General features: G+C 73.2%; 373 protein-coding genes, 2 tRNA genes, 9 pseudogenes and 1 riboswitch (2 of these 385 running past the window's edge). Of the genes and pseudogenes, 161 read left to right on the top strand and 223 right to left on the bottom strand.

What is annotated here, in order from left to right; translation table 11 throughout:
• The 7 genes from AB0O07_RS05425 to AB0O07_RS05395 form a co-directional block, all read left to right on the top strand.
• On the top strand, positions 1-2,730 hold the 3' portion of the coding sequence (locus AB0O07_RS05425) for a substrate-binding domain-containing protein (protein ID WP_365627143.1). Its footprint begins 990 nt before the window's first position; 2,730 of the gene's 3,720 nt are visible here — the last part of the coding sequence; its start codon lies beyond the left edge, outside the window; its stop codon occupies positions 2,728-2,730.
• Between the two features lie 119 nt (positions 2,731-2,849).
• The gene (locus AB0O07_RS05420; protein WP_365627140.1) at positions 2,850-2,984 is read left to right on the top strand and encodes a lasso RiPP family leader peptide-containing protein; all 135 of its coding nucleotides are present in this window, start codon (positions 2,850-2,852) and stop codon (positions 2,982-2,984) included.
• Positions 2,985-3,260: 276 nt separating this feature from the next.
• Positions 3,261-5,021 (top strand): asparagine synthase-related protein, encoded by a 1,761-nt coding sequence (locus AB0O07_RS05415; RefSeq protein ID WP_365627137.1) that lies wholly within the window; start codon positions 3,261-3,263, stop codon positions 5,019-5,021.
• Entirely contained in the window at positions 5,018-5,278 is a 261-nt protein-coding gene (locus tag AB0O07_RS05410) for a lasso peptide biosynthesis PqqD family chaperone (RefSeq protein WP_365627134.1), read from the top strand. Before AB0O07_RS05415 ends, AB0O07_RS05410 begins: the two co-directional genes overlap by 4 nt.
• Entirely contained in the window at positions 5,275-5,700 is a 426-nt protein-coding gene (locus AB0O07_RS05405) for a lasso peptide biosynthesis B2 protein (RefSeq protein WP_365627131.1), read from the top strand. The genes AB0O07_RS05410 and AB0O07_RS05405 overlap by 4 nt, the downstream gene beginning before the upstream one ends.
• Entirely contained in the window at positions 5,697-6,650 is a 954-nt protein-coding gene (locus AB0O07_RS05400; protein WP_365627128.1) for an ATP-binding cassette domain-containing protein, read from the top strand. The genes AB0O07_RS05405 and AB0O07_RS05400 overlap by 4 nt, the downstream gene beginning before the upstream one ends.
• Positions 6,651-6,682: 32 nt before the next feature.
• On the top strand, positions 6,683-7,537 hold the full coding sequence (locus tag AB0O07_RS05395) for an ABC transporter permease (protein WP_365627125.1): 855 nt from the start codon (positions 6,683-6,685) through the stop codon (positions 7,535-7,537).
• A 111-nt stretch (positions 7,538-7,648) separates the two neighbouring features.
• Here the strand turns inward: AB0O07_RS05395 and AB0O07_RS05390 are convergent, their stop codons facing one another.
• The 10 genes from AB0O07_RS05390 to AB0O07_RS05345 all read right to left on the bottom strand — a co-directional run bounded on the left by AB0O07_RS05390 (position 7,649) and on the right by AB0O07_RS05345 (position 17,686).
• Complete coding sequence (locus AB0O07_RS05390) at positions 7,649-8,356, bottom strand: RidA family protein (RefSeq protein WP_365627122.1); 708 nt, start codon at positions 8,354-8,356, stop codon at positions 7,649-7,651.
• Positions 8,353-9,501, bottom strand: a complete 1,149-nt coding sequence (locus tag AB0O07_RS05385) for a Xaa-Pro peptidase family protein (RefSeq protein ID WP_365627119.1) — start codon at positions 9,499-9,501, stop codon at positions 8,353-8,355. Before AB0O07_RS05385 ends, AB0O07_RS05390 begins: the two co-directional genes overlap by 4 nt.
• Positions 9,476-10,372 carry a carbon-nitrogen hydrolase family protein gene (locus tag AB0O07_RS05380; RefSeq protein WP_365627116.1) on the bottom strand — a complete coding sequence of 299 codons (897 nt, stop codon included), beginning with the start codon at positions 10,370-10,372 and terminating at the stop codon, positions 9,476-9,478. The genes AB0O07_RS05385 and AB0O07_RS05380 overlap by 26 nt, the downstream gene beginning before the upstream one ends.
• Positions 10,363-11,811 carry a M20 family metallopeptidase gene (locus AB0O07_RS05375; RefSeq protein WP_365627114.1) on the bottom strand — a complete coding sequence of 483 codons (1,449 nt, stop codon included), beginning with the start codon at positions 11,809-11,811 and terminating at the stop codon, positions 10,363-10,365. The genes AB0O07_RS05380 and AB0O07_RS05375 overlap by 10 nt, the downstream gene beginning before the upstream one ends.
• A complete protein-coding gene (locus AB0O07_RS05370) occupies positions 11,808-13,073 on the bottom strand; it encodes an enolase C-terminal domain-like protein (protein ID WP_365627111.1) in 1,266 nt (421 codons plus the stop codon). The genes AB0O07_RS05375 and AB0O07_RS05370 overlap by 4 nt, the downstream gene beginning before the upstream one ends.
• A complete protein-coding gene (locus tag AB0O07_RS05365) occupies positions 13,070-14,305 on the bottom strand; it encodes an aminotransferase class I/II-fold pyridoxal phosphate-dependent enzyme (RefSeq protein WP_365627108.1) in 1,236 nt (411 codons plus the stop codon). Before AB0O07_RS05365 ends, AB0O07_RS05370 begins: the two co-directional genes overlap by 4 nt.
• Positions 14,306-14,316: 11 nt before the next feature.
• Positions 14,317-15,150, bottom strand: a complete 834-nt coding sequence (locus tag AB0O07_RS05360) for a GntR family transcriptional regulator (RefSeq protein WP_365627105.1) — start codon at positions 15,148-15,150, stop codon at positions 14,317-14,319.
• A 3-nt stretch (positions 15,151-15,153) separates the two neighbouring features.
• Positions 15,154-15,930, bottom strand: coding sequence for an amino acid ABC transporter ATP-binding protein (locus tag AB0O07_RS05355; RefSeq protein ID WP_365628029.1), 777 nt, complete (start codon positions 15,928-15,930; stop codon positions 15,154-15,156).
• Between the two features lie 113 nt (positions 15,931-16,043).
• A complete protein-coding gene (locus AB0O07_RS05350) occupies positions 16,044-16,769 on the bottom strand; it encodes an amino acid ABC transporter permease (RefSeq protein ID WP_365627102.1) in 726 nt (241 codons plus the stop codon).
• Positions 16,769-17,686 (bottom strand): ABC transporter substrate-binding protein, encoded by a 918-nt coding sequence (locus tag AB0O07_RS05345; RefSeq protein WP_365627099.1) that lies wholly within the window; start codon positions 17,684-17,686, stop codon positions 16,769-16,771. Before AB0O07_RS05345 ends, AB0O07_RS05350 begins: the two co-directional genes overlap by 1 nt.
• 546 nt (positions 17,687-18,232) lie before the next feature.
• On the opposite strand from AB0O07_RS05345, the gene AB0O07_RS05340 reads away from it, so the two are divergent.
• The 5 genes from AB0O07_RS05340 (at position 18,233) to AB0O07_RS05320 (ending at position 23,432) form a co-directional block, all read left to right on the top strand.
• The gene (locus AB0O07_RS05340) at positions 18,233-20,125 is read left to right on the top strand and encodes an APC family permease (RefSeq protein WP_365628026.1); all 1,893 of its coding nucleotides are present in this window, start codon (positions 18,233-18,235) and stop codon (positions 20,123-20,125) included.
• Between the two features lie 118 nt (positions 20,126-20,243).
• A complete protein-coding gene (locus AB0O07_RS05335; protein ID WP_365627097.1) occupies positions 20,244-20,411 on the top strand; it encodes a hypothetical protein in 168 nt (55 codons plus the stop codon).
• Entirely contained in the window at positions 20,408-21,166 is a 759-nt protein-coding gene (locus AB0O07_RS05330; protein ID WP_365627095.1) for a hypothetical protein, read from the top strand. The genes AB0O07_RS05335 and AB0O07_RS05330 overlap by 4 nt, the downstream gene beginning before the upstream one ends.
• A gap of 128 nt (positions 21,167-21,294) precedes the next feature.
• Positions 21,295-22,290: a hypothetical protein gene (locus AB0O07_RS05325; protein WP_365627093.1), complete on the top strand. Its 996-nt coding sequence runs from the start codon at positions 21,295-21,297 to the stop codon at positions 22,288-22,290.
• On the top strand, positions 22,287-23,432 hold the full coding sequence (locus tag AB0O07_RS05320; RefSeq protein WP_365627091.1) for a serine hydrolase domain-containing protein: 1,146 nt from the start codon (positions 22,287-22,289) through the stop codon (positions 23,430-23,432). Before AB0O07_RS05325 ends, AB0O07_RS05320 begins: the two co-directional genes overlap by 4 nt.
• 21 nt (positions 23,433-23,453) lie before the next feature.
• Here the strand turns inward: AB0O07_RS05320 and AB0O07_RS05315 are convergent, their stop codons facing one another.
• Together AB0O07_RS05315 and AB0O07_RS05310 are read right to left on the bottom strand one after the other, a co-directional pair.
• On the bottom strand, positions 23,454-24,815 hold the full coding sequence (locus AB0O07_RS05315) for an LCP family protein (protein ID WP_365627088.1): 1,362 nt from the start codon (positions 24,813-24,815) through the stop codon (positions 23,454-23,456).
• Positions 24,816-24,983: 168 nt separating this feature from the next.
• Positions 24,984-28,208 carry an alpha-L-rhamnosidase gene (locus AB0O07_RS05310; protein WP_365628023.1) on the bottom strand — a complete coding sequence of 1,075 codons (3,225 nt, stop codon included), beginning with the start codon at positions 28,206-28,208 and terminating at the stop codon, positions 24,984-24,986.
• Positions 28,209-28,505: 297 nt separating this feature from the next.
• On the opposite strand from AB0O07_RS05310, the gene AB0O07_RS05305 reads away from it, so the two are divergent.
• The 6 genes from AB0O07_RS05305 to AB0O07_RS05280 all read left to right on the top strand — a co-directional run bounded on the left by AB0O07_RS05305 (position 28,506) and on the right by AB0O07_RS05280 (position 35,627).
• Complete coding sequence (locus AB0O07_RS05305) at positions 28,506-30,308, top strand: hypothetical protein (RefSeq protein WP_365627085.1); 1,803 nt, start codon at positions 28,506-28,508, stop codon at positions 30,306-30,308.
• Positions 30,309-30,398: 90 nt separating this feature from the next.
• Positions 30,399-31,403, top strand: a complete 1,005-nt coding sequence (locus tag AB0O07_RS05300; RefSeq protein WP_365627082.1) for an ABC transporter substrate-binding protein — start codon at positions 30,399-30,401, stop codon at positions 31,401-31,403.
• A gap of 9 nt (positions 31,404-31,412) precedes the next feature.
• Positions 31,413-32,258: an ABC transporter permease subunit gene (locus AB0O07_RS05295; protein WP_365627079.1), complete on the top strand. Its 846-nt coding sequence runs from the start codon at positions 31,413-31,415 to the stop codon at positions 32,256-32,258.
• The gene (locus tag AB0O07_RS05290) at positions 32,258-33,211 is read left to right on the top strand and encodes an ABC transporter permease (RefSeq protein WP_365627076.1); all 954 of its coding nucleotides are present in this window, start codon (positions 32,258-32,260) and stop codon (positions 33,209-33,211) included. Before AB0O07_RS05295 ends, AB0O07_RS05290 begins: the two co-directional genes overlap by 1 nt.
• The gene (gene mdlC / locus AB0O07_RS05285) at positions 33,208-34,815 is read left to right on the top strand and encodes a benzoylformate decarboxylase (protein WP_365627073.1); all 1,608 of its coding nucleotides are present in this window, start codon (positions 33,208-33,210) and stop codon (positions 34,813-34,815) included. Before AB0O07_RS05290 ends, mdlC begins: the two co-directional genes overlap by 4 nt.
• Before the next feature lie 8 nt (positions 34,816-34,823).
• A complete protein-coding gene (locus AB0O07_RS05280) occupies positions 34,824-35,627 on the top strand; it encodes an ABC transporter ATP-binding protein (RefSeq protein WP_365627070.1) in 804 nt (267 codons plus the stop codon).
• A gap of 29 nt (positions 35,628-35,656) precedes the next feature.
• Here AB0O07_RS05280 and AB0O07_RS05275 read toward each other — a convergent pair whose 3' ends face one another.
• The 5 genes from AB0O07_RS05275 to AB0O07_RS05255 all read right to left on the bottom strand — a co-directional run bounded on the left by AB0O07_RS05275 (position 35,657) and on the right by AB0O07_RS05255 (position 41,749).
• Positions 35,657-37,438: a hypothetical protein gene (locus tag AB0O07_RS05275; protein ID WP_365627067.1), complete on the bottom strand. Its 1,782-nt coding sequence runs from the start codon at positions 37,436-37,438 to the stop codon at positions 35,657-35,659.
• A 56-nt stretch (positions 37,439-37,494) separates the two neighbouring features.
• Positions 37,495-38,388 (bottom strand): carbohydrate ABC transporter permease, encoded by an 894-nt coding sequence (locus tag AB0O07_RS05270; protein WP_365627065.1) that lies wholly within the window; start codon positions 38,386-38,388, stop codon positions 37,495-37,497.
• The gene (locus AB0O07_RS05265) at positions 38,385-39,200 is read right to left on the bottom strand and encodes a sugar ABC transporter permease (RefSeq protein WP_365628020.1); all 816 of its coding nucleotides are present in this window, start codon (positions 39,198-39,200) and stop codon (positions 38,385-38,387) included. The genes AB0O07_RS05270 and AB0O07_RS05265 overlap by 4 nt, the downstream gene beginning before the upstream one ends.
• Positions 39,201-39,345: 145 nt before the next feature.
• Entirely contained in the window at positions 39,346-40,596 is a 1,251-nt protein-coding gene (locus AB0O07_RS05260) for a sugar ABC transporter substrate-binding protein (RefSeq protein WP_365627062.1), read from the bottom strand.
• 187 nt (positions 40,597-40,783) lie between these two features.
• Positions 40,784-41,749 carry an ROK family protein gene (locus tag AB0O07_RS05255; RefSeq protein ID WP_365627059.1) on the bottom strand — a complete coding sequence of 322 codons (966 nt, stop codon included), beginning with the start codon at positions 41,747-41,749 and terminating at the stop codon, positions 40,784-40,786.
• 112 nt (positions 41,750-41,861) lie between these two features.
• Between AB0O07_RS05255 and AB0O07_RS05250 the strand changes: the two genes are divergently transcribed.
• Positions 41,862-43,064, top strand: coding sequence for an ROK family protein (locus AB0O07_RS05250; protein ID WP_365627056.1), 1,203 nt, complete (start codon positions 41,862-41,864; stop codon positions 43,062-43,064).
• 389 nt (positions 43,065-43,453) lie between these two features.
• Here AB0O07_RS05250 and AB0O07_RS05245 read toward each other — a convergent pair whose 3' ends face one another.
• Positions 43,454-44,464, bottom strand: coding sequence for a polysaccharide deacetylase family protein (locus AB0O07_RS05245; protein WP_365627051.1), 1,011 nt, complete (start codon positions 44,462-44,464; stop codon positions 43,454-43,456).
• 286 nt (positions 44,465-44,750) lie between these two features.
• On the opposite strand from AB0O07_RS05245, the gene AB0O07_RS05240 reads away from it, so the two are divergent.
• The 3 genes from AB0O07_RS05240 to manD all read left to right on the top strand — a co-directional run bounded on the left by AB0O07_RS05240 (position 44,751) and on the right by manD (position 49,332).
• Positions 44,751-46,292, top strand: coding sequence for a putative glycoside hydrolase (locus AB0O07_RS05240; RefSeq protein WP_365627048.1), 1,542 nt, complete (start codon positions 44,751-44,753; stop codon positions 46,290-46,292).
• 204 nt (positions 46,293-46,496) lie between these two features.
• Positions 46,497-48,044 (top strand): mannitol dehydrogenase family protein, encoded by a 1,548-nt coding sequence (locus AB0O07_RS05235; RefSeq protein ID WP_365627045.1) that lies wholly within the window; start codon positions 46,497-46,499, stop codon positions 48,042-48,044.
• A 73-nt stretch (positions 48,045-48,117) separates the two neighbouring features.
• On the top strand, positions 48,118-49,332 hold the full coding sequence (gene manD, locus AB0O07_RS05230; RefSeq protein ID WP_365627042.1) for a D-mannonate dehydratase ManD: 1,215 nt from the start codon (positions 48,118-48,120) through the stop codon (positions 49,330-49,332).
• A gap of 145 nt (positions 49,333-49,477) precedes the next feature.
• Here manD and AB0O07_RS05225 read toward each other — a convergent pair whose 3' ends face one another.
• Positions 49,478-50,356 carry a helix-turn-helix transcriptional regulator gene (locus AB0O07_RS05225; RefSeq protein ID WP_365627039.1) on the bottom strand — a complete coding sequence of 293 codons (879 nt, stop codon included), beginning with the start codon at positions 50,354-50,356 and terminating at the stop codon, positions 49,478-49,480.
• Between the two features lie 131 nt (positions 50,357-50,487).
• On the opposite strand from AB0O07_RS05225, the gene AB0O07_RS05220 reads away from it, so the two are divergent.
• Positions 50,488-51,399 carry an alpha/beta hydrolase gene (locus AB0O07_RS05220; protein WP_365627037.1) on the top strand — a complete coding sequence of 304 codons (912 nt, stop codon included), beginning with the start codon at positions 50,488-50,490 and terminating at the stop codon, positions 51,397-51,399.
• A 138-nt stretch (positions 51,400-51,537) separates the two neighbouring features.
• Here AB0O07_RS05220 and AB0O07_RS05215 read toward each other — a convergent pair whose 3' ends face one another.
• The 6 genes from AB0O07_RS05215 to AB0O07_RS05190 are packed head-to-tail and all read right to left on the bottom strand — an operon-like array spanning position 51,538 to position 58,701.
• The gene (locus tag AB0O07_RS05215; protein ID WP_365627034.1) at positions 51,538-52,974 is read right to left on the bottom strand and encodes a hypothetical protein; all 1,437 of its coding nucleotides are present in this window, start codon (positions 52,972-52,974) and stop codon (positions 51,538-51,540) included.
• On the bottom strand, positions 52,971-53,987 hold the full coding sequence (locus tag AB0O07_RS05210) for a glutathione synthase (RefSeq protein WP_365628017.1): 1,017 nt from the start codon (positions 53,985-53,987) through the stop codon (positions 52,971-52,973). Before AB0O07_RS05210 ends, AB0O07_RS05215 begins: the two co-directional genes overlap by 4 nt.
• Positions 53,988-54,037: 50 nt before the next feature.
• On the bottom strand, positions 54,038-55,246 hold the full coding sequence (locus AB0O07_RS05205; protein WP_365627031.1) for an ATP-grasp domain-containing protein: 1,209 nt from the start codon (positions 55,244-55,246) through the stop codon (positions 54,038-54,040).
• Complete coding sequence (locus tag AB0O07_RS05200) at positions 55,239-56,444, bottom strand: MFS transporter (protein WP_365627028.1); 1,206 nt, start codon at positions 56,442-56,444, stop codon at positions 55,239-55,241. Before AB0O07_RS05200 ends, AB0O07_RS05205 begins: the two co-directional genes overlap by 8 nt.
• Complete coding sequence (locus tag AB0O07_RS05195; protein ID WP_365627025.1) at positions 56,441-57,643, bottom strand: hypothetical protein; 1,203 nt, start codon at positions 57,641-57,643, stop codon at positions 56,441-56,443. The genes AB0O07_RS05200 and AB0O07_RS05195 overlap by 4 nt, the downstream gene beginning before the upstream one ends.
• Positions 57,640-58,701: a pyridoxal-phosphate dependent enzyme gene (locus AB0O07_RS05190; RefSeq protein WP_365627022.1), complete on the bottom strand. Its 1,062-nt coding sequence runs from the start codon at positions 58,699-58,701 to the stop codon at positions 57,640-57,642. Before AB0O07_RS05190 ends, AB0O07_RS05195 begins: the two co-directional genes overlap by 4 nt.
• A gap of 189 nt (positions 58,702-58,890) precedes the next feature.
• Here AB0O07_RS05190 and AB0O07_RS05185 point away from each other — a divergent pair, with 189 nt between their 5' ends.
• From AB0O07_RS05185 to AB0O07_RS05170, 4 genes are all read left to right on the top strand, one after another.
• Positions 58,891-60,687, top strand: coding sequence for a non-ribosomal peptide synthetase (locus AB0O07_RS05185; RefSeq protein WP_365627019.1), 1,797 nt, complete (start codon positions 58,891-58,893; stop codon positions 60,685-60,687).
• Between the two features lie 53 nt (positions 60,688-60,740).
• Entirely contained in the window at positions 60,741-61,481 is a 741-nt protein-coding gene (locus tag AB0O07_RS05180) for an alpha/beta fold hydrolase (RefSeq protein WP_365627016.1), read from the top strand.
• Positions 61,482-61,494: 13 nt separating this feature from the next.
• Positions 61,495-62,793, top strand: a complete 1,299-nt coding sequence (locus AB0O07_RS05175; RefSeq protein WP_365627013.1) for a cytochrome P450 — start codon at positions 61,495-61,497, stop codon at positions 62,791-62,793.
• Between the two features lie 110 nt (positions 62,794-62,903).
• Positions 62,904-63,050 (top strand): hypothetical protein, encoded by a 147-nt coding sequence (locus tag AB0O07_RS05170; protein WP_365627010.1) that lies wholly within the window; start codon positions 62,904-62,906, stop codon positions 63,048-63,050.
• Between the two features lie 21 nt (positions 63,051-63,071).
• On the opposite strand, the gene AB0O07_RS05165 is transcribed toward AB0O07_RS05170, so the two are convergent.
• The 3 genes from AB0O07_RS05165 to AB0O07_RS05155 form a co-directional block, all read right to left on the bottom strand.
• The gene (locus tag AB0O07_RS05165; RefSeq protein WP_365627007.1) at positions 63,072-66,140 is read right to left on the bottom strand and encodes a BTAD domain-containing putative transcriptional regulator; all 3,069 of its coding nucleotides are present in this window, start codon (positions 66,138-66,140) and stop codon (positions 63,072-63,074) included.
• 184 nt (positions 66,141-66,324) lie between these two features.
• The gene (locus AB0O07_RS05160) at positions 66,325-69,759 is read right to left on the bottom strand and encodes a glycoside hydrolase family 2 TIM barrel-domain containing protein (RefSeq protein WP_365627004.1); all 3,435 of its coding nucleotides are present in this window, start codon (positions 69,757-69,759) and stop codon (positions 66,325-66,327) included.
• 115 nt (positions 69,760-69,874) lie between these two features.
• Positions 69,875-71,350, bottom strand: a complete 1,476-nt coding sequence (locus tag AB0O07_RS05155) for an NAD(P)/FAD-dependent oxidoreductase (protein ID WP_365627001.1) — start codon at positions 71,348-71,350, stop codon at positions 69,875-69,877.
• A gap of 137 nt (positions 71,351-71,487) precedes the next feature.
• Here AB0O07_RS05155 and trxA point away from each other — a divergent pair.
• Positions 71,488-71,892: pseudogene (trxA, locus tag AB0O07_RS05150) on the top strand (thioredoxin); the annotation flags it as partial.
• A 25-nt stretch (positions 71,893-71,917) separates the two neighbouring features.
• Here trxA and AB0O07_RS05145 read toward each other — a convergent pair.
• On the bottom strand, positions 71,918-73,354 hold the full coding sequence (locus AB0O07_RS05145; RefSeq protein WP_365626998.1) for an aldehyde dehydrogenase family protein: 1,437 nt from the start codon (positions 73,352-73,354) through the stop codon (positions 71,918-71,920).
• A 116-nt stretch (positions 73,355-73,470) separates the two neighbouring features.
• A complete protein-coding gene (locus AB0O07_RS05140; RefSeq protein WP_365626995.1) occupies positions 73,471-73,755 on the bottom strand; it encodes a hypothetical protein in 285 nt (94 codons plus the stop codon).
• A 140-nt stretch (positions 73,756-73,895) separates the two neighbouring features.
• Here AB0O07_RS05140 and AB0O07_RS05135 point away from each other — a divergent pair, with 140 nt between their 5' ends.
• On the top strand, positions 73,896-74,339 hold the full coding sequence (locus AB0O07_RS05135) for a type II toxin-antitoxin system PemK/MazF family toxin (RefSeq protein WP_365626992.1): 444 nt from the start codon (positions 73,896-73,898) through the stop codon (positions 74,337-74,339).
• Here the strand turns inward: AB0O07_RS05135 and AB0O07_RS05130 are convergent.
• Positions 74,314-75,315 (bottom strand): TIGR02452 family protein, encoded by a 1,002-nt coding sequence (locus tag AB0O07_RS05130; protein WP_365626989.1) that lies wholly within the window; start codon positions 75,313-75,315, stop codon positions 74,314-74,316. The genes AB0O07_RS05135 and AB0O07_RS05130 overlap by 26 nt on opposite strands.
• Before the next feature lie 171 nt (positions 75,316-75,486).
• On the opposite strand from AB0O07_RS05130, the gene egtA reads away from it, so the two are divergent.
• The 4 genes from egtA to egtD are packed head-to-tail and all read left to right on the top strand — an operon-like array spanning position 75,487 to position 79,929.
• Entirely contained in the window at positions 75,487-76,833 is a 1,347-nt protein-coding gene (gene egtA, locus AB0O07_RS05125) for an ergothioneine biosynthesis glutamate--cysteine ligase EgtA (protein ID WP_365626986.1), read from the top strand.
• Positions 76,830-78,212, top strand: a complete 1,383-nt coding sequence (gene egtB / locus AB0O07_RS05120) for an ergothioneine biosynthesis protein EgtB (protein ID WP_365626983.1) — start codon at positions 76,830-76,832, stop codon at positions 78,210-78,212. The genes egtA and egtB overlap by 4 nt, the downstream gene beginning before the upstream one ends.
• Positions 78,212-78,970, top strand: a complete 759-nt coding sequence (gene egtC, locus AB0O07_RS05115; protein WP_365626980.1) for an ergothioneine biosynthesis protein EgtC — start codon at positions 78,212-78,214, stop codon at positions 78,968-78,970. The genes egtB and egtC overlap by 1 nt, the downstream gene beginning before the upstream one ends.
• Positions 78,967-79,929, top strand: a complete 963-nt coding sequence (egtD, locus tag AB0O07_RS05110) for an L-histidine N(alpha)-methyltransferase (protein WP_365626977.1) — start codon at positions 78,967-78,969, stop codon at positions 79,927-79,929. Before egtC ends, egtD begins: the two co-directional genes overlap by 4 nt.
• On the opposite strand, the gene AB0O07_RS05105 is transcribed toward egtD, so the two are convergent.
• Both AB0O07_RS05105 and AB0O07_RS05100 read right to left on the bottom strand, forming a co-directional pair.
• On the bottom strand, positions 79,824-80,987 hold the full coding sequence (locus AB0O07_RS05105; RefSeq protein ID WP_365626974.1) for a lysophospholipid acyltransferase family protein: 1,164 nt from the start codon (positions 80,985-80,987) through the stop codon (positions 79,824-79,826). The genes egtD and AB0O07_RS05105 overlap by 106 nt on opposite strands.
• The gene (locus AB0O07_RS05100) at positions 80,984-81,814 is read right to left on the bottom strand and encodes a GNAT family N-acyltransferase (RefSeq protein WP_365626971.1); all 831 of its coding nucleotides are present in this window, start codon (positions 81,812-81,814) and stop codon (positions 80,984-80,986) included. Before AB0O07_RS05100 ends, AB0O07_RS05105 begins: the two co-directional genes overlap by 4 nt.
• Before the next feature lie 281 nt (positions 81,815-82,095).
• On the opposite strand from AB0O07_RS05100, the gene AB0O07_RS05095 reads away from it, so the two are divergent.
• Positions 82,096-82,311, top strand: coding sequence for a dodecin (locus AB0O07_RS05095; RefSeq protein WP_365626968.1), 216 nt, complete (start codon positions 82,096-82,098; stop codon positions 82,309-82,311).
• A gap of 69 nt (positions 82,312-82,380) precedes the next feature.
• On the opposite strand, the gene AB0O07_RS05090 is transcribed toward AB0O07_RS05095, so the two are convergent.
• From AB0O07_RS05090 to AB0O07_RS05075, 4 genes are all read right to left on the bottom strand, one after another.
• On the bottom strand, positions 82,381-83,343 hold the full coding sequence (locus tag AB0O07_RS05090; protein ID WP_365626965.1) for a hypothetical protein: 963 nt from the start codon (positions 83,341-83,343) through the stop codon (positions 82,381-82,383).
• Positions 83,344-83,476: 133 nt separating this feature from the next.
• The gene (locus tag AB0O07_RS05085) at positions 83,477-84,223 is read right to left on the bottom strand and encodes a succinate dehydrogenase/fumarate reductase iron-sulfur subunit (RefSeq protein ID WP_365626963.1); all 747 of its coding nucleotides are present in this window, start codon (positions 84,221-84,223) and stop codon (positions 83,477-83,479) included.
• Positions 84,220-86,178, bottom strand: a complete 1,959-nt coding sequence (locus AB0O07_RS05080; RefSeq protein WP_365626960.1) for a fumarate reductase/succinate dehydrogenase flavoprotein subunit — start codon at positions 86,176-86,178, stop codon at positions 84,220-84,222. The genes AB0O07_RS05085 and AB0O07_RS05080 overlap by 4 nt, the downstream gene beginning before the upstream one ends.
• Before the next feature lies 1 nt (position 86,179).
• A complete protein-coding gene (locus AB0O07_RS05075) occupies positions 86,180-86,884 on the bottom strand; it encodes a succinate dehydrogenase (protein WP_365626957.1) in 705 nt (234 codons plus the stop codon).
• A 93-nt stretch (positions 86,885-86,977) separates the two neighbouring features.
• On the opposite strand from AB0O07_RS05075, the gene AB0O07_RS05070 reads away from it, so the two are divergent.
• On the top strand, positions 86,978-87,907 hold the full coding sequence (locus AB0O07_RS05070; protein WP_365626954.1) for a LysR substrate-binding domain-containing protein: 930 nt from the start codon (positions 86,978-86,980) through the stop codon (positions 87,905-87,907).
• Positions 87,908-87,984: 77 nt separating this feature from the next.
• On the opposite strand, the gene AB0O07_RS05065 is transcribed toward AB0O07_RS05070, so the two are convergent.
• The 3 genes from AB0O07_RS05065 to AB0O07_RS05055 form a co-directional block, all read right to left on the bottom strand.
• A complete protein-coding gene (locus AB0O07_RS05065) occupies positions 87,985-90,183 on the bottom strand; it encodes an EAL domain-containing protein (protein WP_365626951.1) in 2,199 nt (732 codons plus the stop codon).
• Complete coding sequence (locus AB0O07_RS05060; protein ID WP_365626948.1) at positions 90,180-90,992, bottom strand: SAM-dependent methyltransferase; 813 nt, start codon at positions 90,990-90,992, stop codon at positions 90,180-90,182. Before AB0O07_RS05060 ends, AB0O07_RS05065 begins: the two co-directional genes overlap by 4 nt.
• A 264-nt stretch (positions 90,993-91,256) precedes the next feature.
• On the bottom strand, positions 91,257-92,228 hold the full coding sequence (locus AB0O07_RS05055) for an SCO0930 family lipoprotein (RefSeq protein ID WP_365626945.1): 972 nt from the start codon (positions 92,226-92,228) through the stop codon (positions 91,257-91,259).
• A gap of 756 nt (positions 92,229-92,984) precedes the next feature.
• On the opposite strand from AB0O07_RS05055, the gene AB0O07_RS05050 reads away from it, so the two are divergent.
• From AB0O07_RS05050 to AB0O07_RS05040, 3 genes are all read left to right on the top strand, one after another.
• Positions 92,985-93,131, top strand: coding sequence for a hypothetical protein (locus AB0O07_RS05050; RefSeq protein ID WP_365626942.1), 147 nt, complete (start codon positions 92,985-92,987; stop codon positions 93,129-93,131).
• A 14-nt stretch (positions 93,132-93,145) separates the two neighbouring features.
• Positions 93,146-93,913, top strand: coding sequence for a hypothetical protein (locus AB0O07_RS05045; RefSeq protein WP_365626939.1), 768 nt, complete (start codon positions 93,146-93,148; stop codon positions 93,911-93,913).
• Positions 93,914-94,080: 167 nt separating this feature from the next.
• On the top strand, positions 94,081-94,662 hold the full coding sequence (locus tag AB0O07_RS05040) for a hypothetical protein (protein WP_365626936.1): 582 nt from the start codon (positions 94,081-94,083) through the stop codon (positions 94,660-94,662).
• A 175-nt stretch (positions 94,663-94,837) separates the two neighbouring features.
• On the opposite strand, the gene AB0O07_RS05035 is transcribed toward AB0O07_RS05040, so the two are convergent.
• Complete coding sequence (locus tag AB0O07_RS05035) at positions 94,838-95,323, bottom strand: hypothetical protein (RefSeq protein WP_365626933.1); 486 nt, start codon at positions 95,321-95,323, stop codon at positions 94,838-94,840.
• 345 nt (positions 95,324-95,668) lie between these two features.
• On the opposite strand from AB0O07_RS05035, the gene AB0O07_RS05030 reads away from it, so the two are divergent.
• Positions 95,669-96,331 carry a class F sortase gene (locus AB0O07_RS05030; protein WP_365626930.1) on the top strand — a complete coding sequence of 221 codons (663 nt, stop codon included), beginning with the start codon at positions 95,669-95,671 and terminating at the stop codon, positions 96,329-96,331.
• 80 nt (positions 96,332-96,411) lie between these two features.
• On the opposite strand, the gene AB0O07_RS05025 is transcribed toward AB0O07_RS05030, so the two are convergent.
• Positions 96,412-97,305, bottom strand: coding sequence for a polysaccharide deacetylase family protein (locus tag AB0O07_RS05025; RefSeq protein ID WP_365626927.1), 894 nt, complete (start codon positions 97,303-97,305; stop codon positions 96,412-96,414).
• Positions 97,306-97,542: 237 nt separating this feature from the next.
• Here AB0O07_RS05025 and AB0O07_RS05020 point away from each other — a divergent pair, with 237 nt between their 5' ends.
• Positions 97,543-99,030: a hypothetical protein gene (locus AB0O07_RS05020; RefSeq protein ID WP_365626924.1), complete on the top strand. Its 1,488-nt coding sequence runs from the start codon at positions 97,543-97,545 to the stop codon at positions 99,028-99,030.
• A 182-nt stretch (positions 99,031-99,212) separates the two neighbouring features.
• The gene (locus tag AB0O07_RS05015; protein ID WP_365626921.1) at positions 99,213-99,671 is read left to right on the top strand and encodes a universal stress protein; all 459 of its coding nucleotides are present in this window, start codon (positions 99,213-99,215) and stop codon (positions 99,669-99,671) included.
• A 52-nt stretch (positions 99,672-99,723) separates the two neighbouring features.
• Here the strand turns inward: AB0O07_RS05015 and AB0O07_RS05010 are convergent, their stop codons facing one another.
• Entirely contained in the window at positions 99,724-100,911 is a 1,188-nt protein-coding gene (locus AB0O07_RS05010; RefSeq protein WP_365626918.1) for a CapA family protein, read from the bottom strand.
• A 283-nt stretch (positions 100,912-101,194) separates the two neighbouring features.
• Between AB0O07_RS05010 and AB0O07_RS05005 the strand changes: the two genes are divergently transcribed.
• Positions 101,195-101,734 carry a sigma-70 family RNA polymerase sigma factor gene (locus AB0O07_RS05005; RefSeq protein WP_365626915.1) on the top strand — a complete coding sequence of 180 codons (540 nt, stop codon included), beginning with the start codon at positions 101,195-101,197 and terminating at the stop codon, positions 101,732-101,734.
• Between the two features lie 214 nt (positions 101,735-101,948).
• Positions 101,949-102,560, top strand: a complete 612-nt coding sequence (locus AB0O07_RS05000) for a hypothetical protein (RefSeq protein WP_365626912.1) — start codon at positions 101,949-101,951, stop codon at positions 102,558-102,560.
• A gap of 51 nt (positions 102,561-102,611) precedes the next feature.
• Here AB0O07_RS05000 and AB0O07_RS04995 read toward each other — a convergent pair whose 3' ends face one another.
• The 4 genes from AB0O07_RS04995 to AB0O07_RS04980 all read right to left on the bottom strand — a co-directional run bounded on the left by AB0O07_RS04995 (position 102,612) and on the right by AB0O07_RS04980 (position 106,486).
• On the bottom strand, positions 102,612-103,802 hold the full coding sequence (locus tag AB0O07_RS04995) for a histidine kinase (RefSeq protein ID WP_365626909.1): 1,191 nt from the start codon (positions 103,800-103,802) through the stop codon (positions 102,612-102,614).
• Positions 103,799-105,298: a cation acetate symporter gene (locus AB0O07_RS04990; RefSeq protein ID WP_365626906.1), complete on the bottom strand. Its 1,500-nt coding sequence runs from the start codon at positions 105,296-105,298 to the stop codon at positions 103,799-103,801. Before AB0O07_RS04990 ends, AB0O07_RS04995 begins: the two co-directional genes overlap by 4 nt.
• On the bottom strand, positions 105,295-105,660 hold the full coding sequence (locus AB0O07_RS04985) for a hypothetical protein (protein WP_365626903.1): 366 nt from the start codon (positions 105,658-105,660) through the stop codon (positions 105,295-105,297). Before AB0O07_RS04985 ends, AB0O07_RS04990 begins: the two co-directional genes overlap by 4 nt.
• Positions 105,661-105,736: 76 nt before the next feature.
• On the bottom strand, positions 105,737-106,486 hold the full coding sequence (locus AB0O07_RS04980) for a LytTR family DNA-binding domain-containing protein (protein ID WP_365626900.1): 750 nt from the start codon (positions 106,484-106,486) through the stop codon (positions 105,737-105,739).
• Between the two features lie 94 nt (positions 106,487-106,580).
• On the opposite strand from AB0O07_RS04980, the gene AB0O07_RS04975 reads away from it, so the two are divergent.
• The gene (locus AB0O07_RS04975) at positions 106,581-107,252 is read left to right on the top strand and encodes a zf-HC2 domain-containing protein (protein WP_365626897.1); all 672 of its coding nucleotides are present in this window, start codon (positions 106,581-106,583) and stop codon (positions 107,250-107,252) included.
• 34 nt (positions 107,253-107,286) lie between these two features.
• Here AB0O07_RS04975 and AB0O07_RS04970 read toward each other — a convergent pair whose 3' ends face one another.
• Positions 107,287-108,198 (bottom strand): DNA-formamidopyrimidine glycosylase family protein, encoded by a 912-nt coding sequence (locus tag AB0O07_RS04970; RefSeq protein ID WP_365626894.1) that lies wholly within the window; start codon positions 108,196-108,198, stop codon positions 107,287-107,289.
• Between the two features lie 175 nt (positions 108,199-108,373).
• Between AB0O07_RS04970 and AB0O07_RS04965 the strand changes: the two genes are divergently transcribed.
• Entirely contained in the window at positions 108,374-109,108 is a 735-nt protein-coding gene (locus AB0O07_RS04965) for an alpha/beta fold hydrolase (RefSeq protein ID WP_365626891.1), read from the top strand.
• A gap of 163 nt (positions 109,109-109,271) precedes the next feature.
• Here the strand turns inward: AB0O07_RS04965 and AB0O07_RS04960 are convergent, their stop codons facing one another.
• The 9 genes from AB0O07_RS04960 to AB0O07_RS04920 all read right to left on the bottom strand — a co-directional run bounded on the left by AB0O07_RS04960 (position 109,272) and on the right by AB0O07_RS04920 (position 121,133).
• Positions 109,272-110,123 carry an amidohydrolase family protein gene (locus tag AB0O07_RS04960; protein WP_365626888.1) on the bottom strand — a complete coding sequence of 284 codons (852 nt, stop codon included), beginning with the start codon at positions 110,121-110,123 and terminating at the stop codon, positions 109,272-109,274.
• A 5-nt stretch (positions 110,124-110,128) separates the two neighbouring features.
• Positions 110,129-110,440 (bottom strand): L-rhamnose mutarotase, encoded by a 312-nt coding sequence (locus AB0O07_RS04955; RefSeq protein WP_365626885.1) that lies wholly within the window; start codon positions 110,438-110,440, stop codon positions 110,129-110,131.
• On the bottom strand, positions 110,437-111,438 hold the full coding sequence (locus AB0O07_RS04950) for an aldo/keto reductase (protein ID WP_365626883.1): 1,002 nt from the start codon (positions 111,436-111,438) through the stop codon (positions 110,437-110,439). Before AB0O07_RS04950 ends, AB0O07_RS04955 begins: the two co-directional genes overlap by 4 nt.
• A 127-nt stretch (positions 111,439-111,565) precedes the next feature.
• Positions 111,566-113,683 carry a SpoIIE family protein phosphatase gene (locus AB0O07_RS04945; protein WP_365626880.1) on the bottom strand — a complete coding sequence of 706 codons (2,118 nt, stop codon included), beginning with the start codon at positions 113,681-113,683 and terminating at the stop codon, positions 111,566-111,568.
• A gap of 108 nt (positions 113,684-113,791) precedes the next feature.
• Positions 113,792-115,291, bottom strand: coding sequence for a DUF6777 domain-containing protein (locus AB0O07_RS04940; protein ID WP_365626877.1), 1,500 nt, complete (start codon positions 115,289-115,291; stop codon positions 113,792-113,794).
• 215 nt (positions 115,292-115,506) lie between these two features.
• The gene (locus AB0O07_RS04935; RefSeq protein WP_365626874.1) at positions 115,507-115,677 is read right to left on the bottom strand and encodes a hypothetical protein; all 171 of its coding nucleotides are present in this window, start codon (positions 115,675-115,677) and stop codon (positions 115,507-115,509) included.
• Positions 115,678-115,917: 240 nt separating this feature from the next.
• On the bottom strand, positions 115,918-117,417 hold the full coding sequence (locus tag AB0O07_RS04930) for an SDR family NAD(P)-dependent oxidoreductase (protein ID WP_365628014.1): 1,500 nt from the start codon (positions 117,415-117,417) through the stop codon (positions 115,918-115,920).
• Positions 117,418-117,574: 157 nt separating this feature from the next.
• Positions 117,575-118,315 carry a GNAT family N-acetyltransferase gene (locus AB0O07_RS04925; RefSeq protein ID WP_365626871.1) on the bottom strand — a complete coding sequence of 247 codons (741 nt, stop codon included), beginning with the start codon at positions 118,313-118,315 and terminating at the stop codon, positions 117,575-117,577.
• A 232-nt stretch (positions 118,316-118,547) separates the two neighbouring features.
• Positions 118,548-121,133 (bottom strand): PA14 domain-containing protein, encoded by a 2,586-nt coding sequence (locus AB0O07_RS04920; RefSeq protein WP_365626868.1) that lies wholly within the window; start codon positions 121,131-121,133, stop codon positions 118,548-118,550.
• A gap of 121 nt (positions 121,134-121,254) precedes the next feature.
• Between AB0O07_RS04920 and AB0O07_RS04915 the strand changes: the two genes are divergently transcribed.
• The 6 genes from AB0O07_RS04915 (at position 121,255) to AB0O07_RS04890 (ending at position 128,702) form a co-directional block, all read left to right on the top strand.
• A complete protein-coding gene (locus tag AB0O07_RS04915; RefSeq protein ID WP_365626865.1) occupies positions 121,255-122,292 on the top strand; it encodes a LacI family DNA-binding transcriptional regulator in 1,038 nt (345 codons plus the stop codon).
• Positions 122,293-122,555: 263 nt separating this feature from the next.
• Entirely contained in the window at positions 122,556-123,638 is a 1,083-nt protein-coding gene (locus AB0O07_RS04910) for an ABC transporter substrate-binding protein (protein ID WP_365626863.1), read from the top strand.
• 94 nt (positions 123,639-123,732) lie between these two features.
• Positions 123,733-125,391 carry a sugar ABC transporter ATP-binding protein gene (locus AB0O07_RS04905; RefSeq protein WP_365628011.1) on the top strand — a complete coding sequence of 553 codons (1,659 nt, stop codon included), beginning with the start codon at positions 123,733-123,735 and terminating at the stop codon, positions 125,389-125,391.
• Positions 125,384-126,349: an ABC transporter permease gene (locus AB0O07_RS04900; RefSeq protein ID WP_365626860.1), complete on the top strand. Its 966-nt coding sequence runs from the start codon at positions 125,384-125,386 to the stop codon at positions 126,347-126,349. Before AB0O07_RS04905 ends, AB0O07_RS04900 begins: the two co-directional genes overlap by 8 nt.
• A 5-nt stretch (positions 126,350-126,354) precedes the next feature.
• Positions 126,355-127,374 carry an ABC transporter permease gene (locus AB0O07_RS04895; protein ID WP_365628008.1) on the top strand — a complete coding sequence of 340 codons (1,020 nt, stop codon included), beginning with the start codon at positions 126,355-126,357 and terminating at the stop codon, positions 127,372-127,374.
• Between the two features lie 209 nt (positions 127,375-127,583).
• Positions 127,584-128,702, top strand: coding sequence for a DMT family transporter (locus tag AB0O07_RS04890; protein ID WP_365626857.1), 1,119 nt, complete (start codon positions 127,584-127,586; stop codon positions 128,700-128,702).
• On the opposite strand, the gene AB0O07_RS04885 is transcribed toward AB0O07_RS04890, so the two are convergent.
• The 7 genes from AB0O07_RS04885 to AB0O07_RS04855 form a co-directional block, all read right to left on the bottom strand.
• Positions 128,583-129,902: a transglycosylase family protein gene (locus tag AB0O07_RS04885; protein WP_365626854.1), complete on the bottom strand. Its 1,320-nt coding sequence runs from the start codon at positions 129,900-129,902 to the stop codon at positions 128,583-128,585. The genes AB0O07_RS04890 and AB0O07_RS04885 overlap by 120 nt on opposite strands.
• Positions 129,903-130,291: 389 nt before the next feature.
• Positions 130,292-131,266 (bottom strand): PfkB family carbohydrate kinase, encoded by a 975-nt coding sequence (locus AB0O07_RS04880; protein WP_365626851.1) that lies wholly within the window; start codon positions 131,264-131,266, stop codon positions 130,292-130,294.
• On the bottom strand, positions 131,263-132,252 hold the full coding sequence (locus AB0O07_RS04875) for a zinc-dependent alcohol dehydrogenase family protein (protein ID WP_365626848.1): 990 nt from the start codon (positions 132,250-132,252) through the stop codon (positions 131,263-131,265). Before AB0O07_RS04875 ends, AB0O07_RS04880 begins: the two co-directional genes overlap by 4 nt.
• Positions 132,252-133,160 carry a carbohydrate ABC transporter permease gene (locus AB0O07_RS04870; RefSeq protein ID WP_365626845.1) on the bottom strand — a complete coding sequence of 303 codons (909 nt, stop codon included), beginning with the start codon at positions 133,158-133,160 and terminating at the stop codon, positions 132,252-132,254. Before AB0O07_RS04870 ends, AB0O07_RS04875 begins: the two co-directional genes overlap by 1 nt.
• Positions 133,157-134,131 carry a sugar ABC transporter permease gene (locus AB0O07_RS04865; protein WP_365626842.1) on the bottom strand — a complete coding sequence of 325 codons (975 nt, stop codon included), beginning with the start codon at positions 134,129-134,131 and terminating at the stop codon, positions 133,157-133,159. Before AB0O07_RS04865 ends, AB0O07_RS04870 begins: the two co-directional genes overlap by 4 nt.
• Positions 134,128-135,489 (bottom strand): sugar ABC transporter substrate-binding protein, encoded by a 1,362-nt coding sequence (locus AB0O07_RS04860; RefSeq protein ID WP_365626839.1) that lies wholly within the window; start codon positions 135,487-135,489, stop codon positions 134,128-134,130. The genes AB0O07_RS04865 and AB0O07_RS04860 overlap by 4 nt, the downstream gene beginning before the upstream one ends.
• A gap of 248 nt (positions 135,490-135,737) precedes the next feature.
• On the bottom strand, positions 135,738-136,499 hold the full coding sequence (locus AB0O07_RS04855) for a DeoR/GlpR family DNA-binding transcription regulator (protein WP_365626836.1): 762 nt from the start codon (positions 136,497-136,499) through the stop codon (positions 135,738-135,740).
• Between the two features lie 495 nt (positions 136,500-136,994).
• Between AB0O07_RS04855 and gndA the strand changes: the two genes are divergently transcribed.
• Positions 136,995-138,437, top strand: coding sequence for an NADP-dependent phosphogluconate dehydrogenase (gndA, locus tag AB0O07_RS04850; RefSeq protein WP_365626833.1), 1,443 nt, complete (start codon positions 136,995-136,997; stop codon positions 138,435-138,437).
• A gap of 406 nt (positions 138,438-138,843) precedes the next feature.
• Here gndA and AB0O07_RS04845 read toward each other — a convergent pair whose 3' ends face one another.
• Positions 138,844-139,194: a GNAT family N-acetyltransferase gene (locus tag AB0O07_RS04845; protein ID WP_365626830.1), complete on the bottom strand. Its 351-nt coding sequence runs from the start codon at positions 139,192-139,194 to the stop codon at positions 138,844-138,846.
• A 355-nt stretch (positions 139,195-139,549) separates the two neighbouring features.
• On the opposite strand from AB0O07_RS04845, the gene AB0O07_RS04840 reads away from it, so the two are divergent.
• A complete protein-coding gene (locus tag AB0O07_RS04840; RefSeq protein WP_365626827.1) occupies positions 139,550-140,563 on the top strand; it encodes an MIP/aquaporin family protein in 1,014 nt (337 codons plus the stop codon).
• 112 nt (positions 140,564-140,675) lie between these two features.
• Here AB0O07_RS04840 and AB0O07_RS04835 read toward each other — a convergent pair whose 3' ends face one another.
• The 14 genes from AB0O07_RS04835 to AB0O07_RS04770 all read right to left on the bottom strand — a co-directional run bounded on the left by AB0O07_RS04835 (position 140,676) and on the right by AB0O07_RS04770 (position 159,296).
• Positions 140,676-141,230, bottom strand: a complete 555-nt coding sequence (locus AB0O07_RS04835) for a DoxX family membrane protein (RefSeq protein WP_365626824.1) — start codon at positions 141,228-141,230, stop codon at positions 140,676-140,678.
• A gap of 181 nt (positions 141,231-141,411) precedes the next feature.
• On the bottom strand, positions 141,412-142,662 hold the full coding sequence (locus tag AB0O07_RS04830) for an SGNH/GDSL hydrolase family protein (protein WP_365626821.1): 1,251 nt from the start codon (positions 142,660-142,662) through the stop codon (positions 141,412-141,414).
• Between the two features lie 141 nt (positions 142,663-142,803).
• Positions 142,804-145,176 (bottom strand): MMPL family transporter, encoded by a 2,373-nt coding sequence (locus tag AB0O07_RS04825; protein ID WP_365626818.1) that lies wholly within the window; start codon positions 145,174-145,176, stop codon positions 142,804-142,806.
• A 235-nt stretch (positions 145,177-145,411) separates the two neighbouring features.
• Positions 145,412-147,760: an alpha-xylosidase gene (yicI, locus tag AB0O07_RS04820; RefSeq protein ID WP_365626815.1), complete on the bottom strand. Its 2,349-nt coding sequence runs from the start codon at positions 147,758-147,760 to the stop codon at positions 145,412-145,414.
• 95 nt (positions 147,761-147,855) lie between these two features.
• Positions 147,856-148,722: a carbohydrate ABC transporter permease gene (locus AB0O07_RS04815; protein WP_365626812.1), complete on the bottom strand. Its 867-nt coding sequence runs from the start codon at positions 148,720-148,722 to the stop codon at positions 147,856-147,858.
• Between the two features lie 5 nt (positions 148,723-148,727).
• Positions 148,728-149,768 carry a sugar ABC transporter permease gene (locus AB0O07_RS04810; RefSeq protein WP_365626809.1) on the bottom strand — a complete coding sequence of 347 codons (1,041 nt, stop codon included), beginning with the start codon at positions 149,766-149,768 and terminating at the stop codon, positions 148,728-148,730.
• A gap of 17 nt (positions 149,769-149,785) precedes the next feature.
• The gene (locus tag AB0O07_RS04805; RefSeq protein WP_365626806.1) at positions 149,786-151,012 is read right to left on the bottom strand and encodes an extracellular solute-binding protein; all 1,227 of its coding nucleotides are present in this window, start codon (positions 151,010-151,012) and stop codon (positions 149,786-149,788) included.
• 432 nt (positions 151,013-151,444) lie between these two features.
• Positions 151,445-152,557, bottom strand: coding sequence for a LacI family DNA-binding transcriptional regulator (locus AB0O07_RS04800; RefSeq protein ID WP_365626803.1), 1,113 nt, complete (start codon positions 152,555-152,557; stop codon positions 151,445-151,447).
• A gap of 161 nt (positions 152,558-152,718) precedes the next feature.
• Positions 152,719-153,264: a hypothetical protein gene (locus AB0O07_RS04795; protein WP_365626800.1), complete on the bottom strand. Its 546-nt coding sequence runs from the start codon at positions 153,262-153,264 to the stop codon at positions 152,719-152,721.
• A 203-nt stretch (positions 153,265-153,467) separates the two neighbouring features.
• The gene (locus AB0O07_RS04790; RefSeq protein ID WP_365626797.1) at positions 153,468-154,235 is read right to left on the bottom strand and encodes an SDR family NAD(P)-dependent oxidoreductase; all 768 of its coding nucleotides are present in this window, start codon (positions 154,233-154,235) and stop codon (positions 153,468-153,470) included.
• A gap of 177 nt (positions 154,236-154,412) precedes the next feature.
• A complete protein-coding gene (locus AB0O07_RS04785; RefSeq protein WP_365626794.1) occupies positions 154,413-155,195 on the bottom strand; it encodes an SDR family oxidoreductase in 783 nt (260 codons plus the stop codon).
• Positions 155,196-155,492: 297 nt separating this feature from the next.
• Positions 155,493-156,893 carry an MFS transporter gene (locus AB0O07_RS04780; RefSeq protein ID WP_365626791.1) on the bottom strand — a complete coding sequence of 467 codons (1,401 nt, stop codon included), beginning with the start codon at positions 156,891-156,893 and terminating at the stop codon, positions 155,493-155,495.
• A gap of 397 nt (positions 156,894-157,290) precedes the next feature.
• A complete protein-coding gene (locus AB0O07_RS04775) occupies positions 157,291-158,169 on the bottom strand; it encodes a polysaccharide deacetylase (RefSeq protein WP_365626788.1) in 879 nt (292 codons plus the stop codon).
• Between the two features lie 110 nt (positions 158,170-158,279).
• Positions 158,280-159,296, bottom strand: coding sequence for an asparaginase (locus AB0O07_RS04770; RefSeq protein WP_365626785.1), 1,017 nt, complete (start codon positions 159,294-159,296; stop codon positions 158,280-158,282).
• Between the two features lie 168 nt (positions 159,297-159,464).
• On the opposite strand from AB0O07_RS04770, the gene AB0O07_RS04765 reads away from it, so the two are divergent.
• Entirely contained in the window at positions 159,465-160,505 is a 1,041-nt protein-coding gene (locus AB0O07_RS04765; protein WP_365626782.1) for a LacI family DNA-binding transcriptional regulator, read from the top strand.
• Positions 160,506-160,577: 72 nt separating this feature from the next.
• Here AB0O07_RS04765 and AB0O07_RS04760 read toward each other — a convergent pair whose 3' ends face one another.
• Positions 160,578-161,072, bottom strand: coding sequence for a ricin-type beta-trefoil lectin domain protein (locus AB0O07_RS04760; protein ID WP_365626779.1), 495 nt, complete (start codon positions 161,070-161,072; stop codon positions 160,578-160,580).
• Between the two features lie 175 nt (positions 161,073-161,247).
• On the opposite strand from AB0O07_RS04760, the gene AB0O07_RS04755 reads away from it, so the two are divergent.
• The 3 genes from AB0O07_RS04755 to AB0O07_RS04745 all read left to right on the top strand — a co-directional run bounded on the left by AB0O07_RS04755 (position 161,248) and on the right by AB0O07_RS04745 (position 168,652).
• Positions 161,248-164,127, top strand: a complete 2,880-nt coding sequence (locus AB0O07_RS04755; protein ID WP_365626776.1) for a BTAD domain-containing putative transcriptional regulator — start codon at positions 161,248-161,250, stop codon at positions 164,125-164,127.
• A 140-nt stretch (positions 164,128-164,267) separates the two neighbouring features.
• Positions 164,268-165,911, top strand: a complete 1,644-nt coding sequence (pgm, locus tag AB0O07_RS04750; protein WP_365626773.1) for a phosphoglucomutase (alpha-D-glucose-1,6-bisphosphate-dependent) — start codon at positions 164,268-164,270, stop codon at positions 165,909-165,911.
• Between the two features lie 161 nt (positions 165,912-166,072).
• Entirely contained in the window at positions 166,073-168,652 is a 2,580-nt protein-coding gene (locus AB0O07_RS04745; RefSeq protein WP_365626769.1) for a SpoIIE family protein phosphatase, read from the top strand.
• Between the two features lie 114 nt (positions 168,653-168,766).
• On the opposite strand, the gene AB0O07_RS04740 is transcribed toward AB0O07_RS04745, so the two are convergent.
• On the bottom strand, positions 168,767-170,560 hold the full coding sequence (locus AB0O07_RS04740) for a TIM barrel protein (protein WP_365626766.1): 1,794 nt from the start codon (positions 170,558-170,560) through the stop codon (positions 168,767-168,769).
• Positions 170,561-170,720: 160 nt separating this feature from the next.
• Here AB0O07_RS04740 and AB0O07_RS04735 point away from each other — a divergent pair, with 160 nt between their 5' ends.
• On the top strand, positions 170,721-171,593 hold the full coding sequence (locus AB0O07_RS04735) for an IclR family transcriptional regulator (protein ID WP_365626763.1): 873 nt from the start codon (positions 170,721-170,723) through the stop codon (positions 171,591-171,593).
• A 151-nt stretch (positions 171,594-171,744) separates the two neighbouring features.
• Complete coding sequence (locus AB0O07_RS04730; protein ID WP_365626760.1) at positions 171,745-172,113, top strand: DoxX family protein; 369 nt, start codon at positions 171,745-171,747, stop codon at positions 172,111-172,113.
• Positions 172,114-172,204: 91 nt separating this feature from the next.
• On the opposite strand, the gene AB0O07_RS04725 is transcribed toward AB0O07_RS04730, so the two are convergent.
• From AB0O07_RS04725 to AB0O07_RS04700, 6 genes are all read right to left on the bottom strand, one after another.
• A complete protein-coding gene (locus AB0O07_RS04725) occupies positions 172,205-174,463 on the bottom strand; it encodes a 2-dehydropantoate 2-reductase (protein ID WP_365626757.1) in 2,259 nt (752 codons plus the stop codon).
• Positions 174,460-175,332 carry an SDR family oxidoreductase gene (locus tag AB0O07_RS04720; RefSeq protein WP_365626754.1) on the bottom strand — a complete coding sequence of 291 codons (873 nt, stop codon included), beginning with the start codon at positions 175,330-175,332 and terminating at the stop codon, positions 174,460-174,462. Before AB0O07_RS04720 ends, AB0O07_RS04725 begins: the two co-directional genes overlap by 4 nt.
• 61 nt (positions 175,333-175,393) lie before the next feature.
• A complete protein-coding gene (locus tag AB0O07_RS04715; protein ID WP_365626752.1) occupies positions 175,394-176,737 on the bottom strand; it encodes an MFS transporter in 1,344 nt (447 codons plus the stop codon).
• Positions 176,734-177,672, bottom strand: coding sequence for a polysaccharide deacetylase (locus AB0O07_RS04710; RefSeq protein ID WP_365626749.1), 939 nt, complete (start codon positions 177,670-177,672; stop codon positions 176,734-176,736). The genes AB0O07_RS04715 and AB0O07_RS04710 overlap by 4 nt, the downstream gene beginning before the upstream one ends.
• A gap of 131 nt (positions 177,673-177,803) precedes the next feature.
• Entirely contained in the window at positions 177,804-178,811 is a 1,008-nt protein-coding gene (locus AB0O07_RS04705; protein ID WP_365626747.1) for an Lrp/AsnC family transcriptional regulator, read from the bottom strand.
• A gap of 291 nt (positions 178,812-179,102) precedes the next feature.
• Complete coding sequence (locus AB0O07_RS04700) at positions 179,103-180,116, bottom strand: LacI family DNA-binding transcriptional regulator (protein ID WP_365626744.1); 1,014 nt, start codon at positions 180,114-180,116, stop codon at positions 179,103-179,105.
• Between the two features lie 196 nt (positions 180,117-180,312).
• Here AB0O07_RS04700 and AB0O07_RS04695 point away from each other — a divergent pair, with 196 nt between their 5' ends.
• The gene (locus AB0O07_RS04695) at positions 180,313-181,467 is read left to right on the top strand and encodes a Gfo/Idh/MocA family oxidoreductase (RefSeq protein ID WP_365626741.1); all 1,155 of its coding nucleotides are present in this window, start codon (positions 180,313-180,315) and stop codon (positions 181,465-181,467) included.
• Between the two features lie 112 nt (positions 181,468-181,579).
• Here the strand turns inward: AB0O07_RS04695 and AB0O07_RS04690 are convergent, their stop codons facing one another.
• Positions 181,580-182,527 carry a ferredoxin gene (locus tag AB0O07_RS04690; protein WP_365626738.1) on the bottom strand — a complete coding sequence of 316 codons (948 nt, stop codon included), beginning with the start codon at positions 182,525-182,527 and terminating at the stop codon, positions 181,580-181,582.
• A gap of 187 nt (positions 182,528-182,714) precedes the next feature.
• Positions 182,715-183,680 carry a PDR/VanB family oxidoreductase gene (locus AB0O07_RS04685; protein ID WP_365626735.1) on the bottom strand — a complete coding sequence of 322 codons (966 nt, stop codon included), beginning with the start codon at positions 183,678-183,680 and terminating at the stop codon, positions 182,715-182,717.
• A 341-nt stretch (positions 183,681-184,021) separates the two neighbouring features.
• Here AB0O07_RS04685 and AB0O07_RS04680 point away from each other — a divergent pair, with 341 nt between their 5' ends.
• A complete protein-coding gene (locus AB0O07_RS04680) occupies positions 184,022-184,456 on the top strand; it encodes a VOC family protein (RefSeq protein WP_365628005.1) in 435 nt (144 codons plus the stop codon).
• Between the two features lie 12 nt (positions 184,457-184,468).
• Here AB0O07_RS04680 and AB0O07_RS04675 read toward each other — a convergent pair whose 3' ends face one another.
• The gene (locus AB0O07_RS04675) at positions 184,469-185,317 is read right to left on the bottom strand and encodes a helix-turn-helix transcriptional regulator (RefSeq protein ID WP_365626733.1); all 849 of its coding nucleotides are present in this window, start codon (positions 185,315-185,317) and stop codon (positions 184,469-184,471) included.
• A gap of 136 nt (positions 185,318-185,453) precedes the next feature.
• Between AB0O07_RS04675 and AB0O07_RS04670 the strand changes: the two genes are divergently transcribed.
• Positions 185,454-186,308 (top strand): NAD(P)-dependent oxidoreductase, encoded by an 855-nt coding sequence (locus tag AB0O07_RS04670; protein WP_365626730.1) that lies wholly within the window; start codon positions 185,454-185,456, stop codon positions 186,306-186,308.
• Between the two features lie 81 nt (positions 186,309-186,389).
• On the opposite strand, the gene AB0O07_RS04665 is transcribed toward AB0O07_RS04670, so the two are convergent.
• From AB0O07_RS04665 to AB0O07_RS04655, 3 genes are all read right to left on the bottom strand, one after another.
• A complete protein-coding gene (locus tag AB0O07_RS04665; protein ID WP_365626727.1) occupies positions 186,390-187,241 on the bottom strand; it encodes a hypothetical protein in 852 nt (283 codons plus the stop codon).
• Between the two features lie 78 nt (positions 187,242-187,319).
• The gene (locus AB0O07_RS04660) at positions 187,320-187,847 is read right to left on the bottom strand and encodes a hypothetical protein (RefSeq protein WP_365626724.1); all 528 of its coding nucleotides are present in this window, start codon (positions 187,845-187,847) and stop codon (positions 187,320-187,322) included.
• Positions 187,848-188,136: 289 nt separating this feature from the next.
• Positions 188,137-189,456, bottom strand: a complete 1,320-nt coding sequence (locus AB0O07_RS04655; protein ID WP_365626721.1) for a sulfite oxidase — start codon at positions 189,454-189,456, stop codon at positions 188,137-188,139.
• A 484-nt stretch (positions 189,457-189,940) separates the two neighbouring features.
• Here AB0O07_RS04655 and AB0O07_RS04650 point away from each other — a divergent pair, with 484 nt between their 5' ends.
• The 4 genes from AB0O07_RS04650 to AB0O07_RS04635 all read left to right on the top strand — a co-directional run bounded on the left by AB0O07_RS04650 (position 189,941) and on the right by AB0O07_RS04635 (position 191,870).
• Positions 189,941-190,006, top strand: coding sequence for a putative leader peptide (locus tag AB0O07_RS04650; RefSeq protein ID WP_365628002.1), 66 nt, complete (start codon positions 189,941-189,943; stop codon positions 190,004-190,006).
• A gap of 204 nt (positions 190,007-190,210) precedes the next feature.
• Positions 190,211-190,696: a hypothetical protein gene (locus AB0O07_RS04645; protein ID WP_365626718.1), complete on the top strand. Its 486-nt coding sequence runs from the start codon at positions 190,211-190,213 to the stop codon at positions 190,694-190,696.
• Positions 190,693-191,709 (top strand): LLM class flavin-dependent oxidoreductase, encoded by a 1,017-nt coding sequence (locus tag AB0O07_RS04640; protein WP_365626715.1) that lies wholly within the window; start codon positions 190,693-190,695, stop codon positions 191,707-191,709. The genes AB0O07_RS04645 and AB0O07_RS04640 overlap by 4 nt, the downstream gene beginning before the upstream one ends.
• Positions 191,706-191,870, top strand: a complete 165-nt coding sequence (locus AB0O07_RS04635) for a hypothetical protein (protein ID WP_365626713.1) — start codon at positions 191,706-191,708, stop codon at positions 191,868-191,870. The genes AB0O07_RS04640 and AB0O07_RS04635 overlap by 4 nt, the downstream gene beginning before the upstream one ends.
• A 25-nt stretch (positions 191,871-191,895) precedes the next feature.
• Here the strand turns inward: AB0O07_RS04635 and AB0O07_RS04630 are convergent, their stop codons facing one another.
• The 3 genes from AB0O07_RS04630 to AB0O07_RS04620 all read right to left on the bottom strand — a co-directional run bounded on the left by AB0O07_RS04630 (position 191,896) and on the right by AB0O07_RS04620 (position 194,052).
• The gene (locus AB0O07_RS04630) at positions 191,896-192,510 is read right to left on the bottom strand and encodes a hypothetical protein (RefSeq protein WP_365626710.1); all 615 of its coding nucleotides are present in this window, start codon (positions 192,508-192,510) and stop codon (positions 191,896-191,898) included.
• A gap of 87 nt (positions 192,511-192,597) precedes the next feature.
• Positions 192,598-193,878, bottom strand: a complete 1,281-nt coding sequence (locus AB0O07_RS04625; RefSeq protein WP_365626707.1) for an APC family permease — start codon at positions 193,876-193,878, stop codon at positions 192,598-192,600.
• A 100-nt stretch (positions 193,879-193,978) separates the two neighbouring features.
• Positions 193,979-194,052 (bottom strand) — tRNA-Pro (locus AB0O07_RS04620).
• A 106-nt stretch (positions 194,053-194,158) separates the two neighbouring features.
• Here AB0O07_RS04620 and AB0O07_RS04615 point away from each other — a divergent pair.
• Positions 194,159-194,680: a DUF309 domain-containing protein gene (locus AB0O07_RS04615; protein ID WP_365626704.1), complete on the top strand. Its 522-nt coding sequence runs from the start codon at positions 194,159-194,161 to the stop codon at positions 194,678-194,680.
• Here AB0O07_RS04615 and AB0O07_RS04610 read toward each other — a convergent pair.
• The 3 genes from AB0O07_RS04610 to AB0O07_RS04600 form a co-directional block, all read right to left on the bottom strand.
• A complete protein-coding gene (locus AB0O07_RS04610; protein WP_365627999.1) occupies positions 194,628-195,272 on the bottom strand; it encodes an LUD domain-containing protein in 645 nt (214 codons plus the stop codon). The genes AB0O07_RS04615 and AB0O07_RS04610 overlap by 53 nt on opposite strands.
• 335 nt (positions 195,273-195,607) lie before the next feature.
• Complete coding sequence (locus tag AB0O07_RS04605) at positions 195,608-197,176, bottom strand: LutB/LldF family L-lactate oxidation iron-sulfur protein (protein WP_365626701.1); 1,569 nt, start codon at positions 197,174-197,176, stop codon at positions 195,608-195,610.
• Positions 197,173-197,892, bottom strand: coding sequence for a (Fe-S)-binding protein (locus AB0O07_RS04600; protein ID WP_365626698.1), 720 nt, complete (start codon positions 197,890-197,892; stop codon positions 197,173-197,175). Before AB0O07_RS04600 ends, AB0O07_RS04605 begins: the two co-directional genes overlap by 4 nt.
• A gap of 136 nt (positions 197,893-198,028) precedes the next feature.
• Between AB0O07_RS04600 and cobF the strand changes: the two genes are divergently transcribed.
• Positions 198,029-198,799 carry a precorrin-6A synthase (deacetylating) gene (gene cobF / locus AB0O07_RS04595; protein WP_365626695.1) on the top strand — a complete coding sequence of 257 codons (771 nt, stop codon included), beginning with the start codon at positions 198,029-198,031 and terminating at the stop codon, positions 198,797-198,799.
• A 38-nt stretch (positions 198,800-198,837) separates the two neighbouring features.
• On the opposite strand, the gene AB0O07_RS04590 is transcribed toward cobF, so the two are convergent.
• The 4 genes from AB0O07_RS04590 to AB0O07_RS04575 form a co-directional block, all read right to left on the bottom strand.
• Complete coding sequence (locus tag AB0O07_RS04590; protein ID WP_365626692.1) at positions 198,838-202,128, bottom strand: family 78 glycoside hydrolase catalytic domain; 3,291 nt, start codon at positions 202,126-202,128, stop codon at positions 198,838-198,840.
• A gap of 131 nt (positions 202,129-202,259) precedes the next feature.
• Positions 202,260-202,814, bottom strand: coding sequence for a hypothetical protein (locus AB0O07_RS04585; RefSeq protein WP_365626689.1), 555 nt, complete (start codon positions 202,812-202,814; stop codon positions 202,260-202,262).
• 204 nt (positions 202,815-203,018) lie between these two features.
• Positions 203,019-203,432, bottom strand: a complete 414-nt coding sequence (locus AB0O07_RS04580; RefSeq protein ID WP_365626686.1) for an STAS domain-containing protein — start codon at positions 203,430-203,432, stop codon at positions 203,019-203,021.
• A 219-nt stretch (positions 203,433-203,651) separates the two neighbouring features.
• Complete coding sequence (locus AB0O07_RS04575; protein WP_365626683.1) at positions 203,652-204,179, bottom strand: MarR family transcriptional regulator; 528 nt, start codon at positions 204,177-204,179, stop codon at positions 203,652-203,654.
• 104 nt (positions 204,180-204,283) lie between these two features.
• Between AB0O07_RS04575 and AB0O07_RS04570 the strand changes: the two genes are divergently transcribed.
• Complete coding sequence (locus AB0O07_RS04570) at positions 204,284-205,501, top strand: PP2C family protein-serine/threonine phosphatase (protein WP_365626680.1); 1,218 nt, start codon at positions 204,284-204,286, stop codon at positions 205,499-205,501.
• Between the two features lie 100 nt (positions 205,502-205,601).
• Here AB0O07_RS04570 and AB0O07_RS04565 read toward each other — a convergent pair whose 3' ends face one another.
• The 4 genes from AB0O07_RS04565 to AB0O07_RS04550 all read right to left on the bottom strand — a co-directional run bounded on the left by AB0O07_RS04565 (position 205,602) and on the right by AB0O07_RS04550 (position 209,776).
• Complete coding sequence (locus AB0O07_RS04565; RefSeq protein ID WP_365626677.1) at positions 205,602-206,069, bottom strand: ATP-binding protein; 468 nt, start codon at positions 206,067-206,069, stop codon at positions 205,602-205,604.
• Between the two features lie 133 nt (positions 206,070-206,202).
• Positions 206,203-206,679 carry a response regulator gene (locus AB0O07_RS04560; RefSeq protein ID WP_365626674.1) on the bottom strand — a complete coding sequence of 159 codons (477 nt, stop codon included), beginning with the start codon at positions 206,677-206,679 and terminating at the stop codon, positions 206,203-206,205.
• Positions 206,676-208,616 carry a CHASE3 domain-containing protein gene (locus AB0O07_RS04555; RefSeq protein WP_365626671.1) on the bottom strand — a complete coding sequence of 647 codons (1,941 nt, stop codon included), beginning with the start codon at positions 208,614-208,616 and terminating at the stop codon, positions 206,676-206,678. Before AB0O07_RS04555 ends, AB0O07_RS04560 begins: the two co-directional genes overlap by 4 nt.
• Complete coding sequence (locus AB0O07_RS04550) at positions 208,613-209,776, bottom strand: fused response regulator/phosphatase (RefSeq protein WP_365627997.1); 1,164 nt, start codon at positions 209,774-209,776, stop codon at positions 208,613-208,615. The genes AB0O07_RS04555 and AB0O07_RS04550 overlap by 4 nt, the downstream gene beginning before the upstream one ends.
• 325 nt (positions 209,777-210,101) lie before the next feature.
• On the opposite strand from AB0O07_RS04550, the gene AB0O07_RS04545 reads away from it, so the two are divergent.
• The 3 genes from AB0O07_RS04545 (at position 210,102) to AB0O07_RS04535 (ending at position 212,003) form a co-directional block, all read left to right on the top strand.
• Positions 210,102-210,521, top strand: coding sequence for an ATP-binding protein (locus AB0O07_RS04545; protein WP_365626668.1), 420 nt, complete (start codon positions 210,102-210,104; stop codon positions 210,519-210,521).
• An 83-nt stretch (positions 210,522-210,604) separates the two neighbouring features.
• Complete coding sequence (locus AB0O07_RS04540) at positions 210,605-210,967, top strand: STAS domain-containing protein (protein ID WP_365626666.1); 363 nt, start codon at positions 210,605-210,607, stop codon at positions 210,965-210,967.
• Positions 210,968-211,082: 115 nt separating this feature from the next.
• On the top strand, positions 211,083-212,003 hold the full coding sequence (locus AB0O07_RS04535; protein ID WP_365626663.1) for an AEC family transporter: 921 nt from the start codon (positions 211,083-211,085) through the stop codon (positions 212,001-212,003).
• A gap of 89 nt (positions 212,004-212,092) precedes the next feature.
• On the opposite strand, the gene AB0O07_RS04530 is transcribed toward AB0O07_RS04535, so the two are convergent.
• The 7 genes from AB0O07_RS04530 to AB0O07_RS04500 all read right to left on the bottom strand — a co-directional run bounded on the left by AB0O07_RS04530 (position 212,093) and on the right by AB0O07_RS04500 (position 221,002).
• The gene (locus AB0O07_RS04530; RefSeq protein ID WP_365626660.1) at positions 212,093-213,973 is read right to left on the bottom strand and encodes an FAD/NAD(P)-binding protein; all 1,881 of its coding nucleotides are present in this window, start codon (positions 213,971-213,973) and stop codon (positions 212,093-212,095) included.
• 131 nt (positions 213,974-214,104) lie between these two features.
• Positions 214,105-215,154, bottom strand: a complete 1,050-nt coding sequence (locus tag AB0O07_RS04525) for a membrane dipeptidase (protein ID WP_365626657.1) — start codon at positions 215,152-215,154, stop codon at positions 214,105-214,107.
• 87 nt (positions 215,155-215,241) lie between these two features.
• Positions 215,242-216,042 (bottom strand): ABC transporter permease, encoded by an 801-nt coding sequence (locus AB0O07_RS04520; RefSeq protein WP_365626655.1) that lies wholly within the window; start codon positions 216,040-216,042, stop codon positions 215,242-215,244.
• Complete coding sequence (locus AB0O07_RS04515; RefSeq protein WP_365626652.1) at positions 216,039-217,061, bottom strand: ABC transporter permease; 1,023 nt, start codon at positions 217,059-217,061, stop codon at positions 216,039-216,041. Before AB0O07_RS04515 ends, AB0O07_RS04520 begins: the two co-directional genes overlap by 4 nt.
• Before the next feature lie 26 nt (positions 217,062-217,087).
• Positions 217,088-218,344, bottom strand: a complete 1,257-nt coding sequence (locus tag AB0O07_RS04510) for an ABC transporter ATP-binding protein (protein ID WP_365626649.1) — start codon at positions 218,342-218,344, stop codon at positions 217,088-217,090.
• Positions 218,337-219,521: an ABC transporter substrate-binding protein gene (locus AB0O07_RS04505; protein ID WP_365626646.1), complete on the bottom strand. Its 1,185-nt coding sequence runs from the start codon at positions 219,519-219,521 to the stop codon at positions 218,337-218,339. Before AB0O07_RS04505 ends, AB0O07_RS04510 begins: the two co-directional genes overlap by 8 nt.
• 161 nt (positions 219,522-219,682) lie before the next feature.
• Positions 219,683-221,002, bottom strand: coding sequence for a peroxidase-related enzyme (locus tag AB0O07_RS04500; protein WP_365626643.1), 1,320 nt, complete (start codon positions 221,000-221,002; stop codon positions 219,683-219,685).
• Positions 221,003-221,416: 414 nt separating this feature from the next.
• Between AB0O07_RS04500 and AB0O07_RS04495 the strand changes: the two genes are divergently transcribed.
• The 4 genes from AB0O07_RS04495 to AB0O07_RS04480 all read left to right on the top strand — a co-directional run bounded on the left by AB0O07_RS04495 (position 221,417) and on the right by AB0O07_RS04480 (position 227,492).
• Positions 221,417-222,334, top strand: a complete 918-nt coding sequence (locus tag AB0O07_RS04495) for a GntR family transcriptional regulator (protein ID WP_365626640.1) — start codon at positions 221,417-221,419, stop codon at positions 222,332-222,334.
• Positions 222,335-222,602: 268 nt separating this feature from the next.
• On the top strand, positions 222,603-225,005 hold the full coding sequence (locus AB0O07_RS04490; RefSeq protein WP_365626637.1) for a zinc-dependent metalloprotease: 2,403 nt from the start codon (positions 222,603-222,605) through the stop codon (positions 225,003-225,005).
• Between the two features lie 177 nt (positions 225,006-225,182).
• Positions 225,183-226,184 carry a lytic polysaccharide monooxygenase gene (locus AB0O07_RS04485; protein WP_365626634.1) on the top strand — a complete coding sequence of 334 codons (1,002 nt, stop codon included), beginning with the start codon at positions 225,183-225,185 and terminating at the stop codon, positions 226,182-226,184.
• Between the two features lie 48 nt (positions 226,185-226,232).
• Entirely contained in the window at positions 226,233-227,492 is a 1,260-nt protein-coding gene (locus AB0O07_RS04480) for a histidinol-phosphate transaminase (RefSeq protein WP_365626631.1), read from the top strand.
• An 85-nt stretch (positions 227,493-227,577) separates the two neighbouring features.
• Here AB0O07_RS04480 and AB0O07_RS04475 read toward each other — a convergent pair whose 3' ends face one another.
• Positions 227,578-228,618: a LacI family DNA-binding transcriptional regulator gene (locus tag AB0O07_RS04475; protein ID WP_365626628.1), complete on the bottom strand. Its 1,041-nt coding sequence runs from the start codon at positions 228,616-228,618 to the stop codon at positions 227,578-227,580.
• A 141-nt stretch (positions 228,619-228,759) separates the two neighbouring features.
• Here AB0O07_RS04475 and AB0O07_RS04470 point away from each other — a divergent pair, with 141 nt between their 5' ends.
• From AB0O07_RS04470 to AB0O07_RS04445, 6 genes are all read left to right on the top strand, one after another.
• Positions 228,760-229,968: a phytanoyl-CoA dioxygenase family protein gene (locus AB0O07_RS04470; protein WP_365626625.1), complete on the top strand. Its 1,209-nt coding sequence runs from the start codon at positions 228,760-228,762 to the stop codon at positions 229,966-229,968.
• Positions 229,965-230,789 carry an SDR family oxidoreductase gene (locus AB0O07_RS04465; protein WP_365626622.1) on the top strand — a complete coding sequence of 275 codons (825 nt, stop codon included), beginning with the start codon at positions 229,965-229,967 and terminating at the stop codon, positions 230,787-230,789. The genes AB0O07_RS04470 and AB0O07_RS04465 overlap by 4 nt, the downstream gene beginning before the upstream one ends.
• Before the next feature lie 81 nt (positions 230,790-230,870).
• Complete coding sequence (locus AB0O07_RS04460; RefSeq protein WP_365626619.1) at positions 230,871-231,911, top strand: Gfo/Idh/MocA family oxidoreductase; 1,041 nt, start codon at positions 230,871-230,873, stop codon at positions 231,909-231,911.
• A gap of 50 nt (positions 231,912-231,961) precedes the next feature.
• Positions 231,962-232,909, top strand: a complete 948-nt coding sequence (locus AB0O07_RS04455; protein ID WP_365626617.1) for a TIGR03620 family F420-dependent LLM class oxidoreductase — start codon at positions 231,962-231,964, stop codon at positions 232,907-232,909.
• A gap of 143 nt (positions 232,910-233,052) precedes the next feature.
• Positions 233,053-234,978 carry a maleylacetate reductase and hydroxyquinol 1,2-dioxygenase domain-containing protein gene (locus tag AB0O07_RS04450; protein WP_365626614.1) on the top strand — a complete coding sequence of 642 codons (1,926 nt, stop codon included), beginning with the start codon at positions 233,053-233,055 and terminating at the stop codon, positions 234,976-234,978.
• A gap of 40 nt (positions 234,979-235,018) precedes the next feature.
• Entirely contained in the window at positions 235,019-235,177 is a 159-nt protein-coding gene (locus AB0O07_RS04445) for a hypothetical protein (RefSeq protein WP_365626611.1), read from the top strand.
• Positions 235,178-235,248: 71 nt separating this feature from the next.
• Here the strand turns inward: AB0O07_RS04445 and AB0O07_RS04440 are convergent.
• Positions 235,249-237,849 (bottom strand): annotated as a pseudogene (locus AB0O07_RS04440) (beta-L-arabinofuranosidase domain-containing protein).
• Positions 237,850-238,241: 392 nt separating this feature from the next.
• Between AB0O07_RS04440 and AB0O07_RS04435 the strand changes: the two are divergent.
• The 3 genes from AB0O07_RS04435 (at position 238,242) to AB0O07_RS04425 (ending at position 241,932) form a co-directional block, all read left to right on the top strand.
• Entirely contained in the window at positions 238,242-239,651 is a 1,410-nt protein-coding gene (locus AB0O07_RS04435) for a family 2B encapsulin nanocompartment shell protein (protein ID WP_365626608.1), read from the top strand.
• A 75-nt stretch (positions 239,652-239,726) separates the two neighbouring features.
• Positions 239,727-241,007 (top strand): family 2 encapsulin nanocompartment cargo protein terpene cyclase, encoded by a 1,281-nt coding sequence (locus AB0O07_RS04430; protein ID WP_365626605.1) that lies wholly within the window; start codon positions 239,727-239,729, stop codon positions 241,005-241,007.
• 19 nt (positions 241,008-241,026) lie between these two features.
• Entirely contained in the window at positions 241,027-241,932 is a 906-nt protein-coding gene (locus AB0O07_RS04425; RefSeq protein WP_365626602.1) for a geranyl diphosphate 2-C-methyltransferase, read from the top strand.
• 95 nt (positions 241,933-242,027) lie between these two features.
• Here the strand turns inward: AB0O07_RS04425 and AB0O07_RS04420 are convergent, their stop codons facing one another.
• Positions 242,028-245,447 (bottom strand): amidohydrolase family protein, encoded by a 3,420-nt coding sequence (locus tag AB0O07_RS04420; protein ID WP_365626599.1) that lies wholly within the window; start codon positions 245,445-245,447, stop codon positions 242,028-242,030.
• Between the two features lie 233 nt (positions 245,448-245,680).
• Here AB0O07_RS04420 and AB0O07_RS04415 point away from each other — a divergent pair, with 233 nt between their 5' ends.
• Positions 245,681-246,469 (top strand): thaumatin family protein, encoded by a 789-nt coding sequence (locus tag AB0O07_RS04415; RefSeq protein ID WP_365626596.1) that lies wholly within the window; start codon positions 245,681-245,683, stop codon positions 246,467-246,469.
• Positions 246,470-246,512: 43 nt separating this feature from the next.
• The gene (locus tag AB0O07_RS04410) at positions 246,513-247,343 is read left to right on the top strand and encodes a glycoside hydrolase family protein (RefSeq protein WP_365626593.1); all 831 of its coding nucleotides are present in this window, start codon (positions 246,513-246,515) and stop codon (positions 247,341-247,343) included.
• A gap of 80 nt (positions 247,344-247,423) precedes the next feature.
• On the opposite strand, the gene AB0O07_RS04405 is transcribed toward AB0O07_RS04410, so the two are convergent.
• Complete coding sequence (locus tag AB0O07_RS04405) at positions 247,424-248,329, bottom strand: phosphotransferase (RefSeq protein WP_365627994.1); 906 nt, start codon at positions 248,327-248,329, stop codon at positions 247,424-247,426.
• 151 nt (positions 248,330-248,480) lie between these two features.
• On the opposite strand from AB0O07_RS04405, the gene AB0O07_RS04400 reads away from it, so the two are divergent.
• On the top strand, positions 248,481-248,999 hold the full coding sequence (locus AB0O07_RS04400; RefSeq protein WP_365626590.1) for an N-acetyltransferase: 519 nt from the start codon (positions 248,481-248,483) through the stop codon (positions 248,997-248,999).
• 16 nt (positions 249,000-249,015) lie between these two features.
• On the opposite strand, the gene map is transcribed toward AB0O07_RS04400, so the two are convergent.
• From map to AB0O07_RS04285, 23 genes are all read right to left on the bottom strand, one after another.
• The gene (gene map / locus AB0O07_RS04395; RefSeq protein WP_365626587.1) at positions 249,016-249,783 is read right to left on the bottom strand and encodes a type I methionyl aminopeptidase; all 768 of its coding nucleotides are present in this window, start codon (positions 249,781-249,783) and stop codon (positions 249,016-249,018) included.
• Positions 249,784-249,871: 88 nt separating this feature from the next.
• Positions 249,872-250,453 carry a hypothetical protein gene (locus AB0O07_RS04390; protein ID WP_365626584.1) on the bottom strand — a complete coding sequence of 194 codons (582 nt, stop codon included), beginning with the start codon at positions 250,451-250,453 and terminating at the stop codon, positions 249,872-249,874.
• Positions 250,407-251,837: a methylaspartate mutase gene (locus tag AB0O07_RS04385; protein WP_365626581.1), complete on the bottom strand. Its 1,431-nt coding sequence runs from the start codon at positions 251,835-251,837 to the stop codon at positions 250,407-250,409. The genes AB0O07_RS04390 and AB0O07_RS04385 overlap by 47 nt, the downstream gene beginning before the upstream one ends.
• Entirely contained in the window at positions 251,834-252,358 is a 525-nt protein-coding gene (locus AB0O07_RS04380; RefSeq protein WP_365626578.1) for a cobalamin-dependent protein, read from the bottom strand. The genes AB0O07_RS04385 and AB0O07_RS04380 overlap by 4 nt, the downstream gene beginning before the upstream one ends.
• Before the next feature lie 12 nt (positions 252,359-252,370).
• Entirely contained in the window at positions 252,371-253,153 is a 783-nt protein-coding gene (locus AB0O07_RS04375; protein ID WP_365626576.1) for a DsbA family protein, read from the bottom strand.
• Complete coding sequence (locus tag AB0O07_RS04370; RefSeq protein WP_365626574.1) at positions 253,150-254,142, bottom strand: thioesterase family protein; 993 nt, start codon at positions 254,140-254,142, stop codon at positions 253,150-253,152. Before AB0O07_RS04370 ends, AB0O07_RS04375 begins: the two co-directional genes overlap by 4 nt.
• Positions 254,143-254,160: 18 nt before the next feature.
• A complete protein-coding gene (locus tag AB0O07_RS04365) occupies positions 254,161-255,105 on the bottom strand; it encodes an alpha/beta hydrolase (protein WP_365626571.1) in 945 nt (314 codons plus the stop codon).
• 1 nt (position 255,106) lies between these two features.
• The gene (locus tag AB0O07_RS04360; RefSeq protein ID WP_365626568.1) at positions 255,107-256,195 is read right to left on the bottom strand and encodes a beta-ketoacyl synthase N-terminal-like domain-containing protein; all 1,089 of its coding nucleotides are present in this window, start codon (positions 256,193-256,195) and stop codon (positions 255,107-255,109) included.
• Positions 256,192-257,388 carry a beta-ketoacyl synthase N-terminal-like domain-containing protein gene (locus AB0O07_RS04355; RefSeq protein ID WP_365626565.1) on the bottom strand — a complete coding sequence of 399 codons (1,197 nt, stop codon included), beginning with the start codon at positions 257,386-257,388 and terminating at the stop codon, positions 256,192-256,194. Before AB0O07_RS04355 ends, AB0O07_RS04360 begins: the two co-directional genes overlap by 4 nt.
• Complete coding sequence (locus tag AB0O07_RS04350) at positions 257,363-258,595, bottom strand: beta-ketoacyl synthase N-terminal-like domain-containing protein (RefSeq protein ID WP_365626562.1); 1,233 nt, start codon at positions 258,593-258,595, stop codon at positions 257,363-257,365. The genes AB0O07_RS04355 and AB0O07_RS04350 overlap by 26 nt, the downstream gene beginning before the upstream one ends.
• Entirely contained in the window at positions 258,592-259,800 is a 1,209-nt protein-coding gene (locus AB0O07_RS04345; protein ID WP_365626560.1) for a beta-ketoacyl-[acyl-carrier-protein] synthase family protein, read from the bottom strand. The genes AB0O07_RS04350 and AB0O07_RS04345 overlap by 4 nt, the downstream gene beginning before the upstream one ends.
• A 128-nt stretch (positions 259,801-259,928) precedes the next feature.
• Positions 259,929-260,453 carry a beta-hydroxyacyl-ACP dehydratase gene (locus tag AB0O07_RS04340; protein ID WP_365626557.1) on the bottom strand — a complete coding sequence of 175 codons (525 nt, stop codon included), beginning with the start codon at positions 260,451-260,453 and terminating at the stop codon, positions 259,929-259,931.
• Positions 260,440-260,967 carry a hypothetical protein gene (locus AB0O07_RS04335; RefSeq protein ID WP_365626554.1) on the bottom strand — a complete coding sequence of 176 codons (528 nt, stop codon included), beginning with the start codon at positions 260,965-260,967 and terminating at the stop codon, positions 260,440-260,442. The genes AB0O07_RS04340 and AB0O07_RS04335 overlap by 14 nt, the downstream gene beginning before the upstream one ends.
• Positions 260,964-261,704, bottom strand: a complete 741-nt coding sequence (gene fabG, locus AB0O07_RS04330; protein ID WP_365626551.1) for a 3-oxoacyl-[acyl-carrier-protein] reductase — start codon at positions 261,702-261,704, stop codon at positions 260,964-260,966. The genes AB0O07_RS04335 and fabG overlap by 4 nt, the downstream gene beginning before the upstream one ends.
• 109 nt (positions 261,705-261,813) lie before the next feature.
• Entirely contained in the window at positions 261,814-262,821 is a 1,008-nt protein-coding gene (gene sbnB / locus AB0O07_RS04325) for a 2,3-diaminopropionate biosynthesis protein SbnB (protein ID WP_365626548.1), read from the bottom strand.
• 9 nt (positions 262,822-262,830) lie between these two features.
• Positions 262,831-263,802 carry a 2,3-diaminopropionate biosynthesis protein SbnA gene (gene sbnA, locus AB0O07_RS04320; protein WP_365626545.1) on the bottom strand — a complete coding sequence of 324 codons (972 nt, stop codon included), beginning with the start codon at positions 263,800-263,802 and terminating at the stop codon, positions 262,831-262,833.
• Positions 263,799-264,428 (bottom strand): DUF3995 domain-containing protein, encoded by a 630-nt coding sequence (locus AB0O07_RS04315; protein ID WP_365626542.1) that lies wholly within the window; start codon positions 264,426-264,428, stop codon positions 263,799-263,801. Before AB0O07_RS04315 ends, sbnA begins: the two co-directional genes overlap by 4 nt.
• Before the next feature lie 43 nt (positions 264,429-264,471).
• The gene (locus tag AB0O07_RS04310) at positions 264,472-264,729 is read right to left on the bottom strand and encodes an acyl carrier protein (RefSeq protein ID WP_365626539.1); all 258 of its coding nucleotides are present in this window, start codon (positions 264,727-264,729) and stop codon (positions 264,472-264,474) included.
• A 123-nt stretch (positions 264,730-264,852) separates the two neighbouring features.
• Positions 264,853-265,080, bottom strand: coding sequence for an MbtH family protein (locus AB0O07_RS04305; RefSeq protein WP_365626537.1), 228 nt, complete (start codon positions 265,078-265,080; stop codon positions 264,853-264,855).
• 34 nt (positions 265,081-265,114) lie between these two features.
• Complete coding sequence (locus AB0O07_RS04300) at positions 265,115-280,693, bottom strand: amino acid adenylation domain-containing protein (RefSeq protein ID WP_365626534.1); 15,579 nt, start codon at positions 280,691-280,693, stop codon at positions 265,115-265,117.
• Positions 280,690-290,094: an amino acid adenylation domain-containing protein gene (locus AB0O07_RS04295; RefSeq protein WP_365626531.1), complete on the bottom strand. Its 9,405-nt coding sequence runs from the start codon at positions 290,092-290,094 to the stop codon at positions 280,690-280,692. Before AB0O07_RS04295 ends, AB0O07_RS04300 begins: the two co-directional genes overlap by 4 nt.
• Positions 290,095-290,324: 230 nt before the next feature.
• On the bottom strand, positions 290,325-291,116 hold the full coding sequence (locus AB0O07_RS04290) for an ABC transporter permease (RefSeq protein ID WP_365626528.1): 792 nt from the start codon (positions 291,114-291,116) through the stop codon (positions 290,325-290,327).
• Between the two features lie 12 nt (positions 291,117-291,128).
• The gene (locus AB0O07_RS04285; protein WP_365626525.1) at positions 291,129-292,184 is read right to left on the bottom strand and encodes an ATP-binding cassette domain-containing protein; all 1,056 of its coding nucleotides are present in this window, start codon (positions 292,182-292,184) and stop codon (positions 291,129-291,131) included.
• A 432-nt stretch (positions 292,185-292,616) separates the two neighbouring features.
• Between AB0O07_RS04285 and AB0O07_RS04280 the strand changes: the two genes are divergently transcribed.
• The gene (locus AB0O07_RS04280; protein WP_365626522.1) at positions 292,617-293,396 is read left to right on the top strand and encodes an alpha/beta fold hydrolase; all 780 of its coding nucleotides are present in this window, start codon (positions 292,617-292,619) and stop codon (positions 293,394-293,396) included.
• A 93-nt stretch (positions 293,397-293,489) separates the two neighbouring features.
• Positions 293,490-294,737, top strand: coding sequence for a PP2C family protein-serine/threonine phosphatase (locus AB0O07_RS04275; RefSeq protein WP_365626519.1), 1,248 nt, complete (start codon positions 293,490-293,492; stop codon positions 294,735-294,737).
• Positions 294,738-294,784: 47 nt separating this feature from the next.
• Here AB0O07_RS04275 and AB0O07_RS04270 read toward each other — a convergent pair whose 3' ends face one another.
• On the bottom strand, positions 294,785-295,660 hold the full coding sequence (locus AB0O07_RS04270) for a hypothetical protein (protein WP_365626516.1): 876 nt from the start codon (positions 295,658-295,660) through the stop codon (positions 294,785-294,787).
• 353 nt (positions 295,661-296,013) lie between these two features.
• Here AB0O07_RS04270 and AB0O07_RS04265 point away from each other — a divergent pair, with 353 nt between their 5' ends.
• From AB0O07_RS04265 to AB0O07_RS04255, 3 genes are all read left to right on the top strand, one after another.
• A complete protein-coding gene (locus AB0O07_RS04265; RefSeq protein ID WP_365626513.1) occupies positions 296,014-297,657 on the top strand; it encodes an esterase-like activity of phytase family protein in 1,644 nt (547 codons plus the stop codon).
• Positions 297,658-297,772: 115 nt separating this feature from the next.
• Positions 297,773-299,866: an alpha-galactosidase gene (locus AB0O07_RS04260; protein WP_365626510.1), complete on the top strand. Its 2,094-nt coding sequence runs from the start codon at positions 297,773-297,775 to the stop codon at positions 299,864-299,866.
• 4 nt (positions 299,867-299,870) lie between these two features.
• Positions 299,871-300,938, top strand: coding sequence for an SDR family NAD(P)-dependent oxidoreductase (locus tag AB0O07_RS04255; protein ID WP_365626508.1), 1,068 nt, complete (start codon positions 299,871-299,873; stop codon positions 300,936-300,938).
• A gap of 24 nt (positions 300,939-300,962) precedes the next feature.
• Here AB0O07_RS04255 and AB0O07_RS04250 read toward each other — a convergent pair whose 3' ends face one another.
• From AB0O07_RS04250 to AB0O07_RS04230, 5 genes are all read right to left on the bottom strand, one after another.
• Complete coding sequence (locus AB0O07_RS04250) at positions 300,963-301,862, bottom strand: oxygenase MpaB family protein (protein WP_365626505.1); 900 nt, start codon at positions 301,860-301,862, stop codon at positions 300,963-300,965.
• A 17-nt stretch (positions 301,863-301,879) separates the two neighbouring features.
• Positions 301,880-302,254: a hypothetical protein gene (locus tag AB0O07_RS04245; protein ID WP_365626502.1), complete on the bottom strand. Its 375-nt coding sequence runs from the start codon at positions 302,252-302,254 to the stop codon at positions 301,880-301,882.
• Positions 302,255-302,567: 313 nt separating this feature from the next.
• Entirely contained in the window at positions 302,568-304,061 is a 1,494-nt protein-coding gene (locus AB0O07_RS04240; RefSeq protein WP_365626499.1) for a CoA-acylating methylmalonate-semialdehyde dehydrogenase, read from the bottom strand.
• 24 nt (positions 304,062-304,085) lie between these two features.
• Positions 304,086-304,433, bottom strand: coding sequence for a cupin domain-containing protein (locus tag AB0O07_RS04235; protein WP_365626497.1), 348 nt, complete (start codon positions 304,431-304,433; stop codon positions 304,086-304,088).
• A 43-nt stretch (positions 304,434-304,476) separates the two neighbouring features.
• Positions 304,477-305,883 carry an FAD-binding oxidoreductase gene (locus AB0O07_RS04230; protein WP_365626494.1) on the bottom strand — a complete coding sequence of 469 codons (1,407 nt, stop codon included), beginning with the start codon at positions 305,881-305,883 and terminating at the stop codon, positions 304,477-304,479.
• Between the two features lie 129 nt (positions 305,884-306,012).
• On the opposite strand from AB0O07_RS04230, the gene AB0O07_RS04225 reads away from it, so the two are divergent.
• Both AB0O07_RS04225 and AB0O07_RS04220 read left to right on the top strand, forming a co-directional pair.
• On the top strand, positions 306,013-307,488 hold the full coding sequence (locus AB0O07_RS04225; RefSeq protein ID WP_365626491.1) for a PucR family transcriptional regulator ligand-binding domain-containing protein: 1,476 nt from the start codon (positions 306,013-306,015) through the stop codon (positions 307,486-307,488).
• 167 nt (positions 307,489-307,655) lie between these two features.
• Positions 307,656-309,086 (top strand): amino acid permease, encoded by a 1,431-nt coding sequence (locus AB0O07_RS04220; RefSeq protein ID WP_365626489.1) that lies wholly within the window; start codon positions 307,656-307,658, stop codon positions 309,084-309,086.
• A 139-nt stretch (positions 309,087-309,225) separates the two neighbouring features.
• Here AB0O07_RS04220 and AB0O07_RS04215 read toward each other — a convergent pair.
• Positions 309,226-309,452, bottom strand: a pseudogene (locus tag AB0O07_RS04215) (transposase); the annotation flags it as partial.
• Between the two features lie 9 nt (positions 309,453-309,461).
• A complete protein-coding gene (locus AB0O07_RS04210; protein WP_365626486.1) occupies positions 309,462-310,388 on the bottom strand; it encodes a LysR substrate-binding domain-containing protein in 927 nt (308 codons plus the stop codon).
• A gap of 74 nt (positions 310,389-310,462) precedes the next feature.
• Here AB0O07_RS04210 and AB0O07_RS04205 point away from each other — a divergent pair, with 74 nt between their 5' ends.
• The 5 genes from AB0O07_RS04205 to AB0O07_RS04185 are packed head-to-tail and all read left to right on the top strand — an operon-like array spanning position 310,463 to position 314,415.
• Complete coding sequence (locus AB0O07_RS04205) at positions 310,463-311,134, top strand: 4-carboxy-4-hydroxy-2-oxoadipate aldolase/oxaloacetate decarboxylase (RefSeq protein ID WP_365626483.1); 672 nt, start codon at positions 310,463-310,465, stop codon at positions 311,132-311,134.
• Positions 311,131-311,796 (top strand): RraA family protein, encoded by a 666-nt coding sequence (locus AB0O07_RS04200; protein WP_365626480.1) that lies wholly within the window; start codon positions 311,131-311,133, stop codon positions 311,794-311,796. Before AB0O07_RS04205 ends, AB0O07_RS04200 begins: the two co-directional genes overlap by 4 nt.
• A complete protein-coding gene (locus AB0O07_RS04195; RefSeq protein WP_365626477.1) occupies positions 311,793-312,407 on the top strand; it encodes an RraA family protein in 615 nt (204 codons plus the stop codon). The genes AB0O07_RS04200 and AB0O07_RS04195 overlap by 4 nt, the downstream gene beginning before the upstream one ends.
• 8 nt (positions 312,408-312,415) lie before the next feature.
• Positions 312,416-313,597 (top strand): aminotransferase class I/II-fold pyridoxal phosphate-dependent enzyme, encoded by a 1,182-nt coding sequence (locus AB0O07_RS04190; protein WP_365626475.1) that lies wholly within the window; start codon positions 312,416-312,418, stop codon positions 313,595-313,597.
• On the top strand, positions 313,594-314,415 hold the full coding sequence (locus AB0O07_RS04185; RefSeq protein ID WP_365626472.1) for an alpha/beta fold hydrolase: 822 nt from the start codon (positions 313,594-313,596) through the stop codon (positions 314,413-314,415). The genes AB0O07_RS04190 and AB0O07_RS04185 overlap by 4 nt, the downstream gene beginning before the upstream one ends.
• A 53-nt stretch (positions 314,416-314,468) precedes the next feature.
• Here AB0O07_RS04185 and AB0O07_RS04180 read toward each other — a convergent pair.
• Positions 314,469-314,768: pseudogene (locus AB0O07_RS04180) on the bottom strand (IS30 family transposase); the annotation flags it as partial.
• 263 nt (positions 314,769-315,031) lie between these two features.
• Here AB0O07_RS04180 and AB0O07_RS04175 point away from each other — a divergent pair.
• The gene (locus AB0O07_RS04175; RefSeq protein ID WP_365626469.1) at positions 315,032-316,207 is read left to right on the top strand and encodes a serine hydrolase domain-containing protein; all 1,176 of its coding nucleotides are present in this window, start codon (positions 315,032-315,034) and stop codon (positions 316,205-316,207) included.
• 92 nt (positions 316,208-316,299) lie between these two features.
• Here the strand turns inward: AB0O07_RS04175 and AB0O07_RS04170 are convergent, their stop codons facing one another.
• The gene (locus tag AB0O07_RS04170) at positions 316,300-317,073 is read right to left on the bottom strand and encodes a hypothetical protein (RefSeq protein WP_365626466.1); all 774 of its coding nucleotides are present in this window, start codon (positions 317,071-317,073) and stop codon (positions 316,300-316,302) included.
• Positions 317,074-317,576: 503 nt separating this feature from the next.
• Here AB0O07_RS04170 and AB0O07_RS04165 point away from each other — a divergent pair.
• On the top strand, positions 317,577-317,957 hold the full coding sequence (locus tag AB0O07_RS04165; RefSeq protein ID WP_365627991.1) for a hypothetical protein: 381 nt from the start codon (positions 317,577-317,579) through the stop codon (positions 317,955-317,957).
• Positions 317,958-318,338: 381 nt separating this feature from the next.
• Here AB0O07_RS04165 and AB0O07_RS04160 read toward each other — a convergent pair.
• Positions 318,339-318,500: pseudogene (locus tag AB0O07_RS04160) on the bottom strand (NAD(P)-dependent alcohol dehydrogenase); the annotation flags it as partial.
• Between the two features lie 6 nt (positions 318,501-318,506).
• Between AB0O07_RS04160 and AB0O07_RS04155 the strand changes: the two are divergent.
• Positions 318,507-319,052 (top strand): annotated as a pseudogene (locus tag AB0O07_RS04155) (site-specific integrase); the annotation flags it as partial.
• Here AB0O07_RS04155 and AB0O07_RS04150 read toward each other — a convergent pair.
• The 3 genes and pseudogenes from AB0O07_RS04150 to AB0O07_RS04140 form a co-directional block, all read right to left on the bottom strand.
• The gene (locus tag AB0O07_RS04150) at positions 319,049-319,732 is read right to left on the bottom strand and encodes a hypothetical protein (RefSeq protein ID WP_365626463.1); all 684 of its coding nucleotides are present in this window, start codon (positions 319,730-319,732) and stop codon (positions 319,049-319,051) included. The pseudogene AB0O07_RS04155 and the gene AB0O07_RS04150 overlap by 4 nt on opposite strands.
• Before the next feature lie 700 nt (positions 319,733-320,432).
• Positions 320,433-320,585 (bottom strand): annotated as a pseudogene (locus AB0O07_RS04145) (Tn3 family transposase); the annotation flags it as partial.
• A 459-nt stretch (positions 320,586-321,044) separates the two neighbouring features.
• Positions 321,045-321,118 (bottom strand) — tRNA-Pro (locus tag AB0O07_RS04140).
• A gap of 138 nt (positions 321,119-321,256) precedes the next feature.
• Between AB0O07_RS04140 and AB0O07_RS04135 the strand changes: the two genes are divergently transcribed.
• The 4 genes from AB0O07_RS04135 (at position 321,257) to AB0O07_RS04120 (ending at position 324,635) form a co-directional block, all read left to right on the top strand.
• Entirely contained in the window at positions 321,257-321,964 is a 708-nt protein-coding gene (locus AB0O07_RS04135; protein ID WP_365626460.1) for a transketolase, read from the top strand.
• A gap of 64 nt (positions 321,965-322,028) precedes the next feature.
• The gene (locus tag AB0O07_RS04130) at positions 322,029-322,964 is read left to right on the top strand and encodes a transketolase (protein ID WP_365626458.1); all 936 of its coding nucleotides are present in this window, start codon (positions 322,029-322,031) and stop codon (positions 322,962-322,964) included.
• 100 nt (positions 322,965-323,064) lie between these two features.
• Positions 323,065-323,613: a DinB family protein gene (locus AB0O07_RS04125; protein WP_365626455.1), complete on the top strand. Its 549-nt coding sequence runs from the start codon at positions 323,065-323,067 to the stop codon at positions 323,611-323,613.
• Between the two features lie 164 nt (positions 323,614-323,777).
• Positions 323,778-324,635, top strand: coding sequence for an aldo/keto reductase (locus AB0O07_RS04120; protein ID WP_365626452.1), 858 nt, complete (start codon positions 323,778-323,780; stop codon positions 324,633-324,635).
• Positions 324,636-324,731: 96 nt separating this feature from the next.
• On the opposite strand, the gene AB0O07_RS04115 is transcribed toward AB0O07_RS04120, so the two are convergent.
• The 6 genes and pseudogenes from AB0O07_RS04115 to AB0O07_RS04090 form a co-directional block, all read right to left on the bottom strand.
• Positions 324,732-325,262 carry a GAF domain-containing protein gene (locus AB0O07_RS04115; protein WP_365626449.1) on the bottom strand — a complete coding sequence of 177 codons (531 nt, stop codon included), beginning with the start codon at positions 325,260-325,262 and terminating at the stop codon, positions 324,732-324,734.
• A gap of 137 nt (positions 325,263-325,399) precedes the next feature.
• Positions 325,400-325,996: pseudogene (locus AB0O07_RS04110) on the bottom strand (ATP/GTP-binding protein); the annotation flags it as partial.
• Positions 325,974-326,342, bottom strand: a complete 369-nt coding sequence (locus tag AB0O07_RS04105; RefSeq protein WP_365626446.1) for a DUF742 domain-containing protein — start codon at positions 326,340-326,342, stop codon at positions 325,974-325,976. The gene AB0O07_RS04105 and the pseudogene AB0O07_RS04110, both read right to left, overlap by 23 nt.
• 2 nt (positions 326,343-326,344) lie before the next feature.
• A complete protein-coding gene (locus AB0O07_RS04100; RefSeq protein ID WP_365626443.1) occupies positions 326,345-326,779 on the bottom strand; it encodes a roadblock/LC7 domain-containing protein in 435 nt (144 codons plus the stop codon).
• 7 nt (positions 326,780-326,786) lie between these two features.
• Positions 326,787-328,748: an ATP-binding protein gene (locus tag AB0O07_RS04095; RefSeq protein ID WP_365626440.1), complete on the bottom strand. Its 1,962-nt coding sequence runs from the start codon at positions 328,746-328,748 to the stop codon at positions 326,787-326,789.
• 312 nt (positions 328,749-329,060) lie between these two features.
• Positions 329,061-329,960 carry a sugar isomerase gene (locus AB0O07_RS04090; RefSeq protein WP_365626437.1) on the bottom strand — a complete coding sequence of 300 codons (900 nt, stop codon included), beginning with the start codon at positions 329,958-329,960 and terminating at the stop codon, positions 329,061-329,063.
• 199 nt (positions 329,961-330,159) lie between these two features.
• On the opposite strand from AB0O07_RS04090, the gene AB0O07_RS04085 reads away from it, so the two are divergent.
• Positions 330,160-330,942 (top strand): DeoR/GlpR family DNA-binding transcription regulator, encoded by a 783-nt coding sequence (locus tag AB0O07_RS04085; RefSeq protein ID WP_365626435.1) that lies wholly within the window; start codon positions 330,160-330,162, stop codon positions 330,940-330,942.
• 97 nt (positions 330,943-331,039) lie between these two features.
• On the opposite strand, the gene AB0O07_RS04080 is transcribed toward AB0O07_RS04085, so the two are convergent.
• Positions 331,040-332,308 (bottom strand): MBL fold metallo-hydrolase, encoded by a 1,269-nt coding sequence (locus AB0O07_RS04080; RefSeq protein WP_365626432.1) that lies wholly within the window; start codon positions 332,306-332,308, stop codon positions 331,040-331,042.
• Between the two features lie 312 nt (positions 332,309-332,620).
• On the opposite strand from AB0O07_RS04080, the gene AB0O07_RS04075 reads away from it, so the two are divergent.
• From AB0O07_RS04075 to AB0O07_RS04050, 6 genes are all read left to right on the top strand, one after another.
• Positions 332,621-333,499 (top strand): carbohydrate kinase family protein, encoded by an 879-nt coding sequence (locus AB0O07_RS04075; RefSeq protein WP_365627988.1) that lies wholly within the window; start codon positions 332,621-332,623, stop codon positions 333,497-333,499.
• 217 nt (positions 333,500-333,716) lie between these two features.
• Positions 333,717-334,685, top strand: coding sequence for an STM4015 family protein (locus AB0O07_RS04070; protein ID WP_365626430.1), 969 nt, complete (start codon positions 333,717-333,719; stop codon positions 334,683-334,685).
• 3 nt (positions 334,686-334,688) lie between these two features.
• Positions 334,689-335,891 (top strand): STM4014 family protein, encoded by a 1,203-nt coding sequence (locus AB0O07_RS04065; RefSeq protein ID WP_365626427.1) that lies wholly within the window; start codon positions 334,689-334,691, stop codon positions 335,889-335,891.
• A 50-nt stretch (positions 335,892-335,941) separates the two neighbouring features.
• Positions 335,942-336,754: an STM4013/SEN3800 family hydrolase gene (locus AB0O07_RS04060; protein ID WP_365627985.1), complete on the top strand. Its 813-nt coding sequence runs from the start codon at positions 335,942-335,944 to the stop codon at positions 336,752-336,754.
• Positions 336,751-338,130, top strand: coding sequence for an STM4012 family radical SAM protein (locus AB0O07_RS04055; RefSeq protein WP_365626425.1), 1,380 nt, complete (start codon positions 336,751-336,753; stop codon positions 338,128-338,130). The genes AB0O07_RS04060 and AB0O07_RS04055 overlap by 4 nt, the downstream gene beginning before the upstream one ends.
• A 6-nt stretch (positions 338,131-338,136) precedes the next feature.
• Entirely contained in the window at positions 338,137-339,174 is a 1,038-nt protein-coding gene (locus AB0O07_RS04050; RefSeq protein ID WP_365626422.1) for an STM4011 family radical SAM protein, read from the top strand.
• A 21-nt stretch (positions 339,175-339,195) separates the two neighbouring features.
• Here AB0O07_RS04050 and AB0O07_RS04045 read toward each other — a convergent pair whose 3' ends face one another.
• Together AB0O07_RS04045 and AB0O07_RS04040 are read right to left on the bottom strand one after the other, a co-directional pair.
• Positions 339,196-339,990 (bottom strand): SGNH/GDSL hydrolase family protein, encoded by a 795-nt coding sequence (locus AB0O07_RS04045; protein WP_365626419.1) that lies wholly within the window; start codon positions 339,988-339,990, stop codon positions 339,196-339,198.
• Between the two features lie 259 nt (positions 339,991-340,249).
• Positions 340,250-341,290, bottom strand: a complete 1,041-nt coding sequence (locus tag AB0O07_RS04040; protein ID WP_365626416.1) for a LysM peptidoglycan-binding domain-containing M23 family metallopeptidase — start codon at positions 341,288-341,290, stop codon at positions 340,250-340,252.
• A gap of 4 nt (positions 341,291-341,294) precedes the next feature.
• Positions 341,295-341,458, bottom strand: a riboswitch (cyclic di-AMP (ydaO/yuaA leader).
• 461 nt (positions 341,459-341,919) lie between these two features.
• Here AB0O07_RS04040 and AB0O07_RS04035 point away from each other — a divergent pair.
• Positions 341,920-342,738: a tyrosine-protein phosphatase gene (locus tag AB0O07_RS04035; RefSeq protein ID WP_365626413.1), complete on the top strand. Its 819-nt coding sequence runs from the start codon at positions 341,920-341,922 to the stop codon at positions 342,736-342,738.
• A 17-nt stretch (positions 342,739-342,755) separates the two neighbouring features.
• Here AB0O07_RS04035 and AB0O07_RS04030 read toward each other — a convergent pair whose 3' ends face one another.
• The 17 genes from AB0O07_RS04030 to AB0O07_RS03950 all read right to left on the bottom strand — a co-directional run bounded on the left by AB0O07_RS04030 (position 342,756) and on the right by AB0O07_RS03950 (position 361,984).
• Positions 342,756-342,869, bottom strand: coding sequence for a DUF6126 family protein (locus AB0O07_RS04030; RefSeq protein WP_365627982.1), 114 nt, complete (start codon positions 342,867-342,869; stop codon positions 342,756-342,758).
• 137 nt (positions 342,870-343,006) lie between these two features.
• The gene (locus AB0O07_RS04025; RefSeq protein ID WP_365626410.1) at positions 343,007-343,633 is read right to left on the bottom strand and encodes an XRE family transcriptional regulator; all 627 of its coding nucleotides are present in this window, start codon (positions 343,631-343,633) and stop codon (positions 343,007-343,009) included.
• Between the two features lie 106 nt (positions 343,634-343,739).
• Positions 343,740-345,188: an aspartate aminotransferase family protein gene (locus AB0O07_RS04020; RefSeq protein ID WP_365626407.1), complete on the bottom strand. Its 1,449-nt coding sequence runs from the start codon at positions 345,186-345,188 to the stop codon at positions 343,740-343,742.
• On the bottom strand, positions 345,185-347,086 hold the full coding sequence (dxs, locus tag AB0O07_RS04015) for a 1-deoxy-D-xylulose-5-phosphate synthase (RefSeq protein WP_365626404.1): 1,902 nt from the start codon (positions 347,084-347,086) through the stop codon (positions 345,185-345,187). The genes AB0O07_RS04020 and dxs overlap by 4 nt, the downstream gene beginning before the upstream one ends.
• Before the next feature lie 189 nt (positions 347,087-347,275).
• A complete protein-coding gene (gene hpnH / locus AB0O07_RS04010) occupies positions 347,276-348,295 on the bottom strand; it encodes an adenosyl-hopene transferase HpnH (protein ID WP_365626401.1) in 1,020 nt (339 codons plus the stop codon).
• A 5-nt stretch (positions 348,296-348,300) separates the two neighbouring features.
• Entirely contained in the window at positions 348,301-348,957 is a 657-nt protein-coding gene (locus tag AB0O07_RS04005) for a 1-hydroxy-2-methyl-2-butenyl 4-diphosphate reductase (protein ID WP_365626399.1), read from the bottom strand.
• Positions 348,957-350,978, bottom strand: a complete 2,022-nt coding sequence (gene shc / locus AB0O07_RS04000; RefSeq protein ID WP_365626396.1) for a squalene--hopene cyclase — start codon at positions 350,976-350,978, stop codon at positions 348,957-348,959. The genes AB0O07_RS04005 and shc overlap by 1 nt, the downstream gene beginning before the upstream one ends.
• Positions 350,979-351,079: 101 nt before the next feature.
• Positions 351,080-352,195, bottom strand: a complete 1,116-nt coding sequence (locus AB0O07_RS03995) for a polyprenyl synthetase family protein (RefSeq protein WP_365626393.1) — start codon at positions 352,193-352,195, stop codon at positions 351,080-351,082.
• The gene (hpnE, locus tag AB0O07_RS03990) at positions 352,192-353,568 is read right to left on the bottom strand and encodes a hydroxysqualene dehydroxylase HpnE (RefSeq protein WP_365626390.1); all 1,377 of its coding nucleotides are present in this window, start codon (positions 353,566-353,568) and stop codon (positions 352,192-352,194) included. Before hpnE ends, AB0O07_RS03995 begins: the two co-directional genes overlap by 4 nt.
• Positions 353,569-353,716: 148 nt before the next feature.
• Positions 353,717-354,667, bottom strand: a complete 951-nt coding sequence (gene hpnD / locus AB0O07_RS03985; RefSeq protein ID WP_365626387.1) for a presqualene diphosphate synthase HpnD — start codon at positions 354,665-354,667, stop codon at positions 353,717-353,719.
• Positions 354,664-355,584: a squalene synthase HpnC gene (hpnC, locus tag AB0O07_RS03980; protein WP_365626384.1), complete on the bottom strand. Its 921-nt coding sequence runs from the start codon at positions 355,582-355,584 to the stop codon at positions 354,664-354,666. The genes hpnD and hpnC overlap by 4 nt, the downstream gene beginning before the upstream one ends.
• A 390-nt stretch (positions 355,585-355,974) precedes the next feature.
• Complete coding sequence (locus tag AB0O07_RS03975; RefSeq protein WP_365626381.1) at positions 355,975-356,760, bottom strand: ABC transporter ATP-binding protein; 786 nt, start codon at positions 356,758-356,760, stop codon at positions 355,975-355,977.
• Complete coding sequence (locus AB0O07_RS03970; protein ID WP_365626378.1) at positions 356,753-357,682, bottom strand: ABC transporter permease; 930 nt, start codon at positions 357,680-357,682, stop codon at positions 356,753-356,755. The genes AB0O07_RS03975 and AB0O07_RS03970 overlap by 8 nt, the downstream gene beginning before the upstream one ends.
• Positions 357,683-357,854: 172 nt before the next feature.
• Positions 357,855-358,634, bottom strand: coding sequence for a CDP-alcohol phosphatidyltransferase family protein (locus AB0O07_RS03965; protein ID WP_365626375.1), 780 nt, complete (start codon positions 358,632-358,634; stop codon positions 357,855-357,857).
• Positions 358,612-359,673 carry an iron-containing alcohol dehydrogenase family protein gene (locus AB0O07_RS03960; protein WP_365626372.1) on the bottom strand — a complete coding sequence of 354 codons (1,062 nt, stop codon included), beginning with the start codon at positions 359,671-359,673 and terminating at the stop codon, positions 358,612-358,614. The genes AB0O07_RS03965 and AB0O07_RS03960 overlap by 23 nt, the downstream gene beginning before the upstream one ends.
• Complete coding sequence (locus tag AB0O07_RS03955) at positions 359,661-360,410, bottom strand: phosphocholine cytidylyltransferase family protein (protein WP_365626369.1); 750 nt, start codon at positions 360,408-360,410, stop codon at positions 359,661-359,663. Before AB0O07_RS03955 ends, AB0O07_RS03960 begins: the two co-directional genes overlap by 13 nt.
• Positions 360,407-361,984 carry a DUF5941 domain-containing protein gene (locus AB0O07_RS03950; protein WP_365626367.1) on the bottom strand — a complete coding sequence of 526 codons (1,578 nt, stop codon included), beginning with the start codon at positions 361,982-361,984 and terminating at the stop codon, positions 360,407-360,409. Before AB0O07_RS03950 ends, AB0O07_RS03955 begins: the two co-directional genes overlap by 4 nt.
• Here AB0O07_RS03950 and AB0O07_RS03945 point away from each other — a divergent pair.
• The 5 genes from AB0O07_RS03945 to idi all read left to right on the top strand — a co-directional run bounded on the left by AB0O07_RS03945 (position 361,977) and on the right by idi (position 365,467).
• Positions 361,977-362,228, top strand: coding sequence for a hypothetical protein (locus tag AB0O07_RS03945; protein WP_365626365.1), 252 nt, complete (start codon positions 361,977-361,979; stop codon positions 362,226-362,228). The genes AB0O07_RS03950 and AB0O07_RS03945 overlap by 8 nt on opposite strands.
• Entirely contained in the window at positions 362,225-362,425 is a 201-nt protein-coding gene (locus AB0O07_RS03940) for a hypothetical protein (protein WP_365626362.1), read from the top strand. The genes AB0O07_RS03945 and AB0O07_RS03940 overlap by 4 nt, the downstream gene beginning before the upstream one ends.
• A gap of 201 nt (positions 362,426-362,626) precedes the next feature.
• Positions 362,627-363,610, top strand: a complete 984-nt coding sequence (gene galE / locus AB0O07_RS03935; protein ID WP_365626359.1) for a UDP-glucose 4-epimerase GalE — start codon at positions 362,627-362,629, stop codon at positions 363,608-363,610.
• A 184-nt stretch (positions 363,611-363,794) separates the two neighbouring features.
• Complete coding sequence (locus tag AB0O07_RS03930; protein WP_365626356.1) at positions 363,795-364,733, top strand: cation diffusion facilitator family transporter; 939 nt, start codon at positions 363,795-363,797, stop codon at positions 364,731-364,733.
• Positions 364,734-364,873: 140 nt separating this feature from the next.
• Positions 364,874-365,467 (top strand): isopentenyl-diphosphate Delta-isomerase, encoded by a 594-nt coding sequence (idi, locus tag AB0O07_RS03925; RefSeq protein WP_365626353.1) that lies wholly within the window; start codon positions 364,874-364,876, stop codon positions 365,465-365,467.
• A gap of 124 nt (positions 365,468-365,591) precedes the next feature.
• Here idi and AB0O07_RS03920 read toward each other — a convergent pair whose 3' ends face one another.
• Positions 365,592-365,960, bottom strand: a complete 369-nt coding sequence (locus AB0O07_RS03920) for an ATP-binding protein (RefSeq protein ID WP_365626350.1) — start codon at positions 365,958-365,960, stop codon at positions 365,592-365,594.
• Positions 365,961-366,408: 448 nt separating this feature from the next.
• Here AB0O07_RS03920 and AB0O07_RS03915 point away from each other — a divergent pair, with 448 nt between their 5' ends.
• Positions 366,409-367,170 carry an enoyl-CoA hydratase/isomerase family protein gene (locus AB0O07_RS03915; RefSeq protein ID WP_365626347.1) on the top strand — a complete coding sequence of 254 codons (762 nt, stop codon included), beginning with the start codon at positions 366,409-366,411 and terminating at the stop codon, positions 367,168-367,170.
• Positions 367,171-367,292: 122 nt separating this feature from the next.
• Positions 367,293-369,695, top strand: coding sequence for a Tex family protein (locus AB0O07_RS03910; RefSeq protein WP_365626344.1), 2,403 nt, complete (start codon positions 367,293-367,295; stop codon positions 369,693-369,695).
• A gap of 416 nt (positions 369,696-370,111) precedes the next feature.
• Here the strand turns inward: AB0O07_RS03910 and AB0O07_RS03905 are convergent, their stop codons facing one another.
• Complete coding sequence (locus tag AB0O07_RS03905; protein WP_365626341.1) at positions 370,112-371,749, bottom strand: ABC-F family ATP-binding cassette domain-containing protein; 1,638 nt, start codon at positions 371,747-371,749, stop codon at positions 370,112-370,114.
• Positions 371,750-371,968: 219 nt separating this feature from the next.
• Between AB0O07_RS03905 and AB0O07_RS03900 the strand changes: the two genes are divergently transcribed.
• Complete coding sequence (locus tag AB0O07_RS03900) at positions 371,969-372,931, top strand: FAD-dependent oxidoreductase (protein WP_365626338.1); 963 nt, start codon at positions 371,969-371,971, stop codon at positions 372,929-372,931.
• A 76-nt stretch (positions 372,932-373,007) separates the two neighbouring features.
• Here AB0O07_RS03900 and AB0O07_RS03895 read toward each other — a convergent pair whose 3' ends face one another.
• On the bottom strand, positions 373,008-374,381 hold the full coding sequence (locus AB0O07_RS03895) for a M14 family metallocarboxypeptidase (protein WP_365626336.1): 1,374 nt from the start codon (positions 374,379-374,381) through the stop codon (positions 373,008-373,010).
• Positions 374,382-374,401: 20 nt separating this feature from the next.
• On the bottom strand, positions 374,402-376,423 hold the full coding sequence (locus AB0O07_RS03890) for a Xaa-Pro dipeptidyl-peptidase (protein WP_365626333.1): 2,022 nt from the start codon (positions 376,421-376,423) through the stop codon (positions 374,402-374,404).
• Between the two features lie 320 nt (positions 376,424-376,743).
• On the opposite strand from AB0O07_RS03890, the gene AB0O07_RS03885 reads away from it, so the two are divergent.
• Positions 376,744-377,784, top strand: coding sequence for a LacI family DNA-binding transcriptional regulator (locus tag AB0O07_RS03885; RefSeq protein WP_365626330.1), 1,041 nt, complete (start codon positions 376,744-376,746; stop codon positions 377,782-377,784).
• Positions 377,785-377,922: 138 nt separating this feature from the next.
• Here AB0O07_RS03885 and AB0O07_RS03880 read toward each other — a convergent pair whose 3' ends face one another.
• Complete coding sequence (locus AB0O07_RS03880) at positions 377,923-380,181, bottom strand: glycosyl hydrolase (protein WP_365626327.1); 2,259 nt, start codon at positions 380,179-380,181, stop codon at positions 377,923-377,925.
• Between the two features lie 307 nt (positions 380,182-380,488).
• Here AB0O07_RS03880 and AB0O07_RS03875 point away from each other — a divergent pair, with 307 nt between their 5' ends.
• The 8 genes from AB0O07_RS03875 (at position 380,489) to AB0O07_RS03840 (ending at position 389,554) form a co-directional block, all read left to right on the top strand.
• Positions 380,489-381,790, top strand: coding sequence for an extracellular solute-binding protein (locus AB0O07_RS03875; protein WP_365626324.1), 1,302 nt, complete (start codon positions 380,489-380,491; stop codon positions 381,788-381,790).
• Between the two features lie 147 nt (positions 381,791-381,937).
• Positions 381,938-382,906 (top strand): sugar ABC transporter permease, encoded by a 969-nt coding sequence (locus tag AB0O07_RS03870; RefSeq protein WP_365626321.1) that lies wholly within the window; start codon positions 381,938-381,940, stop codon positions 382,904-382,906.
• Positions 382,907-383,028: 122 nt separating this feature from the next.
• Positions 383,029-383,841 carry a carbohydrate ABC transporter permease gene (locus tag AB0O07_RS03865; protein ID WP_365627979.1) on the top strand — a complete coding sequence of 271 codons (813 nt, stop codon included), beginning with the start codon at positions 383,029-383,031 and terminating at the stop codon, positions 383,839-383,841.
• A 157-nt stretch (positions 383,842-383,998) separates the two neighbouring features.
• Positions 383,999-385,432 carry a GH1 family beta-glucosidase gene (locus AB0O07_RS03860; protein WP_365626318.1) on the top strand — a complete coding sequence of 478 codons (1,434 nt, stop codon included), beginning with the start codon at positions 383,999-384,001 and terminating at the stop codon, positions 385,430-385,432.
• A gap of 264 nt (positions 385,433-385,696) precedes the next feature.
• A complete protein-coding gene (locus AB0O07_RS03855) occupies positions 385,697-387,070 on the top strand; it encodes an MFS transporter (RefSeq protein WP_365626315.1) in 1,374 nt (457 codons plus the stop codon).
• Between the two features lie 248 nt (positions 387,071-387,318).
• Positions 387,319-387,771, top strand: coding sequence for a type II 3-dehydroquinate dehydratase (gene aroQ / locus AB0O07_RS03850; protein WP_365626313.1), 453 nt, complete (start codon positions 387,319-387,321; stop codon positions 387,769-387,771).
• Positions 387,768-388,658, top strand: a complete 891-nt coding sequence (locus AB0O07_RS03845; protein WP_365626310.1) for a shikimate dehydrogenase — start codon at positions 387,768-387,770, stop codon at positions 388,656-388,658. The genes aroQ and AB0O07_RS03845 overlap by 4 nt, the downstream gene beginning before the upstream one ends.
• 212 nt (positions 388,659-388,870) lie before the next feature.
• Entirely contained in the window at positions 388,871-389,554 is a 684-nt protein-coding gene (locus tag AB0O07_RS03840; RefSeq protein ID WP_365626307.1) for a TetR/AcrR family transcriptional regulator, read from the top strand.
• Here AB0O07_RS03840 and AB0O07_RS03835 read toward each other — a convergent pair.
• Positions 389,551-390,276, bottom strand: coding sequence for an alpha/beta hydrolase (locus AB0O07_RS03835; RefSeq protein ID WP_365626304.1), 726 nt, complete (start codon positions 390,274-390,276; stop codon positions 389,551-389,553). The two genes, AB0O07_RS03840 and AB0O07_RS03835, sit on opposite strands and share 4 nt — an antisense overlap.
• Positions 390,277-390,422: 146 nt before the next feature.
• Here AB0O07_RS03835 and AB0O07_RS03830 point away from each other — a divergent pair, with 146 nt between their 5' ends.
• Positions 390,423-390,803, top strand: coding sequence for a helix-turn-helix domain-containing protein (locus AB0O07_RS03830; RefSeq protein WP_365626301.1), 381 nt, complete (start codon positions 390,423-390,425; stop codon positions 390,801-390,803).
• Positions 390,804-390,825: 22 nt separating this feature from the next.
• Here AB0O07_RS03830 and AB0O07_RS03825 read toward each other — a convergent pair whose 3' ends face one another.
• The 4 genes from AB0O07_RS03825 to AB0O07_RS03810 all read right to left on the bottom strand — a co-directional run bounded on the left by AB0O07_RS03825 (position 390,826) and on the right by AB0O07_RS03810 (position 396,530).
• Entirely contained in the window at positions 390,826-393,096 is a 2,271-nt protein-coding gene (locus tag AB0O07_RS03825) for a 3-hydroxyacyl-CoA dehydrogenase NAD-binding domain-containing protein (protein WP_365626298.1), read from the bottom strand.
• A gap of 89 nt (positions 393,097-393,185) precedes the next feature.
• Entirely contained in the window at positions 393,186-394,400 is a 1,215-nt protein-coding gene (locus AB0O07_RS03820; RefSeq protein WP_365626296.1) for an acetyl-CoA C-acetyltransferase, read from the bottom strand.
• A 63-nt stretch (positions 394,401-394,463) separates the two neighbouring features.
• The gene (locus AB0O07_RS03815) at positions 394,464-395,675 is read right to left on the bottom strand and encodes a CaiB/BaiF CoA-transferase family protein (protein ID WP_365626293.1); all 1,212 of its coding nucleotides are present in this window, start codon (positions 395,673-395,675) and stop codon (positions 394,464-394,466) included.
• Between the two features lie 165 nt (positions 395,676-395,840).
• Complete coding sequence (locus AB0O07_RS03810) at positions 395,841-396,530, bottom strand: endonuclease V (RefSeq protein WP_365626290.1); 690 nt, start codon at positions 396,528-396,530, stop codon at positions 395,841-395,843.
• 277 nt (positions 396,531-396,807) lie between these two features.
• On the opposite strand from AB0O07_RS03810, the gene AB0O07_RS03805 reads away from it, so the two are divergent.
• From AB0O07_RS03805 to AB0O07_RS03790, 4 genes are all read left to right on the top strand, one after another.
• Positions 396,808-397,224: an SsgA family sporulation/cell division regulator gene (locus AB0O07_RS03805; RefSeq protein ID WP_365626287.1), complete on the top strand. Its 417-nt coding sequence runs from the start codon at positions 396,808-396,810 to the stop codon at positions 397,222-397,224.
• Between the two features lie 282 nt (positions 397,225-397,506).
• Positions 397,507-399,156 (top strand): ATP-binding cassette domain-containing protein, encoded by a 1,650-nt coding sequence (locus tag AB0O07_RS03800; RefSeq protein ID WP_365626284.1) that lies wholly within the window; start codon positions 397,507-397,509, stop codon positions 399,154-399,156.
• 129 nt (positions 399,157-399,285) lie between these two features.
• A complete protein-coding gene (locus AB0O07_RS03795; protein ID WP_365626281.1) occupies positions 399,286-400,260 on the top strand; it encodes an acyl-ACP desaturase in 975 nt (324 codons plus the stop codon).
• Between the two features lie 138 nt (positions 400,261-400,398).
• Positions 400,399-401,322, top strand: a complete 924-nt coding sequence (locus AB0O07_RS03790) for a chitosanase (RefSeq protein WP_365626278.1) — start codon at positions 400,399-400,401, stop codon at positions 401,320-401,322.
• Positions 401,323-401,327: 5 nt separating this feature from the next.
• On the opposite strand, the gene AB0O07_RS03785 is transcribed toward AB0O07_RS03790, so the two are convergent.
• On the bottom strand, positions 401,328-401,585 hold the full coding sequence (locus AB0O07_RS03785; protein ID WP_365626275.1) for a WhiB family transcriptional regulator: 258 nt from the start codon (positions 401,583-401,585) through the stop codon (positions 401,328-401,330).
• Between the two features lie 200 nt (positions 401,586-401,785).
• Positions 401,786-402,835, bottom strand: a complete 1,050-nt coding sequence (locus AB0O07_RS03780) for a multicopper oxidase domain-containing protein (protein ID WP_365627976.1) — start codon at positions 402,833-402,835, stop codon at positions 401,786-401,788.
• Positions 402,836-403,141: 306 nt separating this feature from the next.
• On the opposite strand from AB0O07_RS03780, the gene AB0O07_RS03775 reads away from it, so the two are divergent.
• Both AB0O07_RS03775 and AB0O07_RS03770 read left to right on the top strand, forming a co-directional pair.
• The gene (locus AB0O07_RS03775; protein WP_365626272.1) at positions 403,142-405,580 is read left to right on the top strand and encodes a ThuA domain-containing protein; all 2,439 of its coding nucleotides are present in this window, start codon (positions 403,142-403,144) and stop codon (positions 405,578-405,580) included.
• Between the two features lie 80 nt (positions 405,581-405,660).
• Complete coding sequence (locus AB0O07_RS03770) at positions 405,661-407,838, top strand: family 16 glycoside hydrolase (RefSeq protein WP_365627974.1); 2,178 nt, start codon at positions 405,661-405,663, stop codon at positions 407,836-407,838.
• A gap of 150 nt (positions 407,839-407,988) precedes the next feature.
• On the opposite strand, the gene ligD is transcribed toward AB0O07_RS03770, so the two are convergent.
• Positions 407,989-409,008 carry a non-homologous end-joining DNA ligase gene (gene ligD / locus AB0O07_RS03765; protein WP_365626270.1) on the bottom strand — a complete coding sequence of 340 codons (1,020 nt, stop codon included), beginning with the start codon at positions 409,006-409,008 and terminating at the stop codon, positions 407,989-407,991.
• 111 nt (positions 409,009-409,119) lie between these two features.
• Between ligD and AB0O07_RS03760 the strand changes: the two genes are divergently transcribed.
• Complete coding sequence (locus tag AB0O07_RS03760; RefSeq protein WP_365626267.1) at positions 409,120-410,199, top strand: ATP-dependent DNA ligase; 1,080 nt, start codon at positions 409,120-409,122, stop codon at positions 410,197-410,199.
• Between the two features lie 18 nt (positions 410,200-410,217).
• On the opposite strand, the gene AB0O07_RS03755 is transcribed toward AB0O07_RS03760, so the two are convergent.
• The 6 genes from AB0O07_RS03755 to AB0O07_RS03730 all read right to left on the bottom strand — a co-directional run bounded on the left by AB0O07_RS03755 (position 410,218) and on the right by AB0O07_RS03730 (position 415,834).
• Positions 410,218-410,676: a YchJ family metal-binding protein gene (locus AB0O07_RS03755; RefSeq protein WP_365626264.1), complete on the bottom strand. Its 459-nt coding sequence runs from the start codon at positions 410,674-410,676 to the stop codon at positions 410,218-410,220.
• Positions 410,677-410,871: 195 nt separating this feature from the next.
• Positions 410,872-411,750 (bottom strand): ATP-binding cassette domain-containing protein, encoded by an 879-nt coding sequence (locus tag AB0O07_RS03750; RefSeq protein ID WP_365626261.1) that lies wholly within the window; start codon positions 411,748-411,750, stop codon positions 410,872-410,874.
• Positions 411,751-411,755: 5 nt separating this feature from the next.
• Positions 411,756-412,847: an ABC transporter permease gene (locus AB0O07_RS03745; RefSeq protein WP_365626258.1), complete on the bottom strand. Its 1,092-nt coding sequence runs from the start codon at positions 412,845-412,847 to the stop codon at positions 411,756-411,758.
• Complete coding sequence (locus AB0O07_RS03740; protein ID WP_365626255.1) at positions 412,847-413,872, bottom strand: sugar ABC transporter substrate-binding protein; 1,026 nt, start codon at positions 413,870-413,872, stop codon at positions 412,847-412,849. The genes AB0O07_RS03745 and AB0O07_RS03740 overlap by 1 nt, the downstream gene beginning before the upstream one ends.
• 353 nt (positions 413,873-414,225) lie before the next feature.
• Positions 414,226-414,981 carry a GntR family transcriptional regulator gene (locus AB0O07_RS03735; protein ID WP_365626253.1) on the bottom strand — a complete coding sequence of 252 codons (756 nt, stop codon included), beginning with the start codon at positions 414,979-414,981 and terminating at the stop codon, positions 414,226-414,228.
• 79 nt (positions 414,982-415,060) lie between these two features.
• Positions 415,061-415,834, bottom strand: coding sequence for an IclR family transcriptional regulator (locus AB0O07_RS03730; RefSeq protein ID WP_365626251.1), 774 nt, complete (start codon positions 415,832-415,834; stop codon positions 415,061-415,063).
• 188 nt (positions 415,835-416,022) lie between these two features.
• Between AB0O07_RS03730 and AB0O07_RS03725 the strand changes: the two genes are divergently transcribed.
• The 6 genes from AB0O07_RS03725 to mmsB all read left to right on the top strand — a co-directional run bounded on the left by AB0O07_RS03725 (position 416,023) and on the right by mmsB (position 423,383).
• Positions 416,023-417,186: a mandelate racemase/muconate lactonizing enzyme family protein gene (locus AB0O07_RS03725; protein WP_365626248.1), complete on the top strand. Its 1,164-nt coding sequence runs from the start codon at positions 416,023-416,025 to the stop codon at positions 417,184-417,186.
• Positions 417,187-417,287: 101 nt separating this feature from the next.
• Positions 417,288-418,298, top strand: a complete 1,011-nt coding sequence (locus tag AB0O07_RS03720; protein ID WP_365627971.1) for an alcohol dehydrogenase catalytic domain-containing protein — start codon at positions 417,288-417,290, stop codon at positions 418,296-418,298.
• Between the two features lie 166 nt (positions 418,299-418,464).
• Positions 418,465-419,442: a hypothetical protein gene (locus tag AB0O07_RS03715; protein WP_365626246.1), complete on the top strand. Its 978-nt coding sequence runs from the start codon at positions 418,465-418,467 to the stop codon at positions 419,440-419,442.
• Positions 419,443-419,449: 7 nt separating this feature from the next.
• Positions 419,450-420,553 carry a multiple monosaccharide ABC transporter substrate-binding protein gene (chvE, locus tag AB0O07_RS03710; RefSeq protein ID WP_365626244.1) on the top strand — a complete coding sequence of 368 codons (1,104 nt, stop codon included), beginning with the start codon at positions 419,450-419,452 and terminating at the stop codon, positions 420,551-420,553.
• 53 nt (positions 420,554-420,606) lie between these two features.
• Positions 420,607-422,127: a multiple monosaccharide ABC transporter ATP-binding protein gene (gene mmsA, locus AB0O07_RS03705; protein WP_365627968.1), complete on the top strand. Its 1,521-nt coding sequence runs from the start codon at positions 420,607-420,609 to the stop codon at positions 422,125-422,127.
• 5 nt (positions 422,128-422,132) lie between these two features.
• Entirely contained in the window at positions 422,133-423,383 is a 1,251-nt protein-coding gene (gene mmsB, locus AB0O07_RS03700; protein WP_365626242.1) for a multiple monosaccharide ABC transporter permease, read from the top strand.
• Between the two features lie 171 nt (positions 423,384-423,554).
• Here the strand turns inward: mmsB and AB0O07_RS03695 are convergent, their stop codons facing one another.
• On the bottom strand, positions 423,555-423,791 hold the full coding sequence (locus tag AB0O07_RS03695; RefSeq protein ID WP_365626241.1) for a DUF397 domain-containing protein: 237 nt from the start codon (positions 423,789-423,791) through the stop codon (positions 423,555-423,557).
• Positions 423,792-424,655 (bottom strand): DUF5753 domain-containing protein, encoded by an 864-nt coding sequence (locus AB0O07_RS03690; RefSeq protein WP_365626239.1) that lies wholly within the window; start codon positions 424,653-424,655, stop codon positions 423,792-423,794.
• Between the two features lie 209 nt (positions 424,656-424,864).
• Between AB0O07_RS03690 and AB0O07_RS03685 the strand changes: the two genes are divergently transcribed.
• Both AB0O07_RS03685 and AB0O07_RS03680 read left to right on the top strand, forming a co-directional pair.
• Positions 424,865-425,383 carry an ATP-binding protein gene (locus tag AB0O07_RS03685; RefSeq protein ID WP_365626237.1) on the top strand — a complete coding sequence of 173 codons (519 nt, stop codon included), beginning with the start codon at positions 424,865-424,867 and terminating at the stop codon, positions 425,381-425,383.
• Positions 425,384-425,400: 17 nt separating this feature from the next.
• Positions 425,401-425,871 (top strand): hypothetical protein, encoded by a 471-nt coding sequence (locus AB0O07_RS03680; RefSeq protein WP_365627965.1) that lies wholly within the window; start codon positions 425,401-425,403, stop codon positions 425,869-425,871.
• A gap of 100 nt (positions 425,872-425,971) precedes the next feature.
• Here AB0O07_RS03680 and AB0O07_RS03675 read toward each other — a convergent pair whose 3' ends face one another.
• Complete coding sequence (locus tag AB0O07_RS03675; protein ID WP_365626235.1) at positions 425,972-426,739, bottom strand: glucose 1-dehydrogenase; 768 nt, start codon at positions 426,737-426,739, stop codon at positions 425,972-425,974.
• Positions 426,740-427,108: 369 nt separating this feature from the next.
• Between AB0O07_RS03675 and AB0O07_RS03670 the strand changes: the two genes are divergently transcribed.
• Positions 427,109-428,377, top strand: coding sequence for an ROK family protein (locus tag AB0O07_RS03670; protein ID WP_365626232.1), 1,269 nt, complete (start codon positions 427,109-427,111; stop codon positions 428,375-428,377).
• Between the two features lie 211 nt (positions 428,378-428,588).
• On the opposite strand, the gene AB0O07_RS03665 is transcribed toward AB0O07_RS03670, so the two are convergent.
• The 4 genes from AB0O07_RS03665 to AB0O07_RS03650 are packed head-to-tail and all read right to left on the bottom strand — an operon-like array spanning position 428,589 to position 432,055.
• On the bottom strand, positions 428,589-429,722 hold the full coding sequence (locus tag AB0O07_RS03665) for a hypothetical protein (RefSeq protein ID WP_365626229.1): 1,134 nt from the start codon (positions 429,720-429,722) through the stop codon (positions 428,589-428,591).
• Positions 429,719-430,624, bottom strand: coding sequence for an NAD(P)-binding domain-containing protein (locus AB0O07_RS03660; RefSeq protein ID WP_365626226.1), 906 nt, complete (start codon positions 430,622-430,624; stop codon positions 429,719-429,721). Before AB0O07_RS03660 ends, AB0O07_RS03665 begins: the two co-directional genes overlap by 4 nt.
• 26 nt (positions 430,625-430,650) lie before the next feature.
• Complete coding sequence (locus AB0O07_RS03655) at positions 430,651-431,832, bottom strand: hypothetical protein (RefSeq protein ID WP_365626223.1); 1,182 nt, start codon at positions 431,830-431,832, stop codon at positions 430,651-430,653.
• On the bottom strand, positions 431,732-432,055 hold the full coding sequence (locus AB0O07_RS03650; protein WP_365626220.1) for a hypothetical protein: 324 nt from the start codon (positions 432,053-432,055) through the stop codon (positions 431,732-431,734). The genes AB0O07_RS03655 and AB0O07_RS03650 overlap by 101 nt, the downstream gene beginning before the upstream one ends.
• Between AB0O07_RS03650 and AB0O07_RS03645 the strand changes: the two genes are divergently transcribed.
• From AB0O07_RS03645 to AB0O07_RS03635, 3 genes are all read left to right on the top strand, one after another.
• On the top strand, positions 432,054-432,197 hold the full coding sequence (locus AB0O07_RS03645) for a hypothetical protein (RefSeq protein ID WP_365626217.1): 144 nt from the start codon (positions 432,054-432,056) through the stop codon (positions 432,195-432,197). The two genes, AB0O07_RS03650 and AB0O07_RS03645, sit on opposite strands and share 2 nt — an antisense overlap.
• 141 nt (positions 432,198-432,338) lie before the next feature.
• The gene (locus AB0O07_RS03640) at positions 432,339-433,454 is read left to right on the top strand and encodes a helix-turn-helix domain-containing protein (RefSeq protein WP_365626215.1); all 1,116 of its coding nucleotides are present in this window, start codon (positions 432,339-432,341) and stop codon (positions 433,452-433,454) included.
• 13 nt (positions 433,455-433,467) lie between these two features.
• The gene (locus AB0O07_RS03635) at positions 433,468-434,052 is read left to right on the top strand and encodes an HD domain-containing protein (protein ID WP_365626212.1); all 585 of its coding nucleotides are present in this window, start codon (positions 433,468-433,470) and stop codon (positions 434,050-434,052) included.
• Positions 434,053-434,113: 61 nt separating this feature from the next.
• Here AB0O07_RS03635 and cutA read toward each other — a convergent pair whose 3' ends face one another.
• Positions 434,114-434,440, bottom strand: a complete 327-nt coding sequence (gene cutA, locus AB0O07_RS03630) for a divalent-cation tolerance protein CutA (protein ID WP_365626209.1) — start codon at positions 434,438-434,440, stop codon at positions 434,114-434,116.
• 121 nt (positions 434,441-434,561) lie between these two features.
• On the opposite strand from cutA, the gene AB0O07_RS03625 reads away from it, so the two are divergent.
• A complete protein-coding gene (locus tag AB0O07_RS03625) occupies positions 434,562-435,491 on the top strand; it encodes an ADP-ribosylglycohydrolase family protein (protein ID WP_365626206.1) in 930 nt (309 codons plus the stop codon).
• Positions 435,492-435,617: 126 nt separating this feature from the next.
• On the opposite strand, the gene xylA is transcribed toward AB0O07_RS03625, so the two are convergent.
• Positions 435,618-436,787 (bottom strand): xylose isomerase, encoded by a 1,170-nt coding sequence (xylA, locus tag AB0O07_RS03620; protein ID WP_365626204.1) that lies wholly within the window; start codon positions 436,785-436,787, stop codon positions 435,618-435,620.
• Between the two features lie 233 nt (positions 436,788-437,020).
• Between xylA and xylB the strand changes: the two genes are divergently transcribed.
• On the top strand, positions 437,021-438,496 hold the full coding sequence (gene xylB, locus AB0O07_RS03615; protein ID WP_365626201.1) for a xylulokinase: 1,476 nt from the start codon (positions 437,021-437,023) through the stop codon (positions 438,494-438,496).
• Positions 438,497-438,789: 293 nt separating this feature from the next.
• Here xylB and AB0O07_RS03610 read toward each other — a convergent pair whose 3' ends face one another.
• The 4 genes and pseudogenes from AB0O07_RS03610 to AB0O07_RS03595 form a co-directional block, all read right to left on the bottom strand.
• On the bottom strand, positions 438,790-439,704 hold the full coding sequence (locus AB0O07_RS03610) for a LysR substrate-binding domain-containing protein (protein WP_365626198.1): 915 nt from the start codon (positions 439,702-439,704) through the stop codon (positions 438,790-438,792).
• A gap of 251 nt (positions 439,705-439,955) precedes the next feature.
• On the bottom strand, positions 439,956-441,167 hold the full coding sequence (locus AB0O07_RS03605) for a glycine C-acetyltransferase (protein WP_365626195.1): 1,212 nt from the start codon (positions 441,165-441,167) through the stop codon (positions 439,956-439,958).
• 78 nt (positions 441,168-441,245) lie between these two features.
• Entirely contained in the window at positions 441,246-442,280 is a 1,035-nt protein-coding gene (gene tdh / locus AB0O07_RS03600; protein ID WP_365626192.1) for an L-threonine 3-dehydrogenase, read from the bottom strand.
• 832 nt (positions 442,281-443,112) lie between these two features.
• Positions 443,113-443,934, bottom strand: a pseudogene (locus AB0O07_RS03595) (DMT family transporter); the annotation flags it as partial.
• Positions 443,935-444,136: 202 nt separating this feature from the next.
• Between AB0O07_RS03595 and AB0O07_RS03590 the strand changes: the two are divergent.
• From AB0O07_RS03590 to AB0O07_RS03565, 6 genes are all read left to right on the top strand, one after another.
• Positions 444,137-444,763, top strand: coding sequence for a TetR/AcrR family transcriptional regulator (locus tag AB0O07_RS03590; RefSeq protein WP_365626190.1), 627 nt, complete (start codon positions 444,137-444,139; stop codon positions 444,761-444,763).
• Between the two features lie 381 nt (positions 444,764-445,144).
• The gene (locus AB0O07_RS03585; RefSeq protein ID WP_365626187.1) at positions 445,145-446,227 is read left to right on the top strand and encodes a hypothetical protein; all 1,083 of its coding nucleotides are present in this window, start codon (positions 445,145-445,147) and stop codon (positions 446,225-446,227) included.
• A 128-nt stretch (positions 446,228-446,355) separates the two neighbouring features.
• Positions 446,356-447,072 (top strand): GntR family transcriptional regulator, encoded by a 717-nt coding sequence (locus tag AB0O07_RS03580; RefSeq protein WP_365626184.1) that lies wholly within the window; start codon positions 446,356-446,358, stop codon positions 447,070-447,072.
• Between the two features lie 175 nt (positions 447,073-447,247).
• Positions 447,248-448,255, top strand: a complete 1,008-nt coding sequence (locus tag AB0O07_RS03575; protein ID WP_365626181.1) for an ADP-ribosylglycohydrolase family protein — start codon at positions 447,248-447,250, stop codon at positions 448,253-448,255.
• Positions 448,256-448,373: 118 nt separating this feature from the next.
• Complete coding sequence (locus tag AB0O07_RS03570; RefSeq protein ID WP_365626178.1) at positions 448,374-449,960, top strand: cytosine permease; 1,587 nt, start codon at positions 448,374-448,376, stop codon at positions 449,958-449,960.
• Positions 449,957-450,985 carry a PfkB family carbohydrate kinase gene (locus AB0O07_RS03565; RefSeq protein WP_365626175.1) on the top strand — a complete coding sequence of 343 codons (1,029 nt, stop codon included), beginning with the start codon at positions 449,957-449,959 and terminating at the stop codon, positions 450,983-450,985. Before AB0O07_RS03570 ends, AB0O07_RS03565 begins: the two co-directional genes overlap by 4 nt.
• Before the next feature lie 191 nt (positions 450,986-451,176).
• On the opposite strand, the gene AB0O07_RS03560 is transcribed toward AB0O07_RS03565, so the two are convergent.
• From AB0O07_RS03560 to AB0O07_RS03520, 9 genes are all read right to left on the bottom strand, one after another.
• Complete coding sequence (locus AB0O07_RS03560) at positions 451,177-452,844, bottom strand: cytochrome P450 (protein WP_365626172.1); 1,668 nt, start codon at positions 452,842-452,844, stop codon at positions 451,177-451,179.
• A 127-nt stretch (positions 452,845-452,971) separates the two neighbouring features.
• Positions 452,972-453,628: an ATP/GTP-binding protein gene (locus AB0O07_RS03555; protein WP_365626169.1), complete on the bottom strand. Its 657-nt coding sequence runs from the start codon at positions 453,626-453,628 to the stop codon at positions 452,972-452,974.
• Positions 453,609-453,983, bottom strand: coding sequence for a DUF742 domain-containing protein (locus AB0O07_RS03550; RefSeq protein WP_365626167.1), 375 nt, complete (start codon positions 453,981-453,983; stop codon positions 453,609-453,611). The genes AB0O07_RS03555 and AB0O07_RS03550 overlap by 20 nt, the downstream gene beginning before the upstream one ends.
• A complete protein-coding gene (locus AB0O07_RS03545; RefSeq protein ID WP_365626164.1) occupies positions 453,980-454,387 on the bottom strand; it encodes a roadblock/LC7 domain-containing protein in 408 nt (135 codons plus the stop codon). The genes AB0O07_RS03550 and AB0O07_RS03545 overlap by 4 nt, the downstream gene beginning before the upstream one ends.
• Complete coding sequence (locus tag AB0O07_RS03540) at positions 454,384-456,096, bottom strand: ATP-binding protein (RefSeq protein WP_365626161.1); 1,713 nt, start codon at positions 456,094-456,096, stop codon at positions 454,384-454,386. The genes AB0O07_RS03545 and AB0O07_RS03540 overlap by 4 nt, the downstream gene beginning before the upstream one ends.
• A gap of 315 nt (positions 456,097-456,411) precedes the next feature.
• On the bottom strand, positions 456,412-457,218 hold the full coding sequence (locus tag AB0O07_RS03535) for an ABC transporter ATP-binding protein (protein WP_365626158.1): 807 nt from the start codon (positions 457,216-457,218) through the stop codon (positions 456,412-456,414).
• Positions 457,215-457,979 (bottom strand): ABC transporter permease subunit, encoded by a 765-nt coding sequence (locus AB0O07_RS03530; RefSeq protein WP_365627963.1) that lies wholly within the window; start codon positions 457,977-457,979, stop codon positions 457,215-457,217. The genes AB0O07_RS03535 and AB0O07_RS03530 overlap by 4 nt, the downstream gene beginning before the upstream one ends.
• A gap of 50 nt (positions 457,980-458,029) precedes the next feature.
• Positions 458,030-458,821, bottom strand: a complete 792-nt coding sequence (locus AB0O07_RS03525; protein WP_365626155.1) for an ABC transporter permease — start codon at positions 458,819-458,821, stop codon at positions 458,030-458,032.
• Positions 458,818-459,801: an ABC transporter substrate-binding protein gene (locus tag AB0O07_RS03520; RefSeq protein ID WP_365626152.1), complete on the bottom strand. Its 984-nt coding sequence runs from the start codon at positions 459,799-459,801 to the stop codon at positions 458,818-458,820. Before AB0O07_RS03520 ends, AB0O07_RS03525 begins: the two co-directional genes overlap by 4 nt.
• 292 nt (positions 459,802-460,093) lie before the next feature.
• On the opposite strand from AB0O07_RS03520, the gene AB0O07_RS03515 reads away from it, so the two are divergent.
• Positions 460,094-460,879, top strand: coding sequence for an IclR family transcriptional regulator C-terminal domain-containing protein (locus AB0O07_RS03515; RefSeq protein WP_365626149.1), 786 nt, complete (start codon positions 460,094-460,096; stop codon positions 460,877-460,879).
• A 183-nt stretch (positions 460,880-461,062) separates the two neighbouring features.
• Here the strand turns inward: AB0O07_RS03515 and AB0O07_RS03510 are convergent, their stop codons facing one another.
• Positions 461,063-461,373, bottom strand: partial view of a roadblock/LC7 domain-containing protein gene (locus AB0O07_RS03510; protein WP_365626146.1) — the 3' portion only. The gene runs 79 nt beyond the window's last position; 311 of the gene's 390 nt are visible here — the last part of the coding sequence; the start codon falls outside the window, past its right edge; its stop codon occupies positions 461,063-461,065.

Here is a 461,373-nt window from a genome sequence, read left to right as displayed (position 1 = left end):
GCCCTGTTCGCGCCGCTGCCCCGGGCCGCTCCGGGGCTGGCCACGGCGTTCCACACCGACACACTGCCGGCCCGCTCCGCGCCGCCGGGCGGCGACGCGGTCGACGGGGGCGACACGGGCGACGGCGGCGAGGTGTTCCTGCCGCTGCTGGAGCGGCTGGTGTCCACGGATGTCCGTACGCCCGAGGATGTCGCGGCCTGGGACGGGGCGCTGGCGCGGATCCGGGGCCCGGTCGTCGCGGCACTGCCCGCCGCCCACCGGGCCCGGGGCGAACTCCTCCTGGGGCAGGCCCGGTTGATGGTGGCCGAGCAGGCACACCGGCTGCTGGAGTACGAACGGTGGACCCAGGCCCAGCGGGAACAGCGGCTGCGGGAGCTGGGGACGGAGCTGACGACCGTGGTGGAGGTGGAGGCGCTCACCGAGATACTGGAGCGCCACACCGCGGGCGCGGGCATGCCGAGGTGCCGGCTGGTCCTCCACGACGAGTCCTGGCGCCGCGCGGAACGGCCGGTACGCGGACTGGCCCGGGTGCTGCTGCCCCGGGGCGACCGTCTCGTGCCGGAGGAGCCGGCCGCGCGGGCCAGGGGTGAGCGGCCCGCGCCGGAGGGAGCGCCCGCGCGGGGCCGGGGGGCGGCGTTCGCCGACGCGGTGTTTCCGGCGGCGTTGCTGCTGCCCGATCCGCTGCTGCCGGACGGGGGGCGCTTCACCCTCGTACTGGAGCCGCTCCATGTCGGTGACGACCACCTCGGCTTCGCGGTCTTCGACGCGGGCGGCGCCCGGGAGGCGGGGCGGGCGGGGTCGTTGTACCGGGCGCTCGGTGATCAGATCAGCGCGGCGCTGAAGGGGATACGCCTCTTCGACGAGGTCCGCAGGGCGCGGGACGCGGCGGAGCAGGCGAGCCGTTTCAAGACCCGCCTCCTGGACCAGGTCACCGACGAGCTGCGTACCCCGGTGGAGACCATGCTGAGGCACACGGGAACGGCCCCGGGCGCCGCGCCGGCCCGGGTCCGCACGGACGCGGCACATCTGCTCCGCCTGATCGACAACCTCCTGGCCCTCTCCCGCGCCGAGACGGACGGCCCCCATCTGGCCCCCCGTCTCCACGATCCGGCGCCGCTGCTGACGCGGGCGTTCGAGGCGTTCCTGGCACGGGGCGCGGATACGGCAGGACCGGCGGCGCCGTCACCGTCCGGCCCGGCGGCGCCGTCGCCCTCCGGCGCGGCGGGCCGGGGGCGCCGGACGGCGGCGGTGCCGGGGCGGCTCCCCGCGATCCCGGTGGACGCGGACCGGTTCGGCCAGCTCGTCGCCCATCTCCTGGCGGCGGCGGACACCTACGCGGGGGCGGACGGACGCGTCACGCTGGCGGCCCGGCCGGGGCCCGCGACGGTCCGGATCACGGTGACTGTCGCGGAGTCGGAGGCGGGCGAGGCTCAGGGGGCAGGGCCCGGGGCCCGGGCAGGGTCCGCCGCGGCCTCCCTTGAGGACCGGGAAGCCGGCGCGGGGCGGGGCCGGGCGGGGGCCGGGGTGCGGGCCGCGGAGATCGGGGTGGCGGCGGCGCGGCGGTTGGCCATGGTGCACGGCGGTTCGCTGCTCGTCGAGGAGGCGGGGGCCCGGCCCCGGTTCGTACTCGACCTGCCGCTGCCCACGCCCGGGGGCCACCCGCCGGTGGCCACCGCGGAGCCGGGCGCCACGGTGCTGGTGGTCACCCCGGGGGAGCCGGGTCCCGAGGTGCGGGGGCTGGCCGCCCGGCACGGCCTGCGGCTCCGTCCGCTCGCCCCGGACGACGACCTCGACGCCCTGATCGACGCCCTGGTGGAGGAGGCCGCGCCGGCCGCCGTCGCCTGGGACACCGCCGCCCCCGGCCCCGGCGGCTGGCCGGCCGCCCAGCACCTCCACGACCATCCCCGGCTCCGCCGCACCCCGTTCCTGCTGCTGGGCGCCGAGGGCCAGGATCTCTCCCGTACGCTCAGGGCGCTGCGCCCCGCCGGGCTGCGCCAGCCGGTGATCGCCGTCGCCGCCTCGGAGCACTCCCGCAAGGAGTGCGGGCGGCTGGTGGGCGCGGCGCTCCCCGACCACCCGCTGCGGATGGCGCCGGACGGTACGACGGTGCTGGCGCTGGTCGCCGAGGAGCCGCCCGCGCTGCTCCTGCTGGAGCGGACCCTGCCGGACATGCACGCGCTCGACGTGGTGGACCATCTGCACCACGACAGCGCGGGCGCGCCCTGCCCCGTCGTCGTCCTCAGCGACCAGGGCTTCACCTCGGCCGACGCCCGCCGGGCCGGGCCGCACCGGGCGCTGCTCCTGCTGGACCACGCGGTGCTCGGCCCGGCGGGGGCCGCCGCCCTGCTGGCCCGTACGGCCCGGGAGCGCCCGCCGGGGCCGGCCCGCTCCGGGGCGCCGGTCAACGCGGCGCTGGTCTTCCTGTACGAGCACTACCGGCACCGGATCTCGCGCTGGCAGATCGCGGAGGCCGCCGGGGTGAGCGCGGACCATCTGGGGCGGCTCTTCCACGAGCACTACGGGGTGACGGTGTGGGAGTACCTGACCCGGCTGCGGATCCAGCGCGCCGGGATCCGGCTGCGCCACACCGACGACCCCATCAACAGCGTCGCCCGCTCGGTGGGGTTCCGGGACCGCGCGTACTTCAGCCGGGTCTTCCGCCGCGTCACCGGCGAGACCCCGCACGCCTTCCGCAGCCGCCGCCCGGCTTTTGATAATGAGAATAATTGACAATATTGGGAGGGTTCCCTCTTTGGGGTCAATGATTTTCCAGCTATGGCCTCCGGCATTTCTCCGGCGTATGGTCGTTTGTGAGCGAAAGATCGATCTCGACGAGAGGGGTGATTTTTATGGAGAACACGTCCGAGGTGTACGAGGTTCCCACGGTGGTGGAGGTCGGCGAGTACGCCGAATTGACGCTGGGTGAGACCATCGGCTACTTCCCGGACGGCGGGACCCCGCCGTTCAACCGCTTCGCTCCGTGAGCTGTGGGCGGACAGCGAAGCACCGGGGTGGGGCCAGTTGCGGCAAGGACCTTCAGCCGCGCGGTGACTGGTGACTATTGTCGACCGGTTCGGTCTTGTTTCCGTATTTCCCGGTTCTGGTATAGGAGCGGTACGGCGGCCTGTGCCGCCGTACCGCTTATTTTTCCACCGGACAGGACCTTTTTCATTGGGGCGGGCGGAATGTGGTTCGTTGTGTTCCCGGACGCCGATGCGGCCGCGGGCGCCGCACGGATGCTGAGGCCCCCGGCGTCGCGGGTGATCGATCACGCCTCGGGGCGTCCATGGCTGATGGGCGAGTGGGCCGATCACGAGGTGGCTTTCGGGCGCGCGGGGGCGGCCCGGGCCGTGCTGATCGGGCGGCACACTGCCGACGGCCAGGAGGTGTCCAGGCGACTGGCGGAGGCAGGGGGCGATCCCGGGCGGGTCGAACGGCTCGCCGCCGGTGTGGCGGGCAGTTTCCACCTGGTGACGTCGGTCGACGGACGCGTGCGGGTGCGGGGCACCGCCTCGGGCAACCGCCGCGTTTTCCGCGCCCGTCTGGCGGGGGTGGCGGTGGCCGCCGACCGGGCGGGCGTACTTGCCTCGGCCACACAGGCTGATGTCGACGACGAGGCCGTCGCGCTGCGCATGGCGATGCCGCTGGTCAATTATCCGCTGGAGGAACAGGGGATGTGGCGGGGGGTGTCCGGCGTGCGGCCCGACGACTGCCTGATCCTGGAATCCGACGGCACCGACCGCACCGCGCGGTGGTGGACGCCTCCCGAGCCGGCCGCGTCCCTTGCCGAGGGTGCCCCGCTGGTGGGCGCCGCGCTGGCCGCCGCGGTGGGGGCGTGCACGGCGGGCGGCGGGACGGTCAGCGCGGACCTGTCCGGCGGGCTGGATTCCACGAGTCTGTGCTTCCTGGCCGCGCGGGGCCCGGCCCGACTGGTCACCTACACCTGGCAGTCAATGGACCCGGCCAATGACGACGAGGTGTGGGCGCGCCGGGCAGCGCGAGCTCTGTCGCCCTCGGAGCAGGTGAGCCTCGGTTGTGACGAGGTGCCGGCCTGGTTCGACGGCGTGTGCGACACGGCGGGGTGGGCCACCGAGGAGCCAGGGGGGTGGGTGCGCGACCGGGCCCGGCTGGTGGACGGGCTGACCCGGATGGCGGCGCGGGGGTCGCGACTGCATCTGTGCGGTGGCGGGGGTGACGAACTGTTCACGCCGGTGCCGTCGTTTCTGCACGATCTCGTGCGCTCGCGCCCGGGGGCGGCGCTGGGCGTGGTACGGCGTCGCCGTACCTTCCGGCGCCAGCCACTGTGGCCGTTGCTGCGGGCCCTGGGCGACCGTACGCCCTTCGCCGCGGAACTGGCCGCGAGCGCGCAGTGCCTGACCCGGGCGGCGCCCGGGCCCGGCACACCGCAGAGGGGATGGGAGGCAGCGCTGCGCATGCCGCCCTGGGCGACCCCCGCCGCGGTGGAGACGGTGGCCTCCCGTCTGCGTGAGGCCGCAGCGCACGCCCCCACCGCGCTGTCCCCGTACCGGTCGCTGCATCAGGTGCTGCAATACCTGCGCTACGGAGGGAATGCGATGCGGCAGATGGACCAGATGACGACCGACCGTCTGGGCATCGGCTACGCCACTCCGTTCCACGACGACGCGGTCATCGAGGCCGCGCTGTCGGTCCGGCTGGACGAGCGCATGGTGCTGACCGGCTACAAGCCGCTGCTGACCGAGGCGATGCGCGGCACCGTGCCCGCGGAACTGCTGGCCCGTACCACCAAGGGCGAGGCCGGTGTGGACTTCTACGGCGCGATCCGCCGCCACCGCGGTGAGCTGCTGGAACTGTTCGACACCCCGGCACTGGCGGACGCCGGACTGATCGACGCCGGCCGACTGCGCGCCGCGCTGCGCGGCTACCCCGACGACACCTTGCACACCCAGCTCCTGCCGACGCTGGGGTGCGAGATGTGGCTGCGCGCGCAGCACGACCGCAAAGCCCTTCCCCTGACCGTGGCCGCCGGAGGACCGCGATGAGTTTCGCCTTCCACTCCTATGTCAGTTGCGCCGACACCGACGGCGGCATGGCGCTGCTCGACGAACGCCGCGGCAAGTACTTCAACCTCAACCCCACCGCAGCCCTGATCGTGCGCTCCCTGCTGCGAGGATCGGCCCCGGAGGACGCCGCGGCCGAACTCGCAGCCCGCTACCCGGAGCTGTCCGCGCAGCAGGCCGAAGCCGACGTCCAGGCCGTGCTGGCGTCCCTGGCCACGGCCCGGCTGGTGGCATCGTGAGTATTCCCTTCGCCCCCGAGTCACGGGTACGTCTTCCGCTGCGGCAGCGCACGCTGCCGTTGATCGCCGTCGTCCTGGCCTTCGGCATCGCCCGGCTGCCGCCCCGGCGCATCCGTACGCTGCTGCACTTGGCCCGCCGGGGCGCCCGGTCCGCCACTGCCGAGCAGGCGCTCGCCGCCCGCCGGGCGGTCGTCGCGGTCAGCGCCCGCTGCGCCGGAGAAGGCTGTCTGCCCCGCTCCCTCGCCACCGCCCTGCTCTGCCGGGCACGCGGCGTGTGGCCCACCTGGTGCACCGGTGTCCGTACCGACCCCTTCCGGGCCCACGCCTGGGTGGAAGCGGAGGGCAGGCCCGTCGGCGAACCCCCCACGGCCGACCACTACCACCCCATCATGACCGTCCCGGTCCGGGCAGAGCAGCCATGACCGACACCGCGCCCCCGGCCGTTCTGGCCCGGGGCCTGCGCAAGACGTACGCCGGGGTGGCGGCCGTCCGGGGCATCGACCTGACGGTCCCGCCCGGTGAGACCTTCGCCTTCCTCGGCCCCAACGGCGCCGGCAAGTCCACCACCATCGCCATACTGACCACACTGGCCCGGCCCACCGCCGGCCGGGCGGAGATCGCCGGCCTCGACGTCACCCGCCATCCCGCCCAGGTCCGCCGCCGTATCGGCCTGGTCTTCCAGGACCTCACCGTGGACCCCGAGCTGACCGCCGAGGAGAACCTTCTCTTCCACGCCCACCTCTACGGCGTCCCCCACCGCCAGGCCCGCACCCGCGCCGCCGAACTCCTCGGCCTCATCGGCCTGGCCGACCGGCGCCGCAGCCTGGTGCGGACCTTCTCCGGCGGGATGAAACGCCGCCTGGAGATCGCCCGTGGCCTGCTCCACACCCCCCACCTGCTCTTCCTCGACGAACCCACCATCGGACTCGATCCCCAGACCCGCATCCACCTGTGGGACCACCTGCACCAGGTACGCCGCGAAGCCCGCACCACGCTGTTCCTGACCACCCACTATCTGGACGAAGCCGAGCAGTGTGACCGCATCGCCATCATCGACCACGGCCGTATCGTCGCCCAGGGCACACCCGCCGCGCTCAAAGCCGCTGTCGGCGACGACACCATCCACCTGCACACCGCCGACGACCACGCCGCCCGCCGCGCCCTGGAGGAACGGTTCGGCCTCCACGCCGGCCCCGCACCGGGTGGCCTGCGCGTCCACGTGAGCGACGGAGCAGCCACCGTGCCCTGGCTCTGCACCGAACTGGGAGTGCCCGTCATCTCCGTGACCGTCACCCGCCCCAGCCTGGACGACGTCTTCCTGCACCACACCGGCCGCAGTATGCGCGACACCGGCAACGACACCGAGGCATGACCGCACGCGCGACGCAACAGGGAACCGGACACATGACGGCCACCATCCCCGCCCACACCACCGCACCCGCTGCGCCCGCCGGCCGGCGGCTCGCCCACGAAGCACGCGCGGTCCGCGTCGTCTGGCAGCGCGAGATGCTCCACCTGTGGCGCAGTCCGAGCCGTATCGCCGTCGCCCTCGTCCAGCCCGTCGTGTACCTGCTGGTCCTGGGCACCGGACTGGGCACAGTCCTGCACGGCACCGCCATCGGCACCAGCTACCGCACCTACCTCTTCCCCGGCATCCTCCTGATGACCGTCCAGGGACCGGCCATCGCCGCCGGCGTATCGATCGTCTGGGACCGCGAAGTCGGCTTCCTGCGGGAGATGCTCGTCGCCCCCGTGCACCGCGCCAGCCTCCTGCTCGGCAAATGCCTCGGCGGCGCCGCCGTCGCCACCTGCCAGGGTGCCCTTGTCCTCGCCCTGGCCGGGACCGCCGGCATCCCCTACGACCTCCGCCTGTTCACCGTCCTCACCGCGGAACTGGCCCTGACCGCACTCGCCCTCACCGCGGCGGGCGCGGTCGCCGCCGTGACCATCCGCCGGGTCCAGGCATTCCAGGCGATCCTCAGCTTCGCCCTGATGCCCATGCTCTTTCTGTCCGGCGCGATGTTCCCGCTCACCGCACTGCCCCCCTGGCTGGCCACCGTCACGCTCCTCAACCCCCTCACCTACTCGGTCGACCTCCTCCGCCAGGCCGTCGCCGCCGCCCTCCCCACACACTCCCCGGCCACCGGACCGCACTGGGCCGGCTGGCCCGTTTCCCCCCTCGCCGAGCTCGGCATCACCGCCACGCTCTGCGCCACCGCTCTGGCCGTCGCCGCTCACCGGTTCTCCCGGTCTTCCTGAGCGCGCGCCTACGGACAGCCGGGGCGATCACGAACGACGCCGACGCCGATCAGGCCCGAGCCGACGGCGGTGAGCGCGGAGGTGGGCGGCGCGGTGACGGCAGTGTGCCCGCTAGGTTTCCCCGGGCCCGGCCGACTCCGGGGCCGCCTCCCCGGGTTCCGTGGCGAGCACCAGCGTGACCTCGACCGGCGCGCCGGACGGCAGGCTCGCCACGCCGACGGCGGTACGGGCCGGGGGCGGGCCCGGCAGCAGGGCGCGGAGGCGGGCGCCCGCGCCGTCGGCGACCCGGCTGTGCCCGGTGAAGCCGGGCGTGGCGGCGAGATGGACCGTCAGGGAGAGCGCGGGCCCGAGCCGTACCCCCGCTTCGGCCGCCGCCTCCCGCGCCGCGGTGACGGCTCGCTCGGCCGCGAGCGCGGCGAGGGGCCGCGCGTCCTCGACGGAGAGCCCCGCGCCGAGGATCCCGGCGGCGAGCACGGCCCCGCCGGCGCGCGGGGTGAACCCGGCGGTGAAGACCAGCCCGCCGGCCACCCGCGCGGCGGCGTACTCCCCCGCCGGAACGGGCGCGTCCGGCAGGAGGGTGCCCTCCGGCAGGGGAACGCCGCCCGGCAAAGGGGTGCCCGCCCCTGGCGCGCCCGGCACGGGAACGCCGTCCGACAAAGAGGCGCCCTGCTCCGGCGCGGGTGCACCCTGCACCGGCACGCCCGGCACCGGGGCACCGTCCGCGGGCACGCCCGGCACCGGGGCGCCGTGCGCGGGGACGTCCGGCGCGCTCCCCTCGGTCGTCGGCCCGGTCGTCGGCCCGGTCACCGGGCCGGTCACCGGGCCGGCCCCGTGGCGCAGGCCGTGAGGACCTCGTGGCCGGTGTCGGTGATCAGGACGGTCGCCGAGAAGCCGATCCCCGCGGTGTCCCGCAGCCGGAGCGTCGGGACGACGTGGACCACCATGCCGGGGGCGAACAGGCGCTGTTCGTTCTCGCCCAGGGAGAGCAGGTGGCCCTCGCCCCAGTCCGGTGCGAAGGCGATTCCGACCGAGTAGCCGCTGCGCTTGCGGTACGTGTGGGCGAGGCCCGCGTCCGCGATGGCCGCCTTGCACGCGGCGTGCGCGGCCGCCGGGGAGCCGCCCGGCACCACCTCGGCGAGGGCGGCGTCCCGCGCGGCGGCGCAGGCGGCGGCCATCGCGGCGGCCTCGCCGGTCAGCTCGCCGGTCCAGACGGTGTGCATGAGGGGGGCGTTGTACCGTCCGGTGGTCGCGGACATCTCCAGCAGGACGGCCTCGTCCGCGCCGATGACCCGGTCGGTCCAGCTCGCGTGGATGGTGCCGGCGCGCGGCCCGGAGGCGACGAACGGCTCCATGCCGAAGTACTCGGAGCCGGCGGCGACGAGCCCGCCGAACGCGGCGGCGGCCACATCGCGTTCGGACGCGCCGGGAACGGCGGCGTCGGCCGCCGCGGCCATGCCCGCGTTCGTGGCCCGCCCCGCGGCCCTGATCTGCTCGATCTCCAGCGGCGACTTGATCAGCCGGGCCGCCGCCAGCGCGTCGTCGACGGGGGTCACCCGGGCGCCCGCCCCGGCCAGCAGCGCGCCGAGCCGCGCGTAGGGCTCGGGCGGCAGGAACCAGGAGCGCGCCTCGACGCCGACCGCCCGTGCGCCGGGGGCGACTTCGGCGAGCAGCTCGGTGGTCGCCAGGACCGGGTCCGCGCTGTCCGGGAAGCCGGTGATCCGTTCGAAGTAGGTGGTCTCGGCGGCGTTGACGGTCTCGGTCTCCCGCATGAGCAGGGCCGCCTCTCCGTCGGCGGTGACGATCAGGCACTGGTACGTGTAGTAGCCGGGGGTGGCGTGGCCGGAGAGGTAGCAGACGTTCTCCGGGGTGTGCACGACGACGGCGTCCAGCTCCTTCTCCTTGAGCGTGGCGCGCAGGGCGGTGAGCCGCCGGTCGTACTCAGTCGCGGGGAAGACAGGGGGCATGGAGGGCTCCTGGGGTCGGGACGGAGAGACGGGTGTACGGGGGCATGGGGGCGTGGCCCAGCAGATCGGTGCGGAGGTCGGTGAGGTACGGCAGGGCGCGCCGCGCCTCGGCGCACGCCCCGGCGGAGACGGTGACGAGGCGCAGTTCGGCGATGTCGTCGGCGCAGCGGGCGAGCGGCCGGCCGTCCGGGCCCCACGCGCCGCTGCGGCCGAAGTAGTGCTCCCCCGCGAGGTCGCCGACCGCGTTGACGGCGAGGACGGTGAGGGTGTTCTCGACCGCGCGGGCCGGGTGGTAGACGCCGTAGCGGTACGCGGTCGGGCCGGTGGCGAACGCCGAGCCGAAGAGGACGGCGTGGGCGCCCGCCCGGGCGTAGGCGCGGGTCAGTTCGGGGAACCCGGCGTCGTAACAGATGCCGAGCCCGAGGACGACGCCGCTCTCCTCGATCAGGACGAGCCCGGTGCCGGGGTCGAAGGCGGCGCGCTCGTCCTGCCAGAGGTGGGCCTTGCCGTAGTGGCCGCGTACGGCGCCATCCGGGTCGAGCACGAGGAGGGCGTTGTGCGGCCGTCCCCCGGTGGCCACGGCGGCGCCGAGGAGGACCCAGACCCCGGCGGCGGCCGCCGCCCCGGCCAGCGGCGCGAGCGGCGAGCCGGGGGCGGGGCGGGTGCCGTCGGGCGGCGGGGTCAGGCAGTGGCCGCCGGGGTCGGCCCGGACCGCCGCCGGGTCGTATCCGCAGGCGAAGAGCTCGGGCAGCGCGAGCACCCGCGCCCCGCGCCGCCCCGCCTCGGCGGCCAGCCGCGCGGCGAGGCCGAGGTTGGCCGTGAGGTCCCCGGGGACGCTGGGCGCCTGGCCGAGGGCGATGGTCAGCCCCATAGCGGCCCCGCGCCGTCGGCCGTACCGGGGGCGGTCCGCTCCCCCGGCACGCCCGCGAGCGCCGCCAGGAGGATCGCCCGGTAGAGGTCGACGGAGCCGGTCAGTTCGTCGACGGCGATGTGTTCGTCGACGGCGTGCATGACCTCAAGCCGGCCGGGGCCGCAGACCAGGGCCGGGACGCCGGCCGCCCGGAAGTGCGTCATGTCGCAGTTGACGGTGAGTCCGCCCAGGGTGTCGTCGGCGCCCGCGTCCGCCAGTACCCGGCGGCAGAGCGCGACGAAGGGGTGGTCGCCCGGGGTCTCGGAGGGGCCTCCGGTGCTGGGGGCGCACGCCACGACGGAGGCGTACGCGCCGTGCCCGTCCCCTACGCCCGCCGCACTCGCATCCGCATTCGCACTCGCACTCGCACTCGCGTTGAACTCCGCCAGGACCGCGTCGACTTCCGCGATGACGGACTCCGGGGTCTCCCCGGGCAGCAGCCGCCGGTCCAGGGTGATCCGGCACCGTTCGGGGACCGCGTTGGGCGCCTCGCCGCCCTCGATCAGTACGGGGGTGCAGGTGGGCGCGGAGAGCAGCGGGTGGCCCCGGTCGGCGAGCCCGGCCGCGTACCGCTCCAGGAGGACGAGCAGCGGTGCGGCGGCGGTCACGGCGTTGACGCCCTCGCCGGGGTTGGCGGCGTGCGCGGCCCGTCCGACGACCTCGACGACCGGGCGGACCGAGCCCTTGTGCGCGGTGAGCAGCCGCATCCCGGTGGGCTCCCCGACGATCACGGCGTCGGGCAGCCGGCCCTCCCCCGCCAGCAGCGGTACGAGGGTACGGGCGCCCAGCGAGTCGCCCTCCTCCTGGGAGACGGCGGAGAAGACGAGTTCCCCGCGTACGGGCCCGGTGCCCGCTTCGGCGGCCCGGGCCACCTCGATCGCGGCACACGCCATGGCGGCGAGCGGCCCCTTGGCGTCGGCGGTGCCCCGGCCGTACAGCCGGCCGTCGCGCAGGGTGGGGGTGAACGGCGGGGTGGTCCAGCCGCCGCCGGCCGGGACCACGTCCAGGTGGGAGTTGAGCATGAGGACGGGCCCGCCGGGCCCGAACCGGCGGCGCGCGGTCAGATTGACCCGGCCGGGCGCGAGCCGGTTGGTCTCCACGGCGAAACCCGCGCCGGAGAGCGCGGCGCCGAGGAGCGCGGCGGTGGACTCCTCCTCGCCGGTCGGGGTGGTCGAGTCGCAGGAGACCAGGGCGGTGAGCAGGGCGAGCACGTCGACGGGCGCGGAGACGGCGTCGGTCCCGGAGACAACGGAGGCCGCCGGGCCGGAGGAGGCGCCGGTCCCGGAGACGAGGGAGGCCGCCGGGCCGGGGACGGTGCCGGTCCCGGAGGCAGGGGCGGCGGTCGGGCCGGAGGAGGCGTCGGGGGTCGCGTCGGGGGTGGGGGTGTCCGTGGTGGTCATGGGGAGGGTGTCCTTGCTGGGGTCGGGGAAGGTGGTGCGGGGGCGCCGGCCACCGGGGTCAGGGTGCGGGGGTCCACGTCGACCCGTACACCGAGGCCCGGCGCTGCGGGGAGGTGGACGGCGCCCCGGTGCAGGGCGATGCCCTCGGTGACGTCGCGGGCGAGGTGGGCGCAGCCCCAGAGTTCGGCGGTCTCGATGCCGAGCCCCGCGGCGAGATGCGCGGTGGTGGCGCAGCCGAGCCGGCCGCAGTCCATCTGGCCGAGGCCGACGGCGAGTCCACGGGCGCGGGCCGCGCCGACGGCCTCGGCCAGCGCCGCCACGGTGCCCGCCTTCTCCAGTTTGAGGTGGACGCCGTCGGCGGCGCCCGCGTCCGCGACGGCGTGCACGGAGGCCGCGTCGCGCACCGATTCGTCGGCCCAGACGGGCACGGGCGAGTCCGCGCGTACGGCGGCCAGCGCCGCCAGGTCGCCCGGGGGCACGGGCTGTTCCAGCCAGGCGGTGCCGAGACCGGCGAGCCACCGGGCGGCGGCCCGGGCGGTGGGCACGTCCCAGCCGCCGTTGGCGTCGGCGGCGAGGACGACGGCCCCGGGGCCCGCGGCCCGGTCGACGGCGTCGCGGATGGCGCGCACCCGGGCCCGGTCGCGCTCCGGGTCTCCCCCGACCCGTATCTTCACCCGCCGGAACCCGGCCGCCACGGCCTCGGCGGCCAGCGCGGCGCCCTCCTCGGGGGTGCCGAACCCGACCGGGGCGTGCGTCGGCAGCGGCGGAGGCGGGACGAGCGGGGGTACGAGGGGAGGTACGAGGGGGACGGGGACGGCCCCGGCACCCTGGCCGGGCGCGGGCCCGGAGCCCCCCGCCTCGCGGAGCGTCGCCCAGAGCGGCAGGCCCCGGGCGCGGGCCCGGGCGTCGCGGCAGGCGATGTCCAGGAGGGCGGCGGCGGGCGGGCAGTGGGTGGCCAGGGTGGCGGCGAGGGCGAGCGGGTCGGCCCAGGACGGGGCGGTGAGCGGCGGGAGGGCGGTGAGAGCGGCGGTGATGGAGGACGCCGTGTGGTGGGTGGCGTAGGCGCCGTTGCCCCGGGTCTCGGCCCAGCCGGTCGTACCGTCGGCGAGCCGTACCCGGAGGAACACCTCCGTCAGTTCCGTGGTGTCCACCGCGTGGTGGCGGAGCGGGGTGCGCAGGGGGAGGCCGAGGACGCCGTACCGTACCTCGGCCACCGGTCCGGGAACCGCCCCGGTGGCCACCCCGCCGAGCGGCCCGCTCACGCCGGGTCCAGTGCGCCCAGGACCTCGATCATCCGGTCGAGCGCGGCGTCCCAGACGGTCTCCTCCTGGGCGAAGCAGAGCCGCATCCGGCCGCTCCCCGCGAGGCCGAACTGGTAGCCGGGGTTGACGACGACCCCGGCGTGTTCCTTGAGCGCGAGGGCCACCGCCTGGTCGCTCGCGCCGGTCAGGACCTCGGGGAAGAGATAGGCCGTGCCGTAGCTCGCGTTGACCCGCATCACGGACGAGGCGTTGATCTTCTTCACGGTGGTGTCGCGCAGCGCCTGGTACTCCACGAGCCGCCGGTCGAGGAAGTCGCCGTCGTCGGCTATCCAGCGGGCCAGCAGATGCTGGGCGTAGGCGGGGGCGCGCAGCGCGGTGCAGGACTGGACGTCCTCCATCGCGTCGACCAGGGCGCGGGGCGCGACCGCCACGCCGAGCCGGTACCCGGAGAGGGACTCGGTCTTGGAGGGGCCGAGCAGGGTGACGGTACGGTCGGCCATGCCGTCGAGGGCGGCGAGGTGGTGGAAGGTCTCGCCCTCGTAGACGAGCCGGCAGTACAGCTCGTCGGCTATGACGGTGAAGTCGTGGCGGCGGGCGAGGCCGGCGATGGCTTCGACGGTCTCCGCCCCGTAGATCGCGCCGGTGGGGTTGTTGGGGTGCGAGAAGACCATCAGCCGGGGCCCTTCGGCGGCGGCGTCTGCGAGTGCCTGGAGGTCGAGGGTGGGCCGGGTCCTCGCCCCGTCGCCGGACTCGTGCGGCCAGACCATCGGGATACGCCGGACCCGGGCGCCGAAGTAGCGGAGCATCCGCTCGGTGGAGAGGTAGTCGGGGTCGGGCAGCAGGACCAGGTCGCCGGGGGAGAGGATCGCGGCGAGCGCGGTGAACAGGGCGCCCTGGGTGCCGGGCGTGAGGATCACATCGGCCGGCCCGGAGGCGGGGATGCCGAGCCCGGTGGAGACATTGTGCGCGACGGCCTCGCGTACGGCGTGGTCGCCCCGGTAGGGCGTGTATGTCATGCCGTCACCGCCGGCGGCGGCGGTGAAGGTGGGCAGCGCCCAGTCGGGGGCCGGGAAGCGGTGGGTGTCGGCGTAGGTGGCGTCGAGGAGGGCGGCGGGCCCCGGGCCGTTCTCCAGTTGGCGTTCGGCGTCGCGCACGGACATGCCGAGCCGTTCGGTGTGTTCCGGCAGGGCGAGTCGGGCGATGGCCTCGGGCTGGGGGTGCACGGTGGTCACGGTGGGGTACCTCACTGGGATACGGGGCGGTCGGAGGGGGCCGGGTGGCCGGCCGGGCCGGGCGGGTTCAAGGGGGCGGAGGGGTCCAGGGGGGCGGAGAGATCCAAGGGGCCGGAGAGAGCGGCGGGTTGGCGTCCTGCGGGGTCCCGGTCGATGGAGCCGGTCAGGGTGGTGAGCCCGCCCAGGACATGGGCGCGGGTGAGCGCGGCCGAGCGGGTGCCGTCGCCGTCGAGGACGGCGTCGAGGATGGCGGTGTGTTCGTCCACCGAGACCTGCGCGCGGTGGGCGTCGGCCAGATAGAGCGCGACATAGCGGTCGCTCTTCGCGCGGAGCTGGTCGAGCGCGGCGAGGGTGGCGGGCATGGCCGCCAGGGCGTAGACGGCGTCGTGGAACCGCCGGTCGAGCAGGCGTACCTGCGCGGTGTCACCGAGCGAGACGGCGATCCGCTGGCGCTCCAGCAGCAGCCCGAAGTCGGCGGCCAGGGCGCCGCGTTCGCCGCTGGAGGCCTGGGCGGCGGCCGCCGCGAGGACGCTCTCCAGGGCGGCGCGCCCGTTGTAGATGTCGCGGGCGTCGGTGGCGGAGACCTCCGCGACGACGGACTTCTGGTGCGGGCGGTCCACGACCAGGTGCTCGGCGACCAGCCGGGAGAGGGCGTCGCGCAACGGGCCCCGGCTGATGCCGAGTTCGGTGGCGAGGGCCTCCTGGCTGAGCTGTTCGCCGGGGGCCAGGGCGCCGGTGAGGATGCGTTCGCGGAGTTGCTGGTAGGCCCAGTCCTGTTTGCGCAGGCTCCCGGGGGCGTTCCGGCGGGGGGCGCCCACACGTCCCGTGGGGGGTGGGATGGTCATGTCCTAGGCTCCGAGGGTCTGCTCGAAAAAGGCGCGGGTGCGCTCCTGCCGGGGCGCCTGGAAGAGGGTTTCGGCGGGTCCGTCCTCGACGATCCGGCCGTCGGCCATGAACACCACCCGGTCGGCGCTCTGCCGGGCGAACCCCATCTCGTGGGTGACGACGACGATGGTCATCCCGCTTCCGGCCAGGTCCCGCATGACGGCGAGGACCTCGCGGGTGAACTCGGGGTCGAGCGCCGAGGTGGGCTCGTCGAAGAGCATCAGCTCCGGGCTCATGGCGAGGGCGCGGGCGATGGCGACGCGCTGCTGCTGGCCGCCGGAGAGTTCGTACGGATAGTGGTGCGCGCGCTCGGCGAGTCCGACCCGCTCCAGCAGGGCGTGCGCCTCCTGCCGGGCCCGCTGCCGGGACATGCCGCGCACCCGGACGGGGGCGAGTGCGATGTTCTCGGCGGCGGTGAGATGGGGGAAGAGGTTGAACTGCTGGAAGACCATGCCGATCCGGCCGCCGACCGAGCGGGGTCTGGCGCCCGCCTTCGAGAGCAGCTCGCCCTGGAAGCCGACGCTGCCGGTCTCCAGGGGTTCGAGCCCGGCGAGACACCGCAGCATGGTGGACTTGCCGGCGCCGGAGGGGCCGAGGACGGCGACGGTCTGGCCGGCCGGAATGGTCAGGTCCACCCCGCTGACCACGGGGTTCCCGTGGTAGCTGCGGCCCAGGTTCTCGGCCACGAGGACGGTCCTGCCCTTGGGGGTCACGGCGGTACCCGGTGCGGTGGTGCTCATGGCGGTGCCCTTTCCGGTACGGTCTCCGGCCTCGGTGGCGGTGGTCGTCCCCGCGTTCGTCGCGTTCGTCGCGTTCACCGCGTTCGTCGAGTTCATCGCGTTCCTCGGGCCGGTCATCGGGCCACCGGGTCGACGGCCGCCGTACCGGTGGAGGCGGCGGCGGGGAGAGCGGCGGCGCGGCGGGCCGAGGCGCGCCGTCCGACGTCGAGGCGTCGCTCCACCTGCCGCAGCGCGAGCGTGAACACCGTGGTGAGGACGAGGTAGTGGACGGCGGCGGCGCCGAGGGAGCCGACGTAGTCGAAGTCGGCTGCGGCCTGCCGCTGGGCGGTGAGCATCAGGTCCTGGACGCTGACGACGGAGGCGAGTGCCGAGGTCTTGAGCATGCCGATGAACTGGTTGCCGGTGGGCGGCAGGATCAGCCGGGTCGCCTGCGGGAGGACCACCCAGCGCAGGATGCCGGTCTCGGAGAGTCCGAGCATATGGGCGGCGGTGCGCTGACCCTTGTCGACGCCGAGGAGTCCGCCCCGGACGATCTCCGCCATGTACGCGACCTCGTTGAGGCTGAGGGCGATGACGGCGCAGGTGAACGGGGAGAGGCTGAGCCCCCAGAGCGGCAGCACGTTGAAGACGAAGATGAGCTGGAGCAGGACCGGGGTGCCCCGGAAGAACCAGATGTAGGTGTCCGCGCCCCACCTCAGCGGTGCGAACCCGGCCCCCTTGGCGAGGGCGAGCAGGACTCCTCCGGCGATGCCCAGGGCCATCGACAGGACCGTGAGTCCGAAGGTGAGCAGGGAGGCGGTGAGGAAGTCGGCGGAGACCGTCTTGTCGAGGAACCCCATCAGGACCCACTGCGGGGAGAGGCGGCGGGGGACGTGGGGGACCCGGGGGCGGTCGTCGGGGTCTTCGCGAAGTAGTCGGAGGAGGCGGGCAGTTGGTACTTGGCCAGCAGCTCGGCATAGCCGCCGCCGCGCACGAACCGGTCCAGCGCCTTCTTCACGGCGGTCGCGGTCGCCGTGTCCCCCTTGCGGACGGCTATGCCGATCTCCGTCTCGTTCTTGAAGGTGGCGGCGAGGGTGAAGGTGCCCTTGGTCCCGGCGAGGGTGGCGGCGGCGCCGGGGGTGGAGGTGTCGAAGGCGTCGGCCCGGCCGCTCCGTACGGCGAGCATCGCGTCCTGGTTGTTGGGCAGCGACATGATCTTCATCTCCGGGCGGCCCTGCCGCTTGAGTTCCTTGTTGAACTCGGTCATGTACGTCTCGCCGATGGCGCCCCGGGTGACGGCGACCGTCCGGCCGGAGAGGTCCTCGGGCACCCGGGAGATCTTCTTCGGGTTGCCGGCCGGGGTGAGCAGCCCCTCCCCGATGATCATGTACGGGACGAAGTCGACCTTCTTCTCCCGCTCGGGCGTGATGTACATGGCCGAGTTGATGACGTCGGTCCGCCGGCCGTCGAGCGCCGGGATGAGCCCGTCGAAGTCGATGTCGAGGGGTTCGGCCGTCAGCCCCATCGACTTCGAGAGGGCGTTGATCATGTCGATGTCGAAGCCCTGGAGGCCGCCGTCGGCCGCCTTGGACTCGAAGGGCGGGAAGGTGGCCGCCGTGCCATAGGTGAGGGTGCCCGACGAGACGAGCTTCCCGGGCGGGGCGACCTCGGCGGGACCGGTCGGGGCGGCCGTTCCCGAACCGCCACAGGCGGTCAGGACGGCGGTCAGGGCAGCAGTGGTGCACACCGCGGCCGTTCGCGTGGTTCCAACTCTCACCGGACTGCTCCCTACGGGCGTTCTCCCTGCTAAGGAAGGTCTGTCAACAGTTGCCAGTACTGTCGCGGGGCTCCGGGTCCGGCCGGTTGCGCGTCCGTTAAACCCACGTTTCCGCTCGTCCGGCTCCGCCGAACGGGTTGTCGGGGGGTGCGGGTGTGTGTCGCGGGCGGCAGCCGGGGTGGTGGGCGCGGCCCGGCGAAGAGACTCGTCCGCGTGACAGACACAGGGACGTCCGCGCGGGACGACGAGACGCTGCGGCTGATCGGGCAGGAGTGGGGGCGGGCCTCGGCGGCGCCGGAGGCGTGGCGGAGTGCCCTGCCGGTCGATCCGGACCTGGGCAGCTATCCGCCGCCGGAGCAGATCGTGCCGCCCCGCTTCGGCAGGTTCGTACGGGTCACCACGCTCGGCGGGCCGCCCCGTACGGCGGAGGCGGCCGCGGGGGCCGAGGCGGCCCCTCCCGAGCCGTACCCGGCGGGGTTCTGGCCCCGGGCGCGGCGGGCCGTGCTGGGGGCGCCGCTGCGGTCGACGGCGATCGTGCGGGAGCGGATGCGGAAGCTCGTGGCGCTGCCCGTGCTCTCGGCGGACGCGCTCTCCTCCGTGGCGTACGGTCCCGAGGCGCTGCTCGCGGTGCTGGTGCTGGCCGGTACGGCGGGGCTGGCGTACTCGGTGCCGGTGTCGGCGGCGATCGTCTTCCTGATGCTGGCGGTGGGGCTGTCGTACCGTCAGACCATTCGCGCGTACCCGCACGGCGGCGGCTCGTACATCGTCGCGACCGACAATCTGGGCCGGATCCCCGGACTGGTGGCGGCGGCGGGGCTGATGACGGATTACGTGCTCACCGTCGCCGTCTCCGTGTCGTCGGGGATGGCGGCCGTGACCTCGGCGGTGCCCTCGCTCGCCGGGGACGTGGTGGTGATCGGGGTGCTGGTCATCGCCGTCCTGCTGGCGGGGAACCTGCGCGGGGTCCGGCAGGCGGGCGCGCTCTTCGCCGCGCCCACCTACGCGTTCGTCGTGGCGATCTTCGCGCTGGTGGGGTTCGGGCTGTACCACGCGGCGGGGCGCGGCTTCGAGCCCGTACCGCATCCGCCGCTGCACGCGGTGGAGGGGGTGGGGCTGCTGCTGGTGATGCGGGCATTCGCGTCCGGGTCGACGGCGATGACCGGCATCGAGGCGATCTCCAACGCGGTACCCGCCTTCAAGACGATCTCCTGGCGGAACGCGCGTACGACGCTCTCCTGGATGATCGGGCTGCTGATCGCGCTCTTCGCGGGGACGGTCGCGATGGTCCATCTGGAGGGGGTGGTGCCCCGGCCGGGCGAGACGGTGCTCTCCCAGCTCGCGCACCGCAGTTTCGGCTCCAACGGGATGTACGTGTTCACCCAGGCGGCGACCGCGCTGATCCTGCTGCTCGCCGCGAACACGGCGTTCAACGACTTCCCCCGGGTGCTCTCGCTGCTGGCCCGGGACAACCACGCGCCCCGTGTCTTCCTGCGGCTGGGCGACCGGCTGGCGTTCTCCAACGGGATCATCCTGCTCTCCGTGGCGGCGGCGCTGGTCTATGTGGCGTTCGACGGGAACACGGCCTCCCTGATCCCGCTCTACGCGGTGGGGGTCTTCCTCGCCTTCACCCTGTCCCAGAGCGGGATGGTGGTCCACTGGTGGCGGGGGCGGGAGCGGCACTGGCGCAAGAGCCTCTGCTTCAACGCCACCGGCGCGGTGCTCTCCGCGCTCGTCTTCATCACGGCGGGGATCACCAAGTTCACCGAGGGCGCCTGGCTGGCGATCCTCGCCGTCGGGGCGTTCCTGCTGGTGACGACCCGGATCCACCGGCACTACGCGCGGGTCGCCGAGGCGCTGCGGCTGGGGCCCCGGCATGTCGAGATCCCCAGCCGGACGATCGCGCCGCGGCCCTGCGCGGACCCGGCGGCGGGGCCCGCGCCGGACGCGGAGCCGGAGGAGTCCCCCGAGGAGATCCGGCATCTCTCCGTCGTACCGCTGGACGCGCTGCACCGGGCGAGCATGCGCGCGCTGGCCTACGCCGCCTCGCTCCAGCAGCCCGTGCTCGCGCTCCATGTGAGCCCGGACGACGAGGACGCCGAGCGGTTCCGGGCGGCGTGGCAGATGTGGGGCGACCATCTGCCGCTGCGCATCGTGGTCTCCCCGTACCGGGCGATCGTCACCCCTCTGATCAGTTATGTGGAGTCGTTGCACCGTCAGCGACCCGATCTGACCATCACGGTCATCATTCCGGAGATCGTTGTCCGCCATTGGTGGCAGCGCGTGCTGCACAGCCCGCTGGCGGGGCGGCTGCGCCGGGCGCTGCGCCCGCTGCCGAAGATCGTGGTGACGACGGTGCCGTTCCACATCGCTGACGGACGGTCGGACCGGAGAGCGGAGAAGGGGAACAGGAGGGAGGAGGGGAACAGACATACGGGATGAACTATCGAACTATCATCTCAACTGGTTGATTTGTCGACGTATCCCTAAAATCGGTTCTGGCGTTGCTCATCCTGGGCGACGGCATCTACATGAGGAGCCCACCATGCTTTCTCAGACCATGAATCCGACCGAAATCACCCTGGACCTCGACGCGTTGACCACGGCGATGGCCGAGCCGGAGTCGCCCTTCAGCGACGCGCCGGTCTACGCGCCGGAGGCGGGCGGAGCCCTCCTCCTGCTGGCTCTCCTCTCCCCCAAGGAGCCCAAGGAGCCGAAGGGACGATGAGCCCTGACCGGTCGCGGACCTCCTATGAAGAATCGGCGGCCGGCCTGGCACGACGTGCCCTCGGTGCCCTTCGGGGCGCCGGGGGCACGGCCATGGTCGCCGAACACGTCGAGAGCGCACCGGATCCCGGCGCCGCGCTCGCCGCCGTCCGGATCCTCGGGGCGGACGCCCTCGCCCCCGCGCTGCTCTCCGGGCGTGCCGTGCACCCCGACGACGCGGCGGCGTTCGTACGGGCGTTCACCGCGCTGCCGCCCGCCCGGGATGTCCAGGCTCCGCCCGACGGACCGCCGGGACCCTGGCTGATGGCCTGGCGCGACTGGGGCACCGTCACCCTGCTGGCCGTGCTCTCCGCGGGCACCTGGCCGGGCATCGGCCCGGACCCGGCGCCGCCGGCCGTGACCCAGCCCCCGCCCCCGCCGCCGGGCGGTTCCGCCACGGGCGACGACGACGCCTGGGCCGCCTGGTCCGTGACGATGGGCCGGCTCTCCCCTCTCGCGCTGCCCGGTCTCGACGGGCCGGTGCACGACGCGGCGCGCAGCTCCCCGCTGGGCCTGGCGCGCGGGGCCACCCGCGCCGTCCTGCGCCGGGACCACCCGACCGCCGCCCGGATCGTCCGCTGGCTCGTCTGGCTGCACTGCGACGGGGTACGGACCCCCCTCGACCCGGCGCCGCTCGTGGACCACATCGCGCTGCTGGCGGGCGGGGACCGGCTGGCGCTGGACACCGCGATCGCCCGCCGGATGCTCGCGCTCTGACCCGGCGGCGCCTCCCCCGAGGCCCGTACGCCCGTAGCGGTACGCCCGAGGCCGTACACCCATAGCGGTACGCCCGCATCCGTACGCCCGCACCCCCCGCCGAACCACCCGGATCGGACCGACAGCCCATGCACAGCTCCGACAGCTCTCCCCCTTCCGACGGCTCCCTCCCTTCCGACGGCTCCCTCCCCTCCGACTGCTCCGCCGACTCCCTCGTCCGGACCGCCCACCGCGTCGGCCTCCAGGCGCTGCGCTGGCTCCACGCCCACCGGGAGCACGGCGCGCTGCCGCCCGACACCACCGCCGAACTCGCCGAACCGGACACCGTCTACAAACCGCTGGGCGAGACCGCGCTCGCCGCCTCGCTGGTGATCCGGGAGGGGGTGGCCGGCGCCGCCGAGCTGAAGCTCGCCCACGAGCTGCTGGACTTCACCTGGAAGCAGCTCGGCGGCGGGGACATGCTCCACGAACGGCTGCTGCGGTACCCGCTGATGAGCGACCCGCTGGAGACGTACGCGCACTTCGCCCGGAGCGGCTACCGCCACGAGGCGCTGGACCGGCTGCTCGACCACACCACCTCGCTGCGCTCGGCGCGCGCCATGGAGATGGTGCCCAACCGGCGCCTCGCCGTCGCCAACGCGGCCCGGATCAGCGGCTTCGACGGTGGCGACCGCGCCCCGGAGTGGGAGCGGCTGGCCCGCGCCACCTGGCTGGGCGCCCGCCCCGAGCCCTGGCTCATCGACTGGATGACGGCGTACCACATGACGCACACCGTCTTCCATCTCACCGACTGGGGGCGGCTGCCCGCCGGGCTCCCCGCCGACCTCGCCGGCTATCTGGGCCGCTGGCTCCCCGTCTGGCTCGACATCTGGGCCGAGATCGGCGAATGGGACCTGGTGGCGGAGTTGCTGATCGTCAGCGCCTGCCTCCCCGAGCCGGCCCGCACCGCCGCCGACTGGACCCGGCTCGCCGCCGTCCAGCACGAGGACGGGCTGCTGCCCCGGGACGGCACGCCGGTCGAGGGCGAAGCCGCCGAGCGCTTCGTGACGCACCACCACACCACGGTGGTGGCGGCCGTCGCCGGGACGCTGACGGTCGCGCGCGCCCTGGGGCGCGAGCGGTGACCGGGACGGCGCCGCTCGCCCGGTCGGTGGACGGCGGCCGGGAGCGGGAGCCCGTGCCCGCGTGGGCGCGCGCCCCGGCCGACGCCCTGGCCCGCGCGGCGCGCGGCGCCTGCGGGGTGGTGGTCGCGCTGCGCCGGGGCGACGAGCGTGCCGTCGTCCCGTACGGCACCACCGCGTACGGCGGTCCCGAGCCGGTCACGGCCGCCACCCGGTTCGAGATCGGGTCGCTCACCAAGTGCTTCACCGCGCTGCTCCTGGCCGAAGAGGCCGTCAGGGGCGAGATCGGGTACGGCGATCCGCTGGGCCGCTTCCTGCCGCCCGGGATCCTCCCCGCCGAGCGCGGCGGGCCCATCACCCTGCTCCATCTCGCCACCCACACCTCGGGGCTGCCCCGGCTGCCGCCCGGTCTGCTCGCCGAGGCGGCGGGTGTCTGGTTCGCCAACCCGTACGCCCGGTTCTCCGGCGACGATCTGCTCCGCTCCCTGGCGCGGACCCGGCCGGGCAGCGCCCCCGGCGAGCGGGTGCGGTACTCCAACTTCGGGGTCGGGCTGCTCGGACACCTCCTCACCCGGGCGGTACCGGGCGGACCCGCGTACGGTGCGCTCCTGGCCGAGCGGGTGCTCGGCCCGCTCGGGCTCCGCTCCACCGGCGACGACCCGCTGCTGCCGCAGGCCACCGGCTACTGGCACGGCCGCCCGCGCCCGCCCTGGCGGATCCCGGGCCTGCCCGGCGCGGGGTCGCTCCGCTCCACCGGACCCGATCTGCTCGCCCTCCTCGACGCCCTGGCCGACGCGGCGGCGGAGGCCGATCCCGGGAACGATCCCGACGGGCGCCGCTCCGGGGTGCGCGGCTCCGACGGGCGCGGCTCCGGGGTGCTCGGGGCGGCGCTCGCCGATACGGTACGGCCCCGGCTCGCCCTGCGCGGCGGGACCCGGCGGCTCGCCCTGGTGTGGAACATCCGGGTCCGCCCCGAGGGCCCGGTCTACCACCACTCGGGCGGCACCCGGGGCTTCACCGCCTTCGCGGGGTTCGCGCCCCGGCACCGTACGGCCGTGGTCGCCCTGGCCAACACCACCCCGGCGGCCGACCAGCGGTTCCTGCAAGGGGCGTACAACACTCTGATCACCCTTCACCGGGGCTGACGGCCGCCCCGGCCCGGCGGTTCACCCCGTCGGCTCCGGCAGGTCCGGCCCCACCGTCAGGGTCAGGGTGCCGGGCGGCGCGGCCGGGTCCGGGTCCGGGGCCGGGGTCAGGCCGGGGAGGCGGGTGGCGAGGGTCCTGGCCTGGGCGGCCTGGCCCTCGGGGTAGGTGAGGGCGGAGGCGGTGACCGGGGCCGGGGCGTTGGCGACGGCGGCGATACGGAAGCCGAGCTCCCGGAGCCGGTCGGCGGTCTCGCGGGCCCTGCCGGGACGGCCGGTGCCGTTGAGGACGGTGACCGTCACGGTGGCGGCGGCCGGGGGGAGCGGCGAGGTGGCCGCAGCGAGCCGGGCGCGGGTCACCTCCCGGTCCTGGCCGATCGCGGTGAAGAGGGTCCGGGCGGCCTCCGGGTGCCAGAGGACGTTCGCCGTGTCGTCCGGGACCTCGCGCCGGCGCGGATAGTTGGGCACCGTCAGGAACGAGATCCGGTCGGCGGGCAGGGCGTTGAGGCGGGTGGCGAGCCGGGAGAGCGGCCCGAGGCCGGCCAGCCCCGGGTCGGTGGTGAGCGCCCCGGTGGCGGAGTCGAGGAAGCGGTAGAGGGCCGTCGGCCGGTGCAGGGCCGTCCGCGCCTTGGCGGCGAGGGCGCGCAGGAACTCCTGCTGGCGGCCGATCCGGCCGAGGTCCGTACCGTCGCCGAGGCCGTACCGGGCCCGTACGTACGCCAGTGCCTGTTCGTTCCTGACCGTATGGCACCCCGCCGCCAGGTCGAGCCCGGCCTTCCGGTCGTGGAGCGGTGCGGTGGGGCAGACCTCGACCCCGTCGAGGGCGTCGACCATGCCGGTGAAGCCCCGGAAGTCGACGATCGCAAAGTGGTCGACGCGGACCCCGGTGTTCTGTTCGACCGCGCGGATCGCGCAGGCGGCGGCGCGGCCGGTGTCGCCCCGGGAGCCGCCGATCGCGAACGCGGCGTTGATCTTGAAGTGGTGGGGCGGGGAGACGACACCGTCGCCCTGGTCGCAGGAGGGGATCGCGACCCAGGAGTCCCGGGGGATGGAGACCACCGTGGCCCACCGGCCGTCGCCGCCGACATGGAGCAGCATCAGCGTGTCGGACTGCATGGAGGTGAAGCCCCTGCCGTAGGCGCCATCGGTTCCCGCACGGCTGTCCGAGCCGATGACCAGGATGTTCTCGCCGCTCCTGGGGGCGCGCGGCCGGTTGTCGCCGAGCGCGCCGGAGAGGGCGGGGGCGCCGAGCCGGCTGTCCAGCCAGCCGCCCGTGGCGGCCGTGGCCAGCACCAGGAGGGCGGCGGCCAGGCCGAACCAGCGGCCGATCCGGCGGCGCGGGCGCGGCGCCGGCAGGTTCCAGGGGTTCCGGTCGCTGGGGTTCACGGGTCGGGCTCCTCACTGCCGCACTGCGGTCGCCGTACCGGCGCCTCGCCGGCCGGCCACCGGTTCAACCCCGGACGGGGGCCGCTGGGCACGGCCACGGCGTGAGGACGCCGAACTCGTGCCCAGTGGCCCCGTACCGAGGTCGGCGCCCCCGTACAGCGGTGTGGGTCAGCCGGTGAAGTGGTGGGTCCCCGGGCCCGCTTCATAGACCGCGCACCCCTCGGCGGTGCGCAGCGGCCGGGCCGTGCCGTGGGTGGCGCGCCGGGGGTCCTCGGTGGGGACCCAGACCTCCGCCGTGGTGTTGGCGGGGACCCCGACCGTGAGCCGGAAGCCGTCGGGGCCGGTACGCCACCGGGTGGTGACGGGGCCGTAGAGGGTGGTGAGGCGTCCGCTCGCCTCGGTCACCCCGCCGCCGGGACGCGGCCGGACGATGATCTTCCGGAATCCCGGGGCGCCGGGGGCGATGCCCGCGATGTGCGCGTACATCCACTCCCCCACCGAGCCGTAGGCGTAGTGGTTGAAGGAGTTCATGCCGGGGTCCTGGAAGGTGCCGTCGGGGCGGATGGAGTCCCACCGCTCCCACATGGTGGTGGCGCCCCGGTCGATCTGGTAGCCCCAGCTCGGGAAGGTGCGCCGGGTGAGCAGCCGGTAGGCGAGGTCGACATGGCCGGTGTCGGTGAGGACGGGCAGGAGCCGGGGGGTGCCGAGGAAGCCGGTGGACAGATGCCCGTCCCTGGCCTCGATGAGCTCGACCAGCCGGCCGGCGGCGGGCCCGCGCTCCTCGGCGGTCAGCAGCTCCATGGAGAGGGCGAGGACGTACGCGGTCTGGGTGTCCCCCTTGATCCTGCCGCCGCCCGCCGTGACATACGCGGCGCGGAAGGCGTCCCGTACCGCGCCGGAGAGGGTCCGGTACGGCGCCGGGTCCTTGCCGAGGACCTCGGCGGTCCGGGCGACGAGGTCGGCGCTGTGGGCGAAGTAGGCGGTGCCGATGACGTCCTTGGGGGTCTCGTCGGCGATGTTGAGCCAGTCCCCGTACCCCTCGGCGGGGCGGAGGTATCCGCTGCTGTGGGCCGTCAGATAGCCGAGCCAGGCGACCATCGAATCCCAGGACTCGGCGAGGACGCGGGTGTCCCCGTACGCGGTGTGGAGCGCCCAGGGCACGGTGACCCCGGCGTCGCCCCAGCCGGCCGCGCCCTGGCCGATGACCGCCTCACCGGCGATGGGCGCGACATCGGGGAAGGCGCCGTCGGCGCGCTGGCCGTCGCGGAGGTCGCCCAGCCACTTGGTGAGGAAGCGCGCCGACTCCATGACATAGGCGGCGGTGGGGGCGAAGACGTTGATGTCGCCGGTCCAGCCGAGCCGTTCGTCACGGGCGGGGGTGTCGGTGGGGACGGAGAGGAAGTTGCCGCGCTGGCCCCAGGTGATGTTGGCGTGGAGCTGGTTGAGCAGGGGGTTGTCGGTGGTGAACGCCATGGTGAAGGGGGCGTCGGTGTGGATGACCCGGCCCACGACCTCCTCGGGCGCGGGCGGTTCCCGCACCCCGGTCACCTCGACGTAGCGGAAGCCGTGGAAGGTGAAGCGGGGCTCGTAGGTCTGCCGGCCGCCGCTCCTGAGGGTGTAGGTGTCGGTGGCGCGGGCGGTGCGCAGGTTGGTGGTGTAGAGGGTGCCGTCGGGGTTGAGGACCTCGGCGTGGCGGAGCCGTACGGTGGTGCCCTCGGCGCCGGTGACGGTGAGCCGGACGGTGCCGACCATGTTCTGGCCGAGGTCGTAGACATGGACGCCGGGGGCGGGTTCGGTCACCGTACGGGCGGGGAGTTCGGCGGCGGCCCGGGAGGGGGCGTCGATCTGGGCGACGAGTCGGGCGGTGACCCGGTCGGAGGTGTCGGCGGGGAGCCAGCCGCTCGCGTCGAATCCGGCGCGGGTCCAGCCTTCGGTCTCCCTGCGGGCGTCGTACTCCTCCCCCATCAGCAGATCGGCGTGGGTGACCGGGCCCGTGGCGGCGTGCCAGTCGGGGTCCGAGACGATCCGGTCGGTGCTGCCGTCGCTGTAGACGATCTCCAACTGGGCGAGCAGCGCCGGGCGTTCGCCGTAGTTGTGGGTGCCGAACCAGGCGATGTTCCCGGCGTACCAGCCGGCCGCGAGGGTGACGCCGAGGGCGTTGGCGCCGGGGGTGAGCAGGGCGGTGACGTCGTAGGTGCGGTACTGGACGCGCCGGTCGTAGTCGGTCCAGCCGGGTGCGAGCCGGTCCTCGCCGACGGGGCGGCCGTTGAGGTGGGCCTCGTAGAGGCCGAGGGCGGTGGCGTAGAGCCGGGCCCGCGCGATCTTCCGGCGGGGCAGCCGGAATTCCCGGCGGAGCTGGGCGGCGGGCGCGTACGCGGCGGTGACCTTGCCCCAGGGGCCCGCGCCCCAGGGGGCGAGCGACCGGGCGGCGGGCCAGGCGGTGTCGTCGTAGCCGGGGGCGCTCCACTCCCCGGCGGGCGGCCGGTCGGTGGTGCGCCAGGTGGCGTCGGTGGGCAGGACGGTGACGCCGCCGCCGTCGGTGGTGAGTTCGAGGAGACCGAGCAGGCCGGCGGGGCTCTCGGTGGCGTTGACGGCCTCGACGGCGAGGGTGTTGGCGCCGGGGCGCAGGGCGCCGGTGATGTCGGCGAGGGCAGGGCGGCGCCAGTTCTCGGCGGGTCCTTCGGCGTCGGTGTGCAGCACCTGGACGCCGTTGACCCGGGCGGTGAAGCCGTCGTCGGCGGTGAGGACGAGCCGGGCGCGGGTGACGCCCGCCGGGATGTCGACGGTGGTACGGAACCACCGTGTCCCGGCGGGGGCGCTGCTCGCCGGGTCGCCCTCGGGGTACCAGATCCAGGAGGCGGCTTCGAGGGAGGGCGCGGAGACCAGGGCGGCGGGGGCGCCGATCCACCGGGCGGTCCAGTCGCCGGGGGCGGTGAGCCCGGTCTCCCACCAGGTCGGGGCGGACCAGGCGGAGGCGGTCCCGGTGTCGTCCCAGACCCGTACGGACCAGTGGTAGCGGGTACGGGAGTTGAGCGGCGGGCCCGCGTACGGGACCAGGACGGAGTCGGCCGAGGCGACCTTGCCGCTGTCCCAGACGTCGGGCCTGGCGAGGCGTTCCGGGGTGGTGGCGACGCGGATCCGGTAGGCGGTCTGGCGGGCGCCGGGGCGGGGCGAGACGAAGGGCCAACTCAGCCGGGGGCGGGGGGTGTCGAGGCCGAGTGGCCGGCGGACGTATTCGGCGGTGGGCGCGGTGACATGGGCGGCCGGGGCCGTTTCCGGGGCCGGGGCCGCCGCGGGGAGGGCGGCGGCTCGGGCGGCCGGCAGGGGACCCGTGGCCAGGGTGGTGCCCAGAACGGTTGCGGTGGTACCGAGCACTCGTCTTCTGCTGATCACCATGCGGCTCCGATGCGAGGCGGGGGCGAGCGCGGATAATGAAACGTTTCACTTCGTGCCTCCGTGAAGGTAGGGAGCCCCGGAGGGAGTGTCAAGGGCCTTGGCTCATGGGGCCCGTACGTCGTGAAAGGGGTCCGTAGCGGGTAGGAGAGAAGTGGATGCCACGGGGGTGTGTGCAAAGGGCACTACAATGCCGGTCGGCACCCGGCCGCGCCGCGTTCCGCGCGTGTTCCGCGCGTGCCCTGTGGTTGTTCTGCGGGTGTTCTGTGGTGTGTTCGACGACTGGGGGGAGTCGTGATGTCCGAGGACGAACGGCGGGTGACCGGCGGATCCGGCGGATCCGACGGAGCGAGCAGATCCGGTGGGTCCGGTGGGTCCGACGCGTTCGGTCCGGCTGAAGTGGCCGGCGGGTTCGAAGGGGCCCGCGAGCGCGGCGCGTTCGGCGGATTCGGCGGGCACGGCGAGTTCGGCGGACCCGGCGGCTTCGGCGCGTACGGCGGCGCGGGCGGAGTCGGCCCGGGCTCCGGTGGCGGCTCCGGTTTCGGCTCCGGTGGCTTCCCGGCGCCGCCGCCCGTACCGCCCGCCGCGCCGCAGGGCCCTGCCGAGCCGGTACGGGCCGTGGCGGTGGCACTGCTCAACCTCAGTGGTCTGGGGCTGGGTTACGCACTGCTGCGGCGGTGGGTGGCCGCGGCCGTCTGCTGGGCGGTGACCGGGCTCTTCCTGCTGCTCGCCCTGCCCGCCGACGCGGACGGGGTGCCCCGGGGAGCGGTCACCGGCTATGCCCTCTTCCTGCTGGCCACGGCGGCGCACGGGGCGGTGCGCGGGCTGCGCTCCCCGCTCGCCTGGCCGCCCCGGGCGCCGATCGCCGCGCTGCTCGGGCTCGTTCTGCTGGCGGTGCCGGCGGGCGGGGTCGTCTTCTACCAGCAGGCGCGCGAGGAGGCCGTACAGCAGGCGCTGCTGGAGCGGCTGGCCGAGGCCGACAAGCTGGTCGCCTGGGGGCGGGACGAGCCGTCCTTCGACGCGGCCAAGCCCGCCTTCACCCAGGCGCTGGAGGCCTACCAGAACCTCCAGGACGACCATCCGGACTCCCGGGCCGCCGCCAAGGTGCCGGACCGGATGGCAGGTTACTACCGGGCGGTCGCCGCCCCGTACGACGACAAGAAGTACTGCGACGCGATCGAGCGGCTGAAGTACCTGCGCTCACTGCCCTCCACGGTCGGCGAGAAGCGCCTCGGCACGCTCGCCGCCTGGCCCGACGAGCGGCTGGCCGCCTCGCTCTACGCGTGCGGTGCGGCGGACATCGGCAAGGACGCCGCCGTCGCCCAGGGCGGCGGCAACCTCGCCGAACTCTTCGCCCTCTTCCCCGCCTCCGACCAGACCGCGAAGGTCGAGCCGGCCCTGCGCACCGCGATCGGCACCGCGGCCCGGGACATCAGGGGCCCGGGCCCCTGCGCGGCCACCGACACCCTCATCACCCTGCGGACGCAGGCGAGTTCACTGCTGGGCAAGGAGGCGGGGGTGGCCGGGGCGCTGAAGAAGGACGCCGCCACGGCGGGCGGGCACATCGCGTCGGGTACGTACGCCTGCGGCGTCGACGAGTACCGGAACGGCGACTTCGACAAGGCGCTGACCACGATGAACGACTTCGTCCTCAAGTACAGGGGCGACAAGAACCGGCCGCGCGCCCAGAAGATCGCCATCGCGGCGGAGATCGCGAAGAGCGTTCCGGCGGCGGGCAAGCGGCTGCCCACGACGGCCTCCGGCGGCTCCATCTCGGTGACCATCCGGAACGACAGCCCCGACGAGGTCGAGGTCCTGTACACGGGCCCCGTCACCGGGAAGGTCACCCTCAAGGGGTGCTCGGGGTGTACGCGGTACAGCAGCGCGGCGAGCGCGGCGGTGAGCGCCTGCAAGGGGAGCCGGAACTACCCGGAGAAGACCATCAGCCTGCCCGCCGGTACCACGTACTTCCTGCACAAGTCCGCCGGGCCGGCGAACACCTCCGCGGGCTCCGACACCGCCAGTCTCCAGCCGGGGTACATCTACACGGAGTGCGCGTATGTCGTGGAGGGGGGCTTCGGCACCTCGCCCCTGCTGTAGCCCCCTCGGCCCGCTCGCGGTAGCACCACGTACCGGAGTCGCGACGCGCCGTATGGTGCGGTTGCGTTCCAACCCCTACAGTGCTCGGGTATGGGACTCCAACTGCGCATCCCTCGCGTCGAGTTGGCCATCGTCGCGCTGGTCCTCGCCCTCCTGACGACGGGGTGCGGGGGCGGCGGGTCCGGCTCCGGGGGCTCCCCCTCGGCGTCGGGCGGGGCGAGCGGGCCCGAAAAGACCTCGCTCACCGTGGCCGGGCTGCCGCTGGCCGACGCAGCGGCCCTCCATATCGCCGTGGAACGGGGGCTCTTCGCCGACCAGGGGCTTGAGGTACGGGTCCAGCCGGTCCAGCAGAGCGTCCAGGCGCTGCCCGCGCTCGCCAACGGCCAGGTGGACATCATCGCGGGCGCCAACTTCGTGACCTTCCTCCAGGCCAAGGAGAAGGGCACCCTCGACACCCGGGTGCTGGCGGAGGCGGCCAGGAACGCGCCCCGGATGATGCGGGTGCTGGTGCTGCCCGGCTCGAAGATCACCACTCCGGAGGATCTGGCCGGCAAGCGGGTCGGGGTGAACATCCTCCACAACATCCAGTCGCTCACCCTCGACGCGGCGCTCCGCGAGCGCGGCGCCGGGCTGCCCGACTACCGCCAGGTGCCGTTCCCGCAGATGGGCGCGTTGCTGGAGCGGGGCCAGGTGGACGCCGTACACGCCGCTGAGCCGTTCGCCTCGGCCATCGCCGGTGACCTGGACGCCCGCACGGTCATCGACGGCGCCGCCTCGCCCGTCGACGGGCTGCCGCTGAGCGGCTATGTGACGACACGGAAGTTCGTCGACGCCAACCCGAGGACCGCCGCCGCCTTCCAGCGCGCCATCGCGGCGGCCCAGAAGATCGCGGACGACGACCCGGGGGCCGTGGCGAAGGTGCTCCCCGGCTATACGAAGATCAAGGCGGCCGAGGCGGCCACCATCGGGCTGCCGGGTTTCCCGCCCGAGTCGAGCGCCGCCGAACTGAACCGGCTGATCGCGCTGATGCGCGAACAGAAGCTGCTCGCCCAGGACCTGGACGCCGCCGATGTGCTGTACCGGCCGGGCGGGTGAGCGGGGCCGGTGCGCTGGCCGGGGGTGCGCGAGGCGGCGGTACGGGAGCGACCGCGCGGCGCGGGGGCCCGCCGGGCGGTCGCGCGGGAGCGGCTGCTCGGGGCGGCCGGGGTGCTGGTCGCCCTCGGGATCAGTGAGGCGGCGGGCCGCTCCGGGCTGGTGAGCGGCACCTATCTGCCGCCCGCCTCCGAGGTGCTGGCCCGCGCCTTCCGGCTGGCCGGGGACGCCGCGTTTCTGCGCGGGGTGGCGGCCACTCTGGAGGCGTGGGCCGCCGGTCTCGCGCTGGCCTGCGCGATCGCGATCCCGGTGGGGCTGCTGCTGGGGAGCGTCCCGGCGGTGAACGAGGCGGTACGGGTGCTGGTCGAGGTGGTGCGCCCGGTGCCGTCCGTGGCGCTGATCCCGCTGGTGTCGCTGCTGCTCGGCGCGGGTCTGGGCACGACGGTGGCGCTGGTGGCCTTCGCCTCCGTGTGGCCGGTGCTCTTCAACACGGTGTACGGGGTGGGCGAGACGGACCCGCTCGCCGAGGAGACGCTGCGGGCCTTCGGTTTCGGGCGGCTCGCCGTGCTGCTGCGGGCCTCGCTGCCGTCGGCCGCGCCGTTCATCGCTGCGGGGGTGCGGATCTCGGCGGCGACCGCGCTGATCCTGGCGGTGGCGACGGAGATCCTGGCCGGGTTCGGCGAGGGGCTCGGCATCTTCATCGCCCAGGCGAGCACGGCCACGGACGGCACCCGGGATGTGCTGGCCGGGGTGGTCTGGGCGGGCACGCTGGGGCTGCTGGTCAACGGCGGGCTGCTCGCCGCCGAGCGCCGGCTCTTCCCGTGGACACCGGAGCACCGGGCCCCGGGGAGCGACTGATGGCCTCCCCGGGGGCGGGCCAGACGCGGGCCGGACCGTCGGACCGTACGGTACGGCCGCCTCGTACCGTACGGTCCGCCCGTACCGTACGGCCGTCCCGCGCGGCCCCGGCGCGTGCGGCGTCCGGGCTCCGGCGGGTGGCGCTGCGGCTCGGGGTGCCGGTGGGGGCGGTGCTGGTCTGGCAGTGGGCGGCGTGGGCGGGCGGCAGTGTCTTCTTCCCCACGCCCGCGCGGATCCTGGCGCACGCCCACACGCTCTGGTTCTCCGGTCCCGCCGGGCGGCTCTTCCTCTCCGACAACGCGTTCGCCCATCTGCTGCCGAGTCTGGGCCGGGTGCTCGGCGGGTTCTGCGCCGCCGCGCTCTGCGGTGTTCTGCTCGGGCTGGTGGTGGGCCGCTCGCGGACGGTGTACGCGCTCTGCGATCCGGTGCTCCAGTTCGCGCGCGCCGTGCCGCCGCCCGCCCTGGTGCCGGTCTTCGTCGTCCTGTTCGACCCGGGCACCCGGATGCAGCTCGCCTCGATCGTCTTCAGCGCGGTCTGGCCCGTCCTGGTCAACACGGCGGACGGGGTCAGGGGCGTGGACCCGCTGCGGCTGGAGGTCGCCGCCGTGCTGCGGATGCCGCTCGCCGAGCGGGTGCTGCTGCTCCATCTGCCCGCCGCGCTGCCCCGGATCTTCGCCGGGCTGCGGATCTCGCTCTCCCTGTCGCTGATCCTGATGGTCTTCTCCGAGCTGCTGCCGGGCACCTCGAACGGGATCGGCTACCAGCTCGTGGACGCCCAGAGCCGCTCCGACCTGCTGACGGTCTGGGCGGTGATCGTGCTGCTCGGGGTGGCCGGGCAGGTGCTCAACAGCGGGCTGCTCGCCTGCGAACGGCTGCTGCTCGGCGGCCGGCGCGAGGAGCGCGCGCGTCCGGACCCACACCGTACGAGACCCCAGAGAGGCGGCGTTGGATGAGTACGACCGTCCGTCAGGCCGTGGTGGAGTTCTGCCGGGCCACCGGTATGACGACCGTCTTCGGCAATCCGGGCTCCACCGAACTGCGGATGCTCCGCGACTGGCCCGACGACTTCCGGTATCTGCTGGGGCTCCAGGAGTCCACGGCCGTCGCCATGGCGGCCGGGCACGCGCTGGGCACCGGGCGGGCCGCGCTGGTCGGGCTCCACTCGGCCGGGGGTGTGGGCCATGCGCTGGGCGCGGTGTTCAACGCCTTCCGGGACCGGGTGCCGCTGGTGATCGTCGCCGGCCAGCAGTCCCGCGCGCTGCTGCCGCTGCGCCCCTTCCTCGGCGCCGACGAACCGGCCCAGTTCCCGCGCCCGTATGTGAAGTTCAGCCGCCAGCCGGAGCGGGGCGCCGATGTGCCCGCCGCCTTCGCGGAGGCGCACCGGGTCGCCATGACCCACCCCAGGGGCCCGGTCTTCCTCTCCGTCCCCGAGGACGACTGGGACCAGGAGGCCGAACCTGTCGCGCCCCGTACCGTGCACGGAGAGTTCGGCGCGGCCCCGGAGGCGCTGGCCGGGCTGGCCGCCGCGCTCGACGCGGCGCGGCGCCCCGCGCTGGTGGTGGGTCCCGCCGTGGACGACGAGCGGGCCGGGCCCGGGGTGGCTGAGCTGGCGGAGCGGACCAGGGCGGCCGTCTGGATCAGCCCGCTCTCCGGGCGCTCCGGGTTCGACGAGCGGCATCCGTACTTCCAGGGCTTCCTGCCCCCGGTGGCCGACCAGTTGGCGGCGCGGCTCGCCCCGTACGACGTGGTGGTGGCGCTGGGCGCGCCCGTGTTCACGTACCACGTACGGGTGAGCGCGCCCCCGCTCGCGCCGGGCACCGCGCTCTACCACCTGGACTGCGACCCGGGCCAGGCCGCCTGGCTGCCGGTGGGCACCAGCATCGTGACCACGCTCCGTCCTGCCGTACGGGCGCTCGCGGGCCTGGTGCGGAAGGCCGACGGCAGGCCGGAGCCGGTGCCGCGGGCGGCGCCGGCGCCCGCCGGGGCGGGTCCCGGGATCTCCCCCGAGCTGGTGCTCGATCTGCTCCGGGAGCGGCTCTCGCCGGGGACGGTGCTGGTGGAGGAGGCGCCGAGCCACCGGGACGCGCTCCACGCCCGGCTGCCGGTCGGCGCCGAGGGCGGTTTCCTCACCACGGGCAGCGGGGCGCTCGGGTGGGGGCTGCCGCTGGCGGTGGGGCGGGCGCTCGCGGGCGGCGGGAGGGTGGTGTGTGTGCTGGGCGACGGCTCGGCGCTCTACTCGGTGCAGGCGCTGTGGACGGCGGCACGGCACCGCGCGCCGGTCAGCTATGTGCTGCTGGACAACGGCGGGTACGGCGCGGTGCGGGCGCTCGGGCGGCGGATCGGGATGGACGCGGTGCCGGGCACGGATATCGCCGGGATCGACTTCGCCGCGCTGGCCGGTGCGTTCGGCTGCCCCGGCGCCTCGGTCGAGACGCCGGAGGAGCTGCCCGGGGCGCTCGACCGGGTGCTCGCGCTCAGCCCCGACGAGGGGCCCGCGCTGCTCCGGGTCCGCCTGCCGGCCGACGACTCGCCGCTCTACGAGCCCTGGGCGCGGTGAGCGGCCGGATGCTGCGGATCGAGGGACTCGGCCACCGCTACGGCGCGACGGAAGCCCTCCGGGACATTGAACTCACCGTCCCCGAGGGCCAGTTGCTCACCCTGGTCGGTCCTTCCGGGTGCGGCAAGTCGACGCTGCTGCGGTGTGTGGCCGGGCTGATCGGGCCGTCCTCGGGGCGGGTCACTCTGGACGGTGTCCCGGTGGCGGGGGTGCCGGAGCGGCTGGGGGTGGTCTTCCAGGACTACAGCCGCTCGCTCTTCCCGTGGCTGACGGTACGGGACAATGTCGCCCTGCCGCTGCGCCGCCATGGCCTGGGCCGGGCGGAGCGGCACGCGGCGGCGGCCCGGATGCTGGCGCAGGTGGGTCTGGAGGGGGCGGAGCGGCGCCGTCCGTGGCAGTTGTCCGGCGGGATGCAGCAGCGGGTCGCGCTGGCCAGGGCGCTGGTCGCCCGTCCTTCGCTGCTGCTGATGGACGAGCCGTTCGGGGCGCTGGACGCGCGGACCCGGGAGGATCTGGAGGATCTGCTGCTGGGGCTGCACCGGGCGGAGGGGATGACGGTGCTGCTGGTCACCCATGACATCGACGAGAGCGTGTATGTGGCCGACCGGGTCGTGGTGCTGGCACCGGGCCCGGGGCGGGTCCGCGCCGATCTCCCGGTGCGCCTGCCGGCGGAGCGCGACCAGATCGCGACCCGGGGGCTCCCGGAGTTCACCGAGCTGCGCGCGGCGGTGGGCCGGGCGGTACGGGAGGGGCCGGAACCCGGGGCGGGGCCGGGGGTGGCGGCTCCGCCCCGGGCGGGCGTGGAACCGTAACCCCCAACTCCCCTGCCTGCACAGGACGTTCAGCCGTCGCCCTCCCCCGCGAGGGTGAGGGTGTAGCGGCCGGGGACGCGTCCGGTGATACGGACCCGGGTGCCGGGTACGGAGTCGTGCGCGCCCAGGTAGGTGAAGCGCTCGCCGGGGTCGGGGTGGGCGGGCTGTGCGGGCCCCGTGCCGTTGCCGGGGCCGAAGCGGACGATGTCGCCGCCGACGCGGTAGGCGCCGGTGCCCTCGACCAGTTCGTGGACATCCGGGCCGTACTCGCTCTCCGGCAGCGGGCGGGTCCCGGCCAGAACTCCCCCGGCACGGAAGGTGAGTTCGAGGACGAAGGAGGTCGGGACGCCGGTCAGGTCGAACTGGGCCGTCACTCCGGACCAGGTCGGGACGATCTCGGCGTCGATCCGGAGCCGGTGGGTGTCGGTGGGCCGGTGCGGGAAGTCCATGGCGGCGAAGAACCGTCCCTCGCCGCCGAGTTGGTACGCGCCGTCGGCCCGGGTGCGGTCGCCGGGCAGCGGCTGGTAGAAGTGCGCCTCGCGGGTGCGGGTGAGGGTGCAGCGGCCGTCGTCGGCGACGCTCAGCCCGTCGGGGCGGAACGGGCCGAGGCCGAAGAAGTTCACCGAGAGCCGGACGGCTTCGAGCACGGCGGCGCCCTGGCGGAAGCGGAGGAAGGTCGGGTTGGTGGCGAGCCCGGAGGCGATGTCGGGGAAGCGGGCGTTGTCGCCGCCGCCGTACACGGTGACGGTGCGCCGTCCGGTACGCCACCGGGTGAGCCCGGAGTCGGCGAGCACGGTCCGCCGGACGGCGGCCGGCTTCCGCGCCTCCTGGGGTGCCGGCTCCGGGGCGGGGAGCGGGCGGGCGAGCGTGGGGTCGAGGTGGGTCTCGGCGAGGAGGTCGGCGGCGAGCCCCGCGGGCAGCGGGCGGGCGAGGAGGGCGGTGACGACCGCCGCGTAGCCGGCGCGCCCCTCCCGCACCGCGAACCGCCGGTACGGGAGGAGGAACCCGGCCCCGTCGAAGGCGAACCGCTGGTCCTGGCGGCGGGAGTGCACGGACTCCATGGTGCCGTCCTCGTCGAGGAGTCCGGCGAAGGCGTCGAGGTTCCGCCTTACGGGGGTGAGGAGTTCGGGCCTGTCGAGGGCGTCGGCGATGGCGAGCAGCGAGGGGTTGGTGACATGCGCGGCGTAGAGCGGGCTGCGCTCGGAGTACATGCCGTCCGGCTGGAGGTCGACGCCCTCCGCGAGCCACTGGTCGACCCGGGCGGGCAGCCGGGGGTCGGGGTCGAGCCGGTGGAGCCGGGCCAGGGCGGCGCTCAACTCCCAGCGGTGGTTGGGGGTGTGGACGCCGCCGGTGAGCAGGGCGGGGGTCACGGCGCGGCGGATCCCGGCGAGCCCCGTGCGGAGTTCCGCCATCCCTGCGGTGTCGCGGAGTTCGGGGTGGGCCTCGATCAACTCGCCGCTGATACACACGTCGTTGACGGTGAACGCCGAGTCGGGCGGGGAGGCGAGGTTGTCGCCCCCGGCGAAGAGTCCGTCGGCCCCCTGGAGCGCGGCGAGCCGGGCCGTGAGCCCGGCCGCGTCGGCGAGGAGCCCGGGGTCGCGGTGGTGGCGGGAGCGGGGGGTCAGGAAGGCGGTGAGGAGCGCCTTGGCGGCGGAGGCGAGGGTGCGGTGCTGTGCGGTGGCGTACCCGCCGTCGGCGAGCTCCGCCCGTATCTCAGGGACATGGCGGTCGAGCGGGGCCACCAGCCGCTCCACGAAGGGCAGGTCGGTCGTCCCGGGCGCCGGGTGGGCCTCGGTGGGGTGCGCGGTCATGGTGCGGTCGACGCTCCTCGGGTTCGGATACGGAAGGGGGGTGGCCCGGGGCCGGGTCAGTCCTTGAGGCCCGCGTTGATGTCGGCGTTCATGACGTACCGCTGGAAGACCAGGAACATCACGAGCAGCGGCAGCAGTGAGATGACGGACGCGGCGATCAGCACCGGCCAGTCGATGTTCTGGGCGCCGATGAGGTTGCGCAGGGCGACCTGGAGGGTGAAGCGCTTCTCGTCGCCGAGCACGATCAGCGGCCAGATGTAGTCGTTCCACCGCCACTGGAAGGAGAAGATCGCCAGGGTGACGACGATGGGCCGGGCGATGGGCAGCATGATCCTGACGAAGATGCCGATCTCGCCCGCGCCGTCGATCCGGGCGGCCTCCAGGATCTCGTCGGGGACGGTCAGGAAGAACTGGCGGAACATGAAGATGCCGGTCGCGGTGATGACCGACGGCACGATGATCCCGGCGAGGGAGTCGTAGAGCCCCAGCTCCCGTACGACGGCGAAGGACGGGGTCAGGATGACCTCGGTGGGGAGCATCGTCGTCGCGAGGACGCAGACGAAGAAGACCCGGATCCACACCGCCGAGTACTTCGCGAGGGCGTACCCGGTGCCCGCGCTGGCGAGGACGGTGAGCACGGTGGTGACGGTCGCGACGACCAGGGTGTTGCCGAAGTAGCGGGCGAACCGGATGCGTTCCCAGGCGTCCGCGAACCCCTGGACCGTCCAGTCGCGGGGCAGGATGGAGAGCGGATAGCTGAAGAGTTCGCTGCCCGGTTTGAAGGCGCTGAGGACGAACCACAGGACCGGGAAGGCGAAGAGGGCGGCGAGCCCCCACAGGGCGAGGGTGACGGCGGTGACCCGGACCCGGTCGCCGGTGGCGGGGCTCCGTACCGCGTCCCCGCGCCCCGCCTTCTCCGGGCGCTCCACCGTGTCGGTGTGCTGCTTCATGAGGCTCCCCGCCCTCGGCCGAGACGTATCTGCACCAGCGCGATGGCGAGCAGGATGACCATCAGCACCATGGAGACGGCGCTGGCGTAGCCGACCTCGGCCTTCTTGAAGCCGGTCTCGTAGATGTACTGGACGATCAGGCGGTTCTCGGTGCCGGGGCCGCCGCCGTTGAGCGCCTGGACCATCGCGAATTCCTTGGTGGCGTTGATGGTCGCGAGCAGGATCACCATGAAGGAGGTGGGGGCGATGGCGGGCAGGGTGATGTGCCGGAACCTCTCCCACCCGTTGGCTCCGTCGAGTTCGGCGGCCTCGTAGTACGACTTCGGCACGTTCTTCAGGGCGGCGATGAACAGCAGCATGTTGAAGGCGGTGCCGCCCCACGCGGTGGCGAGGACCACCACGGCGAGCGCGAGATCGCCGTCCGAGGACCAGCGGACCTCGGAGAGGCCGAGGGTGGTGAGGACGAAGTTGACGAAGCCGAAGTTCTCGCCGAAGAGCCACCGCCAGATGACCCCGGTGACGATCGGTGAGATCAGCCACGGGAAGAAGAAGACCACCTTGGCGACGGTCGTGCCGCGGGCGAAGCGGCTGACCAGCAGCACCGCGACCAGGAGCGAGAGGGCGTAGGTGAGCGGCACGGAGAGCAGTACGTAGAGCGCCGTGCGGCCCAGGGCCCCGTAGAAGTCGGCGTCCTCGAAGAGCGTGCGGTAGTTGTCGAGTCCGACGAAGTCCGGCTGACCGAAGCCCCGGTAATCGGTGAAGGAGTAGATCAGTCCGAGGGCGCCCGGCCAGACGAAGAAGAGCAGGAACATCACCACGTTGACCGAGGCGAGGACCAGCGGAGCGGTGGTGCGACGGCCGCGCCGCCGCCGGGCGGCGGGCCCCCGGCCGGCCGGGGCCGGGGGCGCGTCGGGCGAGCGGCGGGCGTCCGCCGTCAGGGTGGTCGGCTGCTTCATGTCACCGGCCGGACTGCTCGGCGAAGTTCTTCTCGATGGCGGCGACCGTCTTGCGTACGTCCTGCTCGCCGTTGAGGTACTTGACGGTCTCGTCCCGGATCGGGTCGTCGGTGGAGGAGCCCTCGCCCCGGTAGGAGGCGGCCAGTTCGCTCCGCATCTGGAGCGAGTCGATCGGGTCGGAGTGGGCGATCTCGTCGTTGTAGACGTCGAACGCCTCCTTGTCGGCGGCGTATTTCACGTCGATGCCGTCCTCGACCGGGAGGAAGCCGGAGATCTCGCAGAGCTTGCGGTAGTTCTCCGGGGTGTAGAGCCAGTCGATGAACTTCGCGGTCTTCTCGGCGGCCGGACCGTCGTATCCGACCAGGTAGTTGGTGCCGAGGTTGGTGGCGCGCACCGGCTGCTTCGGCATCAGTACGGACGTCCACTGGAAGTCCTTGATGTTCTGCGAGAAGTCGGTGATCTGCCAGACGCCCGAGTAGTACGCGGCGACCCGGCCGCTCTTGAAGAGGGCGTTGGGGTCGTCCCCGGAGAGCCAGACCGAACGGGGCATCAGCTTGTCGTCGTTCATCGCCTTGAAGCGTTCCAGGGCGGCGGTGGTCGGCGGGTCGGCGGCGTAGGTGCCCTGGGCGTCGGGGCCGAAGGCGTTGCTGCCGTTCTGGAAGAGGAAGGAGCGCAGCCGGTGGCTCGACTTGTCCATCACCAGGCCGTACTTGGCATCCGTGGCCTGCTGGACCTTCTTCACGGCGGCGGTGAACTCGTCCCAGGTCCACTGGTCGGCGGCGGAGGTCGGGTAGGGGACCTTCGCCTTCTCGAAGAGGCTCTTGTTGAGGAAGAGCCCGACGGCGGTCAGGTCGGTCGGGATCGCGTTGATCTCGCCTTTGGACGACTTGGCGAGCAGGTTGGCCTTGACCTTGTGCTTCTCGGCGGTGTCGGTGAGGTCGATCAGGGAGCCGGCCCAGAGCGGGTCGACGGAGGGCACCCGGGCGAGCGCGGGGAGGTCGCCGGCCTGGGCGGCGTTGCGCAGCTTGGTGCGGAGGTCGTCGTAGGGGATGTCGACGACGTCGATCTTGACCCCGGTCTCCTTCGTGTACTCCTTGGCCATCGCGGCGAAGCCGCCGCCCTGGTTCCCGTCGCCGGAGAGCCAGAACTTCAGGGTGCCGGAGTCCGATCCGGAGCCGCTCTCCCCGCCGAAGGCGCACCCGGTGAGGGCGAGCGACAGGACCGTCGCTATCGGGATGAGTTTCTTGACCATGGCAGTCCCACTCTCTTCGCGCTCGGGGAGCACGGTGTACGCCCGGGCTCGGGCATCGGTACGGACGGGGTGAGGTGAGGGGGGTGGGGTGGTGCTGGGTGAACGGCGGTGCAAGAACGTTCCGGCAGGGGGGCGGGCCCCGGCCGAGGCGCCCCTCAGGGCGTCAGGGACTCAGGACCTCAGGGCCTCAGGGCCCCGGTCCCGGCGCCTCGCGGGCCGCGATCAGCGCGCCGGTGAGGGCGGCGTCGTCGTACGTACGGGAGCGGAGCAGCTCCGGCGGGAAGGGGACGTACCGTTCGAGCGCGGCGGTGAGCGCCGTGAACACCTCGTCGTGGCGGGCCATTCCGCCGCCGACGACGATGCGCGCCGGGTCGAAGGCGATCGCGAGGTTGGCGACGGCGAGGGCGAACCGTTCCATCCGTTCGCCGACCTCTTTGCCGAACGCGCCGTCGGTGGCCGCCCGTTCGAACGCCGTCCCCGCCGTGGCCCCCTCCCCCGCGCCCGCGTCCTCGCCTGTTCCCTCCCCCTTCCCCTCCTCCTCCGCCGCCGCTCGGGCGAGGGCAGTGAGCGCGGCGCCGGAGAAGGTCTCCTCCAGGGGTGCCCGGTCCTCCCGTACGCCCGGCTCCGCCGGATGAGCCGCCTGGTAGCCGATCTCCCCCGCGGCCCCGTTGGCGCCGGTCAGCACGGTGCCGTCGACGACCAGGGCGCAGGAGAGGCCGGTGCCCACATTGAGGTAGATGCCGTGGCCGGCCCCGGCCAGCAGCCCCTGGCGGGCCTCGGCGAGCGCGGCGGCCTTGACGTCGTTCATGACGGCGACCCGGGCGCCGGGGAAGAGCGCGCCCGTCACCTCGCGTACCCGCAACTCCTCCCAGCCGGGGGTGTGCGGCGCGTACAGCACCCCGGTCTCGGTGGCGATCCCCGGGCAGACCAGCCCGACCCCGGTCACGTCGGCGCGGTCCGCCTCGGGGCCGAGCAGGGTGTCGACCGCCTCCGCGATCCGCGCGAAGAGCGGGATCGGGCCCTCGTCGGGGAGGGTGGGGATGCGGTCGGTGCGGGGCGCGGCGCCGTCCGTCCCGTCGGCGACGAGCAGCGCGGTCTTGGTCCCGCCGATGTCGACGGCCACGACGGGCCCGGGTATGGCAAGCGCTTTCATGAGCGATGATTGTAAGGGAGCCTCCTAAATAAACAAGGGTTCACGCGATGTTCATGGGTGCCCGCGAAGGATCGGACACGGATGCCCGGAAAGTCTCGGAAAGGAGGGCTCGTTGCCGAAGTCGTCCCCGGTAGCGACCAGTACGACCTACATGCGCCGGCTCAACGAACGGTCCGTCTTCCACCACGTCTACGCGGCGGGTTCGATCTCCATCCCCCAACTCGTCACCGCCTGCGGCCTGTCGAAGCCCACGGTGGCCGCGGCGGTGGCCGCGCTGGTCGAGAGCGGGCTGCTGCGGAGCCTCGGGGTGCGGACCGGGCGGGCCGGGCGGGCGCCGCAGCTCTACGGTCCCGAGCCCACCGCCGGGTGGGTGCTGGTGCTGGACATCGGACGCCGCTGGGTCCGGCTGGCGCTGGCCGATCTCGCCGGTGACCTCGTGCACCAGGTGCGGGTGGCGTCCGCGCGGGACGCGCACGGACTGGTCGGTGTCATCGAGGAGTTGGTCTCCGTGACGCTGGCCGAGCGGTCGCTCGCCATGGCGGACCTCCTCCAGATCGTCGTCGGCTCCCCCGGGGTCTACGACCCCGCCGAGGAGTCCTTCAGGCTCGCCTCGAACCTGCCGGGGTGGGAGTACGCGCTCCATGTGCGCAGGCTCCGGGACTTCTTCGCGGAGGCGGGCGCGGTGCGCTTCGAGAACGACGTCAACCTGGGCGCGCTCGGCGAACGTACGAAGGGGCTCGGCCGGGGCGTGGACAACTTCGTCCATCTGCACGTCGGTTCGGGGGTCGGCGCCGGGGTCGTCCTGGGCGGCAGACCGCTCCGCGGCACCCGGGGCAGGGCGGGGGAAATCGCTTTCCTCCCGGTGGCCCCGCTGCCCCCCGGCGGGCTGCCGGAGGCGGTGCGCGAGCGGGGCATGCTGGAGACGGCGGCGGCGGCCGACGCGATCGTCGCGGCGGCGCGGCGGAGCGGGGTGCGGGGGGCGCGCACCGCCGAGGACGTGGTGTCGGCGGCGGCGGCCGGCGACCCGCGGGCCCACGAGGTGCTCACGGCGGAGGCCCGGCTGCTGGCCCGCGCCCTCGCCTCGGTGATCACCGTCGTCGACCCGGAGCTGGTCGTCCTCGGCGGCGGCGTGGGATGCCGGCTGGGCCCGTACCTCCCGGCCGTCGAGTCGGAGCTGTCCCTGCTCCTGCCCTTCGCACCACCCCGGCTCGCGGTCTCCGCCCTGGACGACCGGGGGATCCTGTACGGCGGGATCGCGGCCGGGGTCGAACTGGCCCGGGAGATCGCCCTGGACCGGCGCTCCACCGACACCTGAGGCGGGGCCGCCCAGGGAGCTGCCACACCGTACGGCAGCGGGCCCCCGGCCCCGTACGGGCTGCCGGGAGCCTCCGCCCCGTACGGAAGCGGGCACCCCGTACGAACGCGGGCGCTTCACCCGTACGGGAGGAGACGTCACCCCTACGGGAGAGCGCGGCCCCGTACGGGAAGAGGCGCCACCTGTACGGGAAGGCGTCGCCCCTACGGGGAGGCTCGGCCCCGTACGGGAAAGGGCGCCACCCCTACGGGAAGACTCGGCGCCGTACGGGAAGACCCGGCCCGTACGGGAAGACCCGGCCCCTACGGGAAGACTCAGCCCCCTACGGGAAGACTCGGCCCCCTACGGGGAGGGTTCGCCCCCGTACGGGAAGGCTCGCTCCCGTGCCGTCAGTACGGGCGGGCGCGTTTGGCGAAGGCGGGGGCCAGGTTCTCCTGGTCGGTGCGGGGGAAGGCGATCGTGTTCGGGTCGCCGTCGGAGACGTACCAGCTCTTGTTCTCGGCCAGCTTGTCCAGCCAGCGGGAGGAGCCGAACTCGGCGTCCTGGTCCTTGGGGCCCGCCGAGCGGATGCGGGGGATCGCGGTCGGGGTGAAGTTCTTGGCGAACGGTGAGACCGAGGGGTTGGCGCCCACCAGGTACACCCCGTCGTACCGGTATCCGGTGCCGCGCGCGGCGACCCCGGCGGGCTCGGGCATGGCGCCGAAGGGGAGGGCGAGGGAGGTGACCCGGGTCCCGGGGGTGGCCTTCTCGATGGCCTGCTGGCCGCCCGCGATGGCCCGGACGGCCGAGGGCTGGTCCAGCGAGCGCAGGTTCTGGTGCCGGTCGGTGTGGTTGCCCACCTCGTACCCGTGCTTCCGCAGCCAGGTCAGCGCCTTGGCGGGGCCGGTGGCCGAGAAGGCGTCCGCGTTGACGAAGAAGGTGGCCGCCGGCTTGAACCCGGGGTGCTTCTTCGCCGTCTCGGCCAGGATGGCGATCGCCGTGTCCGGTGCCGGATTGCCGCGCTCGTCCAGCCGCACCTGGCTGTTGGTCGAGTCGTCGAAGGTGAGGACCACCGGATGGGTGCCGGCCGGGATGTCGATATGGCCGGTCTGGAAGTCCCGGGCGGTGACCGGGACGTACTTCTCCCGGGCGAGGCGTTCCAGCTCGGCCCGGAAGTCGGCCGGGGTGCGGTCGTAGACGCTGGCCGGCTTCGCGGTGAGCTGGTGGTACATGAGCACCGGCACCTGGCCGAGTTCATTGGCGCCGACCTCCGCCGGGTTCACGGCGGCCTGGCGGGCGGCGGCCGCCGAGGCGGGCTTCTGCCGCTCTCCGGCGGCCGGGGACGAGCCGGCGGAGCACCCCGAGGCGAGCAGGGCGGCTCCGGTCAGGACGGAGATCGGGACGGCGAGCGGATGGCGCATGAGGAACCTCCAAGGCGAATCTGTCGCGCCATCTCTACCGGCGGCGGGGGCCCTTCTACCGCATCACCCCTGGATGGCGCAGTCACCACGCGGAGCCCCGGTAAGTCCATTCGCATGAAAATCGCAGAGATAGGGAGGTTTAGGGCGCTGTGGGGCAATCAATGGAGGCACATCCGGCCAGAGCGCGAAGGGCGTCATGATGGTCTTCTCCCGCATATCCCGTTCTCCTGAGTCTTCCTATCGATCCGACCGGCCGACCCGCCGGCGCGCCCTCACCGCGACGGCCGTGGCGCTCGCGGTGGCCGGCGCGGGTGTCGGCGCCTGGACCTTCCTCGCCCCGGGACCGGGGGTGCGGGGTCTCGCCGACGGCGCGGTCCTGGGCGGCCAGAAGGCCGCGCAGCTCAACGCCTACCTGGACGCCGCTTCGGCGGGCGACCGGAAGAAGGTGCGCGCCACCCTCGACGGCAAGACGGTCCCCCTCACGGCGGACGGCACCCGGCTGAAGCTCGGTCTGCCCCGGCTGGCCGACGGCGAGCACAACCTGGTGGTGGAGGGCGACAGCAGCCTCCCCTTCCTCTCGTACCGCGAGTCCGTGAACTTCACGGTCGACCGCACCCCGCCCCGGCTGAAGGTGGCGGAGCCCAAGATCAAGGACGCGGCGCACCCCGTGACCGTCACCGGTACGGCCTCCAAGGACGCCCAGGTGACCGTCGACGGCAAGAAGGTGCCGACCGACAAGAAGGGCGCCTTCTCGGTGCGGGTGCCGAAGGGCACCCCGCTCGTGACGATCACCGCGGTGGACCGCGCCGGGAACAAGACCACCACATCGGTCTCCACCCGGGGCCGCCGCCCGATGATCCGGGCCGCGCACATCACCGCCATCGGCTGGGGCGACAAGACGCTGCGCGGCAACATCCTCTCCCTGGTCCGCAGCGGCAAGCTGAACGCCGTGGAACTGGACGTCAAGGACGAGGACGGCGAGGTCGGGTACGCCTCCCAGGTGCCGCTGGCCCGGCAGATCGGCGCGGCCAAGGGGTACTACGACGCCCGCAAGGCGGTGGCCGAGATCCACGCGGCCGGGGCCCAGGTCATCGGCCGTATCGTCGCCTTCCGCGACCCCAAGCTCGCCACGTCGGCCTGGCAGGCCGGCAACCGTGACCAGGTGGTGCGGACGCCCTCCGGGGAGGCGTACAACGGCGGCAACTACGGGACGCTCTCCTTCACCAACTTCGCCAACCCGACGGTCCGCAAGTACAACCAGGACCTCGCGGTCGAGGCGGCCAAGCTCGGTTTCGACGACATCCTCTACGACTACGTGCGCCGCCCCGACGGCCCGCTGTCGCGGATGGCCTTCCCGGGCATCGGGAAGAACACCCCCGAGCAGTCGATCACCTCGTTCGTCGGCGACACCCGGACGGCGCTGCGCCCGCACGGGAAGTACCTCGGCGTCTCGGTCTTCGGCATAGCGGCCACCCGGCCCACCGAGATCGCCCAGGACATCCCGGGGCTGGTCAAGGTGAGCGACTACATCGCGCCGATGGTCTACCCGTCCCACTGGGGGCCCGGTGAGTACGGCGTCGCCAACCCCGACACCTCCCCGTACGCGATCGTGCAGCGCTCGCTCGCCGACTTCGCCCGCCAGGCGAAGGGCACCCAGACCGAGATCATCCCGTGGCTCCAGGACTTCTCGATGGGGAGCAGGTACGGGCCCGCGCAGGTGGCCGAGCAGATCAAGGCCGCGGCGGACAACAAGATGAACTCGTTCATCCTCTGGAACGCCGGTGCCCGCTACCAGGGCGCGGCGCTCCAGCAGATCGCCGCTCACTGACCGCGCTCCGGTCCGGTCCGGTCTGATCCGGTCCGGTCCGGTACGACCGTCCGATGCCCTCTGTGCCCTCCCGGGCGCAGGGGGCATCGGCGTGCCCGGGTACGGAGTCCCCATGGGCGGGCCCGCTCCATTGCCTCCTGCCATACAAGGCTTGTATGGTAGCTTCCCTGAGATCGAGGACGCCGCGACCGAGGAGCCGCCCGCGTGACCGTGCCACCGCACCGGACCCCCCGCCCGAGCACGCCGCCGCTCTCCCGCGCCCGCCTGCCCGTCCCCGGTCTGGCCCGGCCCCGTTCCGCGCCGGAGCGTGGCATCGTCCATCTGGGGCTCGGCAACTTCCACCGGGCCCACCAGGCCGTGTACACCGCCGAGGCGCTCCGGCACACCGAGGGTCCGTGGGGCATCACGGGGGTCGTCACCGGGCCGACGCAGCGCTCGCGGACGATCGTCGAGGGCATGTCCGCACAGGACGAGCTCTACACCGTGCTCACCCTGGGCCGGGACGGTTCGGTACGCGCCGAGGTCCCCGGGGTGCACCACCCGGGGCTGCTCGGCGGGGACCAGGCGGAGGCCGTGGTGGCGGCCATCGGCGAGGCCACCACCCGGATCGTCACCCTCTCCGTCACCGAGAAGGGGTACACGTTCACCCCCTCCGGCGGTCTCGATCTGGACGACCCCCGGGTCGCCGCCGACCTCGCCGGTACGGGCGCCCCGCGCTCCCCGCTCGGTCTGCTGCTCCGCGGGCTCCAGCGCCGGGCGCGCGGCCACGCCGCCCCGCTGACCGTGCTCTCCTGCGACAACCTGACGGACAACGGCAGCAAGGTACGGCGGCTGCTGGAGGAGTTCGCGGCGGCCCTGCCGGCCGGTGAGCGCGAGGAGCTGACCGGCTATCTCGCCTCCTCCGTCACGACCCCCAGCAGCATGGTCGACCGGATCGCCCCCGCCACCACCGACGAGCACCGCGCTCTGGTCACCCGCCACTTCGGGGTGCGCGACGCGGTGCCGGTACCGGCCGAGCCGTACCGGCTCTGGGTCCTTCAGGACGACTTCGCGGCCGGGCGCCCCGCCTGGGAGCGGGCGGGCGCGGTCTTCACCTCCGAGGTGGCCTCGTACGAGACGATGAAGCTGCGGCTCCTCAACGGCGCCCACTCCCTCCTCGCCTACCTCGGGCTGCTCCTCGGCCACGCCTCCATCGACGGCGCGGTCGCCGACCCGGAGCTCGGCCCGGCGGTGCGGCACGCCATGACCGGGGAGATCCTGCCCGGCCTCGACCTCCCGGCGGGGGTGAACGGGCCCGCGTACATCGGGGAGTTGCTGGAGCGCTTCGCCAATCCGGCGCTCGGCCACCGCACCGCGCAGGTCGCCTCGGACGGCTCGCTGAAACTCCCGGTGCGCTGGGCGGGCCCGCTGGACCACCAGCTCGCCGCCGGGACGGTCCCCGAGGTGCTGGCGCTCGGCGTGGCCGCGTACATCCGGGTCGTCACCCGGGGCGAGGAGGCGTACGACGTACCGGCCCTCGGCGCGGTACGGGACGACGCCACCGCCCGGCTGCGGGCGCTCGCCGAGCGCGCCGGGGAGCCCGGGGAGGCGGCTCTGCGGGTGGTGGAGGCGGGCGGCATCCTGCCCGAACCGGTCGCGGGACGCCGGGAGTTCACCGACCGGGTCGCCGCGTACGCCAGGGACCTGGAACGCCATGGTGCCCGGGCCACCCTCGCCTCCGTACCGCTGGACGCCCCGGCGTCCGCACCGTGAGCCCCGCTCGCCCCCATCCCCGCTCCCCCGATATCTCCCCCACCCCTCTCACAGCGAAAGGCGGGCCGTCCGCATGGCCACCATTGTCGATGCCAAGGTGTTCGTCACCAGCCCGGGACGCAACTACGTCACGCTCCGGCTGACCACCTCCGACGGCGTCACGGGGATCGGCGACGCCACCCTCAACGGCCGCGAGCTGTCGGTGGCCTCGTACCTGGAGGACCATGTCTGCCCCCTGCTGATCGGCCGTGACGCGGACCGGATCGAGCAGATCTGGCAGTACCTCTACAAGGGCGCGTACTGGCGGCGCGGCCCGGTCACCATGACCGCGATCGCCGCCGTCGACGTGGCGCTCTGGGACATCAAGGGCAAGGTCGCCGGGCTCCCCGTCTACCAGCTCCTGGGCGGCGCCGCCCGCGAGGGCGTCACCGTCTACGGCCACGCCAGCGGCAACGACATCCCCCAGCTCCTCGACGACGTCGACCGTTTCCTCGGGCTCGGCTACCGCGCGGTGCGCGCCCAGGCGGCGGTGCCGGGGCTGGAGCGGGTGTACGGGATGCGCAAGGGCGAGGGGGTCACCTACGAGCCGGCGGACGGCGGACTGCCGACCGAGGAGGTCTGGGACACCGGCGCCTACCTCGACTTCGTGCCCACCTACATGGCCGCCGTCCGGGAGCGCTTCGGCTACGGCTTCCATCTCCTGCACGACGTGCACCACCGGCTCTCCCCCATCGAGGCGGGCCGGCTCGGCAAGTCCCTTGAGCCGTACCGGATGTTCTGGATCGAGGACCCCACGCCCGCCGAGGACCAGAACGCCTTCCGGCTGATCCGGCAGCACACCACCACCCCGCTGGCGGTCGGCGAGATCTTCAACTCCGCCTGGGACTGCCAGCACCTCATCACGGAGCGGCTGATCGACTACATCCGCACCTCGGTGTCGCACGCGGGCGGGATCAGCCATCTGCGCAAGATCTTCTCGCTGGCGGAACTGTACGGGGTGCGTACCGGATCGCACGGCGCGGGCGACCTCTCCCCCGTCTCGTTCGCGGCGGCGCTCCATGTCGACCTGTCCGTGTCCAACTTCGGCATGCAGGAGTACATGAGCCACCTCAGCCCGTACGAGGAGGTGTTCCGGACGTCGTGGCGGTTCGCGGACGGTCTGATGCACCCGGGCGACGAGCCGGGCATCGGCGTCGAGTTCGACGAGGAGGCCGCCGCGCGCTTCCCGTACGACCGGAAGTACCTGCCGGTGAACCGGCTGCGCGACGGCTCCGTCCACGACTGGTGACGGTGTCCGGGCGGCGCGGGGAACTCCCCCGCGCCGCCCGCGCTCGGATACGGAGCCTCGGGTACGGCACCTCACGTACGGAGCCGGGAGCGGTACTCGCCCGGCGGCTGATGGAGGTCGGGTCCGGACGCGCCGGACCGCCGGATCAGTCGTGCGGGGTGTCGGCCGGAGGTGCGGTCGGGGCGGGGGCGGTCCGCCAGGAGCTGAGGATCCGCAGCGCGTGGTCCTCAGGGGTACCGGGTTCGGCGGTGAGGACCATGAACGTGACGTCGGGGTCGTCCGGACTGGTCCAGGTGTCGCAGGAGAGGGTGAGGGGGCCGACGAGGGGGTGCCGGTAGCGTTTGAGGCCGTAGGTGGTGTCGGAGACGATCCGTCCGTTCCACCACGCGCGGAATTCGGGGCTGCGTACCGACAACTCGCCGACCAGTGCGGCCAGGCGCGGGTCGCCGGAGTTGCCGGCCGTCTCCATCCGCAGCAGTGCCGCGCTGAGCCGGGCCGCGTCCTCCCAGTCGGTGAAGAGGCCGCGCATGGCCGGGTCGAGGAAGAGCAGTCTGGTGTAGTTGCGCTCGGATGGCGTCAGCTTGCCGAAGTCCTGGTAGAGGGCGGCCGCGGCCGTGTTCCAGGCGAGGATGTCGTTGTAGCGGCCCAGCACCATCGCCGGCGAGTGGCCGAGGGCGTCGAGCATCCACCGCACCGACGGCCGCACCCGATGCCCGGCGCGGCGGCGCGGGGCGGGGGCCTTGCCCGCCAGCTCGTACAGGTAGGCCTGCTGTGCCTCGTCGAGCCGCAGCGCCCGCACCAGGGAGGCGAGGACGGTCGCGGAGGCCCGCACGCGCCCCTGCTCGATGCGGGTGTAGTAATCGGTGCTCATCGTGGCACGGCGGGCTACCTCGTCGCGGCGCAGCCCCGGGACACGCCGCCGGGTCCCGTCATCGGCGAGACCCACCTGCGCGGGCGTCAGCTCGGCCCGGCGAGCCCTGAGGAACGCACCGAACTCGGACCGGGACGAACGCGCATCGGACATGACACCACTATGCGTCCACTGTGCCGAGGACTCGGGCCGTCAAGGGGGGAAAGTATCTTCCCCGGCACGCCTTTCCCCCGGCAGGAACCTTCCTCTCCCGCGCACGGGGCACAGCGGGGCACGGTGAGGTCATGCGAACCGATGTGACCTTCGCCGGCGCCGGGATCACCCTCGCCGGCCACCTGTACACCCCCGACACCGCAGCCGGCGGCCCGCTCGCCGCCGTGGTCGTCGCTCACCCCGGCGCCGGCGTCAAGGAGCAGACCGCCGGCGCCTACGCCCGGCGGCTTGCCGACGCCGGATTCGCCGCACTCGCCTACGACGCCGCCTACCAGGGCGAGAGCGGCGGCACCCCCCGCGGCACCGAGGACCCCGCCCAGCGTGTCGAGGACATCAAGAACGCCGTCTCGTACCTCACCACCCGCCCGGAGATCGACTCCGACCGGATCGGCGCCCTGGGCATCTGCGCCTCCGGCGGCTACGTCGTTCCCGCCGCGGTCACCGACCACCGCATCCGCGCGGTCGCGACGGCCAGCGCCGTCGACCTCGGACGGTACTTCCGGGTCGGCCCCGACGGCACCCAGGACCCCGCCGTCGTCCAGGCGCTGCTCGACGCGGCGGCCGCGGCACGCACCACCGAGGCGGCCGGCGGGCCGCTCCCGACGGTGTCCGTGCGCCCGACCGAGGAGGAGGCACGCGCCGGCGGCCGCTACTCGTACGAGGCCTGGGAGTACTACAGCACCGACCGGGGCCGGCACCCGCGCCAGGCCGACGAGTTCACCTTCCCCAGCATCGACAAGATCGTGAACTTCGACGCCTTCCACCTCGTCGGCCTGCTCGCCCCGCGACCGCTGCTGATGGTCGCCGGCAACGAGGCGGCCACCGCCTGGATGTCCGAGGACGCGGTCGAGAAGGCGAACGAGCCCAAGCGGCTGCACTGGATCGAAGGGGCCGGTCACGTCGACCTCTACGACCGCTGCGTACCCCAGGTCACCGCCGAACTCCTCCCGTTCTTCACCCGGAACCTCGCGGCGCGGACCTGACCTGCTTGTCACAGCCGGCAGGCGTGCACGGTGGTGGTCAGGCCGTCGAAGTCCGCGATCTCCCGCGCGGTGCCCGGCCGGGCCGCGTACCGGAAGGCCGAGCGGGCGAAGGCGATGCGCAGCACGGGCCGGTCTCTTTCACATGAAAGACGACGAACGAGGGACAACAGGGACGGGGCACGGGTTGAGCTGTCCGCCGAGGGTCAGTACCGCCGACGACTCCGCGCCGCTCGACGCGTTGATCGCCGACCCGGGCCGCACCGGGGCCTGGCGCAGGAAGACGCCGGCGAAACGGCCGCCGAACACCAGCGGTGCCAGCACCACTTCACGCCCGCCGGACGGCCTGACGCCCGGCACACCGACCACGGACGGCCGCACTCGCTCCTGGAGCACATGGCGCTCGCGCGGGTCCGCGAGCCGTTCCCGCAGCTCCGCCGCCCAGGACCGGTCGTCCTCGAACAGGAAACCGAAGGCCAGGTCCTTGCCGCCGTAGGCCGAGGCGGGCTTGCAGAGCAGCCGTCGGCGTCCCTCGGCCGCGCGGTCGAGGGTCTCCGGCCGCAGCCGGAAGGTCACCGGCACATGCGCCCGGACGAGGGCCCGTTCCTCGTCGGTCAGCAGGCCCTGGAACTCGGGGTCGTGGAGCAGGGCCAGGTTCGCCTTGTTGTCGTGGAGCGCGGCGGCGGGCGAGCCGATGAAGTCCAGCTTGCCGGCCGTGTCGAGCTCCATCAGCGCACGGGTCAGCGCGGGCGGCACGAAGTTCTTCGTCTCGTGCCAGGTGTACGCGGTGAAAACGGCGTCCACCCGCCTGCCCCGGAAATGGGCGCCGTCGTCGGTGAGGTCCAGCTCGCCGATGAGCCCGCAGCTGATGTCGTGGCCCGCGGAGCGGATCATGTCGACGAAGAACCGGCGGCCGCCGTCGAGGTCGGCCGGGTTGGCGGTGGCCTCGAAGACGTGCAGCGGCCCGTCGCCGCGCGCCCGGGTGAGCCCGGCGAAGACGTCCAGCCACACCCGCGCCGTGTCGGGGCCCTCCAGCCGCAGCCGGCGCCTGGCCAGGAAGGCGGCGTACCGCGAATCGCGGGTCGCGCCGATGTACGGGGCAAGCGTGCTGAGTCCGCCCAGCGAGGCGGCCACGTTCAGCTCGACGAGCTTCAGTCCCGTGTCGGTGACGACCAGATCGGGCCGCATGAAGGCGGTGGCGGCCTTGCGCAGCCGGGGCCGGTCCAGGGCCTCGGTCATCAGGGCCGCGTCCTCCTCCGGCAGGCCGAGGTAGCCGGCCCACGCCGCCAGGTCGTTCCCGAAGACGCGGCGCGGGAAGCCCGAGACCAGTTCGGCGAGCCGCATCCCGACCGTCTCGACCGTGCGTGCCGCTTCGGCGGTGAAGGCGTGCGGCGGATACTGGTGCCGCCAGCCGGGTCGGCGCAGCCGCTCGGTGAACCGCTCCCGGTCGGTCTCGGCGGCGGGCGTCGCCGCGAACTCGTCCCAGGCCGCGAGGGCGTGCGGCTCCAGCCAGGACCACGCGCCGGGCCCGGCCGGCCGGCCCGCGAGAGCCCCGGCCCGCGTGACGACCCCGCTCATGACAGCTTCCCCGCGGTCCGCAGCGCCGCGAGCACGGTGTTGACGGCCTCCGAGGATCTGTCCTCACCGGTCGCCCGGTAGTGATAGCTCAGCCCGCCCGGGTTCACCATGTTGACCTCGATGACGTAAGGGAACGCCAGGTCGATGCCCGAGTAGAAGATCCCGAGGTCCATCATCCGCTTGCCCAGGGCGCGGACGAACTCATCCTCCTCCGGGGTGAGTTGGAGTGCGGCGAAGCCCGCGCCCAGGGTGGCGTTGGACCGGTGGTCGTTCTCCGGGTGGAAGCGCAGGAACCCGGAGACGGGGGCGTCGCCCGCGAGGATGACCCGCTTCTCGTTGGTACGGATGTTGGGGATGTACTCCTGGACCGCGGCGTGCCGCTTGGCCATGCCGATGACATCACGGCCGTAACGCCCGTAGCGGGACGCCGCGTTGCCGGTGGCGTTGGCGAGCAGGGCCGAACGGTTGCGGTCGCGCTTGTTGACGACGAACACGTCCGCCCCGCAGCCGCCGTTGGTCGGCTTCACGACCCAGGAACGGTCGCCGTCGGCCTCGACGAGCCCGTTGAGCTGGTCGAAGTCGTTCGAGACATACGAGACCGGGAGGTGCTCGGCGGGGACTACGGCACCCAAGTTGATCTTGGTGTTCAGGTAGAACAGCGCGGACGCGTCGTTGACGAACGGCACCCGCTGGTTGAGCAGCCAGAGCAACTGGAAGGAGTCGGTCCCCGACTCCGGATGTGTACCGGCCAGTACCCACACGAGGTCGAACTCCTCGGCGGACGCGTACGGCAGGCTCAGCTCGGGGAAGCTGCCGCCGCTGGTGAACTCCTCGCTCAGCCGCACCCGGTCGCAGACGACGACGGAGTCGTGCACGCACAGGGTGTCGATGTCACCGATGTGCACGTCGTGGCCCTCACGGTGGAGGGCACTGGGAATGATCGAGTGGTTGTTCAGCTCGAAGGTGGTCGCCCCGGAGACCAGGACCAGGATCTTGTACGGCAACGGATGCACCTTGTTCTGTGAGTCGTGGGTCGGGCGGGCCGCGTACGGTGTGCGGACGGTCACGCGGGCTTCGACCCCGCCGTGAGGGTGCGAACCGCACGGGCGAGGTTGTTCTCCAGCTCCTCGCGGGTGTCTCCGGTGCCGACCACGAACGCGTGCCGGTCGCCCGACCTGCGGACCTCCGGCGGGGTCGTGCCGGCGGGCACGCTGATGTGCACCTCCGCGACGCCGGGCAGCGAGGCGACGAGCGCGGTGCTGATGCCGTGCGACGGGACCATGCGCCCGAAGGTGACGTACCGGATGCCGGCGACCCGCCTGCGGGGACCGGCCGGGAGCGGTTCGAGGCCGAGGACCGCGGCGATCATCTGGGCGAAGACGTCCTCGCCGAGAGCCAGGTCCAGCATGTCGCTGATGCGGTCACCGCCGGGCCGCCCGTGCGACTCGATGAGCCGGGGTCCTGCGGCGGTCAGCATGACCTCGGTGTGCGAGGGCCCGTAGCGGTAGTCCACGGCGTCCAGCACGGCTGTGACCAGCCCGGCGATCGACTCCTCGGCCGCGGGGCCGAGCGTCACGGGCAGGGTGTGCCCGGTCTCCACGAAGTGCGGGGCGCCCGTGGTCGTTTTCTCGGTGACGGCCAGGATGCGGTGGCCCTCGGGCGAGGTGACCGCCTCGACGGAGTACTCCGTGCCGGCCAGGAACTCCTCCACCAGGTGGGGCGTGGTGAACTCCGCCGAGCCGGCGACGAAGGCCTCGGCCTCCGCGCGGTCCGCCAGATACCGCACCCCCGAACTGCCCGTACCGTCCACCGGCTTGATCACGCAGGGGAAGCCGATCCGTTCGGTCGCGGGCAGGACCTGGTCCCTGCCGGTACACCGGGCGTGGGCGACCGCCGCCCCGGCCCGGTCGCCGACCACGGCCCGCAGCCGCGCCTTGTCCTTGAAGGCGGCCAGCGCACCGGGGGGGTTGCCGGGCCAGCCCAGCCGCTCGTTGACCACCGCGGCTGCCGCGCAGCCGAGTTCACCGAAGCCGAAACAGCTGACCGGCGCGGGCAGATCCATCGCCCGCAGCAGTTCGACGAGTTCACCGGGGTCCTCGGTCCAGGCAGCGCGCAAGGGCTCGCCGGGCACGTTGTCCGGCAGGGGTGCGGTGGGGTCGCCGACGACGACCATCGCGCAGCCGAGCTTCTGGGCCGCGTCGATGACCCGGTCCCGGGGATTGAGCAGTACCGCCGTCGCGGTGCGGAGGTCGGTGTCCGGTGCGTCAGCCATGCTGGGCCCGCGCTTTCGGTAGAAGGAAACTGGTCAGCGCCGCGCAGAGGGAGAGGGAGACGAGCACCAGCCAGATGCCGCTGGCGCCGCTGAGGGACTGGAGCAGATAGCCGCCCACGCTGGAACCGATGAGGCTGCCGACCGCGCCGACGGCGCTCATGGTGCCGAGGGCGAGTCCGGTACGGAGCGGCGAACTCGCCCTGACCGCCTGTTCGTCCAGGCTGGGGGAGATCAGCATTTCCGCGAAGGTGACCGGCAGGACGAACACGAGCAGCGAGAACCAGCCGGTGAGCGGGATGAACACCGCGTAGGCGAGCGCGAAGGCCAGGAATCCGACGAGCAGGAGGGTCCGGGCATCGGCTCGGCGGAACACATGGCGCAGCAGGGTGTACTGACACAGCACCACCAGTACGCCGTTGACGACGAAGACGACCGAGATAGCGGCCGTGCTCCCGGTCGTCCGCTCGGCGGTGATGGGTATGACGACGTTGAGCTGGCTGTAGATCGCCCAGTACGCCATGCCGAGCAGACACAGCGGCAGCCACTGCCGGAGTCCCCAGCCGTCACCGGCCGCGCGCGCCGCCGCGTCCTTCCCCGGGTTCCGCGGTCCGCGCGCCGCCCGCCGCACCGGGCGCACCGTCAGCCGTATGCCGAGCAGCAGGTGGGAGAGCACGCAGGCGCCCAGGATCCAGCCGAAGCCCAGCGGGTACACGAGCGCGCCCAGCGCGGGGCCGGCCACCACGCCGATGTTCACGAAGGTCGAACGCAGCGCGAGCATCTCGCGGGGTTCGACGCCGTCCTCGGTGACCAGCAGGGTCTTGACGGACAGGCCGAGCAGCGAGCCGCCGACGCCGATCGCCGCGATACCGGCGACGAGCGGCGGGAGCCGGGTCCCGTCCGGGTCACCCAGGCCGAGACCGACGCCGAGCAGCAGATATCCCCCGATCCGCAGGGCGAAGCCCGCCGTCAGCACGGACCGGGTGCCGAACCGGTCCACGATCAGCCCGGACACCAGCGAGAACCCCTGGCCGCAGAAGGCGAGCAGTCCGACGAGGAATCCCGTCCGGGCGGCCGGCACGCCCTGTGCGGTGAACTCCAGTGCCAGGAGCGGCAGGAACATGAACGTGGTCAGACCGGTGAGCAGCACCGTCGCGAGCAGGACACGTCCGGTCGGCGACATCCGGCGCCAGGTGTTCATGACGCCGCGTCACCCGGGCCGCCGTCGTCCAGGTACTCAAGGTTGGCCATCAGCCAGGCCTCGGTCTCCAGCAGCCGCTCCTCCACCTGCTCCGCGTCGGCGCCGGCGACGATCACAAAGCACAGGTGCGAGGTGCTGTTCTGGGCCACGGCGCCGGGCGTGAGCCCCTCGTTGACCTGGTACTCCCGCACCCACGCGAAGGGCGGCCGGCCCGGAGCGCGGACCGGTCGGCCCGGTGGCAGCACGGAGACCGAGCCGTGCACCTCGGCGGGCGGGCCGGCGGGCGGCGCCTCGACGGGCAGTCCGACCGAGTGGCGCAGCCAGGCGGAGTGGAGGTCGACGCCGTAGGTGGCGCGGGTGAGCGCGGGAATGCGGTTGCCGCCGACCCGGGAGGCGATCTCGCAGAGCACCAGCTCGTCGTCCGGGGTGTGGAACACCTCAAGGTGGTACGCGCCGACCTCCGGTGCGTCGAAGGCCGCCAGCACCCGGTCGAGGAACTCCTCAAGACGCCGGGCGAGCGGATCACCGGGGCGCAACTGCACCGAACCGTTGTTGTGGCCGGAGAAGACCCCGAGACAGCTGCGCAGATAGCGGGAGGCGGCCACGAACCGGTAGCCGGGGGCCAGCACCGCGTCGACGTGGCACATCCGGCCCTCGACGAACTCCTCGGCCAGCAGGTCGTCGCGCCAGTGCCGACGGCTGAACGCGGTCAGGTCGTCCTCGTCCCGCAGGACGACGATGTCGCGGGAGCCCCCCTGTTTCACCGGCTTGACGACCACGGGATAGCCGTCCTCCTCGATGAACCCGGTGAGGTCGGTGAACGTCTCCAGGCGGGCGAAGCGCGGGACGCGCACGGCCGCGCGGGCGACCCGCTTCATCACCGCCTTGTCCCGGAAGGACAGGGCGCTCGCCGCCGACTGGCCCGGGATGCCCAGGTCCGCACGGATACGGGCGGCGCGCTCCAGGTCGTACTCGTTGTCCGTGACGAGGTGGGTGAACGGCTGCTCCGCGGCGAGCCGGCGGATCGTCAGTTCCGGGTACGGGACGAACTCGCAGTCGGGTACGTACTCGTAACGCGCGAAGCCCTCGGTGTTCTTCAGCTCGTTGTGGCTGAACACGTGAAGCCGGTCGGCCACTTCGGGAAGCATGGCGGCGTAGTCGTGCTGGGGGCCGTAGTTGATGACGGCTATCCGGCTCATGCGGCGTTCCTCGGGGAGCTCAGGCCGGCCGGGACGACCGGCAGATCATCCTGGACATCGTACGGCCTGCGTTCCCAGCGCATCGTGGACCAGGGGCCCGTCATCCGGGACAGGTCGGAAATGGTCCGCGGCCGGTACTCGGGGTCCTCGACGAGCGGGCCGTCGGGCGGGAAGACCCGGTCGACATAGCGGTGTCCGGGGTCGGCCGCGAGGAAGACGACGGGGCCGCCGTCCGGCTCCTGTCGGCGGATGTGACGGGAGACCTGCCATCCGGCGCCCGCGGAGAGCCCGGCGAAGACACCGGTGGTGGACAGCAGATGGCGGCAACCGGCCGCGGAGACTTCGAAGTTGATCCAGTGGATGTCGTCGTAGGCGGTGTAGTCGATGTTGCCGAAGCGGATTCCGCTGCCGATGCCTGCGATGATGAAGCCGTCCAGCGGTATGGCCTCCGAGCCGAAGGAGCGGCTGCCGAAGGGCTGGATCCCGGCCACCCGGACGTCGCTGCACGACGCCCGCAGATAGCGGCTCATCGCACTGGTCGACGCTCCGGTGCCGACCCCGCCGACCAGTGTGATCCCCGACGACCCCAACTCCTTGACCAGGCTGTTCGCGACGCTCTCGTAGCCGATGTAGTGGACGTCGTCGTGGTACTGCTGCATCCAGTACGCGTCCGGGTTCTCCTTCAGATAAGCGTGGACCAGCCGGACTCGGGTCTCCTGGTCGTGCTGGAGGCCGTCCTCACCGGAGGAGGGCACCTGGGTGTAGGTGGCCCCGAGGTACTTGAGCTGGGTACGGATGGCCGCGTCGACCGCCACGGAGGCGAAGATGTGGCACTTCAGGCCGAACTCACGGCAGACGAGTGCGAGCGCGTGCCCGTAGATACCGCTGGAGCTGTCCACCACGGTCTGCCCCGGGCGGACGACCCCACGGTCCAGCAGGTCCCTGACCGCGGCGCGGACCGAGGTGACCTTCATGACCTCGAACCGCAGCACATGGACGCCGTTCCCCAGGTCGATGAGGTCGGGTTCCGCCAGTTTCTCGGCGAATGATCTGTACAACGCGCTCTCCTGCCCTTCTGCTGCCCCCGCGTCGACACCGTGCGGACGACGACACATACGAAGAGGTCTAGAGCAGGCGGATCCCGGTGGCCTACCGGCCTGGTCCCGTCACGTTCCCGCTCGGATCCCGGAGCGGTCCGGGACCGGGCCGGGAGGGTTCCCGGAACGGCCCTGCCGAGGATCTCCGGCATGACGACATCCGAATCCGGCGTGATATCAGGACCCCGCCTGCCCGCATCCGTGCCGCTTGTCTCCGAGGCGGTGCTGGAACACGCCCGCCGCCATCCCGGGCGCACAGCGGTGATCTGTGGCGAAGAGCGCGTCACCTACGGCGAACTGGCGGCCGGGGCCGCCGCCGTCGCGCACGCGATCGCCGCGGACGAGAAGTGCGCGGCCTCCCGCAGAATCGGGGTCGTCTCGCACCGGACGGTGGGAGCCGTCGGCCTTGCCCTGGGCATCTGGCTGTCCGGACGCGCGTTCGTCTTCCTCGATCCGGCGGCGCCGCACAGCGCCGCCGAGCACATCCGGCGCACCGCCGGGCTGTCGGTGGTCGTCGACCCGCGCGAGTGGCGGGCCGAGCCAGCGGGGCCCGCCACGGCCGCGGCCGCTTCGCACCCGCCCGACGCGGAGGCGTACGTCCTGTTCACCTCCGGCAGCAGCGGCCGGCCGAAGGGCGTTTCCGTCTCCCTGCGGAACCTGGCGCACTCCAACGCCGCCCGGCTCGCACTGTACGACGGCTTCGGCACCCCGGTTTTCCTCCTGCTGTCCCCGTTCCACTTCGACTCCTCGATGGCCGGGCTCTGGGGCACCCTCTCGGCCGGCGGCACCCTCGTCATCGCCGACGAGGACGAACGGCGCATCCCCCAGGCCGTCCTCGGCCTGATCGCCCAGCACCGGGTCACCCACACCCTGGCCGTCCCCGGCTTCCACACGGAGCTGCTGCACACGCTGCACGAGGACGAGCGGCACTCGGCCTGCGCGGCCTCGCTGCGGCTGGTGACCAGCGCCGGCGAGGCGCTGCCGCAGAGCGTCGTCGACCGGCACTTCGCGCTGCTGCCCGGTGTGGCCCTCAGCAACGAGTACGGCCCCACCGAGTGCACCGTCTGGTCCACCGCCCTGATCTACGAGAAGCCCGGGCCGACCGGCATCGGCTTCCCGATCCCCGGCACCTCGCTGCGGTTGCTCGACAGCCGGCTGCGGCCGGTACCGGCCGGCGCGGTGGGGCAGATCGCCGTCTCCGGCCCAGGGGTAGCCCGGGGTTACGTCGGCGACGAACGGCAGACGGCGGCGAAGTTCGTCGAACTGCCCGCCGAGTCCACGGCCGGTCCGCCCGTACGCGCCTACCTCACCGGGGATCTCGGCCGGTGGTCGGACGAGGACGGCCTTGAGTTCGTCGGGCGGCTGGACAACGAGGTGAAGATCCGCGGCGTGCGCGTGCATCTGGAGACGCTGGAGGAGGCACTGGCAGCGCACCCCGATGTCCGGGCCGCCGCGGTGGTGTACGACGCTGAGAACGCCGTCTGCCACGCCTTCGTGGTCGCGGAACCCGGCGCCGAACCGGCCGCCGCCCCGATCCGCGGCTTTCTGGAGAGGGAACTCGGCGCCGCCGTGGTCCCCGACCGGATCGTCTTCACCACGGCCTTGCCGCGCACCGCCCACGACAAGACCGACCGGGCCGCCCTGCTGGCTTCCACGGCCGCGCCCGCGGAACGGGAACGGGAACGGGAGGGGATACCGGAGCCGGCCGCCCGGCCACCGCGGGACGGCGCCCTCGCCGACCGCATCGCCCGCGTCTGGGAGAAAGTCCTCGGCATACCGGTGGCCCCTTCCGAACAGGACACGTTCTTCTCGCTCGGCGGCAACTCGCTGACCGTGATCAGGCTCTCCCGGGCCCTGGGCGAACTGGCCGGCCGCCCGGTCGGGGTCAAGAACGTCTACCGCTGCGGCACGATCCCCCAGCAGGTGGATCTGTTGTCGCGGCTCTGAGCGGCGGGGTTCCCATGTCTGCGTACATCAGACCCATCAGACCCACCAGACCCATGGCCAGCGGCGCCACCCCTTCCGGGGCCGGCTCCGGCTCCGTGCTCTGCTTCCCGCACGCGGGCGGCTGCGCCTCGTTCTTCCGGTCCTGGCAGCCGCTGCTGCCCACGGCCCGGGTGCACGCCGTGCAGTACCCCGGGCGCGAGGACCGGTTCGCGGAGCCCGCGCCGGAGAGCCTGTGCGCCCTCGCCCGCGCGGTGACGGAGGAGATCCTGGCCCTCGACGAACGGTACTCCCTGCTGTTCGGGCACAGCATGGGCGCGTACGTCGCCTTCGAGGTGGACCGTCTGCTGCGCGAGGCCGGTGTGCCGACGCCCACCCTGGTGCTCTCCTCGGCGGCGTCCCCCGCCCTCCGGCCACCGGTCCCCTACGAGGAGGACGCCGACGTACTGGCGTACCTCGAACGGTACGAACCGCTGAGCGCGGAACTCCGGCAGAACGAGGAACTGCTCGGGCTCCTCCTGGAGTACGTCAAGGACGACCTCAGGCTCGTGTCCGGGTACCGGGAACACAGCGGGAAGCGCACCGGCGCCCGGCTGGTCAGCGTGGTCGGTGAGCACGACATCCCCGAGATCCGGACGCGGGCCGGGCAGTGGCGGGACCACGCGGGCGCCGAGTTCGTCCAGGTGGTGAAGGCGGGCGGGCACTTCTACCTGCGTGCGGATCCGCCCGTCGGGCTGATCGCCGCCGAGCTGGCCCGCGCCGGGAGTCTCGACTCCCTTTCCAGAAAGACTTCCTGAGGGGGAATGGAGCATGTCGCACACACACCCTGGCCCGACCGGGCACTCGGGGGACCTACCGGACCTCGCCGGACTGCGGCGCGAGGCCGCCCGACTCGTCGACGGGCGGACCTACCGGCACGGCAACCCCTTCGCACTCTGGCGGCGGATGCGCCGGGCAGCCCCCGTCCTGTGGCACGAGCCCGGCGACTTCCCCGGCTTCTGGTCGCTGACCCGCCACGACGAGATCAAGGAGGTGCTCAGGAACGTCGATGCGTTCAGTTCCTCGTCCGGCATCCTGTTGCGCCCCCTGTCCCAGGGCGAGGACCCCGGCGGCAACCGCACCCTGGCGCTGTCCGACCCACCGCGCCACCACGTGCTGCGCTCGGCCGTCGCCGGCTGGTTCGCGCCCAGGAACCTGCGGCTGCTGCGGTCCGCCCTGGACGCATCGGCGCAGCGGATCGTCGAGGCAGCCGTACGGAAGGGCCGGTTCGACTTCGTGACCGAGGTGGCCGCGCAGTTGCCGGTGGAGGTCGTCTGCGCGTTCCTCGGGATTCCGGACGAGGACCGGCCGCTGATCATCGAGTGGTCGACGGACGCCTTCTGCGCCGCCACGGCCGAGGACCGCAGCCTGGCCCACCTGGAGATCCTGGACTACTTCGGCGACCTGGTGGAGCGCCGCCGGGCCGATCCGGGCGAGGACCTGGTCAGTGCGGTGGCCGGGGTGCGCTACGAGGGCGAACCGCTCCCGCTCGACGAGCTGGTGCTCAACTGCGACAACCTGCTGGTGGGCGGTACGGAGAACGTCCGGATCGCCATGTCGGGCGGGATGCTGGCGCTCCTGGACCATCCGGACCAGTGGGAGCTGCTGCGCCGGGACTTCGACGGCCTGGTGGAGTCCGCGATCGACGAGATCCTGCGCTGGACGTCGAGCGCCACCCACATCGTGCGGCGGGCGACCCGGGACGTGGAGCTCGCCGGCGAGCGGATCCGCCGGGGCGATCTCGTCGTGTGCTGGCTGACGGCGGGCAACCGCGACCCGGCGCACTTCCCCGACCCCGACCGTTTCGACATCCGGAGGTCCCCGAACCGGCATCTGGCGCTGGGCGCGGGCCCGCACTACTGCGTGGGCACCCAGCTGGCACGGCTGGAGATCCGGGCCGTTCTGCGGGAGTTCTTCACCCGGGTGGACCGGGCGGTGCCGGACGGCCCGGCCGAACGGCTGGAGTCCATCGTGGTCAACGGCTTGCGGACCCTTCCCATCCGGTTGGCCTCGGCATATGACGTGCCCGCCGGTACCGGTCCGGGAACGGGGCGGGAACGGTTGCGGTGAGCATTCCGACTACGCGAGGCAGGGCGGCGCCGGCGCACTTCGCCCGGACCGCGCCCGTCCTCGCCCCCGCACACACACCGAGCGGACTCGCAGAAACGAAGGTGCACGGAATGCGCAGCAAACTGACCGTACCGGCCGGAATCCTCGCCATCGCCCTCGCCCTGGGGATCGGAGCTCTCACGCACGAGGCGTCCGCCCCGGCCGCCGTCCAATCCGTCCTGGCCAACGGCACCGGTCCGGGCAACACCCCCCAGTGACCCGGCCGCCGGCGGGCCCGCTCACCGGCGTACGCCCGTCATCCCGGCATGGAGCTCCTTCGCGCTGAGCCGGTGCTCGGCCGCCTCCCGTACGTCACCCATGCCGTCGAGGGCCTCGGCCATCCCCTCGACGGCATGGGCCACCTCGATCCGGTACTCGATGGCTCCGGCGTGGAATCGCGCGCTGCGATGCAGTTCCAGGGCCTGCTCGAACTCGCCTCTCCGGCAGTGCACCCGCCCGAGAATGTTCTGGACGGTCGCCTGCCGGGTCGCGGTCCCCTTGGAGCGGATGAGATGCAGGGCCCGTTCCGCGTACCCGACCGACTCCTCGGCGGCTCCGAGCCACTGGCTCACGTCCGCGGCGAGCGCCAGCGCGTGCGCGTACTCCTCCGGCATCCGGAACTCGTCGCCGAGTTCCAGAGCGCGTTCCACCACGGCGAGCGCGGCCGAGTGCTCCCCGGAGCCGAGCAGGGCCGCCGTCAGATCGGTCAGGGCCGTGATCTCCTCGGCGCGGGCGCCGAGTTCCCGGCTGAGCCGCACCGCGTGCTCGGCGGCCACCACGGCTTCCCGGTACCGGCCGAGCCAGGTGTACACCGTGCTCAGGCTGCACCAGGCGTACGCGCCTTGTCTGCCGTCGGCCATGTCGTGGCGCCGTTCGACCGCCTGCTCCAGATAGCCCTGTGCCTCGGGGAAATGACCGAGGCAGCTGTGCAGCAGGCCCAGCAGGCTGAGGCAGACGGCCTCGCCGTTGCGGTCCCCGTGGTCCTTCGCGACGCCCAACGCCTCTTCCGCCACCGGGATCCCGTCCCGGAACCGGCCCAGCCGCCACCAGGCGGAGCCCAGATTCGACAGGCTCAACCGGAGCAGTACGGGATCCCCGAGCCGGCGGGCGGCGGCCACCGCGATCGTCGCCGCCTGCCGGTACTCCTCCAGACAACTGCGCGAGTTCAGATGGAAGACCAGATTCCGGGAGAGGTGCACGGCCTGTTCGAGGAAGCCCAGCCGCTCGGCGCGGGCGACGGCCGAGAGCAGCGCGCCGTGTTCCTGTTCGAAGAGCGACTCCGCGGCGGCGACCTGGCCGCTCGACGGCGGCTCGGCCGCCGCCGTACCGTGCGCGTCGCCGGTGCTCCCGTGCGCGGCGGCACCGACGGGAACACGCCCCGGATAGAGGATCCCGCACGCCTGGTCCGTCACCGCCAGGAAGTGGTCGAGCAGTCTCCCGAAGGCTGCCCGCTCCTGTCCGGTGTCCGCCCCCTCCTTCTCGCGGAGCCGCTGCGCGAAGCTGCGCACCAGGTCGTGGAAGGCGTACCGGCCGATCTCGTGCTGCTCGACCAGGTGCATGTCCAGCAGATGCTCCAGCACCTCCTCGGCCTCGGGCGACCCGGTGTCGAGCAGGGCGGCCGCCGAGTGGGTGTCGGTCTCGGCGCCCGGGTGCAGCCCGAGCAGCCGGAACGCCTCGCGATGCCTCGCGTCCAGTCCGTGGTACGACATCCTGAGGGTGGCCTCGACGCTGCGGTCACCGGACTTCAGCTCGTCGAGCCGGCGGGTCTCGTCCCCGAGCCGGCCCACGAGATGGCTCAAAGTCCACAGCCGCCGGTTGCGCAGCCGGGCCGTGGCGATCCGCAGGGCGAGCGGCAGGTTCCCGCACAGGGCCGCCAGTTCCGCCGCCGCCTCCGGCTCACCGAGCACCCGCTCCTCGCCCAGCGCGCCGGTGATCAGTGCGAGGCTGTCCGAGGGCGACATGGTCCCGATGGACATCCACTCGGCCCCGTCCAGTCCGACCATGCGGATACGGCTGGTGAGCAGGCCCAGGGAACCCGGGTGCGAGGGCAGCAACGGGCGGATCTGCGCGGCGTCGGCCACGTTGTCCAGCACCAGGAGCACCCGCCGGTTCGCCAGTGTGGCCCGCCACAGGGCGACCCGGCCGTCGAGGTCGTCGGGGATCCGCTCCCCCGGCACGCCCAGGGTGCGCAGCAGTGTGCCGATCACCGTGCCGGGCCGCACCGGCTGCTCGCCCGGGGTGAATCCGCGCAGGTCGACGAAGAGCTGACCGTCCGGGTACCGGTCGGCCAGCCGGTGTGCGCCCCGGACGACGAGCGCGGTCTTGCCGCTGCCTCCCATCCCGTCGACGGCCACGATCCGCACCGCCCCGTCCTGCGGCGGCGCGGCGTACTCCAGCAGCCGGGTCAGCTCCCGGTCGCGCCCGGCGAAGTCCGTCAGGTCGTGCGGCAGGGTGCACGGGCCCTTTGCCGCCTCGGGCGCGGTTTCACCGGTCGCCGCAGGTGCCGGCGCGACCAAGGGTTCCGCGGGCACCGCGTCCGGCACGGCCAGTTCGGGACTGTCCCGCAGAATGGCCTCGTGCAGTCGGGTCAGTTGGGGACCGGGGTCGATCCCCAGTTCCTCGACGAGCAGTTCTCTGGCCTTGGCGTACTCGGCCAGTGCCTCGGCCTGCCGTCCCGAGCGGTACAGCGCGAGCATCAATTGCCGACGAAACGATTCTCCCAGCGGATGTTCGGCGACGAGTTCGCGGAGATCGCCGATGAGTTCCCGGCTCTCGCCCAACGTCAGCCGCAGCTCCATCAACTGCTCCACGGCGGCCAGCCGACGCTCCTCCAGCACGACGGAGGCCGCGGCGATCACCGACCCGGCGCCTCCGGGCATCACGGGGCCGCGCCACAGCACGAGTGCGTTGCGCAGCAGCTCGGCGGCGTCGGCGGGGTGGCCCGCCTCCAGCGCGTCCCGCGCCTCGCACAGCCGGTCGGAGAACAGGCTCAGATCGAGTTGATCCCGTGCGACGTCCACCCGGTATCCCGGACCGTCGGTGACGATCATCGAGGGCCCGTCCGGGATGCGCTGCCGCAGATCCGCGATCGCCTTGCGCACCTGGTGCACCGCGGTCGCCGGCGGCTCGTCGTCCCACGCCGCCTGCACCAGCCGCGACACCGGGACCATCCGGCACGGGTCGAGCAGCAGGGTGATCAGCACCCGCACCTGGATGGGCCCGCCGAGCCGCAGCCGGACCCCTCCGGCTCTGACTTCCAGCGGCCCCAGTACCGCGAATCTCGCCTCTCCGCACACACCGTCGTCCACTCCGCGCCCCCCGGCTCCGCTTTCCGCATGACCGTGTCCGTGTCCGTGATCATGGAAATCCACGCATGGTGATTCTAAGCTATCGGCTGCTCACGGAACGTCCGGCCACCCTCGCCGTGAGGACGCGGTACGGCGGCGGAGCGCGGGCCCGAGAGGCGTGCTCCGCCGCCTGCTGCCATCTGTGTCACTCTTCCCGGGTGTACGGGAGGACGGCGGGCCGCAGCCGGTAGGCGTAGGTGTAGTCGCGGCCCGCGTGGAGCTGGTACGCGGGGAGCGGGGCGGCGCCCCAGGAGTTGATGCCGCCGACGCCGGTCTGGCGGTGGTTGACGCCGAGGACGGTCTCGGGGCGGCGGGTCAGGTCGTGGGGGTGGCGGGGGCCTTCCAGGTCGGTGGGGGCGTAGTGGAGGGCGCTGGTCTCCAGGAGGGGTTCGCCGTCGGCGGGGTCGGCGACCACGAGGAGGCCGTCGCCGGTTCGGTCGGTGAGGGCGAGCCTGCGGACGTCGGTCATGTTGCCCGTCTGCTGGGGGCGGGTGTACGCGGCCGGCTGTTCGTCCACCGTGGAGCGGTAACGGCCCACGAACGCCGAGGAGTTGCGGTCCCAGTAGTTCTCGTGCGGGCCGCGCCCGTACCAGTCGAGCCGCTCGAACCCGGCGGGCACGGTCAACAGGGTTCCCACCAGGGGGAGATCGGGGAGGCCGGACGGGGCGCGCAGGGTGTGCCGGATCCGTATCTCCGCGTCGCCGCGCACGGTGAGCACGGTGTGCCAGGTGCTCGCCGCCGGCGCGGTGGGCAGGGTGGCGGCGATCTCGACGGTGATCTCCCCCGGCCCGGTCCGCTCGGCGGTCACCGAGGTCACGGTGCGCCGGGTGCCCGCGTCCCGCCAGGTGCGCGCGGTGTTCTGGAAGTTGCGCCCGTTGTCGTTGTCGATAGGCGCGCGCCAGAAGTTGGGCACGGGCCCGGCGGCGAGGAGCAGCCTGCCCCGGAAGCGGTACGCGGAGAGGGTGCCCGCCGCCTTGTCGACGACGGCCTCGACCTCCCGTCCGGTGATCCGGATCTCCCCGTCCGTCTCGCGGAGTTGGAGTGGGGGCAGCGCCTTCGGGGCGGCGGGCGGCCGGGACGCCGCGGTGGCCCCCGTACCGGAGGAGAGCCCCAACTGGCCTTCCGCCACCGGGTGTCCGGCCGGGGCCCAGCTCGTCGCCGAGCGGAGGACGAAGGTGAGGTTCAGCCAGTGCTCGGTGCCGGGGGCGGCCGGGGCGAGGGCGCGGACCGGGATCCGTACGGTGCCGGTGGTGCCGGGGGCGACCTCGGGGGCGGGGAGGGTGCCGTGCTGGATCCGCTCGCCGTCCCGGGTGACGGTCCAGCGCAGCTCGTACCCGTCGAGCCCGCTGAAGAGATGCTTGTTGCGGATCCGGACGGCGACACCGCCCGCGCCGACCGGGAGCCCGCCTGAAGAGTCGGCGGAGGAGTCGGCGGAATCACCGGTGGGCTCGGCCGAGATGGAGACCGGCTGGTACATCTGCTTGATCTCCAGCAGCGCGGGGTGCACGGTGCGGTCCGAGTCGACCAGTCCGTTGCTGGAGAAGATGCCGTCGGTCGGGTAGTCGACGGGGTCCCAGTCGCCGCCGTAGGAGAGGTAGGTGCGCCGGGGGTCGTCGGGGCGCGGGAGCCGGATGGTCTGGTCGACCCAGTCCCAGACGAACGCGCCGTGCAGGTTGGGGTAGCGCTCCAGGATCTCCCAGTACTCGCGGACGTTGCCGCCGCTGTTGCCCATGCAGTGGTTGTACTCGCAGAGCATGTACGGCTTCGGGTTGCCCGACTTGCCGTAGTTCTCGACGCCCGCCGGGCTGGTGTACATCTCGCTGTGCAGGTCGGCGACGGAGTTCATGCCCTCGTAGTGGACGGGGCGCGAGGGGTCCCGGCCGTGGGTCCACTCGGCCATGGCGGCGAAGTTGGAGCCCTGGCCCGCCTCGTTGCCCAGCGACCAGACGACGACGCACGGGTGGTTCTTGTCGCGTTCGACGACGGCGTGCATCCGGTCGAGGCAGGCGCCGGTCCACTCGGGGAGCGAGGTGGGCACCCGGTCGCGCACCCCGTGGGTCTCCAGGTTGGCCTCGTCGATCACGTACAGGCCGTACTCGTCGCAGAGTTCGAGCCAGCGCGGGTGGTTGGGGTAGTGGGAGGTGCGGACGGCGTTGATGTTGTGCCGCTTCATCAGGACGATGTCCTGGACCATCCGCTCCTCGCGGACCGCCTGCCCGTGGTCCGGGTCGCTCTCATGGCGGTTGGTGCCGTGGAACATGACGGGTGCGCCGTTGACGGTGAACCGGCCGGGGCCGAACTCGACCTGGCGGAAGCCGATCCGGGTGCGCTGGATGTCGACGGTGCGCCCGGCCCGGTCGGTGAGGGTGACCACGAGCGTGTAGAGATATGGCTGTTCGGCGGACCAGAGCGCGGGGGCGGGGATGTCGGCGCGCAGCGTGACGGACGTATCGGCCTGCCCCGCCTCGAAGTCGGCACCGCCCTTGAGCGAACCGCCGCGCGCGGGGCGCCCCTTGGCGTCGTACAGGGTGGCCGCGATCCGGTGCCCTGCGGGGCGCTCTTCGCCCGAGAGGTTACGGAGCGCAATGTCGAGGGTGAGGACGGCATCACGGTACTCCGCGTCGAGCGCGGTGTGCGCGAAGAGGTCCTGGATCCGGACGGCCGGGGTGGCGTAGAGATAGACGTCGCGGAAGATCCCGGACAGGTCGATCATGTCCTGGTCCTCCAGCCAGGTGCCGTCGGACCACCGGTAGACCTCGACGGCGAGGGTGTTGCGGCCGGGCCGCAGATGGCCGGTGATGTCGAACTCGGCGGGGGTGTAGCTGTCCTCGCTGTAGCCGACGCGCTCCCCGTTGACCCAGACGAAGAACGCGGACTTCACCCCCTGGAAGGAGAGCAGGGTGCGCCGCCCGTCCCAGCCGCGCGGCACGGTGAACTCCCGGCGGTAGGAGCCGACAGGGTTGAACTCGTGCGGAACGTGCGGGGGTTCGGGGGTCTCGTAGCCGATCCACGGGTATTTGATGTTGAGGTAGATCGGCGCCGGGTACCCCTCCATCTCCCAGTTGGACGGGACGGGGATCCGGTCCCAGCCGCTGTCGTCGAAGTCGGCGGCGTGGAAGCCGACCGGGCGCTGGTCCGGGTTCTTCGACCAGTGGAAGCGCCAACGGCCGTTGAGGGAACGGTGGTACGGGGATCTCGCGAGGTCCCCGCGCAGGGCGTCGGCGGTACTGGCGTACGGGACGAGCCGTACCCGGTGGTCCTCCCGGTTGACCTGGAAGACCCGGGGATCGGCGTCCCACTCCGTACCGTCGAAGCCCGCGCCGGACGGACCGGAAGCGCCGGACGCGCCGGTGACACCGGCCCCGGCGGGTCCGGCCGTCTGGGGCATCCCGGCGGCGAAGGCGCTCTTCTGCGCGGCGAAGGCGGCCCACCCCGCGAGGGTGGCGGCGGCCCCGGCTGCGAGGACGGCGCGGCGGCGCGGTCCCGCGCCGTCCTGGGAGGTCGATGAGGAGGTCAGGGAGGAGGTCAGGGAGGAGTTCGGCGAGGAGAGGGAGAGGTCGTGGGGTCGGTCTGCACTCATCCGGCGGCTCCGAACGGAAGGCAACAAGAACCACCAGCTTCCAACCGAACCACCCACCACACAAGGCCCGGTGAGGCACCGCCTCACCGGGCCCGCCCGCGCCCCCGCCCCGGTCTCACCCCTCCCGGACGGACTCGTCCCGGTACGTCTCCAGCAGCCGCAGCCAGATCTCGCTGATCGTCGGGTACGAGGGGACGGCGTGCCAGAGCCGGCCGATCTCCACCTCCCCGACCACCGCGACCGTCGCGGAGTGCAGCAGCTCCCCGACGCCGGGCCCGGCGAAGGTGACCCCGCGCAGGATCTCCCGGTCCAGGTCGACCACCATCCGGGCGCGCCCCCGGTAGCCGTCGGCGTAGAGGGCGGCGCCCGCGACCCCGCCGAGGTCGTAGTCGACCGCGCGGACCCGATGGCCCGCCTTCTCGGCCTCCGCGAGGGTGAGCCCGACGGCGGCGATCTCCGGTTCCGTGAAGACCACTTGGGGGACGGCGGCGTGGTCGGCGGTGGCGGTGTGCGGGCTCCAGGCGTCGGAGGCGGAGACGGCGGCGCCCCGGGCGCGGGCGGCGATGGCGGCGGCTGCCATACGGGCCTGGTACTTGCCCTGGTGGGTGAGGAGCGCACGGTGGTTGACGTCCCCGACCGCGTAGAGCCAGTCGGTCCCCGTCACCAGACAGGTGTCGTCGACACCCAGCCAGGAGCCCGGGGCCAGACCGACGGTCGGGAGGCCGAGGTCGTCGGTGCGCGGGGCGCGCCCGGTCGCGAAGAGGACCTCGTCCGCCTCGATCCGCTCCCCGTCGTCCACGACGACGGTGACGGGGCCGCGCCCGGCGGGGCGCTCGACCGCCGTGACGGAGACCCCGGTACGGACGGTGGCGCCCGCCGCGCGCAGCGCGTCGGCGACCAGCTCGCCCGCGAACGGCTCCATCCTCGGCAGCGGCCCCTCGCCCCGGATCAGCACGGTGACCTCGGAGCCCAGCGCCCGCCACGCGGTGGCCATCTCCACCCCGACCACCCCGCCGCCGACCACCACGAGCCGGCCGGGGACCGCCGGGGAGCTGGTGGCCTCCCTGCTGGTCCAGGGCCGGGCCCCGGCGAGCCCGGGCAGTTCGGGCAGGACGGCCCGGCTGCCGGTGCAGACGGCGACGGCATGGCGCGCGGTGAGCGTCCGCACGGTGGCATCGTCTCCGGTGCCGTCGACGCCGTCAGCGGTGCCGGTCACGGTCACCCGCCGGGGGCCGTCGAGCCGGCCATGGCCCCGGTAGAGGGTGGCGCCGGTCCCCTCCAGCCAGCGGACCTGCCCGTCGTCCTTCCAGTGCGAGGTGAAGGCGTCGCGGTGCGCGAGGACCGCAGGGGCGTCCAGCGGGCCGCGCGCGGAGTCGCTCAGGCCGGGCACCGCGCGTGCCTCCGCGCGGGTGATCGCCGGGCGGAGCAGCGCCTTGCTCGGCATGCACGCCCAGTACGAGCACTCGCCGCCGACGAGTTCGCTCTCCACCACCGCCACGCTCAGCCCGGCCGCCCGCACCCGGTCCGCCACGTTCTCCCCGACCGGGCCGGCCCCCAGGACCACCACGTCGTACTCCACCGCTTCCGTCATGGGGTCAGTCTGACCGGGGGCGGGAGGCATGGCCACCCGGTCTCCGGGCAGGGGCTCCGGGGCGCCAGGAATACGGAGCGGGCGCCACGGGTTGTCGCGGACGCCGTCACCCGGACAGAAAGCCCGAAGAGAAGAGGGATCAGGTCATGGCCACAGTGGAACTCACCAAGGAGAACTTCGACCGGACGGTGTCGGAGAACGACTTCATTCTGATCGACTTCTGGGCCTCCTGGTGCGGTCCGTGCCGTCAGTTCGCGCCGGTCTTCGAGAAGGCGTCGGAGCGCCATGACGATCTGGTCTTCGCCAAGGTCGACACGGAGGCGCAGCAGGAGCTGGCGGCGGCCTTCGAGATCCGTTCCATCCCGACCCTGATGATCGTCCGGGACCGGGTCGCGGTCTTCGCCCAGCCGGGCGCGCTGCCCGAGGCGGCCCTGGAGGACGTGATCGGGCAGGCGCGGGCGCTCGACATGGAGAAGGTACGGGAGTCGGTGGCGCAGGCCGAGGCGGGGAACGCCACGGCCGGGAACGCGGAAGCGAACTGACCCCCGGCCGGGATCAGAACCGGGATCAGAAGGGGTGGCCGGCCGGTTCGCGCCGTACGGTCGTCCAGCGCAGATCGGTGAACGCGTCCAGATTGGCCTCGCCGCCGAAGCGCGCCCCGGTACCCGAGGCGGCGACGCCGCCGAAGGGCGCGACCGCCTCGTCGTTGACGGTCTGGTCGTTGATGTGGACGATCCCGGTGGGGATCCGGTCCGCCAGCTCCAGACCGAGCGCGGCGTCCCGGGTGACGATGCCCAGGGAGAGCCCGTAGGGGCCGGCCGCCGCCAGCGCGGCGGCCTCGTCCAGCCCGGTGAAGGCGCGGACCGGGGCGACCGGTCCGAAGACCTCCTCGGCGTAGGCGGGGGTGTGGTCGTCGGCGTCGGCGAGGACCGTGGGGCGGTAGAAGAGGTCGCGGTGGGTGCCGCCGGCGGCGACCCGGGCCCCGCCCGCCGCGCTCGCCTCCACCAGCGCGTCGATCTTGGCGAGCTGGCCGGTGTCGATGATGGGGCCGAGGTGGACCTCCTCGCGGTACGGGTCCCCCACGGCCAGTGACTCCGCCTGGGCGGCCAGCCGTTCCACGTACTCCTCGTAGAGCGAGGCGTGGACCAGATGGCGGCCGGTGGTCATGCAGATCTGGCCCTGGTGGAAGAAGGAGCCCCAGGACGCCTGGGCGACGGCGGCCTCGATATCGGCGTCGGCGAGCACGACGAGGGCGGAGTTCCCGCCGAGTTCGAGGTGGGCGCGTTTGAGCGCGCGGCCCGCCGCCTCGCCGACCGCGCGGCCCGCCGCCGTGGAGCCGGTGAACGAGATGACCGGCACCCGTGGCTCCGCGACCAGCGCCCGTCCGGTCCCGGCGCCGCCGGGCAGCACATGCAGCACCCCGTCCGGAAGCCCGGCCTCCGCGAAGACGGCGGCGAGCGCGAGCCCGCCCGAGACGGCGGTGCGCGGGTCCGGCTTGAGGAGCACCGCGTTGCCGAGCGCCAGCGCCGGGGCGACCGACCGGATGGCGAGGATCAGCGGGACGTTGAAGGGGGCGATGACCCCGACCGGGCCGGCCGGGACCCGCCGGGTGTAGGAGAGCCGGGGCTCCTCGCTGGGCAGCACCTGGCCGACCGGGCGGGAGGCGAGCGCGGCGGCCTCGTAGCACTCCTGGGCGGCGACATGGAGTTCGAACCCCGCCTTGCCGGGGACGGACCCCGACTCCCGGATCACCCAGTCGCGTATCTCGTCCGCGTGTGCGGTGAAGAGATCGCCCGCCCGCCGCAGCACCCCGGCCCGTACCAGGTGCGGGGTGGCCGCCCAGGCGCGCTGCGCCGCGACGGCGGCCTCCGAGGCGGCGGCGACATCCTCCGGGGAGGCCAGGACGACCGTGCCGAGCCGGTCGCCGGTGGCGGGCTCCACGACCGCGGACTCACCTCCCGACAAGCTGACGGGCTGCCAGGTCTTCGGGTCCAGCAGGGACATGAAGGCTCTCCAGTCGCTCGGGTGATCCGGTACGGTACAGCGGTTCGACCGCGTACGCGATGGACCGGGCACGACGGATGCGACGTGCGCGCCGGGGCGCGGAGACCGGGCGGGCGTCAGGCCGGAGGCGGGTCCTCCGGTACGGGGAGCACGCGGACCGAGAGCCCGTAGTCCAGTTCGTCCCCGTCGATCAGCAGCGCCTCCACGGTGCGGGTCGCCGGGTCGATGTCGGCCTCCATCCCGCCGCCCGTGTACCGCGGATACCCCGAGGCCCCGGTCTCGCCCGTCGCCTCCACCACGGCGGAGCGCAGGGCGTTCTCCGGGTCGGGCGGCCCCTCGTGCCCCTCGGTGAACCCGGCGACCACCAGCAGCTCGAAGCGGCGCGGAACAGTTCTCCTCATACCGACGACGCTAGCCACCCGGCCGGAGCGCCGCATGTCAGGCCGTACCGCGCCGTCCGGAGCCCCCCGCCCCCGTACGCTCCCGCGCGCGATACCGACCCCCCTGGCGGTCGCCGCAGGTCAGGCTCTACGGTCGTACGATGATCACTTCTTCCCCTGACTCCCCGGGCCGCAGCGGCCCCGCCGCCACCACCGAGGCCGACCCGCGCGCCGTCGGCCGGGTCCGCACCTCCTACGCGCCCGAACGCGACGGCGACCCCGACCCCGGCGAGATCGTCTGGACCTGGGTGCCGTTCGAGGAGAACGACGGGCGCGGCAAGGACCGTCCGGTGCTGGTGGTGGCGCGCGAGGCGGCGGGCACGGTGCTCGCCGTCCAGCTCTCCAGCAAGCGCCATGACCAGGACCACGAGTGGGTGCCGATCGGCGTCGGGCCCTGGGACCGCGAGGGCCGCGAGTCATGGGTGGACGTGGACCGGGTGCTGCGGCTGCACGACGCGGGGATGCGGCGCGAGGCGTGCGCGCTGGACCGGGGGCGGTTCAACCTGGTCGTCAACCGGCTCAAGGAGTTGTACGGCTGGACGTGACCCCGTGGCCGGGCGCGGCCCCGCAGCGGGGCGTCACGCCCCCCGGGGCCGCCGGGGGCGCGGTGTCCGAGGTGTCCGCGACCTCCGCGAGGACCCGGCGGAAGGCGCCGAGCACCGGGCCCTCGCCGGTCCGGTCGAGCACCGCGAAGACCGTCTCGTCGAAGGCCCCGGCGAACCGGCCCGCCCCGGTCAGCAGCGCCCGGAAGGACTCCGCGACGACCGCCGGGTCGTTGCGGAAGACTCCGCACCCCCAGGCGCCCAGCACCAGCCGCCGGTAGCCGTGGGCCACGGCCGTCTCCAGCACCCGCTCGGCACGGGCGGCGAGGACGGCCGGGATCCGGTGGGCCTCCTCGGGGGTGCGCCGGATGATCACCCCGGCGTTCGGCGCTGGCGAGGTGAGGAACCCCACCGCGTACGCGGTGCCGAGAAGCCGGCCCCGGTCGTCGCGGAAGACCGGCACGGCCGGCGAGTGGATCACCCGGTCGGTGTAGAACGGGTCCCGTTCCTCCCGGTGGTGGGCGTAGAACTCGGGCACGGCCCGCAGCGTCGCGTAGAGCGCGGAGGCCCGGCAGAGCGCCTCCTCCTGCGCCTGCGCGCCGTTGAGGTAACCGCCGCCCGGGTTGCGCGCCGACGCGAAGCTCAGAACGGCCACCGGCGCCGCCGGGTCCGCCCCGGTGAGCCGGCGGGCCGCCTCCAGGCTGGACTCGCCCGTCACCGTGATGTACGGAACACCCCGTTCCGTACGAATGGAACCGGCCATCTCCGCCGCGCCCGGAGCCGCCCCGTCCGGTGATGACCCCGGGGGCCCCGGGGGCACCTTCACTCCCAGGGGTCCCGGTCCGTACATCCGGGTGCCCGCCACCGCCGCGTCCAGCGCACCGCGAAGCACCACCTCACGGCCGTCCGGTGCACGGTAGGCCCCCGTTCGGACGATCTCCTCGGTCTCCTTCGCGATCCCCCGCAGCCGTGCGCTCATAAGACGATCGTGCGGGAGCTCATCCACAGAGGGCAACCGCTTTTCTGACGGAAAAGCGACCCGTCGGACGCTCTTGTGCGAAGCGGCGCGAAGGGCTTTAGGTTGGACGAAGCGCCCGCTCCGGCCCCGGGGCGGGATGTCCGACGCGGTCTTCGACAGGAGGACCCGCACATGCCACCCGACCGTACGTCCATTGACGAGGGGGCCCCGCTCGGCGAGCACGACGCCGAGGCGCTCCTGCGCGGCATCTGTTTCAAGACGGGCCCGCCCCGCACCGTAGGGGTCGAACTCGAATGGCTCGTCCACGATCTGGACACCCCCCACACCCCCGTCCCGCCCGACCGCCTCCGAGCGGCGTTCGCGGGGCTGCGGGAGCTGAAGCTCCACTCCGCACTCACCTTCGAACCCGGCGGCCAGCTCGAACTCAGCTCGGCGCCCGCCGCCTCGCTGACGGAGTGCGTCACCACCACCGCCGCCGATCTGGCGGCCGTACGCCCGGTGCTCCGCCGGGCCGGGCTCGTCCTCGCTGGTCTGGGGCAGGACCCCTGGAACGCGCCGCAGCGGATGCTGCGGGAGCCCCGCTACGACGCCATGGAGACCTATCTCGACCGGATCGGTCCGGCCGGCCGCGCCATGATGCGGTCGACGGCCTCCGTCCAGGTCTGTCTGGACGCGGGCCACGAGGAGCCGGGGCCGCTCGGCCACGGACGCCGCTGGCACCTGGCCCATCTGCTGGGCGCGGTGCTCGTCGCCGCGTTCGCCAACTCCCCGATGCGGGAGGGCGGTCCGACCGGCTGGCGCTCCACCCGGCAGGCGATGTGGGCGCGGCTCGACCCGCCCCGTACCACCGCGCCGCCGGCCGCGACCGCCCCGCGCGCCGCGTGGGCCGCGCACGCGCTGGACGCCCCGGTGATGTGCGTACGGGCGGACGAGGGGCCCTGGGCGGTCCCGGAGGGGCTGACCTTCCGGGAGTGGATCCGCTCCGGGGTGCCGCGCCCGCCGGTCCGCGCCGACCTCGACTACCACCTCACCACGCTCTTCCCGCCGGTGAGACCGCGCGGCCATCTCGAACTGCGGATGATCGACGCGCAGCCCGGCGAGGACGGCTGGCAGGTGCCGCTCGCGGTCACCACCGCGCTCTTCGACGACCCGGAGGCGGCGGAGACCGTGTACCGGACCGTCAAACCCCTCGCCGAGACGGCGGGCACACTGCCCGCCCCGGTCAATCCGCTCTGGGTCAACGCCGCGCGCTACGGCCTCGCCGACCCGGAACTCCACGCGGCGGCCGTCGCCTGCTTCGCCATCGCGCGGGAGGCGCTGCCCCGTATCGGCGCGACACCCGCCGTTCAGCGGGCCGTCGCCCGCTTCACCGACCGTTATGTCGTGCCGGGCCGCTGTCCGGCCGACGATCTGCGCGCCGGCGCGCCGGAGCGGCCCCCCGCGCCGGCGCCGGACCCGCCAGGGACGACCTCCGGGTCGGGGCAGGCCCCCGGATCAGGGAAGGACCTCCGCACATGACCGACCTCGCAGGACCCGCCGCCCAGCAGCCCTCCGCCGAGGAGCCGTTCACCGAGGAGCCGTTCTCCGAGGACGGGCTCAAGGAGCGTGCCGTCGCCTCCCTGACGGCCGCCCGGGCCCGTACCGCCCTGCTCACCTCCTGCGTCGACGACCAGGACCTCACCGCCCAGCACTCGCCGCTGATGTCCCCGCTGGTCTGGGACCTCGCGCACATCGGCAACCAGGAGGAGCAGTGGCTCCTGCGGACCGTCGGGGGCGGCCCGGCGCTCCGGCCCGAGATCGACTCCGTCTACGACGCGTTCGAGCATCCCCGGGCCACCCGGCCCACCCTGCCGCTGCTGCCGCCCGCCGAGGCGCGGGCGTACGCGGCGGAGGTACGCGGCCGGGTGCTGGACATCATCGACCGCACCCCGCTGCGCGGCGGGCCGCTGCTGGACGCCGGGTTCGCCTTCGGGATGATCGCCCAGCACGAGCAGCAGCACGACGAGACCATGCTCATCACCCACCAGTTGCGCACCGGGCCGACCGCGCTCACCGCGCCCCCGCCGCCCGCCGGGGACACCACCGGGCTGCCCGCCGAGGTCCTGGTGGCGGGCGGGCCCTTCACCATGGGCACCTCCACCGAGCCGTGGGCGCTGGACAACGAGCGCCCGGCGCACCAGAGAATCGTTCCGGCGTTCTGGATCGACACCGTCCCGGTCACCAACGGCGACTACCAGCGGTTCATCGAGGACGGCGGGTACACCGAGGAGCGCTGGTGGGCGCCGGAGGGGTGGGCACAGATCAGGGCGCACTCCATCGGCGCGCCGCTGTTCTGGCGGCGCGAGGGCGGGCAGTGGCTGCGCCGCCGGTTCTCGGTGACGGAGCCGGTCCCCGCCGACGAGCCGGTGCTCCATGTGAGCTGGTACGAGGCGGACGCCTACGCCCGGTGGGCGGGGCGGCGGCTGCCGACCGAGGAGGAGTGGGAGAAGGCGGCGCGCCACGACCCGGTCACCGGCCGCTCGCTCCGTCACCCCTGGGGGGACGGCGAGGCCACCGAGGACCGCGCCAACCTGGGCCAGCGCCATCTGGGCCCGGCCCCGGCGGGCAGCTATCCGGCGGGCGCCTCGCCGCTGGGCGTACGGCAGTTGATCGGGGATGTCTGGGAGTGGACGGCGAGCGACTTCCTGCCGTACCCGGGGTTCCGGGCCTTCCCGTACCGCGAGTACTCGGAGGTGTTCTTCGGCCCGGCGCACAAGGTGCTGCGGGGCGGCTCCTTCGCGGTGGACCCGGTGGCCTGCCGGGGCACGTTCCGCAACTGGGACCTGCCGGTGCGCCGGCAGATCTTCTCGGGGTTCCGTACGGCGCGCACCGCCTCCTCCGTCGAGGGGGGCGCCTGATGTGCCGGCATGTGGCGGCGCTGGGCGGCCCGGTGACGCTCGGCGAGGTGCTGATCGCGCCGGAGCACGGGCTGTACCGGCAGTCCTGGGCGCCGCGCAGGCAGCTCCACGGGACGGTCAACGCGGACGGTTTCGGGGTGGGGTGGTACGCCGAGGGCGACCCGGTGCCCGCCCGCTACCGGCGCGCGGGCCCGGTCTGGGCCGATGTCGGCTTCACCGATCTGGCCCGGGTGGTCCGTACCGGCGCGCTGCTCGCCGCCGTACGGGACGCGACGGTGCCCGGGGCGGACGGGGAGGCCGCCGCGGCGCCGTTCGCCGCCGGGCCCTGGCTCTTCAGCCACAACGGTTCGGTGGCGGGGTGGCCGGGGTCGCTGGCGGGCCTGGCGGCGGCGCTCCCCGCCGAGGAGCTGCTCTCCCTCGCGGCGCGCACCGACTCGGCGCTGGTGTGGGCGCTCGTGCTGCACCGGCTGCGGGCGGGCGACGACCCGGGGCAGGCGCTCGCCGACACGGTGCCGGAGGTGGCCCGTGCGGCGCCCGCGTCGCGGCTCAACCTGCTGCTCACCGACGGGGTGCGGATCGCGGCGACGGCCTGGGGCGACACGCTCTGGTACCGCGCCGGGTCCGGTGCGGCGCCCACCCTGGTGGCCTCGGAGCCCTCGGACGACGCTCCGGGGTGGCGCGAGGTCCCCGACCGTACGCTGCTCGTGGCGAGCCGCGGCGACATCCTGCTCTCCCCCCTCAAGGAGCTTCCCGCGTGAGCCCGTTCCTGCTGACCCGCACCCTGCCCGAGGACGCCACCGGCGCCGCGCTGCGCGCCGATGTGCTGCACGGGCTGACCCGCACCCCCAAGACGCTGCCGCCCAAGTGGTTCTACGACGCCCGGGGCAGCGAGCTGTTCGAGGAGATCACCGCCCTGCCCGAGTACTACCCGACCCGCGCCGAGCGGGAGATCCTGCGCGCCCGCGCGCCGGAGATCGCCTCGGCCACCGGGGCCCGCACCCTGGTCGAACTGGGCTCCGGTTCCTCGGAGAAGACCCATCTGCTGCTGGCCGCGCTGCCGGAGCTGGCGAGCTATGTACCGGTGGACGTGAGCGAGAGCGCGCTGCGCGGGGCCGGGGAGTCGCTGGCGGCGGAGCGGCCGGGACTCGATGTGCACGCGATGGTCGCCGACTTCACCGGGGGCCTGACGCTGCCGGAGACGCCGGGGCCCCGGCTGGTCGCCTTCCTCGGCGGCACGATCGGCAATCTGCTGCCCGCCGAGCGCTCCGTGTTCCTCGCCTCCGTACGGGGGCTGCTCGCCCCCGGCGACGCGCTGCTGCTCGGCACGGACCTGGTCAAGGAGGAGGCGGTCCTCGTCCGGGCGTACGACGACGCGGCCGGGGTGACGGCGGCGTTCAACAAGAACGTGCTCGCCGTCGTCAACCGCGAACTCGGTGCCGACTTCGACCCGGACTCCTTCGACCATGTCGCGCTCTGGGACGCGGAGAACGAGTGGATCGAGATGCGGCTGCGGGCCCGCTCCCCGCTCACCGTGAAGATCCCCGAGCTGGATCTCGTGGTGCGCTTCGCCGCCGGTGAGGAGGTACGGACGGAGGTGTCCGCCAAGTTCCGTCAGGGCCGGGTGCGCTCCGAACTGTCGGCGGCCCGGCTGGAGCTGACGCACTGGTGGACGGATACGGCGGGCCGCTTCGCGCTCTCGCTGGCGACCGCCGTCTGACGGACGGAACCAGGGGCCCTCGGGGACGGCACGACGCCGTACCCGGGGGTTCCGTGCGCTCCGTGGGCGGCGTGGTGCGTTGTGTGCGCTCCGTGGGCGGCGTCGTGTGTTCCGTGGATTCCGGGGGCCGCGTCGGTGAGCGGGGTGCCGCTGCCGGCGACGGCGTTCCTGGCGGTACGGGAGAGGGCGCGGCGTTCGGTGTGGGAGCGGGCCGGGACCGGGGCGAGGAGGGTGATCTCCGCGGTGAGCCCGCCCGCCGTGACGACCCGCCAGAGCGAGGCGGGCAGGGTGTCGGCTCCGACGAAGGCGGGCGCGCCGGACGTGGTGCCGTCCGGGGCGCGGTAGGCGAGCCGTACGGGGAGCACGGCGGCGCCCGCGTCCAGCGCGGCCTGGAAGACGGCCGAGGTGAACGGGCCCCGCTCCTGGCCGCACCAGGTGCACGCCTCGGGGAAGACGATCACCCGGGAGCCTTCGCTGAGGGCGCCGGCGAGGGTCCGTACGGCCCCGGGGAGCGCGCGCAGCCGCTCGCGCTCCACGAAGAGGGTGCCGCCCCGGGCGGCGAGCGCGCCCATCAGCGGCCAGCGGCGGATCTCGCTCTTGGCGAGCATCCGTCCGGGCAGGGCGGCGGCGAGCAGCGGGATGTCCAGCCAGGAGATGTGGTTGGCGACGACCAGCACCCCGGCGCCGCGCGGCGCGAGCAGGTCGGCCGCGCCCGCGATGTCCGTGACGGTGGCGTCTCCGGTACGGGTGTCCCCGGCCCCCGGCGCTCCGGCGGCGTGCTCGTCGCGCCCGTCCCGTTCGGCGCGTTCGGCGCGTTCGACGCGCACGGTGAGCCGCAGGCCGAAGGCGCGGAGCACGGCGCGCGACCAGCGGCGGGTGAGCCTGTCCCGTACCGCCCCGTCGAGCGCGGCGAGGAGCGGGGCGAGCAGCGCGCCGCAGAGCACGAGAGGGATCCCCGCCAGCAGCCGGGCGGCGCCGACGGCCGCGCCGGCCGCCGGGCCCCGGTGGCGGGCGCAGTCGTGCGGGGTGCAGGGCGCGGTGGGCAGCCAGGCGCTCATGCGACCGGGGCGGGGGCGAGCGAGAGGAAGTGCCGCAGGTAGCGCGGGTTGGTGCGGCGCATCGACAGCAGCACATAGAGGTCGGCGACGTCGAACTCCGGGTCGTGCGCGGGCGCTCCGCAGACCCAGGCGCCGAGCCGGAGGTACCCCCGGAGCAGCGGCGGCAGTTCGGCGGGGGCGGCGGCCCCGGCGGCGGCGTCCGGGGTCCAGAGGCGGTGCGGGGTGACCCAGTACTCCTCGGGGGCGAGGTGCTTGTCCTTGACGCGGTTCCAGGTGGAGGCGGCGAGTGCGCCGCCGTCCGCGAGCGGCACCGAGCAGCAGCCGGCCAGCCAGTTGTGCCCCGTGGTGGTCATGTACCGGGCGAGCCCGGCCCAGATGAGGGCGATGACGCCGCCGGTGCGGTGCAGCGGGTGGACGCAGGAGCGGCCCACCTCGACCAGGTCGTGGCGGATGGGGGCGAGCCGGGCGAGGTCGAACTCGCCGTCGGAGTAGATCCGTCCGGCGGCGGCGGCCCGGTCGGGCGGGAGCAGCCGGTAGGTGCCGACGACCTCGCCGGTGGACTCCTCGCGGACCAGCAGGTGGTCGCAGTACGCGTCGAACTCGTCGGAGTCGAGGCCGGGCTCGGGCCCGTCGATGCGGGCGCCCATCTCACCGGCGAAGACGAGGTGGCGCAGGCGCTGGGCGGCCCGTACGTCCTCCTGGGTGCGGGCGAGCCCGACGAGGTAGCGCGGCTCGCCGCCGCCGGCGGGGGCCGCGAGGGCGGGGGCCGGGAGCGGGGCTGCGGCCGGGGAGAGCACGGAGGCGGGGGCGTGAGCGGGGGCTGACATGGCGGACTCCTGTGCCGTAGGGAGGGCAGGCCGCCGGGTCCGTCGCGGGGGCGTGGACCCGGCACCTCGTTTCTTCCGTGACCGGCTGGATTTGACATGACCACACGGCGGAGAACGGATGTGGGGCGGCTGAATGGCGGGCACCACGGTGTGGCCTCGCGGGGAGCGCCGGGGTGGGGCACGGTGGAGTGGTGACGGCGCGGCCCCCGCGACATGTGCGGGACGAGAACGTGCGACCGCGACGTGACGGTGAACGTGAGACCCCAGAGGAGAACGATCCCATGTCGCACCACACCTACCGGGTCACCGAGATCGTCGGTACCTCGCACGAGGGCGTCGACGACGCCATCCGCAACGGAGTCGGCCGGGCGGCCAGGACGCTGCGCGGGATGGACTGGTTCGAGGTCACGGAGGTACGCGGCCATATCGTCGACGGCGACATCGAGCACTACCAGGTGGGCCTGAAGGTCGGGTTCCGGCTGGAGGACGGGGAGTGACCGGAGGGTGACCTGGTTCGGGCGTACACCCGAACCCGGCTGTACGTCCGCCCCCGGCCGTACGCCCGTTCAGGCGGTGAATCCCGCGTGGACATGGTCGTGGTGGGTGGCGTCGGTGAAGAACTGGTTCCCGGCGCCACCGGGGATCCGGAGGGGTCCGCCCACGTTGTACGAGCCGGCCGCCGCCGCGTCCCGCATGAAGGTCTCCACGAGCCGGCGGGAGGTCGCCGGGTCGACGACCCGGTGTCCGTCGATCCGCCAGACGTCGAAGGCCCGGCCGCGCGGGTGGTCGCTGGGCCGGTCGGTGCCGAAGACGTCGAGGGGGTGGCCCGAGCGGATCACGCTCACGTCCATCCGGTAGGCGGACGCCAGCCGGAGCAGCGCCCGGAGCACGCTCTCGTGGATCTGCCCGCTGCGGATGTCGGCCTCGGCGGCGGGCGGCAGGGTGATCCGGGAGTGGGCGAGCACCCGGTGGGCGGCGGTGGGCAGGCTCCGTGCGGCCGCGCCGGGCTCGGCCGGGTGGAGCGCGGTCACCTCCCAGTGGGGCCGCGCCCGGCGCAGCCTTACATCGACGGTGGTGCCGGTGGTGCCGCCCGCGTGGCCCGGGGTCCACTGGCGGCAGACCACGAGGACGCTGGCCGTTTCGGTGAGGATCCCGCCGTACTGGGCGTCGATCACCTGGAGCGCCGCCTCGTCGGCGGCGGGCAGCAGCGGGCCCGCCTCGGCCACCAGCGAGGGTGCCGCGCCGAGCGCCGCCACCCGCCGCCGCGCCGCCGCCGGGCCGCCCTGGCCGGGGCGCCAGGCGCCGATGGCCTCGACGACCTGGACGGCGCGGAGCTTGACGGCGGGGTCGATGTCGGCCCGGTCGGGGCGCCAGGGGGTGGTCTTCGGCAGCGGTCCCGACGGGCGGGCGACCGGTGTGGCGGGGGCCGCCCCGGTACTGGTACGGAAGGCTCCGGCCCCGCACCCGGTGGCGGCGGCCACCAGCGCCCCGCCCGCGCCGTACAGCACTGCCCGCCGCCCGATCCCCATACCGCCACCTCGTTCCCGGCCGCTTCTGGTCACTCCTGGCCGCTCCTGTGCTCCAGGGTGCGGGAGACCGGGCCCGCCCGCAGCCGGGGGCCGGGGCGGGCGGACCCGTACGGCCCCGTACGGAACGCCCCCGTCAGCGCGGCGCCTTGCGGGCGGCCCGCAGCCACTCCCGGTTCATCGCCGCGATGGACGGCAGCGGGATCCCCTTGGGGCAGGCCGTGGCGCACTCCCCCGCGAGGGTGCAGCCGCCGAAGCCCTCCTCGTCCATGGCGGCGACCATGTCGAGGACGCGGGTCTCCCGCTCGGGCGCGCCCTGCGGCAGCACATTGAGGTGGTTGACCTTGGCGGAGGTGAAGAGCATCGCCGAGCCGTTGGGGCAGGCCGCGACGCAGGCTCCGCAGCCGATGCACTCGGCGTGTTCGAAGGCGGAGTCGGCGGCGGGCTTGGGCACCGGGGTGGCGTGGGCCTCGGGGGCGGAGCCGGTGGGTGCGGTGATGTAGCCGCCCGAGCCGATGATCCGGTCGAAGGCGGAGCGGTCCACGACGAGGTCCTTGACGACCGGGAAGGCGCCGGCCCGCCAGGGCTCGACGTCGATGGTGTCGCCGTCCGCGAAGTGGCGCATGTGGAGCTGGCAGGTGGTGGTGCGTTCGGGGCCGTGGGCGTCGCCGTTGATGACGACGCCGCAGGCTCCGCAGATGCCCTCGCGGCAGTCGTGGTCGAAGGCGACCGGCTCCTCGCCCTTGAGGATCAGCTCCTCGTTGAGGGTGTCGAGCATCTCCAGGAACGACATCTCCTCGGAGATGCCGTCGAGGTGGTAGGTGACCATGGCGCCGGGTGCGGCGGCGTCGGACTGGCGCCAGACGCGCAGGGTGAGCCTCATGCGTAGCTCCGCTGGGTGGGGTGGACGTACTCGAAGACCAGGTCTTCCTTGTGCAGGACGGGCGGCCGGCCGGACCCCCGGAACTCCCAGGCGGCGGCGTACGAGAACGCCTCGTCCTTACGGGCCGCCTCGCCGCCCTCCGTCCGGGACTCCTCGCGGAAGTGGCCGCCGCAGGACTCGGATCGGTGGAGGGCGTCCAGGCACATCAGCTCGGCGAGTTCGAGGTAGTCGACGATCCGGTTGGCCTTCTCCAGCGCCTGGTTGAGCTGTTCGCCGGTGCCGGGCACCTTGATCCGGCGCCAGAACTCGTCGCGGATCTGCGGGATCCGGTCGAGCGCCTTGCGCAGCCCGCTCTCGGTGCGGGCCATGCCGCAGTGTTCCCAGAGGAGTTCGCCGATCTCCTTGTGGAACGAGTCGGGCGTACGGTCGCCGTCGACGGCGAGCAGCAGCCGCAGCCGGTCCTCGGTGTCGGCGACCACCTCGGCCACCGCCGGGTGGGCGGCGTCCGGGGTGTCGTGGTGCGGGTGGCGGGCGAGGTAGTCGTTGATGGTGGAGGGCAGGACGAAGTAGCCGTCGGCGAGCCCCTGCATCAGGGCGGAGGCGCCGAGCCGGTTGGCGCCGTGGTCGGAGAAGTTGGCCTCGCCGATCGCGAAGAGCCCCGGCACGGTGGTCTGGAGGTCGTAGTCGACCCAGAGTCCGCCCATCGTGTAGTGGATCGCCGGGTAGATCCGCATCGGGACCTCGTAGGGGTTCTCGGCGGTGATCCGCTCGTACATCTCGAAGAGGTTGCCGTACTTCGCCTCGACGGCGGCGCGGCCGAGCCGGGCGATGGCGTCCGCGAAGTCGAGGTAGACGCCCTGGCCGCCGGGGCCGACGCCGCGCCCCTCGTCGCAGACGTTCTTCGCGGCGCGGGAGGCGATGTCGCGGGGGACGAGGTTGCCGAAGGACGGGTAGATCCGCTCCAGGTAGTAGTCGCGCTCGTCCTCGGGGATCTCGGCGGCGGGACGGGTGTCGCCGCGCGCCACGGGCACCCAGATCCGGCCGTCGTTGCGGAGCGACTCGCTCATCAGGGTGAGCTTGGACTGGTGGTCGCCGGAGCGCGGGATGCAGGTGGGGTGGATCTGGGTGAAGCAGGGGTTGGCGAAGTGGGCGCCGCGCCGGTGGGCCCGCCAGATCGCGGTGGCGTTGCTGTTCTTCGCGTTGGTCGACAGGTAGAAGACATTGCCGTACCCGCCGGAGGCGAGGACCACCGCGTCGGCGAAGTACGGGGTGATCTCGCCGGTGATCAGGTCGCGGGCGACGATGCCCCGGGCCCGTCCGTCGATGACGAGCAGGTCGAGCATCTCGGTGCGGGGGTGCATCTCGACGGTGCCGGCGGCGATCTGCCGGGAGAGCGCCTGGTAGGCGCCGAGGAGGAGTTGCTGTCCCGTCTGGCCCCGGGCGTAGAACGTACGGGAGACCTGGACGCCGCCGAAGGAGCGGGTGTCGAGGAGCCCGCCGTACTCCCGGGCGAACGGGACGCCCTGGGCGACGCACTGGTCGATGATCTCGACGGAGACCTCGGCGAGCCGGTGGACATTGGACTCGCGGGCGCGGAAGTCGCCGCCCTTGACGGTGTCGTAGAAGAGCCGCTGGACGGAGTCGCCGTCGTTGCGGTAGTTCTTCGCGGCGTTGATGCCGCCCTGGGCGGCGATGGAGTGGGCCCGGCGCGGGGAGTCCTGGTAGCAGAACTGGACGACGTGGTAGCCCTGTTCGGCGAGGGTGGCGCCGGCGGCGCCGCCCGCGAGGCCGGTGCCGACGACGATCACGGTGTGTTTGCGGCGGTTGGCGGGGTTGACGAGCTTCGCCTCGAAGCGGCGCCGCTTCCACCGTTCGGCGACGGGTCCGTCCGGCGCCTTGGTGTCGGTGAGCGGTTCCCCGGTGGTGTATTCGGTGTAGCGGGTGGGTTCGGTCATCTCAGCTCACCACTCCGGTCATGACGGCGACGGGTACGGCGACGAAGCCCGCGGTCAGCACGAGCGCCAGGGTGTTGGCGGCGGTCTTCAGCAAGCGTTCGCGGGTGGCGTTGCCCACGCCGAGGGTCTGCGCGGCGCTCCAGAAGCCGTGCCGGATGTGGAGGCCGAGGGCGGCCATGGCGACGAGGTAGATGGTGTTGCCGTACCAGGTGGAGAAGGTCTCCAGGACGTTCTGGTACGGGTGGCCCGGCTGGAAGCCGGGGTGGACGGTGCCGGTGGTCAGGTCGAGGAGGTGCCAGACGATGAAGAGGCCGAGGATGACCCCGCCCCACCGCATGGTGCGGGTCGCGTAGCTGGTGCGGGCCCGCCGGTGGACATAGCGGCTGGGGCGGGCGGCGAGGTCCCGGCGGCTGAGCTGGTACGCGCAGACGCCGTGCAGCACGACGGCGGCGACCAGGACGACCCGGACCAGCCAGAGCGCCCACGCGTAGTGGAGTACGGGCTCGCCCATGGTGCGCAGCCAGTGGGCGTAGCCGTTGAACTCGGACGGGCCGAAGAAGATCTTGAGGTTGCCGAGCATATGGGCGACGAGGTAGCCGAGCATGATCAGGCCGCTCACGGCCATGACCGTCTTCTTCCCGATCGTGGATCGCCAGAGGGTGCGGGTGAGGGACGGCCGTCCGTCCGTCCGCGTTGCCAGAGCCATGTTCCCGACGCTAGGTCGGCATGGGCGAGAGGTCCAAGACATGGTCCGGCTGATGTCCATAGGCGGTGGCTATCGTGGCCGTATGCTGGGCGGATGCAGCTCCAGCAGTTGGTGTATTTCGTGGCGGTCGCGGAGACCCGGCACTTCACCCGGGCCGCCGAACGGGTCCATGTCTCGCAGCCCTCGCTCTCCCAGCAGATCAGGGCGCTGGAGAAGGAGCTGGGCGCCGAGCTGCTGAGCCGCGCCCGGGGCAATGTGGCGCTCACCGACGCGGGCGAGGCGCTGCTGCCGCTGGCCCGGCGGATCCTCGCGGACGCGGAGACGGCCCGGGTCGAGGTCCAGGAGGTGGCGCAGCTACGGCGCGGGCGGGTCCGGCTGGGGGCGCCGCCGAGTCTCTGTACGGGGCTTCTGCCCGAGGTGCTGCGCGCCTTCCACGACCGGCATCCGGGGATCGAGCTGCTGATCGAGGAGAGCGGTTCGCACGATCTGGTGCGGGAGCTGGCCCGCGGGGCGCTCGATCTGGCGCTGGTGGTGATGCCGCTGCCGGCCGCTTCGCCCGCGCTGACCACGGTCGAGCTGATCCACGAGGACCTGGTGGTGGTCTCCTCGCCCGATGTGCCGGCCCCGCGCCACCCGCTGCGGATCGCCGAGCTGGCGGGCCGGCCGCTGGTGATGTTCCGGCACGGCTACGACCTGCGGGAGCTGACGGTGGGCGCCTGCCGGGCCGCCGGGTTCGAGCCGGTGTTCACCGTGGAGGGCGGCGAGATGGACGCCGTGCTCGGTTTCGTACGGGCCGGCCTGGGTTTCGCGGTGGTGCCGAGCATGGTGGCGGCGCGGGCGCACGACCTGCGGGTCACCGCGCTGGCCAGGCCGGGTCTGAGCCGTACGATCGCGCTCGCCCACCGCAGCGACGTGGCCCCGCCGCGCGCCGCCCGCGAGTTGCAGCGGATGCTGCTCTCGACGCGGGGCGCGGCGCGGGCGGCGGCCGGTGCGGCGGGGGTACGGCGGACACCGTCCCCCTGAGCCGCCGCCTCCGGCCGGGTCCGTTCGGGGCCGCTCGGGTCCGCCCCGCCCGGAAGCCGCGCCCCGGCCGGGGCCGCTCAGACCGCGTCCGCCAGCGAGAGCGTGTGGAGCCGCTCGGGCGGGCCGGGACGGGCGTAGTACCAGCCCTGTGCCGTGTCGCAGCCGATCTTGCGGAGCTGCTCCGCCTGCGCTCCGGTCTCCACGCCCTCGACCGTGACCGCCAGCTCCAGGCTGTGGGCGAGCGAGACGATCCCCTCGACGATCTTCAGGTCGACCGGGTCGGCCGGGTGCTGCTGCATGCCCTGGGTGAAGGAACGATCCAGCTTGAGGACGCTCACCGGCAGTCTGCGGAGATTGGCCAGGTTCGAGTAGCCGGTGCCGAAGTCGTCCAGCGCGATGTCCACGCCCATCTCGGCGAGCTGGCGGAGCGGTTTGAGCAGGTCCTCGTCGGCGCCGATGAGCGCCGATTCGGTGACCTCCAGGCAGAGCGAGCCCGGCGGCAGCCCGATCCGCTCCAGCACCTCGACGGTGTCGGCGACGAGCCCGGGGTGGTGGAGCTGGGTCGGCGAGAGGTTGACGTTGATCCGCAGCGGTCCGCCGAACGCGCCCTCGGGGAGCTCCTGCTGCCAGAACCGGGCCTGCCGTACGGACTGCTCCAGCACCCAGCGGCCGAGCGGCACGATCAGCCCGGTGTGTTCGGCGAGCGGGATGAACCGGTCGGGGCCGAGCACCCCGTGCTGCGGATGGGCCCAGCGCACCAGCGCCTCGGCGCCGTGCACGGTGCCGTCGTCGAGGTCCACCAGCGGCTGGTACTCGATGAAGAACTCGCCGCGCTCCAGGGCGGTCGGCAGCGAGGTGGTGAGCCCGTGCCGGGTGATGGCGCGCGCGTCGGCCTCCGGGTCGGCGACCTCGAAGCGGTTGCCGCCGGCGGCCTTGGCCCGGTACATGGTGATGTCCGCGCTGCGCAGCACCTCGGCGGCGCTCCGCCCGGCGGCCGGGCCCTCCACGATGCCGATGGAGCCGCGTACGGTGAACTCGCGTCCCTCCAGCCGGATCGGGGCGGCCAGCGCGCCCAGGATCCGGGAGGCCAGCTCGCTCACCCCGCTCGCGGTGGCGGGCCCGGTGGTGAGCGCGACGAACTCGTCGCCGCCGAGCCGGGCGACCATCTCGCCGGGGGCGGTGGCGCAGGACTGGAGCCGGTCGGCGACCTCGACCAGGAGCCGGTCGCCGGAGGAGTGGCCGAGGCTGTCGTTGATCGCCTTGAAGCCGTCGAGGTCGAGGTAGCAGAGGCCGAAGCGGGTGTCGTCGCCCGCCGAGAGGGTCTTCTCCAGGCGTTCGAAGAACAGCGTCCGGTTGGGCAGCCCGGTGAGGGCGTCGTGGGTGGCCTCGTACCGCAGCCGCAGATTGAGCAGCCGCCGCTCGGTGGTGTCCTCCATGAGGGCGAGCTGGTACTGCGGGGCGCCCTCGTGGTCGCGGAGGAGCGAGAGGGTCAGATTGGTCCACAGGACGGTGCCGTCGTTGCGGTAGAACGCCTTCTCGACCCGGAAGTGCTCGCGCTCGCCGCGCACCAGTTCGTCGTAGAGCCGCCAGACCCGGGGGGTGTCCTCGGGGTGGACCCACTCGCTCACGTTCCGGCTGCGGACATGGTGTTCGAGCCCGCCGAACATCTCGGTGAGGGTGTCGTTGACCTCCAGGACATTGCCGTCGAGGTCGGCGATGCCGATCCCGATGGCGGCGCCCTCGAACACCGCGTGGAAGCGGGCCTGGGTGGCGTGGAGCGCCTCGGCTGCTGCGCCGCGCGCGGCGAGCGCGGCACGGGCGACGGCCTCCTGCTCGGCGAGGGTGCGCTCGCGGAGCGCGTGGGCGTACCCGGCGGCCAGGGCGTGCTGGAGGCGGGCGCAGCGGGCGCGGCTCTCCTCGGCGGACTGCTCGGTGCAGCGGGCGGCGGGCTCCGTACCGCAGTAGAGGACGAGGTACGCGTCGATGACGCCGAGCGTGCGGCTCAGCGCCTCGGGGTCGGTGCAGTCGGCGGCGACCAGGGCGTGCCCGGCCTCGGTGGCGGGCGCGGTGTCGAACGGGCGGGCGTGCAGGGCTCCGCTCAGCAGGCGGGCCAGCGGCAGCAGGCGCTCCTCGAACTCGACGCGGGTGAGCGGGGCGGCCGTCGCCGGGAAGACCGCCCGGCTCCAGATCGTGGCGAACCGTCTGAGCCGGTCCTCGGGTCCGTCCGGGTCCACCGGCGCCTCGGTCCGCCCCGTCTGCCCCGGCTGCTCGCTCACGCCTTCCGTCCCACGCCGCAGAAGCCCGCATAGGCGTACGGATCCTCCTGCTCGGCGGGGGTGTCGGGGCGCCAGTCGGGCATGGAGACCACGCCGGGCTCGACCAGCTCGAAGCCGTCGAAGAAGCGGGTGATCTGTTCGCGGGTGCGCATCACCATGGGGCTGCTGGTCTCCGCGTAGACCTCGACGGAGCCCTCGGAGTCCTCAAGGGGGACGGGGAGGCCGTCGTGGGCGGCGTGGGTGATGGTGATGAGGGAGCCGGGGGCGAGCGCGTCGCGCAGCTCGGCGACGGCCCGGTAGGGCTGGTCCCGGTCGGTGAGGAAGTGCAGCACGAAGTGGAGGAGGAGCGCCACGGGCCGCTCCAGATCGAGCAGGGCGGCCGCCTCGGGGCTCTGGAGGATCTTGCGGGGGTCGCGGAGATCGGCGTTCACGACCTCGGCGCGGTCATTGCCTTCGAGAACGGCCCGGCTGTGGGCGACGGCGACGGCGTCGTGATCGACATAGAGGACCCGGGCCTCCGGGTCGAGCGCGGTGGCGACTTCGTGCACATTGCCGGAGGCCGGAATTCCGGAACCGATGTCGAGGAACTGCCGGATGCCCTGCGCGGAGGCGAATTCCACGGTACGGCGCATGAAGGCGCGGTTGGCTTTCATGATCTTGGGAAGTCCCGGTATGAACCCCATGGCGCGGCGGGCGGCCTCCCGGTCCACCTCGAAATTGTGCGAACCGCCCAGATAGTAGTCATACATGCGGGAAACGCTCGGCACCGAAATGTCGATGCCCTGCGGGGCCCAGGCGGGACGCTCCATCGATGTCTCCAACAAGTCGCCACGGTGTGCGGCCTGATAGCGGCCGGTTGTTCGAGCCGAGGCTACTGATCGACCGCCAAGAGAGCGAGCCCAAAGGGAAATTAGCGATCCGTTCTTGGTCACATTCAGTCGGCACGTGCATGTGGTCCGCCGCCGCACCGAGGAGTGCGACGGCGGACCAGGCCCTGTCCGGCCGATCTTCGCGGATCGGTCCGCGGAGATCGACCGGACAGGGCCTGGGGGCCGGAGGCGCGGCGTTGGGGACTACTCGGACGCTCCGACCAGCTTGTTGTCGGGCGAGACGGCGTACCAGGTGCCGCCCACGCCCTGCCCGTTGGTGTCACCGGGCTTCTTGTCGCCCGCGAAGGTGTAGATCGGCGAGCAGTTGAGGGTCTGCTGCTTGATGCCGTCGGGGCGGTCGAAGGTGACGAAGCCCTTGGTGGTGACGCCGTCCACGTCGTTCTTGTCGACGGGGGCGACGACCGGCCACTTGTCGAGGCACTCACCGGTGCACGCGGTCTTCATCGGCCACGCGGTGTCCTTGGTGAACCGGTAGACGGTCATGCCCTTCGCGTCGACGACGATGTCGCCGAGCTTCGGGTCCTTGCGGACGGAGAGGCCCGCCAGGTCGCCCGAGGGCTCCTTGGCCTCCTCGCCGCCGCCGGCGGCCGTCGGGGACGCCTTCTTGCCGTCGGGGGCGGAGGCGAACCAGGTGCCGCCCACGCCCTGGCCGTTGGCGTCGCCGGGGCTGGTGTCCTTGGCGTACCGGTACATCGGCCAGCCGTCGATGGTGAGCTGCTTGGTGCCGTCGGCGCGGGTGATCTCACCGAGCAGCGAGGCCTCCGTACCGGCGGCGGCCTTGGCGTCGCCCGCCGCCACGACGGGCCATGTGGTGGCGCAGTCGCCCTCGCAGTTGGACTTCGGCGGGGTGGGCGTGTCCTTGTCGAAACGGTAGAGGGTGAAGCCCTCGCTGTCGGTGAGCACCTTCCCGAGCTTCTTGCTGTCCCAGACGGCGAGCTGCCCCGCGGGCTTGGCGGCGGCGGCCGTGCCGGCCCCGGCCGCGGGGGCCCCGGCACCGGTGCCCGCGCCGTAGCCGCTGTCGGCGGCACCGGCCGGGTTGGCCGCGCCGACGGACTGTCCGTTGGTGTTCGTTCCCTGCTCCTGACCGCACGCCGTCGTCAGGGCCAGTACGGCCGCCGCGGTGGCCGCGAGCGAGGCGTTCCGCCAGGTGTTCATGTCAACTCCTGTTATCCATGGGCCGGTTGAGGCGCTTGGGTGCGCTGCTCATGGTCCTAAGTACGGAGCGGGGGTGGCGGATTGTTCAACGCGACCGGAAAAAACTTGCGAGGCGTGTTCCCACCGGTTCCAAATACCCCCTATCCGGGGGAATCCGCTCAACTTCCGGAGTGCCGGGGCCGGATGGGGAACAAGATCCTGGCCGTGCATGGATCGCTCGATGGATCACTCGTCGGACGGCTGGTCACGGCCGCCGCCCTTGTCTCGCTGTCGGCCGGCGTCCCGACGCCCGCCGCCGCGCACAGCTGCGCCTACGCCTCGGTCGGTACGGACGGTACGGGGTGGGTGGTGGCGGTGGCGGGCGGCGGCCACTGCCGGCCGACCCCGGCGCCGCCCCCACCCCCCGAGCCCCCGCCGAAGCCCCCACCGCCCCCGACTCCCCCACCGCCGCCTCCCCCGCCACCGACGCCGCCCGCTCCGCCCACACCCCCTGCCCCGCCGACACCTCCTGCTCCCCCCACCCCTCCCGCTCCCCCCGCTCCTCCGAAGCCGCCGGCTCCCCCGGCCCCGCCGAAGCCGCCGGTGGCCGCCCCGGAGCAGCCGCCCGCCGCGCCGCCCCGGCCCCGGCCGGTGGCCGTCGCCCCGGCGCCCGTGCGTCCCGTACCGCCGCCACCCGGGCCCCCGGCGCCCGCTCCGGCGCCGAGCCCTGCTCCCCGCCCGTCCCCGACCCCGTCCGCCACCCCCTCGCCGTCCCCCGTGGCGCGGCCCGCCTACCGCGCCGCGACCGCGGAGCCGCCGGGCTCCACCACCCCGCCGGTGATGCGGATGCTGCTGATCACGGCGCCCGCCGTGCTCGCCGTGGCCGCGCTCCGCCCCCGTACCCGTTCCCGCTCTTCCCGCTGATTCCCGGAGGTCCCATGTCGGACTGGCTCGTCCTAGGCATCGCGATGGCCGCGGCCTGCGCGGTCGTCCTCGCCATCGTCATCTTCCACAACCGGGGCGTCGACAAGGACGACGACGACCCCAACGAGATCCCCGGTGTCATGGACTACATGACGATGATGGTCGGCGTGGTCTACGCGATCGTCCTCGGTCTCGCGATCGCCGGCGTCTGGGAGGCCAGGGGCTCCGCCCAGGAGTCCGTACGCCAGGAGGCGCAGGCCCTCCACGAGATCCAGCAGCGGGTGCAGGTCTACCCCACGGAGGTACGGGAGCGGATCCGGGGCGACGTGGACACGTATGTCTCGTACGTCGTGCACACCGAGTGGCCGTACATGGCGCGCAACGAGACGCTCAGCGCGAAGGGCACCCAGCTCCTCGACAAGCTGCGCGCCGACGTCACCCGGTACGCGCCCCGCACCGACCTGGAGGGGCAGGCGTACCAGCCGCTCGTCGACCAGGTGGGGGTCGTCGACGATGCCCGGGGGGCGCGCGGGCAGAACGCGGGGGCGGTGATGCCGGGGATCGTCTGGTTCGGCCTCATCGTCGGGGCGGTGGTCACCGTGGGGCTGATCTTCCTGATGCGGATCCGGCGCACCCCGCGCGAGTTGCTGCTGGCCGGGGTGTTCAGTGTGCTGATCGCCTTCCTCCTCTTCCTCATCTGGGATCTCGACGCCCCGTACGGCCGGGGCATCGGCGCGACCACGGCGCCCTTCCTCGATCTCTTCCCGGGGATCGGCCACTGACCGGTGGTCAGATGCTCCGCCGCCCGGGGGACACCCGTGCCCCGTTCGCCCGTCAGCGATCGCGGCTGTGGTAGGGCGCTCCTAGCGTGACCGGTGTCGAGGCGCATGTACCGGTTCGGGCGGAAACAGGTTCCCCCGCTGCTCCTCGGGGACCCGGAGGCTTCACCATGCGCGCGATATGTGCCACGGCCGCCGCTCTGCTGGGAGTGGCCTCGCTCGCCCTGACGGCGCCCACGGCGACGGCGGCGGTGGACGGCGGCACCACGCCGTTCGGCTTCACCGTCACCCCCCGTACCGTCGGCCCGGGCGGGCGGGTGACGCTGGGCGTCACCAACTGCGCGACCTCCGCGACCGCCTCGTCCCCGGTCTTCGACACGGTGACGATCCCCTCGGGGCGTACCGCCGCCGCCACGGTGGACTGGGACGCCAAGCGGGGCGCGGTCTACCAGGTCTCGTTCTCCTGCAACGGGGCGACCGGACGGACCACCCTCACCATCGCCTCCGCGGCGGCCACCCCGGCGGCGTCCCGGGCGCCCACCGCCTCCCGTGCCCCGGCCACCTCCCGTGCCCCGGTGGTGGCGGCGACCACCGCCACGCCCGCCGGGGTACGGGGCGGTCTCGGCGGCAGCGTCGGGGGCGTCTCCACGGGCGAGCTGACGGCGGGCGCCGCGCTCGTGGCGGCGGCCGTGGCCGGCACGGTGTGGACCGTACGCCGGACGGTGCCGGGGGGCTCGCCCCGGGGCCACTGACCCGTCCCTGCCCCGTTGACCCGTTCCTCCGCCCACCACCGCGATCCCGCCGGAATCCACCATCGAAGTCCGTAGTCCGTCACCGAAGTCCGTCACCATCAGGACGCCCGTCGCCCCGAGCCGCACACCGGCTCGGGGCGACGGGCGTCCTGACCGTTCCCGGGGCGCCGTCCGGTCAGACGGTCGCGCCGCCCAGACGGCGGCGGCGGGTGAGGAAGAAGGCCCCGCCCACGGCCGACGTGGCGACCAGGCCGCCGCCGACCGCCATCTCGGTGGAGCTGGGACCCACCGAGCCGCCGAGCCCGCCGAGCGCGCCCCGCCCCTCCACCACCCGGAACTGGTGGGTGACGGTCCGCGGGTCGTCGCTGCACCGGACGGCCAGGTTGTAATGGCCCGGCGTGGTGAAGTCGTGGATCCGGGCCCGGGCCACCGAGTGGCCCGAGGAGTTGACGGACAGCTCGACCCGGGAGAAGGCGTTGGAGGTGACGGTGCCTCCGTGGCCGCAGCCGTCCACCCGGATGTGGAGCGTGCCGCCCCGGTGGACCTCGTAAGGGTTGACGGAGACATCGCGGGGGCCATTGGTGGCGCCGGCCAGCGGAGCGGAGAGCGCCACGGCCGCGCAGGCGGTCGCGGTCACCGCGAGAGCGCGTGAAGCACGCATCGTTGAACCTCCAGCGGAAGACGCCCCAAAGCGGCGCTCCGGGAAATTCGACGAGAACGCCTTCCATGACGAACCCTCACCGCGCAAGGCGGAATGCGCATGTCGACCCGGTGTGCACCGATACGCGACACGCCGTCAGATCGCCGCTCCGGCAGGGCGGAGCCGCAGGTCACGGAGTGTCAGAAGGTTTGTCGGCCGGATTACTCGGTTGGGGCGGCGGGCTCACTCGTCCGGCCGCGTCGGGACGTTCGGCGCGCACCCGGCGCCACCCGTTCGCCCCACTCCGATCGCCGCTCCACCGCTCCGCCCTTACCGTGCCCTGCAAGACGCCACGAAGGGAGAACTATGGGCCAGGACCGCTACGCCCCGGAGTCGAGGAAGCGCTCGCCCTGGGGCGTACTGGCTCTCGTCATGCTCACCGGGATCGCCCTGATGCGCAACGGTCTCGACACCCCGCTGGGCCCGCCGCAGCCGGCCTCCGCCGCCGCCCCGGTCAGCAGGCCCGACCCGGCCGCGCTGGCCACCTCGGCGCTGCCGGACGTCAAACCGCTGCCGTACGCCCCGATGTCCCGGATCCGCATCCCGGCGATCAAGGTGGACGCGCCGGTGATGGACGTGGGGCTCGACCCGGACGGCTGGATCGCCGCCCCGCCCCCGCAGGACCCCAATCTGGCCGGGTGGTACCAGAACGGGGTCTCCCCGGGGCAGCGCGGCACCGCCGTGGTCGTCGGCCATGTCGACAACCAGGCCGGGCCCACCGTCTTCTTCGGTCTGGGCGCGCTGGCGAAGGGGCGGCAGGTGGAGGTCGAGCGGTACGACGGGACGACGGCGCTCTTCGAGGTCTACGGGGTCGAGGTCTTCGCCAAGAACGACTTCCCCGGCTCCCGGGTCTACGGCGACACGGGCCATGCCGAGCTGCGGGTGATCACCTGCGGCGGCGGCTACTCCCGGAAGGGCGGGTACGACGGCAACGTCGTCGTCTTCGCCCGGCTGGTCGGCACCCGCTGACGGCAGGGGTACGGGGCCGGTCCCGGGGTGGGACCGGCCCCGTACTCATGGCGCCGTACGCGGGGCGCCACGCGTACGGTTCAGCGGTGCGGCACGGAGATCCGGTACCCCTCGTCGAGGAGCCGGGGCAGATAGCGGGGCAGCGCCGCCACGCTCTGGGAGCGGTCGCCGCCCGCGTCGTGGGAGAGGACGACGGTGCCGGGGGCCGCGCCGTCCAGGACCCGGCGGACGATGGTGGTGGTGCCGGGCTCGGTCCAGTCGAGGGTGTCGACGGTCCAGGCGAGCGGCTCCATGCCGAGTTCGGCGCCGAGTTCGAAGGTGTGCCGGTTCCAGGCGCCGTAGGGGGCACGGAACCAGAGCGGCGCGGCGCCGACGGTCTCCTCCACCACCTCGCTGGTCCGCTCCATCTCCCTGCGGGCGCGGGAGCGGGTGAGCTTGGTCATCTGGGGGTGGGTCCAGGTGTGGTTGCCGATGACATGGCCGTCGTCGGCGATCCGCCGCAGCAGGTCGCCGTTGTCCTGGACCATCTCGCCGCAGACGAAGAACATCGCGCGGACGTCGTGGGCGCGCAGGGTGCGCAGGATACCGGGGGTGTACCGGGGGTCGGGTCCGTCGTCGAAGGTGAGCACCATGGTGTGGCCCAGTTCCGGCAGTTCGAGGAAGGGCCGGTGGCGTACGGGGGGCAGGGCCCTGCCGAGGCCGGGGCGCACCCCTTCGGTGAGCGGCTGGATCCGGTAGGCGGCGGGGCGGCGGCCGAGTCCGGCGGGGGCTCCCGCGACACCGCGCCCCGGGACGCCGGGGCCGGGACCGGCGAGCGCCTGGATGTCGGGGTCGGGGGGTGCGGGCGGCCCGCCGGGGCGGCCGGGGGTGCCGGCCTCTCCCGCGGTCAGCAGCCGGGCGGAGACCGCGACACCGAGACAGGCGGCGATCCGCAGTACCCCGCGGCGCCCCAGAATCATCTGATCCTTTTTCATGACCAATGGTTCGTACGGCGGACGCTCCGCGCCGTAGACCAACACTGTTCGCGCCCGGGAAAACACCCGATGGGATGAGGCGAACGCGGGCGGGTCGACGCGGGTCCCACCCTAGTGCCCCTCCCGGCAAGCTTTGCCGATCGCGACACTAGCCCGCGTCCGCGCTTCTCCTTACGATCGACGCCGGCCGCGCGACGGCGCGTGGCTCCCGTACCTCCAGAGCCGAGGAGAGCACCCATGGACGACAGGCGCGGCAGAGCGCGGCGGAGCATCCGTCACCGGCGGGCCGGCCGGCCGCGCCGGTACGCGGCCCTGGCCACCGGTGCGGTGGGGGTGCTGGCCGCGACACTCCTCGGCCCGCAGGTCCCCGCCGCCACGGCCGCCGCCTCCTCCGCGACCGCGCCGATCGCCACCGCCTGCCCGGCGGAGCTGACGGCGGAGGCGACGTGTTACGCGGGGCGGGACGCCAACGGCGCCGGGTACACGATCGCCCTGCCCCGGAAGTGGAACGGCTCCCTGGTCGTCCACGCCCACGGCGGCCCCGACCTCGGCGCGGGCTCCGACCCCGCGCGGAGCGCCGGCGACCTGGCGCGGTGGTCGGTGATGGTCGAGGAGGGGTACGCGTGGGCCGGTTCCTCGTACCGGCGGGGCGGTTACGGCACCCGGATGGCGGCCGAGGACACCGAGAACGTACGCCGCGTCTTCGTGGCCCGGTTCGGCAGGCCCGCCGCCACCTTCGTCCACGGCCAGTCGTGGGGCGGCGATGTCGCCGCCAAGGTGGCCGAGATCTACGGTGCGGGACGGCGCGGGCCCTACGCGGGGGCGCTGCTCACCAACGGGGTGCTGGCGGGCGGTTCGCGCGGGTACGACTACCGGGTGGACCTGCGGGTGGTCTACCAGTACTACTGCCGGAACCTGCCGCGCCCCACCGAGCCCTCCTACCCGCTCTGGCAGGGGCTGCGCGCGGACTCGACGCTGACCACGGCGGGGCTGCGGTCGCGGCTGCGGGAGTGCACGGGGTACGACCTGTCCCCGGCCGAGCGCACCGCGCTCCAGCAGCGGAACCTGGACGACATCCTCGCCGTCACCCGGGTCCCGGAGCGGGCGCTGGAGTCGCATCTGCGGTTCTCCGTCTTCACCTTCCGGGACATCGTCCACCAACGGCTCGGCGGGCGTAACCCGTTCGGCAACCAGGGCGTCGTCTACTCCGGCTCGCACGACGACGCGGCGCTCAACGCGGGCGTCGAACGGTTCCGCCCCGACCCGACCGCGCTCCGCGACCTGTCCTGGGACAGCGATCTCACCGGCGCGGTCTCCATCCCCGTACTGACCCTGCACGCCATCGACGACCCGACGGCTTTCGTGGCCCATGAGGCCGCCTACCGGGCCACGCTGCGCGGCGCCCGCCGGGACGGGTACCTGGTGCAGAGCTTCACCGCCGAGAGCGAGCACAGCGGGCTGAGCGACGCGGAGTACGCCACCTCGATCCGCGCGCTGGACACCTGGGTCCGTACCGGCCGGAAACCCACGCCCGGCTCGCTCGCGGCCGACTGTCCCGCCCATGACCGCCGGTACGGCACCGGCTGCTTCTACCGGCCCGGGTATGTCCCCGCCCCGTACGCCACCCGGGTCAACCCACGCCCCGGCGGCCTCTCCTGGCCCGTGTTGACCGCCGCCCAGGAGCGGGCGCTGAGCCGGATCGAGGGGGTGGGCATCGCTCCCTGAGGGCGCCCTGAGCACGCCCTGAGAGCGCCCTGACGCACGCCTGGGGCGCACGCGGGGCGTGCGCCAGACGTGTGCCAGGCGTGCGTCGGGCGTGCGTGGGGCGCGCGGGCGGCACGGGGCCGGTCGACGCCCCGGCGGGACCCGCGCCGACCTGCGCCTCCGGAGCCGATACCCTGCGTGCCGTGACGCAGCAGCCAACCACATTCGAACGCGGTACCGACGGCCCGAAAGTGATCGTCGCCGGTATGGACGGTTCGCAGTCCTCCTTCCGCGCCGCGGCGTACGCCAGCGGTCTCGCCCGGCGCCAGAACGCGCTGCTGGCGATCGTCTATGTGCAGCCCGTGCTGGCCGCGGGCGCCTCGCTCGGTGCCCCGGTCGCCGAGACGACCGGGGAGATCGCCGAGGGGCTGGTGGCGGAGATCCGTGAGTCGGTGGAGCGGGTGAAGGACACCTGGAACGTGCGCTGGGAGTTCCACACCTTCCACGGGGACCCGTACAACGGGCTGGTCACGGCGGCCGACGAGCTCAAGGCGGACGCGGTGGTGGTCGGCGCATCGGAGTCGGCGGGGCACCGGTTCGTCGGCTCGGTGGCGGTACGGCTGGTGAAGGCGGGCCGCTGGCCGGTGACGGTCGTCCCGTAACCCCGGAGGGGCCCGCGCACGCCGCCCCAGGCCCCGCCGTCGGGCTCCCTTCTCAGCCGGCGGCCTCGGTCAGTCCGTCCTCGGCCGCGCCGCGCCCGAGCACCGCCTCGGTGATGGACTCCCTGGCCTCCCGGTAGTCGGCGCGGTCGGGGTCCTCGCGCAGAGCGCGCGGCAGACTGACCACCCGCCCGGAGGTGAGGTCCATGAGCTGCGGGACGAACTCGGCCTTCGTGACCCGCCAGCGCTGCCCGGGCGCGGCGGGCGGCGCGAAGGTGAAGCGGCCGATGGAGCCCTGGTTGCCCCGGCCGTCCTGGTCGCCCTCGTCGTTGGCCATGGTCCCGGCGATCTGGTCGCCCATCCCGTAGACGACCCAGGTTCCGTTGACCTTCTCGTACGCCTGCGGGACATGGGCGTGGGTGCCGAGGATCAGATCGATGTCGGGGCGGCCCCCGGTGCGGGCGGCGGTGAGCTTCTTGGCGAGCGTGAGCTGGTCCTCGTCGGGTTCGGTCTGCCACTCGGTGCCCCAGTGCAGGCTGACCACGACGACATCGGCGCCGGCCGCGCGGGCGGCGCGCGCGTCGGCGAGGATGCGGCGCTCGTCGATGAGGTTGACGGCCCAGGGCTGCCCGTCCGGCATCGGCTGGTCGTTGGTGCCGTAGGTGTACGAGAGCTGGGCGACCCGGGCGCCCCCGGCGGTCAGCAGGGCGGGGCGGCGCCCCTCGGCGGCGGTGCGGGCCGAGCCGGTGTGCTTCAGCCCGGCCTTGTCGAAGGCGTCGAGGGTGCGGCGCACGCCGTCGGCGCCGTCGTCCAGGGCGTGGTTGGAGGCGGTGGAGCAGGAGGCGTAGCCGGTGGCGCGGAGCCCGGCGGCGAGCTGGGGCGGGGAGACGAAGGCGGGGTAGCCGGAGAAGGGGCCGTCCGGTTCGCCGTACACCGTCTCGGTGTGGCAGATCGCCAGGTCGGCGGCGGAGACGAAGGGTTTCACCCCGGCGAGCATGGGGCGGAAGTCGTAGCCGCCCTCGTCGCCGTTCTCCTCGGCGGACTCGCCGGCCCAGTCGATGACGGAGTCGTGCGGCAGGACGTCGCCGGAGGCGACCAGGGTGAAGGCGCGCCGGGGGTCGGGGCCGTGGGCGCCGGAGGGGTGCGGCCCCGGGCGGTCCGCGGGGCCGGTGCAGGCCGCGGTGGTGGCGGCGAGGAGCAGCGCGGCGGCGGCCACGGCTCCCTGTCGGGTGCGCTGGGGCATCGAGCGGGCTCCGATTCCATGTGGTTCCTGCGGTTTTGATCAGATTCCAACCCCATGAATCCATATAGTCATATAAATAGATGTCAAGGAGCCGGGCCGACCGGGCGCGCGAATGGGGCCGAACGCCACCGTCCGACCGTTCACCGCACCGCTCGCCGCAGTGAGCGACCGCTCGTCGCAGATCTCGGTGCGCTCCCTGTCCCCCACGGGCCGCGATGGGTTCGGATACGGCAGGCGGCAGCGACCACCGCGACAGCGCACCCGACCGGAGAGGACGTCCACGATGACCACCGCCACGGCCCCCGAGACCACCGACGAGCAGGCCCTGACGGAGCTCCAGCGCGACCACGGACCCGCCCTGCTGACCTTTCTGCTGGGGCTGACCTACGGCGACCGGCAGCGCGCCGAGGACCTGCTCCAGGAGACCCTGGTACGGGCCTGGCTCCACCCGGAGGCGTTCGCCGCGCCCTTCGAGTCGATGCGGCCCTGGCTCTTCACCGTCGCCCGCCGGCTCGCCATCGACGCGCGCAGATCCCGGCTGGCCCGTCCCCCGGAGGTCAGCGACGGGGTCCTCGCCGCCACCGCCGACCCCGAGGACCGCACCGAGGGCACGGTCGCCGCGCTGGACGTACGCCAGGCGGTCCGGACGCTGAGCCATGAGCACCGCGCGGTGCTGGGCGAGATCTACTTCCGGGGGCTGAGCGTCAACGAGGCGGCCCGGTCGCTGGGCATCCCGCCCGGCACGGTCAAGTCCCGCTCGTACTACGCCCTGCGGGCTCTCTCCCGCGAGCTGCCAGGGTACAGCCGCGCCTCCCGCGCCTGAGGACGGAGCGCTCCGGGTACCCGTACAGGCGAACCGGAATCGGCCGTTCCATCGCCGGGTCCGCCCCACACGGACTCACCCGTCACAATCCGCCGCCGAGGGGCGCCGGATCCTGTCCTTCTGCCCCCGCGCGGCCGTCTCCGCCGGTTCAATGCTCCCTTAGGCCCTGTCGGAGCCAGACAGGCAGCGGGGCAGAAAGGCAGGCGGAAGAGCAATGCGTCCGGAACGTACCGAAGGAGCAGGCAGCGGCGGCCTTCTGGTGCCCATGGCTTGGATGTACGCCGAGTACATCGCCGACGAGTTGCTGCGCACCGGGGATCTCATGCCCCCGACGACACTGGAGTACCGGGCGGGGCGGGACGCGCTCGCCCTGACCATCTTTCTCTCCGACGGCGAGCCGGACGACCCGCGCGCCGTCGCCAGGCGGGAGGAGTGGCGCGCCCTGACGGCGTACGGCACCTCCTGGCGGGAGTGGGTCTGCGCGCGTCTCGATCTGCTGGAGGCGGCCGACTTCGAGTCGGACACCCGGGTCCGCGACCCCGATCTGGCGCTCGCCGGGGACGCCTGGCGGTGGCTGGAGGAGACGGAACTGCTCGCCCCGGACCTCGACGCGGCGGGCCCGCCCCCGGGGTGCGCGTTCCGTGCGGAGGGGCCGCAGGACGGGCCCCCGAGCGGCGGGACCGGCCGGCCCGGCCCTCCCGGGGAGTTCTCGGTCGAGTACGGCGGAGAGTTCGGGTACGGCGGAGAGGAGGAGGGGCCCCAGGTGTGGACGCCCGCCTGGCAGCTCGGGCTGCCGCTGGGCCATCTCTCGATCCACCTCTACTGACCACCACGGGCCGGCCGGGCCCCGCCCCCATCACCCCTGCACCGGCCCCGCTCAGGTGCCGTGCACCCCCGCGCGGTACTTGGGGACCCGTACCGTGATCTTCGTGCCGGCGCCGATCCCGGTCTCGATGACCAGGCCGTACGCGTCGCCGTAGACCTGGCGCAGCCGCTCGTCCACATTGAGCAGCCCGATGCCGGTGGAGGCGTCGCCCTCGCCGCGCAGGATCCGGCGGAGCCGCTCCGGGTCCATCCCGACCCCGTCGTCCTCGATCACCACCTCCGCCTCGGCGCCCGCGTCGAGCGCGCTGATGGTGATCCGGCTGGTGGTGACGGCGCCTTCGAGACCGTGTTTGACGGCGTTCTCCACGAGCGGCTGGAGACAGAGGAACGGCAGGGCGACGGGGAGGACTTCGGGGGCGATCTGGAGGGTGACGGAGAGCCGCTGGCCGAACCGGGCCCGTACCAGGGCCAGATACTGGTCGATGGAGTGCAGCTCGTCGGCGAGAGTGGTGAACTCGCCGTGCCTGCGGAACGAGTAGCGGGTGAAGTCCGCGAACTCCAGGAGGAGTTCGCGGGCCCGCTCCGGGTCGGTTCGGACGAACGAGGCGATCGCGGCGAGCGAGTTGAAGATGAAGTGCGGGGAGATCTGGGCCCGCAGCGCCTTGATCTCCGCCTCGATCAGCCGGGTGCGGGAGCGGTCCAGCTCGGCGAGTTCGAGCTGGACGGAGACCCAGCGGGCCACCTCCCCGGCCGCCCTGGCGAGTACGGCGGACTCGCGCGGCGCGTAGGCGATCAGGGTGCCGAGCACCCGGTGGTCGACGGTGAGCGGGGCGGCCACCGCCCAGCGCAGCGGGCAGTCGAGGTCGTCGCAGGTGGCGCGGAAGGCCGTACCGCGCCCGCTGGCGAGCAGCCCCTCGACGCGCTCCCTCGCGTGCGCGGCGTGGTGCTCGCCGCGCCCGTCCCAGGCGAGCACCCCGTCCCGGTCGGTGAGACAGAGCGCGTCGGTGCCGAGCAGGGAGCGGAGCCGGGGCGCGGCCCTGCGGGCGGACTCCTCGGTGAGGCCGGCCCGGAGCGGGGGCGCGGCGAGCGAGGCGGTGTGCAGGGTCTCGAAGGTGGCGTGCTCGACCGGGGTGCCGACATCGCTGGTCCGCTCGGGGCGGGCGGTCCGGCGGCCGAGGACGAAGCCGCCCGCGAGGAGCAGCGGGCCGAGGACGATCAGCACGGCGAGGGCGGCGGGGCTCATCGGGGACCTCCGGAGGTCTCCCGGCCGCCCGGCATCAGGGTCTCCGGGAGGTGGAAGCGGGTCATGGCGGCGTTGGTGCCGGACGGTATCCGGCCCTGGGTGGCGAGCGAGACCAGGATCATCGCGAGGAAGCCGACCGGTACCGACCAGACGGCGGGCCAGGCGAGCAGCGCGTGCGGCCAGCCGGAGCGGACCGCCCCGGTCACGGTGATCACGGTGGCGGCGAAGGCGAGCCCGCCGCCGAGCAGCAGTCCGGCGATGGCGCCGGGCGGGGTGAGCCGCCGCCACCAGATGCCGAGCACGAGCAGCGGGCAGAAGGAGGAGGCGGAGACCGCGAAGGCCATGCCGACGGAGTCCGCCACCGGGATGCCGCTGACCACCAGGGAGCCGCCGAGCGGGACGGCGACCGCGAGGGGGGTCGCCAGCCGGAAGTTCCGTACCCCCCGGGAGGGCAGCACATCCTGGGTGAGCACCCCGGCGACGGCCGTGGTCAGCCCGGAGGCGGTGGAGAGGAACGCGGCGAACGCCCCGCCCGCCACCAAAGCGCCCAGCAGTTGCCCGCCGAGCCCGCCGACCGCGCGCTCCGGGAGGAGCAGGACGGCCGCGTCGGCATGGGCGCCGTACGGGAGTTCGGGCACGTAGAGCCGGCCCAGCGCGCCGTAGACGGGGGGCAGCAGATAGAAGGCGCCGATCAGCGCCAGGACGACGACGGTGGTGCGGCGGGCGGCCCGGCCGTTGGGGCTGGTGTAGAAGCGGACGACGACATGGGGCAGCCCCATCGTGCCGAGGAAGGTCGCCACGATCAGCCCGTATGTCGCGTAGAGCGGGTGGTCGGCGCGGCCCGCGAGGTCGCCCGCCATGTCGAGCTCCACGGCGGGCCGGCCGTCGCCCTGCCAGGCCAGCAGCAGGAAGCAGGCGGGCACGAGCAGCGCGGTCAGCTTCAGCCAGTACTGGAACGCCTGGACGAAGGTGATGGAGCGCATCCCGCCCGCCGCTACGGCCACCACCACGACCAGCGAGACGAGCACCCCGCCGAACCAGTCGGGCGCGCCGGTGAGGATCTTCAGGGTGAGCCCGGCGCCCTGGAGCTGGGGGACGAGGTAGAGCCACCCGGCGCCGACCACGAAGACGCTGACCAGCCGCCGTACCGCCCGCGACTCCAGCCGCCCCTCCGCGAAGTCCGGCAGGGTGTAGGCGCCGGAGCGGCGGAGCGGGGCGGCGACGAAGACCAGCAGGACCAGATAGCCGGCGGTGTAGCCGACCGGGTACCAGAGCATGTCGGGGCCGTGCAGGAGCACCAGCCCGGCGACGCCGAGGAAGGAGGCGGCGGAGAGGTACTCACCGCTGATCGCGGCGGCGTTGAGGGCGGGCCCGACGGTGCGGGAGGCGACGTAGAAGTCCGAGGTGGTACGGGAGATACGGAGCCCGAAGCCGCCGACGAGGACGGTGGCGAGGACGACGAAGGCGATCGCCGCCGCCGGATAGCTCAGGGTCACGGAACGGGCCGGTCCTTCACCAGCCGGGCGAAGTCGCGCTCGTTCCGCTCGGCGCGCCGCACGTACCACCAGGCGAGCAGGGTGAGCAGCGGGTAGGCGGCGAAGCCCAGCACGACCCAGACGGCGGTGGCGTCCCGGAGCGTCGCGAAGGCGAGCGGCAGGGTGCCGGCGACGACCGCGAGGAGGGCGAAAGCGGTGAGCCCGGCCCGGAGCTGGCTCCGCATCAGGGAGCGGACATACGCGTCGCCGAGCGCGGTCTGCTCGGCGATCTCGGCCTGGGCCCGGTAGCGCGGCAGCGGCCGGACCCGCCGGGGCTCCCCGGTGACGACCTCGCGGCGCGGCGGCGCCGGCTCTCCCGCCATCGTCCCCGCCTCTCCGCCGTACCGCAGCTCGCGCCCGGAGTGTACGCAGCCGGGTGATCCGAGCGGAAGGCCCTGGTCAGCGACGGGTCTGTCGCATCAGCAGATCGCGGAGGGCGCGGGCGTGGCGGCGGCTGACGGCCAGCTCGGCCGCGCCGACCCGGACGCTCATGGCGCCCGCGTCGAGCCGCATCTCGTCGATGCGGGCCAGGGCGACGAGATGGCGGCGGTGGATCCGGACGAACCCGCGCGCCCGCCACCGCTCCTCCAGGGTGGTGAGCGGGATCCGGACGAGATGGCTGCCGGTGGCGGTGTGCAGCCGGGCGTAGTCGCCCTGCGCCTCCGCGTAGGTGATGTCGTCGACGGCGACGAAGCGGATCACACCGCCGAGTTCGACGGCTATCTGGTCGGCGGGCGGGGCGGCGTGCGGGGTGCGCTCCCCCACCAGTTCGGCGACCCGGCGGACCGCCTCGGCCAGCCGCTCCCTGCGGACCGGCTTGAGGACGTAGTCGACGGCCTTCAGGTCGAACGCCTGGACGGCGAAGCCCTCGTGGGCGGTGACGAAGACGATCAGGGGCGGCTCGGCGAACCCGGCGAGGAGCCGGGCGACATCGAGTCCGCTCAGCCCGGCCATGTGGATGTCGAGGAAGACGACATCGACGGCGGACCGGTCGTCGGGGCCCGCGTCGAGGGCGGCGCCGATCGCGCGCAGCGCCTCCGTCGCGCTGGTGGCGCCGTCGGCCCGCAGGATCCGCGGATCGGCCCTGAGCAGGTAGAGCAGCTCCTCCAGGGCCGGTTCTTCGTCGTCCACAGCGAGTACGCGCAGCATGACGCCGGAGTGTAAGGGGCGGAGTGTAAAGGGTCGAACGGGGTTGTACGGGGTTGTCTTGAGTGATTCGCCGCTCCCCTGCGTACCAGACACCATGCGGACCTTGGACCTCCATCGCGATGTCGGCGCCTATGCACTGGGCGTGCTCGACGCCGCGGACGCCTTTCGCTTCGAGGATCACCTCATGGAGTGCCCGCAGTGCACCCTCTCCCTGGGTGACTTCGGCGGGGTGAAGAAACAGCTCGACCTGTACGCACGGCAGACCCCGGCCGGGGTGGCGCCGGTCGTCGTCGCCGGGCCCGAGATGCTCTCCCGGCTGCTCGGGCGCACGGCGGAGGGCCGCCGACGCAGCCGCAGGCGGCGGCTGGCGCTGGTCGCGGTGGCGGCGGCGCTGGTGCTGGGCGGCCCGCTCACCGTCCTCGGGGTGGCGCGGACGACGGCCGTGCCGGCGCCCCCGGCGGGCACCACCCAGCAGTGGAGCGCGTCGGACGGCACCACGGGGATGGCGGCGACGGTGACGATGACGGAGACCGACTGGGGCGCGAACATCCGCCTGGAGATGGTGCGGCCCGCCGTCGACGGGGTCTGTTCGCTGCTCGCGATGGGCGTGGACGGCTCGGAGGAGACGGTGACGACGTGGGCCTGCCACGCGCGGGACGACGGGCCGATGGCCACCCGGGGCGGCGCTTCGATGTTCCCCGACCGGATCCACCACTTCGAGGTACGGGCGAACGGGCAGGTCCTGGCCCGGATCGGCGGGAGCTGACGCCCGCGCCCGTACCGTGCCCCTCCTGTCCCGGCTACTTGAGCAGCCGGGACATTCTGCGGTCGGCGAGCGGTTTCCCGCCGGTCTGGCAGGTGGGGCAGTACTGGAGCGAGGAGTCGCTGAACGAGACCTCCCTGATGGTGTCCCCGCAGACCGGGCACGCCTCGCCGGTGCGGCCGTGCACCCGCAGACCGGCCCGCTTCTCGGCCTTGAGGCGGCCGGCCGCTGTGCCGCGCGAGCGCTCGACGGCCTCGCCGAGGGTGGTGCGCAGCGCCTCGTAGAGCCCGGTGATCTCGTCGTCGGTGAGGTTCGGCACCGGCTTGTACGGGGACATCCGCGCGGCGTGCAGGATCTCGTCGCTGTACGCGTTGCCGATGCCCGCGATGATCCGCTGGTCCCGCAGGACGCCCTTGATCCGGCCGCGCTCCCCGCCGAGGAGCGCGGCGAACGCGGCCCGGTCGAAGGCGGGGTCGAGCGGGTCGGGGCCGAGCCGGGCGATGCCGGGGACTTCGGCGGGGTCGCGGACCACATGGACGGCGAGGCGCTTGGTGGTGCCCGCCTCGGTCAGGTCGAAGCCGTCGCCCTCGGCGAGGACGGTCCGCCAGGCGAGCGGCCCCTTGCCGGGGCGGGGCGGGGCGCCGGAGAAGGCGTCGTGCCAGCGCAGCCATCCGGCGCGGGCGAGGTGGACGGCGAGATGGAGCCGCGCCTCCCCGGCCTCCCCGGCGTCCCTGGCCTTCCGGGTGCCGGACGCGGGCCGCGTGACGATGTCGAGGTACTTGCCGTGGCGGGCGACGGCGGTGACCGTGGCGCCTTCGAGCGCGGTGGCGGGCGGGTCGTACGTCTTGAGGACGTTGACCGTCAGGGGCAGGACACGGACGATCTCCTTGCCGACCAGATGGCCGTCGAGGAAGGCGCGCAACGCTTCGACTTCGGGTACTTCCGGCATCTTTCCAGCGTGCCGCAGCGCCGCCGGGAACGCCCGGTGAGGTTCCCTCCGTTGTACGGGTGATCCACGGCACACCGGGGATCCGGAGGCATCCGGAGCCGCCGCGGCTCCGAATGGTCCGGGAAGGGGCGTCCGTGACCGGGTTCCCCGCCCGCCCGCAGGAAGGAAGGCCCACGTGCCCGTACGCGAACGGCGAGCCGCCGTCCGGCCCGCCCTTGTCCTCGACCGGACCGCCGCGCGCCCCCGCGCCGTGGTCCTGCTGCTGCACGGCGGCCGTTCGGAGAGCGAGCGCCCGCCCACCCGGCTCAATCTGCCGGGGGTACGGATGCGGCCGTTCACCCGCGCGGTGCTCCGCGCCACGGAGGGGCAGGACGTGGTGGTGGGCCGGGTCCGCTACCGGTACCGGGGGTGGAACGGGGGGCGCGCCGACGCCGCCAGGGACGCCCGGCGGGCCCTGGACGAGCTGGAGCAGTTGGTGGGGCCGGTGCCGGTGGTGCTGGTGGGGCACTCGATGGGCGGCAGGGCGGCGCTGGCCGCCGCCGCCAACGAGCAGGTCACCGGGGTGGTGGGGCTCGCCCCGTGGTGTCCGCCGGAGGATCCGGTGGACCATCTCGCGGGCCGCCGGGTGGTGCTGCTCCACAGCGACCACGACCGGGTGACGGACCCCCGGGAGAGCGTGGCGCTGGCCGCGCGGGCGCGGGCGGCGGGGGCCGAGGCGTGCGCCGTGCTCCTCCCCGGCGGCGACCACGCGATGGTGCGCCGCGCGGGCGTCTGGCACCGGCTGGCGACCGCCTCGGTCACCGCGCTCCTCGGCCTGGGCCCGTTCCCCCCGGAGGTGGCGGACGCCTTCCGCCGTACGGCCGGCGAGGGCTCCACGGGCGAGACCACGGACCCGGCCCGGCACGTCTGACCGTCGGCCCGGACGGGACCGGGCCCGCCCGGCGATCCCGGAGACCCGTCCTGTCGTACGCGGGCGTCGGTGGCGTCCGGTGACGCCTCGGGCGCCCCGGCTCGCGCGGCCGCGCGGGTGGTCCGTCGCTCGGCGACGGACCGCGCCCGGGGACAGCCCTCCCTCAGAGCCGGTAGACGCGGCGCGCCGTGGTGCCCAGGACGGCGGCGCGTTCGGCGGGCGCGAGGCCGTCGGTGACCGTGCGCGCGGCGGCCAGGACCTCGCCGTATGTGGCGGCCAGCCGGCAGACCGGCCAGTCGGAGCCGAACATCAGCCGCTCGGGCCCGAAGGCGTCGAGCGCGGTCCCGGCGTACGGGCGCAGGTCCTCGGCGCTCCAGGAGTCCCAGGCGGCCTCGGTGACCAGCCCGGAGAGCTTGGCGGCCGTGTTCGGCAGGGCGGCCAGCGCCCGCAGCCGGTCCGCCCAGGGGGCGGTGCGCCGCTCGGCGACGGGCGGTTTGCCGAGGTGGTCGAGGACGAAGGTGAGCTCCGGCAGCCGCCGGGCCGCCTCGACCGCCGAGGGGAGCTGGTGCGGGCGTACCAGCAGGTCGTACGTGAGCCCCGCAGCCGCGACGGCGGCCAGGCCGCGCACCACCTCGGGGCGGAGCAGCCAGGCGGGGTCGGCCTCGCCCTCCACGGGGTGGCGGATACCGACGAGCTTGTGGCCGCCGGGCAGGGCCTTCAGCTCGGCGAGGGTGTCGGCGACGCCGGGCGCGGTGAGGTCGGTCCAGCCGACGACCCCGGCGACGAGGCCGCTCCCGTCGGCGAGGGCGAGGAACTCGGGGGTCTCCTCGGCGACCGGCACGGTCTGGACGAGGACCGTGGCCCCGACCCCGGCGCTCCGCGCCTCCTCGGCGAGTTCGGCCAGGGCGAAGTCGCGGCGGATGGGGTCCATCGCGGCCCCGGCCATCCACTCCTGGGGGCGTACGGAGAGGTCCCAGACATGGTGGTGGGCGTCGACGACGGTGGCGGGGAGCATCGGCCTCACAGCTCCCAGACCACGGGGAGCCCGGCGTCCGCGCCGCCCTCGGAGTAGTCGTGGACGACGTCGAGGAGCTCGGCCATCCGGGCCTGCCAGGCGATGTTGACGGGCAGTCGGTCCAGGGCGGCGAGCAGGGCCGCGTAGTCGGCGCACTCCAGCAGGTGGAAGAGGTCGGTGCCGCTGCGCCAGATGGTCCAGGAGGTGGCGCCCGCTTCCCGGATCGCGGCGGTGAGTTCGGCGGGCACCTCGCGGTGGGCCTCCTCGTACGCCTCGATCCGGTCGGCGCGGACCTTGGTGTGCAGGGCGACTCTCATGCGGGGGCTCCGTTCTCGGTGAGCAGTCCCTCTGCGCGCAGTTCGGCCCAGAGGTCGTCGGGGAGGGGCTGTGCGGCGAGCGCGGCGGCGTCCCGTACCTCGTCGGCGGAGCGGGTACCGACGAGCACACTGGCGACGGCGGGATGGCGCAGCGGGTAGTGGAGGGCGGCGGCGCGCAGCGGGACCCCGTACCGCCGGGTGACGGCGTCCATCCGCAGCGCGCGGTCGACCAGGGCGGGCGGCGCGGCGGCGTAGTCGTACGGGGCGCCCGGGCGCGGGTCGGCGAGCAGCCCGGAGTTGAAGACCCCGCCGACGACGACGCTCCGGCCGCGCGCGGCGGCCTCGGGGAGGAGTTCGGCGAGCGCGGAGTGGTCGAGGAGGGTGAAGCGTCCCGCGCAGAGCACGACATCGGTGTCGGTCTCCCGCAGGAAGCGGGTGAGCAGCGCGGTCTGGTTCATGCCCGCGCCGATGGCGCCGACGGTCCCTTCGGCGCGCAGCCGCTCCAGCGCGGGGTACGCCTGGGTGAGGGCCTCTTCGGCGTGGTCGTCGGGGTCGTGTACGTAGACGATGTCGATCCGGTCGAGGCCGAGCCGGGTCAGGCTCTCCTCGATGCTCCGGTACACGCCGTCGGCGCTGAAGTCCCAGACCCTGTGGTGGGTGGCGGGGACGGCGAAGCCGTGGCCGAGGTCGTCGGGGAGGGGGCCGGGCGCGGTACCGGCGCCGGGGACGGGGGCGAGGAGCCGGCCGACCTTGGTGGAGAGGGTGTACGTGTCCCTGGGGCGTTCGCGCAGCGCCGCGCCGAGCCGCCGTTCGGAGAGGCCGAGGCCGTAGTGGGGCGCGGTGTCGAAGTACCGGATCCCGGCGTCCCAGGCGGCGTCGACGGCCGCGCGGGCGGCCTCGTCGGTGACGGGGGTGTAGAGATTGCCGATCCCGGCCGCCCCGAAGGAGAGTCCGGTGACCGTGACGGTGCCCCCGGTCCCGAGCGTGGTGTGCCGCATACCCTGCCGCCTCCTCTGTGCCGACGTGTGGACGTCGTCGATCACCGATGAATATTCATCGGATGACTGAGGACGTCAACACCCTTATGCCCGCCACAGAGGAATTTTTCGGTCCGATCTGTCCGACCTATCGGCTTCCCGGACGCTCCGTACGCTCCGTACGCTCCGGTACGACGAATTCGCACCACACGCACTTGCCGCTGCCCCGGGACTCCACGCCCCAGTCGTCGGCGAGCTCGTCCACCAGGAGCAGTCCGCGCCCCGAGACCCCGGACTCGCCCGCCTCGCGGCGGTGCGGCAGGGCGCTCGACCCGTCCTCGACCTCCACCCGCAGCCGCCGGCCGGCCTCCCGCGGCCCCGGCGGCTCCGTACGGGGGACGACGCGGACCACCACGCCCGCGCCGCCGCCGGTGTGCACCAGGGCGTTGGTGATCAGCTCGTCGGCGGTGAGTTCGATCGCGTCGGAGCGCTCCCCGGCGCCCCAGGCGGTGACCGCCGCCCGGATCATATGGCGGGCGGTGGCCAGCCCCTCGGCGTCGCCCGGGGCGACCTGCCGGTAGAGCCGGCCGCCGGAGCGCGGGGCGCGGGTGCCGTCGCGGCGCAGCAGCAGGACGGCGACATCGTCCTCGCCGCCCCGCGCGTCCACCACCTCGCAGAGCCGGTCGGCGAGGTGCTGGAGCTCCCGGGGACCGTCCCTGACCAGGGTGGCGAGGAGCAGCATCCCGTCGTCGAGGTCGGCGCCCGGCTGCTCCACGAGGCCGTCGGTGTAGAGCAGCAGGGTCTGCCCCGGGTCGAGTTCGACGGTCTCGACCGGGTAGTCGAGCCGGCCGAAGGCGGCGGAGAGGCCGAGCGGCATCCCGCCGGGGAGCGGCACCCGGCGGCAGCTTCCGTCGGTGTCCCTGAGCAGCGGGTCGACATGGCCGGCCCGGACGAGCTGGACGACCCCGGTGGTCAGGTCGGCCTCCGCGTAGGTGCAGGTCGCGAAGCGGTCGGTGTCCAGTTCATGGAGGAAGACCGAGGCGCGGGCCATGACGGTGGCGGGCTCGTGGCCCTCGGCGGCGTACGCCCTGAGCACGATCCGGAGCTGCCCCATCACGGCCGCGGCGTGGGTGTCATGGCCCTGGACGTCCCCGATGACGGTGCCGACCCGGCCGCCGGGGAGCGGGATCACGTCGTACCAGTCGCCGCCGATCTCCCGGCCGAGCCGCGCGGAGCGGTACCGTACGGCGATCTCGGCGCCCGGTACGGCGGGGATCCGGCGCGGCAGCATCGCCTGCTGGAGCCCTTCGGCGAGGTCGTGGTCCTGTTCGAAGAGGACGGCGCGCTGGAGGCTCTGGGCGATGCCGCTGCTGAGGGCGACGAGGAGGTTGCGGTCCTCGGCGGTGAAGCCGTTCTTGTCGTGGTAGAGCAGCCCCAGCGCCCCGATGGGCCGCGACTGGGCGATCAGCGGCAGATAGGCGGCGGCGTTGATGCCGAGGCCGTCGATATGGGGCCAGAGGGTCGGGTAGCTCTCCGCGAACTCCTGGGCCGACTCGATGAAGCGGGGGGTGAGGGTGCGGACCACGTCGCTCATCGGGTACGCCTCGTCGGTGCGGGTGACCCGGGTGCCGGGCACGTAGGAGCCCTCGGGGCCCTCGGCGACGAGGTGGATACGGCCCGCGTCGACCAGCCCCATGACCAGGCTGCTGGCGCCGAGGTGGGCGAGGCCGTGGGAGTGCTTGAGCACGTCGATGACGTCCTGGACGGTCCTGGCGTGGGCGAGCGCGGCGGTGGTGGACTCGACGACCCCGGCGCCGATCCGGCGGGCCGCGCCCAGCTCCTGGCGGGCGGCGGAGTCGGCGAGTTCCCTGGCCGCGTCGCGGACCACCCCGATCACCCGGTGCGGGCGCCCGGTGGCGTCGCGGCGGATGACGCCCTGGGTGTGGGTCCACCGCAGGGTGCCGTCGCGGTGCCGGATCCGGAAGTACGCGCCGAACCCCTCGCTGCCGTCCCGCAGCGCCCGGGCGACCAGGTCGTCCAGCCGGATCGACTCGACGGGCGGGACCCGGGGCGCCAACTGCTCGGGGCGCTCGTCGTACGCGTCGGGGTCCAGGTCGAAGACGCTCAGCGCCAGGGCGTCGAGATGGAGCCGTCCGCTGTCCAGGTCCCAGTCGAAGGTGCCCATCCGGTTGAGGGACAGGCTGGTGCCGGCGTGGGCGGGCCAGTCGTCGGGGAGCGACAGGGGACCCGCTGCCCGTTCAGCCATGTGGACACTCTGTCATCATTTGTCGGATTCTTCGAGCCGTCCCGGGCGGGGCCGTACGGGTGTGACCGATGGGTGCGGGGCGTGTGTACGGGGCGCCGCGCGCCCTGGTCAGCTCGGGTGGGCGCGGTCGTCGGGGAGGGCGGCCCCGTCCGGTCCCGGCGGCGGGAGGGCGCCGTCGTCCGGGAGCGGCCCGAGGTCGTCGGCCGGGGCGTCGGGCAGGGGGCCGGTATCGGGGGCGAGGCCGGCACCGTCCCCGCCGTCGGGTCCGCCGTCCGGTACGGGGGCCGGCTCGTCCGGCGGGGGCTCCGGTGCGGCGGGGGCGGTGGAGCGGCCCCCGCGCGGCGGGGCACCGGAGGGCGGGACGCCGCCGCCGGGCGGGGTGGACGGGGTCGGCCCCGTGATGGTGCCGGTGGAGCCGATCTCGCCCGGCAGCCGGACCGCCTCGGGGTCGGTGATGTCGGCCTCGGGGCCGTACGGGGGCGGGTCCTGCGGGGGGCGGTCCTCGCCCCCGTCGGTGCCGATCCGCCGCTCGACCCAGGCGTGGTCGACCAGGTCCACGATGATCAGGGCGTCGACGGGGCGCGGGGCGCGGTTGACGACGACGACACGCTCGGGGGCGTACCCCTTCCACGGGGTGCCCCGGTAGTCCATGGAGCCCTGGGCGGCGACCGGGGCGCCGACGGGGCTGCCGCCCGCGCAGCGCACCCGGGGCATGCCGTACTCGTCGACCAGGACGGCGGTGCCCGCCTGGAGCACGGACTGGAAGGAGGTGGCGGCCCCGTCACGGTAGCCGTGGGCGGTGACCCGGACATCGGCCCGCACCACCACGGGGGTCAGCCCGCGGAGGAAGTCGGCGACGGGCTGCTGCCCGAGGGAGGCCCCCTGGGCGAAGGCGCGGGACTTCGCCGGGTCCCCGGCGAGCAGGTCGGCCTGTCGCTTCACATCGCAACTGGCCGACGGGGAGCCGCCGTAGAGGCCGGGGGTGGAGCCGGGCAGGGCACGGGGCGCCCGCGCGGCGGTGGCCGCGCTCCGGGCGCCCGCCCGGCCGCGCCCGGGGCCGCGCGCGTCGTCCGTACCGCCGGAGACACGCGCGTCCGCGGCATCCGGGGCCAGGGCGGTACCGGGGTCGGGGAGGGCATCCGGGGCGGGGGCGGCACCGGGGTCCGGGGCGGAACCCGCGTCAGGGGCGGCACCCCTGTCAGAGACGGCACCCGGGTCCGGGGCGGCACCCCCGTCAGGGGCGGGACCCCCGTCAGGGGAGCCGATATCCGGGGAGGCGTCCCCGTCAGGGGCCACCGGGACCGGGGCGGCGTCCGGGGCAGGGGCGTCCCCCGGGGCCCGGGAGGCACCCGGGTCGGGGGCCGTCCCCGGGGTCCGGGAGACGGCCGGGGCGCGCCCGGCCGGGGCCACGGGGCCGGGGAGCGGGGCCGCCGTCGAGGCGGTGAAGGGGTCGGGGCCCGGCGCCGCGACGGGCTGGAAGTGCAGCTCCTTGCCGGTCGGCGCGGGCGTGCCACCGCCACCGCCGCCCCATCCGCAGCCCGTGGTGATCAGGACGCTCGCGGAGAGCGCGGCAAGCGCCGCGCTCCGTCGGCCGATGGGTGGGCACACCAGAATCTCCCGCCTTTTCCTCCGGAAATGTCCCCCTATCTCTGCCTGACCATTCGTCACCTCGCAAGCCGGGCGCACCCCGACACGCCCGGGGTGCGCCCGTATGCTCCCCGCAACCCGGGTTCCGGGAAGGGGTTCCGGCCCGCCCGCCGCCGCTAGGCCAGCGGTGCCGATGCCGCTCTCAGCCGGCTGTCACTCCCGGCCGGCTGTCGCCCTCAGTCGACGCCGGGGAGGATATGCGGCTCGGCGAGGTCGTCCTCGTACCCCGCGAGCCGGATCGGGGCCGATCTGGCCCACACCTCCAGGTTGCCGATCCGCTCGGGCTTCCGGCCGCGTTCGGCGGGGTCCGGCGGGTTCTCTTCCCGCTGGGTCACTTCTGGGGTCACCGCGCACTCCTCTGTGTCGGGTAACTCTGGGACAGGGCTGTTCCGTCGCGGTGGCGCCGTTGTTCGGACGGGACCGCGGCCGTGATCGAGGGCCTGTCCCGGCACGGCCGTGGGGATGGTGTGTCCCCTCCGTGGCCGTGCATGCGTATCAGAGTAACCAGATGAGCGGTGGTCCGCTCGATAGGGCTGGCTTTCGGGTGAACTTCCGGCCAACCAGCCCAGTTCCGTTGGCCCCGGACGTCACCAGTTGGCGGGCGCGTAGTCCTTCAGGAAGCAGCCGTACAGGTCCGCGCCGCTCTCGCCGCGCACGATCGGGTCGTACACCCGGGCCGCGCCGTCGATCAGGTCGAGGGGGGCGTGAAAGCCCTCGTCGGCGAGGCGCATCTTGTCCGGATGCGGGCGCTCGTCGGTGATCCAGCCGGTGTCGACGGCCGTCATCAGGATGGCGTCGGTCTCGAACATCTCCTGGGCGCTGGTGCGGGTCAGCATGTTCAGCGCGGCCTTCGCCATATTGGTGTGCGGGTGCCCGGCGCCCTTGTAGCCCCGGCTGAACACCCCCTCCATCGCGGAGACGTTGACGACGTACTTACGGTCGGCGGCGGCCCGCGCCATCGCCGGGCGGAGCCGGCTGATGAGGATGAACGGCGCGGTGGAGTTGCAGAGCTGGACTTCGAGGAGTTCGACCGCGTCGACCTCGGAGACCGTCTGCACCCAGCTGTTGGTGTCGTGCAGGTCGGGCACGAGGCCGCCCGCGTCGATCGCGGTGCCCGCCTCGATCCTGGCGAGCGTGGCGGAGCCGCCGACCAGGGCGAGCCCGGTGACGTCGGAGGCGCTCAGCGCCTCGGCGCCGCCCGCCGTCAGCACGGCCTGGGAACCGCTGCCGAAGGCGCCGATGACCTGGGAGGCGGGCAGCTCTCCGGCCGGGAGCGGCGCGGACTCGGCGGCGAGCAGTTCGCTGTAGGCCCCCGGGGAGCGGCGTACGGTCTGCGCGGCGTTGTTGATCAGGATGTCCAGCGGGCCCTCGGCGGCGACGGAGTCGGCGAGCGCGACCACCTGGCCCGGGTCGCGCAGGTCGATGCCGACGATCTTCAGCCGGTGGATCCACTCGTCGCTGTCCGGCATGGCCTTGAAGCGGCGGATCGCGTCGGCGGGGAAGCGGGTGGTGATGGTGGTGTGGGCACCGTCGCGCAGCAGCCGCAGCGCGATGTACATGCCGATCTTCGCCCGGCCGCCGGTGAGCAGCGCGCGGCGTCCGGTGAGATCCGTACGGGCGTCGCGGCGGGCCCGGTTCTCGGCGGCGCAGGTGCGGCAGAGCTGGTGGTAGAAGGCGTCGACCTCGGTGTAGCGGGCCTTGCAGATGTAGCAGGAGCGGGGGCGGCGCAGGATGCCCGCGATCTCGCCGACGGTGGAGGAGGAGGGCAGCAGGCCCTGGGTCTCGTCGTCGATGCGCTCGGCGGAGCCGGTGGCGGTGGCCTCGGTGACGGCCTTGTCGTGGGCGGTCTTGGCGGCCCTGCGCTCCTGGCGGCGGCGCTGCTTGACCGTACGGTAGATCCCCGCGGTGGCGCGCCGGACGGTGATGGCGTCGGGGTGGTCGACGTCGAGCTGGTCGAGTTCGTCCAGTACGGAGAGGCAGACGGCCATCCGCTCGGGGTCGATGCCGGGACCGAACCCCTGCCCCCCGGCCGGCTCCTGGGCCGCCTGGCTCCCGCCGTACGCCGGGCTGTCCTCTGTCACCGTCATCGTCGCTGCCATTCGTCGGAACGCTGTTCACTGATCGCTGGGCCGGCGAATCGCCGGGGCCGGTGCCGGGGCACCGGGGGTGCTGTCCGGCGCCCGCGCCGTCACCGCTGGTCAGGAGGGTACCGACGGGCGCGGGGGCCGACAAAATCCCATCATCTTATCCGGCGGTGACCACGGCCCCCGCCGGTACCCGGACGCCCAGGAAGGAGGTGTGCCGCCGGACCCGGAAGCCGAGCGTCTCGTAGAGCCGTACGGCACCGGTGTTCTCCGCCGCGGCGTGCAGGAACGGGGTGTCGCCCCGCTCCCTGATGCCGTGCGCGACGGCGAGTATCAGCCGGGCGGCGAGGCCCTGGCCACGGAATTCCGGCGCGGTGCAGACGGCGCTGATCTCGGTCCACCCCGGCGGGCGCATCCGCTCCCCCGCCATCGCGACGAGGGCGCCGTCCCGGCGGATGCCGAGGTAGCTGCCGAGTTCGATGGTGCGGGTGAGGAAGGGGCCGGGGCGGGTGCGCTCGACCAGGTCGAGGATCTCCGGTACGTCGGCGGGGCCGAGGCGTACGGCCTCCTCGTCCGGGGCGGCGGCGAGTCCGGCGTCGACCATCTGGACACCGTCGGCGTGGAAGGTGACCTCCCAGCCGGCCGGTGGTTCCCCGGCGTAGCCGGCCAGCGAGAGGGCGCCGCCGGGTCCGGTGAAGGCCGCCACGTCCGCCCAGTCGACCGGACCGGACCCGTCGGGCAGGGCGAACCAGGGGGCCACGTCGGCCGGGTACCGCAGCAGGCTGCCGTACCGCTCGGCGAAGGGCGCGTGGGGGCCGGTGAGCGCGGCGCGGACGGGGTTGTCGAGCGGGTGCGGGGTGCCCTCCTGGTCGGGGGCGGGGCGTGGCACGTCGTACGGCATGGTCAGAGGTCCTCCGGCGGTCCTGCGGGGTCGGTCGCGGCGCGGACGGCGGTGTCCTGGGCGACATCAGTCTGCAATGCCGGACGGGTCGCGGAGTATTCCGGGTGTGCCGAGGACCGCTCTCCCGGCAGGTGCTCCCCCGGGCGGGCGGGCGCCCGGCGCGCCACGGCCCCGGGCCGTCCCTGGCGGGGACGGTCCGGGGCCGGGTGGACCTCGTTTCCTCAGGGGGCCGTCAGGAGGTGGCGCACTTCATGGTGGCCGGGTCGGCGGCGTCCCGGATCAGCGCCTCGTGGGCCGCCTTGAGCTTGGCCGCGTCGGGCTTGAGCACCTTGCGGTCGTAGGTGAGCAGCCCGTTCAGCTCGCCCTCCACATCGGCGATCTGGGTGTAGACGGCGCCGTTGCTCCCCCGGCAGGCGAGGGCGCGCACCTTGGCGAGTTCGGCCAGGTAGGCATCGGTGTACGCGGCCTGGTCGACCCCTACATAGGTGTGCTGCACGGGCCAGGCGTGGCCGGGGACGGCGAGGCCGAGGCCGCCGTACTCGCCGCTGACCAGCGCCCGGCTGCCGTCGGGTGCGGGCAGTTGGGCGCTCGGATAGCCGTGGGCGTCGGCGATGTCGCCGTTGCCGCCGTCGACGGCCCCGCAGCAGTTGACCCCGCTCATGTTGTTGATCAGCCGGGTCGGGTCCCAGGACTTCGCCTGGTCGGCGATGCGGGCCTGGTCGTACTGGCCCCACCCCTCGTTGAAGGTGACCCACATGATCACCGAGGGGCTGCTGCTGTGCTGGTCGATCATGCGCTTCATCTCGTGCTCGTACTGGGCCCGGGAGGCGGCGTTCGGGTTGACGGTGTTCATCGCGGGCATGTCCTGCCAGACCAGCAGCCCGAGCCGGTCCGCCCAGTAGAACCACCGGTCGGGCTCGACCTTGATGTGTTTGCGCACCGAGTTGTAGCCGAGCTTCTTGTGCGCCTTCAGGTCGGAGGCGAGCGCCTCGTCGGTGGGCGCCGTGTGCAGCCCGTCGGGCCAGAAGCCCTGGTCGAGGGTGGCCATCAGGAAGGTGGGGGTGCCGTTGAGGACCGTTCTCGGGGTGCCGTCGACCTTCTCGACGGTCAGCGAGCGCATCCCGAAGTAGCTGCCGACGCGGTCCTTGCCGGCCGTGACCTCCAGCCGGTAGAGGTGCGGGTCGTCCGGCGACCAGAGGTGCGGGTCGCGGACGGGGAGGGTGAGCGCGGAGCCGCTCCGTCCGGTGACGGTGGCGACCTTGCGCCGGCCGTCGTACGCGGTGGCCGTGACCGGGACGCCGGCGCGGAGGCCGCGTACCTCGACGGCGAGCTTCTCGCCCGGGACGTCGGGGGTGAGCTTCAGGGAGCCGATGTGGTCGGCGGCGACCGGCTCCATCCAGACGGTTTGCCAGATCCCGGAGGACGGGGTGTACCAGATACCGCTGGGGTCGAGGCGCTGTTTGCCGATCGGCGGGTTCTCGCCGTCCCGGGAGTCGGTCGGGTCGTAGACGCCGACGATCAGCTCCTGGGTGCGGCCGGGCTTCAGCGCGTCGGTGACATCGGCGGTGAACCGGTCGTAACCACCCTTGTGCTCGGTGACCTTGACGCCGTTGACATAGACCTCGGCCTGCCAGTCGACGGCGTCGAAGTTGAGGTTGAGCCGCTTGCCCTGGCCGACCTGCCAGGTGGGCGGGACGGTGAAGGTGCGGCGGTACCACATCCGCTCCTCGTGCCGCTCGACACCGGAGAGCTGGGACTCCACCGGGTACGGGACGACGATCTTCTCGCCGAGGGTCCGGCCGACCGGCGGCCGCTCGCCCTTGGCCGCGGCGGCGAACTGCCACTGCCCGTTGAGGTTCTGCCACGCGTCCCGGGTCAACTGGGGCCGGGGGTACTCGGGGTGGGCGTTGCGCGGCCCGACCTCCTTGGCCCAGGGGGTGGAGAGCTGGTACGTGGAGGTGTTGCGGCCGCTGCTCCAGAAGGCGTCGACGGGCTTGCCGGACGCGGCGGCGAGGCCGCCCTCCCCGTCGTACCGGACATCGGCCATGCCGCCCTTGCCGACGACGGGTTCCTTCAGGGTGACCAGGAGCCGCCGGGCGTCCTTCGGGTCCTTCCGCACGGTGCCGAGCGGCCAGGGGGCACCGCCGATGACCGCGTCGAGGTGGCCGGTGAGGCCGGCGGGCGGGGCGGCGATCTTCTGGGCGAAGTCCAGGGCCAGGGTGCGGCCGTCGGGGAGCACGGTGGCGGTGAGGGCCCCGTCGTAGCTGAAGCCGTCGGGCAGCCGGAAGGCCGAGGAGGGTACGGGCACCTTGGTGGAGCCCGGCTCGGTCCAGCGGAGGTGGAGGTTGGAGCCGCCGTAGTGCTCGAAGTACTCGACCTTGATGTCGTACGCCTGCCCCTTGGTCAGCTCGACGGGGTCGGCGGTCTGCTCGACGTCCCAGGTGTCGACCCAGTTGTCGATGAGGAGGCGGCCGTCGACCCAGAGCCGGAAGCCGTTGTCGCCGATCATCGAGAAGGTGTGGGCGCCGGAGACGGCGGGGACGACCTTGCCGGTCCAGCGGACGGAGACGTCGTCGGACTGTCCGGTGGTGGCGGCCAGCCGTGGTTCCAGGTTGTCGAAGTCGATCTGCGGGTCGAAGACGGTGGCCTTCAGCTCGTGGAAGTCGAAGGTGCCGGAGGCCGAGTGAGTGTAGTACTCGCCCTTGAGCCCGTGCGCCTCGACCGGGTCGTCCGCGGCCGAGGCGGCGGGGGCCGCGGTGAGTCCTGCGATGCCGAGGATCACGGCGAGCAGGAGGGCCAGTTTTCTTCGGATGCGCACGAATCCTCCTTGCGAAGAGAGGGTGGCGGCTCGTTGCGTCAGTCTGTACAACGTTGGAAGGAACGGCAGTTGGCATGAGAACACGCCGTTACGGCACTGTCCAGAGCCTGGGAGAGCATGGGTGACCGTCAGCCTCAAGGACGTCGCGGAACGCGCGGGCGTCTCCATCAAGACCGTGTCGAACGTGGTCAACCACTATCCGCATGTCACCCCGGCCATGCGGGCCCGGGTGCAGCGGGCCATCGACGAGCTGGGGTACGTGCCGAACATGACCGCCCGTCATCTGCGCAAGGGGCGGACCGGGATCCTCGCGCTGGCCGTGCCCGAGCTGGGCAACCCGTACTTCGCGGAGCTGGCGGGCGCGGTCATCGACGTGGCGGCCGAGCACGAGTACACGGTGCTGCTCGACCACACCGGGGGCGGCCGGGAGCGGGAGATCCTGGTGAGCCAGGGGTTCCGGGCCCGGGTCATCGACGGGCTGATCCTGAGCCCGATCGAGCTGGCGGCGGAGGATCTGCGCGGCCGGGACCAGGACGCGCCGCTGGTGCTGCTCGGGGAGCGGGAGTACGACCTGCCGTACGACCACATCGCGATCGACAACGTGGCGGCGGCCCGCGCCGCGGTGCGCCATCTGCTCGCGCTGGGCCGCTCCCGGATCGCGTTCCTGGGGGCGCGCACCGACCGGGTCAACGAGCCCTCGCAACTGCGGCTGCGGGGCTGGCGCGAGGAGCTGACGCTGGCGGGGGTGGCGGCGCCGGAGTCGCTGATCGCCCCGACGGGCGGCTGGGCGCACGCGGACGGGGCGGCGGCGATGGCCCGGCTGCTGGACTCGGGGGCGCGGCCCGACGCGGTCTTCGCGTACAACGACCCGATCGCCATCGGCGCCATGCGGGTGCTCGCGGAGCGGGGGCTGCGGGTGCCCGGGGACGTGGCGGTGGTGGGGTTCGACGACATCACCGAGGGCCGGTACGGGTCGGTCACCCTGACCACCGTCTCGCCCGCGAAGCAGACCATCGCGCGGCTCGCCGTGGAGTCGCTGGTGAGCCGGCTCGACGGGGCCCGGGGGCGGTCCGGGGCGCCGGTGCCGGGACCCGGCAGGCGCGAACTCCGGGCGGAATGGCGGCTGGTGGAGCGGGAGTCCACGCTGGGGCGGGGGTGAGACGTCCGGGCGGGGCGGCCCCGCGGGCCGGGCGGGCGCTTCCCGTACGCGGGAGGGCGCGTTTCTCGTCACCGCGGGCGCGTTTCTCGTACATGGGAGGGCGCGTTTCTCGTACGAAGGGTTTACACCGCCCCGTACAACGATGTAAAAACCCTTCCGAAGCAGCGCAGCAGGACCGTGCACCGTGCAGCCCAGCAGACCGTACGAGCCATGTCCCGGGCGGTGTTCCGCGTCCCGGGGCCGTGCCGAGATGGGGTTCCGCCATGAAGCCTTCCGCTGTCCGCACCACCACCACGACCGCTCTCGCCGCGAGCCTGGTCGCCGTCCTCGCTCTGGCCGGATGTGCCAAGGGCGAGGTGGAGGCTTCCAGCGACACCGCGACGGCCGGGGGCCGCGACCAGGTGGTGGCCTCCCCCACCGCCGGGAGCGGGGAGACCTGCACCGTCGAGGAGTTCGGCGGGAAGAAGCTCGACCTGGCCGGTGCCACCGTCGGCTTCTCCCAGTCCGAGAAGGAGGCCAACCCGTTCCGGATCGCGGAGACCGCCTCGATCAAGGCGGAGGCCGCCGACCGGGGTGTCGAGCTCCTCACCGCCAACGCCCAGTCGCAGTTCTCCAAGCAGATCAGCGATGTCCAGGACCTCATCACCAAGGGCGCGGACCTGCTGGTCATCGCCCCGCTCAACTCGGACGGCTGGGGCCCGGTGCTGCGCTCGGCGGCGGCGAAGAAGATCCCGATCGTCACCATCGACCGGAAGATCAACGCGACGGCCTGCAAGGACTATGTGAGCTTCATCGGCTCGGACTTCGTCCAGCAGGGCGAGCGCGCCGCCGATCAGATGATCGAGGCGACCGGTGGGAAGGGCAAGGTCGCCATCCTGCTCGGCTCGGCCGGCAACAATGTCACCACCGAGCGCACCAAGGGGTTCAAGGACCGGGTCGCGGCGAAGGCCCCCGGCCTCCAGGTGGTGTTCGAGCAGACCGGCGACTTCGCCCGGGAGAAGGGCCAGCAGGTCACCGAGCAGCTCATCCAGTCCAACCCGGACATCACCGGGATCTACGCCGAGAACGACGAGATGGGGCTCGGCGCGGTGGGCGCCCTCAAGGGCGCGGGCAAGAAGCCGGGCGATGTCAAGATCGTGACGGTCGACGGGACGCGCAACGCGGTGCAGGGCATCGTGGACGGCTGGATCTCCGGGGTCATCGAGTCCAATCCGCGCTTCGGGCCGCTGGCCTTCGCGACGCTGGACGCCTTCACCCGGGGCGAGAAGGTCTCCCAGGACATCGTGATCGAGGACAGCGCCTACACCCCGGAGAACGCCAAGGCCGATCTGGGCAAGGCCTTCTGACGTGCCGTCGGATTCCGAGGCCGCCCGGTCCTCCGGCCCCGGGCGGGCTCCGGGCGGGCAGGCTCCGGGCGGGCCGGGTCCTGGCGGGCCGGGGCTGCTCTCCGTCACCGGGCTGACCAAGTCCTTCCCCGGCGCGCGGGCGCTCGACGGGGTGGACCTCGCCGTCGGCCCCGGCGAGGTCCATGCCCTGATCGGCGAGAACGGGGCGGGCAAGTCCACCCTCATCAAGGTGCTCACCGGGGTGTACCGGCCGGACGGCGGCGAGATCGTCCTCGACGGTGCGCCGGTACGGTTCGCCACCCCGCTGGAGGCCCAGCACGCCGGGATCTCCACCATCTACCAGGAGGTCAACCTCGTCCCCCTGATGAGCGTGGCCCGCAACCTCTTCCTGGGGCGCGAGCCGCGCGGCCGGCTCGGGCTGATCGACTTCGGGCGGATGCACCGCGCCGCCGACGAGGCGCTGCGCTCCCTCGGCCTGCGGGTGGACGTCCGCCGGCCGCTCCGCTCGCTGGGCGTCGGCGCCCAGCAGATGGTGGCGCTGGCGCGGGCGGTCTCGGTGGACGCGCGCGTCGTGGTGATGGACGAGCCCACCTCCTCGCTCGAACCGCGCGAGGTGCGCACCCTGTTCGGGGTGATCCGGATGCTCAGGGAGCGCGGGATCGCGGTGATCTACGTCAGCCACCGGCTCGACGAACTGTACGAGATCTGCGACACCGTCACCGTGCTGCGCGACGGCCGCCGGGTGCACGGCGGCCCCATCGCCGGTCTGGAGCGGCTGCGGCTGGTCTCACTGATGCTGGGGCGCGAGATGGGCCAGGTGCGCGGCGAGGGGCGCACCAAGTTTTCCCACCAGCACGGCTCCCACCAGCACGGCGCCGGCGGGCCCGGTGGCGCCGGAGCGTCCGGTACACACCGCGAACCGGTCCTGGAGGCGAGCGGCCTGACACTCCGTCAGGTTCTGCACGGGGTGTCGGTCCGGGTGCGGCCCGGCGAGGTGGTCGGGCTCGGCGGGCTGCTCGGCTCCGGCCGTACCGAGACCGCGAAGGCCGTGGCGGGCGCGCTCGCCCCGGAGAGCGGGCGGGTGGTGGTGGCGGGGGCGCCGGTACGGACGGGGTCCACGCCCGCCGCGATCCGGGCCGGGATCAGCCTGCTCCCCGAGGACCGCAAGGCGGAGGGGATCGTGCCGGGGCTCTCGGTACGGGAGAACATCGCGCTGGCCGCGCTGCCGGGGCTGGCCCGCTTCGGGCTGGTGGACGACGCGCGGATCGACCGGCTGGTGGAGACGTTCATGAAGCGGCTGCGCATCAAGGCGGCGGGGCCGCACCAGAAAGTCGGCGAACTCTCCGGCGGCAACCAGCAGAAGGTGCTGCTCGCCCGCTGGCTGGCGATGCGCCCCAAGGTGCTGCTGCTGGACGAGCCGACGCGCGGTATCGATGTCGGCGCCAAGGCCGAGGTGCAGACGCTGATCGACGAACTCGCGGGCGAGGGGCTCGGGGTGGTGCTGATCTCCTCGGACATGGAGGAGCTGATCGAGGGCTCGGACCGGGTCGTGGTCCTCAAGGACGGTGCGGTGGTGGCGGAGCTGGCCGGGGCCGAGGTGACGGAGGACCGGCTGCTGGCGGCCATCGCGACCGGCGGCGCGGCCCCGCCTCCACCGGACGGAAACACGGGCGGGAACACGGACGGAATCGACGGGGCCGCGGACGGGACCGCGAGCGCGAATACGGTCGGGGACGGGGGCGGCCATGACTGAACTCGCGGCGGCGCGCCGCGTACCGCTGGACCGGGCCCGGCTGACGGCGCTCCTCCAGGGGTACGGGGTCTACGCGGGCGTGGCCGTCCTCCTCCTCGCCAACACCCTGTTCACCCCGCACTTCCTCTCCGCCGAGAACTTCCGCACCCAGGCCGTGCAGGTGGCGCCCGTCGTCATCGTGGCGCTGGGCATGGCGCTCGCCATCGGCAGCGAGGGCGTAGACCTCTCCGTCGGCGCGGTGATGGCGCTCGCCACCTCTCTGCTCTCCCTCTACCTCGGGTACGGGCCATGGGTGGCGCTGCTCGTCGCGCTGGCGGGCGGGGCCGCCGTCGGGGTGGCGAACGGGGCGCTGATCGCGTTCATCGGGGTGCAGCCCATCGTGGCGACGCTCGCGCTGATGGTCGCCGGGCGCGGTCTCGCGCTGGTGCTCCTCCCCCAGCTCAAGGATGTCCGGGACCCGGGGCTCGCCGCGCTGGGCTCCGGGGATCTGCTGGGGGTGCCGTATCCGGTGGTGATCGCGGTGGCGCTGGCGCTCGCCGTGGGGTTCACCGTACGGCGGACGACCTTCGGCAGGCAGTTGCTGGCGATCGGCGACAGCAGGCCCGCCGCCCGGCTCGCGGGGCTCCCCGTCCGCCGGGTGCTGATCCTGGTCTATGTCGGCTCGGGTGTGCTGGCCGCCGTCGCCGGGGTGGTGGCCACCGCCCGGCTCCAGGCGAGCGACCCGACCTCGCTGGGCACGCTGATGGAGCTCTCCGCCATCACGGCGGTCGTGGTGGGCGGTACGCCGCTGAGCGGCGGCCGGATCCGGATCGGCGGGACGGTGGCGGGCGCCGTCCTCATCCAGCTCCTGACCGCCACGCTCATCAAACACGACCTGCCGCCGTCCTGGACCCAGATCGCCCAGGCCGTGGTCATCGTGGCCGCCGTCTACGCGGCCCGGGAACGGGGGAAGCCGTGACCACGGTGGAGACACGGGAGACCAGGGCCCCGGGCCGGGGCGGAACCGGGGGCGAGGAGGGCGGCGCGGGCCGCTCCGAGCGGCTGAGCGCCTTCGCCCAGCGGCACGGCGCGCTCGTCACGCTCGTCGTGGTGGCCGCCGTGGCGTCGGCGGGCTTCGACACCTTCGCGACCGGCGACAACCTGGCGAACATGGCGGTCTCCTCGGCGTTCCTCGCCGTCGTCGCCCTCGGTATGACCTTTGTGATCATCACCGGCGGGATCGATCTCTCGGTGGGTTCGCTCTTCGCGCTCGGCGGGGTGCTGGCGGCCTGGGGCTCGCGGTACGGCACGGCTGTGGCGCTGCTGCTGCCGCTCGCGGTCTGCGGGGTGATCGGGCTGGTCAACGGTCTGCTGATCGCGCGGGCCCGGCTGGCCCCCTTCATCGTCACGCTGGCGGCGATGCTGCTGGCGCGCGGGGTGCTGCTGGCGGTGACCGACGAGGGCGCGACCACCTATCTGGTGGACGACGGTTCGCTCTTCGCCCGGCTGGGCCAGGACACCCTCCTCGGGATCGGGCTGCCGGTGTGGATCACGGCGGCGCTCTTCGTGGCGGGCGGGGTGGTGCTGCGCCGGGCCCGCTTCGGGCAGTACGTGTACGCGGTCGGCGGCAACGAGGACGCGGCGGCGCTGATGGGCGCCCCGGTGGCCGGCACGAAGATCGCGGTCTACACCCTCTCGGGACTCTGCGCGGGGCTCGCCGGGGCGCTCAACGCGGCGTGGCTGGTCTCCGGGGTGACCATTCTCGGCACCGGGATGGAGCTGGAGGCGATCTCTGCGGTGGTGATCGGGGGGACTCTGCTGACCGGCGGCTTCGGCTTTCTCAGCGGCTCGCTCGTGGGGGTGCTGCTGCTGAAGGTCATCCAGAACGTCATCAACCAGATCGGCTCGCTGGACTCGGCGTACCAGCAGGTCGTCAGCGGCGCCTTCCTGGCCCTGGTGGTGATCGCCCAGACCTGGCTGGGGCGGCGGCGCGGCATGCTCTGAGCCGGGCCGGCGGGGCCGGTCGCCTCGGAGGGGATACCCCCCCGTCCGGATGGGGGGTGTCCCCCGCTGGTAGGTCGGGACTACGGGATTGACCTGGGGGACAGCGTCCAGGGGTGGAAGTGCGCCACCTGGAGTACAACCACGGCAGTACCGCCGAATGACCTCCGCCGGACGACGCGCGAAGCGGGGCGGAGAGAGATCGTGGAGACATGAGCGCACTCTCCCTGTCCGTCCTGCTCTCCCTGGTCTCCGCGGTCGCCTACGCGGCCGGGGCCATCCTCCAGGAGCGTGTCGCCACGGACACCCCCGCCCGTCCCTACGCGCCGCTCCACCACGGGGTGTGGTGGGCCGCCGTGGCGCTCAACGGGGCCGGGGCGGCGCTCCATGTCGTGGCGCTGGCGTACGGGCCGCTGAGCGTCGTCCAGCCGCTGGGGGCGCTCACCATCGTCTTCGCGCTGCCCATGGCGGCGCTCTTCGTGGGGCGCAGGGCCGGGCGGACCGCGTGGCGGGGCGCGCTGCTGGCCTCGGTGGGGCTGGCGGGGCTGCTGGCGCTCACCGACGGCAGGGACACCCACGGGCTGGGCGGCGGGGAGCGGCTGGTGCTGGGCGCGGCGACGTTCGGCGCGGTGGGGGTGGTCTTCCTGGCCGCGCAGTTCGTGGGGCGGCCCGTGGTGCGGAGCGTGCTGCTCGCCGCGTCGGCGGGGGTCGCGTTCGGGATCGCCTCGGTCTTCACGAAGACCGTGGCGGTGGACCGCTCGGGCGGGGTGGCCGTGCTGGTGCCGACCCTGGCGGTGATCGCGGTGCTCGCGGCGGGCGGGCTGCTGCTGTCGCAGGCGTCCTACCGGGGCGCGGGGCTGGCCGCGCCGCTCGCCACGGTCACGGTGGTGAACCCGGTGGTGGCGGCGGCCGTGGGGCTGACGCTCTTCGGCGAGGAGTTCCGGTACGGGACGCTCGGCACGGTTCTGGCGCTGACCTCGGGACTGGTCGCGGCGGGCGGTCTGGTGCTGCTCACGGCGGAGCGGACGGCCGCCGCGGCGGCCCGTGAGCGGGCGCGGGCGGCGCGGGCCGCGCGCCAGGGCGAGGCGGGGTCATCGGCACCGGCCGCAGGGCCCGGCCGCGCGCCGGACCGGTCCGTGGACGGCACGGCCGGCCCGGGTGACTCGTACGGCCCGGGCGACTCGTACGGTCCAGACGGTGCCCCGGGCGGCTCAGAGGCGGACGCCGCCGGCCCGCAGATAGGCGAGGGGGTCGATGTCGGAGCCGTAACCGGGCCCCGTGCGCATCTCGAAGTGGAGGTGCGGTCCCGTGCTGTTGCCGGTGGATCCTGAGCGGGCGATGCGCTGACCGCCGCTGACGCTCTGGCCCTCGCGGACGGTGAGCGCGGAGAGGTGCGCGTACTGGCTGTACTTGCCGTCCGCGTGCCGGATGACCACCTGGTAGCCGTAGGCGCCGCCCCACCCGGCGGAGACCACCTGGCCGGCCGCGACCGCCTTGACCGAGGTGCCGGTGGGGACCGGGAAGTCGACGCCGGTGTGGTAGCCGCTGGCCCAGGAGCCCGACTGGTGGTAGGGGGTGCCGGTGGAGGCGTTGACCGGGGCGGTCAGACCGCCGGTCTTCGGCTTGGCGGGGGCCGGGGCCTCCGCCGTGGCCTGCCGCTTCTCCTCCGGCTTCGGCTTGGCCTGCTGGGTGCGCTCCGGCTGGGGCTTCGCCGTCTCCTTGGGCTTGGCGGTCTGCTTCTGCGCCTGCTTCTGGCCGGGGACGGGCTTCGCCGTCTCCTTCGCCTTCGGCGGGGTCGCGGTGGACGTGCCGCTCTTGGCGGGCGCCTGGAGGACCAGTTTCTGCCCGGGGAAGATCAGGTCCGGGTCGTCGCCGACGACCTGGCGGTTCTGCTCGTACAGCCGCTGCCAGCCGCCCTTGACGGACTCCTCGACGGCGATCCGGGAGAGCGTGTCGCCCCGGGCGACGGTGTATCCCTCGCGCCGGGTCGGTACGGAGGTGGGCGAGGCCGCCCTGGTCCGCTCGGCCCGTACCGCCTTGGCGAGCTTCTCGGTCCTGGCGGCCTGTTCCGCCTCGGTGAGGCCGGTCTTGGCGGCGGCCTTGGCGGTGGAGGCGGCGGGGGCGGAGGCCGGGGTGATCTGCGGGGCGTCGCCGCCCCGGGTCAGTCCGGCCCGTACCGAGCAGGCGGGCCAGGCGCCGGGGCCCTGGCCCTTGAGCACCTTCTCGGCGATGGCGATCTGCTGGTCCTTGGTGGCCAGGTCGGCGCGGGCCGCGTAGCGGGTGCCGCCGTACGCCTCCCAGGTGGACTGGGTGAACTGGAGCCCGCCGTAGTAGCCGTTGCCGGTGTTGATCTGCCAGTTGTTCGTCGACTCGCAGGCGGCGACCTTCTCCCAGACGTCCACCGGCGCGGCGTGCGCGGTCGCGGCGCTCAGCAGCGGCAGCGCCATGCCGGCGCCGCCGGCCGTGACGGTGAGCGAGGCGCGGTTGAGGCGGTTCGGCTGGTGTCGGCGGTGCCGTCCGGTCGCGGCCATGATGGGCTCCCCCACGGGCTGGTTAGGACATATCGCAGCGGCCAACGTAAAGCCAGGGCAATGATCGTGACAAGGGCTCACCGGCCCCGCCCCGGTCACCGGTCGGCCGCGTATCGGCACACAGCGTGCCATCCCGGACCCCGCCGTGTCCGCCGGTCCCGGAAATTCGCCCGCCGTTCACGGAAAGGTGCCCCGGGGACCTGCCCCCGGGGGCCTGAAGGGGCGGGACGGCGGGGCGGGGACGACGGGCGGGGACGACAGGCGGGGACGACAGGCGGGGGGGGCGGCCGGGCACATACCGAGGGGGCGGGTACGGGGCGGTGCGATCCGCTCCGTACCCGCCCCCTCGCCGTGGCGTGGGCCCGGCCGTGGCCGTACCGGCCGGTCCGTCAGGTGCCGGGCGGCCGGGTCGGCTCGGTGCCGGTCCGGGCGCAGACCGAGGCGGCCACGCGGGCGGCGAAGCCCAGCATCCGGGTCACCTGCTCCCGGGGGAGCGCGGCGACGCCGACGCCGGTGTCCGCGCCGTGGGTGGTCAGCCAGTTGAGGACGCCGGCCATGAACGCGTCCCCGGCGCCGATGGTGTTGACCACCTCGACGGGGACGGCGGGCACGGAGACCGGCTCGCGCTCCCCGGCGTACGCGGTGGCGCCCCGGGCGCCCCGGGTGAGCACCACGAGGCGCCCCTCCCGGGCAAGGCGGCGGGCGCTCTCGTCGGGGTCCGTGCCGGGCCAGAGCCGGGCCAGGTCCTCGTCGCTGGCCTTGACGACCTGGGCGGCCCCGCAGAGTTCGCGGAGCAGCCGGCCGGCCCGTACGGGGTCGATGGTGCGGTCCTCGCGGACGTTGGGGTCGACCACGAGGAGCGAGGCGGCGGCGCCCGCGCGGGCGGTGGCGGCGACCGCGTCGGCGGCCGGGTCGACGACGGCGGCGACCCCGCCCACGTACACGGCGGCGAACCGGTCCACCCGCGCGGAGAGGTCGGGCAGCCGGAAGGTCGCCGTGTCCCCGAGGTGGAAGTGGTACGTGGTGCCGTCCGGGCCCGGGTCGGCGACCGCGAGCGTGGTGGGCAGCTCCGAGCGTGCGCAGAGGCCGAGTTCGGTCCCCGCCGAGCGCAGCCGGTCCTCGATCATCCGGGCGAACCCGTCGCCGCCGAGCGCCCCGGCGAACCAGCTCGGCGTACCGAGCCGGGCGAGCCCCGCCGCGACATTGGCGGGCGCGCCGCCGGGCTCGGCCCGGTAGCCCGCCGGTTCCTCCGGTACGGGGACGAGGTCGATCAGGGCCTCCCCCATCACCAGGACGGCGCCGGGCCCGGGGGCGGGATCGGGGGCGGGTTCCGTGCCTGCCCCCGGGGTGGTCGGGTCGGTCACGGCTCGACCACGATCTTCCGTCCCTGGCCCGCCTTGAACTTCTCGATGGCCTGCGGGTACTGCTCCAGCGGCAGCCGGTCGCTGATGAAGACGGCCGGGTCGAGCACACCGGAGGCGAAGAGCGCGGCGGCCCGCTCGTAGCTGTGCAGCACCGCCATGGAGCCGGTGATGGTGATCTCCTGGTTGTAGATGCGGTACGGCTCGATCACGGCGGTGGTCGCGTAGTCGGCGACCCCGAACTGGAGGAAGGTACCGCCCTTGGCGACCCGGCCGAGGCCGTCCTGGATGGCGCGGGCGTTGCCGGTGGCGTCGATGACGAGGTCCCAGCCGGTGGGCCGGTCGAACTCGTCGGCCGAGGCGGCGGAGCGCGAGCAGCCGAGCCGTCCGGCGGTCGCCAGCCGCTCCGGGTTGACGTCGAGCATGTCGACGGAGGCGGCGCCGGTCCGCTTGGCCAGTTCCAGCATCATCAGGCCCATGGTGCCGGAGCCGTAGATCAGCACCTCGGCGCCGAGCGTCGACTTCAGTACGTCGTAGCCGCGGACCGCGCAGGAGAGCGGCTCGATGAGCGCGGCGTCCTTGACGTCGATGTGGTCGGGGAGCTTGACGCAGTTGGCGACGGGCGCGACGGCGAACTCGGCGGCGCCGCCGGGCTTGCTGACGCCGATCGCGTTCCACCGGTCGCAGAGGTTGCCCCGGCCGGTCCGGCAGTAGCGGCACTCGTTGCAGTACAGGGAGGGGTCGACGGCGACCTTGTCCCCGATGCTCAGCTCGGTGACGTCGCTGCCGAGTCCGACGATCTCCCCGGCGAACTCGTGGCCCGGGACGATCGGCAGGGTGGGCGCGAACTCCCCCTGGAGGATGTGGAGATCCGTACCGCAGAGTCCGCAGGAGGCGACGGAGACCACCACATCCCGAGGGCCGGGGGTCGGGTCGGGAACCGTCGTGACGGAGACCTTGCCGACGGCTTCGACGATCGCAGCCCTCATTACTTCACAGCTCCAAGAGAAAGGCCCTGGACCAGCTTGTCCTGGGCGGCGAAGCCGGCGGCGAGCACCGGCAGGGAGACGACGACGGACGCCGCGCAGAGTTGGGCGAGGAAGAGGCCCTGGCTGGTGACGAAGCCCGTCAGGAAGACCGGGGCGGTCTGCGCGGTCACGCCGGTGAGGACCCGGGCGAAGAGCAGCTCGTTCCAACTGAAGATGAAGCAGATCAGGGAGGTCGCCGCGATGCCCGGCATGGCGACCGGCGCCACCACCCGGGTGAGCACGGTCGGCAGCCTGGCGCCGTCCACCTGGGCGGCCTCGATGATGGAGACCGGTACGTCGGCGAGGAACGACTGCATCATCCAGACCGCGATCGGCAGGTTCATCGACGTGTAGAGGATGACGAGCAGCCAGATGTTGTCGAGCATCCCGGCGTTCTTCGCGAACAGGTAGATGGGCAGCAGCCCGGCGACCACCGGCAGCATCTTCGTGGAGAGGAAGAAGAACATGACGTCCGTCCACTTCTCCACCCGCTTGATGGAGAGCGCGTACGCCGCCGGCAGCGCGAGCAGGAGCACGAAGACCGTGGAGAAGACCGACGCCATCACCGAGTTGATCAGCGGCGGCCAGGGGCTGGCGCCGCCGCCCTCGCCGAAGAAGACCCGGTAGCTGTCGAGGGTGAGCCCGGCGGTGAGCGAGGGCGGGTTGGTCGCCGCGTCGGCCTCCGTGTGGAAGGAGGTGAGCAGCATCCACAGGGCCGGCATGCAGAAGACGATGCCGACGATCCAGGCGAGCAGGCCGAGACCGGCGGAGCGCCGCCTCGCCCGCCGGGCCGCCGGGGCGTACTTGTTGATCTTGTCGGCCTGCGGCCGGACCGCCGCGGCGGTGCCGGGCACGGAGAGGGCACTCATGCGCGGGACGCCTCCTCGCTGAAGAGGGACGAGACCACCCGCAGGGCGAAGGTCGCGATCACGATGGTGCCGATCACGACGACGACCCCGGCCGCGGAGGCGAGTCCGTACTCGTGAGCCTGGTAGAAGGTCTGGTAGATGGTGTACGGCAGGTTGGCGGTGCCGAGCCCGCCGGAGGTGAGGGTGAACACGGCGTCGAAGTTCTGCACGATGTAGATCGAGCCGAGCAGGATGCCGAGTTCGAGGTAGCGGCGGAGATGGGGCAGGGTCAGATAGCCGAACATCTGCCATCCGGTGGCGCCGTCCAGCTTGGCCGCCTCCATGATCTCGGCCGGCCTGCTCTGGAGGCCGGCGAGGAGGATGAGCATCATGAACGGCGTCCACTGCCAGATCAGCGCGGTCTCGACGGCGAGCAGCGGCATGTCGGAGACCCAGTCGGGCTGTGCGGGGTTCTCCACCCCGAAGAGTCCGGTGAACCAGGCCCAGCCGCCGTTGAGGAGCCCGTACTCGGGGTTGTAGAGGACGTGCTTCCACATGAGCGCGGCGGAGACCGGGACCAGCAGGAACGGTGTGATCAGCAGCGTACGGACGAAGCCCCGGCCGAGGAACTTCCGGTCGAGCAGGAGCGCGAGGAGCAGTCCGAGGATGACGCTGGCGATCACGACGGTGGCCGTGAGCAGCACGGTGGTGATGACCGAGTCGCGCAGGGACGCGTCGGTGAACACCTCGCCGTAGTTGCCGAGTCCGGCGAAGGAGCGCTGGTCGGGGGCGAGCGAGTTCCAGTCGAAGAGCGAGATCACCAGCGTGGCCACGAAGGGGAGCTGGGTGACCGCGATCAGGAAGATCAGGGCGGGCAGCAGGGGCGCCCGGGTGGCCCACGCGCGGGCCCGGGAGCCGCCCCCGGCCTGGTGCGCCGCCTTGCGGGGCGCACCGGCCGGGGCGAGGGGGGTGGTGCTGACGGGGGTACTCACTTCTGGTCCTTGCCCACCTTTTCGGCCAGCGCCTGCGAGTTCTTCAGCGCCTCGGCGACGGTCTTCTTGCCGGCGATGGCGGCGCTGATCTCCTGCGAGACCTTGGTGCCGAGGTCGGTGAACTCGGGGATGTCGACGAACTGGATGCCGACGGTGGGCCGGGGCTGGGTGCCCGGGTCGGTCGGGTTGGCGCTGGCGATGGCGTCCTTGGTGACCTGGGCGAAGGCGGAGGCTTCCTTCAGGTACTCGGGGTTCTCGTAGGTGGAGGCGCGCTTGCCGGCCGGGACGTTCGACCAGCCGACCTTCTCACCGGCGAGGGTCTCGTACTTCTTGCTGGACGCCCAGGAGATGAACTTCCAGGCGCTGTCGGTCTTCTTGGACGCCTTCTGCATGCCCCAGGCCCAGGTGTAGAGCCAGCCGGAGCTCTCCGTCTTGTCGACCGGGGCCGGCACATAGCCGATCTTGCCCTTGACCGGGGAGCCCTTGGCCTCCAGCGAGCCGGCGCCGGCGGTGGCGTCGTACCACATGGCGGACCTGCCCTGGGTCATGTTGTTCAGGCACTCGGCGTAGCCGGCCTGCGGGGCGCCCGCCTCGCCGTGGTCGCGGACGAGGTCGACGTAGAACTGGGTGGCCTTGGTGAACTCGGGCGAGGTGAGCTGCGCCTCCCAGTCCTTGGTGAACCAGGTGCCGCCCATGGTGTTGACGACGGTGGTCAGCGGCGCGATGACCTCGCCCCAGCCGGGCAGACCGCGCAGGCAGATGCCGCGCATGCCCTTCTCGGCGCCGTCCGCCTTGGCGGCGAGGTCGGCGACCTGCTGCCAGGTGGGCTTCTCGGGCATGGTCAGCTTCTTCGCCTCGAAGACGTCCTTGCGGTACATCAGGAAGGACGACTCGCCGTAGAAGGGCTGGCCGTAGAGCTTGCCGTCCTCGGCGGTGAGGGAGTCGGAGAGGGGCTTGAGGATGTCCCCCTGGTCGAACTCCTTGTCCTTGTCGGTGTATTCGTCGAGCGAGTGGAGCCAGCCGTTCTTCGCGTAGAACGGCACCTCGAAGTTGCTGATGGTGGCCACGTCGTACTGGCCGGCCTGGTTGGAGAAGTCCTGGGTGATCTTGTCGCGGACGTCGTTCTCCGGCAGGACGGTGAAGTTCACCTTGATGCCGGTTTCCTTGGTGAAGTTCTCCGCGGTCAGCTTCTGGAGGTCGACCATCTGCGGGTTGTTCACCATGAGCACGTTGAGCGTGTCACTCCCGCCGGCGGAGGAGCCACCACCCGCGCCGCTGCATCCCGCGAGCAGCGCCATGAGGGCCGCGCTCGCGCCCACGCGGAGACGGATCGCGCGACGTCGTTGTTGGAGTGGCATGTGAGATCTCCTGATCATTCGGGTAGGGAGTGGGAGTGGTGAGGAAGGGGGGCGGCGAGGCCGTGTGGCCGGTGCGCACCGTGGGGCGGGTGTTTCCCGTGGTGTTCGGGTGGGTCCAAGGGGGTTCGGGTGGGTCCAAGCTCTGGAGAAGTCGAGTGGGGTGGATCTCGTACGGACGGATCCGGCGGGGACGGTGCGGCGCGGGTGACCGGCGTACGGGAGCGGCCGGTGCGGGCGCCGGGCGGCCGTCAGACGCGGATGACCTGTGGCCCGAGCAGTGAGTAGCGCTGGGCCTCGGCCGAGGGCAGTCCGGAGTCCGTGACGATGGACTCGAAGTCACCGACCTCGGCGAAGCGGCAGAAGCTCACGGCGCCGAACTTGGTGTGGATCCCGGCGAAGACCCGGCGGCGGGCGCTCCGCATCGCCTGCGCCTTGACCTCGCTGACGGCGGGGTCGGGGGTGGTCAGACCGTACTCGCGCGAGATGCCGTTGGCCCCGACGTACGCCAGGTCGATGACGAACTCGGAGAGCATCCGGGTGGTCCAGTGGTCGACGGTGGCCATGGTGGAGCCGCGCACCCGCCCGCCGAGGAGGAGTACGGCGATCTTCTCGGCGTCCGCGAGGGCGGTCGCCACGGCGAGCGAGGCGGTCACCACGGTCAGCGGCCGGTCGCGCGGGAGCGCCTCGGCGACGAGCTGGGGGGTGAAGCCCTCGTCGACGAAGACCGTCTCGGCGTCCCCCAGCAGATCGGCCGCCGCCGCCGCGATCCGTGACTTCTGCGGGACGAGCCGGGTGGTCCGTACCGCGAGGGTGGTCTCGAACCCGGCGCTCTCGACCGGATAGGCGCCCCCGTGGGTGCGCCGGACCAGTCCGTGTCCCTCCAGGGCGTGCAGGTCCCGCCGTACGGTCTCCTTGGCCACTTGGAGCCGGCCGGCCAGTGCGGTGACCTCCACTGACCCGTCGCTCCGGGCGATTTCCAGGATCTCTCGTCGGCGCTCGTCGGTGTCCACGACCACACACTTCCCTGCTCTGACGCTGTTCAGCACCCGTTCGGGCTCATGCGTAGTTTTTACAAGCAGGCAACCTGTCACGACCAGGCCCTTCACAGCACTGAGTGGGTCCGAGTCTGCCCGTTATGTTTTCGATTCCTTCCCAGGCCAGACCCCTCGCAGGGGCGGGTGTTGCGCGGATCACTGCCCGATCGGTGCCCGGATCGTGCCCGATCGGTGCCCGATGCGTCCGTGTCATCACCGGAAACGGAACGGGCATACGGGCACGATCGGGCGGCCTCCGATGCCCCTGCCGGCGGGCCCGGCGCGGGCTCCCGGCGGCGGCGTCGCCGGGGCGTCGCGGGGTGAACGGCGGTGTCCGGCGGTACGTATCCCTCCCCGGCGCCCTCGTGAGGCCGTCCCCGTACGGACCGGGTCTTTCTTGGCGCGTCCGGGGGCGGGGGTCTTTACTGGCGGGGCACGGCAGAATTCGACGGAATACCCAGGAGCACACGCATGAGTGGTACAGCCCAGATCGGTGTCACCGGACTCGCGGTGATGGGCCGCAACCTCGCCCGTAACTTCGCCCGCAACGGATTCACCGTCGCCCTGCACAACCGCACCGCGTCGAAGACCCGTGCCCTGGTGGAGGAGTTCGGCGACGAGGGCACGTTCGTCGCCGCGGAGTCGGCCGAGGAGTTCGTGGCGGCGCTGGAGCGTCCGCGCCGGCTGGTGATCATGGTGAAGGCGGGCGCGGCGACCGACGCGGTGATCGAGGAGTTCGCCCCGCTGCTGGAGGAGGGCGACGTCATCATCGACGGCGGCAACGCCCACTTCGCGGACACCCGGCGGCGCGAGCAGGCCCTGCGCGAGCGCGGGATCCACTTCGTCGGCGTCGGTATCTCCGGCGGCGAGGAGGGCGCGCTGCACGGGCCGAGCATCATGCCCGGCGGCTCGACCGAGTCGTACGAGTCCCTCGGCCCGCTGCTGGAGAAGATCGCCGGGAAGGCGAAGGACGGCACGCCCTGCTCGACGCATATCGGCCCGGACGGCGCGGGCCACTTCGTCAAGATGGTGCACAACGGCATCGAGTACGCGGACATGCAGCTCATCGCCGAGGCGTACCACCTGCTGCGGTCGGTCGCCGGGTACTCCCCCGCGAAGATCGCGGAGACCTTCAAGGAGTGGAACACCGGCCGTCTCGACTCGTATCTGATCGAGATCACGGCCGAGGTCCTCGCCCATACGGATGAGGCGACCGGCAAGCCGTTCGTGGACGTGGTGACCGACCAGGCCGAGCAGAAGGGCACCGGCCGCTGGACCGTGCAGATCGCCCTCGACCTGGGTGTTCCGGTCTCCGGTATCGCCGAGGCGGTCTTCGCCCGCTCGCTCTCCGGCCACGCCGGGCTGCGCGAGGCGTCCCGGTCGCTGCCGGGCCCGACGGCGGTGCCGCTGGGCGAGGAGGAGGCGGCCCGGTTCGCGGCCCAGGTCGAGCAGGCGCTCTACGCGTCGAAGATCGTCTCGTACACGCAGGGCTTCCACCAGCTCCAGGCGGGCAGCGCGGAGTACGGCTGGGACCTGGACCTCGGTTCGATCGCCGCGATCTGGCGGGCGGGGTGCATCATCCGGGCCGCGTTCCTCGACCGGATCCGCGCGGCGTACGACGCCCAGCGCGACCTGCCGAGCCTCCTCTCCGACAAGCAGTTCGCCGAGGAGATCGGCGCGGCGCAGGAGGACTGGCGCGCGGTGGTCGCCTCCGGTGTCCACCAGGGCGTTCCGACGCCGGGCTTCGCGGCGGCGCTGGCGTACTACGACGCGCTGCGCGCCGAGCGGCTGCCGGCCGCGCTGACCCAGGGCCAGCGCGACTTCTTCGGGGCGCACACCTACCGGCGTACGGACCGTGACGGCTCGTACCACACGCTGTGGGGCGGCGACCGCTCCGAGGTCAAGACCGGCTGAGACGGTTCCGTATCACCGTCACCCCAAGGGCCCCGGCGCGGGCTGCGGCTCCGGCTGCGGCACCGGGCCGGGGTCCGGCGGTCCCGGGACCGGGTCGGGCCCCGGGATGGGCGCCGGACCCGGCGGGGTGGGCACCGGGGACGGCGCGGGGCCCGGGGGGACCGGGTCGGGGCCCGGGCCGGGTCCCGGCGGTCCGGGCGGCGGGGTCGGCGCGGGCGGCGGTACCGGGTCGGGGTACGGGCTGGTCATGCCGGGCCTCCAGAGGTGCGGGGGCGTGTGTTTCCAATGTCTCCCGGGGCGCGTGCCCCCGCGCGCCGGATCCATACGTACGCCGGTGATCGCACCCTCCGGCCGCCCTCAGGCCGCTCCGCCGGCCGCCGGTGACCGCGCCGGCCCGCCCCGCCGGTCACTCGGAGCGGGCCTGCGCCTTGGCCGCCTCGACCGTCTCCGCCGGGGCCTCGGGCGCCGCCTCGGGGTGACGGTGGGCCCAGCGGGCCGCGTACGGGCAGAGCGGGACGACATAGGCGCCCTCGCGCCCGGCCATCGCGTAGAACTCGCGGACCAGGGTGCCCGCGACGCCCTTCCCCTCGTACGCGGCCCCCACCTCGGTGTGGAGCAGGACCAGGGTCGCGGGGACGGCGGGGGCCTGCGGGGTCGCCGCCAGCAGGAAGTAGTCGAGGTAGCCGACGGCCTGCCCGTCCTCGTACGCCTCGAAGCGGCCCCGGGGCCGGTTGTCACGGATGTTCAGATCTGCCATGGGCCTGTCGTCTCCCTGCTGGTCGGCCGGATGGGTCGCACCGGCGTCGCCCGGACGGCGGACAGCCCCGCGAGGAATACCGCACGGCCCTGGATCCCGCCCGCCGTACCGTCCTCGAACGCGGGGAGCGCGCGCCGATTTCCGGGGGTTTCCTGCCCTTCCGTGCCCGCGCCGACGCCCTTTCCGGAATTCCTCACCCCAGCGCGGCGCGCGGAATCACCGGTCTGCCGTACTCCGTCGGGCGGAATACCCGGCGCCCTCCCCCGGCCGTCCGGACGCGGCGTTTCCGCGCCGCCCCTAGCGTCGGTCAGGTGTGGTGCGCGGTGGCGGGAGCCGCCCGGGAAAAGGAGAGCACATGGCTGTACGCAGTCCACGCCGAAGGGGATATCCGGAGGGCCTCGGCGGTGAATTGATCGCCGAGTTCCTGGGCACGTTCGTGCTGCTCCTGCTGGGCGCCGGATCCGTGGCCGTCGCCGTGGTGGGGCTGCCCGGATCCGGCCGCCAGGCCGAGCCGTTCGGCCCCGGGAACTGGCTCATCATCTCGTGGGGGTGGGGCCTCGCCGTGGTCTTCGGGGTCTATGTGGCCGGCGGGATCAGCGGCGCGCACCTCAACCCGGCGGTGACCCTCGCGTTCGCGGTCCGGCGGACGCTCGCCTGGCGGAAGGTGCTGCCGTACTGGGGCGCCCAGTTGCTCGGGGCGTTCACCGGGGCGGCGCTCGTCTATGCCTCGTACCACTGGGCGATCGACGCGTTCAATGCCAAGGCGAGGCTCCCCCGGGACCAGTCCCTCGCCACGTACTCCATCTTCGCCACCTTCCCTGCCGAGTATTTCGGGAATTCCTGGTGGGGGCCGCTGCTCGACCAGATCGTGGGCACCGCGATTCTGCTGCTGCTGATCTGCGCGCTCATCGACACGAAGAATCTGGCGCCGGGCTCCAATCTCGGCCCGTTCCTCACCGGTCTGGTGGTCTTCGCGATCGGACTCACCTTCGGGACGAACGCCGGTTACGCCATCAACCCCGCCCGCGACCTGGGGCCCCGGCTCTTCACCTGGTTCGAGGGGTGGGGCTCGATCGCCGTGCCGGGCACCTATCAGTGGTACAGCCATTACATGTGGATCCCGATCGTCGGTCCGCTCATCGGCGGCATCATCGGTTCGCAGGTGTACGAGCGGCTGATCGCCCCGGTGCTCAAGGCGCGGATCGGACCGAATGTGGCCGGCCGGGTCCCGGCCGAGGAGGTCCCCACCAGGGAGGCCCCGAGGGAGACCCCGGCCACCCGCGAGCCGCTCACCGGCGGCTCCCCCACCGAATTCCCCACCGAGGAGCGGCCGTCCGACGGCACCCCGCCCCCGCCGGCGGAGCGCTAGCGCGGGGGGGGTCGCCGCGCCGGGTTCGCGGCGGGCACGTACGAGGGGTGGGCCGCCGTTGCCGGTGGCCCACCCCTCGTCCGTGCGGTCTTCGTCCGTACCCGTACGGCCGTCAGGCGCCCTCGGCCGGGGCGGCGTCCGCGCCGCCCGCGTCCTTCCGGGCCGCGAGCCCCTGGTTGCGCTTGCCGATCACCACGACCGCGGCGGCGGCGCTGGCCGCGAAGGCCACCGGGACCATCCAGTGCTGGTCGAAGACATGGCAGGTGGCGTGGTCGAGGGAGTAGCGGCCCGCCCCCATCAGCCCGATGCAGGCCGCCGTCCAGCCGAGGACGGCGGGGTACTCGAAGCCGCCCGACTGGATGAAGAAGCCGCTGGGCGCGTGGACCGCCACCGCGCCCGCCATCCCGCCGGCCGCCGCGGCGCCGGCCGCCGGGGCGGCGAGACCGAGCGCCAGCAGCACCCCGCCGCCGGTCTCGGCGAGCCCGGAGGCGAGCGCGCTCTCCCGTCCCGGGCGGAACCCCATGGCCTCCATGGCCTGGGCGGTGCCGTCGAGGCCGCCCCCGCCGAACCAGCCGAAGAGTTTCTGGGTGCCGTGCGCGGCGAGCACCGCACCGGTGCCCAGCCGCAGGGCGAGCAGGCCGAGATCGCGTCGGACAGAACAGGTCATGGCGGGCTCCGGGGGTCGGTGCGGAGGGGGCGGTGTCCGCGTCCCGGAGAGGTTCCGGGCCGCCTCTCCACTCTCGGCCGGGCGGGGTGCGAGCGGGATCCGTTGCTAAGCCGTACGGGTGGACGAGTGAACGGGTGTACGGATGCACGGGTCGCGGGTGACCACAGGGAGCCTCCCGCCGCTACCGGTCGCAGCGGAGCGCGGCCGGGTCGACGGTGCCGGCCATGCGCTCCATCCCCGCGTCGTTCGGGTGCAGATGGTCCCCGCTGTCGTACGCGGGCAGCATCTTCGCCGGGGCGGCCGGATCGGCGATCGCCGCGTCGAGGTCGACGAAGGCGTCGAACTCCCCGCTCTCCCGGACGAAGGCGTTGACCTCCTGCCGGACCGCCTCGCCGCTCTCCTTCCACTCCGGCCAGCCCTGGTACGGCAGGACGGTCGCCCCGACCGCGCAGAGACCGGCGGCGTGGGAGCGCGCGATGATGTCGCGGTACGCGGCGATCAGTTGGGCCGCGGTGGGCGCCGGGGTGGCCTTGATGTCGTTGACGCCTTCGAGCAGCACCACCGTCCGCACCCCGCGCTGGGAGAGCACATCCCGGTCCAGCCGCTTCACCGCGCTCTCCCCCGCGCCGTCGGTGAGCACCTTGTTGGCGGAGATCCCCTCGTTGGCGACGCCCTTGATCCGGGAGCCCGGCTCCGCGCCGAGCCGCCGCGCGAGGAAGTCGGGCCAGCGGCGGTTGGTGTCGGCGGTGGATCCCACGCCGTCGGTGATCGAGTCGCCGAGTGTGGCGACGGCCCCGGTGCCGCGCGGCGCGTCGGTCACCACGGCGTCGAGGTAGTAGCGGAACCGGGTCGTCTGGGTGTACGCGGTGGCCGCGTCCTCCGCCGCGTGGTCACCGGCGGGCGCGATGTACGAGGTCTGATGGCCCAGCACATGGCCGGTGGCGGTGCCGGACGCCGCCGCCACGTACAGACTGACGGCCAGGTCGGAGAAGGGCCGTACGGTGCCGGGCAGCGGGTCGCTGTAGACGGAGCCGCCCGCCGGTACGGTGACCGAAGCGGCGCCCCGGAAGGTGAGCGCGCGGTTGGTGCCGGGCACCACGGCCGCGCCGGAGTCCGCCGTACCGACGTACGCGCCGCCGAAGGTCACCGGCTGGTCGCCGAAGGCGTTGGAGAGCCGGATCCGCAGCGCGCTGCCGCCCGCGCTGACCCGGAGGACGAGGCGGTGGGTGCGGTCGGCGGCCGCGGTGTCCAGCCGGTCGGCGCTGGCGGCCCAGGTGACGACCTGGGTGGTACGCGGGGCGGGCGCGGCGGAGACCGTCTGCGGCAGGGCGGCGGTCACCGCGACGGCGCAGGCGAGGACGGCGGCGGCGTGCCGGGCGGTGCGGTAGGGGGTGCGGCGGGGGGCGGGGCGGAGAACGCTGCTTCCACTCATGACGGGTTGATGCCTCTCGTAGGGACCATCGTGCCCATGACATGAAGCGAGGCCACCTCCAGGCGTGACCTCCCTTTCCCTCACGGGCCCGGGGCGCATCCGGTTCAGCGGAGGTACGGACTTCATCGGGGGGTACGGGCTTCAGCGGGGGTACGGGGCCGGCTCCGGCGTCTCGGTGGCCGGCCGGGGCAGGATCCGGTCCAGCCACCGGGGTGTCCACCAGGCGGCCGGGCCGAGGAGGGTCAGTACGGCGGGGACGAGCAGCAGCCGGACGACGGTGGCGTCGATCAGCACGCTGACCGCCAGCCCCAGGCCGACCATCTTCACCACGACGTTGTCGCTGATGACGAAGGCGGCGAAGACGCTGACCATGATGAGCGCCGCGCAGGTGATCACCCGTGCCGTGATCTCCAGACCGTGCGCCACGCTGCCGCCGCTCTCCCCGGTGCGCCGCCATGCCTCGTGGACCCGGGCGAGCAGGAAGACCTCGTAGTCCATGCTCAGTCCGAAGACGATGGCGAACATCATCATCGGCACATAGCTCTCGATGGGCACGGTCCCCGAGACGCCGAGCGCGGGTCCGCCCCACCCCCACTGGAAGACGGCGACGACGATCCCGTACGAGGCGGCGATCGAGAGGAGGTTGAGGACGGCGGCCTTGAGCGCGACGAGCAGGCCGCGGAAGACGAGCAGGATGATGAGGAAGGAGAGCGCGACGACCACCCCGATGATGAGGGGCAGCCGGGCCGCGAGCAGGGCGAGGAAGTCCTGCTCGGCGGCGGTCGTTCCGGTGACATAGGCGCGGGCGGCGGTGCCGGCCACGGCGCGTGGCAGGGCGTCGTCGGTGAGCCGGTGGAAGAGCGCGGTGGTCCCGGCGGACTGCGGGGAGGTGCGGGAGAGCACCGTGGCCGTGAGCACCTCGCCGTCGGGGGTGGGGGTGAGCGGGGTGATCCGGGCGGCGCCGGGGAGGCCGGTGAGCGACTTCGCCACCCGGGCGCGGAGCGCGGGGCGGTCGGCGGCGGGGACGTGGCTCGCGTCGACGACGAGGGTGAACGGGCCGTTGGCGCCCGGGCCGAACCCCTCGGCGATCAGGTCGTAGGCGCGCCGGTCGGTGAAGCTCGTGGGATCGGCGCCGTCGTCGATATGGCCGAGCCGGAGGGAGAGCAGCGGGACGGCGAGCACGCCGACGGTCACCACCCCGGCGAGCAGGAACCACCAGGGGCGGCGCGCCACCCGGTGGGCGTACCGGTGCCAGCCGCCGGTGCCGGCCGGGACCCGGGTGGCGCCGGGGCGGCGTACGGCACGGACGACCGCCGGGTCGGCGACGCCCTCGGCGACGGGGTGGCGGAGCCGGTAGCGGTCGATCCGGCGGCCCGCGAGCCCGAGCAGGGCGGGGACCAGGGTGAGGGCGCCCAGGACGGCGGTGACGACGGTGACGGCCGCGGCGACGCCGAGCTTGCCGATGAACTCGATCCGGGAGACGTACAGTCCGGCCAGCGCGACGATGACGGTGCACCCGGAGACGAGGACCGCCCGCCCGCTGGTGGCGGTCGCCCGGCCGGCCGCCGCCACCGGGTCCGCGCCGTCCTGGAGGAGCTGGCGGTGACGGGTGATCAGGAAGAGCGCGTAGTCGATGCCGACGCCGAGGCCGACCATCGTGGCCAGGGTGGGCGAGACGCTCGCGAAGGTGAAGACGGCGGCGAGCAGCCCCAGACAGCCCAGCCCGACGATGACCGCGAGCACGGCGGTGAGCAGCGGGATCGCGGCGGCGACGACGCTGCCGAAGCCGGCCAGCAGGACGACGACCGCGACGGCGAAGCCGATGGCCTCGCTGGTGAGGTCGCCGGGGACCGGGCGGGCCAGCTCGCCGAGCGGGCCGCCGTACTCGACCTGGACCCCGGCGGTGCGCAGCGGCCGTACCGCCGCGTCGACGCCGTCGAGGTAGGAGCGGGGCAGGGCGGTGGGCAGCAGGTCGAAGGAGACGGTGATGTACCCGGTGTGCCCGTCGGGGGTGAGCGCCCCGGCGCCCGGGGCCGGTGGCCGGCCGGCGGGCGGGGCGGGGAGCGGTCCCGCGGCGGAGCGGATGTGCGGGAGCCGGCGGAGCGCCGTGACGGCCCGGCCGACCTGGTCCCGTACGGCGGTGAGCGGCCGGTCCGGGTCGTGCAGGACGATCTGGGCGTCGATCCCGCCGGCGCCGGGCACATGGGCGGCGAGCACGCGGGCGCCGGTGTCGGACGGGGTGCCGGGGAGGGTGAAGTCGTCGGAGTACGTGCCGCCGAACGTGGCCTGGAGCGCGTGCACCCCGCCGAGGGCGAGCAGCCAGCCGACGACGACCAGGACGGAGTGGCGCGCACACCAGGCCCCGAGGCGCCGGAGCACCCCGGGGCCGGGGAGCCGGGGTGCTCCGGGGCGGCGCGGGTCCTGGATCCGGTCCCGGCCATGATCCGGGCCTCGGTCCAGACCCCGGCCCTGGTCCAGGCCCCGGTCCCGGCTCCAGTACCGGTCCCTGTCCATGCCCCGGCTCCTGTCCCGGTCCCGGTCCAGGCCCGGCGCCGGTGGTCCCGGGGGCGCGCCGTCCCGTGGTGCCCCGCCGTCCGGTGCCGGGCCTCCGTCCGTACCGCCGCGTGCGGCCACACGTACCCCCAGAGGGTGCGAACCTCAGCCAACCGTCACAAATGCGGCCATGCTGCCACATTCATGGAGGGCGCCGGGTCACCCGCCGGGGGCGTGTGGCCGATACGGCCGTACCTCAGCTCAGCCGGACCACCAGCCGGGGCGTGCCGGCCGGGGCGGAGTGGAGCGCGCCGGGCGGGTCGTCAACGGCGCCGACGGCGCTGCCTGTGTCGCCGGTGGGGGCGGCGCCGGTCAGGAGGAGGCGCCAGGGCAGGGGGCTGTCGGTCTCGACGGTCAGTTCGGCGCCGCGCCGCCGGGTGGTGAAGACGGCGGCGGCGCCCGAGCCGTCGGGGGCGGGGACGGTGGTGACGGTCTCCGCGCCGTCGGCCGGGGTGTGCACCCGCAGCGTCACCCCGTCCGCCCAGTCGGAGACGGGCCCCTCGTCGTCGGCGCCGAACGGGATCACCGAGCCGGGCCTGGCGAGCAGCGGCAGGGTGCCGAAGCCGTGGGTCTCGCGCCGCCAGCCGGGCCCGGTGACCTGGGCGCCGGTGAGGATGTTGGTCCAGACGCCCTCGGGCACGTAGTAGTCGACGGTGCCGTCCTCGGTGAAGACCGGGGCGACCAGCAGGTCGTCGCCGAGGAGATACTGCCGGTCGAGCGGGTGGCAGGCCGGATCGTCGGGGAACTCCAGCACCATGGCGCGCATGACGGGGGTGCCGGCGTCCCTGGCCTGGAGCGCGGCGCGGTAGAGGTACGGCATCAGCCGGTGCTTGAGCCGGGTGAAGGCGCGGGTGACCTCGACGGCCTCGTCCCCGTAGTCCCACGGGACCCGGTAGGACTTGGAGCCGTGGAGCCTGCTGTGCGAGGAGAGCAGGCCGAACTGGACCCAGCGTTTGAAGACCGCCGGGCTCGGGGTGCCCTCGAAGCCGCCGATGTCATGGCTCCAGAAGCCGAAGCCGGAGAGGCCCAGCGAGAGTCCGCCGCGCAGCGATTCGGCCATCGCCTCGAAGGTGGACTCGCAGTCGCCGCCCCAGTGGACGGGGAGCCGCTGGCCGCCGGCGGTCGCGGAGCGGGCGAAGACGATGGCCTCGCCCTCGCCGCGTACCTCGCGCAGGAGGGCGAAGACGGTCTCGTTGTAGAGCTGGGTGTAGTAGTTGTGCATGCGCTCCGGGTCGGAGCCGTCGTGCCAGGCCACGTCGAGGGGGACGCGCTCGCCGAAGTCGGTCTTGAAGCAGTCGACGCCCTGGTCGAGCAGGACCCGCAGCTTCTCGGCGTACCAGGTGCGGGCGGCCGGGTTGGTGAAGTCGACGAGCGCCATGCCGGGCTGCCAGCGGTCCCACTGCCAGATGTCGCCGTCGGGCCGCTTCAGCAGATATCCGGCGGCCATGCCCTCGGCGAAGAGGGCGGACTTCTGCGCGATGTACGGGTTGATCCAGGCGCAGACCCGCAGCCCGCGCTCATGGAGCCGGGCGAGCATGCCCTCGGGGTCGGGGAAGACGTCCGGGTCCCAGGTGAAGTCGCTCCACTGGTACTCGCGCATCCAGAAGCAGTCGAAGTGGAAGACGCTGAGAGGGATCTCGGCGTCGGCCATGCCCTGCACGAACCGGTTGACGGTGGCCTCGTCGTACGAGGTGGTGAAGGAGGTCGAGAGCCACAGCCCGAACGACCAGGCGGGCGGCAGCGCGGGGCGGCCGGTGAGGGCGGTGTACCGGGCGAGGATCTCGCGGGGTCCCGGGCCGTGGATGACGTAGAACTCCAGGCTCTGGTCCTCGACACTGAACTGGACCCGGCCGACGGCCTCGGAGCCGACCTCGTAGGAGACCTGGCCCGGGTGGTTGACGAAGACGCCGTACCCCCGGGTGGTGAGGTGGAACGGGACGTTCTTGTACGCCTGTTCGCTGCTGGTGCCGCCGTCCGCCTGCCAGATGTCCACGGTCTGCCCGTTCTTGACGAACGGGGTGAACCGCTCGCCGAGACCGTAGACGCTCTCCCCGACGGCGAGGGCGTGCTGGGCGACCATGAAGTGCCGGCCGTCCCCGTCGGTGGCGAAGCCGGCGCCGCGGGCCCCGATGGAGGTGAGGCTCCGGCCGCCGGCGGTGAAGTCGAGCCGCCAGGGCTCGTCGGGGCCGGTGCCGGTACGCAACGAGAGCTCGCCCGAGACGAGTTCGACGGTGGTCCCCTCCCGGACCACCTTGCCGGACCCGCCTCGGCCATCGCCCCCTTCACCGGTACGGAGCGCGAACCGCGGTGTCCTGGGCGCCCGTCCGCCGTGGTGGGTGACGCGGACCCCGATGACGCCTTCGGCGGGCGACCAGCAATCCACCGTCAGGAGCGGGGCGTTGAGCGTGTCACCCCGGTGGGTGACCTTGCCCACCGGCGCGTAGAGGGTGACCCGGTCGTCGGTGATGTCGGTGTCGGCGACGGAGACCGCGTACCGCGCGGTCACACCGGGGCGCATCTGCCAGTACCCGTCGGTGAACTTCATGAGTGCTCCTGCTCTGTGTGAGGGGCTGCTGCTGCGAGATGGCGTCTGCTCAAGGGAGCGTCCGGGCGACGGCCGTTCGCGTGGGGCGGGTCACTTCACTTCACCGACCCGCCGGTGATCCCCGCGGACACGTACTTCTGGGCCACGACCAGCAGGATCGCCGCGGGCACCGCGGAGACGACGGCGGTCGCCATCACCGCGCCCCAGTCGCTGACATGGGCGCCGATGTACTCGTACATGGAGAGCGTGATGGGTTTGATGTCGTCGGTGGTGTTGAGGGTCAGCGCGAACATGAAGTCGGACCAGGCGAAGAGGAAACTGAACAGGCCCGCCGTGATGAGGGCGTTGCGGCTCATCGGCAGGACGATGCGGACGAAGGCGGTGAACCGGTTGGCGCCGTCGACCAGGGCCGCCTCCACCACCTCGCGCGGGATCGAGACCATGAAGGCGCGCAGCAGGACGATGGAGAACGGCACCCCGAGCGAGGCATCGGCGAGGATCAGCCCCAACGGGGAGTTGATCAGGCGGAGTTCGACATAGGCGCTGTAGAGGGCGTTGGCGATGACGATGCCGGGGACCAGTTGGGTGACCAGGGTGGCGAAGACCATCGTACGGCCGCCGCGCAGCCCGAGCTGGGCCAGGCCGTACGCGGCGGGCGCGGCCAGGGCGAGACAGACCACCACGGCGCCGAGGGCGACGAAGAGGCTGGTCGCGAGGGAGCCGCCCTGGCTGCTCAGCGCCCGCTGGAAGTTGTCCCAGCCGGGGCTGGTGGGCAGCCAGTCGGTGGCGGCCAGGCTCTCGCCGGGCTGGAGGGCGATGTTGACCATCCAGTAGAGCGGGAAGAGCAGGACGGCCAGGATGACCAGCGCGGCGGCGGTCTCCCCCCAGGAACGACGGGAGCGACGGGAGCGACGGCGGGCGGTGGCCGCCGCGGTGACTCCTGTGGTGACGGTGCTGGACATGGCGGTCACTTCCCCTGGCCGAAGTCGGAGCGGTTGGCGCGGAGATAGAGCACGGCGAAGACCGCGCTGGTCAGCAGGAGGACATTGCCGACCACGGCGCCCTGCCCGAAGTTGAGCTGCTGGAAGGAGAGTTGATAGGTGACGGTGCCGAGCGTCTGGGTGGCGTCGGCGGGGCCGCCGCCGGTGAGCGCGAGGATCAGATCGAGGATCTTCACGGTGGACATGAAGCCGAGGATGAGCACCACGGTGACGACCGGCCGCAGCAGCGGCAGGGTGAGGTCGCGGAACGTACGCCAGGCTCCGGCGCCGTCGAGCGCGGCGGCCTCGTACAGGTCGCGGGGTATCTCCTGGAGCCCGCCGTGCAGGATCACCATGTTGAACGGGACGCCGATCCAGATGTTGACGAGGATCGCGGAGAACAGGGCCACGTGGGGGCTGCTGAGCCAGGGCACGGCGGAGGAGGTGAGGTGCAGGTCCATCAGAAGGGTGTTGAGGACACCGGTCTCCTGATCGAGGAGTTTGCGCCAGACGACGGCCGAGACGACCATCGGGACGAGCCAGGGCAGCAGCAGGACGGCACGGACGGTTCCGGAGAGCCGGAACCGGCGCGAGAAGAAGACCGCGAGCGCGAGGCCGATGGTGAACTGGCCGAGCAGGGAGCCCACGGTGAAGACCAGGGTGTGCCAGAGGGAGCCGGTGAAGAGCGGATCGCTCAGCACGGCGCGCCAGTTGGCGAGCCCGTTGAAGGGCGACTCGCCGGTGAAGAAGGTGTGCGGGGTGTAGTGCTGGAAGCTCATGACGACATTGCGCACGAGCGGATACCCGAAGAAGGCGAGCAGATAGAGAACGGCGGGCAGCACGAAGAGCCAGCGGAGCAGGGCGGTACGGCGGACGGCGGCGCCGGCGCCGCCCGATGGCCCGCCGGCCGGCGTACCGGCCGTACCGGCCGTACCGCCGGCGGACTCGTTCAGGCCGGAGGCGTCGGACGCACCGGATGCGCCAGGGGCGTCGGACGGCGGTACGGCGGCAGGGGTCGTATGGGTCATGACAGGGCCTCCTCGGCTCACTCGCCGGCCGTGGCCCGTGCCTGGGCCTGCTTCAGGGCGGCTTCGGGGGTGGCCCGGCCGGTCAGCACGGACTGGAAGGCGCCCGCGAGGGCGTCGGAGACGACGGGCCAGCGGGCTCCGACCCGGTCGGTGCGGGAGCGTGCGGTGGCGACCTCGTCGGCGAAGGCCGCCAGCTTGGGGTTCTGCTCCTTGTAGGCCGCCGCGGCGGCGGTGCGGGTGGGCACGTTGTAGACGGACTCGCCCCAGTCGATCTGGTTGCGCTGCTCGTTGAGGCAGTTGAGGATCTTGGCGGCGGTCCGCTGGCGCGCGGTGTCACCCGTGCGGGGCAGCGTCATGACCGTCCCGCCGATGGGCGGCACGGGGGGCCGTCCCGCGACCGGGACGGGGATGGTGGCGACGGCCCAGTTCACGTCCTTGTGCTCGCTCAGCACCGGTACCTGCCAGGGGCCGTTGACCATCATCGCGGCGTGGCCGGCGATGAACTGGTCGTTGACGTCCTGCTGGTTCCAGGTGACGACGGCGCTGGAGGCGGACCGGTCGTCGATCAGCTCCTTCCACAACCGCAGGGCAGGGGCCCCCTTCCCGTCGTCGAGATGGGCCTCGTCGCCGCCGGCCGACCAGAAGAACGGCAGGAACTGGTAGACCCCGTCGGCGTCCGGGGTGGCGCTGAAGGCCATCCCGAAGGTGCGCCCCTGGGTGAGCTTCTTCGCGGCGACCTTCAACTCGTCCCAGGTGGTGGGCGGTTCGACGCCCGCCTTGCGGAGCAGGTCGACGTTGTAGATCAGGGCGAGGGAGTTGACGGAGCGCGCGATGCCGTACTGCTCCCCCTGGAAGGAGCCCATGGAGACGGCGCCCGGCGACATCCCGGCCACGTCCACCCCGGCCTCCTTGAGCGGCACGAGACCGCCGGTGTCGGCGAACTGCGGCAGCTCGGAGCCGTCGAGTTCCAGGATGTCGGTCAACGAATGCGACGAGGCCATCCGCAGCGCCTTGGCGGCCACTTGGGGCGCGGGAACGCTGGTCTGCCGCACCTTCACGCCGAGCGGCTCGGCGCAGCGGTCGAAGAACTCCTGCTGCGCGTCGTGCTCGTGGGTGTCGGTGGCCGAGTTGAGGACCGTGAAGGTCCCGGGGTCGGGCAGCCGCGCGCACCCGGCGAGCGGGGCGAGCGCGACCAGCGCGGTGAGGACCACGGCGGGCGGCCGGAGTCGGCGGATCGGGTGCATGGGAAGGGTGCTCCGTTCGGTCTACGACGCTGTATGGAGACGGAGGCGTGGGGGGTTGGGCAGGGCGGAGCGGCGAGCGGCTGGGGCAGGAGAGGACCGGCGTCGAATCGATTCGATCGAACGCTGCGGAGATGCTAGGCGCTCCCCGAAACGGCGACAAGAGGCGGGACGGGGTCTGCGGGTGGGGTCCTGCCGGTGGGATCCTGCCGGCGGGGTCCAGCCCGATGGGCCAACGCGCCTGGACGGCGGCACAGGCGTCACGGGCGACACAGGCGTCACCGGCGATGCAGGCGATGCAGGCGATGCAGGCGATGCAGGCGATGCAGGCGATGCAGGCGATGCAGGCGATGCAGGCGATGCAGGCGATGCGACGGTGAGCCGGTACAGCGACGGACCGTCAAGCGGTACGGAGCGGGCCGCTGTCCGCCGGGCTCACTCCGGGGGCGGGCCGAGGGGCGTCGCGCCCGGGAGCAGCACCGGAGGTATCAGCAGGTGGCCGACGGAGTCGGCGAGCAGACGTGCCCCCGGCCCGGCGTCCCGTCCCGCTCCCCGCCCCGGTTCCTCGCGCAGGGCCGCGGCGGCGGCGACCGCGAGCCGGGTGACCTCGGTGGCCAGCGTCCGGGCCGGCAGCTCGATCCGGGGCAGCCGGGTGCTCGACGGGTCGCCCGGCAGCGTACCGATGACGACGACGGTGACGTCCTCGGGGACCCGGAGCCCGGCGGCCGTCACGGAGGCCAGGATGTGGTGGTGCGCGGAGGGGTGCTGGACGACCAGCGCGGTCGGCGGCGGCTCCGCGCTGCGCCCGCTCCCCGGCAGCCGGGTGCCGTCCGCCGCCCGCTCCCCCAGCAGCCCCCGCAGCCGGTGGGCGAGTTGGGCGGGGTCGCCGACCGCGTGGACGACCTGGACGGCGGCTCCGGTGGTACGGGCGCCCCGGCGCGCTCCGGCGATCCCGCGCAGCGCGTAGGAGCGCCGGCCGCGCACCTCCGGCTCGCCGGGCGCCAGATAGACCAGCTCGCGGTGGCCCGCGGCGGCGAGCTCACGGACCGCGAGCGCCGCCGCCTCCTCCCAGTCGAGGTCGGTCCAGGGCAGGGCGTCCTCGTCGGCGGGGCGCCCGATCAGGGCCGCGGGGAACACCAGCTCCCGTACGACGTCGATCCGGGCGTCCTCCATGTCGACGGCCATCAGGACGGCGGCGTCCGCGAGCCCGCTGAGCGCCACCCGCCGCAGCCCCTCCGCCTTGTCCTGGGAGGTGGTCAACAGGAGGTCGTAGCCGAGGGAGTTGGCCGCGTCGCTGACCTCGATGGCGAACCGCCCGTCCACGGCGTGCCGTTCACCGGCGGCGCGCGGCAGGGCGAGGGCGATCACGTGGGTACGGCTGGAGCGCAGGGTCCTGGCGCTGGCGCGGGGGTGGTAGCCGAGGGCGTCCACGGCCTCCTGGACGCGTCTGCGGGTCTCCTCGGATATCGAACGCGACCCGTTGAAGACATAACTGACGGTGCTGGGCGCGACTCCGGCGCGCTGGGCGACGTCCCTGATGGTAGCCATCTCGACCCCTTCGATGGTGCGGGAACGACGCCCAGGGACGTACGGCGGCGTACGGCACCCCTGGCCGGCCATCGTAGCGAACGGGCCGTCCGCACTCGCCCCGGGCAGGCCTCGGCGGGCCCGGGCACCGCCGCCCGCGTACCGGGCATCGCCCGGCGCCCTCAGCCGGCGCCCTCAGGAGCCGGGGCGCAGGCGCGCGCCAGATCCAGGGCGAGCGAACGAGCGCCCCGGGCCGCCACGACGCGCACTCCCCCGACTACCGGACCCTCCGGCCCCTCCGGCCCCTCTGGCCCCTCCGGACTCCCTGGATCCCGCTGGGTTACGGTCACCGCCGCACCCTCCCCGCCCTCCGCGCCCGCGCGGACCAGTGACCAGCCCGCCGCGTGGACAGTGAGCGGACCCGGGGGCGGCCCCGCGTGGAGTGCCGCCGCCGTCCAGACGACCACGGCGTGCGGATCGGGCGCTGAGGGCTCGGGCAGGCTCCACTCCGTGGTGGTGTCACCGAGGTCGGGGGTGATCACCGGCCCGTACAGGGCGCGTACGGCGGTGAAGAGCGCGTCGAGCCCGTCGCAGTGGCGCCAGCGGCCCGCCCGGTCGGCGAGTTGCCAGCCGCCGGGCCAGGGCCGGGCGGTGAGCCGGGTCCCGGCCAGCAGCCGCCGTACCGTACGGTGCCGGGCGGCCGTACCGCCGGGCCCGAGCGGCGCCACGCGCTCCGTCCACCGGGTCGGGGTCCGCCCGCACGCCCCGCACACGCCCGCTCACCTCCGCCCGGCAGGGCCCGTGGGCGACGTTCCCGCTCCGGAGCCCCCGCAGCCTCCGTGGGCCCTGTGGGCCCCGTTAGCCCCACGGGCCCTGCGAGCCCCACGGACCCCGTTGGCCCCGTGGGCCATCTGGGCCCCGTACCACCCGGTCATGCCATCACGTCGCCGCTGTTGGGGCCGAGGGTCTGGCCCACGTACAGGTTGCCGCCGGGGTCGGAGGCGAGCAGCAGCACGGTCGGCGCGATCTCCTCGGGACGCCCGAATCTGCCGAGCGGCAGCTCCGCCTCCTTGGCGCGCTTCCACTCCGGGCTGAGCCCGTCGACGAGCGGGGTGTGCACGGGCCCGGGGGCGACCGCGTTGACCAGGACGCCGCGCGGCGCGGCCTCGCGGGCGAGCGCCTTGGTGAAGCCGATGACACCGGCCTTCGCTGCCGAGTAGTGGGTCAGCCCCTCGCCGCCCTTCTGACCGAGCTGCGAGGCGATGTTGACGATCCGGCCACCGCCCCGCGCGATCATGTGGGGCAGGGTGTAGCGGCAGCTCAGAAAGACGCCACGGAGGTCCACGTCGAGGGTCTGGTCCCAGACGGACGGCTCCATCTCGACCAGCGGGACCTCGGTGAGGATGCCCGCCGAGTTGACGAGGACGTCCACCCCGCCGTGGTCCCGTACGACGTCGTCGACGGTGGTACGGACCTGGTCGGCGTCGGCGACGTCGAGGGTGTGCAGGGTGACGGCGGCGGCGGTACGGGGCAGCCGCTCGCGCAGGGCCGCCAGCCGGGCACCGTCCCGGTCGGCGAGGGCGAGCCGGTCCCCCTCACGGGCGAACGCCTCGGCGACGGCGGCACCGATACCGCTGGCCGCGCCGGTGATCAGAACGGTACGCGGGGCTCGGGGCGGAGGCTGGGGCGGGGTGGTCATGGAGGCTCCCTGGGAGGCTGTGGCGGGTGTGGGCGGATGGGGTGAGGTGAGCGGCGGGTCCCGATGAGCCGGATGGGACGGAGGTCGGCCGAACGGGCCGGCGGGATGAAGCGTGCCGACCGGATCAGTCGAACCGACCGCGTCGGCCGGGCCGGTCGGGCCGGCTCCGCTGGTCGGTCAGTCGGGGAAGCGGACCGTCAGGCCGCCGTCCACGACGAGTTGCTGGCCGGTGATGTACGAGGCCTCGGGCGCGCAGAGGAAGCGGATGGCCGCGGCCACCTCCTCCGGGCGCCCGACCCGCCCCGCCGGAATGCCCGCACCCGCCGCCCGCAGCCCCTCGGGGCCGAGCGAGTTGCGCGCGTCCAGCGACTGCGGGGTTTCGATCAGCCCGGGGATGATCGAGTTGGCCCGGATCCCGCGCGGGGCGAGTTCCACCGCGAGGGAGCGGACCAGGCCGAGCACCCCGGCCTTGGCGGCGGCGTAATGGGCGTGCTCGCTCCACCCGTACACCCCGCCCGCGATGGACGAGACGGCGAGCAGCGCGCCCGGTCCGGTCATCCGCGCGGCGGCGGAGCGGAAGGTGCGCAGCACGCCGGTGAGGTCGACACCGAGCATGTCGTCCCACACCTCGTCGCTAAGGGCGGCGAGGGGCGCCCGGCGCAGGATGCCGGCGGCCGCGACGGCGATGTCGAGCCGCCCGTACGTGTCCACCGCGGCCTGCGCCAGCCGCTCCGGGCCCGCGGCGCTCGCGACATCCGCCTCGACGGCGAGACATCGCCCGCCGGCGGCGCGTACCGCCTCGACGGTCTCGGCCGGGTCGTGCGGATCGGCGGCATGGAAGCCGATCACGCTGTCGATACCCGCCTCGGCGAAGGCAACGGCCGTCGCCCGGCCGATACCGCTGGCGCCTCCGGTGATGAGGGCGGCGCCACGCGGGCGGTCGATGGTCTGCGCAGTCATGGGCTGGGTCTCCCTGTCGAAGAGTGGAAGGGCGAGGGGGAAATGGGGAAGGGGGCCGGAGGAAGGGGAAGGGGAAGGGGAAGAAAGCCGGGGACTTGTGGAAGGGGTCGGGGCAAAGCGCCGCCAGGACGGCCGGGGGCCGTCAGATGACCGGACGACTGAACGGCCGGGCCGGACGCCGGACGGCCGGCCCCCCAGCCGCGCTTGGGTGTCGGGGTGCCAGGTCGGGGCCGGTCGCTGCGTGGGGGGCCCGTCGCCCGCACACACGGCGTCCGGCCCCCGGGCGCGGTCGCGCGCTCACGCCGTCCCGGGCGCGTCCGGCGTCGGGTCGGTCCGCCGGTCGACGTCGCGCGCGCCGAACATCACCAGCGCCGAGCCGAGGATTCCGAGCGACCCCACCGTGAACGCGGCGACCGTCATCGACGCCCCGCCCGCGAGCAGCCCGCTGAGCAGTGCGGAGCCGACGATGGCGCCCACCGGGCCCATGGTGTGGGCGACGTTGGAGCCGAGCCCCCGGACGTTCTCGGGGAACGACTCGCTCATGTAGAAGAGCATCGCCGAGTACGGGCCGGTCAGGAAGAACAGCCCGAGCGCGTACAGGCCGATCACGGCCGGTGTCGCGGTGGGCCCGAAGAGCATCGCGGTCATGGCCGCGGCCCCGCATCCCCACCCGATGATGATGGTCGTACGGCGGCCCGCGCGGTCACCGAGCCAGCCGTGGAAGACGTAGCCGAAGAAACCGGCCAGGTTGGCGAGGACCAGCACCAGCAGCGCGCTGCTGAACGAGACGCCCTTCGCCTCGACCAGCACGGTCGTCCCGAGCACCGAGAAGATCTGGATGCCCATCCAGTTCAGCAGCCACGCCGCCGAGAGGCAGAGCGTGTGGCGGCGGAGCGCCGGGGTGAAGACCTCGCGCAGCCCCGCCTTGGTCTCGCCGGTGGCTATCCCGGCCGCCTTCTCGACGGCGGCGGCCTCGGCGGCACGCCCCTCGGCCCGCAGCGCACGGGCCTTCCTCAGGCCGAGGAAGACCGGGGACTCGGGCAGGGTCCGCATCAGCACCGCGATCACCAGCGCGGGGATCGCGGCGATCATGAAGCTGCCGCGCCAGCCGAAGGTGGGCAGGGTCAGCGCCGTCACCCCGGCCCCCACCAGCGCGCCGACCGGCCAGCCGCTCTGGACGAAGCTGAAGTACAGCCCGCGCCGGGGGTGCTTCCCGTAGATCTCGTTGAGGTAGACGGTGTTGACGACCTCCTCGGAGTAGCCGAACCCGGAGAAGGCCCGGATGCCCACCATGGAGAGCGGCCCGGCCGCCAGCGCGGTCGCCGCGGAGGTGAGCGCGGCACCGGCCGAGGTGATCATCAGGGCCGGACGGCGGCCGAAGCGGTCGAGGATCGGGCCGACGCAGAGCGAGACCACGAAGGTTCCCGCGGTGACCCCGGTGACGACATTGGCGGCGGTGGCGTTGGACCAGCCGAAGTCCTCGGCGATCTTCGGGAGCAGGGTCCCGAAGAGGGTGAAGTCGTAGACGCTGAAGACCCAGGCCAGAAAACAGATGACCGAGGCGCGGACGACGAGCTTACGGGACGGGGTCCCCGCCGCCGGGCCGACGCCGGGGGCACCGGCGGCGTCATCGGTTCTCCGGGCGGCGGGTGGAGGGGTCGACGAGGGGGACGCTGAAGGGGTCGCTGACGAGTGCACGGCGGAACTCCGATACGTACGAAGGCGAAGGCCAAAGCCATGGCCAAGGTGTGAAGGGGACGCGGAGGGGGACTCCGGTGCGCTGCCGCGCGGTGCGGCGCGCCGCTGTGGGTCCGGGGAAGGGAACACGGTCCGGAGAAACGAGGGACCGGGAGGAGGGGCCCCGGCCCGGCGCCGCCCCGGGGTGCCGGGGCGGCGCCACACCGTGGCCGGGGGTCGGGCCGAGGCGGGGTGCCGGGGCCGGGGCCGAGGCCGCTGCGAAGGCGGTGCGGGGAGCGGTGGTGCGATGGAGCGGTGGCGAAATGGTGCGGTGGTGCGGTGGTGCGGTGGTGCGGGAAAACGGTACGGCGGGGGTGGAGCGCCGGTGCGGCGCGCGGGGACCGGCCGGCCCGGCCCCTCAGCCCCGGGGGCGGCGGCGCACGAAGTCCTGGGCGATTTCGTCGAAGGTGACCCAGCGGACGCCCGGGTGGCGGTCGATGTGGTCGATCAGCCGCTCGTGCATCATCAGGTTCTGCGGGCGTCCCGACACGTCGGGGTGGACGGTCATGGTGAAGACGGCGTAGTCGTTCTCCCGGTACACCCAGTCGAACTGGTCGCGCCACATCTGTTCGAGGTCGCGCGGGCTGACGAAACCATGGCTGTTGGGGCTCGCCTTGACGAACATCATCGGGGGCAGGTCGTCGAGGTACCAGTTGGCCGGGATCTCCACCAGGTCGGTCTCCTCGCCGCGTTCCAGCGGCTTCATCCACTCCGCCGCAGGACGGTCGTAGTCGATCTTCGACCAGGTGTCGCCGACCCGTACGTAGTACGGCTCGAAGTCCCGGTGCATCAGCGAGTGGTCGTACGCGATGCCCCGCTCCAGCAGGAGTTCGTTCGTGACCGGGGAGAACTCCCACCAGGGCGCGACATAGCCGGTGGGCCGTCGCCCGGTGCGGGTGGTGATGAGGTCGATGCAGTGGTCGAGGATGTCGGACTCCTGGGTCCGGCTCATCGCGATCGGGTTCTCATGGCTGTAGCCGTGCACCCCGATCTCGTGTCCCGCGGCGGTACACGCCTCGAACTCCTCGGGGAAGGTCTCGATGGAGTGCCCCGGCCAGAACCAGGTGGTGGTCATCCCCCGGCGCCGGAACAGCTCCAGCATCCGGGGCACGCCCACCTCGCCCGCGAAGAGGCCGCGGGAGATGTCGCAGGGGGAGTCCTCTCCCCCGTACGAGCCGAGCCAACCGCCGACCGCGTCGACGTCGACGCCATAGGCAACCAGAATCTCTTTCGCCATGTCGGTACTCCTCGTGCGTGTGCGTTGGGATGTCGGTGTGTGTGGTGTGCGGTGTGTGTGGTCCACCGGTGTGTGCGGTGTCCGTACGTACGGTGCCGGTACGTGCGGTGTCATCCCGCCGGGGCGAAGTGCCCCGCGTCCGCCAGCCAGGACCGGATCACGGCGGCGGCCCCGGCGGGGCCCCGGTCCGCCGCCCGGTGCAGCGCGGCGCCCAGGAGCAGCCGCAGGTGCCACGGGGAGAGGTCCGAGGCGAAGACCGCGCCCGCCCTGAGCAGGTCGGCGCCGCCGCCCGCGCCGTACGCCGCCGAGGTGGCCCCGACCGGGACGCGGCTGGCGACGGCGACGGCGATCCCGTCGGCCACCAGCCGGGCGACCGCTTCGGTGATCTCCGGCGGCGCGTTCCCCGCGCCGAAGGCGCAGAGCACCACGCCGCGCGCGCCCGCCGCCACCGAGGCGTCCAGCAGCGCGGTGTCGCAGCCGACGTAGAGCGGGACGATGTCCACCCGCGGCAGCCGGCCGAGGTCGTCGGCGGCGAGCAGCGGGGCGGGACGGGGCGGGCGGCCGATCAGCCGGACCCGCCCGTCGTCCACCCGGGCGACCGGGCCCCGGCCGGGGGCGCCGAAGGCGGCGGGTGCCAGGGTGTCGGTCTTGCGCAGCCCGATGGCGGGCCAGACCGCGCCGTCGAAGACCGCGCCGACCCCGTGCCCCCGGGCCGCCGGGTGGGCGGCCCAGGTCAGGGCGGTGGCGAGGTTACGGGGCCCGTCCGCCGCCGGGTCGTCGGCGGGGCGCTGGGCGCCGGTGAGGACGACGGGGCGGTCGTCGGCGTGGACCAGGGAGAGCGCGAACGCGGTCTCCTCCAGGGAGTCCGTGCCGTGGGTGACGACCACGGCGTCGGCGCCTTCGCGCAGGGCCTCACCGACGGCTCCGGCGAGGGCCGCGAGGTCGGTCAGCCCCAGCGAGAAGCTGGCGCGCAGGCCCAGCTCCTCGCAGGTCACCTCGGCGTGCTCCGGTACGGGGAAGGCGCGGGCGGTGTCCAGCAGCTCCTTCACCGGGACGGAGGCGACGCGTCCGGCGGGCGTGGAGCGGCTGGCGATGGTGCCACCCGTGCCGATGAGACGAAGCTGCATACGAGGCTCCACAATCGATTGCGAGAACGATTGCGCAACCATGCGCCATCCTCCCCCCGGAGGGCAACCCCTGTGATCGGATCTTCATGGAAGATGATGGTTCCGGAAACGCGGGCACTCGCCCGGGGGAGGCGCCCGCCCCGCAGGACAGGAACGAGGACCACGGCCTTGAGACGACAGCCGGCAGCCGGCCGCGACGCCCGCGAGCCGGGCGAGAACGGTGTGACCCTGGCCGATGTGGCCGCCGACGCGGGGGTCCACCAGTCCACCGCGTCCCGGGCGCTGCGGGACGGCGCCGGGGTGGGCGCGGCCACGGCCGAGCGGGTGCGGGAGTCGGCGCGCCGGCTCGGCTATGTCGCGCACCCGGCCGCGTCCAGCCTGCGCACCGGGCGCTCCCGGCTGCTGGGGGTGCTGGTCCCCCGGCTCACCGACATCGTGCTGGCCACGGTGTACGAGGGGATCGAGGCGGGCGCGGCGGCGGCCGGATACCAGGCGGTGGTCGCCAACACCGGGGACGACCCGGCCGTGCAGCGCGCCAAGGTCGAGCGGCTGCTGGCGCTGCGGGTGGACGGGCTGCTGCTCGGGGACGCGCGCGGCGACACGACGCTCGCCGCCGAACTCGTGGCGCGCGGTGTGCCGGTGGCGCTGGTCTCCCGGCGGCTGCCCGGGGTCACCTCGTTCACCTGCGACGACATAGTCGGCGGCCGGCTGGTGGCGGAGCATCTGCTGGAGCTGGGGCATCGCAGGGTGGCGGTGGTGGCGGGCGAGCCGTACGCCTCCACCGGGGTGGAGCGGACGAAGGGGTTCACCGACGCGTTCGCGAAGGCGGGGGTGCCGGTGGATCCGGCGCTGGTGGTCAACGCGCCGTTCGACGTGCACGGCGGCGAACGCGCCGCCCACCGGCTGCTCGCCGCCGAGCCGCGCCCCACCGCGGTCTTCGCGGTCAACGACTTCGCCGCGATCGGGGTGATGGGCGCGCTGCGCGCCTCGGGTCTGGTGCCGGGCCGGGATGTCGCTGTGGCGGGCTTCAACGATGTACCGCTCTCGGCCCAACTGCCCATCCCGCTCACGTCGGTGCGCTCCCCCATGCGGGACATGGGCGAGCGGGCGGCGACCGCGCTGGTGGGGATGGTGGAGGGGCGTCCCGCCCGGTCGCGCCGGTTCACTCCGGAGCTGATGGTACGGGCGTCGACGGTCGCCCCGGAGTGAACGGCGCGGCGCCCACGAGGTGCCGGCGGGCCGCCGGGTGGGCGGCCCGCCGTGTTCACGGGGACGTCCGGTTCACACCTTGGTGATCACCCAGCGGGACGACGTTCCGGTGGTGGGCTGGAAGCCGACTTCGGAGCCCACCTTTCCGCTCGCGTGCAGGTACCTGCCGCTCTCGGTGTGCTTGATGTACTTCGGACTGCCGGACGTGGTGCTCCACTTCTGATACTTGCCGCCATTGCACTTGTGCGTGTAGACGTCCGCGCCGTTTCCGTCGAGGCAGTGGCCCGAAGCGGGGTTGCTGAAGACACCGCCGGCGATCCGCCAGACCTGCTTGGCGCTGCGGTCGCACGTACCGAGGACGATGTCCCCCTTGCCTCCCGAGGTGTTCGACACCTGGAGGCAGGCGTTGCGGTTGTTGCCGTTGGCCACCTGGTAGTTGACCGCCTGTGGTGCCCGCGCGGCCGGCGCCGCCTGCGCCGAGGCCGCGCCGCCGGCCAGCAGCGTCGCGCCGCACGCGATCGCCGCGCTCGCGCCGGCGAGCCGGGTGAAGGTTTCCTTGAGCCCCATGTTGATCTCCTCGATCGACCGATGGACCGCCCGGGAACGGGCGAGGACGGGATCACCGTCTCGCGCGCCGTCCTCACGGCGTCCTCACCTCGTCACCACCGGCCGTTGGGCAGGACATGGGGCGCGAACGCTATGCTTTCATCCAGTTACTTTCAGCGAGAGGAAAGTTCGGGGGATGGACTTTCGCGTACTCGGCGCACTTGAGGTCTGGACCGGATCCGAGCGGGTGGCGGTGCCCGGGGCGCGTCGTCAACGGGTGCTGGCCACCTTGCTGCTGGCGCCGAACTCGGTGGTGCCGCTCGCCAGGCTCGCCGAGCAGATCTGGGACGACGAGCCGCCCGTCACCGCCGTCAAGCAGGTACGGAACTCCGTCTCGGCACTGCGCGAACGCCTGGGCGACCCGGACCGGCGCCTCATCCGTACCGAGGAACCCGGCTACCGGATCTGCGTCGGCGAGGAGGACCTCGACTCCCTCCGGTTCGCCGCCGCCGTCGCGGAGGCCCGCCGCCACGCCGTCGAGGGCGCCCTCGACCGGGCGGTCGGAGCGATCAGGAGCGCGCTGGGCCTCTGGCGCGGTCCCGCGCTCGCCGGGCTCGGCACCGCGTCGCTGGCCAGGAGCGCCGCCCGGCTGGACGAGCAGCGGCTCGGCGCGCTGGAGCTCTGTGCCGGGTGGCGGCTGGAGATCGGCGAGCACCAGGAGGTCGTCGACGATCTCGTGGATCTGGTGCACGACCATCCGCTGCGCGAGGGGCTGCACGCGCGGCTGATGGCGGCGCTGGACCGGTGCGGCCGGCGCGCGGACGCCTCGCACGTCTTCCACCGCCTCAGAACGCGCCTCGCCGAGGAACTCGGCGTCGATCCCGGGGCCGAGGTGCAGCGGCTGCACGAACGGATCCTGCGCGGCACCCCCGAACCCCGCAGGACCCCGGGCCCCCGCCGGGGGTCCGGAGAAGGTCCCCCGGCGGACCGGGCCGTGCCCGTCCCACGGCTGCCCCGGGCCGCCGTGCCACAGCCGGTGCCCCGTCAGCTTCCGCAGGCCATCCGTGACTTCACCGGCCGCGCCGATCACCTGGCCACGCTCGACGCGCTGCTGCCTCCGGCCGGTGACCGGGCCGTGGTGATCTCCGCGCTCGACGGCTCGGGCGGGGTGGGGAAGACGACGCTCGCGGTGCACTGGGCCCATCGGGTCCAGAATCGTTTCCCTGACGGCACGCTCCACACCGATCTGCGCGGTTACGGTCCCGGCACCCCCGCGACCCCCGACGAGGTGCTCCACGACTTCCTGGTCGCGCTCGGTGTCCCGCCGGGCGCGGTGCCCGCAGGGACCGGCGCCCGCTCGGCGCTCTTCCGCACGACGGCGGCGGGACGGCGCCTGCTGATCCTGCTGGACAACGCCAACAGCGCCGAACAGGTGCGGCCCCTGCTGCCGGGCGCGCCCGGGTGCATGGTGGTGGTGACCAGCCGCGACAGCCTGACCGGTCTGGTCGTCACCGAAGCCGCCCACCGGCTCACCCTCGACGTGCTCTCCCCCGCCGAGGCGCTCAGCCTGGTCGTCGGCGTCATCGGCCCCGCCCGGGCCCACCGGGAACCGGTCGCGGTGGAGCACCTCGTCCGGCTCTGCGCGCGGCTGCCGCTGGCCCTGCGGATCGCCGCAGGACGCGCGGCGGCCCACGAGCACGCCCGGGTCGCGGACATCGTGGCAGAACTCACCGACGAGGGCTCCCGGCTCGACGCGCTGAGCTGGGGGCAGGACCCGTACGCCGCCGTACGCAACGTACTCGCGTGGTCGTACGACCAACTGCCCCCACCACAGGCGCGCCTGTTCCGGTGCCTGGGCCTGCACCCGGGCCCGGACATCCCGGTGCCCGCCGCGGCGGCCCTCGCGCGCCTTCCCCCGCGCGGGGCGCGGCAGTTGATCGACACGCTGGCCCACGCGCATCTCATCGAACCGTCCGGGCGCGACCGGTACCGCTTCCACGACCTGCTGCGCGCCTACGCCGACGAACTGGCCTGGAAACACGAGAGCGAGGAGGAGCGCGGCCACGCCCTCGACGCGCTCCTCACCTGGTACGCGCACACCGCCCACACCGCCGACCGCCGCCTCTACCCCACCTGCACCCGGCTGGTGACCGACCCCGCCGCACCCGCCCATCCTCATCCCGTCCCCGACCGTGACCGCGCCTGGGCCTGGTTCGCCGCCGAACGGGCCAACCTCGTGGCCGTCCTCCACCATGCCGCAGGCCGCGCCGCGACCCACCGCCACGCCCTGCACCTCGTCGACGCCCTCGGCTTCCTCGTGCTCATGGGCGGCTGGGAGGAGCGCATCGACACCGCCACCGCGGCCCTGCGCGCGGCGCTCCGCTCCGGCCTGGCCGAACACGAGGCCAACGTCCTGCTCGCGCGCGGGGAGGCGCTCGCCCATCTGCTGCGTCCCGACGCCGAGCCGGATCTCACCCGCGCGGTGGCGCTCGCCCGGGACGCCGGCAACACCCACATCCAGATCGCCGCGCTCACCGAACTCGGTCAACTGCTGCGCAGACAGAGCCGGTTCGCCGAGGCGCTGGGACATTTCGACACGGCGCACACGCTCAGCCGGGGCTTCGACACCGGACGGTGGGAGGCGGTCGCCGAGGGCAATATCGCCGCGCTCCACGCGGATCTCGGCAACCACCGGCAGGCGATCGACCACGCCGCCCGCAGCGCGCGGCTCCGCCACCGGCTCGGCGACACCGACGGCGAGGCGTGCGCGCTCTCGACCATCGCCCGGGGCCGGCAGGGCATCGGCGACCACGACACGGCGGTCGCGGAGTGCCGGCGCGCTATCGCGCTGGGCCGCGCCTCCCTCGGCAGCCACGAGGAGACCCTCGCCTGGCCCCTCGCCGTCCTCGCCACCTCGCTGCACCACCTCGGGCAGGTGGAGGAGGCCGTCGCCTGCTGGCGGGAGGCCGCCGCGATCTTCACCGACCGGGGCCTGGACGCCGACGCCGCCACGATGCGCCACCACATCCGCACGGCACACCACCCGCCCTCCGGGACCTGCCTCCCGGCCCGCTGAGCCGGGACCGTACGCCCGGCGTGTCCGCCGCACCGTCCGCCCGACGACGGGGCGGCGCCCGCCACCCGGTGCGACCGGCCGGCATGGAGCGGCGAAGATGGACCGGACAGAGTGACCGACCGATCTGGAGGAGTGGGCAGATGCCGCACGAGCGAGCGGGACAGCCGGCCCTGGCCGAGGACCTCGTGGACGTGGCCAGGCTGGTGACCGCGTACTACACGCTGCACCCGGACCCCCAGGAGCCGGGCCAGCGGGTGGCGTTCGGGACCTCGGGGCACCGCGGGTCCGCCCTGGCCACGGCGTTCAACGAGGACCACATCGCGGCGACGAGCCAGGCGATCTGCGAGTACCGGAGCCTGCGGGGCATCGACGGGCCGCTCTTCCTCGGCGCCGACACGCACGCGCTCTCCGAGCCCGCCCGGGTGACCGCCGTCGAGGTGTTCGCGGCCAACTCCGTGACCGTGCTGACCGACAGCGCCGACGGCTACACGCCCACCCCGGCCGTCTCGCACGCGATCCTGACGTACAACCGGGGCCGGAGCACGGGGCTCGCGGACGGTGTGGTGGTCACCCCGTCCCACAACCCGCCCGCCGACGGCGGCTTCAAGTACAACCCGCCGAGCGGCGGCCCGGCCGGCTCCGACGCGACCAACTGGATCCAGGACCGTGCCAACGACCTGATCGCGGGCGGCCTCAAGGACGTCCGCAGGATCCCGTACCGGCGCGCGCTGGCCGCCCCCACCACCGGGCGGTACGACTTCCTCGGGACGTACGTGGCCGATCTGCCGGCCGTGCTCGACCTGGACGCGGTGCGCGCGGCGGGGGTACGGATCGGGGCGGACCCGCTGGGCGGCGCTTCGGTCGCGTACTGGGGCCGGATCGCCGAGGAGCACCGGCTCGACCTGACCGTGGTCAACCCGCTCACCGATCCGACCTGGCGGTTCATGACGCTGGACTGGGACGGGAAGATCCGGATGGACTGCTCGTCGCCGTACGCGATGGCCTCGCTGATCGAGCGGCGCGACCGGTACCAGATCGCCACGGGCAATGACGCCGACGCGGACCGGCACGGCATCGTCACCCCGGACGGCGGGCTGATGAACCCCAACCACTATCTCGCGACGGCGATCTCCTACCTGTACACGCACCGCGACGGCTGGCCGGAGTCGGCCGGGATCGGCAAGACGCTGGTCTCCTCGGCGCTGATCGACCGGGTGGCGGCGGATCTGGGCCGGCCGCTGGTGGAGGTGCCGGTCGGCTTCAAGTGGTTCGTGGACGGGCTGGCGGACGGGTCGCTCGGCTTCGGCGGGGAGGAGTCGGCCGGGGCGTCGTTCCTGCGCCGGGACGGCTCGGTGTGGACCACCGACAAGGACGGCATCCTGCTGGCGCTGCTCGCCGCCGAGATCCTGGCGGTGACCGGCGACTCCCCGTCCCAGCGGTACGCGGCGCTCGCCGGGCGGTTCGGGGAGTCGGCGTACGCGCGGATCGACGCGCCGGCGACGCCGGAGCAGAAGGCGGTGCTCGCCCGGCTCTCGCCGGAGCAGGTCGGCGCGGAGACGCTCGCCGGGGAGCCGGTGACGGAGGTGCTGACCGAGGCGCCGGGGAACGGCGCGCCGATCGGCGGGATCAAGGTGGCGACGCGGAACGCCTGGTTCGCGGCCCGTCCCTCCGGCACCGAGGACGTCTACAAGATCTACGCGGAGTCCTTCCACGGCGCGGACCATCTCGGCCGGGTCCAGGAGGAGGCGAAGGCGGTGGTCTCGGCGGCCCTCGGGGACGTCTGAGCCGTCGCGCGCGAACGGCCCGGCACCCGCCGCCGGGTCGTTCGCCTGGAGCAGCCCGGGTTGTTGGCCGGGCCCGGGTGCACCAGGCTGGGGAACGGTTCCGTACGGCGTGGCGCCGAGCCGCGCGCGGGGGCAGTGCGGCGGACGTGGGACGGTCGACGATGACGCGCGAAGGCACCTCCCCTCCCGGTCCCGGTGACCGGCCGGGCCCCCCGCCGACCAGCACAGCCGCCACCGCCCGGGTCACCACGGACCTGCACGGCGTGGTGACCTCGTGGAACGAGGGGGCTCAGGAGCTGCTGGGGTACGCGCCGGCGGAGACGGTGGGGCGCCCGGCGGCGCTGCTGCTGGCGGACGGGGTGCCGGCCGGCGGGGTGCCCGAGGGGGTACGGCCCGACGGTGGGCAGGTGCGGTGGAACGGGCCGCTCCGGCTGCGTCACCGGGACGGCCGGGTGGTGGAGGTGCCGGTGCTGGCCCACCGGCAGGAGGGGCCGGGCGGTCCGGAGGGGCCGAGTGGCCCGGAGGAATCCGGTGGTCCGGAGGGCTCGGGGGGCTCGCGCGCCCGGTGGCTGCTGGTCACGGCGGTGCGCGGGACGGAGGCGGTGCCCGAGGACATCGAGCTGGCCCGTTACGCGTTCGACCAGTCCCCGACCGCCATCGCCGTCTACGACCTGACGTTCCGGCTGCGCCGGATCAACACGGCGATGCGCGGCGTCATCGGTCTGACGGAGGACGAGGTACGGGGGCTGCGGCTGCCCGAGATCGGCGGCAAGCCGCAGAGCCAGGAGCTGGAGGACCGGATGCGCGAGGCGGTCGCCACCGGCGCCGAGGTCGACGCCCGTACCGTGATGCGGACCGGGGGCGAGGCCGAGGAGCACGCCTGGTCGGCGAAGATGGCGCCGCTGCGGGACGCCGAGGGGCGGCTGCGCGGGGTCTGTCTGACCGCGAACGACGTCACCGAGGAGTCGCTGGCCCGGCAGCGGCTGCTGCTGCTCAACAACGCGAGCCTGCGGATCGGCACCACCCTGGATGTGCGCAGGACGGCCCGGGAGCTGACCGAGGTGTGTGTGCCGCACCTCGCCGACCTGGCCGTCGTCGATCTGCTGGAGCATCTGGACACCAACTCGGAGCCGCCGCCGGGCCCGGTCACCGGGCCCGTGCCGCTGCGCCGGGCGGCGCACCACTCACGGGCCGGGAAGGCGCCGCCGCAGCCCGGGGTGCCGGTGGGCGCCGTACGGATCTACCCGGACTACAGCCCCATGGCGGAGTCGCTCGCCACGGGGCGGTCGGTGGTGGTCGCGACGGACGACCCGGTCATGCTCCGCTGGGCCGTGGAGGACCCCCGGCGGACGGAGTTCATCGAACGTCAGGGGCTGCGCTGGATGATGGCGGTACCGGTGCTGGCGCGCGGGACGACGCTGGGGGCCGCGGTGCTCTGGCGGACCGCGCGGCTGGGGCCCTTCGTCCCTGACGACGTGCTGCTCGCCGAGGAGATCACCGCGCGGGCGGCGGTGTGCATCGACAACGCGCGGCGCTTCACCCGGGAGCAGAGCACGTCGCTGGCGCTCCAGCAGAGCCTGCTGCCGCACCATCTCCCCCGGGCGAACGCGGTGGAGATCGCCTCCCGCTATCTGCCGGCCTCGCCGCATCCGGGGGTGGGCGGCGACTGGTTCGACGTGATCCCGCTCTCCGGGGCGCGGGTGGCGCTGGTGGTGGGCGATGTGGTGGGGCACGGCATCCAGGCGTCGGCGACGATGGGGCGGCTCCGTACGGCGGTGCGCACGCTCGCCGATGTGGACCTGCCGCCGGACGAACTCCTCACCCACCTCGACGACCTGGTGATCCGGCTGTCGGCGGAGGCGGGCGCCGAGCACACCTCGGGCGAGGTGGGCGCCACCTGTCTGTACGCGGTGTACGACCCGATCTCGCGGCGCTGCACCCTGGCGGCGGCCGGCCATCCGGCGCCGGTGGTGGTCACCCCGGACGGCCGGACCTTCCCGGTGGAGCTGCCGGTGGGGCCGCCGCTGGGGGTGGGCGGGCTGCCCTTCGAGTCGGTCGAGTTCGAGCTGCCGGAGGGCACGGTGATCGCGCTCTACACCGATGGGCTGCTCGACGGCTGGGAGCGCGATCCGGACGAGGGGCGGCGGGTGCTCGGCGAGGTGCTGGCGCGCCCCGCCGCCTCGCTGGACGCGACGTGCGGGGCGGTGCTGAGCGCGCTGCCGCCGGGGCGGGGCGTGCCGGACGATGTGGCGCTGCTGCTGGCCCGTACGAAGGTGCTGGACACGGCGCGGGTGGCGACCTGGGATGTGCCCGCCGACCCGGCCGAGGTGGCCACGACCCGGGGATATGTCACGGCCCAGCTACGGGACTGGCGGCTGGAGGACGCGATCTTCGCCACCGAGCTGGTCACCAGCGAGCTGGTGACCAACGCGATCCGGCACGCCACGCCGCCGATCCAACTGCGGCTGATCCACGACATGTCGCTGATCTGCGAGGTCTCCGACTCCAGTACGACCGTGCCGCATCTGCGCCGGGCGCGCGCCTTCGACGAGGGCGGGCGGGGGCTGCTGCTGGTCGCGCAGCTCACGCAGCGGTGGGGCAGCCGGCACAACCCGACGGGGAAGACGATCTGGGCGGAGCAGATCCTCCAGGGGGAGGGTGACGGGGACGGGGCCGAGGGCGGGGCCGGGAACGGTGCCGAGGGCGGCGGCGTACGGCCGGTACCGCCGAGTGGTTCCTGAGTGCCCCGACGGTCCGCGACGGGCTCACTGAAAGGCCCCGACGGTCCGCCTGATGGACCGGCGGGCGCCCCACTCCCGGCCTCCGCCACTCCCACCGCCCCGCCCCGGCTCCGCTCAGTGGTCGGCGGCGCGCTGGGCGGCGAGCCGGATGGGGGCGTTGAGGGCGCCGTACCCCTGGTAGCCGCCGGTGCGCTGGACCACCTCGAAGAAGATCCGGCCGATGGACGCGGTGTAGAAGTGCCGGAACTCGCCGCCCTGTTCGTCCCGGTCGTAGAGGATGCCCAGTTCGCGGTAGGCCGCCAGTTCGGCGGGGGCGAGGCCGAAGCGGGCGTCGAGGTCGTCGTAGTAGTTGGCCGGGATCTCCAGCAGGGCCGCGCCCCGCCCCCGTACCAGCCGGGCGGTGGCCGTGATGTCGTCGGTGGCGAAGGCGAGGTGCTGGGCGCGGCCGGTGTCGCCGGTGGGTACGGGGGCGAGGTTGAGGACGAGGCGGGGCTCGCCGCCGGCGCCGGTGAGGGCGCGGCTGCGGAAGAGGCCGTACGGGTCGGCGATGTCGACGGTGTCGTGCGGGCTGAGTCCGAGCACGGTGCGGTGGAAGAGGACGGCCTCGTCGTACTGGTGCCAGGGCTGGGTGAGCGCCAGGTGGTCGACGCGGCCGATGCCGGTGCCCTGCTCCGCGCCCCGGGCGGGGACGGGCGGGAAGTCGGCGGTCCAGTCGGGGAGTCCGGGGCGGCCGGTGGCGCAGAAGAAGAGTTCGGTGGCGTCGGGCGCGGCGACGGCGTCCAGCGGTACGTCGCCGGTGGCCCTGCGGCGGGGCAGGACGGGGGCGAGGAGCCGTTCGGCGCGGCGGGCGGCGCCGGGCAGGTCGGGGGTCTCCAGGCCGATCGCGGCGAGCGCGGTGGCGGAACGCCGGCCGGTGGCGGCGGTGTTGAGCAGGACGCGCGCCTCGCCCTGGGCCCAGAGCTCCACGGGTTTGGTGGCGTGTCTGCCGGTACGGGTGAAGCCGAGGGCGCCCAGCATCCCGGCGACGGGGCCGGGGTCGGGGGTGGCGAGTTCGGCGAAGGCGAAGCCGGAGGGGACGACGGGTCCGGGGAGTCCGGCGATCCCGGCGGCGTCCTCCAGGGCGATCAGCGAGCGCAGGGCGTCCACGGCGGTCGGTCCCGCCTCGGCCTGCCGGAAGACGTCGTTGAAGACCTCCAGGGAGAGCGGCCCGTCGTACCCCGCCAGGACCGCCTGGCGGACCACTCCGGCGACGTCGAAGCCGCCCTGGCCGGGGAAGCAGCGGTAGTGGCGGCTCCACTGGAGGACGTCCATGGCCATCAGGGGGGCGTCGGCGAGCTGGAGGAAGAAGATCTTCTCGCCGGGGATGGCGGCGATGCCCCGGGGGTCGGAGCCCCGGGAGAGGATGTGGAAGCTGTCGAGGCAGACACCGAGCGCCGGGTGGTCCGCCGCCTCGACGACGCGCCAGGCGTGGTCGTACGTGGAGACATGGCGCCCCCAGGCCAGCGCCTCGTAGGCGATCCTGACCCCGGCGTCCCCGGCGCGCTCGGCGAGGGCGTGGAGCTGGGCGGCGGCGAGGGCGTCGTCGTCCACGGCGTGCGGCGAGACGCTGGAACAGACCAGCAGGGTGTCGGTGCCGAGCCGGCGCATGACGTCGAACTTCCGCTCGGCGCGGCGCAGGTTGCGGGCGAACAGGCCGTCGGGGACGGCCTCGATGTCGCGCATCGGCTGGTACAGGTCGATCGTCAGCCCGAGGTCCGCCGCACGGTCCCGTACCTCCTCCGGGGCGAGCGGGCAGGCGAGGAGGTCGTTCTCGAAGATCTCGACCCCGTCGAACCCGGCCCGCGCGGCGGCGGCGAGCTTCTCGCCGAGCGAGCCGCTCAGCGAGACGGTGGCGATGGACTTGCGCACAGCATCCTCCTGGTCCGCTCTGCGGACCACCAGGTCCGCCGTGCGGAGAGACTACGGCGCGGGCCCCGCCCCGGCAAGGGCCGCCGCCCGGTACGTCCGGGCCGGGATCACGCCCGGGATAGGGTGCGTGGGCGGGGCGAGAGAGCGGAGGCGACGGCGGGTGGACGAGGCGAGCGCGCGGCCCGGGGGCGCCGGAGGCGTGGTGGACGCGGCAGGCTCAGCGGGCACCGCAGGCCCGGCAGGCCCGGCAGGACCGGCAGGACCGGCAGGCGAACGGGACGCGGGGGTACGGAGCGTCCGGCGGGCCCTGGACATCCTCACCCTGCTCACCGAGGACCGGCCGGTCGTCTCGCTGCGGGAGATCACCGAGGCCACCGGGCTGCCGAAGACCACGGTGCTGCGCCTGGTCCACACACTGGAACAGAGCGGGTTGCTCTGGTCCGCGCCGGGCGGCTACACGGCGGGCCCCGGGCTCTGGCGGTGGGCGCATCTGGCCCGCAGCCGGTGGGAGGTCACCCGCGAGACCCGGGCGGTGATGCGCGAACTCGCCGACCGCACCCGGGAGACGGTCAATGTCTTCGTCGCGCACGACCTGCACCGGGTCTGTGTCGCCCATGAGGAGAGCCCGCACCCGCTGCGCCATGTGATCGACGTGGGCGACGAACAGCCGCTCTGGGCGGGTGCCTCCTCCAAGATCCTCCTGGCCGACGCCTCCGACGCCCTGCTCCGCCGGATCGCCCTCGCCTCACCCGACGGCGAACCCGCGATGGCCGCCCTCCGCACGGCGGCCCAGGAGGCGCGGCGCCGAGGGTACGCGGTCTCCACCGGCGAGTGGGACGACGGGCTGACCGCCGTGGCCGTTCCGCTCACCGGCAGATCGGGCGCGGTGATCGCCTCCCTCTCGCTGAGCGGCCCGAGCCACCGCTTCCCGTACGAGACCGTCGAGCACTTCGCCACCGCCCTGACGGAGGCCGCCGCACGCATCTCCGACGAGGGCTTCAGCCACCCGCTCAGCACCCCGGGCAGGACCTAGTACCTCTTCGGGCAAGCTGTGCCCCGTACGGAAATAACCCCGTCCCGTTCGCGGTTGCGCAGGGTCAAGGTCGGCTCCCGGCAGGTCTTCTGACGGTCAGTCAGTGAACTCCGGCCGTGCCGACGTCCGATGACCGAGACGAGGAGTCTTCATGTCCGTCGCCTACTGGACGCTCGCCGCTCTGCTCGCCCTGATCTATCTCTTCTCCGGGGCAAGCAAGTTGACGCGGAGCAAGGAGCAACTGCGGCCCATGATGGGGTGGGTGGACACCACCCCGATGCCGGCGGTCAGAGCCCTCGGCGCGGTGGAGGTGCTGGGCGCGATCGGGCTCGTACTGCCGCCGCTGGCCGGGGTGGCGGAGGTGCTGGCCGTCGCCGCCGCGGTCGGGCTGGCCGTGGTGCAGGCCGGGGCGCTGGTACTCCATGTGTCCCGGCGGGAGTTGTCGGTGATCTGGCTGAACGTCGTGCTGCTCGTGGCCGCCGTGGCGGCTGCCTGGCTGGGGGCCGGGACGCTGCTCTGACGCGTTCCGGCCCGCCCTCCGGCAGGGTGCGCGGAGGACGGGACGGGACGAGACGGAGTCGTACGGACCGGATACGTCGGGCCCGGCTGGGTCAGGCCCGGGACAGGGCCGTCAGGATGGTGGCGGCCAGGGCGGCGCGCTGGGTGAGGCCGGAGACCGTGGTGTGTTCGGAGCGGGCGTGGGCGCCCGCCCCGACCGCGCCGATGCCGTCCAGGACCGGGGTGCCGTCGGCGACGACGAAGTTGCCGTCGCTGGCGCCGCCCACCGAGGTCTCGTGCAGTTCGTGGCCGAGGAGCGCGGCGCATTCCCGGGCCAGGGCGGCCAACGCGGCGACCTCAGGGGTGCGTTCGAAGACCGGGCGGTTCCAGTCGCCGGTGACCTCGACCGTGGTCCGGGGGTCGACGGGGTGGAGTGCGGCGAGCGCGTCCCCGATGCGGCGCTGTTCGGCGGCGGAGGCGACCCGGACATCGATCCGGGCGACGGCGCGCCCGGCGGTGACATTGGCGCGGGTGCCGCCCTCGACCACGCCGACGTTGAGCGAGGTGCCGGCCTCCGGGTCGCGGAGGGCGGCCAACCGGAGGATCTGGTGGGCGAGTTCGTCCACGGCGCTGGCCCCGGCGGTGGGGTCGAGGCCCGCGTGGGCCTCGGTGCCGGTGACCGTGACGGTGAAGAGGCCGACGCCCTTGCGGGCGGTCTTGATCGCACCGTCGGCGGCGGCCTCGAAGACCAGCGCGAGCCGGCTCTCCCTGGACTCCGCCACGATCGCCTCCGAGGAGACCAGACTGCCCGTCTCCTCGTCCCCGTTGAGCATCAGCGTGCAGGCGGGGTACGGAAGCCGGAGAGCGTCGAGCGCACGCAGCGCCCAGACCGCCTGGACCAGGCCCGCCTTCATGTCGAAGACGCCGGGCCCGGTGATGCGGTCACCGTCGCGCCGGAAGGGCCAGGTGTCGAGGGTGCCGGTGGGCCAGACGGTGTCGTAGTGGGCGAGGAGCAGGACCGGGCGGGCGTCCGGCGCCTGGGCGTCCCGGCCGGGGTGGCGCCGTACGAGGATGTCCCCGCCCTCCGCCCGCTCCAGGATCTCCTCGGCCTCCGGCGCGGGGAGCCGCCGGCCGAGCCAGCCGCGCAGCCAGCCGAGGCAGGCGTCGAGGGCCTTCCGGTCGTCGCTGGCGCTGCCCTGGGCGGTGTACTCGGCGAGGTCGGCGACCATGTCCTCACGGTGGGCGTCGAGCCACTCCCGTACCGCCTCGGCCTGCGCGGCGTCGGGGAGTCCGGCCGGGCCGCCGTCCGCCAGGCGGTCCAGGGCGTCGAGGCGGGTCTCCGACATCCCCTCGGGGGCGCCTTCGAGGGCGCGGAGCCCGTCGACCACGGTACGGAGCAGGGGGGTGGGCAGGCCCGCGCGGGCGGCGTGGCCGAAGACGTCGGTGTAGTGGGCGGTGACCTCGACGGGGCGGTGGCGTACGGCGAGGTCGCGCCAGATGCCGCTGCGGTCCTTGGTCTGGGTGCGCAGCCAGGCGGTGAGCCGGTCGAAGGCGGCGGCCCGGTCCGCCGGGTCCGCTCCCCCGCGGAAGGCGTCGGCCTCGTAGGCGTCGAAGGGCTCCAGGGTGATGCCGAGATGGTCGGCGACGTCGTAGATCTCCCGGGCCACGGCGGCCATCGCGGGCCTGTGCCGGTCGATCAGGTCGGCCATGGGCGCGTCGGCGAGGGCGGTGGCTGCGAGCATGGCGCCGAACCCGGCCTTGGCCCAGAGGTATCCCTCGACATTGTCGCTGGCCACGGCGGGGCCCCAGCTCGCCAGGTCGGCGACGAGGGCGCGGACCCGCGGGGTGATGGCGCCGCCGCCGGGCTCGCCGATGACGAGTGCTCCGGCGCCGCCGTCCCGGACGACGCCCGGCTCGACGACATCGGCGAAGATGTTGACGAAGGCGGCGACGGTACGGGCGGTCCCGACGCGTTCGGCTATCAGCTCCTCGTTGAAGCCGTTCTGGAGCGAGACGACATAGCCGTCGGCCGCGAGGCGGGGCGCGATCCACTCCAGGGCGGCCCCGGTGGCCTGGGCCTTGACGGCGAGCAGCACCCGGCCGATGGGCCCCTCGTGGTCGTCCGGGGTGACGGCGGTGACCTGGGCGCTCTCCCGGACCCCGGCGCGGTCCACGACGAGGCCGTGGGCGCGGACGGCGGCCACATGGGCGCAGTCGGTGTCGACGACGGTGACGGGGTGGCCGGCCCGGGCGAGGGCGAAGGCGAGCGTACCGCCGATGGCGCCCGCGCCGACGACGGTGTAGGCGGCGGGTCCTGGCCGGTCCTGGGGTGCGTGGTCGCGCGGGGAGCGGTCCTGGGGAGCGGCGCTCATCGGGTCTGTCCTTCCGTGGCGGCGGGGGCCGCCGGGGTAGGGGCCGGCGGGGCGGTTCCGGCCGGGGCGGGGGCCGCCGGGGTGGTCCCCGCCGAGGCCGGACGGGGGCGGTCCTGGGGCCAGATGCGGGGCAGATGGAGGGCGCCGGTGCTGGATCCGCCGTCCACCCGCAGGATTTCGCCGGTGACCCAGGAGGCGTCGGGTCCGGCGATCCAGCGGACGGCGCGGGCGATGTCCCGGGGGGTGCCGGGGCGGCCCAGCGGGTTGGCGCCGATGGCCGCCGCGTACTCCGCCGAGACCGGGTTGCAGTCGCTGGCGACCGGTACGAAGCCGGGGCTGACGGCGTTGACCCGGATGCCGTGGGCGCCGAGTTCCAGGGCGGCGGCGCGGGTGGCCATCTCCAGAGCGGCCTTGGAGGCGGCGTACGGGCCGCCGCCGGGGCGGGCCCGGAGCGCGGAGCCGGAGGAGATGTTGACGACGGCGCCGCCCCGCCCGGCGCCGGTGGCGAGCCGGGCGAAGGCCGCGGTGGCGAGGACGGGCGCCCGCAGGTTGACGGCGAAGAGCCGGTCCCAGGAGGCGGCGTCCACGTCGGCCATGTCGAGCGAGGGGTAGACGCCCGCCGCGTTGACCAGGATGTCGACCGGGCCGTGCGCCGCCCAGGCCGCCTCGACCAGCGCGCCGGGGGCGTCCGGGCCGGTGAGGTCGGCGGCGCGGGTGGCGGCGCGGGTGTCCAGCCGGGCGGCCGTACGTTCCAGCGCCTCGGGGTCCCGGTCGGCGAGGGTGAGGAAGGCGCCCTGGGCGGCGAACTCCTCGGCGATGGCGCCGCCGATGCCGCCCGCCGCGCCGGTGAGCAGGACGTGCTGCGGCATCAGTGGGACTCCTCAGGTGTCAGGGGAGACTCCTCACGCGTCGAGGGGGACTCCTCGCGCATCAGTGGAACTCCTTGTTCTTCGTCTCCGGCATCGTCAGATAGACGGCGAGGGAGAGCAATGAGGCGGCCGAGACATAGATCCAGAGCAGACCGCTGTGGCCGTTCTCGTGCAGCCAGGTCGTCAGATACGGGGCGGTGCCGCCGAAGAGGGCGACGGCGAGCGCGTACGGAAGGGCGATACCGGTGGCGCGGACCTCCGCCGGGAACTGCTCGGCCATGATGACGGCGCAGTTGGCGGAGTAGCCGAGGAGCAGCACCATCCCGGCGAGCTGGACCAGGAACACGCTGAGGAAGCTGTCGCCGAGCAGGTGCAGCAGGGGCCAGGAGAGGAGCGCGAAGCCGCCCGCGAACCCGGCCATGGTGGGCTTGCGGCCGATCCGGTCGGAGAGCAGCCCGGCGAAGGGGAGGGCGACGACGAAGACGATCAGACAGAGCGTCTGGGAGAGCAGCGCGGTCCTCAGCGGGATGCCGGTGGTCAGATTGGCGTATGTGGGAAGGTAGTTGACCCAGATGTAGTAGGTCAGGGTCCCCGCCACCGTGATGCCGACGACCCGCAGGGTGGCGGCGGGGTGCTCGACGAACATGGCCTTGATGGGGTTGGTACGGGTCCGGCCGGTGTCCTGGGCCTGGGTGAAGGAGTGGGTGTCCTCGACGGAGACCCGCAGCCAGAGCCCGACCAGGCCGAGCAGCCCGCCGAAGAGGAACGCGGCCCGCCACCCCCAGGAGTGCAGGGCGTCGTCGCTGAGCACGGAGGTGGTGAGGGTGCCCAGGACGGAGGCGATGAGCACCCCGCCGGCGACCGACACCTGCTGCCAGGAGCCGGCGAAGGCACGCCGGCCGCGCGCCGCCGACTCGACGAGGAAGGCGGAGGAGGAGCCGAACTCGCCGCCCGCCGAGAAGCCCTGGACCAGCCGGGCGAGGAGCAGCAGCAGCGGCGAGAGGACGCCGATCGTGGCGTACGAGGGGGTGATGGCGATGGCGAACCCGGCGCCCGCCATGAGGGCGACGGTGAGCGTCATGCCCTTCTTGCGGCCGTGCCGGTCGGCGTAGGCGCCGAGGACGGCGGCGCCGACCGGGCGCATCACGAAGCCGACGGCGAAGACGGCGAGCGTGGAGAGCAGGGCGACCGCGCCGTTGCCGGACGGGAAGAACTCGTCCGCGATGATTTTGGCGAAGATCGAGTAGAGGGCCCAGTCGACCCACTCGACGGTGTTGCCGATGGTGCCGGCGACGATGGCCTTGCGCTGGCTCCGGCTCAGCCGGTGCGATCCGGCGGCGGTGCCGTCCGTACCGTCTCTGAGCCGGGACTCTGCTGGGGTGGCGGATCCGGTTCCGGTGTTCATGGTGTGGGCTCCGTGGTGTCGGCGGGCGTGGTGAGCACGGCGCGGGCGGCGTCGGCGAGCTGGGCGTGGGTGGCGTACCAGACGCCCGGGTGGGCGGCGATGTGGTCGAGGAGTTCGCGGAGCGCCACCAGCCGGGAGCGGTGGCCGATGACATGGGGGTGCAGGGTGAGCTGGAAGACCCCGCCGTCCCGGTGGGCGGCGTCGAACTCGTCGGCCCAGATCTCCCGTACGTCGCGGGGCCGGCTGTGCGGCCGTACGGCGCCGTAGCGGTCCATCGTGAAGTAGGGGGCGTCGTCCCTGATCCAGTCGACGGGGATCTCGACCAGACCGGTGGGCCGGCCGTCGGCGACGATCTCGTAGGGCTCGTCGTCGGCCATGAGGGAGGAGTCGTAGGCGAAGCCGAGTTCGAGCATGATGGCGAGCGTCGAGTCGGAGAAGTCCCAGGACGGGGTGCGGATGCCGACCGGGCGGTGGCCGGTGACGGTGGTGAGGGTGTCGAGGGCGCGGGCGGTGAGCTCCCGCTCGTCGGCGTGGCCGAGCAGCATGTTCCGCTCGTGGATCCAGCCGTGGACGGCGAGTTCATGGCCGTCACGGGTGTAGGCGCGGGCCTCCTCCGGGTGGAGCAGGGCGGAGACGGCCGGCATGAAGAAGGTCGCGGGGACGCCGTACCGGGCGAGCAGTTCCAGGACGCGCGGGGCGGCCGTACGGGAGCCGTACTCGCCCTGCGCGAGCCGTCCCGGGCTGGTCTCGCCGTCGCGGAGCGGGATCGTCTCGTGGTCGGAGTCGAAGGAGAGGGCCACCGCGACCCGGGCGCCGCCGGGCCAGCGCTCGGGGACCAGCCGCCGTCCGGCGCGTACGGCGTCGACATGGCCGCGCCAGGTGGATTCGGGCCAGCGCCAGCTCTCGGCGGAGCGGCCGGTGTCGTCGGTGGGCATGGGGCCTCCTCAGGGGGTCGGGGGGGCGGGGGTCGGGGAAGGTGCGAGCGGCGGGAGAGGGTACGGCGGTGCGTCCGCCGGGGCGCGGCGGAGATTCGGAACAGCAGGTCGGACAGCGGGCGGGACCGGGGTCAGACGATGGGGTCCATGCGGTGCCAGGAGTACTTGAGGGTGGCCAGGTGCAGCGTGACGTCGGAGGCGATCAGTCCGGGCAGTTCGCCGAGGACGTCGACGGTGTAGCGGAAGAGGTCGGTGCGGCGGGGCAGCACCATGTGGCCCACGAGGTTGAACCGGCCGGTGGCGGCGGCCAGGAACTTGGTCCCCGGGTGTCCGGCGAGCCGGCGGCCCGCCCGGTCGAGGTGGTGCGGCTCGATCGAGAGCCAGACCATGAACTCGGCGTCGTAACCGAGCAGCGCCGGTTCCGCGAGGGTGCGGAAGTGCAGGACGCCCCGGGAGATCAGCCGGTCCATGGCGCGGGAGACGCCCGACTCGGTGTGTCCGAGCCGCCGGGCCAGCGCGCTGATCTGGGTGCGGCCGTCCTCCTTGAGCGCGGCGACGACCTCCTGTTCCAGTGCGGTCATCGCCTGGGGCGTGGCATCCCAGTCCTCGCGGTCGCACGGGGAGGTGACGGCGGCGGGCCGCAGGTCCTTGGCGGCCTCGGGGGGCAGCACCCCGGTGTCCCACATGGAGGCGGAGCGGAACGCCCGGATGACCGCGACGGCTTCCGTGCTGGTGATCAGGTCGGCGCCGGGCAGGTCGGTGAAGAGCATCCGCATCATCTCGTCGTTGTCGCGGGCGACGAAGTCGACGACGAGATCGGCGGTGCCGGTGACGACGGCCAGGAACCGGACGTCCGGGCTGGCGGCGAGGCGGTCGGCCAGGTCGAGTCCGTGCCCGGGCCGCGCCTGGACCCGTACGAGCATGGAGGAGCCCTCCCGGGTCCGGTCCAGCTCCAGGGTGCCGACGACCCGCAGCAGCCCCTGCTCCTTCAGGGCCTTGTACCGCCGCTGGACGGTCGTCTCGCTGACCCCGACCCACCGGGCCACCGCGCTCCAGGGCGCGCGGCCGTTGAGCTGGAGCGCGGCGATCACGCGGCGGTCCAGGTCATCGATGGTGTCCAGGGGGACGCGGCCTGTCATGGGGGTGGACGGTAATCAGCACGCTATGCACCGTCAATGACGGAATCGTGCGCGATCGCGCCGGATTGCCGGGGAATCCGGCGACAGCGTGGTCACGGCGGGGCAGAATCCGCAGATCCGCCGGGCGGCCGGGGGGTGGCGGCGGGGTGACGGATTCCCTCAGGCCCCCGCCGAAAATATTTCCCCGGGGACGTGCGGGCCATGCGCGGACGGTGTGAGGCGCCGTACGGCGGTGCGTACGGGCCCTGCCCGGCCGGCCTTCGGGGGCGGCCGAGCAGGGCCGGTACGGGCTCAGCCGTCGCCCGGGGGCCCGGTCGTGCCGCGTACTTCGAGGGTGGGGGTGGTGAGGACGGTCGCGCCGGGGCGGGTGGGGTCGGCGATCCGGTCGAGGAGGTGCTGGGCGGCGCGGCGGCCCACGTCGTGGCCGGCGTTGTCGACGGTGGTGAGCCAGAGGTGGCGCAGCCGGGAGAGATAGGTGTTGTCGTACCCGACCAGCGAGAGGTCGCGCGGCACCCGGAGCCCCAGTTCCTCGGCGGCCGACAGGGCGCCCACGCACGCGATGTCGTTGAACGCGAAGATGGCGGTGGGCCGTTCGGGGGCGGCGAGGAGGCGGACCGTGGCGCGGTAGCCGCCCTCCTCGGTGAGGTCGCCCCGGGCCACGACCGCCGTGCCGGCCGGCCCGTGCGCGGCCATGGCCGCCTCGAAGCTCCGGCGGCGGAGCGCGCCGACGACGCCCTCTCCGGCGATATGGGCGATGCGCCGGTGGCCGAGGGAGAGCAGGTGCTCGGTGGCGAGCCGGGCGCCGTGCTCGTCGTCGTTGGCGACGATGTCCACCCGGGGCAGCTCGGGTTCGCGGGCACCCGCGACGACGGTGGGGATCCTGGCCGCAGCGGCGCGGAGCGTCTCGGAGGGCGGCAAAGTGCCGACGGCGATCAGCCCGTCGACGCGCAGCTCCGTGAAGGTGCGGGTGAGGTCCTCGCCGAGGCGCCGGTTGAGATGGCCGTCGGCGAGCAGCATCCGCAGACCGCCGTCGTGAAGACGGGAGTTGAGGCCGTCCAGCAGCTCCACGAACCAGGGGTTGCGCATGTCGTTCATGAGGACGCCCACGGTGTGGGTGCGGCGTTCGCTGAGGCTCCGCGCGACCTCGTTGGGCCGGTAGCCGAGGGCTTCGACGGCGGCGAGGACGGCGTGCCGCCGCTCGGGGCCGACCTGGTCGGAACCGCGCAGGACGAGGGAGACCAGCGATTTCGACACGCCGGCCCGTTCGGCGACATCGCGGATGGTCGGGGGCCTCGTCTCCGGCATGCCTGGACCGTTCCATGCCGGGAAGCCCGCTGTCAAAGGGCGCCCAGGAGGCGCCGTGGGGATTGACAGCGGGCCGGGGCGGCCTTCAGGGTGAGCGCGACACCGTTCTGGACCGGTCCAAAATCGGCGAGGCAACGGCACCCGAGAAACCAACGGCACGCGAGAAGAAGCGTCACGCGAGAGGGGCAGGCACACCATGGGACGTACGCTCGGCGTCGCCGTCGTGGGGTTCGGCTGGATGGGGCGGGTGCACACCCAGGCGTACGCCCGGCTCCCGCACCACTTTCCCGGGCTCGGGGTGACCCCCCGGCTGGTCACGGTCGCCGAGGAGGTGCCGGGCCGGGCCGAGGAGGCGGCGGCGCGGTTCGGCTTCGCCACCGCCACCCGCGACTGGCGGGAGGTGGCCGCCGATCCCCGGGTCGAGGCCGTCAGCGTCACCGCCCCGAACTTCCTGCACCGGGAGATCGGCGCGGCGATGGCCGGGGCGGGCAAGCACCTCTGGATCGAGAAGCCGGTCGGACTGACGGCCGAGGACGCCCGGGCGGTGGCCGACGCGGTCGCCACGGCGGGCGTCCAGGGCACGGTCGGCTTCAACTACCGGGCCGTACCTGCCGTGGAGCGGGCCCGTGAGCTGATCGCCTCCGGCGAGCTGGGCACGGTCACCCATGTGCGCATCCGCTTCTTCAGCGACTACGCCGCCCATCCGGACGGGGCGCTGACCTGGCGGTACGAGCGGAAGCGCGGCGGCAGCGGGGTGCTGGGCGACCTGGCTTCGCACGGGGTGGACCTGGCCCGCCATCTGCTGGGCGACATCGCCTCGCTCACCGCCGACACGGCGGTCTTCCTGCCCGAGCGGGCCCGCCCCACCGCGGCCGCCGCCGGGCACACCCTGGCCACCGGGGGCGAGCCGGGCCCGGTCGAGAACGAGGACTACGTCAGCTGTCTGCTGCGGTTCGCCTCCGGGGCCCGCGGGGTGCTGGAGGCGTGCCGGGTCTCGGTCGGCGAGCAGAACAGTTACGGGTTCGAGGTGCACGGCACGCGGGGCGCCGTGTTCTGGGACTTCCGCCGGATGAACGAACTGGGCGTCAGCCGGGGCACGTCGTACCAGGACCAGCCGGTCACCACGGTCCATGTGGGCCCGGGCGCCGGTGAGTTCGGGGCCTTCCAGCCGGGCGCGGCGAACAGCATGAGCTACGACGACCTGAAGGTCATCGAGGCGTACCGCTTCGCGCGCTCGATCGCCGAGTCCACCCCGTACGGGGCCACCCTGGACGACGCGGTACGGAGCGCGACCGCCCTGGACGCCATGGCGCGCTCGGCCGAGAGCGGGACCTGGGTGAGCCTGGCCTGAACGGAGCCGGGCCCTTCGGGGCCTCGCATCCCACTGTCACCGGACCCCGCACCCTCCGTCACCGGGCCCCCGCCGAACGGCGGCCCGGTGACGGTGGCGGAGCGGACCGGGGTCAGTAGCGGACCTTGCCGTAGTCGACCTCCTGGACGGGGAAGGTGTACGCGCGCTTGCCGAGCGCCCGCATCCGCTCCCGCATCTCGTCGGCGGGCAGCTGGTGGAAGCTGCCGTGGCCCGGCAGCACCCACTCGAAGGTCAGTTCCTCGGCGCCCCGGGTCACCGAGTCGGCCAGCGTCCTGATCGAGTCGTAGACGACGCTGTCCGCGACATCCAGGTCCTGCTGGGAGTTGGACCAGAAGAACGCGTCGCCGCTGAAGCAGAACAGGTCGTCGGCGACGAAGAGCGTGCTGCCCGCGGTGTGTCCGGGGAAGGGGTGCGCGATCACCCCGGGGCCGATCTCCACCGGGTCCCGGCCCCGGATGACGGAGTCGGCGTCCGGGCGGGAGTGCAGGTCGCCCTCGTGGATCCAGAGCCGGGCGCCGAAGGCGTCGGCGTACTTGCGGCCGTGGGCGACATGGTCCAGATGGGTGAGGAGGACATCGGTGATCTTCCCGGCCCGCTTCTCGTACCGGCGGGCGAGCGCGGGCCGCCAGCGCGGGGTGTCGATCATCATGGCGGTGCCGCCGGGGCGGCGCAGCAGATACGAGGTGGCGCCGTAGGTCTGCGGGGAGGTGTGCCCGCAGTGGAGGACGGTGCCGGCCTCGTCCAGCTCCATCGGGTAGACGTCGGAGTCCTCCGCCCACCGGTCGGCCGGCGGGTGGACCGAGCGGGTGGGGCAGGCGTGGGCGGCCAGGTACATCTGCCGCTCCTCCGCCTCGTTCTCCGGCTGCCGTACGACGGTGGAGAGGCCGCCGTACTCGCCGCCGGCCGTGTAGCCGATGAGGCCGGGGGCGAGTTGGCGGGCGACGTTGCAGTTCATGCACCGGTCGTCGACGGACCAGCCGTCCTCGGTACGGGGCCCGCTCTCTTCCCGGGTCGCTTTTTCCGCTTCGGTGGTGCTCATGGGGTCCGCTTCTCCTTCGCGGGGCGCACCTGTGTCCGGGCGCCCCGGTAATCCCTCACGTACAGAAATGGAATTCACGCACGTCTCATCCGTCCCGCGGTCCACCGAATACACGGATGGACACCCGGGACTCCTCTCATTTGTTTTCCCCTCACGACTTTGCCTTCCTCTCATGACCCGGCTTTTCTCACAGGTCGAGGACGAGACGCGGGCTCAGGGAACGGGAGACGCAGATCATCATCGTCTCGCCGGACGCCTTCTCCTCGGCGCCGAGGACGGAGTCGCGGTGGTCGGGCTCGCCCGCCAGCACCTCGGTCTCGCAGGTGCCGCAGATGCCCTCGGCGCAGGAGGAGGGGGCCGCGATCCCGGCCTCCCGTACGGTCTCCAGCACCGTGCGCCCCGGCTCCACCCGGAGCGTGCGGCCCGAGGCGGAGAGGACCACGTCGAAGGGCGCGTCGGCGGCGGTGCCGGGCCGGCTCCCGGGCCGGAACCGCTCGGTGCGCAGGGCCCCGGCGGGCCAGGCCGCCGCGCACCGCTCCGTGACGGCGGCGAGCAGCGGTTCGGGGCCGCAGCAGTAGACCAGGGTGTCCGGGTCGGGCGCGGCGAGGTGGCGGGCGAGGTCGGGCAGCCCGCGTTCGTCCTGCGGGTACAGGTCGACGGCCGGGCCGTACGGGGCGAGTTCGTCGAGGAAGGCCATCGAGGAGCGGCTACGGCCGCCGTACACCAGCCGCCAGCCCGCCCCGGCGGCGTGCGCCTCGGCGACCATCGGCAGCAGCGGGGTGATCCCGATGCCGCCGGCGACGAACAGATAGCGGCGGGCGGGGCGGAATCCGAAGGTGTCGCGCGGCCCCCGGACCCGTACGGCCGCCCCCTGGGTCAACTTGTCGTGGACGTGGGCGGAACCGCCGCGGCTCTCCGGGACGCGCAGCACACCGATGCGCCACGCCGTGGGGTCACCGGGGTCGCCGCAGAGCGAGTACGGGCGGACCAGCCCGTCTTCGAGGAGCAGTTCGACATGGGCGCCGGGCCGCCAGGGCGGGAGCGGCGCGCCGTCCGGGCGCCGCAGCGTCAGGGCGGCCACGCCGTCGGCGGCCACGTCCCTGCGCGCGACGACGAGTTCGTCCTCGTACTCGGGGCGCGTCGGTTCGCTCACTGAGATAATTCACCTTCACAGAAAGACGGAGCAGGAAAGGAATACATCCGCTGTGCAATCCGAGGAAGGACGCCGAAAGGAACCTCAAGGCATACGACTTCTGCTCGGGACGAATATGAACGCTAGCACCCCGGAGACACGCGTTCCGGCCGCTGCGCCATGTGACGGTTCTCGCACTTGACGGACCGTGAGACCCGTGAGCACGAATTCCGGGACGCCGGCCGCATTCCGTCGCATTAACTTGCGATTTCCCGGCGAGTGTGGACAGCGGGAGCGGCGGGGCGGGAGAAAACCCGGGGACAGGGTGGTCCGCCGGCCTCTACGATGCGCGGATGACGTCGATCAAGCAGGTCAGGCAGGTCCAGGTCACCTTCGACTGCGCGGAACCCGAGCGCGTCGCCCGCTTCTGGTGCGAGGTGCTGGGGTACGTCGTACCGCCGCCCCCGGAGGGGTTCGCCTCGTGGGGCGACTTCGACCGGTCCCTGCCGCCCGAGCGTCAGGGCGCGGCGTTCGCGTGCGTCGACCCCACGGGCGCGGGCCCGCGCCTGTTCTTCCAGCGGGTCCCCGAGGGCAAGGCGGCCAAGAACCGGGTCCATCTCGACGTACGGGTCGGCACCGGCCTCGTGGGGGACGAGCGGCTGGCCGCGCTGGAGGCGGAATCCGCCCGGCTGGTCGCGCTCGGCGCGGTTCAGGTGCAGGTGCTGCGGGCCGACGGCTTCAACGAGTCGTGTATTCCGATGCGGGACATCGAGGGCAACGAGTTCTGTATCGACTGATCCCGCACGCGGTCAGGAGCCGATCGGCGTGAGGTCCTGCAAGCCCACCACCCGCAGCAACCGCAAGCGCTCGTACGACTCCGTGCCCGGGCGGGCCGTGTGGATGACGAGCTGCTGGTTGTGGCCGGAGTTGACGAGGATCTCGCAGTCGAGTTCGAAGATGCCGATCGTGGGGTGCCGGAAGCGTTTCGTGGCGGCGCGGCGTACGGCGACCTCGTGTTCGTCCCAGAGGTGGGCGAACTCCTCGCTCTTGGCGCGCAGTTCGGCGACGAGGGCGGCGGGTTCGGGGTCCGTGGGGCGGGCCGAGGCCACCGCTCGCAAACCGGCGACCTGCTCCCGGGCGCGCTCCGGGCGGTCCTCGGGCGGGAACAGCTCCTGGGCCGCCGGGTCCAGGAAGAAGCGGCGGATCATGTTGCGTCCTCGGGGCGGGCGGGCGAGGACGTCTCCGTTCAGCGCCCGCGACAGCGCGTTCTGGGCCAGGACCTCGCCGCAGTCGGTCACCACCATCGCCGGGGTGTCGTACAGCCGGTCCAGCACCAGGAGCAGGCCCGGACGCACATGCGTGCTGGTCGCCTCCCGGCGCGGCGGCTCCTCACCGGTGAGGTGGAAGAGGTGGTCGCGTTCGTCCTCCGTCAGGCGCAGGGCGCGGGCCAGCGCGGTGAGCATCTGGCGGGACGGGCGCGGGCCCCGGGACTGTTCCAGCCGCGTGTAGTAGTCCACGGACATGCCGGCAAGCTGGGCCACCTCCTCGCGGCGCAGCCCCGGCGTACGGCGGCGGGAGCCGGCCGTCAGACCCACGTCGGAGGGGTCCAGACGGGCACGGGCGCGGCGCAGGAAGTCGGCGAGTCCGGATCGGTCCACCTCACCAGGGTGCGGGATGCGGGCGGGCTTATCCAGGGACTCCCGGTCCCCTGATGAGGAGGTCTCTCCCGGCCGTCCCCGCAGCCGCCGAGGCTGGTCGTCGACAACAGGCGACAGAGTGCGTGAGGAGCACACCATGCTGACCTTGGTGACCGGTACGACGGGACACGTCGGAAGCCGCTTCGTACCGAGGCTGCTGGCCCGGCGACAGCCGGGCGAGCAGGTGCGGGTCCTGGTGCGGGACGCGGCCCGCGGCGAGCGCTTCGCGGAGCTGGGCGCGCAGGTCGCCGTGGGCGACCTGCGCGACGAGGAGGCGCTCGGCACGGCACTCGCGGGCGTGGACGCCGTCGTCAACGTCGCCGCCGCCTTCCGCGGGGTGCCGGACGAGGAGGCGTGGGCCGTCAACCGGGATGCCGCGGTGGCCCTGGGCCGCGCCGCGCAGACCTCCGGCGTGGAGCGGTTCGTGCAGGTCAGCACGAGCAATGTGTACGGCAGCGGACGGGGCCGCCCGCTGACCGAGGAGGACGAGAGCCGGCCGGGCGGCGCGATGTGGGGTGCCTACCCCGCGTCCAAGGCCGAGGCCGAACGCGAGCTGCTCGCGCTCACGAGCCTGGACGTACGCATCGGGCGGCTCCCCTTCGTGTACGGCGAGGGCGATCCGCACCTCGCCGACTGCTTGCACTGGGCCGCCCGCTGGGCGCCGCACCAGCGCCTGCACATGGCTCACCACGCCGACGTCGCCCAGGGCCTGATGCGGCTGCTGTACGCGCCGGGTATCGCCGGCCGGATCTACAACATCGCCGATGACGCTCCCGTCACGACGGTCGAGCTGTACCAGCTCAACGGCGTCGAGGTGCCCGCCGGGCTCGACGAGTTCCCGGACCCCGACCCGTGGTTCGGGATCATGTCCAACCAGCGCATCCGCCGCGAGCTCGGCTTCCGGCCGATCTACCCGAGCGCTTGGACGGCCCGGGACGCCGGAGCCATGTGACCATCACCGCGCCGGGCCGCTCCACCCTTGGCGATCCGCGCGGGGCGGCCGGGATCGGGCGGCCGGGATCGGGACGGGGGCTCAGGCCGTGGGCTCCTTGGCCCGGAGGATGTCGATGGTGCCCCAGCCGGTGCGGGCGCGGATGGTGACGGAGCCCTCGGTCTCCTCCGGGCCCTCGGCGGCGGCGAGGGCGTTGCGCACCTGCCCGCGCTCGGAGCCGAGGTCGAGCCAGGCGGCGGTACCCGCGCGGACGCCGACCTGGATGGCGCCGTTGGACGTCTCCAACCGGACCTCGCCGGAGGAGACTTCGGCGATATGGAGCCGGCCGTTGGTGGCGGTGCCGGTGACCGAGGCACCGGCGCGCCCGATGTCGATCCCGGAATTGGCGCCGCTGAGCCGCAGCTCGCCGGTGACCGTACCGACGGTGGTGGGACCGTTGGCGTTCTTCAGGACGGCGGGTCCCTCGATGTGGCCGACGCGCACGCTGCCGGTGGCGCTGGTGATCTCGGCGCCGCCCTCGACCCGGTCCACGGTGAGCGCGCCGTGCGGCACGGTCGCCTTCAGCGGCCCTGTCGCGTCGAGGCGGACATCGCCGAAGGAGTTCTTGACCCGGACCTCGCCGAGCCGCCCCTCGCCGATCACCTCGGCCCAGGAGCCGGTGACGTCGACGCGGGACCCCGTGGGCAGTTCGACCGTCACGTCGACGAACCCACTGGGCCCGATGAGGGGGCGCTCCTTGGCCCTGATCGTCAGGATGCCGCTCACACAGCCGACTTCGGTGCGCTCGGCGGCCCGTACGTCCCTGTCCCGCCCGGGGTCGCGGGGCCGGACCTCGACAACCGTGTCGGGACGGTCCGCCGCGACGAGGCGGAGGGAGCCGGCGCCCAGGTGGCCGGTGACGGAAATCGGTTCGGGGGTGTCGAAAGAAGGCATGGCTGTACCGTCCTCATGGGTTCGTGGTCGTCGGGTGATCCGTGGTTCCGGGTAGGGCGTGACGTGCGGCGGGGGCGGCTAACGCACCCAGCCGGTGAAGCTCTTGCCGAGGGTGCGGACCTGCTCCGGGGCGCGCGGCCCGGCAGGCCCGGCGGTGGCCCCGACGGCGGCCGAGACGGCCCGTACCAGCCACGCGTTGACGGAGAGGCCCTCGCGCCCCGCGGCCTCCTCGGCCCGCGCCTTGAGGTGGGCCGGCAGCCGCAGATTGACGCGGGCAGTGCCCCCGTCGTCGCCCTCGGCGGGCACCGGCGCCGTAACCGGTTCGGCGGTCACGACGGCCGGTCCCCCGGCACCGGAGCCGACGGGCGGCGGCGTCACCACGAAGTCGGGGTCGAGCCCCCGGAGCCGTACATCGACGGAGCCCGGGGCGAGTTCGCGGGTGATCTCGTCCATCGCGGCGGAGAGCACATGGAGCAGGGTCAGACGGGTCGCCGACTCCAGAGGCGCGGTGAGCCGCTCGGCCAGCTCACGGGCGTCCTCCCCGCCGGCTTCGGCGGCTACCGCGAGTTCGCGGCGGAGGGTGTCGACATAGGGGGTGAGATCCATGACGCCATCATGGCACCACAGTGGCGCCACTCGCAAGCCTTCCGTGGCGCCAGACCCCGCATCTCCCCGCCATTACAGCGCCGACCTGCGAACATGCGGGGAAATTCGGCCGCTCCCCATGGCGCCATTCATGACACACCGTGATGCCAGAAGTGGCGCCATAGGGCGCCATGGGGCGCCTGGGGTGCCTGGGCGCCGTGGGGTGCCGTGGGGTGCCGTGGGGTGCCATACGCTCCCTCGTCCCTCACCCCTCGTCCCTCACCCTTCATGCCCTCTCCCCCGATCCCGGTCACACCGGAGCGACCACCGTGACGGGGTGCCGGACCACCGCGTCGAAGAGGTAGCCCTGAGTGTTGGGCGTGGTGGTGTCGGGCTGGACGCGGCCCGCCGTGTCCGTGGCCCGGGCCAGCAGGGCGGCCGGTCCGGGGGCGGTCGGCCGCCACGGCACCGACCAGCGGGACCAGGCGTGGGCGCGGGGGCGGTCATGGAGGTCGGCGCGGAGCCAGGTGGCACCCCCGTCGGTGCTGACCTCAACCTGCCGGACGGCTCCGGCCCCCGACCAGGAGCGGCCGGTGAGCCGATGCTCCACCCCCGCGGCGAAGGTGGCGCCCGCACCGGTCTCGAAGGCGCTCTTGAGCGTCTGCCGGGTGAGCGGGGCACTCCCCTCGGGCGGATGGGCGGGCCCGAAGAGCCGGTAGAAGTCGGTGTTCCAGGGCGAGTAGAGCGGCTGGTCCGCCACCTCGATGTCACCGACCCACTTGATGCTGGAGATGCCTACCCAGGAGGGCACCAGCACCCGGACCGGGTGGCCGTGGTCGTACGGCAGGGGCTCGCCGTTCATCTCGTACGCGAGGATCACGTCGTCCAGCGCCTTGGCGACGGGCAGCGGCCTGCGGACCCGCCCCAGGCTCACTCCGTCGGCCACGTACTCGTCGTCCAGACCCCTGGGCTGAAGGTCCACCGCAGACCGGGTCAGACCCGCGAGCCGCAGCACGGCGGCCAACGGGACCCCGCGCCAGCGCGCGGTGCCGATCGCGCCGAGCGTCCAGGCGGTGCCGGTCACCGTGGCGCCCTGCTGGCTGGTGAAGTAGCTGCGGCCGTTCCCCGCGCACTCCACGAACGCGTCCAGCGTCACGGAGGGCAGCCGCCGCAGGTCCCGGAGGCCGAACTCGACCGCCCGGTCCGGCCCCGGGGCGCCGCGCAGCCCGCTCCCCCAGAGCCTGAGCCGCCAGTCGTCCGCGTCGATGCGCGGGGTCGAGGTGTGGTTGCGGACGAAGAACCGGTCCGCCGGCGTGTGGAAGCCGGTGCCGCGCAGCGTGGCCCAGTTGGTCTCGGCGTTGGTGCCCCGGATCGTGAACAGCTCCGGCGGCAGGGGCTTGACGATCCCGGAACCGGGGACGGGATCGGCGGCGGGGGCCGGGGACGGGGCCGATGCCGGGGCCGTGGTACCGGCCGTCGCGCGGGCGGGGCGGCCCGCCGAGGCGGTCACCACGCCCGCGGCGACGGCCAGCCGCAGCAAGGTGCGCCGGGAGACGCCCTCGGCTCTGGCCTCGCCCGCCAGCCACTGGCCCAGGCGGTGCCGGTCGTACGCGGACTCGTCGATACGCATGGGTGTCTGCTCCAGAGAGTCGGGAGTACGGAAGTACGGGAGTCGTCAAGGTGACGAGGAAGGCGATCCGAAGGATCGAAGGAAAGGATGCAAAGGCGCGAAGGCGCGAAGGCGCGAAGGCTCAGCGGGTCCGGTGCGGATCGGACCGGCGGGTCAGCGACAACAGCGGCCGTGCGGCATACGGCGGCACACGGCGGAGGTTCGACTGTTGGCGACCACGCGGCGATCGTAGGTCAGAGCGGACGCCGCGTCAGCCCGTACGGGCGGATGGACATACGGACGGTACAAACCGGGGGCCTTCTTGGCGGGCGTGACGGAGCGCCCCGGAAACTTGTGTGGACGGTCACGATTGTCAGCCTCGGCGATGCGGGTATACCGCCCCTGTGGTCATCGGCCCCGGCCTGCCGACAGGCACCCGCCACGGCGACGGGCGGGGCAGGCGTGGTCTCGCGGCTAGCGGGCCCCGGAAGTGAGACGGGTGGCAATGCCCAGGAACGGTCTGACGAGGCGCCTGCATATCGATCTGTCGCGCGTTTCCAGCGCGTACTGATCTCTTCTCCGTCGCCGGTCCGCGCGGTCCCTCCGACCGTGTGATCGCCGTGATCCCGTGACCCCGTAACCCTGTGGCCCTTGTGGCCCTTGTGGTCCCTGTGATCCGGACCGGACCGTGTCCGACGGCGCAGTCGCCCCGTATCCGGCCGCCGGTGTGCCTCTCCGGCCACCGTGGCTTCCTCCGTTCCCCCCAGGGAGAGTCATGTCCGAGACAACGTCGCGCGTTTCCGTCCTGGCCCAGGGATCCCGCCCCAGGGCGGCGGGCTCCCCCCGTCCGTACCGCTTCCGGAGCCGGATCGGTGTCGGCGCCGCCGGTGGCTTCTACCCGGCGCCGCACCGCTACGGCCTCTACCTGTCCGCGGGCTGTCCCCGGTCGGCGAGTGTCTCGGCCGTCCTCGAACTGCTGGGCCTCACCGGGTCCGTCGCCGTCACGGTACTGACGGACCCGGTCCGTACGCCCGACGGCTTCGCCTCGCTGCGCGGGGCCTACGAGGCGACGGCGCACCGCTACGACGGACCGCTGACCGTGCCCGCGCTGCGCGACCGCTGGAGCGGACGCATCGTCAGCAACCACGTCCCCGACATCCTCCGCGATCTGGCGGAGCTGGCCTCCGGCCAGGACGGGTCGGCGGCCCCGGCGCCGCTCGGCGCGGACCCGGCCCGCGCGTACGGGACGGAGGCCGTATGAGCCTCCCCGGCATCACCTCGCTGGCCTTTCTGACCCCCGGGAACTTCGCGGACGACGACCCGTACCAGGGCCTGGAGGAGACGCTGCGGCTCTTCGAGTACGGCGAGCGGATCGGGTACGACGGCGCCTGGATCCGGCAGCGCCACCTCGAACACGGGGTCGGCTCGGCGGCGGTCTTCCTCGCCGCGGCCGGGCAGCGGACCGAGCGGGTCGAGCTGGGCACCGCGGTGATCCCCATCGGCTACGAGAGCCCGTTCCGGCTGGCCGAGGACCTCTCCCTGGCCGATGTGCTGTCGCGCGGCCGGCTCCAGGCCGGGTTCAGTACGGGTATGCCGCACGCCGAACTCCTCGGTGACCTGGTGTACGACGGCGACTGGCGCTCCTTCGACCTCTCCTACGGGCGGGTGGCCCGGGTCGTCGAGAACCTGCGCGGCGGGTATCTCGGCGGCCCGGACACGGTGATCCACTCGCCGGGCAACACCCAGCGGCCACGGCTCCAGCCGTACAGCCCCGGCCTGGTGGACCGGATCTGGTACGGCGGGGGCAGCCTGCGGTCGAGCCGCTGGACCGGCGGGAACGGGCTCAATCTGCTCTCCGGCAACATCGTCTCGGGTGAGGGCACCGACGACTTCACCACGGCCCAGCTCAACCTGCTCACCGCGTACCGCGGGGCGCTCCCCCGCGACCGGCCCGCCCGGGTGGCGCTCGGGCGGGTCATCGTGCCGTACGACAGTGCCGACGCGGCCACCCGCGCGCGCTACCGGGAGTACGCGGCCGGCCGGCACGCACGCACCCTGGCGCCCCAGGGGCCGAAGCGGATGCTCTTCGCCCCGGACCTGGTGGGGCCCGCCGAGCGGATACTGGAGCGGCTGACGGCGGACCCCGTGCTGGCGCGGGTCTCGGAGCTGCGCGTGGAGCTGCCGTACGAGTTCCGGCGCGCCGAGTACGAGCAGATCCTGCACGACGTACGGCATCTGATCGCCCCGGAGCTGGGGTGGCGGCCGGGAGGGTGAGGCGGGGCGCGACGGTCCTGGTCCGTGCCCCGGCGTCGCCGGGCAGGCTGGGCGAGCCGCCCGAGCGGTCGACCGTGCCCACCGGGGACGCGACCGTACGCGGCGATGCCGCCACCGCCGCGACCGGCCAGGTGCGCCGTACGGCCGTGCTCTCCGCGTGAACCCGCCCCCGGCGGGCGCGCCGCGTCAGGCGTACGGGCTCCAGCGGCCGAAGCGGGCCACCAGCTTCCGTGCCGCGTCCTCGGAGAGCCCGAGGCCGGCGGCGGCCCGCTCGACGGTCATGTCCTCCTGAAGGTCGTACGCCGCCCAGTAGCCCGTTTCCGCCGCGGTCACCTCCAGCCGGCGGGCCGCCCGCAAGGCCGCGAGCGGTGAGCTCTTCGCCAGCTTCTCGATCTCCTCTTTCACCTCGGCCAGGAGGGCGGCGAGCGGGTCCGGCAGCGGAATGGCGGACGCCTCCACCTCGGTGATGTGCTCGTCCCACTCCCGGGAGCAATCCTCCGGCGCGTCCAAGTCCGCCGCGAGCGGATCCTGATCGCCGATCTCGTCCCAGTCGAGCGGGTGCTCCGGGCCGGTCCAGCCGCAGGAGCACACCGCGCGCAGCACGGCCGCGCGGGGTCCGTGCCAGCGGCGCCCGTTGTAGACGTTCCACTGCGAGACCGACCGTCCGGAACCGGCGGAGTTGCTCATTCTCACGACGGGTGCGGGAACGGTGCCGTCAGCGAGGAGCACACCGATCGCCCCCTCGTGCGAAGCGCCGAACTCCTCCGTCGCCCATGTCTCCCGCTCACCCACGGCACCCACCGCTCCCACCCGTTCCCACCCGTTCCGACAGCCCTGACCGATGACGCCGACATCACTACCCCGCTCGTACCCGCACGACGACAGGCTTCAGCCCTTTCGGTCCCGTCGGCCCCGGCGGCGGATGCCGTGAACGGCGGCGCCGCAGGCCAGCACCGCGGCCCCCGAGACCACCGAGGACAGGGGCAGGGCGAAGGCCAGCGCCAGGCATCCGGCCAGCCCGAGGGCCGGGATCAGCCGGTTCGGCCGCCCCTCGTCCTCGGTGAGCGTCCAGGCGGCGGCGTTGGCGACGGCGTAGTACGCCAGGACGCCGAAGGAGGAGAACCCGATGGCCCCGCGCACGTCCGCCGTCGCGGCGGCCACCGCGACCACGGCGCCCACCAGCACCTCGGCCCGGTGCGGCACCTTGAACCGGGGGTGTACTGCGGCCAGGGCGTACGGCAGGTGCCGGTCCCGGGCCATCGCCAGGGTGGTGCGGGAGACCCCGAGGATCAGCGCGAGCAGCGAGCCGAGCGCGGCCACGGCGGCGCCCGCGCGGACGACGGGGGCGAGCCAGTCGGCGCCGGCCGCCCGTACGGCGTCCGTCAGCGGGGCCGTGGCCCGCGCGAGCCCTTCGGGACCGAGGACCGTCAGCGCCGCGACGGCGACCGCCGCGTAGACGGCGAGGGTGATGCCGAGCGCGAGCGGGACGGCCCGGGGGATAGTGCGCGCGGGGTCGCGGACCTCCTCGCCGAGGGTGGCGATGCGGGCGTAGCCGGCGAACGCGAAGAAGAGCAGGCCCGCCGCTTGGAGCACCCCGCCGGCCGTGGCGTCCGAGCCGATGCCGAGGCGGGCCGGGTCGGCCGTGGCGGAGGTGAGGGAGGCGGCCACCACCGCGGCGAGGACCGCCAGGACCACGGCCACGATCAGCCGGGTCAGGAGCACGGACTTCCGCACCCCGCCGTAGTTCACCGCGGTCAGCGCCACCACCGCGGCCACCGCGACCGCGTGCGCCTGGCCCGGCCAGACGTACGAGCCGACCGTGAGCGCCATCGCGGCGCAGGAGGCCGTCTTGCCGACCACGAAGGCCCACCCGGCCAGGTAGCCCCAGAAGTCGCCGAGGCGTTCCCGCCCGTAGACGTACGTTCCGCCGGAGGCCGGGTAGCGGGCCGCGAGCCGGGCCGAGGAGGTGGCGTTGCAGAAGGCGACCACGGCGGCGACCGCCAGGCCGATCAGCAGCCCCGACCCGGCGGCGTGCGCGGCCGGGGCCAGCGCGGCGAAGATCCCCGCGCCGATCATCGCTCCCAGGCCGATCACCACGGCGTCGGAGACCCCGAGCCGTCGCTGAAGCCCGTCCGGCGCACCGGAGGCGGTCGTCGATGGCGTGCTCATGGCCCACTCCCCCGGCGGCGCGGTCGCCTGGTCCCCGAAACGCCGTCAGGGGGTGGGCCGGATTTCTCTGGCCCACCCCCTGACGTGCGACGTTCACACGTCGGGACGACAGGATTTGAACCTGCGACCCCTTGACCCCCAGTCAAGTGCGCTACCAAGCTGCGCCACGTCCCGATGTGCCGTTCCGCCGGGAGGATCTCCCTGGTGGCCGGGCACGGAGAGAACTTTACCCCACTCCGGGGGACGGCCGGACGCGGGCCGGGCGGGGGAGAATCGGGGGATGACGGGTGAGCGGCGGGACCGTGACAGTGCGGGGCGGGCGCGGAGTGCCCGGCCCCGGGACGGGCTGGGGCGGCCCCTGGCGTACGGGGCCGAGGGGGTGGCGCGGCAGCCCGAGGGGGTGGTGCGCTCCGCCGGGGAGACGGTGCGGGAGGCGCAGCGGCTGCTGGACGCGGGGATGCCGTTCCACGCCCACGAGGTCTTCGAGGACGCGTGGAAGTCGGGGCCGGAGGCGGAGCGGGCGCTCTGGCGCGGCATGGCGCAGCTCGCGGTCGGGCTGACGCATGCCGCCCGGGGCAATGTGACGGGCGGGGCGCGGCTGCTGTTGCGCGGGGCGGCGGTGCTCGACGCCTCCCCCGACCGTACCCCTCATGGTCTGGATCTCGCCGGACTGACCTCCTGGGCCCGGGAGTTGGCGGCGCGGCTCCATGACGGCCGGGCGGTGGACGCCGCCCGGGAGGCGCCCCGGCTCACCCGGGGTGATCGGCGGCCGGGGGGTCGGGAGCGTCGTCGACCAGAATGACTTCGAGCGTACGGGGGCCGTGGACGCCCTCGACCCGGTCGAGTTCGATGTCACTGGTGGCCGAGGGGCCCGAGATCCAGGTGAGCGGGCGGGTCGGGTCCAGGCGGGGCAGGGCCTGCGGGACGGAGACGACCACCTGGTCCGAGGTGCGGACGACGCAGATGTGGTGGTCGGGGACGAGGGTGATCCTGCGGCGCCCCTGGTCCGGTGCGGCGTCCAGGACCAGGGTGCCGGTCTCCGCGATGGCCAGGGCGCAGCCGGTGACCACGCTGTCGACGGCGTCCAGCGCGGCCGGGCTCGCGTCGTGGCTGTCCGGTACGCGGACCACCGACTCCGGCGTGGCGGAGAGCCAGTCGGCGGGGAGGAGCGGGGGTACGAGGACGGTACGGGCGCCCCGGCCGGCCAGCAGGCGGGCGACGAGGGCGGGGAGTCCGGCGGGGCCGGTGCGGTGGACGAGGGCGCGGTAGTCGGCGAGGTTCTCGGCGAGCAGGTCGACGGCGCCGCGCGCGGGGGTGTGCGCGTCGAGGTAGTCCCGGGTGACCTCCGGCGCCTCGGGGGCATCGGCGAGGGCGGCACGGATCCGGCCGAGGATCCGGGCACGGGAACCGGAGACCCCGGGAGCGCCACCGGTGGCGGGCTTCGGGGCGGCGGCCCCCGGAGCCCCGGAGGTCCCGGGAGTGCCGTCGGTGGCGGGCTTCGGGGCGGCGGCCGGGGTGTCGGGGGCCGAGGTGTCGGCGGCCGGGGTGTCCGGGAGCGAGGTGGCCGGGACCGAGGTGCCCGGGACCGAGGTGCCCGGCGCCGGAGTGTCCGGCGCCGGAGTGTCCGGGACCGGGGTGTCCGGGACCGAGGTGCCCGGAGCCGAGGTGCCCGGAGCCGGGGTGTTCGGGGCAGGGGTGTCGGGGGCCGGGGTGCCCGGGGCCCTGTCGTTCATGTGCCGGTGTCCTTACGGGGGGTGCGGGGGGTGGGATCGCCGGTGCCGGGGGTGGTGTTCTCTCGGGGGCCGGTCCTGCCGTCGGCGCTCTCGCCCCCGGCCGGGCGGGCCTCGGCCGCGCCGCCCCCGCTCCCCGTACGGCGGTCCCCGTCGTCCCGGTGTTTCCACCAGTCGCGGAACGATCTCGCCGGCAGCCGGGGCAGGTCCCGCGCGTCCGTCCAGGCTCCCGCGCCCGGTGGCCGGGACGGGTGGAGGCGGCGGGTGGCGGTGGCGGCGCGTTCGCCGGCGGCCAGCACGCGCGGGTGGTCGAAGACCCAGCCGGCCGCCTTCATCGCGGCCTTCTCCAGGCGGTGGCCCTTGCCGCCCGTCTCCGCGACCCGTTCCCGGAGGTGGACCAGGACCTCGGGGATGTCGATGGCCACCGGGCAGACCTCGTAGCACGCCCCGCAGAGCGAGGAGGCGTACGGCAGCGAGGCGTCGATCTCGCTCCCGGTGCCCCGGAGCTGGGGGGTGAGAATGGCGCCGATCGGGCCGGGGTAGACGGAGCCGTACGCGTGGCCGCCCGCGCGTTCGTAGACGGGGCAGACATTGAGGCAGGCGGAGCAGCGGATGCAGCGCAGCGCCTGCCGGCCGACCTCGTCGGCGAGGGTCGCGGTGCGGCCGTTGTCGAGGAGGACCAGATGGAAGGTGCTGGGGCCGTCCGCGTCGTGGGTGCCGGTCCACATGCTGGTGTACGGGTTCATCCGCTCCGCCGTCGAGGAGCGCGGCAGGGTCTGGAGAAAGACCTCCAGGTCCCGCCAGCCCGGCACCACCTTTTCGATGCCGACCACGGAGATCAGGGTCTCGGGGAGGGTGAGGCACATCCGGCCGTTGCCCTCGGACTCGAAGACGACGAGGGTGCCGGTCTCGGCGACCATGAAGTTGGCGCCGGAGACCCCGACCTTGGCGCGGAGGAACTTCTCGCGCAGGTGGAGGCGGGCCGCCTCGGCGAGTTCGCCGGGCGTGTCGGTGAGGCCGTCCGGGGCGGCCCTGCCCCAGTCGGCCATCCGGTCGCGGAAGATGTCGCGGATCTCGCCCCGGTTGCGGTGGATCGCCGGGACCAGGATGTGCGAGGGCCGGTCGTCGCCGAGCTGGACGATCAGCTCGGCGAGGTCGGTCTCGTACGCGGCGATGCCCTCGGCCGCCAGCGCCTCGTTGAGGCCGATCTCCTGGGTGGCCATCGATTTGACCTTGACTACCTCGCGCTCGCCGGTCGCCTTCACCAGCTCCGTGACGATCCGGTTCGCCTCGTCGGCGTCGGCGGCCCAGTGGACGGTGCCGCCCGCCGCCGTCACGGACTCCTCCAGTTGGAGGAGGTAGCGGTCGAGGTGGCGCAGGGTGTGGTCCTTGATCCGCTTGCCGGCCTCGCGCAGCCGGTCCCAGTCGGCCAGCTCGCCCACGGCCACCGCGCGCTTGTCGCGGATGGTGTGGGTGGCGTGGCGGAGGTTGCCCCGGAGGGTGGTGTCGGCGACGGCCTCCCTGGCGGCCACCGGGAAGGCCGGCATGCCCAGATACGTACCACTCATGACCAGGGCTCCTCTTCGGTCGAGGCCAGGATCTCGGCGAGGTGCACCGGGCGGAGCGGGGCGGCCTCGCGGCTCACGATGCCACCGATGTGCATCAGGCAGGAGTTGTCGGCGCCGCAGAGGACCTCGGCGCCGGTGGAGACGGCGTGGTGGACCTTGTCCTGGCCCATCGCGACGGAAACATCGGAGTTCTTCACGGCGAAGGTGCCGCCGAAGCCGCAGCACTCCTGGGCGCCCGGCAGCTCCCTCAGCTCCAGTCCGCGGACGGCTTCGAGGAGTCTGCGCGGGCGTTCCCCGAGGCCCAGCAGACGCACTCCGTGACAGGAGGGGTGGTAGGTGACGGTGTGCGGGAAGTACGCGCCGACATCGGTCACGCCGACCACGTCGACCAGGAACTCGGTGAGTTCGTACGTACGGGACGCCAGCGCCGCAGCGGCCCCGTCGCCGATCTTCGGATAGTGGTGGCGGACCATGGCGGCGCAGGACCCGGAGGGGGTGACCACATAGTCGTACCCCTCGAAGGCGCTGGTCATACGGCGCACCAGGGGCTCCGTCTCGCGCCGGTACCCGGTGTTGAACTGGGGCTGGCCGCAGCAGGTCTGCGCCTCGGGGAAGTCGACCTCGACACCGAGCCGTTCGAGCAGCCGTACGGTCGCGATCCCGGTGGACGGATACACGGCGTCATTGACGCAGGTGACGAAGAGGGCGGCGCGCATGGGCGGAGCATATGTCGGCCCCGGCGCCGCACGGTAGTCCCCGGCGCGGGGTGATACGTTCTCAGACATCCTATGAATGTCTCCGTTCTGGAGGCGCTGTGCATCCGGGTCCCCGCCGTACGGCAGACTCCGACAGGTGAGGAAGATCTATGTCATCGGAATCGGGGCGGGCGACCCCGACCATCTGACCGTCGCCGCGATCAAGGCGATCGGCCGGGTGGATGTGTTCTTTCTGCTCGACAAGGGCGGCGAGCGGGCCGGTCCTGTCGGGCTGCGCGAGGAGATCCTGCGGCAGTACGCGGCCGAGGGGCACCGGCTGGTGGAGATCCCCGACCCGGCGCGGGACCGTACCACCGACGGCCCTGGCTATCCGGGCGCCGTGGACGCGTGGCGCACCCGCCGGTCCCTCCTCTTCGAGCAGGCGTTCGCCGAGGAGCTGACCGAGGGGCCCGAGGGCGCCACCACCGGGGCGTTCCTGGTCTGGGGCGATCCGGCCCTGTACGACTCGACGCTCGCCGTGCTGGAGGAGGTCCTGGCGCGCGGCACGGTCCGCTTCGACCATGAGGTGATCCCCGGCATCAGCAGTGTCTCGGCGCTGGCCGCGCGCCACCGGGTGGCGCTGAACCGGGTGGGCCGGGCCGTACAGATCACCACCGGGCGGCGGCTGGCGCAGGGGTGGCCGGAGGGGGTGGACGACGTGGTGGTCATGCTCGACGCCCAGCAGGCGTATCTCCGCCATCTCGACACCGACCCGGTCATCCACTGGGGCGCCTATGTGGGCTCCGAGGACGAGATCCTGGTCTCCGGGCGGCTCTCGGAGGTCGCGGAGGAGATCGGTGAGGTGCGGGCGGCGGCGCGGGAGCGCAAGGGCTGGATCATGGACACGTATCTGCTCCGCCGCGACTGAGCCCGCTCCGGCGGGGACCGGCGGGGGCGCCGGCCGGGTCATCCGGCGCGCCCCACGAACTCCCAGTCGCCGTGGCCCGCGTGGTAGACCACGAACCCCGGCTCGGTCCGCGCGTACGTGGCCGCGCCGGGGGCGGTGACCTGGCCGGGGCCGTCGGCCGGTACATGGATCTCGGCGGTGGCGCCGACCGGGACCCGTACGGAGAGCCGCAGCGCGCCGTCGATCGCCGACCAGGCCACCGAGGCCTCGCCCCGGACGGTACGGATCCAGGTGCGGGCCCAGGTGACCCCGGTCCTGCCGTCGGGCCGGACGGTGAAGGTGCGGTACCCGGCGTCGCCGGGGCGGAGCCCGGCCACGTTCTCGTGGAGCCACTGGACGACGGTGCCCTGGAAGTAGTGGTCGCGGGAGCGCGAGTCGGCCGGCCACATCTCCCACATGGTGTCGGCGCCGTTGTCGAACCAGTACCCCCAGCTCGGGTAGGTGCGCTGGGTGGCGAGGGCGTGGGCCACCTCGGGGTGGCCGTGGGCGCAGAGCACCCGGAGCAGCACACTGGTGCCGAGCGCCCCGGTGTTGAGGTGGGTGCCCCGGGCGGCGATGTCCCGGACGAGGCTCTCGACCACCGTGGCGCGGGCGCCGCCCGGCACCAGGCCGAAGGCGAGCGGCAGGGCGTTGGAGGTCTGCCGGTACCCCGGATCCTTTGCCGTCCGGTAGTGGCCGTCCGGGCCGAGGAAGGCGGCGTTCAGGGCGTCCTTGAGGCCGTTCGCCGCGCTCCGGTACCGCGCCGCCGTGCCGGGGTGGCCGATCAGGTCGCCCAGTTCGGCGGTGTGGGTCAGGGCGCGGTGGAGATAGGCGGTGGCGGTCAGCCGGGTGTCCTCGGGCGGGTTGCCGCCGTAGCCGGGCGGGAGGTAGTCGCCGAGCGCGGTGACCGCGAGTCCGTCGACCAGCCGCGCCAGCTCCCAGTCCAGGTAACGGGTGAGGGTGGTCCAGTGGTCGCGGGCCACCCGTTCGTCGCCGTAGATCCGGTACATCTCCCGTACCAGGAAGGGATATACGGTCGTCCACTCGGGCGAGGGGCCGAGGTCGCCGTACCCCCAGCCGCCGCTGGGCACGATCACCGGGAGCTGCCCGTCCGGGTTCTGGCTGTCGGCGAGGTCGTCCAGCCACTTGGTGAGGAAGCGGTGCACCCCGAAGGCGTACTCCAGGACGGGCGCGCCGAGTTGGGCGTCGCCGGTCCAGCCGTTCTTCTCGTACATCGGGGTGTCGGTGGGGATCCCGTGCAGGTTGTTGAGGAGGGTGCGGCGCATCGCGCGGTCGAGCTGCTCGTAGAAGGGCTCGGAGCAGGCGAAGCCGCTGACCTCGGCCACCGGTGTATGGACGGTCCTGGCCACCACGTCGCCCGGGCGCGGCGCCGTCGGCAAGCCGCTGACCTGCACATACCGGAAGCCTTTGTACGAGAACGACGGCTCCCACACCTCGGTGGCCCCGCCGCCCGCGCAGATGTACTCGTCGCGCTGGAAGCGGCCCGGCACATGGCCGGTCTCGGCGTGGACGCTGCCGTCCTCCTTCAGTTTCTCGCCGTGGACCAGGGAGACGACGGTGCCGGCCGGGGCCCGTACGCTCAGCCGGGTCCAGCCGGCCGTCGTACGGCCCATGTCGACCACGTACACCCCGGGTCTCCACTCGGTGACGGCGACGGGGGTGTGGGTGGCGGTGATCTCGATGGGGTCGTGCGGCTGGGCGCGCAAGGTGCCCCGGGGCGCGGGCTGTTCGGCCGGGTGGCGCCAGCCGCTGTCGTCGAAGCCGGGGGTGGTCCATCCGGCCGGGGCCCGCCGGGCGTCGTAGGTCTCCCCCGCGTAGAGGGAGTTGGTGAGGGTGGGGCCCTCGGTCAGCCGCCAGTCGGTGTCCGAGACGACGGTGGTGCGGGAGCCGTCGGGGTGGTCGGCCTCCAGCCGGCAGAGCAGCCGGGGTTCGCCGTGCCACGGGGGCCGGTGCCAGTTCCATACGTTGGGGGTGGTCATCCCGTAGAAGCCGCGCCCGAGGGTGACGCCGATCGCGTTGGCGCCGCGCCGGAGCAGCGCGGTCACATCGTGCACGGCGTACAGGACGGTCTCGTCGTAGTCGGTGAACCCGGGGTCGAGCACCTGGGTGCCGACCCGGGTGCCGTTCAACTCGGCCACGTAGTAGGCGAGTCCGCTGATGTAGAGCCGGGCGCGGGTGACCGGCTTCGCCAGGGTGAAGGCGCGGCGGAGCAGCGGCGCGGGCGCCTCGGGCACGGCGACCGCGACCCCGCTCCCCCACGGCCCCTGCCCGTACGGCGCGAGGACGGTGGCCTGTTGCCACCCCGAATCGTCGAACTCGGTCTGCTCCCAGCCGGGTTCCTCGCGCCCGGTGACCCGCCACCCCGCCCCGGTGACCAGGTGGCGGGTGGCGCCGTCGGCGGTCTCGACCAGCAGCCGGACGAGCAGTCCGGCCGGATTGACGGCGGCGGAGCCCCGGTTGGTGGCGACGGCGGCGAGCACGGCGGGGGCGCCGTCGGTGGCGGCGGTGCGCAGGGCCGCGGTGACATCGGCGGTCCTGCCGGTCCGCCAGGCGTCCACCTCCTCGGGTATGCCGATGACCTGACGGCCGTTCAGGTGGAGCGTGAAGTCGTCGTCGGCGGTGGCGAGGAGGGTGGCCCGCGCGATGTCCCCGGCGGCGGGGAGTTCCAGGGCGGCGCGGAACCAGCGCGAGCCGAGGGGCGCGCCCTCGGTGGAGGCGTCCGCCGTCCAGATCCAGGCGGCGCCGTCGAAGCCGGGCGGCGCGGGCGGCTGGTCGGCGCCGATCCACCGGGCCTGCCAGGGCTCCGTGCCGAGCGCGGTCTCCCACCAGCGGGGCTCGCTCCACGCGGAGGCGCGCCCCTCGGCGTCCCAGACCCTGACCTGCCAGTGGCAGCGGGTACGGGGCGGCAGCGCGGGCCCCGCGTACGCCACGGCGACGGTACGGTCCGAGGCCACGCGGCCGGTGTCCCAGAGGAGCCGGCGACCGGCCGACAGGGCGCGCGGGCCGGTCGCGGCCCGGATCTGGTAGCCGCTCTGCCGTGCTCCCCGGCCGCCGTCGAGCACCCAGGAGAGCAGGGGCGCGGCGACATCGGTGCCGAGGACGTGGTCGGCGTACTCGACGGTCGTGGAGACGATACGGAGCCCCGCGCCCCCTCCGCCGCCCGCCGCCCCCGGCGCGCCCGGCTCGCCGGGGCCCTGCGCGGCGGCGGGCGATCCGACGGTCAGTCCGGTGAGACCGGCCCCCGCCCCGAGCACGGAGGTGTGCAGCAGACCCCGGCGTGTCCAGCCCATGCCCATAGCGGCCCCTTGGAAGGAGGAAGGGAATCGAGGAGGGGGATTGAAACGTTTCATATCCCGGCTATGCATCGTAGAGGCGCGGTGTGTGCACGACAAGACCCCGGGATCCGGCGTCGCCGGGTGCGTCAGAAGGCGGAGACGACGCCGGGGGCGGCCTCGGGGCGGAGGGCGGGGTGGTCGCCGGCGGGCCCCGGGGTCAGGCGTACGCGGACGGTTCCGGCCCCGACACGGACGAAGGTCACCCGTACCCCGTTCGCGGTGATGTCCGTCCCCGCGCCGACGGTGCCCCGGCAGCCGCCGCCGTCCCCGTGCATCCGGATGTTCCCGGGCCCGGAGGCGCCGCACTGACGGGCCCCCGGCAGCTCCCAGCTCACCTCGGCGCCGTCCAGCGCGGTGATCGCGAGGCGTCCGGCGGCGGCGCCCCGGCCGAAGGCGAGGGTCTCCCCCGGGGTCAGCTCCGCCTCGCAGTCGGCGTCCGCGCAGCCGGTACGGTCCGGCGCCGGGTGCGGTACGCCGGGCGGGGGGACGGTGTACGTCACCGTGGCGGGCGGCGGGAAGGGCGGCACCGTACCGCTCGCGCAGCCGGCCGGGAGCAGCAGCGCCGCCCCGGCGAGCACCGCGCGGGCCCTTCGCCCTAGTCGTCCCGTGGTGCTCGTACCGGGGCCGTCTGTCGCGCGCATCCCACTCCCTCGCTCCGCCGGAGTCCCGGTCCCCCCGGGAGCCCCGGCGTCTGCGCCGCCGGGACGCGGAAAGGCTGCGCCCCGCCGGAGCCGGTCAAACGGGGTGTGCCCCGGGCGCCCGCGCGCGCCCCGGCGCGAGCGCCGCGCTGGTGGTCCGGGCGCCGTGCTGGTGGTCCGGGCGCCGTGCGGGTGGTCCGGGCGCCGCTAGCCGACCGCGCCCGCCTCCGAGGGACCGCCCCGTTCCGAGAGCTCCGGCCGCTCCCGCGGGGCCGGCAGGCCCGGCGGCCCGACCGGCTCCGTGGGCGCGGGCACGAGGGCGGCCTCGACCGTGGCGTACACCGGCAGGGCCTGCTCCAGGCCGATCACGTCGAACAGGCGCCGCACGAAGGCGGAGGGCCGGGCCAGGCGCAGCCTCGGCCCCAGGGAACCCCGGGCGCGCAGCAGCACGTTCACCGTGGTGGAGTCCGCGAAGGTGACCCCGGAGAGATCCACGACGACCGGGCCGGCGCCGGTGGCGGCCGCCTCGGTCACCGCGGCGGCCAGCGGAGCGATGGTCTCCAGGTCGAGATCGCCGCCGACGGTGAGCACCACGGCGTCGCCGGTCCGTCTCGTGACCACTCCCGGGCCCTGACCTGCGCTGTGTTGAGGGTGCACCGAATTCCTTAGCGGGAGGTGTGAGCGGGGCGGGACGGGACAGGACAGGACGGGACCACGATAGAAGCGATAGTTGCCATTTGACAACATTCGCCGGTGCGCAACAATCTGTTCACTGCTTCCGCACAAGGTGCTCTGCGCGGAGAGTAACGTGTCGATGTCAGGAAGTGGGCCCCTATGTTGCTAAGCGCTGTCCGCGACGTCGTCCCGCGCGGCGTCCGCGGCCCCGTTGGCCCCGGCGCGCCCGTCGCCGCCCAGGCTCCGGCTCGCCGCGGCGCGGAAGGCCCGCAGCCCCTCGGCGAGCATCAGCACCTCCGAGGGCTCCATCCGCTCCAGCACCAGGGCCACCTCGCGGGTGCGGAAGGCGCGGTACTCGTCCAGCACGGTGCGGCCGCGCCGGGTCAGCCGCAGCTCGATCTCGCGCCGGCTCGTGCGGCTCTGGGAGCGGGTCACCAGCCCCATCGCCTCCATCCGGTCGCAGAGCCGGCTCACGGAGGAGGCGCGCGACCCGAGGACCTCGCCGAGGGTGCGCAGATTGGCGCCTTCCTGCTGCTCGATGACGAGAAGGGCCCGTAGCTGGGAAGGCGAGACCGGACCCGACGGCGCGGCCTCCTGGCCGCGTCCCCACAGCACTTCGAGCAGTTCCGAGGCGGCACAGGCGGCCTCGGCGACCTGCTCGCGTCGGTGCGGCTGACCGGTGAAACGGGACATCGGTCCACCCTTTCATCCGGCACGGCCATCTGTCAGCCCGGACCGACCACGGACCGAACCGGCCCCTTGAGGAAAGCTGAACGACAGTGACTCTACTCGCGGATGTGGAAAGAGCGGTCCGCGCGGCGGCGCCGCACGACCTGGTGGGCACGTTGCGCGACGCGCTCGGCGCGGCGTACGGCGCCACCCGGGTCAGGCTCTATCTCGCGGACTACGCGCTCACGGTGCTGCGCGCGGTGGACGACCCCACGGCCCCGCCCGCCGAGGACCTGTCGCTGCACAACACCCCGGAGGGCCGGGCGTTCGGCAGCCAGGAGCCGCGCGAGCAGGAGGTCCGGCACCGGGACGCGGTCGACCACCATCTGCCGGTCACCGTCCGCGGTGAACGGCTCGGCATCCTCACCGTCCGGCTGCCGGACGACCTCTCCCCCCAGCGGGCCCTGGGGACGCTGGACGATCTGACCCAGGTCGCCGATCTCCTGGGCCACGAGATCCTGGTGGCCGAGCGGGACACGGACCTCTACCAGCGGGCCCGCCGGGCGAACCGGCTGACCCTCGCCGCCGAGATGCAGTGGGAGCTGCTGCCGGCCCGCGCCTGCACGGCCCGGGAGTACGCGATCGGCGCCCAGCTCGAACCCGCCTACGCGATCCACGGGGACAACTTCGACTGGGCCTCGGACGCCACCGAGCTGACCCTCGCGGTGACCAACGGGATGGGCGAGGGCATCCAGGCCTCGCTCCTCACCAACCTCGCCGTCAACGCGCTGCGCAACGCGCGCCGGGCCGGCATCGGCATCGCCGACCAGGCCGCCCTGGCCGACCAGGCGCTGTACGAGCAGCACCGTGGCGCCGCGTACGTCTCCACGCTGCTGCTCCGGTTCGAGCTGGCCACCGGGCGGGTCGAGGCGGTGGACGCGGGCTCGCCCGAGCTGTGGCGGCAGCGCGGGAAGACGGTGGAGCGGATCGATCTGGACGCGCAGCTCCCGCTGGGCATGTTCGAGGAGTCCGACTACGTGGCCCAGTCGTTCCGGGTGGAGCCGGGCGACCGGCTGCTCTTCGTGAGCGACGGGGTGTACGCGGCGGTCTCGCCGCAGGGCGAGGCGTACGGGGAGCGGGCGCTGGCGCGGGCGATCGCCGCGACGAGCCTGCTGCCCGCCGCGATGGTGCCCCGTGCGGTCCTGCGGGAGCTGACGGCCTACCGGGAGTCCGAGTCGACGGACGACGCGCTGGTGCTCTGCCTGGACTGGTTCGGCCGCGAGGACGCGCCGGGGCCGCGCCGGCGACCGGGAGCGGAGGGACCCGTTCCGGAGGGGAGGCCCTGAGGTCGCTCGGGGCGTACGGGACAGTCCGGGGCCGGGGAGACCCGGGAGCCGGGGAGACCCGGGAGCCGGGGGGCGCGTACCGGCGTACCGGTGGGTGGGTTCAGGCCGGGAGGCCGCGGGCTGTCAGGTTGATGACGGCCTGGACCCGCTTGCCGACCGGGACGCGTTCGGCGATCAGCCGGTCCGTGAGCGCGTGGACGATCTCCAGGCCGTGGCCGCCGAGCCGGGCCGGGTCGCGCGGGTAGCGGCGCGGGAGGGTCGTACTGCTGTCGTACACCGTCACGATCACCTGCTGGTCCGTGCCCTCCAGCTCCAGCACGTACGGTCCGTGGCTGTGCCGTTCGGCGTTGGTGACCAGTTCGCTGACGACGAGCAGCAGATCGCCGGTGGTGCGGTCGCCGAGGGCGGCGAACCACTCGGCCTCCAGCTGCTGGAGAAACCGCTCGGCCAGCAGCCGGGCCTCGGCGATGCAGCCGGGCTCGCCGCTGAACTCGCCGGCCCGCCGCAGCGGCTGTACGGAGTCGGTCATGGCACCGAGGGCCGTTCCCACAATGGTCTGTTCGTTCATAAGCTCCTGCCCGCGCACCGGTGAGGGCGATCGGGGGACCCCCTTCTCGGATCCCCTTATGCCCTTATACGCCGCCGGTATGCACGCCGGTTGCGTGAAGGGTGTCACTCGGTGTCCGGAAAGGGACAAAGGATCATCCGTGTCCGGGCAGCCGCCCGGGCATCCGCCCCGGCAGCCGGACCACGGTGACGAAGAACTCGTCGATCTGCCGGACGGCCGCGATGAACTGATCGAGGTCGACCGGTTTGGTGACATAGGCGTTCGCGTGGAGTTTGTAGCTGCGCAGGATGTCCTCCTCCGCCGACGAGGTGGTGAGCACGACGACGGGGATGAGGGCGAGCTCGGGGTCCGTCTTGATCTGCTGGAGGACCTGGCGGCCGTCGTACTTCGGCAGATTCAGGTCGAGCAGGATCAGATCGGGGCGGGGGGCGCCGGAGTGGGCGCCGCGCCGGTAGAGGAAGTCCAGGGCCTCCTCGCCGTCCCGTACGACATGCAGCGTGTTGCGGATCTTGTTGTCCTCGAACGCTTCGCGGGTCATCAGCTCGTCGCCCGCGTCGTCCTCGACGAGCAGGACCTCGATGGGCTCGGCACGCTGGTGCTGGGGGTTCACAGGGGCGCTCCAGGGGAGGTGTGCGAGGGGTCCGGCGTCTGCCGGGGGTGCCGGGGGTACGGGTCCGCCGCGCCGTCCGGTGCGCCGTCCGGTGCGGCCGGCGGCGAGTCCGGCGCGGTGCTCCGGTGCGGTGCGGGCCTCCCGGCGCCCTCGCGCGGCTGGGCCGGCAGGGTGAAGTGGATGCGGGTGCCGCCTTCGGGCAGGGGTTCCAGCCAGATCCGGCCGCCGTGGAACTCCACGATCTTGCGGCAGAGCGCGAGGCCGATGCCGGTGCCCTCGTACTCGTTCCTGGCGTGCAGCCGCTGGAAGATGACGAAGACCTTCTCGGCGAACTCGGGGGCGACACCGATGCCGTTGTCGGTGACGGTGATGTGCCACTCCTCGCCCTCCGCGCCCTCGGGGGCGCAGCCGACCACGATCCGGCACGGCCCGTCGGGGCGGCGGAACTTCACCGCGTTGCCGACCAGGTTCTGGAGCAGCATCGCGAAGGCGGTCGGGTCACCGGTCACCGGGGGCAGCGGGGCCTCCCGTACGACCGTCACCTCGGACTCCTCGATGGCGAGGGCCAGGTTCCCGAGGGCGCGGTCGAGAGTCTGGTCGAGGTCGACGGTCTGCCAGGCGTCGTGGACCCGGCCCACCCGGGAGAAGGTGAGCAGGTCGTTGATGAGGACCTGCATCCGCTTGGCGCCGTCCACGGCGAAGTCGATGTACTGCTTGCCCCGGTCGTCGAGCTGGTCGCCGTACCGCTTCTCCAGGAGCTGGCAGAACGAGGCGACCTTGCGCAGTGGCTCCTGGAGGTCGTGGGAGGCGACATACGCGAACTGCTCCAGCTCCGAGTTGGAGCGGCGCAGCTCCTCGGTCTGCTCCGCGAGCAGCTCCTCGCGGTGCCGGGTGGCGTCGAGTTCGTCGGCGAGGCGGCGGCGCATGTCCTCCACGGCGGCGCCGACGGCCCGTACGTCGGAGGGGCCCCGGATCTCGATGCGCCGGTCGAACGCCCCGGCGCGCACGCCGTCGGTCGCGGCCTGGAGGACGCTGAGGGGGCGGCCGACCATCCGGTGCAGGACGAGGGAGAAGCCGACGACCGCCGCCACGAAGATCGCGAGGATGACCAGGAAGACGGTGTCGCGCAGTTCGCGGGCGTCGTTGAGCTCTGCGCGCGCGTCGTCCCTGGCGTCGGCGAGATGGCCCTGCTGGAGCTCGCAGAGGCGGCGCAGTTCGTCGAAGGCGCTCTTGCTCCCGGTGAGCAGCTCGCCGGAGGCGGCGACGGCGCCGCGGGCTCGTACGGAGGCGATCAGCGGCTCGGCCTCCTCGCGCCGCCACTTCACGGCGGCCTCGGAGAGCCGGGTGAGGTCGGCGGCGGCATCCGGGTCGGAGCCGACGATCTCGCGCATCCGCGCGGTGAACCGCCGTTCGTCGGTGCGTCCCTGGTCGTAGGGGGCGAGGAAGGACTCGTCGGCGGTGAGCGCGAAGCCGCGTACGCCGGTCTCCTGGTCGAGCAGGGCCCGCTGGAGCTGGAAGGCGGTGGAGCGGGCGGGCTGTATCCGGTCGACGAGTTCGTTGGTGCGGTCGTTGGTACGCATCTGGAGGACCGTGGCGAGAACGGCACAGCCGCAGACGACCAGGACCAGGGCGCCGAGGATGAGCCGGATCCACCCCTGAACGGTGAGCCCCCCGCGCGCGGCCCGCAGCACCCCGGCAAGACGCGCACGCCGCCGCGGGGAGCGAGCCCCGGCACCGGAACCGGACCCGCCACCGGCCCACGCGCCGCCCGGAGTCGGGGGGGTGCCCGTGGACTCGGGGACACCGATGGGGTCGGAGGTGCCCGTAGGGTCGGGGGCACCCGCCGGGCCGGAAGCGCCCGTCGACTCGGAAGCGCCCGTCGGGCCGGGGACGCCCGTCGGGTCGGGGGTGATCGGGGGGGTGTGGTGGGTGGTCATCGGGGGGTGGACCAGCCCAGGTGGAGGACGGCGACGTCGTCGGCGAGGCCGCCGTAGGGGGCGGCGCCCTCGGTGGCGCCGTCGACCAGCGCGTCCACGAAGGCCCGCGCCGGGAGGCCGCCGTGGCCGCGCGCGAGGCGGAGCAGTCCCTCCTCGCCGAGCCGGGCGGCCGGTCCGGTACGGCCCTCGAAGAGGCCGTCGGTGAAGACGACGGCATGGCCGCCGGGCGGCAGCGGGACCGTCGCCCCGGTCCAGCGGCCGGCGCCCGGCAGCAGCCCGAGGGCCATCCCGACCGGGGGTTCCTCCCAGCGGACGGCGGCGCCGTCGCGTACCAGCAGTCCGGGGTGGCCGGCCCGTACGACGCCGAACTCGCGGCCCCCCGGCGGAAAGACCAGGGAGGTGACCGTGGCGAAGACATGCTGGTCGGAGCGTTCCGCGACCAGGATCTCCTCCAGCAGCCGCACCCGCTCCAGCGGCGGTGTCCCGCAGAGCACGGCGGCGCGCCAGGCGACCCGGAGGCAGACCCCGAGGGCGGCCTCCGCGGCGCCGTGGCCCGAGACGTCGCCTATGACGGCGTGCACGGTGCCGTCCCCGGTCTGGACGACGTCGTAGAAGTCACCGCTGAGCAGACCGTGGGCCCGGCCCGGTTCGTACCGGGCCAGGGCCTGGAAGTCGTCGCCGCGCAGCAGCGGTACGGGCAGCAGGCCGCGTTCGAGCCGGGCGTTCTCCTGGGCCATCAGTTCGTTGGCCCGCAGCGCGGCGGTGGCCTGTTCGACCTGCTTGCGCTGGAGGGCGTAGCGGACGGCACGGCTCAGCGCCTCCGGATCGATACGCCCCTTGACCAGGTAGTCCTGGGCGCCGGTGGCCACCGCGGAGAGCCCGGTCCCGCCCTCGGCCATGCCGGTGAGGACGACGATGGCGGCGTCCGGGGCGGTGCGCAGGATGCGGGTGACGGCGTCGACGCCGTGGACGTCGGGGAGGTGGAGGTCGAGCAGGACGCACACCGGCCCGCCGGGGACGCCGGGCGCGGCGCGCTCCGCGAGAAACCGCTGGCCCTCGGTGAGCGTCTGACACCACGTGAGGGGCGCGTCCAGGTCGCTGTCGGCGAGCATCTCCTCGACGAGCAGCGCGTCCCCCGCGTCGTCCTCGACCAGCAGCATGACCGCGTCGACGGCCCAGTGGGAGTCGTCCACGGTGTGCCGGTCCCGCACCGGACGCGTCGGGAGGCCCACGGGCAACTCGACCACACTCCACCCCCTCACCCGGCGGCGCCGGTCCCCCGGTTCCGTCCCGGCAGGAAGCATATGCGACATCCGTGGTGCCGTTCCGCGCGTGGCCCGGAAACGCTCCCCCGGCGGGGTCGGCGGCAAACCGGCGGGCCGGTTGGCGCATACCGGATTGACGGGGAGGGGAAACATGCGATGCTCTCCGCCGGGCAGGAGGCAGAACAGCACAGCAAGCGAGCCGCGTACGGGGGGTGCGGGGATGAACAAGCTCGACGACGGGGCGGACGGCGTGGTTCCGGGGGCGCGGTTCCGGCTGGACGCGCTCCCGGCGGGTACGGCCGAGGCCCGCGCGCTGGTGCGCTCCTTCCTCGCCCGGCACGCCCCCGGGGTGCCCGAGCAGACGACGGTCGATGTGCTGCTGGTCGTGTCGGAGCTGGTCACCAACGCCGTACGGCACGCGGGCGGGGTGACGGGGTTCCGGGTATCGGCGGGGGCCGGGGTGGTGGAGATCGCGGTACGGGACGCGAGCCCCGCGCTGCCCGCGCCCGTACCGGAGCGGCGGCGCGAGGAGTGGCTGCCGGGCGGCTACGGCTGGCCTCTGGTGCACCGGCTCTCCGAGGTGACGGTGACGCTGCTGGGCGACGGCGGCAAACTGATCCAGGCTCTGGTACGGCACTGAGCGGAGCCCCCGAGCAACTTGAGCCCCCGAGCCTCCGGGCCTCCGGGCCCTCCGAGCTTCCGAATGACCGGGCAGGTACCCGTATGACCGCGACACAGGGCGAGCCGCTGCCGGGTGAGCCGCTGACCGTGCTCGTCACCCGGCCCGCCGAGGACACCGTGGAGGTCCGGCTCGACGGCGTGATGGACTACGAGACGTCGTACGAGGTGATCGACACCTTACGGCGGACGCTCCGCGTCCATCGCGGCGTGACCCGGCTGGAGGTGCACTGCGGCGGGCTCACGCTCTGCGACTCGATGGGGCTCTCGGCGCTGCTGATGATCCGTCGGCTCGCCGCGTCGGACGGGGTCGGGGTGGCGCTGACGGAGCGCCCGCCGGCGCTGGAGCGGCTGCTGCGGGTGACCGGGACGGCGGAGCAGTGGGACGGGCGCCGTCCCACACTGTGAACCAGTGAGCCAGCCCACGTTGACCTGGGGCGATATTCCTCGGGAGGGTTGGGTGCATGAGCCATCGATATACCTCTCCGCCGCTGTCCGCCCTCATATCTGACGGGGACATGCCGTGCAAGGTGTACTGACCGGCTTCGCCGTCATCGCGGTGGTCATCGGTGTCGGCTATCTGATAGGGGTGCGCAGATACCTCGGCGACAACGGCCGTGAGGTGCTGACGAAGCTGGCCTTCCATGTGGCCACGCCCGCCCTGCTCTTCACCACCCTCGCGCGCGCCGATCTCTCGGTCGTCCTCTCCAGCCGGCTCCTGATCACCGCGGTCAGTACGGCGGCGGCGGCCGGGGCCTTCGTCGCGCTGGCCCTGGTCCGCCGCTGGGACATCGGGCGCACCACGATCGGCGCGCTCTGCTCCAGCTATGTGAACGCGGGCAATCTCGGTATCCCGATCGCCGTCTATGTGCTGGGGGACGCCTCGCTCGTGGCGCCCGTGCTCCTCTTCCAGCAGCTCGTGATGACCCCGATCGCGCTGACCGTCCTCGATCTCTCCCGCCCCGGCGAGCGGCTGCCGCTCTGGCGGCAGGTGACCACGCCGCTGCGGAATCCGGTCGGCGCCAGTTCGCTCTGCGGGGTCCTGGTGGCGGCCGTCGGGATACGGATCCCGGGGCCGGTGCTCGATCCGCTGGTGCTGATCGGCAACATGTCGGTCCCCGCCGTGCTGCTCGCCTTCGGGATCTCGCTGCGGGGCAGCGTGCTGCCGGGGCGCGGCCCGGACCGGCTGGCCGTGCTCTTCTCCGCCGGGGTGAAGTCGGTGGGGATGCCGGCGGCCGCGTGGGCGCTGGGGGCCGGGGTGTTCGGGCTGCACGGCGCCGCGCTGCTCGACGTGGTGGTGACGTCGGCGCTCCCCGCCGCGCAGAACCTCTTCACGTACGCCTCCCGCTACCAGGTCGCCGAGCGGCTGGCCCGGGAGTCGATCCTGCTCTCCACGGTGCTGTCGGTGCCGGTGCTGGTGACGATCGCGGCGTTGTTGGGGTGAGCCCCGGCCCGGCCGCGTCCCGGGCCGAGCCGAGCGCCGTCCGCGCCCCGGGGCGAGCCGAGCCCCGTCCTCGCGCCGTGCCCCGGGCCCTACGCCGGGCCGAGCGTCGTGGTGAGCGCCGCGCGGGCGATGGTGTCGGCCTGGCGGAACATCGCGGCGTTGCCGCGCGCCCGCGCGCCGATCGCCGTGTTCCACTCCACGCCCTCGACCGGGATGCCGAAGGCGAAGAGGTGCGGGTGGGGCCGGCCCGCCGCGTCGCGTACCCGCAGGTCGGCGGGGTCGATGTCGAGCGCGCCGGTGGCCGTCGCTTCGTCCCCGAGGCCGGCCAGATGCGGGCGGGCCAGCCCTGCCGTGACGAGCCCGGTGAGCAGCGGGTCGGCGGTACGGGCCAGATCCTGGCCGGGGAGCCAGGCGTCGAGCAGGGTACGGGCGGTGGCGGGCGGGGAGCCGGTGGTCGGGGAGTACGCGGTGAAGCGGCCCGTCTCCGCGTCGACCGCGACGGCGGGGCGTGCGCCGAGGAACTCGACGACGCCCGCCTCGCTCAGCGCGATCAGTTCGGCGATCCGGCGCGCGGGCGGGCCGCTGGCGACATGGGCGCCGTACGACCGGAACCAGACCAGTTCGCGGTGGGAGGCCCCGGTGAGCACCCCGGCCGCGACAACCCGCCGTACCTGCCCCTTCACCGCGGCGACGGCCGCCGCCGCGGCCTTGAGCGGGGAGCGTCCGGGGTCCCGGGCCGCCGCCAGGTCGGCGCGCATCCACCCCCTCGCCCAGGCCCCGAAGGCCGCGCGGCCGGGGAAGCTCCGGCCGGCGAGCGGGGTGTCGAGGGCGAGCGCGTCGAAGCGGTCGGCCTCCTCCCGTACCGCGTCCGCGACCATGTCCGCCTCGGCATCGGAGCCGGGGCGGGTCGCCGCGTACCGTCGGAGGAACGTCTCCGCGTCCGTACGGACCGCCGAGGGCCGCACGGCGAGCAGGCTCCGGTACCAGGCCGTGCCCGCCTCGCGGGCGATCAGCGGCCACACCTCGGCGAGGAAGCCGACCGTGCCCGGCGGGCGGGCGGTGAGCCGGGCGACCGCCGCGCCGTCGAAGACGCTCAGGGGGTGTCCCGGGGGCATCCGGCCCGGGGTCTCGGCGCGGGCGAGGTACGGCAGGCCCCGGCCCGACCCCGCGATCAGGTGCGGCTCCCGGCCGGAGGGGCGGTAGCGGAGGGCGCCGCCGGGGCCCGTCGTCCCGTACGCTCCGCCGCGTCCGAGGGTGACCAGGGTGAGCTGGTCGAAGAAGTTGAGCGCGAGCCCGCGTACGAGCACCGGCTCGCCCGGCTCCAGCAGGTCGAGCGGGGCCTCGTGGGGATGGCCCGGCGGCAGATACCGCAGCCCGTGCTCCGCCGCGGCGGCGGTCAGTTCCCGTACCTCGTCCGAGGGGCGCTGGTCGGTGTGGCCGGTGGCGAGGACGGCGGCGTCGACCGGCAGGCTCGTCCCGTCGTCGAGCCGGAGCAGCAGCCGCCCGCCGGGGGCCTCGTCCAGCGCGACGGCGCGGCGGGCGTGCGGGACGATCCCGACCCCGTCCGGGGCACCTCGGACGATCCGCTCGTGGGCCCAGGCGAGATAGCGGCCCATCAGCGCGCGGGGCGGGAACTCCCAGGGTTCGACGCCCGGTTCGTGGGTGCTCGCCCACTCCGCCAGGGAGGGCCCGGTGGTCGCGGGTCCGGCCATCCGTACGGTGTCGTCGGGGAAGGCGGTGGCGTGCCCGGTGAGCGTGTTCATGAGGAGCTGCCCGGACTGGCCCGGGTGCCAGATCCGTCCGGCGCCCGGCGGATGCTCGTCCACGACATGCACCTCGGCCGGGGTCCCCGCCCAGGGGCCGCCGGGGCCGAGGTTGGCGGTGAGGCGCTCCAGTACGGCGGTGCCGCGCGGCCCGGCCCCGATGACGGCGATACGCGGCGGCCGGGAGCGCTCGCCTCGCCGGCTCACGCCGGGGTGACCCGCGCCTCCGTGACCCGCGTCCTGGTCGCTCGCGCCGGGGTGACCCGCGCCTCGTGCACCCCCGTCCTGGTCGCTCACGCCTCGGGCACCCCCGCCTCGGGCACCCACGCCCCGGTCGCTCACGCCTCGGTGTCCCAGATCTCCGTCAGGACGCGGTGCATGTTGCCGCCGAGCACCTTGGTGATGTCCTCGGCGGTGTAGCCGCGCTCGGCCAGCAGACGGGTGATGACGGGCAGGTCGGCGGGGGTGCCCATGCCCTCGGGGTGGATCCGGTCGAGGTCGAGGTCCTCGCCGACGATGGGGATCTCCGGGTAGAGCCTGCGCACCCGGGCCATGCCCTCGCGGGAGTACTTGCGCTCGTCGCCGACGTCCGTGCCGACGATGACATGGTCGATGCCGATCAGCTCGACCAGATAGTCGATGTTGTCGGCGAAGACCTCGGGCCCCGGGCGGCGGGTCAGTCCGTCGGGGGTGAGGAAGCCGGACTTGGCGGCGAGGCCGAAGACCCCGCCGCGCGCGGCGAGTTCACGGGCGACGAGGTCGCTCTTGTTGCGGGGGCTGTCGACGAAGCGGGTGAGGCCCGCGTGGGTGACGAGGACGGGCTTCCCGGAGAGCTCGATGGTCTCCAGGGTGGAGCGCTCGCCGGTGTGCGACAGGTCGAGGGCGACGCCGAGCCGGTTGGACTCCCGGACCAGGGCGCGGCCGAAGCGGCTCAGCCCGCCGTTGGCGGTCTCGCCGCTGCCGTCGCCCGCGTAGTTGCGGTTCTGGTACGTCAGGCCCATGAAGCGAAGGCCGAGCTGGTGGAGGGTCTCCAGCCGCCACAGGTCCTCCCCCACCGGCTTGCTGTCCTCGAAGCCGGCGAACCACGCCACGCTGCCCTCGGCCTGGGCGCGGGCGACATCGTCGAGACCGTACGCCTGGAAGACCCGGCCGCCGGTCTCCGCGAGCCGGTGCCGCCACCCGACGATGGCCGCCGCCGCGGCGTCGTACCCCTGGGAGATGGAGACCGCGTGGTTGATCGCCGTGACCCCGGAGGCGGCGAGCTTGCCGAGGTAGGTCTCGTCGGCCCAGGGCAGCGGGGTGCAGTCGAGCGCGTTGAAGACGACGCTCTCGCGGTGGAGCGCGGTGGGGTCGACGGGGTGCGCCTGGGTGGCGGGCACGGTGGTCACGGTGGATCTCCTTGCGGCGGGTGGGAGGTGGCGGGGAGGGCGGGAAGCGAGGGGGGCGGCCGTATGTACGCGGGTTCCGTGGGGCGTTCAGCCGGAGCGGAGGGTGCGGCGCAGCCCGATGCCGCGCTCGACGAGGACGACCACGACGACGGAGAGCAGGACGAGGAGGACGGAGAGGGAGGCGACGGACGGGTCGCTGCGGTACTCGACGTACTGGAGTACGGCGACCGGCAGCGGGACGGTGTTCTGCCCGGAGACGAAGAGCGAGATGACCGTCTCGTCGAAGGAGAGCAGGAACGCGATGACCGCGCCGGAGAAGACCCCGGACCTGATGGCCGGCAGGGTGATCCGCCAGAAGGTGACGAGCCCGTTGGCGCCGAGGGTCCGGGCCGCCTCTTCGGCACGCGGGTCGGCGGAGACCAGGGCGGCTGCGACGGTCCGTACGACGTAGGGGATGGTCACCCCGAGGTGGGCCAGGATCAGCCCCGGGTAGGTGTCGGTGAGCGGGATCGGCGCGAGGATCAGCAGCAGCGCGAGGCCGAGCACGATGTGCGGTACGAGCAGCGGCGAGAGGAAGACCGCCTCGACGGCGGCCCGCCCCCGGAAGCGGAGCCGGGTGAGCGCGAGCGCCGCCGGTACGCCGGTGGCGACGGCGAGCAGCGCGGTCACCGCGGCGGTGACGGCGCTGACCTGGAAGCCCTCGCGGAAGGCGTCGTTGGTGAAGACCTGCCGGTAGGCGCCGAGGCCGAAGCCCTCGGGCGGGAAGCGCAGATAGGTGGAGGTGTCGAAGGACTCCACGAGCACGATGAGGATGGGCGCGAGGAGGAAGAGGTAGAGGAGGGTCAGCAGGACGGCCCAGAGGGCGCGGGAGAGCGGGCGCGGGTTCACGGGCGCTCCTCCTTCGGCCCGGTGAAGCGGGCTTCGAGGGCCCGTTGGGCCGCCAGGTAGACCGCGATGACCACGCCGAACAGGGCGAGCAGCACCATCGACAGGACGGCGGCGACCGGCCAGTCGAGGCTGGTGATGGCCTCGTCGTAGATCTCGGTGGCCAGCACGAAGACCCGGCCGCCGCCGATCAGCCGGGGCGTGACATAGCCGCTGAGGCTGAGGACGAAGACGAGCAGCGCGGCGGTGAGCACCCCGGGCAGGGTGAGCGGCAGCACGACGCGCCGGAAGACGGTGCGGCGCGGGGCGCCCAGGGAGGCGGCGGCGTGCTCCAGGGCCGGGTCGAGCCGGCCGAATCCGCTGATCATCGCGAGGATGGCGAACGGCATGTAGATCTCCGTCGAGGCGATGACCACGCCGGTGAGGTTGTTGGCGAGGTGGAGCGGGGTGTCGATCGCGCCAATGGCGGTGAGCGTCTTGTTGACGACGCCCTGGGTGCCGAGGATCGCCATCCAGCCGAAGGTGCGGGCCACGGAGGAGATCAGCAGCGGCGCGATGGCGAGCGCGATGAGCAGGCTGCGGAGCCTGCTGGTGGTACGGGAGAGGAAGAGCGCCACCGGATAGGAGACGAGGAGGGTGAACAGGGTGACGAGGAGCCCGAGTTCGACGGTCTGTCCGATGACGTTCCAGTAGTGCGGGCTGGTCAGCACCTCGCCGAAGGTGGCGAGGGAGAAGGTCTGCCGGATCAGCCCGCCGTCCATCGACTCGTTGAACGACATGCGCACCACCCAGACCAGGGGCAGCGCGTACGTCAGCAGCAGCGCCAGCAGGCCGGGCAGGAGCAGGGCGAGGGCGAGCCGCGCGGGGGTGGCGCGGGGCGGGGGCGCGGCCGGGGTGGCGGGGGCGCCGGGGGTGCCGGGGTCGGGCGTGGAGGCCGTCGCAGGGGTCGTCGTGGAGGCCGCCTTGGAGGCCGTCGCGGAAGCCGCCGTCGAAGCCGTCGCGGAGGCCGTCGCGGCATCCATCGGGGAGTCCGCCGGGGAGTCCGCCGTCATGAGGGACGCCCGGTGCCGTCGGAGCCGTCGCCGCTGCTGGCGGTGTCGGTGGCGCCCGTGGTGCCGGCGGTGTCGGTGGCGCCCGTGGTGCCGGCGGTGTCGGTGGCGCCCGTGGTGCCGGCGGTGTCGGTGGCGCCCGTGGTGCCGGCGGTGTCGGCGACCAGGCGGGGTGCCGCCGGGTCCCAGGTCAGCTCCACGTCCGCGCCGGGGCCGAACGGTTCCTGCGTACCGGTGGGCCGTTCGACGTCGAGTACGGGCCCGTCCGCGCCGCCGACCCGCACCCGGTACGCGACGCTCTCGCCCGCGTACCCGGCGGAGAGCACCGTGCCGCGCACCCCGCCGCCGCTGCCCGGGGCGGCCGGGGCGAGAGCGATCCGGTGCGGGCGGAGCAGCACGGTGGCCGGGCGGCCCGCCGCCACCGCGTCGCCCGCCGCCGGCACCGTGCCGAGGCCGGGCACATCGACGGCCGTACGCTCGCCGTCGCGGCCCCTGGCCGTACCGTCGAGCAGGTTGGCGCGGCCGACGAAGCGGGCGACGAAGGCGCGCTCGGGCCGCTCGTAGACGGACTCGGGGGTGCCCACCTGTTCGATCCTGCCCTGGTTCATGACGGCCACCCGGTCGGCCATGGAGAGGGCTTCCTGCTGGTCATGGGTGACGAAGACGGTGGTGACCGCGGTCTCGCGCTGGATCCGGCAGATCTCGTCGCGCATGGCGGAGCGGAGTCGCGCGTCCAGGTTGGAGAGGGGCTCGTCGAGCAGGAGCACGGACGGTTCGACGACCAGCGCGCGGGCGAGCGCGACGCGCTGCTGCTGGCCGCCGGAGAGCTGGGCGATCCGGCGCCCGGCGAGATGTCCGAGGCGTACGAGGTCGAGCGCGTCGGACACCCGGCGCTTCAGCTCGGCCTTGGGGACCTTGCGCATCTCCAGGCCGAAGGCGACGTTGCGGGCGACGTCCAGGTGCGGGAAGAGCGCGTACGACTGGAAGACGACGCCCATGTCGCGGCGGTGCACGGGGGCGTCGGTGATGTCGTCTCCCGCGACCAGGACCCGTCCGGCGGTGGGCCGGACCAGACCGGCGACCATGCGCAGAGTGGTGGACTTGCCGCAGCCGGAGGGGCCGAGGACGGCGAGCATCGTGCCGCGTTCCACGGCGAGGTCGAGGGAGCGCACGGCGGCGCCGTCCCTGCCGGGGTAGATCTTGGCGAGCCCGTCGAGCACGAGGTGCCCGTCGGCCGCCTCCGGCGCGTCAGCCACCGATGACCTCCTGCTTGATGCGGTCGACCCAGCCGGTGTAGCGGGTGGTGAGCCAGCGCCAGTCGACGGGGATCTGGTGCTTCTGCTGCTCGGCGGAGGCGGTGGTGCGCTCCTTGGTCCCGGCGGCGAGCTCGACGTCCTTGTTGACGGGCGCGTAGAACGCCTCGTCGTCGAAGGCCTTCTGGGCCTCGGCGCCGATGGCGTAGTCGATGAACTTCTGCGCGGCGGCGGTGTGCCGGGAGTTGTTGACCAGGTTGATGGTGTTGATCTGGGTGACCGTGCCCTCCTTGGGCAGCACCGGCTGGACGACCCCCTGGGAGGCGTCCTTGTAGTACTGGCCCCGGGCGTTCCACCCCACGGCGATGTCCGCGTCACCGGACTGGATGGCGGTGTAGACGTCCGGCGACGGCTGCCAGGTCTGGACGGCGGGCGAGAGCTGCTTCAGCTTGGCGATCGCCGGGTCGATGTCCTTCTTGTAGTCGCCGCCGAGGATCTTCTCCAGGGCGATGATCAGGGCGACGCCCCGGGTGTCGGCGATCGGCATCGCCAGCTTGCCCTTGTACTGGGCGTCCCAGAGGTCGTTCCAGCTCGTCGGCGCCTTCTTGACCTTCTTGGAGTTGTAGAGGATGGAGAGGCTGTCGAAGGTGACGCCGGGGCCGTAGCCGTCCGGGCTCTTGGCGGTGTCGACGAGGCGCGCGAGGTTGGGGACCTTCGACTCGTCGAGCGGGGCGAAGAGCTTCTCCTTGTTGGCCGTCGGCGCCACGGAGCTGTCCATGAGGGAGACGTCCGCGACCGGGCGCGCGCTGCTCGCGCGGAGCTTGGCCAGCACCTCGGCGGAGTTCTGGATGGGCAGGTACTTGACGGTGATACCGGGGTTGGCCTTCTCGAAGGGCTTGATCACCGTCTTGGTGAAGGAGTCCTGGAAGGTGCCGTAGAACCCCATGAAGGTGATGGTCTGCTTGCCCCCGGCGTCCCCGCCGCCGGCCGAACCGGACGGGGAGGCCGCGTTGGAGGTGCAGGCCGTCGCCAGCAGGGCGGTGGCGGTGAGCGCGGCGGCGCCGGCGAGGGTGGTACGGAGGGTACGGCGCGAGCCGGGGAAGCGGAGGGAACGGGCTTCCCCGGAGGTACGGGCGGTACGGGCGGTACGGGAGGAAGCGGGGGTGCGGCGGGAGGGCATGGCGGTCTCCGGTCGGACGGATCGGGAGATACGGGGACTAGGGGCTGCCGGGGGCGGCGGGGCGGGGCGGGCACGGGCGCCACGGACGCGACGGGGATGCCGGGGCGGGACGGGGCGGCGGCCAGGGGGCGACGTCGGGCCGGGGCCACGGGGCGGGAGGGCTACGCGCCGCCCGTCCGTGGCGCCGGGACCGACGTCCCGCTACAGGACTCCCGGGCGGCGGTGCCCGGGACTCCGGTGTGCTGGGGCGGGGGGCCCGGGTGGTGGGCGTCGCCGAGGACGAGCATCAGGCGGTTCGCCCAGCCGAACAGGGCGACGGCGTGGACCAGGTCGACCAGTTCGGCGTCGCCGAGCCCGGCGGCGCGCAGCGCGGCGAGATGGCCGGCGCCGGCCTGGGGTGGCGTACGGGTCTGGGCCTCGGCGAAGCGGGCGACGGCGGCGGCGCGCGGGTCGGCGATCGGGGTGTCCGTACGGTACGGGGCGTCCGTACCGTACGTACGGCCTGGGGCATCCGTGCCGTCCATACCGTACGTACCGTCCGGACCCGCGAAGGCGGCGGCACCCTCCCGCAGGACGCGCAGGGCGCGCGCCTCGTCGCGGGCGAGCTGGGCGTACTTGCGGCCGTGCACGGAGGCGCAGTAGACGCAGCCGTTGACCCGGGAGACCACCAGCGTGGCCAGTTCGCGCTCGGCGCGGGGCAGTCCGCCGCGCCCGTACATGATCGCGTTGTAGACGTGCGTACGGTGGTCGAGGGCGGCCGGGTGGTGGAGCAGGGTGCGGTAGTAGGGCGAGCCCGTGGAGAGCGTGGCGTGCGCGTCGATGACGGCGCGCTGCTCCGGTGTGAGGGCATCCGCGTCGACGGCGGGGATCCGGGGCCGCCAGGTGAGCTGGTCGAGCGTGAAGGGCGCTTCGGGGGTGGCCTCATCGGCGCCGGCGGCGGCGTCAAGAGCCTCAGGCCCCTCGGGCGCACCGGGCACAGCGGGGGCCCCGGGCGCACCGGGTGCCTCGGCGGCGGTGCCGCCGGTCAGCAGGGCGAGTCCGGCGTCGACCCGGGCCTCGTACGAGACGAAGGCGCAGATCTGGGCGAGGGCGACCACCGCCGGGGCGTCGAGGCCCTGGGCGGTCAGGGCCGTCAGCGCGTCGGCTCCGGCGCGGCCCGGGGCGAGGGTGACCCGGTCGGTGAACGCGCGTACGGCGGCGGTCAGCGACTCCGGATCGCGGCCTTCCCCGGCGTCCCTCCCGGCGTCCTTCCCGGTGGGCGCGGGGGCCTGGGCCGGGGCGAGGTCACGGTAGGCGGCGGCGAGCGCGGGCCGGCCGGCGAGTTCGGCGGCGCGGGCGGCGGCGTCGATCCGTACCCCGGCCGGAAGGGACTCGGGGTACGGCGAGAGGAGCAGCACCCGGCGGGCGGCGGCCGTGTGCTCGCCGATCGCGGGGCGGGTCGTGGCCCCGGCCCCGGTGGGCCGCTCGGTCTCCTGGCTCATGGTCCGTCCTCCTCACCGGTGGTCCGTGTCCGCCGTCCGGCGTCCCGTACCGGTGGGCCGCGCGTGTCCGTCACTGCGTCCGCCTGCTGAGACGTCTCAGGGAGACCACCTCTTGACGGGCTGGAAAGGAAAGTTAGCCCCGGTCAGGGGCGCCGCGCAAAGGTCGGTCCGGCCGGGAGCAGCGCCGCCCGGGCCGGCCTGCGGGCAGGCCGGGCGCGTCACGGACGGCGGCCTGATGCATCAGGCCGCGAAGTCGCCGTGGCAGACTGCCCGGAGAGGTGGGTTTTCGGCCCACCTGATGCATCAGGCCATCGGGGCGAGCCCTGGGGAGATCCGCTTCGGGTGGACCAGGACCGGGCCGCCTCGGTGAAACTTCTCGTATCGCGAGACGACAGTCCAGAAGGTGAGACGGCGATGGCGGTCGCGGCCTACCGGAGCGTGGCGGAGGATCTCCGGCGCCGGATCGACGCGGGCGAGTTCGCCCCGGGCGATCCGCTCCCCTCCCGCGCCGCCCTCGCCCGCCACTACGGCGTGGGGTCGAATGTCGCGGCGGCCGCGGTGCGGGTGCTGAGCGCCGACGGCCTCGTCAAGGGGCGCGCGGGGCGCGGCGTCTTCGTACGGGAACGGGCCGCCTCCGGGACGATGGCCCGCTCGTGGACCCAGGAACGCCTCCAGGGCAGGCTCGCGGTCACGGCGGTCGGACGCGGTACGGGCGGATACGGTACGGGCGCGGCGCGCCCCGGTGAGGGCCCACCGCCCGGCACCGGACCGTCCGGACCGACCGGGCCGACCGGGCCGACCGGGCCGACCGGGCCGACCGGGCCGACCGGGCCGACCGGCAGACCCGGCGCGGGACCGCCCGCCGACGACGGCCGTACGGTGCGCGGCACCCCCCGCTCCACCACCGGGGAGGCCCCCGAGGAGATCGCCCGGCGCCTCGGGATCCCCGCCGCCGAGCCGGTGATCCGGAGCGAGTACCTGCTCACCCGGGACGGCAGCCCGGCCATGCTCTGTGTGAGCTGGGAACCGCTCGGCATCACGGGAGGCACCCCCGTCTCCCTGCCCGGGGCCGGCCCCCTGGCGGGCAGCAGCGTGGTGGCGCGGATGTCGTACATCGGCCTCCGGATCACCCGTTCCACCGAGACCGTCACCGCGCGGACCGCCACCCGCGAGGAGGCGGACGCCCTCGATCTGGCACCCGGCGCACCCGTCGCCGCCATCGAGCGCACGTACTTCGCCGGAGAACGCCCCCTGGAGACCGCGGATCTGGTCGTCCCCGGCGAACGCTTCCGCCTCGCGTACGAGATCCCCGCCGAGCCCCCGGAAAGCTGAAGCCGGGGGACGGGACCAAGCGCCGGGCGTCGGGGGCCGAAGGCCGAGCACCTGGCGCCGGGTGCCGGAAGTCGAGGGCGGAGCCTCGGGGGCCCGGAGGTCCGAGCGCCGGGAGCCCCGAAAGTTCGGCGGCGTATGCCGGGCGGGCGGGGCGGGGGTGGGGACGTACGATCGGGGGCGGCCGTTTCCGGCCGCCGGTGGCCGATGCCGGACCCGGAACGCAGCGAGCCCCGGCCATCCCACCCCCAGCGAGAAGAGCGAGACCGGCGTGAACGACCTGTCGCCCGCGACGTCCCGGGGCACGGACCCGGGTGTGGACCCGGGCCCCCGTCCCCTCCTCCCGTTTCTCGAAGCGGTTCCGGACAGCGAGGGGCACCGGCAGCTCCTCGCCGTGCGCCGGTTCGGCACCCCCTTTCTGCTGACCGCCTCGCTCTCCCACGGCGTGGGCTCCAGCCTGCTCGCCCTGGACCGGGGGCGGCTCGGCAAGGGGCGGGTCGTGGAGTTCCGGCGGATCGGTGGGCGGGTGGTGCTGGTCCAGCGGAACAAGCACCACCGCGCGACCGGTGACCCCGCCGCCGTCCGCGCGGGCGAGGAGTCCTTCGCCACGTCGGTGGTGTGGAGCGCCCCGGCCCTGCGCGAGCAGGACGGGGCCGTGGTGGTGGACGCGACCGGGCTGGTCCTCCGGGATCTGCACGGCGTGGCCGCGCACATCGCGGGGGCCGGGCAGGGGGCGTACGCGGTCGATCCGGACGCCTCCTTCCCGCTGCCGGGCGAGGCGGGGCGGAGTGCGCGCGGGGTGCGGCTCCCAGCGCTGCTCACCTTCCGCGCGAGCGGCACCGCGAGCGGCGCCGCGCCCGGTCCCGCGGTGCGGGCCGTGGTGCCGGTGCCGGAGGCGCTGAGCGTGGTCCAGCATCTCCATCTCGTCCCGCTGCCGGACCCGCCGCTCCCGGTACGCCGCTACCACCCGGGCTCCGGCGGGTACGGCATCGGCCACGACGACCACGACGCCGACCAGGTGGCGGGGCGGCGGGTGCGGATCCAGCCGCGCTTCCGGCTGGAGCCGGTCGATCCGGCCGCGCCCTCGGGGCCCGTCCGCGATCCGATCGTCTTCCTGGTCGACCCGGCGATCCCCGAGCCGGTGCGCGGCGCCGTGGTAGAGGGCGGCAACTGGTGGCGGGAGGCGTTCGAGCGGGCCGGCTTCACCGACGCCTTCCGGGTCGAGGTGGCGCCGGAGGGGACCGACGACAACGACCTCGCCGTCAACTCCGTACGGTGGGTGCACCGGGACGGCCGGGGCTGGTCGCACGGGCAGGGGCTGACCGACCCGCGCACCGGCGAGATCCTCTGCGGCCGGGTCCGGCTCGGCTCGCAGCGCGTCGAGCAGATCACGGCGCTCGCCGAGGCGCTGCACGCGCCGTACGGGCAGCCGGACGAGGCGGAGCGCCGCGCCGCCGTCGAGCATCTGGTGCTCGCCCGGATGCGGCAGCTCGCGGCGCACGAGATCGGCCACGCGCTGGGCTTCATGCACAACTTCGCCAGTACGCACCACCCGCGCCCCTCGGTGATGGACTATCCGCACCCCCGGGTCACCGTCGCCCCCGACGGGCGGCCGGACTCCTCGCGGGCGTACCCGGAAGGGCTCGGCCCGTGGGACCACTTCCTGGTGGCGCACGCGTACGGCCGCTTCCCCGGGGCGGCCGCCGACGAGGAGCGGGCGCTCGCGGAGCTGCGGGACACGGCGGCCGGGCAAGGGCTCGGCTACCTCACCGACGAGGACGCGATGGCGCCCGGGGCGGCGCACGCGGACGCGGTGCAGTGGGTCTCCCCCGTCGCCGACCCGTTCGACGCGCTCGACGAGGCGCTGGCGGTACGGCGGAGCGCGCTGGCCGGGTTCTCCCGCGCGGTGCTGCCGCCGGGGCGGCAGACCGGCGAGCTGGAGGCGCGCGCCGTACTGCTCCAGCTCTACCACCGCACGCAACTCGCCGCCGTGGCACGGCTGGTGGGCGGGGTGCGGTACGGGTACGGGGTGGCGGGCGAGCCGGGCGGTGGCACCGTACCCGTACCCGGAGAGACGCAACGGCGCGCGCTGGCCCGTCTGGTGGAGCTGCTGCGCCCCGAACACCTGGCGCCCCCGGCCGAGTTGATCGCCGCGCTCACTCCGCCGGCGATCCGCTACGAGCGGGACGCGGAGTACTTCGCCACCGGCGCGGGGCGGGTCTTCGACCCGTTCTCCGCGGTCGCCGCGACGGCGGCCCTCGTCACCCGGGAGCTGCTGGACCCGGCCCGGCTCAACCGGCTCGGCTGGCTCCACGCGGCGGACCCGGCCGTACCGGGGCCCGGGGAGGTGGTGGACGCTCTGCTCGACGCGGTGTGGCGGGGCGAACCGCCCACCGGGACCGGGGCGTTGAGCGATGCGGCGGTGCGGGAGACGGCCGGGTGGGTGGTGCTGCGCGCGGCGGCCGAAGCGGTACGGGGCGGCTCGCTCCACGGCGTGGTACGCGCGGAGGTCACCGCCCGGCTGCGCGCCCTCGCCGGGGAGCCGGGGAGCGCGGCGGGCGAGGCCGGGGAGGGCCGGCGGGAGGCGGCGGAGGCGCTCCGCGCGTTCCTGGCGGGCGACGGGTCCGTACGGTTCGGACCGGAGCCGTACATCCCGCCCGGCGCGCCCATCTGACCTTATTTCAGGGGCAGTTGGACCTCTCTCCAGACCCTGTCGGGGCTGCTGTGGACCTTCCGCGGAATCCGCTGAAGATCGTTGGCGGTGCGCTGAACAACCGGCGCACCCCGGCCGTAATACACAGCATGCCGCTGGGGCCGACGTCGTCGGGCCCGCCGAGGAGGTCTGCGAGAGATGTTCCGCCACCGCGTCGCCACCGCCGTACTGGCCGGCGCCGTCCCCCTGCTGTTCGCGGTCTCGACGGGCCTCCCCACGGCGCCCGCGTACGCGCACGGCGCGCCGACCGACCCGCTGAGCCGTACCGCCGCGTGCGGCCCCGAGGGCGGCGCGGCGGCACAGACGGCGGCCTGCCAGGCGGCCCTCGCGGCCAACAACGGCCAGAACTTCGACGCCTGGGACAACCTGCGTATCGCCGATGTCAACGGCAGGGACCAACAGGTCGTGCCGGACGGGCAGTTGTGCAGCGGCGGCCTCCCCGCCTACCAGGGCCTCGATCTCGCGCGCGCCGACTGGCCGGCCACCCGGCTGACCCCCGGCGCCGACCTGACCGTCACCTATCGGACGACGATCCCGCACACGGGAACGTTCACCATCTACCTCACCCGGGAGGGATACGACCCGACGACCCCGCTGCGCTGGGCCGATCTGGCCGCGCAGCCCTTCATCACGGTCACGGACCCGCCGGTCGAGGACGGAGCGTACCGCCTGTCGGGGACGCTCCCTTCGAACCGTACCGGCCGGCACGTGCTGTACACGGTGTGGCGGAACACCAGCACCCCGGACACCTACTACTCGTGCTCCGACGTCGTCTTCCCCGAGGGTTCCACGGGGAGCGGCGACGCGGCCGGAGTCATCGGGCAGAGCGGTTCCGGAGAGTCCACCGCCCCGGCCCCACCGGCGCCCCCCACCGCCGCCCCGGAGCAGGACCCGGTCCCCGGGACCACCGCCACCCCGTCCACGCCCGCGACCGCCGACGCCTCCCCCACGCCGGACGCGGCCGCTCTCCCCACGCCCCCCACACCCCCCGCCGACCAACCCGTACCGGTGGCCGCCGCGCCCCAGGCCGTCCCCGTCTCCGCCACGTCACCGGCGGAGTACCTGCCGCTGGCGGCGGGCGGGCTCATGGCCGCCCTCGGTATCGGAATCTTCGTGATGCTCAGGCGGCGCACCCGCTGATCGCCGCGCGCCGTCCCCGTAAGCACCGACCGTAAGGAGACCTCCCTCATGTCCCAGTCCGCCGAAACGGGCCTCCTGCGTTCCACCAGCGCGCACAGCCCGTCCTGGGCCATGCTGAGCCGTCTGTCCCCGGGCAACGGCCCGTCGGACCGGGTGGCCTCGTCAGGGCAGGAGCCCCACCGCAGGGCCGAACAGGCGCATGAGCCGCGCATCGACTTCTGCATCCCCTGCAACCCCTACTTCCCCACGCCCGAGATGTTCGGGCGGATGCAGGGGTCCCTGGAGTCGATCCTCAAGTACTACCCGAGTGACGCCGACACCGTCACCGCCGAACTCTGCTCCGTGCTCGGGCTCAACCCGCAGACGGTCGCGATGGGCAACGGCTCCACGGAGCTGATCACCTGGATCGACCATCTGCTGGTCCGGGAGAGCCTGGCCATCCCGATCCCCACCTTCGGGCGGTGGACCGACCAGCCGCTGGAGACCGGCAAGCGGGTGGACATGTTCCCGCTCCAGGAGGAGCAGGACTTCACCCTGGACCTCCAGGACTATGTGCGCTTCATCCGTCAGCGCGGCTCGCGCGTGGCGGTCATCTGCAACCCCAACAACCCCGACGGCGGCTATCTCAAGCGCCACCAAGTGGTCTGGCTGCTGGACGAGCTGTCCGATCTCGACCTGGTCGTGGTCGACGAGTCGTTCATCGACTTCGTGGACGCGGAGCGGGCCCCGTCCGTCGCCGACGAGGCGTCCATCCGCTCGAATGTGATCGTGCTCAAGAGCCTCGGCAAGAACTTCGGTCTGCACGGCATCAGATTCGGCTATCTGGTGGCCAACCCGGCGCTCGCCGCGCGGGTGCGGAAGGCCCTGCCGAAGTGGAACCTCAACTCCTTCGCCGAGAGCGTCGTCTTCATGATCAAGGAGTACGGGGTCGAGTACCACCAGTCCCTCAGCCTGCTCTCCCGCGACCGGGCCAGCATGGCGCAGACCCTGGCCGCCATCCCCGACCTGGTGGTCTTCCTCTCGCAGGGCAACTTCCTGCTGGTGAAGCTGCCCGACGGGGTCGACGGCGTGGAGCTGCGGGACCGGATGCTCACCCAGTACGGCCTGTTCGTCCGTGAATGCGGCAACAAGCTCGGCATGACCAGCCAGTTCATGCGCATGGTGGTCCGGCCGCCGGAGGATGTGCAGCGGCTGGCCCACGCGCTCCAGGCGTGCCTGCCGTCGGGCCCGACCGGCATGGCCCGCACCCCGGCGCACGCCGCGCCGCTGGGCAACTCGTCACTGCCGGCGCTGGCCCCCGCGCGCTGAGTCCCGGTACGGGGGGCGGACGGTGCGGGGCACCGTCCGCCCCCCGTACGGCTGTCCGCCCTGTACAACCTGCCCCCGGAGGCGGTCACCGCAGGGTCTCCGCCTCCGGGGGGAGGTTGTACGGCGTGACGACCTGGATGGCGGAGGGCCCCGGGGGCCGTTCCTCGGCGGGGAGCGCGCCGTGGGCGCGCAGCACGGTATGGCAGGCGCGGCGGACGTCCTGGCGCAGGTCGTGGTGGAGGACGGCGGAGATCCGGCCCGCGCGGAGCAGCCTGGTGTTGTCGTGGTCGAGGTCGTGGGCGATGAACACCGCGCACTCCCGGCCCGTCTCCGCGAAGGCGGCGACCGTGGCGGCGTTCCCGCCGCCGATCGAGTAGACCGCCCTGATCTCCGGGTCCCGGGCGAGCGCCGCCAGCACGGGCTCCCGCTGGGCGGCGTCGAGCCCGTCGCTGCCGGTGACCTCGACCAGCGCGCGCCCGGGGTGCGCGGCGCGCATCGCCGCCCTGAACCCCATCTCGCGCTCCTCCTCGCCCCGGAAGAAGCCGCGGCTCACCGTCGTCAGCACATGTCCCGGGCGGTCGCCGAGCCACTGGCCGACGAGATACGCGGCCGTCGCGCCCGCCGCCCGGTTGTCGATGCCGATGTAGGCGAGCCGGGCGCTGCTGGGCAGGTCGGTCACGAGGGTCACCACCGGGATGCCGGCCTCGGCGAGCCGGCCGACGGCCTCGGCCGTCTCCGGGACGTCAGGGGCCTTCAGGATGACGCCCTGCGAGCCCCGGTCGGCGATCCGGTCCAGGGTCTCGGTCAGCTCGGCGACCGGGCCGCTCTCGCCGAAGTGGAAGCGTGAGCGCAGCACGGCGGGGCGCAGGGCGGGCAGTTGCGACTCCAGGGCGGCGCGCACGGCGGAGGAGAACCGCTCCGGGGCGCGCATCACGATGTCCAGCATGAAGGTGCGCCCGCCCAGGCGCATCTGGGTGCGCTGCCGGTCCAGGTCCCTGACGGCCTGCCGGACCTCGCGGGCGGTGGACTCCCGTACCCCGCCCCGGCCGTTGAGGACCCGGTCCACGGTCGCCTCGCTGAGCCCGGCCTGCCGGGCGATCTCCCTGATCGGATACGGATGTGCCATGACCACTTCCCGAGCCTGACGGACGGACGGGGCTCCGTCACTGATGGTTTTTTGATGGATTCTCGCGGGCCCGTCACCCTTCCCCCGTCCCTCAGGGGCCTCCAGACTGACAGAGCCAACCGCTTCCCGGAAGGAGCCGCCATGTCCCCCACCCGTACCGACACCCCCACGGAGTCCCCGTCCCCGGTCTGGCTGAGCCCGGACGACTGCGATCTCGCCGAGCTGCGGGCGCTGGCCGCCGAGCGGACCGGCCCCGACGACTGCCCGACCGCCGAGCGGATCGAGCGGAACGTCCCGCTCTACGACAGCGCCCGGCTGCGCGCCCTGGCCGCCACGCCCGAGGGCCGCCGTGCGGTCCAGGGCGAGCTGGTCCGCGTTCTGCTGGACGGGCCCGGCATCGTCGTCCTCAAGGACGCCTTCGACGACCACGGGGTGGTGGACCGGGCCACCGCGGCCTTCCACACGCTGATCGAGGAGGAGCGGGCCTCGGGCGCGGCGCGCGGTGACCACTTCGCCGCCACGGGCGCCAACGACCGGGTGTGGAACGCGCTGGAGAAGATGGCGGTACGGGAGCCCGGGCTCTTCGCCGACTACTACGCCAACGAGATGCTGGCCCTGACGGCCTCGGCCTGGCTCGGCCCCGGCTACCAGGTGACCTCGCAGATCAATGTGGTCAACCCGGGCGGCGCGGCGCAGCACGTGCACCGCGACTACCACCTCGGCTTCCTCTCCCAGGAGCGGGCGGCGGCGTACCCGGCCCATGTGCACCGGCTCTCCCCCGTCCTCACCCTCCAGGGCGCCGTCGCCCACGGCGACATGCCGGTGGAGTCCGGGCCCACGCTCTACCTGCCGCACTCGCAGAAGTACGGCCCGGGGTATCTCGCCTGGCGGCGCCCCGAGTTCGTGGCGTACTTCGAGGAGCACCACGTCCAGCTCCCGCTGGAGAAGGGCGACGCGGTCTTCTTCAACCCCGCGCTCTTCCACGCCGCGGGGGAGAACAGGTCGGCGGGGACCCGCCGGATGGCGAACCTGCTCCAGATCTCCTCGGCGTTCGGCCGCGCGATGGAGCATGTGGACCGGGACGCGATGTGCGCGGCCGTCCACCCGGTGCTGGTACGGCGCGCGGCGGAGGGGGCCGGCGAGGGGTGGCTGCGCCGGGTGGTCGCCGCCACCGCCGAGGGGTACCCCTTCCCCACCGACCTGGACCGGGACCCGCCGGCCGACGGCCTCGCGCCGCCGTCCCAGGCGGAGCTGGTGTGGCGGGCCGTGGCGGAGGGGTGGCCGCCGGAGCGGCTGCGCACGGAGCTGCGGGCGGCCACGGCGCGGCGCACGGGAACGGAGGGGTCATGAGTACGGTCGCGGGGACGCCCCTGAGTACCCCCGACGGTACCCAGCCGGGCCTGCTGAAGGACAAGGTCGCCCTCGTCAACGGCGGTACGCAGGGGGTCGGCGCGGCCATCGCGCGGGCCGCCGCCCGGGAGGGCGCCACCGTCGTCGTCACGGGCCGCCGCCCGGAGCCCGGCGAGGCCCTGGTGGCGGAGGTGACGGCGGCCGGCGGGCGGGCCGCTTACCTCCGGGCGGATCTCGGCGACGCGGCGCAGGCGCGCGGCGGGGTGGAGCAGGTCGTGGCGGCGTACGGGCGGATCGACTGCCTGGTCAACTCGGCGGGGCTGACCTCGCGGGGCTCCCTGCTGGAGACCACGCCGGAGCTGTTCGACGCGCATCTCGCGGTCAATCTGCGCGGGCCGTTCTTCGCGATGCAGGCCGCGGTCGCGGACATGGTGGCGCGCGGGGAGCCGGGCACGATCGTCAACATCGGCTCCGACTGCGCGGACGGCGGCCTGCCGTATCTGGCGCCGTACTCGGCGGCGAAGGCGGGGCTGGCCGGGCTGACCAGGAACGCCGCGCACGCGCACCGCTGGGACCGGATCCGGATCAACACGGTGAACATCGGCTGGACCGACAGCGAGGGCGAGGACGTCGTCCAGCGCACCTTCCACGGCGCCGGCGACTCCTGGCGTACGGAGGCCGCCCGCACCCTGCCCATGGGGCGGCTCGGCCAGGTCGATGAGGTCGCCGGCCTGGTCGTGCTGCTGCTCTCGGAGCGCAGCGGGGTGGTGACGGGCTCGGTCATCGACTGGAGCCAGCGGGTCGTCGGCGGACAGGACTGAGAACCGAGAGCCGAGAGCCGAGGCCCGGGGACCGGGCGACAGAAGACAGGGCGACAGAAGACAGAAGGAGGAGCGGAACAGATGCGTATCGGCATCATGGGCCTGGGCCGGATCGGCGCCTTCCACGCCGAGACCCTCGCCGGGCTCGACGGGGTCGGCTCGCTCGTGGTCACCGACCCGGTGGACGCCGCGACAGCGGCCGTGGCCGGCCGGCTCGGCGCCGAGCCGGCCGCCTCCCCGGAGGCCGTCCTCGCCGCCGGGGTCGACGGGGTGGTGATCGCCGCGGCCACCGACGCGCACCCCGGGCTGATCCTGGCCGCCGTGCGGGCGGGGGTGCCGGTCTTCTGCGAGAAGCCGGTGGCCCGCACGGTCGAGGAGAGCCTGGCGGTGGCGCGGGCCGTCGAGGGGAGCGGGGTGGAGGTCCAGATCGGCTACAACCGGCGCTTCGACCCGGGGTGCGCGGCGGCCCGGGCCGCGGTGCTCGGCGGGGAGCTGGGCACGCTGCACACCGTACGGTCGACGACGCTGGACCCGGCGCCGCCGCCGGCCGCGTATGTGGCCGTCTCCGGCGGGATCTTCCGGGACTGCGCGGTGCACGACTTCGACATCGTGCGCTGGGTGACCGGCCGCGAGGTCACGGAGGTGTACGCCACGGGCGGCAACCGGGGCGCCGCGTACATCGCCGGGGCGGGCGACGCCGACACCGCGTCCGCGCTGCTCACCCTGGACGACGGCACCATCGCGGTGGTCTCCAACTCCCGGCACAACGCGCGGGGGCACGATGTCCGGCTGGAGGTGCACGGCATGAAGGACAGCATCGCGGCGGGCCGGGACGAGCGGCTTCCGCTGCGCTCGGTGGAGCCGGGGGCCGCCGTCCCCGGGGTGGCGCCGCACCACTTCTTCCTGGACCGCTTCGCCGCCGCGTACCGGGCCGAACTCACCGCGTTCACCGAGGTGGTGGCGGGGCGCCGGGCCTCGCCGTGCACGCTCGCCGACGCGGTGGAGGCGAGCCGGATCGCGGAGGCGTGCACGCGCTCGTTCCACGAGCACCGGCCGGTACGGCTGGACGAGATCCCGGGCGGCCGGCTCCGCCCGGACCCCTCCGGCGGCCGTACGGGGTAATCGCCGGCCGGGGCCGGAACAGGCGGGGCCCGGGTGCCGTTGAGGGTCGTATGACTTCCGACGGGTACACCACTTCTGACGGACGTACGCCTTCCGTCCGCCCCGCCCCGGCCGCGCGCTTCGGCCCCCTCGGCATCTGGACCCCGGCCCTGACCCCGCGCGCCCCCGGCGGCCCCGGGAGCGCGGAGGCCGGCGAGATCGCGGAGGCCCTGGCCGAAGTGGACGAGCTGGGGTACGGCACGCTCTGGCTCGGCGGCAGCCCCTCCGTCGCGGAGGCCGGGGCGGTCGTCGCCGCGACCAGCGGGGTCACCGTGGCCACCGGCATCCTCTCCGTACGGCAGTACGACGCGGCGGCCGTCGCCCGGGAGGTGGCCGGGATCGAGCGGGCCGCGCCGGGCCGGTTCGTCCTCGGGCTCGGGGTGAGCCATGACGCCCTGGACCCGGAGTCCGCGCCCCGCTATGCCCGCCCGTACACGGCGATGGCCGGCTATCTCGACGGGCTGGACGCCGCGCCCGAGCCGGTGCCCGCCCGCAACCGGGTGCTCGCCGCCCTGGGGCCGAGGATGCTGCGGCTGGCCGCCGAGCGTACGGCGGGCGCGCACCCGTATCTGATCACCGTCGAGCACACCGCGCTGGCCAGGGCGGAGCTGGGGCCGGACGCGCTGCTGGCGCCCGAGGTCGGGGTGGTGCTCGACGCCGACCTCGACCGGGCCAGGGAGACCGCGCGGGACGCCCTGGCGCGCTATCTGCTGCTCCCCAACTACACCCGCAATCTGCTCCGGCTGGGGTTCGCCGAGGCCGACTTCGCGGACGGCGGGAGCCCCCGGCTGCTGGACGCGCTCTACGCGCTCGGCGGCCTGGACGCGGTACGGGCCAGGGTCGAGGCGCACCGGGCGGCGGGCGCGGACCATGTCGCGCTCCAGGTGCTGACACCCGGACCGGCCCCGGCGCTGCCGCGCGCCGAGTGGCGGGAGCTGGCCACCGCGCTCATCGCGTAGGGAGGCGGCGGCCGGGCGGGGTGCGTGGGGCGGCGGACGGCGGGGGCCGCGAGTACTGTCGCGACTGTCCCTTCGCGTCGGCCGCCCCGGCGCCTCCGCCCCGTCCGAGGGCCGGTTCCACGGCCTCTGAGGAGAGAACCGGCATGCGGGAGTTCACCCACACCAGCCACCCCGCCCGGGTGGTCTTCGCCCCCGGTGCGCTCGGCCGGCTGCCCGGGGAGACGGCGCGGCTCGGGTGTTCCCGGCCGCTGGTGGTGACCACGCCCCGGCGTACGGAACTGGCGGACCGGGTGCGGGAGCTGCTGGGGGCCTCGGTGACGGCCCAGTTCACGGAGGCGGCCGAGCACACCCCGGTGGAGGTCACCGGGGTGGCGCTGGCCGCGCTGCGGGCGCACGAGGCGGACTGTCTGATCGCCGTCGGCGGCGGCTCCGCCATCGGGCTCGGCAAGGCGCTGGCGGTACGGACCGGGCTGCCCCAGATCGCGGTGCCGACCACCTACGCGGGCTCCGAGGCGACCCCGGTCCTCGGCGAGACGGAGCGGGGTGTCAAGACCACCCGGTCGGCGCCCGGGATCCTGCCGGGGACGGTGCTGTACGACGTGGAGCTGACCCTCGGGCTGCCCGTGGCGACCTCCGTCACCAGCGGGGTCAACGCCCTGGCCCACGCGGTCGAGGCGCTCTACGCCCCGAACCCGGATCCGGTGACCGAGCAGCTCGCGCTCCGCGCGGTGGCGCTGCTGGGGCGCGCCCTGCCGGCCATCGCCGCCGACCCGGCCGACCTGACGGCGCGCTCCGAGGCGCTGGAGGCCGCCTGGCTCGCCGGGCGGGCGCTGGCCGGCGGCGGGATGGGCCTGCACCACAGGCTCTGCCATGTCCTGGGCGGCTCCTTCGGGCTGCCACACGCCGCGACCCACACCGTGGTGCTGCCGCATGTGATGGCGTACAACGCGCCCGCGGCGCCGGAGGCCATGCGCCGGATCGCCGGGGCGCTGGGCGCCGCCGACGCGCCCACCGCCGTCTACGACCTGGTGGCGTCGGTGGGCGGGCCGCGCGCCCTGCGCGACCTGGGGCTGCCCGAGGACGGACTCGGCCGCGCCGCAGCGCTGGCGGGCGCAGCCCCGTACCCGAACCCGCGCGAGGTGACCGCCGAGGGGGTCACCGGGGTGCTCGGGGAGGCCTGGGCCGGGCGCCGTCCCGAGCCCGCCGACCGGCTCGGCGCGGAGCTGCGGGAGCTGGCCGACCGGGTCGCGGCGAGCCTCTCCGGGGCCCGGGACGCGCGGGTGCGGGAGCTGCTCACCGGGCTGACGCGGCGGCTGCACGGCTTCGTCGGGGAGCACGCGGTGACCGAGGAGGAGTGGCGGTACGCGATCGGATTCCTCACCAGGACCGGGCAGCTCTGTGACGACCGGCGGCAGGAGTTCATCCTGCTCTCGGACACCCTGGGGATCTCCAGCGCCGTCGACCTGGTGACCAACTCCCGTACGGAGGACGGCACCCCGTCCGCCGTCCTCGGCCCGTTCTATGTCGAGGGACCGCCGCCGCTGGCCAACGGAGCGGACCTCGCCGAGGGCGTGGCGGGCGTCCCGCTGTACGCCGACTGCCGGGTCACGGATCCGGCCGGGGAGCCGCTGGCGGGCGCGGTGGTCGACGTATGGCAGTCGAACGCGGAGGGCTTCTACGACGTGCAGCTCCCGGAGCTGGACGGGCCTTCGCTGCGGGCCCGGTTCCACACCGACGCCGAGGGGCGGGTCTTCTTCCGGTCGGTGCTGCCCTCGGAGTACCCGGTCCCGGACGACGGCCCGGTCGGCACCATGCTGCGCGCCATGGGCCGCCACCCGTACCGGGCCCCGCACGTCCACTTCATGATCAGCGCCCCGGGCCGGCGCCGCCTGGTCACCCAGTTGTTCGTGGCGGGCGGCGCGTACATCGACGCGGACACGGTCTTCGGGGTGAAGGACGCGCTGGTCGTCGACTTCCCCGAACACCGGGGCCCCACCCCGGACGGCCGCCCGGCGGCGGGGCCCTGGCGCTCGCTCGCCTACACCTTCCGGCTCTCCCCGGCCGGTTGAGCTACCGTGGCCGGGGGATCCGCGGCGGTGGAGGTGGGGCGTGGGACGTATCTGGACGGTGCTCGCCGTGGCGTTCGCCGCCCTCGCCTTCGGGAGCGTCGCCGCCAAGGAGCCCGGGGCGCCGATCGGCCTCGGGGACCTCGCGGTGACGGCGCTCCTCGGCTGGGCCGCCTGGGCCTGCTGGAAGGCGCGCCGCTGACCGGCGGCGGTACGTACGGTCCGTACCGTACGTACGGTACGCGCCGCTGACCGACGGCGGGCGTCTCCGCGTCACCCGGCCAGCGCCGCCACCTCCGCCGCGCTCAGCGTCCTCCCGTAGACCCGGAAGTCGTCGACCGCCGCCCGGAGATACGGGTCCGGGTACTGGGAGCGGCCGATCCACGCGGCCCTGATGGTGTTGCCGAAGTGCCGTGGTTCGACGGTCACTTGGGAGTTACGGCCCACCTCGGCGCCGTCCACGTAGAGCACCGCGGTCCCGGCGCCGTACGCCAGCGCCACATGGACCCACCGGCCGGTGGCCAACGCCGGTGCGTCGATGCGCTGTTCGGCGCCGCCGCCGCCCGTGGTGACGGCGAACCGCAGGGTGCCGGCGTCGCTGCGCGGGGTGAGGAAGAGGTTGGCGGTGACGCCCGTGCCGAAGTCGAAGATCCGGCTCCAGGTGGCGGGCTGCCCGTCGAGACGGACCCACGTGGCCACGGAGTAGGCGGAGGCGCCCGCGAGAAGGTTCTCGGCGACGGCGACATGTCCGTCCGTGCCGTCGAGCGCCACGGCGCCGCCCGAGCGGCCCGCCGTCCAGGAGGCACCGCCCGCGAGGGTGGCGGTCTTCCCGTTGCCGGTCGCGTCGGCGGCCGAGGTTCCGGTGGTCTCGTCGAAGCGGTACCAGGCGGCGAAGGCCGGGGGCGGCGGCGGGGGCGTGCCGGTGAGCCAGTAGGCGTGGTACCGCTGGTGGTGGACGCGGGCGATGGGCAGCAGGGTCACGTCCCCGCCGTCGGCGCTCGCCGTGAACCGCATCGGCGCCTCGGCCGTCCTGCGCACCGAAGCGGGGTCGATCCGGGGCATCCCGCCGCCCGCCTGGTTCCCGTACGCCCCGGCGAGCACGACAGGTCCGTACAGCACGGCCTGGATGTCCGGGTCGTCCGGTGTCGGTTCGAGGGCGACCCGCATCGGCAGCGTCACCTCCACCCGGTCGCCGGTGACCCAGGCACGGTCCAGCGCCAGCCAGCTCCCGGGTTCCCAACCGCCTTCCACCGGGGCGCCGTTGACCCGTACGGAGGCGCCCGAGGCCCAGCCGGGGACGCGAATCCGGAGCTGGTGGGCGGCGCCGCCCGCCGTCACGGTGAGGGTGGTGGCGGCGCGGTCGGGGAAGTCGGTGGTCTGCCGCCAGGTGATGCCCCGGTCCCGCCAGACCACCTCGGAGGGGATGAACAGGTTGACCAGCAGGGCCTGTTCGTCGTGGGTGTAGACGGTGTCGGCGAACTTGGCCTGGGTCTCCATGCCGGTGCCGTGGTCGCAGGAGAAGTTGTCGTAGTCCGTGGAGTACGCCTCGGGGTCGGTCCCCATGAACGAGGGCTGCTGCTTGTACGAACCCGGCGCGAGCCCCGTGTAGTAGATGTTGAAGCCGTGCGCGGAGTCGGGGTCCTGCTCGCCCAGCATCTGGTTGAGGAGCGTGCGTTCGTAGTAGTCGAGCAGGTCGGTCCGGCCGGGCGCGTGGAAGTGCATCAGCCGGGTGAGCTTGAGCATGTTGTAGCTGTTGCAGTTCTCGCAGCAGCCGTTGCCGAGCTGGGAGGCGATGGCGTCGGGCTCGTGGAACGCCTCGCCGTTGCTGTTCCCGCCGATGACATAGGTGTGGTGGCCGGTGACGATGCGCCAGAAGTTCTCCGCGATGTCCCGGTAGCGGGCGGGCAGCCCCTCTTCCCAGAGCCGCATCGAGCCGACGGCCTTGGGGATCTGGGTGTTGGCGTGCAGCCCGGCCAGCCGGTCCTCGCCGCGCGCCAGCGGGTCGAGGACCCTGGCGTGGGTGAAGCGCTCCCCGGCCTGGAGCCACCGGGCGTCGCCGGTGACGGTGTGCAGCTCGGCGAAGACCTCCTGCATGCCGCCGAATTCGGTCTCCAGCACGCGCTGCATCGCCGCCGGGGAGAGCCGCGCGGTCCGGGCGTCCGCCCAGGCGGCCTGCGCCAGGACGACATCGAGCGCCTAGCCGTTGCCCGCCAGCCGGTACTGGTCGAGGAGCCCGGCCATGATCTTGTGGATCGTGTAGTACGGCGCCCACACGCCGGTGCCCGCTTCGAGCCGGTCGAAGAAGCTCTCGGGGAAGGCGGAGAGATAACCGCGCCCGAACCCCGCGGCGGTGGCCCGCTCCTGGCACTGGGCGAGCCCGGCCACCAGCCGCTCCCCCTTGGCGCGCAGCGCCTCCTCGCCGGTGTTGGCGCAGGTGAGGGCGAGGCCGGAGAGGAGGTGCCCGGTGGTGTGGCCGCGCAGCTCCACGGTGGGTGCCTCCCAGCCGCCGCAGGGCTGGGCGGTGGTGGGCAGTCCGACGTTGAGCCGGAAGGTGTGGAGCAGCCGGTCGGGGTCGACGAAGCGCAGATACGCGGTGTTGCGGGCCTGGTTCTCCCGGAAGGCGCCGGGGAGCAGGGTCACCGCCGTGAGGGGGAAGGGGTGCACGGCGGTGGGCGCCTGCCGCGCCCCGGCCCCGCCGTCGCCCGTACCGCCGGGCCCGCTGTCGCCCGTACCACCGTGCCCGGCGTCGTCCGCGCCGTCACCCGGGGACGGTGCGGCGTACGCGGGGGTTCCGCCCGCCGCGAGGAGTGCGGCGGCGGCCGTGGAGCCCGCCGCCGTACCGAGGAAGTGCCGCCGATCGAATGGTCCACGCATGACACGTCTCCGTATACCGAAGGGGCCGTCATGGCCCGGGGTGTCGCGCCGCCCGGTCTCCTGACACCGGGTACGCCGTTCGTCATTTCGAACGTTGTGCGAAATGCTGTGCGCCGTCACGCTACCGAGGCCCCACGGGAAGTCAATGGCCTCTGCACGCACGGGGGATGACCGGCGCCCGTACACCGTCGACGGGCGATTAAACCTCGCGGCGTCACGATCATCGCATCGAGTTAATACCACCGGATTTCCTGGACCGGCCGGGTGTACGCGCCGTTACTGTTCCCTGGGATCTGGACGGATTCCCGGAGATTCACCCCCCTTTGCCCACCCTCTTTCCGGTGGCGCGCACCCCTGCCCGCCACCGCCCGATGAGAAGGAGCGCTCGCCCGATGAGTGTTGACAGCGGCCCGGAAGCAGCGCCGGTGGCGCCGCGGCAGTCCAGTCTGAGCACGGCGGCCGCCCGTAACCTCGCCACCACCACCAAGTCCGCCCCGCAGATGCAGGAGATCACCTCCCGCTGGCTGCTGCGGACGCTCCCCTGGGTGGAGACCAAGGGCGGTGTCTACCGGGTGAACCGGCGGCTGAGCTACACCGTCGGCGACGGACGCGTGGACTTCGTCCAGGACGGCGCCCGGGTCCGGGTCATCCCCCGGGAGCTGGGCGAACTGGCGCTGCTGCGCGGCTTCGAGGACGTGGAGGTGCTGACCGTCCTCGCCGACCGGTGTGTCCAGCGCGACTTCCGGGCCGGTGAGACGCTGGTCGAGCGCGGCACGCCGGCCGAGGGCATCCATCTGATCGCCCACGGCCGCATCAGCCAGACCACCGTGGGGAAGTACGGGGACGAGGTCGCCGTCGCGGTGCTCGCGGACGGCGACCGGTTCGGCGAGAACTCCCTGCTGGACACGGACACCCTGTGGGACTACACCGCCACCGCCGAGACCGCGGGCACCCTGCTCACCCTCTCCCGGGCCGACTTCGCCGCCGTCCAGGCCTCGGCGCCGAGCCTCCAGTCCCATATCCGCGCGTTCAGCTCGATCCCCGAGCAGCGCCAGAACCGGCACGGCGAGGCCGAGATCGCCCTGTCGGCCGGGCACACCGGGGAGGCCGAGCTGCCCGGCGCCTTCGTCGACTACGAGCTCGACCCGCGCGAGTACGAACTCTCCGTCGCCCAGACCGTGTTGAAGATCCACTCCCGGGTCGCCGACCTCTACAACGGCCCCTTCAACCAGACCGAGGAGCAACTGCGGCTCACGGTCGAGGCGTTGCGGGAGCGCCAGGAGTACGAGCTGATCAACAACCGGGAGTTCGGGCTGCTCCACAACGCCGACTTCCGGCAGCGCATCCAGACCCACTCGGGCCCGCCCACCCCGGACGACCTGGACGAGCTGCTCTGCCGCCGCCGGGGCTCCAAGTTCTTCCTCGCCCACCCCCGGACGATCGCCGCGATCGGGCGCGAGTTCAACCGCAGGGGCATCTATCCGAGCCATATGGACCTCGGCGGACAGCAGGTGCCTGCCTGGCGCGGGGTGCCGATCCTGCCCTGCGGCAAGATCCCCATCACCGAGGAGAAGACCAGCTCGATCCTGGTGATGCGGACCGGCGAGGACGACCAGGGCGTCATCGGGCTGCGCCAGACCGGGCTGCCGGACGAGTACGAGCCGGGGCTCTCGGTGCGCTTCATGGGCATCGACGAGCAGGCGATCCTCTCCTACCTCGTCACCACCTACTACTCCGCCGCGATCCTCGTCCCCGACGCGCTGGGCGTCCTGGAGAACGTCCAGATCGCCACCCGACACTAGGCCCGGTCCGGCCCCTGTTCCCCCTTTCCTCCCCCTTTCCTCCCCCTCTCGCGCAAGGAGCCCAAGGAGCCATGGATGCCCGACCCTGAGCTGTCCCCTCCGCAGTCGAGTCTGCCCGCCGCGGCCGACCGGTTCGGGGCGTACGTGCTCGCCAACACCGCCGCCCGCGCCCACGATCTCGGCTCCCGCACCGCCGGCCCGCCCCCGGCTCCCCTCTCGGCCCCTGCTCCCCCTGCTCCCCCTGCTCCCCCGGCTTCCCCGTCGGCCCCGGCCGCCGGTCTCGGTCAGGTGCTGGGCGGGCCCACCGGGCTGGGGACGGCCGGCCTGCGCCTGCTCCCCCGTACGGAGCCGACGGTGGCCGCCCCCGAACCGGCGGCGGGCACCCCGGTCCCCGGGCTCTACCACCACCCCGTCCCGGAGCCCGATCCGGTACGGGTTGCGGAGGTCAGCCACCGGATCAAGGAGTGGGCGGTGGACGAGGTCGACCTCTTCCCCGACGACTGGGAGGAGCAGTTCGACGGCTTCTCCGTGGGGCGGTACATGGTGGCCTGCCACCCCGACGCCCCCTCCGTCGACCATCTGATGCTCGCCACCCGCCTGATGGTCGCGGAGAACGCGGTGGACGACTGCTACTGCGAGGACCACGGGGGCTCCCCGGTCGGGCTCGGGGGCCGGCTGCTGCTGGCGCACACCGCGCTCGACCCGCTCCACACGACGGCCGAGTACGAGCCCGAGTGGGCCGGGTCGCTCCACGCGGACGCGCCCCGCCGCGCCTACCGCTCCGCCATGGAGTACTTCACGGAGAGCGCCACCGCCTCCCAGGCCGACCGGTTCCGGCACGACATGGCCCGGCTCCACATGGGGTATCTCGCGGAGGCGGCCTGGGCGCAGACGGATCACGTCCCCGAGGTGTGGGAGTACCTGGCCATGCGCCAGTTCAACAACTTCCGCCCCTGCCCCACCATCACCGACGCCGTAGGGGGCTACGAACTCCCGGCGGACCTGCATGCCCAGCCCGCCATGCAGCGGGTCATCGCGCTCGCGGGGAACGCCACCACGATCGTGAACGACCTCTACTCGTACACCAAGGAACTCGACTCCCCCGGGCACCATCTGAACCTTCCGGTGGTGATCGCGGAGCGCGAGAAGGTCCCCGTGCGCGAGGCGTATCTGAAGGCGGTCGAGGTCCACAACGACCTCATGCACGCCTTCGAGGCCGAAGCCGCGGCCCTCGCCGCCGCCTGTCCCGTGCCGAGCGCGCAGCGCTTCCTGCGGGGCGTGGCCGCCTGGCTCGACGGCAACCACCACTGGCACCAGACCAACACCTATCGCTACACCCTGCCCGACTTCTGGTAGAAGAAGAATGGATTCACCTGTGACCAGCACCGACCTCACCACCCCCGTCACCGGCTCCGCTCCGGCGGCCGGCGCCTCCGTCTTCATCCCCTCGCCCTCGACGCCGTACCAGGGCGACATCGCCCGGTACTGGGACGGCGAGGCGCGGCCGGTCAATCTGAAGCTGGGCGATGTCGACGGGCTGTACCACCACCACTACGGGATCGGTGACATCGACCGGGACGCCCTCGGCGACGCCCACGACTCCACGTACGAGAAGCGGCTGATCGCGGAGTTGCACCGGCTGGAGTCGGCGCAGGCCGAACTCCTCCTGGACCACCTCGGCCCGGTCCGGCGCGACGACACCCTGGTGGACGCGGGGTGCGGGCGCGGCGGCTCGATGGTCATGGCCCACCAGCGCTTCGGCTGTGACGTCAACGGCGTCACCCTCTCGGCGAAGCAGGCCGAGTTCGCCAACCGGCGCGCCCGGGAGCTGGGCATCGAAGGACGGGTGCGCGCGCAGGTCCGCAACATGCTGGACATGCCCTTCGAGAGCGGGCGGGCCCAGGCGTCCTGGAACAACGAGTCGTCCATGTACGTCGACCTGCACGACCTCTTCGCCGAGCACTCCCGGGTCCTCGCGGTCGGCGGACGGTATGTGACCATCACCGGGTGCTGGAACCCCCGGTACGGCCAGCCCTCCAAGTGGGTCTCGCAGATCAACGCGCACTTCGAGTGCAACATCCACTCCCGCCGGGAGTATCTGCGCGCGATGGCCGACAACCGGCTGGTCCCGCAGGCGGTGGTCGACCTGACCCCGGCGACCCTCCCCTACTGGGAGCTGCGGGCCACCTCGTCCCTGGTGACGGGCATCGAGGAGGCGTTCATCAACTCGTACAAGGACGGTTCCTTCCAGTACGTCCTGATCGCGGCCGACCGGGTCTGATCCGGCGGCTCTGATCCGGCGGCTCCGGTACGCGGGCACGGTGGCGGGCCGGTCCTCCTCGGGGAGGGCGGGCCCGCCGTCGGCGTGCCCGGCGGTCAGGCCCCGGGGTCGCAGCAGCCGTCGCGGCGCATCAGACGCCCCACGGCGAGCCAGTCGACGCCGGCGGACGCGTCGGCGTGCGTGCCGGAGCGCGCGCCCGTGTGCGTGCCGGTGTGCGTGGCGGCGGACGCGCCGCTGTCCGCTCCCGTACGCGTACCCGGCCGGGCGTACGCGGCCACCAGCTCCTCCGTCGTGTACGGCACCCCTCCCCTGAGCACCGATTCCGTCCGTACCAGCGTGTCGAAGTCCGTGAACGGGTCGCCGTCCACCACCGTCAGATCGGCGAGCCTGCCTGGCTGTACGGTGCCGAGGTCCCGCTCGGCGCCGAAGAGCCGGGCCGGGAGCACGGTCGCGGTGCGGAGCGCCGCCGCCGGGGAGAGGCCGCCCCGGTGGAGCGCGCGGAGCCCCAGGTGGAGCGAGAGGCCGACCGGGACGAGGGGCGCGTCGGTGCCGAGGGCGACCAGACCGCCCGCCGCCAGCACCCGCCGGTAGATGTCGGTCTCGGTACGGAGCGTGGCGAGCTGCTCCGGGGTCGGCGGGGTGGCCGCCCCCTGCCGTACGGCTGCGGCGTCCCACGGGGGCATCACGGTGGTGACCCGGGGGTCGTCGGCGAGGCCCGGGTCGGCGCCGGTCAGCGGGGTGGCGGTGAACGGGGTGGCGATGAGGCCGAAGCGCGCCCCGTGCGCGGTGTAGATCTCCACGACGTCCTCGTAGGCGCGCCCGGACGCGGTGACGGCATGGCCGGACTCGCCGCGCTGGGTGGCCTGGAGGTGGGTGGTGAGGTCCTGGCCGAGCTGGATGCCGGGCGAGAGGAGATGGCTGCCGGCGCGTACGCCGAGCCGTTCGTGGGCGAAGCGCGCGGCCTCCGCCATCACCCAACCGGGCGCTCGGACATAGGTCTTGACGAAGTCCCAGTCGAGCGCTTCCCCGCGCGCCAGGGAGCGGCGGAGCCCGGCGCGGGTGCGGTGGGCCCGTCCCATGCTGTACGCGACGCGCGCGCCGTCGAGGAGTTCGCCGGTGGTGAGCAGCCGGGGTCCGGCGAGGTGTCCGGCGGCGACCGCCTCGCGGATTCTGGCCTGTTCGTAGGAGAACCCGCCGAGGGAGACGGCGGTGGTGATCCCGTAGCTGAGCTGGCCGGCGGTCTGGCGGCCCCCGTAGGTGGACTGCCAGGGGTGGGTGTGGGTGTCCCAGAGTCCGGGGACGACGGTGCGGTGGGAGGCGTCGATCCGGCGGCGGGCGGCGGGGCGGGTGCCGGGGCGGGCGGCGCGGTGCGGTTCGACCGCCGTGATCCGGCCGGCCCGTACGACGATGTCGGCGTCGTCCCGTACGGCGTCCCCGGTGCCGTCCCAGAGCCGGCCGGCGTGCACCACGGTGTCGGCGGGGGTGGGGGCGGGTCGGTCGAGCGGGACGCGGACGGTGCGGGCGCCGGTGGAGTCGGCGGTGTCGGCGCGGATGAGGCGGAGCCGCGTGCCGGAGAGGTAGAGGAGGGTGGTGGAGTCGCCGGACCAGGAGGGGTGGTCGGCGGGTTCGTCGGTGAGGCGGCGGAGCGGGCCGCGCGGGGTGCCGTCGGGGGCGACGGGCAGCAGGTGGAGCGCGGATTCGACGATGACCGCCAGCCACCGGCCGTCGGGCGACCAGACGGGCCCGGAGTCGTACCGGTCGGCGAGGGAGGTGTGGGGCGCGGCGGGGTGGAGCCGGTCGGCGCCGGTCGTGGTGTCCACGACGCGGATGAGGTTGTATCCCTCGCGGAAGCGGAGGTTGAGCCGGTTGCGGTCGCAGAGGGCGAGGTACCGGCCGTCGGGTGACCAGCTCGGGCGGCCGGGGAGTCCGCCGCCGCCGAGGGGTTCGGCGAGGACCCGTTCGGTGCCGGTGGCGAGGTCGCGGACGAGGAGCCGGCCGGTCAGGTCGAGGCAGGCGAGCCGGGTGGCGTCGGGCGAGAGCGCGGGGTGGACCCGGCCGCCGGTGGCGAGCGCGCTCTCCTCGCCGGTGGCGAGATCCCGGCGGTAGACGCCGAGGAGTCCGTCGCGGTCGTCGGCGTAGAGGAGGGAGCGGCCGTCGCGGGCCCAGACCGGTCCCAGCAGGTAGTGGGTGGGGGCGGCGGCGCGGAGCCGCCGGGGTCTGGCGCCCCCTGAAGTGTCCGCCAGCCAGAGCGCGTTGAGGGCGGCGAAGGCGAGCTGCCGGCCGTCGGGGGAGAGCGCGGGCAGATGGATGCCGCGTACCGGACGGACCCGGCCCTCGCCCAGGTCGTACGCCTTGACGCGGTACCGGGGCCGGTCCACGGGGAGCGTCCCGGCGAAGGGCAGGGTGCGCGGCTCGTCCGGCGCTCCGGGGCGTACGAGGGTGAAGCGGCCGTCCACGGTGAGCAGCAGTTCGCCCCGGGGCGTCCAGCGCGGGGGTACGGCGGCGAGGTCCCCGGCGAGCGGCACGGGTGCGCCGTCCACGACGAGGGTGCAGGTGGCGGCGGGCGCGGCGGTGGTCCGCAGATAGGCGAGGCGGCGGCCGTCGGGGGCGGGTGCGGGGGCCAGGATCTGGACGGCGGTGGGCCCCGTCCCGGTGTCGGTGTGCTCGACGGTGACGGGTCCGTCTCCCCCGGCGGGGACGGCGGCGACGGTACGGGCCTCCAGGGCGGGCCCGGTGGCGGTGGTGACGCCGCGCGCCCGTACGAAGAGAACGCGTTTCCCGTCCGGCGACCAGGCCGGGTCGAAGTCCTCCCAGGGTCCGTCCTGGTGGGGCCCGTCCTGTCCGGCGAGCCCGGTGACGGGGCGGACGGTGCCGGTCCGCAGGTCGAGGACGTGGATACGGTACGGGGCGCCCGCGACCGGGTCGCCCGCGCGCTCCGAGGCGAAGGCGAGCCGGGTGGAGTCGGGCGACCAGGCGGGGCCCCGGTCGTCCCAGGGGCCTTCGGTGCGCTGCCGTAGTTCGGAGCCGTCGGGCCGCATGGTCCAGAGGTGGTAGCCGCCGCCCTGGTAGGCGCAGAAGGCGAGGAGTTTCCCGTCCGGGGAGTGGACGGGCCGGTTGGGTTCGAGCCCGGCGGGGGTGAGCGGCGCGGCCCGGCCGGTGGCGGGCTCGACCGACCACAGGACGTTCTGGACCTCGGCGATCAGCCGGTCCCCGGCGGGGGCGAGGGTGGCGGCGCCGTTGGTGGCCGAGGTGAAGGAGAGCGAGAGGGCGGTACGGGGCGCGGCCTGCGCGGGGGTGGGGGCGAGGGCGGCCCCGGCGGCACCCGCGACGCCGGCGACCCCGGCGGCTCCGGTGGCGGCGGTGGCACCGGCGGCGGCGAGCACCTGGCGCCGGGAGAGCGGGCGGGGCCGGGGGCCGGGGCTGGGGCTGGGGCCGGCGCTAGAGCCGGGGCCGGGGGTGGAACGGGGCGTGGAGCTGGGGCGGGCGGCGGTGGTACTCGCTTCTTCGCGGTCCATGACGGAGCACGCTGGCGCATGCGCACCCCAGGAGCAACGATGCCGTTCGGGCCATATGGCGGGTTTTGGGCAGTGCGGGGAAGGCGGGGGGCCGGGGCGGCTCAAAAGCGCCTGGCGCACGGAGTTGGTACAGACCATTCTGTTCACGCGATTGACATGCCCACACCCATCCCGGCAGGTCCTCTTCCGGCCTCCCCCCTCCGCCGCTCCGCTCTCCCCCGAAAGGCACCGCAGTGAGACTCCCTCCACACCTCCGCGGAAACCTCCCGAGGAACGTCCGCTCCGCGCTGGCAGCCGTCCTGCTGGCCTTCACCTGCGTCCTGGCGGCGGCCACCGGGCCCGGTGCGCAGGCGGTGGCCGCCGCCGAGCACACCGTCACGTTCGTGAACAGCTCCGGCCAGAAGCTGTGGATCGGCGCGGGCGTCAACGCCGACGGCTCGGCCGCGCTCACCGGGCTGCCGACGCTCGACTCCGGCCAGTCGGCCACCATCACCATCCCGGAGAACTCCGGGGCCGGCCACTGGCGGGGCAAGTTCTTCGCGCGCCAGGGGTGCACCGGGACGCCGGGCTCCACCTTCCACTGCGCGGTCGGCGACTGCGGACCGTACCAGGACCGTTGTTCGACGGGTGAACAGCCCACCAGCCTGGCCGAGTTCAACTTCGACCCGGCGGACACCCTGGCCCCCTGGTACAACGTCAGCTATGTCAACGCGGTCTCCCGCCCGGTGACCATCACCCCGCTCGGCGTGGCGCCCCCGCCGGACCGCGGGGAGTGCGCGGAGATGGGGTGCCCGGACGACCTGCTGCGGTACTGCCCGCCGGAGAACCTGACCAGCGATCCGGCCACGGGCGCGCCGCTGGTGTGCGTCAACCCCAACCGTGACGCGCAGACCGCGTACAGCGCGGCGATCAACTCCCACTGCCCGTACGCGTACGCGTGGTCCAAGCAGGACACCATCCCGGGCAACTCGGTGGTGCGCCAGTGCCGCGCGTGCACCGGCTTCACGGTCACCTTCCACTGAGGCGACCTCGCCCCCCCGCCCCCTCCCCCCTGGAGCAAGCACGATGAAGACACCCCCACGCCGCGCCGCACTCGCCCTGATCCCCCTGTTCGCCCTGGTCCTGGCGTTCCTCGTCGGCCCGGCGGCCGATGCCGAGGCGGCCACGACGCCGAAGAAGGGCGTGAGCGTGAACTCGGTGAGCGGCGCGTCGCAGGCGCTCGCCGATGTCGGCGCGTCCTGGTACTACGGCTGGGCCTCGGGCACGGGCGGGGTCACCAGGCCCGCGGGCACCGAGTTCGTCCCGATGATCTGGGGCGCCGGTTCGGTCACCGACGCGGAACTCTCCCAGGCCAGGCAGCAGGGCTCCCAGCTCCTGGGCTTCAACGAGCCCGACATGGCGGGGCAGGCCAACATGTCCGTCGAACAGGCGCTGGACCTCTGGCCCCGGCTCCAGGCGACGGGCCTCCGTCTGGGGGCGCCCGCGGTCGCGTACGGCGGGGACACCCCCGGCGGCTGGCTGGACCGCTTCATGTCCGGCGCCGCCGCGCGGGGTTACCGCGTCGACTTCATCCCGCTGCACTGGTACGGGGGTGACTTCGGCCCGGCCGCCGCGGAGCAGCTCCGGGGGTACCTCCAGGCGGTGTACAACCGCTACCACAAGCCGATCTGGCTGACCGAGTACGCCCTCATCGACTTCTCCTCCGGGACCCCGCGCTACCCGAGCGAGCAGCAGCAGGTCGACTTCATCCGGTCGTCGACGGCGATGCTGGAGAGCCAGTCGTATGTGGAGCGTTACTCCTGGTTCACGCTGAACACCCAGGTCAGCCCGACGGGTCTGTACAACGGCGCGACCCCGAACGCGTCGGGGGTGGCGTACCGCGCGGTGGGCGGGTGAACCGCGGCGGCCCGGTGGCGACGTGACGCAACCGGGCCGCCACAGGCCGCCATGGCCCGCCGGGCGGGCTCGGCCCGGGGTCAGCCCTCACCGTCCATCAGGGCGGTGAGGTAGGCGTTCAGGCGGTCCTCCACGGCGCGGGTCGTCAGCTCGGTCCTGCCCGCCTCCCGCCAGGGGCGGGCCGCCTCGCTCAGGTCCTCCGAGAAGGAGAGCGCGTCGCGCACCCGCCAGTACCGGCGCTCGCTCGCGGTGGCCGCCAGGACCCCGCCGGCCGCCTCGTACGCCTCGGCGAACCGGAGGCCCCAGTCCCGGCCGTGCAGCAGCGCGAGGTTGGTGGAGCAGTGCGCCACATCGCGGTCGGCCGGGCCCCGGCAGCACTGGGCCCAGTCGACGACCCCGGTGATACGGACGCCCTCCGGAGCCGCCGGGGCCTCCTCGAAGAGGACGTTGCCGGGGTGGAAGTCCCGGTGCATGAAGCGGCCCTCGTAGGGCGGTTCCGGGGTGCGGCGGAGCAGGTCGACCGCCGCGCCCCACACCGCCGGGTCGGCGTCGCGCGGGGTGACGACCGTGTCGGGGGTCGTGTACGCCACGTACTCCGAAAGGCGCCGGTCGGGGCGCAGCGCGTGGATCGCGACGAGTTGGCGGGCCAGGAGCGGGACACGCGCCGGGAGGCCCTCGTCGGTGAGGAAGGTCCTGCCCGGCAGGTGGGTCATGAGGAGGGACGGGTACGCGCAGTGCGCCGCCTTCGGGTCGGCCGCGACCAGCCCGGGCGCCGGTACGGCGGTCCCCGCGAGCCGGGTCAGCGCGTCGGCCATCCTGGCCAGCGACTCCTCGGCGTCCGGTACGCCGACATAGCTCCGCAGCACCAGGGCGCGGGTGCCGCCGTCCCGGGTGCGGATGGTCAGCTTCCGCATGTCGGCGGTGATGCCGCCGTGCAGTGTCTCGGCGCCGGTGACCCGTTCACCGGGGGCCAGGCGGGCGCTCACCCAGCCGAGGGTCCTCGGCGGGAGGGGCGTGGTGTCGTCGTCGTGGCCCACCGGGTCACCCCATCACGCGGCCGGCGGCCCGTGCAAAAGGTTTGACACCGGCCGGCGGCCCATGGTCCCGTACATCGCCTCCCCGAGAAACGGAACCGTCATGTCCCCCTGGATCACCCGCCCGGAGACCGCCGGGGACCTCGGTGCCATCCGCGCCGTCGTCCTCGGCGCCTTCCCCACCGCCGAGGAGGCCGACCTGGTCGAGGCCCTGCGGGCCGACCCGGAGGCGTGGCTCGACGGGCTGTCCATCGTCGCGACGGGGCCCGACGGCACCCCGGTCGGCCATGCCCTGCTCACCCGCTGCCATGTCGGCGACGCGCCCGCCCTGGCGCTCGCCCCGTGCGCGGTGCTCCCCGCGTACCAGCGTACGGGCGCGGGGTCCGCAGCCATCCGGGCCGGGCTGGCCGCCGCGCGGGAGCGGGGCGAGGGGCTGGTCGTCGTCCTCGGGCACGCCGGCTACTACCCGCGCTTCGGCTTCACGCCCGCCTCCCGCTTCGGCATCCGCGCCCCCTTCGAGGTCCCCGACGAGGCGCTGATGGCCCTGGACCTGGGCCCTGGCGCCGGGACCCGCCCGGTGCCGGCCGGCACCATCCGGTATCCGGCCGCGTTCGGCATCTGACCGGGCGGAGTGGCCGTCAGGGGAGGGTGAGGACGCGGGGGCCGTCGTCCGTGATGGCGACGGTGTGTTCGATGTGGGCGGCTCGGCTGCCGTCCGTGGTGAGCAGGGTCCAGCCGTCGGGGCCCGTGTAGTAGGCGTCGCGGCCGCCCGCCATGAGCATCGGCTCGATCGCCAGGGTGAGGCCGTGGCGAAGGGGGAAACCGCGCCCCGGGCGGCCCCGGTTGGGGACATGCGGGTCCTCGTGCATACGGCGGCCGATGCCGTGGCCGCCGAAGTCGGCGGGCATCCCGCACCCTACGGAGCGGGCGACGGAGCCGATCGCGTGGGAGATGTCGCCCATACGGTTGCCGGGCACCGCCGCCGCGATCCCCGCGTCCAGCGCGCGCCGCGTCGCCTCGATCAGCTCCAGATCGGCGGGGCGCGGGGTGCCCACCGTGAAGCTGATGGCCGCGTCGCCGGTCCAGCCGTCCAGTTCCGCCCCGCAGTCGACGCTGACCAGGTCGCCGTCGCGCAGGCGGTAGTCGGTGGGGACGCCGTGGACGATCGCGTCGTTGACCGAGGTGCAGAGCACCGCGGGGAACGGGGTGCCGGCGAACGAGGGCTGGTAGCCGAGGAAGGGCGAGGAGGCCCCGGCCTCGTCCAGCACCGCACGGGCCGCCTCGTCCAGCTCTCTCAGGGACACCCCCACGGCCGCCGTCTCCCGGGCCGCCGCCAGGGCCCGGGCCACGACGCGGCCGGCCTCCCGCATCGCGTCCAGCGCCTCATCGGTCTTGATCTCCACCATGAGTTCTGTGCTCCCTCTCCGCACGCGCGCGCATCCGCGTGCGCATGCGCGCGCCCGCCGCACCCCAATTCTTATACCGGTATTAGTATCACGGGCGCGGGGTCCCGGGCGTGCGGGTCTTCTTCTCGATCGCGCGGAGGATGTCGTGCCGGATCAGTCCGCTGCCCGCCCGCATGACGCCCCAGTAGAGGGCGAAAGCGCGGCGGGCCCGGTCGTCCGTGGCCAGGACCCGGGTCTCGGTGGAGAGCAGGGTGCCGTCGCCCTCCGGTACGAGGCGGAAGTTCATCACGACCTTGGTCCACCCCGGCTCGGTGAAGGCCGCGAACGCCTCCACGTCGCCCCGCTCGATGTCCGGGCGGGTGGGACGGGTGGCGACGTACCGCGCGATGTCGCCGAGGACCACCTCGCGCGGCGGGTCGGCGGCCAGTTCGCGCGGGGCCATGGACTCCAGGACCCGCAGGTCCATCCCCTCGTGCTCCCCCACGTCGATGCCGTTCACCCAGGCGGAGGGGCCGCCCCGTACCCGCATCAGACCGAGCGTGACGGGGAGGTCGCCCGCGCGCAGGTCCATGAGGGTGTCCCAGACGCGCTGCCGGGGGGCGTGGATCAGGCGGCTGTGGTGTTCACGCTTGTCGAAGGTCGGAAGCAGTTGTTCCAGCGTCCACTTCATGGTGTGCTCCCGGGTGGTCGGAGGCGCCGCCTCGCAGCGCCAGACGGTCATGTGTGCGTTCCACGTACGAGAGCGCCGTCAGGAGTTCGGTACTGCCGACGCGGTGTTCGCGCCCGCCCCCGCCGGTCACCCCGCGCAGCGGCATCGCGCCGACGGAGGCCCAGGCCAGCCGCCCCGCCGCGTCGATATAGCCGCGGGCCCGGCCCCGGTTGTCGGCGTGCAGGCAGTACGGGACGTCCAGGTACCCCTTGGCGAACGCGGTGACCAGCGCCTTGCCGATGTCGGCGTCGAGATCGAGGACCGCCTCCACGAGGAGCCGGGCCTCGGCGGCGATCCCGGTGTCCGGGAGCGGGGCCGGGGTCCCGTCCTCAGGGGCCGCCTTCTCCGCCTCCGCGGCCTCTTCCGCCGCTGCCGCCGCCGCGCCCGCGAACTCCAGCGCCTCGACGTTCTCCTCGACGGTCGGGATCCGCTGGGACTCGGCCGGGGTCTTGACGATCAGCCGCGCCGCCCCGCCCCGTACCGCGAGTTCCGCCGCCTCCCCCAGCAGGTGGAGCCCGCCCGCCCGGGTCCTCGGGTACTTGCCCATGTACGTGTACAGCACGATGTGCCAGTCCGTGCCGCGCGGCAGGAATTCCGTGGCCAGCGCCCGCAGAACGCCGATGGCCTCCTCGTCCTGCCGCCGGTCGGTGCCCTGGGCGAAGCTGAGGGAGACGCTCCGTATCCCGTGCTGGTGGAAGAAGAGCCCTTCGAGGAGGGTGATGGCGATCAGCAGGCTGGGCGGGCAGAGCTGGCCCATCATGCAGCCGCCGAAGCTCTCCAGGTGCGGTTCGGTCCCGTGCTCGTCCCGCAGCCGCGCGAACTGCTCGCAGCAGCGGGCCCACGCCTCGGTGGCGACGGCGAGCGGGACCCGGCTGTAGGGCAGGCAGTACGAGACGGGGCCGCCCTCGGTGGCGTCCAGTCCGGCCGCGACGAGCGTGGCGAAGATGTCGTCGGGCAGCGGCGAGCCGTGCCGGACCTGGACCGGGAAGGCGGGGCCCCGGAGCGAGTCGAGGACCTCCCGGGTGGTCGCCACGCCGTGGGTGACGAGCGGGTAGCCGTTGAGCGGGATGCCCTCGGCGAGGGCGCGCTCGACGGACGCGTAATCCTTCACCCGCGTATAGCTGTCGAGGGTGAGGGTGCCCACGGTGGCCGCGCGCGCCGCCCTGGTCGCCGCGAGGCCCCGCCGCATCTGCCCGGGGTCGCTGAAGCCCATACGGGGCTGGACCAGCAGCCCCCGGGCGCGGCGCACCTCCGACAGGCCCACGAAGGAGCCGGGGGATGTGCCGGTGCCGGGGGCGGTGTCCGTGCCGGTGCCGGGGGCGGTTCTGGTGCCGGTGCCGGTCATGACGCCGGTTCCAGGGTCTGGCGGGGCCGTTCCAGGGTGTCCATGAAACGGCCCAGCGCGGCCGGGTCCGCGTCGTCCTGGAAGACCGCGTCGAACCCGGCCATCAGGAGATCGTGGGAGGCCGCCGCCTGGGTGCCCCCGGTGATGCCCAGCTTGCCGCCGATCACCACCGGGGTGTCCCGGCCGGCCGCCCCGGCCCGTACCTTGCCGATCAGCCGCTTCCCGTCCGCGTATCCATGGCCGTTGACCGTGCTGATCACCACCAGGTCGGGCCGGAGCGCCGCGCACTCCTCGACCAGCATCTCGTCCGGCACACACGCCCCGAGATTGGTGACGTCATGGCCCATCTCCTCCAGCAGAAGCTGGAGGAAGACCAGGTTCCAGGTGTGCGCGTCGGAGGAGACACTGCTGAGCAGCACCCTTCTGCGGCGGCCGGGGAGGGCGGTGTCACCAGCCGTATCGCGAGCCGCGCCACGCGCCGTATCACGAGCCGTGTCGACGGCTGTCGGGTCCAGGTCCACGGAACCTTCCGTTCAGCCGCAGCCGCCCGCCGAGTCGGAGTCGTACGCGCCGACCTGGTCGACCAGGTCGGCGGGCACCTCCGGCGGCGTGGCGGGGGCGGTACCGGCGGGCTCGGCGGATCCGGTGGGACCCGCCGCCTTCGCCAGGGCCGGGATCAGCTCGTCCAGGAAGGCGTCGACCCGGTCGAGCCCCCAGAAGCGGTGGCGGCCGACCTTGAAGTACGGGATGCCGAAGACGTCGTCGTCGTACGCGGCGGCGAGCGCGTCCACGCCTTCCGCACGCAGCTCCGGGTCGTACGCGGCGGCCAGCATCTCCTCGCCGTCGAACCCGGCCGACTCGGCGACCCGGCGCAGCACGTCGGCGTCGCAGATGTTCTCGCCGCGCTCCCAGCGGGCCTCGGTGACCGCCGCGTAGAAGGCGCGCTCGCGGCCGAGGTGGCGGGCCCGGAGCCAGGCCAGGTGCGGGCGCTCCCACCAGGGGTCGATGTCGACGGGCCAGGCCATGGGGTAACCGAAACGCGCGGAGAGGCGCTTGGTGTCCTGGAGGATGTAGAGGTGCTTGGCCTTGGACATCTGGGTGTAGTGGAAGCCGGAGCCCCGCTCGTCCAGCGCGGCCACGGTCTGCTCGTCCGGGTCCCAGTACGGGACGTACTCGATGACCTCGGGCGCCTGCGGGAAGCGCTCCTCCAGTTGGCGCAGGCCCATCCAGCTGAACGGGCTGCGGAGGTTGAAGTAGAGCCGGGGCGGGCGCTTCGGCTTCCGCTTCGGCGTGGTCTGCGTACCGGCGGTGCTCATCGGCCGGCTCCGAGCAGCGCGGCGCGGGTGGTGGCGTCGAACTCGGCGAGCGAGCCCGCGTTCTCGCCCCGGCTGACCGCGTACCCGTGCATGATCGTGCCGGTGGCGGTGTGCACGAGCCGGCCGTCCCGGTGGACGTATGTGTCGAACGTCGCCGTGTACATCACGTCCTTGACGATCTCCTGGACCGTGAAGACGGTGTGCAGCGTCTCCTCCATGAACGCGTCGGCCAGCAGCCGCACCCGCGCCCGCGACACGACCGGGATCCATCCCCGCTCGACCAGCATCGTGCGGATGGAGATCCCCCGGTCCGCCAGGAACCGGTCCACGACCTCCTCCATCGCGCGGACGTACCCCGAGTGCTGGAGCCGGTCGGAGAAGTGGCAGTAGAAGTACGGGATCCGCCAGGACCAGAGGAAGGCGTTGGAGCCGGCCGGGGCGAGCAGGCCGGGCACCTCGCCCGCCGCGACCTCCGCACCCGCCGGCCCGTCGGCGTCCGCCCCGGCGGCGTCCGCGAGCGCGGCCACCTCGGGGACGGTGTACGGCTCCAGGAAGGCCGGTACGGGCCGGACATCGCCCGGCGCGTCCTTGAGGACGACCAGGGCGACCCGCACCTTGCCGGTGAGGACGGTGACGGTCGCGCCGTCCCGCTCGACGGTGAGCCGCACCTTGAACGGGGCGCCGTGGCCGGGCTTGGGCGTGCCGGGCTCGACGGTCGCGGTCACCTTGTCGTCCACGCCGAGCGTGGCCGGCAGGCTCACCGAGTGGTCCACGATCTCCAGGCCGAGCCCGTAGGTGTGGTAGAGCCGCTCGGCCCCCGCGCCGCGCTCGCGGAAGTATTCGAGGATCGCCTCCTCGGTGAGGTACATGAAGTGCTTGAAGCCGATCCAGGTACGGATGTTGGCGCCCTCGTAGCGGGGGCTGCCCACGGGGGTGGTGAGGCTGCCGTCGAGCAGTTCGGTCGGTGTCACAGTCGATGTTTCTGTCATGGCGGATTCCTTTACGGGTTATGGGGTGGCGGACGGGGTGGCGGTACGGAGAGCGGCGAGGAAAGCGGCTGTCTCTGCCGCGACGTCGGCGGTCTGCTCGACATGGCAGAAGTGGCCGTAGTGCGGGTGCTGCCGGACGGTCGCCGCGGGCATCGCGGCGGCCAGGGCGGTGGCCCGGTCGCCCGCCAGCGACTCGTCGTGGCGGCCGGCCAGGACGAGGGTGTCCACGGTGACCTGGGCCAGGGCGAGTTCGGTGGTGGAGACGAACTGGAGGAAGAGGCTGAGGAACCCGACGGGTCCGATCCGCTCCAGCGCGGTGTCCGCCATCGCGGAGAGGATCCCGGGGTCCAGGGTTCCGGCCCGCTCCCCCAGCCCCGCCCGGATCCCCTCGGTGACGATCCGGCGGAACCCGGCGCGCGCCGCGTCGTGCAGCGGCCACCCCACGGGGAGGGTGTCCGGGCGGTAGAACGGTGCGAGGAGTACGGCGGCGGAGGGGGCCGGGGAGACGGAGGCCCCGTCCTCGCGTTCCGCCCCGTCCGCCCGCTCCGCCTGCCCTGCCTGTTCCGCCTGTTCCGCCTGTTCCGCGAGGAGTTCGAGTACGGCGTTGGCGCCGAAGGAGTGGCCGAGCAGGACATCGACGGGCTCGGGGACGAGGTCCAGGGCGCGCCGCAGCCAGGCGGCCGGGGAGCCGTACGCGCGCCAGCGGTACGGGTTCCCCGCGCGCCAGGGCAGGTCGAGCGCGTACACCCGGTACCCGGGCAGCGCCTCGGCCAGCGGACGCCACCCCTCCCAGCCGCCTTCGAGGCCATGGACCAGGGCCACCACGGGGCCCGTGCCGCCGGGCGCCCGGGAGACCGCGAGCCGCTCGCGCGGTCCCGTGCTCTCGGCGACGGGCGTCCAGAACGCCGGCCCCCGCCCCGCCCCCTTCGGTCTGCCCTCGGGGGTCTCCTTCGGCTCCCTCATCTCAGCGGGCCTCCGTGACGGGCGCGGGGCCCGCCGGGTCGAGACGTACCGAGGCGTAGCCGTCCTCCGCGTCTCCGCAGGTGATCAGCGCTCCGCGGGGCTGTGCGGCGGGCGAGGCGAACCAGGCGGCGGCGAGGGCGACTTGGACGACGCCGCGCGCTCCGTAGGTCTCCCCCAGGTGCTCGGTGACATCGACACCGTCCATGCCGTCCGCGACGTCCGCGCCGTCGCCGCCGTCCGGTCCGCCCGGAGCCGTCAGCCGGAGTCCGGCGGGTGCGGCTGCCGTGAACCCGGCGGTCGTGGCGGCCGTCTCCGGGCGCGCGTGGTGGCGTACGGGGCCGAGGCGCGGGCCCTCGCCCGCCGGCTCCAGCACCACACAGGCCGCGCCGGCTCGGGCCGGCGCCGTGACCGGGCCGAGGGCGGCCAGCTCCCGGGCGACCGCGTCGTCGGGTTCGACGCCGACCACGACGACCCGTTCCGCGCGGCCCGCGTGGAGCAGCAGGGCGCCGAGCCGGAGCGCGTCGAGGCCGCCGGTGGCGCCGGAACAGACCATCAGGTTGGGCCCGGTGAAGCCGTACCGGATGGCGATGGTGCTGGCGATCACGTTGCTGGACGCGTTGGGGCCGTGCAGGGGGCTGACGTCGTGTCCGCTGCCGGCCCGCATCTCGGCGACGATGTCGCGGACGGTCCGTACGTTGCCGAGGTTCGAGCTGACGACGACGGCGGTGCCCGCCGCGCCCGGAAGGGGCTCCTTCGGCTTGCCCGGGGGCAGGCCGAAGGCCCGGTGCACGGCGCAGAGCGCGAGCCGGGTCGCGTCCTCCTTGTAGAGCAGGCCCTTGCGGCCGAGCACGGTGTGCGCCTCGTCCGGGCCCGCGGCCGGCGCCGGGTCGAGCGAGGTGAACAGGTCGCTCGCCGGGCCCGCCGTGGGCGTCTCGGCGCCGGGGATGTGGAGGGCGTACGCGGTGACGGTCGCCCCGGCGGGGCGCGAGGTGCCGCCCAGCGGTGTACCACTGGGCGGTGTGCTGCCCGGCGTGCTGCCCGGCGTGTTGTTCTTGTCCGGCGTGTTGTTCTTGTCCGGTGTGTTGTTCATCGGTCCACCCTGATGACGCTCACGGCGTTGACTCCGCCGAATCCGAAGGCGTTGACCTGGGCGAGGCGGGCGTCGCAGGCGGCGGGCTCCCCGGTCACCAGGCGCAGCTCCGCCGCCTCCGGGATCGGCTCGGAGAGCCCGACGGTCGCCGGTACGGTGCCGGTGCGCAGCGCCTGGGCGGCGACGAGCAGGCTCATCAGCGCGGCGCTCCCCGAGGTGTGTCCGATGGCGCCCTTGACGCCGGTGACCAGCGGTCCTGGCGCGGTGTCCGGGAAGACCTCGCGCAGGGCGGCGGCCTCGGTGGGGTCGTTGAGCGCGGTGCCGGTGCCGTGGGCGAGCACCAGCCCGATGTCGCGCGGGTCCACCCCGGCGCGGCGGTGGGCGTCGCGCATGGCGGCGACGATGCCGGCGACATCGGGGGCCGTCTCGTGGTGGGCGTCGCAGGAGAGGCCGGTGGCGAGCACGGTGGCGAGCGGGGCGATCCCCTCGGCCGTGGCCGGCTGGAGCACCATGGCGACCGCGCCCTCGCCGAGCAGGACGCCCGCGCGGCCCTCCTGGAAGGGCTGGAGGGCGGCGGTCGGCGCGTCGGCGACCCGGCCGATCATGGTGAGCATGGACGCGGTCATCGCGTCGCACCCGGCGGCCACGACCGCGTCGGCCTCGCCCGCCGTCAGCAGGTCCTGGGCGAGGGCGAGGGCGTGCCCGGAGGCGGAGCAGGCGTTGGAGACCGTGATGACCTCGGTGGCCCCGGGGAGCACCGCGCGGACCGCCGCGTCGAAGTGGAGGTCGCGGCGGCGTACGGGGACGCCGTCGAGCGCCCAGCGCTCCACGGCCCGCAGTTCGCGCAGGCCGGTGCCGACGATGACGGTGACCCGCTGCCGTGCCGGGTCGATCCCGGCCCGGCGTACGGCGCCCGCCACGCAGCGGGCCAGCCACCGCCCGGCGCGCAGCGACGCCTCGCCGCCCTCCACGGTGCCCTCGGTGCCCTCGGTGCCATCGGAGCCGACGGTGCCGGTGGCCTCGGTCGCCTCGGTGGTGTCCTGGACGTGGTAGCCACGGGTGACACCGATCCGGGCGGTGTCGTGGAACCGCAGCGGCTCGGATCCGTCCGTACCGGCGCACAGGGCGGCGAAGGTGGCGTCGGCGTCGCCGAGGCAGGTGACGGCCTCAGCTCCGGTGATCGCGACGTGCACGGTGCCACCCCCTCAGTACCGCGGCGCCGACCGAGCCGTCCGCCGAGACGGAGGTGACGACGGAGAGCTCCCCGTCGAGTTCGGGGTGGCTCCGGTGGCCGGCCAGCAGTGCGGCGATCTGGAGCGAGCCCGCGGCGCTCTGGCACTCGCCGACCCACTCCTTGGCGCGTATCTGCCAGACCTCGGTGCCCAACGCGCTCTCCACGCCCCGGAGTTCGATGTCGTCCAGGGGGCCGATCCCGCAGGCTCCGGTGGCGACCGCCCGTACCTCCGAGGGCTCGGCGCCGGCCCGCTCCAGGGCGCGGAGCACGCAGGCGGCGAGCCCCGCCCCGGCGTCGGGGGTGCGTCCGGGCGGGCCGTAGGTACCGGCCTCGACGGCGAGCACCTCCGCGTCGGGGAGCCGGCCGGCGGCGCGGACGGCCGCCGCGTCCTCGACCATGACGACGGCGGATCCCTCGCCGATCCGGGCGCGCTCCTGCCAGGCGCTGTGCTGGCGGTGGGCGAACCAGGCGGTGTGCGGGCTGAACTCCTCGACGGAGCCGACGAGGAGGGCGTCCGCGTAGCCGCGCCGGATCTGGTTGCGGGCGTAGCGCAGTGCGCTCACCCCGGCGAGCTGGCCGCCCGCGACGGTGGCGTTGACGCCCTTGAGCTTGTGCCAGATCGCCGACTGGCCGGCCGCGCAGTTCATCACGGTGTTGGGGAAGAGCACCGGGTTGACCAGGTAGGGCCGGTCGTTGACGAGTGTTTCGCGGCTGTAGTCGCTGGTGGCCTTCACACTGCCGGCGGTGGTGCCCAGGACGATGCCGACCCGGTCGCGGTTGGCGTCGGTGACGGTCAGGTCGGTGTCGTCGAGCGCGAGGGTGCACCCCAGCAGGGCGAGCGCGGTGCTGCGGTCGAAGAAGCTGGTGCCCTTGCGGCCGAGGTGGTCGCGGACCCGGAAGCCGGGCATGGCGAACGCCCGGTCCTCGGGCAGCTCCTCCTCGAACATCCCGGTGACATCGCGCAGGCCGTCGCGGCCCTCGGCGACGGCGGTGGTGAACTCGTCGGCGCCGATGGCCAGGGAGGTGACGACGCCCCAGCCGGTGATGGCGAGGGTGCCGTCCCGGGGCGCGGTGGCGGGGGCGGTACCGGCGGCGGGGACGACGACGGTGCCGGCGGCGGGGGCGGTGCCGGCGGCAGCGGCGGGGGTGGTGGCGGTGGCGTTCATGCGACCTGTCCGAGGATCGTGATGGCGTTGTTGCCGCCGAAGGCGAATCCGTTGTTCTGCACGACCTTGGGGCGCGCGGGACGGCTCTCGTTCGGCACGGGGTCGATTCCGGGCATCCCCGGGTCCGGGGTCCGGTAGTTGGTGGTCGGGGGGAGGAATCCCTCGTCCAGGGCGAGCGCCGAGGCGATCGCGCCGAAGCCGCTGGCCGCGCCCATGGTGTGGCCCAGCATGGACTTGATGGAGCTGATGGGCGGCGGGCGTTCGCCGAAGACCTCCACGACGGCCTTGGCCTCCATGGTGTCGTTGGCGGGGGTGCCGGTGCCGTGGGCGCAGATGTAGTCGACGTCGGCGGGGGTGATGCCCGCGTTGTGGTGGGCCCGGCGCATGCACTCCGCGATGGAGACGGGGTCGGGGGCGACCATGTGGTTGGCGTCGCAGTTGAGGCCGTAACCGAGCACTTCGGCGTAGATGTGCGCGCCGCGCCCGGTGGCGGACTCCAGGGTCTCCAGGAAGAGCGCGGCACCGCCCTCGCCGGTGAGGATGCCCGAGCGGTCCTTGTCGAACGGCGAGCAGACCTTCTCGGTGAGCGCGCCGAGCCGGTAGAACCCGGCGTGGGCCCAGCGGCAGACCGAGTCGGCGCCGCCCGCGATCATGTAGTCGGCGTCGCCGGTGAGGATCTGGTCGTACGCGTACCCCAGCGCGTAGTTGCTGGCGGAGCAGGCGGTGGAGAGGGTGACGGCCTCTCCGGTGAGACCGAGCTCCTGGTTGACGGCGTTGGCCAGCCGGGAGGCGGGCGCCTGGGCGGCGTACGCGGGGGTGATGCCGGAGAGGCCGGAGTGCACCCACTCGGCGGTCAGTTCCTCGATGACCTGGGACTCGCCGCTGGTGGTGCCGATGCTGGAGCCCGCAGCGGAGGCGGACAGGTGCTCCTGGTCGATGCCGGAGTCCTCGACGGCGAGCCGGGCGGCGGCGGCGGCGAAGAGGCTGGTGCGGCCCCACTCGTCGGGCGAGAGGGTGCTCAGCATCGACTTCGGGTCGAAGTCGGTGACCTCGCCGGCCATGTGGTGCGGGAAGCCGGTGGAGTCGAAGCTCGCGATCGGGGAGATCCCGCTGCGGCCCGCGCGCAGGGCCTCGCCGAAGGCGCGGACTCCGGTGCCGATGGAGGAGACGGGTCCGAGACCGGTGATGACGACGCGTCGGTTCATGGGCGGCGGTCCTGTCGTGGAGGCATGGTTCTTCTCCTTCGGGGGACGGGGCGGGAAGAGACGGGTGCGTGGGTGCGTGGGTGCGTGGGTGGGTGGGTGCGTGCGTGCGTGCGAGGGATCGGATGAGGTCAGGAGGGGGTGAGGGCCGTTCCGTCGCGTACGACGGCGAGGACCGAGCCCAGGGTGGCGATACGGGTGTCGCCCACCCAGACCTCGCCCCGCATGAAGGCGTTGTCCCCGATGATCCGGTCGATCTCCACGACATGGCGGAGGACATCGCCGGGGTAGGCGCTGCCGGTGATCGTCACATCGCGGGCTGAGCCGAAGATGAGGGTGCCCTCGACGGGCCGGCCGGCCGGCGCCGCCGAGCGGAGCCAGAGGACGGCGCCGCTCTGCCCGAACGACTCGACGAGCAGGGAGACGGGGTAGGCGTAGGCGGTGGCGGGCAGGTCCTCGGCGAGTCCGGCGTAGCAGGGCTCGCTGCCGGTGACGGCCTTGGTGGCGACGATACGGACGCCGGGTTCCAGCTCCAGGACCCGGTCGACGAGGAGGACGGGGTGGCGGTGCGGAAGGATCCGGCGGATGTCGGTGTGTTCGAGCCCGGTGGTTTCGAGCCCGGTGTGTTCGGGCCCGGTGTGTTCAAGCGGGGACATGGCCGGCCTCTCCTTCGGCTCCGCCGGGGTGCGGTGTGCGGAGGCGCACCACGAGCGTCATACGGGCGGCGAGGGCGCCGTCCGCGCGGTGGCAGCGGGCCTTGACGCGGAGGGTGGACGGTGTGGACGGGATGGACGCGGTGGACGCGGTGGACGGGGTGGACGGGGTGTCCATGGGGGTGAGGTCGCAGCCGATGGTCATGGTGTCGCCGGGGTACAGCGGCGCCGCGAAGCTGACGGAGGCGATCGCGGCCAGCTCGACGGCGGTGCTCTCGCCGTGCTGCCGGGCGGCCCAGTTCCGTACCGTCTGGTGGACGGATTCGATGGTGAACACCCCGGGGTAGATGGTGAGTTCCGGGTAGTGGCCCACCAGATACGGGTCGTCGGCGACGATCCGCTTGACCGCCTCGACGCGCGTGCCGCCGCTGCCGATGCCCCCGGCTTCACCGGTGACCGTGGTGTCCGTGTCGACGGCCGTCAGCGGGGCGGCGAAGCGGCGGTTCACCGGGTTCACAGGACGATGCCGCCGTCGACCTGGAGGACCTGCCCGGTGATGTAGCCGGCCCGGTCGGAGACGAGGAAGGCGACCAGCTCCGCGACATCCTCGGGACGGCCGAAGCGGCCCAACGGAACCTGCTCCAGGGCCTGTTCGCGGAGCTTGTCGGAGAGGCGGGAGGTCATGTCGGTCTCGATGAACCCGGGCGCGACCACGTTCACCCGCATGTTGTACGGGGCGAGTTCCTTCGCCAGCGACCGGCTCAGCCCGTGGATGCCGGACTTGGCGGCGGCGTAGTTGGTCTGCGCCCGGTTGCCGTGGACGCCCGCCACCGAGGAGATGTTGACGATGACGCCCTTCCTGCGCTTCATGAAGCCGAAGGCCATGGAGCGGCAGAAATTGAAGGTGCCGGTGAGGCTGGCGTCGATGACGGCGCCCCAGTCCTCCACCGGCATGAGGACGAGCGGGTTGTCCCGGACGATCCCGGCCGAGTTGACAAGGGTGTCGAGGGGGCCGAGTTCGGCTTCGGCGTCCTTGATGAAGCCCTGGACGGCTTCGAAGTCCGCCACGTCGCAGGGCGCGTGGTAGCACCGTACGCCGTGCTCGCGGACGAGCGCGGCGGTCTCCTCCGCCCGCTCCCGCTCGCTGCGGTAGCAGAATGCGATGTCCATTCCGTCCTGGGCGAGGCGGACGGCGACGCTTCTGCCGATTCCGCGCGAGCCCCCGGTGACCAGGGCGCGGCGTTCTGTGGACATGGGGTTACCTCGTGCTTCGGGTCCGGGTGCGGATGCGGTGCGGATACGGGTGCGGATACGGGTGCGGTGCGGCTACAGGGTGGGGGCGCGTACCCGGGTACGGGTGCGGCTACCAGCGGGTGGTCTCGCCGAAGAAGCCGTCGACGGGGACGGCTTCGCCCTGGTCGAGGGCGGCCTCGTGGACGAGGGCGCCGACGGCGAGGTCGAGGACGCCGAGTCCGAAGGGCGAGAAGATGACGGGCCGGTCGGCGGGGACCCGTACCTCGCCGCGCAGCACCTCGGCGAGCGTCCCGGTGATGAAGTCCCGGTGGCCGTACTTCTGCTCCGCGAGGTGCGGGGAGGTGTTGGCGGTGAGGCAGTGGTCGATGTCGTCGAGGATGTTGTACGCCTCGGCGACGACCTCGGGGCCGATGTCCCGCAGCGAGATGTTGAGGACGGTCTGGCCGGGGGCGAAGGTGCCGGCCCCGGTGAGGTAGGGCTCGCCCGCGGTGGTGGCGAGGACCACCAGGTCGGCCCCGTCGAGGGCGGCGTCCCGGTCGGGTGCGCCGCTCGCCCGGTAGCCGAGGGAGGCGGTGGTGTACTCGGCGAGCGAGGCGGCGTACGCCTCGGTGTGGTCGTGGACCAGCACCTCGCCGATCTCCCACCCCCGGGCGTGGAAGAACTCCAGGATGTTACGGGCGATGATGCCCGCGCCGATCACGACCATCCGCCGTACGGTGTGTCCGCCGGTCAGGGTCTCGGCGGCGAGGACCGCCGAGGCGGCCGTGCGGGCGGCGCTGATCTGGGAGGCTTCGAGGCAGGCGAAGGGGTAGCCGGTCTCGTAATCGTTGAGGAGCAGGACGGCCGAGGCGCGCGGCACGGAGCGCTCGATGTTCGCCGGGAAGCTGGCTATCCACTTGATCCCGGCGGTCCGGTGGCGCCCGCCCAGATAGGCGGGGAGGGCGATGATCCGGCTGTCGGGCTTCTCGGGGAAGCGCAGGAAGTAGCTGTTGGGGTTGACCGAGTCGCCCTGGTGGTGGGTGAGGTAGGTCTCGCGGACCTCCGCCACGATCCGGTCCCGCGATCCGGCGATGACCCGGCGGGCGGTCTCGCCGCCGACGACGTGAAAATCGAACATGTCAACCTTTCAGGAGCAGCGGACCGTCGGTGTCCGGGCGGCGAGGCCGAAGCGCTCCGCGACCCAGGCGTCGTCGTAGACGGTGGTGAGGTAGCGGTCCCCGTTGTCGGGGGCGAGGGCCACGACGGTCGCCCCCGGGGGGAGTTCGGGCGCCTTCCGCGCCACGGCGGCGAGTACGGAGCCGGTGGAGGCGCCCAGGGCGATACCCCGTTCCCTGGCGACGGCGCGGCACATCCGTACCGCCTCCGCCTCGGGGACGATGACGACCTCGTCGACCTGCTCCGGGTCGCACAGCTCGGGCCTGCGGCTGGTGCCGAGTCCGGGCAGATGGCGCTTGCCGGCCGGGAAGCCGAAGGTGACGGAGCCCTCGGTGTCCACCGCGACCACCCGGGTACGGGGCGCGTGCTCACGGAAGTAGGCCGCGCACCCCATCAGGGTGCCGGTGGTGCCGGCGCCGACGAAGAGGTACTCCACATCGGGCACCTCGGCGAGGATGGCGGCGGCGGTCCGGTCGTAGTGGATACGGGGGTTGGCCTCGTTGGCGTACTGGTTGGGCCAGAAGAGGGCGGGGTCCTCCTGGAGCCGGTCGCCTATGTAGTCGATCCGGGACTGGAGATAGCCGCCGTTGGCGTCCTTGGTGTCGACCACCACCAGCTCGGCGCCGAACGCCCGGATCAGCGCGGCGTTCTGCGGTGAGGTGTTGGGGTCGGTGACACAGGTGAAGTGGTACCCCCGCGCGGCGCAGACCGAGCTGAGCGCCACGCCGAGGTTGCCGGAGGAGGATTCGATGACCCGGCCGCCGGGCTTCAGCAGGTTCCACCGCTCCGCGTCCTCGACCAGGCCGATCGCGGTCTTCAGCTTGATCGACCCGGCCGGGTTGAACCCCTCGATCTTCAGCAGCAGCCGGAGACCGGGGACGAGTCCGTCGAACCGCAGGAAGAGCCGGTCGAGGACGAGATCCTGCGCGTTGTCGTAGATCACTTCTCAGCGGCTCTCTCTGGGCTCCTCGGCGTGTTCTTGACGTAGTGGCGGGTGGCCAGGAAGAGCAGGACGCCCCAGACCAGGAACGACAGGTCCCAGCAGAACAGCCGCCACAGCAGCGGCTTCCACTCGACGGGGTCGTCCGGGGTGACGGCGCCGGTGGCCACCAGCGCCAGCGACCCGACCTGGAGGGCGCCGTAGAGGGTGAGGAGGGCCGAGCCGCCCCAGCCCGCGAGGAGCGTCAGCGGGCGCGGGACGATCCGGCCCCACGGCCGGACGAGGGCAAGGGAGAACACGGCGCCCGCGACCTTCAGGGCGCCGGTGAGCCAGACGACGGCGAGGAATCCGGGTTCCCGGGCCCCCGCCATCTCCTGGATCGTGCCGCCCAGGGTGTCGAGGCCGAGCGTGCCGCCGGCCGCCCAGTAGAAGCTGACCAGACCGAAGACGAAGGCCAGTACCGCGCCCGCGTAGCCGGCCCAGGCCATCGACCCGCCCGGCCCGCCCGGCGGGCCCGCGGGCCGCCGGCCGCCGCCCCGGCCCGCCGGCTCCGCCGGTCCCGTCGGCCCGGTCGGCTCCGTCGGCTCCGCCGGCCCGACCGGCTCCGTCGGCCCTGTTGCCGCACTCATGTCCGTCCCTTCCCTCGTACTGCCGTCGCCGTCCGGCGCCGGGTCAGTCCTGCCAGCCGGCCTGCGCGGCCACGACGTCGTAGACGGCCTTCAGGTGGCCCATGTTGGGCAGCTCGGCCTGCGGGATGTCGATCTTGTACTTCTTCTCGATGCGGGCCAGGATCTCGATCGCGCGCAGCGAGTCGGCCTCGTGCTCCTCCACGAACGAACCCGTCTCGGTGATCTCCTCGGGCTCGACTTCGAGGACCTCCGCGACGATCTCGCGCAGCTCGTCCAGGTGCTGTTCACGTGCCTCGGACATGTCTTCTCTCCCGTTTCTCGGTGTTCCGGTGATCCGGTGTGTCGGTGTGTCGGTGTGTCTGTGGTGCACGCCCGGGGGTCTCCCGGGCGGGTTCTGGGGGCGCCGGTGTCACGGCGCGAGGCGTTACGGCGCGGACGTGGCGGCCGCGTCCATCGCCTCGGCGAGGCTCCTGGGCCGCATGTCGGTCCAGTGCTCGTTGATGTGGTCGAGGCACGCCTGCCGGGCGTCCGGGCCATGGGCGGTGGTCCAGCCGGCCGGGACGTCGGCGAAGACCGGCCAGAGGGAGTGCTGGCCCTCGTCGTTGACCAGCACCAGGTAGCGGGCGTCCGGGTCCTCGAAGGGGTTGCTCATCTCTCGTCTCTCTTCCTTCTGTTCGAGCGGCGGGTCAGGTGAGGTCGCGGAGCCGGTCGGCGAGGATCGCGCCGATCTCGGCCAGCGGCTCCGGCCGGGTCAGGTCGTCGTGGGTGGCCTCGACGGGGTGGCGGTCGAGGGCGCCTTCCAGGAACGGCGCCCAGATGCCGGGGTCCGGCGCGTCGGCGGGCTTGCCGAGCGTGGCCTCGAAGAAGAGGACGTCGCCGACGTACGTACCGGGCACATGGCCGCGCGCGATCCGCGAGTTGTTCTCGAAGACCTCGTAGAGGGCGGCCACATGGCGTTCCTCCAGGGAGCCGAGGATCCCGTCCTGCTCCCGCAGCACCTCGGTGACCCGGGCGTACTCCAGCGGCTCGGTGCCCAGTCGCTCCCGGTCGTATCCGGCGAGGTCGAGCATCCCGGCGAGGAACTCCTGCTGGTTCATGACGGCGTCCATGGACTCGGCGCCCAGCCGGGGGAAGGAGTCGAGCAGGGCGAGCAGGGCCACCTTCTCGCCCTCCCGCTGGAGCCGTTCGGCGATCGCGTGGGCCACCAGTCCGCCGAAGGACCAGCCGAGGAGGAGGTAGGGCCCGGTGGGCTGGACCGTACGGATCCGGCGGAGGTAGTCGGCGGCGATCTCCTCGACCGTGGTGGGGAGTTGGCAGGGTTCCGCGATGCCCTGGGACTGGAGGGCGTAGATCGGGTGGTCGGGGCCGAGGTGGCGCATGAGTCCGGCGTACGACCAGCCGAAACCGCTGGCGGGGTGGACACAGAACAGCGGCGGGCGGCTGCCGCCCCGGCGCAGCGGCAGCAGCACCTCGAAGGCGCTCCCGGCGTCGTCCCCCGCGCCGGCCGTGCCGTCGCCGCCCTCGCCGCCGTCGGACTCCTGGAGACGTTGGGCCAGCTCGGCCGGGGTGGGCGCCTCGAAGAGGGTACGGAGGGCGATGTCCGCCCCGAAGGTGGCGCGGACCCGGGCGATCAGCCGGGTGGCGAGGAGCGAGTGGCCGCCGAGGTCGAAGAATCCGTCGTCGGCGGAGACCCGGGAGACCCCGAGGACCTCGGCGAACAGCTCGCAGAGCAGCCGCTCCCGGCGGGTGCGCGGGGCCCGGCCGCCGGGGGCAGCGGCCAGGTCGGGGGCGGGCAGCGCGCCCCGGTCCAGCTTCCGGTTGGGGGTGAGCGGCAGCGCGTCGAGCGGGACGAACGCCGAGGGGACCATGTACTCGGGCAGGCCGGCGGCGACGTACCGGCGCAGTTCGGCGGAGGACGGGAGGGCGGTGTCCGGCTCGGGCACCACATAGGCGACCAGGCGCTGGTCACCGGGCCGGTCCTCGCGGACGATCACGGCGGCGCCGGCGACGGCCGGGTGGCGTTCGACGGCGGTCTCCACCTCGCCGAGTTCGATCCGGAAGCCGCGCAGCTTCACCTGGTCGTCCACGCGGCGCAGGAAGAAGAGGGTGCCGTCGGCGTTCCACCGCACCACGTCGCCGGTGCGGTACATCCGGGATCCGGGCGCCCCGAACGGGTCGGGGACGAAGCGCGCGGCCGTCATGTCCGGGCGGCCCAGATACCCCCGGGCCAGGCAGTCGCCCGCGACGTACAGCTCTCCCGGCGCGCCCTGCGGTACGAGCTGGAGGTGGGCGTCGAGGACATGGAACCGGGTGTTGGCCATCGGGCCGCCGATGGGCAGCGGGCCCGGCGGGATCTCCTGGCCGGGTTCGATGCGGTACTCGCTGCAATTCACGGTGGTCTCGGTGGGCCCGTACATGTTGAGGACGGCGGTGCCGGGGTGGTGCGCCCGCCACTCGTCGACGCGTTCGCCCAGCAGGAGTTCGCCGCCGAGGAGGAGTTCGGCGGTGGGCGAGAACTCCTCCGGCAGGGTCGCGAGGACCGGCAGATGGCTGGGGGTGGCCTTGAGGAAGGTGCAGGGGGTGTCGCGGAGCGCGGCGGTGGTGCCGGGGCCGGGGTCCTGGAGGTCGGCGACGACATGGACGGTGCCGCCCACGGTCAGCGGGACGTAGGTGGCGGTGACCGACAGGTCGAAGGAGATCGGCGAGTGGAGCAGCGCGCTCCCCCGGACGCCGTCGTAGTCGCCTCCGGCGAAGACGAGGTAGTCGGTGAGCGAGGTGTGCTGGACGACCACGCCCTTGGGGCGGCCGGTGGAGCCGGAGGTGTAGATGATGTACGCGGGGTGGGCGAGGCGGAGCGGGGTGTGCCGGTCGGCGTCGGTGAGGTCGGTGGTGCCGGTGAGGCCGGTGGTGCCGGTGAGGCCGATGGTGCCGGTAAGGCCGGTGAGGTCCGTCCCGGCGAGGCCGGTGGTGCGGCCGGTGTCGTCGAGGAGGAGGCCGGGGTCGTCGAGCAGGACGCGGGGCGCGTCGAGTTCCGGGAGGGTGCCGGCCGTCGCGCTGTCGGTCAGCAGCAGCGCCGGGCCGGTGTCGGCGAGCATGAACGCGATCCGGTCGGCCGGGTACTCCGGGTCGACGGGCACATAGGCGCCGCCCGCCTTGAGGACCGCGAGCAGGGCCACCACCAGGTGGGCGGAGCGGGGCAGGGCGACGGCGACGAAGCGCTCCGGGCCCACCCCGCGCCGTACCAGATACCGGGCGAGCCGGTTGGCGCGGGCGTTGAGTTCGGCGTACGTGACCGTCTCGCCCCGGAAGACCAGCGCGGGTGCTTCGGGGGTACGGGCCACCTGGGCCTGGAAGAGGTCGGGGAGGGTGACCTCCGGGACCTCGGTGGCGGTGTCGTTCCAGGTGGTGACCATCCGCTCGCGCTCGGCGGGGTCGAGGACGGCGAGGAAGCCGATGGGGCGGTCGGGTTCGGTGACGGCCGCGTCGAGGAGGCGGACCAGCCGGGCGGCGAGGGTGGCGACGGTCTCCGCGTCGTAGAGGTCGGCGCGGTAGACGACATGGCCCTCGATGCCCTGGCAGGTGCCGTCGTCGGCGCGCCGGTCGGCGAGGCTGACCGAGAGGTCGAACTTGGCGCCGCCGACGGCGAGCGGCCGGGCGGCGACGGTGAGTCCGGGGACCTCCTGGACGGCCTCGGTGGGGTTCTGGAAGGCCAGGGCGACCTGGAAGAGGGGGTGCCGGGAGAGCGACCGCGCCGGGTTGAGCACCTCGACCAGCCGCTCGAACGGCAGGTCCTGGTGGGCGTAGGCGGCGAGGTCCGTGTCGCGTACGCGGCCGAGGAGTTCCCGGAAGGTCGGGTTGCCGGAGGTGTCGGTGCGCAGGACGAGGGTGTTGACGAAGAACCCGACCAGGTCGTCCAGCGCCTCGTCGGTGCGCCCGGCGATCGGGCTGCCCAGCGGGATGTCCTCGCCCGCGCCCAGCCGGGTGAAGAGCGCGGAGAGCGCCGCCTGCACCACCATGAAGGCGCTCACCCGGTTCTCCCTGGCGAGTGCGGCGAGCCGCCGGTGCAGCTCGGGGCCGATGACGAGGGGGACGGTGCCGCCCTCGGGGGCGGCCACGGCGGGCCGGGGCCGGTCGGTGGGCAGCTCCAACTGGTCGGGGAGCCCGGCGAGCCGGCCCCGCCAGTAGGCCAGCTGCCGGGCGATCGGGGTCTCCGGGTCGGACTCGTCGCCGAGGACCTCGCGCTGCCAGAGGCTGTAGTCGGCGTACTGCACCCGCAGCGGGGTCCAGCCGGGCGCCGAGCCGGCGCGCCGGGCCTCGTAGGCGGTGGCGAGGTCGCGGGCGAGCGGTGCGGCGGAGGCCCCGTCGCTGGCGATGTGGTGCATGACGAGGAGCAGGCAGTGGTCGTCCGGGGCGAGCGCGAAGAGGCGGGCGCGCAGGGGCACTTCGCGGGTGAGGTCGAAGCCCCGGGAGGCTTCTTCGGTCAGCCGCCCGGTGAGGTCGTCGTCCCCGGTCACCGGGGCAACCGGAAGTCCGGGTACGGCCGCCGCCGGGCACAGGACGCGCTGGTGGCCGCCGCCGTCCGCGTCGCTCCCCGTGTTCTCGGGGAAGACGGTGCGCAGGGACTCGTGGCGGGTGACGACATCGGCGAGGGCGGCGCGCAGCGCGTCGTGGTCCAGCGCGCCGGTGAGGCGCAGGGCGAGCGGCACGTTGTAGGCGGCGCTGTCGCCGTCGAAGCGGTTGAGGAACCAGAGCCGGCGCTGCGCGAAGGAGAGCGGGATCCGCTCGGGCCGCTCGACGGGGGCGGGGGCTGGGCGGGCCACGGCGGCGCGACGGGCCACGCCGGCGCCGTCGGCCCTCGTACGGCCGGAGCCGTCGGCCCCCGTACCGCCGGAGCTGTCAGCCTCCGTACGACCGGAGGTGTCGGCCCCCGTGCCGTCGAGGCCGCCGGAGCCCTCGGAGCCCTCCGGGGTGCCGGGGCCGAAGTCACCGGCTCCTGCCGCGAGTTCGGCGGTGACCACGGCGGCGAGTCCGGCGACCGTGGGCGTCTCGAAGAGGGCCCGTACCCGCAGCTCCACCCCGAAGACCGAGCGGACCCGGTTCACCAGCCGGGTGGCGAGCAGCGAGTGGCCGCCCAGGTCGAAGAAGTCGTCGTCGGGGCCGACCCGGGGCAGCCCGAGGACATCCGCGAAGACCTCGCAGAGGAGCTCCTCCTGCGGGGTGCGCGGCGCGCGCCCGGGGACCCCCGTCCCGAAGTGCGCGGCGTCGGGGGCGGGCAGCGCCTTGCGGTCCACCTTGCCGTTGGGGGTGAGCGGGAGGGCGCCGGGGACGAGGACGAGCGCGGCGGGCACCATCGCCTCGGGCAGCGTCCCGGCCAGCCGGTCGCGGACCCCGCGCGGGTCGACAGCGCCGACCACATGGCCGACGAGCCGGTGCTGTCCGGCCGGGTCGGTGGCGACGGTGACCACGGCGTCGGTCACCCCGGGGACCGCGCGCAGGGCGGCCTCGACCTCGCCGAGTTCGATGCGCTGGCCCCGGATCTTGACCTGGTGGTCCTGCCTTCCCAGGAACTCCAGCTGACCGTCGGGGAGCCGGCGCACCCGGTCGCCGGTGCGGTAGAGCCTGCTCCCGGGCGCGTCGGCGGCGGCGAACGGGTCGGGGACGAAGGCGACGGCGGTACGGGCCGGGTCGCCCAGATAGCCGAGGCCGACGCCGTCCCCGCCCACGTACAACTCCCCCGGTACGCCGACCGGTACGGGCCGCAGCCGGTTGTCGAGGACATGGAGCCGGGTGTTGCGCAGGGTGGCGCCGATCGGGACCCGGACCGCGCCGAGCGGGGTGGTGGTGTCGATGACGGCGTGGGTGACGTCGTCGGAGCACTCCGTCGGGCCGTACGCGTTCATCAGCGGGATCCCCGGATAGCGGGCGAGCCAGCGGGCACACAGGTCCGGCGGCAGGGCCTCGCCGGTCACCATCAGCCAGCGCAGATACGGGAGTTCGACGGGGGCGGCGCCCTGGTCCCAGGCGTCCAGGGCGGTGCGCAGCAGGGAGGGGACGACTTCGAGCACGGTGAGGCGCTCGGCGGCGACCAGGCCGAAGAGGGCCCCCGGGTCGAGCGCGGTGTCGTCCGTGACGAGGCGCACCCGGCCGCCCGCGACCAGCCCGGCCAGCATCTGCCAGACGGAGATGTCGAAGGTCAGCGGGGCGTTGGCGACCACACTGTCCGCCTCCGTCATCGCCAGGTCCTCGGCCTTCGCGAGGAGGTGGTTGACCATGCCGCGCCGCTGGACCATCGCGCCCTTGGGGCGGCCCGTGGAGCCCGAGGTGAAGATCACGTACGCGAGGTGGCCGGCGCCGCCGGCCGGCGGCAGCAGCCCGTCGGCCCCCGTCCCGGTGCCCGTGGCGTCGTCCATGGCGTCGGTGAGGTGCAGGATCGGCACGGGCCGGTCGGCCGCCGACGCCAGCTCCTCGGCCAGCTCGGCGTGTTCGGGGGCGGCCAGCAGCACCCGGGCGCCGCTGTCGGTGAGCATGCCCGCGCTCCGGGGCAGCGGGGCGCGCGGGTCGAGCGGCACATAGGCGGCGCCGGTGCCGAGCACACCGAGCACGGCGGCCGGCATCCGGGCCGTACGGTCACAGAGGATCGCCACGAGGTCGCCCTCGCCCACGCCCCCGGCGAGCAGCAGGCGGGAGAGGGCGGAGGCGCGGCCGGCCAGCTCGGCGTAGCTGGTGGTGCCGTTGTCGTCCACGAGGGCGGTGGCGTCGGGGCGTTCGGCCGCGATCTCCCGTACGCGCTCGACGACTCCGACCAGGTCGGTGGGGCGCTCGGTGGCGTTCCAGTCGACGAGCAGCCGCTGCCGCTCGGCCGGGTCGAGGATGTCGAACTCCCCGATCCGCAGGTCCGGTTCGGCGACGGCCGCTTCGAGGAGCCGGACGAAGCACGTCAGCAGCCGCTCCGCCGTGGCCCGGTCGAAGAGGTCGGTGCTGTAGTCGAACCGGCCGTCCAGACCGTCGGGTTCGCCGCCGTCTCCGGAAGCCCCGGCCTCCCCCGCCTCGGCAGCGCCGCCGCCCGTGAACCGCTCCGTGAGGTCGAAGGAGAGGTCGAACTGGGCCGCGTGGACGCCCGCCGTCTCGACGGAGACCTCAAGACCCGGCAGGGCCAGTTCCGCGTCCGTGTTGTTCTGGAGGACCAGCATCACCTGGAAGAGCGGGTTGCGCGCCATCGAGCGGGCCGGGTTGAGCACCTCCACCAGCCGCTCGAACGGGGTGTCCTGGTGCGCGTAGGCGGCGAGGTCCGTGTCCCTCACCCGGCCCAGGAGTTCCCGGAAGGTCGGGTCGCCCGAGGTGTCGGTGCGCAGGACGAGGGTGTTGACGAAGAACCCGACCAGCTCGTCCAGCGCCTCGTCGGTGCGCCCGGCGATCGGGCTGCCCAGCGGGATGTCCTCGCCCGCGCCCAGCCGGGTGAGCAGCGCGGAGAGCGCCGCCTGCACCACCATGAAGAGGCTCGCCCCGTTCTCCCGTACGAGCCCCAGCAGCCCCTGGTGCAGGGCGGGTTCGAGCCGGAAGAAGAGGGTGTCGCCCTGGTGGGAGCCGATGGCGGGGCGGGAGCGGTCGGCGGGGAGCTCCAGTTCGTCGGGGAGTCCGGCGAGGGTGGTGGTCCAGAAGTCGAGCTGGCGGTGGAGCGGGCTGTCCGGGTCCGACTCCGCGCCGAGCACCTCGCGCTGCCAGAGGCTGTAGTCGGCGTACTGCACGGGCAGCGGGGCCTGTTGGGGGGTCTCGCCGCGCAGCCGGGCGGTGTAGGCGACCGAGAAGTCCCGGGCGAGCGGGTTCATGGACCAGCCGTCGCCCGCGATGTGGTGCAGGACGAGGAGCAGGACATGCTCGTCGGGGCCGAGCGCGAAGACGGTGGTGCGCAGCGGCGGGTCCACGGCCAGGTCGAATCCGGGGCGTACGGCGTCGGCGAGCGCGCCGGGCAGCTCCGCCTCGGTGCAGGGGAGGACGCGGACGTCGGGGGTGGCCTCGGCGGGGTCGAGCACCACCTGGTGCGGGGTGCCGCCGGTCTCCCGGAAGACGGTACGGAGGGACTCGTGGCGCCCGGTCACATCGGCCAGCGCCGCGCGGAGCGCCGTCAGGTCGAGGCGGCCGCGGAGCCGCAGGGTGATCGGGATCTTGTACGGGGAGGCCGCGCCCTCCAGCCGGTTGAGGAACCAGAGGCGGTGCTGCCCGTACGACAGGGGGACCAGCTCGGGGCGGGGGACGGGGCGCGGCGCGGTACGGGCCCGGGCGGCCCCGGCGATCGCGGTCACGAGCCGGGCCGGGGTGGGCGCCTCGAAGAGGGCACGGACCGCGAGTTCGACGCCGAAGGCCGAGCGGACCCGGCTGACCAGGCGGGTGGCGAGGAGCGAGTGGCCGCCCAGGTCGAAGAAGCTGTCGTCGATGCCCGCCTCGGGGACGCCCAGGACCTCCGCGAAGAGTTCGCAGAGCAGCCGCTCCTCGGGGGTGCGCGGGGCGCGGTGGGTGGCGGTGGCGGCGTAGTCGGGGGCGGGGAGGGCGGTGCGGTCGAGCTTGCCGTTGGCGGTGACGGGCAGCCAGTCGAGGGCGACGCAGGCGGCCGGGACCATGTACTCGGGGAGCGCGTCGGCGGCGTATGCGCGCAGGGCCGCGGAGTCGGGGGCACCGGGGGCGTCCCGGCCGTCGGTGCCCGCCTCGGCGACCGTGTAGGCGACGAGGCGCTTGTCGCCGGGCCGGTCCTCGCGGACGACGACGGCGACCTGGGCGAGTCCGGGGTGGCGGGCGAGGACGGCCTCGATCTCGCCGAGTTCGATACGGAAGCCGCGTACCTTGACCTGCTCGTCGGCGCGGCCGACGAAGGCGAGCACCCCGTCGGCGGTCCACCGGACCAGGTCGCCGGTGCGGTACATGCGGGCGCCCGGGGGGCCGTACGGGTCGGCGACGAAGCGTTCGGCGGTGAGTCCGGGCCGGTCGAGATAGCCGCGGGCGAGGCCGGCGCCCGCGATGTAGAGCTCTCCCGCGACGCCGGGGAGGGTGAGCGCGAGGCCGTCGTCCAGCACGTAGAGCCGCATGTTGTCGAGCGGGGTGCCGATCGGGACGGTGTCGGGCACGGTGTCCGAGGCGCGCATGAGGTGGTGCGTGGCGAAGGTGGTGGTCTCGGTGGGGCCGTAGCCGTCGGCGACGACGGTGTCCGGGCAGGCGTCGAGCACCCTGCGGACCATGGGCGCGGGGACGACATCGCCGCCGGACCAGACCTCGCGGACCCCGGCGAAGCACGCGGGGTGCTCCTCGGCGAGGATCCGGAAGAGCCCGGCGGTGAGCCAGAGGCCGGTGACGCGCTGGCCGACGATGACGCGGGCGAGGTCGTGGACGTCGAGTTCGCCGGGGGGCGCGACGACGAGCTGCCCGCCCCGGAGCAGCGGCACCCACAGTTCGTAGGTGGAGGCGTCGAAGGCCTGGGGCGAGTGGAGCAGGACGCGTTCGTGGTTGCCGGTGTCCCAGCAGCCGTCGAGGGCGAGGCTCAGGACGTCGTGGTGGGTGACGGCGACCCCCTTGGGCGTACCGGTCGACCCCGAGGTGTACATGACGTAGGCGAGCTGTTCGGGGTGGCTGTCGATGCCGGGGGCGGAGACCGAGGCGGAGGCAGCGTCGGCGGAGGCGGAGGCGAAGGCGGCGGGCCCGTCCGGGAGCGCGGCCTCGTCGGAGAGCGCGGCCTCGTCGTCCACGACCAGGATCCTGGCCTCGTGCGGGAAGCTCCGGGCGGCGTCGTGCCGGGCCGCGTCGGTGAGGAGCACGCGGGCCCCGGTCTGCGCCACGATGAGCTGGAGGCGGGCCTGCGGGGAGCGGGCGTCGAGCGGGACATAGGCGCCGCCCGCCTTGAGGACGGCGAGCAGGGAGGCCACCAGCCCGAAGGAACGTTCCTGCAAGACGGCCACGCGGCTCTCCGGGCCCACGCCCTCGGCGATCAGCCGGTGCGCCAGCCGGTTGGCGAGCGTGTCGAGTCCCCGGTACGTGATCTCCCGGCCATCGGCGTCGCGGAGCGCGACCGCGTCCGGGGTGCGCGCGGCCTGCTCGGCGAAGCGCCGCTGGACCGACCCGGCGGACCCGGGGGTGCCGAGGGCGCCGGGCGTGCCGGGACCGGGGCGTACGGCGCCGTTCCACTCCGTCAGCAGCCGGGCCCGCTCCGCGCCGTCCACCACCTCGATCCGGCCGAGCGGGCGGTGCGGGTCCACGGTGAGGAGCTCCAGGAGCCCCACCAGCCGCTGCCCGATCGCGGTGACGGTGTCGTGGTCGAGCGCGTCGGGCCGGTGGTGCAGCCGGAGTCCGAGGGCGCGGCCGGGGAGGGCGACGAGGGTCAGCGGGTAGTGGGTGGCGTCCCGGCCCTCGATCCCGAGGACGCGGAGCCCGGTGCCGGGCAGCTCCATCGCGGCCGGGTCGAGCGGGTAGTTCTCGAAGACGCTGAGGGTGTCGAAGAGTTCGCCGGAGCCGGTGAGCGCCTGGATGTCGGTGAGCCCGACGTACTCGTGCCCGGAGAGCGCGGAGCGCTGTTCCTGGATCCGGGTGAGCAGCGCGGAGAACGGCTCCTCGGGGCGCGTCCCGACCCGTACCGGCAGGGTGTTGATGAAGAGCCCGACCATCGACTCGATGCCGGGGATCTCGGGCGGGCGGCCGGAGACCGTGGTGCCGAAGACGATGTCGCCGCGCCCGGTGAGCCGGCCGAGCAGCACCGCCCAGGCGCCCTGGACCAGGGTGTTGAGGGTGAGGCCGAGGGCGCGGGCCCGCTCGGTGAGCGCGGCGGTGAGCGCCTCGGTCAGGTCGACGGTGACCGTGCGCGGCGCGGCGGGGGTACGGCCGGGCCCGGCCGGCGCCAGCAGGGTGGGCTCCGCGCCGTCCAGCGCCTGCCGCCAGGCCGCGTGGGCGGCGGTCTCGTCCCGCTCGGTGAGCCAGCTCAGGTACTCGCGGTACGGGGTGACGCGGGGCAGCCCGGCCGTGCTCCCCCGCTGCGCGTAGAGCGTGAAGAGTTCGCGGGCGAGGAGCGGGGTGGACCAGCCGTCGAGCAGGATGTGGTGGTTGGTCAGCACCAGCCGGTGGCGTCCGGCCGCGAGCCGGATGACGGTGATACGGAGCAGCGGGGGCGCCGTCAGGTCGAAGCGGCGGGCGCGGTCCTCGGCGAGCAGCCGCTCCACCGCGCCGTCCCGCTCCGCGCCGGGGACGGCCGCCAGGTCGTGTTCGTACCACGGCAGCGGCGCCTCGCGCGGGATGAACTGCACCGGCTCGGCGAGCCCGTGGTGCCAGAACCCGGCGCGGAGGTTGGCGTGGCGCTCCAGCAGGATCCGCGCCGCGTCCCGGAGCCGGCCGGTGTCGAGCGGGCCCTCGACGTCGAGGAGGAGCTGGACGGTGTAGACGTCGGCGGCCTGGTCGTCGTAGAGCGCGTGGAAGAACAGGCCCTTCTGGAGGGAGGAGAGCGGCAGCAGGTCGGCGAGGCCGGGGCGGGCCCGCTCGACGGTGTCGATCTCGTCCTGGGTGAGGGAGACCAGCCGCAGGTCGGAGGGGGTGTGTCCACCGGATGCCGGCCGCGCGGCGCACGCCGCCAAGGCGTCGAGGGCGCGGAACCAGGTGTCGGCCAGGTCCTGGGCGTCCGCCTCGGTGAGGAGGTCGCCGGGCCAGGAGAGGGTGGCGGTGAGCCGGGGCCCTTCCCGGTGGTCCTGGGTGAGCGCGTTGACCTCCAGGGCGTGCGGGACGGGCATGGCGGGGTCGACGCCGCCCCCGAGGCCGTCCGCCTCCGGGGCGACCGCCCACTCCCCGTTCTCCTCGGGGGCCGCGGGGAAGCGGCCGAGGTAGTTGAAGCCGATCTGCGGGGTACGGAGCGCGGCGAGCGCGGGCCCGGTCTGCGGGTTGAGGTGGCGCAGCAGCCCGTATCCGATGCCGTGGTCGGGAAGGGCGCGGAGCTGCTCCTTGACCCGCTTGATGGCGCGTCCCGCCTCGGCTCCGCCGGCCCAGAGGTCGGCCCAGTCGCGTACGGCCGGGTCGAGCCGTACGGGGTGGATGGTGGTGAACCAGCCGACGGTACGGGAGAGATCGGCGCCGCCGGTGATGTCCTCCCGGCCGTGGCCTTCGAGGTCGACCAGGAGCGAGGAGGCACCGCCCTCCGTGCCGTTTCCGTCACGTCCGCCGTTCCCGTCGCCCCTGTCGTCCCCGGCGCGCCCGGTCCGGCGCCGCCAGTCGGCGACCGCGAGGGCCAGGGCGGTGAGCAGGACGTCGTCGACACCGCCGTGGAAGGCGGCGGGCACGGTCGTCAGCAGGGGCTCGGTGCGCTCGGGCGGCAGGGTGAGGCTGACGTGCCGGACGGTCGCCACGGTGTCGCGCGCCCGGTCGAGGGCGCGGTGGCCGAGGAGCGGGTCGGGCGCGTCCAGGACGGACATCCAGAGGGGCAGCTCGGCGAGGCGGGCGGGGTGCTGTGCCAGGGCGGTCAGCTGCTCGGCCCAGCGGCGCAACGAGGTGCCCGCAGGCTCCAGTTCGGCCGGCCTGCCCGCCATCGCCGCCTGGCAGGCGGCGGCCAGGTCGGGCAGGAGGATCCGCCAGGAGACGCCGTCGACCAGCAGATGGTGCAGGACGAGGAGGAGTCGTCCGGGCTCGTGCGGTCCTGCGTCGAACCAGACGGCGCGCACCATGGCGCCCGTCTCCGGGGAGAGCCGGGCCTGCTCGGTGCCGCTGTGCCCGGCGACCACACAGCGCAGCGCGGCGCCCCGTACCCCGGTCACCTCGACGCGGGTCAGACACGCTGCGGCGTCGAGCGCGCCGCGCGGTGCCGCTTCGAGGCCCCAGACGACGCCTCCGGCGGCGCGGGTGAGGCGGAGCCGCAGGGCGTCGTGGTGGTCGATGAGGGTCTGGAGCCCCTGGGTGAGCCGCGCCTCGTCGAGCCCGGCCGGGGTGGTGATCAGCATCGACTGGTGGAAGCTGTCGACGGGTCCGCCGCGTTCGCGGAGCCAGTGCACGATGGGGGTGAGCGGGACCACGCCGATGCCCGAGTCGTCGGGGGCGCTCGGGCCCGCGGCCCGCTCGACGGGGGTGGCGAGGGCGGCGAGGGCGGCGACCGTCCGGTGCTGGAAGACATCGCGCGGGGTGAGGACCAGGCCGGCTTTCCGGGCCCGGCTGACCAGTTGGATGGAGACGATGCTGTCGCCGCCCAGGTCGAAGAAGCTGTCGTCCACCCCGACCCGCTCCAGGCCGAGCACCTCGGCGAAGACCGCGGACAGCGTTTCCTCGGCCGGGGTGGCGGGGCCGCGCCCGGTCGTCGCCAGGGTCCCGTAGTCGGGGGCGGGCAGGGCTTTCCGGTCCAGCTTTCCGTTGGGGGTGAGCGGCAGTCCGGAGAGTTCCACGAAGGCCGCAGGGACCATGTACTCCGGCAGGACGGCCGCCACCCGGTCCCGCAGCGCGCTCCGGTCCACCGCCCCGACCACGTAGGCGACCAGCCGCTTGACGCCCGGCGCGTCCTCGCGGGCGACGACCGCGACCCGGTCCACGGCCGGGTCTCCGGCGAGTACGGTCTCGATCTCGCCCAGCTCGATCCGGAACCCCCGGATCTTCACCTGCTCGTCGGCCCGGCCGACATAGTGGAGGGTGCCGTCCTCGTCCCACCGCACCACGTCGCCGGTGCGGTACATCCGGCTGCCCGGGGCGCCGTACGGGTCGGCGACGAACCGCTCGGCGGTCAGCGCGGGGCGGCGCAGATAGCCCCGGGCCAGCCCGGCGCCCGCGAGATACAGTTCCCCGGCGACCCCGGCGGGGACCGGGTTCAGCCCCGCGTCCAGGACCAGGGCCCGCGTCCGGGGGACGGGGCGGCCGATCGGCGGCGGCTCGGCGCCCGCCAGGGGGGCGCTGATGGTGGCGGCGACGGTCGACTCGGTGGGGCCGTACGCGTTGACCATACGGCGCCCGGGCGCCCAGCGGGCCACCAGCTCCCCGGAGCAGGCGTCCCCGCCGACGACCAGGGAGCGGAAGGCGGGCAGCGCGAGCGTGCCAGGCACCCCGGCGAGGGCGGCCGGCGGGATCAGGGCATGGGTCACCCGGAGTCCGGCGACCACCTCGGCCAGGGCCTCGCCCGCGAGCGGGCCCGGCGGCGGGACGACGAGGGCGGCACCGGAGGTGAGCGCCATCCCGAGTTCGAGGACGGCCGCGTCGAAGCTCGGCGAGGCGAACTGGAGCACCCGGCTGTCGGGGGCGACATCGAACCCCTCGACGGCCGCGGCGCAGAAGCTGGGGAGCCCGGCGTGGGAGACCACGACACCCTTGGGGGTGCCGGTCGAACCGGAGGTGTAGATCACGTAGGCCGGGTGCGCGGGGAGGAGCGGGGCGGTGCGGTCGGCGTCGCCCGGGTCCGTGTCGGGGCAGCCGGCCAGCAGGGCGGCGGTGTCCGGGGCGTCGAGCGCCAGCCGCGCGGTGGGCTCCGTACCGTGGCCGCCGGGACCGTCCTGCTCCGGGCGGGCGTCCCGCCCCGCGCTGTGTCCGTCCACGCCCTCCGGCACCCCGGCCCCCGTGGTGACCAGCAGCTCCGGGCGGGCGTCGCCGAGCATGAACCGGATCCGCTCGGCCGGGTAGCCGGGGTCGACCGGCAGGTAGGCGGCGCCGGACTTGAGCACGGCGAGGGCCGCCACGACCGCGTCCACGGAGCGCGGCAGGGCGAGGGCGACGAGGTGCTCGGGGCCGATGCCGCGCCGGATGAGCAGATGCGCCAACCGGTTGGCGCGGGCGGTGAGTTCGGCGTACGAGAGCGTGCCTCCCGCGGAGACGACGGCATCGTTGCCGGGGGCGGCGGCGGCCCGGGTCTCGATCAGCTCGGTGAGGGTGCGCCCGGGGACGGGGCGGTCGGTGGCGTTCCACTCCACCAGCACCCGGGCGCGCTCGGCGGGGTCGAGGATGTCGAGCGTGGCGACGGGCCTCTCGGGCGCGGTGACCGCCGCCGCCAGCAGCCGTTCGAGGCGGGCGGCGAGCCGGGCGGCGGCGTCGGGGGCGATGAGGTCGGCCCGGTGGTCGAGGCGGAGGGTGAGCCGGTCGCCGGGGAGGACGGCCAGGGTGAGGGGGTAGTGGGTGGCGTCGTCGACCTCGACCCCGCCGATCCGGACGCCGGTGCCGGGGAGTTCCAGCCCGGCCGGGTCGAGCGGGTAGTTCTCGAAGACGGTCAGGGTGTCGAAGAGTTCCCCGATGCCGGCCTGCCGCTGGATGTCGCGGAGCCCGAGGTGCTGGTGCTCCATCAGCCGCGCCTGCTCGTCCTGGACCCGGGCGAGCAGTTCGCCGAAGGGCTCCTCGGGGCGGAGGGCGACCCGTACGGGCAGGGTGTTGATGAAGAGCCCCACCATCGTCTCCACCCCGGGGATCTCCGGCGGACGGCCGGAGACGGTGGTGCCGAAGACGATGTCCTGGCGCCCGGTGAGCCGCCCGAGCAGCACCGCCCACGCGCCCTGGACCAGGGTGTTGAGGGTCAGGCCCCGGCTCCGTGCGACGTTCCCGAGGGAGGAGGTGAGTTCGGCGGAGAGTTCGTGGATCACCCGCTGCGGGGCGGCGGTTGTGCGCGGCCCGTCCCCGGCGCCGGGGACCAGCAGCGTCGGCTCGGCGACCCCGGCGAGCGCCTGCCGCCAGGCGTCCCGCGCGGCGTCCCGGTCGCGTCCGGCGAGCCAGGCCAGATAGTCGCGGTACGGGGTGACGCGCGGCAGCGCCGCCTCGGCCCCGCCGTTCGCGCCACCACCGGATCCGCCGCTCGCGCCACCCGCGTAGAGGGCGAAGAGTTCGCGGGCGAGCAGGGGCATCGACCAGCCGTCCAGCAGGATGTGATGGTTGGTCAGAACGAGCCGCCAGCGGTCCGGGGCGAGCCGTACGAGGACGAAGCGGAGCAGCGGCGGGGCGGCCGGGTCGAAGCGGGCGGCCTTCTCCTCGGCCAGGATCCCGGCGAGCGCGGCCTCCCGCTCCGCCTCGGCGAGTCCGCTCAGATCCCGTACGTCCCAGGGGAGTTCGACGGTGCGGCGGATGACCTGGACGGCCTCGCCGGTCTTACGGCGGCGGAACGCGGCCCGCAGGTTGGCGTGCCGGCGGACCAGGGCCTCCGCCGAGGCGCGCAGCCTCTCCGCGTCGACGGGGCCGGTCAGTTCGAAGACGAACCGCATGGTGTACACGTCGGGCGCCTGGTCGTCGTAGACCGCGTGGAAGAGCAGCCCTTCCTGGAGCGGCGACAGCGGCAGAATGTCTTCAATCGTGGACTGGCTCACTTCGACATCTCCCACTCGGTTCCGGGTTCCGGTTCGTCTGCGAATGCGTCTTCGAGCTCGTCTTCGAGTTCGTCTTCGAATGCGTCGATCTCGTCCTGGGTGAGCGAGACCAAGGTCAGGTCCGACGGGGTGTGGCCGCCGGCCCCGGGCCGCGCGGCATGGGCGGCCAGGGCGTCCAGGGCGCGGAACCAGGTCCCGGCCAGGTCCGCGACATCGGCCTCGGAGAAGAGCGCGGCGGGCCAGGACCAGACCGCGCCGAGCCGCGCGCCCCCGGGCCCGTCCTGGGTCACTGCGTTGATCTCCAGCGCGTGCGGGACGGGCATCGCCGCGTCGGCCCCGCCGCCGAGCCCCTCGGTCCCGGGCGCCGCCGCCCAGTCGGCGTCGGCGCCGGTCTCCAGGCGGCCGAGGTAGTTGAAGCCGATCTGCGGGGTGGGCAGGGCGGCGAGAACGGGGGCGGTGGTGGGGTTGAGGTGGCGGAGCAGCCCGTATCCGATGCCCTGGTCGGGGACGGCCCGCAACTGCTCCTTGACCCGCTTGATGGCGCGTCCCGCCTCGGGGCCGCCGGCCCAGAGGCCGGCCCACTCCGGGGTGCCGGGATCGAGCCGTACGGGATGGAGAGTGGTGAACCAGCCGACCGTACGGGAGAGATCGGCGCCGCCGGTGATGTCCTCCCGGCCGTGGCCTTCGAGGTCGACCAGGAGCGACATCGACTCCCCGCGCCCGGTCCGGCGCCGCCAGTCGGCGACCGCGAGGGCCAGGGCGGTGAGGAGGACGTCGTTGACGCCGCCGTGGAAGGCGGCGGGCACGGTTGTCAGCAGGGGCTCGGTGCGCTCGGGCGGCAGGGTGAGGGTGAGGTGGCGTACGGTGCCGGCGGTGTCCCGGTCCTGGTCCAGCGGGCGGAGGCCCAGCAGCGGGTCGGGCCCTTCGAGAACCCCGGTCCAGAAGGGGAGTTCGGCGAGGCGTTCCGGTTCCTGGGCCAGCTCCGTGAGCCGCTCGGCCCAGCGCCGCAGCGACGTGCCGACCGGCTCCGGTCCCCGCCCCGCGACGGCCGCCGCGAGATCCGGCAGCAGGATCCGCCAGGAGACCCCGTCGACCACCAGATGGTGCAGGGCGAGCAGCAGCCGCCCCGGCTCTCCGGGCCCGGCGTCGAACCACACCGCCCGTACCATCTCGCCCGCGTCGGGGCGGAACGGTGCGGCGGTCAGCGCCTCCGCCGAGTCGACGCGCGTCACCACGGCGGCGACGTCGACCGCGCCGCGCGGCAGCACCTCCAGGCTCCATTCGCCGCCGCTACGGTCCAGCCGCGACCTGAGGGCGTCGTGGTGGTCCAGGAGCACCGCCACCCCGGCCGTCAGCTCCTCCCAGGTCAGCCCGGCGGGCGTCCGTACCACCATCGACTGGTGGAAGCCGTCCACCGGACCGCCGCGCTCCCGCAGCCAGTGCGCGATCGGCGTGAGCGGGACGGCCCCGATGCCGTAGCCGGGCGGCTCCACGGCGCTCCCGTGGCCTCCGCCGCCCGCCCGCACCTCGTCGGCGAGCGCGGCGAGCGCGGCGACCGTCCGGTGCTGGAAGACATCGCGCGGGGTGAAGACCAGGCCGGCCTTCCGCGCCCGGCTGACCAGTTGGATCGAGACGATGCTGTCACCGCCCAGGTCGAAGAAGCTGTCGTCCACCCCGACCCGCGCCACCCCCAGCACCTCCGCGAAGACCGCGCACAGGATCTCCTCTCGCGGGGAGCCGGGTGCGCGCCCGGTGGCCGCCGCCGTCCCGAAGTCGGGCGCGGGGAGGGCCTTGCGGTCGAGCTTCCCGTTGGGCGTGAGCGGCAGTCCGGAGAGTCCGACGAAGGCCGCAGGGACCATGTACTCCGGGAGGACCGCCGCGACATGGGCCCGCAGCGCGTCTCCGTCCACACCCCCGGCCGCACCGCCGTTCTCGTCACCGCCCCCGCCGCCCACCACGTACGCCACCAGCCGCTTGACCCCCGGCTGGTCCTCGCGGGCGACGACCGCGACCCGCTCCACACCCGGATGACCGGCGAGTACGGCCTCGATCTCGCCCAGCTCGATCCGGAACCCCCGGATCTTCACCTGCTCGTCGGCCCGGCCCAGATACTCCAGGTTCCCGTCGGCACGCCACCGCACCACATCCCCCGTGCGGTACATCCGGCTCCCCGGAGCCCCGTACGGGTCGGCCACGAACCGCTCCCCCGTCAGCCCCGGCCGCCGTACATACCCCCGGGCGAGCTGGACACCGGCCAGATAGAGCTCTCCGGCCACACCCACCGGTACCGGCCGCAGCCGCGCGTCCAGCACCTGGACGCGGGTGTTCCACACCGGGGCGCCGATCGGGACGGGCCCGGCCGGGTCGTGTGCCGCGCACTCCCAGGACGTCACGTCCACGGCGGCCTCGGTCGGCCCGTACAGGTTGTGCAGCGGGACGTCCAGCGTCTCGAAGAACTTCGCGCGCACCTCCCCGGGAAGTGCCTCGCCGCTGCACACCACCCGGCGCAGGGTGTCGCACCGGGCCGCCGTGGGCTCCGCCAGGAAGACCTGGAGCATGGAGGGGACGAAGTGCGCTGTCGTGACGCGCTCTTCTTGAATCAGCCCGGCGAGATACGCGGGGTCCTTGTGGCCCTCGGGACGGGCGACCACCAGGGTGGCGCCCTCGATGAGCGGCCAGAAGAACTCCCACACCGAGACGTCGAACCCGGAGGGGGTCTTCTGGAGCACCCGGTCGGAGGCGTCGAGGCCGTACCGGCCCTGCATCCAGCGGAGCCGGTTGACGATGCCCTCGTGCGGGACGGCGACGCCCTTGGGCCGGCCGGTGGAGCCGGAGGTGTAGATGACGTACGCGGGGTGGAGGGGGCGGAGCGGCGCGAGCCGGTCGGCGTCGGTGAGGTCGGTGCGGTCGTATGCGGCCACCTCGGCGCCGGTGCGCGGGTCGTCCAGGACGAGGACATCCCCGCCGGCGGGCCCCGGCAGTACGGCGGCCACCGCACGCGTGGTGAGGACGAGCGCGGGGCGGGTGTGGCCGAGGATGTACCGGATCCGCTCGGCCGGGTAGTCGGGGTCGACGGGGACATACGCCGCGCCGGACTTCACCACCGCGAGGAGCGCGACGATCAGCTCCATGGAGCGGGGCAGCGCGAGGGCGACATACCCCTCGGGCCCCGCGCCCCGCCGGACCAGCAGCCGGGCCAACTGGTTGGCGCGGGCGGAGAGTTCGGCGTACGAGAGGGAGCTGCCCTCGAAGACCACGGCCGTGGCGTCCGGGGTGCGGGCGGCCCGGTCCTCGATCAGCTCGGTGAGGGTGGCCGCCGGGACCGGGTGGCCGGTGGCGTTCCACTCCACGAGGACCCGCTCGCGCTCCGCCGCTTCGAGGATGTCGAGGTCTCCGACGAGCCGGCCGGGGGCGGCGGCGAAGTCTTCCAGGAGCCGGCCGAGCCGGGCCCCGATCGTCTCGGCCGCATCGGTCGTGAAGAGTTCGGGGCGGTAGCCGAGCCGGAGGCCGAGGGCGGGGCCCGGGACCACCACGAGGGTGAGCGGATAGTGCGTGGCGTCGTCGGCGTCGGCGTCCGTGACCCGCAGCCCGGTGCCGGAGACGTCGAGCAGGCCGGGGTCGAGGGGGTAGTTCTCGAAGACGGTGAGGGTGTCGAAGAGTTCGCCGAGACCGGTCAGCCGCTGGATGTCGTGGAGCCCGACGTGCTGGTGCTCCATGAGCGCCGACTGCCGCTCCTGGATCCGGGTGAACAGTTCCGCCAGGGTCTCGGCGGGCCGGAGTTCCACCCGTACCGGCAGGGTGTTGATGAGGAGCCCCACCATCGACTCGATCCCGGCGATCTCGGGCGGCCGGCCGGAGACGGTGGCGCCGAAGACGACGTCCTCGCGGCCGGTGAGCCGGGCGAGCAGCACCGCCCAGGCGCCCTGCACGACGGTGTTGAGGGTGAGGCCCAGGTGGCGGGCGCGGTCGGTGAGCGCGGTGGTGAGCTCGGGCGACAGTTCCCGTACGACCCGCTCGGGCGGCAGGGCCGCGGGCTCTCCGCCGGTGCCGGCCGGGGCGAGCAGGGTGGGCTCCTCGACCCCGGCGAGGGCGTCGCGCCAGGCCCGCTCGGCGGCGGTGTGGTCCCGGCTCGCGAGCCAGGCCAGATAGTCGCGGTACGGGGCGGGGTGCGGCAGCCCCGTGTCGTCGCCTCTCCGCGCGTAGAGGGCCAGGAGTTCCGCCGCGAGCAGCGGCATGGACCAGCCGTCCAGGAGGATGTGATGGACGGTCAGGAGCAGCCGGTACCGGTCGTCGGCGAGGCGTACGAGGAGGAAGCGCACCAGCGGCGGCGCGGCGAGGTCGAACCGGCGGGCCCGTTCCCCGGCGGCGGCCTCCGCGAGCCGCCGCGCCCGCTCGCCGTCGTCGGTGCCGGTGCCGGGCAGGCCGGGGCCGGGCCGCTCGGGGCCGCGCAGGTCGAGGGTGCGCCAGTCGGGTGCGACCTCCTCGTGGACGACCTGGACCGGGCCGCTCTCCGGGCCCGACAGGAACCCGCTGCGGAGATTGGGGTGGCGGCGCAGCAGGGTGGCCGCCGCCGCGCGCAGGGCCTCCGGGTCGAGCGCTCCGGCCAGGTCGAGGAAGAGCTGCACGGTGTAGACGTCGGCGGTCTCCTCGTCGAAGAGGGCGTGGAACAGCAGGCCGTTCTGGGTCGGGGAGAGCGGCAGGATGTCCGCCAGGGGCGGGGAGGAGTGCTCCAGGAGCTCGATCTCGTCCTGGGTGAGGGAGAGGAGCGGCAGGTCGGAGGGGGTGCGGCCGCCGGCCTCCGGCTCCTCGGCGAGGGCGGCGAGCGCGTCGAGGGCGCGGAACCAGGTCTCGGCGAGATCCTGGACCTCGGCCTCGGAGAAGAGCGCGTCGGGCCAGGTCCAGACGGCGCTGAGCTGGGCGCCGTCCGGCGAGTCGTGGGTCAGCGCGTCGACTTCGAGGGCGTGGACGAACGGCATGCCGTCGTCGGCGCCGCCCGCTGCGGTCTCCACCCCCCAGTCGGCCTCGGTGCCGGTCTCCAGGCGGCCGAGGTAGTTGAAGCCGATCTGCGGGGTGGGCAGGGCGGCGAGGACGGGGGCGGTGGTGGGGTTGAGGTGGCGGAGCAGCCCGTATCCGATGCCGTGGTCGGGGACGGCCCGCAACTGCTCCTTGACCCGCTTCAGCGCCCGCCCCGCGTCGGCCGGGTCCAGGGTGCCGGGGTCGAGCCGTACGGGGTGGATGGTGGTGAACCAGCCGACGGTACGGGAGAGGTCGGCGCCGCCGGTGATGTCCTCGCGGCCGTGGCCTTCGAGGTCGACCAGGAGCGATGTCGTGTCCCCGCGCCCGGTCCGGCGCCGCCAGTCGGCGACGGCGAGGGCCAGGGCGGTGAGCAGGACGTCGTCGACACCGCCGTGGAAGGCGGTCGGCACGGTGGTGAGCAGGGGCCGGGTGCGCTCGGGCGAGAGGGTGAGCCGGACATGGCGCTGGGTGGCGCCGGTGTCGCGGGAGGGGAGCAGGGGGTGCGGGGAGAGCGGGGCCTCGGGCGCTTCGAGGATGCCGGTCCAGAGCGGGAGTTCGGCGAGGCGTTCCGGTTCCTGGGCCAGCTCCGTGAGCCGCTCGGCCCAGCGCCGCAGCGACGTGCCGACCGGCTCCGGTCCCCGCCCGGCCACGGCGGCGGCCAGGTCCGGCAGGAGGATCCGCCAGGAGACCCCGTCGACCACCAGATGGTGCAGGGCGAGCAGCAGCCGCCCCGGCTCTCCGGGCCCGGCGTCGAACCACACCGCCCGTACCATCTCGCCCGCGTCGGGGCGGAGTTCCGCGTCCCGTACGTCCTCGGCCGAGTCGACGCGCGTCACCACCGACGCGGCGTCCACCGCGCCGCGCGGCAGCACCTCCAGGCTCCATTCGCCGCCGGTACGGTCCAGCCGCGACCTGAGGGCGTCGTGGTGGTCCAGGAGCACCGCCACCCCGGCCGTCAGCCGCTCCCAGGTCAGCCCGGGAGGTGTCCGTACCACCATCGACTGGTGGAAGCCGTCCACCGGACCGCCGCGCTCCCGCAGCCAGTGCACGATCGGGGTGAGCGGGACGGCGCCGATGCCGTCGTCGGGGTCCTGGTCCCGGTGGTCCGCCGCGTCCTCGGCCTCGGCGGCGACGGCGGCGAGCGCGGCCACGGTACGGCACTGGAAGACATCGCGCGGGGTGAAGACCAGGCCGGCCTTCCGCGCCCGGCTGACCAGTTGGATCGAGACAATGCTGTCGCCGCCCAGGTCGAAGAAGCTGTCGTCCACCCCGACCCGCGCCACCCCCAGCACCTCGGCGAAGACCGCGCACAGGATCTCCTCGCGCGGGGAGCCGGGGCCGCGCCCGGTGGCCGCCGTGGCCGCGTAGTCGGGGGCGGGGAGGGCCTTGCGGTCGAGCTTCCCGTTGGGCGTGAGCGGCAGTTCGGAGAGTTCCACGAAGGCCGCCGGGACCATGTACCCGGGCAGGACGGCCGCGACATGGGCCCGCAGGCCGTCCCCGTCGGCGCCGCTCCCGGCGGCGCCGTCCGTCTCCCCGTCGGCGCCGCCGGCGACCACGTACGCCACCAACTGCTTGACGCCGGGCTGGTCTTCGCGGGCGACGACCGCGACCCGCTCCACGGCGGGGTGTCCGGCGAGTACGGCCTCGATCTCGCCCAGCTCGATCCGGAACCCCCGGATCTTCACCTGGTCATCGGCCCGGCCCAGATACTCCAGGTTCCCGTCGGCACGCCACCGCACCACATCACCGGTGCGGTACATCCGGCTCCCCGGAGCGCCGTACGGGTCGGCGACGAACCGCTCGCCGGTCAGTCCGGGGCGCCGTACATACCCCCGGGCCAGGCCCGCCCCGGCGAGGAAGAGTTCACCGGCCACGCCCACCGGGGCCGGGCGCAGGGCCGCATCGAGCACGTACACACGGGTGTTGGAGACGGGGCGGCCGATCGGCGGCGTACGGTCGCCGGCGGTGTCCTCCGCTCCGTCGTCGTACCAGGCCGTCGCGTAGACGGTGGCCTCCGTCGGGCCGTAGATGTTGGCGACGCGGCACCCGGGGAGGGCGGCGCGGATGTCGGCGACGGCGTGTGCCGACAGCGCCTCGCCCGCCAGGACCACGGTCTCCGCCGACGCCGACACCTCGCCGTGCGCCAGGACCTGGGCGATCGCCGAGGGCACGGCGCTGATCAGGCTGCCCGTCCACCCTTCCGCGCCCCGTTCGGTGAGGGCGAGGAGGTCGCGGACGACCTCGATGGAGCCGCCGCAGCAGAGCGGGCCGAACATCTCGAAGACGGAGACGTCGAAGTTGAGGGAGGTGGAGGCGAGGACCCGGCGCAGCTCGCCGGGGCCGAACGTCTCCCCCGCCCAGGCGGCGAGGTCGACGGCGCTCGCCTGCGAGACCACCACACCCTTGGGCCGGCCGGTGGAGCCGGAAGTGTAGATGACATACGCGGGGTGGAGGGGGCGCAGCGGCTCGGCGCGGTCGGTGTCACGGGGGTCCGTGTCCGGCCGTACGGCGAGGAGTCCGGCGGTCTCCGGGGCGTCGAGGAGCAGACGGGGCACCCCGGGACCGGACCCCGCCACCGGGGTCTCCGCCGCCGTCGTCCCCGCCACCGTCGTCCCGGTCTCCGTGAGGACGAGCGCGGGGCGGGCGTCGTCCAGCAGGTAGGCGACGCGCTCGGCCGGGTGTCCCGGGTCGACGGGGAGGTAGGCGGCGCCGGACTTGAGGATGGCGAGGAGCGCCACGATCATCGCTTCGGAGCGGGGCACCGAGAGCGCGACGACGGTCTCGGGGCCCGCGCCGCGTTCGATCAGCAGATGGGCGAGGCGGTTGGCGCGGGCGTTGAGTCCGGCGTACGAGAGGGTCCGGCCCGCGAAGACGACCGCCGTGGCCTCCGGCGTCCGGGCGGCCTGGGCCTCGAACAGGCCGGGCAGGGTGCCGGGGGGTACCGGGCGGGCGGTGGCGTTCCACTCCACGAGGACTTGCTCGCGCTCGGCGGGGCGCAGGAGTTCCAGACCGCCGACCGGCGCGTCGGGCCCGGCGCCGACGAGGCCGCCGAGGAGGTCGAGGAAGCGCCGCTGGTGCGCGGCGATCTCCTCGGAGGGGTAGAGCTCCGGGTTCGCGTCGAGGTCGATCCGGAGCCCGCCGCCCCCGCCTCCGGCCTCGCCGCCGCCTCCGCCGTTCCCCTGTCCGCCTCCCTGCCCGGAGCCCGTACGGGCGTCCAGGACGAGCGACAGGTCGTCGACCGGGCCGCCGCCGAGGTTGTGCACGGTGGTGCGGTGCCCGGCGAAGCGCAGGTCGTGGTCGGCCATGACGATATTGACGTGCGGTCCCGCCAACCGGTGGTCGTCACCGGAGAGTTCGAGGTCCCGCCGCAGGTCCTCCATGCGGTACCGCTGGTGCTTCAGCGCGAGGTGGAGTTCCTTCGACGTCTGCCGGACGAGTTCCCCGAGGGTCATGGCGGGGTGGACGCGGAGCCGGAACGGCAGCACGTTCGACATCATGCCGGGGACGGCGCGGGCCGCCGCCCCGCGTGCGACGACGGGGAGGCCGAGGACGATGTCCTGGTTTCCCGTCATCCGGTGGAGATACGCGGCGAGCGCCGCGACGGCGACGGCGGGCCAACTGGCGTCCGCCGCACGGGCCGTGGCACGCAGCCCGGCGAGGAGCGCGCCGTCCGGGGCGGTGGTACGGCGCTCCAGGTACCGGGGCAGGGTGGGCCGGCGCCCGGCGAGGGTGGTGGGGACGGGGAGGTCGGCGAAGCGCGCCGTCCAGTGGGCGCGGTCGCGGGCGAACCGCTCGGACCCCCGGTAGGCGGCCTCGTCCTCGATCAACTGGCCGAGTGTGCCGAAGACCGGCTCCGGGCAGGGCTCCCCGGCCGCCAGCGCCGTGTAGAGGGCGGCCACCCGGCCGCCGACGAGGGAGAGCCCGAGGCCGTCCATGACGAGGTGGTGGTAGCGCTGGTACCAGAACCAGCGGTCGTCGGCGGCCTTGAGGAGCGCGAAGGCGAAGAGCGGCCCGGTGGCCGGGTCGACCGGCCGGCGCGCCTCGGCCCGCATCCACTCCTCGGCGTACCCGCGCGGGTCGTCCTCGCCGCTGACGTCGACGAACTCCATGCACCGGTCGCGGGGCTCCTCCACGATCTGGAAGGCCCTGCCGTCCTCCTCCACGACCCGGACCCGCAGCGTCTCCGCCTCGGCGACCACGCGGCAGAGCACGCTCTCGAACAGGGCCGGGTCGACCGGGCCGTGGATCTCGGCGTATTCGGCGATGTTGAAGATGGGGTTCGCCGGGTCGAGGCGCTGGGAAAGCCAGATACCGGACTGCGCTGCTGTCAGGGGCAGACGGGCAATCTGATAACCGGGCATGTCCATCCGTTCTCGTTCAGGCAATTGCCATCGGTGAATGAATCACGAAGAAGAGAGTGCGTCGTATCCGACAGGAATCAAAATCCGTCGGACAATTCGCGCGGCGTACGACACGCGATCCGCGAAACCATGCGCGACACGTAATACACGATTCGCTGTGCGCGGCGAATTCTTACGCCATTAGATCCGGGACAGGTTAACAACGGAGAAACCCGTCGGTGCGGAATCCGGTAATCGGAATGAGAGTGGTGGATTCAGCGGGCGGCCGCGCGCCGGTACGCCCCGACGGCGGCGGGGACGACGACGGCGAGCAGCACCGCGCTGAGCACCAGGGAGACCGGCACCGGGTACTGGACGGGAAAGGCGCCCCGGTCGCTGCCCGTGGACGTGTTGCCGAACAGCTCCCGGCAGGCGGCCACGACGGCGCTGACCGGATTCCATTCGCAGAGCCACCGGAGCCACCCCGGCAGTCCGTCGAGCGGGATGAACGCGTTCGACAGGAACGTCAGCGGCATCACCAGCATGAACGCGATCGAGTTGACCGCCTCCGGGCTCCGTGCCAGCAGTCCGATGAGCGCGCCGAGCCAGGCCATCGTGTAGCCGAGCAGCAGGAGCAGCCCGAAGCCGGCCAGCGCCTTCCCGAGGCCCTCGTGCACCCGCCAGCCGATGGCGTAGCCGACGGCGGCCATCATGACGCAGGCGATGACCGCGAGCGCCAGGTCGGCGAGGGTGCGCGCGATGAGCACGGCGGACCGGGACATCGGGAGCGAGCGGAGCCGGTCGACCATGCCGTTGCCGAGGTCGCCGGCGACGCCGAGCGCGGTGTTGCCCACGTTGGTGAGCATCATCTGGGTGAAGATGCCCGCCATCAGGTACGAGCGGTAGTCGCTGCCCGGCACGGAGATCGCGCTGCCGAAGAGGACGCCGAAGACGACGACGTAAGCGACCGGCATCAGCGTCACGCTGAGCAGCTTCTCCGGGATGCGGACCAGGTGTCTCATGTGCCGGCCGAAGAGTGCGGACACATCACCGACGAGTTCCACCATGACGTACTCGCCCTACCTTTCCGTACCGGCCGGGACGGGCCCGTCGGCCCCGTCGGCCACATCAGCCGCCTCGGCCACGCCGGCCCCATCGGCCACGCCGGCCCCATCGGCCGCGCCGGCCGCGCCGGTCGACTCGGCCGTGGACCCGGTGAGAGCGAGGAACACATCGTCGAGCGAGGGGCGCCGTACGGCGAACCCGGCGGTCCGCACCCCCGCCGAGGCCAGCGCGGCGGCGGCCTCGGAGACCGTCCGCAGCCCGTCCCCGAGCGGGACGGAGACCAGCCGGCCGTCCTCGGCGACGACGGGTTCGGCGCCGGTGGTGCGCAGGGCCGTCACGGTGCCGGCGGTGTCGCCGCCCTCCGCGAGGGTGACGTCGAGGCGCTCCCCGCCGACCTTCGCCTTGAGTTCGTCGGGGGTGCCGTCGGCGATGACCCGGCCGCCGTCGATGACCGCGACGCGGTCGGCGAGCTGGTCGGCCTCCTCCAGGTACTGGGTGGTCATGAGCACGGTGACACCGGCCGCCAACTGCTCCCTGATCATGTCCCAGAGGGTGAGTCTGCTGGTCAGGTCGAGGCCGGTGGTGGGCTCGTCGAGGAAGAGCACCTTGGGCTCCCCGATGAGGCTCGCGGCCAGGTCGAGCCTGCGCCGCATCCCGCCGGAGTACGTCTTGACCTGGCGCTCCGCCGCGTCCGCGAGACCGAGCCGGTCGAGCAGTTCACCGGCCCTGGCCCGCGCGGCCGGCCGGCCGAGGCGGTGCAGGGTGCCGATGAGCCGCAGGTTCTCGCGCCCGGTGAGCCGTTCGTCGAGGGCCGCGTACTGGCCGGTGAGGCCGATCCTGCGGCGTACCTCGCGCGGCTGTTCCCGTACGTCGTAACCGGCGACCCGCGCCCGGCCGCCGTCCGCGTCGAGCAGTGTGGCGAGTACGCGTACGGTCGTCGTCTTGCCCGCTCCGTTGGGTCCGAGGATCCCCAGCAGCGTTCCGGTGGGAACGGAAAGTTCCACCCCGCGCAGCGCTTCGTGGCCCCCGTACCGCTTACGAAGCCCTTCCGCTTCGATAGCGATTTCCATGAATGCACCTCAAGAACTTGGATTGCGCGGACGGTGCCGCGGCCCCCCTTCGCCCAATTGCCGTGAGGCACGGGGCTCGTGGGAAGGCAGCGTTACTAAAGCACCCTGACTGCCACCTGACAAGTTCCGGCCATCGCACCGGCGCCGCACTCGATATTTGAATTATGAACCAGCGGGCGCCGAGGCTCGGACGATAGCGACATTTCCCCGTTTCACCCCCCGTTGTCGCCCCTTTGGTGCGGTCGGCGCCATCTCGCGTTCCGAGAACGCTTCTGAAGTTTCCTTTAGGTGAACAGAAAGCGAAAAGTGCGGTAGCGCTTTCCGGAGATGTCGCCGACAGCGCTGCCGAGGGTCCATCCTCGGTGCGTCATACACGGAACACGGATGCCGTGCACGGAGCACGGACACCGACGCACACCGACGGAGGAGCCAGTGGGCCACCCGAACGGCGCAGCCCCCGCCCACCGGCCCGCCCTGGCGCCCTGGTTCCGCCGGTTCGGACCGGCCGGGGAGCCCAGGATCCGGCTGGTGTGCTTCCCGTACGCGGGCGGCGCCGCCAGCGCCTTCCGTACCTGGCCGGGCCGGCTGCCGGCCGATGTCGAGGTGCTGGCCGTGCGGTATCCGGGGCGCCAGGACCGGCTCCACGAGGCGCCCGCCGAGGACATGGACGCGCTCGCCGGGCCGGTCGCCGAGGCGCTGGCGCCCTTCCTCGACCGGCCGCTGGCGCTCTTCGGGCACAGCATGGGCGCCTCGGTCGCCTTCGAGGTGGCCCTGCGGATCGAGGAGCGGCACGGCACCCCGCCCGCCGCGCTCCTCGTCTCGGGGCGGGCGGCGCCCGGCCACACCCGTACCGCCTTCCTCCACACCCAGGGCGACGAGGCGCTGATCGCGGATGTCCTGCGGCTGGACGCCGCGGCGGCGCCCGTGCTCGCCGATCCGGGGCTGCGGGAGCTGGTCATGGGGTCGATCCGGGCCGACTACCGGCTCAGCGAGACCTACCGGCCCCGGCCCCGTGCGGCGACCGGGGCGCCGATCACCGCGTACGTGGGGCGGGAGGACCCCGATATCGAGCCGGGGGAGCTCCGCGCCTGGTCCCCGCGCACCCGTGCCGGGTACCGCGAGAGAATCTTCCCAGGGGACCATTTCTACCTCGTCCCGCACGAGGCGGAGCTGGTCCAGGACGTGGCGGCCCGGCTCCGTACCGTCACCTAGGCCGGGCCGCCGCACGGTCCTGGCCGGCGGGCCGCCCGGACCCGCCGCGCCTCCGGCAGGGCGTCGGCGCGGCCCCGGTGAGAGGCTCTGACCATGCGCGTGTTCCACGGTCCGGTGTCGGCCGGCGGCCGCATAGGCCGGATCGGCCGGATCGGCCAGAGCAAGCCGCTCTTCGCGCTCGCGCGGGCGCTGCCCTTCGCGGAGCTCGCGGCGGTCCTGACCATCGAGCTCTCCCCCGCGCACTTCCTCTACACGGGGCCGCTCCTCTCCCCGGCGCCCGCGCTGGCCGCCGTCACGATGGGGCCCGTCGGCACCGGCTTCGTGGCCTTCCTCGCCGGGGTGGTGAGCGCGATCACCGCGACCGTCAACCACGCCTGGGGCACCCAGGAGGTCTACGCCAATCTGCTCGCCCTGCTGGTGGTGACCGTGGCCAGTGTCGCGATCAGCCTCGCCCGGGTGCGCAGGGAGCGGGAGCTGTCGCGGGTCCGGCGGATCGCCGAGGTCTCGCAGGACATGGTGGTGCGCCCGGTCCCGCCCCGGCTGGCGGGGATACGGGCCGCCGGCGTCTATCTGGCGGCCGAGGAGGGCGCGCACATCGGGGGCGACCTGTACGAGGCGGTGGACACGCCGTTCGGGGTCCGGATGATCGTGGGCGACGTACGGGGCAAGGGGCTGCCCGCGGTGCGGTCGGCCGCCACCGTGCTGGGCGCGTTCCGCGAGGCCGCGCAGTACGAGCCGGACCTGGCGGAGGTGGTACGGCGCTGTGAGGCCGCCCTGCGCAGGGACCTCTCCCGCTCCGGGGCGGAGACGGCCCCCGGGGGCGGGGACGCGTACCCGGCCGAGCAGTTCGTGACGGCGGTCCTCGCCCAGGTGCCGGACGGCTCCGTCGTGGAGCTGGTCAGCCGGGGCCATCCGCCGCCGCTGATGCTCCACCGGGGCGAGGTGACCCCGCTGGAGACGGCGTGCCCGCTGCCCCCGCTCGGCCTGGAGGAGTTTCTGACCGGGCCGCCCGCGGCGGTCGAGAAGTACCCGTTCGGGGCGGGCGACCGGCTGCTCCTCCACACCGACGGGGTGCTGGAGGCCCGCGACCGCGACCGGAACTTCTTCGACCTCCCCGCCCAGCTCGCCGGGCTCGGCGACGCCCCTCCCGAGGAGCTCCTCGACCGGCTGCGCCGCGCCCTCGCCCACCACACCCGGGGCCATCTGGCGGACGACGCGGCCATGATCCTGATCGAACGGGACACCGGGGGCGGGGCGGGCCAGGACCGTACCGGCCACCCCGAGAGCAGCCCTGCAAGCCGCCCCGGGAGCAGCGCCGAGAGCCGGTACGGAGGCCGGTGAGCCCGAGGGCCGGAGTCGTCCCGGCCCCGGGGCTCACCAGCCGTCCCTCAGTAGCGGTCGAGGATGAGCTGCGTCTTGAGGATGTCGCCCCGGTAGAGCCAGCCGTTCGACTCGGCGACCGCGATGGCGTCGCTGTGCAGACGGGCGGCGTCGGCGTACTTGTCGGTCTTGAACGACAGTTCGACAACATACTCCGTGCCACTGCCGCCCGCGCCCACGACGGGAACGACCTCGACACTCGCGTCGTCGGAGGCTCCCCACGCGCCCGACCAGACCTGCGAGGTCACCGGGCCATGGCCGCGGGCCGCCTTGAGCACGCCCGAACCCCACTTGTCCGCGCCCCAGTTGTCGAGCTTGCCGGGGATGTCGTCGACCAGCCAGCCGAGGCCGGTGGCGTTCGGCGGCATCGTGGTGCCGGAGTAGCCGCTCGCGCCGTGGCTCTTCTCGACGGAGAAGCTGAGGGTCTGCTTGCCGTACCCCCAGTCCACCTCCGCCTTGTAGTTGGTGTCTCCGCTGTCGAAGCCCGCGGCGTTGGCCTGGGTCAGGGCGGCGTCGATGTCGCCGCCGGTCACCGGGAACCGCTTCTTGTAGGTCTCCTCGAACGACGAGCCCGACTTGTGGCGGAGCCGGACGCTCCACCCCACGCCGTCGACGGCGCGCGCGTCGGTGTCGAAGTACGCGTACGAACGCGCCGCCGCGGAGCCGGAGATACCGAAGGCCGACCGTACGGCCGCGGTCGGGGCGTGCGAGGCGTCGAGCGCCGCGGCGGTCAGGTTGATCTTGACTTCGTACGTCGGTACGGCGTTGGACTTGGCGAAGGCCTCCGGCGCGGGCGCGAAGACGGTGGCGGCGACGGCGAGGGCGGCGGCCAGGGAGAGCGCCGAGGCACGCGGACGACGGAGCGGCAGTGTGGTGATGTCCATGTCAGGACCGTGCCCATGACGGATGGTCACCGGGCGAGCGCCCGGGGAGGAGCAGCCGAACCCGGGATGACCACGAGGGGAACCGGGCGGCCCCGGAAGCGGCCCGCAGGCCCGGAACGCCCCGCCCGCCGTGCGCTCTCCGCCACTCGCCGCATGCCGCTCGCCGCATGCCGCTCACCGCATGCGGCTCACCGCTCACCGCATGCCGCCGCCACCGGCCGCCCGCCACCGGTCATCTCCGCTTCACCCGGCCGCCGTCTGCCCGCAAGTCCCCTTTACCGCAAGGACATGTACGCTCGCGAAACTCCCCTGTCGTGCGTCCCGCAGAGCGGCGCACGTACGAGGAGGAACGCATGTCCCGTCTCAAACTGGCGACCGCCGCGGGCACCGCGGTGGTGCTCGCCCTGGCCGGCAACGCCTGGGCAGGTGCCCCCGAGAAGCCGCACCGGCCGGAGAGCCCCCACCACGGCGGGCCCTCGCTCGTGGCCCGTGACGACTCCTACACCGCCCACTCCGGCCGGACGCTGACCGTGCGGGGGAACGGCTTCCTCGCCAACGACAGCGGCAGCCCGGCCACCCTCGTCTCGCACACCGGGACCGCGCACGGCAAGCTCGACGTGCGCCAGGACGGGTCGTTCACCTACACGCCCGAGCCCGGCTTCCACGGCACCGACACCTTCACGTACCGCGTCAGCGACGCCGTACGGCTCTACCGGACCGAGCTTCCGCCGCTCGCCACGATCGGCGGGGTGAAGGTGACGGGCGGTTCGTACGGTTCGTCGCTGTACCCGGTGCCCGGCTCGAAGAACGAGTTCTACGGGATCACCGACCGGGGCCCGAACGTGGACGGCCCGAACGGCGAGAAGGTCCTGCCGCTGCCCGGCTTCACCCCGGCGATCGGCAGGTTCCGCCTGGTGGGCACCAAGGCGGTGCTGGTGAAGTCGATCCCGATGCGGGCCGCCGACGGCACCCCGTACAACGGGCACGTCAGCACCGAGGCGAACACCGGCGAGACCCTGACCGACCTCGCGGGCAACGAGCTGCCCGCCTCGCCGTACGGCTACGACCCCGAGGGCCTGGTCGCGCTGAAGGACGGCACCTTCTGGATCTCCGACGAATACGGCCCGTACATCACGCACTTCGGCGCCGACGGCCGGGCGATCGAGCGGCTCTCCCCCTTCGACGGCACGCTCCCGGCCGAACTGGCCAACCGGGTGCCCAACCGGGGCATGGAGGGGCTGACCATCACCCCCGACGGCCGCACGCTCGTCGGCATGATGCAGTCCGCGCTCCAACAGCCCGACCTGCCGAAGGGCGTCGCAGCGAAGAACGTCACGGCGCTCCGCATCGTCACGTACGACCTGCGCACCCACGCCACCCGCCAGTACGTCTACCTGCTCGACAACCCCAAGAAGAACGCCGGAGCGGTCAGCGAGATCACCGCCCTGAGCGCGACCACCTTCCTGGTCGACGAGCGGGACGGCGCTATGCAGCCCGGCGGGTTCAAGAAGCTGTACAAGATCGACACCCGGGGCGCGACCGACGTCGGCGCCTCGGCGCGCGTACCGGGCGCGTCGTACGACGCGGCGAAGGGCGGGCTGCTCCTCGGCAAGGACCGCCGGACGATCGAGGCGTACGTCGGCGACGGCGACACCGCCACCGCCCGCGCCGCGCTGAAGGCGGCCGGCATCACGCCGGTCGCCGCCTCCACCCACCTGGACGTGGGCGCGCTGGTCACCGGGCTCGACCCGGCCGGCGGCTTCTTCGGCCAGGACAAGATCGAGGGCGTCGCCACCTCCGACGGCGGCCGTACGCTGATGCTCACCAACGACAGCGACTTCGGCATCGACGGGGTCACCGACGACACCCCGCCGTACACCCTGCACCGCAAGACGCTCCCCGACGGCCGCCAGGACGACGGCGAGTTCCTGGCCGTCGACACCACCAGGCTCCCCGCCAGGACCAGCACGGCCACGGTCACCCTCCGCGTCCGCTGACACCACGGACCGTCGCTGCCGCACTCCCCGCCCCCGCCTCCCCGGCGGGGGCGGGGCGGCGGGGACCGAGAGGGTGACGACCGGGCCCGGGTCCTGTCGGCCTAGGCTCCGTGTCATGTCACAGGTGTCCTCCGTGTCCTTCGACGCGCCCAGCCGTACGTTCCTGCTCACCACTCCGGCGACGTCCTACGCCCTCCGTATCGGCGCCGACGACGCGCCCCACCATCTGCACTGGGGGCCCCGGCTCACCCTCGGCGAGGCCGCGTCCCTCCCCGTGCACTCCGGCGTCACCAGCAGCTTCGCCTCCACCGGCGGCGAGGAGCTGGGGGTCGAGGGCGGCCCGCGCTTCGGGGTCCCCTCGCTGCTGGTGCGGTACGCGAACGGAGCGCGCGGCGTCGAGTGGCGGTACGCGGGCCACGACATCGCGGACGGCCGGCTGAGCGTACGGCTGCGGGACCGCCACTACCCGCTGGGGTGCACCCTCCACTACACGGTCCACCAGGACAGCGATGTCATCGAACGCTCCCTGACGCTCAGCCACGTGGGGCCCGGGACCGGATCCGCCCAGGGCGACGGAGACGACACCGCCCCGATCGAGGTCCTCCGCTGCGACGCCGCCGCCTGGTCGGTCCCGGCCGCCTCGGGCGCGCGGCTGAGCCACACCGTCGGCGACTGGTCGGGGGAGAGCCAACTGCGCCGTACCGAGGCCCCGTTCGCCGAGACGACCTTCACCAGCAGGCGCGGTATCTCCGGTCACGCCGGCAACCCGTGGCTGATGGTGGACGCGGGCGACGCGGACGAGACGGGCGGCGCGGTGTGGAGCATGGTCCTGGCCTGGTCGGGGAGTTGGCGGATCACCGCGTACCGCGACCACACCGGCGGCCCGTTCACGGTGACCGGCGGCGCCGGGCACGACGGCCTCACCTGGCGTCTCGCCCCCGGTGAACACCACGAGACCCCGGTGTTCGCGGGGCAGTTCAGCCAGGGCGGCTTCGGCGGGACGAGCCGGGGCTGGCACGCGTACATCGCCGCCCATGTCCTGCCCCGCCCCGACGAGCTCCGTCCCGTCGTCTACAACAGCTGGGAGGCGACCGGCTGGAACGTCACCCTGGAGGGACAGCGGGCGCTCGCCGAACGCGCGGCGGAGCTCGGGGTCGAGGTGTTCGTGGTCGACGACGGCTGGTTCGGGGCCCGTACCAGCGACCGGGCCGGGCTCGGCGACTGGCATCCGAGCCCCGAGCGCTTCCCGGACGGCCTCGCCCCGCTGGTCGATGCCGTGCGCGGGCTCGGCATGCGGTTCGGGCTCTGGGTGGAGCCGGAGATGACCAACCCGGACAGCGATCTGTACCGCGCGCACCCCGACTGGGTGCTGCACATGCCGCACCGGCGCCGTACGGAACTCCGCCATCAGCTCGTCCTCAACTTCGCCCGCCCCGATGTCACGGAGTGGGCGTTCGGCTGGCTCGACCGGCTGGTGGCGACGTACGCGATCGACTTCCTCAAGTGGGACATGAACCGGGCGTTCACCGAGGCCGGCCACCCCGGCGCCCCGGACGCCGAACGCCTCTGGAGCGACCACACGCGCGGGGTGTACGCGGTCCTCGACCGGCTCCGCGCCGCCCATCCCGGCCTGCGCGTCGAGGGGTGCGCGGGCGGCGGCGGCCGTGCCGACCTGGGCATGCTCGCCCGTACGGACCAGACCTGGATCTCCGACAACACCGACGCCACCGACCGGATCGCCATCCAGCACGGCTACAGCCAGATCTACCCGGCCCGCACCATGTCCGCCTGGGTCACCGACAGCCCCAACCCGCACACCGGCCGCACCGCCTCGCTCCGCCGCCGCTTCCATGTCGCCATGGCCGGCGCCCTCGGCATCGGCGGCGACCTCTCCCGCTGGACCGCCGCCGAACTCGCCGAGGCCCGCGACCTGGTCGCCGAGTACAAGGAGATCCGCCCGGTGGTCCAGCACGGCGAGCGGTACCGTCTGGAGGACGCCGTGCTGTACCGCGCCGCCGACCGGGTCGTGGTCATCGCCTGGGGCCAGGACCGCTCCCTCCGCCTCACCGGCCTCTCCCCCACCGCCCGTTACGTCGACGAGGCCACCGGAACCGAACACCACGGCGCCGTCCTCCTCACCCACGGCCTCCCCCTCCACCTCCCCGGGGAGGACACCCCGAGCACCCTGATCCGACTCCGCCGGAGCTGATGACATGGCAGAACCCGACTCCACCCCCGGCTCCACCCCCACCTCCGTCTCCACTCCCGACGCCACCCCCACCCCCGTCACCACCCCCGCTTCCCTCCCCACCCCCGTCACCACGCCCATCACCACCCGCTTCACCGCCTCCTCCACCGCCGACGAGGTGCTGGAGGGCGTCGATCTCACCGGCGTCCGGGCGATCGTGACGGGCGCCTCCTCGGGGCTCGGGGCCGAGACGGCCCGGGCGCTGACCGCCGCCGGAGCGGAGGTGACGCTCGCCGTCCGGAACACCGCCGCCGGCGAGGCAGTCGCCGGCACGATCGCGCGGCCGGCCGGAGGAGCGCCGCCCAGGGTCGTCCACCTCGACCTCGCCGACCGGACCTCCGTCACCCGCTTCGTCACCGCGTGGAGCGGCCCGCTCCATCTCCTGATCAACAACGCGGGAGTGGTCACCGGCGGCCTCGAACGAACCCGCGAGGGCTGGGAGTCGCAGTTCGCGACCAACCACCTCGGCCACTTCGCCCTGGCCACCGGATTGCACGACGCCCTGGCCAGGGGAGCGTCCGAGCGGGACGGAGCGCGGATCGTCTCGGTCAGCTCGACGGCGCACATGCGGGCCGGCATCGACTTCGAGGACCTTCACTTCGAGCGCCGCGCCTACGACCCGCAGATCGCGTACGCCCAGTCGAAGACGGCGAACGCGCTCTTCGCCGTCGAGGCGACCCGCCGCTGGGCGTCCGACGGCATCGTCACCAATGCCGTGAACCCCGGCGGTGTCGCGACCGGACTCCAGCGCAATTTCACCCCACGGCAGAAGGCGTCGCTCGACGCCGCGGAGGCCGCCGGGGTCTTCACGTACAAGACGGTCGGGCAGGGGGCCGCCACCACCGTCGTCGCTGCCGTGGCACCCGAGTTCGCGCGCTCCGGAGGCCACTACCTGGACGACGGGCGGGAGGCGTACACCGTGCCGGACGACGCCGATCTCGCGCACCACCCGCACGGGGTCAAGGAGTGGGCCCTCGACCCGGCCACCGCCGAGCGCCTGTGGACCGTATCGGCCGCCCATCTCCCGCGCTGACCCTGGGCGCCCCGGCCCCCGGTGTCAGCCCTGGCCCGCCCCCGCCAGCCGTTCCCGGGCCGCGGCCTGGATCCGGGAGGGGCCGATGGCCCACTGGAGGGTGTGGCCGACGGCCGTGGCCAGCGGCCGGTCCCAGCCGGTGCGCAGCGGGGCCGGGCGGTGGATGGCGAGTTCGGCGCGGGCCCAGGCGGGGAGGAGGCCGACGGAGGCGTTCATGAGCAGGCTCACCACCAGCCGCTCCCGCCGGGTGCGCCCGAAGCGGCGGAGGAACCGTACACACTCCAACGCGGCCGGGGTGGCATGGAGCCCAGGGCGGAGGCGGGCCAGGTAGCGCTCGGCCTCCAGGGCTGTGCGCGGCACGTTCCGGGCCCCAAACGCCTCGGCGACGGGGGCGACTTGACGGTAGTACGTGTCGCACTCGGCGGGGGTCAGCCGCGACGGCCGGGGGGCGTAGCTCTGATGGCCGGCGAGAAAGCAGCGCACCTCGGCGGTGTGCACCCAGGTGAGCAGCCCGGGGTCGTCCGCGCGGTACGGCCGGCCGTCGGGGGCGGTGCCGCGCACCCGGGTGTGGATCCGCCGGACGAGGTCCACCACCTCGCCGGCGGCGGCCGAGGAGCCGAAGGTGGTCGTGGTGATGAACCGTACGGTGCCGTTGAGCCGGCCGACCGGATCGGCGCGGAAGTCGGAGTGCTGGTCGACCCCCGCCATGGCCAGCGGATGCAGCGACTGGAGCATCAGCGCGGCGAATCCGCCGGTGAGCATCCCGGTGGCGTGTCCGTGCACCCGCCACACCGGGTCCCCGGGCACCGTCCCGAAGAGCCCGGGATCACCGGGCGGCCCGGCGTACCGCTCCAGCTTGAGGTCCCCGCCGTGCAGGGCCGCCGTGAGTTCCGCCGCGATCCGCTCCCGTATTCCCACCGGCACCTCCTGGTTCGTCTTCCTCAGCCGAGCGTACCGATCCGCCCGGCGAGCACCGCCAGCACCATGAGCACCCCGCAGAGCGGGTTGGTGGCGAACGCCCGGCCGCAGGCCCCGGCATCGGCCGGGTCGGCCCGCCACACCTGCCACCCCAACTGCCCGGCCACCACGGCGAGTCCGGGCCAGTAGAGCGGCCCGAGCCCGGTCAGGGCCCCGAACCAGCCGAGCAGGGGCCCGGCGATCGCCGCCAGGGCGATCCACCCGGGCACCACCAGCAGCCAGGCCCCCACCGGCCGGTCCAGCCGCAGCACTTCCAGATAGGGCCGCACACCGGCGGGGGCCCGCGCCACCCACCGGGCGGCGAGGCCACGGGCCGGGGTGTACGGAGCGACGGTCATACCGATGCATGCCCCCTTTTCCTAGGGGATTGCATGACGATCGGCTCAACCTAATCCCGTTCAGGGCGAGTTACCCATACCGCTGCGGAAATCTCCGGCGAAGACGGCCACATGGGCCAGGAGCACGCACCAGGCAGCCCCGCGCGCACCTCGCCGCCGCCGGAATCACCAACGCGGAAGCCGTGCCCCGCGACGGCGCCCTCGGCCACGCCGACGACGGCCGCCGCGACATCCCGCTCAGCGCGGACACCACCGTAGGGCTCGACGCGGCGGGCGGCCCCGCCCCAATGCAGGTCGCCCGCCGCGGCAGGGGTCAGGCGTTCTGCGGGAAGCCCAGCTCGATCCCCGCATGGCTGGGGTCGGCCCAGCGGGTGGTGACGACCTTGCCGCGCGTGAAGAATTGCACCCCTTCGGTACCGTGCGCGTGCGTGTCGCCGAACAGAGAGTTCTTCCAGCCGCCGAAGGAGTAGTAGGCCATCGGGACGGGGATGGGCACGTTGATGCCGACCATGCCCACTTCGACCTCGTTCTGGAAGCGGCGCGCGGCGCCGCCGTCGTTGGTGAAGATGGCCGTGCCATTGCCGTACGGGTTGGCGTTGATCAGCTCCAGTGCCGCGTCGTAGCTGTCGGTACGGACCACACTCAACACCGGGCCGAAGATCTCGTCCGTGTAGACGCTCATCTCCGCGGTGACGTGATCGAGCAGGGTGGGGCCCAGCCAGAAGCCGTCCCGCGCGCCCTCCACGGTGATCTGTCGTCCGTCGACGACCAAGGCGGCGCCTTCGGCCTCACCGGCGTCGACATAGGCAGCGACCCTGTCGCGGTGGGCGCGCGTCACCAGCGGCCCCATGTCGGAGTTCTGCGCCCCGTCGCCGGTCCTGATGGACGCGGCGCGCTCCGCGATCTTCTCCACCAGTGCGTCGGCGATGTCGCCGACGGCCACCAGAACACTGATGGCCATGCAGCGCTCGCCGGCGGAGCCGAAGCCGGCGTTGATCGCCGCATCGGCCGCGAGGCCGAGGTCCGCGTCGGGGAGGACGACCATGTGGTTCTTGGCGCCCCCCAACGCCTGGACGCGCTTGCCGTGCGCGGTGGCCGTTGCGTACACGTGCTGGGCGACCGGGGTTGATCCGACGAAGGAGACCGCCTTGATGGCCCGGTTCTCCAGCAGCTCGTCCACGGCCGTCTTGTCGCCCTGCAGGACGTTGAAGACGCCCGGCGGCAGTCCTGCCTCCGCCCACAGCCGCGCCATCCACAGGGCCGCCGACGGATCCTTCTCGCTCGGCTTGAGGACGACCGTGTTGCCCGCGGCGATCGCGAGGGGGAAGAACCACATCGGCACCATGGCCGGGAAGTTGAAGGGGCTGATGATGGCCACCGGGCCGAGCGGCTGCCGGATCGAGTGGACGTCCACCTTGGTCGACGCGTTCTCCGTCATCCCGCCTTTGAGGAGGTGCGGCATGCCGCAGGCGAACTCGACGACCTCCTGACCGCGGGAGACTTCGCCGAGGGCGTCGGAGAGCACCTTGCCGTGCTCGGCCGTGATGATCCGGGCCAGCTCGCCCTTGCGCTCGTTCAGGAGTTCCCGGAACCGGAAGACGATCTGGGTCCGCCGTGTCAGCGAGGTGTCCCGCCAGGAGGGGAACGCCGCCTCAGCGGCCTGGATGACCGTACGGGCGTCCTCCAGGCCGGCCAGGGCCACCTGCCCGGTGGTCTGTCCGGAGGCGGGGTTGGTCACCGGTGCGGTGTTGCCGCTCGTGCCGGTGAACGGCTTGCCGTCGCACCAGTGCGTGATGGTGTGCGCCATGATCGTTCTTCCTTTCGGGGGTTCTCAGAAGATGCTGTAGGCCTTGCGGAGCGTCTCGGTGACGTCCCACCGGCCGCTCCATCCAGGCGGAAGGACCAGGAAGTCGCCGGCGGAGATCTCCACGGTGCGACCTGACGCGTCATCGGTCAGCGTGGCCCGGCCCGAGATGATGTAGCAGGTCTCGGTGTCGGGCCGGTCGACGACGGGCCACCCGCCCGGAGTGCACTCCCAGATGCCGATCTGCGCGCCGGCGGCTGCCCGCACGGGCAGGGTGCTCAGCTGCGGGTCGCCGGCGTCGGCGCCTGCCCGCTGCCCGGCCGGGGCAAGCCGGTCCAGGACCTGGGGGCGGGGAAGATGAATCAGGGATGGCACAGTGACGGCCTCCTTGTCTGGTTGCTCTGGGTGGTGGTGCTGGTCAGTGGGCGCCGGTCAGCTTTTCCAGCAGCGCCGACACCCGCGAGGGGCGCCCGGTCAGCCGCTCTTCGAGGTCCGCGACCGTCGCCGCCCGCAGGCCGGCGTTGACGCCGACCCACCGCAACGGCTCGACCTCCCACCGGGGCGAGTTGTGGTTGACCACAGGCAGGTCGTTGAGCTCATCGCCCCGTCCCGTGATCAGGTTGCGCAGGATGCGGCCCGCGAGATTGCTGGTTGCCACCCCGTCACCGACATAGGGGCCGGCCCAGGCCATGCCGGCGTCCCGGTCATAGCCGATGGAAGGGAACCAGTCGCGGGGTACGCCCAGCGGACCGCCCCAACGGTGTGTGATCCCGACACCGTTGAGCTCGGGAAAGAACTCACACATCGTGTCGATGATCTTGCTGTGGATCTGGGCGTCGACGTCGAAGACGGACGACACCTTGGACCCGAAGTGGTACGGAGCGCCGCGGCCGCCGAAGACAAGCCGGCCATCAGCAGTGGGGTGCGCGTAGATCCGCAGGTTGCGCATGTCGTTGAAGGCCATGCGGGAGTCGAGGCGCAGCCGGCGGCGCAGCTCCTCGGGCAGCGGCTCCGTCGCCACCACGAGCGAGTACAGCGGGGCGACGTGCCTGCGGTAGGCGGCGAACTGCGGTGTGAAAGCCTCCGTCGCCCGCACGACCACCTTGGCGTCGACGGTGCCCCGCTCGGTACGCACGAACCCCTTGCCGAAGTCGGTGACCGCGGTGTCCTCGAAGATCCGCGCGCCGTGCTTCTCCAGCCAGGAGGCCAGCGAGCGGACCAGTTTGTCGGGGTCCAGCAGAGCGCAGTGCGGGGTGAACAGGGCGCCCAGCACGCCGTCGGCATGGATGCGCGCCTGCGCCTCCTCCTTGTCCAGCAGCTGCCACTGCCCCTGGACACCGAAGGCCTCGGTGCCGGAGACCGTGGCCCGGGCACGGGCCAGCTGGGCTGCGCTGCGGGCCAGCGAAACAAATCCCGCAGGGCTGAAATCGCAATCGAACGACTCGGCCGAGGCGACCCGGCCGACCTCGGCGACCGTCGCGTTCATCGCCTTCTGCAGTTCCAGGGCGGCGTGGTGCGAGTACAGTTTGCGCACCCGCTCCAAGGAGACCGGGAAGATCGCGGAGCACCAGCCGCCGTTGCGGCCCGAGGCGCCGAACCCGGCGTACTCCCGCTCCAGCAGCACGACTTTGAGATCAGGGTCCTGCTGAAGCAGGTAGTAGGCGGTCCACAGCCCGGTGAACCCTGCCCCGACGATGGCGACATCGGCTGACGTACTGCCCGGCAGGGCGGGCCTGCGGGACATGTCCGGCCGGCTGTCCGTCCACAGGGGCACCCCCGCGGGCCCCGACACCCCGCGCTTCACGCGGGCCTGGCTGAGCACCATCGCTACCTCCCAGTTGTGTTCGCTGCGATCAGTCTTGGAGCAGGGGGCTCACGCGGACATGCGTCCGTTGCACAGCACTCCCCCCGGGCGCTGTACATTCGTATGACATCCCCGAGAAAGGCCCTAGCCGTGATCACAGTGGACGGCCTCGTGGCGGTGCCCTCTCTGAACCTCGCCTACCTGGCGGGCTCGGACGGCGGCACCCGCCCGGTGACCTGGGCGCACGCCTGCGACCTGCCGGATCCGTGGCGGTGGTTCAAAAACGGCGACCTGGTCATGACCACCGGCGGCGGACTGCCCGCACACGCTGCGGACCAGGCCGACTGGATGACCCGCCTCATCGACAGCGGCGTCAGCGGCCTGGTCCTCGCGCGCACAGAGCAGGCGCCCGAGGTGACACACGAACTCCTGGAGACCGCCGAGCGGCGCAACTTCCCTGTCCTCAAAGCCAGTTACAACTTGCAGTTCGTCACGCTCGCCCGCACCGTCATCGAAAGCGCGGTCGAGACCGAACGCGAGCGGCTGGCGACGATCAAACGTCTGTATGACATCTACTGGCAGTCGCTCCGGGCCCGCGGTACCTTCAGCACCCGCCTCTCGGCCCTGGAATCAAGCATCGGCTGGGCCTTGGAAGTCCGGGACGTGGACACGGGCGAAACCCTCGCCCGCGGACAGGAAGCCTCCCGCCGCCGGCAACCGGACGTCCTTCCGCCCGCCGACACCGCCGAGCAGCGCGTACCGCTGCCCTCGGTCGGCAACGTCATGCTCAGCGCCCGCCCCGGCCGCCGCCCCGTCCAGGACCGAGTTCTCCTGCAACACCTCGGCGGCCTCATCGGCCTCGAATTGGAGCACCACGCCGCCCACCGCGATCACCTGCGGGCCTCCGGGCGCGACCTCCTCCTGGGCCTGCTCGACGGCACCATCAACCTGTCGGCCGTATGGCCCGAGTTGCGCCACCGCGGCATGAACAGCGGCATCGTCATCGCCTGCTGGAAGGCCGCTGACGACCTTCCGCTCAACCACGACCACATCCACCACGACTCCCGCCTCCAGCACTGCGCGCCGCTCCTGGCCCCCCGCCACCCCGTCCTGCTCGGTCTCGTCCCCGACCAGCCCGACCTGCTCACGGCCCTCGCCGTGAAGCTGGCCGACCGGTGCACGGTGGGAGTGAGCACGCCACTGGCCGCCAGCACGGATGTCGCGGAGGCCGCACGCCAGGCCCAACTCGCCGCGGCCCGTGCCCAGGAAAGCGACGGCCACCGGCTGCTGCGCTACGGCGCCGACGAGAACACAGGCCTGCTGCCCGGAAGCCTTGAGGACACCCGCCAGCTGGTGCGCCGCGTCCTGGGCCCCCTGATCTCCTACGACCGGGACAGCGGCGGCGACCTCATCCGCACCGTGCGCACGTTCCTGGCCAACGACGGCGCCTGGCAGCACAGCGCACAGGAGCTCGGCATCCACCGGCAGACCCTCGTCTACCGGCTGCGTCAGGTCGAACAGCTCACCAACCTCAAAGCGACGTCCACCAAAGGATCGGCTCTGCTCTGGCTGGCCCTGCAGGCGGCCGACAGCGCCCGGCTGTCGCTCAAGGGGCTGACGCACTGACGTGACCAGACATTTGTATGAAGCGGACGCGTCGCGCTAGAGAAACAGCGCATGGCACCACGGCGTGTGCGCGGTGATGGTGGTCCGCATCACACGCCAGAGCCGCCCCCGATCACCGCCAGTCGCGCACGTGCGATCGGTCGGGGCCATGCGAAGGGAGGCCCGGCATGGGCACCGTCCCCGACGAGACAACCCCGCTCAAAGCAGGTCTGAAACAACGCCACCTGACGATGATCTCCCTCGGAGGAGTCATCGGCGCGGGGCTGTTCATCGGCTCGAGTGCCATCATCCACGAAGCAGGCCCCGGAGCCTTCCTCACCTACGGACTCACCGGCCTGCTCGTGCTGCTGGTGATGAGGCAACTGGGCGAGATGGCCGCCGCCCGGCCCAGCACCGGCTCCTTCACCGACTACGCGCGCACCGCCCTGGGTCCGTGGGCCGGCTTCTCGACAGGCTGGCTCTACTGGTACTTCTGGGTCATCGTCGTCGGCTTCGAAGCCGTCGTCGGCGGCCAGATGATCAACAAGTGGATGCCGGGCGTACCGGTGTGGCTCATCGCCGCAGGACTGCTGATCGTGATGAGTGCCATCAACCTCCTGGCGGTGGGTTCGTTCGGCGAGGCCGAATACTGGTTCGCCGGCATCAAGGTGGCCGCCATCATCGTCTTCATCCTCCTGGCCGGCCTGTTCGTCCTGGGGCTGTGGCCCGGCGCCCACCTCTCGTTCTCCCACCTCACCGATCACGGCGGATTCTTCCCCAATGGCCTGACCCCCGTACTGTCCGGCGTGGTCGTCGTGATCTTCTCCATGACCGGCGTCGAAGTGGTCACCGTCGCCGCGGCGGAGTCCAAGGAGCCCAGCAGCGCGATCCGCAAAGCCGTCAGCTCCGTCGTCTTCCGCATCCTCGCCTTCTTCGTGCTCTCCACCCTGCTCATCGCGGTGATCAAGCCGTGGGACCAGATCACCCCCGGCGAATCACCGTTCGTGGCCGCACTGGACGAGATCGGCATCCCGGGTGCCGCCGACCTCCTGAACGCCGTCGTCCTGGTCGCCGTCCTGTCCTGCCTCAACTCCGGCCTCTACACGTCGTCACGCATGCTGTTCGTCCTCGCGGGCCGCGGCGACGCCCCCCGCTGGATGGCCGCGGTCAACCGCCGAGGCGTCCCCGTCAAGGGCCTGCTCTCGTGTACAGCGGTCGGGTACGCCTGCGTCGCCTTCGCAGCGCTGTGGCCCGACACCGTCTTCCTCTTCCTGATCAACGCCTCGGGAGCTGTGTTCCTCTTCGTCTACCTCATGATCAGCCTGTCCCAGTTGCGCATGCGCAAGCACCTGGAGGCCACCACACCGGGCGGACTGCAGTTCAGGATGTGGCTCCATCCCGTGCTGCCACTGCTCGTAGCGGCTGCGATCGTCGTCGTGCTCACCAGCATGGCGTTCGCCAGTGATACCCGGCTCGAACTTCTGCAGGGGATCGCGGTGTGGAGCCTGCTCTCCATCGTCCACCTCCTACGCCGTCGGCCGGCCCCTGAAGGGCACCCGGAGCGCGCGCCGAGGGACGCTGTGAGCGGCGACGTGGAGCGCGCGCACACCGTCAGTTGAGCGGGCCGGCGACAAGGAGGCACGCTGCGGCAGCAGCCAGACAGACGGTCATAGGGGGCGAAGTGCCGCTGCGGTGTGCTGGATGACGTGGTCGCCGAATGTGGCGCGGGCGGCGTCGACGACGCCTTCCACTCGCCGCGGCGACATCGGCCAGGCAGTCCCCGCCCAGCGCCACCGCGAGCGCCACGTCCAGCAGGACTTGCCCGGATCGTGCACCGCCCGGGCCTCGCGCCACGACGTCAGGGCCGCGGACAACGCCCGGTCCGGGCCGGTCCTGCGGACCGTCTCCACCAGCAGCACGGCCCCGGCCTGGGAGACCACCGACCGGCCGCCGCCCTCGACGCGGACATGCGGACAGGACCCGATACGGCTTCTTCAGCTGGGAAGTGCTTCGGGGTCAGTCGTGTGACGGGGCGCCTGTGCCGTGGTCAGTTGCGTCGCGATGACGGTGAGGCGTTCGGCCAGCGCGCCGGGGTTGGATCTGGTCATGGCGGTGAGACCGATGGTCGCTGTCGTGTGATGGAGCGGTCTGAACCGGACGGCGGGGCGTGACGTGGATGCTGCGGCGGGTACGACGGTGACGCCGAGCCCGCACTCGACCATGGCGATCTGTGAGGTCACCGACCGCGCCCAGTGGGCCGGGACCGGGCTGAACCCGGCCGCTCGGCACAGGCCGGCCATGGCGTCATGGTAGTCGGGCGAGATCTGCCGGTGCAGCCACACCCACGGGGCGCCTGCGAGGTCCGCCAGATCCAGCGGTCCGGTGGCGTCGGCGGCGGGGTGGTGGACGGGCAGGGCTGCGACGAACCGGTCGGCGAACAGCGGGGTGGCCGTGGTGCCGCGCACCGGGGCGGTCTGGCGCACGATCGCCCAGTCGAGCGAGCGGTCCAGGAGCCCCGCTGCGGCTTCATGGGTGTCGATCTCCTGGGTGCGGATCTCGACGCCCGGTACGGTCTCGTGGAACCGCTCCAGCACGAGGGGCAGGGGCCAGGAGAAGGCCGAGGCGACGGCGCCCAGGTTCAGGCGCCCGCCGCGCCCGGTGGCTGCCTGCCGGGCGGCGGTCTCGGCCTCCTCGGCATGCCGGATCAGGGCCCGGCAGTGGTCCAGGAACACGGCGCCTGCTGGACTGAGGGCGACCGACCGCTGGGTACGGTGCAGGAGTTCGCAGCCGAGCCGCTGTTCCAGTTGCTTGATCGCTTGGGACAGCGGTGGCTGGGACATCTGCAGCCGCTGCGCCGCGCGGCCGAAGTGGAGTTCTTCCGCGACCGCGACGAAGTACCGGGCCTGCCGGATCTCCACCATGATTCGCTCAGCCTCTTACTGGTAGAGGAAATCAGACCTTCCCAATATATCGGAAGGCTGGTGGGGTGGAAGCCATGAGCAATACATCTCTCCTGGACCGCTTCGCGGCGCTCGACTCCGCCGCGGTCAGCGACGCGCTCGACCGGCTCGGGCTTCCCTGCGGAGCCGGTGGCATCCGTCCGGTGTGGGGACCGGCGGCCGTCGTGGGATTCGCCGTCACCGTGGCACTCGAACCGCGTACCGAAGGCCCGGCCGGGGCCCACATCGCCACCACGGCCGTCGAGAACGCGGACGACCGGAGCGTGATCGTCGTCGACAACCAGGGCCGCACCGACGTGTCGTGCTGGGGCGGCATCCTGAGCCTGGGCGCGTCCCTGCGCGGTGTGCGCGGGGTGGTCGCCGACGGCGTGTGCCGCGACGTGGCGGACGCCCGCGAGCTGGGATTCCCGGTCTTCTCACGAGGTTCGATCCCGGCCACGGCACGGGGCAGGCTGCACCAGCGCTCCACCGGCGAGCCGGTCCGTGTCGCCGGGCTCACCGTCGAGCAGGGCGACGTCATCGTCGCCGACGAGACGGGGATCGCCGTCGTCCCGCAGGGCCGAGCCGAGGAAGTGGCCCAGATCGCCACCGCGGTCGCCGCCCGGGAACGCGCCATCGCCGACGAGGTACGCGCCGGCGCGCCTGTGTCCCAGGCCATGCACGACGCCCGCCTCGCCGGGCGGAGCGAGGAGGAACCGGTCCGATGAACACCCGCACGACCGCGCCGGACCTGACCGGCGGCCTGTCCACCGCGTCCGTGTCCGACGCCCTCGACTCCCTCGGGCTCCCGGGCCCCCTCCAGGGCATCGGCGCTCTGCGCCAGGGCCGGCGGATCGCCGGCCCGGTCTTCACCGTCACCTACGAACCCGTCGACGGGACCGGCGGCACCGTGGGTGACTTCCTCGACGACGTGCCCGCCGGTGCGGTGATCCTCATCGACAACGCAGGCCGCACCGACTGCACCGTGTGGGGCGGCATCATGAGCCGGACCGCCCACGAACGCGGCATCGCGGGAACCGTCATCAACGGCACCTGCCGCGACATCGCCGTCGCCGCCGAAGTCGGTTACCCGGTCTGGTCGGTCTCCCGCTTCATGCGCACCGGCAAGGACCGCGTCCGGGTCGCCGGGGTCCGCACCCCCGTCACCATCGACGGCGTCCTCATCCATCCCGGCGACATGCTCGTGGCCGACGACGACGGCGCCGTGGTCGTCCCCGCCGCCCGCTGGGACGACGTCGCAGACCTCGCCCGCCGGATCGACCGCGTCGAAGAGGCCATCGTCGCCGCCGTCCGCGGCGGCGCGACGCTCGCCGAGGCGCGTGTGCGCCACGGCTACCACACACTCCAGACCCCGAAGGACCCCTCGTGAGCACGGACGACCACGCCCGCGGCCACTCCAGCGCGACCCTGTCCGAAGCGTCCGGGCTCTCCGTGGCGCTGTCCCCGGAGATCCGGCCGCTGTGGGCCGGTGCCCGGCTGTGCGGACCGGCGTTCACCGTGCAGGGCGCCGGCGGCGACAACCTCTCCCTGCACCACGCCGTACTCCAGGCACCGCCCGGCTCCGTCCTGGTCGCCGACCTCGGCGGCGCCCGCTTCGGGCACTGGGGCGAGATCCTCACCGTGGCCGCCCGGCACCGGGGCATCGCGGGCCTGCTCATCGACGGCGGCGTCCGCGACGCCGCGGAGACCGAGGCGCTCGGCTTCCCGGTCTTCTCGCGCAACAACGCCATCCACGGCACCCGCAAGGACTTCCGCGGCGTCCTCGGGCGTCCCGTCACGGTCGGTGGCGTCACGGTCCACACCGGCGACCTCGTCGTCGGGGACATCGACGGAGTCGTCGCGCTTCCCGCGTCCGGCACCGAGCAGATCCTCGACCGCGCCGACACGCGTGCGGCCCACGAAAGGGAGCTGGTGAAGCAAGTGCGCGACGGCCGCAGCACCCTCGACCTGTACAACGACTTCCGGACCGCCGGGCGGTGACGACACCCATGACGGACAACCCGATCTTCGCCGTGGCCGCCAAGGCGGAAGCGCTACGGGCCCAGGGCGCCGACGTCATCACCCTGGCCGCCGGGGAACCTCAGGCGGCCAGCAGCACCGCGGTCGTGGAAGCCGCCGTGGCCGCGGCCCGTGACCCTGCCACCCACCACTACGGAACAGCCCAGGGCGATACCGCCCTGCGTACGCTCGTCGCCACCATGATCGCCGGTGACACCCGCACCCCGTGGAGCAGGGAGGACGTACAGATCGCCCTCGGCGCCAAGCACGCCCTCTTCCTCGCCGTCCAGGCCCTGATCGGCGCCGGTGACGAAATCCTCGTCGCCGCGCCCGGCTGGCCCGGGCACGCCGAGGTCGTCACCGCCGCGGGCGGCACCCCGGTCCCGGTGGCCACGGACGAGCGGTTTCGGCTGTCCGTCGAGGCACTCGACCGCTGCGGTACCCCGCGCACCCGGGCGGTGATCCTCTCCTCCCCGGGCAACCCCACCGGCGCCGTCCATCCGGAGCCCCGGCTGCGGCAGATCGCCGACTGGGCCGAGCGCAACGACGTCCGGATCATCAGCGACGACATCTACCGCGCCTTCGACTACACCGACACCTACCGGTCCGTCCTCGCGGTGGCGCCGCACCTGCGCGCCCGTACCGTCGTCGTGGGCGGAGTGTCCAAGGAACACGCCATGACAGGCTGGCGCGTCGGCTGGCTCGCCGCGCCGCCGGAGATCATCGCCTCGGCCCGGCTGCACGTCTCCCGCACCATCACCCATGTCCCAACGGTCAACCAGCGGGCCGCGCTCGCCGCCCTCGGGGACAGCACCACCCCCGTCGAGGCCGCCCGCGACTACCGTCGCCGGCGCGCGCTGCTGGTCGAGGCGCTCAACGGCATCGACGGGATCGAATGCCCGCTGCCCGACGGCGGCATGTTCGCCTTCCCCGACGTCAGCGGCCTGCTCCGCGACCGCGGCTGGAACAGCGGCGCCGACCTGGCCGCGTGGCTCCTGGACACCGCCCACCTCGCGGTCGTACCCGGTGAAGCGTTCCACGCGCCCGGCCACATCCGCGTGTGCTTCGCTGTCGACGACGACACGCTGATCACCGCGATCGAGCGACTGCGGACCGTCCTCGGGTCCGCGCGGAACGAGCCGGCCGTGCACCACCTGGAGGCAGCCCGATGAGCCCTGTCCGGAAGCTCGAACGCTTCACCCTCCCCCTCACCGCCGGCGCCACCCGCGTCGAGGTCTCCGGCCTCCACCGCGACGGCACCGGCACGCCCCTGGTGTTCCTGCACGGCTTCGGCTCGACGAAGGAGGACTACGCGGACGTCATCCAGCAATCGCGGCTCGCCGACCGCCCTGTCCTCGCCTACGACGCGCCCGGCTGCGGCGCCAGCACCTGCGCGGACCTCCGAGCCGTCACCCTTCCCTTCCTCGTCTCCGTCGCCGAGCAGGTGCTCGAAGCGCGGCAGATCGACCGGTTCCACGTCGTCGGACACTCGATGGGCGGCCTGACCGCGCTCCTGCTCGCCGACGGCGCCCCCAGCAGGGTCGCGAGCTTCACCGACATCGAGGGCAACCTCGCGCCCGAGGACTGCTTCCTCAGCCGGCAGATCCTCACCCATGCCCACGACGACCCCGGGGAGTTCCTGGCCCGGTTCGCCGAACGCGTCGGCGGCTCGCGCTTCTACGGCGGCGCCCTCTACGCGTCCGGCCTTCTCCACAAGGTCCGGGCCGGAGCGGTCAGGGCCATCTTCGAGTCCATGGTCGACCTCTCCGACCACGGCAAGCTGCTCGACCGGTTCCTCGCGCTCCCGATGCCGAGGATGTTCATGTACGGAGAGCAGAACGACACGCTCTCCTACCTCCCCGCCCTGGCCGAGGGCGGCGTCGAACTCGCCGAGATCGAACACTGCGCCCACTTCCCGATGTACTCGAACCCCCCGCAGATGTGGGCCCGTATCGCCGACCTCATCGCACGTGCTGACACCGACTCCTGACGCTCGTTCACAGGAGGGCGCGGCGTTCACTCGCCCCAGCGTCGACGGCGAGCTCAAGCAGTCAGCGCATCACCGCTGTTCAGGAGGTCGGCGTGGACCTCTGCCGGAGTGCGGTAGCCATGGATCTTGCGCGGGCGGTGGTCGAGCTCGTGGGCGACGGCGTCCAGGTCGGCCCGGCTGAACCTGCGAAGGTCCGCGCCCTTGGGCAGGTACTGCCGAAGCAGCCGGCTGGTGTTCTCGTTGGTGCCGCGCTGCCACGGGCTGCGCGGCTTGCAGAGGTGGATCGGCATCCCCGTCTCGGCGGTGATGGCCTGGTGCTCGGCGATCTCGCGCCCTCGGTCCCAGGTGAGCGTTGGTCCTGACCTCCGCGTCGGAGGAAGCCCGTTCCGATCTCGATGCCGCGAGAGAGGCGAACCGCGACCTGACCAGAGCACTGAACCAACGCGGCTGAGCCAACAGCTGTCGGAAGGTCTCTCTGCTCTTCAGGAGCATGACCAGTCAGAGGTAGACAGTGGTGACGCTGGGTGCCGGCCGTGATGTCCATCCGGCCGGCACCCGTTCGAGACGGGGCGTATGCCGGATGGCTGGTGACCCTTGCAGTTCCTAACCTCGTATCATGATCTTTCATCGTTCATGGTTATCAGCTGCGGTGCTGGCGCTGGCTGTGTCATCTCCGCCCTCCGTCGCGGCTTCGGCCGCGCCACGCCCATCCGGCACGGCGTGGTCGGTGCAGCGTGACGCCGACGCGCTGCGGGATACCGGGGTCACCGGGGTGGCCGTCCGCCTGGAAACCCCACACAGGACGGTCACGGCCCGCTCCGGGGTGGGGGACCTGGCGACTCGCCGCCCGGTGGCAGCGGACGGCTACCTGCGTCTGGGCAGCACCACCAAGACGTTCGTCGCCACTGTCATGATGCAACTGGTAGGCGAAAAACGGATCTCCCTCGACCAGACAGTGGAGCAGCTGCTGCCCGGGGTCGTGTCCGGCGCTGGAAACGACGGCCGGACCATCACCGTCCGCGACCTGCTGCAGCACACCAGTGGCCTGTCCGACTACATCTACGATGTCTTCCCTGACCCCGGTACCCAGACCTACTTCGCCAACCGGTGGCGTGCCTACAAGCCCGAAGAGCTGGTGGACCTGGCCATGCGCCATGAGCCCGCCTTCCCGGCAGGCACCAACTGGGCGTACTCCAACACGAATTATGTGCTCGTCGGAATGATCATCGAGAAGATCACCGGCCGTACCTGGGAACAGCAGGTCCACGACCGCATCCTGCGCCCGCTCGGCCTGCGGCACACCGACACCCCCGGCACCTGGCCCTTCCTTCCGTATCCGCACACGGTCAACTACCAGCAGTTCACCGTGGACGGCCCGCTGGTCGACACCACGATCCCCTACCGTCCCTTCGACAGCGGGGCCGACGGCTCGATGACCGGCACGGCCCGCGACCTCAACCGCTTCTTCGCCGCACTGGCAAGCGGACACCTGTTGAAGCCCGCCGAACTCGCTGCCGTGCAGAGCACCGTGCCGGTACCGCAGAACAGCGGTCACCCGGAAGGCACCCGGGACGGCCTGGGCCTGTTCTTCACCCCCCTGTCCTGCGGCGGCGGCTACCTCGGGCACGGAGGAAGCGGCTTCGGATATGTCATCCGGGCAGCGACGACAACGGACGGTCGACGCACTATCACCGTCTCCGCGCACAGCCGCTCCGCGGACCCGCAGACCGCCGCCCGCCAGGAAGACGCCTTGCGCGACCTCATCGACCACGCTCTCTGCCGCACCACCTGAAAGCACCGTGGCCGGCGAAACTTGCGTAACGCCCCAGCGTCCGGGGCTTTCCTCGACTGCCCAGATCACGCTGCGCTGAGAGGGGGAGAGCGTCAGCCGAGAGTTGGGCCCCATAAGGCGGCTGATGGCCGGCAGGGTATCCGGCTCGCTCCCGCCTGGGCCGCGGCCTCTCCGGGGCTGCTGACGATGAGGCGAGCAGTGCGCACGTCGTCCGTGCGGAGGCGCTCGGCTTCCGCGAGGCGCTCTTGAGCCCGCTCGCGTTCGTACGCGGTCTCGTGGGTCGTGTCGGCCCGGGCATCGCGGGGGCCGCCCAGGGCGTCCCGGTGGGGGTCCGGCTCCGCTTCCACCCCGGTCATGACGACGAACCGGCAGTCGGGCATGATCGCCGGGTAGGCCACGTGGCTGACGATTTCGATCGTTCTGTATCCGAGGGTGGGAACAGTGACGAGGAAAACATGCCCGTCACGGTGCTCGACCAGGTGGCTGTCGCCTTCCCAGAGTTGCCGGATCTCGGGGATTTTCTTGACGTCCTCGATCAGTTGCAGGAGGTCTGCGTCGTCGCCGCGGGTGGTCAGCGCGAAACGGAGCATGCGCAGGAAAACACTGGCGTGCTTGTGCCAGTCATGGTAAGTAGCTCGCCCTTCGGCGCTGGTGAGGGCCCAGCGGATCAGATTGGCCCGGGGCTCCATCACCCACGGCCACAGCTCGGCCATCGCCTGGTTGTACGCGAGGATGTTCCAGTTGCGGTCGGACAGATACGTGGGTGAGGGCATCTGCCGGTCGATGAGCAGTCGCAGTATCCCGGTGACATAGATGACCTCTACCGATGGGTAATTGTTTACGCGTGAACCAGCCTTGCGGGCCATCTATGCACGTCCATCACCGAACCGGACATTCCCGCACGTCAGCAGCGCCTCCCCGACGGTAATCGGTAAATCTTTGCCGCTTTTCGAGCCCACCGCGAGAACGGCTGCAAGCACACGGTTCGACCTTTTCCAACAGGCCATCAGTTCATCCCATCCCCCTTACAGGGCAAGCGACTTGCGATCCCGCAAGCGACACAGAAGGCATTCCCCACCCTGGTGATCTTTGCGCGAAAACCGGGCATAATGGCGCCGTTGACGTCCTCTTATCGGCTTGGTTTAAATCACTCCGGGCAGCCGGTTCGGCACAGCGAAGCGACGAGAAGGGGCTCGGGGTGATCATTTCCATGAGGCCGGTGCGCGGCCCGACCGTACGCCTTGTCGCCGCTCGCCGTTTTCCCCCGCGCGCACGTCCGCCCCTGTGTTCGCGCTGTCGGCACGTCGGCAGTAGAGCCCGGTCAGGGACGCGTTCGGTTCCATACCCGTCCCGCCACTGGTGTCACGCTCTGTCACTTCTACGACAGCAGACGCCTCCCCCGGCCCCGTCGTGGACGCCGGCGGTCCCCGCCCGGCCCGAGCCGGCGCCGGCCGTGGACGACTTCCTCCCGGCGGAGCTTCGCGTCCCCAGCCACGACCAGCTCGACGGCCGGATGATGCCCTGGCCCTGGCCGCTCGTCCTCGACGGAGAGAGGGCCGCCTGCCCCGCATGCGGCACCTACCGCGACTGGCTCATCCTCTCCCCCCGTGACCAGGTAGGGCTGCGCTGCCGGGCAGGCCACCAGCACCACGAGAGACGGCTCGACACCGCCTGGTACAACCGCAACTCCGGGCCCACGGACGCGCACCACGCCACGTTCGAGGACGGCCTGCGCCACCTCGGACACTGACCACCACCCCTACGACCCGACCGGGCCAACGCGCCCGTACTGACCACCCGCCGCCCACCACCACAGGGGTCAGTTCATGCGCGTCCGCACCACCGCCACCACCCTCGTCCTCACCACCGCCCTCCTCGCCGTACCCGCCTGCTCCACCAACACCACCGGCTCCATCAGCCCCACGCCGGGGACCAGCGCCTCCACACCGGCCGGGACACCTGCCCGGGCGGACGAGAACGCCGCGCCGCTGTCGTCGGCCGCACTGGAGGCGCGTCTCCTCGACGAGGAAGACCTCGGCAGCGGCTACCTGCGTAAGCCACAGCACTCCGCCCGCCACGACGACGTCACCGTCGTCGGCTGCCCGGCCCTCGACGAACTGGGCGGCGGCGCGCCGACTGCCCGCAGGGGCTCCCAGACGCTCACGCCAGCGCATATGAGCGGTGCTGCGGCGGCCGGGTCAAGCCCGTCAGGCAGGTGGAACGCGAACTTCGCGCGCAAAACATACTCGCGGCTGTAGGCCCCCTTGGTCACGGTGCCGTCGACGCGGTCGGTGCGCCGGGTGTCACCATCGAGGAGCTGGACCTTGCCGGGCACCGCGCCCCGGTGAAGGCCAGGGTGCCCGCCCTCGTACGCGTCGCCACGGCGCCATCCGCGAAGACTTCGTTCTGGAGACGGTCTACTGGGACGCGGGCACCGCCCGCGGCTGCCGCCCCGCCTGCTCAAGGGCCGTACGCGCGGGCAGGTGTTCGCCACCCACCGCACGCCAGGCCCCGGCAAGGTCGTCAGCCCGCGCGACGTCTGCCGGACACTGGGCTCGCCCGGCTCTCCTACAGGCAGGCCCGGATGTTGCTGGACGAGCACACGGCCCTCAGCGGTGAGCCGGGCACGGGCTGGGGTCTGCTTGAGTGGCGACACTCCGGCCCGACCCACCTCGGCGAGGGAGGGGCGAGCCTGCTGATGCTGATGACGAAGTCCCGGCACAAGAAGGCGGAGAACGTACGGAAGTACTTCCACCCCTCCCCGAAGGTGATCGCCGAAGTTACCAGCCTGCTCGCGCCGGGCGATCGCCGACGCTCTCCGGGGCCGGTGTACGAGGTCGGCTAATGCATCAGCTCGGAGTGGGGGTGCTCTGGCGATACCGGACAGACGTAGAGCTGCAGGTCGTAGCCGCTGCCGATCCGGACGGCGGTCGGTTGCCTTGGAGCAGGGGTGGTGCCGAGGGGCGCGACGCGGGCATCGCGGAGGACGCGACCGCGGTCGTGCACCTCAATGCCTTGGGCGCGGAAGAAGTCGATCACGGCCTGGCCCTCCGGCCCAGCGTGGCTGGAGGACGGACTGGTGTGTTCTCGGTCTTCGCACACGTCGTTCGGGAGCCAACTGCTGTCGTCGTCGCCCTCGAACGTGGCGATGGTCAGTAGGGCATCCATGTCGCTGCCGCAGGCAGGGCAGAGCCGGGGGGTGGGGTCGGTGGCGCCCCAGCGAGGCCAACCGCCGACCTTCCAGCCGGGTGCGCCGGCCAACTCATGGTCGTAGAACAACTCCGAGGACGAAGCGTAGTCGTCCACATCCGTGACGGCTGTCTGCCATTCGCTCCACGTCCTGAGCTGCTCCCGGAGTTCCTTGCTCAACTCCAGGTGGTCGGGATATTCGGTGACCCGCTCCGGGTTGAGCAGGCACGGCTCGGGCAAGTAGCCGTCGGACCGCATCACGGGCGGTTCGGGGGGCGTGGTGAGGATGTCGGTGACCGTGGCTGCCGACCGCCAGAACAGCGCGGTCCTGGGCATGCTCGGGTGGTCGAATGGGCACCACAGGACCTGGAGCAGGTCAGCTCCTTCAGGTGGGTGCAGATCGGGCACGTCCCGTCGGTACAACTGGGCGACGGGCAGCATCGCTATGGAACCCTCATACGGGGCGAGCGCCGACGCCGGCCGATACTCCCGAGGGGGACGGATCCGCTGAAGGGTCTCCCGTTCCTGCGCGGTCAAGCTCCTGTCGCGCGAGGCGGCACGGATCTGCCGTTCCTGCCGCACGTCCGACGGGGGCAGGGCCGGGCGCGTTGTGTCCCTCACATGAGGTCCGTCGCAGTGCGGCCACGGCTCGTCGGCGGGCCATAGCAGCGGTCCGCCGATGGAACTGTCCCGCGGTGACGGAGACCCGGGCCGGGGGTGCAACCGGGTCGCCGTACGTGCCAGCGGGCCCAGTTGAGGGAAGAGCGCGGCGACGTCGAACGGCCGCGGTGGAGTGGTCGGAGTGCTGTTCATAGCCGCGATCTTGCCAACTCACTCTGACAACGCTCGCAGCCACCCCGGAGCAATCTCTCCCCAGGCGAAACCTTGCAGGGGTGAGCTGCACCTCTGAGGTACTCAAACCTTGCTTAGGTTCCCTGATTCGCCTCCAGTTTCGAGCCCGGCGAGACGGGTCGTCGGCGTCCTGCGCCGCTGACGACCCATCACCGAGTGTCATTCTTTCGTCGGCGGCGTCCGGATCGCGCAGCGGACGCAGGCCCCCGGGCAGGTCGAGGAGTTGGAAGGAATACCGGCCGAGCATGTCGATGTGATGGCAGACGAACGGGGAGAGGCGAGCCACGTCCTCGTCGCGAACATCGAACCCGTCCTCGCGCAGCTGAGTGACGGCGGCGTGCCCAGTTCACGCGCCCCGTCCAACCGGTCTGGCCCGAGCAGCAGTTCCAGCACTGCCGCCCCAGCCTCAGCAGTCAGCCACGCTTCGCGCCTCAGTGCGTCCGCCAAGGCCAGGCCATGAACTGCGATCGCCACCACTCGGGTGAGCAGGAACTCCGATAGCAGCATCGCGTCGCCGTGACGAGTACGCACGACACGGTCTTCCGCCTCGTCCCGGCACATCTGATACACCTGCTGCCACGTCGCAGCGAAGTCCTCGGCAAGAGCTGTACCGCTGACATGCCCAGCCGCGTGGTTATGGGCCAGGCCGATGCGGGCAGCGTTGATCTGCGGGCTGAACCGATCGTCGGGCCGCTGACCCCGGTCAAGGGCACCGGTCCCCGACTGGTCCCCAAGAATGATCAAGGGCCGGTTTCGGATGCCTCCGAAACCGGCCCTGACCTGCGACTGTCTCCAGTCGGGACGACAGGATTTGAACCTGCGACCCCTTGACCCCCAGTCAAGTGCGCTACCAAGCTGCGCCACGTCCCGATGCCCGCCTGACCTGGGATTTCCCTGGCCCGAACGCGCATGAGAACAATACCGCACTCCGGGTAGTGGTCACGAATCGCTTTCCGGGGGCGGCACGGAGTTGACCTCAAGTTCGCTGGAGGTTGCACCGTGGTCCGTATGACGATCACGACGACGACTTCGCCGGGGCGGGAACCGCTCCGGCGGCTGTACCGGCTCATGGCCCTGATGACCGGCGACGAGAAGCACGGACCCGCCGCGACCTCCACCCTGGACGCGCTCTGGGTGCTCTACGACCGGGTGCTGCGGGTGACGCCCGGGAGCGCCGAGGACGAGGGGCGGGACCGGTTCCTGCTCTCCAAGGGGCACGGGCCGATGGCGTACTACGCGGTGCTCGCGGCGAAGGGGTTCATCCCCGAGGAGGCGCTGCCCGGCTTCGGCTCGTACGACTCGCCGCTCGGCCACCACCCCGACCGCACCCTGCTCCCGGGCGTCGAGATCGGCAGCGGCTCGCTCGGACACGGGCTGCCGCTCGCCGTGGGCAGCGCGCTCGGACTGCGGGCGCGGGGGCTCACCGGGCCGCGCGTCTGGGTGCTGATCGGGGACGCGGAGCTGGACGAGGGGAGCAACCACGAGGCGATCGCCTACGCCGGGTCCGCGCGGCTCGACCGGCTCCACACGCTCGTGATCGACAACGGCTCCGCGACCCACGGCTGGCCCGGCGGGATCGCCTCCCGGTTCACGGCGGCCGGCTGGTCGGCCACGACCGTCGACGGACGGGACCACGAGGCGCTGTACGCGGCCTGCGCCGCGCCGCACCCCGGGCGGCCCCATGCGGTCGTCGCCCGCGTCGAGCCCAAGTCCTGACCCGGGCGCCGGCGCCACGCGCCCGCGGAACCCGCCCGTACCACGACCACAGAGAGGCACCCTCGTGGACACCATGCGTGACCGTTTCATCTCCACCACCTCCCTCCTCCTCGACGAGGACCCGCGCCTCGCGGTCGTCCTCGCCGAGATCAGCGGCGACGGCTTCGAGGCGGCGCGGCGCCGCCACCCCGACCGGGTGATCAATGTCGGGATCCGCGAACAGCTCTTGGTCGGCGTGGGCGGCGGGCTCGCGCTCGCGGGGCTGCGGCCGGTCGTGCACACTTTCGCCAGCTTCCTGGTCGAGCGCCCCTTCGAGCAGGTCAAACTGGACTTCGGCCACCAGGGCGTGGGCGGGGTCCTGGTGAGCGCGGGGGCGTCGTACGACTGGCCGGCCGGCGGCTTCACCCATATGGCCCCCGGCGATGTGGCGCTGCTGGACACCCTCGACGGCTGGACCGTGCATGTCCCGGGCCACCCCGACGAGGCCGAGGCGCTGCTGCGGGACGCCGTCGCCGGGGACGACCGGGTCTACGTGCGGCTCTCGCTCCAGAGCAACCGTCTCCCGTACGACGTCACCCGGAACGGGGCCGGAAGGGGGAACGGGGCCGGGGCGGGCTTCGGGCTCACCACCGTGCGCGAGGGGCGCGCCGGGGTCGTCGTCGCCGTCGGGCCCCTGCTGGAGAACGTCCTGGCGGCGACGGAGGGCCTGGACACGACCGTGCTGTACGCCGCGACCGTACGGCCCTTCGACGCCGCCGCCCTCCGCCGCGCCGTGGCCGCCACGGACCGGGCCGATGTGGTGCTCGTGGAGCCGTATCTCGCCGGGACCTCCACCGCCGCCGCCAACGACGCGCTCGCCGAGACCCCGCACCGGGTGCTGGGGCTCGGCGTGGCCCGCCGTGAGCTGCGCCGTTACGGCACCCTGGACGAGCATGTCGCGGCACACGGCCTCGACCCGGCGGGGCTGCGCGGGCGGATCTCGGCGTTCCTGGCGCGCTGACGCCGCGCCGGAGGGACCCTGGAGGCGGTACGACATCCGAGGGGGACCGGAGGGACCAGGAAGAACCGGGGGTATCCGGGGGGAGCGAGGAGAGTACGCCATGGCCGCGACCCCGACCGCACGGACCGCCACCACCGTCACACCCGGCGCGGAGCTGCTGGTCGACGCCTTCGGCCGGGTCCGCGAGTGCGTCCACGAGGCGGTCGACGGGCTCGCCCCCGACGAGCTGGAGGTACGGCTCGACGACGGGGCGAACTCGATCGGCTGGCTCGTGTGGCATCTGACCCGGATCCAGGACGACCACATCGCGGACGCCGCCGGTACGGAGCAGGTGTGGACGGCGGACGGCTGGCGCGGGCGGTTCGGGCTGCCGTTCCCGCCGGGCGCCACGGGGTACGGGCACACCGCACGCGAGGTGGCCCGGCTCGGCGGGGTCACGGCCGAGCTGCTGTCCGGGTACCACGACGCCGTGCACGCCAGGACGGTCGCGTACGTCGCCGCCCTGACCGACGCGGACCTCGCCCGGATCGTGGACACGGCGTGGAATCCGCCGGTCACCCTCGGCGTACGGCTGGTCAGCGTCGTCTCCGACGACCTCCAGCACGCGGGGCAGGCGGCGTTCGTACGCGGGTGGCTGGAGCGCCCGTGACCCGGCGCCCCGTAACCGCGTAATCCCATAACCCCGCGACCCGGTGGCCCCGGCCCGACGGCCCGCACCCGTGTGAACGCGGGAAACAGGTGTGCCGGGAGCGACCGGTGGGAATGCCGCCGTACGGCCCCGAGTCACCCCGCAGCAGAGAGGCGCGCCCCACCATGAAGACCCGCCGCATCGGAAACGTCGACGTCAGCGCCATCGGCCTGGGCGCCATGCCGATGTCCATCGAGGGCCGGCCCGACGAGGCCCGCTCCCTCGCCACCCTGCACGCCGCGCTGGACGCCGGCGTCACCCTGATCGACACCGCCGACGCCTACCACCTCCTCGCCACCGACGTCGGCCACAACGAGACCCTGATCGCCAAGGCCCTCGCCTCCCACCCGCGCGGCTCCGAGGTCCTGGTCGCCACGAAGGGCGGCCATCTGCGGCCCGGGGACGGTTCCTGGACGGTGGACGGCTCCCCCGCGCATCTGCGGAGGGCCTGCGAGGCGTCGCTCGGGCGGCTCGGGGTGGAGGCGATCGGGCTGTACCAGTTCCACCGCCCCGACCCGGAGGTGCCGTACGAGGAGTCGGTCGGCGCGCTCCGCGACCTGCTCGACGAGGGCAAGATTCTCCAGGCCGGGATCTCGAACGCTAACCCGGAGCAGATCCGGACGGCGAACGCGATACTCGGCGGCCGGCTGGTCTCCGTACAGAACCAGTTCTCGCCCGCGTTCCGTTCCAGCGAACCGGAGTTGGAGCTCTGCGCGGAGCTGGGCATCGCGTTCCTGCCCTGGAGCCCGTTCGGCGGGATCCGCGGCGCGGGTGAACTCGGCTCCGCCCACGCCCCGTTCGCCCGGGTCGCGGCGGCGCACGGGGTGAGCCCGCACCGGGTCTGCCTGGCCTGGATGCTCGCCAAGTCGCCCACCGTGGTGCCGATCCCGGGCTCCAGCCGGCCGGAGACGATCACCGACTCGGTGGCGGCGGCAGACCTCGAACTCACCCCGGCCGAGATGGCCGAGCTGGACGCGGCCTGACCACCACCGGCTCCGGGCCCGACCGGAGGGGGGTGGCCACCGTGCGGTCCACGGCGGCCACCCTCCGGGCGGACGGCGCTACTTTGAAGACAGGCCCTAGAGGATCCCGCCCTCCCGGCGCTGGAGCTGCGCCATCAGCTGCGCCGCACACGCCTTGATCGTGTCGAGCCCGCTCCGCCCCCACCGCCGTGGCTCCGTGTCGGCCACGCAGACGGTGCCGAGCGCCAGGCCCGTACGGTCGATGAGGGGCGCCCCGAGGTAGGAGCGGATACCGGTCTCGTCCACCAGCGCGTTCCCGGCGAAGCGGGGGAAGTCGCGGACGTCCTCCAGGACCAGCGCCTTGCGCCGTACCACCACATACGGGCAGTAGCCGTGGTCCCGGGACTTCACGCGCCCCGCCGGGCCGCCCTGGGGCGTATGGAGTCCGGCGAAGAACTGCCGTGTCTCGTCGAGGAAGTTGACCATCGCGTACGGGGCGCTGGTGAGCTGCGCCATCTGCTCGGCGAAGTCGTCCAGGGCCGGTTCCGCGCGGGCGCCGAGGCCCAGTCCGCGCAGCCGCGCCATCCGTTCGGGCGCCTCCTGGTCGACGGGGGTCAGTAAGAGCCGGGCGATCGGGTCGTACCTCATCGGGTCGTACCTCATCGGCCGCCGCTTTCCGGGTGCTCCCGCGCGGGCGCGAGCGCCAGCGGGCCGCGTTCCGGCCCGCGTACCGGCGCGGGCCCCGGCACGGGCACGGGTTCGGGCGGCGGAGGGGGTGGCGCGGTCAGCAGGTGCTGGACGAGGGTGACCAGCGTCCGGATGCCCGAGCTGGCGATACGGGCGTCGCAGAGCACGATGGGCACCTCCGGGTTGAGGTCTATCGCGGCCCGTACCTCCTCCGCTTCGTACCGGTAGGCACCGTCGAACTCGTTGACGGCGACGACGAACCCGATGCCGCGCTGCTCGAAGAAGTCGACGGCGGAGAAGGAGTATTCGAGCCGCCGGGTGTCGGCGAGCACGATGGCGCCGAGCGCGCCCCGGGAGAGTTCGTCCCACATGAACCAGAACCGCTCCTGTCCGGGCGTGCCGAAGAGGTAGAGCACATGGCGGTCGTCGAGGGTGAGCCGGCCGAAGTCCATCGCGACGGTCGTGGAGGTCTTGGCCTCGACGCCGGTCAGGTCGTCGGTCGCGGCGCTGACCTGGGTCAGCAGCTCCTCGGTGCTGAGCGGCGCGATCTCGCTGACCGCGCCGACGAAGGTGGTCTTGCCGACCCCGAACCCGCCGGCCACCAGGACCTTCAGCGCGGTGGGAAAGGGCTGGACGGGGGCGCCGGAGGGAGCGGGAGAGAGCGGGGTGGGGTCAGAGCTGTCGTCGTAGACCATCGAGCACTGCCTCCAGCAGCAAACGGTCGGTGGGGTGGAAGCGTTCCGGTGTCCGTGCGGTGATCGCCCCGCACTCGACCAGATCGGAGAGGAGGACCTTGGCCACGGTCACGGGCAGCCGGAGCTGCGCGGCGATCTCGGCGACGGAGACCGGCCCCGCGCAGAGGCCGACGGCCTGGGTGTGTTCGGGGCCGAAGTGCGGCTGGGGCGCCGTCCCGGTGGAGATGACCAGCGTGAGCAGGTCCAGGGCGGCGGTCGGCCGGGTCCGGCCGCCGCTCACGGTGTACGGACGGATGAGCCGGCCCGCCGCGTCGTCGAGCCACGGCCCGTCCGTGGAGAGCGGCACGGTCACCCGGTGCCGCCCGGTGCCGCTCCTGCGCCATGCCGCAGCGGTGTCGCCAGATACGGCCGTACGCTCTTGACCAGCATCGCCATCTCGTAACCGAGCACGGCGGCGTCCGCCTCGCGGCCCGCGAGCACGGCGAGACAGGTGCCGGACCCGGCGGTGGAGACGAAGAGCAGGGTGGAGTCCAGCTCCACCACCACCTGCCGGACCTCGCCGCCGTCGCCGAAGCGGATCCCGGCGCTCCGGCCCAGCGAGTAGAGGCCGGAGGCGAGCGCCGCCATGTGGTCGGCGCTGTCGGGGTCGAGGCCGTGGACGGATCTCACCAGGCCGTCGGAGGAGAGCAGCACCGCGCTCCGGGTGAACGGGACTCGCTGGACCAGGCCGCTGAGCAGCCAGTCGAGGTCGGAGGCGCGGCCGGTCGGCGCATCGCTCGCCATGGTGAATCTACTCCTTGGGGGTGGTGTCGTGGCGCGGTGTTCCCGGCGTTCCCGGCGGGCCGTGCGGGGGCGGCGCCGCTCCGGCGGGCCGGTCGAGGGGCCGGGTGACCGGCTGGGCCTCGGCGAGGACGATGCCGCGCCGGAAGGCGGCCATCAGACCGGGGTCGTGGAGCGCGTCCTCCCCGCCGGGCGGCGGTACGGGGCCGTTCCTGAGCTGCGGTACGAGGTGTTCCTGCCCTCTGCGCCGGGGCAGTACGGGCCGGCTCGCCGCCCCGCGCACCGGGGAGCCGCCGCCCGCGCCCGCGGCTCCGTTTCCGGGCATGGTTCCGGCTCCGTTTCCGGGCATAGTTCCAGCTCCGCCGCCGCCCACCGGCCGGACCGGGATCTCCGGGGCGGGCGGCGGCTCGGCCCCCGCGGCGTGCCGGGCGCCGGGGCGCGCGTCGGCGGGGGTGGGCCGCTCGGTACCGGCGCTCCGTACGGGCAGCGGCGCGGGCCCACCGGCGGGCGCGGGCGGAACCGAAGGCCGCCGAGCCGGAGGGGACGGTGGCGCAGGCGGTGGCGGAGGCGGAGACGGTACGGGGGCGTACCCGCCGCCCGCGCCCACCGGCCCCCCGGGAAGCCGCTCCCCGGCGGCCTGCCCGTTCCCCCGTGCGGCGCCCTGCCCGGTCCGCTCCCCGGCGGCCTCCTGGGCGCCGTCGGCCCCGGCCCCGGCAGCCCCCAGGAGCCCCGGTGGCAGGACCACGACGGCCTGGAGCCCCCCGTAGATGTTGGCCTGGAGCCGGACCGCCGCGCCGTGCCTGCGGGCCAGCGCGGCGACCACGTACAGGCCGATCCGCCCGTCCTGGAGGAGGTGCGCGACATTGACCTGGTCCGGGTCGGCGAGGAGCGCGTTCATCCGCTTCTGCTCGGTGGGGTCCATGCCGAGTCCCCGGTCCTCCACCTCGACCGCGAGCCCGGCCGTCACCTGCTGGGCGCGGAGCAGCACTTGGGTGTGGGGGGAGGAGTACACCGTGGCGTTCTCGATGAGTTCGGCCAGCAGGTGGATGATGTCCGCGACGGCGTGGCCGCGCACGGTCCCCTCGATCGGCGGGACGAGCTTGACCCGTGGGTACTGTTCGACCTCGGCGATCGCCGAGCGGAGCACCTCGGTCAGGGCGACGGGCCTGCTCCACTGGCGCCGGGAGACGGCGCCGCCGAGGACGGCCAGGTTCTCCGCGTGGCGGCGGATCCGGGTGGCGAGGTGGTCGACGTGGAAGAGGCCCTTCAGCAGCTCCGGGTCCTCGACCTCGTTCTCCAGGTCGTCCAGGAGCTGGATCTCGCGGTGGACGAGGGACTGGAGGCGGCGGGCCAGGTTGACGAAGACCTCCACCTTCTGTTCGTCGCCGACGCTGCTGGAGAACCGGGAGGCCTGGACGACGGCGTCCACGGCGGCCTCGCGCGAGCGGGTGAGCTCGGCGGCGAGCTGGTCGAACTCGTCGTCGCCCCGGCCGGTTCCCGCCGGGGTCCTGGCGGGCGGCGCCGGGCGGGCGGCGAGCCCTTCCCCCTTCCTCAACTGTTCGACGACGGTACGGAGTTCGGCCTGCCCCCGGGCGCTGTAGCGGCGCAGTGCGGTGCACCGGGCGAGGACGTCACGGGCGGTGCGCTCCGCTCCGAGGGCCGCGACGGCGATGGCGGCGAAGGCGATGAGCGCCGTGCCGAACAGGGCCGCCCAGACCGGGGCGGTGGGCTCGGCGCGGGTGGAGCGCAAGACGAGCGCGACGGCGGCGGCCCCACTCAGGGCGGCGACTATCGCGGGCAGGACGGCGGTGCGCAGGAGTTCGGCGCGCAGGAGGTAGGGCCGTATACGGGCGTCGGGCGGGGTCGCCGCGCCCGGGCGGGCCGTGGCGACGGGCGAGCGGGAGCCGGGACGGACGTGCCGTCCGCCCTCCCGGCGCTCGGGCCGCGCGGCGGGTGCGCGAAGGTGAGACATCTGTGTCCTCGGTACGTGGGGCCCCAGGATCGGCATCGTGCTGGTGCTGGTGCGGAGGTGGTTCTGACGGTTCACGGCACGGCGGGAGGACCGGCGCACGCCGGAAAAGCCCTCCGTTGATCACCGAGCACACACGGTAGTCGCCAAGCGGTCATTCATGGCGGGCAGTTGACAAAGTTGCCCACAGAGCGTCCCGCTCCGGTATGAGGCATCGCACATCAGCCCGAAATAACCCACGGCCGACATGCGTTCGGCCCGGGGCGGGACCGCCCCGGGCCGAACGTCTTTGGTACGGACGCCGCCTGTCCCGCGCTAGCCGGCCGGGAGGATCACCGAGCGGGTCAGATGGCGCGGGGTGTCCGGGTCGAGTCCGCGCCGCCGCGCCAGCGCGAGGGCGAGGCGCTGGACCCGTACCAGCTCGGCCAGCGGGTCGAGTTCGCCGGCCACCCAGAGGCCGCCGGTGGCCGCGACCTGCCCGGCGAGGCCGTCGGGGGCCGCGCCGAGCATCCAGGTCGCGGTGCCCGCCGTGGTGATGCTGATGGGACCGTGCCGGTACTCCATCGCCGGATACGCCTCGGTCCAGGAGAGCGACGCCTCCCGCATCTTGAGGGCGGCCTCCTCGGCGAGCCCGACCGACCAGCCCCGGCCGAGGAAGGTGAACTGGGTGCACCCGGTGAGCCCGTCGGGCAGCGGCAGCGCGAGCGCGGTCTCGCCGTCGGCGGCCACGGCGTCCGTGTGCAGCCCGAGCCGGGCCCTGAGCAGGGTGAGGGCGGTGGTGGCGAACCGGGTCTGGACGACGGAGCGTTCGTCGGCGAAGCCGAGGACGACCAGCTCGTCCGCGGCGTCCCGGACCGGTGTGGCCGGGTCGGCGGTGACCGCGGTCGTACGGGCGGTACCGCGCACCGCGGCGAGCAGGGCGAGCACCTCGGTGGTGGTCCCGGAGCGGGTCAGCGCCACGATCCGGTCGTAGCGGCGGCCCGAGGGGTACTCGGAGGCGGCGAAGGCGTCGGTCTCGCCCTGCCCGGCGGACTCCCGGAGGGCGGCGTAGGCGCGCGCCATGAAGTACGAGGTGCCGCAGCCGACGACGGCGACCCGCTCCCCGGGCGCGGGCAGCGCAGCCCCCACCCCCTCGTCGGCGGCGAGCGCGGCGGCCCGGCGCCAGCAGGCGGGCTGGTCGGCCAGTTCGGTCTCCACATGTGTCGCCTGGGCCATGCGTGTCTCCGCTTCCCCGGTCCGCCGGGGCGATCCCCGGGCAGAGTGATTTTTTCTGCATGCTAGGGGAGCGTTCCGAGCATTACCAAGCATTCAGCGTGCGCGATAGGCTCAGGGCCCCACCCGTTCCCGTACGACGAATCGGTCCCGCACGACGACTCGTTCCCGTACGGCCTCCGAGAAGGACGGCGGTGATGCGGTGAACCGCCACGAGCGGCACACGGCCCTGCTGGAGCTGCTGGCCGAGCGGCACCGGGTCGAGGTCGAGCCCGTCGCCGCCGAACTGGGCGTCTCCGTGGCGACCGTACGGCGGGATCTGGACCACCTGGCGGAGCAGCGGCTCCTCACCCGTACCCGGGGCGGGGCCGTGGCCCACTCCGTCGCGTACGAACTGCCCCTGCGGTACAAGGCGGTGCGCCGCGCCGCCGAGAAGGAGCGCATCGCGCGGGCGGCCGCCGCACTGGTCGAGCCGGGCATGGTGGTCGGGGTGAACGGCGGCACGACGACCACCGAGGTGGCCCGCGCCCTCGCCACCCGGGCCGACCTGCGGGGCTCGCCGGAAGAACCGGCGTTCACCCTGGTCACGAACGCCCTGAACATCGCCCATGAACTGGCGGTGCGGCCCCATGTCAAGACCGTGACCACGGGCGGCGTCGCGATGCACCACTCCTACGAACTGGTCGGCCCGCTGACCCGGCACATCCTGGCCGAGGTCAGCCTGGACCTCGCCTTCCTCGGTGTGGACGCGGTGGACGCGCGGGAGGGCGCGAGCGCGCACAGCGAACACGAGGCGAGCGTCAACGCCCTGCTCGCCGAACGGGCGCGGCGGCTGGTCGTCGTGGCGGACAGCTCGAAGCTGGGCGCCCGCGCCTTCGCCAGGATCTGCCCGCCCGGCGCCATCGCCACCCTGATCACGGACACCGGGGCCGACGGCAGGACCGCGGGCTTCACGGAGCTGGGCGTCACGGTCGTCATGGTCTGACGTACGCCCCGCCGCCGCCCCGTACGCCGGTCGTACGCCCCGTACGCCGCCGCCCCGTCCCCCGTTACGCCGCGCCCCCTCCCCCGTGCGCGGTGGGCTACGCGGGCGAGGTGCTGTCGGCCGTCTCCTCCGCCTTCCCCGTCGGCTCCGCGCCCGGCCGGGCCGGCTCGGTCTCCCGGGTCTGGGCGCCCGAGGCGACCAGGGCGTCCTGGGCGGCCTTCGGGTACTCCGGCCAGCCGCCGGGCGGGGTGGCGGCCACCGAGCGCCACCACGGGGCGTCGGGGACGGTGTCGCCGGTGGGCTCGAAGGGCTCCCCGGGGCGCGGCAGGGCGACATCGGCGCCGGCTCCGGCGGCGGCCTCCACGGTGCCCTCGCCCGGCTCGGCCCACGGGTGCGGGGCGAGGTTGAAGGTGCCCCAGTGGATCGGCAGCATCACCCCGGAGGGCCGGCCGCCCTGGAGATCCAGGTGGGCGCGCATCCCCTCGGCGGGGGTCATGTGAATGTCGGGCCAGTACTCGCTGTACGCGCCGATCTGGATCATCGTGGCGTCGAACGGGCCGTGCTCGGCGCCGATCTCCTGGAAGCCGGGGAAGTACCCGGTGTCCCCGCTGTGGTAGATCCGGTGGTCGGGCCCGGCGGCGACCCAGGAGGCCCAGAGGGTGTGCTGCTGGTTGCGGATCCCGCGCCCGCAGAAGTGGCGCGCGGGGGTCGCGGTGAGGCGGATCCCGGCGACCTCCGTGGACTCGTTCCAGTCCAGCTCGCGCAGGCGGGACGGGTCCACGCCCCAGCTCTCCAGGTGCGCCCCGACCCCCAGGGGCACCGCGAAGAGGGTGTCCGTCGTGGCGAGGGAGCGGATGGTGGGCAGGTCGAGGTGGTCGTAGTGGTCGTGGGAGATCACCACCACGTCGACCGGCCCGAGCGAGGCGAGCGGCACGGGGGCGGGGTGCAGCCGCTTCGGTCCCGCGAAGGAGAAGGGCGAGCAGCGCGCGCCCCACACCGGGTCGAAGAGCACCCGGCGGCCGTCGATCTCGGCGAGGACGCTCGAATGCCCCATCCAGGTGAGCCGGAGTCCGGAGGCGGGGGGCGTGGCGAGGTCGGCGAGGGTCGTCGGGTGGACCGGGATGGTGCCGATCGGGGAGCGCCGGGCGCGCGCCTCCTTCTCGAAGTAGATCTTCGCGAACTCCATCCCGGAGGCCCCGGAAGGTCTGGTCCTGGCACCCACGGGGTTCTGGAACACCCCGTCGGCGAAGTTCGGCGAGCGGTGGATCCGCTCCAGCCTCTCCCCCGCCGAGTCGGCCCCGAAGGCAGCGGGTCGCAGCGAGCGCAGCCGGGAGCGCAACGAAAGGGGGGAACCAGCGCCTGTCACAGCACCTCCTGGAGGTTCGGTGTTGTCCCATTATGTCCGGGAGCATCTGTCGGCGCGGGACGAATTGACCGCATGCGATCGCTCCCGTCCCGTGCCCGTCACGCCCCTCCAACGTTCGGCACCCTCCCGGGGATTCCCGTCTCCGGGCACCGATCCGACGGATTCCGCCGGGCCGCCCGGCGGCCGGTCCCGGCGCCTTCGCCGGGGCCGGAGCGTACGGCCATACTGGGGCGGCCGGACCGACCGCACCGCGAAAGGGATACCGTGACGCAGCCGCAGACCGATCAGAACGACCGGTTCCACCACGATGTGCTGGTCGTCGGGGGCAGCGGGGTGGATACCGTCGTCCGGGTCGATTCGCTGCCGGTGCCGCTGGCCGACTCCGTACCGGTGGGGCCGATCCGTGAGTGGCCCGGGCAGACCGGCGGCAATGTGGCCCTGGGCTGCCGGAACTTGGGGCTGAACGTCAAGTTCCTCGACTATCTGGGCGACGACTGGACCGGCACCCAGGTCAGGGAGCGGCTCACGGCGGGCGGGGTGGACTTCGAGACGCTCACCGCGCCGCTGGGCACCCGGCGCGCGGTCAACCTGGTCGACCGGACGGGCCGGCGGATGTCCTTCCACGACGCGCGGGACCCCGAGGAGCTGCGGATGCCGCGCGCGTTCTATCTGCCGCATCTGGAGCGTGCCCGCCACGTCCACCTGTCGATCACCAACTTCACCCGGCACCTCTTCGACGACATCGAGGCGCTCGGCCGCCCGGTCTCGACCGATCTGCACGACTGGGACGGACTCTCCGACTACCACCGGGAGTTCGCCCTCCGTGCCGACCTGGTCTTCCTCAGCGCCGCCGGGGCCGGTGAGCGGATCGCCTCGGTGATGCGGGAGATCCTGCGCGAGGGGCGGGCCGAGGCGGTGATCGCGACGGCGGGCGCGGGCGGCTCGTATCTGATGAGCCGGGACGGCGGCCGTACCCCGCGCCCGGTCCCGGCGACCGCCCCGCCCGCGCCGGTGGTGGACTCCAACGGCGCGGGCGACGCGTATGTCTGCGGGTTCCTGTACGGGCGGCTGGCCGGCCTGGACCTCGAACGGAGCGCGGCGCTCGGCGCGATCGCGGGCGCCCACGCCTGTACCGCCGAGGGCTCGGAGGCCCTGATCGGCCGGGACGACCTGCTGGCGGCCAGGGTCTGACGGAGGGGGCGCGGGGCGGGGCGTACAGCCGTACGAGCCCCCGCCTCCGCACCGCCTCCGCACCCGCCTCCGCCCCCTCCCGCGCACCGCCCGCGCACCGCCCGCGCACCCGTCCGTCACCCGGGCTTCGTCCCCGCGCGGCGGCGTTGTCAGTGGCGCTTGGTACAAATGCTCCCGTTCAGCCGATCACCGCACAACGGCGTCTGGAGCGTCCCTCATGACCATTGGCGAGCACCTGCGGGAACTGCACGGCCTGCCCTCGTTCCCCTTCCCCGGGCCGGACGGCGCGGCCGGGGCGGCGCTGCCCGACCCGGCCTCGGTGGCCTGGCGGCTCTCCACCGACACCTACGACGCGGCGGAGGAGTGGCCCGAGCTCCTCGCCCGCTTCACCGAGGCGGTGGACACCACCGCCGTCCGCGCCCTGATCGTGGGTGCGTGGAGCGAGGCGTACGACTCCTCGTCCGAGCCGATCGTGGCGGCCCTCGTCGCGGCCCGCGACCGGCTGCCCGCCCTGCGCGCCCTGTTCATCGGCGACATGACCTTCGACGAGTGCGAGATCTCCTGGATCACCCAGTCCTCGCTCTCCCCGCTGCTGGACGCCTTCCCCGAGCTGGAGAGCTTCGGCGCCCGGGGCGGCACCGGGCTGGCGTTCCCGCCCGTACGGCACGCGCGGCTGCGCTCGCTGACCGTCGAGACGGGCGGTCTGGACTCCGCTGTGGTGCGGGACATCGCCGCGTCCGAGCTGCCCGCGCTGACCCACCTGGACCTCTGGCTCGGCTCGGACGAATACGGCGCGACCACGGGCCTCGCCGATCTGGCGCCGATCCTGAACGGCGAGCGGTTCCCGCTGCTGCGCTCGCTGGGGCTGCGCGACAGCGTGATCCAGGACCAGATCGCGGGCGCGCTGGCCACCGCCCCGGTGGTGGCCCGGCTGGAGACCCTCGACCTCTCCCTGGGCATCCTCGGCGACCCGGGCGGCCGGGCGCTCCTCGACGGACAGCCGCTCACCCACCTCAAGAAGCTCGACCTGCACCACCACTACCTGGGCGACGCCGTACGGGACGAGCTGGTCGCCACGCTCGGCGCGGCCGGGGTGGAGGTCGACGTCTCCGACCCGCAGACCGCCGACGCCGACGACACCGACGAGGAGGGTGAGGCGTACCGCTACGTCGCGGTGGCCGAGTAACCCATGAGCGCCTCCCCCAGCGGCCAGGACGGCCCGCCCCGGCTGGCGGTGGTCGGTATCCCCGGCAACCGCCGCCTCGCCCTCTTCCAGGACGCCGTACGCGCCGCCGGGCTGCCCCCGGCGCGTGAGATCGGCTGGCTCGACGTGGTGCGCGGCCGGGCCGGGTTCACCGCCGGGGAGACCGTACGGCTCGACTCCCCCGGCGAGGACCCGGAGGTGCACCGGCTGCTCTCCGGGGTCGCGGACCCGACCCGGGTCGAGGGCACGGGACGCTGGTACGAGCGGTTCACCGCGGCGGCCCGCGCGGTGGGCCGGGCGGCCGGGGCGGCCGGGGCGAAGGTGCTGGACGACCCGGAGGAGCTGGCGGTCCTCTTCGACAAGCGGCTCACCCACGGGGTGCTGGACGGGGCCGGGGTGCCGGTCCCGCTCTCGCCCACCTCGGGCCCGGCCGCGCCCGCCGTGACGGGGTGGGCGGACGTACGGGAGCGGATGGCGGCGGCCGGGGTGCGCGGGGCGTTCGTGAAGATCGCCCACGGCTCCTCGGCCTCCGGGGTGCTCGCCGTACGGACGGCGGGTCCCGGGCGGGTCAGCGCCGTCACCTCCGTGGAGCGGGACGGCGCGGGCCGCCTCTACAACTCCCTGCGGGTGCGCCGCTACACGGCCGAGCGCGAGGTCGCCGCGATCGTCGACACCCTCGCGCCCGACGGGCTGCACATCGAGCGGTGGATGCCCAAGGGGACCCAGCGGGGCCGCTCGGCCGATCTGCGGGTGGTGGTGATCGCGGGGCGCGCCACCCATGTGGTCGTCAGGACCAGCGCCTCGCCGATGACCAACCTCCATCTCGGCGGCGCCCGGGGCGATCTCGACGCGCTCCGCGCCACGGTCGACGCGGCGGGCGGCTCCTTCGCCGCCGCGCTCGCGACCTGCGAGGCGGCGGCCGGCTGCTTCCCCGCCACCCACTGCGTGGGCGTCGATCTGCTGCCCGCCCCGAGCTGGCGGCGGTACACGGTCGGCGAGGTCAACGCCTTCGGCGACCTCCTCCCCGGCCTCACCGGGCTCCCGGAGCGCGCGGCGGCCGGTCTCGACACCTACGCGGCACAGCTCGCCGCGCTCCCCGGGCGCCCGGCGCGTACCGCCACCGCGACCACCGCATTCGCGACCGCCACGACCCCGTCCCTCCCCCGGCCCGAGAGGCAGGACGTGTGAACCGGCTCGGCCCCCGCCCCCGCACCCCGGACGCCTCCGGGACCCCCGACATGAACGAGGTGGTCGGGCGGGACGATCTCCTGCTCGTCACCCTGGACACGCTCCGGTACGACGTGGCGTGCGAGCTGGCCGAGGCGGGCCGTATCCCGCATCTCGCCCGCCATCTGCCGCCCGGCGGCTGGGAGGAGCGGCACGCGCCCGGCACCTTCACCTACGCCTCCCACCAGGCGATCTTCGCGGGTTTCCTGCCCACCCCGGCCGCCCGGGGGCCGCACCCCCGGCTCTTCGCCGCGCGCTTCGCGGGCAGCGAGTCCACCGCGGCCCGTACCTATGTCCACGACACCCCCGACCTGGTCACGGGGCTCGCGGCGGCCGGTTACCGCACGGTGTGCGTCGGCGGCGTCGGCTTCTTCACCGGGCGGGGCCCGCTCGGCTCGGTCCTGCCCGGCCTCTTCCAGGAGAGCCACTGGGAGCCGGAGTTCGGGGTGGCCTCCCCGGTCTCCTTCGAGGCCCAGGTCGCCCGCGCCGAGAAGGTGATCGCCGGACTCCCCCCGGAGCGGCGGCTGTTCCTCTTCGTCAATGTCTCCGCGCTGCACCAGCCGAACTGGTTCCACCTCCCCGGCGCCACCGCCGAGGCGGGCGACACCCGGGAGACCCACGCCGCCGCGCTGGAATACGTCGACCGGCATATCGGCCGGCTCTTCGCCGCCGCGAGCGGCCGCCGCCGGTGCTTCGCGATCGTCTGCTCCGACCATGGCACCGCCTACGGCGACGACGGCTGGAGCGGCCACCGGCTGGCCCACCCGTCCGTCTGGACCGTGCCGTACGCCCACTTCTTCCTTGAGCACGGGACCGCCTCATGACCCCACCGCCCGCCGCGACCGCCGCCCCCACGCCCACCGGGGCCGTCCCGCGTCCGTACGAGAGTTACGTCTACGCCTATCCGCACAAGACGGCCTACCGTCCGCTCCCCGACCGCCCGGCGCTCGCCGAGGCGTGGGCCGGGGAGCCCACCGACGCGCTCTCCCTCTATCTGCACATCCCGTTCTGCGAGGTGCGCTGCGGCTTCTGCAACCTCTTCACCCGGATCGGCGCGCCCGACGGGCTGACCACCCGGTATCTGGACGCGCTGGAGCGGCAGGCGGGCGCGGTCCGGGAGGCGCTGGACGGCGCCGGGGCGGACGGGCGGCCGGTACGGTTCGCCTCGGCGGCCTTCGGCGGCGGCACCCCCACCTATCTGACCGCCGACGAGCTGACCCGGCTCTGCGACATCGCCGAGCTGCGGATGGGCGCCGACCTGCGGGCCGTCCCGCTCTCCGTGGAGACCTCCCCGGCCACCGCCACCGCCGACCGTCTCGCGGTGCTCGCGGAGCGGGGCGCCACCCGGCTGAGCATCGGTGTGCAGAGCTTCGTGGACACGGAGGCGCGGGCCGCCGTACGCCCCCAGCGGCGCGCCGAGGTCGAGGCCGCGCTCGGTCGGATCAGGGCGGCCCGGATCCCGGTCCTCAACATCGACCTGATCTACGGCATCGACGGCCAGACCCCGGCGAGCTGGCGCCACTCGCTGGACGCCGCGCTCGCCTGGCGGCCCGAGGAGCTCTATCTGTACCCGCTGTACGTACGGCCGCTCACCGGTCTGGGCCGGCTCGGCGCGGCCGGCGACGCCGCCTGGGACCGGCAGCGGCTGGACCTCTACCGGCAGGGCCGTGACCATCTGCTCGCCGAGGGGTACGAGCAGGTGTCGATGCGGATGTTCCGGCGCCGGGACGCGCCGCCGCAGGGGGCCGACGACCACGCCTGCCAGACCGACGGGATGATCGGCCTGGGGTGCGGGGCCCGCTCGTACACCTCGCGGCTGCACTACTCCTTCGACTACGCCGTGGACATGCGGGAGATACGGGCGATCATCGACGCCTACACGGCCACGGAGGACTTCTCGCGGGCGGAGGTGGGCCGGCGGATCGACGGGGACGAGGCGCGCCGCCGCCATCTGCTCCAGTCGCTGCTCCAGGCCGGGGGCATGGTGGTGGCGGAGTACCGCGCGCGGTTCGGCGCGGACCCCGGCGAGCACTTCGGGGCGGAGCTGGCGCGCTTCGCGGCGCTCGGCTGGCTGGCCCCGGACACGGGCCCGGAGATGGTGCGCCTCTCCCCCGAGGGGCTCGCCCACTCGGACGCGCTGGGCCCCGCGCTCTTCTCACCTGCCGTACGGGCCGCGATGGCCGCGTACGAGTCGAAGTAGCCCGCCATGACGGCCCCCCGACCCGAGCCGGGTCCGCGCGAAGACATCGCCGGCGACCGGACCTCCAGCACCAGCCGCACCCCCAGCACCAGCCCCGGCCCCGGCTCCGGCCCCAGGGAGCTGACGATCCTCTATCGCGGGCCGCTCGCCTCCTGCGACTACGACTGTCCGTACTGCCCCTTCGCCAAGCGGCGCGACAGCCCCGAGCGGCTCCGCGCCGACCGGGCCGCCCTGGAGCGGTTCACCGGCTGGGCCGCAGCGAGCGAGGACCGGCTCTCCGTGCTCTTCACCCCCTGGGGCGAGGGCCTGGTCCGCTCCTGGTACCGGAAGGCGCTCACCGACCTGTCCCGGCTCCCACATGTCCGCCGGGTGGCCATCCAGACCAATCTGAGCTTCCGCACCGGATGGCTGGACGGCGCCGACCCCGCCAAGCTCGCCCTGTGGTGCACATACCACCCGGGGCAGACGCCGTACGACCGCTTCCTGGCGAAGGCGCGCGAACTCACGGAGCGCTCGGTCCGGTTCAGTGTGGGCGTCGTCGGCCTCGACGCGCATCTGGAGCAGGCGCGCCGGCTCCGCGCCGAACTGCCCCCGCACGTCTATCTCTGGATCAACGCGGCCGAGGGGCACACGTACACGGACGAGGAGGCCGCCCGCTGGACGGAGCTGGACCCGCTCTTCCCGTACAGCCGCCATCCGCACCGCTCGGCCGGGCTGCCCTGCCGGACCGGCGAGTCGGTGATCTCGGTGGACGGCGAGGGTACGGTGCGGCGCTGCCACTTCGTCCCGGCCGAACTGGGAAACCTCTACGACGGCTCGTACCGCCGCGCGCTCGCGCCCCGGCCCTGCCCGCTCGCGGTCTGCGACTGCCATATCGGCTACGTCCACCTGGAGTCGCTGCCGCTGTACGACGTCTTCGCGGGCGGCGTCCTGGAACGCGTCCCGGCCGGGTTCCCGGCCGGCTCTCCGACAGGCACGGGCCCGGGTCCGGGCGCCCCGCCCGGCGCCCCGGCGGGCACTCGTCTCCGGATCACGCCCCGCTGAGCGCCGCCCGGCCCCGCCCCGTCAGCCGTGGTCGAGCGGGAGAAGGTCCGGACGTTTTGCCTCCACATGGTCGCCAGAGGACTCGCCGCGCAGCCTCCGCCCGATCCAGGGCACCAGGTACTCGCGCGCCCAGTGGATGTCGTCGCGCCGCACTTCGAGGGTGCCGCGCGGCGGCAGCGGCGGCCACGGCTGGTCCGGGTCGGCCGGTACGTCGACGCCCAGCACCTGCCCGGCGCGGAGCGCGACCCGGGTGTGCCCCTCGGGCGAGAGGTGGAGCCGGTCGTCGTCCCAGGCCCTCCGGTCCTGGACGGTCCTGAGGGACCAGAGGTCGAGCACGGGGCAGCCGTACCGGTCGGCGATGGCCCGGGTGTGCTCGTTGAACGTGGCGATCTTGCCCCGCAGATGGCGCAGTACCGGCACGCCCCGGGTGTCGAACCCGGTGGCGAGCATGACCGTGCCGACGGCGCCGGTGAGTTCGGCGACGGCCCGCTCGAAGCGCTCGGCGACATCGTCGGGGTCGGTGCCGGGGCGGAGGATGTCGTTGCCGCCCGCGCAGAAGGTCACCAGGTCCGGGGCGAGTTCCCGGGCCCGGGGGATCTGCTCCTCGACGATCTGGTCGAGGAGTCTGCCCCGTACGGCGAGGTTGGCGTAGCGGAAGTCCCCGTGCACCGGGTCCGCGTCCGCGCCGGGCGCCGGGAGCCGGTCGGCGAGGAGGACCGCGAGCCGGTCCGCCCAGCCGACGAAGCGCCCGTCGGGCCCCGGATCCCCCACGCCCTCCGTGAAGCTGTCGCCTATCGCCGCGTACGACGCGAACACGGTGTCGTGCCCCGTCCTCGCTCTGCCCGCTCTGCTGCCGCTCGCTCTCGATTCATCTGCCACAACCGGGAATTTTCCCCCTGGTGATGTGACCTACGCGACCGTAGGCGGGGGTTGACGCGGGGTGAGAAAGAACATTGCCCGTTCTCCCCGGAACCGGGAATACCGGGAGCGACGGGAGATGCGGGAAGGCCGGCGGACGGGAACGACGCCGCCCGGCACCTGCCGAGGTGCCGGGCGGCGTCCTGAAAAGTGCCGGTCAGACGGAGACGCCCTGCTGCCGGAGGAAGGCCAGCGGGTCCACGTCCGAGCCGTAATCGGGGCCGGTGCGGATCTCGAAGTGCAGGTGCGGTCCGGTCACATTGCCGGTGGCGCCGGAGAGCCCTATCTGCTGACCGGTGGAGACGGTCTGGCCGGCCGAGACGGAGAGCTGGGAGAGGTGCGCGTACTGCGAGTACATGCCGTTGTCGTGCCGGATGACGACCTGGTTGCCGTACGCGCCGCCCCACCCGGCGGTCACGACGGTGCCCGCGCCGACCGCCTTGACGGTGGTGCCGGAGGAGGCCACGAAGTCCACGCCGGTGTGGTAGCCGCTGGACCAGTTGGAGCCCGAGGCGCGGTACGGGGTGCCGATCCCGACGCCGTCCACCGGCAGGGTGAAGGCGGCGGTGGAGCGCTGCGACGAGGAGTCCGCCGAGCCCGACGTGTTCGACGAGGTGGCCGGTCCGGACGACGCGGAAGTCTTCGCGGAGCCTCCGGAGTTCGAAGACCTGGTGGGCTCCGACTGCTTCGCGCTCTCCGCCGGGCGCGCCGGCGCGGCGGGCTTCTCGGGGGTGGCGGAGCGTGCGAGCCCGGCGGACGACTGCGAGCGGGCGGTCGCCTTCGCGCCGATGGTGAGCTTCAGGCCGGGGTGGATCAGCCCCGGATCGGCCCCCACGGCCTGCCGGTTGTCCTCGTACAGCCGCTGCCAGCCGCCCTGGACATGCTGCTCGTCGGCGATCTTGGCGAGGTAGTCCCCGGCGACCACGGAGTAGGTCCGTACGGTGGTGGTGGCCGTCCGGGACACCTGGGTCGCGGAGGCCGCCTCCGTCCCGGCGGGCGCCGCCCGGAACGCGGCCGGGGCGGTGTGCGCGGCGGGCGCGGTCTCCGGTACGGCGGCGGGTGCGGCCGGCTGCGCCGCGTGGGCGCCGGTGGCGCCGATGAGCGGCAGGGCGATGGCGGCGCCGCCGGTGGACGCGGCGAAGAACCGGCGGGAGAACGGATGGGACTTGGGGCGGCGGTGCTTGCCCTTCGCGGACATGTCGCGTTCCTCTCCGGCGCCTGCGAGGTGAGCTGTCGGGTTCGGGCTGGAGTTGCCCGGCCGCGCGTGGTGCGCGACTTCACCCCGAGCCGTCCCCGGTGCCGGGGCACCGGAACGGCGTACTACCTGGGTCCCCCGCTCCTGCCACGCGTGAAGTGTTCGGATGGATGGTGGTCCCCGGGGCGGCGGCAGGATTCGGCGTTCCGCCCGGATTGCTGGTGAACGTAGGCGAGTGCGACGGCCGGAACAAGCCATCCCTGTTCCCTGGACAAGGCGCGCTCCCCGCCGGTCCGTCGTCACCCGAAGATCGCCCGTCACCCTGTGTGGAGGCGGCGCTTCAATTCCCTTTCGAGTTCGCCTTTCCCTTTCGCCCCACCGCCACGGAACGTCACGGATATGATCCTGCTCACCACACGCCCCCCATCTCCCCCGGGAACGGGGCAGGTTGTGCGCAATCACCCAAGACGGACAGGTGATGATTTAGGCGTTTTATTCCCTCCCGACGGGTCAGCACCCCGGCCCCCTCGGTCGTCCCTCGGCCCCATGGGACGGCGCGTCCCCATGTCGTAGGGTCGGGACCGACGCCGCCGGCGAGCAGCGCCGACGGCAGAAGACCCGGAGGAGCAGGCGTGACGCAGCAGTCGCCGCAGGTCCCGGCCACCGAGCCCGAGCTGTCCGGAGTGCGCAACTTCCGCGATGTCGGCGGGCTGCCGACGGTGGACGGGGGGCGGATACGGTACGGGGCGCTCTACCGCAGCGGGCATCTCGCCCGGGCGACCGCCGACGACTCCGCCTTTCTCTCCGGTCTCGGACTGCACACCGTTTTCGACTTCCGGAATTCCGCCGATATCAAGCTCGACGGCGAGGATGTGGAACTCGCGGGCGTACGCAACGTGAACATTCCGCTCTCCGATCCGGCCGAGGGCGCCGAGTTCTGGCACATGGTCCGGAACGGCGATCTCGCGACCCTCCGCTCGCTTCTCTCGGACGGCGCCGCGGCGGCCCGGATGACCGCCTCGTACCGCACGATCGTGACCGGGCGCACGGCCGAACACGGCCGGCTGCTGCACGCGCTCGCCGAGGACAGCGTGCCCGCGCTGCTGCACTGCGCTGCGGGCAAGGACCGGGCGGGGATCTCCGTCGCCGTGGTGCTGCTCGCGGTCGGGGCCGAGCGGGACGCGATCGAGGCGGACTACCTCAAGTCGAACGACCCGCACCGCCGTTACACCTTCCACCGGGGCGACGGGGTGGCCGACGAGGTGCCGGCGGAGGCGGCCGAACTGCTCGGCCCGCTCTTCGACGCCCGGGCCGGCTATCTGGCGGCGGCCTTCGAGACCATCGAGCGGAACTGGGGCTCGGCCGACCGGTATCTCTCCGAGGGCCTGGGGCTGGCGCCCGCCACCCGCGAGCGGCTGCGCGCTCGTCTGGTCGACACCGGCACGGCCTGACGCCCCCGCCCCGGGCGCTACTCGCCGACGGTGAAGAGGAGGTAGAGGAAGGCCGCGAAGACATGGCCGGCGATCAGATAGACGAAGAGCCGGATCACCAGCCCGCGCGGGAACTTCCGCTCCTCGTCCATGACCGGCCCGGGACCGTCCGCAGGCGCTCCCACCGGCGGTTCCGCCGGCGGCTCGGTCCGTGGTTCCGGGTGCGGTGTCGGGGGCATGGCGGATCTCTCTCCATGGTCGTCGGGGTCGGATCGGGGTCGGGGCCGGGTCAGAAGGGGTGGGCCGAGTCGCCGACACAGAGATCGGCGGACGGGCTCTGGAGCAGGGTGTGGACGAAGAGCAGCCCGGCCCCCTCGGGTCCCGCCGCGCCCATCCGGTGCGGGGTGAGGGAGTCGAAGTGCGCGCTGTCCCCGGGGCCGAGCAGATACGTGGTGTCGCCCAGGCTCAGCCGGAGCCGCCCGTCGAGTACGTACAGCCACTCCTCGCCCGGGTGGACCCGGACCAGCTCGCCCTGGGCCGCTCCGTACGGCACTTCGAGACGGAGCGGCTGCATGGCCCGCCCGGCGCCGCCGGCCTGCTGGTACGTCCAGCCGTCGGCCTCCACGGGCTCCGCCCGGCTGCCCCGGATGATGGGCTGCCGCTCCGGCGGGACCTCGCCGAGGAGCTCGGAGACGGTCGTCCCGTAGATCCGGGCGAGCCCCAGCAGCATGGGGAGCGAGGGGTGCCGGTGGCCCGTCTCCAGCCGGGAGAGATGGGCGGGCGAGAGCCCGGCGCGCCGCGCGGCGGCCTCCAGGGTGAGCCGCCGGCCACGGCGCAGTGCGCGCAGGCGGGGCGCGATGTCCGGCACCTGGTCGGGCAGTTCGTCGGCCGACTCTCCGGCAGCGGGTGGGCTCATAGGACTATTGCGCCAGACGCTTTCCTCCAGGGCAAATTTCTTGCCCTGGAGGCACAGTGGACCGTCGGGGATCGGCCAACTCCCCCGGAGGCGCCTCCGGCGGACGCTACCGGTTGGCGACGGCCTGCTTGACCAGGGTCCTGCCGAAGTCCCACATCAGTCCGCCGCCGCTGTGGGCGTCGTCCATCACGGCGGTGAAGGCGGTGACGAACCGGTCCACCTCGCGTTCGCCGATGATCAATGGCGGAATCAGTTTGATCACTTCGAGGTGGTCGCCGGAGACCTGGGTGAGGATCCGGTGCTTCTGGAGCAACGGTACGACGACCATCTGCGCGAAGAGCCCCTTACGGGCCGCCTGGAGCATCGCCCACCGGCCGCGCAGGGCGATCGAGTGCGGCCGGCCGAACTCGATCCCGACCATCAGCCCCCGGCCGCGCACGTCGTGCAGCAGCTCGTAACGGTCCACGAGGGCGGCCAGCCGTGATCTCAGCAGCTCCCCGGTGGCCCGGGCGTTGGCGACCGTCCCCTCGTCCTCCATCACCGCGAGCACGGCGAGACCGGCCGCCATGGCCTGGGCGTTGGAGCCGAAGCTCGCGGAGTGCACCAGGACCCGGTCCATGGAGGAGTAGACGCGCCGGAAGATCCACTCCTTGCCGAGGGTCGCGCCGACCGGCACATACCCCCCGGAGAGCGCCTTGGCCACACAGACGAGATCCGGCTCCACGCCCGCCTCGTGCTGGTACGCGTAGAAGTCGCCGGTCCTGCCGAGTCCGGTCTGCACCTCGTCGACGATGAGCAGCGCCTTGTGCCGGTGGAGCAGCTCCTGCGCGGCCTTCAGGAAGCCGGGCGGCGCGGCGTGCACGCCCTTGCCCTGGATCGGCTCCACGACGAAGCCGGCCACATCGCCCCGGGCCAGCTCGCGTTCGAGCGCGCCGAGGTCGCCGAGCGGGATCTCGGTGTCGGGCAGCAGCGGGGCGAAGCCGTCCCGGAAGCCGTCCTCGCCGTTGACCGAGAGCGAGCCGGTGGTCAGCCCGTGGAAGGCGTGGCCGCAGTAGAGGATCCTGGTCCGCCCGGTGGCGTACCGGGCGAACTTCAGGGCGGTCTCGACGGCTTCCGTACCGCTGTTGCCGAAGAACACCCGGTCCAGGTGGGGGGTGTGCGCGAGCAGGCGCTCGGCGAGGAGGCCGGGGAGCGGCTGGCAGTCGAAGCGGGTCAGGTCGGCGAGCGAGGCGTCCAGGACGTCGTGGAGCGCCTTGCGGACGACGGGGTGGTGCCGGCCGAGGCCCATCACACCGAAGCCCGCGAGCATGTCCAGGTAGTCGTTGCCGTCGGCGTCCCAGAAGTAGGCGCCTTCGGCCCGCTCGTAGACCCGGTCGAAGCCGATGGTGCGGAGCATGCGCGGGAGCTGGTGGTTGAGGTGTCTGCTGTGCAGCTCGTACCGTTCCGCGCCGCGCTCAGCGAGCAGCCGGGGCAGGTCGAACCCCTTGGGCCGCTCCTCGGCGGGCGGGCCGGGTGGCGGCCCGGACGACGGCCCGGGTGGCGGGGTGACGTTCATCGTGCGCGCTCCTTGCCGGTGAGGGCGGCGCTGATACGGCCCGCGATCTCGACCGGGGTGAGACCGAGGTCGGCCAGCACCTCGCCGCGTTTGGCGTGTGCCAGGAACTGTTCGGGGATGCCGAAGGTACGGAGCGGTACGTCGACCCCGGCGTCCCGCAGCGCCTGTCCGACGGCGGAACCCACCCCGCCGGTACGGCTGTTGTCCTCGGCCACGGCGACCAGCCGGTGGCGGGCGGCGAGCGGCGCGAGGTGTTCGTCGACGGGTTTGACCCAGCGCGGGTCGACCACGGTGCACCCTACGCCGCGCTCCGCGAGGAGGTCGGCGGCGCCGAGGCAGACCGGTACGAGCGCGCCGACCCCGACGAGCAGCACGTCCTCGGCCGGTGCCCCGTCATCACCGGCCGGGGCCCGGCGCACCACGTCCATCCCGCCGATCCGCCCGACGGCGGGGATGTCCGGGCCCACCGCCGCCTTGGGGAAGCGGACCACGGTCGGCGCGTCGTCCACGGCGACGGCCTCGCGGAGCTGGGCCCGTAGCTGCCCGGCGTCGCGCGGCGCGGCGATCCGGAGTCCGGGGACGCACTGGAGCATCGACATGTCCCACATGCCGTTGTGCGAGGGCCCGTCGACGCCGGTGACCCCGGCCCGGTCGAGGACGAAGGTGACGCCGCAGCGGTGCAGGGCGACATCCATCAGAAGCTGGTCGAAGGCGCGGTTGAGGAAGGTCGCGTAGACGGCGACGACGGGGTGGAGTCCGCCGGTGGCGAGCCCGGCGGCGGAGACCGCCGCGTGCTGCTCGGCGATCCCCACGTCCCAGACCCGGTCGGGGAAGCGCTCGGCGAAGGCGGTGAGCCCCACGGGGTGGAGCATGGCCGCGGTGATCGCCACGACATCGGGGCGCTCCTCGCCGATCTCGGCGATCTCGTCGCGGAAGACCGAGGTCCAGGAAGGCCCGGCGGCCGGGGCGAGCGGCTCGCAGGTCCGCGGGTCCATCACCCCGACGGTGTGGAAGTGGTCGGCCTCGTCCTGGAGCGCGGGCTCGTAACCGCGTCCCTTCTGGGTGATGCAGTGCACGATGACCGGGCCGCCGAAGCGCTTGGCGCGGCGGAGCGCGGACTCCACGGCGGCGATGTCATGGCCGTCGACGGGCCCGACGTACTTGAGTCCCAGGTCCTCGAAGAGGCCCTGCGGGGCGACGGCGTCCTTGAACCCCTTCTTGGCGCCGTGCAGCGAGCCGTACAGGGTCCGGCCGACGACCGGGGTGGAGTTCAGCACCTCCTTGCCCCAGGCGAGGATCCGTTCGTAGCCGTCGGTGGTGCGGAGGGCGGCGAGATGGTGGGCGAGGCCGCCGATGGTCGGCGCGTACGAGCGTTCGTTGTCGTTGACGACGATGACGAGGGGGCGGTCCTTGGCGGCGGCGATGTTGTTCAGCGCCTCCCAGGCCATCCCGCCGGTCAGCGCCCCGTCCCCGATCACCGCGACGACATGGTCGCCGCGTGCCAGCACCTCGTTGGCCTTGGCGAGGCCGTCCGCCCAGCCGAGGACGGTCGAGGCGTGCGAGTTCTCGATGATGTCGTGCGGCGACTCGGCCCGCGAGGGATAGCCGGAGAGCCCGCCCTTGCCGCGCAGCTTGGAGAAGTCCTGCCGTCCGGTGAGGAGTTTGTGGACATAGGCCTGGTGTCCGGTGTCCCACAGGATGCGGTCGGCGGGCGAGTCGAAGGCCCGGTGCAGGGCGACGGTCAGTTCCACCACCCCGAGGTTGGGCCCGAGATGGCCGCCCGTCCGCGCCACCGCCTGGATCAGGAACTCCCTGATGTCCCGCGTCAGTTGATCGAGTTCGCTCGCCGTCAGTGCCTTGAGATCGTGCGGCCCCCGGATGTGTTCCAAGACGGACACGCGCGGCCCCCTCTCTGATTGGTCCGGCTCTGTCTGGTCCGGCTCACAGATGGGCGGGGAGGTCCGTCGGCTTCTCCCGGAAGCCCCCCTGCGGACGCTCCCCGCCCGGTCGTACGTCGTCTCTCTGGTACGTCGTCTCTGTGGCAAGTCGTCCCGATGCGGTGGGACGGCTCGGTGCGGCGGGACGGCTCAGCGTGACTGGACGACCGTCTCCCTGGCCGCGCGGAGGGACTCCTTGAGGGAGCCCATGGTGGCGAGCACGGCGGTCGGTTCGTAGCCGCAGTGCGCCATGCAGTTGGCGCACCGGGGGTCCTTGCCGCGGCCGTACTGCTCCCAGTCGGTCTCCTCGATGAGCTGACGGTAGGTGGGCACGTATCCGTCGCTCATCAGATAGCAGGGGCGCTGCCAGCCGAAGAGCGAGTAGTTGGGGATGGCCCACGCGGTGCACGGGAAGTCGGCCTTGCCCTCCAGGAAGTCCAGGAAGAGCGGCGAATGGTTCAGCCGCCAGCGCCCCCGGTTGCCCCCGGCGAAGGACTTCCTGAAGAGCTCCCGGGTCTGCTCGACGCCGAGGAAGTGCTCCTGGTCGGGGGCCTTCTCGTAGGCGTAGGCGGGCGAGATCATCATCTCGTCGACCTTCAGGTCGTCGTTGAGGTAGTTGAGGACCTCGATGACGGTCTGCGGGGTGTCCGTGTTGAAGAACGTCGAGTTGGTGGTCACCCGGAAGCCGCGCCGCTTGGCCTCCTTGATGGCTGCGACGGCCTCGTCGAACACGCCCTCCTTGGCGACGGACTCGTCGTGCCGCTCGCGCAGCCCGTCGATGTGGACCGCGAAGGCGAAGTACGGCGAGGGCGTGAACTTGTGGATCTTCTTGCGGAGCAGCATCGCGTTGGTGCAGAGGAAGACGTACTTCCGCCGGGCCACGAGCTGCCGGACGATCTCGTCGATCTGGGGGTGCATCAGCGGCTCGCCGCCGGCGATGGAGACCATGGGAGCCCCGGACTCCAGCACCGCGCCGACCGCCTGCGCCACCGGCATGCGCTGCTTCAGCACCCCGGCGGGGTGCTGGATCTTGCCGCAGCCTTCGCAGGCCAGGTTGCAGGCGTAGAGGGGTTCCAGCTCGACGATGAGCGGGAACTTCTCACGCCTGCGGAGCTTCTGTTCGAAGAGGTAGGTCCCGACCCTGATGGTCTGGCGGAGCGGCATGGCCATCTAGCTCACCTCCTGGGGAGCAACACAGAACGGTGCCATTCATGGAAAGCCGGAAGTACGGCACGAAGAACACGGAAGGCTGATATTCCCCCTCGCACGGTGCCGATACGGACCAGCTCATGCTCGGGAGCGTCCACGACCACCCGGACGGCCGCAACCGGGCGTGGCCCGGCGGCCAGGGCGCGCCGCAGCGTGGTGGCGGACTCCATGTCCACCGCGAGTGCGCCGGTGGCCCGCAGGGCGGCCCGCTCCTGGCCCCGTACGACATGGCCGGAGGCGGTGAGCGGCCCGGTGTGGACGGTGCGCCCGGGGAGCGCCCGGGTGAGTGCGGCGACGAGTCGGTCGGTGCCCGCGCAGGGGGTGGCGCCCTCGGCGTCCCGGGTCTCGTCGGCGACGATCAGATCGCCCGGGCCCATGCCGGGGGTGAGCCCGGCGCAGAATCCGGCGGCGACGACGGCGGCGTCCCGGTACCGGGGTTCGCCGAGCGCGCGGTCCACGGCGCGCTCGGCGTTCCTGGGCCCCATCCCGGTACGGAGCACGGTGACGGGGCCCGCGGTGGCGCCCCGTCCCGCGCCACGCAGGGCGAGCCGTTCGATGCCGAGCGCGCAGGCGATCAGCAGGGGGGTCCCCGGGGCGAGGGACGGCCCCGTGGGCCGCCCCATCAGACGCCCTGACGGATGCCGGGGCGGGGGGTCTGTGCCTGGGGGTCGCCGTGGAGATAGCGGCCGAGGGCGGTGAGCGGGAAGACCTGCCGGTAGAGGTGGTAGTTGATGGAGAAGTCCCACGGGAAGCCGGTGCCGGTGTAGTGCGGCTCGTCCCAGGAGCCGTCCTCCCGCTGGGTCCTGGCGAGCGAGGCGATGCCCGCCTCGACGGCCTTGCCGCCCTCCTCGCCGGCCGCGAGGAGCGCGAGGAGCGCCCAGGCGGTCTGTGAGGCCGTGGTGGCGCCGTGCCCGATCCACTCCTGCTCACGGTAGGAGCGCAGGTCCTCGCCCCAGCCGCCGTCCTCGTTCTGGACGGATTCGAGCCAGTCGACGGCGCGCCGGATCGCCGGGTGCGAGACGGGCAGCCCGGCCGCGACGAGGGCGGGCACCACCGCGCCCGTACCGTAGACGTAGTTGACGCCCCAGCGGCCGAACCAGGCGCCGTTGGTCTCCTGTTCGGCGAGGAGCCATTCGATGCCGCGCCGGGTGGCCGGGTGGTGCGCCTTGCCCTCGTACGCGAGCATCTCGACGACGTGCGCGGTGACATCGGCGGACGGCGGGTCGATGACCTTGCCGAAGTCGCAGAAGGGGAGCCGGTTGGGGAACGGGCTGGTGTTGTCGGCGTCGAAGGCGCCCCAGGCCCCGTTGCGCGACTGCATGCCGAGGTTCCAGCGGGCGCCGCGCTCGACGGCCGCGTCGACCCGGTCGGGGTCGGGATGGGCGACGCGGCGCAGCGCGAGGATGACCTCGGCGGTGTCGTCGATGTCGGGGTAGTTGTCGTTGTGGAACTCGAACGCCCAGCCGCCGGGGGTCAGTCCGGGCCTGCGGACGGCCCAGTCGCCGGGCCGGACGATCTGTTCCCCGAGCATCCAGTCGGCGGCCTTGACCAGGGCCGGGTGGTCGGGTTCGAGGCCGGCGTCGGCGAGGGCGATGGTGGCGAGACAGGTGTCCCAGACCGGGGACTGGCAGGCCTCGATCATCCGGGCGCCGTCCTCGCGCCAGACGGCGAACCGGTCGAGCGATTCGAGTCCGGCGCGCAGGAGGGGGTGGTCGAGGTCGTAGCCGAGCAGGTGCAGGGCGATGATCGAGTAGACGGCGGGGGGCTGGATGCCGCCCCAGCAGCCGTCGTTCTCCTGCCGTTCGATGATCCAGCGGGCGGCGGCGTTCATCGCGGCGCGGCGCAGCGGGCGCGGTGCGACCCGGTGGTAGGCGTGCAGGGCCCGGTCGATGCGCTGGAAGGCGCCGTCCCAGCTCCGTACCGGCGCGAAGGCGCGGTCGGGGCGGGGGTGGGCCGGGTCGGTGTGGAGTTCGTCGAGGGGGAAGGGGGCGGGGCGTACCGGCCGCTTCGCGGAGACGATGGTGAGGGGGACGATGGTCTGCCGGGCCCAGCAGCCGAAGTCGTAGATGTTGAGCGGGAACCACCGGGGCAGGAAGATCAGTTCGGGCGGGAGTTCGGGGAGGTCGTCCCATTTCCACCAGCCGAAGAGGGCGAGCCAGACCCGGGTGAAGACCCGGCTGGCTGCGATGCCGCCCTGTTCGCGTACCCACTGGGAGGCGAGCGCCATGTGCGGGGCTTCGGGCTCGTCGCCGGCGAGCCGGAGGGCGACGTATCCCTCGATGGTGGTGGAGAGTTCCGGGGGGCCTCCGTGGAAGGTGGCCCAGGTGCCGTCGGGCCGCTGTTCGCCGCGGATGTGGCGGGCGGCGGCCTCGGTGGTACGGGCGTCCCGTACCCCGAGGAACTGACGGAGCAGCAGGTCCTCGGCGTCCATGGTGACGTTGGTGGCGAGGTCCCCCTTCCACCAGCCCTCGGGGTCCTGCCGGCCGAGCAGATGCTCGACGGAGCGTGCGGCGGCCCGCTCGGCGGCGACCCGGAGGTCACCGCCCGCGGCGGGGAGTGTGGTGGTCGTGGTGTCGGTCGGTCCGCTGGCCGAGGCGGCGCGGGGGCTCAGGGCCCCGGGGCTTCCGTCGGTCGTCGCTGTCATGGCTTCCCCTTCGTGCAGTGGTGTTCTTCTGCTGTGCCTGGGGTCTCCGTCGTCCGGTGCCGAAGCGGTGGACGGCGACTGCGGTTATATGGGAATGGTGATCATCTCTTTCGTACGACGACGAAGTCCGCGAGCGCGACAAGCTGCGCGCGGATCGTTTCCGGCATGTCCACGCGGTCCAGGGCCTCGATGGCGACGGCGTACTGCCTGCGGGCCTCCTGGGAGGTCCACTCCCGGCCGCCGGCCTCCTCGATGAGGGCCGCCCTGGTCGCGAATTCCTCCTCCGAGAAGCTCTCGAAGTCGCTGCTCTTGGCGTCGGCGGCGAGGAGTTCGCCGAGCCGTTCCGAGGCCGGTCCGCCCGCGGCGAGCGCGGCGACGACCGGCAGGGACTTCTTCCGCTGGCGCAGGTCGCTCCAGGTCTGCTTGCCGGTGGCCTCGGGGTCGCCCCAGATGCCGAGCAGGTCGTCGACGGCCTGGAAGGCGAGGCCGAGGTGGTGTCCGTACGACTCCAGAGTGTCGGCCGTACGGTCGTCGGCGCCGCCGAGGACGGCGCCGATGGAGACGGCGCAGGCGAGCAGGGCGCCGGTCTTGTTGCCCTCCATCTCCAGGCACTCCTCGACGGTGACCCGCTCGCGGTGCTCGTAGGAGATGTCCTGGGCCTGGCCGTCGATCAGCTTGCGGGTGGCGGAGGTGAGCCGCCGGGTGGCGCGGCCCGCCTCGACGGTGCCGAGTTCGAGGAGCACCTCGTTGGCGAGCGCGAAGAGGGCGTCGCCGACGAGGATGGCCTGGGCGGGGCCGTGGACCTTCCACACGGTGTCGCGGTGGCGGCGCTGTTCGTCGCCGTCCATCAGGTCGTCGTGGAGGAGCGAGAAGTTGTGGACGAGTTCCACGGCGACGGCGCCGGGGATGCCCATCTCGGGGGCGGCGCCGGCGGCTTCCGCGGAGACCAGGGCGAGCGCCGGGCGTACGGCCTTCCCGCCGTCACCGGCGGAGGGACGGCCCTCGGCGTCGATCCAGCCGAAGTGGTAGGCGGCGACGGTGTCCATCGGGTGGGCCAGCCGGTCGACGGCGGCGCGCAGGACGGGCGTGGACAGGGTCCGGCCCCGCTCCAGCAGCGCGTTGACGTCGGGGGTGTCGACAACCGGATGGGCCGGGGGCACAGTCGGCACGGTCTCTCCTCTTGTTCCAGTACTCGTCGGGGCGGTACTCGGGCTCATGCCGCCTCCTGTAGGGGGTGGTGATGGCGGTGCCCGAGTGCGGAGAGAGCCGCGCCCGCGGCGTCGAAACCGCTCCGCACGGCACCCTCCATCGTCGCGGGCCAGCCGGTGGCGGTCCATGCGCCGGCCAGGAAGAGGCCGGGGGCGCGGGTGCGGGCCGTGGGGCGCAGCCGCCCGGTGCCGGGGGCGGGGGCGAAGGTGGCCGTCCGCTCCCGGGTGACGAAGAAGTCCCGTACCTCCGCGCCGCGCGCGGCGGGCAGGAGGCGTTCCAGTTCGGGGAGGTAGCGGGCGCGCAGCTCGGCGACCGGGGTGTCGATCTCGTCCTGGCAGGCGGACTGGGAGACCGCCAGGTACTGGCCTTCGGTGAGTCCGGAGGCGTCGGTGCGGTCGAAGACCCACTGGACGGGAGAGCCGAGCGCGGCGAAGAAGGGGCGGCGCAGCACCCGGCGCCCGTACACGACATGGAGGTTGAGGATGGGCGCGGTGGCGAGGTCGAGGAGGCGTTCGGGGGCGTCGAGGGCGCCCTCGGGGAGGAGGGCGTGGGTCTCGCGCTGGGGTACGGCGACGACGACGGTGTCCGCGTCGAGCCGTTCGCCCGCCGCTTCGACGTGCCATCCGCCGTCCTCGGCGCGGGTGACGGCGCCGGCCCGGGTGCGCAGGAGGGTGCGGACGCCGGCGTCGTCGAGGGCCTTGCGGGCGAGGGTGTCGTGGAGGTCGCCGAGCGGGACCCGGGCCCAGCCGATGTCGGCGGCGCCGGGCTCGGAGAGCAGCCCGGTCCTGAAGACCATGGCGGCGAGCGCGAGGGAGGCGTCCTGTGCGGTGGCGTTGAGGGTGGCGACCCCGACGAGGTCCCAGAGGGCTTCGACGGTACGGGCGGACTGTCCGTGGCGGCGCAGCCAGGTGGCGAAGTCGACGGTGTCGAGGGCGGGGTCGGTGAGGTCGAGCCGCTGGAGGGCGAGGGCGGCGCGGACCACGGAGGCGCGCTCGGCGAGCGAGAGGTGCGGGTAGCGGGCGAGTCCTGGTGCCAGGTGCAGGGGTACGGGCAGGGCGGTGCGCCGGATCCGGCCGAGCCGGGGGCGCTCCCCTCCGACGTCGAGGACGGGGACGTCGAGGCGGTCCTGGAGGGGGGCGAGCGCGGCGCCGTCGATCCGGTCGAGGAGCCACCGGTAGGCGGTGCAGCAGCGCAGGTAGACATGCTGGCCGTTGTCGACGGTGAGGCCGCCCCGGTGGAAGGAGAAGGCGAGGCCGCCGAGGCGGGGCCGGCCTTCGAGGAGGGTGACCCGGACCCCGGAGTCGGCGAGGCGGAGCGCGGCGGTGGTGCCGGCGAGGCCGCCGCCGATCACCACGGCACGGCGGACGTCGGCGCTCGTCATGCGTTCCCCCTTGTTGTCGGACCGGTGGGGCGGTCCGGTCCGGTGGAGCCTTCCGCAGTCAGGGACGCGGGGTGTCCACGCATGGTTGAGCGAGTGTCGTACGGACATGCGTGCGAAGCGGTGGGGGCGAGCCGCGGGCCGCCGCACATCAGCCGCGTCTCCTGACGGCCTGCCGGGAGACGGTCCTGGCGTCGAGCCCGGAGAGCCCGCGCACGGCGACATACGCCTTCTCGTGGCCGGGCAGCGAGACCCGGCCGCGCAGGACGGCCTCGGGGTCGCGGGCGATGCGGTCGAGCAGCCGCCGGTAGATGCCGGCCATGGCGGCGACGCAGGCGCCGCTGCGCCGGTCGAGCAGGGGCAGCAGTCGGTACCCCTCGGCGAAGAGGGTGCGGGCGCGCCGTACCTCGAAGTGGACCAGACCGGCGAAGTCGGCGCCCGGCGCGGGGACGGCGGTGTGGAACCCTGCGGAGCAGCCGAACTTGGCGAGGTCGTCGGCGGGCAGGTAGGTACGGCCGTTGGCGGCGTCCTCGCGGACGTCGCGCAGGATGTTGGTGAGCTGGAGCGCGAGGCCGAGGGTGTCGGCGTACTCGGCGGCGCGCTCGGCCCCCGGGGCGCCGGGCGCCGTACCGAAGACGCCGAGGGAGATCCGGCCGATGGCGCCGGCGACACACCGGCAGTACGCCTTGAGGTCGTCCCAGGTCTCGTAGGTGTCGCCCCGGACGTCCATCAGGACGCCGTCGATCAGTTCGTCGAGCGCGCCGAGCGGCATCGGGAAGCGGCGGGTGGCGTCCGCGACGGCGACAGCCACGGGGTCGGTGTCGTCCTCGGCCACCTCGCCCGCTCTGACCCGCTCCAGCAGGACCCGGGTCTCTTCGAGCCGGGTCTGCTTGGCCTCGGGCGCGAGCGTGCCGTCGCCGATGTCGTCCACCCTCCGCGAGAAGGCGTACAGCGCGGACATGGCCTGCCGCTTCTCGGTCGGCAGCAGTCTGATGCCGTAGGCGAAATTACGGGCCTGCTGCCCGGTGACGGCCTCGCAGTAGCCGTAGGCCGCCTGTACCGGCGCGGACATGGGCGTCTGTCCCTCCACGTTCCGGCTCACCCCTCTCTGTGCGCACTTCGCAAGACAGCTCCCACTTCGCGCAGCAGACGTGGCGTGGTGGGTTTGGGCGGCCCGGGGAGCACATCGTGCCCGGCGGCCGCGATCGAAGCGAGGGCGGCGCGCCCTCCGGCGACAAATCCGGCGAGGAGCAGCCGGAGCCTGCCGTGGACGCTGCCCACCAGGGCGGGTCCCTGGTCCAGCAGCAGGCGGGCGCGCTCGGCCTCGTAGGCGATCAGGGAGCGTACCGAGGCGTTGGCGGTGGGGGCCGCCAGGTCCGCCTCGGTGACATGGAACCGCTTCATGTCCTCGGCGGGGAGGTAGATCCGGTCGCGGCCGAGGTCCTCGGTCACGTCCTGGAGGTGTTCGACGATCTGGAGCGCCGTGCAGACGGCGTCGGAGCGGCCCAGCCGTTCAGGGCTCGCGGTGCCGGTGATGCCGAGGACGAGCCGGCCGACCGGGTTGGCGGAGAGTTCGCAGTAGGCGAGCAGGTCGTCGTAGGTCTCGTACCGCCGGACCACCTGGTCCTGCCGGTTGGCCTCGACGAGACCGAGGAACGGTCCGGGCTCCAGGGAGCGGCGCCGTACGGTGGGGGTGAGCGCACGGAGCAGTGGGTGGCCGGGGGGCGGGCCCGCCGGGGCGAAGACGCGCCGCAGGTCGGTCTCGAAGGCGTCGAGCAGGGTGACCGGGTCGTCGCCGAGGGCGGGGTCGACGCCCAGGTGGCGGGCGTCGGCGCCGCCGGGGGCGAGGTCGCCGTCGCCGATGTCGTCGACGAGGCGGGCGTAGCCGTAGACCGCCATCAGGTCGTCGCGCCAGGCGCGGGGGAGGAAGAAGGGGGCCACGGGGAAGTTCTCGTCCGCGGCCTTGTCGAGGGTGGTGCGCGAGGCGGGTCCTGGGCGCACATCCGGGGCGCCGGTCACCGCGTGTTACCCGTTACGGGGACGGCGAAATCCTCGCGGAGCTGGAGATTTTCCGTCATTGCCGTCACATCTCCCGTTCTACACTGCCGACCCAATACATCCCTTTTCGGACACGCCGCCCGTACCTCCGAGTACGGAAGGCCCGTCGGCGGCCGGGTCTCCCCCGGGGGAATCGCCCCGCTGACCGCGAATCGGCATGGCCCAGCTTACGTTGTACAGCCCAGGGGAACACGCCGGGGTGATGGCCGCATGGCAACAACGCGGTGACGACGTCCAACCTTCCCCGGACCACCCGGACTTGGCCGATCCTTGACCATCGGTGTCCGGTTCGTACCAGAAGAACGCCTCCGCCCGATCGCTCCGGCGGAGGCGTTCGACGTACCGTACCGGCTACTTGCCGGTTTCCTTCTCGTACGCCTTGATGACCTCGTCGGTCGGGCCGTCCATCAGCAGCTCGCCCTTCTCCAGCCAGAGCACGCGGTCGCAGGTGTCCCTGATCGACTTGTTGCTGTGGCTGACCAGAAAGACCGTGCCCGCCTCCTTGCGCAGCTCGCGGATGCGCTCCTCGGAGCGGATCTGGAACTTGCGGTCGCCGGTCGCCAGCGCCTCGTCGATCATCAGGACGTCGTGGTCCTTGGCGGCGGCGATGGAGAACCGGAGGCGGGCGGCCATGCCGGAGGAGTAGGTGCGCATGGGGAGCGTGATGAAGTCGCCCTTCTCGTTGATGCCGGAGAAGTCGACGATCGACTGGTAGCGCTCCTTGATCTGCTCGCGGGACATCCCCATGGCCAGACCGCCGAGGATGACGTTGCGTTCGCCGGTCAGGTCGTTCATCAGCGCGGCGTTGACGCCCAGCAGGGAGGGCTGGCCGTCGGTGTAGACCTTGCCGCTCTCGGCGGGCAGCAGCCCGGCGATGGCGCGCAGCAGGGTCGACTTGCCGGAGCCGTTGGTGCCGATCAGGCCGATCGCCTCGCCCCGGTACGCGGTGAAGGTGACGCCCCGTACCGCGTGGACCTTGCGGACGCCGCGGGACTCCCCCTTGTCCCTGCGGAGTATGCGGCTCAGGGCCGCGGTGGCGCTGCCCTTGCCGCCGCTGCCGCCGTTGACGCGGTAGACGATGTGCACATCGTCGGCGATGACGGTGGGGACGCGCTCCCCGGTGTTCTCCTCAGCCACGTCCGTACCGCTCCTCAGCCTTCCAGAAGTACACGAAGCCGATGAGGGCGACCGCCAGGGCCCAGACCAGCGCGACGAGCCAGACATGCGCGGGCAGGTTCTCCGAGCCGTACCCCTCGATCAGCGCGAAGCGGACCAGATCCATGTAGATCGCGGCCGGGTTGTACTGGAGCACATCGGCGATCCACCCCGGCTTGTCCTTGAGCATCACGGGGATCGAGAACATCACGCCGGACGCGTACATCCACGTCCGCATGATGAACGGCATGAGCTGGGCGAGGTCGGGGGTCTTGCTGCCGAGCCGCGCCATGATCAGCGCCAGGCCGGTGTTGAAGAGGAACTGCATCGCCAGCGCGGGGATCACCAGCAGCCAGCTCAGGCTGGGGTAGCTGCCGAACAGGACCGCCACGGTGACCAGGACGACCATGGAGAACAGGAGTTGCTGGAGCTGCTGGAGAGAGAAGGAGACCGGCAGCGAGGCCCGGGGGAAGTGCAGGGCCCGGACGAGCCCCAGATTGCCGGAGATGGCGCGGACCCCGGCCATCACCGAGCTCTGGGTGAAGGTGAAGACGAAGACCCCGGTGACCAGGAACGGGACGAACACCTCCTGGGGGATGCCCCGCTTGGTCTGGAGGATCAGCCCGAAGATCAGGTAATAGACAGCCGCGTTCAGCAGGGGGGTCGCCACCTGCCAGAGCTGCCCCAGCTTCGCCTGGCTGTACTGGGCCGTGAGCTTCGCCTGGGAGAAGGCCAGGATGAAGTGGCGCCGGCCCCAGAGCTGCCGGACGTACTCGCGCAGCCCTGGCCGGGCACCGCTCACCGACAGGCCGTACTTGGCGGCCAGGTCCGCCGGAGACAGACCGTCGTCGGGCGACGGGGGGGCGCTCACAGCGATCGCCCCCTCATGGGTTGTGTCACTCACAAGTTGAAACTTTCGTGTTCAAGATGCGCAGCCGGTCGGGCACAGGCGTGGACGGCCCGGCCCCGGGAAGGTAGCCCTGATGCTCTCAGAACCGAGCCTGCCAGACGACACGCGGTCGGCCCAGCCGGGGCGGGCACCACGGCCCTGGATCACTTGAATCTGCTGCCGTGGATCACTTGAGCCTGCTGGACGCCAGGATCGAGACCAGGTGCAGAAGGGTCTGGAGCAGGGCGATCCCGGCGAGGACGGCGATCCCGAGACGGCTGAAGAACAGGTCGCCCCGGACCGTGTCCACGATCGCCAGGAGCAGGATCAGCAGGGACGCCTCGATGCCGAGGATGAGCCGGTGGAACTTGAGCGCCCCGGCGGCCCTGCGGGCCAGCGCCATGCCGGACGAGCGCGGCTCCGAGGCGGACTCCTTGACCGGGGCCATCCCCTGCTGGTGGCGGGCGACGCCGACCAGGTCGGTCTCGGCCTTGACCAGGATGGCGCCGAGGGCGGCGAGCGTGCCGAGGAAGGCCCAGAGCCAGTCGATCCGGCCGGAGCCCCACAGGTCGGCGCCGCGCAGCCCGAAGCCGACCAGGACGGCCGCGTCGCAGAGGTAGGCGGCGACCCGGTCCAGATAGACCCCGGTCATCGAGTACTGCTTCTTCCAGCGGGCGATCTCCCCGTCGACGCAGTCCAGCAGCAGATAGAGCTGGACCGCCAGCACGCCGAGGAGCGCGCCGGTGATCCCCGGCACCAGGAGCGCGGGGGCGGCGAGGGCACCGGCGACGGTCATCACGTACGTCAGCTGGTTGGGGGTGACCCGCGTGTTCACCAGGTACCGGTCGACGCGCAGCGAGATTTCCCGCATGTACAGGCGGCCGGCCCAGTGCTCGCCGCTGCGGCGGTCCTTCACCCCCGCCGGGTGGACGACCGGGCGGAGTTCAGCTACTGAGGGTCGAGGCATAGTCGGCGTACGCGTCCCTGATCTGGTCGGTGGAGAGGTCGAGGTGCTCAAGGATGGTGAAACGTCCCGGGCGGGTCTGCGGCGCGTAGGCGACGGCCCGTACGAACTCGTCGACGGTGAAGCCGATCTCCTCCGGCAGCACGGGCAGCCCGTGGCGCCGCAGCACCTCGGTGAAGTGCAGCGACTCCTCCTCGGCGCCGCGCAGCCGCATCGCGAAGGCGGCGCCGAAGCCGACCTGTTCGCCGTGGAGGGCGGAGCGCTTGGGGTAGAGGAGGTCGAAGGCGTGGCTGATCTCGTGGCAGGCGCCGGAGGAGGGGCGGGTGTCGCCGCTGATCGACATGGCGATCCCGGAGAGGACCAGCGCCTCGGCGAGCACGGTGAGGAACTCGTCGTCGCCGACGCCGCCGGGGTGGCGCAGGACCGCCTCGCCCGCCGTACGGGCCATGGCGGCGGCGAGGCCGTCGACCGGCTCGCCGTTGACCCGGTGGGAGAGCTCCCAGTCCGCGATGGCCGAGATGTTGGAGACCGCGTCACCGATCCCGGAGCGGACGAAGCGGACCGGCGCGTCCCGGATCACATCGAGGTCGACGACCATCGCGATGGGCGTGGGGACGCCGTACGAGCCGCGGCCGTTGTCGTTGTCGAGGATGGAGACCGGCGAGCAGATCCCGTCGTGCGAGAGGTTGGTGGCGACGGCCACCATGGGCAGGCCGACCCGGGCCGCCGCGTACTTCGCCACATCGATGATCTTGCCGCCGCCGAGGCCGACCACGGCGTCGTACCGCTTGCCCTTGATCTCGTCGGCCAGCCGGACCGCCGAGTCGATGGTGCCGTCGGCCACCGCGTACCAGTCGGCGTCGGGCAGGGCCGGCGCCAGCCTCTCGCGCAGCGCCCGGCCGGAGCCGCCGCTGACGGCGATCGAGAGCTTGCCCGAGCTGGAGATCCGCTGGTCGGCGAGGAGTTCGGCGAGATCGTCCAGGGCGCCGCGCCGGATGTCGACGACGACCGGCGAGGGGATGAGCCGGGTCAGTACAGGCACGCGATCTCACGGCCCTTCGCGAGGTCGTCGTGGTTGTCGATCTCGACCCAGGGGATGTCGCCGACGGGCGCCACGTCGACGGTGAAGCCCCGGTCGACCAGCTCCTGGTAGCCGTCCTCGTAGTAGAGGTCGGGGTCCTTCTCGAAGGTGGCCTTGAGCGCGTCCGCGAGCTCGGCGGCGGCCTCGGCCTCGATCAGGGTGACCCCGATGTACTCGCCGGTGGCGGTGGCCGGGTCCATCAGCTTGGTGATCCGGCGGACGCCCCGGGCGCCGTCGGTGACGACCTTCATCTCCTCGTCCGCGAGGGACTTGACCGTGTCGAGGGCGAGGATGATCCGGCGGCCCTCGCCGCGCGCGGCGAGCAGGGTGCGCTCGACGGAGACCGGGTGCACGGTGTCGCCGTTGGCGAGGATGACACCACGGGCCAGGAGGTCACGGGCGCACCACAGGGAGTAGGCGTTGTTCCACTCCTCGGCCTTGTCGTTGTCGACCAGGGTGAGCCGGAGGCCGTACTTCTCCTCCAGCTCGGCCTTCCGCGCGTACACGGCCTCCTTGCGGTAGCCGACGACGATCGCCGCCTCGGTGAGCCCGACCTCGGCGAAGTTCCCCAGGGTCAGGTCGAGGACGGTGGTGGTGCCCTCGCCCGCCGGGTCGACCGGGACGAGCGCCTTGGGCAGGGTGTCGGTGTACGGGCGCAGACGCCGTCCCGCTCCGGCTGCGAGTACGAGGCCGATCATGCGGTTTCTCCTTCGTCGTGTACGGCGGGGGCTCCGGAGGAGACCCAGAACCGGATGGACTCCACGAGCGCGATCAGCGCCACGGCGACGGCGAGCACCGTGAATGCCTCCGGGAGGCCGAACGCGCCGGTGGAGAGGGCAGCGGCCAGGGTCACCAGCAGGGTGCGGCCCTCGTGTCCGCCGAGCGCCAGGACCAGGCGCCGGGGCGGGGCGCCGGTGCCGCCCCGGATGCGGTACACCGCGTCGTAGTGGTGGTACGCGACCGCCGCGACCAGCGCGAACGCCGCCGGGAGCGCGCCCGGCTGCTCGGCGCGGGCGGCGACCGCCAGGACGGTGCCGTACTCGGCGGCCCGGAAGACCGGCGGGATCAGCCAGTCGAGGGCGCCGCCCATCCGGCGCGCGACGGCGAGCCCGGAGGTCAGGACGTACACCAGGGCGGCCAGCGGGAGGGCCGGGCTCCGGGGGGCGGCGAAGGCCGCCGTGGCGACGACGGCCGCGCCGCCGACGAGGGCGATCAGGAAGGGCCCCACGGCGGGGAGGGCGCGGGCCGGGCGGCGCAGGGCGCGGGCGGCGAGTTCCGCGAGCGGGCCGGAGTCGGCGAGGTCCGCGAGGGCTCCGGCGGCCCGGTCGGTACGGACGGACCTGCGGGTCACCGAGCGCAGCACGCGGCCCGCTGTGGTGTAGCAGGCGGCGAAGGAGCAGCCGATCAGAAGCGCCCAGAAGACGGTACGGGGCGTGGTCAGGGCGGTCAGTACGGCGATCATCGCCCAGCGCTCGCCGATCGGCAGCACGATCATGCGGCGGACCCAGACCGTCCAGCCGACGCTGTCGAGCCGGGTGGAGAGCGCGGAGGTGGGGGTGCCGACGACGGCCTTGCCGGTGCCGGAGGCAGAGGTTCCGGCCGCCGTGCCGGCTGTGCCGGACGTACTGACCGTGCTGACCGTACTGTCGTGGTTTCCCTCGTTGAAGGCGAAGTCGACGACATGGCGGCAGCTCTGGAGGACCATCGCGGCGAGCGCGAGCGCCCAGACGTCGTCGCCGCCGCGGGCCGCGCCGAGCGCGAGGCCCGCGTAGTACGCGTACTCCTTGGCCCGGTCGAAGGTGGCGTCGAGCCAGGCGCCCATCGTGGAGTACTGGAGCGAGTAGCGGGCGAGCTGGCCGTCCGTGCAGTCCAGGACGAACGAGAAGATCAGGAGCGCCCCCGCGGCGACGAAGCCGCCCCGGCTGCCGGTGGCCGCGCAGGCCGCCGCGATCAGCGCGGTGACCAGCGAGGCGGTGGTGACCTGGTTGGGGGTGAGGCCCCGGCGGGCGCACCAGCGGGCGAGATAGCGGGAGTAGGGGCTGATGCAGAAGGTGGTGAAGAAGCCGTCGCGGGCCTTCACGGCGGAGCGCAGCCGTACCGCCTCGTCGTCCACCTCCGCCACGGCGGCCCGGGCGCGTTCACGGGCCTCCGGGCCGGTGGGGACGGCGGCGACGAGCGAGCCGAGTTCGGGACGGGTGACCGGGGTGCCGCCCGCGTCGAGCGCGGTGGCCACCCGGTCGGGGAGGGGCATGTCCGCCGGGGCGGTGTCCACGGGGGACGTCGCGGTGCCGGTGCCCGGCCGGGGGCAGTCGGTGAGCGGCGCGTCCGTGAGCGGCGCGTCGGTACGGACGGATGCGGCGGCCGGTGCCGTGGCTGCGGTGGTGGCGGTGGTGTCGGCGGTCGTGAGGGCGCCGAGCAGGGCGGCGCGCGCCGCGGGCTGGGCGGTGAGCGCCCCGGGGACGGCGGCGACGGGGAAGCGGGGGTCGGTCAGGGCGAGCCGCAGGGCGTGGACATGACCGACGAAGCGGGTGTCGACGAGGGCGACCCGCTCATCGGCGGGGGCCGCCGCGAGCAGGCCGCGCGCCGCGTCGGCGCCGGGTGCGGTCCGTACGTCGAAGCCCAGGGACCGCAGGTCGCCTTCGAGCGGCGATCCGGGTACCGGAGCACCGGTGAGGATGGCGGTCGACAGACGAACTCACTCCTTGGCAACTGACAGGGGGGCGGGGTGCGGCGGAGCCCCGGGATCCGGAGGCGGCACGTCGGCAGAGGCTATCGGATGAACAGAAGGGTGAGTTCATCGCCCGTTTACGCCTGGTTCCCCGGAGGCCCGCTCCCTCCGGTGCCGCTCCCCCGGGCCCGGTACGGCCTTGTCCGCCCTTGTCCGGCCCTGTACGGCCTCGTCTAGGGTGACGGAATGACGTGGCTGATCACAGGCGGGGCGGGGTACATCGGGGCACATGTGGCGCATGCCATGGTCGCCGCGGGGGAACGGGTGGTCGTCCTGGACGACCTGTCGACCGGATTCGCCGAGCGGCTGCCGGACGGGGTGCCGCTGGTGCGGGGGTCGCTGCTGGACCGGGCGGCCGTGGACCGGGTGCTGGCCGGGCACGAGGTGACCGGTGTGGTGCATCTGGCGGCGAAGAAGCAGGTCGGGGAGTCCGTCGAGCAGCCGCTGCGGTACTACCGGGAGAACCTGCACGGGCTCACGGTGCTGCTGGAGGCGGTCGCCGAGGCGAAGGTGGGGCGCTTCCTCTTCTCGTCCTCAGCGGCCGTCTACGGGGTCCCCGATGTGGAGTTGATCACGGAACGGACCCCCGCCGCGCCGATCAGTCCGTACGGCGAGACCAAGCTCGCGGGCGAGTGGCTGGTCCGGGCCGCTGGCCGGGCGCACGGAATCTCCACGGGTTGTCTGCGGTATTTCAACGTGGCGGGCACGGCACGGCCGGAGCTCGCGGATGTCGGGGTGTTCAACATCATCCCGATGTTCTTCGAGCGGATCAGCCGGGGCGAGGCGCCCCGGATCTTCGGCGCGGACTATCCGACGCCGGACGGCACCTGTATCCGCGACTACATCCATGTCGCCGATCTCGCCGAGGCCCATCTCGCCGCGGCGCGCCATCTGACCGGGCTCCCCGGCGGCGCGGACCTGACGGTGAACATCGGACGCGGCGAGGGTGTCTCGGTGCGGGAGCTGGCCGAGCTGGTGGCGGAGGTCACCGGCGACCGTACGGAACCGGTGGTCCAGGGGCGCCGCCCCGGTGACGCGGCGCGGGCGGTGGCCTCCGTCGAGCTGATCACCCAGGAGCTGGGGTGGCGGGCGCGGCGGGATGTACGGGCGATGGTCGAGTCGGCGTGGGCGGGGTGGCTGTCGCACCACCCGGCACCGCCGGTCCGATGACTGCCGCGCCCTCCGGCACCGCCGGTCCGATGATCCCATCAGCACTCTTCGTGATGCTCTGACCAGCCATCATTTCCGCAGGTCAGAGCATATGACAACGGTGTTCAGTGCCGTGTTGCCCGATACCCCCCACCCGTAGTTCACTGACGGAGTCGGCACATCCAGAGGACCGGGAGGCGTCCCCATGGGGGCAGGGCACAATCACGGGCATGCGCACGGAGGACCGCCGGCGGGCACCGCGACCGCCGCCTACCGTGGCAGGCTGCGGATCGCGCTGGGGATCACGCTCTCCGTGATGGTGGTGGAGGTCATCGGCGGTCTCGCCGCCGACTCGCTCGCCCTGATCGCCGACGCGGCCCATATGGCGACGGACGCGGTGGGGCTCGGCATGGCCCTGCTGGCGATCCACTTCGCGGCCCGGCCGGCCGACGAGAGCCGTACCTTCGGGTACGCGCGGGCCGAGATCCTCGCCGCGCTCGCCAACTGTCTGCTGCTGCTCGGTGTCGGCGGCTATCTGCTCTTCGAAGCCGTCGAGCGGTTCATCACGCCGCCCGAGACCCGGGGCGGGCTGACGATCGTCTTCGCGCTGATCGGTATGGCCGCCAATCTGGTCTCCCTCACCCTGCTCACCCGGGGGCAGAGCGAGAGCCTCAATGTGCGCGGCGCCTACCTGGAGGTCCTCGCCGACACCCTCGGGTCGCTCGCCGTGCTGGTCTCCGCCGGGATCATCCTGGCCACCGGGTGGCAGCTCGCCGACCCGATCGCCGGTCTGCTGATCGGCGTCATGATCGTCCCGCGCACGGTGAAGCTGCTGCGGGAGACGCTCGACGTCCTGCTGGAGGCGGCGCCCAAGGGTGTGGACATGAGTGAGGTACGCGCACATATGCTCGCCCTGCCCGGGGTGGCCGACGTCCACGACCTGCACGCCTGGACGATCACCTCGGGGATGCCGGTGCTCTCCGCGCATGTGGTGGTCGACCAGGACGCGCTGGACACCGTGGGGCACGAGAAGATGCTGCACGACCTGCAAGGATGCCTCGGCCATCACTTCGACGTCGAGCACTGCACCTTCCAGCTCGAACCCCTGGGCCACGCCGAGCACGAGGCGAAGCTCTGCCACTGAGCCGCCACCGGGACGCCACGAGGCGCCCGCGGTCACACCGTGGGGCGTGGCATGGAACGGACATGCCCACGGCCCGCGGTGTGATCACGGGGCAGCGGTGGGGCAGACTGGGCAGCCGAGGCCCGATACGAAGGATGGTTATGCCGACCACACCGGTTACCGCGGCGAACAACACGTCGACAGCGGCACAAGAAACGATCATGCTGGAGCTGGTCGACGAGGACGGCAACACCATCGGCACCGCCGAGAAGCTCACCGCCCACCAGGCCCCCGGCCAACTGCACCGGGCGTTCTCCGTCTTCCTCTTCGACGAGCAGGGCCGGCTGCTGCTCCAGCGCCGCGCGCTGGGCAAGTACCACTCCCCCGGCGTCTGGTCGAACACCTGCTGCGGCCACCCGTACCCGGGCGAGGCGCCGTTCGCTGCGGCGGCCCGCCGTACCCACGAGGAGCTGGGCATCTCGCCCTCGCTGCTCGCGGCGGCCGGCACGGTCCGCTACAACCACCCGGACCCGCACTCGGGTCTGGTGGAGCAGGAGTACAACCACCTCTTCGTCGGGCTGCCGCAGTCGGCGCCGGTGCCCGATCCCGAGGAGGTCGAGGAGATCGCGTACGTCACCCCGGCGGAGCTGGCGGAGCGGCATGCCACGGCGCCCTTCTCCGCGTGGTTCATGACGGTGCTGGACACGGCGCGCCCGGCGATCCGGGAGCTGACGGGGTCTGCGGCGGGCTGGTGACCGGGGCCGGACCGGGGCCTTCCGGTCGGGGCCGTCGACGACCGACGGCGGTCCGGGCCGGGGGTCCGGGCGTCCGGGGGTGTGACACGCCTCAAGGTGTTCAGGGTGTGGCGTCAGAGTGTCGTCAGGGCGTGTCGAAGGGGAGCACCGCCCAGACGATCTTGCCGCCCCCCGCGGTGTGCTCGGCGGCGCATCCGCCGCCGGCCTCCCGGGTGAGCTCCCGGACCAGCAGGAGCCCGCGCCCGCCGGTGCTGGCGTGGTCGGCCTCCAGGGCGGTGGGCCGGTAGGGGTGGTTGTCCTCGACCGACACCCGGATCCAGCGGGCGCCGACGGCGACCTCCACGGCGATCTCGGGCGAGAGCACGGCGGCGTGCCGTACGGCGTTGGTGACCAGCTCGGAGAGGATCAGCAGCACCCCGTGCGCGAGATCGCCCCGGACCGGCACGCCCCGCCGCCGCAGCAGCTCGCGCACGGTCTGCCGCACCTGCGGCACGGAGCTGTCGAGCGCGGGGACGGTGAACCGCCAGACCCCTTCGTACGACCGGGAGCCGCCCGGCCGGGGCGCCGGTGAGCGGGGGTCCGGTGAGCGAGGGTCCGGCGAGCGGGGGTCCGGCGGTCCGGATCGCTCCGGCTGAGGGGCTTGTGGCCGGGTTTCCTCCGCCCGGGGGTCGTTCGAGCCGGGTTCGTGCGACCGGGGGTGTGCCGGGACACTTCCGCCGCTCTCCATTCCATGGCTCCCGCCTTCGGATCGATGGTTCGGATGTCGAGTCTTGGCAGGGAAGCCGTCGTCACCGCCATCCTGAACAGAAGTCAGCCGTTATTGGCGGAGTTCGATCATCGGGGCGCCGATATCCCGCGTACGCGCCCGTTCTTGATCGCTCTTAGTCGATCGGAGATCGGCTCGCGATGCTCCGGCCGACCACAGGGATACGATCCGGCCCATGGAACCCCACCTGGCACACAGGGTCGAGGACGGCGTCGCGACCGTGGTCATCCACCACTCCGCCAAGCGCAACGCGATGACCACGGCCATGTGGCGGGCGCTGCCGCCGCTGCTCGCGGGGCTGGCGGAGGACCCCGAAGTGGGCGCGCTGGTGCTGACCGGGGCGGGCGACACGTTCTGCGCGGGTGCCGACATCTCCTCGCTCCGTACGGAAGCCGAGGCCGGTGGCGAGGGGCCGCCCGCGCTCGCCGTACGGGCCGAGGAGGCCCTCGCCGCGTTCCCCCGGCCGACCCTCGCCGCCGTACGGGGCCACTGCGTGGGCGGTGGGTGTCAGCTCGCCGCCGCGTGCGATCTGCGCTTCGCCGAGGAGGGCGCCTCGTTCGGGGTCACCCCGGCCCGGCTCGGCATCGTCTATCCGGAGTCCTCGACCCGGCGGCTGGTCGCCCTGGTGGGGCCCGCGACCGCCAAGTACCTGCTGTTCTCCGCCGAGTTGATCGGCACCGAGCGGGCGCTGCGCACCGGGCTGGTCGACGAGGTGCTGCCGGCCGGGCAGTTGGCCGCGCGCGTCGCGGAGTTCACCCGGGTGCTGCTGACGCGCTCGCCGCTGACCCAGGAGGCGGCCAAGGAGTTCGTGGCGGGCCGTACCGACCGGGCCGGGTACTGGGCGGAACGGGCCCGGTCCCGCGGTGACGCCGCCGAGGGGGTCGCCGCCTTCCTGGAGCGCCGTACGCCGGTGTTCGGCCGCCCGCCGGTGCGCTGACGGCCGGGGCCCCGACCGCCTCGACCGGGCCCGCCGACCTGCTGCCGCCGGGACCTGCCCGCCGATGTCGGAGCCACCTGCCACAATGCAGGCGCCGGACCATTGAACAGCGGAGCGTGATCGTGACGACGTCCATCGAAGGCAGGATCGCCGAGGAAATCGGCGTACGCGAGCGGCAGGTGAGGGCGGCCGTCGAGCTGCTCGACGGCGGATCGACGGTGCCGTTCATCGCGCGTTACCGCAAGGAGGCCACCGAGTCGCTCGACGACGCGCAGTTGCGCACGCTGGAGGAGCGGCTGCGCTATCTGCGGGAGCTGGAGGAGCGGCGGACGGCGGTCCTGGAGTCGGTGCGCGAACAGGGCAAGCTGGACGAGGCCCTGGAGGCGCGGATCCGGGGCGCGGACACCAAGGCGCGGCTGGAGGACATCTACCTGCCGTTCAAGCCCAAGCGGCGGACGAAGGCGCAGATCGCCCGCGAGGCCGGGCTCGAACCGCTGGCCGAGGGGCTGCTGGGCGATCCTTCGGTGGAGCCGGCGGCGGCCGCCGCCGCGTTCGTGGACGCCGGCAAGGGCGTCGCGGACCCGGCCGCCGCGCTGGAGGGTGCGCGGGCCATCCTCACCGAGCGGTTCTCCGAGGACGCCGACCTCATCGGGGAGTTGCGCGAGCGGATGTGGACGCGCGGCAGGCTGGCGGCGAAGGTGCGGGAGGGCAAGGAGGAGGCGGGCGCCAAGTTCGCGGACTACTTCGATGTCGCCGAGCCCTTCACGGAGCTGCCCTCGCACCGGGTGCTGGCGATGCTGCGGGGTGAGAAGGAGGACGTACTCGATCTGGTCCTGGAGCCCGAGGAGCCCTCGGAGGCACCGGGGCCGACCGCGTACGAGTCCATGATCGCGCGGCGCTTCGGGATCGCGGACCGGGGCCGTCCGGCGGACAAGTGGCTCGGGGACACGGTCCGGTGGGCGTGGCGCACCCGGGTGCTGGTGCACCTGGGGATCGATCTGCGGCTGCGGCTGCGGACGGCCGCCGAGGACGAGGCGGTACGGGTCTTCGCGGCGAACCTGCGGGACCTGCTGCTCGCCGCCCCGGCGGGGACGCGGGCCACGCTGGGGCTCGACCCCGGGTTCCGTACCGGGGTGAAGGTCGCCGTGGTCGACGCGACGGGCAAGGTCGTCGCCACGGACACGATCTACCCGCATGTCCCCGCGAACCGGTGGGACGAGTCCCTGGCCAAGCTGGCGAAGCTGGCCGAGGAGCACGCGGTGGACCTGATCGCCATCGGCAACGGCACGGCGTCGCGCGAGACCGACAAGCTCGCGGGTGAGCTCTGTGCGCTCCGTCCCGAGCTGAAGCTGACGAAGGTGATGGTCTCCGAGGCGGGCGCCTCGGTGTACTCGGCGTCCGCGTTCGCCTCGCAGGAGCTGCCGGATCTCGATGTGTCGATCCGGGGCGCGGTCTCCATCGCGCGCCGGCTCCAGGATCCGCTGGCCGAGCTGGTGAAGATCGACCCCAAGTCGATCGGGGTCGGCCAGTATCAGCACGACCTCTCCGAGATGAAGCTCTCGCGCTCGCTGGACGCGGTCGTGGAGGACTGTGTGAACGGGGTGGGGGTGGATGTCAACACGGCGTCCGCGCCGCTGCTCTCACGGGTCTCGGGGATCGGTACGGGGCTCGCCGAGAACATCGTCGCCCACCGGGACGCGCACGGTCCCTTCCGCTCGCGGCGCGCGCTCAAGGACGTGGCCCGGCTCGGCCCGAAGGCGTACGAGCAGTGCGCGGGCTTCCTCCGGATCCGGGGCGGTGACGACCCGCTGGACGGGTCGAGCGTCCACCCGGAGGCGTATCCGGTGGTGCGCACCATGGTGAAGCGGACCGGCGGCGACGTGGCGGCGCTGATCGGGAACACGTCCGTCCTCCGGTCGCTGCGTCCCGCCGACTTCGTGAACGACTCGTTCGGTCTGCCGACCGTGACGGACATCCTGCGGGAACTGGAGAAGCCGGGCCGGGACCCCCGGCCGGCGTTCCGGACGGCCACGTTCAAGGAGGGCGTCGAGAAGCTGGCCGACCTGGCGCCGGGCATGGTGCTGGAGGGCGTGGTGACGAACGTGGCGGCGTTCGGCGCGTTCGTGGACATCGGGGTGCACCAGGACGGTCTGGTCCATGTGTCGGCGATGTCCCGGAACTTCGTCAAGGACCCCCGGGAGGTGGTGAAGCCGGGCGATGTCGTCAAGGTGAAGGTGATGGACGTCGACATCCCGCGCAAGCGGATCTCCCTGACGCTGCGGCTGGACGACGAGGCGGGCACGCCGAGGCCGGAGCGGGAGCGCTCCGGGGGCGGCGGCGCCGGGGCACCCCGGCAGCGGCAGGGCGGCCCCCGGGCCGAACGCGGCGGCCGCGGCGGCGGCCGGAACGGCGGCGGAAACGGCGGGCGTCAGAGCGCCCCGCCCCCGGTGAACAGCGCGATGGCGGACGCCCTGCGCCGCGCCGGCCTGACGGACCCGAAGGGCGGAGGCGGCCGACGGGGGTGATCCCGCCCGGTGCCGGCGGGCGGAGGCGGGGCCCGGCGCCCCGGCCCGCCGGTGGCGCGGCGGATACCTGACCGGGCGCCCCGTCGCACCGGCGAAGGGGCCGGGCGGAGCACCGGGGCGGAGTACCTGGGCCCAGTACGGCGCCCACCGGCGACGGGGCCGTGCGGAATACGGAGCCCGGGCCCTGGCCGGTGGGCCCTGGCGCCCGGGCCCACCGGCCAGGGGCGGGGTCTCGGTCCCCTGGCTGGATGGTCGGTTCTTTGGCGGGATGGTCGGTCCCCCGGCGGGACGCCTCGCCCCGCCGAGGAGCCCGCTTCCGGGCGGAACGGGCACCCCGTTCCACCCCGTTCCGCCGGCGGGCCCGGTCCCGGGCGCCGTCCGGGCGGGCGGCCCGTCGTCGTCGGTGGGGCGCCCGGTCAGTCTTCGGTGACGTGGCCCGCCGTGACGTCCAGGCGGCGGGTGGTGCGGACGGCGTCGAGCATTCTGCGGTCGTGTGTCACCAGCAGGAGGGTGCCGTCGTACGCGTCGAGCGCGGACTCCAGCTGTTCGATCGCGGGCAGGTCGAGATGGTTCGTCGGCTCGTCCAGGACGAGAAGGTTGACGCCCCGGCCCTGGAGGAGCGCGAGGGCCGCGCGGGTGCGCTCGCCCGGGGAGAGGGTGGTCGCGGGGCGCAGCAGGTGGTCGGACTTGAGGCCGAACTTGGCGAGCAGCGTACGGATGTCGGCGGGTTCGGTGTCGGGGACGGCCGCGCGGAAGGCGTCCAGCAGGGAGCCGGGTCCTTCGAAGAGCGCGCGGGCCTGGTCGACCTCGCCGACGACCACTCCGGAGCCGAGGGTGGCGTGGCCCGCGTCGAGCGGCAGCCGGCCGAGGAGCGCGGCGAGCAGCGTGGACTTGCCGCTGCCGTTGGCGCCGGTGATAGCGACCCGGTCGGCCCGGTCGATCTGGAGGGTGACGGGGCCGAAGCGGAAACCGCCCCGGGTGGCCTCGGCGCCGTTGAGGGTCGCGACGACCGCGCCGGAGCGCTCGGCCGAGGCGATCTCCATCCGCAGCTCCCACTCCTTGCGGGGCTCCTCGACCACGTCGAGGCGTTCGATCATCCGCTGGGTCTGGCGGGCCTTCGCGGCCTGTTTCTCGGTGGACTCCGAGCGCATGTTGCGGCCGGTCTTGTCGTTGTCGGTCGCCTTGCGCCGGGCGTTCTTGACGCCCTTCTCCATCCAGGCGCGCTGGGTGTGGGCCCGGGCCTCCAGGGCCGCCTTCCGGTCCGCGTACTCCTCGTACTCCTCGCGGGCATGGCGGCGGGCCCGTTCGCGCTCGGCCAGATAGGACTCGTAACCGCCGCCGAAGAGGGTGATCCGCTGCTGGGCCAGGTCGAGTTCGAGGACCTTGGTCACCGTACGGACGAGGAACTCGCGGTCGTGGCTGACGACGACCGTGCCGGCCCGCAGACCGGTGACGAACTTCTCCAGCCGTTCCAGCCCGTCGAGGTCCAGGTCGTTGGTCGGCTCGTCCAGCAGGAAGACGTCGTACCGGGAGAGGAGCAGCGAGGCGAGGCTCGCGCGGGCCGCCTGGCCGCCGGAGAGGGTGGTCATGGGCTGGTCGAGCCCGACGGTGAGGCCGAGCGTGGCGGCGGTCTCCTCGGCGCGCTCGTCGAGGTCGGCGCCGCCCAGGGCGAGCCAGCGCTCCAGTCCGGCGGCGTAGGCGTCGTCCGCGCCGGGCGCGCCGTCGACGAGCGCCTGGGTGGCCTCGTCCAGGGCGGTCTGCGCCGCGGTGACGCCGGTCCTGCGGCCCAGGAACTCCCGTACGGACTCCCCCGCGCGCCGCTCCGGCTCCTGCGGAAGGTGGCCGACGGCCGCGGTGGGCGGGGAGAGGCGCACGTCCCCGTGCTCGGGTGTGTCGAGTCCGGCGAGCAGCCGGAGCAGGGTGGACTTCCCGGCCCCGTTGGCGCCCACGAGGCCGATCACATCGCCGGGCGCGACGACCAGGTCGAGCCCGGAGAAGAGCGAGCGGTCGCCGTGGCCCGCGGCGAGGTCCTTGGCTACAAGTGTGGCAGTCATCAGGACCCCTGATCGTAGCCGAGCGGGATGGCCCGCTCGGCTGCGATCCCGGCCCCCGCCCGCGGCGCCGCTTCCGGGCGCCTCCGGCGCACTTCCGGCCGTCTTCCGCCGCCGGTTCCGCAGGCGGCGGCGGGGGCGCGCGGCCTCTCGTGCAACACACCGGCGTCCGGGGGGTGTTGACGGGCGGAGAACGCTCTTCCTGGCTTATAGGGTCGGTGTATGAGCGGCGGAACGTGCGATGTGATCGTGGTCGGCGGTGGGGTCATCGGGCTGACGACGGCGGTGGTGCTGGCGGAGAGCGGGCGACGGGTGGGGCTGTGGACCCGGGACCCGGTGGGCAGGACCACGTCCGCGGTGGCCGGGGCGCTCTTCTGGCCGTACCGTATCGAGCCGGCCCGGCAGGTCGGGCCCTGGCTGGAGCGGTCGCTGGGGCGGTACGAGGAGCTGGCGCGGGACGCGGAGGCCACCGGGGTGCGGGTGGTGCCGGGGGTGATGGCGAACACCCGGCTGGACGGGCTGGGGAGCTGGACCTCGCGGGTACGGGGGCTGCGCGAGGCGCGTCCTGAGGAGCTGCCCGAGGGGATCGTCCAGGGGGTGCGGGCGGCGGTGCCGCTGATCGACATGCCGGTCTACCTCCGGTATCTGAAGGCGCGGCTGCGGGCGGCGGGCGGCACGGTGGAGCGGCGTCCGGTCGCGCATCTGGGCGAGCCGGCGGCGGTGGCGGGCGCGGTGGTGGACTGTACGGGGCTGGGCGCCCGGGAGCTGGTGCCGGATGTGTCGGTCCATCCGGTGCGGGGGCAGGTGGTGGTCGTGGAGAACCCGGGGATCGAGGAGTGGTTCGTGGGCACGCTGCCGGGGGCGGGCGAGCTGACGTATCTGCTGCCGCAGCCGTACGGGGTGCTGCTCGGCGGCACGGCGACCGAGGGGTGCTGGGACCTGGGCCCCGACCAGGCGGAGGCCGACGCCATCGTGGCGCTCTGTACCCGGGTCGTGCCCGCCCTGGCGGGGGCGCGGGTGCTGGAACACCGGGTGGGCCTGCGGCCGGCCCGCCCCCGGGTACGGCTGGAGGCCGTACCGCTGCCCGGGGGCGGGCGCCTGGTCCACAACTACGGGCACGGCGGCGCCGGGGTCACCGTGGCCTGGGGGTGCGCCGAGGAGGCCGCCCGGCTGGCCACCGGGTGACACGTCCCCGGCGGCTCGGGGCCGGCCCGGGGCGCGGTCCGGCCGGGTCCCGGGCGTACGGGTGGCCGCGCCCCGGTCAGCAGGTGGCCGGGGTGGCCGCCGTGAGGTGGAAGTCGGCGCGCTCGTCGAGGAGCAGGGCCGCCAGGGCCCGCTGGGACTGGCGCAGCGGTACGAACGCGCCCTTCCCGGTGGGCAGGGCGACCACCCCGTGCAGCGCCAGCACCTCCTTGACCTGGGCGTACTGCGCGGCGTCCAGGCGGTAGCCGCAGGGTGGGTGCTGGAGGATCCGGTCCGGGGCCGCGGGGTCGTTGTCGGCGCCCCCGAGGTAGATCGGGCCCCGGTCCTTGAGCCCGGCGAGACGGGCCGTGGCGGTGGCCTTCGCGATCTGGCTGCGGCGCTCCTGGCTGAAGGTGAAGAGGCCGCCCAGGGCGTCGAGCTGGCTGGTCACCCGGCGGCGGTTGTTGACCGCGGGGTCGGCCTTCTCGGCGTCGGTCAGCGGGTTGACGCGGCTTTCGATGAGGAGGCCGAGCGCGTGTTTGACGCCCGCCGCGTTGCGCAGGATGCGCTCCTGGCCGTCCCCGGCGGTCTGCCGGATGGGCTCGCCGGTCACCGGGTCGGTCCAGATGCCGTACGTGCCGATGGAGTGCCCTCCGGCGCGGGCCGCCGGCCGTACGTACGCCTCGGAGAGGCTCTGGGCCGCGTCGTGCACCCCGGGCGCGGTGTTGAGGTTGCGCGGCCAGAGGTCGAAGAGGTCCTTGTCGTAGTAGGGCGGGGTGGCGCCGTACTCGTGCAGGTCGTAGATGATGTCCGGGCGCCGATCGCGGAGGACGGCGGCCATGGCGCGGGCCTCGGCGGTGGTGAGTTCGATGTGGTCGCGGTTGATGTCGACGCCGTCGGAGTTGCCCCGGGTGTCGGCGGCCCGGCCGTCGGGGTTGGCGGTGGGCACGACGAGGACGCTCGTACGGTCGAGGAAGTTCCGGGTCGCGCGGTCCTTGGCGTAGGCGAGGTCGCGGACGGTGGTGAGGCACGCTTCGCGGCCGGACGGTTCGTTGCCGTGCTGGCTGCACACGAGCAGGACGGTGACGGGGGCGTGGCGGGCGCCGAGTTCTACGAGTTGGAGCGGACGGCCCTGCCGGGTGGTGCCGATGGTGCGGAGCGCGACGCGCTCGCCGCCCCGGGCGACGGCGGAGAGGAACTCCTGTTCCTGGGGCTGGCTGGTCCACGCCGCGCCGTCGCTGGTCTCGAATCCGGTACGGGGCACGGTGGCCGCCGGGGGTGCGGCGGCCGGGGGCGCGGCGTGCGCGGGGACGACGGCCGCCGGCAGGACGAAGGCGGCCGAGGAGACGGCGAGGGCGAGGGTGCGCGCCCCGGGGAGGCGGCGGAGCACCCCGGTGGGGCGGGCGGCGCCGACCGGGCGGGCGGAGGGCAGGGCAGGGGGCGTCGGGCTCATGGTCCGCTGGTCCTCCATCGTCATCGGCCGCCGTCACCCGGGATCGGCGGGGTCGGGCGGAGCGGGGTCACGCCGCTGGTCAGGGGGGTGTGCGGGGTGACCGAGGGGGCGGCGCCCGTGGTGGCGCGGTCGAACGCCCGCCCGCCACCGGCCAGCGGGACGTACGCCGCCGTACGGGCCAGGTCGAGGGTGAGGGTGGGGGTGGTGGACGGCGGTTCGATCAGGCCCCGGTCCGTCCCGGCGACGATCAGCGCGAGCCGGTGCCCGGCGGGGACGACATGGTCGGTGGCGGCGAGTTGGAGGGTGATCGTGTACGGGGTGCCCGGGGTGAGCGGACGGCCGCGCTCCGGTGTCGCGTGGGTGCCCAGGTCGGCCCAGCCCCGGCTGACCACGGTGTGGTTGACGTCCACGGTGCGGGCCGCGGTCTCCCGGTAGCAGGAGCTGTCGGCGGTGGTGCTCGGGCCCCAGCAGCTCCGCTCGGCGAGGGTGACGATGCCTTCGCCGTCACCGCCGTAGTCCCGGATGGTGTCGGGGCCGAGGTCGACCAGGACGGCGGTGAGATGCGCGGTCGTGGTGGTGGGGGTGGCGGTGACGGTCACCCGCGAGGAGCCGGAGATCCGCAGGTCCTGGCTGAGCGGGCGGGTGGTGAAGCCGGCCTTGGCCGGGGTGGGGCGGTCGATGTCGGTGGCCCAGTCCCGTTCCCCGAGGCGCCGGTTGTCGGTGAAGGTCTCGGTGGCTCCGGGGGCGGCGGGCGTCCGGCCGAGCGCCCCGACCCCGGGCTGGGTGCCGCTCGCCGGGTGGAGGGCGACGGGTGCGGTGGTGCGGGGCGGCCAGGAGGTGTCGGTGGTCCACCGGTCGGGGGCGCGCTCGATGTCCGCCATGGGCTCGCGGTCGATCCCGTTCCGGTATCCGAGCAGGTAGTGGTCGAACCAGCGGTGGAGGGTGGTGACCCAGGTGGCGCGGCGGAAGTCGAACGGGTCGACATGGCCGGTCTGGGAGAGCCAGATCTTGCGCTCCACGCCGGCGTCGGCGAGCGCGTCCCACCACTGGCCGAGGTGTTTCATCCGGACGTTGAGGTCCTGCATGCCGTGCACGGCGAAGACGCTGGCCTTGACCTTGGCCGCGTTCGGTACGTAGTCCCGCTCGCCCCACAGGGGGGTCAGGTCGCCGCTGCGCGGGGCGCCGTCGATCAGCCGCTGCCGGACCGCCTGGCAGCGGGCGCGGGCCTCGGAGCTCTGCACGGCGTTCGCGAGACCGTCGGGGCCCGAGCCGAAGAGGGGCGCGCCCTGGGCGAAGTAGTAGTCGTACCACGAGGAGATGGCGCCGATCGGGACGATCGTCCTGAGCCCCTGGACGCCGGTGGCCGCGACGCCGTTGGCGATGGTGCCGTCGTAACTCTTGCCGATCATTCCGGTGGCGCCGGTGGTCCACTCGGCCGCCACCCGCTCGCCGCCGGTACGGCTGCCGTAGCCGGCGGCCCGGCCGTTCAGCCAGTCGATGACGGCTTTCGCCGACTGGATGTCGGAGGCTCCGCCGATGTCGACACACCCATCGGAGCGGCTGGTTCCGGTCAGATCGACGGCGACGAAGGCGTAGCCGCGCGGGACGAAGTAGTTGTCGTAGTACAGCGGGAAGGAGGTCGGGGTGCCGTCGGCGTCGTAGGTCTTCGTCTGGTTCTCGTTGCCGCGCCCGCAGCAGGCGTAGTACGGGCTCGCGTCCATGATCACGGGGATCTTGCGGCCCTGGAGCGCCGGTTCGCGGGGGCGGACGATGTCGACGGCGACCCGGTCGGTCCTGCCGTCCTCGTCGAGGTCGAGGCCGGTGTCGACCCAGACGGACTCCCTGACCGCCTCCTCGTACGAGTAGACCGGCTCGCTCTGCCGGACCTGGCCGCCGGTCACCCCCGGTGCGCCCGGCGCGGCGGCCTGCGCCGTGGCCGGTGAGAGCAGGACAGCGAAGACTGCGGCGACGGCCGCGGCGGCGAGTGCGCCACGCGACCGGCGTCGGAAGGACGAGCGGGCACCCCGCGACCGGATCTCCATGGGGCGGAAGCTACCCCGGTCAACTCCCGTTCAAAAGAGGTCAGTCCCGAGTTCAGGGAGACTCCGGGAAGACTCCGGGGAAAGATCAGGGGCGCCCCGGAGAGACCGCGCCTCGCCACGGGGGCAGGGAGGGCGCTCCCCGTCAACACGGGAGCGGCGCTCTGTCCCTCTGGCGCGGGGCCCGGCTGGGAGCGCTCTCATACCGCCCTGCCAGCGGCTACGCTGGGCACCTTCCGGCCGCCGTATCCACGCGGCCGTGTCCCTGGCCGTATCCATGGCAGCATCCACGCCGCCGTATCCGCCGAGGAGGAGTGCACGTCGTGTCCGAGCAGCCCCCCGGGGCCCGCCCCACGCTGGAAGCCGTCGCCGCGCGCGCCGGGGTCTCCCGGGCCACGGCCTCCCGGGTCGTCAACGGCGGTGCCGGCGTACGCAGACCACTGGCCGACAGGGTGCGGCGGGCGGTCGAGGAGCTGGGGTACGTGCCGAACCACGCCGCACGCTCCCTGGTCACCCGGCGCACCGGCGCGGTCGCCGTGATCATCGCGGAGCCGGAGGTCCGGATCTTCTCCGATCCGTTCTTCTCCCAGCAGATCCGCGGCATCAGCAAGGAGCTGACGGAGCACGACACCCAGTTGGTGCTCCTGCTGCTGGAGGACCCCGGCGACTACGACCGGATCGCGCGCTATCTGGCGGGTGGTCATGTCGACGGCGCGCTCGCCTTCTCGCTCCACACCGACGACCCGATCCCGGCGATCACCCGGCGGGCCGGGATCCCCACCGTGTACGGCGGCCGGCCGAGCTGGTCCTCGGCCGCGGACCAGCTCGTGGTGGCGTACGTGGACGCCGACAACCGGGGCGGCGCCCGGGAGGCCGTACGCCATCTGCGCGACCTGGGCCGGCGGCGCATCGCGCATATCGCGGGCCCGCTCGACCAGACGTCGGCCACGGACCGGCTCGACGGCTACCGGGACGTCCTTGTCGACGGCGATCCGGCGCTGATCGCCGAGGGCGCGTTCACCGAGGAGAGCGGGGCACGGGCGATGGCGGAGCTGCTGGACCGGTGCCCGGATCTGGACGCGGTGTTCGCCGGGAACGACCTGATGGCGGCGGGCGCGCTGCGGGTGCTCAGGGAGCGCGGCCGCTCGGTGCCGGCCGATGTGGCGGTGGTGGGCTTCGACGACATGGACGCGGTGGTGAGCGCCACGGACCCGGCGCTCACCACCGTCCAGCAGGACGTCTACGGACAGGGCCGGCTGATGGCCCGGCTGCTGCTCCGCGGCCTCGACCGCGACCGCGAGGGCTCGGCGGCCCCCGGCCCGGTGATCACCCCGACCACCCTGGTACGACGCGACTCGGCCTGAGGCCGCCGCCCTCGGACGGGCGGGACCGGCCCCGAGAACCGGTCCCGCGGGGAAGAGGAGCGCTCCGCCGGGCCCGGATGGGCGGGGCGGAGCGCTCCTGGGCGGGGGTGTTCCGACGGGTGGCGGCGCGCTGTGGTGCTAGCGGGTCGCCGTGGAGTGGGGTGGTACGGGGAGGGTGGTGCCGTCCGAGAAGGTGACGGTGGTGGCGGTGGCGCCGTAGTTGTGGGCGGTGTAGGTGCGGGTGCCGTTCTTCTCGAAGACGGCCGAGGTGGGGATCGAGCCGGTCACCGTCGCGTCGGGGGCGCCCACCGTGTTCAGGGTGGTGATCCAGTGGTAGGTGTGGGCCTTGGACTCGCCGGCCTCGGGGGTGTAGGCGTCGGCGCCCGCGTTCCATTTGGCCTGGGCGGCGGCGGGGTCGGCCAGGGCCTCGAACTCCCAGAGGATGTCGCGCCATTCGACGGCGGGGCCGCCGTTCTCCCGTTCCATCTCGGCGAGGTTGCGCCGGATGGCGTCCTTCACCCGGCCCAGGTGGAGTGAACCCCCGGTGACCGGGAGGACGTTGATGCCGTGGATCTCCTCGGGGTTGGCGGTCCACCAGGTGGCGTAGGCGGCGCCGCTGCCCCACACCATGCCGACCGTGTCATGGCCGTACGAGGCGGGGAAGACCTCCTGGTCGGCGTCGAACCAGTACTGGGCGATCGCCTCGGACTCGGTGGCCAGCAAGTAGCTGCCCAGGTCGCGGAGTTCGGTGTCGCCGGTGGCGGAGCCCCAGAGCACCAGGGCGGCGCTGAGGTTGGTGGACTCGGAGGAGGACTCCTGGTTGTTGCCGGCCGCGAAGCCCTGGTGTCCGGAGGCCCAACTGTGGCCCGCGTACACGTCGAAGCCGCGCAGGAAGGGGAAGGCGGAGTCGGTGCGGCTGGGGTTGGCGGCGTCGCGGACCAGCATCTTCACCATCGAGCCCCAGGCGCTGTCGGCCGCCCATCCGGCGTCGTACTGGGCCACGACGGCGGCCGCGTAGACGTAGTAACTGTAGTGGAAGTGGTGGTCGTTGAGCTCGGTGTCACTGCCGTACGAGGCCGGGTACCCGATCAGGGTCCGCCACTCCCGGTCGTAGCTGAACTCGCTCGCGCCGCCCGCCGTGAACCACTCCTCCAGCCGGCCCTTGAGGAGGCCGAGAAGCTGGTCGCGGGTGGCGGTCTCGCCGATCTGGTCGGCCACGGGGACCAGTTGGGCGAGCCGGCCGAGTGCCTTGCCGGTCCAGTACGTGTCCGTCGCGCCGGAGAACGGGTCGGCGGCGCCGGTCACCTCGTCCAGATACCCCTTCAGGCGCGCCCGGTCCACCCCGTCGGAGGCGGGCAGTGCGGGGAGTACCCCGGAGGCGGGCTGGCTGGTGGTGAAGGAGGTTGCCTCGCGGACCTTCATCGTGCCGCGCGGCGAGACGTAGGTGTACGGGGTGAGCTGATCGGTGGTGTGCAGCCACTGGTGGCGGTAGAGGGCCTGGAGGGTGCCGGTCTCGGTGCCCTCCTGCGGCTCGGTGGTGAGCCGGTAGGTGGCCTCGACCGTGCCGGACCCGGCGCGCCATGCCACCTCGGATCCAGTGACGAAGCTGTAGGCGTAACTCCGGTACGTGGCAAGGGCGTCGGTGGAGGGCAGAACGGCGAGGGAGAAGTAGTCGCGGCTGCCGAGCCCGGCCGTGATGGTGGAGCCGGCCACCGACCAGTCGCTGCCGGTGGGCGCGAAAAGGGCGTAGTGGTGGCCCGCGACGGTGATCCCGAGGACGTTGCCGTCGTCGGCGAAGACGGTGGGCGCGGCGGCGGTGGTGATCCGCGCGTCACCGCCGCTGCCCTTGGCGTAGACGAAGGGCAGGCCGTGGCCGATGGTGGCGCGGAGGGTGCGGGCGCCGTCCGACCAGTAGGGCGTGACCGTCCAGTCGGACCAGGAATCGGCCTTGGTGTCGGGCGAGTTGAGCCCGGTGAGACCGAGGGTGAGGTCGGCCTTGTGGGCGTACTCGTACTGGCGGCCCTCGCCGACGATCGCGGGTTCGGTCGGGTAGCCGACCTCCAGGCCGCCCGAGGTGGCCTGGTAGGTGAGGGGGTGGCCGTACATGGGGGTGGAGTACGGGTTGTCGCCGTACCGCTGGAAGGCGAGGGAGGACCACCAGTCGTTGGTGGGCACCGGCTCGTTCCTGGCGGCCTCGGTCACCTTGGGGGTGACGGGGGTGCCGGTGTTGGTGGTGGGTCCGGATGTGCCCGCGGGCCGGGTGTCGGAGTAACTGCCCGCCCCCGCTGGGACATCGGCGGCTGCGGCCGGGACGGCGGCGGGGCCGAGGCCGATCGCGGCCAGGGCGCTGACCAGGACCAGCGCGGCGGCGGGTCTGGCTCGGGATACGGGCGTCATGTGCGGCACCTCGCGGGGGTGTGGGGGGTGGGCCCGGTGGGGGGATTGCCGGGGTGGCGTGGGGAGTTGAAGGGTCGGGGGTGGGGGCCGAGGGCGCCTTCGAGAGCGCTCTCAGATGTCAGGAAACGTAAAACTCCTGAAACAGAAGTGTCAATACGCAGGACACGGAGGCGAGTTACCCCGCCACCTCGCTGTTATGCGTTCGAGTCTTGACGGGGCGGGGTGGGCCGGGGCACGCTCCACCCCAGATTCTGAGAGCGCTCTCAATCGGCTCTCGTGTGGATTCCGAAGCCAAAGGAGGCTTCCCATGCCCATCGCCCGAGCCGCCGCCAGGGCCGCGGTCCGTCTGGGTGCGGTCGCGCTCTCCGGGGCACTGCTCGTCGCCTGTGGATCCGGCTCCGCCGGGAACTCCGGCAGTGCGGGAGGCAAGGTCACGGTCACCGTCGACCTGTTCGGCTCCTTCGGCTACAAGCAGGCCGGACTCTACGAGGAGTACCAGAAGCTCCACCCGGAGATCACGATCAAGCAGAGCGACACCGAGGACGAGGCCGACTACTGGAAGTCGCTCCAGACCCGGCTGGCCGGCGGGGGCGGGCTCGCCGACGTACAGGGCGTGGAGGTCGGACGGATCGCCTCGGTCACCCAGCAACAGGCCGACAAGTTCGAAGACTTGAAGCAGTACGGCGCGGACTCGCTCAAGGACACGTTCGCCGAGGCCAAGTGGTCGGCCGCGACCACCCAGGACGGCCGGATCCTCGGTCTGGGCACCGATGTCGGGCCCGAGGCGATGTGCTACCGCTCGGACCTCTTCGCGAAGGCGGGGCTGCCCACCGACCGGGCCGAACTGGCGAAGAAGTGGTCCACCTGGGACGGCTATCTCGCGCTCGGCAAGGAGTACATGGCGAAGGCCCCCGCGAAGAGCGCCTGGCTGGACAGTGTGGGAAGCCTCTTCTCCATCATGATCGGACAGGAGAAGGAGCGGTACTACGACGCCTCCGGAAAGCTGATCTACGAGCAGAACCCGGCGGTGAAGACCGCCTGGGACACCTCGGTGAAGGCGGCCGGCAGCGGGCTCAGCGCCAAGCTCGACCAGTGGTCGCCGCAGTGGAACCAGGCGTTCGCGGCGGGGTCGTTCGCCACCATTCCGTGCCCGGCCTGGATGCTCAGCTATATCAAGGGCCAGGCGGGCGACGGCGGTTCGGGCAAGTGGGATGTCGCACCGCTGCCCGGCGGGGCGGGCAACTGGGGCGGCTCGTACCTCGCCGTGCCGCGCGCCGCCGAGCACAAGAAGGAGGCGTACGAGCTGATCAAGTGGCTCACCGCGCCCGAGCAGCAGGCCAAGCTCTTCCGTGACCAGGGCCTCTTCCCCTCGTCCACCGGCGCCATCGACCAGGTCGCGGACGCGAAGGACCCGTACTTCTCCGACGCGCCGATCGGCCAGATCTTCGGCGACGCCGTCAAGGCCGCGCCCGTGCAGGTGATCGGCGTCCATGACGCCAATGTCAACCAGCAGATCACCAACGCGCTGAGCGAGGTCGAGCGCAAGGGCACCTCGTCCGAGAAGGCGTGGGCGACGGCGAAGAAGGGCGTCGACAACGTCGTCGGCTGACCCGGCGCCCGGCCCCGGCAGGTCCCACCCCGGACCGCCGGGGCCGCTTCCCTTGGCCCCTCCCTGCCCTCCCGGCCCCACCTGGCCTCTCCACACCTCTCCCCCACCGCGCTCCGGCACGCCTCTCCCCGTCTGCGAAGGCCGACCATGACCCTCACCGCCACCGCGAAGGCGGCGCCCCCGCCCCCGCCGGGTGCCCCGGCGCCCCGGGTGTCCGCCGTGCGCCGCACCTGGCGCACGCTCTCGCCGTACGCCTATATCGCCCCGTTCTTCACCCTGTTCGCCGCCTTCGGGCTCTTCCCGCTGCTCTACACGGCGTATGTCTCCCTCTACCGGGTGGAGTTGCAGACCTCCTCCACCATGGAGTGGCGCGGGCTCGGCAATTACACGGCGGTCTTCGGCGACGAGTTCTTCTGGACCGCGCTGCGCAACACCTTCACCATCGGGGTGCTCTCCACCGTGCCGCAGCTCATGATGGCGCTGGGCCTCGCCCATCTCCTCAACTACAAGCTGCGCGGCCGCACCTTCATCCGTACCGCGATGCTGCTGCCGTACGCGACCTCCGTGGCCGCCGCCACCCTGGTCTTCGCCCAGCTCTTCGGCCGCGACTTCGGTCTCGTCAACTACGTGCTGGGGCTGGTGGGTTTCTCCCCCGTCGACTGGCAGAGCGGGACCGTCGCCTCGCAGATCGCCGTCTCCACCATCGTGATCTGGCGGTGGACCGGATACAACGCGCTGATCTATCTGGCGGGCATGCAGTCGATCCCCGGCGAGCTGTACGAAGCGGCCGAGGTCGACGGGGCCTCGCGGTGGCGGCAGTTCGTCCACATCACCCTGCCGGGGCTCCGTCCCACGATCCTCTTCACCGTCGTCGTCTCGACCATCGGCGCCACCCAGCTCTTCGGTGAGCCACTGCTCTTCGAAGGATCCCTCTCCGGCGGCATCAGCCACCAGTACCAGACGCTCGGCCTCTACCTGTACGAGCAGGGCTGGGGCTTCTTCCACCTCGGCAGGGCCGCCGCGATCGCCTGGGTGATGTTCCTGCTCATCCTGGTCCTCGTCGGGGTCAACGCCCTGATAGCGCGCCGCCGTTCACGCAAGGAGGCCGCCCGGTGACCACCCTCGCCGCGCCCCCGACCCCACCCTCACCGTCCTCCGGTACGGGGGGATCCGCACCCTCCGCCGGGTCCGGCCGGCCCCCGGGATCCCGGCGCCGCCGCAGCCGCGCCGGGCGGACGATGCACGGCGGGTGGCTCTCGTACACGATCCTCGCCGTCGCGCTGCTCTTCTCCGCGTTCCCGTTCTACTGGACGATCGTCGCGGCCAGCCGCTCCAACGCCGATCTGGCGAAGGTGCCCCCGTCCCTGCTGCCGGGTCCGCATCTGATCGAGAACTTCGACGCGGTGCTGGAGCAGGCGGACATCGGGCTCGCCCTGCTCAACTCGCTCATCGTCGCGGGGTCGATCACGGTGGGGACGGTGCTCTGCTGCACGCTCGCCGGGTTCGCCTTCGCCAAGCTCCGGTTCCGGGGGCGCGGCGCGCTGCTCGCGCTCACCATCGGCACCATGATGATCCCGCCGCAGCTCGGGGTGATCCCGCTCTTCATGCTGATCGCCGAGTTGCAGTGGGTCAATCAGCTCCAGTCCGTCATCCTGCCGGGGCTGGTCTCCGCTTTCGGGGTGTTCTTCATGCGCCAGTACCTGGTGCAGTCGCTGCCCGACGAGCTGATCGAGGCCGCCCGGGTGGACGGCGCCTCCACCGCGCGGATCTTCTGGTCGGTCGTGGTGCCCATCGCCCGGCCGGGTATGGCGGTCCTCGGGATGCTGACGTTCATGGCGGCGTGGAACGACTTCTTCTGGCCGATCATCGCGCTCTCCTCGCAGAACCCGACCGTGCAGGTGGCGCTCCGCCAGCTCGGCGGCGGCTATGTGCACGACCAGTCCGTGATCATGGCGGGCACCCTGCTGGGCACCCTGCCGGTGCTGCTGGTCTTCGGGGTGCTCGGCCGGCAGATCGTCGGTGGGATCATGCAGGGCGCCGTGAAGGGCTGAGGCCCTGCCGCGCCCTGCCGGGGAGGGGCGCCGCCCCCCCGTTCGCGCCGCTCACACCCCGGCCGCCGCTCCGGGCGCCCCCGCGCGCGCCGTGGCGGCCCCGGCCGCACCACCCCTACCCTCACCGTTCCATCGCTCACCCAGGGAGCCCTGACTGATGACCGCTGTCGACGCTCACCCCCTGACCGGGACCGCAGCGCCGGTCCGCTTCCCCACCGGCTTCCGGTGGGGCACGGCCACCGCCGCGTACCAGATCGAGGGCGCGGCCACCGAGGACGGCCGCACCCCGTCCATCTGGGACACCTTCAGCCGTACCCCCGGCAAGGTGCGCAACGGCGACACCGGCGATATCGCCGCCGACCACTACCACCGGCTGGACGAGGACATCGCCCTGCTCAAGGAAGTGGGCGTCACCGACTACCGCTTCTCGGTCTCCTGGCCGCGCGTCCAGCCCACCGGCCAGGGCCCGGCCTCGCAGCGGGGCCTCGACTTCTACCGCCGGCTCGTCGACTCCCTGCTCGAAGCCGGTATCCGCCCGGTCGCCACGCTCTACCACTGGGACCTGCCCCAGGAGCTGGAGAGCCCGCCCGCCGCCGGATCCACCGCCGGGGGCGGCTGGCCGGAGCGGGACACGGCGGAGCGGTTCGCCGAGTACGCGCACCTCGTCGGCGCGGCCCTCGGCGACCGGGTGGCCACCTGGACCACCCTCAACGAGCCCTGGTGCGCCGCCTTCCTCGGGTACGCCTCCGGGGTGCACGCCCCCGGCCGTACCGACCCGGCCGCCGCGCTGCGCGCCGCCCACCACCTCAACCTGGCGCACGGCCTCGCCACCCGGGCGCTCCGCGCCGCCCTGCCCGCCGGCTCCCCGGCCGAGCTCTCGCTCACGCTCAACCTGCACGCCCTGCGCCCGCTCCACGACACGCCGGCCGACCGGGACGCGGTCCGCAGGATCGACGCCGTGGCGAACCGGGTCTTCCTCGACCCGGTCTTCCACGGGCGGCTGCCGGAGGACCTGGTCGAGGACACGGCCGCGCTGACGGACTGGGCGTTCGTGCGGGACGGCGACCTGGAGACCATCTCCGCGCCCATCGACTCGCTGGGCATCAATTACTACAACCCGACCGTCGTCACCGCGGGCACCTCGGACACCCCCTCGCCGTACCCGGGCACCGCCGACCGGGTCGGCTTCGTACCCGCCCCCGGGCCGCGTACGGCGATGGACTGGCCGGTGGACGCGGACGGGCTCTACGAGCTGCTCACCCGGCTCAGGGACGAGCTGCCCGGCACCCCGCTGATGGTCACCGAGAACGGCGCGGCGTACGACGACTACGCGGACCCGTCCGGCGCGGTCCACGACCCGGAGCGGGTCGCCTACCTCCGCTCCCACATCGCCGCCGTGCACCGGGCGATCGAGGACGGCGCGCCGGTCGGCGGGTACTTCCTCTGGTCGCTGCTGGACAACTTCGAGTGGGCGTACGGCTACAGCAAGCGGTTCGGGGTCGTCCATGTCGACTTCGCGACCCAGCGCCGTACGCTCAAGGACAGCGCGCGCTGGTACGCGCAGGTCATCGGGCGCGGCGGACTGGACTGAGGCTCCCGCTCCCCCTCGCCGGCCTTCTCTCCGACCCCCTCTAAGGCCCCCTCTCCGCCCTGCCCGGCCGCGTCCCCTCCGCTCACCCCCCGGACATCTCCGTCCGGGGGGTGAGCGCGTTGTCGAGGGGGCTCGCGCGGGGGCGCCGGGGTGCGCGGGATGGCGAGATGTTTCCGCCGGATGTCTTGACAGTGACGTCGAGCGGTCCCAGGATCCTCCTCAGCCGCAATTAACTATCCAGTACGTTAATTAGAGGAGCCCCGCGTGTCCGCTCACTCGCCCGACGCCTCGCCCCCGTCCCCCACCCCACCGGGCAAGCCCCGCCAGGCCGCCGTGGCCGCCTGGATCGGCAGCGCGCTGGAGTACTACGACTTCTTCATCTACGGCAGCGCGGCGGCCCTGATCTTCCCCAAGGTCTTCTTCGACCCGGACCACCCCGCCACCGCGACGCTGATCTCGCTGGGCACCTTCGGCGTGGCGTACGCGACCCGGCCGCTCGGCGCGTTCCTCCTCGGGCACATCGGGGACCGGCTCGGGCGGCGCCGGGTGATGGTGCTGACGCTGCTCATGATGGGCGTCTCCACCTTCCTCATCGGCTGTCTCCCCACGTACGACCAGATCGGCACCGCCGCCCCCGCCCTGCTCGTCCTGATGCGGATGCTCCAGGGGGTCTCGGCCGCGGGCGAGCAGGCCGGGGCGAGTTCGATGACGCTGGAGCACGCGCCCGAGCACCGGCGCGGCTACTACTCCAGCTTCACGCTGAACGGGACACAGGCCGGGCAGATCCTCGCCACCCTGATCTTCATCCCGGTCGCCGCGCTCCCCGACGACCAGCTCTACACCTGGGGCTGGCGGATCCCGTTCCTGCTGAGCGCGCTGGTCGCGGTGGCGGGGTATGTGATCCGGCGGAACCTGGAGGAGACCCCCGCGTTCCGCCGGGTGGCCGCCGAGCCGGCCCCCGCCGCGCCGCCGCTGGTCCATCTGCTCCGCGAACACTGGGCGGATGTGCTGCGGGTCGTCGCCGCGGCCACGATCGCGACCGTCTCCACCATCTTCACCGTCTGGGCGCTGTCGTACGCGACGGGCGACGCGGTCGGCATGGACCGCTCGGCCATGCTCTGGGTCGGGGTCGTCGCCAACGCGGTGGCGCTGCTCGCCATCCCGCTCTGGGCGCGGCTCTCCGACCGGATCGGCCGCAAGCCCGTCTTCCTCATCGGCTCGCTCGGTTCCGGGGTGATGGTCTTCGTCTACCTGTGGGCGATCTCCACCGGCTCCTACCCGCTGGTGCTCCTCGCGGGCATCGGGTTCTTCGGGGTGGTCTACAGCGCGGCCAACGGGATCTGGCCGTCCCTGTACGGGGAGATGTTCCCGACCCGGGTACGGCTCTCGGGCATGGCGATCGGCACCCAGATCGGCTTCGCCGTCGCCGGGTTCGCGGTCAGCTTCGCGGCCCAGATCGCGGGCCCCGACGGGGACAACTGGGTGGGCGTCGCACTCTTCACCGCCGCGTTCTGCCTGCTCAGCTCGGTCGCCGTGGTCACCGGACGCGAGACGTTCCGGGTGCCGACCGGTGCGCTGGGCGGGCGGCGGGAGAACGGGCGCGAGGGCGCGCGGACCGCCGAGTCGGTCTCGCCCTGAGGCCGTGCGCCGGGGCCCGGAGGCGCGCGGTCGGGCCCGTACGACCGGAATCGTACGACCCGGCCCGTACGACCGGACCCGTACCGCCGGGCCCGTACGACCGGATCCCGCCGGCCCGCGCCACCGGCCCCGTACCGCCGGAACCCGTACCACCGCACCCGTACCGCCGGACTCGTACCGCCGCACACGTACCGGCGGACCAGCCCGCACCACCGCCGGCCCCGGCCGGCCCGAACGGAATGATCAGGATGCCGAACCCCTCACCTGTACTCGTCCTCAACGGACCCAACCTCAATCTGCTCGGCCTGCGGGAGCCGGCGGTGTACGGCACGGAGACGCTCGCCGACATCGAGGCGCTCTGCCATGCCACCGCCGCCGAGCACGGTCTGCGGGCCGACTTCCGGCAGAGCAACCACGAGGGGGTCCTGATCGACGCCGTGCAGGAGGCGCGCACCGGGCACCTCGGCATCCTGATCAACCCGGCCGGGTACAGCCACACATCGGTGGCGCTGCGCGACGCGCTGGCGGCGGTGGAGCTGCCGGTCGTGGAGGTCCATCTCTCCAACATCCACCGGCGCGAGGCGTTCCGGCACCACTCGTATGTCTCGGCGGTCGCCGCCACGGTGATCTGCGGCGCGGGGGCGCACGGTTACGCGCTGGGGCTCGCGCATCTGGCCCGGCTGGTGGGGGCGGCCCGATGACGGAGCAGTCGGGTCCCTCGGGGTCCTCCTCGTATCTCACCGGTCTGATCGGCGCGGGCATCGGGCCCTCGCTCAGTCCCGCGCTGCACGAGCGGGAGGCGGACCGGCACGGGCTGCGGCTGGTCTACCGCACCCTCGACATCGACGAGTTGGGGGTGGGGCCCGAGGCCGTCGGTGAACTGGTGCGGGCGGCGCGGCTGCTGGGGTTCGACGGGCTCAACATCACCCACCCCTGCAAGCAGTTGGTGATCGAGCACCTGGACGAGGTGGACCCGGCGGCGGCGGCGCTCGGCGCGGTCAACACCGTGGTCTTCCGGGACGGCCGGGCGATCGGGCACAACACGGACGCCACCGGCTTCGCCCGCTCCTTCGCCCGGGGGCTGCCCGGGGTGGCCACCGGGCAGGTCGTCCTGCTCGGCGCGGGCGGGGCGGGCGCCGCCGTCGCGCACGCCCTGCTCACCCTGGGGGTGGAGCGGCTCGGCGTGGCGGACACCGAGCCGGTACGGGCCGGCGCGCTCGCCGGGGCGCTGAACAGCCGCTTCGGCGCGGGGCGTGCGAGCGCCGTGGCGATGGCGGAGCTGGCCCCCCGGCTGGCCGCCGCCGACGGTCTCGTCCACGCGACACCGACCGGTATGGCCGGCCACCCGGGGCTGCCGCTGGACGCCGGGCTGCTCCGGCCGGGGCTCTGGGTGGCCGAGGTCGTCTACCGGCCACTCGACACCGAACTGCTGCGGCGGGCGCGGGAGATCGGCTCGCCCACCCTGGACGGCGGGGCCATGGCGGTCTTCCAGGCGGCGGACGCCTTCCGGCTCTTCACGGGGCGGGAGCCGGACCCGGAGCGGATGCTCGCGGACCTCGCCGAGCTGGTGGGCGTTCCGGCGGTGTGACTCGGCCCTGGTCCACCGCCTCGGCCCGCCTCCCCCGGCCGGCCGAGGGGCGGTGGCCGGCCGCCCGGCGGGGGCCGGGCCCCTCGGCCGGGACGGCGCTCGTCCCGGCCGAGGGGCGGGTCCGGTGGCCCTCCGACCAGCCAGGGGGCGGGGGCGGCTCGATAGAGTGGCGCTGTCGTGCCCGACCTCCGTCCGCTGCCACGAGGAGCCGTATGGCCGCCGCCGTCCCCCCGTCGACCACGCCGCCCGCCCGGACCCGGGACGCGGCGCGGACCCGCGAGGAGATCCTGGACGCGGCCACCCGGGAGTTCGCCCGGGTCGGGTTCGCGGGGGCCCGGGTGGACGAGATCGCCGCGCACATCCACACCACCAAGCGGATGATCTACTACTACTTCGGCAGCAAGGAGCAGTTGTTCACCACCGTGCTGGAGCGGGCGTACGGGGTGATCCGGGCCATCGAGCAGCGGATCGATGTCGAGCATCTCGACCCGGAGTCGGCGATCCGGCGGCTCGCCGAGGTCACCTTCGACCACCACGAGGCGCACCCTGACTTCATCCGCCTGGTGACCATCGAGAACATCCACGAGGCGGAGCACATCAAGGCCTCGGCGACGCTCGGCTCGCTCAACTCCCCCGCCATCGACGTGATCCGGCGGATCCTGGCGGAGGGCCGGGCGCAGGGGGTCTTCACCGCCGATGTGGACGCTCTCGACCTGCATGCGATGATCAGCTCGTTCTGCTTCTTCCGGGTCGCCAACCGGCACACCTTCGGCACCCTGTTCGGCCGTGACCTCACGGCCGGGGACCGGCGGGAGCACTACCGCACCATGCTGGGCGACATGGTCATCGCGTACCTGACGGCCGACGGACCGGGCGCCTCCGGCCAGGCCGGCTAGGCCAGCTTCAGCAGCAGTTCGCTGAGTTCGACCGGCATCGTGACCATGGCGTCATGGCCGGTCGGCAGCTCCCAGATCTGGGCGGGGGCGCCGTTGGGCTGGACCGGAGGGACCGGGCGCCGGGTGATGCCCGCGGGGGTGGCACCGACGTTGTGGATGTGGGTACGCGGGACGGCGTCCAGGGCCGGGTTGTCCATCCGTACCGTCTGCCGCAGGCAGCGCACCGGCTGATCGGCGAGCGTCCCGCGCAGCCAGGCGATGTCCGCCGGGTCCGTGACGCCGAACAGGCCGTAGGGCGCGGGGCGTTCGGGCATCGGCGGGATGCGCCAGCCGCTCTCGGAGCGCTCGGCCTGCTCGATCAGATGGCGGGACATCGGCTGGATGTCGACGGCGGATTCACCGTCCACCGGGACCATCGCGTCGAGGTAGACCAGGTGGCCGATCCGCTCCGGGACCCGGTTGGCGGCGCCGGAGACCACCAGTCCCGCGTAGCTGTGGCCGACGAGGACGACATCGTGGAGGTCCTCCCCGGTGATCAGTCCGACGACATCGTCGACATGGGTGTCGAGCCCCACCTCGGGGCCCGCCAGGCCCACCTTGTCGCCGTAGCCGGTCAGGGACGGCGCGTACACCTGGTGCCCGGCGGCCGCCAGCAGCGGCACCACGCGCTTCCAACACTCTCCGCTGTGCCAGGCCCCGTGTATCAGCATGAACGTGGACATGAATCCATCTTCCTTCGTCGCACCGGCACACCCATGGTTACTATGAGTGCGTCGGTACCGTTTGATTACCGGAAAACATGCTGGTACACCCGGTGCGTCAGCGGCAATAAGGCACTTTTCGGTGCCCCGGTTCTCTGGAGGTAACCATGGACGCCATGGAGGCCACGCCCGCCGACGCCTGCCGGACCCGGGTGGTGCTCGGCATCGTCGGCGACAAGTGGTCGCTGCTGGTGGTGCGGAACCTCAGGGACGGGCCGCGCCGGTTCACCGAGCTGAAGAGGTCCATCGACGGCATCAGCCAGCGGATGCTGACCGTGACCCTGCGCAGCCTGGAGCGGGACGGCATCCTCACCCGCACCGTCCACAACGTGATGCCGCCCCATGTCAGCTACGAGCTGACCGAGATGGGCGTCACCCTGCGCGAGGCCACCACGCCCCTGCTGGAGTGGAGCATCGCGCACCTCGGCCGGATCGACGAGGCACGCGACGCCTACGACGCCCGCCCGGACACCCCGGCGGCCTCTTGAGCGTACGGAGCACCACGCACCGCTACCCGTCGTGGAAGGTCTCGCCCCGTTCCGCCTTCGCCACCAGCGACGCGGGGGGCGCGAACCGTTCGCCGTACAGTTCCGCCAGTTCCCGGGCGCGTGCCACGAAGCCGGGCAGGCCGCCCTCGTACCCGTTGATGTACTGGAGTACGCCGCCGGTCCACCCGGGGAAGCCGATGCCCAGGAGGGAGCCGATGTTGGCGTCGGCGACCGAGGTCACGACCCGCTCCTCCAGACAGCGGACGGCGTCCAGTGCCTCCGCGAAGAGCATCCGCTCGCTCATGTCGCGCAGTGGGACATCGGTGTCGCCGGTGGCGAAATGACGGCGCAGTCCTGGCCAGAGCCGCAGCCGCGCGCCGTCCGGTGCGTAGTCGTAGAAGCCCCGTCCGCCCGCGCGTCCCGGGCGGCCGAACTCCTCCACCATCCGGTCCACGACCCAGTCGGCGGGGTGCCCGGTCCACTCCTCGCCGGCCGCCTGGACCGCGCGCCGGGTCTCCTCGCGGATCCGCCGGGGCAGGGTGAGCGTCAACTCGTCCATCAGGGCGAGGACCTTGGCCGGGTAGCCGGCCTGCGCGGCGGCCTGTTCGACGGAGGCGGGCTCCAGGCCCTCGCCGATCATCGCGATGCCTTCGTTGAGGAAGTGCCCGATGACCCGGGAGGTGAAGAAGCCGCGCCCGTCGTTGACGACGATGGGGGTCTTCCCGATCAGGCGGACCAGGTCGAAGGCGCGGGCCAGGGCCTCGTCGCCGGTCCGCTCGCCTCGGACGATCTCGACCAGCGGCATCCGGTCGGCCGGTGAGAAGAAGTGCAGTCCGAGGAAGTCGGCCGGGCGGGCGACGCCCTCGGCGAGCTGGGTGATGGGGAGGGTGGAGGTGTTGGAGCAGAGCAGGGTGTCCGGCCCGACGACGCCCTGGATCTCCTGGAAGACCTTCTGCTTGAGGGCCGCGTCCTCGAAGACCGCCTCGATCACGGCGTCGCAGCCGGCCAGCGCCGCCGGATCGGCGGTGGGGACGATCCTGGCCAGCAGCGCGTCGCGGTCGGCCTCGGTGGTACGGCCCCGGGCGAGCGCCTTGGCGAGGGCCTGCTCCGCGTACGCCTTGCCCCGGGCGGCGTCCGGTTCCGAGATGTCCTTGAGGACGACGTCGAGGCCGGCCCGCGTGCAGGCGTAGGCGATGGCCGCGCCCATCATCCCGGCGCCGACCACGGCGACCTGGCGGATCTCGCGCGGCGTGACGCCCTGGGGCCTGCTCGCACCGGAGTTGACGGCCTGGAGGTCGAAGAAGAACGCCTGGGTCATGTTCTTGGCGGTCTGTCCGGTGACCAGTTCGGTGAAGTAGCGCGCCTCGACGGTCTGAGCGGTCTCGAAGTCGACCTGGGCGCCCTCGACGGCCGCCGCCAGGATAGTGCGGGGCGCCGGGTAGGGGGCGCCGCCGAGTCGCTTGGTCAGCGTGGCCGGGAACGCGGGGAGCTGGGCGGCGAGCCGGGGAGAGGACGGGGTGCCGCCGGGGATCCGGTACCCCTTGACGTCCCACGGCTGACGCGACTCGGGGTGTGCGTCGATGAAGGCGTGCGCGCGGGCCAGCAACTCCGCACGGGTGGCGGCGACTTCGTGGACCAGGCCGTTCTCCAGCGCGCGCCGGGGGGTGTAGCGGGTGCCCTGGAGGAGGACCTTGGTGAGGGCGTCGGCGATGCCCAGCAGCCGTACGGTACGGACGACTCCGCCGCTTCCCGGGAGCAGGCCGAGGGTGACCTCGGGCAGCCCGATCCGGGAGCCCGGGGTGTCGAGGGCGATGCGGTGGTGGCAGGCCAGCGCGATCTCGTAACCGCCGCCCAGCGCCGCGCCGTTGAGGGCGGCGACGACCGGTTTGCCCAGCGTCTCGATCCGGCGCAGGGCCCGTTTGACGGCCATGCCCTCCGCGAAGACCCGCCCGGCGTCGGCCGGGCCCAGCTTGATCATGTCCTTGAGGTCGCCGCCGGCGAAGAAGGTCTTCTTGGCGGAGGTGACGATGATCCCCCGGAGGGTGTCCCGCTCGGCCTCGGCCCGGTCGGCGACGGCCGCCAGGGCCTCCCGGAAGGCCTGGTTCATGGTGTTGGCCGACTGGGCGGGGTCGTCCAGGACGAGGGTGACGACCCCGGTCGCGTCCTGCTCCCAGCGGATCGCGGGGGCGGGGTCCGGGGTGGTCCCGGGCGCGCTCCCCGGGGCGGTCTCCGGCGTGGTGGCGGTCTCGGGGGTGGTCCCAGGGGTGGTCTCGGGGGTGGTGGGCTCGCTCATGGGGTGGGCTCCGTACGGGGAGGGAAGGCGTGGCCGGGAGAGGGGCGGGGCGGACGAGGGCCGGCCGGGCGAGCCGGCCGGGCCGCCGGTCAGACGCGTTCCACGACGGTGGCGACGCCCATGCCGCCGCCGACGCAGAGGGTGGCGAGGCCGTACCGGAGATCCCTCCGTTCCAGTTCGTCGACGAGCGTGCCCAGGATCATCGCGCCGGTGGCGCCGAGCGGGTGGCCGAGTGCGATGGCGCCACCGTTGACGTTGACCTTCTCCATGGGCACCCCCAGGTCGTCCACGAAGCGCAGCACCACGGCGGCGAAGGCCTCGTTGATCTCGACCAGGTCGATGTCCTCGATGGCCAGCCCGGCCTTGGCCAGCGCCTTGCGGGTGGCGGGGGCGGGGCCGGTCAGCATGATGGTCGGCTCGGAGCCGGAGACGGCTGCGGAGACGATCCGGGCGCGCGGGGTGAGGCCGTACCGCTCCCCCGTCTCCGCCGAGCCGATGGCGACGAGGGCGGCGCCGTCCACGATGCCGGAGGAGTTGCCCGCGTGGTGGACATGGTCGATCTTCTCGACCCAGTGGTACTTCCGGAGCGCGACGGCGTCGAAGCCGCCCTGGTCCCCGATGGCGGCGAAGGACGGCTTCAGCCTGGCCAGCGATTCGAGGGTGGTGCCGGGGCGCGGATGCTCGTCCCGGTCCAGGACGGTGAGGCCGTTGCGGTCGCGTACCGGGACGACGGAGCGCGCGAAGCGGCCGTCCTTCCACGCCTCGGCGGCCAGCTCCTGGGAGCGCACGGCGAAGGCGTCCACGTCCCGCCTGCCGTAGCCGGAGAGGGTGGCGATCAGATCGGCGCCGACGCCCTGGGGCGCGAAGCCGACCGCGAGGCTGGTCATCGGGTCCATCGCCCAGGCACCGCCGTCGGAGCCCATCGGGACCCGGGACATCGACTCGACACCGCCCGCGAGGACCAGGTCCTCCCAGCCGGAGCGGATCTTGGCGGCGGCCAGGTTGACCGCTTCGAGGCCGGAGGCGCAGAAGCGGTTCTCCTGTACCCCGGCGACCGTGTCGGGGAGCCCGGCGGCGACGGCTGCGATACGGGCGATGTCGGAGCCCTGGTCGCCGAGCGGGCTCACCACGCCGAGCACGATGTCGTCGACGGCCGCCGGGTCGAGGCCGGGGAGCCGGCGGCGCAGCTCATGGATGAGGCCGACGACGAGGTCGATGGGCTTGGTGCCGTGCAGGGCCCCGTCGGCCTTGCCGCGACCGCGCGGGGTGCGGATCGCTTCGTAGACGAACGCTTCGGTGGTCACGGCTGCTGCCTTCCGTTGGGGTTCGGCTTCGGCTGCTGAGGTTCGGGGTCGGCCGCCGGCCGGTCAGCCCTGCTCGGCCTGCCCGGCCGGCGGGGCGGAGACCGGCCCGGGGGCGGCGGGCGGCTCGGGTGCGGCGGGCGGCCCGGGCAGGTCCCAGTCGCGGGCCACCTCCGCCGCGTGCTCCCCCGGCCGCGCCGGCGGGCGCCGTACCGAGCCCGGGGTGGCCGAGAACCGGGGCGCCGGCGCGGGCTGGCGGAGCCCCGCGTGGTCGGTGAAGGTGCCGCGGGCCGCGAGATGGGGGTGGTCGGGCGCCTCGCGCAGCGAGAGCACGGGGGCCACACAGGCGTCGGAGCCGGCGAAGACGGCGGTCCACTCGTCGCGGGTGCGGGTACGGAACCGGGCGGCCACCGCCTCCCGCAGCTCGTCCCAGCGGGCGAAGTCCCTGCGGTCGGGGACCTCACCGGTCAGCCCGAGCCGTTCGACGAACTCGTTGTAGAACCGCTTCTCCAGCGCGCCGACCGCCATGTACGCGCCGTCGGAGGTCTCGTACGAGCCGTAGAAGGGGCTGGCGCCGTCGAGCAGGTTGGCGCCCCGCCGGTCCTGCCAGCCGCCCGCGCCCATCATGGCGTGGATCATGGTGGTGAGATGGCTGGTGCCGTCCACGATCGCCGCGTCCACGACCTGTCCCGCGCCGTCCGGCGTGCGGGCGTGCTGGAGCGCCGCGAGCACGCCGATGACCAGGTAGAGCGCGCCGCCCGCGTAGTCGCCGAGGAGGTTGGCGGGGAGCGCGGGCGGCTCCTCGGCCTTGCCGATCATGGAGAGGGCGCCGGTGACGGCGATATAGCCGATGTCATGACCCGCCCGGTCGGCGAGCGGGCCTTCCTGGCCCCAGCCGGTCATCCGGCCGTACACCAGCCGGGGGTTGCGGCCGAGGCACTCCTCCGGGCCGACGCCGAGCCGCTCGGCGACCCCGGGGCGGTACCCCTCGATGAGGATGTCGGCCCGTTCGGCCAGGTCGAGGAGGCGGGCGGCGCCTTCGGGGGCCTTCAGGTCGATGAGCACGGAGCGCTTGTTGCGGTTGGTGAGGTCGTACGCCGGGTCGATGCCGAGCCCGGCGCCGCCGGGGCGGTCGACCCGTACGACATCGGCGCCGAGGTCGGCGAGGGTCATCGCGGCGAAGGGGCCCGGGCCGATCCCGGCCAGCTCGACCACGCGCACGCCGGTCAGCGGACCGTCCGTCGTCCCTGCTCCTGCTCCTGCTCCTGCTCCTGTCATCCCGATCCCCAGCATCCCCGGCACCCCTGCCGTCCTCGGTATTTCTGGCAGAGCAAGCGCTTAGCCACCTCCGAGCCTATGCCGAACACCCGGTCTCCGGGCAAGCCTGTGGAAAACCCTGAGACCCGCCGGCCGTCCCGCCCCACCTCCGCCGGCCGTCCCGCCTCACCCCCGCCGGGCCACCGCCTCGCGCAGCGCAGCGCGGCAGAGGGCGTCGGCCCGCCGGGTGGTCTCCGGGAGCCGGTACACGGGGGTGAGCCGCAGGGTGTGCGCGCAGGCGGTGGGGAGGTCGACGCGGTGGCCGGCCGAGACGAACACAGGCTTCACCCCGGCCCGGGTGCGCAGCGCCCGGCCGACCTCCTCGCCGTCGTCGGCGCGGAGCGGCGAGGAGTCGCCGCGCCGGTCGCCGGGCGGGTCGTACGCGAAGGTGAACGGGTTCTTCGCCACCCCGATCACCGGGTGCCCGGTGACCACCCCGAGGTGGGAGGCGAGTCCGAAGCGGCGCGGATGGGCCCGGCCGTAGCCGTCGCAGACGATCAGGCCGGGCGCCGCGGTGAGCCGGTCGAGGGCGGCCAGCACGGTGGGGATCTCCCGGAAGGCGAGCAGGCCGGGGATGTACGGGAAGGCGACCCGGCCGACCGCGGTGGCCCGGTCGACCTCCGTGAGGGTGGCGGCGTCGAGGACGACGGCCGCGGCGGCGACGAGGTCCCGTCCGTCGTCGTACGCCACGTCGACGCCGGTCACCAGGCCGGTGCCGGGCGGCGGCCCCGCCTCGTCGAGGACGACCCGTCCGCGCAGCTCGTCCTGGACGGCGCGGGCGGCGTCCTCGTCGGCGGGTGTGCTGATCTCCGTCATGATGGCGCCAGCCTATGCCGTGCCCTCGGGCACTCTTCCCACATCCCATGAGCACCCCGCGTCACGTCCCCTGAGCCCCGAAACGGGGGTGTGACGCAGATCACCATCCCGTGACGCAGCTCACTCCCGATTCGGAGCACGTATTGGCCCGCTCCGCCGTCTTTCCCTAGGGGAGGGTCCGCCCGGGTCCCTCTCCCGTACGAAGCGGTGCGACCTCCGTACCGGACTCGTACGGATGAGCCCGGCAGCGTCCGGATCCGACGAAGGGGAGCAGGCCATGTCGCCCGTCATCGAACAGGCCGTGCAGGCCCGGCTGGTCTCGCCCACCCCCCGGATGGAGAGCGTGCCCGCGACGCTCCGCTACGACCGGGCCGACCCGTTCGCCGTGCGGATGGCGTTCCCGCCCCCGGCGACCCTCGAAGGGACCGAGGTCACCTGGGAGTTCTCGCGCGAGCTGCTGGCGAAGGGGATGACCGAGGCGACGGGGCTCGGGGACGTCCGGGTACGGCCCTTCGGGTACGGGCGAACGGTGCTGGAGTTCCACGCGCCCGAGGGCACCGCGATGGTGCATCTGCGCACCGCCGAGCTGCGCCGCTTCCTGGAGCGCTCGCAGGTGCTCGTACCGGACGGCCGGGAGCACCTCTATCTCGATCTCGACCATGACCTGACGGAGCTGCTGCGCGACGCGCGCTGATCCCCTCCCCCGGCGCGTCCCCGGCGCGGGGATATTGCTTTGACCGCCCCCGGTGCGGGTCGTACCGTGGTGCGTGGTCCTGTTGTCGTCGATCGGAGTGGACCGTTGCGCATCTGAGGTCCTGAGACACCGCGCCGCACAGCCGTGTTTTCTTCCGGCTGTTCCGCTCGTGTGTGACCTCGGCTGCCCAGCCCGTCCCCCTCGACCTGGAGTTCCCTCCCGCTCGCGGTGTCTCCCTGTGTTGCCCTGCCTCTTCCTTCCCCGCAGCAACCGGAGACGTGTATGTCAGCCGCCCCCACCACCCATGTCACCTGCACCGGCCTCGCCTTCGCCTGGCCGGACGGCACCGAGGTCTTCGACGGCCTCCAGCTCGCCGTCGGGCTCGGCAGGACCGGGCTCATCGGCCTCAACGGGTCGGGGAAATCGACCCTGTTGAAGCTGATCGCGGGCGAACTCACCCCCACCGGAGGCCGGATCAGGACCACCGGCGAGATCGGCTTCCTCCCCCAGGCCGTCACGCTCGACACCGCCCTGCGGGTGGACGAGGCGCTGGGCATCGCCGGGGCACGGGCCGCGCTCCACGCCATCGAGGCGGGGGACGCGAGCGAGGAGCACTTCACGGCCGTCGGCGACGACTGGGACGTGGAGGAACGGGCCCATGCCACCCTGGACCAGCTGGGGCTCGGCCGGCTCGGGCTCGACCGGACCGTCGGCGAGATGTCCGGCGGCGAGTGCGTGCTCCTCGCGCTCGCCGCGCTGCTCCTCGCCCGGCCGGACGTGCTGCTCCTCGACGAGCCGACCAACAACCTCGATCTGCGCGCCCGGCAGCGGCTGTACGACGCGGTGGACGCCTGGACCGGTGTCCTGGTCGTCGTCAGCCATGACCAGGAACTCCTCGAACGCGTCGACCAGATCGCGGATCTCCGTGGCGGCGAGGTGCGCTGGTACGGCGGCCCCCTCTCCGCCTACGAGGAGGCGCTGGCCCAGGAGCAGCAGGCGGCGGCCCGTATGGTGCGGGTCGCCGAGGCCGACGTACAGCGGCAGAAGCGCGAACTGGCCGAGGCCCGCCTCAAGCTGGCCCGGCGCAAGCGGTACGGGCAGAAGATGGCGGAGTCCAAGCGCGAGCCGAAGATCGTGATGAACGCCCGCAAGCGCGCGGCCCAGGAGTCCGCCGGCAAGCACCGTATCCTCCACGAGGAACGGCTCGCCGAGGCGCGGGAGCGGCTGGACGAGGCGGTGGAGGCGGTACGGGACGACGACGAGGTCCGGATCGACCTGCCGGGCACCGTGGTCCACCCCGGGCGCGGCGTGCTCACCCTGCGCGAACTGCGGCTCCGGTACGGGGCCGAGGTCACCGGCGCCTACGAGATCCACGGCCCCGAGCGGATCGCGCTGGTCGGGCGGAACGGCGCGGGGAAGACGACGCTGCTCCGCACGATCGCCGGGGAGCTGGCGCCGGAGTCGGGCGAGGCGCTGGCCCACGTACCGCTCCGCTTCCTGCCGCAGCGGCTCGATGTGCTGGACGACGCCCTCACCGTCGCCGAGAACGTGGCCCGTTTCGCGCCCGAAGCGACCAACAACCAGATCAGGTCCCGGCTGGCACGCTTCCTCTTCCGGGGCGCGCGGGCCGACCAGCAGGCCGGGACGCTCTCGGGCGGGGAGCGGTTCCGGGCCTCGCTCGCCGCGCTGCTGCTCGCGGAGCCCGCGCCCCGGCTGCTCCTCCTCGACGAACCGACGAACAACCTGGACCGGGCCTCCGTGCAGCGGCTCACGGCGGCGCTCGCCTCGTACCAGGGCGCGCTGATCGTGGCCGGCCACGATGTGCCGTTCCTGGAGTCGATCGGGATCACGCGGTGGCTGCTGCTGGACGGGACCCTGCGCGACATCGACGCGGAGGAGGTGCGGGGGACGGCCTCGGACGAGGAGGAATGAGGGGGATCCAGGGGAGGGCGAGGGGGGTTCCAGGAGGCCGGGGTTGGCTCTCCCCTTACCCGGGCCTTAACCTACGGTGTCGTAACCTACGAACCCGTAGGTAAAACTCCCGTCCCCCCTGGAGCACCCGTGTCGATCACCTCTCCCCACCTCGGCAGTTCGGAAGCGTGGACCGACGCCCGACTGCTGTACGCGCTGGAAGAGGTGGTGGAGAAGGAACTCAACCGCCATCTGAAGGTCGCCAAGGACTGGATGCCGCACGAGTACGTGCCCTGGTCGGACGGCCGGAACTTCCCGGGCATCCTCGACGGCGGCGAGGCGTGGGAGCCGTCGCAGTCGAAGGTGACCGACATCGGCAAGATCGCGCTCGTCGTCAACCTGCTGACCGAGGACAACCTCCCCAGCTACCACCACGAGATCGCCTCCCTCTTCGGCCGCGACGGCGCCTGGGGCACCTGGGTGCACCGCTGGACCGCGGAGGAGGGGCGGCACGGCATCGTCATGCGCGACTACCTGCTCACCTCGCGCGCCGTCGACCCGGACAAGCTGGAGCAGTTCCGTATGGCGCACATGTCGGAGGGGTTCGAGTCCGACAACCGCCACTCGATGCTGCACTCCGTCGCGTACGTCGCCTTCCAGGAGCTGGCCACCCGCGTCTCGCACCGCAACACCGGCCACCAGTCGGGCGATCCGGTCTGTGACCGGATGCTGGCGCGCATCGCCACCGACGAGAACCTGCACATGGTCTTCTACCGGAACCTGCTGGGCGCCGCCTTCGAGATCGCCCCGGACCTCACCATGCAGGCGGTCCGCGATGTGGTGGTCCAGTTCCGGATGCCCGGACACGGCATGCCGGGCTTCGAGCGCGCCGCGGCGCAGATGGCCATCGGCGAGATCTACAACATGCGGATCCACCACGACGATGTGCTCCAGCCGGTGCTGCGCTACCTGAAGGTCATGGACATAGGCGGTCTCGGCCCGGAGGGACTGAAGGCCCAGGAGGAGCTCGGGTTCTACATGGGCGGACTGGACAGCGAGGCGGCCAAGTTCGACGAGAAGCTCGCCGCCCGCAAGGCCCGGATGGCGGCCCGCGCGGCGGGCTGAGGCAGGCCGGCACCGGGCGCCCCCCGCTCCGTTCGGGCCGGAACGGAGCGGGGGGCGCCCGGTGGTGGAAGGGGGGCGCGTGGCGCGTTGTGGGGCGTACTGCTGAGAGCGCGCGCCGGGCGTCGTACGCTGTGGCGGATGAAGCCTGTTACGCGCCTCTTTCTCCTGGGCGCCCCCGTCCTGGTCGTCGTCGCCGTCCTCTTCAACAGCGGCGACGACGGTTCGGAGGTGCTCGCGGACCATCCGCCGGTCCGGCCCGAGCAGAGCCGGGTCCCCGATCCGCTCGCCTCCGGCGACGCGGACGAGCGGAAGGAACTGGCCGAGCGGATCGCAAAGATGCCGCCGGGGCTCGCGGAGCCGAAGATGAAGGAGGTGGCCGCGCGGCTGGTGTCGAGCGCCGAGAGTTCCACGCTCGACTGGCGCGGCCAGTACGGGGCGATCGAGGACCCCGGGGACGGCAACGGCTACACGGCCGGGATCATCGGCTTCTGCTCCGGCACCAACGACATGCTGCATCTGGTGGAGTCGTACACGAAGACCCACCCGGAGAACCCGCTCGCGCGCTATCTCCCCGCCCTGCGCGCGGTGGACGGCAGCGACTCGCACGAGGGTCTCGACCCGGGCTTCCCCGAGGCGTGGGCGCGGGCCGCGGAGTCGCCGGACTTCCGCGCCGCGCAGGACACCACCCGGGACTCGCTCTACTTCGACCCGGCGGTGCGGCTGGCGAAGATGGACGGGCTCTCCACGCTCGGTCAGTTCATCTACTACGACGCGATGGTGCTGCACGGTCCCGGGCTCGACGCCGAGGGCTTCTACGGGATCCGCGAGGCGGCCATGAAGAAGGCGCGGACGGCGGCCGAGGGCGGCGACGAGAAGGTGTTCCTCAACACCTTCCTGGACACCAGCCGGGACGTGATCAAGGCGAAGTCCCGTACGGAGCAGCGGGATTCGTCGCGGATCGACACCGCGCAGCGGGTCTTCCTGCGCGCGGGCAACATGGATCTGCGCCTCCCGCTGCGGTGGGAGGTCTACGGGGAGACGTTCCGCATCGACGCGGTCTGAGCGCCTCAGCGGCTCTGGCGCCGCAGGTCCTGCCGCTCCTTCTCGGAGAGCCCGCCCCAGACGCCGAACCGCTCGTCGTGGGTGAGGGCGTACTGGAGGCAGGCGACCCGGCCCTCGCAGGCACCGCAGAGGCGCTTGGCCTCGCGGGTGGAGGAGCCGGGGGCGGGGAAGAAGAACTCGGGCCCGGTCTGGGCACAGAGCGCGTTCTCCTGCCACGCGAGTTCATCGGTGACAGTGGTACGGGTGGTGATGTTGATCGGCATGGGAACAGGCTGCCGGTCGGCGATAAACAGATGATTGACGATCCATCAATACCCGGCGGGACGTCGTCCCCGCCCGGCGGGCCGGCCCCGGTCCGGGTGGCTCTCGTCACCGTAGCGTTCCATTCGGTGACCCTGAAGTAAAGCCGCCGGGGCCCGGCACGCCGGGCGTGTCGGGCGTGTCGGGCGTGCCGGAGCGGGTGTCAGTGGCCCGCGTGGTCCATTCCGGACGAGGCCGACGGGGCCGCCGCGCCGCCGGAGGAGCCGGCGGAGCCGGAGTGCATGGTGTGGCCGTGGCCCGGGTCGTACCCGGGGATGGTGCCGTCCGGCTTGGCGATCAGCAGCAGGCCGGCCATGCCCATGTCGGAGTGGCTCTGGACATGGCAGTGGTACATCCAGGCGCCCGCGCCGCCGCGTTCGCCCGCGATGAACTGGAAGCCGAACGAGTCGGCGGGGCCCGTGATCTTGTTGTCGATCACCCGGCTGGGGTCGTCGGCGCCGGTGAGCAGGCCCGTTCTGTTGTCCGCCCAGCGGTGCCCGTGGATATGGAAGGTGTGGTACAGCTCGCCGTGCGTGATCATGATGATCTCGATGCGGTCCCCCACCGTCGCCTCGAAGTTGGGGGACTCGGCGGCGGGCTTGTTGTTGATCCGCATGTCGTTGAAGACGATCGTGAACTGCTTGTCCGGCAGGATGTCGCCCTTCCTGCGGACCACGACCGGGCCGTAGAGCCCCTTGGCTATGCCGCCGGTGCCGTGATCGGTGCCCACCACATGGTCGTGGTAGTGCCAGTACCCCGCGCTGCCCGGCTGCCAGGTGCCGTCGGCGCGGGTGCCGGGGGCGTGGGTGCGCCAGGTGTAGGTGCGGGTGCCGCCGGGTTCGACATGGCTCTTGTTCATCCGGGTGCCGTCGTTGGCGATGTCGTAGTCGACACCGTGGGGGTGCAGGCTGACATCGACGTCGGTGGTGTTCTCGAAGTCGATGTGGAGGGTGTCGCCCTCGTTGAGCTCGATCAGCGGCCCGGGGATGGTCGCCTTGCCGCGCTCCAGGCCGTAGCCCAGCTGTCCGTTCGGCAGCTTCTCGGCGAAGAGACTCATCCGGCGCACCTTGCCGCCCGCCGGGGCGGTCTTCGGCGGGGTGTCGGCAGCGACGGCCGTCGGGGCGGCCGCACCGGCGACCGAGAGGGAGGTCACCCCGGTCGCGGCGACCGCGCCGCCCGCCAGCAGCCTTCGGTTGAAGCTCCTTCGGTCCATGGCCATCGTGAACTCCCCCGCTCTGTCGGACGCTTGCGGGGCATGTGAGACCCCGGGGACGGCCACACGGTAGACCAGGGATCTTCGTTTATCCACACTCTGGACAAAGTTGGTGGGATTGCGGTCGTACCTATTGGCGTACCGACGAAAGAGGTCTAGCTTCAGGCGCTGTTGCTGTGCCACACGACCGTGCCCGAAGACTGTGACCAGAGAGGGGTGGGTGAACACATGCAGCCTGCACCGCATCACCGGTCGAGAACCATGAGAGCCACGCGTCCGAAGAGGTCGAGGAGATCGAGACGCGGCATGGCCGCGGTCCTGGCGGTCGGCGCCCTGACGGCGTCGCTGCTCGGTTCCAACGCCGCCACGGCCAGGCCGTATCCGGACCCGGGACCGACAACGTTGTCCCTGCCGTCGCCGCCCGGCAGCGAGGATGTGAAGGTACTCGTCTTCCACGCCTCGGCCACCGACGAGTCGCCGGTCGTGGACGCCGGCATCGAGGCCATCGAGTCGATCGGCCTGACCGGCCCGGCGGCCGGCCGGTTCAAGACGGAGGCGACCGCCAACGCCTCGGTCTTCACCAACGCCGCCAAGTTGGGGAGTTACAACGCGGTCGTCTTCCTCACGGGCGGCGGCGATGTGCTCGACCCCGCCGAGGAGGCGGGACTTGAGGCGTACATCAAGGCGGGCGGCGGCTTCCTCGGCATCCACGAGGCGGCACGTACCGAACCGTACTCCGACTGGTTCACCGGGCTGATCGGGGCCCGCCCCACCGGAAACCCGTCCACCACCCAGCGCGCGGTGGTCGAGGTCGGCGACCGCCTCCACCCGGCCACCAAGAGCCTTCCGCTGGAGTGGAAGCGGCCCGACAAGTGGTTCAACTGGGCGGCCAACCCGAGCGGCGACGTGCACACGGTGGCCCGGGTCAGGGAGGCCAGCTTCACGCCGGCCGCCAAGCCCAACGGGGCCGACCACCCGATCTCCTGGTGCCGTGACTACGACGGCGGCCGGTCCTTCTACACCGGCATGGGCGGTACGGTCGACGCCTACTCCGAGGCGGACTTCCGCGACCACCTGCGCGGCGCCCTCCAGTGGACCACCCGGATCTCGCGCGCCGACTGCAAGGCGACCATCGACGCCAACTACACGGCCGAGCGGGTCACCGTGCCCAACCAGCCGGGCCAGCAGGACCAGATCGGCGAGCCGCACGGCATGGTCGCCGCGCCCGACGGCCGGATCTTCTACATCGGACGCGGTGGCGGCGACAACTCCGCGCCGGTGGTGACCGACTGGAACGACCCGAACATCGGGAAGGGTCTGGGGCAGGTCCACATCTACGACCCGAAGACGAAGAAGGTGACGCTCGCGGGCGCCCTCACCGTCTTCGGCAACAAGGGCGGCGGCGAGGAGCTGATCAAGGTCGAGGAGGGGCTGCTCGGGATCGAGCTGGACCCCGCCTTCGAGTCCAACGGCTGGGTGTATCTGCACTACACACCGCACTCGCAGCTCAACCGGGAGACCCAGATCGCGGAGCGGCGCGTCTCGCGCTTCACGCTCGACCGGATCACCAACAAGCTGGACCTGGCCTCCGAGAAGGTCCTGCTCAAGTGGCCGGTCCAGGTGCACAGTTGCTGCCACGCGGGCGGCGGGATGTCCTGGGACTCGAAGGGCAACCTCTACATCGCGACCGGGGACAACAACTCCTCGCAGTTCAGCGACGGGTACTCCGGCAACAACCCGCAGCCCTCGTACAAGGGCGTCTCCTTCGCGGACGCGCGCCGTACCTCGGGCAACACCAACAACCTCAACGGCAAGATCCTCCGCATCCACCCGGAGACGGACGGCACGTACACCCTGCCGGCGGGCAATCTCTTCACCGGCAAGGAGACGGCCGAGGGCGGCGGCAAGACGCGCGGCGAGATCTATGTGATGGGGGTGCGCAACCCGTCCCGGATCTTCGTCGACCGCACGACCGACGTGCTGTACGCGGGGTGGGTCGGCCCGGACTCCGGTGCGCCGAGCACCACCTGGGGCCCGGCGAAGTACGACACGTTCGCCGCGATCACCAAGCCGAGCAACATGGGCTGGCCGTTCTGCATGGGCAACAACCAGCCGTACCGGGACCGCCAGTTGCCCGACCCGACCGTTCCCAAGGGCTGGTACGACTGCAAGGCCCCGAAGAACGAATCGCCGAACAACGACGGTCTGGTGAACCTGCCGCCCATCACCGGCTCCACCATCTGGTACTCGCCCCAGGGCGGTGGCCCCGACTTCCCGCGCGACGCCAACGGGATCCCCAGCTACAAGGCGAGCGAGGGCACCTTCCTGCTGCCGTGGCTCAAGGGCGGCGGCCAGGCGACCATGAACGGCCCGGTCTACCGGTACGACGCCCAGTCGGCCAGCGCGGCGAAGTGGCCGGAGTACTGGGACGGCAAGTGGTTCGTCGGTGACTTCTACGACGCCACCGAGAGCCCGCGCCACGCCGTGGTCCTCGACCCGAAGACCGCGGGCAACGGCGGACTGCCGGTGCACGCCGAGTCGTTGAAGGGCATCATCCCGGTCGGCCAGGGCGGTATCCGCAACCTGATGGACTGGAAGTTCGCCCCGGACGGCTCGCTCTACGTCCTCGACTACGGGCGCGGTTTCTTCACCTCCGACTCCCAGTCCGCGCTGTGGCGCGTGACGTACAAGGGCGGCGAGCCGACCCCGGCCGCCGGTGACCTGGCCAGGAAGGCGGCGCAGTGAGACGCGAGCTGAGAAGACGCCCGGCGCGCAGGCCGGTCCGGGCGCTCCGCCTCTGGACGGCCCTGCTGGGCTCGTTCCTGATGGTGCTGGGGCTGACCTCGACGGCCGCGTACGGGCGGCAGTCCACCGCGGCGGGCGACGACGCCCGTACCGTCGACCGCACGGCGGCGGCCCAGGTCCTCACCTGGACCGCCGGCGACCCCATCGACCACTATCTGACCTTCCCGGAGACCGCGGTGGCGGGGCCCGCCACGATCGTCTTCGAGAACAGCGAGGCCACCGGCAACACCACCGGGATGCCGCACACGCTGACGTTCGACACCTCGGACCCCGAGTTCAACAGCGATGTCTCCGTCAACATCCTGGCCAACCCGTTCGACGCCAACAACGGCAAGTACTCCGTCGAGGTCAATCTGACCCCGGGCAAGTACCGCTTCCACTGCGTCATCCCGGGGCACGGCACGATGGCCGGGATCCTCACCGTGACCGAGGCGGACGGCGGTGACGACACCACCGCGCCGGAGACCTCGGCCAAGGTGGACGGGCAGCGCAACGCCGATGGCGCGTACGTCGGTTCGGCCACGGTCACCGTGACCGCGTCCGACGAGGGCTCCGGTGTGGGGACCGTCGAGTACGCGATCGGGGACGGCCCGTGGCAGCCGTACACCAACCCGGTGGTGGTCGACCAGGTCGGTGAACACACCGTCCGGTACCGCGCCACCGACAAGGCGGGCAATGTCTCCGAGGAGAAGTCGGTGACGTTCACCGTCGCCCCGCCGCCCACCGACGACACCACAGCGCCGGAGACCTCGGCGACCGTCAGCGGCGACCGGGACGACGTCGGCAACTACCTGTCGATGGCCACCGTCACCGTCACGGCCTCCGACACCGGCTCCGGTGTCAACACCATCGAGTACGCGCTCGGGGCGAACGGCGCCTGGCAGCCGTACGAGGGGCCGGTCATGGTCCACCAGGTCGGCGAACACACCGTCCGCTACCGGGCCACCGACAAGGCGGGCAATGTCTCCGAGGTCAAGTCCGTGACGTTCACGGTGGTCGAGCCGCCGGTCAAGGACACCACCCCGCCGGTGACCGGAGCGGTGGTGACCGGCGACAAGAACTCCAACGGCGCCTTCATCACCAGTGCGAAGGTGACCATCACGGCGACCGACTCCGAGTCGGGTGTGGACCGTATCGAGTACTCCCTCGACGGCGGCCCCTACCTCGCGTACACCGCTCCGGTCCTCGTCGACCGGGTCGGCTACCACGCGCTCTCCTATCGGGCGACCGACAAGGCGGGCAACACCTCGGAGGCCAGGCAGGTCACCTTCACCGTGGCGCAGGGCGGCGGCGTTCCGGCGCCCAACTGCCCCGAGTACGACGAGCGGTTGACGGTGATCGTGGGCACGGTCGACTCGGGTGTGCCGAACCGGCTGGCCCGTAACCGGTGCACGATCAACGAGCTGATCGAGGACGAGAAGGAGTGGACCTCGCAGGCCCTCTTCCTCAAGCACGTCAACACGGTGCTCACCACGCTGCTCGACGACAACGTCATCGACGAGCGCGAGTTCGACCGGATCACCCAGGCCGCCAAGGACTCGAAGATCGGCACGCCCGGCCAGACCGAGGGGTACCGCTCGCTCTTCGACGGCACGGCGGAGTCCTTCGCCAAGTGGGAGCAGGTCGGCGGTGGCAAGTTCGAGCTGAGCGACGACAACGCCATCACCAGCAGCACCACGGTCGACGGCATGGGCATGCTGTGGTTCCCGCAGCGCAAGTACGGGGACTTCTCGCTGAAGCTCCAGTTCCGTGACGACGCTCCGGGCAACGGCAACGCCAACGGCGGTGTGTTCGTCCGCTTCCCGAACGTCCACGGCCACCCGGAGGAGTCCCGGCCCGAGTGGGTCGCCATCAACTACGGGCACGAGATCCAGATCCTGGACCGCCCGGACGGCGACATATACAAGACCGGGTCGATCTACGGCTTCGACCGGGTGGGTCTGGCCGGGGCGCAGGTCACCCCGAAGGGCACCTGGAACGACTACGAGATCCGGGTGGAGGGCCAGCACTACTCGATCTTCCGCAACGGTGTGCTGATCAACGAGTTCGACAACTTCGGCGGTCAGACCTTCTACCCGGAGCGCGCCGGTGACCCCGGCACGGACGGCCGGCGGTACGCCACCGGCTACATCGGGGTCCAGGTCCACGGCACGACGGATGTCATCTCGTACCGCGACATCCGGATCAAGGAGCTGTGAACACCTCGGAGTGGTGAGGTGACGGGGGTCTCCCCCGCTCGGTGTGTCCCCCGCTCGGCGGAGCGGGGGACACACCCCTGTCCGGGGCCGGACGCCCACAGTTCCCGCACACTCCCGCGGCTTCCGTGACTCCCCTGCTTCTCCTCGGACCTACTTCTCCTCGGACCTGGCGCGGCTCGGCTGGACCCGTTTCGGCTCCCCCGGCATCTTCGGATGGTCCGGCGGATACGGCAGGTCGCCGAGGCCGTGGTCGCGTTCGAAGCGGTCGGCCAGCTCCAGCAGCCCGTCCAGCCGGTACGGTGTCTCCGCCATCTCCGCGTGGACGTCGCCCACTTCGGCGTACCGCGCCACCATGGTCACCAGGTCGAAGTCCTCCGGCGCCACCTCGTCCAGCTCCGTCCAGCGCAGCGGCGCCGAGACCGGCGCGTGCGGCAGGGGGCGTACCGAGTAGGCGGAGGCGATGGTGCGGTCCCGGGCGGTCTGGTTGTAGTCGACGAAGATCCGCTCGCCGCGCTCCTCCTTCCACCACGCGGTGGTGACCTGGCCCGGCATCCGCCGCTCCAGTTCATGGCCGACGGCGATCGCACACCGCCGCACCTCGGTGAAGGTCCAGCGCGGCTCGATCGGCACGAAGACATGGAGCCCGCGCCCTCCGGACGTCTTGGGCCAGCCGCGCAGCCCCTGCTCGGTGAGGAACGCGTCGAGTTCGTGGGCGGCCCTGACCGCGTCGGCGAAGCCGGTACCCGGCTGGGGGTCGAGGTCGATACGGAGTTCGTCGGGGTGGTCGGTGGCGCCGCGCCGGACCGGCCAGGGGTGGAAGGTGAGACAGCCGAGGTTGGCGGCCCAGAGGACGGCGGCCGGCTCGGTCGGGCAGATCTCGTCGGCGAAGCGCCCGCTGGGGAAGGCGATCCGGGCGGTGGGGATCCACTCGGGGAGATTTCGCGGGGCCCGCTTCTGGAAGAAGGACTCGCCGTCGATGCCCTCGGGGAAGCGCTGGAGGGTGGTGGGGCGGTCGTGGAGCGCGCGGGTGATGCCCGGCGCCACGGCCAGGTAGTAGCGGGCCACGTCGAGCTTGGTGTAGCCGCGCGCGGGGAAGTAGACCCGGTCGGGGCTGGACAGCCGTACCGTCCTGCCGCCCGCCTCCAGCTCCACCGCAGCTCCCGCGCCCATGGGGCCACGCTAGGCCGGGCGCGGACGGGGCGCATCACGGGACCGGGCCGGGCGTCCGCGCTCGTACGGCCTCATCAGGCGGTACGGGGCGATCCGGCCGACAATCGGTCCATGGACCTGCCGGTGATGCCGCCCGTGAAGCCGATGCTCGCCAAGTCCGTCGCCCGTATCCCGCCCGGTATGCAGTACGAGGCCAAGTGGGACGGCTTCCGGGCGATCGTGCACCGCGACGGGGACGAGGTGGTGATCGGCAGCAGGACCGGGAAGTCGCTGGCCCGCTACTTCCCCGAGCTGATCACGGCGTTCCGTACCGAGCTGCCCGAGCGGTGTGTGGTGGACGGCGAGATCGTGGTGGTCCACGGCGACCGGCTCGACTTCGGGACGCTCTCCGAGCGTATCCATCCGGCCCGCTCCCGGGTGGAGCTGCTCGCCGAGCGCACCCCCGCCGACTTCGTCGCCTTCGACCTGCTGGCCCTCGGCGACGCCTCGCTGCTCCCCCTCGCCCTGGCGCGCCGCCGGGAGGCGCTGGAGGCGGCCCTCTCCCCCGCGCGCGCGCCCGTCCATGTCGCGCCCGCCACCACCGACATCGAGGTGGCGCGGGAGTGGTTCGAGCGGTTCGAGGGCGCCGGGCTCGACGGGGTGGTGGCGAAGCCGCTGGATCTGCCGTACCGGCCGGACACCCGCGCCATGTACAAGATCAAGCACGAGCGGACCGCCGACACCGTGGTGGCGGGGTACCGGGAGCACAAGAGCGGCCCGGTGGTCGGCTCGCTCCTGCTCGGGCTGTACGACGCGGCGGGCGTCCTCCAGCATGTCGGGGTCTGTGCCGCGTTCCCGCTGCGGCGCCGCGCGGAGCTGGCGGCGGAGCTGGCGGAGCTGCGGATGGCGTCGGCCGAGGGCCATCCGTGGGCCGCCTGGGCGGAGGAGTCCGCGCACGAGACCGCCCGGCTGCCCGGCGGGCCGAGCCGCTGGTCGGGGACGAAGGACCTGTCGTGGATCCCGCTCCGCCCCGAGCGGGTCTGCGAGGTGGCGTACGACCATATGGAGGGCGACCGGTTCCGGCACACCACCCAGTTCCGCCGGTGGCGCCCGGACCGTACCCCCGCGAGCTGCACCTACGCGCAGTTGGAGGAGGTCGTACGGTACGACCTGGCCGAGGTCCTGACGGGCGGCGGGCCCCCGGCGCGGTGAGCCCCGGGGGGGGCGGTGTCAGGCGTCGCCGTCGGGGAAGGTGCCGTCCACGTAGACCCAGGCGCCGTCGTGGCGCTCGAAGCGGCTCCGTTCCCGCTGCTCGCCGGGGCCTGCCGGGGTGGTGTGGCGGGCGCGGAAGGTGACCGTGCCGGTGGTGTGGAAGGCGGTGCCTTCGGTGGTGGCCAGGATCTCCAGGCCCTGCCAGCGGGTGGCGGTGTCGAGGTCGAGTGTGGCCGGGCGGGTGGCCGGGGCCCAGGTCCTGAGCAGGTACGCCGCGTCGCGGACGGCGAAGGCGGAGTAGCGCGAGCGCATCAGCGCCTCGGCGGTGGCGGGGGCGGCGGCCCCGGTGTGGAAGCGCCCGCAGCAGGCGCCGTACGTCGCGGGGTGGCCGCAGGGGCAGGGCGAAGCGTCGGTGACGGCGCTCCCCGCCCGCGCGGCGGGGGCGGGGCGGCGGGTGCGGGCGGGGCGGCGGGCCATGGGGCGCTGTGCTCCAGGAAGGTCGGAAGGCGGGACGGCGGGACGGGCGGCGAGCGGCCTCGTACGGTGCCGGTCGAGCGGCCTCGTACGGGGCCCGGCCGAGTGGGCTCGTACGGGGCCGGGGCCAGCCGGTGGTGGCCGGGCCGGCCGCGTACGTACCCACTCTAAGCCGTGGTCCGCGCCGTCCCCTCCGGGTCAGCCGGTGCCCCTGCCTGCCTCGCCGGCCTCCGGCAGCTCCTCCGTGTCGACCCCGGTCACCTGGGCCAACTCGTGCTTGAGCGCGGCGAGTTCGGCGCCGCCCGCCATATGGTTGGTGAGCGCTTCGAGGCTGACCTCGTGGCGTGCGGAGCTGAGTTCGAGCGTGCCGAGCCGGAGCACCGTGAAGTGGTCGCCGACCATGTAGGCGTGGTGCGGGTTGTGGGTGATGAAGATGACGCCGAGGCCGCGTTCGCGGGCGGCGGCGATGTACTTGAGCACCACCCCGGACTGTTTGACGCCGAGTGCGGCGGTCGGCTCGTCCAGGATCAGCACCCGGGCCCCGAAGTAGACGGCGCGGGCGATGGCCACCGACTGCCGCTGGCCGCCGGAGAGCGAGCCGACGGGCTGGTCGAGGTCGTCGAGGACGATGCCCATGTTCCGCAGTTCGTGGTCGGTGATGGACTTCATCCGCGCGATGTCGAGCCGCCGGGCCGGCCAGGGGCCCCTGGTCAGCTCCGAGCCGAGGAAGAAGTTCCGCCAGACCGGCATCATCGGGACGGTCGCGAGGTCCTGGTAGACGGTGGCGATGCCGTGGTCGAGCGCGTCGCGCGGGGTGGTGAGCCGGACCGGCGCGCCGTCGATGAGGTAGTCGCCCTCGGTGTGCTGGTGCAGCCCCGAGATGATTTTGATGAGGGTGGACTTGCCGGCGCCGTTGTCGCCGAGCACACAGGTCACCCGGCCTGGCCTGACCGCCAGGTCGACGCCGTGCAGGGCGCGGATGTTGCCGTAGCTCTTGCCGACGCCGCGCAGTTCGACGACGGCCTGCGAGGTGCCGTCGGCGGGGGCCGGGTCCTGGGCTGTCGTGGGAGTTGTCATGGGGGTCACCTCCGGGTCGCCTGCTTGCGTACCCACAGATTGAGCAGGACGGCGACGAGCAGCATCGCGCCGAGGAAGAATTTGAACCAGTCGGGGTTCCAGTTGGCGTAGACGATGCCCTGGGTGACCATGCCGAACATGAAGGCGCCGACCATCGGGCCGAAGGCGGAGCCGTAGCCGCCGGTGAGGACGCAGCCGCCGATCACCGCGGCGGCGATGTAGAGGAGTTCGTTGCCGACGCCCTCGCCGGACTGGACGGTGTTGAAGGCGAAGAGCTGGTGCATGCCGACGAACCAGGCGGTGAAGCCGACGATCATGAAGAGGGTGATCTTGGTGAAGGTCACCGGGACGCCGACGGCGCGGGCGCTCTCCTGGTTGCCGCCGACCGCGAAGATCCAGTTGCCGTACTTGGTGCGGAGCAGGATCCAGGTGGCCAGGACGCCGAAGACGATCCACCAGAGCACGGTGATCCGGATGCTGGTCCCGCCGAGGGAGATCTCGGAGGAGAAGACCGCGTTGGCCTGGTCGAAGCCGTCCATGTCGCGGATGGAGTCGGTGGCCACGTTGCCGGTGATCCATTTGGTGACCGCGAGGTTGGCGCCCTGGAGCATCAGAAAGGTGCCCAGGGTGACGAGGAAGCTCGGCAGTCCCGTCTTGACCAGCAGAAAGCCGTTGAAGGCGCCGACGGCCAGGGAGACGACGAGCGCGACGAGCACGCCCACCCAGACATTCATGGAGAGCTGGAAGGCGACCATGGAGGCGGTGAGCGCGGAGGTGATGACGCCGACACCGGCCGACAGGTCGAATTCTCCGCCGATCATCAGCAGCGCCACGGCGAGCGCCATGATGCCGATGGTGGAGGACTGGTAGAGCACCGTGCTGAGCGAGTCGAGTTGCCGGAAGGTCGGCGCGACCGCGAAGAAGAAGAGATAGACGGCGACGGCGCCGATCAGTGCACCGATCTCGGGCCTGCCGAGCAGCCGGTGCGCGAGCGAACGGCGCGCGGTGCGGCCGTCCTTGGCCGGGGCGGGGGGCGCGGCGCCCGGCGCGGCCGGGACCGGATCGGCCTCCTGGCTCACCGCGGAGTCCGCGCTCATCAGCGGGTTCCCTTCTCGGCGAACTGGGCGATCTTGTCGATGTTCGACTCGTCCACGAACGCGGGGCCGGTCAGGACGGGTTCGGCGCCGCCGCCGCTGAAGTTGCCGTTGCTCTTGTAGAGCCAGAGGCTGTCGACGGCCAAGTAGCCCTGGAGGTACGGCTGCTGGTCGACGGCGAACTTGATGTCACCGTCCTTGAGCGCGCCGACCAGATCCTTGTTGAGGTCGAACGTGGCGACCTGGGCCTTGCTGCCGGAGTCCTTGACCGACTGGACCGCGGTGAGCGCGAAGGGGGCGCCGAGGGTGACGACATAGTCGATCGACTTGTCCTGCTGGAGCTTGGCCTCGATGGTCGACTTCACCGACGGCATGTCCTTGCCGTTGACGTAGAGGATGTCCGTCTTCCCCTGGAACGTCTTCTTCACACCGGCGCAGCGGGCCTCCAGGCCGACATGGCCCTGCTCCTGGATGACGCAGATCTCGTGCTTGGCGCCGAGTTCGTTGAGGCGCTTGCCGAGCGCCTCGCCCGCGACGCCCTCGTCCTGCCCGAAGTAGGAGGTGAGGCCGAGGTCCTTCCAGGACTCCAGACCGGAGTTGAAGCCGACGACGGGGATGCCGGCCTGTTCGGCCTTGGCCAGGACGGCCTTCATGGCATCGGGTTTGGCCGCGGTCACGGCTATGCCGTCGACCTTCTGGTCGATGGCGTTCTGGACCAGGTTGGCCTGGTCGGCGGCCTTGTCGTCACCGGAGTAGATCAGCTCGACGTTGTCCTTGTCGGCCGCCGCCTGGGCGCCCTTGCGGACGATGTCCCAGAAGGTGTCACCGGCCGCCGCGTGGGTGACCATCGCGATCTTCATCCGGGCGGTGGTCGCCTTGCCGGTCTTCGCGCCGCCGCCCTGGTCCTCCTCGGCCTTCTTGCCTCCGGATTGACTGGAACAGCCCGCGGCCAGCAGGACCGCCGACATAGCGACGGCCGCCGCGGCGAGGCTCCTGCGGGAGCGGCGGGGGTGGATCGTGCGATTCATCGTCCTGCACCTCACGGAGTGAGTCGGCGGAGAGGGGGCCAGGGCCCACCGGACCACAACGGAGAGACGCTCCACGGCACCCTGCTCACCAGGAGAGTCGGCCATGGGCCGGAAACATCGCCGTTGCAGGACTGGAGCAAACTCCAGCGGAGCGCCGGTGTCAATGGTTTGTCAGGACAACACTTCATCTGGACGTCACAGCACGATAACGTCGCGGACGCCCGCAGAGCCGGACATCTGAATGTCAGGACAAGGGTATTGACACCTCCGCGCCCCGCCCCGGAAGCTGAGTCGACGGGGCTCCGGAGAACGCGAAGGAAGCGGCGAACGCGGAGGAAGCGGCGGAAGGGCGGTCAGCTCTGCACGAGGAGCTGGAACTCGAAGGCGTAACGGGAGGCGCGGTAGATATGGGTGCCGTACTCGACGGCGCGGCCCGTGTCGTCGTACGTGGTGCGCTGCATCGTCAGCAGCGCGGCGCCCTCCGCCTCGGCCAGGCTCTCGCCCTCCGCCTCGGTGGCGTTCCGCGCGCCGACGGTCTGGCGGGCGCTGTGCAGGGTGATCCCGACGGCCCGCATCAGCCGGTAGAGCCCGGTCTCCTCCAGCTCCCCGGTCTCCAGCGCCAGCAGCCCGGGCGGCAGGTAGTTGCGGAGATACGCCATGGGCTCCCCGTGGCTGAGCCGCAGCCGCTCCAGTACGGCGACCTCGCTCCCCTCGGCGACCCCGAGCGCGGCGGCGACCTCGGCGGAGGCGGGCTCCGTGTCGTTGCGCAGCACCCGGGTGGTGGGGCTCTGGCCGGCGGCCCGCAGGTCGTCGTAGAGGCTGCTCAGCTCCAGCGGGCGCTTGACCTGGCTGTGCACGACCTGGGTGCCGATGCCCCGGCGGCGGACCAGCAGCCCCTTGTCGACCAGCGACTGGATCGCGTGCCGGACGGTGGGGCGGGAGAGGCCGAGCCGCCCCGCCAGCTCGATCTCGTTGCCGAGGAGGCTGCCCGGGGCGAGCCGGCCGTGCTCGATGGCGCTCTCCAGCTGCTGGGCGAGCTGGTAGTAGAGGGGCACCGGGCTCGACCGGTTCACCGAGAGCTTGAGGTCCGTGGGATCAGGCGTGGTCACCCGGCGAGAATATCCGCCGGGACGCCACGTCCCCCGGGGACGGGCGTCTTCGACGTCAGATTGTTGTGACAATAGGGGATCAGGGCGCTCCGCCCCGGTAGCCGAGCCGCCCGGAGAGCGCGCCCGCGCCCTTCACCGCGAGCTGGGAGAGCTCCTCCTCGCGCTCGTCGCTCCACCGGATCATGGGTACGGAGATGGAGAGCGCGGCGACGACCCGGCCCGCCCGGTCCCGTACCGGCGCCGCCACACAGCTCACATCGGGGTTGGACTCGCGGTGCTCGACGGCCACCCCGCGCTCCCGCACCGCGGCCAGCTCGGTGCGGAGCACCCCGGGGTCGGTGATGCTGTCGGGGGTCATGGCGGTGAACTCGTGGTCCGCGATCCGCTCGGTCAGCTCGCTCTCGGAGAGCGCGGCGAGCAGCATCTTCCCCACGGAGGTGCAGTGGGCGGGGAGCCGGCGCCCGGCGGCGGAGACCATCCGGACCGCGTGGGTGGAGTCCACCTTCGCGATGTAGATGACGTCGGTCCCCTCCAGGATCGCGACATGGACCGTCTCGTCACAGGTCTCGGCGACCTCCCGGGCAACCTGGGTGCCCTCGGCGGCCAGATCGAGCTGCTCCGCGTACCGGCTGCCGAGCTGGTACGAGCGCACGCCGAGCCGGTAGCGGCCGGGCTGTCCGGGCACCGGGGCCAGGTACGAACGGGCCGCTAGCGTGGTGATCAGCTCGTGCACGGTGGTGCGCGGGAGCCCCAGCCTGCGGATGACATCGGGCGCGGAGAGCGTTCCGTCGCCCTCCAGGAACAGTTCGAGGATGTCCAGGGCCCGCGTCACCGCGGGAACGAGCCGCCCCATGGCCGACCACCACCCTTCTCGTCCGGTACGTCGACCGTACGTCGTTCGGTACTTCGGCCGTCGGCCGGAATGACGAACACAGGCTAACCGCAGCGCTACCCATTGACACCCCTCGGAGTGCCTGAATACCGTCACGCCACGATTTCGAACATGTGACGAAATACCGAACGAGACCCAGGGGACCTGCTGTGCGCATCACCGGAATCAGTACCCACGTCGTCGGTACGCCCTGGCGTAACCTCACCTACGTCCTGGTCCACACCGACGAAGGTCTCACCGGGGTCGGCGAGACGCGGATGCTCGGCAGGACGGACGCGCTCGTCGGCTATCTGCGGGAGGCCGAGGCCAACCATCTTCGCGGTTCGGACCCGTTCGCGGTAGAGGACCTCGTACGCCGGATGAAGTACGGCGACTACGGGCGCGCCGGAGAGATCGTCATGTCGGGCATCGCGGTGGTCGAGATGGCCTGCTGGGACATCAAGGGCAAGGCCCTGGGCGTCCCGGTGTGGCAGCTCCTCGGCGGGAAGGTCACCGACCGGGTCAAGGCGTACGCGAACGGCTGGTACACCACCGAGCGCACCCCCGAGGCGTACCACAAGGCGGCCCAGGCGGTGATGGCGCGCGGCTACCGGGCCCTGAAGATCGACCCGTTCGGCACCGGCCACTTCGAGCTGGACCGGGCGGCGAGCAACGAGGCGGTCGCGCTGATCGAGGCCGTACGGGACGCGATCGGCCCCGAGTCGGAGCTGATGCTGGAGATGCACGGCCGGTTCAGCCCGTCCACGGCGGTACGGCTGGCGCACGAGCTGGCGCCGTTCTCCCCGGCGTGGCTGGAGGAGCCGGTGCCGCCGGAGAACCTGAAGGCGCTGAGCAAGGTCGCCGGGAAGGTCGACCTGCCGATCGCGACCGGTGAACGCATCCACGACCGGATCGAGTTCAGGGAACTCTTCGAGTCGCAGGCCGCCGACATCATCCAGCCGGACGTGGGCCACATCGGGGGCATCCTGGAGACCCGGAAGCTGGCGGCGACCGCCGAGACGCACTACACGCTGATCGCGCCGCACAACGTGGGCGGCTCGGTGCTGACCGCCGCGAGCCTCCAAGTGGCCGCCTGCACCCCGAACTTCAAGATCCTTGAGCACTTCAACGACTTCGCGGACGCGGAGATCAAGAAGGTCGTCAAGGGCGCCCCGCAGGTCGACCCGGAGACCGGGTGCTTCGAGATCTCGCAGGCGCCGGGGCTCGGGGTCGAGTTCGATGTGGAGGCGGCGGCCGAATTCCCGCAGCAGCAGGCGCGGTTCGACCTGTGGGCCGAGGGCTGGGAGAAGCGCGACCCGAAGGCGGACCGGTGAGCGAGGGGTCCGGGGCGGCCGGCGGCTCCGCCGGTGCGTCCGTCTCCGGTACGGCGCCGGGCGCGTCCGGCGCGGGTGGTTTCGCCTCCGGCGGCGCGGCGGTGAGCAGGTCCGTCCTCGTCGAACGGCCCGGCGGCCACCGCCTGGTGACCGGCCCGGTGCCGGAGCCCGGCCCCGGCGAGGTCCGGGTGCGGGTCGCCGCCGCCGGTATCTGTATGAGCGACCGGGAGGTGTACGACGGCCACCGCGACCCGGGGTATGTGCGCTACCCGGTGGTCCCGGGCCATGAGTGGGCGGGCACCGTCGAGGCGGTCGGCCCCGGGGTGGCGGCGGAGCTGCTCGGGCGTGCCACGGTCGCCGAGGGGTTCCGCGCCTGCGGGACGTGCGCCCGCTGCCGTACCGGCGAGACCTCGCTCTGCACGGGCGGGTACGCGGAGACCGGGTTCACCGTGCCCGGCGCCTTCGCCGACCATGTCGTCGTGCCCGCACGGCTGTTGCACCCGCTGGCGGACGGCGCCGACCTGCGGGCCGCCGCCCTGCTGGAGCCGGCCGCCGTGGTCGCCTCGGCGGTCCGTACGGCCCGTCCCGAGCCGGGTGAGCGGATCGCGGTGGTGGGCGCGGGCACGCTCGGGCTGCTGGCCGTCCAGTTGCTCGCGGCAACTTCCCCCGCCGAGCTGACCGTTGTCGACCCACGGGCCGAACGCGGCGCCACCGCCCGGCAGTTCGGGGCGACGGAGTCCGGCACCCCGGAGGAGGCCAAGGAGTCGCAGGGCCGGTACGACCTGGTGGTGGAGACCGCGGGGGCACCGACCAGTGCCTCGGCGGCCACCGCGCTGGCCCGGCGGGGCGGCCGGGTGGTGCTCACCGGGATGTTCGCGCCGGGCGCCACGGGCATCGACCCGGCGGCGCTGACGCTCGGCCAGCTCTCCGTGCACGGGGTCTTCGGGGCACCGTCGGCCGCCTGGTCCTTCGCCGTACGGGCCTTCGGCTCCGGGGTGCTGAACCCGGCGCCGCTGATCACCCACGAGTTCCCGCTGGAGCGGTTCGGCGAGGCCGTGGCGCTGGTCGGCGGCGGCGACCCGGCGACCGGGAAGGTGCTGCTGCGGCCATGACCCGCCCCTTATCCGGCACCTCGCCCCGCCCCGCGCCGTACGCGCCGTACCCCGCGCCCGCGCGTTCGAAGAATCCGCTCCGCCGAGCACACCGCACCCGGCCGGCGCGTCCGACCGAGAAGTCGGCCGGCGGCGGCCCGATATGCCCAGAGACAAGGACTCGTCCGTGACCGACGCTTCAACTCCCCTCCCCCGCCGCCCCGGTGCGCAGGCGCTCGCCGCGCTCGGCCTGGCCGCGCCGGAGCCCAGCCCCGCCGACGCCTCCGTCCACGCCTTCCCCGACGGCGGGCTCTGGCGTACCGAAGTCCCCTCCGTCGAGGGCCCCGAGTGCCTGGCCGAGGTGCTCAAGGAGTCCGCCCGGCTCGATGTGCCGGTCCACCGCATCAGCCAGGGCAGCGGTGTATGGATGCTCACCGACGCCGAGATCACCGAGATGGTCGACGCCTGCGCCGACCGGGACATCGAACTCTGCCTCTTCACCGGACCGCGCGGCACCTGGGACATCGGCGGCTCGACCCGTACCGACTCCGGCGGCGCCGGGCTCCGCGCCCGGGGCCATGACGCGGTGGCCGGCTGTGTCGAGGACGCCGTACGCGCCACGGAACTCGGCGTCAAGTGCCTGCTGGTGGCGGACGAGGGGGTGCTGTGGACGCTCCACCGGCTGCGCGCCCAGGGGATCCTGCCCGCCGACACCACGCTCAAGGTGTCGGCGCTGATCGGCCCCGTCAACCCGGCCTCGTACGCGGTCGTCGAGCGGCTGGGCGCCGACTCCGTCAACATCCCCTCGGACCTGGCGCTCGCGCACTTCACCGAGATCCGCCGGGTCAGCCGGGCCCCCATGGACCTCTATATCGAGGCGCCGGACGACCTCGGCGGGTATGTCCGGATGTACGAGGCGGCGGAGCTGATCCGGCGCGGCGCCCCGCTCTATCTCAAGTTCGGACTCTCGAAGTCCCCGGGCATCTACCCCTATGGTGCCCACCTGCGCGAGACCGCCCTCAGCAGCGCCCGGGAACGGGTGCGGCGCGGCAGGCTCGTCCTCGATCTGCTCGGCCGCCACGGCGCCGACGGCGGCATGTCGCCGCTCGGCTCCCGGCTGCCGGGTCCGCTCAGCCGCTTTCCCCTGACCGACGACAAGGACTGATGCACCCATGCGAACTCGCCGAGCCGTACTCGCCGTTACCGCGCTCTCGCTGGCGCTCTCGCTGACCGCCTGCGGACAGAACAGCGAGGGCGGCAGCAAGGACGACACCAAGGGCGGCAAGGGCTCCACCATCGGCATCTCGATGCCCACCAAGTCGTCCGAGCGCTGGATCGCGGACGGTGACAACGTGGTCTCCGAGCTCAAGAAGCTCGGGTACAAGACCGACCTCCAGTACGGCGAAGACAACGTTGCCCAACAGGTCGCCCAGATCGAGAACATGATCACCAAGGGTGTCGATGTCCTGATCGTCGCGGCCATCGACGGCAGCGCGCTGAGCGATGTGCTCCAGCAGGCCGCCGACCAGAACATCAAGGTCATCTCGTACGACCGGCTGATACTCGGCACCAAGAACGTCGACTACTACGCCTCGTTCGACAACGAGCGGGTCGGCGTCCTCCAGGCCACGTATCTGATCGACAAGCTGGGGCTGAAGGAGGGCAAGAAGGGCCCGTTCAACATCGAGCTCTTCGCGGGCTCCTCGGACGACAACAACACCCGGTACTTCTTCGACGGCGCGATGAAGACGCTCAAGCCGTACCTCGACGACAAGCGGCTCGTCGTACGGAGCGGGCAGACCCAGCTCAACCAGGTCACCACGTTGCGCTGGGACGGCGGCACGGCCCAGAAGCGGATGGACGACCTGCTCACCAAGTCGTACGGCACGGAGCACGTCGACGCGGTGCTCTCCCCGTACGACGGCATCTCCATCGGCATCCTCTCCTCGCTCAGGTCCGACGGCTACGGGACGGCCGCGAAGCCGTACCCGCTGGTCACCGGGCAGGACGCGGAGGTCGCCTCGGTGAAGTCGATCATCGCGGGGCAGCAGACGATGACCGTCTACAAGGACATCCGGCTGCTCGCCAAGACGGCCGCGAAGATGACGGACGCCATGCTGAAGGACGAGAAGGTCGAGGTCAACGACGAGAAGTCGTACAACAACAAGGCCAAGGTCGTCCCCGCCTACCTGCTGACCCCGGTCAGTGTGGACAAGTCCAACTACCAGAAGGACCTGGTGGACTCCGGCTACCTCAAGGCCGAGGACCTGAAGTGACCCTTTCCACCGGTACCGCGGGGGCGGCCGAGACGGCCGCCCCCGTCCTGGAGATGCGTTCCATCGTCAAGACCTTCCCCGGGGTCAAGGCGCTCTCCGATGTGAGCCTGACCGTGGCCCCGGGCGAGGTGCACGCCATCTGCGGCGAGAACGGCGCGGGCAAGTCCACCCTGATGAAGGTGCTCAGCGGGGTCCATCCGCACGGGAGTTACGAGGGGGAGATCCTCTTCGAGGGCGTCCCGTGCGCCTTCAAGGACATCGGGGCCAGCGAGGCCCAGGGCATCGTGATCATCCATCAGGAGCTCGCCCTCATCCCGTATCTCTCGATCGCGGAGAACATCTTCCTGGGCAACGAGCACGCCGCCCGGGGCTTCATCAGCTGGAACGAGACCCTGCGGCACGCCGCCGCGCTGCTCAAGCGGGTGGGGCTGGACGAGCATCCGCAGACCCGGGTCGCCGACATCGGGGTCGGCAAGCAGCAGCTCGTGGAGATCGCCAAGGCGCTCGCCAAGCGGGTCAAGCTGCTGATCCTGGACGAGCCGACGGCGGCGCTCAACGACAGCGACAGCGCCCAGCTCCTGCGCCTCATCAAGGAGTTGCGGGAGCAGGGCATCACCTCGATCATCATCTCGCACAAGCTGAACGAGATCGCCGAGATCGCGGACTCGGTGACCATCCTGCGGGACGGCAGGACCATCGAGACGCTGGACGTGAGCGCGGAGTCGACGACCGAGGACCGGATCATCCGGGGCATGGTCGGCCGCGACCTCGACCACCGCTTCCCCGAGCGCACCCCGTACGAGGGCGACCCGGCGGCCCGGCCCGCACTCGAAGTGCGCGAGTGGACCGTGCACCACCCCATCGACCAGCAGCGCAAGGTGGTCGACGGGGTCTCGCTCCAGGTCCGCAGGGGCGAGATCGTCGGCCTGGCGGGGCTGATGGGGGCCGGCCGTACCGAGCTGGCGATGAGCGTGTTCGGGCGGAGCTACGGCCGGAACATCAGCGGGACGGTCCTCAAGGACGGCACGGAGATCCGGACCAGGACGGTCCCCGAGGCGGTCGGGCACGGCATCGCGTATGTCACCGAGGACCGCAAGCAGTACGGGCTCAACCTCATCGACACCATCGGCCGCAACATCACCCTGGGCGCCCTCTCCAAGGTGGCCCGGCGCGGCATCGTGGACGAGCACGAGGAGAGCCGGGTCGCCGAGTCGTACCGCAAGAGCATGAACATCAAGACGCCGACGGTGTTCGAGCAGGTGGGGCGGCTCTCCGGGGGCAACCAGCAGAAGGTCGTCCTCAGCAAGTGGATCTTCGCGGGTCCCGATGTGCTGATCCTCGACGAGCCCACCCGGGGCATCGACGTCGGGGCGAAGTACGAGATCTACACGGTCATCGACCGGCTCGCGGCGGAGGGCAAGGCCGTCGTCTTCATCTCCTCGGAACTCCCCGAACTGCTCGGCATGTGCGACCGCATCTACACGATGGCGGCCGGCCGGCTCACCGGTGAGGTTCCCCGGGCGGAGGCGACCCAGGAAGTACTGATGCGTCACATGACCAAGAACACGAGGTAGTCGACATGGGTCCGGTCACCACCGACACGCCGAAGGGCGACACACCGAAGGACGCCCCACCGGCACCTCCGTCCGGGCGCTCCACCACCGGGGCGCTGCTCATGGACGCCGCGCGCCGCAACATGCGGCAGTACGGCATGCTCGTCGCCCTCGGTCTGATCGTCGTCCTCTTCCAGATCTGGACGGACGGCGTCCTGCTCAAGCCGAACAACGTCACCAACCTGGTCCTCCAGAACAGCTACATCCTGGTGCTGGCCATCGGCATGATGATCGTGATCATCGCGGGCCATATCGACCTGTCGGTCGGCTCGCTCGCCGCGTTCGTCTCCGCCGCCTGCGCGGTGATGATGGTCGAACACGACATCCCCTGGGTTCCGGCGCTGGTCCTGGGGCTGCTGATCGGCGCGGTCGCCGGGGCCTGGCAGGGGTTCTGGATCGCGTACGTGGGCATCCCCTCGTTCATCGTCACACTCGCCGGGATGCTCATCTTCCGTGGCGGCACCCAGATCTTCCTGGGCTCGCGCTCGCTCGGCCCGTTCCCCGAGGGCTTCCAGAAGATATCCACCGGCTACCTCCCCGAGGTCGGCCCGGAGACGAACTACCACAACCTGACCCTGCTGCTGGGGCTGGCGCTGCTGGCGTTCGCGCTCTTCCAGGAGTTCCGGGACCGGCGCCGCCAGCAGGCGTACGAGCTGGAGGTGCTGCCGCTCAACCTCTTCGTCGTCAAGTGCGTGGCCCTCGCGGCGGCGGTGCTGGCCTTCACCATGACGCTCGCCAGCTACCGGGGCGTCCCGGTGGTGCTGCTGCTCCTGGCGGCGCTGCTGATCGGCTTCGGCTATGTCATGCGGAACGCGGTCGTCGGGCGCCATGTGTACGCGCTGGGCGGCAACCAGGCGGCGGCGAAGCTCTCCGGCGTCAAGGACAAGCGGGTCACGTTCCTGGTCTTCGTCAACATGGGCGTGCTGGCGGCGCTGGCCGGCATGGTCTACGCGGCGCGGCTCAACGCGGGGGTGCCGCAGGCCGGTATCAACTTCGAACTGGAGGCGATCGCCGCGGCGTTCATCGGCGGCGCGTCGATGAGCGGCGGCGTCGGCACGGTGTTCGGCGCGATCATCGGCGGTCTGGTGCTGGGCGTCCTCAACAACGGGATGTCGCTGGTCGGCATCGGCACCGACTACCAGCAGGTGATCAAGGGGCTGGTGCTGCTGGCGGCGGTGGGCTTCGACGTCTGGAACAAGCGCAGGGTGGGCGCCTGACCGTACCGCCGCTCCACCCCGTACCACCGGCCGGGCCGGCGGCGCCGCGCGCCCACGTACCACCGCTCAAGCACGCGGCGCCGCAGCGCACCTGAAAGTGCTGCGACGCCGCGCTCCCCGTTGTTCAGTTGCGTCTGTGTGCCGCCCCCGTGCCCTCCGGCACGGGGGCGGTCAGGTGAGCAGGAAGTCCGCCTGTCCCGACTTGGCGCCCTGGATGAAGGCGGCGATCTCATTGGTGGTGTAGATCAGCGCGGGCCCGCCGGGGTCGGCGGACTGCCGCACGGCGACCCTGCCGTCGGCCAGTTTCATGGCCTCGATGCAGTTGCCGCCGTTGCCGCCACTCCACGGCTTGTGCCAGCCTTCCGTGCCGAGGTCGGCGGCGGGCATGCCGTTGTATATGGGGTCCATTCACAGCTCCTTGCGGACATCCTTGAGGATCTCCTTCGTGCGTTGTGCAGTTGCGGCCTGGGCCGCCATCCGGTCCATGACCTCCAGATGGGTGGCCACTTCGGGACGTGCGTCGAGGTAGACGGCACCGGTCAGGTATTCGCTGTAGACCATGTCGGGCAGCTCCGGCTCCGCGAAGCGGAACAGGACGAACGGCCCGTAGGTTCCCGGGTGATGCCCGCTGGAGAACTCCGCGACCTGGAGGGTCACGTTGATCATCTCGGCGGCTTCGAGGAGCCGGTCGATCTGGCCCCGCATGATCTCCGGGGAGTCCCCCACCGGGCGGCGCAGGACGGTCTCGTCCATGATCACCCAGAATCGGGGAGCCCCCTCACGGGCCAGCAACGACTGTCGTTCCATGCGGAGCGCCACATGGCGGTCGATCTCCTCCGGCGCGGCCTGCCCCACGGCTCCCGCCTTCATGACGGCACGGGCGTACTCCTCGGTCTGGAGCAGTCCGGGCACGAAATGCGGCTCGTACGCCCTCAGGAGGGACGCCGCGCCCTCCAGGGAGACGTACATGCTGAACCAGTCCGGCAGGATGTCGTGGAACCGCTGCCACCAGCCGGGCTTGTTCGCCTCCTCCGTCAGCGCGACGAAGGATTCGGTCTCCTCATCGGCGACTCCATACGCCTTGAGCAGTAACTGTACGTAAGGAATCTTGAGCGCGACCTCGGCCGTCTCCATCCGGCGGATGGTGGCCGGAGCCACCCGGAGGAGCTGGGCCGCCTCCTCCCGTCTCAGGCCCCGCCGCTCGCGCAGGTCCTGGAGGCGTTTGCCGAGTACGACCTGGCCCACGGTCGGGGCGGACCGCGGTTCGCTCACTTCTGGGTCCTTTCCCACGCACGGTTACCAGCAGTCTGCCATGCCTCCGGGGCGAAGAACATGGCACTCTGAATTTTTCAGAGTGCCACTTGCCAAGTGTCCCCGGCGGGTGGAGAGTGGATCGGTGAACCAGCTCACGCGGTTGTCGGGCTCTGCCATGGGAGAGGTCTTGCACGCATCCGCTGCTCCCCCACCGTTAGGAATCGGTCGTGGCACCTGGTAACGCGCTCACCCCCCAGCTCACCGCCCTGTGCCCGGGCAACGCTGTCCGCCGGTACGGATTTCAGTTGCCGGCGCACGCGGAGTCCGCAGGACGCGCCAGACAGCTCACGCACGACCGGCTCGTCCGGTGGGGCGTGGCCGAGGAGACCCGCGAGACCGCGGTCCTCGTCGTCTCGGAACTCGTCACCAACGCGATCGTGCATGCCGCGGGCAACCGCGTCATCTGCGAGATACGGGACGGCGGCGGGCAGCTCCGGATAGCCGTGGAGGACCAGGGGTACGGCCCCACGGGACCCCAGCTCCACCGGATGGCCGAGGACGAGACGGAGGGCGAGGGGGGACGGGGGCTCTTCCTCGTCGACTCGATGTGCAGTGGCTGGGGGGCCCACGACACATCGGGGTACGGACCCGGGCGGGTCGTCTGGGCCGAGCTGCCGCACTCGGGCCCGGCGCCGCGCCCGAGCGGGACGGCACCGCGCCCGAGCGGGACGGAGCCGCCGTGTTGAGGGCGGCGTTCCGGCGGCTGGCCCTGGGCCTGCGCGAGGACTCCGCGCGCGGGGTCCCGCTGCCCCTGCCGGCCACGCTGCCGGCCTCGCTGGGGTGCGACGCGGTGGGGCTGCCGGCGGAGCACGGCTTCCGGCTGATGGCCCGGCTGCCGCGCACGGGGTGTGTCTTCGCGGACACCGACTGGTGGTGGTGGATCGTCCCGGCCGGCTCGGACCTCGACCTGAGCTGGCCGTCCCCGGCGCGCTATGTCACGGGCACCACGGTCCCGGCCCGCCACCCCAAGCTGATCCACTGGCCCCAGGCACCCACGCCGTACACCCCGCCGATCCCCTTCTACCTGATGGTCTGCCAGCTCGCCGGGACGGCCCCGGCGTGGGCGGACGGGGCGGACGGCGGCGGTACGGGGACCACGGCGGCGGGCGCGGGCACCACGAGCCCGGGCATCGGCACGGTGCCGGCGCAGCGCCCGGCGCGCCAGGGCGGATAGCCCGCGCCGGGCGGGCAGGGGACGGGGCCGCAGCCCTGACGCGGTGTCCTCGGCCGAAGCCCTGACGCGGTGTTCCCACGCGGTGTCCTCAGGCGGAGCCTCAGGCGGAGTCCTTCACCACACTCCACCCACCGTCCACGAGCAGACTCGCCCCGGTGATGTACGCGGCCTCGTCGGCGGCGAGGAAGGCGATGGCCGCGGCGACCTCCTGCGGGGTGCCGAAGCGGCCCGCCGCCGTCGCCGCGACACTGCGCGCCCGGTCCGCCTCGGAGACCCCGTCCCAGGCGGCGGTGCGGATGGGCCCCGGCAGGACGGCGTTGACCCGTACCTCGGGACCGTACTCCACCGCGAGCTGGGAGCAGAGCGAGAGCAGCGCCCCCTTGGCCGCGGCGTACCCCGGGTGGCCCGGTATCCCGTGGTGGGCCTGGGCGGACGAGGTGAGCACCACGGAGCCCCGGTGGGCCCGCAGGTCGGGCAGGAGGGCCTTGAAGCCGAGGAAGCCCGCGGTGAGGTTGACGGCGAGCTGCCGTTCCCAGGAGGCGAGACTCAGCTCGTGCGCCGGGGCGACCTCGACCGTAGCCGCGTTGCTGACCAGCACATCGACACCCCCGAAGGTATGGGCAGCGCCGACAATGCTCTCCCACCCCTCCTCCCGGCCGACATCCGCGAGGACGAACGCGGCCCGGCCGCCGGCCTGCCGGATGAGCGCGGCGGCCGGCACCCCGCGCTCGTCGTCGAGGTCGGCGAGAACGACCGAGGCGCCCTCGGCGGCGAGCCGGGCCGCGGTGGCGGCGCCGATGCCCGAGGCGGCACCGGTGACGACGGCGACCCGGTCGGTGAAGCGGGCGTTTCCGTTCAGGGGGCGCATGGGGCGGTGGAACTCCTTGACCTCTGCGGGACGTTACGGTGTGCCACCGAGGTTAGTCACCCGTCCGCCCCCGGTGTCCGTCTCCTGCCGTACGGAGCCCACGAGTTCGCGCCGTACGCGACGTACCGGCACGGCGTACGCGACGCCCCGGCACGGCATGCCGACGCGGCGTACCCGACGGGACCGCTCCCCCTCCGTCGTGCGGGCCCGACCGGACGGGTCACCGCGATATCATCAAGGTTATTTCCCCACTCAAGACTATTTCCCGACTGGTTCCCCACTGGCGACCGGCTCGTTCGGAACGGGTCGCGCTCCTTGCGCGAGCGGCCCGTTCCCGGTCGGTTTCGATCACATAGGCTCATCCGCGAGATGAACAGCAATCACACCCCCCTCGGCCCGAAGGCCGACAAGGATTCGGTGCGCCGGCACAATCTGAGCCTGGTGCTCCGGGCCGTACGGGACGAGGGCGAGACCACCCGCGCGGGTGTGGCGGCCCGCTCCGGGCTCACCAGGGCGGCGGTCTCCTCCCTGGTCGAGCAGTTGCTGGAGAGCGGCTTCCTCTCCGAATCCGGCAAAACCTTCAGCGGGCAGGCCGGGCGGCCTGGCACCGTACTGAGGGTGACGCGTTCGGGACCCGCCGGGATCGGCGTGGAGATCAATATCGACTATGTGTCGGTGTGCGTGGTGGACCTGGCCGGCACCGACCGGGTACGGCTGACCGAGCACCTCGACAACCGGGGCGCGCCCCCCTCCGAGGTACTGGCCCGAGGCGCCCGCATAACGGCCCGCACCCTGGAGTCCGCGGCGGAACAGGGGTTGCACCCGGTAGGGGTCCAACTCGCCCTGCCGGGGCTGGTGTCGGGAGGCACCGTCCGTCAGGCCCCCAACCTGGGCTGGAACCGGGTGCCCGCACAGGCCCAGTTCGCCCGCGCGCTGGCCGGGCTGCGCCCCGACTCCCCCGAGCTGCCGGTGAGTTCGGACAACGAGGCCAATCTCGCGGCCCTGGCCGAGCTCTGGTTCGGCGGCGCGGAAGCGGGCGGCCCCGGAGCCCCCCGCACCTTCCTCTACCTGACCGGCGAGATCGGCGTCGGCGGCGCACTGGTCCTCGACGGCGAACTGCTGCGCGGGGCCCACGGGTTCGCCGGCGAGATCGGCCATGTGGTGGCCGACGCGGACGGCCCCGCCTGCCGGTGCGGCGCCCGTGGCTGCCTGGAACAGTACGCGGGCCAGTCGGCCCTGCTCCGCGCGGCGGGCCTGGACGAACACGCCGGGGTCCCGGGCGTGGCCGAACTGGAACGCCGGGCCCGCGTCGGGGACGCGGCGGCCGTGAGCGCGATCGAGCGCGCCGGCACGATGCTGGGCCGGGTCCTCTCGGGCGCGGTGAACCTGATCGACCCGGACGCGGTGGTGCTGGGCGGCATCTACCGCGAGCTGATGCCCTGGCTCTCCCCGGCGGCGGACCGCGAGCTGACCTCCCGGGTCGTCTCCGACCTCTGGCCCCCCGACAGCGGCCGCCTCCGCCCCTCCTCCTCAGCAGGCGACGCGGCCCGCGGCGGAGCGGCCCTGGTGGTCCAGGGGGTACTGGCCGACCCGGTGGCATACGTACGACGCGAGAACCTCACCGACCCGCCCGACTAGCACGTACGGGGCGGGCGGCCCGGGGGCCGGGTGGCCCGGGGCCGGGGAGACGCAGGGCCCGGAATATGGCACGCCCGGGACCGCAAGGCCAGAGACGGGCGGGCCCCGGGACCATGGCGAGGGCCAGGGACCGGGTGGCCCGGGACAGCGGACAAGTGGCCCAGGGCCGAGAACGGACCGGACCGGAGCGGACCGAAGCCGGGAACGGACCTCACATACCGCCGGCGACCTTCCCGAGCAGGGCAGCACTGGCCAGGACGTCATGGCTGACCCGGACCGCCCGGTGCGGCAGCACGGCGAGACGCGCCATGGCCTCCGCCCGAGCGCTCCCCCGCCCTCCCCCGTCCACGCCCCGCGCGAGCCCGAAGACATCCGGATACCGGTCCTCCGTGGCCCCCGACATGAAGTCGCCCTCCCCCAGCGCCCGGGAGCCGCCCCCGGCACCCGGTACGCCACCGGAATCGACCTGCGGAAAGAGCAGCCCGGCCACCTGCCCACCGGTGGCCAGGTCCACACCGAAGAGGCCCGGGAACTGATCCGGGAAGACCTGGACCTTCCGCTCCCGCTCCCTCCCGTCCCACAGCGGCGTGTGATGACCGGAGAGCAGCGCCCGGGTCACCGACGCGTGCTGCGTCGGATGGAAGCGGCCCCCAGCCCTCAGATACCCCCGCGCGATGACATCCCAGCCGAGGGAGCGGAGCAGCCCGAGCCCGATCGCGGCGGCGGAGGGCCAGGGCACGGCCTCGACACCCCGCTCACCGCTCGGCCGGACCAACACCCGGTCATTGGCGAGGAGTTGCCAGCCCCGCGAGGCGAGCAGCAGAGCTGTGGCGGTCTTCCCGGCCCCCTTGCCGCCGAAGGCGAGAAGAGCCGCGCCGTCGTCCGGCCGTACCACTGCGGAGGAGTGGAGCACGGCCCACCCGTCCCGGAGGAGCTGCCCCCGAATCGCCTCCCGCGCGAGGCGGGCGGCGGCGAGGGCGAGGGGCTGTGCGTCGGTCCCGGCGAGGACGAGACGGCCCGAGGAGGGCGTACTGCGGTACGCGATCCCTTCGCGCGGCGACGCGGCGATAACGTCCTCACCGTCGCGCGCCACCACCAGCGGGTGCTTCGCGTACGTCACAGCTTCTGTGGGCCGACCGTCATGGACGATACGGGCGACCTCCTCATAACCCGCAGGCTCGACATCCGCGACCACGACGGCCCCTGAGGGGACAGCATCGGCCGCCACCGATGCGGCGTTCCACCAGGGGCCGAAGTAGCGCAGGGCCCACACCGTGACCTCCGGGCGGTTGCTGAGCACGGTCACGGCCGCTGCGGCGGCCTCAAGTCGAGTGGCGCTGATCACGTGGCGATCCTCTCGGGAAGAGCGGGAAGGTGGGCGTAAGCCTCGCGGAGGCTGCCGGCGGCAGAGTCCAGCCCGAGGCGTTCGGAGCGGGTGAGCAGAGGCAGGCACGGCACGGCCCTGTCGCCTGTGAAGCGCAACGGAATACCAAGGTGGACGTCCCCGTACGGGACGGACAGTTCCTCGACCCCGTCGACCAGGCCGAGGGCCTTGCGGAGCGTCGAGAGCACCGCACCGGCAGGCCCGCAGCGGGTGCGGCCGATGCCGTCCCGGATCAGTCCCGGACGCCGCTGAAGCGCCGTTACGACAGCGTTGACCGGGACCGTGACCGGGTGGCCGGCGACCGTCGTGGTGGACACGCACAGGACGGCCCGGTCGCCGTGCTCGCCGATCACATGGCCGCGCACAAGGTCCGGGGGCACCTGGGCGTACCGGGCCAGGAGGAGCCGGTACCGGGCCGAGTCCAGGTTCGATCCGATCCCGAAGACCCGGACGACAGCGCTCACTTCGGCGAAGCGCCGGGCCATCAGGTCGACAGGGTTCGTCACCACGAGGACCGTCCCGTCGTACCCGCGCAACTCCCGCGCGAGCGCGCCGAGAGCGGGAGCGTTCGCTGCGGCGCCCGCGCGCCGTATGTCCGTCAGCGCGGTGTTCTTGAAGTCGGTGCGGAGCGCGATCAGCACAGCGTCGCAGCCGTGGAGGTCGGCGACCTCGCCAGCCTCGGCCGCCGTGCGCGAGCGGACGGTGTGAGCGAGATCCTGAAGGTCGGCGGCGAGGCCGAGGGCCTGGTCCGGCCGTCGCGCTACGACGAGAAGCCGTTCGGGCAGCCCGGTGGCGACCAGAGTGGCGGCGAGGGTCTGCCCCACGGCCCCCGCCCCGACGATCCCCACCACAGGGCCGCTCACCGGGCACGCCCCGTGGTGTGCTCGATCTAGGCGGCGACGGCCTCCAGGAGCCGGAGACCGGCCATCGATCCGGTCATCGGTCCGACGAGGAGGGCACTCACCCTGTCCACGACGCCCGCCACCGTACGGGCACGGGCGACGAGGGAACGCTGATGCGGAGCGAGGGAAAGATCCGGAGGTGCGCTGAGGCAGGTGGTCAGAATGTTCACGGTGTCCATGAGCCAGAGGATCAGGACCTCACGGAGCCGTGCCGCGCGTTCGTGCGCGGGCAGCGCCGCGATGTGCCGGGCGAGCGTCGACACGACTCCCCGTACGATCTCCTGTGCGGCACGCCGCTCGTGATGCCCGATCGCGAGCAGCGCCGTCCGGCCGGTGAGCTTCGCGATGTCCGGCTGAGGACCGGCGGCCCAGTGCAGGGCCGGGTCGATGAAGGTGAGGCAGGAGCCGTCGAGGAAGACATGCTCCGGCTTGAGATCCCCGAACACCACGGTGCGGCGGCGAAACGAGATCGCGCCCGCCATGCGGTGCAGTCGCCGCACCCTGCCCCGGAGCAGTTCCACAATCTCCTGACGTTCGTACTCCGGGAGTTCACGATCCCGGCCGAGCGCCCGAAGGTAGGCGTTGGCACTCAGACCGTTGAACTTCCGGCGGAAGACGCCGACGACGGACCGCTCGCGGATCGGCGCCACTCCGTGCAGACACTCCGCGCCGGCCGCCCCGTGCAGACCAGCGAGGGCAAGAAGTACCGCGTCCAGAAGCTCGCCCGTCTCCCATGGGCGGGCCCACACCGCATCAGCCAAGGGCATCCCGGTCACCCTCCGCGTCAGCAGGACTCCGTCGCGCAGACCGGCTGTCTCACATACCCGTAAGCCTTCGAGTTGACGAAGCGCTTCCAGATGCCGTGCCTCGCGCGCGGTCAGCAGCTCGCTGCTCCGGACGTACGCCCGCTGCCCCACCCGCAACTCCTCCCCCGTCCCTCCGCCGCCCCGCAGAACCGACACCAGGGACAGCCCCAGCCAGCCGTACTTGGCGATCAGCTCCTGGCCGTCCACCGTGACCCGGCAGACGTACGAGGTGACGCTCGGGCACTGCGGCCCGAGAACAGCCTTACTGTCCGGCCAGAGCTCCTCCACCGCGCGGGTGATGGTCCGCCGGGTCGCGGTACGCAGCAGGGCCGCGCGTACCGCCGTATCGTTTGTCGTGCTCATCGACCGGCTCCTCATGGGATCGGGCTTCCTTCAAGGGCTCTCGCCGCACCACGGCATTGGTCACCAATTCACTGGTGACGATCTCGGCGCCGTCCCGCAAGCCGTCCATGCCCCAGACACTCAGGGCCAGACACACCAGGCGGCGCGCCCCGGACACGGATTCCGGGAGCCTGGGCAGCGTCTCGGTGTACGCGGGCAGCGTGCCCGTTCCGGTCTCGACCATGACGAGCGAACCAACCCTGACGGGCCTGGAGCGTCTGCCGGCCGGTGTCGCCACGACCGTGACCATGCTCCCGGGCCGTGCTCCCATCACCCCGTTCTCCACCTCGGTGGGGGCCGCCGTCAGACACACCGTCGGGTGGTGAGCCTCCAGATCAGAGCCCATGCCTCGCAGCCTCCCGGTTAGCCTCATTCAGGGACACCACGACCGTAGGTGTTCGCGCATTCACCAAGAAGTGACTGCGAGTACAGGTGGTTTATCGGGAACCACCGGGATCGGAACCTCAATGCGGCCACGCCCAGCACCATCCCTGACCACCGGTAAGGCAAGCGGCTCACATACCCGGATCGGCCTGCTCAGCGGCCATGTCTTCCGGATGATTCGTCGGCAGCACGGCTACACCCAAGAGGAGGTGGCCGAACTCCTCGGCGTGTCAGCTGACACCATCGCAGGCTGGGAGACCGGACGGCGCCCCCTGACCGCCATCTCGGTCGGACAGACGCTCGTGCTTCGTCACCGACTCATGAGGTTGCGCACACCGTCAGCTCTTCTTCAGGCCCTTGAACACGCCTTGGAGGCAGATGTTCTTCTGGCCAGCGTTCTGGACGAGGACGCGCCTACCGATGCCAGCCCTCTTGGTTCGATGGTGATACAGCGCGACCTCGCCGAAGTACTCGCCTGGCCCCTCAACGGAGTGGCTCCAGGATCCGTCCGCGCGCTCCCGGCCCCTTCCCGTCCACGACGGGGACCGGCTCCGGCCGGACCCGAGCTGACCGCGTCGGAACGCCGCACCTTCTTCACCCGGATGCGGACCACGGCTGAGCAAGCACGCGGTCCGGAGCAATTCCTGCTGCGCCGCCAAGCTCTGTATCTGTCCGGGTACGGCATGGTGTCCAACACTGAGGACTGGTTGGATCAACAGCAGCGTACGAACACCTCGGACAACTGGCTCACCGCATGGCTCACCGGCCGCTCCGTCGCCGCCGTGGCAGCCAGGCAGGGGGACCGTGAGCGAATGGCCCACTTCATCGACAGTGCCCTCCTGGACAACGATGCCGGTGAGGCAGCCAATCTGGCCTACTGGGCGTACTGGATCGGGGAGATCACCGTCCCGCAGCTCTCTGACGACTTCATCGCCGACGGTTCCTTGGGCGCGTGGACCGGCGACAAACTCCTGGCTCACCTCGCCGAAGGCATGGCGCCCCACCACGGCTACGCCGATCTGAACATTCACACCGTGTGGGCGCTCCTCCAGGTTCGCCCCGGCCTCCTGCGCTCGGGCGCGGCAGCTCGCGCCCTTCGCGATCGGCTCCCGTTGATGTTGGATAGCCGTGAACTCTCGGCGCGCGGGCGGCGGGAATTGGAAAGCATCCGGTACGCGATCCGCCTCGCGGAGGCGTGAGAGGAGCACGACGGTGTCCGAGGACCTGACTGCTGTGGCCCGATTCCTGTACGAGGCGGGCACTCTGAAGTCCACCAGACGCAGTGGCTGGTGGATGGCCGGCGTCAAGGACCCCGAGTCGGTGGCCGATCACTCCTGGCGTACCGCCCTCATCGCCTCCGTCATCGCGAGACTGGAGGGAGCGGACCCGGCGCAGGCCGCGCTCCTCGCCGTCTGGCACGACTCGCAGGAGACCCGTACCGGGGACGTCAACCACCTCGGCAAGAAGTACGGCAACGGCAGCGAGGCCGATCCCCGGGACATCACCGCCGACCAGGTCGGCGGCATGCCCGAGGTCGTGGCGGCCACCGTGAGGGAACTCGTCGCCGAGTACGAGGCGAAGGAGTCCCCGGAGGCGGTCTGCGCGCGCGACGCCGACAAGCTGGAGTGCATGATCCAGGGCATCGAGTACCGGGCCCAGGGGTACGCCAACGCGCAGCGCTGGATCGACAACAGCCGGCGTCGTATCACCACACCGTCCGGACAGGCGATCGCCGATGCCGTGCTGGCGACCGGATCGCTCGACTGGCTGCGCTCGGCGCTCGGGGAGAAGCCTTGACCCGGCACCACTCCGGCGAGGCGCCCTGGCAAAACGGACGCGGGCCCGGCGCGCGGTCGGGTCAGGCTTCCGTGCTCTCCTCCGCCACCCAGGCCAGATACTCCTCCGAGCCGCCGTCGACCGGCAGGACGATCCATTCGGGTACGTCGTAGCTGTGGGCGTCCTTGACCCACGCGGTCAGGTACGGCAGACGGGCCCGGGTCGTCTTGTACGAGATACGCCACTCCCGCTCCGTCCGCACCGCCCCCTCCCAGCGGTACACCGCGGTGAACGGCGGGTCGACATGGGCGCACGCCGCGAGACGGCGCTCCACCGCACCCGCCGCCAGCAGGGCCGCCTTTCCCTCGTCGTCCATGGTGGTCTGCGCGATCACGATCTCCGTCGGCACGTCCAACTCCCTTTCCTCGTACGGGGAGAACGACCCTACCCAGAGGCGATTCCGGTGGGGCGGTCCGACAGGCCGTCGGGCCAAGGCCGCAGCGCCTCCCCGGCGCGGTTAGCCTGCGGGGATGGAGCGGATTCAGCGGGCTGCCGGTGTTGTTGTCGGATCGGCGGTGGGGGATGCCCTGGGGGGGCCCTTCGAGTTCGGGCCTCAGGGGGTGTTCTCCGCGCGGTTTCCTGTGGCGGGGGCTGGTGGTGAGATGTGCGGGGGCGGGGGTTGGGAACCTGGTGAGGCGACCGACGACACGCAGATGGCCGTCCTGGTCGGGGAGTCACTGCTGGAGCGGGGGCGGCTGGATCTGCCGGATATCTTCGGCCGCTTCCAGCGGTGGGCGGCGTCGGACCCCAAGGACATCGGCTTGCAGACCGAGGACGTCCTGACCAACGGCATGCCCTGGGACCTCGCCGCCGCGACCCATTTCCAGGCCGGCAGGCGAGCGGCGGGGAACGGCTCCCTGATGCGGGCGTCGACCGGTGCGGTGTACTTCGCCGCCGGGGGGCGGGAAGTCACGATGGACGCGGCCCGGCGTATCGCCGCTCTCACCCATGGGGATCGCGCGGCCTGGGAGGGCACCGCGGTCTTTCATGAACTCATCCGCGTCATCTTCGAGGGCGCCGACCCCCTCGCCGCGCTCCCGGACATCCTGGCTCTCGTCCATCCCGGTCACCGCGACCGATACACCACGGTCCTCGCGCCCGACTGGCACCCCGATCAGGCCACCGAGTTCAACGGTGCCGTCTGGCCCTGCCTGGGGTCCGCCGTCTGGGCCCTGCGTACCACCACCGGTTTCGAGGACGCGGTGCGCGCGGCGGTCGACCTCGGCGGTGACACGGATACCGTCGCCGCGGTGACCGGAGGGCTCGCCGGGGCGTATTACGGGGTGGACGCGATTCCCGGTCGCTGGACGAGGACTCTTCATGTCCCTCTCCCCGGGTTCGGCGGACGGGTGCTGCGTCTGTCGGATCTGCTCGGCCTTGCCCGCCGCCTCGGAGAGTGAACCAGGTGCGGTGGGCTGGATCGGGCGTGGGCTGCTGACAGCATGCGAGGGGGCACGGCGTCGGGCACGCTCCTCGGGGGTGGGAGCGTGCCCGGCGGCCGTGCGGCGGGGTGGCGGGGTTGGGCGTCAGCGGGCTCCGAGGAGGTGGTCCATGGCCAGTTGGTCGAGGTGTTCGAAGGCCATGCCCCGGGAGCCGGCGGCCTCGGGGTCGAAGTCTTCGAAGGCGGTGCGGTCCGCCAGGAGGGTGGCCAGGCCCTCGGGGGCTGTGGGGTGGGAGAGTTCGGGGACTCGGGAGGCTTCCAGGGCCTCCTGGACCAGGGGGTCGGCGCGGAAGGCGGCGGCCCGCTCCTTGAGGATCAGGTAGTTGCGCATGCAGCCGGCGGCGGAGGCCCATACGCCGTCGAAGTCCTCGGTGCGCGGGGGCTTGAAGTCGAAGTGGCGGGTGCCGTCCCAAGAAGCGTTTTCCAGGAGGTCCACCAGCCAGAATGCGGCTCGTAGGTCGCCTGCGCCGAAGCGGAGGTCCTGGTCGTACTTGATGCCGTTCTGGCCGTTGAGGTCGATGTGGTAGAGCTTGCCCGCCCAGAGGGCCTGGGCGATGGAGTGCGGGAAGTTGAGTCCGGCCATCTGTTCGTGGCCGACCTCCGGGTTGACGCCGAAGAGTTCGGGGCGCTCCAGCTTGTCGATGAAGGCCAGGGCGTGGCCGACCGTGGGCAGCAGGATGTCGCCGCGCGGCTCGTTGGGCTTGGGCTCGATCGCGAAGCGCAGGTCGTACCCCTGCTCGGTGACGTACTCGCCGAACAGGTCGAAGGCCTCCTTCATCCGGTCGAGCGCGGCCCGTACGTCCTTGGCGCCGCCCGACTCCGCGCCCTCGCGCCCGCCCCAGGCCACGAAGGTCTTCGCGCCCAGTTCGGCGGCGAGGTCGATGTTGCGCAGGGTCTTGCGGAGCGCGTAGCGGCGGATGTCGCGGTCGTTCGCGGTGAACGCGCCGTCCTTGAAGACCGGGTGGGTGAAGAGGTTGGTGGTGACCATGGAGGTCACCATCCCGGTCGCGTCCAACGCCTGGCGGAAGCGCTTGACGTGCGCCTCGCGCTCGGTGTCGGAGGAGCCGAAGGGGATCAGGTCGTCGTCGTGGAACGTCACGCCGTACGCGCCGAGTTCGGCGAGGCGCTGGACGGAGACGACCGGGTCCAGGGCCGGGCGCGTCGCGTCGCCGAACGGGTCCCTGCCCTGCCAGCCGACCGTCCAGAGGCCGAAGCTGAACCTGTCCTCGGGGGTGGGGGTGAAGCGTTCCGTCATGCTCTGGCCGCCTTCGTTACCTCGGTTCCGGCAGACACCGGACCTTTTTGTTTCCTGACATGATTAATATGACACGGGGTCCCGTCAGGGAGAAGAGTTCGGCATCTCGACGGCATCTCGACGGCGCCTCGTCGGTGGACATCGGGGTCCGGTGCGACCGGTTCCGGTGCGGCTCCGCTTCGCGTAATTTGTTCTCTCCACCTTCAAAACCGCTGCTCGGAAGAGGTACGCCCATGTCGCAGAGCCCGGTCGTGATCGGCGTGGACAGTTCCACCCAGTCCACGAAAGCGGCCATCACCGACGCCGCCACCGGCCGGCTGCTCGCCGTGGGCCGGGCCCCGCACCGGGTGACCGGGGAGGGCGGTGCCCGGGAGAGCGACCCGGAGGTGTGGTGGGACGCGCTGCGCGAGGCGGTCGCCGCCGGGCTCAAGGAGGCCGGCGTCGCTCCGGGGGATGTCGTCGGGATCGCCGTGGCGGGACAGCAGCACGGGCTGGTGGTGCTGGACGGCGGCGGCCGGCCGCTCCGGCCCGCGCTGCTGTGGAACGACACCCGCTCGGCCCCGCAGGCCACCGCGCTCACCGAGGCGCTGGGCGGCCCCGAGGCCTGGACGGCGCGGACCGGCTCCGTACCGGTCGCCTCCATGACGGCGTCCAAGTGGCAGTGGCTGCGGGAGAACGACGAGGCGGTCGCGCGGGCCGCCGCTGCCGTCCGGCTCCCCCACGACTTCCTCACCGAGCGGCTCTCCGGCGCCGCGGTCACCGACCCCGGCGACGCCTCGGGGACCTGCTGGTACGCGACGGCGACCGGTGGGTACGACGAGGAGCTGCTGACCCTCCTCGGCCTCGACCCGGAGCTGCTGCCCTCCGTCGCCTCCACCGGCGCCACCCGGGTCGGCACGCTGACGGCCGGGGCGGCGGCCGAACTCGGGCTGCCCCCGGGCGTCGCGGTCGCCGCGGGCACCGGCGACAACATGAGCGCGGCGGTGGGGCTCGGCCTCGGCGGCGCCGGGCTCCTCGACCACCCGGCGCTCTCCCTGGGCACCTCGGGCACGGTCTTCGCCGCCACCCGCACCCGCCCCGCCACCCCCGCGCTGGCCGGGTTCGCGGCGGCCGACGGTACGTATCTGCCGCTGGCCTGCACCCTCAACTGCACGCAGGCCGTGGACAAGGTGGCCGCGCTGCTCCGGCTCGACCGGGAGGACGCCGTACCGGGCGGCGAGGCCGTCCTCCTGCCGTACCTCGACGGGGAACGCACCCCCGATCTGCCCGCCGCCTCCGGGCTGCTGACCGGGCTGCGCCACGACACCACCCCGCAGCAGCTCCTGGGCGCCGCGTACGAGGGCGCGGTCGTCACCGTCCTGCGCGCCCTGGACGAGGTCTCCCGTGCGTGCGGGCTCGACCCGGCGGACCCGGAGGTGGCGGGCCGTCCGATCCGGCTGGTGGGCGGCGGCGCGCGGGGCCGGATGTGGGTGGAGACCGTGCGCCGCCTCTCGGGCCGCCCCCTGATCGTCCCGGCCGGCGGCGAACTGGTCGCCCTGGGCGCCGCCGCGCTCGCCGCGTCCGCCGCGACGGGCGAGGACCCGGTGGCGGTGGCGACGGCGTGGCAGGCCGGTGAGGGGACCGAACTGGCGCCGGTGGAACGGGATCTGGAGACCTGGGAGCGGGTCGGTACGGTGCTGGACAGGGCGGCGCCCACCCTGCTGGCCTGAAGCCCCCGCCGACACCGCCGCCGATACCGCCGCCGATACCGCCGCCGACACTGCTGGGGCTGTTGTGGCGGGAGTGGCGGCGGCGGTTGCCCGCCCGTCCGCCATCCGGCGCGGGGGCCGCGGGGCGGGGCGGCCCGTTCGCGGTGCCGTACGGCGTCGACGGGGCCACCGCCCTTCCCTGGCCTGGCGGGTGGGCCTGCCCGGCCGGGCCGCTACGGCTACGGCTACGAGTGGGCCTGCCCGGCCGGGCCGCTACCGGGGTTCCTTGCCGCGCCCCCGGCCCCGGAGCCCGCTCACCCCGTGGCCACCCCCTCCGCCGCCCGCGACAGTGCCGTGAGCACCGGGCGGATCAGGGGGTGGTCCTCGGCGCCCCTGCGTACGGCGGCGAAGACGCGGCGGGTCGCGGCGGGGCCCGTCACGGGGCGTACGACCGTGCCCGTCAGCTCCATGCCGCGCAGGGCCGAGCGCGGCACCAGCGCCACCCCGGCGCCCGCCCCCGCCAGGGCGACGACGGCGCGGAAGTCGTCCGAGGAGTGGACCAGCCGGGGCTGGAAGCCCGCCCGTTCGCAGGCGAGCTGTATGACGTCGTGGCAGGGGTTGCCGGGGTAGGGGCCGATCCACTCGCTGCCGGCGAGGCCGTCCAGCGTGACCTCCTCGTCGGGGGCGAGCGGATGGGCCTCGGGGAGCACCGCGTCAAAGGGCTCCGCGTACAGCGCGACCCGGGAGAGCCTCGGGTCGTCCTCGTGCGGGGCGCCCCGGTACTCGACGGCGACCGCGACATCCGCCTCCCCGTCCAGGACCAGCGGCAGGCTCTCGTCGCCCTCCGCGTCCCTGACCCGTACCCGGATCGCCGGGTGCTCGGCGGCCAGCCGGCGCAGCGCGGGGGCGAGGACCTCCGCGATACCGGTGGCGAAGGCGGCGACGGTGACCTCCCCGGCCGCGCCGCCCGCGTACGCGGCGAGCTCCGCCTCGGCCCGTTCGAGCTGGGCGAGGACCTCGTGGGCGTGGGCGAGCAGGATCTCCCCGGCCGCCGTCAGCCGGACGCCCCGGCCGCTGCGGGTCAGCAGGGCGTGCCCCGTCTCCTGCTCCAACGCGGCGAGCTGCTGGGAGACGGCCGAGGGGGTGAGGTAGAGCGCGGCGGCCGCGGCGGTCACCGTACGGTGCTCCGCGACCGCCCGCAGGACGCGCAGCCGGCGAGGGTCGATCACCCGCGCCATCCTGCCAGGCCGTACGGCGCCGGTCCGCGCGCCCTCCGCCCGACCGCCCTCCGCCCGAACGCCTTCCGCCGGGCCGTCCGCCCCCGAAGCGTCCGCCGGCCGGCCGCCGGGCACCCGTACCTCCTCGGCGGTACGGGTACGCGTACGGAGCGTCCGGGGCGGGGCCGTCGGCCGGGGCATGGTCCGGGCCCGCGGACGGGGCCGGGGCAGGGGCTGGGGGACGGCCGGGGTGCTGGTTCCGGTCAGCTCGCCACCGCCTCCCGCGCCTCCACGAAGGCCCGTACCGCCCGCCGTACGTCCTCGGCGGAGTGCGCGGCGGAGAGCTGCACCCGGATCCTGGCCCGGTCCATGGGCACCACCGGGTAGGAGAAGCCGATCACGTACACCCCGCGCTCCAGGAGCGCTTCGGCCATCCGGCCGGCCAGCGCGGCGTCCCCGATCATGACCGGGGCGATGGGGTGGTCGCCGGGCAGGATCTCGAAGCCCGCCTCGGTCATCTCGGTGCGGAAGAGCTTGGTGTTGGCGTCGAGCCGCGCGCGCAGCTCGTCCGCGCCCTCCAGCAGGTCGAGGACCTTGAGGGAGGCGGCGGCGATGACCGGGGCGAGGGAGTTCGAGAAGAGGTACGGGCGGGAGCGCTGGCGCAGCAGGGCGACGATCTCGGCGCGCGCCGCGACATAGCCGCCGGACGCCCCGCCGAGCGCCTTGCCCAGGGTGCCGGTGAGGATGTCGACGCGGTCCATGACGCCGTGGAGTTCGGGGGTGCCGCGCCCGCCGGGGCCGACGAAGCCGACCGCGTGCGAGTCGTCGACCATGACCAGCGCGCCGTACCGGTCGGCCAGGTCGCAGATCTCGGCGAGCGGGGCGACGTACCCGTCCATGGAGAAGACGCCGTCGGTGACGATCAGGCGCCGCCGGGCGCCCTGGGACTCCTGGAGGCGGGCTTCGAGCTCGGCGAGGTCGCGGTTGGCGTACCGCAGCCTGCGGGCCTTGGAGAGCCGGATGCCGTCGATGATGCTGGCGTGGTTGAGGGCGTCGGAGATGACGGCGTCCTCGGGGCCGAGCAGGGTCTCGAAGACGCCGCCGTTGGCGTCGAAGCAGGAGGAGTAGAGGATCGTGTCCTCCTGGCCCAGAAAGGCGGAGAGCCGGGCCTCCAGCTCCTTGTGGATCTCCTGGGTGCCGCAGATGAACCGTACGGAGGCCATGCCGTACCCCCAGCGGTCCAGCGCGTCCTTCGCGGCGGCGACCACCTCGGGGTGGTCGGCGAGGCCGAGGTAGTTGTTGGCGCAGAAGTTGAGCACGGCGCCGGAGCCGCCCCCCTCCGGCCCCTCGGCGCCCTCGGCGACGGTGACGGAGGCGCTCTGCGGGGTGGAGATCACGCGCTCGGGCTTGTGGAGACCTGCGGCGCGGATCTCGTCGAGGGTGGCGGACAGTTCGTCCCGGACGGACCCGTACATGGGGGCTCCCTGCGTATCGGTGGAGATGGAGGGGGTGGAGATGGTGAGAGTGGGGGTGAGGCGGGGCCTGCGGGAAGCTCAGGCGGTCCAGTCGAGGAGGATCTTGCCGCTGCGGGCGGTGGCCGCCTCGTCGAACGCGGCGTCGAAGTCCTCGTACCCGTAGCTCCCGGTGATGACGGGGGTGAGGTCCAGGCCGCCTTCGAGCAGCACGGTCATCGCGTACCAGGTCTCGAACATCTCGCGGCCGTAGATGCCCTTGATCGTGATCATCGAGGTGACGATCTTCGACCAGTCGACCGCGAACTCCTCGGCGGGCAGCCCCAGCATGGCGATCCGGCCGCCGTGCGTCATGTTGTCGACCATGTCGCGCAGCGCCTCGGGGCGGCCCGACATCTCCAGGCCGATGTCGAAGCCCTCCTTGAGGCCGAGCCGGCGCTGCGCCTCCGCGATACCGCTGCCGGGGGCGGAGACATCGAGGGCGAGGGTGGCGCCGGCCTTGCGGGCGAGTTCCAGGCGGTGCGGGCTGACGTCGGTGATCGCGACGTTCCGCGCCCCGGCGTGCCGGGCGACGGCGGCGGCCATGATGCCGATCGGGCCCGCGCCGGTGATCAGGACGTCCTCGCCGACCAGCGGGAAGGAGAGCGCGGTGTGCACGGCGTTGCCGAACGGGTCGAAGATCGCGGCGATGTCGAGGCTGACCTCGGAGCGGTGCACCCAGACGTTCGATGCGGGCAGGGCGACATACTCCGCGAACGCCCCGTCCCGGCCCACGCCGAGGCCGACCGTGCTGCGGCAGAGGTGGCGGCGGCCCGCGAGGCAGTTGCGGCAGGTGCCGCAGACCAGGTGGCCCTCGCCGCTGACGAGGTCGCCGACGGCGATGTCCCGTACGGCGGGGCCGACCTCGACCACCTCACCGACGAACTCGTGGCCGAGGATCCGGGGCGCGGTGACGGCCCCCCGGGCCCAGCCGTCCCAGGAGCGGATGTGGAGGTCGGTGCCGCAGATGCCGGTACGGGCCACTTTGATCAGCACGTCGCCGTCGCCGGTCACCGGCTCGGGCACGTCCATGAGCCACAGCCCCGGCTCGGCCTTCTGTTTCACAAGTGCCTTCATGCGGGCGGGCTCCCGGGGTTCTGGTTCTGGCGCTGATGCCGGTCACGGTGTCGGCGCTGGTACCGATCGGTGATCACTGCTGTGATCGGCACCAATGTGCCGACCCGCGGCGGCTCCGGTCCATCGAGGATTTCTTAAGCGGCCCCACAGCGCAGCTTCACACGCCCCCGGTCACGCCCCCTTCACGCCTTGGCCGGGCACCCGTTCGGGCCGTTCGGGCCGTTCGAGCCCCCGGTGTGCCCCCGGTGAGCCGCCGGTCGAGCCCCCGGCCGGCCCCTGGCGGGTCTCAGGCGGCGGTCCTGGAGCGGCGCAGCAGCCGTCGGCGGCGGGGGACACGGCCGGTGGCGTCGGTGGCGGTGGTACGAGGCGCGTCCTGGGGCGGTGGCGCCGGGGCGTGCGCGGCGGGCGATCCGGGGCACGGGGGCGCGAGCGGGGGTACGGAGCAGTTCGTACGCCGGGACGCGGCCGACCGGGTGGCGCGCACCCCGCGCAGCCGCCGACGCCGCGCGGGGACGGGGGCCGCCGGAACGGGAACGGGGGCCGGAGCGGCGGCGATTGCGGGGACGGACGCGGGCCCGGGGACGGACGCGGAGGCAGACGCGGGAACGGATGCGGACGCCGGGCGCGGGGAGGGTAGTGCGCCCCGGCCCGCCGGGGCGCCACCCATCGTCGGGCCCACGGGCGCGGGCCCGCTCGTACCCACGGGCGCGGGCCCGCTCGTACGGGGTTCCGCGCCCGGCCCCGCGGTGCGCGCTCCCGTGCGTACCACCGCCCCTTCCGCCGTCTCCCCGGCCGTCTCCCCGGCCGCCCCCGCCGGGGCCGTCCGCGCCGTCCGGGTCAGCAGTACGACGCCGCGCCCCGCGACCACCGCGCCGGCGAGCGCCGCAGCGACCCCGGCGGGGCCGCCCCGCAGCCCCTCGCCGAGCAAGGCGAGCCCTATGACGGAGGCGGCGACCGGGTTGGCGAGGGTGAGCACCGCGAGCGGGGCGCCCAGGCCGCCCCGGTAGGCCGTCTGGGAGAGCAGCAGCCCGCCCGAGGCGAGGGCAGCGACGACGAGGGCCACCACCCCCGCCTGCCAGAGCGGCGGCGCGCCGGCGATCTCGTCGTGCTCCGTGGCGGCGACCGTGACGGTCTGGGTGAGCGCCGACGCGACGCCGGAGATGATCCCGGAGGCCGCCGCGTGGCGCAGCCCGGGACGCGCCCCCGGCCTGGTCAACACGGCGACCAGGGCCATCGCCAGGCCCGCGACGGCGAGCGCCTGGGGCAGGGTGAGGGTGCGCTCGGGGGAGGCCCCGGCCGCCGTCAGCAGGATGATCACGAGCCCGGTGAGAGTGAGCGCCGTACCGTGCCACTCGGTCCGCCCGACCCGTCGCCCCGCGCGGCGCGCGCCCAGCGGTACGGCGGCGACCAGGGTGAGCGCGCCCAGCGGCTGGACGACGGTGAGGGGCCCGTAGGTCAGGGCGACGACATGGAGGAGGGCGCCGGTCGCGTTCAGCCCGACCGCCGCCCACCAGGCGCCCCGGCGGACCAGGGTGAGGACCGGGGTGCCCGGTGCGGTACGGGCGGCGAGACGTTCCTGCACGACGGCCGCGCACGCGTAGGCGACGGCGGAGACGAGGGAGAGCGCCACGGCGGCGCCCATCGCGGCGCTCATGAGGTGCGGCACCGGGCCCCCTTCGCATGACGGCACACGGCCGGGGGGCGGCGTGGCGGTACGGCGGCGGGGTCGGGATCCCGCCCTATCGATACGCGAGTGTACCGATACGGCTTCGTATCGGTACACTCGCGTATCGATGACGCCGCACACGGAGCCCGGCAGGCCCCCGCGGAGCCCCGGAGACGACGGAGGAGAGACGATGACGCCGCAGCAACGCCGCTCCAAGATCACCCCGGAGCGCGAGCTGGAGCTGTTCGAGGCCGTCGTCGAACTGCTCAAGGAGGGCGGGTACTCCGCGCTGACCATGGAGGGCGTCGCCGCCCGCTCCCGCTGCGGCAAGTCCACGCTCTACCGGCAGTGGGGCACGAAGCCGCTCCTGGTCGCCGCCGCGCTGCGCGGCACCCGCCGGGTCCGGCTCGGGGACATCGACACCGGTACGCTGGAGGGGGACCTGCGGGCGGCGGTCCGGGCGGGCGCGGACCGCGCGGGGCGTGACACGGCCCTGGTGCACGCGGTCAGCCACGCCGCGCTGCACAACCCGGAGTTGCTGCGGGCGCTGCGGGAGGCCCTGATGGAACCGGAGATCGCGGCCGTCGACGCCATGGTGGAGCGGGCGGTGACCCGGGGCGAGCTGGCTCCGGGGAACCCGGCCGCCGAGTTCCTCGCCGTCCAGCTCCTCGGGGTGCTGCGCGCGCGTCCCACCATGGAGGGGCGGTACGCGGACGAGGCGTATCTCACGCGCTTCCTGGAGGCCGTGGTCCTGCCGGGGCTCGGCCTGCGGACCAGGACCCCGGGGCCCGATCCGGACGACGGGCCCCATCCCTGACCGGCGGACCGCCGTCCCGAGCGGATGACGGCGGCCCGCCAGCGCCGCACCGTGGGGACGGGAGCGGCGCACCCCATGACGGTGGGCCCCCTCACGCGAGGGGGCCCACCGCCGTGTCCGGGCCCACCGCCGTGTCCGGGCCCACCGCCGTGCCCCGTGTCCGGGCCGGGGGCCTCTCCCGTGCGGCCGCGTCCGGCCGCCCTCATCGGTCAATTCCCTTCTGTTGGTAGTCATATCAGCCACTGTTGACGATCCAAGATGGCCAGATACGCTCGCCTACGCCCCGTACCCGACACGTCACCCCTCGTCGGCCGGGCGCGTCCCACCCGTGCCACCCATGCCACCCGTCCCCTTCATCCTCACTGCCCCTGGAGGCCGATCGTGACCCGCTTATCGGAACAGCGCACGGCTCAGCAGCTTCCGGCCGTACCGTTCTACTGCCCGGTCCCGCCCGCCCGGCACCGTTCGGGGAAGGCTCTCAACGAGCGGACCCTGCGGTGGATGCGCCATCAGCGGCTCGACGAGGACGAACGGCAGCTCGCCCGGCTCGCCGTCTGCGACTTCGGCGGCCTCGCCGCCGCGACCATGCCGTACGGACGGCTCGAACCCCTCACCCTGATGGCCAAGTTGCACGCCCTGCTCTTCTCCCTCGACGACGCGGTCTGCGACGAGTCGGGGGCGACGGCGGATCTGCTCGCGCAGGAGACCTCGCGCCTCATGCGCGCCCTGGAGGCCCCGGACGTCCGGGGCGCCGACGACTCGCCGCACACCGCCGCGCTGCGCCGGCTCCGGCGCGAACTGGAGCGGTACGCGACCGCCCGCCAGCTCGGACGGTTCACGGAGGCGATGCGCGTCTACATGTCGGGGCTGGTGTGGGAGGCGTCCTGGCGGCGCGCACCCGGACTCCCCTCGCTGGACGACTACGTGACGCTGTGGATGCGGGCCATCGGCATGGCGCCCTCCACCGCGATGATGGAGATCGTCGGCGGCTTCACCGTCTCGGACGACGCGCTGCGCGACACCCGGGTACGGGCCCTCACCGAGATCACCTGGACGTTGGTGAGCTGGGACAACGACCTGTACTCCCGGAACAAGGAGCTGGCGAGGGCGGACGACGACCTCAACCTCATCGACGTCGTCCGCCAGGAGCAGGGCTGCGACACCCATCAGGCCCTGGTCCGGGTGGTGGCCATGCGGGACCGGGTGATGGTGCTCTTCGAGCGGATGGCCCGCGAGGTGACCCGGGAGGCCGACGAGGGGCTGCGCCAGTACGTGCGGGGGCTGCGCCAGTTCGTACGGGGCCACCTCGACTGGGCGTCGGCCTGCCCCCGGTACGCGACACCGTCCGCGCCGCGGACCCCGACCGGCGGCTGGTGGAAGCCGGCGCCAGCCGATGACAGCACGGAGCCGCTGCCGATCCCGACGATCGCCTGGTGGTGGGGACAGCTCGCGCCGGTCCACTGACCGGGAGGACCGATCGGGGACACCGACCGGGGAGACCGGCCGGGGAGACCGGCCGGAACACGTATCAAGGAGGTCACGGCACCGGACAGCACTAGACAGGACTGGACATGTATGACTAGCTTCCCGTCATGTCCAAAGAGGTCCTCAAGCATCAGCGCATCGCCCGCGTCCTGGCCCGCGAGATCCACAGCGGCGCCCTGGAACCGGGGAGCAGGCTGCCCGGCGAACACGCGCTCACCCGGCGCTTCGCGGTCAGCCGGACCACCGTCCGGCAGGCGCTGGACGAGTTGAACAGGCAGGGGCTGATCTCCACCCACGCCGGGGTCGGTTCCTTCGTCGCCTTCGACGGCAGCCTGCTCGACAACCGCCTGGGGTGGACCAGGGCCCTGGCCGACCAGGGTGCCCGGATCACCACCCGGACGCTCCGTCTGGAGGCGGTGCGCGATGCCCGGCTGGCCGGGGAACTCGGCCTGGAGGACAGCGGGTTCATGGCGCTCGACCGGTTGCGCGTGCTGCCCGAGGGCACCCCGGTGGCGCTGGAGCGCAGCCGGGTTCCGCTGGTCCCCGCGCTGGCCCGGGTGCCGCTGGACGGACTGCTGGACGACTCGCTGACGGCGACCCTGGCTTCGGCCGGGCTGCGCGCCACGCACGGCGACGAGTGGGCGTCCGTACGTCCGCTGGCCGCCGACGAGGCGACGCTGCTCGGCCGCCGGGAGGGGGAGGTCTGGCTCCACACCCGGCGGGTCGGCCGGGGCGCGGACGGCCGGGTCGTGGAGCAGGTGACCAGCCTGCTGGACCCGGCCCGTTTCCAACTGCACCTCGGCTTCGGCGAGGTGCCGGAATGAGGCGGCCCGCACCCGGCCCCCGGACCGCACCCGGCCCCCGCTCCGCACCCGGCCTCCGGACCGCACCCGGCCTCCGGACCGCACCGGGTCCCCGCTCCGCCCCCGGTCTCCCCGGCGTGTCCGGCCTCCGGACCGGGGCCGGCGTACACCCCCGCACCACGACAGGAAGTTCCCGATGAACCACCAGCACGACCGCGCGCTCGGCGCCCTGTACGGCCTGGCCATGGGCGACGCCCTGGGCATGCCCACCCAGATCATGTCCCGGAAGGCGATCGTCGCCCGGTTCGGCGCCGTGACCGGATTCGAGCCGGGCCCGTCGGACAACCCGGTGAGCGCCGGGATGCCGGCCGGTTCGGTCACGGACGACACCGACCAGGCCGTCATCGTCGGCCGGCTGCTCACCGGGTCGGGCGGGCACATCGATCCGCTGCGGCTCGCGCACGCGCTGCTGGAGTGGGAGCGCGAGATGAAGGCGAAGGGCTCCTTCGACCTGCTCGGCCCCTCCACCAAGGCGGCCCTGGAGGCCGTCTCCCGGGGCGTACCGCCTCAGGAGGCGGGCAAGGCGGGCGCCACCAACGGCGCGGCCATGCGGATCACCCCGGTCGGCATCGCCTTCCCGGAGACTCCGCTGGACCGTTTCGTCGACCAGGTGGCGGCGGCGTGCCAGGTCACCCATGACACCACCATCGGCATCGCATCCGCCGCCGCGGTGGCCGCCGCCGTGAGCCGGGGCGTCGACGGCGGCGGCCTGGAGGACGCCTTCGCGGCGGCCGTCGCGGCGGCGGAGGCCGGTGCGGAGCGCGGCCACTGGGTCGCCGGCGCCGATATCGCCGCCCGGATCCGCTGGGCCGTCGAGCTGGTCCGGGGGCTGCCCGAGCGGCAGGCCCTGGACCGGGTCTGCGACCTGGTCGGCACCAGCGTCGCCAGCCAGGAGTCGGTCCCGGCCGCCTTCGCCGTACTGGCCCTCGCCGAGGGCGACCCGTGGCGGGCCTGTCTGCTGGCCGCGAACCTCGGCGGCGACTGCGACACCATCGGCGCCATCGCCGGCGCCGTCGCGGGCGCCGTGCGCGGTGCCTCGGGGCTGCCCGCCGAGGCGCTGGCCACCCTGCGCTCGGTCAACGGTCTCGACCTGGAGCCGCTCGCCACCGACCTGCTCGCGCTGCGCGCCACCCCGGCCGCGTGACGCCATGCCCACGCCACAGAGCCACGGAAATCCGCAGAGTCCAGGAAACCCGCAGAGCCGACGGAGCCCACGGAGCCCAGGAAATCCGGAGCGTCCGGAGAGAAAGACAGGTACCACCATGGCGGCTTCAGAGAACGACCGCGTCGGGACCGTCGAGACCAGAGGCATCGAGCCGGTCCCGGACACCGAGCGCCGCGGCCACGCCGGACAGATGTTCTGGACCTGGTTCGCCGCGAACATCAGCATCCTCGGCCTGCCGCTCGGCGCGGCGCTGGTCAGTTTCCGGGGCCTGAACTTCTGGCAGGCGGCCGTCGTGGCCGTCCTCGGGGCCTTCGGCTCCTTCGCCCTGGTGGGCGCGTTGAGCATCGCCGGCAAGCGGGGCGGGGCGCCCGCGCTGACCCTCTCCCGAGCGGTGTTCGGGGTACGGGGCAACGCGGGCCCGACGCTGGTCACCTGGGTGAGCCGGCTCGGCTGGGAGACCATCAACACCACCACGGCGGCCTTCGCCCTGCTGGCGCTGCTCGACGTCGCCTTCGGCATCCGCCGCAACGCCGTGCTCACCGTGGTCTGTCTGCTGGTCTTCATCGGCTGCACGCTGCTGATCAGCGGCCTCGGCCACGCCACCATCATGTGGATCAACAAGTGGGCCACCTATGTCTTCGGCGTGCTCAACCTGGTCGTGATCGCCTTTCTCGCCGCCACGGTGGACTGGCAGAAGGTCTTCCACGCACCGGCCGGGCCGGTGAGCGCGATGGTCGTCGGCACCGGGATGATCGCCGCCGGTACGGGTATCGGCTGGGCCAACGCGGGCGCCGACTACGCCCGTTACCTGCCCCGGCGGGTCCCCGGCGGCCGGCTCGTGGCCGCCTCCGCGTTCGGCGCGGGTATCCCGCTGGTCGTGCTGATCTCCCTGGGCTCGCTGCTCGCTGCGGGTGAGCCGGGCCTCGCCTCCGCCGCCGACCCGGTCTCGGCGATCAACGCGATGCTGCCCGCGTGGATGTCCGTCCCGTACCTGATCGCCGCCTTCGGCGGGCTGCTGCTCTCCAACCACCTCTCCGTGTACTCGGCCGGGCTCACCATGATCACGCTGGGGATACGGGTCCGGCGCACCCTCGCGGTCGGGCTGGACGTCGTGGTCACCTTCGCGGGCGGCATCTACTTCATCCTGATCGCCAAGGACTTCTACGGTCCGTTCATCACCTTCCTCACCCTCCTCGCCGTGCCGATCACCGCCTGGGTGGGCGTCTTCGCGGTGGATCTCCTGGTCCGCCGCTCCTACGACGCCCCGGCGCTGATGGACACGGGACGCACCAGCCGCTACTGGTTCCGGGGCGGGGTCGCCTGGTCCGCGATGACCGCCTGGGCGGCGGCCATCGTGGTGGGCCTGCTCTTCACCGAGGCGAGCACGGGCCCGGACGACGTGTGGTTCTCCGGGCCGCTCGCGGGGAGCTGGATCGGGGCCAACGGGCTCGGCTGGGTGGTGACCCTGGCGCTCGCCGCCGGTGGGTACGCGCTGCTCCGCCGGGTGGACGGCGCCGTAAGCGATGAGGCGTCCCGGCAGCCCGCCCAGGAGCCGGACCAGGGGCAGGACCAGGGGCAGAACCCCGCGTCCGGCCAGGGCCGGAGTGAGGGCGAGGGGCCGGCGCTCGCCGCCGGGCCGGCCGCGCGGGAGACCGCCCGGAAGACCGCGCGGGAGACCTCATGAGCGGCGGACGGAACGACGCCGGTGACGGCGGTACGGGCGGCCGGCTCGTCCTGGTCGGCAACGCCATCGTCGACCTGGTGATGCGGGTGCCCGCGCTGCCCGAGCGCGGCGGCGACATCATCTCCGGCTCCACCGCCCTCACCACCGGCGGCGGCTTCAACGTCATGGCCGCCGCCCGCCGGCTGGGGCTGCCCGCCCTGTACGCGGGCGCCCATGGCACGGGGCCGTTCGGCGACCGGGTACGGGCGGACCTCGCCCGGGAGGGCGTCGGGCTCCTGCTGCCCCCGGTCGGGGCGGCGGACACCGGGTTCTGCGTCGCCTTCGTCGACGACGGCGGCGAGCGCACCTTCGCCACCAGCCTCGGCGCCGAGGCCCGGCTGACCGAGGCCGACGCCACGGCCGTACTCGGCGCGCTGCGCCCCGGCGACCTGGTGCAGATCTCCGGATACGGGCTCGCTTACCCGGTCAACGGCCCGGTCCTGGCCTCGCTCGTGGCGCGGCTGCCCGAGCATGTCCGGGTCTTCCTCGACCCGGGGCCGCTGGTCGACCAGATCCCCGGGGAGGTGCTGGAACCCGTCCTGGCGCGCTGCGACTGGGTGAGCTGCAACCAGCGGGAAGGGCTGCTGCTGACCGGGGCGGCCGACGCCCGGGGTGCGGTGGAGGCGCTCGCGGCGCGGCTGGGGCCGGGTACCGGGGTGGTGCTGCGGGCCGACGCGGACGGCTGCTGGCTGCTCCCGCCCGGCGGCACGGCCCGGCACCTGCCCGGCCGCCGGGTGACCGCGGTCGACAGCAACGGCGCGGGCGACGCCCATGTGGGGGCCTTCCTGGCCCTCCTCGGCCAGGGTCTGGACGCGACCGCCAGTGCGCGGGGCGCCAACGCCGCCGCGGCCTTCGCGGTCACCCGGCACGGCCCGGCCACCGCGCCGACCCCCGGCGAACTGCTCGACTTCCTCGCCGGGGAGCCGGAGCCGGGCCCGGCGGCGGAGCGGCTGACGGAGCTGCTGGGGTCCGTGTTCGGACGGTAGGGGCGAACGCGGCGGACGCGGAATCCCTTACGGGAAGTCCCTGTACGCGGAATCCCGTGCGCGGAGTCCCGTACGGGTCGTCCCCTGCGGGCAGTCCCGTACGGGTCGTCCGCTGCGGGCAGTCCCGTACCGGCGGTCACCTCCGGGCAGTCCCGTAAGGGCGGTCCCCTACGGGCAGTCCCGTACGCCCGTCAGTACCCGCGCCACCAGCGGACCACGGCCCGCCACGCGCGTCCGGGGGCGCTGGTGCCCGTGGGCCGCTCCGTGTCCACCGGGACGGTCGCCGTCCCACCGGCCCCGGCTCCCCCGGCGCCCCCGGCCTCCCCTGAGGCCACCAGGTCCACCGGAGACGCCGGGGTCACCGGGGCCACCGGGGCCGCGGGCGGCAGTTCCGCGCCCGGCGCCGCCGGTGGAGCGGCGGCGGGCGGAGGCGAGTCGACCTGCCAGCGGGGGCGGGGCGGGGGCATGACGGCGTTGGGCGGGACCGTGACGTCCTGCGGCGGGCGGGGGGCGAAGGTCACCGGCAGTTCGACGAGCTGACGCGACATCAGCGCGCCCGACCAGCGCAGTTCGTCCTCCTCCACCGCGAGCTGGAGGTCCGGCAGGCGGAGCAGCAGCGCGTCGATCCCGGTGTCGGCGATGGCGCGCCCGATGTCCTGCCCGGGGCACTCGTGCGGGCCGCCGCTGAAGGCGAGATGGGACCGGTTCCCCTGCATGGACGCGGAGAGGTCGGGGCGTACCACCGGGTCGGCGTTGGCCGCCGCGATCCCGACGACGAGCGCGTCCCCCGCCTTGATCGACTGTCCGCCGAGTTCGGTGTCGCCGACCGCCCAGCGGCCGAGGATGGTGGTGAACGGCGGCTCGTCCCAGAGCGTCTGTTCGACCGCCTCCGGCAGGGTCATGTGGCCGCCGCTCAACTGGGCCCGGAACCGGGGGTCGGTGAGGACCATCCGCAGCACATTGGCGATCAGGTTGGCGGTCGTCTCGTACGCCGCGATGAGCACCAGCCGGAGATGCTGGCTCACCTCGTCGTCGGTGAGCGCGGCCGGGTGCTCGGTGAGCCAGGTCGCGAAGTCCTCCTCGGGAGCGGTACGGCGCCGCTTGACCAGCCGGGTCAGGACGTCCATAACGTACGCGTTGCTCTCGTTGGCGGTGGCGGTGCCCTTGATCATGTCGCGGGCCGCCGCCACCAGCCGCTCGCTGTACTCCTCGGGCGCCCCGATGATCTGCGCCATCACCATCATGGGCAGGTGCTCGGCGAAGGCGGCGACGAGGTCGGCCTTGCCGTCCCGGCAGAACTCGTTGACCAGCCGGTTGCTGTAGCGGTTGATGTAGCGCCGTACGCCCCGGTGGTCGATCCGCCCGATCGAGTCGGTGACCGCGCCGCGCAGCCGCTCGTGGTCGCCGCCGTCGGCGAAGACGCAGATGGGCTGCCAGGTGAAGATCGGTGCGAGGGGGTGGTCGGGCGGGGCGGTGCCGTCGTGGAGCGCGCGCCAGCGCCGGGAGTCCCGGGAGAACTGCGAGGGGGTGCGGGTGACGTGCAGGTTCTCGCTGTGGCCGAGGACGAGCCAGGCGGGCAGGTCGCCGTGGAGGAGGACCGGCGCCACGGCCCCGTGCTCGGCGCGCAGTCGCTCGTACAGGCCCATCGGGTCGTGCTCGGCCTCGGGCCCGTAGAGCCGCCGGAGGCCGCCGGGCGCCACGCCGTTGACGCGCTCGACGGCCGGGCGGGGCCGGGTGTCCGCGGCCGGGCCGGTGTACGGGGCCGTCGGCAGGCCGGTGCCCAGGGCGTGGGCCGGGCAGCCGGGCGGCGGTACGGCGCCGCTGTCGTCCCCGGGTCGCTGGGGGAAAGGGGTGGTCACGGTGGCTCCAGGGTCGGACGGGAAGAGACGGGAGGAGAGGGAGAGGCGAAGGAAGGGGAGAGGAGGGGAGGCGAAGGGAAGGGAGGGGGCCGGAGGGGGACGGAGGCGCGCGGGAGGCGGCGCGCGCTCACTCCGGGGGCGCGGAGAGCGCGTACAGGTACCGCATCAGCGTCAGCAGGACATCGCGGCTCGACGAGCGCAGCCGCGCGTCGCAGTCGACCATCGGAACCTCTTCGGGCAGGTCGAGCGCGCCCCGCAGCGCCTCGACGGGGTGGGTGGGCGCGTCGGGGAAGGTGTTGACGGCGACCACGAAGGGCACCCCGCGCTCCTCCAGCCGGCCGATCACGTCGAAGCTGACTTCGAGGCGGCGGGTGTCGACGAGGACCACCGCGCCCAGCGCGCCTTCGAAGAGGCCGTTCCAGAGGAACCAGAAGCGTTCCTGGCCGGGGGTGCCGAAGAGGTAGAGCACCAGGTTCTCGGTCATGCTGATGCGGCCGAAATCCATCGCGACGGTGGTGGCGGTCTTGCTCTCCACCCCCCGGTTGTCGTCCACCCCCACCCCGGCCTGGGTCATGGTCTCCTCGGTGGTGAGGGGCCTGATCTCACTGACCGAGCCGACCATCGTCGTCTTGCCGACCCCGAAGCCGCCCACGATCACGATCTTCACGGCCGAGGTGACCGTGGTGGGCAGGATGTCCTCGGCCCGGGGCCCGGTGACCGTGCCGGAGCGGGGGCCGGGGCCGGGGGCCGGGCCGGGGTACGGGTCAGAGTCTCTGGAGTCCATGCATCACCGCTTCGAGCAGGGACCGGTCCGGGAGCGTGGCGCGGACGATCGGCGCCCGCGACTCGGCCATTCCGGTCGCGAGGAGTTCGGTCAGCAGCGCGGTCACCACGCTGAAGGGGAGGCTGAGATAGGCGGAGATCTCCGCCACCGAGAGCGGCCGGTGGCAGAGGCGCAGGATGGCGGCCTGCTCCGGCTGGACGGTCGGGGACGGTCCGGTCCTGGCCACGATCATGGTGACGAGGTCGAGCGGGGCCCGTTCGGCGCCGTCCGGGCCGCCGGTGATCACATAGAGCCGCTCCGGGTCCGCCGCGTCCTCGTCCGGCAGCCGCCGTTCGCGCCGGGGCGGCCGGGTCATCCGGGGTGCCCGTCGTGCCGCGGCGGACTGGTCAGATGGGCTCCGATCCGTACCACCATGTCCCGCATCCGGGCGCCGACCAGGCCCGCGTCCACCGTGTCGTCGGTGAGGACGGCGAGATACGCGCCGGCGCCCGCCTCCATCAGATAGAAGAAGCCGCCGCCGACCTCGATGACGACGAGGCGCATATGGCCGTCGCTCAGCGGGATCTCGGCGGCGACGGCGGCGGCGAGGCTCTGGAGCCCGGCGCAGGCCGCGGCGAGCCGGTCGGCGCCGTCCGGGTCGCCGCCGTGCCGGGCGATCCTGAGCCCGTCGGCGGAGAGGACCACGATCTGCTGGATCTGGGGTACCCCGGTGGCGAGTTCCTTCAGCATCCAGTCCATGTTCGCCCGCTGCTGGATCACGTGAGATCTCCCTTGCCCCGTACATCGTCGGATTCGCCGTGGTCACCGGTGTGTTCCGGCGACTCCGTTGTTCCGGTCGCGGGCTCCTCGGGGGCGCCGTTGACCGCCTTGGTGAACGCATCGAGCCAGATACCGGGTCCGGGCCGCTGCTCGGGGGCGGGGGCCGCGCCCGGGGCCGCCACGCGCTCCGGTACCGGGTGGCCGTTGGTCCGGCCGTACGGGGCCTCGTACGGCTGCCCGGTGGGGCGGAGCCCGAGGTTGTGCGAGCCGAGCGGGGCGCGGCCCCGGCTGCGCCGCTGGGGCAGTCCGTTCTCCGTCCACTCCGTCACCACCGGTACGTCGTCCTCGCCCGACGCCGAAGCCGGCGCGGGGGCCGGGGCGGGGGCCGCCGGGGCGGGGGCCGGGGCCGCGACCGGCAGGGAGGGCTGCGGTCCGGTGACCGGCCGGGGCGGCCGGTCGGCGGGGCGGAGGATGTCGGTGGTGGGCAGGTCGGAGACGGTGCCCCGGGGCAGTGCGGAGGCGCCGATGCCGTGGGCGATACCGGGCGCGGGTCCGGTGGTGACGATGTCGCGCGGGACGATGAGGACGGCGCGGACCCCGCCGTACGCCGACTGCCGCAGCGAGACCTGGAGGTGGTACATCTGGCAGAGCCGTCCGACCACGGCCATGCCGAGCCGGGGGGTCTCACCGAGGTCGTCGAGGCCGATCCCGGCCTGGGCGCGGGCGAGCATCCGCTCGGCGCGGGCCCGCGCCTCCTCGCTGAGGCTGACGCCGCCGTCCTCGATCTCGATGGCGATACCGGTCTGCACCTCGACGGCCGTGACATGGACGCGGGTCTGGGGCGGCGAGTAGCGGGTGGCGTTGTCGAGGAGTTCGGCGCAGGCGTGGATGACCGGCTCGACGGCGGTGCCGACGATGGCGACCTTGGCGATGGAGTGCAGGTCGACGCGCTGGTACTCCAGGATCCGGGACATGGCGCCGCGCAATACGCTGAACAGCGGTACGGGCCTGGGCCATTGGCGGCCGGGCCGGGCCTTGCCGAGGACGGCGATGGAGTCGGCGAGCCGGCCGATCAGCGCGGTGCCGTGGTCGATGCGGAGCAGGTCGTCGAAGACCTCGGGGTTGCGGCCGTGGGCCTCCTCCATCTCCCGCAGCTCACTGGCCTGTTGGTGCACGATCGACTGCACGCGGCGCGCGATGTTGACGAAGGCGCGCTGCGCGGCCTCGCGCATGGCGTCCTCGTCGTCCGCGATCTGGAGGACGGACCGGAGCAACACCCGCTGTGCGGCGGGCAGATGGCGGTAGCGGTCGTCGCCGTCGACCAGCGCGTGGATCACCTCGTCGGGTGACTCGCCCTGGTGGAGCCGGTGGACGGCGGCGGGCATCAGCTCCTTGCCGAGCCGTACGTTCTCCTCGTCCAGTTGGGCGAGGCGCCCCTCCAACTGGGCGATCCGGTAGCCGTAGTGCTCGTGGAGCACGCTGATGGCACGGCGCCTGCGGGCCAGTTCCACCGCGCACCAGAGTGTGACGGCGAGCGCGCCGGCGGCGTAGAGCGCGAGCGGGATCCGGGCGGCCTCCCCGGCGAGGACCACGGCGAGCGCGGTCACGGCGGCGGCGAGGAGGAGCGGAAGGAGCGGGCCGCGCAGACCCGGTGGCCCCTGTTCCCCGGGGGGTGCTTGTTCCTTGGGTGGTGCTTCAAGACGAACCATGTAAGCCCTCTGGCGGTCGATTCAGGTCGGTTTTCGAACAATCAAGGAACCTGGGAACAAGTGCCTGATTACGTATCAACTCGTCGCGTAACGCGAGAGCCTAGTCCGACCCGAACGCCCCCTCGGCATATTCACGCAACCTCCTGCACAGGCGCCCCGGGGCGTCATAGACTCGCCGGTTCGCACCCTGCGCTCACGAGACGGCACGAACGGTGACGGCGCACGGGTGTCGTACGGGTGTCGTACGGCATCCATACGACACCCCCGGCACCAGCGGTACCGGGGGTGTGCGAGGTGCTGCGGTGGGCGCGCCCCTCAGGCCGTCCCGTCGCCGCGCTTGGCGAGCTGGATCTGCTCGTAGACGCGGGTGCGCAGTTCGGCGAAGCGCGGGGCGACCCGGGTGTGGAGCTGGTCGCGCTCGGCGGGCAGGTCGATCTTGATCTGCTCCTGTACGACGGTGGGCGAGGCGGAGAGGACCAGCACCCGCTCCCCCAGATAGACGGCCTCGTCGATGTCGTGGGTGACGAAGAGGATGGTCATCCCGCGCTCCTGCCACAACCCGCGTACCAGGTCCTCCAGTTCGGCCCGGGTCTGCGCGTCCACGGCGGCGAACGGCTCGTCCATCAGCAGTACTTCGGGCCCGTACGCCACCGCCCGCGCGATGGCCACCCGCTGCTGCATCCCGCCGGAGAGCTGCCATGGGTAGGCGCCGCCCGCGTCGGCGAGGCCCACGGCGGCGAGGGCGTCCTCGACGAGTTCGGCGCGCTTCTTCCGGTCGAGCGATCTCCGCTGGCGCAGCGGGAGTTCGACGTTCTCCCGGACCCGCATCCAGGGGAAGAGGCTCCGCCCGTACTCCTGGAAGACGACGGCCATGCCGGGCGGCGGCCCGGTGATCTTCCGCCCCGCCAGGTGGAGTTCGCCCCCGGTGGGGGTGAGCAGCCCGGCGACGCATTTGAGGAGGGTGGTCTTGCCGCACCCCGACGGGCCGACCAGACAGGCGAGTTCGCCGGAGCCGAGGGTGAAGGTCAGGTCCCGGACGGCCTCGACGCGGCGGCCGTCCCCCTCGTACACCTTGCGCAGCCCCCGTACGTCGAGCATCCGGTCACCTTTCGTGAGGGTCATGACGACCGCCTGGAGCGGCGCAGGCCGTGGTACCAGTCGAGGGCCCGGTGTTCGACCGCCCGGAAGAGCACGGAGAGCAGGAAGCCGAGCAGGCCGAGCAGGAGGATGCCGCTCCACATCTCGGGGATGGCGAAGCTCCGCTGGAACTGGACGATGGTGAAGCCGAGTCCGTTGCTGGCCGCGAACATCTCGCTGATGACCATCAGGATGATGCCGATGGAGAGGGCCTGCCGGAGCCCCGCGAAGATCTGCGGGCTCGCCGAGCGCAGCACCAGATGGCGGAGGCGGGCGGCGCCGCCGATCCCGTACGAACGGGCCGTCTCGGCCAGGACGGCGTCCACCGACCGGACCCCCTCGACGGTGTTGAGGAGGACGGGCCAGACACAGCCGGTGGCGATGACCACGATCTTCATCGTGTCGCCGATGCCCGCGAAGAGCATGATGACGGGGACGAGGACGGGCGGCGGCACGGCCCGCAGGAACTCCAGGACGGGTTCGGCGGCGGCCCGCACCCTGCGGTACGAGCCGATGACCACCCCGAGCGCCACCCCGACGGCGGCGGCCAGCGCGTACCCGGCGAGCAGCCGCGCCACGCTGGGCAGGACATCGTCGGCGATCCTGCTCCCGGTCCACACCTCGCCGAAGGCGGCCACGACGGTGCGCAGCGGCGGGGAGTAGACGCTGGTGCTGGAGTCGGAGACGATCCACCAGCCGGCCACGAGCAGCGCCGGCAGGGCGACGGCGAAGGCGAGTCGGCGCAGTGCGCGCAGGGCCCCGCGGGAGGGGGCGGCCGGCGGCCCGGCGGTGTTCTTCACAGGGCCACCTCGCCGCGTACGGACTGGTGCCAGGCGAGGGCGCGCCGTTCGACGGCCCGCGCCCCGACATTGATCAGCAGGCCGAGGACGCCGGTGACCACGACGAGCGCGTACATCTCCGGCACCGCCTGGGAGGTCTGGGCGACCGCGATCCGGGAGCCGATCCCCGGGGATCCGATGACGAGTTCGGCGGTGATGGCGAGGACGAGCGCGACGGCGGCGGCGAGCCGGATCCCGGTCATGACGTAGGGGAGGGCGGTCGGCCAGAGGACGTAGCGAATTCGGGCCCAGGCGCCGAGTCCGTACGAGCGGGCCGTCTCGTCGGCGACCGGGTCGACGTCCGTGACCCCGTACAGCACCTGGACCAGGATCTGCCAGAACGCCGCGTACACCACGAGCAGCAGGGTGGAGCGCAGGTCGGTGCCGTAGAGGAGGACGGCGAGCGGGATGAGCGCCACCGAGGGGATGGGGCGGAGGAACTCGACGGTGGAGGAGGTGAGTTCGCGCAGATACGGCACGACGGAGAGCAGGATCCCGGTGGCGACCCCGGCGGTGGTGGCGATGAGAAGACCGAGCGCCCAGCCGGTGAGCGTGTCCCCGAGGGCGGTCCAGAAGGCGCCGTCGGCGAGTTCGGCGGAGAGCGCGCCGGCCACCCGGCCGACGGGCGGGAGGTAGTTGCCCGAGACCACTCCGGTGCGCGGGACCAGCTCCCATACGGCGAGGAACACGGCGAGTCCCCCGGCCCCCAGCGCGGCGTTGACCAGGCCGTCCCCGTTCTTCCTGGTCATGGGAGCAGCTTGGCCAGGTCGGGCGCGGACTTGAGGATGCCGTCCTGCTCGCCGAGTTCCGCGAGCGTTCCGATGGCGGCCCGGTCGGGCTGGGCGGGCCAGCGGGGCAGGGTCATCTTCTGGAGGGTCGCCTCGGGGATCTTGGTGTAGGTGGTGAGGATCTCGCGGACCTCGTCGGGGTGGCTGTTGGCGTACTCCAGGGACTCGGCGGTGGCCTCCTGGAACTTCTTCACGGTCTCCGGGTGCTGCTGGGTGTATTGGGTGGAGGTGAAGTACATCGCGACGGTGAGGTCGGGCGAGATGTCGACGTAGGAGGAGGTGATGATGGTGGCGCCCTGGCCGACGACGGTGGCCTGCGCGGGTTCGATGACGAAGGCGGCGTCCACCCGGCCGCCGTCGAGGGCCGCGGCCATCTGGTCGAAGGGCAGTTCGACGTAGGTGACCTTGCCGGGGTCGCCGCCGTCCTTGCGCACCGAGGCGTTGACGGCCGACTCGGCGATGTTCTTGAGGGTGTTGATGGCGACCTTCTTGCCTTCAAGTTCCTTGGCGGACTTGATCGGGCTGCCCTTCTTGACGGCGATGCCGCCGAAGTCGGCGCCCTGTTTCCCGGTGGTCGCGACCCCGTTGGCGACTGCCTTCACGGGCACGTTGTTGATCTGGGCGATCATCAGGGAGGTCATATTGGAGAAGCCGAACTGGAACTGGCCGCTGACCACGCCGGGCACGATGGCGGCGCCGCCCTGTCCGGTCTCCATCGTGAGGTCGAGACCGCGCGAGGAGTAGAAGCCCTTCTTGGCGCCCAGGTAGACGGGGGCGACGTCCACGATGGGGATGACCCCGACCTTGACCTTGACGGGGGAGCCCGACGCCCCCGTGCCCGAGCCTCCGGACCCTTCGGATCCGCCCGCCCCGGATCCGCCACAGGCCGTGGCGGTGACCAGAAGCATGGCGGCGGTGATGGCGATGGACAGGCGACGCATGAACCCCCCTCTGCTGGAACGGCACGTGCGGCGGGCTGTGCGCGACCCGCACAACAATTCTCATCGGGAACATAGGGGGCGCCGCCGGTACGGGTCAACGGTCGTGCATCAGTCGCATCACCCGTGTGCGGAAAGGCTGTTGGGAGGTTACGGAGGCGAACGACCCTTTGGTTCGCGCGTTGTTGACAGGTCAGGAGGCCGCTCTTAGCGTGCGCGGTACGAACAGACGTGCGTGGATCTTGGGGTGGGGATCTCCGGCTGCCGCGCATGTCAGGGCCGACGGAGGCTGCTGATGGGTGCCGAGGCACGTGAGTCCCACTTCGTCCAGTCCTTCGAGCGGGGGCTCTCGGTGATCCGGGCATTCGACGCGCACCATCCCGAGCTGACTCTCAGCGAGGTGGCCCGGCTCTGCGGCATCACCCGGGCCGCCGCCCGCCGGTTTCTGCTGACCCTCGCCGACCTCGGCTATGTCCACACCGACGGACGGCTGTTCCGGCTCAGCCCCCGCGTCCTCGAACTGGGGTACGCGTACCTCTCCAGCTTCTCCCTGCCGCAGATCGCCGAGCCGCATCTGGAGCAACTGGTCGCCGAGGTACGGGAGTCGTCCTCGCTCTGTGTGCTGGACAGCGACGCCGTCGTCTATGTCGCGCGCGTTCCGGTGAGCCGCATCATGACGGCCTCGATCACGGTGGGCACCCGGTTGCCCGCGCACACCACCTCGGTCGGGCGGGTGATGCTCGCCTTCCTCCCCGAGGAGGAGCGCGACCGCCGCCTCAAGGCCACCACCCCGGCCGCGCTCACCCCGTACACCCTGGTCTCCGTCGACCTGCTCCGCGCGGAGCTTGAGCGGGTGCGGCGGCAGGGATACGCCATCGTGGACCAGGAGTTGGAGGAGGGGCTGCGCTCGGTCGCCGCGCCGGTACGGGACCGGGAGGGCACGGTGGTCGCCGCGGTCAACATCCCCGTCCACGCGAGCCGCCACTCGGTCGAGTCGGTACGCCGCGATCTGCTCCCCACGCTCCTCGCGACGGTGGCCCGCATCGAGGCGGACCTGCGGGCGGGGTTCGGGGCGGGGTGACGCGTCTCCGGCGGACGGGCGGCCGGGGCGGGGAAGCCGCCGTAGGGCCGGGGGGACGAGGGTACGGGGGTACGGGCGGAGGTCGCCGTCGGGCCGGCCGCACCGCCCGGGGGCGGCGGCCCGACGGCGTACGCGCCGTGCGTCCGGTGTCCGGTGGCTGCTGTCCGGTGTCCGGTGGACGGTTCAGGTGGGGACGTCGCCTTCGAGGAGCTTGACCAGCTCCTCGACGACGGCCGGTGCCTCCCGCTTGAGGCCGGCGACATCCATCCCCTCGTCGCCCACGATGGAGAGCAGCGACCGGTCCCCCACCGCGAGCACGACGATCTGGCCGCCCGCGCACCGTATGACCACATCACGCAGGGCCCCCGCCTCGGCCTGCTCGGCCATGCGCTGGCCGAGCCCCAGGGTGGCCGCGGCGAGCGCCGCCACGGACTCCGGCTGAAGGGTGTCGGTGTCGGCGGCCACCATCAGACCGTCGGCGGTCGAGAGAACGC

The organism is Streptomyces sp. NPDC093085, assembly GCF_040683935.1.
GTDB lineage: Bacteria > Actinomycetota > Actinomycetes > Streptomycetales > Streptomycetaceae > Streptomyces.
Note: the sequence above shows the minus strand (reverse complement) of the source record. Positions and strands in the feature narration are given on the sequence as shown.

Coding starts and splice junctions, on each gene's coding strand:
- AB0O07_RS04240 (WP_365626499.1), bottom strand. CDS start 304,061: ATGGCGCACACCATCACGCACTGGTGCGACGGCAAGCCGTTCACCGGC.
- AB0O07_RS04480 (WP_365626631.1), top strand. CDS start 226,233: ATGTCCCAGTCCGCCGAAACGGGCCTCCTGCGTTCCACCAGCGCGCAC.
- AB0O07_RS04350 (WP_365626562.1), bottom strand. CDS start 258,595: ATGAACGCCACCGCCACCACCCCCGCCGCTGCCGCCGGCACCGCCCCC.
- AB0O07_RS04475 (WP_365626628.1), bottom strand. CDS start 228,618: ATGGCACATCCGTATCCGATCAGGGAGATCGCCCGGCAGGCCGGGCTC.
- AB0O07_RS05160 (WP_365627004.1), bottom strand. CDS start 69,759: ATGAGTGCAGACCGACCCCACGACCTCTCCCTCTCCTCGCCGAACTCC.
- AB0O07_RS04025 (WP_365626410.1), bottom strand. CDS start 343,633: ATGAGCCCACCCGCTGCCGGAGAGTCGGCCGACGAACTGCCCGACCAG.
- AB0O07_RS04030 (WP_365627982.1), bottom strand. CDS start 342,869: ATGGACGAGGAGCGGAAGTTCCCGCGCGGGCTGGTGATCCGGCTCTTC.
- AB0O07_RS05140 (WP_365626995.1), bottom strand. CDS start 73,755: ATGAGGAGAACTGTTCCGCGCCGCTTCGAGCTGCTGGTGGTCGCCGGG.
- AB0O07_RS04715 (WP_365626752.1), bottom strand. CDS start 176,737: ATGAACACCGGAACCGGATCCGCCACCCCAGCAGAGTCCCGGCTCAGA.
- AB0O07_RS03590 (WP_365626190.1), top strand. CDS start 444,137: ATGACGCCGCAGCAACGCCGCTCCAAGATCACCCCGGAGCGCGAGCTG.
- shc (WP_365626396.1), bottom strand. CDS start 350,978: ATGACAGCGACGACCGACGGAAGCCCCGGGGCCCTGAGCCCCCGCGCC.
- AB0O07_RS03750 (WP_365626261.1), bottom strand. CDS start 411,750: ATGACAACTCCCACGACAGCCCAGGACCCGGCCCCCGCCGACGGCACC.
- AB0O07_RS05350 (WP_365627102.1), bottom strand. CDS start 16,769: ATGGGGTTCCTCGACAAGACGGTCTCCGCCGACTTCCTCACCGCCTCC.
- AB0O07_RS04435 (WP_365626608.1), top strand. CDS start 238,242: ATGAGTGTTGACAGCGGCCCGGAAGCAGCGCCGGTGGCGCCGCGGCAG.
- AB0O07_RS04945 (WP_365626880.1), bottom strand. CDS start 113,683: ATGGCTGAACGGGCAGCGGGTCCCCTGTCGCTCCCCGACGACTGGCCC.
- AB0O07_RS03760 (WP_365626267.1), top strand. CDS start 409,120: ATGGACCTGCCGGTGATGCCGCCCGTGAAGCCGATGCTCGCCAAGTCC.
- AB0O07_RS03520 (WP_365626152.1), bottom strand. CDS start 459,801: ATGCGTCGCCTGTCCATCGCCATCACCGCCGCCATGCTTCTGGTCACC.
- AB0O07_RS04900 (WP_365626860.1), top strand. CDS start 125,384: ATGACTGAACTCGCGGCGGCGCGCCGCGTACCGCTGGACCGGGCCCGG.
- AB0O07_RS05075 (WP_365626957.1), bottom strand. CDS start 86,884: ATGGCTCTGGCAACGCGGACGGACGGACGGCCGTCCCTCACCCGCACC.
- AB0O07_RS05205 (WP_365627031.1), bottom strand. CDS start 55,246: ATGGCTGACGCACCGGACACCGACCTCCGCACCGCGACGGCGGTACTG.
- AB0O07_RS04185 (WP_365626472.1), top strand. CDS start 313,594: ATGAGCCCTGTCCGGAAGCTCGAACGCTTCACCCTCCCCCTCACCGCC.
- AB0O07_RS05255 (WP_365627059.1), bottom strand. CDS start 41,749: ATGAAAGCGCTTGCCATACCCGGGCCCGTCGTGGCCGTCGACATCGGC.
- gndA (WP_365626833.1), top strand. CDS start 136,995: ATGAGTGGTACAGCCCAGATCGGTGTCACCGGACTCGCGGTGATGGGC.
- AB0O07_RS04285 (WP_365626525.1), bottom strand. CDS start 292,184: ATGGAAATCGCTATCGAAGCGGAAGGGCTTCGTAAGCGGTACGGGGGC.
- AB0O07_RS04600 (WP_365626698.1), bottom strand. CDS start 197,892: ATGCGCGCCGCCCTCTTCGTCACCTGCGTCAATGACGCCGTGTATCCG.
- map (WP_365626587.1), bottom strand. CDS start 249,783: ATGGTGGAGATCAAGACCGATGAGGCGCTGGACGCGATGCGGGAGGCC.
- AB0O07_RS05325 (WP_365627093.1), top strand. CDS start 21,295: ATGCACAGCTCCGACAGCTCTCCCCCTTCCGACGGCTCCCTCCCTTCC.
- AB0O07_RS05085 (WP_365626963.1), bottom strand. CDS start 84,223: ATGAGGCTCACCCTGCGCGTCTGGCGCCAGTCCGACGCCGCCGCACCC.
- AB0O07_RS04930 (WP_365628014.1), bottom strand. CDS start 117,417: ATGACGGTGACAGAGGACAGCCCGGCGTACGGCGGGAGCCAGGCGGCC.
- AB0O07_RS04175 (WP_365626469.1), top strand. CDS start 315,032: ATGATCTTTCATCGTTCATGGTTATCAGCTGCGGTGCTGGCGCTGGCT.
- AB0O07_RS04625 (WP_365626707.1), bottom strand. CDS start 193,878: ATGAGCACGCCATCGACGACCGCCTCCGGTGCGCCGGACGGGCTTCAG.
- AB0O07_RS04775 (WP_365626788.1), bottom strand. CDS start 158,169: ATGGCGAAAGAGATTCTGGTTGCCTATGGCGTCGACGTCGACGCGGTC.
- aroQ (WP_365626313.1), top strand. CDS start 387,319: ATGCCGAACCCCTCACCTGTACTCGTCCTCAACGGACCCAACCTCAAT.
- ligD (WP_365626270.1), bottom strand. CDS start 409,008: ATGGGCGCGGGAGCTGCGGTGGAGCTGGAGGCGGGCGGCAGGACGGTA.
- AB0O07_RS04065 (WP_365626427.1), top strand. CDS start 334,689: ATGAGCGCCTCCCCCAGCGGCCAGGACGGCCCGCCCCGGCTGGCGGTG.
- AB0O07_RS05410 (WP_365627134.1), top strand. CDS start 5,018: ATGAGTTTCGCCTTCCACTCCTATGTCAGTTGCGCCGACACCGACGGC.
- AB0O07_RS04245 (WP_365626502.1), bottom strand. CDS start 302,254: ATGACCGTCGCTCCGTACACCCCGGCCCGTGGCCTCGCCGCCCGGTGG.
- egtA (WP_365626986.1), top strand. CDS start 75,487: ATGCCACCCGACCGTACGTCCATTGACGAGGGGGCCCCGCTCGGCGAG.
- AB0O07_RS05420 (WP_365627140.1), top strand. CDS start 2,850: ATGGAGAACACGTCCGAGGTGTACGAGGTTCCCACGGTGGTGGAGGTC.
- AB0O07_RS04805 (WP_365626806.1), bottom strand. CDS start 151,012: ATGCACCCGATCCGCCGACTCCGGCCGCCCGCCGTGGTCCTCACCGCG.
- AB0O07_RS04875 (WP_365626848.1), bottom strand. CDS start 132,252: ATGAGGGCTGCGATCGTCGAAGCCGTCGGCAAGGTCTCCGTCACGACG.
- AB0O07_RS03955 (WP_365626369.1), bottom strand. CDS start 360,410: ATGATCGGCCTCGTACTCGCAGCCGGAGCGGGACGGCGTCTGCGCCCG.
- AB0O07_RS03890 (WP_365626333.1), bottom strand. CDS start 376,423: ATGGAGATCCGGTCGCGGGGTGCCCGCTCGTCCTTCCGACGCCGGTCG.
- AB0O07_RS04830 (WP_365626821.1), bottom strand. CDS start 142,662: ATGAGTGGAAGCAGCGTTCTCCGCCCCGCCCCCCGCCGCACCCCCTAC.
- AB0O07_RS04835 (WP_365626824.1), bottom strand. CDS start 141,230: ATGACCTGTTCTGTCCGACGCGATCTCGGCCTGCTCGCCCTGCGGCTG.
- AB0O07_RS04115 (WP_365626449.1), bottom strand. CDS start 325,262: ATGAGGTACGACCCGATCGCCCGGCTCTTACTGACCCCCGTCGACCAG.
- AB0O07_RS03870 (WP_365626321.1), top strand. CDS start 381,938: ATGACCCTCACCGCCACCGCGAAGGCGGCGCCCCCGCCCCCGCCGGGT.
- AB0O07_RS05000 (WP_365626912.1), top strand. CDS start 101,949: ATGCGTCCGGAACGTACCGAAGGAGCAGGCAGCGGCGGCCTTCTGGTG.
- AB0O07_RS04060 (WP_365627985.1), top strand. CDS start 335,942: ATGAACGAGGTGGTCGGGCGGGACGATCTCCTGCTCGTCACCCTGGAC.
- AB0O07_RS04825 (WP_365626818.1), bottom strand. CDS start 145,176: ATGGACAGGGACCGGTACTGGAGCCGGGACCGGGGCCTGGACCAGGGC.
- AB0O07_RS03840 (WP_365626307.1), top strand. CDS start 388,871: ATGGCCGCCGCCGTCCCCCCGTCGACCACGCCGCCCGCCCGGACCCGG.
- AB0O07_RS05135 (WP_365626992.1), top strand. CDS start 73,896: ATGATCACTTCTTCCCCTGACTCCCCGGGCCGCAGCGGCCCCGCCGCC.
- AB0O07_RS04470 (WP_365626625.1), top strand. CDS start 228,760: ATGTCCCCCACCCGTACCGACACCCCCACGGAGTCCCCGTCCCCGGTC.
- AB0O07_RS05395 (WP_365627125.1), top strand. CDS start 6,683: ATGACGGCCACCATCCCCGCCCACACCACCGCACCCGCTGCGCCCGCC.
- sbnB (WP_365626548.1), bottom strand. CDS start 262,821: ATGTTCGATTTTCACGTCGTCGGCGGCGAGACCGCCCGCCGGGTCATC.
- AB0O07_RS04970 (WP_365626894.1), bottom strand. CDS start 108,198: ATGCCGGAAGTACCCGAAGTCGAAGCGTTGCGCGCCTTCCTCGACGGC.
- xylA (WP_365626204.1), bottom strand. CDS start 436,787: ATGACGGAACGCTTCACCCCCACCCCCGAGGACAGGTTCAGCTTCGGC.
- AB0O07_RS04360 (WP_365626568.1), bottom strand. CDS start 256,195: ATGAACAACACACCGGACAAGAACAACACGCCGGACAAGAACAACACG.
- AB0O07_RS04455 (WP_365626617.1), top strand. CDS start 231,962: ATGACTTCCGACGGGTACACCACTTCTGACGGACGTACGCCTTCCGTC.
- AB0O07_RS04770 (WP_365626785.1), bottom strand. CDS start 159,296: ATGCAGCTTCGTCTCATCGGCACGGGTGGCACCATCGCCAGCCGCTCC.
- hpnH (WP_365626401.1), bottom strand. CDS start 348,295: ATGGCCATGCCGCTCCGCCAGACCATCAGGGTCGGGACCTACCTCTTC.
- AB0O07_RS04515 (WP_365626652.1), bottom strand. CDS start 217,061: ATGGATGCCGCGACGGCCTCCGCGACGGCTTCGACGGCGGCTTCCGCG.
- AB0O07_RS04450 (WP_365626614.1), top strand. CDS start 233,053: ATGCGGGAGTTCACCCACACCAGCCACCCCGCCCGGGTGGTCTTCGCC.
- AB0O07_RS04645 (WP_365626718.1), top strand. CDS start 190,211: ATGTCCGAGACAACGTCGCGCGTTTCCGTCCTGGCCCAGGGATCCCGC.
- AB0O07_RS05275 (WP_365627067.1), bottom strand. CDS start 37,438: ATGACCGCGCACCCCACCGAGGCCCACCCGGCGCCCGGGACGACCGAC.
- AB0O07_RS03835 (WP_365626304.1), bottom strand. CDS start 390,276: ATGTCCACGTTCATGCTGATACACGGGGCCTGGCACAGCGGAGAGTGT.
- AB0O07_RS03865 (WP_365627979.1), top strand. CDS start 383,029: ATGCACGGCGGGTGGCTCTCGTACACGATCCTCGCCGTCGCGCTGCTC.
- AB0O07_RS03825 (WP_365626298.1), bottom strand. CDS start 393,096: ATGAGCGAGCCCACCACCCCCGAGACCACCCCTGGGACCACCCCCGAG.
- AB0O07_RS04870 (WP_365626845.1), bottom strand. CDS start 133,160: ATGAGTGCCCTCTCCGTGCCCGGCACCGCCGCGGCGGTCCGGCCGCAG.
- AB0O07_RS04910 (WP_365626863.1), top strand. CDS start 122,556: ATGAAGCCTTCCGCTGTCCGCACCACCACCACGACCGCTCTCGCCGCG.
- AB0O07_RS04810 (WP_365626809.1), bottom strand. CDS start 149,768: ATGACCCATACGACCCCTGCCGCCGTACCGCCGTCCGACGCCCCTGGC.
- AB0O07_RS04555 (WP_365626671.1), bottom strand. CDS start 208,616: ATGACCACCCACCACACCCCCCCGATCACCCCCGACCCGACGGGCGTC.
- AB0O07_RS04400 (WP_365626590.1), top strand. CDS start 248,481: ATGTCCCCCTGGATCACCCGCCCGGAGACCGCCGGGGACCTCGGTGCC.
- AB0O07_RS04950 (WP_365626883.1), bottom strand. CDS start 111,438: ATGCGGCACACCACGCTCGGGACCGGGGGCACCGTCACGGTCACCGGA.
- mdlC (WP_365627073.1), top strand. CDS start 33,208: ATGAGTACGACCGTCCGTCAGGCCGTGGTGGAGTTCTGCCGGGCCACC.
- AB0O07_RS04670 (WP_365626730.1), top strand. CDS start 185,454: ATGCTGACCTTGGTGACCGGTACGACGGGACACGTCGGAAGCCGCTTC.
- AB0O07_RS04260 (WP_365626510.1), top strand. CDS start 297,773: ATGTCACAGGTGTCCTCCGTGTCCTTCGACGCGCCCAGCCGTACGTTC.
- AB0O07_RS05070 (WP_365626954.1), top strand. CDS start 86,978: ATGCAGCTCCAGCAGTTGGTGTATTTCGTGGCGGTCGCGGAGACCCGG.
- AB0O07_RS05170 (WP_365627010.1), top strand. CDS start 62,904: ATGCGCAGCAAACTGACCGTACCGGCCGGAATCCTCGCCATCGCCCTC.
- AB0O07_RS03650 (WP_365626220.1), bottom strand. CDS start 432,055: ATGGTCGAGACCGGAACGGGCACGCTGCCCGCGTACACCGAGACGCTG.
- AB0O07_RS04640 (WP_365626715.1), top strand. CDS start 190,693: ATGAGCCTCCCCGGCATCACCTCGCTGGCCTTTCTGACCCCCGGGAAC.
- AB0O07_RS05095 (WP_365626968.1), top strand. CDS start 82,096: ATGTCGCACCACACCTACCGGGTCACCGAGATCGTCGGTACCTCGCAC.
- AB0O07_RS04575 (WP_365626683.1), bottom strand. CDS start 204,179: ATGTCCCGTTTCACCGGTCAGCCGCACCGACGCGAGCAGGTCGCCGAG.
- AB0O07_RS03770 (WP_365627974.1), top strand. CDS start 405,661: ATGGTGCTGGGGCTGACCTCGACGGCCGCGTACGGGCGGCAGTCCACC.
- AB0O07_RS04955 (WP_365626885.1), bottom strand. CDS start 110,440: ATGAGAGTCGCCCTGCACACCAAGGTCCGCGCCGACCGGATCGAGGCG.
- AB0O07_RS05080 (WP_365626960.1), bottom strand. CDS start 86,178: ATGACCGAACCCACCCGCTACACCGAATACACCACCGGGGAACCGCTC.
- AB0O07_RS05155 (WP_365627001.1), bottom strand. CDS start 71,350: ATGACGGAAGCGGTGGAGTACGACGTGGTGGTCCTGGGGGCCGGCCCG.
- AB0O07_RS03830 (WP_365626301.1), top strand. CDS start 390,423: ATGGACGCCATGGAGGCCACGCCCGCCGACGCCTGCCGGACCCGGGTG.
- AB0O07_RS05265 (WP_365628020.1), bottom strand. CDS start 39,200: ATGTTCCTGCTCTTCTTCGTCTGGCCGGGCGCCCTCGGACTGATCTAC.
- AB0O07_RS04275 (WP_365626519.1), top strand. CDS start 293,490: ATGCGCGTGTTCCACGGTCCGGTGTCGGCCGGCGGCCGCATAGGCCGG.
- galE (WP_365626359.1), top strand. CDS start 362,627: ATGACGTGGCTGATCACAGGCGGGGCGGGGTACATCGGGGCACATGTG.
- AB0O07_RS05330 (WP_365627095.1), top strand. CDS start 20,408: ATGAGCCCTGACCGGTCGCGGACCTCCTATGAAGAATCGGCGGCCGGC.
- AB0O07_RS05225 (WP_365627039.1), bottom strand. CDS start 50,356: ATGTCCGATGCGCGTTCGTCCCGGTCCGAGTTCGGTGCGTTCCTCAGG.
- AB0O07_RS03995 (WP_365626393.1), bottom strand. CDS start 352,195: ATGAGCCCGAGTACCGCCCCGACGAGTACTGGAACAAGAGGAGAGACC.
- AB0O07_RS04005 (WP_365626399.1), bottom strand. CDS start 348,957: ATGGGGCGGCCCACGGGGCCGTCCCTCGCCCCGGGGACCCCCCTGCTG.
- AB0O07_RS05300 (WP_365627082.1), top strand. CDS start 30,399: ATGGGACTCCAACTGCGCATCCCTCGCGTCGAGTTGGCCATCGTCGCG.
- AB0O07_RS04545 (WP_365626668.1), top strand. CDS start 210,102: ATGAACAAGCTCGACGACGGGGCGGACGGCGTGGTTCCGGGGGCGCGG.
- AB0O07_RS05360 (WP_365627105.1), bottom strand. CDS start 15,150: ATGACCATCCCACCCCCCACGGGACGTGTGGGCGCCCCCCGCCGGAAC.
- AB0O07_RS04665 (WP_365626727.1), bottom strand. CDS start 187,241: ATGCCTTCTTTCGACACCCCCGAACCGATTTCCGTCACCGGCCACCTG.
- fabG (WP_365626551.1), bottom strand. CDS start 261,704: ATGTCCACAGAACGCCGCGCCCTGGTCACCGGGGGCTCGCGCGGAATC.
- AB0O07_RS04375 (WP_365626576.1), bottom strand. CDS start 253,153: ATGAGCACCGCCGGTACGCAGACCACGCCGAAGCGGAAGCCGAAGCGC.
- AB0O07_RS04550 (WP_365627997.1), bottom strand. CDS start 209,776: ATGCTGCTGGTCGAGGACGACGCGGGGGACGCGCTGCTCGTCGAGGAG.
- AB0O07_RS05030 (WP_365626930.1), top strand. CDS start 95,669: ATGGGCCAGGACCGCTACGCCCCGGAGTCGAGGAAGCGCTCGCCCTGG.
- AB0O07_RS04255 (WP_365626508.1), top strand. CDS start 299,871: ATGGCAGAACCCGACTCCACCCCCGGCTCCACCCCCACCTCCGTCTCC.
- AB0O07_RS03640 (WP_365626215.1), top strand. CDS start 432,339: ATGCGGCCACGCCCAGCACCATCCCTGACCACCGGTAAGGCAAGCGGC.
- AB0O07_RS04020 (WP_365626407.1), bottom strand. CDS start 345,188: ATGAACGTCACCCCGCCACCCGGGCCGTCGTCCGGGCCGCCACCCGGC.
- AB0O07_RS04690 (WP_365626738.1), bottom strand. CDS start 182,527: ATGAGCACCACCGAAGCGGAAAAAGCGACCCGGGAAGAGAGCGGGCCC.
- AB0O07_RS04615 (WP_365626704.1), top strand. CDS start 194,159: ATGACGGGTGAGCGGCGGGACCGTGACAGTGCGGGGCGGGCGCGGAGT.
- AB0O07_RS05180 (WP_365627016.1), top strand. CDS start 60,741: ATGGCCAGCGGCGCCACCCCTTCCGGGGCCGGCTCCGGCTCCGTGCTC.
- manD (WP_365627042.1), top strand. CDS start 48,118: ATGGCCACCATTGTCGATGCCAAGGTGTTCGTCACCAGCCCGGGACGC.
- AB0O07_RS04705 (WP_365626747.1), bottom strand. CDS start 178,811: ATGACAGGCCGCGTCCCCCTGGACACCATCGATGACCTGGACCGCCGC.
- AB0O07_RS04365 (WP_365626571.1), bottom strand. CDS start 255,105: ATGAGGGAGCCGAAGGAGACCCCCGAGGGCAGACCGAAGGGGGCGGGG.
- AB0O07_RS05040 (WP_365626936.1), top strand. CDS start 94,081: ATGCGCGCGATATGTGCCACGGCCGCCGCTCTGCTGGGAGTGGCCTCG.
- AB0O07_RS04785 (WP_365626794.1), bottom strand. CDS start 155,195: ATGACTGCGCAGACCATCGACCGCCCGCGTGGCGCCGCCCTCATCACC.
- AB0O07_RS04040 (WP_365626416.1), bottom strand. CDS start 341,290: ATGTCCGCGAAGGGCAAGCACCGCCGCCCCAAGTCCCATCCGTTCTCC.
- AB0O07_RS04590 (WP_365626692.1), bottom strand. CDS start 202,128: ATGGGCTGGACACGCCGGGGTCTGCTGCACACCTCCGTGCTCGGGGCG.
- AB0O07_RS04815 (WP_365626812.1), bottom strand. CDS start 148,722: ATGTCCAGCACCGTCACCACAGGAGTCACCGCGGCGGCCACCGCCCGC.
- AB0O07_RS04695 (WP_365626741.1), top strand. CDS start 180,313: ATGGGACGTACGCTCGGCGTCGCCGTCGTGGGGTTCGGCTGGATGGGG.
- AB0O07_RS05105 (WP_365626974.1), bottom strand. CDS start 80,987: ATGAGCGCCTGGCTGCCCACCGCGCCCTGCACCCCGCACGACTGCGCC.
- AB0O07_RS04135 (WP_365626460.1), top strand. CDS start 321,257: ATGACGATCACGACGACGACTTCGCCGGGGCGGGAACCGCTCCGGCGG.
- pgm (WP_365626773.1), top strand. CDS start 164,268: ATGCCGCACGAGCGAGCGGGACAGCCGGCCCTGGCCGAGGACCTCGTG.
- AB0O07_RS03915 (WP_365626347.1), top strand. CDS start 366,409: ATGGAACCCCACCTGGCACACAGGGTCGAGGACGGCGTCGCGACCGTG.
- AB0O07_RS04210 (WP_365626486.1), bottom strand. CDS start 310,388: ATGGTGGAGATCCGGCAGGCCCGGTACTTCGTCGCGGTCGCGGAAGAA.
- AB0O07_RS03875 (WP_365626324.1), top strand. CDS start 380,489: ATGCCCATCGCCCGAGCCGCCGCCAGGGCCGCGGTCCGTCTGGGTGCG.
- AB0O07_RS04150 (WP_365626463.1), bottom strand. CDS start 319,732: ATGCCCAGGACCGCGCTGTTCTGGCGGTCGGCAGCCACGGTCACCGAC.
- AB0O07_RS03515 (WP_365626149.1), top strand. CDS start 460,094: ATGGGTGCCGAGGCACGTGAGTCCCACTTCGTCCAGTCCTTCGAGCGG.
- AB0O07_RS03930 (WP_365626356.1), top strand. CDS start 363,795: ATGGGGGCAGGGCACAATCACGGGCATGCGCACGGAGGACCGCCGGCG.
- AB0O07_RS03895 (WP_365626336.1), bottom strand. CDS start 374,381: ATGAGCCCGACGCCCCCTGCCCTGCCCTCCGCCCGCCCGGTCGGCGCC.
- AB0O07_RS05055 (WP_365626945.1), bottom strand. CDS start 92,228: ATGAACACCTGGCGGAACGCCTCGCTCGCGGCCACCGCGGCGGCCGTA.
- AB0O07_RS04710 (WP_365626749.1), bottom strand. CDS start 177,672: ATGCCCACCGACGACACCGGCCGCTCCGCCGAGAGCTGGCGCTGGCCC.
- AB0O07_RS04410 (WP_365626593.1), top strand. CDS start 246,513: ATGAAGACACCCCCACGCCGCGCCGCACTCGCCCTGATCCCCCTGTTC.
- AB0O07_RS04315 (WP_365626542.1), bottom strand. CDS start 264,428: ATGAGTGCGGCAACAGGGCCGACGGAGCCGGTCGGGCCGGCGGAGCCG.
- AB0O07_RS03535 (WP_365626158.1), bottom strand. CDS start 457,218: ATGACCCTCACGAAAGGTGACCGGATGCTCGACGTACGGGGGCTGCGC.
- AB0O07_RS04430 (WP_365626605.1), top strand. CDS start 239,727: ATGCCCGACCCTGAGCTGTCCCCTCCGCAGTCGAGTCTGCCCGCCGCG.
- AB0O07_RS05340 (WP_365628026.1), top strand. CDS start 18,233: ATGCGGAAGCTCGTGGCGCTGCCCGTGCTCTCGGCGGACGCGCTCTCC.
- AB0O07_RS05060 (WP_365626948.1), bottom strand. CDS start 90,992: ATGGAGCGTCCCGCCTGGGCCCCGCAGGGCATCGACATTTCGGTGCCG.
- AB0O07_RS04720 (WP_365626754.1), bottom strand. CDS start 175,332: ATGCCGCAGCACGTCCTGCTCACCGGCGCGGCGGGCGGCATCGGCGGC.
- AB0O07_RS04885 (WP_365626854.1), bottom strand. CDS start 129,902: ATGGCCGCGACCGGACGGCACCGCCGACACCAGCCGAACCGCCTCAAC.
- AB0O07_RS04220 (WP_365626489.1), top strand. CDS start 307,656: ATGGGCACCGTCCCCGACGAGACAACCCCGCTCAAAGCAGGTCTGAAA.
- yicI (WP_365626815.1), bottom strand. CDS start 147,760: ATGAAGTTCACCGACGGGTACTGGCAGATGCGCCCCGGTGTGACCGCG.
- AB0O07_RS04760 (WP_365626779.1), bottom strand. CDS start 161,072: ATGGGGCTCAAGGAAACCTTCACCCGGCTCGCCGGCGCGAGCGCGGCG.
- AB0O07_RS04660 (WP_365626724.1), bottom strand. CDS start 187,847: ATGGATCTCACCCCCTATGTCGACACCCTCCGCCGCGAACTCGCGGTA.
- AB0O07_RS05005 (WP_365626915.1), top strand. CDS start 101,195: ATGACCACCGCCACGGCCCCCGAGACCACCGACGAGCAGGCCCTGACG.
- AB0O07_RS05260 (WP_365627062.1), bottom strand. CDS start 40,596: ATGGTCAAGAAACTCATCCCGATAGCGACGGTCCTGTCGCTCGCCCTC.
- AB0O07_RS04465 (WP_365626622.1), top strand. CDS start 229,965: ATGAGTACGGTCGCGGGGACGCCCCTGAGTACCCCCGACGGTACCCAG.
- AB0O07_RS03645 (WP_365626217.1), top strand. CDS start 432,054: ATGACGAGCGAACCAACCCTGACGGGCCTGGAGCGTCTGCCGGCCGGT.
- AB0O07_RS05145 (WP_365626998.1), bottom strand. CDS start 73,354: ATGTCCCTGCTGGACCCGAAGACCTGGCAGCCCGTCAGCTTGTCGGGA.
- AB0O07_RS04800 (WP_365626803.1), bottom strand. CDS start 152,557: ATGGCTACCATCAGGGACGTCGCCCAGCGCGCCGGAGTCGCGCCCAGC.
- AB0O07_RS03540 (WP_365626161.1), bottom strand. CDS start 456,096: ATGGTTCGTCTTGAAGCACCACCCAAGGAACAAGCACCCCCCGGGGAA.
- AB0O07_RS03845 (WP_365626310.1), top strand. CDS start 387,768: ATGACGGAGCAGTCGGGTCCCTCGGGGTCCTCCTCGTATCTCACCGGT.
- AB0O07_RS03675 (WP_365626235.1), bottom strand. CDS start 426,739: ATGCGCCCCCTGAACGGAAACGCCCGCTTCACCGACCGGGTCGCCGTC.
- AB0O07_RS05100 (WP_365626971.1), bottom strand. CDS start 81,814: ATGTCAGCCCCCGCTCACGCCCCCGCCTCCGTGCTCTCCCCGGCCGCA.
- AB0O07_RS05220 (WP_365627037.1), top strand. CDS start 50,488: ATGCGAACCGATGTGACCTTCGCCGGCGCCGGGATCACCCTCGCCGGC.
- AB0O07_RS03555 (WP_365626169.1), bottom strand. CDS start 453,628: ATGGACTCCAGAGACTCTGACCCGTACCCCGGCCCGGCCCCCGGCCCC.
- AB0O07_RS04975 (WP_365626897.1), top strand. CDS start 106,581: ATGCGGACCTTGGACCTCCATCGCGATGTCGGCGCCTATGCACTGGGC.
- AB0O07_RS04700 (WP_365626744.1), bottom strand. CDS start 180,116: ATGCCGGAGACGAGGCCCCCGACCATCCGCGATGTCGCCGAACGGGCC.
- AB0O07_RS05200 (WP_365627028.1), bottom strand. CDS start 56,444: ATGAACACCTGGCGCCGGATGTCGCCGACCGGACGTGTCCTGCTCGCG.
- AB0O07_RS05130 (WP_365626989.1), bottom strand. CDS start 75,315: ATGAGCGCACGGCTGCGGGGGATCGCGAAGGAGACCGAGGAGATCGTC.
- AB0O07_RS05335 (WP_365627097.1), top strand. CDS start 20,244: ATGAATCCGACCGAAATCACCCTGGACCTCGACGCGTTGACCACGGCG.
- AB0O07_RS04565 (WP_365626677.1), bottom strand. CDS start 206,069: ATGAACGAACAGACCATTGTGGGAACGGCCCTCGGTGCCATGACCGAC.
- AB0O07_RS05185 (WP_365627019.1), top strand. CDS start 58,891: ATGACGACATCCGAATCCGGCGTGATATCAGGACCCCGCCTGCCCGCA.
- AB0O07_RS04125 (WP_365626455.1), top strand. CDS start 323,065: ATGGCCGCGACCCCGACCGCACGGACCGCCACCACCGTCACACCCGGC.
- AB0O07_RS04605 (WP_365626701.1), bottom strand. CDS start 197,176: ATGAGTGGTACGTATCTGGGCATGCCGGCCTTCCCGGTGGCCGCCAGG.
- AB0O07_RS05290 (WP_365627076.1), top strand. CDS start 32,258: ATGGCCTCCCCGGGGGCGGGCCAGACGCGGGCCGGACCGTCGGACCGT.
- AB0O07_RS04310 (WP_365626539.1), bottom strand. CDS start 264,729: ATGTCCGAGGCACGTGAACAGCACCTGGACGAGCTGCGCGAGATCGTC.
- AB0O07_RS04095 (WP_365626440.1), bottom strand. CDS start 328,748: ATGTCTCACCTTCGCGCACCCGCCGCGCGGCCCGAGCGCCGGGAGGGC.
- AB0O07_RS04200 (WP_365626480.1), top strand. CDS start 311,131: ATGAACACCCGCACGACCGCGCCGGACCTGACCGGCGGCCTGTCCACC.
- AB0O07_RS05385 (WP_365627119.1), bottom strand. CDS start 9,501: ATGCCCCCTGTCTTCCCCGCGACTGAGTACGACCGGCGGCTCACCGCC.
- AB0O07_RS03860 (WP_365626318.1), top strand. CDS start 383,999: ATGACCGCTGTCGACGCTCACCCCCTGACCGGGACCGCAGCGCCGGTC.
- tdh (WP_365626192.1), bottom strand. CDS start 442,280: ATGAAGGCACTTGTGAAACAGAAGGCCGAGCCGGGGCTGTGGCTCATG.
- AB0O07_RS04090 (WP_365626437.1), bottom strand. CDS start 329,960: ATGGCCCAGGCGACACATGTGGAGACCGAACTGGCCGACCAGCCCGCC.
- AB0O07_RS04340 (WP_365626557.1), bottom strand. CDS start 260,453: ATGTCCCCGCTTGAACACACCGGGCCCGAACACACCGGGCTCGAAACC.
- AB0O07_RS03670 (WP_365626232.1), top strand. CDS start 427,109: ATGAACAGCAATCACACCCCCCTCGGCCCGAAGGCCGACAAGGATTCG.
- AB0O07_RS05215 (WP_365627034.1), bottom strand. CDS start 52,974: ATGAGCGGGGTCGTCACGCGGGCCGGGGCTCTCGCGGGCCGGCCGGCC.
- AB0O07_RS04925 (WP_365626871.1), bottom strand. CDS start 118,315: ATGCCGTACGACGTGCCACGCCCCGCCCCCGACCAGGAGGGCACCCCG.
- AB0O07_RS04270 (WP_365626516.1), bottom strand. CDS start 295,660: ATGGACATCACCACACTGCCGCTCCGTCGTCCGCGTGCCTCGGCGCTC.
- AB0O07_RS04100 (WP_365626443.1), bottom strand. CDS start 326,779: ATGGCGAGCGATGCGCCGACCGGCCGCGCCTCCGACCTCGACTGGCTG.
- AB0O07_RS03550 (WP_365626167.1), bottom strand. CDS start 453,983: ATGACCCGGCCGCCCCGGCGCGAACGGCGGCTGCCGGACGAGGACGCG.
- AB0O07_RS04460 (WP_365626619.1), top strand. CDS start 230,871: ATGCGTATCGGCATCATGGGCCTGGGCCGGATCGGCGCCTTCCACGCC.
- AB0O07_RS05010 (WP_365626918.1), bottom strand. CDS start 100,911: ATGCCCCAGCGCACCCGACAGGGAGCCGTGGCCGCCGCCGCGCTGCTC.
- AB0O07_RS04265 (WP_365626513.1), top strand. CDS start 296,014: ATGTCCCGTCTCAAACTGGCGACCGCCGCGGGCACCGCGGTGGTGCTC.
- AB0O07_RS03575 (WP_365626181.1), top strand. CDS start 447,248: ATGAACCACCAGCACGACCGCGCGCTCGGCGCCCTGTACGGCCTGGCC.
- AB0O07_RS05175 (WP_365627013.1), top strand. CDS start 61,495: ATGTCGCACACACACCCTGGCCCGACCGGGCACTCGGGGGACCTACCG.
- hpnE (WP_365626390.1), bottom strand. CDS start 353,568: ATGACGAGCGCCGACGTCCGCCGTGCCGTGGTGATCGGCGGCGGCCTC.
- AB0O07_RS04170 (WP_365626466.1), bottom strand. CDS start 317,073: ATGGCCCGCAAGGCTGGTTCACGCGTAAACAATTACCCATCGGTAGAG.
- AB0O07_RS05400 (WP_365627128.1), top strand. CDS start 5,697: ATGACCGACACCGCGCCCCCGGCCGTTCTGGCCCGGGGCCTGCGCAAG.
- AB0O07_RS03740 (WP_365626255.1), bottom strand. CDS start 413,872: ATGAATCGCACGATCCACCCCCGCCGCTCCCGCAGGAGCCTCGCCGCG.
- AB0O07_RS04745 (WP_365626769.1), top strand. CDS start 166,073: ATGACGCGCGAAGGCACCTCCCCTCCCGGTCCCGGTGACCGGCCGGGC.
- AB0O07_RS04290 (WP_365626528.1), bottom strand. CDS start 291,116: ATGGTGGAACTCGTCGGTGATGTGTCCGCACTCTTCGGCCGGCACATG.
- AB0O07_RS03580 (WP_365626184.1), top strand. CDS start 446,356: ATGTCCAAAGAGGTCCTCAAGCATCAGCGCATCGCCCGCGTCCTGGCC.
- AB0O07_RS04495 (WP_365626640.1), top strand. CDS start 221,417: ATGGCGGTCGCGGCCTACCGGAGCGTGGCGGAGGATCTCCGGCGCCGG.
- AB0O07_RS03815 (WP_365626293.1), bottom strand. CDS start 395,675: ATGACAGGAGCAGGAGCAGGAGCAGGAGCAGGGACGACGGACGGTCCG.
- AB0O07_RS04995 (WP_365626909.1), bottom strand. CDS start 103,802: ATGAGCCCCGCCGCCCTCGCCGTGCTGATCGTCCTCGGCCCGCTGCTC.
- AB0O07_RS03810 (WP_365626290.1), bottom strand. CDS start 396,530: ATGACGGAGATCAGCACACCCGCCGACGAGGACGCCGCCCGCGCCGTC.
- AB0O07_RS05355 (WP_365628029.1), bottom strand. CDS start 15,930: ATGAGCACCACCGCACCGGGTACCGCCGTGACCCCCAAGGGCAGGACC.
- AB0O07_RS04385 (WP_365626581.1), bottom strand. CDS start 251,837: ATGACCGGCACCGGCACCAGAACCGCCCCCGGCACCGGCACGGACACC.
- AB0O07_RS05045 (WP_365626939.1), top strand. CDS start 93,146: ATGTCGGACTGGCTCGTCCTAGGCATCGCGATGGCCGCGGCCTGCGCG.
- AB0O07_RS04860 (WP_365626839.1), bottom strand. CDS start 135,489: ATGCCACTCCAACAACGACGTCGCGCGATCCGTCTCCGCGTGGGCGCG.
- AB0O07_RS04230 (WP_365626494.1), bottom strand. CDS start 305,883: ATGGTGCTCAGCCAGGCCCGCGTGAAGCGCGGGGTGTCGGGGCCCGCG.
- AB0O07_RS05025 (WP_365626927.1), bottom strand. CDS start 97,305: ATGAAAAAGGATCAGATGATTCTGGGGCGCCGCGGGGTACTGCGGATC.
- AB0O07_RS04190 (WP_365626475.1), top strand. CDS start 312,416: ATGACGGACAACCCGATCTTCGCCGTGGCCGCCAAGGCGGAAGCGCTA.
- egtC (WP_365626980.1), top strand. CDS start 78,212: ATGTGCCGGCATGTGGCGGCGCTGGGCGGCCCGGTGACGCTCGGCGAG.
- mmsB (WP_365626242.1), top strand. CDS start 422,133: ATGGGTCCGGTCACCACCGACACGCCGAAGGGCGACACACCGAAGGAC.
- AB0O07_RS05090 (WP_365626965.1), bottom strand. CDS start 83,343: ATGGGGATCGGGCGGCGGGCAGTGCTGTACGGCGCGGGCGGGGCGCTG.
- AB0O07_RS04345 (WP_365626560.1), bottom strand. CDS start 259,800: ATGAACCGACGCGTCGTCATCACCGGTCTCGGACCCGTCTCCTCCATC.
- AB0O07_RS03905 (WP_365626341.1), bottom strand. CDS start 371,749: ATGACTGCCACACTTGTAGCCAAGGACCTCGCCGCGGGCCACGGCGAC.
- AB0O07_RS04070 (WP_365626430.1), top strand. CDS start 333,717: ATGACCATTGGCGAGCACCTGCGGGAACTGCACGGCCTGCCCTCGTTC.
- AB0O07_RS03745 (WP_365626258.1), bottom strand. CDS start 412,847: ATGAGCGCGGACTCCGCGGTGAGCCAGGAGGCCGATCCGGTCCCGGCC.
- chvE (WP_365626244.1), top strand. CDS start 419,450: ATGCGAACTCGCCGAGCCGTACTCGCCGTTACCGCGCTCTCGCTGGCG.
- AB0O07_RS04205 (WP_365626483.1), top strand. CDS start 310,463: ATGAGCAATACATCTCTCCTGGACCGCTTCGCGGCGCTCGACTCCGCC.
- xylB (WP_365626201.1), top strand. CDS start 437,021: ATGTCGCAGAGCCCGGTCGTGATCGGCGTGGACAGTTCCACCCAGTCC.
- AB0O07_RS04725 (WP_365626757.1), bottom strand. CDS start 174,463: ATGAGCGCCGCTCCCCAGGACCGCTCCCCGCGCGACCACGCACCCCAG.
- AB0O07_RS03625 (WP_365626206.1), top strand. CDS start 434,562: ATGGAGCGGATTCAGCGGGCTGCCGGTGTTGTTGTCGGATCGGCGGTG.
- AB0O07_RS03570 (WP_365626178.1), top strand. CDS start 448,374: ATGGCGGCTTCAGAGAACGACCGCGTCGGGACCGTCGAGACCAGAGGC.
- AB0O07_RS04585 (WP_365626689.1), bottom strand. CDS start 202,814: ATGCGCGCGACAGACGGCCCCGGTACGAGCACCACGGGACGACTAGGG.
- AB0O07_RS03780 (WP_365627976.1), bottom strand. CDS start 402,835: ATGGACCGAAGGAGCTTCAACCGAAGGCTGCTGGCGGGCGGCGCGGTC.
- AB0O07_RS04120 (WP_365626452.1), top strand. CDS start 323,778: ATGAAGACCCGCCGCATCGGAAACGTCGACGTCAGCGCCATCGGCCTG.
- AB0O07_RS03900 (WP_365626338.1), top strand. CDS start 371,969: ATGAGCGGCGGAACGTGCGATGTGATCGTGGTCGGCGGTGGGGTCATC.
- AB0O07_RS04730 (WP_365626760.1), top strand. CDS start 171,745: ATGTCCGTCGCCTACTGGACGCTCGCCGCTCTGCTCGCCCTGATCTAT.
- AB0O07_RS03800 (WP_365626284.1), top strand. CDS start 397,507: ATGTCAGCCGCCCCCACCACCCATGTCACCTGCACCGGCCTCGCCTTC.
- AB0O07_RS03880 (WP_365626327.1), bottom strand. CDS start 380,181: ATGACGCCCGTATCCCGAGCCAGACCCGCCGCCGCGCTGGTCCTGGTC.
- AB0O07_RS04420 (WP_365626599.1), bottom strand. CDS start 245,447: ATGGACCGCGAAGAAGCGAGTACCACCGCCGCCCGCCCCAGCTCCACG.
- AB0O07_RS05380 (WP_365627116.1), bottom strand. CDS start 10,372: ATGGGGCTGACCATCGCCCTCGGCCAGGCGCCCAGCGTCCCCGGGGAC.
- AB0O07_RS04845 (WP_365626830.1), bottom strand. CDS start 139,194: ATGGCAGATCTGAACATCCGTGACAACCGGCCCCGGGGCCGCTTCGAG.
- AB0O07_RS05375 (WP_365627114.1), bottom strand. CDS start 11,811: ATGACCACCACGGACACCCCCACCCCCGACGCGACCCCCGACGCCTCC.
- AB0O07_RS05195 (WP_365627025.1), bottom strand. CDS start 57,643: ATGAGCCGGATAGCCGTCATCAACTACGGCCCCCAGCACGACTACGCC.
- AB0O07_RS03755 (WP_365626264.1), bottom strand. CDS start 410,676: ATGGCCCGCCGCCCCGCCCGCACCCGCCGCCCCGCCCCCGCCGCGCGG.
- AB0O07_RS03565 (WP_365626175.1), top strand. CDS start 449,957: ATGAGCGGCGGACGGAACGACGCCGGTGACGGCGGTACGGGCGGCCGG.
- AB0O07_RS03785 (WP_365626275.1), bottom strand. CDS start 401,585: ATGCCGATCAACATCACCACCCGTACCACTGTCACCGATGAACTCGCG.
- AB0O07_RS03730 (WP_365626251.1), bottom strand. CDS start 415,834: ATGGGGCGGCTCGTTCCCGCGGTGACGCGGGCCCTGGACATCCTCGAA.
- AB0O07_RS04985 (WP_365626903.1), bottom strand. CDS start 105,660: ATGGCGGGAGAGCCGGCGCCGCCGCGCCGCGAGGTCGTCACCGGGGAG.
- AB0O07_RS03775 (WP_365626272.1), top strand. CDS start 403,142: ATGGCCGCGGTCCTGGCGGTCGGCGCCCTGACGGCGTCGCTGCTCGGT.
- AB0O07_RS05270 (WP_365627065.1), bottom strand. CDS start 38,388: ATGAAGCAGCACACCGACACGGTGGAGCGCCCGGAGAAGGCGGGGCGC.
- egtB (WP_365626983.1), top strand. CDS start 76,830: ATGACCGACCTCGCAGGACCCGCCGCCCAGCAGCCCTCCGCCGAGGAG.
- AB0O07_RS04050 (WP_365626422.1), top strand. CDS start 338,137: ATGACGGCCCCCCGACCCGAGCCGGGTCCGCGCGAAGACATCGCCGGC.
- AB0O07_RS04500 (WP_365626643.1), bottom strand. CDS start 221,002: ATGAGCCAGGAGACCGAGCGGCCCACCGGGGCCGGGGCCACGACCCGC.
- AB0O07_RS04370 (WP_365626574.1), bottom strand. CDS start 254,142: ATGACAGAAACATCGACTGTGACACCGACCGAACTGCTCGACGGCAGC.
- AB0O07_RS04390 (WP_365626584.1), bottom strand. CDS start 250,453: ATGAAGTGGACGCTGGAACAACTGCTTCCGACCTTCGACAAGCGTGAA.
- AB0O07_RS04305 (WP_365626537.1), bottom strand. CDS start 265,080: ATGAGCAACCCCTTCGAGGACCCGGACGCCCGCTACCTGGTGCTGGTC.
- AB0O07_RS04755 (WP_365626776.1), top strand. CDS start 161,248: ATGGACTTTCGCGTACTCGGCGCACTTGAGGTCTGGACCGGATCCGAG.
- mmsA (WP_365627968.1), top strand. CDS start 420,607: ATGCGTTCCATCGTCAAGACCTTCCCCGGGGTCAAGGCGCTCTCCGAT.
- AB0O07_RS04960 (WP_365626888.1), bottom strand. CDS start 110,123: ATGCTCCCCGCCACCGTCGTCGACGCCCACCACCATGTCTGGGACCTC.
- AB0O07_RS04790 (WP_365626797.1), bottom strand. CDS start 154,235: ATGACCACCCCGCCCCAGCCTCCGCCCCGAGCCCCGCGTACCGTTCTG.
- AB0O07_RS03605 (WP_365626195.1), bottom strand. CDS start 441,167: ATGTACGGGTCCGTCCGGGACGAACTGTCCGCCACCCTCGACGAGATC.
- AB0O07_RS04055 (WP_365626425.1), top strand. CDS start 336,751: ATGACCCCACCGCCCGCCGCGACCGCCGCCCCCACGCCCACCGGGGCC.
- AB0O07_RS05245 (WP_365627051.1), bottom strand. CDS start 44,464: ATGCGCCATCCGCTCGCCGTCCCGATCTCCGTCCTGACCGGAGCCGCC.
- AB0O07_RS04890 (WP_365626857.1), top strand. CDS start 127,584: ATGAGCGCACTCTCCCTGTCCGTCCTGCTCTCCCTGGTCTCCGCGGTC.
- AB0O07_RS04505 (WP_365626646.1), bottom strand. CDS start 219,521: ATGCCCTCCCGCCGCACCCCCGCTTCCTCCCGTACCGCCCGTACCGCC.
- AB0O07_RS05305 (WP_365627085.1), top strand. CDS start 28,506: ATGTCCGAGGACGAACGGCGGGTGACCGGCGGATCCGGCGGATCCGAC.
- AB0O07_RS04485 (WP_365626634.1), top strand. CDS start 225,183: ATGTTCCGCCACCGCGTCGCCACCGCCGTACTGGCCGGCGCCGTCCCC.
- AB0O07_RS04840 (WP_365626827.1), top strand. CDS start 139,550: ATGGCTGTACGCAGTCCACGCCGAAGGGGATATCCGGAGGGCCTCGGC.
- AB0O07_RS03525 (WP_365626155.1), bottom strand. CDS start 458,821: ATGACCAGGAAGAACGGGGACGGCCTGGTCAACGCCGCGCTGGGGGCC.
- AB0O07_RS03695 (WP_365626241.1), bottom strand. CDS start 423,791: ATGGACCCCATATACAACGGCATGCCCGCCGCCGACCTCGGCACGGAA.
- AB0O07_RS04540 (WP_365626666.1), top strand. CDS start 210,605: ATGACCGCGACACAGGGCGAGCCGCTGCCGGGTGAGCCGCTGACCGTG.
- AB0O07_RS03655 (WP_365626223.1), bottom strand. CDS start 431,832: ATGAGCACGACAAACGATACGGCGGTACGCGCGGCCCTGCTGCGTACC.
- AB0O07_RS03790 (WP_365626278.1), top strand. CDS start 400,399: ATGAAGCCTGTTACGCGCCTCTTTCTCCTGGGCGCCCCCGTCCTGGTC.
- AB0O07_RS05035 (WP_365626933.1), bottom strand. CDS start 95,323: ATGCGTGCTTCACGCGCTCTCGCGGTGACCGCGACCGCCTGCGCGGCC.
- AB0O07_RS05280 (WP_365627070.1), top strand. CDS start 34,824: ATGCTGCGGATCGAGGGACTCGGCCACCGCTACGGCGCGACGGAAGCC.
- idi (WP_365626353.1), top strand. CDS start 364,874: ATGCCGACCACACCGGTTACCGCGGCGAACAACACGTCGACAGCGGCA.
- AB0O07_RS03940 (WP_365626362.1), top strand. CDS start 362,225: ATGACCGACGAAGCGGGTGTCGACGAGGGCGACCCGCTCATCGGCGGG.
- AB0O07_RS03965 (WP_365626375.1), bottom strand. CDS start 358,634: ATGCCTCGACCCTCAGTAGCTGAACTCCGCCCGGTCGTCCACCCGGCG.
- AB0O07_RS04655 (WP_365626721.1), bottom strand. CDS start 189,456: ATGCGTATCGACGAGTCCGCGTACGACCGGCACCGCCTGGGCCAGTGG.
- AB0O07_RS05020 (WP_365626924.1), top strand. CDS start 97,543: ATGGACGACAGGCGCGGCAGAGCGCGGCGGAGCATCCGTCACCGGCGG.
- AB0O07_RS04980 (WP_365626900.1), bottom strand. CDS start 106,486: ATGCTGCGCGTACTCGCTGTGGACGACGAAGAACCGGCCCTGGAGGAG.
- AB0O07_RS03805 (WP_365626287.1), top strand. CDS start 396,808: ATGTCGCCCGTCATCGAACAGGCCGTGCAGGCCCGGCTGGTCTCGCCC.